The organism is Terrabacter sp. Root85 (assembly GCF_001429185.1).
In the GTDB taxonomy this organism is placed as follows: domain Bacteria; phylum Actinomycetota; class Actinomycetes; order Actinomycetales; family Dermatophilaceae; genus Terrabacter.
Window position 1 is genome coordinate 57,672 of the sequence record NZ_LMIW01000001.1, and the last position, 453,711, is coordinate 511,382.

At 71.3% G+C, this 453,711-nt stretch carries 436 protein-coding genes, 9 tRNA genes, 3 pseudogenes and 1 riboswitch (2 of these 449 running past the window's edge); of the genes and pseudogenes, 197 read left to right on the forward strand and 251 right to left on the reverse strand.

Annotation, left to right across the window (positions count from 1 at the left end):
- The 4 genes in view from ASE25_RS23105 to ASE25_RS00260 are tightly spaced (at most 57 nt apart) and all read left to right on the forward strand, a layout consistent with a single transcriptional unit that may run on beyond the window.
- Positions 1–469 carry the 3' portion of a hypothetical protein gene (locus ASE25_RS23105; RefSeq protein WP_200958929.1) on the forward strand. Its footprint begins 296 nt before the window's first position, so only the last 469 of its 765 coding nucleotides appear in the window; its start codon lies beyond the left edge, outside the window; its stop codon occupies positions 467–469.
- 17 nt (positions 470–486) lie between these two features.
- The gene (locus ASE25_RS00250) at positions 487–1,794 is read left to right on the forward strand and encodes a magnesium transporter MgtE N-terminal domain-containing protein (RefSeq protein ID WP_020143111.1); all 1,308 of its coding nucleotides are present in this window, start codon (positions 487–489) and stop codon (positions 1,792–1,794) included.
- Entirely contained in the window at positions 1,791–2,351 is a 561-nt protein-coding gene (locus tag ASE25_RS00255; RefSeq protein ID WP_056770855.1) for a DUF1003 domain-containing protein, read from the forward strand. The genes ASE25_RS00250 and ASE25_RS00255 overlap by 4 nt, the downstream gene beginning before the upstream one ends.
- Before the next feature lie 57 nt (positions 2,352–2,408).
- Positions 2,409–3,551: an Mrp/NBP35 family ATP-binding protein gene (locus tag ASE25_RS00260; protein ID WP_056770857.1), complete on the forward strand. Its 1,143-nt coding sequence runs from the start codon at positions 2,409–2,411 to the stop codon at positions 3,549–3,551.
- Positions 3,552–3,707: 156 nt separating this feature from the next.
- Here the strand turns inward: ASE25_RS00260 and ASE25_RS00265 are convergent, their stop codons facing one another.
- From ASE25_RS00265 to ASE25_RS00295, 7 genes are all read right to left on the reverse strand, one after another.
- Positions 3,708–5,537, reverse strand: coding sequence for an ABC transporter ATP-binding protein (locus tag ASE25_RS00265; RefSeq protein ID WP_056821972.1), 1,830 nt, complete (start codon positions 5,535–5,537; stop codon positions 3,708–3,710).
- Positions 5,534–7,348: an ABC transporter ATP-binding protein gene (locus ASE25_RS00270; protein WP_056821974.1), complete on the reverse strand. Its 1,815-nt coding sequence runs from the start codon at positions 7,346–7,348 to the stop codon at positions 5,534–5,536. Before ASE25_RS00270 ends, ASE25_RS00265 begins: the two co-directional genes overlap by 4 nt.
- 53 nt (positions 7,349–7,401) lie before the next feature.
- Positions 7,402–7,758, reverse strand: coding sequence for a twin-arginine translocase TatA/TatE family subunit (locus ASE25_RS00275; RefSeq protein WP_020143116.1), 357 nt, complete (start codon positions 7,756–7,758; stop codon positions 7,402–7,404).
- Positions 7,759–7,813: 55 nt separating this feature from the next.
- Positions 7,814–9,472, reverse strand: coding sequence for a S1C family serine protease (locus tag ASE25_RS00280; protein ID WP_056821977.1), 1,659 nt, complete (start codon positions 9,470–9,472; stop codon positions 7,814–7,816).
- Positions 9,469–10,191 carry a hypothetical protein gene (locus ASE25_RS00285; protein WP_056821979.1) on the reverse strand — a complete coding sequence of 241 codons (723 nt, stop codon included), beginning with the start codon at positions 10,189–10,191 and terminating at the stop codon, positions 9,469–9,471. Before ASE25_RS00285 ends, ASE25_RS00280 begins: the two co-directional genes overlap by 4 nt.
- A gap of 19 nt (positions 10,192–10,210) precedes the next feature.
- The gene (sigE, locus tag ASE25_RS00290) at positions 10,211–10,858 is read right to left on the reverse strand and encodes an RNA polymerase sigma factor SigE (protein ID WP_156415385.1); all 648 of its coding nucleotides are present in this window, start codon (positions 10,856–10,858) and stop codon (positions 10,211–10,213) included.
- A 166-nt stretch (positions 10,859–11,024) separates the two neighbouring features.
- Complete coding sequence (locus tag ASE25_RS00295; protein ID WP_056821982.1) at positions 11,025–11,483, reverse strand: hypothetical protein; 459 nt, start codon at positions 11,481–11,483, stop codon at positions 11,025–11,027.
- Positions 11,484–11,555: 72 nt separating this feature from the next.
- Between ASE25_RS00295 and ASE25_RS00300 the strand changes: the two genes are divergently transcribed.
- Positions 11,556–12,179, forward strand: a complete 624-nt coding sequence (locus ASE25_RS00300) for an O-methyltransferase (protein ID WP_056772578.1) — start codon at positions 11,556–11,558, stop codon at positions 12,177–12,179.
- A 119-nt stretch (positions 12,180–12,298) separates the two neighbouring features.
- On the opposite strand, the gene ASE25_RS22140 is transcribed toward ASE25_RS00300, so the two are convergent.
- On the reverse strand, positions 12,299–12,472 hold the full coding sequence (locus tag ASE25_RS22140) for a DUF3117 domain-containing protein (protein WP_013493416.1): 174 nt from the start codon (positions 12,470–12,472) through the stop codon (positions 12,299–12,301).
- Between the two features lie 152 nt (positions 12,473–12,624).
- Here ASE25_RS22140 and ASE25_RS00305 point away from each other — a divergent pair, with 152 nt between their 5' ends.
- Positions 12,625–13,446: an enoyl-CoA hydratase/isomerase family protein gene (locus tag ASE25_RS00305; RefSeq protein WP_056821984.1), complete on the forward strand. Its 822-nt coding sequence runs from the start codon at positions 12,625–12,627 to the stop codon at positions 13,444–13,446.
- Positions 13,447–13,561: 115 nt separating this feature from the next.
- Here ASE25_RS00305 and ASE25_RS00310 read toward each other — a convergent pair whose 3' ends face one another.
- The 5 genes from ASE25_RS00310 to dapE all read right to left on the reverse strand — a co-directional run bounded on the left by ASE25_RS00310 (position 13,562) and on the right by dapE (position 18,345).
- The gene (locus ASE25_RS00310) at positions 13,562–14,536 is read right to left on the reverse strand and encodes a hypothetical protein (protein WP_056821987.1); all 975 of its coding nucleotides are present in this window, start codon (positions 14,534–14,536) and stop codon (positions 13,562–13,564) included.
- A gap of 201 nt (positions 14,537–14,737) precedes the next feature.
- Positions 14,738–15,952, reverse strand: coding sequence for a hypothetical protein (locus ASE25_RS00315; protein ID WP_056770882.1), 1,215 nt, complete (start codon positions 15,950–15,952; stop codon positions 14,738–14,740).
- Positions 15,949–16,428, reverse strand: coding sequence for a hypothetical protein (locus ASE25_RS00320; protein ID WP_056821989.1), 480 nt, complete (start codon positions 16,426–16,428; stop codon positions 15,949–15,951). The genes ASE25_RS00315 and ASE25_RS00320 overlap by 4 nt, the downstream gene beginning before the upstream one ends.
- Entirely contained in the window at positions 16,425–17,198 is a 774-nt protein-coding gene (locus tag ASE25_RS00325; RefSeq protein ID WP_056821991.1) for a TIGR00730 family Rossman fold protein, read from the reverse strand. Before ASE25_RS00325 ends, ASE25_RS00320 begins: the two co-directional genes overlap by 4 nt.
- 22 nt (positions 17,199–17,220) lie before the next feature.
- On the reverse strand, positions 17,221–18,345 hold the full coding sequence (dapE, locus tag ASE25_RS00330; RefSeq protein ID WP_082622618.1) for a succinyl-diaminopimelate desuccinylase: 1,125 nt from the start codon (positions 18,343–18,345) through the stop codon (positions 17,221–17,223).
- A 125-nt stretch (positions 18,346–18,470) separates the two neighbouring features.
- On the opposite strand from dapE, the gene dapD reads away from it, so the two are divergent.
- Together dapD and ASE25_RS00340 are read left to right on the forward strand one after the other, a co-directional pair.
- Complete coding sequence (dapD, locus tag ASE25_RS00335; protein WP_056770895.1) at positions 18,471–19,403, forward strand: 2,3,4,5-tetrahydropyridine-2,6-dicarboxylate N-succinyltransferase; 933 nt, start codon at positions 18,471–18,473, stop codon at positions 19,401–19,403.
- Between the two features lie 52 nt (positions 19,404–19,455).
- Entirely contained in the window at positions 19,456–20,328 is an 873-nt protein-coding gene (locus ASE25_RS00340) for a hypothetical protein (RefSeq protein ID WP_235508480.1), read from the forward strand.
- Between the two features lie 58 nt (positions 20,329–20,386).
- On the opposite strand, the gene ASE25_RS00345 is transcribed toward ASE25_RS00340, so the two are convergent.
- The 4 genes from ASE25_RS00345 to fdxA all read right to left on the reverse strand — a co-directional run bounded on the left by ASE25_RS00345 (position 20,387) and on the right by fdxA (position 23,704).
- Positions 20,387–20,737 carry a hypothetical protein gene (locus ASE25_RS00345; RefSeq protein ID WP_056821992.1) on the reverse strand — a complete coding sequence of 117 codons (351 nt, stop codon included), beginning with the start codon at positions 20,735–20,737 and terminating at the stop codon, positions 20,387–20,389.
- A gap of 72 nt (positions 20,738–20,809) precedes the next feature.
- A complete protein-coding gene (locus tag ASE25_RS00350; protein ID WP_082622619.1) occupies positions 20,810–22,090 on the reverse strand; it encodes a citrate synthase in 1,281 nt (426 codons plus the stop codon).
- A gap of 148 nt (positions 22,091–22,238) precedes the next feature.
- Positions 22,239–23,375 carry a succinyldiaminopimelate transaminase gene (dapC, locus tag ASE25_RS00355; protein ID WP_304437909.1) on the reverse strand — a complete coding sequence of 379 codons (1,137 nt, stop codon included), beginning with the start codon at positions 23,373–23,375 and terminating at the stop codon, positions 22,239–22,241.
- A gap of 2 nt (positions 23,376–23,377) precedes the next feature.
- Entirely contained in the window at positions 23,378–23,704 is a 327-nt protein-coding gene (gene fdxA, locus ASE25_RS00360; protein ID WP_056770903.1) for a ferredoxin, read from the reverse strand.
- A gap of 64 nt (positions 23,705–23,768) precedes the next feature.
- Here fdxA and ASE25_RS00365 point away from each other — a divergent pair, with 64 nt between their 5' ends.
- Positions 23,769–24,899 (forward strand): GNAT family N-acetyltransferase, encoded by a 1,131-nt coding sequence (locus tag ASE25_RS00365; RefSeq protein WP_235508481.1) that lies wholly within the window; start codon positions 23,769–23,771, stop codon positions 24,897–24,899.
- 45 nt (positions 24,900–24,944) lie between these two features.
- Here ASE25_RS00365 and ASE25_RS00370 read toward each other — a convergent pair whose 3' ends face one another.
- The 5 genes from ASE25_RS00370 to ASE25_RS00390 all read right to left on the reverse strand — a co-directional run bounded on the left by ASE25_RS00370 (position 24,945) and on the right by ASE25_RS00390 (position 31,981).
- Positions 24,945–26,672, reverse strand: coding sequence for a VanW family protein (locus tag ASE25_RS00370; RefSeq protein ID WP_056822001.1), 1,728 nt, complete (start codon positions 26,670–26,672; stop codon positions 24,945–24,947).
- Between the two features lie 109 nt (positions 26,673–26,781).
- Positions 26,782–27,714, reverse strand: a complete 933-nt coding sequence (gene mshB, locus ASE25_RS00375; RefSeq protein ID WP_056822002.1) for an N-acetyl-1-D-myo-inositol-2-amino-2-deoxy-alpha-D-glucopyranoside deacetylase — start codon at positions 27,712–27,714, stop codon at positions 26,782–26,784.
- A 44-nt stretch (positions 27,715–27,758) separates the two neighbouring features.
- A complete protein-coding gene (locus ASE25_RS00380) occupies positions 27,759–29,531 on the reverse strand; it encodes an ABC transporter substrate-binding protein (protein ID WP_056822004.1) in 1,773 nt (590 codons plus the stop codon).
- A gap of 7 nt (positions 29,532–29,538) precedes the next feature.
- Positions 29,539–31,437: a translational GTPase TypA gene (gene typA / locus ASE25_RS00385; RefSeq protein ID WP_056770920.1), complete on the reverse strand. Its 1,899-nt coding sequence runs from the start codon at positions 31,435–31,437 to the stop codon at positions 29,539–29,541.
- Between the two features lie 67 nt (positions 31,438–31,504).
- Entirely contained in the window at positions 31,505–31,981 is a 477-nt protein-coding gene (locus ASE25_RS00390; RefSeq protein WP_056772584.1) for a (deoxy)nucleoside triphosphate pyrophosphohydrolase, read from the reverse strand.
- A gap of 72 nt (positions 31,982–32,053) precedes the next feature.
- Here ASE25_RS00390 and ASE25_RS00395 point away from each other — a divergent pair, with 72 nt between their 5' ends.
- The 9 genes from ASE25_RS00395 (at position 32,054) to ASE25_RS00435 (ending at position 42,563) form a co-directional block, all read left to right on the forward strand.
- Positions 32,054–32,362, forward strand: coding sequence for a 4a-hydroxytetrahydrobiopterin dehydratase (locus ASE25_RS00395; RefSeq protein ID WP_056770921.1), 309 nt, complete (start codon positions 32,054–32,056; stop codon positions 32,360–32,362).
- Positions 32,363–32,585: 223 nt separating this feature from the next.
- On the forward strand, positions 32,586–34,181 hold the full coding sequence (locus tag ASE25_RS00400; protein WP_056822006.1) for a hemolysin family protein: 1,596 nt from the start codon (positions 32,586–32,588) through the stop codon (positions 34,179–34,181).
- On the forward strand, positions 34,178–35,191 hold the full coding sequence (locus tag ASE25_RS00405; protein WP_056822007.1) for a hemolysin family protein: 1,014 nt from the start codon (positions 34,178–34,180) through the stop codon (positions 35,189–35,191). The genes ASE25_RS00400 and ASE25_RS00405 overlap by 4 nt, the downstream gene beginning before the upstream one ends.
- Positions 35,192–35,493: 302 nt before the next feature.
- The gene (locus ASE25_RS00410) at positions 35,494–36,486 is read left to right on the forward strand and encodes an ABC transporter permease (protein WP_056772586.1); all 993 of its coding nucleotides are present in this window, start codon (positions 35,494–35,496) and stop codon (positions 36,484–36,486) included.
- A 45-nt stretch (positions 36,487–36,531) separates the two neighbouring features.
- Positions 36,532–38,313, forward strand: coding sequence for an ABC transporter substrate-binding protein (locus ASE25_RS00415; protein WP_056770929.1), 1,782 nt, complete (start codon positions 36,532–36,534; stop codon positions 38,311–38,313).
- 116 nt (positions 38,314–38,429) lie between these two features.
- Positions 38,430–39,443, forward strand: coding sequence for an ABC transporter permease (locus ASE25_RS00420; RefSeq protein ID WP_056770930.1), 1,014 nt, complete (start codon positions 38,430–38,432; stop codon positions 39,441–39,443).
- Positions 39,440–40,579 (forward strand): ABC transporter ATP-binding protein, encoded by a 1,140-nt coding sequence (locus ASE25_RS00425; protein ID WP_156415386.1) that lies wholly within the window; start codon positions 39,440–39,442, stop codon positions 40,577–40,579. The genes ASE25_RS00420 and ASE25_RS00425 overlap by 4 nt, the downstream gene beginning before the upstream one ends.
- Before the next feature lie 67 nt (positions 40,580–40,646).
- On the forward strand, positions 40,647–41,801 hold the full coding sequence (locus tag ASE25_RS00430; protein ID WP_056822009.1) for an ABC transporter ATP-binding protein: 1,155 nt from the start codon (positions 40,647–40,649) through the stop codon (positions 41,799–41,801).
- A gap of 42 nt (positions 41,802–41,843) precedes the next feature.
- Complete coding sequence (locus ASE25_RS00435) at positions 41,844–42,563, forward strand: DsbA family protein (RefSeq protein WP_056822011.1); 720 nt, start codon at positions 41,844–41,846, stop codon at positions 42,561–42,563.
- Positions 42,564–42,578: 15 nt separating this feature from the next.
- On the opposite strand, the gene ASE25_RS00440 is transcribed toward ASE25_RS00435, so the two are convergent.
- A complete protein-coding gene (locus tag ASE25_RS00440) occupies positions 42,579–43,262 on the reverse strand; it encodes a winged helix-turn-helix transcriptional regulator (RefSeq protein ID WP_056770938.1) in 684 nt (227 codons plus the stop codon).
- A 201-nt stretch (positions 43,263–43,463) separates the two neighbouring features.
- Here ASE25_RS00440 and ASE25_RS00445 point away from each other — a divergent pair, with 201 nt between their 5' ends.
- Both ASE25_RS00445 and ASE25_RS00450 read left to right on the forward strand, forming a co-directional pair.
- On the forward strand, positions 43,464–44,300 hold the full coding sequence (locus ASE25_RS00445) for a class I SAM-dependent methyltransferase (RefSeq protein WP_056822014.1): 837 nt from the start codon (positions 43,464–43,466) through the stop codon (positions 44,298–44,300).
- 103 nt (positions 44,301–44,403) lie between these two features.
- Positions 44,404–45,783: a ferric reductase-like transmembrane domain-containing protein gene (locus tag ASE25_RS00450; RefSeq protein ID WP_056770944.1), complete on the forward strand. Its 1,380-nt coding sequence runs from the start codon at positions 44,404–44,406 to the stop codon at positions 45,781–45,783.
- Between the two features lie 182 nt (positions 45,784–45,965).
- Here the strand turns inward: ASE25_RS00450 and ASE25_RS00455 are convergent, their stop codons facing one another.
- Complete coding sequence (locus tag ASE25_RS00455; RefSeq protein ID WP_056822016.1) at positions 45,966–46,856, reverse strand: hypothetical protein; 891 nt, start codon at positions 46,854–46,856, stop codon at positions 45,966–45,968.
- Between the two features lie 6 nt (positions 46,857–46,862).
- Complete coding sequence (locus tag ASE25_RS00460; protein WP_056822018.1) at positions 46,863–47,228, reverse strand: hypothetical protein; 366 nt, start codon at positions 47,226–47,228, stop codon at positions 46,863–46,865.
- 180 nt (positions 47,229–47,408) lie between these two features.
- Between ASE25_RS00460 and ASE25_RS00465 the strand changes: the two genes are divergently transcribed.
- Entirely contained in the window at positions 47,409–48,173 is a 765-nt protein-coding gene (locus tag ASE25_RS00465; protein ID WP_056823694.1) for a DUF5995 family protein, read from the forward strand.
- 245 nt (positions 48,174–48,418) lie between these two features.
- On the opposite strand, the gene ASE25_RS00470 is transcribed toward ASE25_RS00465, so the two are convergent.
- Positions 48,419–51,085 (reverse strand): glucosidase, encoded by a 2,667-nt coding sequence (locus ASE25_RS00470; RefSeq protein ID WP_082622620.1) that lies wholly within the window; start codon positions 51,083–51,085, stop codon positions 48,419–48,421.
- Between the two features lie 117 nt (positions 51,086–51,202).
- On the reverse strand, positions 51,203–52,354 hold the full coding sequence (locus tag ASE25_RS00475) for an ROK family transcriptional regulator (protein WP_056770950.1): 1,152 nt from the start codon (positions 52,352–52,354) through the stop codon (positions 51,203–51,205).
- A gap of 88 nt (positions 52,355–52,442) precedes the next feature.
- On the opposite strand from ASE25_RS00475, the gene ASE25_RS00480 reads away from it, so the two are divergent.
- Positions 52,443–53,735 carry a DUF1479 domain-containing protein gene (locus tag ASE25_RS00480; RefSeq protein WP_056822021.1) on the forward strand — a complete coding sequence of 431 codons (1,293 nt, stop codon included), beginning with the start codon at positions 52,443–52,445 and terminating at the stop codon, positions 53,733–53,735.
- 2 nt (positions 53,736–53,737) lie between these two features.
- Here ASE25_RS00480 and ASE25_RS00485 read toward each other — a convergent pair whose 3' ends face one another.
- Entirely contained in the window at positions 53,738–54,094 is a 357-nt protein-coding gene (locus ASE25_RS00485; protein WP_056822023.1) for an arsenate reductase family protein, read from the reverse strand.
- Positions 54,095–54,232: 138 nt separating this feature from the next.
- On the opposite strand from ASE25_RS00485, the gene ASE25_RS00490 reads away from it, so the two are divergent.
- Positions 54,233–54,799 carry a hypothetical protein gene (locus ASE25_RS00490; protein WP_157623277.1) on the forward strand — a complete coding sequence of 189 codons (567 nt, stop codon included), beginning with the start codon at positions 54,233–54,235 and terminating at the stop codon, positions 54,797–54,799.
- Between the two features lie 17 nt (positions 54,800–54,816).
- Here ASE25_RS00490 and ASE25_RS00495 read toward each other — a convergent pair whose 3' ends face one another.
- Positions 54,817–55,152, reverse strand: coding sequence for a hypothetical protein (locus ASE25_RS00495; RefSeq protein WP_056822026.1), 336 nt, complete (start codon positions 55,150–55,152; stop codon positions 54,817–54,819).
- Positions 55,153–55,510: 358 nt separating this feature from the next.
- Here ASE25_RS00495 and ASE25_RS00500 point away from each other — a divergent pair, with 358 nt between their 5' ends.
- Together ASE25_RS00500 and ASE25_RS23110 are read left to right on the forward strand one after the other, a co-directional pair.
- Positions 55,511–55,714: a cold-shock protein gene (locus tag ASE25_RS00500; RefSeq protein WP_009777120.1), complete on the forward strand. Its 204-nt coding sequence runs from the start codon at positions 55,511–55,513 to the stop codon at positions 55,712–55,714.
- A gap of 199 nt (positions 55,715–55,913) precedes the next feature.
- Complete coding sequence (locus ASE25_RS23110) at positions 55,914–56,213, forward strand: hypothetical protein (RefSeq protein WP_056822028.1); 300 nt, start codon at positions 55,914–55,916, stop codon at positions 56,211–56,213.
- Between the two features lie 180 nt (positions 56,214–56,393).
- Here the strand turns inward: ASE25_RS23110 and ychF are convergent, their stop codons facing one another.
- From ychF to ASE25_RS00520, 3 genes are all read right to left on the reverse strand, one after another.
- Positions 56,394–57,479, reverse strand: a complete 1,086-nt coding sequence (ychF, locus tag ASE25_RS00510) for a redox-regulated ATPase YchF (RefSeq protein WP_056822030.1) — start codon at positions 57,477–57,479, stop codon at positions 56,394–56,396.
- A gap of 67 nt (positions 57,480–57,546) precedes the next feature.
- Complete coding sequence (locus ASE25_RS00515) at positions 57,547–58,086, reverse strand: histidine phosphatase family protein (protein ID WP_056822033.1); 540 nt, start codon at positions 58,084–58,086, stop codon at positions 57,547–57,549.
- A complete protein-coding gene (locus ASE25_RS00520; protein ID WP_056822035.1) occupies positions 58,083–58,931 on the reverse strand; it encodes a thioesterase family protein in 849 nt (282 codons plus the stop codon). The genes ASE25_RS00515 and ASE25_RS00520 overlap by 4 nt, the downstream gene beginning before the upstream one ends.
- A 141-nt stretch (positions 58,932–59,072) precedes the next feature.
- On the opposite strand from ASE25_RS00520, the gene ASE25_RS00525 reads away from it, so the two are divergent.
- Positions 59,073–60,332: a DNA recombination protein RmuC gene (locus ASE25_RS00525; RefSeq protein ID WP_056772601.1), complete on the forward strand. Its 1,260-nt coding sequence runs from the start codon at positions 59,073–59,075 to the stop codon at positions 60,330–60,332.
- Positions 60,333–60,513: 181 nt separating this feature from the next.
- The gene (locus tag ASE25_RS00530; RefSeq protein WP_056822038.1) at positions 60,514–62,220 is read left to right on the forward strand and encodes a substrate-binding domain-containing protein; all 1,707 of its coding nucleotides are present in this window, start codon (positions 60,514–60,516) and stop codon (positions 62,218–62,220) included.
- Positions 62,221–62,252: 32 nt separating this feature from the next.
- On the opposite strand, the gene ASE25_RS00535 is transcribed toward ASE25_RS00530, so the two are convergent.
- Positions 62,253–63,287, reverse strand: a complete 1,035-nt coding sequence (locus tag ASE25_RS00535) for a 4-hydroxy-3-methylbut-2-enyl diphosphate reductase (protein ID WP_056770981.1) — start codon at positions 63,285–63,287, stop codon at positions 62,253–62,255.
- Between the two features lie 366 nt (positions 63,288–63,653).
- Here ASE25_RS00535 and xseA point away from each other — a divergent pair, with 366 nt between their 5' ends.
- Both xseA and ASE25_RS00545 read left to right on the forward strand, forming a co-directional pair.
- On the forward strand, positions 63,654–65,042 hold the full coding sequence (gene xseA / locus ASE25_RS00540; RefSeq protein WP_056823699.1) for an exodeoxyribonuclease VII large subunit: 1,389 nt from the start codon (positions 63,654–63,656) through the stop codon (positions 65,040–65,042).
- A 10-nt stretch (positions 65,043–65,052) separates the two neighbouring features.
- Entirely contained in the window at positions 65,053–65,343 is a 291-nt protein-coding gene (locus ASE25_RS00545) for an exodeoxyribonuclease VII small subunit (RefSeq protein ID WP_056770982.1), read from the forward strand.
- 52 nt (positions 65,344–65,395) lie between these two features.
- Here the strand turns inward: ASE25_RS00545 and ASE25_RS00550 are convergent, their stop codons facing one another.
- Positions 65,396–66,073 (reverse strand): DUF4245 domain-containing protein, encoded by a 678-nt coding sequence (locus ASE25_RS00550; RefSeq protein WP_056823704.1) that lies wholly within the window; start codon positions 66,071–66,073, stop codon positions 65,396–65,398.
- Between the two features lie 97 nt (positions 66,074–66,170).
- On the opposite strand from ASE25_RS00550, the gene glpX reads away from it, so the two are divergent.
- From glpX to ASE25_RS00590, 8 genes are all read left to right on the forward strand, one after another.
- Positions 66,171–67,163, forward strand: coding sequence for a class II fructose-bisphosphatase (gene glpX, locus ASE25_RS00555; RefSeq protein WP_056770987.1), 993 nt, complete (start codon positions 66,171–66,173; stop codon positions 67,161–67,163).
- The gene (locus ASE25_RS00560; protein ID WP_082622621.1) at positions 67,160–68,122 is read left to right on the forward strand and encodes a carbohydrate kinase; all 963 of its coding nucleotides are present in this window, start codon (positions 67,160–67,162) and stop codon (positions 68,120–68,122) included. The genes glpX and ASE25_RS00560 overlap by 4 nt, the downstream gene beginning before the upstream one ends.
- 127 nt (positions 68,123–68,249) lie before the next feature.
- A complete protein-coding gene (locus ASE25_RS00565) occupies positions 68,250–69,977 on the forward strand; it encodes a substrate-binding and VWA domain-containing protein (protein ID WP_056822039.1) in 1,728 nt (575 codons plus the stop codon).
- Between the two features lie 241 nt (positions 69,978–70,218).
- Entirely contained in the window at positions 70,219–71,580 is a 1,362-nt protein-coding gene (locus ASE25_RS00570) for an ABC transporter substrate-binding protein (protein ID WP_056770993.1), read from the forward strand.
- A complete protein-coding gene (locus ASE25_RS00575) occupies positions 71,577–72,737 on the forward strand; it encodes a sugar ABC transporter permease (protein WP_327191899.1) in 1,161 nt (386 codons plus the stop codon). The genes ASE25_RS00570 and ASE25_RS00575 overlap by 4 nt, the downstream gene beginning before the upstream one ends.
- Positions 72,734–73,597, forward strand: coding sequence for a carbohydrate ABC transporter permease (locus tag ASE25_RS00580; RefSeq protein WP_200958933.1), 864 nt, complete (start codon positions 72,734–72,736; stop codon positions 73,595–73,597). The genes ASE25_RS00575 and ASE25_RS00580 overlap by 4 nt, the downstream gene beginning before the upstream one ends.
- Before the next feature lie 146 nt (positions 73,598–73,743).
- Entirely contained in the window at positions 73,744–75,456 is a 1,713-nt protein-coding gene (locus tag ASE25_RS00585; protein WP_056771001.1) for a fumarate hydratase, read from the forward strand.
- 14 nt (positions 75,457–75,470) lie between these two features.
- On the forward strand, positions 75,471–75,986 hold the full coding sequence (locus ASE25_RS00590) for a carbonic anhydrase (RefSeq protein ID WP_056771004.1): 516 nt from the start codon (positions 75,471–75,473) through the stop codon (positions 75,984–75,986).
- A gap of 18 nt (positions 75,987–76,004) precedes the next feature.
- On the opposite strand, the gene ASE25_RS00595 is transcribed toward ASE25_RS00590, so the two are convergent.
- The 3 genes from ASE25_RS00595 to glmM form a co-directional block, all read right to left on the reverse strand.
- Positions 76,005–77,174 (reverse strand): low temperature requirement protein A, encoded by a 1,170-nt coding sequence (locus tag ASE25_RS00595; protein WP_157623278.1) that lies wholly within the window; start codon positions 77,172–77,174, stop codon positions 76,005–76,007.
- A gap of 39 nt (positions 77,175–77,213) precedes the next feature.
- A complete protein-coding gene (locus ASE25_RS00600) occupies positions 77,214–79,265 on the reverse strand; it encodes a M3 family metallopeptidase (RefSeq protein ID WP_056822042.1) in 2,052 nt (683 codons plus the stop codon).
- An 81-nt stretch (positions 79,266–79,346) separates the two neighbouring features.
- Positions 79,347–80,693: a phosphoglucosamine mutase gene (gene glmM / locus ASE25_RS00605; protein ID WP_056771011.1), complete on the reverse strand. Its 1,347-nt coding sequence runs from the start codon at positions 80,691–80,693 to the stop codon at positions 79,347–79,349.
- A 258-nt stretch (positions 80,694–80,951) separates the two neighbouring features.
- Here glmM and ASE25_RS00610 point away from each other — a divergent pair, with 258 nt between their 5' ends.
- Positions 80,952–82,118 carry a hypothetical protein gene (locus tag ASE25_RS00610; RefSeq protein WP_056822045.1) on the forward strand — a complete coding sequence of 389 codons (1,167 nt, stop codon included), beginning with the start codon at positions 80,952–80,954 and terminating at the stop codon, positions 82,116–82,118.
- A 193-nt stretch (positions 82,119–82,311) separates the two neighbouring features.
- Here ASE25_RS00610 and rpsI read toward each other — a convergent pair whose 3' ends face one another.
- Both rpsI and rplM read right to left on the reverse strand, forming a co-directional pair.
- Positions 82,312–82,815 (reverse strand): 30S ribosomal protein S9, encoded by a 504-nt coding sequence (gene rpsI, locus ASE25_RS00615; RefSeq protein ID WP_020143190.1) that lies wholly within the window; start codon positions 82,813–82,815, stop codon positions 82,312–82,314.
- A gap of 34 nt (positions 82,816–82,849) precedes the next feature.
- Positions 82,850–83,293 (reverse strand): 50S ribosomal protein L13, encoded by a 444-nt coding sequence (gene rplM / locus ASE25_RS00620; protein WP_020143191.1) that lies wholly within the window; start codon positions 83,291–83,293, stop codon positions 82,850–82,852.
- A gap of 265 nt (positions 83,294–83,558) precedes the next feature.
- Between rplM and ASE25_RS00625 the strand changes: the two genes are divergently transcribed.
- On the forward strand, positions 83,559–84,200 hold the full coding sequence (locus ASE25_RS00625; protein ID WP_056771019.1) for a helix-turn-helix domain-containing protein: 642 nt from the start codon (positions 83,559–83,561) through the stop codon (positions 84,198–84,200).
- Between the two features lie 5 nt (positions 84,201–84,205).
- The gene (locus ASE25_RS00630) at positions 84,206–85,519 is read left to right on the forward strand and encodes an MFS transporter (RefSeq protein WP_056822048.1); all 1,314 of its coding nucleotides are present in this window, start codon (positions 84,206–84,208) and stop codon (positions 85,517–85,519) included.
- A gap of 179 nt (positions 85,520–85,698) precedes the next feature.
- On the opposite strand, the gene ASE25_RS00635 is transcribed toward ASE25_RS00630, so the two are convergent.
- The 3 genes from ASE25_RS00635 to ASE25_RS00645 all read right to left on the reverse strand — a co-directional run bounded on the left by ASE25_RS00635 (position 85,699) and on the right by ASE25_RS00645 (position 93,805).
- Entirely contained in the window at positions 85,699–86,640 is a 942-nt protein-coding gene (locus ASE25_RS00635; protein ID WP_056822050.1) for an aldo/keto reductase, read from the reverse strand.
- A gap of 120 nt (positions 86,641–86,760) precedes the next feature.
- Positions 86,761–92,556, reverse strand: a complete 5,796-nt coding sequence (gene pulA / locus ASE25_RS00640) for a pullulanase-type alpha-1,6-glucosidase (RefSeq protein WP_056822052.1) — start codon at positions 92,554–92,556, stop codon at positions 86,761–86,763.
- Between the two features lie 160 nt (positions 92,557–92,716).
- On the reverse strand, positions 92,717–93,805 hold the full coding sequence (locus ASE25_RS00645) for a MerR family transcriptional regulator (protein WP_056822055.1): 1,089 nt from the start codon (positions 93,803–93,805) through the stop codon (positions 92,717–92,719).
- 175 nt (positions 93,806–93,980) lie between these two features.
- Here ASE25_RS00645 and ASE25_RS23000 point away from each other — a divergent pair, with 175 nt between their 5' ends.
- Complete coding sequence (locus ASE25_RS23000; RefSeq protein ID WP_056822057.1) at positions 93,981–94,262, forward strand: WhiB family transcriptional regulator; 282 nt, start codon at positions 93,981–93,983, stop codon at positions 94,260–94,262.
- Between the two features lie 8 nt (positions 94,263–94,270).
- Here the strand turns inward: ASE25_RS23000 and ASE25_RS00655 are convergent, their stop codons facing one another.
- The 6 genes from ASE25_RS00655 to truA all read right to left on the reverse strand — a co-directional run bounded on the left by ASE25_RS00655 (position 94,271) and on the right by truA (position 100,012).
- Positions 94,271–94,801, reverse strand: coding sequence for a YbaK/EbsC family protein (locus tag ASE25_RS00655; RefSeq protein ID WP_056772612.1), 531 nt, complete (start codon positions 94,799–94,801; stop codon positions 94,271–94,273).
- 168 nt (positions 94,802–94,969) lie between these two features.
- Positions 94,970–96,019 carry a nitronate monooxygenase gene (locus ASE25_RS00660; protein WP_056822059.1) on the reverse strand — a complete coding sequence of 350 codons (1,050 nt, stop codon included), beginning with the start codon at positions 96,017–96,019 and terminating at the stop codon, positions 94,970–94,972.
- 73 nt (positions 96,020–96,092) lie between these two features.
- Positions 96,093–97,775 carry an ABC-F family ATP-binding cassette domain-containing protein gene (locus ASE25_RS00665; RefSeq protein ID WP_020143200.1) on the reverse strand — a complete coding sequence of 561 codons (1,683 nt, stop codon included), beginning with the start codon at positions 97,773–97,775 and terminating at the stop codon, positions 96,093–96,095.
- A 65-nt stretch (positions 97,776–97,840) separates the two neighbouring features.
- Complete coding sequence (locus tag ASE25_RS00670) at positions 97,841–98,467, reverse strand: hypothetical protein (protein WP_157623279.1); 627 nt, start codon at positions 98,465–98,467, stop codon at positions 97,841–97,843.
- A 16-nt stretch (positions 98,468–98,483) separates the two neighbouring features.
- Complete coding sequence (locus ASE25_RS00675) at positions 98,484–99,092, reverse strand: hypothetical protein (protein ID WP_056822062.1); 609 nt, start codon at positions 99,090–99,092, stop codon at positions 98,484–98,486.
- A 62-nt stretch (positions 99,093–99,154) separates the two neighbouring features.
- Entirely contained in the window at positions 99,155–100,012 is an 858-nt protein-coding gene (truA, locus tag ASE25_RS00680; protein WP_056822064.1) for a tRNA pseudouridine(38-40) synthase TruA, read from the reverse strand.
- A 127-nt stretch (positions 100,013–100,139) separates the two neighbouring features.
- On the opposite strand from truA, the gene ASE25_RS00685 reads away from it, so the two are divergent.
- Complete coding sequence (locus ASE25_RS00685) at positions 100,140–100,685, forward strand: hypothetical protein (RefSeq protein ID WP_056822067.1); 546 nt, start codon at positions 100,140–100,142, stop codon at positions 100,683–100,685.
- Between the two features lie 81 nt (positions 100,686–100,766).
- Here ASE25_RS00685 and rplQ read toward each other — a convergent pair whose 3' ends face one another.
- The 7 genes from rplQ to infA all read right to left on the reverse strand — a co-directional run bounded on the left by rplQ (position 100,767) and on the right by infA (position 104,909).
- Positions 100,767–101,465, reverse strand: a complete 699-nt coding sequence (gene rplQ / locus ASE25_RS00690) for a 50S ribosomal protein L17 (RefSeq protein ID WP_056771050.1) — start codon at positions 101,463–101,465, stop codon at positions 100,767–100,769.
- Between the two features lie 72 nt (positions 101,466–101,537).
- On the reverse strand, positions 101,538–102,569 hold the full coding sequence (locus ASE25_RS00695) for a DNA-directed RNA polymerase subunit alpha (protein ID WP_020143206.1): 1,032 nt from the start codon (positions 102,567–102,569) through the stop codon (positions 101,538–101,540).
- Positions 102,570–102,727: 158 nt separating this feature from the next.
- On the reverse strand, positions 102,728–103,336 hold the full coding sequence (gene rpsD, locus ASE25_RS00700) for a 30S ribosomal protein S4 (protein ID WP_045191881.1): 609 nt from the start codon (positions 103,334–103,336) through the stop codon (positions 102,728–102,730).
- A 31-nt stretch (positions 103,337–103,367) separates the two neighbouring features.
- Positions 103,368–103,763, reverse strand: a complete 396-nt coding sequence (gene rpsK / locus ASE25_RS00705) for a 30S ribosomal protein S11 (protein ID WP_020143208.1) — start codon at positions 103,761–103,763, stop codon at positions 103,368–103,370.
- 56 nt (positions 103,764–103,819) lie between these two features.
- Positions 103,820–104,194, reverse strand: a complete 375-nt coding sequence (gene rpsM / locus ASE25_RS00710; protein ID WP_020143209.1) for a 30S ribosomal protein S13 — start codon at positions 104,192–104,194, stop codon at positions 103,820–103,822.
- A gap of 224 nt (positions 104,195–104,418) precedes the next feature.
- Positions 104,419–104,532, reverse strand: coding sequence for a 50S ribosomal protein L36 (gene rpmJ, locus ASE25_RS00715; RefSeq protein ID WP_006592630.1), 114 nt, complete (start codon positions 104,530–104,532; stop codon positions 104,419–104,421).
- A gap of 155 nt (positions 104,533–104,687) precedes the next feature.
- On the reverse strand, positions 104,688–104,909 hold the full coding sequence (infA, locus tag ASE25_RS00720) for a translation initiation factor IF-1 (RefSeq protein ID WP_013493543.1): 222 nt from the start codon (positions 104,907–104,909) through the stop codon (positions 104,688–104,690).
- Between the two features lie 258 nt (positions 104,910–105,167).
- Between infA and ASE25_RS00725 the strand changes: the two genes are divergently transcribed.
- The 5 genes from ASE25_RS00725 (at position 105,168) to ASE25_RS00745 (ending at position 110,361) form a co-directional block, all read left to right on the forward strand.
- A complete protein-coding gene (locus tag ASE25_RS00725; protein ID WP_056822070.1) occupies positions 105,168–106,490 on the forward strand; it encodes a sensor histidine kinase in 1,323 nt (440 codons plus the stop codon).
- The gene (locus ASE25_RS00730) at positions 106,487–107,140 is read left to right on the forward strand and encodes a response regulator (protein ID WP_369793445.1); all 654 of its coding nucleotides are present in this window, start codon (positions 106,487–106,489) and stop codon (positions 107,138–107,140) included. The genes ASE25_RS00725 and ASE25_RS00730 overlap by 4 nt, the downstream gene beginning before the upstream one ends.
- Positions 107,141–107,267: 127 nt before the next feature.
- The gene (alr, locus tag ASE25_RS00735) at positions 107,268–108,452 is read left to right on the forward strand and encodes an alanine racemase (protein ID WP_082622623.1); all 1,185 of its coding nucleotides are present in this window, start codon (positions 107,268–107,270) and stop codon (positions 108,450–108,452) included.
- Positions 108,449–109,567, forward strand: coding sequence for a hypothetical protein (locus ASE25_RS00740; protein WP_056822072.1), 1,119 nt, complete (start codon positions 108,449–108,451; stop codon positions 109,565–109,567). Before alr ends, ASE25_RS00740 begins: the two co-directional genes overlap by 4 nt.
- Positions 109,564–110,361 carry a M15 family metallopeptidase gene (locus ASE25_RS00745; protein ID WP_200958935.1) on the forward strand — a complete coding sequence of 266 codons (798 nt, stop codon included), beginning with the start codon at positions 109,564–109,566 and terminating at the stop codon, positions 110,359–110,361. The genes ASE25_RS00740 and ASE25_RS00745 overlap by 4 nt, the downstream gene beginning before the upstream one ends.
- Here ASE25_RS00745 and ASE25_RS00750 read toward each other — a convergent pair.
- A complete protein-coding gene (locus ASE25_RS00750; protein ID WP_056822074.1) occupies positions 110,330–110,674 on the reverse strand; it encodes an iron chaperone in 345 nt (114 codons plus the stop codon). The two genes, ASE25_RS00745 and ASE25_RS00750, sit on opposite strands and share 32 nt — an antisense overlap.
- 119 nt (positions 110,675–110,793) lie before the next feature.
- Here ASE25_RS00750 and ASE25_RS00755 point away from each other — a divergent pair, with 119 nt between their 5' ends.
- Together ASE25_RS00755 and ASE25_RS00760 are read left to right on the forward strand one after the other, a co-directional pair.
- The gene (locus ASE25_RS00755) at positions 110,794–111,015 is read left to right on the forward strand and encodes a hypothetical protein (protein WP_056822077.1); all 222 of its coding nucleotides are present in this window, start codon (positions 110,794–110,796) and stop codon (positions 111,013–111,015) included.
- 36 nt (positions 111,016–111,051) lie between these two features.
- Complete coding sequence (locus ASE25_RS00760; RefSeq protein ID WP_056771065.1) at positions 111,052–111,792, forward strand: hypothetical protein; 741 nt, start codon at positions 111,052–111,054, stop codon at positions 111,790–111,792.
- 75 nt (positions 111,793–111,867) lie between these two features.
- On the opposite strand, the gene ASE25_RS00765 is transcribed toward ASE25_RS00760, so the two are convergent.
- The 29 genes from ASE25_RS00765 to ASE25_RS00905 all read right to left on the reverse strand — a co-directional run bounded on the left by ASE25_RS00765 (position 111,868) and on the right by ASE25_RS00905 (position 130,800).
- A complete protein-coding gene (locus tag ASE25_RS00765) occupies positions 111,868–113,283 on the reverse strand; it encodes a DHA2 family efflux MFS transporter permease subunit (protein WP_235508557.1) in 1,416 nt (471 codons plus the stop codon).
- Between the two features lie 295 nt (positions 113,284–113,578).
- Complete coding sequence (locus ASE25_RS00770; RefSeq protein WP_056822079.1) at positions 113,579–115,012, reverse strand: serine hydrolase domain-containing protein; 1,434 nt, start codon at positions 115,010–115,012, stop codon at positions 113,579–113,581.
- A 63-nt stretch (positions 115,013–115,075) separates the two neighbouring features.
- The gene (gene map, locus ASE25_RS00775) at positions 115,076–115,930 is read right to left on the reverse strand and encodes a type I methionyl aminopeptidase (protein ID WP_056822081.1); all 855 of its coding nucleotides are present in this window, start codon (positions 115,928–115,930) and stop codon (positions 115,076–115,078) included.
- Between the two features lie 61 nt (positions 115,931–115,991).
- A complete protein-coding gene (locus ASE25_RS00780) occupies positions 115,992–116,561 on the reverse strand; it encodes an adenylate kinase (protein ID WP_056771072.1) in 570 nt (189 codons plus the stop codon).
- The gene (secY, locus tag ASE25_RS00785) at positions 116,561–117,883 is read right to left on the reverse strand and encodes a preprotein translocase subunit SecY (RefSeq protein WP_056771074.1); all 1,323 of its coding nucleotides are present in this window, start codon (positions 117,881–117,883) and stop codon (positions 116,561–116,563) included. Before secY ends, ASE25_RS00780 begins: the two co-directional genes overlap by 1 nt.
- Positions 117,884–118,061: 178 nt before the next feature.
- On the reverse strand, positions 118,062–118,538 hold the full coding sequence (gene rplO / locus ASE25_RS00790; RefSeq protein ID WP_020143225.1) for a 50S ribosomal protein L15: 477 nt from the start codon (positions 118,536–118,538) through the stop codon (positions 118,062–118,064).
- Between the two features lie 2 nt (positions 118,539–118,540).
- Entirely contained in the window at positions 118,541–118,723 is a 183-nt protein-coding gene (rpmD, locus tag ASE25_RS00795; protein WP_020143226.1) for a 50S ribosomal protein L30, read from the reverse strand.
- Positions 118,723–119,379 carry a 30S ribosomal protein S5 gene (gene rpsE / locus ASE25_RS00800; RefSeq protein ID WP_020143227.1) on the reverse strand — a complete coding sequence of 219 codons (657 nt, stop codon included), beginning with the start codon at positions 119,377–119,379 and terminating at the stop codon, positions 118,723–118,725. Before rpsE ends, rpmD begins: the two co-directional genes overlap by 1 nt.
- 40 nt (positions 119,380–119,419) lie before the next feature.
- A complete protein-coding gene (gene rplR, locus ASE25_RS00805; protein WP_056752819.1) occupies positions 119,420–119,794 on the reverse strand; it encodes a 50S ribosomal protein L18 in 375 nt (124 codons plus the stop codon).
- 3 nt (positions 119,795–119,797) lie between these two features.
- Entirely contained in the window at positions 119,798–120,334 is a 537-nt protein-coding gene (rplF, locus tag ASE25_RS00810) for a 50S ribosomal protein L6 (RefSeq protein ID WP_028785452.1), read from the reverse strand.
- Positions 120,335–120,346: 12 nt separating this feature from the next.
- Positions 120,347–120,745, reverse strand: coding sequence for a 30S ribosomal protein S8 (gene rpsH / locus ASE25_RS00815; RefSeq protein ID WP_020143230.1), 399 nt, complete (start codon positions 120,743–120,745; stop codon positions 120,347–120,349).
- A gap of 133 nt (positions 120,746–120,878) precedes the next feature.
- Positions 120,879–121,064 (reverse strand): type Z 30S ribosomal protein S14, encoded by a 186-nt coding sequence (locus tag ASE25_RS00820; protein WP_020143231.1) that lies wholly within the window; start codon positions 121,062–121,064, stop codon positions 120,879–120,881.
- Position 121,065: 1 nt separating this feature from the next.
- Positions 121,066–121,626 (reverse strand): 50S ribosomal protein L5, encoded by a 561-nt coding sequence (gene rplE, locus ASE25_RS00825; protein WP_056752812.1) that lies wholly within the window; start codon positions 121,624–121,626, stop codon positions 121,066–121,068.
- A gap of 2 nt (positions 121,627–121,628) precedes the next feature.
- Positions 121,629–122,009, reverse strand: a complete 381-nt coding sequence (gene rplX / locus ASE25_RS00830; protein WP_056822083.1) for a 50S ribosomal protein L24 — start codon at positions 122,007–122,009, stop codon at positions 121,629–121,631.
- A 2-nt stretch (positions 122,010–122,011) separates the two neighbouring features.
- Positions 122,012–122,380, reverse strand: a complete 369-nt coding sequence (gene rplN, locus ASE25_RS00835) for a 50S ribosomal protein L14 (RefSeq protein ID WP_020143234.1) — start codon at positions 122,378–122,380, stop codon at positions 122,012–122,014.
- A gap of 75 nt (positions 122,381–122,455) precedes the next feature.
- Positions 122,456–122,746 (reverse strand): 30S ribosomal protein S17, encoded by a 291-nt coding sequence (gene rpsQ / locus ASE25_RS00840; RefSeq protein WP_020143235.1) that lies wholly within the window; start codon positions 122,744–122,746, stop codon positions 122,456–122,458.
- Entirely contained in the window at positions 122,743–123,129 is a 387-nt protein-coding gene (gene rpmC, locus ASE25_RS00845) for a 50S ribosomal protein L29 (protein ID WP_056822085.1), read from the reverse strand. The genes rpsQ and rpmC overlap by 4 nt, the downstream gene beginning before the upstream one ends.
- Positions 123,129–123,548 carry a 50S ribosomal protein L16 gene (gene rplP, locus ASE25_RS00850; protein ID WP_020143237.1) on the reverse strand — a complete coding sequence of 140 codons (420 nt, stop codon included), beginning with the start codon at positions 123,546–123,548 and terminating at the stop codon, positions 123,129–123,131. Before rplP ends, rpmC begins: the two co-directional genes overlap by 1 nt.
- Before the next feature lie 2 nt (positions 123,549–123,550).
- Entirely contained in the window at positions 123,551–124,375 is an 825-nt protein-coding gene (rpsC, locus tag ASE25_RS00855; RefSeq protein WP_020143238.1) for a 30S ribosomal protein S3, read from the reverse strand.
- Positions 124,375–124,743, reverse strand: coding sequence for a 50S ribosomal protein L22 (rplV, locus tag ASE25_RS00860; protein ID WP_020143239.1), 369 nt, complete (start codon positions 124,741–124,743; stop codon positions 124,375–124,377). Before rplV ends, rpsC begins: the two co-directional genes overlap by 1 nt.
- A 26-nt stretch (positions 124,744–124,769) precedes the next feature.
- Positions 124,770–125,051, reverse strand: coding sequence for a 30S ribosomal protein S19 (gene rpsS, locus ASE25_RS00865; RefSeq protein WP_020143240.1), 282 nt, complete (start codon positions 125,049–125,051; stop codon positions 124,770–124,772).
- A gap of 15 nt (positions 125,052–125,066) precedes the next feature.
- Positions 125,067–125,903 carry a 50S ribosomal protein L2 gene (gene rplB / locus ASE25_RS00870; protein WP_020143241.1) on the reverse strand — a complete coding sequence of 279 codons (837 nt, stop codon included), beginning with the start codon at positions 125,901–125,903 and terminating at the stop codon, positions 125,067–125,069.
- 28 nt (positions 125,904–125,931) lie between these two features.
- A complete protein-coding gene (gene rplW, locus ASE25_RS00875) occupies positions 125,932–126,231 on the reverse strand; it encodes a 50S ribosomal protein L23 (RefSeq protein WP_056771080.1) in 300 nt (99 codons plus the stop codon).
- Entirely contained in the window at positions 126,228–126,863 is a 636-nt protein-coding gene (rplD, locus tag ASE25_RS00880) for a 50S ribosomal protein L4 (protein ID WP_056752799.1), read from the reverse strand. The genes rplW and rplD overlap by 4 nt, the downstream gene beginning before the upstream one ends.
- A complete protein-coding gene (gene rplC, locus ASE25_RS00885; protein ID WP_056822086.1) occupies positions 126,860–127,513 on the reverse strand; it encodes a 50S ribosomal protein L3 in 654 nt (217 codons plus the stop codon). Before rplC ends, rplD begins: the two co-directional genes overlap by 4 nt.
- Before the next feature lie 13 nt (positions 127,514–127,526).
- The gene (gene rpsJ / locus ASE25_RS00890; RefSeq protein WP_009775966.1) at positions 127,527–127,835 is read right to left on the reverse strand and encodes a 30S ribosomal protein S10; all 309 of its coding nucleotides are present in this window, start codon (positions 127,833–127,835) and stop codon (positions 127,527–127,529) included.
- 329 nt (positions 127,836–128,164) lie between these two features.
- Positions 128,165–128,563, reverse strand: a complete 399-nt coding sequence (locus tag ASE25_RS00895; protein ID WP_200958936.1) for a thiol-disulfide oxidoreductase DCC family protein — start codon at positions 128,561–128,563, stop codon at positions 128,165–128,167.
- Between the two features lie 127 nt (positions 128,564–128,690).
- Entirely contained in the window at positions 128,691–129,995 is a 1,305-nt protein-coding gene (locus ASE25_RS00900; RefSeq protein WP_056822089.1) for a M18 family aminopeptidase, read from the reverse strand.
- Positions 129,996–130,068: 73 nt separating this feature from the next.
- On the reverse strand, positions 130,069–130,800 hold the full coding sequence (locus ASE25_RS00905) for a hypothetical protein (protein WP_056822092.1): 732 nt from the start codon (positions 130,798–130,800) through the stop codon (positions 130,069–130,071).
- A gap of 181 nt (positions 130,801–130,981) precedes the next feature.
- On the opposite strand from ASE25_RS00905, the gene ASE25_RS00910 reads away from it, so the two are divergent.
- From ASE25_RS00910 to ASE25_RS00925, 4 genes are all read left to right on the forward strand, one after another.
- Positions 130,982–131,731, forward strand: coding sequence for a DUF2785 domain-containing protein (locus ASE25_RS00910; RefSeq protein ID WP_056822094.1), 750 nt, complete (start codon positions 130,982–130,984; stop codon positions 131,729–131,731).
- A 108-nt stretch (positions 131,732–131,839) separates the two neighbouring features.
- Entirely contained in the window at positions 131,840–132,988 is a 1,149-nt protein-coding gene (locus ASE25_RS00915; protein ID WP_056822097.1) for a WXG100 family type VII secretion target, read from the forward strand.
- Positions 132,985–133,476: a hypothetical protein gene (locus ASE25_RS00920; RefSeq protein ID WP_056771099.1), complete on the forward strand. Its 492-nt coding sequence runs from the start codon at positions 132,985–132,987 to the stop codon at positions 133,474–133,476. Before ASE25_RS00915 ends, ASE25_RS00920 begins: the two co-directional genes overlap by 4 nt.
- A 62-nt stretch (positions 133,477–133,538) precedes the next feature.
- Positions 133,539–134,369 carry a class I SAM-dependent methyltransferase gene (locus ASE25_RS00925; protein ID WP_056822100.1) on the forward strand — a complete coding sequence of 277 codons (831 nt, stop codon included), beginning with the start codon at positions 133,539–133,541 and terminating at the stop codon, positions 134,367–134,369.
- A gap of 267 nt (positions 134,370–134,636) precedes the next feature.
- Here ASE25_RS00925 and tuf read toward each other — a convergent pair whose 3' ends face one another.
- The 8 genes from tuf to rpoB all read right to left on the reverse strand — a co-directional run bounded on the left by tuf (position 134,637) and on the right by rpoB (position 149,345).
- Positions 134,637–135,833: an elongation factor Tu gene (gene tuf / locus ASE25_RS00930; protein WP_020143252.1), complete on the reverse strand. Its 1,197-nt coding sequence runs from the start codon at positions 135,831–135,833 to the stop codon at positions 134,637–134,639.
- Between the two features lie 104 nt (positions 135,834–135,937).
- Positions 135,938–138,055 (reverse strand): elongation factor G, encoded by a 2,118-nt coding sequence (gene fusA, locus ASE25_RS00935; protein ID WP_056771105.1) that lies wholly within the window; start codon positions 138,053–138,055, stop codon positions 135,938–135,940.
- Between the two features lie 132 nt (positions 138,056–138,187).
- Complete coding sequence (rpsG, locus tag ASE25_RS00940) at positions 138,188–138,658, reverse strand: 30S ribosomal protein S7 (protein ID WP_020143254.1); 471 nt, start codon at positions 138,656–138,658, stop codon at positions 138,188–138,190.
- Complete coding sequence (gene rpsL / locus ASE25_RS00945; protein ID WP_020143255.1) at positions 138,658–139,032, reverse strand: 30S ribosomal protein S12; 375 nt, start codon at positions 139,030–139,032, stop codon at positions 138,658–138,660. The genes rpsG and rpsL overlap by 1 nt, the downstream gene beginning before the upstream one ends.
- Positions 139,033–139,416: 384 nt before the next feature.
- On the reverse strand, positions 139,417–140,046 hold the full coding sequence (locus ASE25_RS00950; RefSeq protein ID WP_082619361.1) for a hypothetical protein: 630 nt from the start codon (positions 140,044–140,046) through the stop codon (positions 139,417–139,419).
- A 34-nt stretch (positions 140,047–140,080) separates the two neighbouring features.
- Positions 140,081–141,637, reverse strand: a complete 1,557-nt coding sequence (dacB, locus tag ASE25_RS00955) for a D-alanyl-D-alanine carboxypeptidase/D-alanyl-D-alanine-endopeptidase (RefSeq protein WP_082622625.1) — start codon at positions 141,635–141,637, stop codon at positions 140,081–140,083.
- 207 nt (positions 141,638–141,844) lie between these two features.
- Positions 141,845–145,741 carry a DNA-directed RNA polymerase subunit beta' gene (locus ASE25_RS00960; protein WP_020143258.1) on the reverse strand — a complete coding sequence of 1,299 codons (3,897 nt, stop codon included), beginning with the start codon at positions 145,739–145,741 and terminating at the stop codon, positions 141,845–141,847.
- Positions 145,742–145,862: 121 nt separating this feature from the next.
- Positions 145,863–149,345: a DNA-directed RNA polymerase subunit beta gene (rpoB, locus tag ASE25_RS00965; protein WP_056822101.1), complete on the reverse strand. Its 3,483-nt coding sequence runs from the start codon at positions 149,343–149,345 to the stop codon at positions 145,863–145,865.
- A gap of 499 nt (positions 149,346–149,844) precedes the next feature.
- On the opposite strand from rpoB, the gene ASE25_RS22610 reads away from it, so the two are divergent.
- Positions 149,845–150,357, forward strand: a complete 513-nt coding sequence (locus tag ASE25_RS22610) for a DUF4282 domain-containing protein (protein WP_156415389.1) — start codon at positions 149,845–149,847, stop codon at positions 150,355–150,357.
- A 105-nt stretch (positions 150,358–150,462) separates the two neighbouring features.
- Here ASE25_RS22610 and ASE25_RS00975 read toward each other — a convergent pair whose 3' ends face one another.
- The 13 genes from ASE25_RS00975 to ASE25_RS01035 form a co-directional block, all read right to left on the reverse strand.
- Positions 150,463–151,473, reverse strand: a complete 1,011-nt coding sequence (locus tag ASE25_RS00975; protein ID WP_056823724.1) for an agmatine/peptidylarginine deiminase — start codon at positions 151,471–151,473, stop codon at positions 150,463–150,465.
- A 62-nt stretch (positions 151,474–151,535) separates the two neighbouring features.
- Positions 151,536–152,498, reverse strand: coding sequence for a nitrilase-related carbon-nitrogen hydrolase (locus ASE25_RS00980; RefSeq protein ID WP_056771115.1), 963 nt, complete (start codon positions 152,496–152,498; stop codon positions 151,536–151,538).
- 160 nt (positions 152,499–152,658) lie between these two features.
- Complete coding sequence (locus ASE25_RS00985) at positions 152,659–153,480, reverse strand: hypothetical protein (RefSeq protein WP_157623282.1); 822 nt, start codon at positions 153,478–153,480, stop codon at positions 152,659–152,661.
- Entirely contained in the window at positions 153,464–153,910 is a 447-nt protein-coding gene (locus ASE25_RS00990; RefSeq protein WP_235508484.1) for a hypothetical protein, read from the reverse strand. Before ASE25_RS00990 ends, ASE25_RS00985 begins: the two co-directional genes overlap by 17 nt.
- Positions 153,911–154,156: 246 nt before the next feature.
- Positions 154,157–155,455 carry an MCE family protein gene (locus ASE25_RS00995; protein WP_056771124.1) on the reverse strand — a complete coding sequence of 433 codons (1,299 nt, stop codon included), beginning with the start codon at positions 155,453–155,455 and terminating at the stop codon, positions 154,157–154,159.
- Positions 155,452–156,690, reverse strand: a complete 1,239-nt coding sequence (locus ASE25_RS01000) for an MCE family protein (protein WP_056822110.1) — start codon at positions 156,688–156,690, stop codon at positions 155,452–155,454. The genes ASE25_RS00995 and ASE25_RS01000 overlap by 4 nt, the downstream gene beginning before the upstream one ends.
- Positions 156,687–157,877, reverse strand: a complete 1,191-nt coding sequence (locus tag ASE25_RS01005) for an MCE family protein (protein ID WP_056771128.1) — start codon at positions 157,875–157,877, stop codon at positions 156,687–156,689. Before ASE25_RS01005 ends, ASE25_RS01000 begins: the two co-directional genes overlap by 4 nt.
- Before the next feature lie 23 nt (positions 157,878–157,900).
- Positions 157,901–158,932, reverse strand: coding sequence for an MCE family protein (locus ASE25_RS01010; RefSeq protein WP_056771131.1), 1,032 nt, complete (start codon positions 158,930–158,932; stop codon positions 157,901–157,903).
- A complete protein-coding gene (locus ASE25_RS01015) occupies positions 158,929–159,960 on the reverse strand; it encodes an MCE family protein (protein ID WP_056822113.1) in 1,032 nt (343 codons plus the stop codon). Before ASE25_RS01015 ends, ASE25_RS01010 begins: the two co-directional genes overlap by 4 nt.
- Positions 159,957–161,288 carry an MCE family protein gene (locus ASE25_RS01020; protein ID WP_082622626.1) on the reverse strand — a complete coding sequence of 444 codons (1,332 nt, stop codon included), beginning with the start codon at positions 161,286–161,288 and terminating at the stop codon, positions 159,957–159,959. The genes ASE25_RS01015 and ASE25_RS01020 overlap by 4 nt, the downstream gene beginning before the upstream one ends.
- Complete coding sequence (locus ASE25_RS01025) at positions 161,285–162,049, reverse strand: ABC transporter permease (RefSeq protein ID WP_231372260.1); 765 nt, start codon at positions 162,047–162,049, stop codon at positions 161,285–161,287. The genes ASE25_RS01020 and ASE25_RS01025 overlap by 4 nt, the downstream gene beginning before the upstream one ends.
- A 109-nt stretch (positions 162,050–162,158) precedes the next feature.
- Positions 162,159–162,929 carry an ABC transporter permease gene (locus tag ASE25_RS01030; protein WP_056752740.1) on the reverse strand — a complete coding sequence of 257 codons (771 nt, stop codon included), beginning with the start codon at positions 162,927–162,929 and terminating at the stop codon, positions 162,159–162,161.
- Position 162,930: 1 nt separating this feature from the next.
- Positions 162,931–163,899 carry an ABC transporter ATP-binding protein gene (locus ASE25_RS01035; RefSeq protein WP_056771142.1) on the reverse strand — a complete coding sequence of 323 codons (969 nt, stop codon included), beginning with the start codon at positions 163,897–163,899 and terminating at the stop codon, positions 162,931–162,933.
- 150 nt (positions 163,900–164,049) lie between these two features.
- Between ASE25_RS01035 and ASE25_RS01040 the strand changes: the two genes are divergently transcribed.
- Positions 164,050–164,526: a DUF4178 domain-containing protein gene (locus ASE25_RS01040; RefSeq protein WP_056822115.1), complete on the forward strand. Its 477-nt coding sequence runs from the start codon at positions 164,050–164,052 to the stop codon at positions 164,524–164,526.
- On the opposite strand, the gene ASE25_RS01045 is transcribed toward ASE25_RS01040, so the two are convergent.
- A complete protein-coding gene (locus ASE25_RS01045; RefSeq protein ID WP_157623283.1) occupies positions 164,502–165,716 on the reverse strand; it encodes a hypothetical protein in 1,215 nt (404 codons plus the stop codon). The two genes, ASE25_RS01040 and ASE25_RS01045, sit on opposite strands and share 25 nt — an antisense overlap.
- 133 nt (positions 165,717–165,849) lie before the next feature.
- Between ASE25_RS01045 and ASE25_RS01050 the strand changes: the two genes are divergently transcribed.
- From ASE25_RS01050 to ASE25_RS01060, 3 genes are all read left to right on the forward strand, one after another.
- On the forward strand, positions 165,850–166,218 hold the full coding sequence (locus tag ASE25_RS01050) for an RNA polymerase sigma factor (protein WP_056822121.1): 369 nt from the start codon (positions 165,850–165,852) through the stop codon (positions 166,216–166,218).
- A gap of 114 nt (positions 166,219–166,332) precedes the next feature.
- Positions 166,333–167,715, forward strand: a complete 1,383-nt coding sequence (locus tag ASE25_RS01055) for an FAD-binding oxidoreductase (RefSeq protein ID WP_056822124.1) — start codon at positions 166,333–166,335, stop codon at positions 167,713–167,715.
- Positions 167,715–168,842, forward strand: a complete 1,128-nt coding sequence (locus ASE25_RS01060) for an alanine--glyoxylate aminotransferase family protein (RefSeq protein ID WP_056822128.1) — start codon at positions 167,715–167,717, stop codon at positions 168,840–168,842. Before ASE25_RS01055 ends, ASE25_RS01060 begins: the two co-directional genes overlap by 1 nt.
- Before the next feature lie 312 nt (positions 168,843–169,154).
- Here ASE25_RS01060 and rplL read toward each other — a convergent pair whose 3' ends face one another.
- Positions 169,155–169,541: a 50S ribosomal protein L7/L12 gene (gene rplL / locus ASE25_RS01065; RefSeq protein WP_056771157.1), complete on the reverse strand. Its 387-nt coding sequence runs from the start codon at positions 169,539–169,541 to the stop codon at positions 169,155–169,157.
- Positions 169,542–169,610: 69 nt separating this feature from the next.
- Positions 169,611–170,198 carry a 50S ribosomal protein L10 gene (rplJ, locus tag ASE25_RS01070; RefSeq protein WP_056771162.1) on the reverse strand — a complete coding sequence of 196 codons (588 nt, stop codon included), beginning with the start codon at positions 170,196–170,198 and terminating at the stop codon, positions 169,611–169,613.
- 319 nt (positions 170,199–170,517) lie between these two features.
- Between rplJ and ASE25_RS01075 the strand changes: the two genes are divergently transcribed.
- Positions 170,518–171,468 (forward strand): DUF3152 domain-containing protein, encoded by a 951-nt coding sequence (locus tag ASE25_RS01075; protein ID WP_235508485.1) that lies wholly within the window; start codon positions 170,518–170,520, stop codon positions 171,466–171,468.
- A 93-nt stretch (positions 171,469–171,561) separates the two neighbouring features.
- On the opposite strand, the gene ASE25_RS01080 is transcribed toward ASE25_RS01075, so the two are convergent.
- From ASE25_RS01080 to ASE25_RS01110, 7 genes are all read right to left on the reverse strand, one after another.
- Positions 171,562–172,818: a choice-of-anchor P family protein gene (locus ASE25_RS01080; RefSeq protein ID WP_056771165.1), complete on the reverse strand. Its 1,257-nt coding sequence runs from the start codon at positions 172,816–172,818 to the stop codon at positions 171,562–171,564.
- Between the two features lie 214 nt (positions 172,819–173,032).
- A complete protein-coding gene (gene ggt, locus ASE25_RS01085) occupies positions 173,033–174,916 on the reverse strand; it encodes a gamma-glutamyltransferase (RefSeq protein ID WP_082622628.1) in 1,884 nt (627 codons plus the stop codon).
- A gap of 227 nt (positions 174,917–175,143) precedes the next feature.
- On the reverse strand, positions 175,144–175,860 hold the full coding sequence (gene rplA, locus ASE25_RS01090) for a 50S ribosomal protein L1 (RefSeq protein WP_056771168.1): 717 nt from the start codon (positions 175,858–175,860) through the stop codon (positions 175,144–175,146).
- 149 nt (positions 175,861–176,009) lie between these two features.
- Positions 176,010–176,444, reverse strand: coding sequence for a 50S ribosomal protein L11 (rplK, locus tag ASE25_RS01095; RefSeq protein WP_056771171.1), 435 nt, complete (start codon positions 176,442–176,444; stop codon positions 176,010–176,012).
- A 97-nt stretch (positions 176,445–176,541) separates the two neighbouring features.
- Complete coding sequence (nusG, locus tag ASE25_RS01100) at positions 176,542–177,411, reverse strand: transcription termination/antitermination protein NusG (protein WP_056822131.1); 870 nt, start codon at positions 177,409–177,411, stop codon at positions 176,542–176,544.
- Positions 177,412–177,491: 80 nt separating this feature from the next.
- Complete coding sequence (secE, locus tag ASE25_RS01105; RefSeq protein ID WP_056771177.1) at positions 177,492–177,761, reverse strand: preprotein translocase subunit SecE; 270 nt, start codon at positions 177,759–177,761, stop codon at positions 177,492–177,494.
- A gap of 116 nt (positions 177,762–177,877) precedes the next feature.
- Positions 177,878–177,950, reverse strand: a tRNA-Trp gene (locus ASE25_RS01110).
- Positions 177,951–178,208: 258 nt separating this feature from the next.
- Between ASE25_RS01110 and ASE25_RS01115 the strand changes: the two genes are divergently transcribed.
- The 4 genes from ASE25_RS01115 to ASE25_RS01130 all read left to right on the forward strand — a co-directional run bounded on the left by ASE25_RS01115 (position 178,209) and on the right by ASE25_RS01130 (position 182,040).
- Positions 178,209–179,591 (forward strand): aminotransferase class I/II-fold pyridoxal phosphate-dependent enzyme, encoded by a 1,383-nt coding sequence (locus ASE25_RS01115; protein ID WP_056822134.1) that lies wholly within the window; start codon positions 178,209–178,211, stop codon positions 179,589–179,591.
- Positions 179,588–180,109, forward strand: a complete 522-nt coding sequence (locus tag ASE25_RS01120) for a DUF5709 domain-containing protein (RefSeq protein WP_056771184.1) — start codon at positions 179,588–179,590, stop codon at positions 180,107–180,109. Before ASE25_RS01115 ends, ASE25_RS01120 begins: the two co-directional genes overlap by 4 nt.
- Positions 180,110–180,202: 93 nt before the next feature.
- Positions 180,203–181,231, forward strand: coding sequence for an adenosine deaminase (locus ASE25_RS01125; protein ID WP_056771186.1), 1,029 nt, complete (start codon positions 180,203–180,205; stop codon positions 181,229–181,231).
- A gap of 125 nt (positions 181,232–181,356) precedes the next feature.
- Positions 181,357–182,040 (forward strand): hypothetical protein, encoded by a 684-nt coding sequence (locus ASE25_RS01130; RefSeq protein ID WP_157623285.1) that lies wholly within the window; start codon positions 181,357–181,359, stop codon positions 182,038–182,040.
- Between the two features lie 88 nt (positions 182,041–182,128).
- Here the strand turns inward: ASE25_RS01130 and ASE25_RS01135 are convergent, their stop codons facing one another.
- The 6 genes from ASE25_RS01135 to ASE25_RS01160 all read right to left on the reverse strand — a co-directional run bounded on the left by ASE25_RS01135 (position 182,129) and on the right by ASE25_RS01160 (position 184,798).
- Entirely contained in the window at positions 182,129–183,202 is a 1,074-nt protein-coding gene (locus tag ASE25_RS01135; protein ID WP_056822140.1) for a UDP-N-acetylmuramate dehydrogenase, read from the reverse strand.
- 17 nt (positions 183,203–183,219) lie between these two features.
- Positions 183,220–183,690, reverse strand: coding sequence for a MaoC/PaaZ C-terminal domain-containing protein (locus tag ASE25_RS01140; RefSeq protein WP_056822143.1), 471 nt, complete (start codon positions 183,688–183,690; stop codon positions 183,220–183,222).
- Entirely contained in the window at positions 183,690–184,136 is a 447-nt protein-coding gene (locus ASE25_RS01145; protein ID WP_056771198.1) for a MaoC family dehydratase N-terminal domain-containing protein, read from the reverse strand. Before ASE25_RS01145 ends, ASE25_RS01140 begins: the two co-directional genes overlap by 1 nt.
- Positions 184,137–184,248: 112 nt before the next feature.
- Positions 184,249–184,419, reverse strand: a complete 171-nt coding sequence (rpmG, locus tag ASE25_RS01150; protein WP_020143294.1) for a 50S ribosomal protein L33 — start codon at positions 184,417–184,419, stop codon at positions 184,249–184,251.
- Between the two features lie 170 nt (positions 184,420–184,589).
- Positions 184,590–184,666: transfer RNA gene (locus ASE25_RS01155), tRNA-Met, on the reverse strand.
- A 59-nt stretch (positions 184,667–184,725) separates the two neighbouring features.
- A tRNA-Thr gene (locus ASE25_RS01160) sits at positions 184,726–184,798 on the reverse strand.
- Between the two features lie 138 nt (positions 184,799–184,936).
- Here ASE25_RS01160 and ASE25_RS01165 point away from each other — a divergent pair.
- Positions 184,937–186,313: an AI-2E family transporter gene (locus ASE25_RS01165; protein WP_235508486.1), complete on the forward strand. Its 1,377-nt coding sequence runs from the start codon at positions 184,937–184,939 to the stop codon at positions 186,311–186,313.
- A gap of 27 nt (positions 186,314–186,340) precedes the next feature.
- On the opposite strand, the gene ASE25_RS01170 is transcribed toward ASE25_RS01165, so the two are convergent.
- Positions 186,341–187,237 carry a hypothetical protein gene (locus ASE25_RS01170; protein ID WP_056822149.1) on the reverse strand — a complete coding sequence of 299 codons (897 nt, stop codon included), beginning with the start codon at positions 187,235–187,237 and terminating at the stop codon, positions 186,341–186,343.
- Positions 187,238–187,296: 59 nt separating this feature from the next.
- On the opposite strand from ASE25_RS01170, the gene ASE25_RS01175 reads away from it, so the two are divergent.
- The 3 genes from ASE25_RS01175 to ASE25_RS01185 all read left to right on the forward strand — a co-directional run bounded on the left by ASE25_RS01175 (position 187,297) and on the right by ASE25_RS01185 (position 189,735).
- Positions 187,297–188,118, forward strand: a complete 822-nt coding sequence (locus tag ASE25_RS01175; protein ID WP_056822151.1) for a hypothetical protein — start codon at positions 187,297–187,299, stop codon at positions 188,116–188,118.
- Positions 188,119–188,215: 97 nt separating this feature from the next.
- Complete coding sequence (locus ASE25_RS01180; RefSeq protein WP_020143298.1) at positions 188,216–188,488, forward strand: hypothetical protein; 273 nt, start codon at positions 188,216–188,218, stop codon at positions 188,486–188,488.
- Positions 188,488–189,735 (forward strand): cupin domain-containing protein, encoded by a 1,248-nt coding sequence (locus tag ASE25_RS01185; RefSeq protein ID WP_056822152.1) that lies wholly within the window; start codon positions 188,488–188,490, stop codon positions 189,733–189,735. The genes ASE25_RS01180 and ASE25_RS01185 overlap by 1 nt, the downstream gene beginning before the upstream one ends.
- A gap of 121 nt (positions 189,736–189,856) precedes the next feature.
- On the opposite strand, the gene ASE25_RS01190 is transcribed toward ASE25_RS01185, so the two are convergent.
- Both ASE25_RS01190 and icmF read right to left on the reverse strand, forming a co-directional pair.
- Entirely contained in the window at positions 189,857–190,618 is a 762-nt protein-coding gene (locus ASE25_RS01190; RefSeq protein WP_056822155.1) for a helical backbone metal receptor, read from the reverse strand.
- Between the two features lie 30 nt (positions 190,619–190,648).
- Positions 190,649–193,918, reverse strand: coding sequence for a fused isobutyryl-CoA mutase/GTPase IcmF (gene icmF / locus ASE25_RS01195; RefSeq protein ID WP_056822157.1), 3,270 nt, complete (start codon positions 193,916–193,918; stop codon positions 190,649–190,651).
- 91 nt (positions 193,919–194,009) lie between these two features.
- On the opposite strand from icmF, the gene ASE25_RS01200 reads away from it, so the two are divergent.
- Entirely contained in the window at positions 194,010–194,552 is a 543-nt protein-coding gene (locus ASE25_RS01200) for a MarR family winged helix-turn-helix transcriptional regulator (RefSeq protein ID WP_056772636.1), read from the forward strand.
- A 58-nt stretch (positions 194,553–194,610) separates the two neighbouring features.
- A complete protein-coding gene (locus ASE25_RS01205; RefSeq protein ID WP_056822160.1) occupies positions 194,611–195,861 on the forward strand; it encodes an AGE family epimerase/isomerase in 1,251 nt (416 codons plus the stop codon).
- Here ASE25_RS01205 and ASE25_RS01210 read toward each other — a convergent pair.
- A complete protein-coding gene (locus tag ASE25_RS01210) occupies positions 195,858–196,049 on the reverse strand; it encodes a BldC family transcriptional regulator (RefSeq protein WP_056771227.1) in 192 nt (63 codons plus the stop codon). The genes ASE25_RS01205 and ASE25_RS01210 overlap by 4 nt on opposite strands.
- 206 nt (positions 196,050–196,255) lie before the next feature.
- Between ASE25_RS01210 and ASE25_RS01215 the strand changes: the two genes are divergently transcribed.
- Positions 196,256–196,735, forward strand: coding sequence for a MarR family winged helix-turn-helix transcriptional regulator (locus ASE25_RS01215; RefSeq protein WP_056771230.1), 480 nt, complete (start codon positions 196,256–196,258; stop codon positions 196,733–196,735).
- A gap of 28 nt (positions 196,736–196,763) precedes the next feature.
- Here the strand turns inward: ASE25_RS01215 and ASE25_RS01220 are convergent, their stop codons facing one another.
- From ASE25_RS01220 to ASE25_RS01230, 3 genes are all read right to left on the reverse strand, one after another.
- Complete coding sequence (locus ASE25_RS01220) at positions 196,764–198,008, reverse strand: D-arabinono-1,4-lactone oxidase (RefSeq protein ID WP_056822165.1); 1,245 nt, start codon at positions 198,006–198,008, stop codon at positions 196,764–196,766.
- 43 nt (positions 198,009–198,051) lie between these two features.
- On the reverse strand, positions 198,052–198,378 hold the full coding sequence (locus tag ASE25_RS01225) for a hypothetical protein (RefSeq protein ID WP_056771237.1): 327 nt from the start codon (positions 198,376–198,378) through the stop codon (positions 198,052–198,054).
- A gap of 133 nt (positions 198,379–198,511) precedes the next feature.
- Positions 198,512–198,697, reverse strand: a complete 186-nt coding sequence (locus ASE25_RS01230) for a hypothetical protein (protein ID WP_056771240.1) — start codon at positions 198,695–198,697, stop codon at positions 198,512–198,514.
- Positions 198,698–198,771: 74 nt separating this feature from the next.
- On the opposite strand from ASE25_RS01230, the gene ASE25_RS01235 reads away from it, so the two are divergent.
- Positions 198,772–199,302, forward strand: coding sequence for a MarR family winged helix-turn-helix transcriptional regulator (locus ASE25_RS01235; protein WP_082622630.1), 531 nt, complete (start codon positions 198,772–198,774; stop codon positions 199,300–199,302).
- A gap of 115 nt (positions 199,303–199,417) precedes the next feature.
- Here ASE25_RS01235 and ASE25_RS01240 read toward each other — a convergent pair whose 3' ends face one another.
- Positions 199,418–199,972 carry an NADPH-dependent FMN reductase gene (locus ASE25_RS01240; RefSeq protein WP_056771243.1) on the reverse strand — a complete coding sequence of 185 codons (555 nt, stop codon included), beginning with the start codon at positions 199,970–199,972 and terminating at the stop codon, positions 199,418–199,420.
- 97 nt (positions 199,973–200,069) lie between these two features.
- On the opposite strand from ASE25_RS01240, the gene ASE25_RS01245 reads away from it, so the two are divergent.
- Complete coding sequence (locus ASE25_RS01245) at positions 200,070–200,663, forward strand: TetR/AcrR family transcriptional regulator (RefSeq protein WP_056822168.1); 594 nt, start codon at positions 200,070–200,072, stop codon at positions 200,661–200,663.
- A 3-nt stretch (positions 200,664–200,666) separates the two neighbouring features.
- On the opposite strand, the gene ASE25_RS01250 is transcribed toward ASE25_RS01245, so the two are convergent.
- From ASE25_RS01250 to ASE25_RS01260, 3 genes are read right to left on the reverse strand one after another with little or no spacing between them, the layout of a single operon-like run.
- A complete protein-coding gene (locus ASE25_RS01250; RefSeq protein WP_056822171.1) occupies positions 200,667–201,524 on the reverse strand; it encodes a class II glutamine amidotransferase in 858 nt (285 codons plus the stop codon).
- A gap of 2 nt (positions 201,525–201,526) precedes the next feature.
- Positions 201,527–203,248 (reverse strand): thiamine pyrophosphate-dependent enzyme, encoded by a 1,722-nt coding sequence (locus tag ASE25_RS01255; protein WP_056822174.1) that lies wholly within the window; start codon positions 203,246–203,248, stop codon positions 201,527–201,529.
- Positions 203,245–204,768: an FMN-binding glutamate synthase family protein gene (locus tag ASE25_RS01260; protein WP_235508489.1), complete on the reverse strand. Its 1,524-nt coding sequence runs from the start codon at positions 204,766–204,768 to the stop codon at positions 203,245–203,247. The genes ASE25_RS01255 and ASE25_RS01260 overlap by 4 nt, the downstream gene beginning before the upstream one ends.
- Positions 204,769–205,014: 246 nt before the next feature.
- On the opposite strand from ASE25_RS01260, the gene lysX reads away from it, so the two are divergent.
- The 7 genes from lysX (at position 205,015) to ASE25_RS01295 (ending at position 214,981) form a co-directional block, all read left to right on the forward strand.
- Positions 205,015–208,380, forward strand: a complete 3,366-nt coding sequence (lysX, locus tag ASE25_RS01265; protein ID WP_056822179.1) for a bifunctional lysylphosphatidylglycerol synthetase/lysine--tRNA ligase LysX — start codon at positions 205,015–205,017, stop codon at positions 208,378–208,380.
- Entirely contained in the window at positions 208,371–209,486 is a 1,116-nt protein-coding gene (locus ASE25_RS01270; protein ID WP_056771259.1) for an esterase family protein, read from the forward strand. Before lysX ends, ASE25_RS01270 begins: the two co-directional genes overlap by 10 nt.
- Before the next feature lie 100 nt (positions 209,487–209,586).
- Complete coding sequence (locus ASE25_RS01275; protein ID WP_056822183.1) at positions 209,587–210,486, forward strand: SGNH/GDSL hydrolase family protein; 900 nt, start codon at positions 209,587–209,589, stop codon at positions 210,484–210,486.
- 144 nt (positions 210,487–210,630) lie between these two features.
- Positions 210,631–211,644, forward strand: a complete 1,014-nt coding sequence (locus ASE25_RS01280; RefSeq protein WP_056822186.1) for a TIGR03885 family FMN-dependent LLM class oxidoreductase — start codon at positions 210,631–210,633, stop codon at positions 211,642–211,644.
- On the forward strand, positions 211,641–213,323 hold the full coding sequence (locus ASE25_RS01285; RefSeq protein WP_056822187.1) for an alpha-amylase family protein: 1,683 nt from the start codon (positions 211,641–211,643) through the stop codon (positions 213,321–213,323). Before ASE25_RS01280 ends, ASE25_RS01285 begins: the two co-directional genes overlap by 4 nt.
- A 44-nt stretch (positions 213,324–213,367) precedes the next feature.
- On the forward strand, positions 213,368–214,549 hold the full coding sequence (locus tag ASE25_RS01290; RefSeq protein WP_056822189.1) for a zinc-dependent alcohol dehydrogenase: 1,182 nt from the start codon (positions 213,368–213,370) through the stop codon (positions 214,547–214,549).
- Between the two features lie 60 nt (positions 214,550–214,609).
- Positions 214,610–214,981, forward strand: a complete 372-nt coding sequence (locus ASE25_RS01295) for a hypothetical protein (RefSeq protein ID WP_056822192.1) — start codon at positions 214,610–214,612, stop codon at positions 214,979–214,981.
- 12 nt (positions 214,982–214,993) lie between these two features.
- Here ASE25_RS01295 and ASE25_RS01300 read toward each other — a convergent pair.
- Positions 214,994–215,431 (reverse strand): annotated as a pseudogene (locus ASE25_RS01300) (SDR family oxidoreductase); the annotation flags it as partial.
- A 154-nt stretch (positions 215,432–215,585) separates the two neighbouring features.
- Between ASE25_RS01300 and ASE25_RS01305 the strand changes: the two are divergent.
- Entirely contained in the window at positions 215,586–216,422 is an 837-nt protein-coding gene (locus tag ASE25_RS01305; RefSeq protein WP_056822199.1) for a sigma-70 family RNA polymerase sigma factor, read from the forward strand.
- A gap of 36 nt (positions 216,423–216,458) precedes the next feature.
- Here the strand turns inward: ASE25_RS01305 and ASE25_RS01310 are convergent, their stop codons facing one another.
- Entirely contained in the window at positions 216,459–217,214 is a 756-nt protein-coding gene (locus ASE25_RS01310) for a GAF and ANTAR domain-containing protein (protein WP_235508490.1), read from the reverse strand.
- Between the two features lie 245 nt (positions 217,215–217,459).
- Between ASE25_RS01310 and ASE25_RS01315 the strand changes: the two genes are divergently transcribed.
- The 5 genes from ASE25_RS01315 to ASE25_RS01335 all read left to right on the forward strand — a co-directional run bounded on the left by ASE25_RS01315 (position 217,460) and on the right by ASE25_RS01335 (position 223,213).
- Positions 217,460–218,821, forward strand: a complete 1,362-nt coding sequence (locus ASE25_RS01315; protein ID WP_056822204.1) for a cation:proton antiporter — start codon at positions 217,460–217,462, stop codon at positions 218,819–218,821.
- 186 nt (positions 218,822–219,007) lie between these two features.
- Positions 219,008–220,102 carry a glycosyltransferase gene (locus ASE25_RS01320; RefSeq protein WP_082622632.1) on the forward strand — a complete coding sequence of 365 codons (1,095 nt, stop codon included), beginning with the start codon at positions 219,008–219,010 and terminating at the stop codon, positions 220,100–220,102.
- Complete coding sequence (locus ASE25_RS01325) at positions 220,090–221,172, forward strand: glycosyltransferase (RefSeq protein WP_056822209.1); 1,083 nt, start codon at positions 220,090–220,092, stop codon at positions 221,170–221,172. Before ASE25_RS01320 ends, ASE25_RS01325 begins: the two co-directional genes overlap by 13 nt.
- Positions 221,169–222,299, forward strand: coding sequence for a glycosyltransferase (locus tag ASE25_RS01330; RefSeq protein ID WP_082622633.1), 1,131 nt, complete (start codon positions 221,169–221,171; stop codon positions 222,297–222,299). The genes ASE25_RS01325 and ASE25_RS01330 overlap by 4 nt, the downstream gene beginning before the upstream one ends.
- A 50-nt stretch (positions 222,300–222,349) precedes the next feature.
- Positions 222,350–223,213, forward strand: a complete 864-nt coding sequence (locus tag ASE25_RS01335; RefSeq protein ID WP_235508491.1) for a glycosyltransferase family 2 protein — start codon at positions 222,350–222,352, stop codon at positions 223,211–223,213.
- Between the two features lie 3 nt (positions 223,214–223,216).
- On the opposite strand, the gene ASE25_RS23005 is transcribed toward ASE25_RS01335, so the two are convergent.
- Positions 223,217–223,627 (reverse strand): universal stress protein, encoded by a 411-nt coding sequence (locus ASE25_RS23005; protein WP_162260580.1) that lies wholly within the window; start codon positions 223,625–223,627, stop codon positions 223,217–223,219.
- A 297-nt stretch (positions 223,628–223,924) separates the two neighbouring features.
- On the opposite strand from ASE25_RS23005, the gene ASE25_RS23010 reads away from it, so the two are divergent.
- From ASE25_RS23010 to ASE25_RS01385, 9 genes are all read left to right on the forward strand, one after another.
- Positions 223,925–224,572, forward strand: a complete 648-nt coding sequence (locus ASE25_RS23010) for a hypothetical protein (protein WP_056822218.1) — start codon at positions 223,925–223,927, stop codon at positions 224,570–224,572.
- Position 224,573: 1 nt separating this feature from the next.
- Positions 224,574–225,077: a pyridoxamine 5'-phosphate oxidase family protein gene (locus ASE25_RS01350; RefSeq protein ID WP_056771296.1), complete on the forward strand. Its 504-nt coding sequence runs from the start codon at positions 224,574–224,576 to the stop codon at positions 225,075–225,077.
- Positions 225,078–225,279: 202 nt separating this feature from the next.
- Positions 225,280–227,064, forward strand: a complete 1,785-nt coding sequence (locus ASE25_RS01355) for a GAF domain-containing protein (protein ID WP_162260581.1) — start codon at positions 225,280–225,282, stop codon at positions 227,062–227,064.
- Positions 227,040–227,783 carry a response regulator transcription factor gene (locus tag ASE25_RS01360; RefSeq protein WP_056771303.1) on the forward strand — a complete coding sequence of 248 codons (744 nt, stop codon included), beginning with the start codon at positions 227,040–227,042 and terminating at the stop codon, positions 227,781–227,783. Before ASE25_RS01355 ends, ASE25_RS01360 begins: the two co-directional genes overlap by 25 nt.
- Before the next feature lie 343 nt (positions 227,784–228,126).
- Positions 228,127–228,465, forward strand: a complete 339-nt coding sequence (locus ASE25_RS23015) for an ANTAR domain-containing protein (RefSeq protein WP_056771306.1) — start codon at positions 228,127–228,129, stop codon at positions 228,463–228,465.
- 150 nt (positions 228,466–228,615) lie between these two features.
- Complete coding sequence (locus ASE25_RS01370) at positions 228,616–230,235, forward strand: LCP family protein (protein ID WP_056822225.1); 1,620 nt, start codon at positions 228,616–228,618, stop codon at positions 230,233–230,235.
- Between the two features lie 116 nt (positions 230,236–230,351).
- Positions 230,352–230,900, forward strand: coding sequence for a copper chaperone PCu(A)C (locus ASE25_RS01375; protein WP_056771314.1), 549 nt, complete (start codon positions 230,352–230,354; stop codon positions 230,898–230,900).
- A 55-nt stretch (positions 230,901–230,955) separates the two neighbouring features.
- Complete coding sequence (locus ASE25_RS01380; protein ID WP_056771317.1) at positions 230,956–231,354, forward strand: nitroreductase family deazaflavin-dependent oxidoreductase; 399 nt, start codon at positions 230,956–230,958, stop codon at positions 231,352–231,354.
- Between the two features lie 59 nt (positions 231,355–231,413).
- On the forward strand, positions 231,414–231,863 hold the full coding sequence (locus tag ASE25_RS01385) for a hypothetical protein (RefSeq protein ID WP_056822228.1): 450 nt from the start codon (positions 231,414–231,416) through the stop codon (positions 231,861–231,863).
- A gap of 54 nt (positions 231,864–231,917) precedes the next feature.
- On the opposite strand, the gene ASE25_RS01390 is transcribed toward ASE25_RS01385, so the two are convergent.
- A complete protein-coding gene (locus ASE25_RS01390) occupies positions 231,918–233,357 on the reverse strand; it encodes a carboxylesterase/lipase family protein (protein ID WP_056822230.1) in 1,440 nt (479 codons plus the stop codon).
- A gap of 83 nt (positions 233,358–233,440) precedes the next feature.
- Positions 233,441–234,958, reverse strand: a complete 1,518-nt coding sequence (locus ASE25_RS01395) for a M17 family metallopeptidase (RefSeq protein ID WP_235508492.1) — start codon at positions 234,956–234,958, stop codon at positions 233,441–233,443.
- Between the two features lie 118 nt (positions 234,959–235,076).
- On the opposite strand from ASE25_RS01395, the gene ASE25_RS01400 reads away from it, so the two are divergent.
- Positions 235,077–236,882 carry an SLC13 family permease gene (locus ASE25_RS01400; RefSeq protein ID WP_056822235.1) on the forward strand — a complete coding sequence of 602 codons (1,806 nt, stop codon included), beginning with the start codon at positions 235,077–235,079 and terminating at the stop codon, positions 236,880–236,882.
- Here ASE25_RS01400 and ASE25_RS01405 read toward each other — a convergent pair.
- From ASE25_RS01405 to ASE25_RS01425, 5 genes are all read right to left on the reverse strand, one after another.
- Positions 236,857–237,882, reverse strand: a complete 1,026-nt coding sequence (locus ASE25_RS01405) for a lysylphosphatidylglycerol synthase transmembrane domain-containing protein (RefSeq protein ID WP_056771335.1) — start codon at positions 237,880–237,882, stop codon at positions 236,857–236,859. The two genes, ASE25_RS01400 and ASE25_RS01405, sit on opposite strands and share 26 nt — an antisense overlap.
- Before the next feature lie 110 nt (positions 237,883–237,992).
- Positions 237,993–238,199, reverse strand: coding sequence for a hypothetical protein (locus ASE25_RS01410; protein ID WP_056771338.1), 207 nt, complete (start codon positions 238,197–238,199; stop codon positions 237,993–237,995).
- 110 nt (positions 238,200–238,309) lie between these two features.
- Entirely contained in the window at positions 238,310–241,339 is a 3,030-nt protein-coding gene (locus ASE25_RS01415; RefSeq protein ID WP_056822237.1) for a LuxR C-terminal-related transcriptional regulator, read from the reverse strand.
- A 512-nt stretch (positions 241,340–241,851) separates the two neighbouring features.
- Positions 241,852–243,105, reverse strand: a complete 1,254-nt coding sequence (locus tag ASE25_RS01420; protein ID WP_235508493.1) for an MFS transporter — start codon at positions 243,103–243,105, stop codon at positions 241,852–241,854.
- A 35-nt stretch (positions 243,106–243,140) separates the two neighbouring features.
- Positions 243,141–244,580: an FAD-dependent oxidoreductase gene (locus ASE25_RS01425; RefSeq protein WP_200958940.1), complete on the reverse strand. Its 1,440-nt coding sequence runs from the start codon at positions 244,578–244,580 to the stop codon at positions 243,141–243,143.
- Positions 244,581–244,703: 123 nt separating this feature from the next.
- Here ASE25_RS01425 and ASE25_RS01430 point away from each other — a divergent pair, with 123 nt between their 5' ends.
- On the forward strand, positions 244,704–245,057 hold the full coding sequence (locus tag ASE25_RS01430; protein ID WP_056771345.1) for a helix-turn-helix transcriptional regulator: 354 nt from the start codon (positions 244,704–244,706) through the stop codon (positions 245,055–245,057).
- Between the two features lie 46 nt (positions 245,058–245,103).
- On the opposite strand, the gene ASE25_RS01435 is transcribed toward ASE25_RS01430, so the two are convergent.
- The 4 genes from ASE25_RS01435 to arsB all read right to left on the reverse strand — a co-directional run bounded on the left by ASE25_RS01435 (position 245,104) and on the right by arsB (position 249,188).
- On the reverse strand, positions 245,104–245,637 hold the full coding sequence (locus tag ASE25_RS01435; RefSeq protein ID WP_056822242.1) for a DinB family protein: 534 nt from the start codon (positions 245,635–245,637) through the stop codon (positions 245,104–245,106).
- A gap of 83 nt (positions 245,638–245,720) precedes the next feature.
- Positions 245,721–246,137 carry an arsenate reductase ArsC gene (locus ASE25_RS01440; RefSeq protein WP_056771353.1) on the reverse strand — a complete coding sequence of 139 codons (417 nt, stop codon included), beginning with the start codon at positions 246,135–246,137 and terminating at the stop codon, positions 245,721–245,723.
- A gap of 75 nt (positions 246,138–246,212) precedes the next feature.
- The gene (arsA, locus tag ASE25_RS01445) at positions 246,213–248,015 is read right to left on the reverse strand and encodes an arsenical pump-driving ATPase (RefSeq protein WP_056823746.1); all 1,803 of its coding nucleotides are present in this window, start codon (positions 248,013–248,015) and stop codon (positions 246,213–246,215) included.
- A 30-nt stretch (positions 248,016–248,045) separates the two neighbouring features.
- Positions 248,046–249,188, reverse strand: a complete 1,143-nt coding sequence (arsB, locus tag ASE25_RS01450) for an ACR3 family arsenite efflux transporter (protein WP_056771356.1) — start codon at positions 249,186–249,188, stop codon at positions 248,046–248,048.
- A gap of 130 nt (positions 249,189–249,318) precedes the next feature.
- Between arsB and ASE25_RS01455 the strand changes: the two genes are divergently transcribed.
- The gene (locus ASE25_RS01455; protein WP_056822244.1) at positions 249,319–249,663 is read left to right on the forward strand and encodes a helix-turn-helix transcriptional regulator; all 345 of its coding nucleotides are present in this window, start codon (positions 249,319–249,321) and stop codon (positions 249,661–249,663) included.
- 16 nt (positions 249,664–249,679) lie between these two features.
- On the opposite strand, the gene ASE25_RS01460 is transcribed toward ASE25_RS01455, so the two are convergent.
- The 3 genes and pseudogenes from ASE25_RS01460 to ASE25_RS01470 all read right to left on the reverse strand — a co-directional run bounded on the left by ASE25_RS01460 (position 249,680) and on the right by ASE25_RS01470 (position 252,127).
- Positions 249,680–250,519, reverse strand: a complete 840-nt coding sequence (locus ASE25_RS01460) for an aldo/keto reductase (RefSeq protein WP_056822247.1) — start codon at positions 250,517–250,519, stop codon at positions 249,680–249,682.
- Between the two features lie 70 nt (positions 250,520–250,589).
- A pseudogene (locus tag ASE25_RS23735) lies at positions 250,590–251,398 on the reverse strand (SDR family NAD(P)-dependent oxidoreductase).
- Positions 251,399–251,638: 240 nt separating this feature from the next.
- Complete coding sequence (locus tag ASE25_RS01470; protein WP_056771366.1) at positions 251,639–252,127, reverse strand: helix-turn-helix domain-containing protein; 489 nt, start codon at positions 252,125–252,127, stop codon at positions 251,639–251,641.
- Positions 252,128–252,241: 114 nt separating this feature from the next.
- Between ASE25_RS01470 and ASE25_RS01475 the strand changes: the two genes are divergently transcribed.
- The 3 genes from ASE25_RS01475 (at position 252,242) to ASE25_RS01485 (ending at position 253,587) form a co-directional block, all read left to right on the forward strand.
- The gene (locus ASE25_RS01475; protein WP_056822250.1) at positions 252,242–252,736 is read left to right on the forward strand and encodes an SRPBCC domain-containing protein; all 495 of its coding nucleotides are present in this window, start codon (positions 252,242–252,244) and stop codon (positions 252,734–252,736) included.
- Positions 252,737–252,883: 147 nt separating this feature from the next.
- A complete protein-coding gene (locus ASE25_RS01480; RefSeq protein ID WP_056771370.1) occupies positions 252,884–253,249 on the forward strand; it encodes a YidH family protein in 366 nt (121 codons plus the stop codon).
- On the forward strand, positions 253,246–253,587 hold the full coding sequence (locus tag ASE25_RS01485; RefSeq protein ID WP_056822252.1) for a DUF202 domain-containing protein: 342 nt from the start codon (positions 253,246–253,248) through the stop codon (positions 253,585–253,587). Before ASE25_RS01480 ends, ASE25_RS01485 begins: the two co-directional genes overlap by 4 nt.
- A 53-nt stretch (positions 253,588–253,640) precedes the next feature.
- On the opposite strand, the gene ASE25_RS01490 is transcribed toward ASE25_RS01485, so the two are convergent.
- Entirely contained in the window at positions 253,641–255,848 is a 2,208-nt protein-coding gene (locus ASE25_RS01490) for an MMPL family transporter (RefSeq protein ID WP_056822253.1), read from the reverse strand.
- 214 nt (positions 255,849–256,062) lie between these two features.
- On the opposite strand from ASE25_RS01490, the gene ASE25_RS01495 reads away from it, so the two are divergent.
- Positions 256,063–256,623: a TetR/AcrR family transcriptional regulator gene (locus tag ASE25_RS01495; protein WP_056822256.1), complete on the forward strand. Its 561-nt coding sequence runs from the start codon at positions 256,063–256,065 to the stop codon at positions 256,621–256,623.
- A gap of 10 nt (positions 256,624–256,633) precedes the next feature.
- Here ASE25_RS01495 and ASE25_RS01500 read toward each other — a convergent pair whose 3' ends face one another.
- The gene (locus ASE25_RS01500) at positions 256,634–257,053 is read right to left on the reverse strand and encodes a hypothetical protein (RefSeq protein WP_056822259.1); all 420 of its coding nucleotides are present in this window, start codon (positions 257,051–257,053) and stop codon (positions 256,634–256,636) included.
- 68 nt (positions 257,054–257,121) lie between these two features.
- The gene (locus ASE25_RS01505; protein WP_056822262.1) at positions 257,122–259,089 is read right to left on the reverse strand and encodes an alpha/beta-hydrolase family protein; all 1,968 of its coding nucleotides are present in this window, start codon (positions 259,087–259,089) and stop codon (positions 257,122–257,124) included.
- Positions 259,090–259,266: 177 nt separating this feature from the next.
- On the opposite strand from ASE25_RS01505, the gene ASE25_RS01510 reads away from it, so the two are divergent.
- Complete coding sequence (locus ASE25_RS01510; protein ID WP_082622637.1) at positions 259,267–260,700, forward strand: ATP-binding protein; 1,434 nt, start codon at positions 259,267–259,269, stop codon at positions 260,698–260,700.
- Between the two features lie 36 nt (positions 260,701–260,736).
- On the opposite strand, the gene ASE25_RS01515 is transcribed toward ASE25_RS01510, so the two are convergent.
- The 3 genes from ASE25_RS01515 to ASE25_RS01525 are packed head-to-tail and all read right to left on the reverse strand — an operon-like array spanning position 260,737 to position 264,561.
- A complete protein-coding gene (locus ASE25_RS01515; RefSeq protein ID WP_200958942.1) occupies positions 260,737–261,903 on the reverse strand; it encodes an ABC transporter ATP-binding protein in 1,167 nt (388 codons plus the stop codon).
- On the reverse strand, positions 261,900–263,516 hold the full coding sequence (locus ASE25_RS01520) for an iron ABC transporter permease (RefSeq protein ID WP_056822264.1): 1,617 nt from the start codon (positions 263,514–263,516) through the stop codon (positions 261,900–261,902). The genes ASE25_RS01515 and ASE25_RS01520 overlap by 4 nt, the downstream gene beginning before the upstream one ends.
- 7 nt (positions 263,517–263,523) lie before the next feature.
- Entirely contained in the window at positions 263,524–264,561 is a 1,038-nt protein-coding gene (locus ASE25_RS01525; RefSeq protein ID WP_056771391.1) for an iron ABC transporter substrate-binding protein, read from the reverse strand.
- A 132-nt stretch (positions 264,562–264,693) separates the two neighbouring features.
- Between ASE25_RS01525 and ASE25_RS01530 the strand changes: the two genes are divergently transcribed.
- Complete coding sequence (locus tag ASE25_RS01530) at positions 264,694–265,038, forward strand: Lsr2 family protein (protein WP_056771393.1); 345 nt, start codon at positions 264,694–264,696, stop codon at positions 265,036–265,038.
- Between the two features lie 56 nt (positions 265,039–265,094).
- On the opposite strand, the gene ASE25_RS22620 is transcribed toward ASE25_RS01530, so the two are convergent.
- Both ASE25_RS22620 and ASE25_RS01535 read right to left on the reverse strand, forming a co-directional pair.
- The gene (locus tag ASE25_RS22620) at positions 265,095–265,310 is read right to left on the reverse strand and encodes a hypothetical protein (protein ID WP_056771396.1); all 216 of its coding nucleotides are present in this window, start codon (positions 265,308–265,310) and stop codon (positions 265,095–265,097) included.
- A 69-nt stretch (positions 265,311–265,379) separates the two neighbouring features.
- Positions 265,380–266,561, reverse strand: a complete 1,182-nt coding sequence (locus ASE25_RS01535) for a phytanoyl-CoA dioxygenase family protein (protein WP_056823749.1) — start codon at positions 266,559–266,561, stop codon at positions 265,380–265,382.
- A gap of 162 nt (positions 266,562–266,723) precedes the next feature.
- Here ASE25_RS01535 and ASE25_RS01540 point away from each other — a divergent pair, with 162 nt between their 5' ends.
- From ASE25_RS01540 to ASE25_RS01555, 4 genes are all read left to right on the forward strand, one after another.
- Positions 266,724–267,776, forward strand: a complete 1,053-nt coding sequence (locus tag ASE25_RS01540) for a LacI family DNA-binding transcriptional regulator (RefSeq protein ID WP_056771399.1) — start codon at positions 266,724–266,726, stop codon at positions 267,774–267,776.
- A gap of 159 nt (positions 267,777–267,935) precedes the next feature.
- Positions 267,936–268,940 (forward strand): Gfo/Idh/MocA family oxidoreductase, encoded by a 1,005-nt coding sequence (locus ASE25_RS01545; RefSeq protein ID WP_056822266.1) that lies wholly within the window; start codon positions 267,936–267,938, stop codon positions 268,938–268,940.
- Complete coding sequence (locus tag ASE25_RS01550; protein WP_056822269.1) at positions 268,937–269,986, forward strand: Gfo/Idh/MocA family protein; 1,050 nt, start codon at positions 268,937–268,939, stop codon at positions 269,984–269,986. Before ASE25_RS01545 ends, ASE25_RS01550 begins: the two co-directional genes overlap by 4 nt.
- Complete coding sequence (locus ASE25_RS01555; protein WP_056822271.1) at positions 269,983–270,864, forward strand: sugar phosphate isomerase/epimerase; 882 nt, start codon at positions 269,983–269,985, stop codon at positions 270,862–270,864. Before ASE25_RS01550 ends, ASE25_RS01555 begins: the two co-directional genes overlap by 4 nt.
- A 65-nt stretch (positions 270,865–270,929) precedes the next feature.
- Here the strand turns inward: ASE25_RS01555 and ASE25_RS01560 are convergent, their stop codons facing one another.
- Positions 270,930–271,199, reverse strand: coding sequence for a hypothetical protein (locus ASE25_RS01560; protein WP_056822274.1), 270 nt, complete (start codon positions 271,197–271,199; stop codon positions 270,930–270,932).
- A 15-nt stretch (positions 271,200–271,214) separates the two neighbouring features.
- Complete coding sequence (locus ASE25_RS01565) at positions 271,215–271,658, reverse strand: Hsp20/alpha crystallin family protein (protein ID WP_056772665.1); 444 nt, start codon at positions 271,656–271,658, stop codon at positions 271,215–271,217.
- Positions 271,659–271,924: 266 nt separating this feature from the next.
- Here ASE25_RS01565 and ASE25_RS01570 point away from each other — a divergent pair, with 266 nt between their 5' ends.
- Entirely contained in the window at positions 271,925–272,209 is a 285-nt protein-coding gene (locus ASE25_RS01570; protein WP_056771413.1) for a hypothetical protein, read from the forward strand.
- An 82-nt stretch (positions 272,210–272,291) separates the two neighbouring features.
- Here ASE25_RS01570 and ASE25_RS01575 read toward each other — a convergent pair whose 3' ends face one another.
- Both ASE25_RS01575 and ASE25_RS01580 read right to left on the reverse strand, forming a co-directional pair.
- Positions 272,292–273,353: an ANTAR domain-containing protein gene (locus ASE25_RS01575; protein WP_056822276.1), complete on the reverse strand. Its 1,062-nt coding sequence runs from the start codon at positions 273,351–273,353 to the stop codon at positions 272,292–272,294.
- Between the two features lie 343 nt (positions 273,354–273,696).
- Positions 273,697–276,849 (reverse strand): S8 family serine peptidase, encoded by a 3,153-nt coding sequence (locus ASE25_RS01580; protein WP_235508560.1) that lies wholly within the window; start codon positions 276,847–276,849, stop codon positions 273,697–273,699.
- Positions 276,850–277,164: 315 nt separating this feature from the next.
- Here ASE25_RS01580 and ASE25_RS01585 point away from each other — a divergent pair, with 315 nt between their 5' ends.
- Together ASE25_RS01585 and ASE25_RS01590 are read left to right on the forward strand one after the other, a co-directional pair.
- Positions 277,165–277,674, forward strand: coding sequence for a DinB family protein (locus ASE25_RS01585; protein WP_056771421.1), 510 nt, complete (start codon positions 277,165–277,167; stop codon positions 277,672–277,674).
- A gap of 388 nt (positions 277,675–278,062) precedes the next feature.
- Positions 278,063–278,473 carry a phosphatase PAP2 family protein gene (locus tag ASE25_RS01590; protein WP_235508496.1) on the forward strand — a complete coding sequence of 137 codons (411 nt, stop codon included), beginning with the start codon at positions 278,063–278,065 and terminating at the stop codon, positions 278,471–278,473.
- Positions 278,474–278,733: 260 nt separating this feature from the next.
- On the opposite strand, the gene ASE25_RS01600 is transcribed toward ASE25_RS01590, so the two are convergent.
- A tRNA-Tyr gene (locus ASE25_RS01600) sits at positions 278,734–278,814 on the reverse strand.
- 136 nt (positions 278,815–278,950) lie between these two features.
- Here ASE25_RS01600 and ASE25_RS01605 point away from each other — a divergent pair.
- Positions 278,951–279,445 (forward strand): YajQ family cyclic di-GMP-binding protein, encoded by a 495-nt coding sequence (locus ASE25_RS01605; protein WP_056771430.1) that lies wholly within the window; start codon positions 278,951–278,953, stop codon positions 279,443–279,445.
- Positions 279,446–279,530: 85 nt separating this feature from the next.
- Here the strand turns inward: ASE25_RS01605 and ASE25_RS01610 are convergent, their stop codons facing one another.
- Positions 279,531–280,319 (reverse strand): DUF4031 domain-containing protein, encoded by a 789-nt coding sequence (locus ASE25_RS01610; RefSeq protein WP_056771433.1) that lies wholly within the window; start codon positions 280,317–280,319, stop codon positions 279,531–279,533.
- A 138-nt stretch (positions 280,320–280,457) separates the two neighbouring features.
- On the opposite strand from ASE25_RS01610, the gene ASE25_RS01615 reads away from it, so the two are divergent.
- Positions 280,458–280,748 carry a WXG100 family type VII secretion target gene (locus tag ASE25_RS01615; RefSeq protein ID WP_056771435.1) on the forward strand — a complete coding sequence of 97 codons (291 nt, stop codon included), beginning with the start codon at positions 280,458–280,460 and terminating at the stop codon, positions 280,746–280,748.
- A 130-nt stretch (positions 280,749–280,878) separates the two neighbouring features.
- On the opposite strand, the gene groL is transcribed toward ASE25_RS01615, so the two are convergent.
- The 3 genes from groL to ASE25_RS01630 form a co-directional block, all read right to left on the reverse strand.
- Positions 280,879–282,510, reverse strand: a complete 1,632-nt coding sequence (gene groL, locus ASE25_RS01620; protein ID WP_056771437.1) for a chaperonin GroEL — start codon at positions 282,508–282,510, stop codon at positions 280,879–280,881.
- A gap of 221 nt (positions 282,511–282,731) precedes the next feature.
- Positions 282,732–283,157, reverse strand: a complete 426-nt coding sequence (locus tag ASE25_RS01625; RefSeq protein WP_056822280.1) for an HIT family protein — start codon at positions 283,155–283,157, stop codon at positions 282,732–282,734.
- Positions 283,158–283,202: 45 nt separating this feature from the next.
- On the reverse strand, positions 283,203–283,751 hold the full coding sequence (locus ASE25_RS01630; RefSeq protein ID WP_056771443.1) for a hypothetical protein: 549 nt from the start codon (positions 283,749–283,751) through the stop codon (positions 283,203–283,205).
- Between the two features lie 104 nt (positions 283,752–283,855).
- On the opposite strand from ASE25_RS01630, the gene ASE25_RS01635 reads away from it, so the two are divergent.
- Complete coding sequence (locus tag ASE25_RS01635; RefSeq protein ID WP_235508497.1) at positions 283,856–284,749, forward strand: MBL fold metallo-hydrolase; 894 nt, start codon at positions 283,856–283,858, stop codon at positions 284,747–284,749.
- A gap of 114 nt (positions 284,750–284,863) precedes the next feature.
- Here the strand turns inward: ASE25_RS01635 and ASE25_RS01640 are convergent, their stop codons facing one another.
- From ASE25_RS01640 to ASE25_RS01670, 7 genes are all read right to left on the reverse strand, one after another.
- On the reverse strand, positions 284,864–285,883 hold the full coding sequence (locus tag ASE25_RS01640) for a type IV toxin-antitoxin system AbiEi family antitoxin domain-containing protein (protein ID WP_056822284.1): 1,020 nt from the start codon (positions 285,881–285,883) through the stop codon (positions 284,864–284,866).
- A 185-nt stretch (positions 285,884–286,068) separates the two neighbouring features.
- A complete protein-coding gene (locus tag ASE25_RS01645) occupies positions 286,069–287,139 on the reverse strand; it encodes a P1 family peptidase (protein WP_056822287.1) in 1,071 nt (356 codons plus the stop codon).
- Positions 287,136–287,600, reverse strand: coding sequence for a GNAT family N-acetyltransferase (locus tag ASE25_RS01650; RefSeq protein ID WP_020143393.1), 465 nt, complete (start codon positions 287,598–287,600; stop codon positions 287,136–287,138). The genes ASE25_RS01645 and ASE25_RS01650 overlap by 4 nt, the downstream gene beginning before the upstream one ends.
- Before the next feature lie 95 nt (positions 287,601–287,695).
- Positions 287,696–287,995 carry a DUF3263 domain-containing protein gene (locus ASE25_RS01655; RefSeq protein WP_056771452.1) on the reverse strand — a complete coding sequence of 100 codons (300 nt, stop codon included), beginning with the start codon at positions 287,993–287,995 and terminating at the stop codon, positions 287,696–287,698.
- A gap of 263 nt (positions 287,996–288,258) precedes the next feature.
- Positions 288,259–289,620 carry a pyridoxal-dependent decarboxylase gene (locus ASE25_RS01660; protein WP_056822289.1) on the reverse strand — a complete coding sequence of 454 codons (1,362 nt, stop codon included), beginning with the start codon at positions 289,618–289,620 and terminating at the stop codon, positions 288,259–288,261.
- A 71-nt stretch (positions 289,621–289,691) separates the two neighbouring features.
- The gene (locus tag ASE25_RS01665; protein WP_056771459.1) at positions 289,692–290,339 is read right to left on the reverse strand and encodes an HAD family hydrolase; all 648 of its coding nucleotides are present in this window, start codon (positions 290,337–290,339) and stop codon (positions 289,692–289,694) included.
- Positions 290,340–290,348: 9 nt separating this feature from the next.
- Positions 290,349–291,527: an N-acetylglucosamine-6-phosphate deacetylase gene (locus tag ASE25_RS01670; protein ID WP_056822290.1), complete on the reverse strand. Its 1,179-nt coding sequence runs from the start codon at positions 291,525–291,527 to the stop codon at positions 290,349–290,351.
- A gap of 44 nt (positions 291,528–291,571) precedes the next feature.
- Between ASE25_RS01670 and ASE25_RS01675 the strand changes: the two genes are divergently transcribed.
- From ASE25_RS01675 to ASE25_RS01685, 3 genes are all read left to right on the forward strand, one after another.
- Positions 291,572–292,249 carry a uracil-DNA glycosylase gene (locus ASE25_RS01675; protein WP_056771465.1) on the forward strand — a complete coding sequence of 226 codons (678 nt, stop codon included), beginning with the start codon at positions 291,572–291,574 and terminating at the stop codon, positions 292,247–292,249.
- The gene (locus ASE25_RS01680) at positions 292,246–293,064 is read left to right on the forward strand and encodes an SGNH/GDSL hydrolase family protein (RefSeq protein ID WP_056771467.1); all 819 of its coding nucleotides are present in this window, start codon (positions 292,246–292,248) and stop codon (positions 293,062–293,064) included. Before ASE25_RS01675 ends, ASE25_RS01680 begins: the two co-directional genes overlap by 4 nt.
- A gap of 299 nt (positions 293,065–293,363) precedes the next feature.
- Entirely contained in the window at positions 293,364–295,739 is a 2,376-nt protein-coding gene (locus ASE25_RS01685; RefSeq protein WP_056822291.1) for an immune inhibitor A domain-containing protein, read from the forward strand.
- A 133-nt stretch (positions 295,740–295,872) separates the two neighbouring features.
- Here the strand turns inward: ASE25_RS01685 and gabT are convergent, their stop codons facing one another.
- From gabT to ASE25_RS01710, 5 genes are all read right to left on the reverse strand, one after another.
- Positions 295,873–297,210, reverse strand: coding sequence for a 4-aminobutyrate--2-oxoglutarate transaminase (gene gabT, locus ASE25_RS01690; RefSeq protein WP_056822292.1), 1,338 nt, complete (start codon positions 297,208–297,210; stop codon positions 295,873–295,875).
- 143 nt (positions 297,211–297,353) lie between these two features.
- A complete protein-coding gene (locus tag ASE25_RS01695) occupies positions 297,354–297,935 on the reverse strand; it encodes a dihydrofolate reductase family protein (RefSeq protein WP_056822294.1) in 582 nt (193 codons plus the stop codon).
- Between the two features lie 90 nt (positions 297,936–298,025).
- Positions 298,026–298,466, reverse strand: a complete 441-nt coding sequence (locus ASE25_RS01700) for a VOC family protein (RefSeq protein ID WP_056771479.1) — start codon at positions 298,464–298,466, stop codon at positions 298,026–298,028.
- A 5-nt stretch (positions 298,467–298,471) separates the two neighbouring features.
- Entirely contained in the window at positions 298,472–298,984 is a 513-nt protein-coding gene (locus tag ASE25_RS01705) for an SRPBCC family protein (protein WP_056771482.1), read from the reverse strand.
- Positions 298,981–299,370, reverse strand: coding sequence for a helix-turn-helix transcriptional regulator (locus ASE25_RS01710; protein ID WP_056771483.1), 390 nt, complete (start codon positions 299,368–299,370; stop codon positions 298,981–298,983). Before ASE25_RS01710 ends, ASE25_RS01705 begins: the two co-directional genes overlap by 4 nt.
- 173 nt (positions 299,371–299,543) lie before the next feature.
- Between ASE25_RS01710 and ASE25_RS01715 the strand changes: the two genes are divergently transcribed.
- Genes ASE25_RS01715 through ASE25_RS01730 form a run of 4 tightly spaced genes read left to right on the forward strand, consistent with a single transcriptional unit; the run spans position 299,544 to position 302,668 of the window.
- Positions 299,544–299,939 (forward strand): molybdopterin-binding protein, encoded by a 396-nt coding sequence (locus ASE25_RS01715; RefSeq protein WP_020143406.1) that lies wholly within the window; start codon positions 299,544–299,546, stop codon positions 299,937–299,939.
- Positions 299,936–300,775, forward strand: a complete 840-nt coding sequence (modA, locus tag ASE25_RS01720; protein ID WP_056822296.1) for a molybdate ABC transporter substrate-binding protein — start codon at positions 299,936–299,938, stop codon at positions 300,773–300,775. Before ASE25_RS01715 ends, modA begins: the two co-directional genes overlap by 4 nt.
- Positions 300,776–300,812: 37 nt before the next feature.
- Positions 300,813–301,598 carry an ABC transporter permease gene (locus ASE25_RS01725; protein ID WP_056771491.1) on the forward strand — a complete coding sequence of 262 codons (786 nt, stop codon included), beginning with the start codon at positions 300,813–300,815 and terminating at the stop codon, positions 301,596–301,598.
- Entirely contained in the window at positions 301,595–302,668 is a 1,074-nt protein-coding gene (locus ASE25_RS01730; RefSeq protein WP_056822304.1) for an ABC transporter ATP-binding protein, read from the forward strand. Before ASE25_RS01725 ends, ASE25_RS01730 begins: the two co-directional genes overlap by 4 nt.
- 40 nt (positions 302,669–302,708) lie before the next feature.
- Here the strand turns inward: ASE25_RS01730 and ASE25_RS01735 are convergent, their stop codons facing one another.
- Positions 302,709–304,025: an MFS transporter gene (locus tag ASE25_RS01735; protein ID WP_056822308.1), complete on the reverse strand. Its 1,317-nt coding sequence runs from the start codon at positions 304,023–304,025 to the stop codon at positions 302,709–302,711.
- Positions 304,026–304,200: 175 nt separating this feature from the next.
- Positions 304,201–305,097, reverse strand: a complete 897-nt coding sequence (locus ASE25_RS01740; RefSeq protein ID WP_056822310.1) for a peptidoglycan DD-metalloendopeptidase family protein — start codon at positions 305,095–305,097, stop codon at positions 304,201–304,203.
- A gap of 137 nt (positions 305,098–305,234) precedes the next feature.
- Here ASE25_RS01740 and ASE25_RS01745 point away from each other — a divergent pair, with 137 nt between their 5' ends.
- The 3 genes from ASE25_RS01745 to arfB all read left to right on the forward strand — a co-directional run bounded on the left by ASE25_RS01745 (position 305,235) and on the right by arfB (position 307,765).
- On the forward strand, positions 305,235–306,380 hold the full coding sequence (locus tag ASE25_RS01745; RefSeq protein WP_056771507.1) for an acyl-CoA dehydrogenase family protein: 1,146 nt from the start codon (positions 305,235–305,237) through the stop codon (positions 306,378–306,380).
- 51 nt (positions 306,381–306,431) lie between these two features.
- Positions 306,432–307,208 (forward strand): SDR family NAD(P)-dependent oxidoreductase, encoded by a 777-nt coding sequence (locus ASE25_RS01750; RefSeq protein ID WP_056822312.1) that lies wholly within the window; start codon positions 306,432–306,434, stop codon positions 307,206–307,208.
- A 101-nt stretch (positions 307,209–307,309) separates the two neighbouring features.
- Positions 307,310–307,765, forward strand: a complete 456-nt coding sequence (gene arfB / locus ASE25_RS01755) for an alternative ribosome rescue aminoacyl-tRNA hydrolase ArfB (protein WP_200958944.1) — start codon at positions 307,310–307,312, stop codon at positions 307,763–307,765.
- Between the two features lie 61 nt (positions 307,766–307,826).
- Here the strand turns inward: arfB and ASE25_RS01760 are convergent, their stop codons facing one another.
- Positions 307,827–308,153, reverse strand: coding sequence for a DUF952 domain-containing protein (locus ASE25_RS01760; RefSeq protein WP_056771514.1), 327 nt, complete (start codon positions 308,151–308,153; stop codon positions 307,827–307,829).
- 147 nt (positions 308,154–308,300) lie between these two features.
- Between ASE25_RS01760 and ASE25_RS01765 the strand changes: the two genes are divergently transcribed.
- Positions 308,301–309,176, forward strand: a complete 876-nt coding sequence (locus ASE25_RS01765) for an alpha/beta fold hydrolase (protein ID WP_056771517.1) — start codon at positions 308,301–308,303, stop codon at positions 309,174–309,176.
- 47 nt (positions 309,177–309,223) lie between these two features.
- Here the strand turns inward: ASE25_RS01765 and ASE25_RS01770 are convergent, their stop codons facing one another.
- Positions 309,224–309,916: a Crp/Fnr family transcriptional regulator gene (locus ASE25_RS01770; RefSeq protein ID WP_056771520.1), complete on the reverse strand. Its 693-nt coding sequence runs from the start codon at positions 309,914–309,916 to the stop codon at positions 309,224–309,226.
- 174 nt (positions 309,917–310,090) lie between these two features.
- On the opposite strand from ASE25_RS01770, the gene ASE25_RS01775 reads away from it, so the two are divergent.
- Positions 310,091–310,288: a hypothetical protein gene (locus tag ASE25_RS01775; RefSeq protein ID WP_020143422.1), complete on the forward strand. Its 198-nt coding sequence runs from the start codon at positions 310,091–310,093 to the stop codon at positions 310,286–310,288.
- A gap of 4 nt (positions 310,289–310,292) precedes the next feature.
- Here the strand turns inward: ASE25_RS01775 and ASE25_RS01780 are convergent, their stop codons facing one another.
- From ASE25_RS01780 to ASE25_RS01795, 4 genes are read right to left on the reverse strand one after another with little or no spacing between them, the layout of a single operon-like run.
- Entirely contained in the window at positions 310,293–311,957 is a 1,665-nt protein-coding gene (locus ASE25_RS01780; RefSeq protein WP_056822315.1) for a peptide ligase PGM1-related protein, read from the reverse strand.
- The gene (locus ASE25_RS01785) at positions 311,954–313,114 is read right to left on the reverse strand and encodes an adenylate/guanylate cyclase domain-containing response regulator (protein ID WP_056771528.1); all 1,161 of its coding nucleotides are present in this window, start codon (positions 313,112–313,114) and stop codon (positions 311,954–311,956) included. Before ASE25_RS01785 ends, ASE25_RS01780 begins: the two co-directional genes overlap by 4 nt.
- Positions 313,111–313,503: a response regulator gene (locus tag ASE25_RS01790; RefSeq protein ID WP_056771530.1), complete on the reverse strand. Its 393-nt coding sequence runs from the start codon at positions 313,501–313,503 to the stop codon at positions 313,111–313,113. The genes ASE25_RS01785 and ASE25_RS01790 overlap by 4 nt, the downstream gene beginning before the upstream one ends.
- On the reverse strand, positions 313,500–316,169 hold the full coding sequence (locus ASE25_RS01795; protein WP_056822318.1) for a response regulator: 2,670 nt from the start codon (positions 316,167–316,169) through the stop codon (positions 313,500–313,502). Before ASE25_RS01795 ends, ASE25_RS01790 begins: the two co-directional genes overlap by 4 nt.
- A 220-nt stretch (positions 316,170–316,389) precedes the next feature.
- Here ASE25_RS01795 and ASE25_RS01800 point away from each other — a divergent pair, with 220 nt between their 5' ends.
- Both ASE25_RS01800 and ASE25_RS01805 read left to right on the forward strand, forming a co-directional pair.
- Positions 316,390–317,139: an MIP/aquaporin family protein gene (locus ASE25_RS01800; protein ID WP_056771536.1), complete on the forward strand. Its 750-nt coding sequence runs from the start codon at positions 316,390–316,392 to the stop codon at positions 317,137–317,139.
- A 55-nt stretch (positions 317,140–317,194) separates the two neighbouring features.
- The gene (locus tag ASE25_RS01805) at positions 317,195–319,459 is read left to right on the forward strand and encodes an MMPL family transporter (protein WP_056822322.1); all 2,265 of its coding nucleotides are present in this window, start codon (positions 317,195–317,197) and stop codon (positions 319,457–319,459) included.
- On the opposite strand, the gene ASE25_RS01810 is transcribed toward ASE25_RS01805, so the two are convergent.
- Positions 319,425–319,985: a hypothetical protein gene (locus tag ASE25_RS01810; RefSeq protein WP_235508498.1), complete on the reverse strand. Its 561-nt coding sequence runs from the start codon at positions 319,983–319,985 to the stop codon at positions 319,425–319,427. The two genes, ASE25_RS01805 and ASE25_RS01810, sit on opposite strands and share 35 nt — an antisense overlap.
- Positions 319,986–320,078: 93 nt before the next feature.
- Here ASE25_RS01810 and ASE25_RS01815 point away from each other — a divergent pair, with 93 nt between their 5' ends.
- Positions 320,079–322,862, forward strand: coding sequence for a cation-translocating P-type ATPase (locus ASE25_RS01815; protein WP_056822327.1), 2,784 nt, complete (start codon positions 320,079–320,081; stop codon positions 322,860–322,862).
- 18 nt (positions 322,863–322,880) lie between these two features.
- On the opposite strand, the gene ASE25_RS01820 is transcribed toward ASE25_RS01815, so the two are convergent.
- Positions 322,881–323,927 (reverse strand): type I asparaginase, encoded by a 1,047-nt coding sequence (locus ASE25_RS01820; RefSeq protein WP_157623288.1) that lies wholly within the window; start codon positions 323,925–323,927, stop codon positions 322,881–322,883.
- Between the two features lie 362 nt (positions 323,928–324,289).
- Here ASE25_RS01820 and ASE25_RS01825 point away from each other — a divergent pair, with 362 nt between their 5' ends.
- The 3 genes from ASE25_RS01825 to ASE25_RS01835 all read left to right on the forward strand — a co-directional run bounded on the left by ASE25_RS01825 (position 324,290) and on the right by ASE25_RS01835 (position 328,906).
- On the forward strand, positions 324,290–325,606 hold the full coding sequence (locus ASE25_RS01825; protein WP_056822333.1) for an anaerobic sulfatase maturase: 1,317 nt from the start codon (positions 324,290–324,292) through the stop codon (positions 325,604–325,606).
- Positions 325,607–325,768: 162 nt separating this feature from the next.
- A complete protein-coding gene (locus ASE25_RS01830; RefSeq protein ID WP_056771556.1) occupies positions 325,769–328,126 on the forward strand; it encodes an arylsulfatase in 2,358 nt (785 codons plus the stop codon).
- A gap of 72 nt (positions 328,127–328,198) precedes the next feature.
- Positions 328,199–328,906, forward strand: a complete 708-nt coding sequence (locus ASE25_RS01835) for a hypothetical protein (protein ID WP_056822336.1) — start codon at positions 328,199–328,201, stop codon at positions 328,904–328,906.
- Positions 328,907–329,093: 187 nt separating this feature from the next.
- On the opposite strand, the gene ASE25_RS01840 is transcribed toward ASE25_RS01835, so the two are convergent.
- The 5 genes from ASE25_RS01840 to ASE25_RS01860 form a co-directional block, all read right to left on the reverse strand.
- Positions 329,094–329,540, reverse strand: coding sequence for a DUF6325 family protein (locus ASE25_RS01840; protein WP_056771560.1), 447 nt, complete (start codon positions 329,538–329,540; stop codon positions 329,094–329,096).
- A gap of 161 nt (positions 329,541–329,701) precedes the next feature.
- Positions 329,702–329,777 (reverse strand) — tRNA-Thr (locus tag ASE25_RS01845).
- 161 nt (positions 329,778–329,938) lie between these two features.
- Positions 329,939–330,589 (reverse strand): transglycosylase family protein, encoded by a 651-nt coding sequence (locus ASE25_RS01850; protein WP_056822338.1) that lies wholly within the window; start codon positions 330,587–330,589, stop codon positions 329,939–329,941.
- Between the two features lie 3 nt (positions 330,590–330,592).
- A riboswitch (cyclic di-AMP (ydaO/yuaA leader) is annotated at positions 330,593–330,806 on the reverse strand.
- A gap of 293 nt (positions 330,807–331,099) precedes the next feature.
- Positions 331,100–332,992, reverse strand: coding sequence for a serine/threonine-protein kinase (locus ASE25_RS01855; protein WP_056822340.1), 1,893 nt, complete (start codon positions 332,990–332,992; stop codon positions 331,100–331,102).
- 99 nt (positions 332,993–333,091) lie between these two features.
- Positions 333,092–333,523 carry a CBS domain-containing protein gene (locus ASE25_RS01860; RefSeq protein WP_056822342.1) on the reverse strand — a complete coding sequence of 144 codons (432 nt, stop codon included), beginning with the start codon at positions 333,521–333,523 and terminating at the stop codon, positions 333,092–333,094.
- Positions 333,524–333,727: 204 nt separating this feature from the next.
- Here ASE25_RS01860 and ASE25_RS01865 point away from each other — a divergent pair, with 204 nt between their 5' ends.
- Both ASE25_RS01865 and otsB read left to right on the forward strand, forming a co-directional pair.
- Positions 333,728–335,290 (forward strand): trehalose-6-phosphate synthase, encoded by a 1,563-nt coding sequence (locus ASE25_RS01865; protein ID WP_056822344.1) that lies wholly within the window; start codon positions 333,728–333,730, stop codon positions 335,288–335,290.
- Complete coding sequence (gene otsB / locus ASE25_RS01870) at positions 335,287–336,090, forward strand: trehalose-phosphatase (protein WP_056822347.1); 804 nt, start codon at positions 335,287–335,289, stop codon at positions 336,088–336,090. The genes ASE25_RS01865 and otsB overlap by 4 nt, the downstream gene beginning before the upstream one ends.
- 169 nt (positions 336,091–336,259) lie before the next feature.
- Here the strand turns inward: otsB and ASE25_RS01875 are convergent, their stop codons facing one another.
- The 5 genes from ASE25_RS01875 to ASE25_RS01895 all read right to left on the reverse strand — a co-directional run bounded on the left by ASE25_RS01875 (position 336,260) and on the right by ASE25_RS01895 (position 343,119).
- Complete coding sequence (locus ASE25_RS01875) at positions 336,260–337,273, reverse strand: LacI family DNA-binding transcriptional regulator (RefSeq protein ID WP_020145689.1); 1,014 nt, start codon at positions 337,271–337,273, stop codon at positions 336,260–336,262.
- A gap of 1 nt (position 337,274) precedes the next feature.
- Positions 337,275–339,161: a glycoside hydrolase family 13 protein gene (locus tag ASE25_RS01880; RefSeq protein WP_082619376.1), complete on the reverse strand. Its 1,887-nt coding sequence runs from the start codon at positions 339,159–339,161 to the stop codon at positions 337,275–337,277.
- Positions 339,158–340,102 carry a sugar ABC transporter permease gene (locus ASE25_RS01885; protein ID WP_056771578.1) on the reverse strand — a complete coding sequence of 315 codons (945 nt, stop codon included), beginning with the start codon at positions 340,100–340,102 and terminating at the stop codon, positions 339,158–339,160. The genes ASE25_RS01880 and ASE25_RS01885 overlap by 4 nt, the downstream gene beginning before the upstream one ends.
- A complete protein-coding gene (locus ASE25_RS01890) occupies positions 340,102–341,646 on the reverse strand; it encodes an ABC transporter permease subunit (protein ID WP_056771581.1) in 1,545 nt (514 codons plus the stop codon). The genes ASE25_RS01885 and ASE25_RS01890 overlap by 1 nt, the downstream gene beginning before the upstream one ends.
- A 150-nt stretch (positions 341,647–341,796) precedes the next feature.
- Positions 341,797–343,119 carry a maltose ABC transporter substrate-binding protein gene (locus ASE25_RS01895; RefSeq protein ID WP_056822349.1) on the reverse strand — a complete coding sequence of 441 codons (1,323 nt, stop codon included), beginning with the start codon at positions 343,117–343,119 and terminating at the stop codon, positions 341,797–341,799.
- A gap of 269 nt (positions 343,120–343,388) precedes the next feature.
- On the opposite strand from ASE25_RS01895, the gene ASE25_RS01900 reads away from it, so the two are divergent.
- The 3 genes from ASE25_RS01900 to ASE25_RS01910 all read left to right on the forward strand — a co-directional run bounded on the left by ASE25_RS01900 (position 343,389) and on the right by ASE25_RS01910 (position 346,520).
- Positions 343,389–344,492: an ABC transporter ATP-binding protein gene (locus tag ASE25_RS01900; RefSeq protein ID WP_028785824.1), complete on the forward strand. Its 1,104-nt coding sequence runs from the start codon at positions 343,389–343,391 to the stop codon at positions 344,490–344,492.
- 127 nt (positions 344,493–344,619) lie between these two features.
- A complete protein-coding gene (locus ASE25_RS01905) occupies positions 344,620–345,279 on the forward strand; it encodes a Pr6Pr family membrane protein (protein WP_056771587.1) in 660 nt (219 codons plus the stop codon).
- A complete protein-coding gene (locus ASE25_RS01910; RefSeq protein WP_056771589.1) occupies positions 345,276–346,520 on the forward strand; it encodes a DUF4032 domain-containing protein in 1,245 nt (414 codons plus the stop codon). Before ASE25_RS01905 ends, ASE25_RS01910 begins: the two co-directional genes overlap by 4 nt.
- A gap of 60 nt (positions 346,521–346,580) precedes the next feature.
- Here the strand turns inward: ASE25_RS01910 and ASE25_RS01915 are convergent, their stop codons facing one another.
- The 4 genes from ASE25_RS01915 to cysS all read right to left on the reverse strand — a co-directional run bounded on the left by ASE25_RS01915 (position 346,581) and on the right by cysS (position 350,707).
- Positions 346,581–347,120, reverse strand: a complete 540-nt coding sequence (locus tag ASE25_RS01915; RefSeq protein ID WP_056771592.1) for a vitamin K epoxide reductase family protein — start codon at positions 347,118–347,120, stop codon at positions 346,581–346,583.
- A gap of 7 nt (positions 347,121–347,127) precedes the next feature.
- Complete coding sequence (locus tag ASE25_RS01920; protein WP_056771595.1) at positions 347,128–347,979, reverse strand: DUF929 family protein; 852 nt, start codon at positions 347,977–347,979, stop codon at positions 347,128–347,130.
- 249 nt (positions 347,980–348,228) lie between these two features.
- A complete protein-coding gene (rlmB, locus tag ASE25_RS01925; protein WP_056771598.1) occupies positions 348,229–349,200 on the reverse strand; it encodes a 23S rRNA (guanosine(2251)-2'-O)-methyltransferase RlmB in 972 nt (323 codons plus the stop codon).
- Between the two features lies 1 nt (position 349,201).
- A complete protein-coding gene (gene cysS / locus ASE25_RS01930; protein WP_056822352.1) occupies positions 349,202–350,707 on the reverse strand; it encodes a cysteine--tRNA ligase in 1,506 nt (501 codons plus the stop codon).
- 125 nt (positions 350,708–350,832) lie between these two features.
- Between cysS and ASE25_RS01935 the strand changes: the two genes are divergently transcribed.
- Positions 350,833–351,582 (forward strand): hypothetical protein, encoded by a 750-nt coding sequence (locus ASE25_RS01935; protein ID WP_156415407.1) that lies wholly within the window; start codon positions 350,833–350,835, stop codon positions 351,580–351,582.
- Between the two features lie 72 nt (positions 351,583–351,654).
- Here ASE25_RS01935 and ASE25_RS01940 read toward each other — a convergent pair whose 3' ends face one another.
- From ASE25_RS01940 to ASE25_RS01965, 6 genes are all read right to left on the reverse strand, one after another.
- Positions 351,655–352,329, reverse strand: a complete 675-nt coding sequence (locus ASE25_RS01940) for an MBL fold metallo-hydrolase (RefSeq protein ID WP_056822355.1) — start codon at positions 352,327–352,329, stop codon at positions 351,655–351,657.
- Positions 352,326–353,408, reverse strand: a complete 1,083-nt coding sequence (locus tag ASE25_RS01945; protein WP_056822357.1) for an S-(hydroxymethyl)mycothiol dehydrogenase — start codon at positions 353,406–353,408, stop codon at positions 352,326–352,328. Before ASE25_RS01945 ends, ASE25_RS01940 begins: the two co-directional genes overlap by 4 nt.
- Before the next feature lie 168 nt (positions 353,409–353,576).
- Positions 353,577–354,095, reverse strand: a complete 519-nt coding sequence (gene ispF, locus ASE25_RS01950) for a 2-C-methyl-D-erythritol 2,4-cyclodiphosphate synthase (protein WP_056822360.1) — start codon at positions 354,093–354,095, stop codon at positions 353,577–353,579.
- Positions 354,095–354,892: an SDR family oxidoreductase gene (locus ASE25_RS01955; protein ID WP_056822362.1), complete on the reverse strand. Its 798-nt coding sequence runs from the start codon at positions 354,890–354,892 to the stop codon at positions 354,095–354,097. The genes ispF and ASE25_RS01955 overlap by 1 nt, the downstream gene beginning before the upstream one ends.
- A gap of 112 nt (positions 354,893–355,004) precedes the next feature.
- A complete protein-coding gene (ispD, locus tag ASE25_RS01960; RefSeq protein WP_056823752.1) occupies positions 355,005–355,712 on the reverse strand; it encodes a 2-C-methyl-D-erythritol 4-phosphate cytidylyltransferase in 708 nt (235 codons plus the stop codon).
- A gap of 13 nt (positions 355,713–355,725) precedes the next feature.
- On the reverse strand, positions 355,726–356,208 hold the full coding sequence (locus tag ASE25_RS01965) for a CarD family transcriptional regulator (RefSeq protein ID WP_020145708.1): 483 nt from the start codon (positions 356,206–356,208) through the stop codon (positions 355,726–355,728).
- Positions 356,209–356,516: 308 nt separating this feature from the next.
- Here ASE25_RS01965 and ASE25_RS01970 point away from each other — a divergent pair, with 308 nt between their 5' ends.
- Positions 356,517–357,038: a hypothetical protein gene (locus ASE25_RS01970; protein ID WP_056772675.1), complete on the forward strand. Its 522-nt coding sequence runs from the start codon at positions 356,517–356,519 to the stop codon at positions 357,036–357,038.
- 78 nt (positions 357,039–357,116) lie between these two features.
- Here the strand turns inward: ASE25_RS01970 and ASE25_RS01975 are convergent, their stop codons facing one another.
- Both ASE25_RS01975 and ASE25_RS01980 read right to left on the reverse strand, forming a co-directional pair.
- Positions 357,117–357,800, reverse strand: coding sequence for a response regulator transcription factor (locus tag ASE25_RS01975; protein ID WP_020145710.1), 684 nt, complete (start codon positions 357,798–357,800; stop codon positions 357,117–357,119).
- A 62-nt stretch (positions 357,801–357,862) separates the two neighbouring features.
- A complete protein-coding gene (locus ASE25_RS01980) occupies positions 357,863–359,182 on the reverse strand; it encodes a cell wall metabolism sensor histidine kinase WalK (protein WP_056822364.1) in 1,320 nt (439 codons plus the stop codon).
- Between the two features lie 278 nt (positions 359,183–359,460).
- On the opposite strand from ASE25_RS01980, the gene phoU reads away from it, so the two are divergent.
- Both phoU and ASE25_RS01990 read left to right on the forward strand, forming a co-directional pair.
- A complete protein-coding gene (gene phoU, locus ASE25_RS01985) occupies positions 359,461–360,171 on the forward strand; it encodes a phosphate signaling complex protein PhoU (RefSeq protein ID WP_020145712.1) in 711 nt (236 codons plus the stop codon).
- 66 nt (positions 360,172–360,237) lie between these two features.
- Complete coding sequence (locus ASE25_RS01990) at positions 360,238–361,188, forward strand: type IV toxin-antitoxin system AbiEi family antitoxin domain-containing protein (RefSeq protein ID WP_056822368.1); 951 nt, start codon at positions 360,238–360,240, stop codon at positions 361,186–361,188.
- A 49-nt stretch (positions 361,189–361,237) separates the two neighbouring features.
- Here ASE25_RS01990 and ASE25_RS01995 read toward each other — a convergent pair whose 3' ends face one another.
- The 3 genes from ASE25_RS01995 to mshA are packed head-to-tail and all read right to left on the reverse strand — an operon-like array spanning position 361,238 to position 363,893.
- Positions 361,238–361,981, reverse strand: a complete 744-nt coding sequence (locus ASE25_RS01995) for a phosphoglyceromutase (protein WP_056822370.1) — start codon at positions 361,979–361,981, stop codon at positions 361,238–361,240.
- 23 nt (positions 361,982–362,004) lie between these two features.
- Entirely contained in the window at positions 362,005–362,547 is a 543-nt protein-coding gene (locus ASE25_RS02000; RefSeq protein WP_056822371.1) for a YbjN domain-containing protein, read from the reverse strand.
- Entirely contained in the window at positions 362,544–363,893 is a 1,350-nt protein-coding gene (gene mshA / locus ASE25_RS02005; protein WP_235508500.1) for a D-inositol-3-phosphate glycosyltransferase, read from the reverse strand. The genes ASE25_RS02000 and mshA overlap by 4 nt, the downstream gene beginning before the upstream one ends.
- 96 nt (positions 363,894–363,989) lie before the next feature.
- Between mshA and ASE25_RS02010 the strand changes: the two genes are divergently transcribed.
- Together ASE25_RS02010 and ASE25_RS02015 are read left to right on the forward strand one after the other, a co-directional pair.
- Complete coding sequence (locus ASE25_RS02010) at positions 363,990–364,790, forward strand: hypothetical protein (protein WP_056822373.1); 801 nt, start codon at positions 363,990–363,992, stop codon at positions 364,788–364,790.
- Between the two features lie 150 nt (positions 364,791–364,940).
- Positions 364,941–365,876, forward strand: coding sequence for an MEDS domain-containing protein (locus ASE25_RS02015; RefSeq protein WP_056771634.1), 936 nt, complete (start codon positions 364,941–364,943; stop codon positions 365,874–365,876).
- A gap of 109 nt (positions 365,877–365,985) precedes the next feature.
- Here the strand turns inward: ASE25_RS02015 and ASE25_RS02020 are convergent, their stop codons facing one another.
- The 9 genes from ASE25_RS02020 to ASE25_RS02060 form a co-directional block, all read right to left on the reverse strand.
- Positions 365,986–366,450 carry a phosphomannose isomerase type II C-terminal cupin domain gene (locus ASE25_RS02020; protein ID WP_082619379.1) on the reverse strand — a complete coding sequence of 155 codons (465 nt, stop codon included), beginning with the start codon at positions 366,448–366,450 and terminating at the stop codon, positions 365,986–365,988.
- 75 nt (positions 366,451–366,525) lie between these two features.
- Positions 366,526–366,840 (reverse strand): DUF2516 family protein, encoded by a 315-nt coding sequence (locus ASE25_RS02025; RefSeq protein WP_056771636.1) that lies wholly within the window; start codon positions 366,838–366,840, stop codon positions 366,526–366,528.
- A gap of 86 nt (positions 366,841–366,926) precedes the next feature.
- A complete protein-coding gene (dtd, locus tag ASE25_RS02030; RefSeq protein WP_056771639.1) occupies positions 366,927–367,352 on the reverse strand; it encodes a D-aminoacyl-tRNA deacylase in 426 nt (141 codons plus the stop codon).
- A gap of 30 nt (positions 367,353–367,382) precedes the next feature.
- Positions 367,383–368,375 (reverse strand): asparaginase, encoded by a 993-nt coding sequence (locus ASE25_RS02035; protein ID WP_056823757.1) that lies wholly within the window; start codon positions 368,373–368,375, stop codon positions 367,383–367,385.
- 107 nt (positions 368,376–368,482) lie between these two features.
- Entirely contained in the window at positions 368,483–369,520 is a 1,038-nt protein-coding gene (locus ASE25_RS02040) for a hypothetical protein (RefSeq protein ID WP_056822375.1), read from the reverse strand.
- 1 nt (position 369,521) lies between these two features.
- On the reverse strand, positions 369,522–370,010 hold the full coding sequence (locus ASE25_RS02045; RefSeq protein WP_056822376.1) for a helix-turn-helix domain-containing protein: 489 nt from the start codon (positions 370,008–370,010) through the stop codon (positions 369,522–369,524).
- Between the two features lie 192 nt (positions 370,011–370,202).
- The gene (locus tag ASE25_RS02050; RefSeq protein WP_056822378.1) at positions 370,203–371,057 is read right to left on the reverse strand and encodes a 3-keto-5-aminohexanoate cleavage protein; all 855 of its coding nucleotides are present in this window, start codon (positions 371,055–371,057) and stop codon (positions 370,203–370,205) included.
- A 35-nt stretch (positions 371,058–371,092) separates the two neighbouring features.
- Positions 371,093–372,136 (reverse strand): folate-binding protein YgfZ, encoded by a 1,044-nt coding sequence (locus ASE25_RS02055; protein ID WP_056822380.1) that lies wholly within the window; start codon positions 372,134–372,136, stop codon positions 371,093–371,095.
- A gap of 28 nt (positions 372,137–372,164) precedes the next feature.
- Complete coding sequence (locus tag ASE25_RS02060; RefSeq protein ID WP_030199640.1) at positions 372,165–372,662, reverse strand: FABP family protein; 498 nt, start codon at positions 372,660–372,662, stop codon at positions 372,165–372,167.
- A 23-nt stretch (positions 372,663–372,685) separates the two neighbouring features.
- Between ASE25_RS02060 and ASE25_RS02065 the strand changes: the two genes are divergently transcribed.
- Positions 372,686–373,057, forward strand: coding sequence for a DsrE family protein (locus tag ASE25_RS02065; protein WP_056771650.1), 372 nt, complete (start codon positions 372,686–372,688; stop codon positions 373,055–373,057).
- A gap of 39 nt (positions 373,058–373,096) precedes the next feature.
- On the opposite strand, the gene ASE25_RS02070 is transcribed toward ASE25_RS02065, so the two are convergent.
- Both ASE25_RS02070 and ASE25_RS02075 read right to left on the reverse strand, forming a co-directional pair.
- Positions 373,097–373,933 (reverse strand): hypothetical protein, encoded by an 837-nt coding sequence (locus tag ASE25_RS02070; protein ID WP_056771653.1) that lies wholly within the window; start codon positions 373,931–373,933, stop codon positions 373,097–373,099.
- Positions 373,934–373,939: 6 nt separating this feature from the next.
- On the reverse strand, positions 373,940–374,230 hold the full coding sequence (locus ASE25_RS02075) for a MoaD/ThiS family protein (RefSeq protein WP_056771655.1): 291 nt from the start codon (positions 374,228–374,230) through the stop codon (positions 373,940–373,942).
- 66 nt (positions 374,231–374,296) lie between these two features.
- On the opposite strand from ASE25_RS02075, the gene ASE25_RS02080 reads away from it, so the two are divergent.
- Complete coding sequence (locus tag ASE25_RS02080; protein ID WP_056771658.1) at positions 374,297–375,001, forward strand: response regulator transcription factor; 705 nt, start codon at positions 374,297–374,299, stop codon at positions 374,999–375,001.
- Positions 375,002–375,111: 110 nt separating this feature from the next.
- Here ASE25_RS02080 and ASE25_RS02085 read toward each other — a convergent pair whose 3' ends face one another.
- On the reverse strand, positions 375,112–376,953 hold the full coding sequence (locus ASE25_RS02085; protein ID WP_056822382.1) for a bifunctional UDP-sugar hydrolase/5'-nucleotidase: 1,842 nt from the start codon (positions 376,951–376,953) through the stop codon (positions 375,112–375,114).
- A gap of 267 nt (positions 376,954–377,220) precedes the next feature.
- On the opposite strand from ASE25_RS02085, the gene mshD reads away from it, so the two are divergent.
- Positions 377,221–378,201 carry a mycothiol synthase gene (gene mshD / locus ASE25_RS02090; protein ID WP_056822384.1) on the forward strand — a complete coding sequence of 327 codons (981 nt, stop codon included), beginning with the start codon at positions 377,221–377,223 and terminating at the stop codon, positions 378,199–378,201.
- A gap of 44 nt (positions 378,202–378,245) precedes the next feature.
- Complete coding sequence (locus tag ASE25_RS02095) at positions 378,246–380,606, forward strand: RNA degradosome polyphosphate kinase (RefSeq protein WP_056822386.1); 2,361 nt, start codon at positions 378,246–378,248, stop codon at positions 380,604–380,606.
- A 77-nt stretch (positions 380,607–380,683) separates the two neighbouring features.
- Here ASE25_RS02095 and ASE25_RS02100 read toward each other — a convergent pair whose 3' ends face one another.
- Positions 380,684–381,082 carry a nuclear transport factor 2 family protein gene (locus ASE25_RS02100; protein WP_056822387.1) on the reverse strand — a complete coding sequence of 133 codons (399 nt, stop codon included), beginning with the start codon at positions 381,080–381,082 and terminating at the stop codon, positions 380,684–380,686.
- 135 nt (positions 381,083–381,217) lie between these two features.
- Between ASE25_RS02100 and ASE25_RS02105 the strand changes: the two genes are divergently transcribed.
- The 5 genes from ASE25_RS02105 to pstB all read left to right on the forward strand — a co-directional run bounded on the left by ASE25_RS02105 (position 381,218) and on the right by pstB (position 386,425).
- Positions 381,218–382,165: an NUDIX hydrolase gene (locus ASE25_RS02105; protein ID WP_056823761.1), complete on the forward strand. Its 948-nt coding sequence runs from the start codon at positions 381,218–381,220 to the stop codon at positions 382,163–382,165.
- Between the two features lie 259 nt (positions 382,166–382,424).
- Complete coding sequence (gene pstS / locus ASE25_RS02110; protein WP_056771675.1) at positions 382,425–383,546, forward strand: phosphate ABC transporter substrate-binding protein PstS; 1,122 nt, start codon at positions 382,425–382,427, stop codon at positions 383,544–383,546.
- Positions 383,547–383,658: 112 nt separating this feature from the next.
- A complete protein-coding gene (pstC, locus tag ASE25_RS02115; protein WP_056822391.1) occupies positions 383,659–384,666 on the forward strand; it encodes a phosphate ABC transporter permease subunit PstC in 1,008 nt (335 codons plus the stop codon).
- Positions 384,663–385,628, forward strand: a complete 966-nt coding sequence (gene pstA, locus ASE25_RS02120; RefSeq protein ID WP_056771680.1) for a phosphate ABC transporter permease PstA — start codon at positions 384,663–384,665, stop codon at positions 385,626–385,628. Before pstC ends, pstA begins: the two co-directional genes overlap by 4 nt.
- A 20-nt stretch (positions 385,629–385,648) precedes the next feature.
- Positions 385,649–386,425: a phosphate ABC transporter ATP-binding protein PstB gene (gene pstB, locus ASE25_RS02125; RefSeq protein WP_020145738.1), complete on the forward strand. Its 777-nt coding sequence runs from the start codon at positions 385,649–385,651 to the stop codon at positions 386,423–386,425.
- Between the two features lie 132 nt (positions 386,426–386,557).
- Here pstB and ASE25_RS02130 read toward each other — a convergent pair whose 3' ends face one another.
- The 4 genes from ASE25_RS02130 to ASE25_RS02145 all read right to left on the reverse strand — a co-directional run bounded on the left by ASE25_RS02130 (position 386,558) and on the right by ASE25_RS02145 (position 389,435).
- Positions 386,558–387,562, reverse strand: coding sequence for an inorganic phosphate transporter (locus tag ASE25_RS02130; protein ID WP_056771687.1), 1,005 nt, complete (start codon positions 387,560–387,562; stop codon positions 386,558–386,560).
- A gap of 7 nt (positions 387,563–387,569) precedes the next feature.
- Positions 387,570–388,190, reverse strand: a complete 621-nt coding sequence (locus tag ASE25_RS02135; RefSeq protein ID WP_056771690.1) for a DUF47 domain-containing protein — start codon at positions 388,188–388,190, stop codon at positions 387,570–387,572.
- 172 nt (positions 388,191–388,362) lie between these two features.
- Entirely contained in the window at positions 388,363–388,563 is a 201-nt protein-coding gene (locus ASE25_RS02140; RefSeq protein ID WP_056822393.1) for a hypothetical protein, read from the reverse strand.
- A gap of 260 nt (positions 388,564–388,823) precedes the next feature.
- Positions 388,824–389,435: a hypothetical protein gene (locus ASE25_RS02145; RefSeq protein ID WP_056771694.1), complete on the reverse strand. Its 612-nt coding sequence runs from the start codon at positions 389,433–389,435 to the stop codon at positions 388,824–388,826.
- Between the two features lie 222 nt (positions 389,436–389,657).
- On the opposite strand from ASE25_RS02145, the gene ASE25_RS02150 reads away from it, so the two are divergent.
- The gene (locus ASE25_RS02150) at positions 389,658–390,338 is read left to right on the forward strand and encodes a hypothetical protein (RefSeq protein ID WP_235508501.1); all 681 of its coding nucleotides are present in this window, start codon (positions 389,658–389,660) and stop codon (positions 390,336–390,338) included.
- Here the strand turns inward: ASE25_RS02150 and ASE25_RS02155 are convergent.
- From ASE25_RS02155 to ASE25_RS02165, 3 genes are read right to left on the reverse strand one after another with little or no spacing between them, the layout of a single operon-like run.
- Positions 390,331–390,951 carry an LUD domain-containing protein gene (locus ASE25_RS02155; protein WP_056822396.1) on the reverse strand — a complete coding sequence of 207 codons (621 nt, stop codon included), beginning with the start codon at positions 390,949–390,951 and terminating at the stop codon, positions 390,331–390,333. The genes ASE25_RS02150 and ASE25_RS02155 overlap by 8 nt on opposite strands.
- Positions 390,948–392,438, reverse strand: a complete 1,491-nt coding sequence (locus tag ASE25_RS02160; RefSeq protein ID WP_056822397.1) for a lactate utilization protein B — start codon at positions 392,436–392,438, stop codon at positions 390,948–390,950. The genes ASE25_RS02155 and ASE25_RS02160 overlap by 4 nt, the downstream gene beginning before the upstream one ends.
- Positions 392,435–393,187, reverse strand: coding sequence for a (Fe-S)-binding protein (locus ASE25_RS02165; RefSeq protein WP_056822399.1), 753 nt, complete (start codon positions 393,185–393,187; stop codon positions 392,435–392,437). Before ASE25_RS02165 ends, ASE25_RS02160 begins: the two co-directional genes overlap by 4 nt.
- A gap of 84 nt (positions 393,188–393,271) precedes the next feature.
- Between ASE25_RS02165 and ASE25_RS02170 the strand changes: the two genes are divergently transcribed.
- Together ASE25_RS02170 and ASE25_RS02175 are read left to right on the forward strand one after the other, a co-directional pair.
- The gene (locus ASE25_RS02170) at positions 393,272–393,586 is read left to right on the forward strand and encodes a pyridoxamine 5'-phosphate oxidase family protein (protein ID WP_157623290.1); all 315 of its coding nucleotides are present in this window, start codon (positions 393,272–393,274) and stop codon (positions 393,584–393,586) included.
- 125 nt (positions 393,587–393,711) lie between these two features.
- Positions 393,712–394,500: a sigma-70 family RNA polymerase sigma factor gene (locus ASE25_RS02175; protein WP_056771706.1), complete on the forward strand. Its 789-nt coding sequence runs from the start codon at positions 393,712–393,714 to the stop codon at positions 394,498–394,500.
- 94 nt (positions 394,501–394,594) lie between these two features.
- Here the strand turns inward: ASE25_RS02175 and ASE25_RS02180 are convergent, their stop codons facing one another.
- Complete coding sequence (locus ASE25_RS02180) at positions 394,595–395,116, reverse strand: YbhB/YbcL family Raf kinase inhibitor-like protein (protein ID WP_056822401.1); 522 nt, start codon at positions 395,114–395,116, stop codon at positions 394,595–394,597.
- A gap of 155 nt (positions 395,117–395,271) precedes the next feature.
- Here ASE25_RS02180 and ASE25_RS02185 point away from each other — a divergent pair, with 155 nt between their 5' ends.
- The 4 genes from ASE25_RS02185 to ASE25_RS02200 all read left to right on the forward strand — a co-directional run bounded on the left by ASE25_RS02185 (position 395,272) and on the right by ASE25_RS02200 (position 398,430).
- Complete coding sequence (locus tag ASE25_RS02185; protein WP_157623291.1) at positions 395,272–396,216, forward strand: LPXTG cell wall anchor domain-containing protein; 945 nt, start codon at positions 395,272–395,274, stop codon at positions 396,214–396,216.
- Positions 396,217–396,338: 122 nt separating this feature from the next.
- Positions 396,339–396,965 carry a hypothetical protein gene (locus ASE25_RS02190; RefSeq protein ID WP_157623292.1) on the forward strand — a complete coding sequence of 209 codons (627 nt, stop codon included), beginning with the start codon at positions 396,339–396,341 and terminating at the stop codon, positions 396,963–396,965.
- A gap of 125 nt (positions 396,966–397,090) precedes the next feature.
- Positions 397,091–397,163, forward strand: a tRNA-Lys gene (locus tag ASE25_RS02195).
- Between the two features lie 73 nt (positions 397,164–397,236).
- Positions 397,237–398,430: a thiolase family protein gene (locus ASE25_RS02200; RefSeq protein WP_056772687.1), complete on the forward strand. Its 1,194-nt coding sequence runs from the start codon at positions 397,237–397,239 to the stop codon at positions 398,428–398,430.
- Positions 398,431–398,635: 205 nt separating this feature from the next.
- On the opposite strand, the gene ASE25_RS02205 is transcribed toward ASE25_RS02200, so the two are convergent.
- From ASE25_RS02205 to ASE25_RS02245, 9 genes are read right to left on the reverse strand one after another with little or no spacing between them, the layout of a single operon-like run.
- Positions 398,636–399,379, reverse strand: a complete 744-nt coding sequence (locus tag ASE25_RS02205) for an SDR family NAD(P)-dependent oxidoreductase (RefSeq protein WP_082619385.1) — start codon at positions 399,377–399,379, stop codon at positions 398,636–398,638.
- Positions 399,376–400,617, reverse strand: coding sequence for an exo-alpha-sialidase (locus ASE25_RS02210; protein WP_056822408.1), 1,242 nt, complete (start codon positions 400,615–400,617; stop codon positions 399,376–399,378). The genes ASE25_RS02205 and ASE25_RS02210 overlap by 4 nt, the downstream gene beginning before the upstream one ends.
- Positions 400,614–401,417, reverse strand: coding sequence for an HpcH/HpaI aldolase/citrate lyase family protein (locus tag ASE25_RS02215; RefSeq protein WP_235508502.1), 804 nt, complete (start codon positions 401,415–401,417; stop codon positions 400,614–400,616). The genes ASE25_RS02210 and ASE25_RS02215 overlap by 4 nt, the downstream gene beginning before the upstream one ends.
- Complete coding sequence (locus tag ASE25_RS02220) at positions 401,414–402,406, reverse strand: aldo/keto reductase (RefSeq protein ID WP_056822410.1); 993 nt, start codon at positions 402,404–402,406, stop codon at positions 401,414–401,416. Before ASE25_RS02220 ends, ASE25_RS02215 begins: the two co-directional genes overlap by 4 nt.
- Positions 402,403–403,251, reverse strand: a complete 849-nt coding sequence (locus ASE25_RS02225; RefSeq protein WP_082619386.1) for a dipeptide/oligopeptide/nickel ABC transporter ATP-binding protein — start codon at positions 403,249–403,251, stop codon at positions 402,403–402,405. Before ASE25_RS02225 ends, ASE25_RS02220 begins: the two co-directional genes overlap by 4 nt.
- Entirely contained in the window at positions 403,244–404,083 is an 840-nt protein-coding gene (locus tag ASE25_RS02230) for an ABC transporter ATP-binding protein (RefSeq protein ID WP_056771729.1), read from the reverse strand. The genes ASE25_RS02225 and ASE25_RS02230 overlap by 8 nt, the downstream gene beginning before the upstream one ends.
- Complete coding sequence (locus ASE25_RS02235) at positions 404,080–405,033, reverse strand: ABC transporter permease (RefSeq protein ID WP_056822413.1); 954 nt, start codon at positions 405,031–405,033, stop codon at positions 404,080–404,082. Before ASE25_RS02235 ends, ASE25_RS02230 begins: the two co-directional genes overlap by 4 nt.
- Positions 405,030–405,962: an ABC transporter permease gene (locus ASE25_RS02240; RefSeq protein ID WP_056771735.1), complete on the reverse strand. Its 933-nt coding sequence runs from the start codon at positions 405,960–405,962 to the stop codon at positions 405,030–405,032. Before ASE25_RS02240 ends, ASE25_RS02235 begins: the two co-directional genes overlap by 4 nt.
- 28 nt (positions 405,963–405,990) lie before the next feature.
- Entirely contained in the window at positions 405,991–407,619 is a 1,629-nt protein-coding gene (locus tag ASE25_RS02245; protein WP_056771736.1) for an ABC transporter substrate-binding protein, read from the reverse strand.
- Positions 407,620–407,750: 131 nt separating this feature from the next.
- On the opposite strand from ASE25_RS02245, the pseudogene ASE25_RS23330 reads away from it, so the two are divergent.
- The 4 genes and pseudogenes from ASE25_RS23330 to ASE25_RS02265 all read left to right on the forward strand — a co-directional run.
- Positions 407,751–408,578: pseudogene (locus ASE25_RS23330) on the forward strand (four-carbon acid sugar kinase family protein); the annotation flags it as partial.
- Positions 408,579–408,621: 43 nt separating this feature from the next.
- Positions 408,622–409,269, forward strand: coding sequence for a nucleotide-binding domain containing protein (locus tag ASE25_RS23335; RefSeq protein ID WP_235508503.1), 648 nt, complete (start codon positions 408,622–408,624; stop codon positions 409,267–409,269).
- Positions 409,266–410,273 carry a 4-hydroxythreonine-4-phosphate dehydrogenase PdxA gene (gene pdxA / locus ASE25_RS23340; RefSeq protein ID WP_056771742.1) on the forward strand — a complete coding sequence of 336 codons (1,008 nt, stop codon included), beginning with the start codon at positions 409,266–409,268 and terminating at the stop codon, positions 410,271–410,273. The genes ASE25_RS23335 and pdxA overlap by 4 nt, the downstream gene beginning before the upstream one ends.
- 10 nt (positions 410,274–410,283) lie before the next feature.
- On the forward strand, positions 410,284–411,072 hold the full coding sequence (locus ASE25_RS02265; protein WP_056823764.1) for a DeoR/GlpR family DNA-binding transcription regulator: 789 nt from the start codon (positions 410,284–410,286) through the stop codon (positions 411,070–411,072).
- A 63-nt stretch (positions 411,073–411,135) separates the two neighbouring features.
- On the opposite strand, the gene ASE25_RS02270 is transcribed toward ASE25_RS02265, so the two are convergent.
- Positions 411,136–413,541, reverse strand: a complete 2,406-nt coding sequence (locus tag ASE25_RS02270) for a phosphoketolase (RefSeq protein WP_056822420.1) — start codon at positions 413,539–413,541, stop codon at positions 411,136–411,138.
- Positions 413,542–413,732: 191 nt separating this feature from the next.
- Positions 413,733–413,927, reverse strand: a complete 195-nt coding sequence (locus tag ASE25_RS02275; protein WP_056771749.1) for a CsbD family protein — start codon at positions 413,925–413,927, stop codon at positions 413,733–413,735.
- A gap of 135 nt (positions 413,928–414,062) precedes the next feature.
- On the opposite strand from ASE25_RS02275, the gene ASE25_RS02280 reads away from it, so the two are divergent.
- From ASE25_RS02280 to ASE25_RS02335, 12 genes are all read left to right on the forward strand, one after another.
- Positions 414,063–415,094, forward strand: a complete 1,032-nt coding sequence (locus ASE25_RS02280; RefSeq protein WP_200958946.1) for a cation diffusion facilitator family transporter — start codon at positions 414,063–414,065, stop codon at positions 415,092–415,094.
- A complete protein-coding gene (locus ASE25_RS02285; protein ID WP_056822422.1) occupies positions 415,091–415,603 on the forward strand; it encodes a methylated-DNA--[protein]-cysteine S-methyltransferase in 513 nt (170 codons plus the stop codon). The genes ASE25_RS02280 and ASE25_RS02285 overlap by 4 nt, the downstream gene beginning before the upstream one ends.
- 105 nt (positions 415,604–415,708) lie before the next feature.
- Positions 415,709–416,209 carry an RNA polymerase sigma factor gene (locus tag ASE25_RS02290; RefSeq protein ID WP_056822424.1) on the forward strand — a complete coding sequence of 167 codons (501 nt, stop codon included), beginning with the start codon at positions 415,709–415,711 and terminating at the stop codon, positions 416,207–416,209.
- The gene (locus tag ASE25_RS02295; RefSeq protein ID WP_056771756.1) at positions 416,202–416,810 is read left to right on the forward strand and encodes a methylated-DNA--[protein]-cysteine S-methyltransferase; all 609 of its coding nucleotides are present in this window, start codon (positions 416,202–416,204) and stop codon (positions 416,808–416,810) included. The genes ASE25_RS02290 and ASE25_RS02295 overlap by 8 nt, the downstream gene beginning before the upstream one ends.
- A gap of 118 nt (positions 416,811–416,928) precedes the next feature.
- Positions 416,929–417,408 (forward strand): nitroreductase/quinone reductase family protein, encoded by a 480-nt coding sequence (locus ASE25_RS02300; RefSeq protein WP_056822427.1) that lies wholly within the window; start codon positions 416,929–416,931, stop codon positions 417,406–417,408.
- 105 nt (positions 417,409–417,513) lie between these two features.
- Positions 417,514–418,062, forward strand: a complete 549-nt coding sequence (locus tag ASE25_RS02305; protein WP_056822429.1) for an NUDIX domain-containing protein — start codon at positions 417,514–417,516, stop codon at positions 418,060–418,062.
- A gap of 171 nt (positions 418,063–418,233) precedes the next feature.
- Positions 418,234–418,737, forward strand: coding sequence for a SigE family RNA polymerase sigma factor (locus tag ASE25_RS02310; protein WP_235508504.1), 504 nt, complete (start codon positions 418,234–418,236; stop codon positions 418,735–418,737).
- The gene (locus ASE25_RS02315; RefSeq protein WP_056822435.1) at positions 418,734–419,615 is read left to right on the forward strand and encodes a hypothetical protein; all 882 of its coding nucleotides are present in this window, start codon (positions 418,734–418,736) and stop codon (positions 419,613–419,615) included. The genes ASE25_RS02310 and ASE25_RS02315 overlap by 4 nt, the downstream gene beginning before the upstream one ends.
- A 39-nt stretch (positions 419,616–419,654) precedes the next feature.
- The gene (locus tag ASE25_RS02320; protein ID WP_056822437.1) at positions 419,655–420,701 is read left to right on the forward strand and encodes a PHP domain-containing protein; all 1,047 of its coding nucleotides are present in this window, start codon (positions 419,655–419,657) and stop codon (positions 420,699–420,701) included.
- A 116-nt stretch (positions 420,702–420,817) separates the two neighbouring features.
- A tRNA-Glu gene (locus ASE25_RS02325) sits at positions 420,818–420,890 on the forward strand.
- Positions 420,891–420,922: 32 nt separating this feature from the next.
- A tRNA-Asp gene (locus tag ASE25_RS02330) sits at positions 420,923–420,996 on the forward strand.
- A gap of 74 nt (positions 420,997–421,070) precedes the next feature.
- A complete protein-coding gene (locus ASE25_RS02335; RefSeq protein WP_200958948.1) occupies positions 421,071–422,027 on the forward strand; it encodes a D-2-hydroxyacid dehydrogenase family protein in 957 nt (318 codons plus the stop codon).
- Positions 422,028–422,146: 119 nt separating this feature from the next.
- Here ASE25_RS02335 and ASE25_RS02340 read toward each other — a convergent pair whose 3' ends face one another.
- Positions 422,147–423,337, reverse strand: a complete 1,191-nt coding sequence (locus tag ASE25_RS02340; protein WP_056771772.1) for a CdaR family transcriptional regulator — start codon at positions 423,335–423,337, stop codon at positions 422,147–422,149.
- 99 nt (positions 423,338–423,436) lie between these two features.
- On the opposite strand from ASE25_RS02340, the gene ASE25_RS02345 reads away from it, so the two are divergent.
- Genes ASE25_RS02345 through ASE25_RS02355 form a run of 3 tightly spaced genes read left to right on the forward strand, consistent with a single transcriptional unit; the run spans position 423,437 to position 426,507 of the window.
- Positions 423,437–424,507 (forward strand): ferredoxin reductase, encoded by a 1,071-nt coding sequence (locus ASE25_RS02345; protein ID WP_056822441.1) that lies wholly within the window; start codon positions 423,437–423,439, stop codon positions 424,505–424,507.
- Between the two features lie 13 nt (positions 424,508–424,520).
- Positions 424,521–425,807, forward strand: a complete 1,287-nt coding sequence (locus tag ASE25_RS02350; protein ID WP_056771777.1) for an acyl-CoA desaturase — start codon at positions 424,521–424,523, stop codon at positions 425,805–425,807.
- Positions 425,797–426,507: an HAD family phosphatase gene (locus tag ASE25_RS02355; protein ID WP_235508505.1), complete on the forward strand. Its 711-nt coding sequence runs from the start codon at positions 425,797–425,799 to the stop codon at positions 426,505–426,507. The genes ASE25_RS02350 and ASE25_RS02355 overlap by 11 nt, the downstream gene beginning before the upstream one ends.
- 170 nt (positions 426,508–426,677) lie before the next feature.
- Here the strand turns inward: ASE25_RS02355 and ASE25_RS02360 are convergent, their stop codons facing one another.
- Positions 426,678–428,114: a GuaB1 family IMP dehydrogenase-related protein gene (locus ASE25_RS02360; RefSeq protein ID WP_056822444.1), complete on the reverse strand. Its 1,437-nt coding sequence runs from the start codon at positions 428,112–428,114 to the stop codon at positions 426,678–426,680.
- A gap of 199 nt (positions 428,115–428,313) precedes the next feature.
- On the opposite strand from ASE25_RS02360, the gene ASE25_RS02365 reads away from it, so the two are divergent.
- Complete coding sequence (locus tag ASE25_RS02365; RefSeq protein ID WP_056822447.1) at positions 428,314–430,452, forward strand: MMPL family transporter; 2,139 nt, start codon at positions 428,314–428,316, stop codon at positions 430,450–430,452.
- A 100-nt stretch (positions 430,453–430,552) separates the two neighbouring features.
- Here ASE25_RS02365 and ASE25_RS02370 read toward each other — a convergent pair whose 3' ends face one another.
- Positions 430,553–431,134, reverse strand: a complete 582-nt coding sequence (locus tag ASE25_RS02370) for a dihydrofolate reductase family protein (protein ID WP_056771788.1) — start codon at positions 431,132–431,134, stop codon at positions 430,553–430,555.
- 190 nt (positions 431,135–431,324) lie between these two features.
- On the opposite strand from ASE25_RS02370, the gene ASE25_RS02375 reads away from it, so the two are divergent.
- On the forward strand, positions 431,325–432,347 hold the full coding sequence (locus tag ASE25_RS02375) for a M12 family metallopeptidase (protein ID WP_056822449.1): 1,023 nt from the start codon (positions 431,325–431,327) through the stop codon (positions 432,345–432,347).
- 159 nt (positions 432,348–432,506) lie between these two features.
- On the forward strand, positions 432,507–433,028 hold the full coding sequence (locus ASE25_RS02380; RefSeq protein ID WP_043647959.1) for a hypothetical protein: 522 nt from the start codon (positions 432,507–432,509) through the stop codon (positions 433,026–433,028).
- 53 nt (positions 433,029–433,081) lie between these two features.
- Here ASE25_RS02380 and ASE25_RS02385 read toward each other — a convergent pair whose 3' ends face one another.
- A complete protein-coding gene (locus tag ASE25_RS02385) occupies positions 433,082–433,648 on the reverse strand; it encodes a YceI family protein (protein ID WP_056771795.1) in 567 nt (188 codons plus the stop codon).
- A gap of 238 nt (positions 433,649–433,886) precedes the next feature.
- Between ASE25_RS02385 and ASE25_RS02390 the strand changes: the two genes are divergently transcribed.
- Positions 433,887–433,963: transfer RNA gene (locus ASE25_RS02390), tRNA-Phe, on the forward strand.
- A 111-nt stretch (positions 433,964–434,074) separates the two neighbouring features.
- Complete coding sequence (locus ASE25_RS02395; RefSeq protein WP_056822451.1) at positions 434,075–434,503, forward strand: pyridoxamine 5'-phosphate oxidase family protein; 429 nt, start codon at positions 434,075–434,077, stop codon at positions 434,501–434,503.
- Positions 434,504–434,558: 55 nt separating this feature from the next.
- Here the strand turns inward: ASE25_RS02395 and ASE25_RS02400 are convergent, their stop codons facing one another.
- Complete coding sequence (locus ASE25_RS02400; protein ID WP_056771802.1) at positions 434,559–435,626, reverse strand: SDR family oxidoreductase; 1,068 nt, start codon at positions 435,624–435,626, stop codon at positions 434,559–434,561.
- Between the two features lie 389 nt (positions 435,627–436,015).
- Between ASE25_RS02400 and ASE25_RS02405 the strand changes: the two genes are divergently transcribed.
- The 15 genes from ASE25_RS02405 to ASE25_RS02475 all read left to right on the forward strand — a co-directional run.
- On the forward strand, positions 436,016–436,723 hold the full coding sequence (locus tag ASE25_RS02405) for a helix-turn-helix domain-containing protein (protein WP_056822453.1): 708 nt from the start codon (positions 436,016–436,018) through the stop codon (positions 436,721–436,723).
- A gap of 110 nt (positions 436,724–436,833) precedes the next feature.
- Positions 436,834–437,814: a zinc-binding dehydrogenase gene (locus ASE25_RS02410; RefSeq protein WP_056822455.1), complete on the forward strand. Its 981-nt coding sequence runs from the start codon at positions 436,834–436,836 to the stop codon at positions 437,812–437,814.
- A gap of 17 nt (positions 437,815–437,831) precedes the next feature.
- Complete coding sequence (locus ASE25_RS02415) at positions 437,832–438,899, forward strand: zinc-binding dehydrogenase (RefSeq protein WP_056772698.1); 1,068 nt, start codon at positions 437,832–437,834, stop codon at positions 438,897–438,899.
- Positions 438,892–439,779: an NAD(P)-dependent oxidoreductase gene (locus ASE25_RS02420; protein WP_056822457.1), complete on the forward strand. Its 888-nt coding sequence runs from the start codon at positions 438,892–438,894 to the stop codon at positions 439,777–439,779. Before ASE25_RS02415 ends, ASE25_RS02420 begins: the two co-directional genes overlap by 8 nt.
- A 184-nt stretch (positions 439,780–439,963) precedes the next feature.
- Positions 439,964–440,974, forward strand: a complete 1,011-nt coding sequence (locus ASE25_RS02425; RefSeq protein ID WP_056772700.1) for an ABC transporter permease — start codon at positions 439,964–439,966, stop codon at positions 440,972–440,974.
- A 55-nt stretch (positions 440,975–441,029) separates the two neighbouring features.
- A complete protein-coding gene (locus tag ASE25_RS02430) occupies positions 441,030–442,136 on the forward strand; it encodes a substrate-binding domain-containing protein (protein WP_056771813.1) in 1,107 nt (368 codons plus the stop codon).
- Positions 442,133–444,754: an ATP-binding cassette domain-containing protein gene (locus tag ASE25_RS02435; protein WP_082622644.1), complete on the forward strand. Its 2,622-nt coding sequence runs from the start codon at positions 442,133–442,135 to the stop codon at positions 444,752–444,754. The genes ASE25_RS02430 and ASE25_RS02435 overlap by 4 nt, the downstream gene beginning before the upstream one ends.
- Before the next feature lie 87 nt (positions 444,755–444,841).
- Entirely contained in the window at positions 444,842–445,918 is a 1,077-nt protein-coding gene (locus ASE25_RS02440) for a 2,3-butanediol dehydrogenase (RefSeq protein ID WP_056771816.1), read from the forward strand.
- A 73-nt stretch (positions 445,919–445,991) separates the two neighbouring features.
- A complete protein-coding gene (locus ASE25_RS02445; RefSeq protein WP_056822459.1) occupies positions 445,992–447,398 on the forward strand; it encodes a Xaa-Pro peptidase family protein in 1,407 nt (468 codons plus the stop codon).
- Complete coding sequence (locus ASE25_RS02450; protein ID WP_056822463.1) at positions 447,395–448,459, forward strand: thiamine pyrophosphate-dependent dehydrogenase E1 component subunit alpha; 1,065 nt, start codon at positions 447,395–447,397, stop codon at positions 448,457–448,459. Before ASE25_RS02445 ends, ASE25_RS02450 begins: the two co-directional genes overlap by 4 nt.
- Positions 448,447–449,424, forward strand: coding sequence for an alpha-ketoacid dehydrogenase subunit beta (locus tag ASE25_RS02455; protein ID WP_056771820.1), 978 nt, complete (start codon positions 448,447–448,449; stop codon positions 449,422–449,424). Before ASE25_RS02450 ends, ASE25_RS02455 begins: the two co-directional genes overlap by 13 nt.
- A gap of 95 nt (positions 449,425–449,519) precedes the next feature.
- A complete protein-coding gene (locus tag ASE25_RS02460) occupies positions 449,520–450,218 on the forward strand; it encodes an E3 binding domain-containing protein (RefSeq protein ID WP_056822464.1) in 699 nt (232 codons plus the stop codon).
- Positions 450,215–451,429 (forward strand): metabolite traffic protein EboE, encoded by a 1,215-nt coding sequence (eboE, locus tag ASE25_RS02465; RefSeq protein ID WP_082622646.1) that lies wholly within the window; start codon positions 450,215–450,217, stop codon positions 451,427–451,429. The genes ASE25_RS02460 and eboE overlap by 4 nt, the downstream gene beginning before the upstream one ends.
- Positions 451,426–452,445: an alpha-hydroxy acid oxidase gene (locus tag ASE25_RS02470; RefSeq protein WP_056822466.1), complete on the forward strand. Its 1,020-nt coding sequence runs from the start codon at positions 451,426–451,428 to the stop codon at positions 452,443–452,445. The genes eboE and ASE25_RS02470 overlap by 4 nt, the downstream gene beginning before the upstream one ends.
- A gap of 83 nt (positions 452,446–452,528) precedes the next feature.
- On the forward strand, positions 452,529–453,711 hold the 5' portion of the coding sequence (locus tag ASE25_RS02475) for an NAD-dependent succinate-semialdehyde dehydrogenase (RefSeq protein ID WP_056822468.1). It continues 314 nt past the right edge of the window; 1,183 of the gene's 1,497 nt are visible here — the first part of the coding sequence; its start codon is at positions 452,529–452,531; its stop codon lies beyond the right edge, outside the window.

A 453,711-nucleotide genomic window follows, 5' to 3' on the forward strand; every position in this document is an offset into this window, starting at 1 on the left:
ACCGGGCGAGCAGCCGCTCCCGTGGCTGCCCAAGGAGGTCAGGGTCATCCTGCGCAGCAAGGACACCGGGGGCCGCCTGCTCACGGTCCGCGCACACGTCCACGTCCTCGAGCCCGGCACCCCCGAGTGGCAGCGCGCCGCCGAGCTCCTCCGCGCGTCGCGGCTCAACTCGGTGGACGACTCGCTGACACGCTGGGCGGCCGAGTGCACCGTCACCGCCCTCGTGCCCTTCGACAGCCCGCTCGAGTCCCCCGGCGCATATGCCGCCCACGACCACCGCGAGCCCCCGGCCCGCACCGCCGCGACGACCACGTCCTGGCGCCCGTGGCACTGGGGTGGGCGCGGCGAGGAGAAGGCCGAGCGCAAGCGGGTCAAGGACGAGGCGAAGGCCGCGCGCAACGCCGCGAAGGAACGCGCGAAGCTGCGCAAGAAGCGCCAGCGACGTGGCACCCGTCGCCGCGGACGCTGACCCCATAGCCTTGGGCCATGAGTGCGAGCACCCGCGTCTTCGTCGCGCGCCTGACCGGACTGAGCGTCTTCGACCCGCTCGGTGACCAGGTCGGGCGCGTGCGCGACGTCGTCGTGATGTTCTCGGTCAACCGACCCGAGCCCCGCGTCATCGGCCTCGTCGTCGAGGTGCCCGGTCGCCGCCGGGTCTTCGTGCCGATGACCCGGGTCACGTCGATCGACGCCGGCGCCGTCATCACGACCGGCTTGGTCAACATGCGCCGCTTCGAGCAGCGCACCAACGAGGTCCTCGTCGCCGCCGAGCTGTTCGACCGGACCGTCCGCGTCACGACGGCCGAGGCCGTCGAGGCCGGCTTCGCCGACTCGCTCGTCGAGGACCTCGCCATCGAGCAGGGCCCGCGTCGCGACTGGATCGGCACGCGGGTCTTCGTCCGGCAGGCGCCGGCGGGGGTCTCGTCGGCCTCGAAGGCGATGTCCCGGCTCACGCGTCGCCGCTCGGGCAAGACGATGCTCGTCGACATCCGCGACGTCGTCGGCCTCCACGAGCAGGCGGGCGCCCAGAGCGCCGAGCGTCTCCTCGAGACCTACGACGACCTCAAGGTCGCCGACCTCGCCGAGGTCATCCACGACCTCAACCCCAAGCGCCGGGCCGAGGTGGCCGCCGCGCTCGACGACGAGCGCCTCGCCGACGTGCTCGAGGAGCTGCCGGAGGACGACCAGGTCGAGATCCTCGCCGGCCTGGCCAACGAGCGCGCGGCCGACGTCCTCGAGGCGATGGAGCCCGACGACGCGGCCGACCTGCTCGCCGACCTGCCGCCCGAGCAGGCCGAGGAGCTGCTCCAGCTCATGGAGCCCGACGAGGCCGCTCCCCTGCGTCGTCTGCTCGCGTACGACGAGAAGACCGCCGGCGGCATGATGACGACTGAGCCCGTCATCCTCGGACCCGAGGCGACCATCGCCGAGGCTCTCGCGACGGTGCGCCGCGAGGAGCTCGCCCCGGCGCTGGCGTCGATGGTCTACGTCTGCCGCCCGCCGCTCGAGGCCCCGACCGGCCGCTACCTCGGCCTCGTCCACATCCAGCGACTGCTGCGCGAGCCGCCGCACGGCGCCGTCGGGTCGATCATCGACAAGGAGATCGAGCCCGTCGTGGCCACGGCGTCGCTCGAGACCGTGACGCGCACCCTCGCGACCTACAACCTCGTCTCGCTGCCCGTCGTCGACGACGACGGACGCCTCATCGGAGCGGTCACCGTCGACGACGTGCTCGACCACATCCTCCCTGAGGACTGGCGTGAGGAGCGGCACGAGCTGGGGGTGAAGCCGTGAGCGAGCGCGCCGAGCGTCGTCCTGGCGCCCGGGCCGTCCGCGGGGACAAGCTCGACCAGCCCCAGGAGAAGCGAGCCCGGGTCCTGCCCCGGATCACCCTGACCCAGGAGGCCTTCGGCGTCCTGTCCGAGCAGTTCGCCCGCTTCATGGGCACGGCCCAGTTCCTCATCGGCATGACGGTCTTCGTCGCCGCCTGGATCGCCTGGAACGTCCTCGCGCCCCCGGCGCTCGTCTTCGACGAGTTCCCGTTCATCTTCCTGACGCTCATGCTGAGCCTCCAGGCGTCGTATGCCGCACCGCTCATCCTCCTCGCGCAGAACCGTCAGGCCGACCGCGACCGCGTGGCCCTCGAGCAGGACCGGGCCCGCGACGAGCGCAACCTCGCCGACACCGAGTTCCTGACCCGCGAGGTGGCCTCCCTGCGTCTCGCCCTGCGTGAGCAGGCCACGCGTGACTTCGTGCGCTCCGAGCTGCGTTCGCTGCTCGAGGAGATGGAGGACCGCGGGATCGTCCGCGGCGCCGACGACGAGCCCAAGGACAACCGGCACCGACCGTGAGCGAGCGCACCCCGGCCGTGGTCGGGGTGCCCGGCACGGCGGCATACGATGGAACACATGTCTGTCGCCGCACTGCCCAGCCGTGACGCCATGCTCACGGCGCTGTCGAAGGTCAACGACCCCGAGATCCGAAAGCCGATCACCGAGCTCGGCATGGTCAAGTCGGTCGAGATCGACGACGCCGGCAAGGTCGACCTCGCGATCTTCCTGACCGTCTCCGGCTGCCCCATGAAGGAGACGCTCACCAAGGACTCGAGCAACGCGCTCCTCGCCCTCGACGGCGTGACCTCGGTCGAGGTCGAGCTCGACGTCATGAGCGACGAGCAGCGCGCCGAGCTGCGCTCGCAGCTGCGTGGTGGCGCCCCGGAGAAGGAGATCCCCTTCGCCAGGCCCAACAGCCTGACGCGGGTGTATGCCGTGGCCTCCGGCAAGGGCGGCGTCGGCAAGTCGTCGGTGACCGTCAACCTCGCGGCCGCGATGGCCGCTCAGGGCCTGCGGGTGGGCGTCGTCGACGCCGACGTCTACGGCTTCTCGGTGCCGCGCATGCTCGGCGTCGAGCAGCGGCCCACGCAGGTCGACGACATGATCCTGCCGCCCATCAGCCACGACGTGAAGGTCATCTCGATCGGCATGTTCGTGCCCGGCAACCAGCCCGTCGTGTGGCGTGGCCCGATGCTGCACCGCGCGCTCCAGCAGTTCCTCGGCGACGTCTTCTGGGGCGACCTCGACGTCCTCCTGCTCGACCTGCCGCCCGGCACCGGCGACATCGCGATCTCCGTCGCACAGCTCATCCCGACGGCCGAGATCCTCGTCGTGACGACCCCGCAGCAGGCCGCCGCCGAGGTGGCCGAGCGGGCCGGCTCGATCGCCCTGCAGACCCACCAGCGGGTCGTCGGCGTCATCGAGAACATGAGCTGGCTCGAGCTGCCGGACGGCACCCGCCAGGAGATCTTCGGCTCCGGTGGCGGGCAGGCGGTCGCCGACTCGCTGACGAAGAGCATCGGTGCCCCGGTCGAGCTGCTCGGCCAGATCCCCCTCGACACGCGCCTGCGCGAGGGCGGCGACAACGGCACGCCGGTCGTGCTCGGCGATCCCGACACCGCTGCTGCCGTGGCGCTGCGCGGCATCGCCCGCAACCTCGGCTCTCGCGCCCGCGGCCTCGCCGGCCGTTCGCTCGGCCTCACCCCCGCCGGCCGCTGACCCACCGGGAGGGCCCTCTGACGGGCTCTCCCGCCCACCGCCTCTCCACCGAACGCCGCGTTCGGTGGTGAAAGCGTTGGTAGAACACTGAGTTCGCGACCGAACGCTGCGTTCGGCGAGGGGACGACGGGAGGGCCCGGGCTCGGCGCGGGCGGGTCAGGCGAGCGAGTCGACCCAGTCTCGGTGGAGGTCCGAGTAGCGGCCGTCGCCGGCTGCGACGAGGTCGCTCGGCGCGCCGTCCTCGACGATGCGGCCGTGCTCGAGCACGAGCACCCGGTCGGCGATCTCGACCGTCGAGAGGCGGTGCGCGATGACGATGGCGGTGCGCCCGGCGAGGATCGTCCCGAGGGCCTGCTGCACGAGCCGCTCGGAGGGCACGTCGAGCGACGACGTCGCCTCGTCGAGGATGAGCACCGTCGGATCGGCGAGGAAGGCCCGCGCGAAGGCGACGAGCTGACGCTGACCGGCGCTCAGCAGCCCACCCCGGTTGGACACCGGCGTGGCATACCCCTGCGGCAGCTCCACGATGAAGTCGTGCGCGCCGAGCGAGCGGGCCGCCGTCTCGACCTCGTCGTCGGTGGCGTCGGGCCGACCGAAACGGATGTTGTCGGCGACGGTGCCGCTGAAGAGGTAGTTCTCCTGCGTCACCATGACGACGGCGCGGTGCAGGTCGTCGGACGCCAGCCGGGTCAGGTCGACCCCGTCGAGGCTCACCGTCCCGGCGGTCGGGTCGTAGAAGCGGGTGGCGAGCTTGGCGATGGTGGTCTTGCCCGCACCGGTCGTGCCGACGAGCGCGACCGTCTGCCCGGCCGGCACCGTCAGGTCGAGGCCGGGCAGCACCGCGGTGCCGGCGACGTACTCGAAGCGGACGTCGTCGAACCGGACCTCACCGCGGGGAGCCCCGAGAGGCATCGGGTCGGTCGGCAGGGGGACGTCGGGCACCTCCTCGAGCACGCCGGACAGCTTCTCGAGCGCGGCCGAGGCCGACTGGAAGGTGTTGTAGAACTGCGAGATCTCCATCATCGGCTCGAAGAACTGCCGCAGGTAGAGCAGGAAGGCAGCGAGCACCCCGACGGTGACCTCACCGTGGTAGGCGAGGTAGCCGCCGTAGAGCAGGACGAGGGCGATCGTGACGTTGCCGATGAGCCGGATGGCCGGCATGAACCACGCGACGAGCCGGAAGGCCACGAGGTTGGCGCGGCGGTACTGGTCGTTGACGTCCTCGAAGATGGCCTGGTTGCGCGGCTCACGACGGAAGGCCTGCACGGCACGGATGCCGTTCATCGACTCGACGAAGTGGACGATGACGAGGGCGACCTTCTCGCGGGTGGCGCGGTAGCTCTTGGCCGACTCCTTGCGGAACCAGTTGGTCAGCAGCGCGAGGGCCGGGCCGCAGAGCAGCGCCACGAGGCCGAGCTTGACGTCGAGGACGAGCAGCAGCACCGACGTGCCCACGAGGGTCAGGGCCGCGGTGACGAGTCCGTCGAAACCGGTCTCGAGCATCTCGTAGATGGCGTCGACGTCGGAGGTCTGCCGGGAGATGACGCGCCCGGACGTGTAGCGGTCGTGGAAGGCCGGGCTCAGGTGCTGGAAGTGGCGGAAGATCCGCCGCCGGATCGACAGGAGGATGTCCTGGCCGATGAGGCCGGACCGCAGAAGGAAGAGGTTGCGCGAGACGGCTTGGGTGATCGTGGCGACGAGGACGAGCCCGACGACGAGCAGGAGCGGGCCGAGGTCGCCCGACTCGCGGATCGGCGGGATGCCGGTGTCGATGCCCTCCTTGACGAGGTACGGGATCGACAGGCGCGCGGCGTTCTCGATGACGACGACGACCATGAGCCACCAGAGCGCCCGGCGCCACGGCCGCAGCACGTCGCGCAGCAGCCGCCGGGAGCGGCCGGCGAGCCGGGCCGAGGTCTCGGCCGACAGCTCACCGTCGATGTTGTCGGCGGCGACACCGCGCCACTGCTGGGTCGGGGCCGTCATGCGCGTACCTCCTCGTTCGCGTCGCTGGCGTGGTCGCCGGAGCCGGGCGCGTCAGCCTCGTCGAAGGCGTCGGCCGCGAGCAGCTCGCGGTAGGCCGGGACGCCGTCGAGCAGCTCCCGGTGGGTGCCGACGTGGGTGATGGTCCCGTGCTCGAGCAGGGCGACCCGGTCGGCGAGCATGACGGTCGATGCCCGGTGGGCCACGACGAGGCCGGTGGTCTCGGACAGCACCCTCGAGAGCGCCTCCTCGACGAGCTTCTCGGTGTGCACGTCGAGGGCGGAGAGGGTGTCGTCGAGGACGAGGACGGCCGGGCGCGAGAGCACGGCCCGGGCCAGGGCGAGCCGCTGGCGCTGACCGCCGGAGAGCGACAGCCCCTGCTCGCCGATGCGGGTGTCGAGGCCCCAGGGGAGGTCGTGGACGAATCCGGCCTGGGCGATCTCGAGGGCCGCGAGCACGTCGTCGTCGGGGGCGTCGGCACGGCCGAGGGTGACGTTCTCGCGGGCGCTCATCGAGAAGAGGGTCGGCTCCTCGAAGGCGGTCGCGACGAGGCTGCGCAGCGCGGCGAGCTCGAGGTCGCGCACGTCGACGCCGTCGATCGTGATGCGCCCAGCGGTGACGTCGAAGAGGCGCGGGACGAGCGCGGTGAGGGCGGTCTTGCCCGAGCCTGTCGCGCCGACGAGCGCGAGGGTCTCGCCGGGGGCGACGTCGAGGTTGACGTCACGCAGCACCGGCTGGTCGGGCGCGTCGGGAAAGGCGAAGTCGACGTGCTCGAAGCGCAGGTGGCCGCGGCGCGCACCGACCTCGTGCGCGCCGGAGACGATGTCGGGCTCGGTGTCGAAGATCTCGAGCACACGCGCGGCCGCGGTCATCGCCTCCTGTGCCATCGCGAGGATGACGCCGAGGGAGGACACGGGCCACACGAGCGAGAGCATCAGGGTGATGAAGGCGACGAGCTCGCCGGGCGTCAGGTCACCCTGGCCGACGCCGATGGCGCCGAGCAGGAGCACGACGACGACGGCGAGGTTGGGGATGACCTCGAGGAAGGTCCAGAACTTCGCCGAGAGGCGGACCTTGTCGAGGCTCGTCGCCCGCAGCTCGAGCGCCGCCTCGTCGTAGCGACGGGCCATGTGGTCGCTGCGTCCGAACGACTTGATGACGCGGATGCCGACCGCGCCCTCCTCCGCCTGGGTCGCGAGGTCGCCCTGCTGGTCCTGGACGCGCCGGGAGACGACGACGTAGGCCTTCTCGAAGCGCATCGAGAGCCAGATGATCGGCGCCGCCGTCGCGGCGACGACGAGCCCGAGCGGCCAGTACATCGTCAGGAGCACGATCGTGACGGCCGTGACCTGCAGGACGTTGACGACGAGGAAGAGCAGGCCGAACCCGCTGAACCGGCGGATGGCCGAGAGGTCGGTCGTCGCGCGGGAGAGCAGCTGCCCCGACTGCCACCGGGTGTGGAAGCTCATCGGCAGTGCCTGGAGGCGCTCGTAGAGGTCGCGGCGCAGCTCCGTCTCGAGCCCGAGCACGGCGTTGGACTGGACCCACCGGCGCACGAAGATGAGGACGGCCTCGAGCACCCCGAGCGCGAGGGCGAGCAGGCCGAGGGGCAGCACCGGCGCGAGCTCGTGCCGGGTGATCGGCCCGTCGATGATGGCTCGCGTCACGAGCGGGATGGCGATGGAGAGGCCGACGCCGGCGAGCGATGCGGCGAACATGACGGCGAGGGCCCAGCGGTGCGGGCGCAGGTAGCCGCGCAGGCGCCACAGGGACCGGACGGAGGCGGGCGGTTGAGAGGCAGGATCAGCAGGCATCAAGGAGTGACGATAACCCCGACCACCGACAGAGATGCCTCTGGGTCAGAGATTCACGTCGCTTCGCTGTCCCAGGGGGTCGGGACCGACGGGTCGTGGCCGCGCGGCGTGCTCACGGGCTTGTCGACGACGGGCGACGGCTGGTCGTCCTCGTCGGGTGGCGCGGAGAGCGCGTCGCGCACGATCTTGCGCGGGTCGTACTGGCGCGGGTCGTAGGCCCGCCAGTCCACGTCGGAGAACTCCGGCCCCATCTCGTCCTTGAGCTGCTGCTTGGCCCGGTCGGCCATGCCGCGGGCCTGGCGGACGAACTTGCCGAACTTGGCGGCGTACTCGGGCAGGCGCTCCGGACCCAGGATGAGGATCGCGAGCAGACCGAGCAGGAGCAGCTCCCACCCGTTGATGTCGAACACAGTCCCTCGCTTCCACGCGTACCGGCTGCGCCATCCTACGGTGGCGCGTCGTGCTCTACTTGGCCGGATCCGCTTCCAGCGTCATCTGGAGCTCGAGCTCCTTGCCGTCACGCTCGACCTTGAGGCTCACGGTGTCGCCGACGGCCCGCGCGCGGATCGAGACGATGAGCTGGTCCGGGGTGCGGATGCGCTTGCCCTCGAAGCCGACGATGACGTCGCCGGCCTGGACGCCGGCCTTGGCAGCCGGCCCCCCGGAGGTCACCGCGTCGGGCGCGTCGAGGACCTGGGCGCCGTCACCGACGAACGTCCGGCTGAGGTTGACGCCGATGACCGGGTGGGTGGCCTTGCCCGTCGCGATGAGCTGGTCGGCCGTGCGGCGGGCCTGGTCGCTCGGGATGGCGAAGCCGAGCCCGATGCTGCCGCCGGTGGCGCCGCTCGTCCCCGGGACCCGGGCGATGGCGCTGTTGACGCCGATGACCTTGCCCGTCATGTCGAGCAGCGGGCCACCCGAGTTGCCGGGGTTGATCGCCGCGTCCGTCTGGATGGCGTTGATGAAGGAGGACTCGCTGCCCTCTCCCGGCGTCACGGGGCGGTTGAGCGCGCTGACTATGCCCGTGGTGACGGTCTGGTCGAGGCCGAGCGGTGCACCGACGGCGATGACCTGGTCGCCGACGACGACCTTGTCGGACGCGCCGAGCGTCAGGGGCTTGAGGTCGGTGCGGTTGATCTTGAGCACGGCGAGGTCGTAGCTCGCGTCGCGCCCGACGATGGTCGCCTTCTCGGTGTCGCCGTTGCTCAGCACGATCTCGATGTCACCGTTGACGCCGGGCTCGACGACGTGGTTGTTGGTCAGGACGTGGCCCTTGCCGTCGATGACGAAGCCGGAACCGGTGGCCGATCCCTCGCTACCGGCGTCGACCTTGATGGTCACGACGCTCGGCAGGGCGACGGCGGCGATGTTGGCGACCGAGCCGGCCGGTCGCTGCGTGGCGCCCGGACCGGGCTCGGGCAGGGTCGAGCCGGCGAGGTTGATGCGGTCCTCGGCGACCTGGCTGGCGATGCCACCGATGACACCGGAGAGCAGACAGAGCCCGACGACGGCGGCGACCACCTTGCCGCGACCGCGGCGGGCGGACGGCGCCGGCGGGTCGGTGAGTGCGACGCCGCCCCCGGACGGCACCGGACCGCTGCCGAGGTCGGGGTCGCCCCCCGCGGGTGCGTGGGGCACGGAGCCGAGGTATGCCGTCCCGCCGGCTGCCGCGGCGGCGCCGGCCAGCACGTCGCCCGGGGGGGTGGACGCACCGGGCCCGGTCGCAGAGGGCGGGGCGGCCGCGGGGGTGGGCGGGGCGTAGGCCGAGCGGTGGGCCTCCTCGGCGAGGGAGTCGGCGCGGTCGCTGCCCCAGGCGGCATCGGCCCGGGCAGGGACGCCGGCACCCTCGGTCGGGTGCTCGCCTCCGAAGACGTCGAACCAGGCGTCGTCACCCGCGTCGGAGAGGCCCGGGCCGGAGGCGCTCACCGGCGGCTGCGGCTCCGAGGCGGACGGGACGGGGGCCGGTGTCGTCGGCGACGTCGACGGGATGGCCCGGGTGTCGTGCAGGTCGATGATGCCGGTCTGCTCCACCTCCGGGTCACCGCCGGGGGCCTGAGTGAGCTCGCGGGGCTCAGGAGCTGCTGCCGTCGGATCGGGGTCCGGCGTCGTCGACTCGTCGCTCATGGCCCTGATTGTGCCGAACGGACGTTGGTGACCCTAACCGGGGCCACCAGGGCGGAGGTCGGGCCGACGGCCAGCGACGCGGTACGGGCCGACGTGCGGGTCGTGACGACCCAGTACGGGACGTTGCCGGCGCCGACGTCGTTGAGGCCCTGCGCCTGACGCGTGACGGGCGCGATCCTGTTGCCGGGCAGCACGGAGCCGCCGAAGTTCACGGCGCTGACGGGGCCGGCCCCGAAGTTGGCCACCGGGCCCCGCACCGAAGGGGCCCGCGAGCCGGGCACGGGCGCGATCGCGAGCCCCCACGCGGCAGCGACCGACGCGCCCGCCGCGATCGAGGCCACCACCGCAGCACGCATCGGCGAGCGGTGCAGGGCAGGGGCGGTGGGCCGAACGGTGGGCACGGGCTCGTAGGACGGCGTCGACGGCATACGGAAGCCGACGGGCGGCAGCGGGATGCGCGGGGCCCTGGGCTCCCGCGAGGGAGCGGGCGCGGGCTGGGGCTCACCCGAGGGAGCCGCACCGAGACCCATGAGGGAGGTGCGCAGGCTCATCGGGACGCCGGTGTCGGAGCGCAGCGACGCGACGATGCGGCGCTCCTGGTCGGCGGCGGCGCGGCAGACGGTGCAGCACACGAGGTGCTTGTCGTAGAGGTGCAGCATCGCCGGCGGCAGGGCGCGGTCGACATAGGCGCGGACGTATCCCTTGAGGTGCGGCGTCACGACATCACCTCCGGACCCATCAGCGCGAGCTCGCCGCGACTCGGCGGCCGGGAAGGCGCAGGCCGGCGCGAGCAGCGCGCGACTCGGGCTTGGCCGGACGGGCGGCGGCGGCCACCTCGGGGGCGCGGTGCGCGAGGGCCTCGCGCAGCTGGGCGCGGCCACGGTGGATGCGCGAGCGGACGGTGCCGAGCTTGACGCCGAGAGTCGCGCTGATCTCCTCGTAGCTGAGGCCCTCGATGTCGCAGAGGACGACGGCCGCGCGGAACTCCGGCGCGAGGGCATCGAGCGCCCGCTGCACGTCGTCGTCGAAACGGGCGTCGTGGTAGGTCTGCTCCGGCCCCTTCTCGTTGCTGGGGAGCCGACCGGCGGCGTCGTCGGGCAGGGCGTCGAAGCGGATGCGCTGCTTGCGACGCATCTTGTCGAGGAAGACGTTGGTCGTGATGCGGTGCAGCCAGCCCTCGAAGGTGCCCGGCTGGTAGGAGTGCAGCGACCGGAAGACGCGGACGAAGACGTCATGCGTCAGGTCCTCGGCGTCGTGCGGGTTGCCCGTGAGGCGGTAGGCCAGGCGGTAGACGCGCGCCGAGTGCTGCTCGACGATCTCCTCCCACGTGGGGGGAGTCCACGTCGAGTCGGCCTGCTCCACCGAGGTGGGAGAGGTGGACGTCACGCTGGTGCTCACTGGGGGCTGGGCCTTTCACGGAGAGGGGTCAACGACAAGAACGCCGTCAGATCTCGTTTCGTTCCCGTCGATCGTCTCGGATTGCCCTGTCCGATCGCCAGCCAGAACCTGTGGTTCTGCTGTGGACGGGGTGGCGGGACGGCGGGCGGGGTGGTCAGCGGGACTGCTCGCTGCCGTCGTGCGGGACCGCCTCGTGGTGGGCCCGGCCGTGTGTGCGTCGGTCCTCCTTCATCTCCGCCTCGAAGAGGTGGCGTCGGCCACCGACGAGGTCGTCGCGCGCCGTCTTCTCGAGCTCCTTGAAGGTCGCGTAGTAGCCGTCGTCGTACTCCTCGACGATCTGGAAGGTCCACCGTCCCTGCACGACGTTGCGCCCGACGAGCTCGGTCTGCAGCCGGTCGGCGAGCTCGGTGTGGCCGGCCTCGCGGAAGAGGTCGACGGCCTCGCCCAGGGTGAGGTCCGCCATCCCCGTGAGCCGGTGGAAGCCGTAGAGGTGGCCGCGGGCGTCCTCGACGACCTCGAGGGCCTCGGACAGCTTGCCCAGGGCCTCGACCGTGGCGTCGCCGACGCCGCCCGGACGCAGGTGCTCCGCGGTCGGCTTGTCGTGTTCGTCCATGACCTGATCCTTACCCGCTTCAGGGCGACGGGGTGCCGAATCGGCCCGGCACGTCACAGTAGGGTGACGAACATGAGCACCCAGAAGGTCGCCGCGTGGTCGCACGCCGAGGAGTTCGTCACCCCGAGCGAGCACGTCGAGGAGGCGACCCACCGCGGTGAGGAGCTCGGTGCGCCGGCCGTCGGCAACGGCGTCGGCGCCGTGCTCCAGATGCTCGCGGCCGCGACCGAGGCCAAGGCCGTCATGGAGATCGGGACCGGCGCGGGCGCCTCGGGTCTCTGGCTGCTCGGCGGCATGCCCGCCGACGGCATCCTCACGACCATCGACCTCGAGACCGAGCACCAGCGGGCCGCGCGCGACGCCTTCGCGGCTGCCGGCATCGCCCACCAGCGCACCCGCTGCATCGCCGGTCGTGCTCTCGAGGTGCTCCCCCGGATGACCGACGGCGCCTACGACCTCGTCGTCGTCGACGCCGACAAGGAGGAGTACCCCGAGTACCTCGCGCAGGCCACCCGCCTGCTGCGGTCCGGCGGCACCCTCGTCATGACGTGGACCGACAAGGAGTCCGACCCCGCCAACCGGGACGCCGAGACGCGCACCCTCCGCGAGGTCGGCCGCGCGATCCGCGAGCACGACCAGTTCACCGTGTCGCTGCTGCCGGTCGGCGACGGTCTGCTCGTGGCCGTCAAGCGCTGAGCGCACGTATGCCGTCCCGCCGGCCGGACGGCATACGCCATCCTCCGCCCGGGGCGGGCATGCGAAACGGCCCCCGACCGTGAGGTCAGGGGCCGTCGAACCTGGATCAGGCGGAAGGGTCAGTTGACGCCGTCACAACCCTGGATCGCGTCACGCAGAGCTGCAGCCTCGTCGGGGGTCATCTCGACGACGAGACGCCCGCCGCCCTCAAGGGGCATCCGCAGCACGATGCCGCGGCCCTCCTTGACGACCTCGAGCGGGCCATCGCCGGTCCTCGGCTTCATTGCTGCCATGGTTCCCCTTCCCTAGGAATCCTCGGTCTTTGGCCCCATTATTCCGTGTCTCGTTTGCGAGACCTAATTGGGGATGTGACAGAGGGCACGTCCGGGCCCTCCGAGGCTCGTCACGCTTCCGCCCGGGGACGGATTGGGACAGAGTGGCGCCCATGACGCAGACGCCCGACTCCCCCTCCTCGCCCGCCACCGAGCCCCTGCTCGTCGAGGTCGCCGACGGCATCGCCTGGCTCCGGCTCAACCGCCCGGACGCCATGAACAGCCTCGACGACGCCCTCAAGGACGCCCTCGTCGCGGCCCTCCGCGAGGTCGGTGGGGACCCCGCCGTGCGGTGCGTCGTGCTCACGGGGACCGGGCGGGCCTTCTGCGTCGGGCAGGACCTCAAGGAGCACGTCCGCAGCCTCGGCGACCCGACGTCGACGCTCGAGACGACCGTGACCGACCACTACAACCCGATCGTCATCGCGCTCTCGACGATGAACAAGCCCGTCGTCGCGGCCCTCAACGGTGTGGCGGCCGGGGCGGGGATGAGCTTCGCGCTGGCGTGCGACTTCCGGGTCGCGTCGGAGCAGGCCGGGCTCAACACCTCGTTCGCGGGCATCGCGCTCTCGTGCGACTCCGGGGCCTCGTGGACGCTGCCCCGTCTCGTCGGGCCCGCCCGCGCCAAGGAGCTGCTGCTCCTGCCGCGCACGGTCTCGGCGGCAGAGGCGTTGGCGATGGGGCTCGTCACGAAGGTCGTGCCCGCCGACGAGCTCGAGGCGACGGTGACCGAGCTGGCCCGGACCCTCGCCGACGGCCCGACGCTGGCCTACGGCTCGATCCGGCGGGCCGTCGCCTACTCGGCGGGCGCCGACCTGCCCGCTGCCCTGGCCCACGAGGCCGAGCTCATGGCGTTGACGGGTGGCAGCAGCGACCACCGGGCCGCCGTCGACGCCTTCCTCGCCAAGGAGAAGCCCACCTACACCGGCACCTGACCGCCGGACCCGCTCGCGCGCGTCTCCCGATGAACCTGCCCATGGTGCTGCATCTGGTGTGGTGATCACCCCACCAGATGCACGATGATCAGCCGGACCACCACGCATGTCTGGCTCAGCCCGTCACCCCGAGGGGCACGGTGGCGCGGACGCTGGCGGTGACCGGGGCTCGCACACCGGTGCGCGCAGCCGCCTCGTGAGCCCGCTCGATGCGGCGCAACTGCGCCTCGGGGTCGCGCGCGAGTGCAGTCGGGGTGACGCCGACGACCACGACGCGCATCGTCGACAGATCGGATCCCTGCTCCACGGTGGCCTCCCAGTCGAGGCGGTCGGCATGGAATCGACGAGACTGCACCATCACGGCCAGGCCCACGTCGTCGAACCAGAGATCGGGCGAGGTCAAGGTCTCGCCGCCCGGACCGGTGAGGATCGGGTTAGCCATCGGCGGGGGCAGTCGGCGCGAGGTCCGGACCAGCGCGAGCAGGTCGCTCTCGGGCACCGACCACGCGCCCTCCGCGACCTCGGCGAGAATCCGCCGCAGCCGCGCGGAGCCACGACGGCCCCTGGCATCGACCCAGTGCTCCAGGTCGTCGAGCCGGACGAGACGGCGTTGGACCGCCTCGATGACGACACCACGCGCCGCTCGCTCATCAGGAGTCTCATGTGCTGCGTCGACGACGGCGCGGGCGAGGCATCCGAGGCGTAGCGGGCCGCGCTCGACAACGCGTTCGCCCAGCAGGGTCGTGCTCCGGACGTCGACCCACGAGATCCGCCTGGACCTGCGTGGTGCAGGCACGAGCACCCGGATCGGCATCGATATCGGGGCGCTCGTGATCCCGTGCAGCGAGGCGGCGGTGGATCCTGCGAGCCACGCTCCCTCGCCGCCCACGAGCTGCGCAGCGACGAGCCGCTGCCACACCGAAGGCAGGCCGGTCTGAAGCGCGTAGACGCCGGGCAGCAGGAGCCTCCAGTCCCGACCGACCCGCCAGCGCAGGGTCTCGCGCGTGACACCGGCTTCGAGGAGCTGACGCCGGGACACCACTCCGTGCTGCACCTCGGCCAGAGCAGTTGTCGCGTCGGTCAGGGTCATTCCGTCACCCTGCCCCGCTGAGGCGAGTGGCGCGCTTGCGGCGGGCGACGCTGTGGACGACGGGTCACGCTGGTCATGGGTGTGGAGGACCAGGCGTGACCCGCAGCATGGTCTGCGTGATGGTGGGGTGATCAGCACACTGATCGGCAGATCATCTGCCGGTCGAACCACCGAGAACGGCGGGGTCAGACCGGTGTCCGGTCACGGCGGGTAGTCGCTCGGGGGGACGAAGCGCCACAGGATGTCGGTCCAGTAGTACTGGCCCACGACGCTGAGGACGAGGAGCGGGACGAAGCGCCACAGCAGCCGCTTCCACGTGTTGCCGCGACGGTCGGCCCAGCCCGCCCCGAGCACGACGACGAGGAGCGGGAAGAGCGGGATGAGGTAGCGGAAGATGCTCGTGAAGGGGTCGAGCACCGCCGCGAGGTACGCCGGGTAGGCGAGCGTCCACGTGCGCAGGTCGGCGCCGAGGTTGCGGGCCCACGGTCCGGCCACCATGGCGATGGCGACGAGCGGCGCGACGACGAGCATCACCGGGCCCCACGTGTCGCCGAACGCATACTCCGACATCCCGACCCACGGCGTGAACGGCTCGACGGTGCCCGAGCCACGCCACGACGCCATCGTGTCGGTGTAGGCCGACGGCACGCCGGTGCGCCACCACGCGATGGCGGGCCACAGCAGCCCGGCGACACCGCAGCCGACGAGCGAGGCGAGCATCGCGGCATACGTCCCGCGACTGATCGGGCGCTCACGGCGCGCCCGCCAGCGCAGGAAGACCACGACGAGCGTCACGAGTCCCAGCGGCACGGCGATCGGTCTCGAGAGCCCGACGAGCAGGGCCACGGCCGTCGCGACGAGCCACCGCTCCTTGGCCAGCGCGTAGAGGTAGCCGACGAGCAGCAGCATGGCGAGCGACTCGGTGTAGGCCAGCTGCAGCGTCACCGACGCGGGAAAGCTCGCCCACAGGGCGACGACGAGGTATGCCGCCGGGTCGCCGATGCGCTCGCGCAGCAGCAGTCCCATGAGCACGGCCGCGCCGGCCCCGCAGAGGAGCGCGATCGTCGAGCCCACCGCCGGGAAGTCGAGCCCGGTCAGGGCCATGCCGGCGCGGGCCATGAACGGGAAGAGCGGGTAGAAGGCCCACGGGTTCTGCTGGACGGCCCCGCTCTCGCCGACCGGTAGCTCCGAGGGATACCCGTGCTGGGCGATCGTCTGGTACCACTGGCCGTCCCAGAGCGCCGTGAACGGGAAGTAGGACACGGGCACGTCGTCGCCGCCGGTCATGCCGGACGGGACCTGGTGCTGCATGACGAGCAGCAGGATCGTCGTCGTGACGACCCGGGCCAGCGCGTAGACCGCGAGCACCCAGGCGACGAAGACGCCGCGCGAACGCAGCGAGAGCACCTCGGTCATGTGGTGCGTTCGCGGCCGACCGTCGGATCGGACTGCTCGGCCGGCTCGGCCGGCTCGGCCTCCTCGGCAGCCTCAGCCGTGTCGGCCGGCTCGGGGGTCGGCTCGAGCCCCTCCGTCTCCGCCTCGGCGGGCTCGGCGGGCTCGGCGGGCTCGGCGAGGCCGGGCACGTGCTGGGCCGGCTCGGGAGCGAGCTCCGCCGGGGCGTCCCCGCGCAGCACGGCGATCTCCTCGTCCTTCTCGCGGAGCTCGCGCCTCAGCCGGTCGACGACCCCGTCGACCTGGCTCATCCGGTAGCCCCGGGCGCCCACGTCGAAGACGAGGTCGTCGAAGTCGGTGTCGCGGATCGGCTCGTCGGGCAGGGGCTCGTGGCTCAGGCTCGTCGTGTTGCGGCCGAGGCCACCACCGGCGAGCCCGAGAATGAGCGCGACGACGGAGCACAGGACGACGATCCCGACGAGGAGGATGAACCACTTCACGCGCGCGGCTCCTCGTACGTGCGGATCGCCTTGACGGCCTCGTCCGGGTCGTCGGTGACGATGAGCCGCTTGAGGTCGGCCGGACTGATCATGCCGTGGTCGAGCACCGTGTCGCCCAGCCAGTCGATGAGCCCCTGCCAGTACGCGACGCCCATGAGCACGATGGGGAACTCGGTGACCTTCTGCGTCTGCGCGAGCGTCAGCGCCTCGAAGAGCTCGTCGAGCGTGCCGAAGCCCCCCGGCAGCACGATGAAGCCGCGGGAGTACTTGAGGAACATGACCTTGCGGGCGAAGAAGTAGCGGAAGTTGATGCCGAGGTCGACGTACTCGTTGAGGCCCGTCTCGAAGGGCAGCTCGATGCCGAGCCCGACCGAGGTCCCCTTCGCCTCGAAGGCACCCTTGTTGGCCGCCTCCATGGCGCCCGGCCCACCGCCGGTGATGACGGCGTAGCCCGCTTCCGCCAGCAGGCGGCCCACCTCGACCCCGATGGCGTATGCCGGGTCCTCGGGTCGCGTGCGCGCCGAGCCGAACACCGCTGCCGCCGGCCCGAGCTCGGAGAGTGTGCCGAAACCCTCGACGAACTCGGACTGGATGCGCATGACGCGCCACGGGTCGGCGTGCAGCCACTCGTTGGGCTGGTGCGCCTCGAGCAGTCGCTGGTCGGTCGTCGTCACGGGCACCTTGTGACGGCGCAGCGTCACCGGACCGGTCTGGCGCCGGTCCTCGTGCGGGCTCCCCGAGGTGACGGGTGCAGGCTGGTGGTCGGTCACAGCGCCACCCTATGCGGAGAGGTCAGCCGAGCCAGCGCAGCAGGGCGGCCTCGGCCTCGACGTACTGCTCGACCGGGCAGCGCTCGTCGTCCATGTGCGCGAGGTTGGGGTCTCCGGGCCCGAAGTTGACGGCGGGGATGCCGAGCGCCGAGAAGCGCGCGACGTCGGTCCACCCCTCCTTCGGGTTGACGGGCACACCGAGCGCGTCGATGAACGCCTTGGCGGCCGGCAGCAGCAGACCCGGCCGCGCGCCGTCGGCCGCGTCGCCGAGCGTCACGTCGAAACCGTCGAACACCTGGCGCACGTGCGCGAAGGCCTCCTCGGTGTTCTTGTCGGGCGCGTAGCGGTAGTTGACGGTGACGGTGCACCGGTCGGGGATGACGTTGCCGGCGATCCCGCCGCTGATCCCGACGGCCTGGAGGGCCTCGTGGTAGTCGAGCCCGTCGACGGTGATGGTCTCGGCCTCGTAGGCGGTCAGCCGCGAGAGCACCGCGGCGGCGTCGTGGATGGCGTTGTGACCCTTCCACGGGCGGGCCGAGTGGGCGGCGACGCCCTTGGTGACGACCTCGGCGCGCAGGGTGCCCTTGCAGCCGCCCTCGATGGCGCCGTCGGTCGGCTCGAGCAGGACGGCGAAGTCGCCGGCGAGCAGCTCGGGCGAGGTGTCGGCGAGGCGGGCCAGACCGTTGTACTGCCCGTCGATCTCCTCGCACTCGTAGAAGAGGAAGGTCAGGTCGCGACTCGGGTCGGGCACCTGCGCCGCGATGCGGAGCATGACGCCGACACCGCCCTTCATGTCGACCGTGCCCCGGCCCCACAGCTCACCGTCGACGCGGCGCGTGGGCAGGTTGGGCACCGCGGTCAGCGGCACCGTGTCGATGTGTCCGGCCAGCACGACCCGCTCCGAGCGGCCGAGGGAGGTGCGGGCGACGACGGTGTTGCCGTCGCGGACGACCTCGAGGTGCGAGAGGGGCCGCAGGGCGGCCTCGATCGCGTCGGCGAGCGCCGCCTCGTCCTGGCTGACCGACTCGATGTCGCAGATCGCGGCCGTGAGGGTCGTGACGTCGGCGGACAGGTCGAGGGTGGCGGCGCGGGCCCCCGTGTCGGCGGGCACGGTGGTCGGGTCGACGGACGGCGAGGTGGACGGCATACGCGAAGGTTATCCGGAGGCCACCACGTCGCGGCGCCCGCGGGACCGTCCGACCGTCACCGTCCGGTGACCACGGTGCGGGTCCCCGTTTCACCGGTGCGGGCCGTCCCCATATCCTTGCGGCCATGTCGGAGCGCAACGCATGGGGACACGGACTGACGACGACCACGGACGACGGGCAGGTGCTCGACACGTGGTTCCCGCAGCCGGCGCTCGGGGAGCGCCCGGCCGGCGCGACCGTCCCCGAGGGCCTCGACGCCCTCGTCGGCACCGACGAGGCGCGCCGCGTGCGCACCGAGGTCCGGCTCGTCGAGATCGACCTCGACGCCCCCCCGGCCGACGCGCCGGACGCCTACCTGCGTCTGCACCTGCTGTCGCACTGCCTCGTCGAGCCCAACACCATCAACCTCGACGGCGTCTTCGGCGCCCTGCCCAACGTCGTCTGGACGAGCGCAGGCGCGTGCGCCGTCGACGGCTTCGAGCAGACGCGGATGCGGCTGCGGGCCCGGGGCCAGCACGTCGCCGTCTACGGCGTCGACAAGTTCCCGAGGATGACCGACTTCGTCGTGCCGCAGGGCGTGCGCATCGCCGACGCGGACCGGGTGCGCCTCGGCGCGCACCTCTCGGCGGGCACGACGGTCATGCACGAGGGCTTCTGCAACTTCAACGCCGGCACGCTCGGCACCTCGATGGTCGAGGGTCGCATCGTGCAGGGCGTCGTCGTCGGGGACGGGTCCGACATCGGCGCCGGCGCCTCGATCATGGGCACCCTGTCCGGTGGCGGGACGGAACGCGTCAGCATCGGCGAGCGTTGTCTCGTCGGAGCCAACGGCGGCATCGGCATCGCGCTCGGGGACGACTGCGTCGTCGAGGCCGGGCTCTACGTGACGGCGGGCACCAAGGTGACGCTGCCCGACGGCACCGTGGTCAAGGCCAAGGAGCTGTCGGGGTCGAGCAACATCCTGTTCATCCGCAACAGCGTGAGCGGTGCCGTCGAGGCCCGCGACCGCGCGGGGACGGGCATCACTCTCAACGCCGCCCTGCACGCCAACGACTGACCCAGACCGGACGCCACCGGTTCAGACCAGAGCCGGACCACCTGAGGACCCCATGCCGAAGAACCGACCGGGCCCGACCCTTGCCGACTCCCGGGGCCGCCCGCGCGCTCGTCGCCGCCCCCGCTGGGTGCCGATCCTGCTCGTGCTGGCGGTCGTCGGCACGGCCGGGTGGTTCGGCGCCCGCTTCCTCATCCAGAGCGTCGTCAACCCGCAGTGCACGATCAAGGCCGGCGGGATCACCGAGACCTTCGACCCCGACCAGACGGCCAACGCCGCGCTCATCGCGGCGCTGTCGATCAAGCGTGAGATGCCCCCGCGTGCGGCCACGATCGCGTTGACGACGGCGTTCCAGGAGTCGAAGATCCGCAACCTGCGCTACGGCGACCGCGACTCGCTCGGCCTCTTCCAGCAGCGGCCGAGCCAGGGCTGGGGCACGAAGGAGCAGATCCTCGACCCCGTCCACGCGACCAACGCGTTCTACGACGCCCTCGAGAAGTACCAGGGCTACGAGACCGCCGACATCACGAAGATCGCCCAGCGCGTCCAGAAGAGCGGCTTCCCCGAGGCCTACCGCGACCACGAGGGCCAGGGCCGGGTGCTCGCCTCGACCTTGACCGGGCACTCCCCCGCCGGCCTGACGTGCCGCCTCGACGCGGTGAAGACCAGCCTCACGCCGCAGCGCGTGGCTGCCGACCTGTCCGAGCAGATGGGCGTCACCTCGGTCCGACCCGGTGAGGGCGTGCTCACCGTGACGGCCCGCGACCGCACGACTGCCTGGGCCGTCGCGCAGTGGGCCGTGGCGCGCGCCGAGATCTACGGGGCGAGCAAGATCAGTGTCGGCGACCGCGTGTGGGACCGCTCGAAGGGCGACGAGGACTGGTCGTCCGGCTCCGACGGCACGACGGTCACGATCACCCTCGGCTGAGCCCGGCGGCATACGCCCCCGGGCGGGCACCCTGCTGGCTCCCGGGGACAGGTCGTGGTCAGCGGGACACCCGGTCGAGGTGCTGGAGCAGGTCGTGCGCGGCGAGCTCGACGTCCTTGTGCCGCCACTCGCTCGCGCGGTAGACGCAGGCGATGAGCGCCGTGCGGTGGACCCGCCGGAAGTCGCCGACGACGAAGGCGTAGCGCGCCTTGGTCCCGTCGTTCGCGCCCTCGGTCAGGCCGAGGTGCCACGCGGCGTAGTCGTCCCACGGGTGCCGCTCGAGGTAGGCGTTCTGCGCCTCTGCATCCGGCTGGACCTGGCCCCAGTCGCTGTCCAGAACGTACTGCCGCTTGTCGATGAGGTCGCGGCACCGGGCGACGGCCGCGTCGTTGACGAGGTACTTGGCCATCGCCCCATCATGCCGATGCCCCCGTCCCAGGAGGGGCGGGGGCATCGGGTGGATCTCGGGTGAGCCGACGGCTCAGGCGGGGTAGCTGCGCTGGGCCTCACCCGTGTAGATCTGGCGCGGACGGCCGATCTTCGTCTCGGGGTCGGTCATCATCTCGCGCCACTGGGCGATCCAGCCCGGGAGACGGCCGATGGCGAAGAGCACCGTGAACATCTTCGACTCGAAGCCCATGGCCTTGTAGATGAGGCCGGTGTAGAAGTCGACGTTCGGGTAGAGCTTGCGCTCGACGAAGTAGTCGTCGGCCAGCGCGATCTCCTCGAGCCCCTTGGCGATCTCGAGCAGCGGGTCGTTCTGGCCGAGCTTCTCGAGGATGTCGTCGGCGGCCTTCTTGATGATCGCGGCGCGCGGGTCGTAGTTCTTGTAGACCCGGTGCCCGAAGCCCATGAGGCGGACACCGTCCTCCTTGTTCTTGACCTTCTCCATGAACTTCTTCGGGTCGTCGCCCGACTCGTGGAGCTTGCCGAGCATCTCGAGGACCGCCTGGTTGGCGCCGCCGTGGAGCGGGCCGGACAGGGCGTGGATGCCGGCCGAGACCGAGTTGAAGAGGTTCGCGTGCGCCGAGCCGACGAGGCGCACCGTCGAGGTCGAGCAGTTCTGCTCGTGGTCGGCGTGCAGGATGAAGAGCAGGTCGAGGGCCTTGGCGACGGTCGGGTCGACCTCGTAGGGCTCGACGGGATAGCCGAACGTCATCCGCAGGAAGTTCTCGACGAACGACAGCGAGTTGTCGGGGTACATGTACGGCTGGCCGACGCTCTTCTTGTGCGCCATGGCCGCGATGGTCGGCAGCTTGGCGAGGAGGCGGACGGTCGAGATCTCGACCTGCTCCTGGTCGAAGGGGTCGAGGCTGTCCTGGTAGAACGTGCCGAGCGCCGAGACGGCCGAGCTGAGCACGGGCATCGGGTGCGCGTCGCGCGGGAAGCCGTTGAAGAACGCGCGGAGGTCCTCGTGCAGCATCGTGTGCCGGCGGATCGAGTCCTCGAAGCGGGTCAGCTCCTCAGGCGTGGGCAGCTCGCCGTAGATGAGCAGGTAGGAGACCTCGACGAACGTGGACTTCTCGGCCAGCTCGGCGATGGGGTACCCGCGGTAGCGCAGGATGCCCTCGTCGCCGTCGATGTAGGTGATCGCGCTCTTGCACGACGCGGTGTTGACGAAGCCGACGTCATAGGTGACGAGGCCGGCCTCCTTCAGCAGGGACCCCACCCCGAGCCCGTCGTTGCCCTCGACGGCGTCGACTCCCGGGAACGTGAGTTCCTTGTCTGCGACCTTGAGTGTCGCGTCCACTGCCTTCGTCACTGTTCCTCGCCTCCTGTAACTCCGGCCCAACGGCGCCGGACGTATCCGCGAGCGACGTTACCCCAGCGTCGGGTCCGCTGAGAAAACAGGTCCACCCCATACCACCGCACGAGGTCGGGCCGGAACGGGGGGCGAGACGGCCTCGGCGTCAGAGCCGGGAGCAGGCGGCGGCGATGCGTTCGTCGGTGGCCGTGAGCGCGATGCGCACGTGCTGGCTACCGGCCGCGCCGTAGAACGCGCCCGGGGCAACGAGGATGCCGCGGTCGGCGAGATCGGAAACCGTTGTCCAGCAGTCCTCTTCGCGGGTGGCCCAGAGGTAGAGCCCGGCCTCGGAGTGGTCGACGCGCAGCCCCGCTCGGGTGACGGCGGCGAGCAGCTGCTCGCGACGCCGGGCGTATGCCGTCCGCTGCGTCTGCACGTGGGTGTCGTCGCGCAGGGCGACCGCCATGGCGTGCTGGACGGGTGTGGGCATGATCATGCCGGCGTGCTTGCGCACCTCGAGGATCGCGCCGACGAGCGCGGGGTCCCCGGCGACGAACGCGGCGCGGTAGCCGGCGAGGTTGGACTGCTTGGACAGCGAGTAGACGGCGAGCAGGCCCTCGTGGGACCCGCCGCAGACGTCAGGGTGGAGGATGCTCGGCGTCGCGGTGCCGACGTGGCCCTCGCGCCAGTCGAGCTCGGCGTAGCACTCGTCACTGGCGACGACGACCCCGTGCCCACGCGCCCACTCGACGACCTTGCGCAGGTGCGGGACGCCCAGCACCTGGCCGTTGGGGTTGCCGGGGCTGTTGAGCCACAACAGCTTCGGCGTCGTGGCCGCCGTGAGCGGGCCGAGGCTCGTCAGCGACTGGGCGACGACGCCCGTCGCGCCGGCGATGCGCGCGCCGATGTCGTAGGTCGGGTAGGCGACCGCGGGGATCCCGACGACGTCACCGGCGCGCAGGCCGAGCAGGGTGGGCAGCCAGGCCACGAGCTCCTTGCTGCCGATGGTCGGCAGGACCGCGTCGACGGTGAGGCCCGGGACGCCGCGGCGACGCTCGAACCACTCGCAGATCGCGGCCCGCAGGTCGGCGGTGCCGACGGTCAGCGGGTAGCCCGGGGCGTCGGAGGCGTCCGCGAGCGCCCGGCGCACGACCTCGGGGGTGGGGTCGACCGGCGTGCCGACCGACAGGTCGACGATGCCCTCCGGATGCGCGACCGCTCGCGCCTTGTAGGGCGCGAGCGAGTCCCACGGGAAGTCCGGGAGGTCGAGCCCCCGCACGGACGCGCTGGGCGCGCCGGGCACGGTCACTCGTCGTGTTCCTGCGGCGGGAGCGCCTCGATGAGCGGGTGGTCCTTGTCGATGATGCCGAGCTTGGCGGCGCCACCGGGGCTGCCGAGGTCGTTGAAGAACTCGACGTTGGCGTTGTAGTAGTCGGCCCACTGCTCGGGGACGTCGTCCTCGTAGTAGATCGCCTCGACGGGGCACACGGGCTCGCAGGCGCCGCAGTCGACGCACTCGTCGGGGTGGATGTAGAGCGACCGCTTGCCCTCGTAGATGCAGTCGACCGGACACTCCTCGATGCAGGCACGGTCCTTGAGATCGACGCAAGGCTGGGCGATGACATAGGTCATGGGGAGCGGACCTCCTGCTGTGGAGCGTTCGGGAGCGGATGCTGCACGGCCTAGTATGCCGGACATGAACGGCGAGCCCACGCACGGCCCCACGGATGAGACCGACCCGGAGACGACGTCCTCGGAGGACACCACGAAGGGCTCGGAGGCGACCCCGCTCTCCCCCACCGCTGCCGCGGACACCACCGGCCACCGCCTCACCGCGGGCCTGACGATCGGCAGCAGGGTCGTCGTGCGCTACCGGCTCGCCGAGGGCGCCGAGGCGGCCGCCACCGACTTCGTCGGCGAGCTCGTCGCCCGCAACGACGACTTCCTCGTCGTCGACACGAAGACGGAGCGGGTGAAGCTGATCCGTGCGGACGTCGTCGCCGCCAAGGACGTGCCGCCGCCCGCCAGCCGCCCCGGCCGCGCGCACGAGCGCGTGTCGGCCGACGACCTCGAGAAGCTGATGGCCAAGGGCTGGCAGGCGCTCGACCGCGGCGGCATCGGCGACTGGGTGCTCCGCGCGTCCGACGGCTTCACGGGTCGGGCCAACTCGGCGCTCGTCGTAGGCGACCCGAGCCTGCCGGTCGACAAGGCGATCGACTTCGTCGAGAAGTGGTACGCCGAGCGCGACCGTCCGCCGATCTTCCAGGTCCACGGCGAGCGTGGGTTCGCCGTCGACGGGATCCCCGCTGCCGCAGCGCTGCTCGAGCGCGGCTATGCCATCGGCGGCGGCCGTGACGACTGGCAGCGGGTGCTCGTCATGACGGGCCTGTCCGCCGCGGTGCCGCCCCTCACCGAGGCGTCGGTCCCGGTCACCGCCGACGCGGAGCTCAAGCTCGACTGGCTCATGAGCTATGCCGAGCAGCGCACCGTCGTGCCGGGAGCGACCGAGGCGGTCCTCACGGGCAGCGACGGGCAGCTCTTCCTCTCGGTCACCGATCCCGAGTCGAAGCGGATCATCGCCTTGGCGCGCATGGCGATCCACCCCGGGTGGGCCGGCATCTTCGGGCTCTGGGTGCACCCCGACCACCGCCGCAAGGGCTTGGCCACGACCATCGTCTCGGCGATCGCCATGGTCGCCCGCGAGAACAACATGCCGGCGATCTACCTGCAGGTCTCGGCCGACAACGCCGACGGTGTCGCGTTCTGGGAGGGCTTGGGGTTCGGTGTGCACCACGAGTACACCTACCTCGCCCGTCCGACCGCCTGAGCACCGGGGCGCACCCGACGTAGCACGGTCGCAGTCCCGCCTCGGTCACGGCGGCGTGGCGGCGGAGTTCGTGCAGATGATGTGGTCCTCGGGCACGTAGTGGGTGCTGACCGGCTCGCTCCTGACGAGGGCGCTCGACCCGGGGCGGCGCCACTCGCGCGTCACGGTGACGTCGAAGCCAGGGTTGGGCTGCTGCGGGTAGCACTTCAGGCTGTCTGTGCGAATCGTCTTGGGGGGCACGACGTTTCGCCGCGGGCCCTTGACCGACGTGATGTCCCAGGTCTTCGTGCTCCACACCCGTCCGTGGACGAAGCCACCCTCGACCCAGGTCTGCAGGAGCATCCCGTAGGGGGTGTCGTTCTTCCACTTGTTGTCGATCGTCGGCCAGTAGACGGTGGCCTCACGGCCTTCCGGGTAGCGCGGGATGAAGAACGCGTGCGGGCTGAACGCGAGGAAGTCGACACCGGCGAAGTAGGCCAGGTTGTAGACGACGGTGGACACCTGGCTGATGCCGCCCCCGGTCCCGCGCGTCAGCCGGCCGTCGATGATGACGGTGCCGTCGGCATACCCCTTGTCCTCGGTGCGCTCGCCGAGGATCCCGTTGAGGCTGAAGGTGCCCCCGGGCGGCACGTAGATGCCGTTGATGCGCTTCGTCGCGACGACGAGGTTGTTGGTGCGCGTCGCGTCGTTTGTCGGGAAGTGCGAGCGGAAGTCGGCCACGAGGGTGCTGACGCCGGCCTGCTGGGCGTCCTCGGTGGTGAAGGGTGGCTGGGCGACCGCGGGCCGCACGTCCACCGTGCGCTCGGTGCCGGAGATGGCGGCGACGACCTGCCTGGCGACCGCGTCCTCGTCGAAGGTGAGCCCGTCGACGGAGGGCACGAGGCGGGGCTTGCCGTTGTTCGGCTCGAAGACCCAGCGGGCGCTGCTCGCCGTCCGGCTCGGCACCGTCACCTTGCCGGCGACGAGCCGGGCGAGGCCGGGCTCGTCGAAGCGCGGCGTGAGCCCGCCCGACCCGTCGGGCACGACCGAGACCATCGGGGCGTACTCGGCCGGGGAGAGCAGCACGCGCGTCGAGCCGGACACGAGCGTGAGCGGCCGGGACATCGCCGTGCTGCCGAACTGCGAGCCGACCTGCTGGACGACGTCCGCACTCACGGCGGGCGGCACCTGGCGCACCACTGCCGTGGCCTGGGTGGAGTCGGGGAAGGCGCGGCGCAGCGCGAGCTTCGTCGCGGCCACGTCGAGCGTGCTGCCCGGCGCCGGCATGTCGACGGAGACGGAGCCGTCGGGGAAGGTCACCTGGCCCTCCACGGGGGCGACGGCCAGTCCGGGTGCGAGCCGGTCGAGGTAGGCCGTGAGGGCCTCGTCGTCCGCGGCCGTGAGCAGCGGTGTCCGGACCGACCCGGTGAGCTTGTCCCACACGACCCGCGGGTCGAGCGTGAAGCCGGTGAGCCCCTCGAGGGAGCGCTCGGCGTCGACCGTGAGTCCGGCATCACGCGGCACGACCTCGATCGGCGCGGCACGGCCCGGCACGCTGAGCACGATGGGCGTGTCGAGCAGCGACCGCGAGCCCTTGTCGATGGCCGCCCGGGCGGACTCGGGCGTCATCCCACCGACCCGGATGTCACCCACCGACACGGATGCCGGGACGTGCTGCGAGGACCACACGCAGAGGCCGGCGTAGCCGCCGCCGAGGACGATCGTGGCCACGAGCAGGCGCAGCACCGTCGAGCGCCGCTCGCGGCGCGTGTCGTCGGACCAGTCGTGGGCCATCGGCTCTCCGGGCAGGGGACATCGTGTGGCACGAAGGTAACGCCGCGGCTGTCCGATTGCAGCGAAGCACCGCGAGGTGTCGGCTCCGTGACGAGATCGTTGCCGTCAGTCAGGCGAGCAGGCCGGCCTCGCCCGCCTGCACGGGGCCACCCACGGTCTGCCACGTGAGCGGGTCGACACGCCGGAAGCCCTCGCGGGCCGTCGTCCGCGCGGCGACGAGGTTGGACAGGGCGTACACGTCCGCGCTCGCGACGATGACCTGGGTCGCGTGCTCGCGCAACGCGTCGCTCTGGACCGTGCGGGCGGCCTCGTCGACCACGGCGTGCGTGACGCGGTCGTCGTCGACGACCGACGGCGGGAACGCGTCCTCGGCCGCGGGCACGACGAGCCGCGGCGGCGCAGGCGGCTCCGGGCCGAGGTCCTGACGGCTCCACCACGCGCTGGTGTCGAGCAGGTCGGGGTCGGCGGCGGCCAGCCACGCGCGGTCCTCGCGCGCCCAGCCGAGCGGCGTGAGGATCTCGTACACGCGCGTCGGCCGGTGCGCGGCGTCGAGGAGCTCGAGGGCGCGCCGCGTGACCCGGTGGGTCTGGACGTGGTCGGGGTGGCCGTAGCCGCCGTGCTCGTCGTAGGTGACGACGACGTCGGGGCGCAGGTCGCGCACGAGCTCGGCGACGAGACCGCCGGCCACGTCGAGGTCCGCCGCCGCGAAGGCCTCGGGGCGAGCCGCAGCCGGGGAGCCGACCATGCCGGAGTCCCGGTAGCGCGAGAGCCGCCCGGCCGCCTCGTCGGCCCCGAGCACGTGCACGACGGCCCCGATCCGGTCGAGGGCGCGGGTCAGCTCACCGTGGCGGTACGGTCCGAGCCGGTCGTCGGGGTCACCCTCGAGCTCGGCGAGCCCCGGGGGGATGACCTCGCCCTCCTCACCCAGGGTGCACGTCAGCACGTGCACCTCGTCGCCACGGGCGACGTGGTGGGCCATCGCGATGCCGCACGTCAGGGTCTCGTCGTCGGGGTGGGCGTGGACGAAGAGCAGGCGGGGCACGGTGGTCCTCTCGAAGCGTCGGGGAGCGTCGGGCGCTCGGTGCGTCAGCGCACGGACACGGTGGCGAGGTCGACGATGCCGCCGACGCTGTGGTCCTCGTAGGTCTTGACGCCCGCTCCGTGCAGGTAGAGGGCCTTCGTCGCCGACAGCGCGATGTAGCCGCCCTCGTCGCGGATCGACCGGTCGGCCTGCTCCCACACCCTGGACCGGGCGGCGGGGTCGGCCGTGGCGTCGGCCTTGTCGATGAGCGCGTTGACGGCGTCGTTGCTGAAGTAGCCGACGTCCTGGCCGGGACCCGACGAGTCGATGTTGATGCGGGGGTCGAAGAGCGCCGGCAGCACCCCTCCGGCGGACGGCCAGTCGGGGGTCCACACCCCACGGAAGACGTCGTAGGAGTCGACCGACGTCGGCTTCTCGATCGTCTCGTAGTACTCCTCGGGCGGCACGCCCGTGAGCTCGACCTTGAAGCCCGCGCGCTCCCACCCGGCGGCGAGGGCGGCATACGCCTTGTCGCCGAGCACCGAGCGGGCGTAGACGACGCGCAGCGGGACGGGGAGGGTGACGCCGGACTTCTGGAGCAGCTTCCGGGCGCCTTCGGGGTCGCCCTCGACGCCGAGGCCGGGCGCCGGCGACACGGACTCGGGGTCGACCGTCGGCGACAGGACCGACCACGTCGGCGTGCCCGCCCCCTCACCCCCGGTCGCGGTGACGTAGGTCGCGCGGTTCGTCGACAGGGACAGCGCCTTGCGCACCGCCGGGTCGGACATGACCTTGCTGCGCATGTTGACGGCGAGGTAGTCGACGTTGCCCGTGTAGGGGAAGGTGAGCCGCGTCTGGAGGTCGGTGCCGGCCTGGTTGCGCAGGGTCGGGCTCGCCTGGACCCACGACACGGCGTACGCGTCGTCGTCCTGCTGGTTGAGCAGCCGCTGGATGACCGTCGACTCCCCCAGCCCGGACGTCACGTGGATCTCGTCGGGGTAGGCGTGCCGGATCGGGTCGGTGCGGGCGTCCCAGTGCTCGTTGCGCACGAAGGTGCCGCCCTTGCCGACGACCCACGGCTCCTTGAGTCGGTAGGGTCCGCTCGACATGACGGCATACGTCGCCTTGTCGCTCGTGGTGTCGGCCGCGACCTTGCGCGGCGCGAACTCGGGCAGCGCCACGATGTGCGCGAAGTCGGGCTCGGCGTCGCGCAGCCGGAAGGTGATGGTGCGGCCCTTGCACGACACGGCGCGGTCGAAGTCGGACTGGTGGGCCGTGTCGGACGGCCCGGCGTAGACGGGCTTCTCGAGACCCTCGGGCGTCACCTTCGTCGGCATCGCGAGCAGGTAGCTCGCGTAGTTGGTGCCGCCGACGTGCGTGCGCCGGTCGAAGGTGCGGGCGACGCCGTGGCGCACGTCGTCGCACGTGATCGGCGAGCCGTCCTGCCAGGCCAGCCCCTCGCGCAGGGTGAAGGACCACGTGCGTGCGCCGTCGCCCGGGGTGCCGGTGTCGGTGGCGAGGTCGGCCTCGACGTCTCGCTGGTGCTCACCCGTGCCGTATGCCGTGAGGCCGCGGGCGAAGGTGCGCTGGGCGAAGAACGCCTCGGGCCCGACGTACATCAGCTGCGGGTCCCAGGTCGCGATGGTGCCCGAGACGAGGACCTGCAGCGTGCCGCCCGGCTGGGGCTGCCCCGTCGCGGCCGACGGGGCGGCGCCCAACGCCTCCTGGGTGCTCGTCGGGTCGCTCGACCCGGTGCACGCCGCGGCGCCCGCTGCCAGGACGGCAGCGACGACCGCGACGGCCGACGACCTCCTCAGCCCGCGCACCACGTTGCGCACGGCTCGGTCAGCCCTCGGCCTTCGCCGCCGAACGCGCCCGTGACGCGGTTCGGGCGCGCTCGCCGGCGTCGAGGACGACCTTGCGGATGCGGACCGACTCGGGCGTGACCTCGACGCACTCGTCCTCGCGGCAGAACTCGAGGCTCTGCTCGAGGCTCAGCTTGCGCGGCGGGACGATCTTCTCGAAGTTGTCCGAGGAGGAGGCGCGCACGTTGGTGAGCTTCTTCTCCTTGGTGATGTTGACGTCCATGTCGTCGGCGCGGGAGTTCTCGCCGACGATCATGCCCTCGTAGACCTCCGTCGTCGGGTCGACGAAGAGCGTGCCGCGCTCCTGGAGGTTGACCATGGCGTAGGAGGTGACGACGCCCTTGCGGTCGGAGACCAGCGAGCCGCTCGTGCGGGTCGTGATGGCGCCGAACCACGGCTCGTAGTCCTCGAAGACGTGGTGGGCGATGCCCGTGCCGCGCGTCTCGGTGAGGAACTCGGTGCGGAAGCCGATGAGGCCACGGCTGGGCACGAGGAACTCCATGCGGATCCAGCCGGTGCCGTGGTTGGTCATCTGCTCCATGCGGCCCTTGCGGGCGGCCATGATCTGCGTGATGGCGCCGAGGAACTCCTCGGGGGTGTCGATGGTGAGGCGCTCGACGGGCTCGTGGACCTTCCCGTCGACCTCGCGGGTGACAACCTGCGGCTTGCCGACGGTCAGCTCGTAGCCCTCGCGACGCATCTGCTCGACGAGGATGGCGAGCGCGAGCTCACCACGGCCCTGGACCTCCCAGGCGTCCGGACGCTCGGTGTTGAGGATGCGCAGCGACACGTTGCCGATGAGCTCCTTGTCGAGGCGGTCCTTGACCATGCGGGCCGTGACCTTCGAGCCGCGGACCTGGCCGACCATCGGGCTCGTGTTGGTGCCGATGGTCATCGAGATCGCCGGCTCGTCGACCGTGATGAGGGGCAGCGGGATGGGGTTCTCGGGGTCGGCGAGCGTCTCGCCGATGGTGATCTCGGGGATGCCGGCGACGGCGATGATGTCGCCGGGGCCCGCCTCCTCGGCGGGCTTGCGCTCGAGCGCCTCGGTCATGAGCAGCTCGGTGATCTTGACGCGCTGCTGCGAGCCGTCGTGGCGGCACCACATGACCTGCTGGCCCTTCTTGATCGTGCCGTTGAAGACACGGAGCAGGGCGAGGCGGCCGAGGAAGTTGGAGGCGTCGAGGTTGGTGACGTGCGCCTGCAGGGGCGCCTCGTCGTCGTACGTCGGCGCGGGGATCGTCTGGAGGATCGTCTCGAAGAGGGCCTCGAGGTCCTCGCCCTCCGGCAGGCCACCGTTGTCGGGGCGCTCGAGCGAGGCGCGGCCGGCCTTGGCCGACGCGTAGACGATCGGGAAGTCGATCTGCTCCTCCGTCGCGTCGAGGTCGAGGAAGAGCTCGTAGGCCTCGTCGACGACCTCCGCGATGCGCGAGTCCGGACGGTCGACCTTGTTGATGCACAGGATGACCGGCATCTTCGCGGCGAGCGCCTTGCGCAGCACGAAGCGGGTCTGGGGCAGCGGGCCCTCGGACGCGTCGACGAGCAGGACGACACCGTCGACCATCGACAGGCCGCGCTCGACCTCACCACCGAAGTCGGCGTGGCCGGGGGTGTCGATGATGTTGATCGTGACGCCGTCGGTCAGGCCGCGGTCCTGGGCGGCCTTGCCCGTGTAGTGCACCGCGGTGTTCTTCGCGAGGATCGTGATGCCCTTCTCGCGCTCGAGGTCGCCGGAGTCCATCGCGCGCTCGTCGACGTGCTGGTGCTCGCCGAACGCGCCGGACTGCCAGAGCATCTTGTCGACGAGGGTGGTCTTGCCGTGGTCGACGTGGGCGACGATGGCGACGTTGCGGATGTCCGCGCGGGTCTTCATGGGCATGAGGGACAGTCTCTCAGGGTTTCGAGGGTGGTTCGGACCACGGCGTCGTGGGTGGTTCTCGTGTGGTTCAGGAGGCGCTTCGGGCGTCCGGGTCGGATGCGGGCGGGCGCAGCAGCTGCTCGAGCTGCTCGACGATGGGCAGGTCGGCGGGGAGCCACCCGACGGCACGGAGGTCGTCCCGGTCGAGCCAGCGCAGCTCATCGTGGTCCTCCAGGGGCTCGGGCGTGCCCTCGACGACCTCGGCGAACCACACCAGCATCTCGTACCGATCGCCCAGCGGCCACGTGGAGCCCGGCTTCGGACCGGGCACGTGCGCGCCGAGGCGAACGCGGACGCCGAGCTCCTCGAGCAGCTCGCGGTGCAGGGCCGACAGCGGGGACTCGCCCTCGTCGACCTTGCCGCCGGGCAGCTCCCAGCCGCCGGCGAGCGCCGACGGCTCCGTGCGGCGGGCCGACAGCAGTCGGGTCGGTCGCTCCAGGTCGTCGACGACGGCGGCCCCGACGACGAGGCGTACCGGGTGCTGGACGGGGTCTGGACTGCTCATGGCGCCACCGATGGTGCCACAGCACGAGGTCCAGGACGACCGGGCGAGCATGGTGGGGCGTTTACTGGTGACATGACACGACGGCTCACCGACGAGGAGATCGAGCGCCAGCTGGGCGACCTGCCCGACTGGACGCGTGACGACGACACGATCCGGGCTTCTTTCGAGGCGCCGGACTTCCTGACCGGCATCGCCCTCGTGCAGGAGGTCGCGTCCGCCGCGGAGACGATGGACCACCATCCCGACATCGACATCCGTTGGCGCACCGTCGCCTTCGCGCTGTCGACCCACTCCGAGGGCGGCCTGACCCAGCTCGACGTCGAGCTCGCGCACCAGATCAGCCAGGAGGCCACCCGCCGGGGCGCCGCCGCGACGGGCTGAGCCGTGCCGGCTCAGCCGAGGACCTCTGGGAGTCGCCTGAGGATGGCCCGGGTCCGGTCCGGACGTCGCCGGGTGGGCGGGTCGCGCCCGTAACTTAGGATTGCCTCATGCGATCCCACTCACGCTCCGACTCGCGTGCCGAGTCCCGGGAGGGCCATAGTCCCTGGCCGGACCCGATCCGGCCGCCCCAGACGCACCGCTCGCTCACCCGGGTGGTGAACGCATGAGCACCGCCCTCGGCATCTGCCTGGGCATCGCACTGATCCTCGCCCTGACGGCGGCGACCGGCTACTTCGTGGCCCAGGAGTTCGCCTACGTCGCCGTCGACCGCAACGCCCTCAAGCAGCTCGCGGCGGAGGGTGACGCCCCCGCCGAACGCGCCCTGCGCGTCACGTCGCAGCTGTCGTTCACCTTGTCGGCCGCCCAGTTCGGCATCACCGTGACCGCCCTGCTCGTCGGCTACGTCTCCGAGCCACTCGTCGGCGCCGGCATCGCCGAGCTGCTCGACCCCTCGATGTCGTATGCCGCCCGGCTCAGCCTCTCGGTCACCGCCGTCCTCGTCTTCTCGACGGTCGTGCAGATGGTCTTCGGCGAGCTCGCGCCCAAGAACCTCGCCATCGCGCGGACCGTGCCCCTGGCCCGCTCCCTGAGCCGGTCGACGCTCGCCTACCTCACGGTGGCCGGGCCGATCGTGCGGCTCTTCGACCGTTCGTCGACGGCCCTGCTGCGCAAGGTCGGCATCGAGCCGGTCGAGCAGCTCGAGCAGGGCGCGACGGCCGAGGACCTCACCCGCATCATCGACGAGTCGCACGCGGGCGGCCTCCTCGACGACGACCTCTCCGACGTGCTCGAGGGCGGCCTGCGCTTCCGCGAGCTCGACGCTGGAGACGTCATGACGCCACGCGTTCGCGTCACGACGATCCACGCCGACGCCCCGGTCACGGCCCTCGTCGACCTGCTCGACACCGGCTGGTCACGCTTCCCGGTGACCGGCCGCGACGGTGACGACATCGTCGGGGTCGCCGGCATCGCCGAGGTGCTGGCCGTCGAGCCCGACCGGCGCGGCACCACGACGGTCGGCTCCGTCGTCTCCGACCCGACCGTCGTCCCGACGAGCGCTCCGCTGCCCCGCGTCCTCGAGCAGATCCGGGCCGACCACCGGCAGCTGGCCGTCGTCGTCGACGAGCACGGTGGCTTCGCCGGCATCGTCACCTTCGAGGACATCGCCGAGGAGGTCGTCGGCGAGATCCTCGACGAGGACGACACCCCGGAGCCCGGCATCGTCGAGACGGGCGCCGACACGTGGCTCGTCCCGGGCCACCTGCGCCTCGACGAGCTCGACACCGCGACCGAGCTGCGCCTCGCGAGCAGCGACGAGTACTCGACCATCAGCGGACTCATCCTCGAGGACCTGGGCCGCACGGCCGTCGTCGGCGACGAGGTCCACGTCGAGGCGCGCCGCGAGGTCGTGTCCGACGGTCACCACGGGTCCGAGGGCGACGGTGCCGACGCCCCCGCCGGTGACGTCCACGAGAACGCCGAGCCGTCCGGCGACCACGAGGCCCAGGGGCGCTCTGGCGACCCGCGTGAGCCCGACAGCGAGCACGACCGCGAGCACCGGCACCTGCCGGTCTCGGTCCGCCTCACCGTCGAGGCCGTCGAGCGACACGTCCCGTCGGCGGTGCGCGTCGAGGTGCTCGACCTCATGTCCGACCTCGAGGCCCCCGACATCGACACCGGCTCCGACCACGGGTCGGACGCTGCCGGCGGCGATGCGACCGACCGCACGGCCGGCTCACGGACGGAGGCCGGCCGATGACGACCGCCCTGCTCGTGTCCCTCCTGCTCCTCGTGCTCAACGCCTTCTTCGTCGCGGCGGAGTTCGCGCTCGTGGCCAGCAAGCGCCACCGGCTCGAGGACCTCGCCGAGCGCGGCAGCGTCGCGGCGCGGGCCGCCGTGCGCGGCAGCCGCGAGCTCTCGCTCATGCTCGCCGGCGCCCAGCTCGGCATCACGCTGTGCACCCTGGGGCTCGGCTCGCTGGCCAAGCCGGCCGTGGCGGAGCTGCTCACCCCGGTGTTCACCTTCGCGCGCGTCCCGGAGGCGGCGGCATACGTCGTCTCCGTCGTGCTGGCCGTCGGCATCGTCGTGTTCCTGCACATGGTCGTCGGTGAGATGGCCCCCAAGTCGTGGGCGATCGCCCACCCCGAGCGGTCAGCGGTGCTGCTGGCGTTGCCGTTCCGCGGTTTCGCCCGCGTGATGCGCCCGGCGCTCAGCCTGCTCAACGCCATGGCCAACGGCTGCCTGCGCCTCGTCGGCGTGACGCCGCAGGACGAGCTCGGCCAGGTCCACGGCCCCAAGGAGCTGCAGCTGCTCATCGCGAGCTCGAAGGACCACGGCATGCTCGCCGAGCCCGAGCACCGCGTCCTCGCCGGTGCCATCGACCTCGACACGACACCGGTCCGCGAGGTCCTCGTCCCCATCGAGCGGGCCGTCGGGGTCGACACGACCGCGACGTGCGCCGAGGCCGAGGCCGTGTCACGCGACACCGGCCGCTCGAGATTGGTCGTCCGAGAGGGCGACACGCCGGTGGGCATCGCCCACGTGCGCGACATCGTCCGCGCCGTTCCCGGCGCGCCCGTCACCACCGTCACGTCGCCGGCGGTCCACGTCGACGCCGGCCTCTCGCTGCTGGACACCGTGTCGGCGATGCGGGCGCAGCACGTCCAGCTCGTCCTCGTCGACGGCCCGTCGGGCCCGGCCGGCCTCGTGACGATGGAGGACCTCCTCGAGCGCGTCCTCGGTCAGTTCGACGACGAGACGGACGCGTAGGCGCGCGTCCGTCCCGACCGGGCCCGTACGCGTACGGCCGCGTGTGTCACGGGCGGCGCTGGGCCCCTGCTGGGAGTCCCCTCCGAGCCTCGGCGGTTGCGGGCGATCTTCCGGTCGTGCGGGCCAGGTCGCCGGAAGATCTCCTCCGAGTCACGATTCGGCCAAGTCGGTTGCTGACCGTGTAAAGCCGCTGAATGATGAAGCGCGCGGTCGTGGGGGCGGTAGGTTGCGGCTGCTACCCAGCATGTTGGAGGGCCGACCCGGTCTCCGGCACCGATCACGACCCGGAGGTGACGGCATCCATGAGCACTCCCCTTGACCTCGAGCCCGGCGCGACCTCGGCTGAGCCCGAGTCGGTCCTGCAGGGCGAGAAGCGCATCGAGGGCAGGTCGCTCGGCCAGATCGCCTGGACCCGTCTCAAGCGCGACAAGGTCGCGCTTGCCGGCGGCATCTTCGTCCTCTACCTCATCGTCGTCGCGATCGCGGCCCCGCTCGTCGTCGGCCTGCTCGGCCACCCGCCGAACGAGTTCCACCAGGACCTCATCGACCCCAACACCCAGATCCCGATCGGCCCCTACGGCGGCATGTCGTGGGACTTCCTCTACGGGCTCGAGCCGGTCAACGGACGCGACATCTTCAGCCGCGTCATCTACGGCTCCCAGGTGTCCCTGCTCATCGCCTTCCTCGCGACGCTGCTCTCGGTGGTCATCGGCACGGTCCTCGGCGTCGTCGCCGGCTTCTTCGGCGGCACCATCGACACCCTGATCAGCCGCACGATGGACGTCTTCCTCGCCTTCCCGCTGCTCGTCTTCGCGCTGGCCCTCGCCGGCGTCGTGCCCGACGAGGCGTTCGGCCTCAAGGGAGACGCGCTGCGCATCTCGGTCATCGTCTTCATCATCGGCTTCTTCAACTGGCCCTACATCGGCCGCATCGTGCGCGGCCAGACGCTGTCGCTGCGCGAGCGTGAGTTCGTCGACGCAGCGCGCAGCCTCGGGGCGCGCACGCCCTACATCCTCTTCAAGGAGCTGCTGCCCAACCTCCTGGCGCCGATCCTCGTCTACGCGACGCTGCTCATCCCGAGCAACATCCTCTTCGAGGCGGGCCTGTCGTTCCTCGGTGTCGGCGTCCAGCCGCCCACCGCCACGTGGGGCGGCATGCTCTCCGACGCCGCCCAGTGGTACCAGATCGACCCCTGGTTCATGCTCTGGCCCGGCCTCGCCATCTTCGTGACGGTGCTGGCCTTCAACCTCTTCGGGGACGGCCTGCGTGACGCCCTCGATCCGCGGTCTCGGTAACCCACCGCAGGCCGCATCCCGCAACACGAAGGAGCGCATCCACTCATGAGAAACACACGCGTGATGGTGGCCGCGACCGCGGCCGCCCTCGCCTTGGGTCTGTCCGCGTGCGCGGGCAGCACGACGCCGGGCACGACGCCCAGCGGCACGGCCGGCGGCGGCGGAGGTGGCACGACCCCTACCGCCAACGCCGCCCTGAGCGCGGTCTTCAACCCGTCCGACAAGAAGGGCGGAACGCTGCGTTTCGGCATCTCGAGCGACTGGGACTCCGTCGACCCGGGTGACACGTACTACGGCCTGTCGTGGGACTTCCTGCGCAACTACGCCCGCCAGCTCGTGTCGTTCAAGTCGGCGCCGGGCAAGGAGGGTGCGCAGCTCGTGCCCGATCTCGCCACCTCGCTCGGCAAGGCCAGCGACGGCAACAAGACGTGGACGTACACCCTTCGTGACGGCCTGAAGTACGAGGACGGCACGCCGATCACGAGCAAGGACATCAAGTACGGGGTCGCCCGCTCGCTCGACAAGGGAACGTTCCCCAACGGCCCGACGTACTTCAACGACTTCCTCGCCGACGTCCCCGAGGGCTACTCGGTCTACAAGGACAAGAACCTCGACAGCCTCAAGGCCATCGAGACGCCCGACGACAAGACGATCGTCTTCCACCTCAGCAAGCCCTTCGCCGGCTTCGACTACTTCGCCCAGCTGTCCAACACCTCCCCCGTGCCGCAGGCCAAGGACACTGGCTCGAAGTACAAGGAGCACGTCATCTCGAGCGGGCCGTACAAGTTCTCGGTCTACCAGACGGGCAAGCGCATCGAGCTCGTCCGCAACGACCAGTACGACCCCGCCACGGACCCTGACACGGGCCGCAAGGCGCTGCCGGACAAGATCACCGTCGAGATCGGCGTCAACGCCGCCGACCTCGACAACCGCCTCATGGCCGGTGACCTCGACATCGACCTGGCCGGCACCGGCGTGCAGGCTGCGGCGCAGGGCAAGATCCTCGCCGACCCGGCCCTCAAGGCCCACACCGACAACCCGACGACCGCGCGCGCGAACTACGCGCAGATCAACGGCGACGTCGCGCCGTTCGACAACATCGACTGCCGCAAGGCCGTCATCTTCGCGGCCGACAAGACGGGCTACCAGCGCGCCTACGGCGGCGACATCGGCGGCACCATCGCCACGGGTCTGCTGCCCCCGATCATCCCCGGCTTCCAGGAGATGGACCTCTACAACTCCAAGGCCAAGCCGACCGGAGACGTCGACTCCGCGAAGGCCGCACTCGCCAAGTGCGGTCAGCCGAACGGTTTCGAGACCAACATCTCCTACCGCCCGGAGCGCCCGAAGGAGAAGGCCGCCGCCGAGTCCATGCAGCAGTCGCTCGCCAAGATCGGCGTCAAGCTGACGCTCAAGCCGTACCCGGCCGGTGACTACTTCAAGCTCTACGCCGGCAAGCCGGACTTCGCCAAGGCCAACAAGCTCGGCCTCATGGTGATGAGCTGGGGTGCTGACTGGCCTGACGGCTTCGGGTTCCTGCAGCAGATCGTCGACAGCCGCGTCATCCGCCCCGCGGGCAACACCAACCTCGGCATCAAGCTCCCCGAGGTCGACAAGCTCATGGACCAGGCGCTCAACGAGGCCGACACGACCAAGCGTGAGGCGATCTGGGGCCAGATCGACAAGGTCGTCATGGAGAACGCCGAGGTCATCCCCGGCGTCTGGCCCAAGTCGCTGCTCTTCCGCCCGGACACCATCTCCAACGTGTTCGTCAACGACGGCTACTCCTACTACGACTACGCCTCGACGGGCGTCGCCAACCCGTGACCCACGGGCCCTTCCGAGGGCCTCCCGGTTCGAACCTTTTCATCGAAAGTAGGTGAAGGCGTGACGCGGCGACGAGTAGCCACGAGCTGCTCGTCGCCGCGTCCGGCCACCACATCGTGCTGACGTACCTGATCCGCCGGCTCTTCGCCGCCGTCCTGCTGCTCTTCATCGTGAGCGCGGTCGTCTTCGTCATCTTCTTCCTCGTGCCTCGCATCGGCGGCGCGACGGCGGACGACCTCGCCTCCCGCTACGTCGGCAAGAGCGCCGGCGAGGCCCAGATCCACGCACAGGCGGTCAAGCTCGGCTTCACCGACCCGATCTGGGTGCAGTACGGCCGGTTCGTCAAGGGCGTCCTCACGGGATCCGACTACGACACCGGCGCCGGCATCGACCACTGCCCGGCCCCGTGCCTCGGATACTCCTACATCACGCAGAACCCCGTGCTGCCCGACATCCTCGACCGCCTCCCCGTCACCGGGATCCTCGCGGCGGGCGCCGCGTTCCTGTGGCTCGTCGGCGGCGTCGGCACCGGTGTCATCTCCGCGCTCAAGCGCGGGAGCGTCCTCGACCGCGGCTTCATGGGCGTCGCCCTCGCCGGCGTGTCCCTCCCGATCTTCTTCACCGGCCTGCTCTCGCTGACGATCTTCAGCTACGGCCTCAAATGGACGTATGCCGGTGGCGCGAGTCCGATGGACGCCACCAGTCCGCTCGACCTCGTCCATCGCATGCTGTTGCCCTGGATCACGCTCGCGTTCCTCTACGCGGCGTCGTACGCCCGCCTGACCCGCGCCGGCATGCTCGAGACGATGAACGAGGACTACATCCGCACGGCCCGTGCCAAGGGCCTGAAGGAGCACGACGTCGTCGTCAGGCACGGGCTGCGCTCGGCTCTGACGCCCATCCTCACGATCTTCGGTCTCGACCTCGGCCTCCTGCTCGGTGGCGCCGTGCTGACCGAGACGACGTTCTCGCTCCAGGGCATCGGCTACTACGCTGTTCAGGCGATCACGAACAACGACCTGCCGAAGGTGCTCGGCGTGACGCTCTTCGGCGCCGTGTTCGTCATCTTCGCGAGCCTCATCGTCGACCTCCTCTACGCCGTCCTCGACCCCAGGGTGCGCACCTCATGAGCCAGTCCACCAACGAGACCACGAGCCGCGCGGACGACCGCACGCGCCGCAGCGACAAGGGCGGCGCCACGTCGGCGAACACCCTCGACGGCATCGGGGGCCTGGGGGCCCCGGCCGCCGACGCGTTCCTGTCGGTGCGTGACCTCCGCGTCCACTTCCCCACCGACGACGGCGTCGTGAAGTCCGTCGACGGCCTCTCCTTCGACGTGGCCCGCGGCAAGACCCTGGGCATCGTCGGTGAGTCCGGCTCGGGCAAGAGCGTCACGAGCATGTCGATCATGGGCCTGCACAAGCCCGGCACGGTGCGCATGACGGGCTCGATCAAGCTCGACGACACCGAGCTCATCGGCGCCAAGCCCGAGCGAGTGCGCGAGCTGCGTGGCAAGCGCATGGCGATGATCTTCCAGGACCCGCTCTCGGCGATGCACCCCTTCTACACGGTGGGCCACCAGATCATCGAGGCCTACCGGATCCACAACAAGGTCAGCACATCCGTCGCGAAGAAGCACGCGATCGACATGCTCGGACGCGTGGGCATCCCCCAGCCGACGAGCCGGGTCGACGACTACCCCCACCAGTTCTCGGGCGGGATGCGCCAGCGCGCCATGATCGCGATGGCCCTGTCGTGCGACCCGGACCTGCTCATCGCCGACGAGCCGACGACGGCGCTCGACGTCACGGTGCAGGCGCAGATCCTCGACCTCATCCGCGACCTCCAGTCGGAGTTCAACTCGGCCGTCATCCTCATCACCCACGACCTCGGGGTCGTCGCCGAGCTCTCCGACGACATCATGGTGATGTACGCCGGCCGCTCGGTCGAGTACGCCACGGCCGACGAGGTCTTCACCCGGCCCCAGCACCCCTACACGTGGGGCCTGCTCAGCTCGATGCCCCGCCTCGACCGCGTGCGCACCGAGCGCCTGCGCCCCATCAAGGGCGCCCCGCCCAGCCTCATCAACGTGCCGTCGGGCTGCCCGTTCCACCCGCGGTGCGCCTACGCCGATCGCACGAACGGGCTGAGCCAGACCGAGCGTCCGCCGTTCGCCGAGACGCACCCGGGGCACTACTCCGCGTGCCACCTCACCCGCGAGGAGCGGACCGCGATCTGGGAGAACGACATCAGGCCGACGCTGTGATGCCCGCGTCGTCCGTCCACACCGCGTCCGGTCGCGCACCCCGCGACCTCAGCACAGGAGCCCCATCGTGACCACCACCCACGTCAAGCCGACCGCGTCCAAGCAGGCGGGCGAGTCGCTGCTGCAGGTCACCGGCCTGACGAAGCACTTCCCGATCACGCGTGGCCTGCTCCAGCGCCAGGTGGGTGCGGTCCAGGCGGTCGACGGCCTGACGTTCAACGTGTCGCGCGGCGAGACGCTCTCGCTGGTGGGCGAGTCCGGCTGCGGCAAGACGACGACCGGCCGCATGCTGACGCGCCTGCTCGAGCCGACCGGCGGCACGATCCTGCTCGAGGGCGAGGACATCACCCACTGGTCCGCCGGCAAGCTGCGGCCACTGCGCCGCGACGTGCAGATGATCTTCCAGGACCCCTACGGCTCGCTGAACCCGCGGCACACCGTCGGCACCATCGTCGGGGCGCCGTACCACCTGCAGGGGATCAAGACCGAGCACGGCATCAAGCGCGAGGTCCAGGACCTCCTCGAGCTCGTCGGCCTCAACCCGGAGCACTACAACCGCTACCCGCACGAGTTCTCGGGCGGTCAGCGCCAGCGCATCGGCATCGCGCGCTCGCTCGCCCTCAAGCCGAAGCTCATCATCGCCGACGAGCCCGTGTCGGCCCTCGACGTGTCGATCCAGGCGCAGGTCATCAACCTCCTCGAGGACCTCCAGGACGAGCTGGGCCTGACCTACGTCGTCATCGCCCACGACCTGTCGGTCGTGCGCCACATGTCCGACCGGGTGGCCGTGATGTACCTCGGCAAGCTCGTCGAGATCGCCGAGCGCGACGAGCTCTACACGCGACCGATGCACCCGTACACGACCGCGCTGCTCTCGGCCGTGCCGATCCCCGACACGCAGCGGCGCACGAAGCGCGAGCGCATTCGCCTCGAGGGCGACGTCCCGAGCCCGGTCAACCCGCCGCCGGCCTGCCGGTTCCACACGCGCTGCTGGAAGGCCCAGGAGATCTGCAAGACGCAGGAGCCGCCGCTCGTCGAGCTCGCGCCGCTGCACCAGGTCGCCTGCCACTTCCCGGAGAACACCGACGTTCCGGCACCGGCCCCGGCGGGCGCCCCGCTCGGCGACGTCGTACCCGACGACGCCCCCCGCGCCGACGCCACCGACGCCCCCCTCACCCCCGAGCGGGACACCACCGACGACGGCGACGGCTCGCGCGCCTGACCCTCGGGGAAGCAATCCCCCGTCGCCGTCGTTGAGCGGTGCATGAAGGTCGAGATCTGGTCCGACATCGCCTGCCCGTGGTGCTACATCGGCAAGCGCCGCTTCGAGAAGGCACTGGCCGCGTTCCCGCACCGCGACGAGGTCGAGGTGCAGTGGCGCAGCTACCAGCTCGACCCGACGCTGCCCGACCACCACGACGGCACGGAGCTCGACTACCTCGTGGACCGCAAGGGCATGTCGCGCGCCCAGGTGAGCCAGATGTTCGACCAGGTGACGTCGATCGCCGCCGACGAGGGCCTGCGCTACGACTTCGGGTCCGTCGTCGTGGCCAACAGCTTCGCCGGCCACGAGCTGCTCCACCTCGCGAAGGCCCGCGGCGTGGGCGACGAGGTCAAGGAGGCGCTGTTGTCGGCGCACTTCGAGCACGGGGAGGACATCGGCGACCGTGAGGTCCTCGTTCGCATCGGCACCCAGGCAGGGCTCGACGCCGACGAGATCGCGCGCGACCTCGCGACACACACGTGGCGGGACGCGGTCGTCGCCGACATCACCGCCGCGAACTCCCTTGGCATCAGAGGCGTTCCGTTCTTCGTGCTCGACGAGAAGTACGGCGTCTCCGGTGCTCAGCCCACCGAGCTCTTCACCCAGGCGCTCGAGCAGGCCTGGCGCGAGTCGCACGCCCTCGTCATGCTCCAGCCCGTCGCGACGGGGATCGCCACCGACGCCGCCGATACGGTCGCCTGCGGGCCCGACGGCTGCTGAGCGCTCTCCCCGGGGTCACGCCGGCCGCGCCCGCATGGCCGCGACGAAGGGTGCCACCGGGCTGAGCCGGAGCACCTCGTCGAGCCGGCGCGTCACCGCCGTCGACCCGTCGAGGTGCACCCGGCCCGACCGCAGCGCCGTGGTCAGGGGCAGACGGCCGAGCCACACGGCATACAACGACGCCACGTCGCTGCTGATCGTCACGTCGACGGGGAACCCCGGGTCGGTCATGCACACCGAGGGCGTGCCGTGCTCGACGAGGATCCAGAAGCGGCGCACATCGTCGTCGAAACGCAGGTGGAGCACGTGCCGGTCACCCGCCAGGACGGAGGTGTCGACGCGCGTGTGCATCCACCAGACGAGCAGCTGGGCGTCGAGCTCCTCCGGCTGCGGATCGCCGAACATCCAGTCGGCTCCCCACTGCGCCAGACCGAAGACGACCGGCTCGAGCGCGCGCCCCGATGGGGTCAGCACGTAGCGGGTGCCCGACCGCTCGACGACGCCGTACCGCTCGAGATGGCGCAGCCGCTTCGTCAGCAGCGTGCGCGACAGCCCGGGCAGGCCCCGCGAGAGGTCGTTGAAGCGCGTCGTCCCCGTCAACAGATCGCGCAGGATGAGCAGAGACCACCGCTCCCCCACGACGTCCAGCGTCCGTGAGATCGGGCAGTACTGGCCCGCCCCGGGATCATGTCGTCCCATGGCCCACCTCCGGTCGGAGGCCGCGGACCCTGACCTGCACCGCGGCCCACCGCCCAGTATCGGTCCTCGACGTGCACCGCGTCAGTCCACTTCGTGTACTGGAGCCCGCGTCGGCGGCAGCGGACTCTGGAGACGGACGGCCCGGGTGGGCCGCCGGGCCGCCGGATCGCAGCGGGCCCGTCACCGATGGAGGGAACGCGAATGACGACACACACCCGGACGACGGAGGCCACCGCCCCCGACGCCGCACTCAAGGCCCGGCATGCCGCCATGTGGGCGCTCGGCGACTACCCGGCCGTGGCCCGGGAGGTCATCCCGGAGCTCGGCCGCGAGCTCGTCGACGCGTGCCGCGTCACGGTCGGACAGGACGTCCTCGACGTCGCCGCAGGGACCGGCAACGCCGCGATCCCCGCAGCGCGGACCGGCGCACGCGTCGTGGCGAGCGACCTCGCCCCCGAGCTGCTCGACGTCGGCCGCCGGCTCGCCGCCGAAGCCGGAGTCGCGATCGACTGGGAGCAGGGCGATGCGGAGGCCCTTCCCTATGCCGACGCCACCTTCGACGTCGTCCTCTCGTGCGTCGGCGTGATGTTCGCGCCGCACCACCGGGCGGCTGCGGACGAGCTCGTCCGCGTCGCACGACCGGGCGGCACGCTGGGGCTCGCCAGCTGGACGCCGCAGGGCTTCATCGGGCAGATGTTCGCGACGATGAAGCCGTATGCCGCGCCGCCGCCTCCGGGCGCGCAGCCGCCCCCGCTGTGGGGCGACGAGGCGCACGTGCGCGAGCTCCTCGGGAGCCAGGTCGCAGAGCTCACCGCCGAGAAGCGTTCGCTCCCAGTGCATTTCGAGCACCCCGAGGACTTCCGGGACTTCTTCAAGCGCGCCTACGGTCCGACGATCGTCACCTACCGCGGCATCGCCGACTCCTCGGACGCGGTCGCAGCCCTCGACGCGGCCCTGCTGGACCTGGCCCGCGACCACATGGACGCGCACGGGCGGATGGGGTGGGAGTGCCTGCTCGTCACGGCCCGACGGGCGTGAGGCCGGACCGTCCGGCTTAAGGGTTTCTTGACCCGGGCTTGAGGCGGGTGGTCGAGCGACTCCGTAGGCTCGGGAGGATCTTCCGCCTCCGGATGGAGTCATCGTGGGCTCGACCCCCGTCGGCGGTCGGCGCATGTGGTGGGGCGGCAGGGGCGGCGCATCTCGGCGGCGACTCGCCCCTGCACTGTGGGCGCTGCTCGTCGCCGCTGCCCTCGTCGTGCCGCTGTGGGCTCTGTGGTCGGCGCCCGACGGCGCGCACCAGGGGCCGCTGAGGGTCGTCTCGCTCGTCACGGCCCTCGCCGCCGCGTCGCTGCTCGTGCTGACGTTCGTGCTGCCGAGCCGTTTCCGACCCGTCACGGGCTACCTCGGCGTCGAGCGACTCCTGCGCAACCATCGCGCCCTGGCCCTCGCTGCCGTGACGCTCGTCGCCGTGCACGTCGGCGTGGTCATCGTCCGCCCCGGGCCCGGGGTGGCAGTCCTCGACCTGCGATCGGCACCCCCGCGGGTCTGGGCGGCACTCATCGCGACCGCTGGCCTGGCCGGCATCGTGGCCCTCGGCATGAGTCGTCGCCGCCGTCGACCGCGCTACGAGGGGTGGCGCCTCGTCCATGTGCTGCTCGCCCACATCGTGCTCCTCGCGACGGCCCTGCACGTCCTGTGGCTCGGGGACCTGACCCGCTTCCCGTCGGCACGGCTGTGGTTCCAGACCTTGGCCGTGTTCCTCGTCCTCGCCTTCCTGCACCGCTGGGTCTGGCGTCCCCTGCGGTCCTACCGCAACCGCTATGTCGTCGACGAGGTACGGCACGTCTCGCCGACCGCGACGACCCTCGTGCTGCACGCCGCCGGTCACTCCGGCGTGGCCTTCCGGCCCGGACAGTTCGCCTGGCTCAAGATCGGCACCTCGCCGTACGTCTTCGAGGAGCACCCCTTCACCATCGCCTCGGCCGCGACCGAGCCCTGGCGCAAGGAGTTCACGATCAAGGGCATGGGCGACTTCAGCGAGCTCATCGCGGGCCTGCGTCCCGGACGCAGCGTCTTCATCGACGGACCGCACGGGTCGTTCACCCTCGACGGACTGCGCTCCGACCGCTTCGTCCTCATTGCCGGCGGCGTCGGCATCACCCCGATGCTCAGCATGATCCGCACCCTGGCCGACCGGGGCGACGAGCGGCCCGTGCTGCTCGTCGTCGCCGGCCGCACGGCCGACGACCTGTTGCACCGCGCCGACGGGGAGCACCTCGGCGATCGACTCGACCTCCACGTGGTCGAGATCCTCGAGGAGCCGCCGGACGAGTGGGACGGCGAGGTCGGGCGGTTCACGGCGGCGGTGCTCGAGCGGGCCCTGCCCCAGCGTCGATCCAAGGAGGACGTCGACTACTTCGTCTGCGGACCCGGGCCCATGGTGGCCGCCGCGACCGAGATCATCGGCGACCGCGGCGTGCCCTCGCGGCGCATCCACACCGAGCTGTTCGACGTCGTCTAGGTACGCCCGCCGAGTCGCTGGGCCAGCGGGACCGGGATGATCGAGAGGACGATGAGCACGATGCGACGACGTTGATGACGGGCTCCTGCCGGTCGTCACGTCGTCGGACCCGACGTGGATGACGGATGACCTGCTCCGGGGACTGCCCGTTCCTCGTGCTCTCACCGCGCTGAGGCCCCACCTCAGCGGGCGGACGTCCGCGGGGGCGCCGGTCGCGCAGACGTCCCTCGCGCCCGCTCACGCCCGGCCATGGCCCTCCAGAGGAGCAGCGAGGCCCCGAGCGTGGCGGCGAAGCCCGTGAGGAGCAGCCAGGTCAGGGGACGGTCGGTGTAGAGGTCGGACCGCGCCCGCACGGCCCCGACGAGGATGAGCGTCAGCATGACGACCTCGACCTCGACCATGAGCCGCAGGCGTACCCACCTGCTGTCACGGAGCACGACGAGACCGGCGCTGCCGAGGCAGAAGATCGCACCGACGACGCGACACGTGAGCGGTGTCAGCAGCCACGGCCAGACCGGGATCACGAGGCTCGGGACGGCGAACATCACGAGACCCTGCGCGAGCGCGAGGCCAGCACCGCCGGCGACGACCGCTCGCGCACCCGGCCGGAGGCGCAGCTCGTCGGGGCGGGGCAGCGCGGCGACCCTGGTGTTTGCCACCCAGGCCGCGAGCACGAGGAACGGGGCGACGAAGTAGAGCGTGGCCCAGAGCCAGAAGGCGACGTGGCCGTGGTTGAACCGGTCCCAGTGGATGACCGTGGCGACCCCGAGCAGGGCCGCGAAGAGGGTGACGGACAGCAGGCCCGCACCGACCCGCGGCCACCGCCGCTCACGCGCGACGCGGACGAAGAACCACGCCCCGCCGAGATAGGCCGACCCGAGCACCATGGGGGTCAGGCTCGGCCTGATCGTCCAGGCGAAGAAGCGCCCGGTGTCGGACGGGGAGCCGTAGAGGATGACGAACGCGGTGAGCAGGATCGGCACGAGCACGACGGAGAGGACCCGGGTGGCCGGCAGGACGCGGTCGTCCCTCCGAGTCGTCGAGGGCGGGGACGCAGGGTCGACGCGCGCCATGGTCCCTCAACCCCTCGACCGTCCGACCGCGTCGAGGTCGACGAGGGCGCCGACGAGCTGGTCCTTCGTCACGTCGCCGTCGTGCTGGTGCTCACGGTGCACGCGCCACCACTCGACGTCGAGGGTGCCGGCCTGAGTGGGGTCGAGGTCGAGGCCCGCCGCCCCCGCGACGAGCGCGTAGAAGCGGCGCATCAGGTCACGCGCACGCTGGGGGTCGTTGTCGGGGAAGGGCGCCCACGCCTGGTTGGCACGCAGCACGAGCCACGCACCCCGCAGCGTGTCGGGCCCGTTCATCCCGAAGCCCGCCGCCACCATCGCCACCGACGCCCGCAGGAACGTCGCCCACTCGTGCCGGTAGTAGGCCCCACCCACGCGTCCGTCTCGCGCTGCCCGACGGTGACCGCGTCGAACGATCCGGGCCCGTGCGTCCCTGCTCTCATCCGGCCTCCTCGACCAGGAGCGCCTTCGCGCGACGGCGTCCGGATTCGACTGACACCGTGAGACTCCCGCTCCAGAATAGGAGCGAGGGGCGGCGTGCGTGAGGAGAACGCGATGACCGGAACCGAGGGTGGGCGCACCATCGACGACGTCCTCGAGCGGATGACCGCGACCCTCGAGCAGATGCCGCCGGAGCTCTCCGCCCGGCGCGCGTTCCTCGCGACCTACCAGCGCACGACGCGGGCCGTCGGCAAGGCCATCGGTGCCGCCGCCTTCGAGGACCCGGAGTGGGTCGAGGTGTGGGACGTCGTCTTCGCCGACCTCTACCTCGACGCCCTCGACGCCGACCTGTCGGGCGACCCGGGACGGCAGGCACCGCGGCCGTGGCGGCTCGCGTTCGGGGCTCCCGCCGACCTGCCGCCGCTGCGGCAGGTGCTCCTCGGGATCAACGCGCACATCAACTACGACCTGCCGCAGGCCCTCCTCGGCGTCATCAGCGACGCCGACTTCGCCGACCCCGTCCTGCTCGACCGGCGGCGACGCGACCACGAGCGCATCGACGGGGTGCTGTCCGCCCGGGTCGCCGCGGAGGACGACGAGCTGGCCACCCTGCGTGCCAAGAGCGCGCTCGACCGGGTGCTGACGCCGCTCAACCGCGCCGCCTCGACCCGCTTCCTGCGCGAGGCCCGCACCAAGGTGTGGCACAACACGACCGAGCTCCAGCGGGCTCGCGTCGACGGCCCGGAGGCGTATGCCGTCCGGCTCGCCGAGCTGGAGGTGCTCAGCGCCGCTCGCATCGCCGACCTGCTCGCCCCCGGACAGGTGCTGCTCCGGCTGGCCGTGGCCGGCTTCGGCGTCGTGCTGCCACCGGCGCGCTGACGCCGCCACACGCATACGCGAGCAGGCCTCCCGGACACAGGAGAGGCGCCACTCGCTCGGGGGTCCGAGTGGCGCCTCTTCTGACCCCTCCATCGGCTGGGCCGGCCGGGGCGTTACAGCGATCCGAGAAGTTTTTTCCGCGCCATCCACAACAAGAGGCCCGACCGACCTGCTCGTCTTCTTCTGGGACCCGCTCGAGCCCCAACCGCACGATCCCGACGTCAAGGCGCTCCGGCTCCGGGGCCTCACAGGCCCCACGGCTGCTGGTCGCCCGCGAACGGGTCGGGCCGGCAGATCAGGTCGGCCACGAGACCGGTCCACCCGGTCTGGTGGCTGGCCCCCAGCCCGGCACCGTTGTCACCGTGGAAGTACTCGAAGAAGGTCACGTTGTCCCGCCAGCGAGGGTCGTCCTGCAGCTTCCCGACGTGCCCGTGGCACGGCCGTCGGCCGTCGGGACCTCGGAGGAACAACGAGATCAGGCGCCGACGCAGGTCCTCGGCACAGTCCGCCAGTCCCTGCGTGTGCCCGCTGCGGGTGGGGTACTCGACCTCGCTCGTGGCTCCGAGTGACCGGGCGTATCGCTGGAGGTTGCGCAGCACGAGGTAGTTGACGGGCATCCACACGGGCCCGCGCCAGTTGGAGTTGCCGCCGAACATGCCGGTCGTGGACTCCGCGGGCTCGTAGTCGACCGTGACCATCGACCCTGAGAGCTCGACCCACAGCGGGTGCTCGAGATGGTGGCGCGAGAGCCCGCGCAGCCCGTGCGGCGACAGGAACTCGTCCTCGTCGAAGACCCGCGCCAGGACGCGGCGCGCCTCTGTCGGCGGCACGACACCGATCGCCACGGCTTCCGTGCCGGGGACCTCGACGACCCGTCCGCGACTGCGCTCACCGGAGGTCGACCCCTGCTGCCCGAGGAACCCCGAGAAGCGCTTCTGGAGCGTGCCGAGCGTCCTCAGCAGCTCCGGCCTCACGACCACCATCCCCAGGAGCGGGAGCACCCCGACCATCGAGCGCGCCCTGATCGGGACCGTGCTGCCGTCGCCGGCGTGGAAGACGTCGTAGAAGAAGCCGTCCTCCTCGTCCCAGAGGCCCTGGGAGTGCATGGCGTCGACGATGAGCACGAAGTGCTCGATGAACTTCACCTCGATGTCGGTCCACGCGTCGTCCTTCTCGGCGAGGATCCTCGCGATCTCGAGGAGGGTGAGCGAGTAGAACGCCATCCAGCTCGTCCCGTCGGCCTGCTCCAGGCGGCCGCCCGGTGGCAGGTGGGACCGGTCGATGGCGCTGATGTTGTCCAGGCCCAGGAAGCCACCGCCGAAGAGGTGGTCGCCCTCGGGGTCCATCCGGTTGACCCACCACGTGAAGTTCATGAGCAGCTTGGGCATGAGTCGACCCAGGAAGTCGGTGTCGCGCCTTCCGTCGATGTCCCACACGTGCAGGGCGGCCCACGCGTGCACGGGTGGGTTGGCGTCGCTGAAGGACCACTCGTAGGCCGGGAGCGCGCCGTTCGGGTTCTGGAACCACTCCCGGCAGAGCGCGAGCAGCTGGTACTTGGCGAAGGCCGGGTCGAGGTGGGCCAGGGCGACGGTGTGGAACGCCATGTCCCACGCTGCGAACCACGGGTACTCCCACGGGTCCGGCATGGACAGGATGTCGCGGGCGTCCACGTTGAGCCAGCCGGCATTGCGCCCGGTCCGTCGCTCCGGCGGAGGTGGAGGCTGCGTGGGATCGCCCTCGAGCCAGCGCTTCACGTCGTAGCGGTAGAACTGCTTGCCCCAGATCATCCCGGCGAACGCCTGCCGCGCCACGAGGCGGGCGTCCGCGTCGACGTCGGCGGGGATCACCTCGGCATAGAACTCGTCGGCCTCGGCACGACGCTGCTCCAGCACCGTGTCGAACGCTGCGCCGAAGGCGGGCGCCGAGGACGGCGCACGGAGCCGGACGCGTACGACCTGCGTGTCGCCCGGGGCCACGGTCAGGCGGTACCAGGCCGCACTCTTCGACCCGGCCCGGTCCGGGTTGACCGTCGGCGCACCGGTCACGACGTGGTCGTTGACCCCGTCCTTGGGGTAGTCCGCTGACGAGTCCGAGCCGTAGAGCCGCCGGCCGTTGGTCTCGTTCTCGCAGAACAGCAGCTCGGGTGACTCACCGGTGGGTCCGGGCGCGAGCTCCCACTCGAGCTCGCCGAACCGCGGGTGCTCCACCGCCACCCGATCGGGACCCGTGGCCCTCAGCGAGGGCCGGGCGGCACCCACGTCCCAGGACCACGTGTTGCGGAACCACAGCTGGGGCAGCACGTGCAGCGTCGCGACGTCCGGGCCCGCATTGGTGACGCGGACCTCCATCAGCAGGTCGTGCGGCTCGGCCTTGGCGTGCACGACGTCGACCACCCAGTAGCGGTCGTCGTCGAAGACCCCGGTGTCCATGAGCTCGTACTCCGGCTGCGTGTGGTCACGCCGGGCACTCTCGGCCACGAGGGCGGCATACGGGTACTCGGCCTGCGGGTAGTGGTAGCGCCAGTGCAGCCACGCGTGGCTCGGGAGGGCGTCGAGGAACCACCAGTACTCCTTGACGTCCTCGCCGTGGTTGCCCTCGGGACCGGTCAGGCCGAACATCCGCTCCTTGAGGATCGGGTCCCTGCCGTTCCACAGGGCCAGCGCCATGCACAGGTTCTGGCCGACGTCGCTGACGCCTGCCATGCCGTCCTCGCCCCAGCGGTAGGCGCGGGAGCGCGCATGGTCGTGGGGGAAGTAGCCCCAGGCCGAACCGTCCGCGCTGTAGTCCTCGCGCACCGTCCCCCAGGCCCGCTCCGAGAGATAGGGGCCCCAGTCGTACCAGGGGGTGGCCTCGTGCAGACCGTCCTCGGGGTGACCGAACGAGTCAACCCTGGCGCGTTCCGTACCGGGCATGTGCGCTCTCCTTCGTCGACCTGCCTGCGCATCCGACCGGCATGTCGGCCGGATGAACGCCGAGGGCTCCCCGTGTGTCGATGCGGCCGCGCGTCGCCCCCTGACCCGCTCACCAACCTAGACCGGGTCCGGTCCCCGGACCGTGGTGATGATGACTTCTCGCAGCTGCGCCAGCGCGGCGGCGCGCGCGCCGACGAGCTGTGGCTGGTCGGTGACGGCCGCCACGACCACGGGCACCGGGCGTGGGAGGTCTGCGGACCGGCGACGCAACTCTCCGACCACCGCCTCGTCGCTCCCCCACGCGCCGCCGACGACGACCATCTCGGGGTCCGCGAGTGCGACCGCTGCCTCGAGGACGCCCGAGACGGCGGTCCCGAGGGCCGAGAGCGTCGATGCGCCGCGGTCGGCGTCGACGATCGTCGTCGTCAGACGCGCGACGTCGATGGCCGTCGAGCCGGCCCGGCGCAGGCCCAGCTGGGCGAAGACCTCGGTCAGTCGCGTCGCCCGGCCGTCAGGGCCCTGCGTCGTGAGGTGGGCGATCTCGCCGGCCAGGCCGGAGTGGCCACGCCGCACCTCGCCGTCGGAGACCACAGCGAGGCCGAGCCCCTCGTCGAGGTAGAGGTAGACGAAGTCGTGGGAGCCGCTGACGGCTCCGGCCTCACCCGCCGCGTGCTCGGCGCGCGCCGCCCAGTTGACGTCGTTGTCGACGAGGACAGGCCCGTCGACGGCGGGCGCGAGCAAGGACGGCGCGTCGAGGTCGCCGACGAGGAACGGGGCGTCGGGCAGGTGCACGAGCCGCCCGGTCTCGCGGTCGACGGGGTCGGCCGCGCTGACGACGGCCAGCCGCAGCCTCCCGGTCACTGTGGCTCCGGCGGCTTCCGCCGCTCGCGTCAGTGCGAGGCCCACGGCACCGACGCCGGCGTCTCGCGCGAGCGCCACCTCGGCCGAGGCGACGACCGCACCGAAGGCGTCGACAGCCTCCGCCACGACGCCCTGCGGCGTGATGCCGACGACGAGGGCGGCGCCGGAGTCGGGCGCGAGCGTGTAGTAGGACCCGGCGCGACCACGGCCAGAGCTGCGCTCCCCCGTGTCGACGACGAGGCCGGCGTCGACAAGACGTCGCACTCCCTCGGAGATCGTCGGCTTCGAGATGCCGGTCAGGGCCGCGACCTCGGCGCGAGTGAGGCGCCCATGCTCCATCAGGGCGTGCAGCACGTGCTCCTCGGTGAGCGAGCGGAGCAGGTCGAGGCTCGGTTTCGCGGACGACATGCACCCATTCTAGTTAGGACTCTTGCCCAAATGCGTCGCGACGCGCTACCGTCGTTCTTCGTAAGGAGTCCTGACCAAAGGAACCACCATGACCACCACGCACATCACCCCCGCCGACACCGACCTCCCGCACTGGGAGACCCCGCCCGACGACCTGCCCGCGGCGATCCGTGAGGTCAAGAGCGCGATCCGGGCGCGCATCGAGGCGTCCGGCCGCACCGTCGCCGAGGTGTTCGCGGTCGTCGAAGCGCGTGTCGCCGAGCGCGTCGCCGAGATCCGCGCGGCCCGCGAGCGCGGCGAGGACGTCTGGCCCGTCATCGACTACGCCGACATCGAGCAGGGCGCGGTCACGCCGGAGCAGCTCGAGGCGCTCCGCCGGCGCGGCTGCCTCGTCGTCCGGGGCCACTTCCCGCGCGAGCAGGCGCTCGCCTGGGATGCCGGCATCGTCGACTACGTCGAGGGCAACGCCTTCTTCGAGAGCTACCGAGGGCCGGGCGACGACTTCTTCGGCAGCGTCGGCTCGAAGCCCGAGATCTACCCCGTCTACTGGTCCCCCGCGCAGATGGAGGCACGACAGAGCGAGCGCATGGCCACGGTCCAGTCGCTGCTCAACGCGCAGTGGACACACGAGTCCGACGGCGTGCAGTGGTTCGACCCCGACCGCGACTCCCTCTACCCCGACCGGATCCGCCGACGCCCGCCGGGTGCCGACTCCAAGGGCCTCGGCACCCACTGCGACCCGGGCACGCTCGACCTCTGGATGACCCAGGGCTACCAGCAGGCCTTCCGTCACCTCTTCGACGGCAGCGTCGAGCAGTACGACCCGTGGGACGCGGCCCACCGGACCTCCGGCCCGCAGTACCCGGGCACGACGATGTGCTCGGCCTTCCGCACCTTCCAGGGCTGGACCGCGCTGTCCGACATGGACCACGACCAGGGCGTCCTGCACACGGTCCCGATCCCCGAGGCGATGGCATACCTCATGCTCCGCCCGCTGCTCGACGACGTCCCGGACGACGACATGTGCGGGGTCACGACGAACCAGGTGTTCCCGGCCAGCGAGCGGTGGCACCCGCTCCTGCTCGAGGCCTTGAGCGGCATCCCGGACGTGCGCGCCGGCGACTCCGTCTGGTGGCACTGCGACATGATCCACAGCGTCGCGCCCGTCACCGACCAGCAGGGCTGGGGCAACGTCATGTACATCCCCGCCGCGCCATGGTGCGAGCGCAACGAGCGGTATGCCGCCAGCGTGCGTGAGGCGTTCCTCAGCGGTTCCAGCCCGAGCGACTTCCCGGAGGAGGACTACGAGCGCAGCTGGCCCGACCGGTTCGCCCCCGAGCAGCTCAACGAGACGGGACGCCGCGGGCTCGGCCTCGACTGAGCTCAGTCGGCGAGGAAGGCCGCGACCCGCTCCTTCGGCCGGCCGATGATGGCGCGGTCACCCTTGACGAGGACGGGTCGCTGGAGCAGCCGCGGGTGCTCGGCCAGGACGGCGACGACCTGCTCGCGGGTCTCGACGTCGGCGTCGGTCAGCCCGAGCTCGGCGAAGTGCGCGTCGCGGCGGACGAGGTCGGTCGGTGGGTCCTCGAGCTTGTCGATCAGGTCGCCCAGCGCGGCCGCGTCGAGCGGGTGGCGCAGGTAGTCGACGACCTCGGCCGCGACGTGCGCGTCGTCGAGGCGCTCGACGGCAGCCCGGGACGTCGAGCAGCGGTTGTTGTGCAGGATCGTCACGTCGCTCATGGCGCCGAACCCTAGCGTCGACCGGCGACGCACCGGGACGAGGGTGGCCCAGCCCCTTGTCCCCTCGCACGACACCGGAGGACGATCGACGGGTCAGGATGGTCCGCGTCGACGACGCGTGGTGCTCGAGGAGTGCTCATGGGGATTGGCGACAGGCTCGGCAAGGTCCGGCCACGGAAGCACGGTGACGACGCATCCGACGGGCAGGCGCTGGACGTCGCCCGATACGCCTTCCTGCTGCGCGTCGCATCCTCGGACGCGCTCCGCCAGGCACACCGCGAAGCCTTCGCCACGCTCTCGTCGGAGCAGTCGCAGGCTCTCTTCCTGCGTCTCGACCACGACCTGCCGGAGGGACTGCGGCCGCCGACGGCAGAGCCGGCCGACCTCGCCCAGGCCGCCTTCTCGGCGGAGCTGCTCGACCATGGACATCTGGTCAGGATCCTGCGCCGCCCGGGCCAGGGTGTCACCGAAGGGCACGCGGTCGGTTCCGGCGCCGCTGAGGGTGGCGCGCTGCTCTACGCGCACTCGCTCCTCGCGTCCGTCGCCGCCGCGGTGGCCGGGTCACCTGCGGTCACGGAATGGCTCGCAGGCTTCCCCAACTCTCCGGAGGCCGCGCAGGTCGACCCTTCGCTCTTCGTCCGCAGTCCCGGCGCAGGCACCTACGGCTCGACGCTCGCCCGCCACACCGGCGTCGCCGGCCACTGAGTGTCGGAGGTGGCGCGTCAAACCTGCCGCGTGGCCAGGGCCTCGAAGTTCTCGTACAGCTCAGGCACGCCGTGCTCTTCGCGCAGCTTCTTGGCTGCGGGCCCGACGCGCGACCACAGTCCCGACATCCAGAGCCAGTCGAGGACGAGGTCGGTGTCGAGGAGCCCGTTCTTCGTGAGCGTCCCGATGGTTTCGCCCCAGTTGAGGACTCGGGAGACGAGCACGTCGTCGGTGGTGGCGGTCTCGGGGTCGAAGTCGTCGGACCAGATCGCCTGCTGGGCCTCCTCGATGCCCATCGTGGAGCCCCACTGGGCCACCTGCACGAGCAGTGCTCCGTCTGCCTGGTTCGGCATCTCGATCTCCCTCGTCCGGGCCCGATGTGACTCCCACGAACGCTACTCGTCGCTGTCGCGTCCGACAGGCCTTCGTCGGAACTGCGACGCAGGAGCGGCACCGAGTACACGTGAACCGTGCGCCACGCGGTCCCCGGCGCATCTCGAAGCCCGGACACACTGGGCTCGCACCCACCGGGACGGGGTCAGGGGAGCCTGGGACTGCTACCTTCGTTCCCAGTTGCCGTCCCAGTCCGTCATGTGCGGGCTCGGCACGACGAAGCTGCTGCGCGAAGGTTCGCGTGACGCGCCCGTCGTGACCAGCGGCAGCCTGAGGTCTCCGCACGGGAGGCCTCGCAGACAAGAAGAGGCAACACCAGTGGCAACAGGCACCGTGAAGTGGTTCAACAGCGAAAAGGGCTTCGGCTTCATTGAGCAGGACGGCGGCGGCGCCGATGTCTTCGTTCACTACTCGGCCATCGAGAGCGGCGGCTACCGCGAGCTCCAGGAGGGCCAGAAGGTCGAGTTCGACGTCACGCAGGGCCCGAAGGGCCCCCAGGCGGAGAAGGTCAAGGGCATCTGACCCCCCACAGCCTTCGGTGACTTCGGTCCCGCGCAGATCCCCGACCTTCTGGTCGGGGATCTGCTTTTTTCACGGGCGAGCCCTCGCAGGCCTCACCGGCGGTCACGGCTCGCTGTCCACGGGTCGTCACGAGCAGGGAACCTCGCCATGTGTAGCGACGCGCACAGACGGCAGGGCCGGTGGCGGCCGATCCTGAGGCATGGACACGACCAAGAGCTTCACGTGCATGATCGGCCGGCACCGCTGGGAGCCTGCGGCGGACGACCCGACACACGGCCGCACCTGCACGGAGTGCGGTAGGCACCGTCCCGGTGCGCGAGGCACCGGGCTCGGCGCAGGTCGATGGGACTCCGCCGGCTTCGGGGCCGAGAGCGGTTGGGGCTACGCCAACGGCGACGGGTTCGGCGGGGGATTCTCCGGCGGCTTCGACGGCGGCGGCTTCGACGGCGGCGGCTTCGACGGCGGCGGCTGCGGTGGCGACGGCAGCGGCGGCTGTTGAGCGCGGGCGAGAGGACCGATCATGCGACTGAGGAACGCCCCGTGCTGGGTCATGGGGCACATGTATCGACGCCAGCCGGGTGACAAGGAGGTGATCGTCTGCCAGCGGTGCGGCAGCCGGGAGCTCCTCGCGGTCAAACGCATGCGTGACAGCGCGGACCGACCCTGGGTGTGAGCCCGCTCAGACGTTGAAGCGGAACTCCACGACGTCGCCGTCGGCCATGACGTAGTCCTTGCCCTCGATGCGGACCTTGCCGGCGGCCTTGGCGGCGTTCATGTTCCCCGCCGAGACGAGGTCGTCGAACGAGACGACCTCGGCCTTGATGAAGCCACGCTGGAAGTCGGTGTGGATGACGCCGGCGGCCATCGGGGCGGTCCACCCCTTGCCGATCGTCCACGCACGCGACTCCTTGGGGCCGGCCGTGAGATAGGTCTGCAGCCCGAGCGTGTGGAAGCCGGTGCGGGCGAGCTGGTCCATGCCGGACTCCTCGGCGCCGAAGCTCTGGAGCAGCTCGAGCGCCTCGTCGGGCTCCATCTCCATGAGGTCCATCTCGAGCTTGGCGTTGAGGAAGACGGCATCGGCCGGTGCCGCGAGCTCACGCAGCGACGCCTGGAGGTCCGCGTCGGCGAGCTGGTCCTCGTCGAGGTTGAAGACGTAGATGAAGGGCTTGGTCGTCAGCAGTCCGAGCTGCTTGGCCTCGGCCAGGTCCACCCCGGCAGCCGGCCCGGCGGCATACAGCGTGTGGCCCTCCTCGAGGACCTTCTGCGCGGCGACCGCGAGGTCGACGGCAGCCTTCCTGTCCTTGTTGACCCGGGCCTCCTTCTCGAGGCGGGGCACGGCCTTCTCGAGCGTCTGGAGGTCGGCGAGGATGAGCTCGGTGTGGATCGTCTCGATGTCGCTCGCGGGGCTCACCTTGCCGTCGACGTGGACGACGTCTCCGTCCTCGAAGGCGCGGACGACCTGGCAGATGGCGTCGGCCTCGCGGATGTTGGCGAGGAACTTGTTGCCGAGCCCCTCACCCTCGGAGGCGCCGCGGACGATGCCGGCGATGTCGACGAAGCTCACGGTCGCCGGGAGGATCTTCTCCGAGCCGAAGATCTCGGCGAGCGCGCCGAGGCGCGAGTCCGGCAGTGGGACGACGCCGACGTTGGGCTCGATCGTCGCGAACGGGTAGTTCGCGGCGAGCACGTTGTTCTTGGTCAGCGCGTTGAAGAGCGTCGACTTGCCGACGTTGGGGAGACCGACGATTCCGATGGTGAGTGCCACGAGGACAAGAGTTTAGTGGTGATCGGGCCCGGCTCCGACCACGAGGGCGTATGCCGCCCTCCCCCGCTCACGCCAGCGTCCAGTCCCAGCCGGGCTGCCATGCGAAGGGCGCGGTGACGAGCTGCTCGAGCGGCACCCCGTCGAGCAGGTGCTGGAGCGCCCAGCGGTTGGCGGAGTGGGCGATGAGGAGCACACGCTCGCCCTCGTGGTCGCGCCGCAGGTCGCGCAGCACGTCCGCCGTCGCGTCGACGACGTCACGGTAGCTCTGTCCGCCGCCCGGGAAGGGCACGTCGACGTGGTCGAGCCGCACGCGTTCGAGGTCGGCGACGGGCCCCCCGTTCAGCCGGCCGTAGTCGCACTCGCGGAGCCGGGCGTCGGCGTGCCGGGGCACGTCGGTGCCGCCGTAGGCGAGCTCGGCCGTCTCGACGGCACGGGCCAGGTCGGAGGTGTAGACCGCGGCGAACCCGCCCGCAGGTCGCCGTCGCCCGAGCTCGACGGCGAGACGACGACCCTCCTCCGAGAGACGACCGCGGAGCCAGCCGGTCGCGACCCCGGCCTCGTTGTCCTCGGTGATCGAGTGGGTCTCGTAGACGAGCTCGACGCTCACCCGCCCGCCTTGGGCAGCCGCACGCCGCACAGCTGGCGGGACTGCGCGACGAGGTTGCCGGCGGAGTCCCAGATCATCGCGTCCTCCTCCATCATCCCGCCGCCGAGGGTGTCGCTGCCGAGCGTCACCTGCAACCAGCCCGGTTCGGGTCGCCGCCGCACGTGACCGGTGAACTCAAGCGTCGGCGTCCAGCCGAAGAGCCCGAGGTCGAAGGCCACGGGGGGAAGGGCGTCGAGCGCCATCATGAGCATCGTCGTGTCGGGCTCGCGGCCGTCGCGCAGCCGCAGCCAGCCGCGCATGACCCCGCGCATCGAGGGCTTGCCGAGCGCCCACCCGGCGGTGCTCGGGTCGAGCCGCAGGTCGAGCCGCTCGAGGAACTTCGCGTTGGCGAGGAAGTCGGGCGGCGCCTGCTCGGCCGAGACGCACTGCTCGGGCGGCGGCATCTCGGGCGGGCTCGCCTGGCGCTGCACGTCGAGGTCGGTGAGGTTGCCGAACGAGCCGATGGCGCGCATCCGCTCGACGGGCCGGCCGTCGTCGCCGGTCTGGTGGATCGTCATCTGCCCCGTCGAGAGCTTCCGGCCGCACCGCATCACCTCGGTGGTGACGGTGAACGGCCCGGGCTGCGAGGCGGTCATGAAGTACGCCGACAGCACGACGGGGTCGACGTGCTCGGTCGTCTCGGTCGGGTCGGAGGCGAGGTGCTCGCCGAGCGCCCGGAGGGCGGTCGTCATGACGAGGCCGCCGTTGACGGCGTTGCCGATCATCCACTCCTCGTGGAAGGTGCCGTGCCGCTGCGTGGGGTCGTCGCCGGTCTCGAGCCGGGTCGCGTCGTCGTACTCGCTCACGGACAAGGTGTAACAGACGTCCCCGACGCGCCGCCCACCCCGGGCGTATGCCGTCCGCCACGTCCCGCCCGCCGCAGCCGTCTGGGACGTGGCCGGGTGTCGCGTCCCCACGGTGTCGGCGCCGTCTGGGACGGTGCTCGCATGGACCTCACCGCTCTGCTCGTCGGCCTCGTCATCGGGGCACTCGTCGGGGGCCTGCTCGCCTGGCTCTCGGCCCGCTCCGCCCTGCTGGCCCGGTCGGCCGGCGCCGAGGCCGAGCGTGACGTGCTCCGGGAGCGCGTGGCCGACCTCGAGGCCGCCCGCGACGTCGACGACACGACCGCGAGCCTGCTCGCCCCGCTGCGCGACACCATCGGCCGGGTCGAGCGCCAGGTCGGGGCGCTCGAGCGCGACCGGTCCCTCCAGTTCGGCCAGCTGGGCGAGCGCCTCACCGAGGTGAGCCGCTCGACCGAGTCACTCCGCTCCGAGACGGCGACGCTCGCGAGCGCCCTCAACGCCTCCACCGTCCGCGGCGCCTGGGGCGAGGTCCAGCTGAGGCGCGTGCTCGAGCTGGCGGGCCTCATCGCCCGCTGCGACTTCGACGAGCAGGTGACGCGCGTCAGCCGGCACGGCGCGACGGTGCGACCCGACGCGGTCATCAACCTGCCCGGCTCCCGTCACGTCGTCGTCGACTCGAAGGCGCCGATGGCGCACTTCCTCCAGGCCCACGGCGACACCGTGTCCGAGGTCGAGCGTGCCGAGCTGCTCGCCGCCCACGCCACCTCGCTGCGGCGGCACGTCGAGGGCCTGGCCGCCAAGGCGTACTGGACGGCCTTCACCCGCTCCCCCGAGGTCGTCATCTGCTTCGTCCCTGGCGAGGCGATCCTCGCGACCGCCCTCTCCGACGACCCCGGCCTCTACGAGCACGCCCTCTCGCGCAAGGTCGTCCTCGCCTCCCCGGGCACGCTCTTCGCCGTCCTGCGCACCATCGGGGCGATCTGGCAGCAGGACGCCCTCGAGCAGAACGCCCGCGAGCTACTCGTCATCGGCCAGGACCTCTATGCGCGTCTGACGACCCTCGGCGGGCACGTGACGACGATGGGCCAGTCCCTCTCGCGCTCCGTCGAGCAGTACAACCGGTTCGTCGGCACCCTCGAGTCGCGGGTGCTCGTCACGGCGCGACGCATGCACGAGCTGCACCTGACCACCGACGCGCCCCCGACCCTCGAGCCGCTCGAGGTCGCGCCGCGCTCGCTCAGCGCGGCGGAGCTGACCGACGACCTCGGGCGCACGGCCCGGGACGACGCGTTCCTCGGCCATGCCGTCGGGCGCAGCGGGGCAGTTGGCCAGGGGGGCACAGGCGCCGCCGGCGTCGACTCCCGTCAGGGGTCCGACGACGACCCCCGCGAGCAGTCCGCCTGAGCCGGACCGTCCGGCGCGGCCGGTCGACGCGGGAGCGTGGTCGTCGGCTCGTCGGGGTGGCAGCCGTGGGCGCCCCTGTGCGGCAGGCAGTTCGGGTCGCGGCCGGCGATGTCCGATTTGTCCGGGAAGTGGACACCTGCTACGGCGCCGCGGACAATACGCGCGTGGGATTGGGTAGATCGTGACCGGGGCGGGGGGCCCGGGTCCGGAGGACTCCAGCGCGCCGACCCGGCGCATCGGTCCGTACGAGCAGAGCCTGCGCGAGTCGCGGGAGCGTCTCGAGGCGGCCGAGCGCGAGCATGCCCGCCGGCGCCGTCGCACGCGCGTCATCGCGGCCGTCGCGACCCTCGCGGTGGTCGCCGGCGTTGGCTACGGCGCCTTCCGCTACGTCGGACTCCGTGAGGTCCCGACCGCCCTGCCCACCACCGCTGCCCAGCCGACGTCGTGCGCCGACGCGGTCAAGGTCCGGGTGTCCGTGGCCCCGGCCATCGCGCCCGCCGTGGCCGCTGCCGCCGAGTCCCTCGCCGGACGTCCGGACGGCCCGTGCGCGGCCTACACGATCGACTCCGAGGAGCCCTTCTCCGTCGCAGGTTCGCTCGGCGGAGCGGGACGTCCGGACGCCTGGATCACCGACTCCTCCGTCTGGGTCGGGCGCGCGAACGCCGTCTCCGGTTCCACGGTCACCCCCGGCGAGCCCTTCGCCTCGAGCGCCGTCCTCGTGGCGATGAAGGACGAGACCGCGTCCGGCCTCGGCAGCCGACTGCGCTGGGCCGACCTGCTCGGTGGTCCCGTGCCGATGCGCATCCCCGACCCGAACCGGTCGGCGATCGCCCGGATCGCCCTCGGCGTCGCGTCGACGTCGCTGCCGGACGCGAGGCTGCGCGCGCTCGCGGCGGCGTCGGCGCCCACGGGCACCGGCGGCGTGTCTCTCGCCGGCATCGCGACGGCCGGGCGCAGCGTCGGGGCCGTCGTCTCGCAGGCGCAGCTCGTCGCGTGGAACACCGCCCACCCCGACCAGGCGCTGGCGGCCGTGGCGCCGTCCGAGGGAGCCCCGGCCCTGGAGTACTCCCTCGTGTCGCTGACGAAGGATCCGGACAAGACCGGTCCCGTCACCGCGCTGGAGCACTACCTCACATCGGCGGACACGCGGAAGGTCCTGCAGGACAGCGGATTCCGCACGGCCGATGGCGACCCCAAGGATCCGTCGCCGCTGTACGGCGAGATCCACGTGGCCGGTGAGGCCGAGGGCGCCTCGCTCACAAAGGCCGCCGGCCTCTGGAATGCCGCAGCGAAGAAGACCCAGGCCCTGCTCGCCGTCGACGTCTCCGGCTCGATGCTCGAGCGCGCCGACAATGGCACCCGTCTCGCGATCGTGCAGAAGTCGACGGCCCGCGCCGTGGCCGCCGTCTCCCCGACGACGATGGCGTCCCTGTGGATCTACTCGCTCCACGTCGGCAGCCGCGCCGACGACTATCGGCAGCTGACCGACTACGGCAGGCTCGGCGTCAGCAAGAGCCTCGGCGCGCTGGACGACGCCGTCGCACGGCTCGACACCTACGTCGGCGGCGGGAGCGGGCTCTACGACACCATCGCCGCCGCCTACGACCGCGCCCGGTCCGCGTGGCGGCCCGGCTACGCCAACACCCTCGTCATCGTCGCCGACGGCCCCAACGAGGACGACTACGGCCTGACCCTCGAGCTGCTCAAGAAGCGTCTCGCCGCCGCGAAGGACCCGAAGCGGCCGGTCCGGGTCGTCGTGCTCGGCATCGGCGGTCGCGCGGACGCGGCCGCGATGCGCCAGGTCGTGGCGATCACGGGTGGCCAGTACGTCTCGACCGAGACGGTCCAGGACCTCCAGCCGGCCCTGACGACGGCGCTCGGCGGCTGACGGGGCGGCGGGGACGCGAGGGCGTCATCGCGTCAGTGGAGCGAGCCGGAGTCCTCGAAGGCGGCGTCGTGGCGCACCGTGCCGGCGTCCTCGCCCTTGGCGGCCTTGAGGTCACGGCGCAGCTCGTTGGGCAGCGAGAAGAGCAACGACTCCTCGGCGGCGATGACCGCCTCGACCTCGCCGTAGCCACGCTCCGCGAGCCACGTCAGCACGTCACGCACGAGCACCTCCGGCACGCTGGCACCCGAGGTGACACCCACGGTCGAGACACCGTCGAGCCACGCCTCGTCGATCTCGTCGGCGAAGTCGACGAGATGCCCGTCCCGGGCGCCGTGCTCGATCGCGACCTCCACGAGGCGCACCGAGTTGGACGAGTTGCGCGACCCGACGACGATCATGAGGTCGGTGTCCTTGGCCATCTGCTTGACGGCGAGCTGGCGGTTCTGGGTGGCGTAGCAGATGTCGTCGGAGGGCGGGCTCTGCAGCGCCGGGAACTTCTCCTTGAGGCGAGCGACCGTCTCCATCGTCTCGTCGACCGACAGGGTGGTCTGCGAGAGCCAGACGACCTTCTCCGGGTCGCGCACGGTGACGTTGTCGACGTCGGCGGGACCGTCGACGAGCGTGATGTGCTCAGGGGCCTCGCCCGCGGTGCCCACGACCTCCTCGTGCCCCTCGTGCCCGATGAGGAGGATGTCGAAGTCGTCGTCGGCGAAGCGGACGGCCTCGCGGTGCACCTTCGTCACGAGGGGACAGGTCGCGTCGATCGTCTTGAGGCTGCGGACCCGCGCCTCCTCGTGCACGACGGGGGCCACCCCGTGGGCCGAGAAGATGACGGTGGCACCCTCGGGCACCTCGTCGGTCTCGTCGACGAAGATCGCGCCGCGCTTCTCGAGCGTGGTGACGACGTGCTTGTTGTGCACGATCTGCTTGCGCACGTAGACCGGCGGCCCGTAGAGCTCGAGGGCCTTCTCGACGGTCACGACCGCCCGGTCGACGCCGGCGCAGTAGCCGCGTGGCGCCGCGAGGAGGACCTTCTTGGCGGACGTCTGGTCGGCTGGCTCGCTCATGGGCCCATCGTACGGTGGCGCACCGCTCGCCCCCGATTCGCCGCCCGGGCCGCGAGGACGCCGCAGCGGGCGAGGACCGGCCAGGCACCGCTCGACGAACGACCTCGACGCGGGCCCTGGACTCGACCACGTCGTCAGGGTCCTCGCGCCAGAAGGCCCGCTTGACGGCATACGCACCCGGGTCCGTGACGGGCCGGTGGACCTCGCCCATGGCGCCTCGTGCGACCCACTCCATCGAGCGGACCGAACCGAGCGCGTAGCGGTCGGCCACCCAGCGCGCAGTCTCGTCAGGCTCGGGGATCACCCGCGCCGACGCCAGGTGCGTCACATCGACCCGGCAACACCTTTAGGGTGACGCGGGTGAGCATGACGAGCCCGCTGCCCGACAAGGCCGCCGACACCACGGCCGAGCAGCCGTGGCCGGTGCGGGTGCTCAGCCTCAAGATCTCCGACTACGTCGACCGGATGAGCCAGCTGTGGGTCGAGGGCCAGGTCGTCCAGTTCAACCCACGCGGCGGCACGGCCTTCCTCACCTTGCGCGACCCCGACGTCGACATGTCCCTGTCGGTCTCCGTGCCGATGAACGCCGTCAACGCCATGCCGATCCCGCTCGCCCAGGGCGCCCGGGTCGTGCTCCAGGCCAAGCCGACGTTCTGGACCAAACGCGGCACCCTCCAGCTCGAGGCACGCCAGATCCGTCCCGTCGGCATCGGCGACCTTCTCGCCCGCGTCGAGATCCTCAAGCGCACGCTGGCTGCCGAGGGCGTCTTCGACGCGGGACGCAAGCGACCGATCCCCTTCCTCCCGCACCGCGTCGGCCTCATCACCGGACGCAACTCCGCGGCCGAGAAGGACGTCGTCGAGAACGCCCGGCGCCGTTGGCCCGCCGTCCTCTTCGAGATCCGCGAGGTCGCCGTGCAGGGCACATCGGCCGTCACCGAGGTCGTCGAGGCGCTGCGCGAGCTCGACGCGATGTCGTCCGTCGACGTCATCGTCATCGCCCGCGGTGGTGGTGCGCTCGAGGAGCTGCTCCCCTTCTCCAACGAGGCGATGGTCCGTGCGGTCGCCCAGGCCCGCACCCCCGTCATCAGCGCCATCGGGCACGACGTCGACACCCCGCTGCTCGACCTCGTCGCCGACTGGCGGGCCTCGACACCGACAGACGCCGGCAAGAAGGTCGTCCCCGATGCCGCCCACGAGCGCGCCCTCGTCGACGCGGCACGCGACCGTGTGCGCCGCGCGCTCGTGCGCCGGGTGGAGGCCGAGCGGTCCGGGCTGCGCTCCCTCGTCTCCCGTCCCGTCATGGCCGACCCGGTCGCCCTGGTCCGCGCGCGTCGTCAGGAGGTCGCCGCCCTCCGGGCGCGGGCCACGACGCGCGTCGAGGCCCGACTGCACCGCGCCGCCGACCAGGCCGAGCACCTCCGTCGCCAGGTCGTGGCCCTCTCACCCCAGTCGACCCTCGAGCGCGGGTATGCCGTCGTGCAGCACCGCGACGGCCGGATCGTCATGGACCAGGACGACGTCGGGGTCGGCGAGCTGCTCCGGGTCCGCGTCGCTCGCGGCGACTTCGGCGTACGCCCCGTGACCGCCGGCGCCGAGGACGCCCCACCGAAGGCCTCGACGCGCAGGACCGCGGCTCGGAAGACGACGAGCGCCCCTGCCCGGAAGGCGGCCTCACCACGCACGCCCCGGGCGGGCAAGCGGCCCGACACCCCGCCGGAGCCGACCGGTGGCGGCGACGTCACGACGCCGTAGGGTGGCGCCCATGGCTGACGCGACGACCACCGACGGCTTCCCCGACATCGCCGGGATGCGCTACGAGGACGCCCGTGAGGAGCTCATCGCGATCGTCGCCCAGCTCGAGGCCGGGCAGGCCCCGCTCGAGGACTCGATGCACCTCTGGCGTCGCGGTGAGGCGCTCGCCGCGCACTGCGCGACGTGGCTCGACGGTGCCCAGGCCGAGATCGAGCGGGCGACGCGTCCGACGTCTCCCGCAGCACCGACCGGCGAGCTGCACGCCGACGACGAGATCTTCGACGAGGACGACGAGTCCTGACCGACCGCCCCTGACCGACGGGCCTCGACCGACGGGCCTCGACGGGGTCGGGTCAGCCGGTCGTGGTCGACGGCGCGGGGGTCACGCCGGGCGCGGGCGTCACGGGCGCGAGGGCCGCGACGAACGCCTTGAGCTCGTCCTCGGGCGCGGTGCCGCTCGCCACGAGCGTCAACCCGCGAGCGCCGTCACCGCGGGCGACGTAGGCGACCTGGCCCGCGTCGTTCGCGACGAACTTCTCGAACGTGCGCCCCGAGACCGTCACGGTGCCGGCGGCGTCCCCGTCGTCGACCGAGCGGGAGACCCAGCCCTGGGTCGCGCCCGCCGCCTGCTTCAGGGCGATGTCCTTGCCGCTCGGGGTCGTCCAGACCGTCGTGAAGGTCTGGACCTTCTCGGTGCCCGGCGCATACGTCGCCACGGTCGGCACCCAGCCGTCGCCGAGGCCCTTCGGCAGCTGGACCGGCCACGACGTCTGCGCCGCGACCTGGCTCGCCTTGCCGGCCGCGTCGACGGCCGGGCGCTGCACCTGGGTGATGCGGGGGACGATCGCGACGAGCGCGAGCACGAACAGCCCGATGACGAACATCGAGCGGAACATGTTGGGGAAGGTCCCGAGCGAGTAGCGGCTCGGCGGAGCGGCCGGCGTGGTGGGGCCCGCGGCCTCCGGTGACTCGGTCGCCGGAGCGGGGGTGGTCTCTGCCGGGGGTGTCGACGGCGTCGACGGGGTGCTCATGCCCCCCATGGTCCCCGACTCCCGGACGCGGTCCAAACGCGGGTGTGGCCACCGATAGGCTGGCGCCGACTCGTTCTGCGCCGACGGAGGACCTTTGATGAAGCACAGCCAGCCGGATCGCAACCTCGCTCTCGAGCTGGTCCGGGTGACCGAGGCAGCAGCCATGGCCGGGGGCCGCTGGGTCGGCCGCGGCGAGAAGAACAAGGCCGATGGTGCCGCCGTCGAGGCGATGCGCGCCATGATCTCGACCGTCAGCATGCGCGGCGTCGTCGTCATCGGCGAGGGCGAGAAGGACAACGCCCCGATGCTCTTCAACGGTGAGCAGGTCGGTGACGGCACCGGCCCCGAGGTCGACGTCGCCGTCGACCCGATCGACGGCACGACGCTGACGGCCAAGGGCATGAACAACGCCGTCGCCGTCATGGCCGTCGCCAACCGGGGCGCGATGTACGACCCCTCGGCCGTGTTCTACATGGACAAGCTCGCGACCGGTCCCGAGGCGGCCGAGGTCGTCGACATCCGGCTCCCCGTCGCCGAGAACATCCGGCGCATCGCCAAGGCCAAGAAGGAGACGCCGGCCGACGTCACGGTCGTCATGCTCGACCGGCCGCGCCATGAGCACCTCGCCGAGCAGATCCGCGACACGGGCGCCCGCATCCGCTACATCGTCGACGGCGACGTCGCCGGCGCCGTCATGGCCGCCCGCCCGGGCACCGGTGTCGACCTGCTCCTCGGCATCGGCGGCACCCCCGAGGGGATCATCGCCGCCTGTGCCATCAAGTGCACCGGCGGCGTCATCCAGGGCCGGCTCTGGCCCAAGGACGACGAGGAGCGCCAGAAGGCCCTCGACGCCGGTCACGACCTCGAGCGGGTCCTGTCCACCGACGACCTCGTCGTCGGTGAGTGCTTCTTCGTCGCGACCGGCATCACCGACGGCGAGCTGCTCCGAGGCGTGCGCTACGGCGCGAAGTCGGCGCGCACCAACTCCCTCGTCATGCGCTCGCGCAGCGGCACCATCCGCACCATCGACAGCGAGCACCGCTTCGACCGCCCGGGCTGGTTCGGCAGCACCGACATGATCGAGGAGTGAGGACCGCCACGATGTCCGACCCGACGCCCCCCTCGTCGCCCGTCCGCACCCTCGTCGTCGGCGAGGCCCTCGTCGACGCGGTCACGACCGCCGGCGGCGACACGGCCGAGCACGTCGGCGGCAGCCCCGCCAACGTCGCCTTCGGCCTGGCGGCCCTCGAGCACCCCGTCGACCTCGCGACGTGGATCGCGACCGACGAGCGCGGTCGCCGCATCGAGGACGCATGCCGTGAGCGCGGCGTCGCCCTGACGGCGGGCTCGCAGGGTGCACCCTTCACCTCCGTCGCGCACGCGACGCTCGACGCCACGGGTGCCGCGACGTACGTCTTCGACCTCGAGTGGCAGGTGGCCGCGGTCCCCGGCCTCACGACATACGGCCACGTCCACACGGGCAGCATCGCCGCCGTCCTCGAGCCCGGCGGCGGTCAGGTGCGCGAGATCCTCGCCGCGGCCCGCGAGCTGGGCGCCACCGTGTCCTACGACCCGAACGCGCGGCCGTCGCTCATGGGGCGTCCCGAGCAGGCCCGTCACACCATCGAGAGCTCGATCGCACTGTCCGACGTCGTCAAGGTCAGCGACGAGGACATCGAGTGGCTGTGCCCCGGCGAGGCCATCGACGACGTCGTCCGCGCATGGGGTGAGCTCGGACCCTCCCTCGTCGTCGTGACACGCGGGGGCGAGGGCACGGTCGTCCGCGTCACCCGCACCGGCGAGCAGCAGGCGCTCCCGGCGCCCACCGTCACCGTCGTCGACACGGTCGGGGCCGGTGACTCGTTCATGGCGGGGCTCGTGTCGGGCCTCATCGATGCCGGGCTGCTCGGCGGACCGGACGCGCGGACCCGTCTGCAGGCGGCGTCCCTCGCCGACGTCGTGCCCGCGGTGGAGCGCGCGCTGCGCACCGGAGCACTCACCGTCGAGCGCGCCGGGGCCCATGCGCCGACCCGAAACGACATGGCCTGAGGACAATTCGGGCATTCGACAAGAAGGCCAGCAGTCGGGCACCATTCTGCGCGACTCGCCGGGTAGTTTTGGCCGGTGGTTCACCCTGACGCCCCGGTGCCGGGGCGTCCTCATGTGAGGAAACCTCGTGTCCAACCCCACCCCTCCACAACGCCCCGTCGGCCCGTACGAGCAGAGTCTCATCGAGAGCCGCGCCAACCGTAAGGCCCTCGAGGCCAGGATCGCCGCGGCTCGCCGCAACCGCATCATCGCCGCCGTGCTCGGCGTCGTGCTGCTCGCCGGGGCCGGCGTCGGCGGCTTCGTCTGGTGGAAGGGCCGGGAGGTGGCTCCCGTCGCCGCCCTCACGGCGACCCCTGGCAAGTCGTGCCCCGACCGCACCCCGGTCTCCGTCTGGGTGTCGGAGGCGGCCCAGCCCGCGGTGCTCGCGCTCGCCAAGGAGTACCAGGCCGACCCGGACTCCCCGTGCGTCGACTACGTCGTCAAGGGCAAGGCACCGATCGAGGCCATGATCGGTCTGGGCCAGGGGCAGCCGGACCGGCCCGACGCCTGGATCCCCGACTCCCCGCGCTGGGTCGAGCGCGTCAACGAGGCCGCCAAGCTCAACGCCAAACCGGCGGGCGCCTTCGCCAAGAGCCCCCTCGTCATCGCGATGGACCCCGCCCAGGCCGACAAGCTCGGTGACCAGCCGAAGTGGCTCGAGCTCGTCGCGTCGGACAGCCCGATCCGGATGAGCGACCCCCGTTCGACCACGGCCGGCATGCTGACGCTCGCCTCGGCCCTGCCGGAGCTGTCCAACGAGCAGGGACGCGTCGTCATCCCCAAGCTCGCCAAGGGTGCGGCCGCCTCGGTCGACGACCTCTTCAGCGCCTACAACGCCGACCCCGCGACCGCGGCGGCCTTCCCGGTGTCCGAGGCCGACCTCATCGACCACAACCGCCTCTACCCCGACCACAGGATGGTGTCGGTCACCCCGAGCGAAGGCACTCCGGCCTTCGAGTTCTCCCTCGTCAACGTCGCGACCGACCCGGTCCGCGACCAGGCCGTGGAGCTGCTCCGTGCCTACCTCATGACGCCGACCGCCGCCAAGATCTTCGCGCAGTACGGCATCCGCTCGACGGCCGTCCCCGTCACCATGCCGACGCCGGCGGGCAGCGTGGGCGACGTCAAGATCGGGCCGAGCCCCGACGCACAGACCGTCACCGCCGCCACCAACGTCTGGCAGTCGGCGACGACCGACTTCTCGATCCTGTCCGTCTTCGACGTCTCCGGCTCGATGAACGACAAGGTCGGCGACACGACCCGCGTCGCCATCACGCAGGAGGCGGCCGGCATCGCCCTGGCGGCCCTGCCCAAGACGACGAAGCTCGGGCTCTGGATCTTCTCCATCGACAAGGGGGGCAAGGGCCAGGACTGGCGCGAGCTCGCGCCCATCGCTCGCCTCGACGACGACTCCCACCGGGCCGTCGTCGCGACGGCCGCGAGCACCCTCGCCAAGAACGTCGGCGGCGGTACCGGGCTCTACGACACGATCTGGGCCGCCTACCAGAAGGTCAAGCAGCAGTACGACCCCAACCGGGTCAACGCCGTCGTCATCCTCACGGACGGCCGCAACGAGGACCCGAAGGGCATCTCGCTCGAGCAGCTCAAGGCCAACCTGCGCGCTGCGAGCGACCCGACCAAGCCGATCGCCATCACGACCATCGGCATCGGGCCCGACGTCGACCCCAAGGCGCTGTCGCAGATCTCGAAGATGACCTACTCCGACTTCTACGCGGCGCCGTCCCCGGCCGACATGACCACCGTCCTCGCCCGGGCGCTCTTCGACCACGAGTGCAAGAACGGCCGCTGCGTCTGACCCGACGGGCCAGACGACGCCGTCGCCACACCTTTCACAGCAGAAACACGCACGACCCCCGGTCCGCCGGGGGTCGTGCGTGTTTTCCGGCCGTCCAGAGACGGCGTGTCGCGGGTAGGTCACGGGCAGGTCACCCCACTAGACCCGCCTGCGGTGACGCGGTAGGAATGAGGTGTTCCACGTGACCATGGTCACGTTGATCGGTGGGGATCGACGCACAACTCAACGACGAGGAGCGACCATGAGCGGTATCCCAAGACGTGCACTGAGGGCTGGCGGGGTGGTCGCAGCCGCTGCACTCGTGCTGACCGGCTGCCTCCAGAACCCCAACGCCTCCGGCGGCTCCGGCGGGGCAGGAGGAGCCGGTGGCGGGTTCGCTGACGGCGGATCGGCCGACGGCGACAAGGTAGTGACGATCCTCGGCGCCTTCGGCGGTGACGAGGAGAAGAACTTCAACGCCTCGCTCGCGGAGTTCGAGAAGGCCAGCGGCATCGACATCAAGTACACCTCCGACCAGGACTTCACGACGACGATCAAGCAGAAGGTCAGCTCGGGCGACTCCCCCGACATCGGTCTCTTCCCGCAGCCCGGCGGCATGATCGAGATGGCAGCCCAGGGCAAGGTGCAGCCGATCGACACCTACCTCGACTATGACAAGCTCCAGGGCACGCTGCTCCCCGGCTTCCTCGACGCGGGTCGCTACAAGGGCCGCGTCTACGGCGCCCCGATGCGCAACGCCGTCAAGAGCATCGTGTGGTACCCGAAGGCTGCCTACGAGAAGGGCGGCTACAACCAGTCGCCCGACACCATCCAGCAGCTCCGGACGGACGTCGCCGACAAGATTGCCGCCACCGGCATCACGCCCTGGTGCATCGGCTGGGAGTCCGACCAGGCCACCGGCTGGGTCGGGACCGACTGGGTCGAGGAGCTCATGCTCCGCATGTACGGACCCACCGTCTACGACGACTGGACCTCGCACCGGATGCCGTTCAACGACCCGAAGGTCGTCAAGGCCCTCGACGAGGCGGCCAAGTTCAACAAGGACCCGAACATGGTCCTCGGCGGCACGAAGGGCGTGCTCAACACCGCGTTCGGCGACGCCATGACCCCGGCCTTCGCAAACCCGCCGAAGTGCATGCTCCACCGCCAGGGCAACTTCGCCACGACGTTCTACCCGAAGAACGTCCAGGCGGACCTCGACAACCAGGTCGGCATCTACGTCTTCCCGAAGTTCGCCGGCGGCTACGACGGCCAGGCGATTCTCGGCGGCGGTGACCTCGCAGCCCTCTTCAACGGCAACGACCCTGACGCCCAGAAGGTCATGGCGTTCCTCACCTCCGACAAGTTCGGCGGCCCGTGGGCCAAGGCCGGCGGGTGGCTCTCGCCCCACAAGACCTTCGACCTCAGCAACTACCCCAACGAGACGACGAAAAAGATCGCGCTCATCGCCAACAAGGCGAGCGTGCTCCGCTTCGACGGCTCCGACCTCATGCCCAAGTCCATCGGCTCGGACGTCTTCTGGAAGGAAATGGTCAAGTGGGAGAACGGTCAGTCCTCTCAGCAGACGGCTGACAACATCGAAGCGGCTTGGCCCAAGTCATGACCGCCGACACCAGCGCGGCAGCGCCGCGACAGCGAATGCGCACCGGGGACGACCCTGACGCCCACCTGCGGACCAACCCGGCCAAGCTCGTGCTCGGCCTCGTGGGGATGATCGCGATGGTCTGGGGCCTGGCCAACCTCTTCCTCGCCTTCGCCTACTACCCGCAGTGGTTCGGGAACAACAAGTTCATCATCGGCGTGCTCGCCATCATCGGCGGCGTCGGCGGTGCCGCCCTACTGTTCTTCTTCCTCAACATGTTCGTCGAGTCGCTGCCGCGGCGGCTGTCGGAGGGCGCGATCCCCTACGCCTTCCTGCTGCCGGGGCTGCTCCTCGTCGCGCTCATGCTCATCTACCCGACGTTCCAGACGATCAACTACTCGTTCGCCAACTCCGACAGCACGGCCTACGTCGGGTTGCAGAACTACAAGACGATCTTCGCCGACCCCGAGTTCTGGAGCTCGATCGGCAACAACGTCCTGTGGCTGCTCATCGTGCCCGCGATCGTCGTCGCCTTCGGCGTCATCGTCGCGGTCCTCGCCGACAAGCTCTCCGCGACCGGTGAGAAGACGGCCAAGAGCCTCGTCTTCCTGCCGATGGCGATCTCCTTCGTCGGCGCGTCCGCGATCTGGGGCCTCGTCTACGCCTACAACAACCCGGGGCAGACCCAGACCGGACTGCTCAACGCGATCTGGGTCGGTCTCGGCGGCGACCCGCAGACGTGGCTCGCGATCTCGACCGCCAAGCTCAACTCGATCCTGCTCATGGTGATCCTCATCTGGCTGCAGGTCGGGTTTGCCATGGTGCTGCTCTCCTCGGCCATCAAGGGTGTCCCCGAGGACACCATCGAGGCGGCGCGCATCGACGGGGCCGGTGAGGTGCAGATCTTCTGGCGCGTCGTCATCCCGCAGATCCGCGGCACGATCATCACGGTCTTCGTCACGGTCTTCATCACCGTCCTCAAGGTCTTCGACATCGTCTACGTCACGACGAACGGCGCCTATGGCACCAACGTCATCGCGAACCTCTTCTTCAACAAGCTGTTCGCAGCGAGCGAGGCCGGACAGGCGACGGCCATCGTCGTCGTTCTGCTCATCGCGGTGACACCGCTCATCTGGTACCAGATCAAGCACTTCCGCGACGAGGAGGCCAACCGATGAGCCGCTCACTGATGAAGGACGGGCGGCCTCGTAGCCCGTTCTCGATGGTCACGATGGGCGTCCTCGCGCTGCTCTGGACGATCCCGACCATCGGCCTGCTCGTCACCTCGTTCCGCACCCGCGACGACGCCGCGGGCTCGGGCTGGTGGACGGCGCTCTTCAACCCGTTCAGCGCCGACTGGACGACGAGCAACTACTCGGGCGCCTGGACCGGGGCCGACCTCAGCTCGGGCTTCATCAACAGCATCGTCGTCGCCATCCCGGCGACGGTCATCCCGATCATGTTCGCGGCGTTCGCCGCCTACGCGTTCACCTTCATGGACTTCCGGTTCAAGGAGTTCTTCTTCCTGCTCATCATCGCCGTCATGGTGGTCCCCATCCAGGTGGCCTTCCAGCCGATGCTCAACCTCCTCGGGCCGCGCGGCCTCGGCATCAGCGGGGAGTACATCTCGGTGTGGCTGCTGCACACGGGCTTCGGCATGCCGCTGTGCATCTACACCCTGCGCAACTACATGAGCACGCTCCCGCGCAGCGTCGTCGAGTCGGCCAAGATCGACGGGTGCAGCCACTTCCAGACCTTCTGGAGGCTCGTCGCGCCGATGTCGATCCCGGCCATCGCGGCGTTCGCGACGCTGCAGTTCCTCTGGGTGTGGAACGACCTGCTCATCGCCAAGCTGTTCCTAAAGAGCGAGAACACGACCGTCATCGTCAAGCTCCAGCAGCTCCTCGGCACCCAGGGCCAGGGCCAGGAGCTCCTGACGGCTGGCGCGTTCATCTCGATCGTCGTCCCGATGATCGTGTTCTTCACCCTGCAGCGGTTCATGGTCCGCGGCATGACCTCCGGCGCCGTCAAGGGCTGAGGCACCCGCCTCGGCGCTCGCGCACCGACCTGCTCGCCAGTCCCCTCCCGGCCGTCACTAGGCTGGGAGGGGACTGTCGTATGCCGTGGGGCTCGGCGGCATACGCCCGACCAGCTCGAGCCCACCTGTATCGCAAGGAGCGTTTCGTGGCCGACTTCGCCTACGAGGACCTGCTGCCCATCGGCGCCGACGAGACGCCCTACCGGCTGCTGACGACCGAGGGCGTGCGCGCCGTCGACGGGCCGGGGGGGCGCACGTTCCTCGAGGTCGACCCGGAGGCGCTGCGGCTGCTGACCGAGACGGCGATGCACGACATCGCCCACTACCTGCGCCCGGCGCACCTGCAGCAGCTGCGCAACATCCTCGAGGACGACGAGGCCAGCAACAACGACAAGTTCGTCGCGCTCGACCTGCTCAAGAACGCCAACATCGCGGCCGGTGGCGTGCTGCCGATGTGCCAGGACACCGGCACCGCGATCGTCATGGGCAAGCGGGGCCAGCACGTGCTGACGCCGGGCACCGACGAGCAGGCGATCAGCGAGGGCGTCTACGACGCGTACACCCGCCTCAACCTGCGCTACTCGCAGATGGCCCCCCTCACGACGTGGGAGGAGAAGAACACCGGCTCCAACCTGCCGGCGCAGGTCGAGCTCTACGCCGACACGCTGCCCGGCCACGAGGCGCAGTACAAGTTCCTCTTCATGGCCAAGGGCGGCGGCTCGGCCAACAAGAGCTACCTCTACCAGGAGACGAAGGCGATCCTCAACGAGGACGCCATGATGCGCTTCCTCGACGAGAAGCTCCGCTCCCTCGGCACGGCGGCCTGCCCGCCCTATCACCTCGCCATCGTCATCGGCGGCACGAGCGCCGAGTTCGCCCTGAAGACAGCCAAGTACGCGTCGGCGAAGTACCTCGACACGCTGCCCACCTCAGGGTCGCTGACGGCCCACGGCTTCCGCGACACCGAGCTCGAGGAGAAGGTGCTCGAGCTGACCCGCCAGTTCGGCATCGGAGCCCAGTTCGGCGGCAAGTACTTCTGCCACGACGTGCGCGTGGTCCGCCTCCCCCGACACGGCGCGAGCCTCCCGGTGGCCATCGCCGTCTCGTGCTCGGCCGACCGGCAGGTGCTCGGCAAGATCACCGCCGAGGGCGTCTTCATCGAGCAGCTCGAGACCGACCCGGCACGCTTCCTTCCCGACGCCGGCGCCGTCGACCTCGGCGAGCACGAGGACGACGCGATGGGTGTCAGCTCGATCAGCAAGAACGTCGTCGTCAAGGTCGACCTGACGCAGCCGATGGACGACATCCTCGCCGAGCTCGCCCGGCACCCGGTCAAGACCCGGCTCTCGCTCACCGGGCCGCTCGTCGTCGCGCGCGACATCGCGCACGCGAAGATCAAGGAGCGGCTCGACGCGGGCGAGGAGATGCCGCAGTACCTCAAGGACCACCCCGTCTACTACGCCGGCCCCGCCAAGACGCCAGAAGGTATGCCGTCCGGCTCGTTCGGGCCCACCACCGCCGGGCGGATGGACTCCTACGTCGACCAGTTCCAGGCCGCCGGGGGGTCCAAGGTGATGCTCGCCAAGGGCAACCGGAGCAAGCAGGTCACCGAGGCGTGCGATGCACACGGCGGCTTCTACCTCGGCTCGATCGGCGGCCCGGCGGCCCGGCTGGCCCAGGACTGCATCAAGCACGTCGAGGTGCTCGAGTACGAAGAGCTCGGCATGGAGGCGGTGTGGAAGATCGACGTCGAGGACTTCCCCGCCTTCATCGTCGTCGACGACAAGGGCAACGACTTCTTCGCCGAGGTGAGCAAGCCGATGGCCTTCACCATCTCGAAGCGACCCGGACTCCAATGACCGAAAGGACAGATATGAGCGAGAACGCCTCTGCGGGAGCGGGATTCGACGACCTCCTCGCCGCCAACCGCGCTTATGCCGACCGTTTCGAGATGGCCGGCTTCGACGGCATCGCCCAGGCCGGCGTCGCGATCGTCACGTGCATGGACTCCCGCATCGATCCCCTCGGCCTCGTCGGCCTCAAGCCGGGCGACGCCAAGATCTTCCGCAACCCGGGCGGGCGCGTGGCCTCCGAAGCCCTCGAGGCGCTCGTCCTCGCCACCCACCTGCTCAATGTGGACCGCATCCTCGTCGTGCCCCACACCCGGTGCGCCATGGCGTCGAACAGCGAGGCCGAACTGCGCGAACGTGTCGGTGCGAGCGCCGGCAAGGACGCGTCGTGGATGACGTTCCACGCCATCGCCGACCAGGAGCGCGCCCTGCGCGAGGACCTCGCCAGGGTGCGCACTCACCCGCTCATCGCCGAGGGCGTCGAGGTCGCCGGCTTCATCTACGACGTCGACTCCGGACTGCTCCGGCCCGTCGCCTGACCCGCCCCCGGTCGTGGGTCAGGTGACCGCGCGCGTGGTCCAGACGTGGTGCGCGACGGCGGCGGCCAGCACGAGCCCCGTCGTCAGCACCGTCACGCCCACCGGCGGGCCGATGGCGGCGACGCCCAGCAGGACGAGCCCGACGACGACGCCCACCCGGGTCTCGACGACGGGCGCTCCCGCCATCGCGTGCATGGCCGTCAGGCACCACACGTAGACGGCCACCGCACCGGCGAGCGCCACCCCCACGACACGGTCCGTCGTGTGCGCCTCGCCCTGGACGAGGTCGACGGCGGCCGCGAGCGCCGCCCCGGTCGCCGCCACCGAGACAAAGACGAGGTAGTGGCCGTAGCCGGTGACGAACGTGCTCCGGATGCCGCCCTCGAAGAGACCCGCGTGCTCGCGCTTGAAGTAGAGCCACCACATGGAGAAGACGATGAGCAGCCCGCCGACGACGATGGCGAGCAGCCCGGCCTCCGCGCCCTGCTCCAGCGCCCCCTGGACCGCCTGCACCGAGGCGAGGATGACCTCGCCGAGCACGATGATCGTCAGCAGGGCGTAGCGCTCGGCGATGTGGTGCGGGTGGAACGGCGTGATGCCGTGCCGCTCGGCCACGATGGGCACGAGCAGCTCGAGGACGACGAGGGCGAAGAACGACGCGAGCAGCGCCGTCTGCCCGTGCAGGAGCAGCCGGGCGATCCACAGCACCTGCACGATCGCGATGCCCGACGCATACGTCAGCGCGGTGCGCCGCCCCTCGGGGTGGCCGGCCGCCGCGCGGAGCCACATGGCCACCATCGCGAAGCGCATCACGGCGTAGCCGCCGACGACGAGTCCCGACTGCTCCGTGCTGAAGAGCTCGGGGATGCCCGCGGCGAGCATGAGCGAGCCGGCCATGATGGCGAAGGTCAGCAGGCGGTACGTCACGTCGTCGCAGTCGTACGACGAGGCGAACCACGTGTAGTTCATCCACGCCCACCAGATGGCGAAGAAGACCATGACGAAGTTGACGAGGTCGCCGAGATGTCCTTCTGCGAGGCCGTGGTGCCACTGCGCGGCGGCACTCGCGATCGCGACGACGAAGACGAGGTCGAAGAGCAGCTCGAGCGGGGTCGCGACGCGATGCGGCTCGTGGGGGTCACGGGGCTGCATGCGCCGCGACAGGGGCACGACGTTGACGTGGCTCACGGGCCGAGTCTGCCAGCAGCGCGCCGGCCGGTGCCCCCGTCAGCCGAGACCGCGCCGCTCGATGAGGTGCCGGATGTCGGCGTCGGCGCCCCGGAACTCGCGGTAGGACTCGAGCGGGTCGGCCGCGCCCCCGATCCCGACGACGTGCCGGCGGTAGTGGTCGCCGTTGGCGCGGGTCAGGCCGCCGTTCTCGCGGAACCACGCGACGGTGTCGGCGTCGAGCACCTCGCTCCAGATGTAGGCGTAGTACTGCGCGTCGTAGGCGTACGAGAAGGTGTGCGCGAAGTACGTCGACCGGTAGCGCGGCGGCACGAGCGGGTTCGCGAGCCCGACCGCGGCCAGGGCGGACGCCTCGAAGGCCTCGACGTCCGTGACGCGCGAGGCCTCCTCGACGTCGATGGCATGCCACGCCTGGTCGAGCAGCGCTGCAGCGAGGTACTCGCCCGTCGCGAAGCCCTCTCCGAACGTCTGCGCGGCGACGAGCCGGTCGACGAGCTCCTGCGGCAGCGGCTCCCCCGTCTCGTGGTGGACGGCATAGCTCCCGAGCACCTCGGGCCAGAGCATCCACATCTCGTTGACCTGGCTCGGGTACTCGACGAAGTCGCGGAAGACGCGGGTCCCGGCGAAGTGCGGGTAGGTGACCCGGGCGAGCAGGCCGTGGATCGCGTGCCCGAACTCGTGGAAGAACGTGCGGGTCTCGTCGTAGGTGAGCAGCGTCGGCTCACCCGGACCGGGATTGGGGACGTTGAGGTTGTTGCACACGACGGCGCTCGTCCGGCCCAGCAGGGTGTTCTGGTGGACGAGGCTGTTCATCCACGCCCCACCCTTCTTCGTGTCGCGGGTGTGGAGGTCGAGCAGGTAGAGCCCGATGGGCGTCCCGTCGGCGTCGTGCACCTCGAAGACGCGGACGTCGGGGTGGTAGCCCTCGAGGTCGTCCCGTTCGTGGAAGGTCAGGCCGTAGAGCAGCCCGGCCGCGTGGAAGATCCCGTCGTGGAGCACCCGCTCGGCCTCGAAGTAGGGCCGCATCGCCGCGAGGTCGACGGCATGCCTCGACGCACGGACCTTCTCGGCCCAGAAGGCCCAGTCGTGCGCCTCGACCGGATGGCCCGCCTCGTCCTCGAGCAGCGCCCGCTCGGCCTCGATGTTGCGGGCAGCGGCCGGGGCGAGGCGCCCCAGCAGGTCCATGACGCGCTCGGGGGTGCGCGCCGTGGAGTCGGCGAGCGCCGCGGCGGCATGCGTGTCGTAGCCCAGGAGCCGGGCCCGCTCGGCCCGGAGCCGGACGGTCTCGAGGACGAGCGCCTTGGTGTCGTTGGCGTTGTCGCGGTTGCCGCGGGAGCCCTGCGCCTCGTGGAGCCGGCCGCGCAGGTCCCGGTCGGTGAGCGAGGCGAGGTGCGGGTGCCCGGTCGGCAGGACGAGCGTGAGCAGCCAGGCCCCCTCGTGCCCCTGCTCGGCCGCAGCCGCCGCGGCGGCCGAGATCTCGCCGGCGGTCAGCCCGTCGAGCGCCGCCACGTCGTCGACGAGGACGGCGAGGTCGTTGGAGTCGGCCAGCAGGCGCTTCTCGAACTGGGTGCCGAGGCTCGCGAGCCGCCCGTTGAGCTCACGCAGGCGGTCCTTCGCGCTCTCGTCGAGCCCGGCCCCGGCGACGGTCATCTCGGTGAGGTGCCGCTCGACGAGCCGTCGCGACTCCGGGTCGAGGGCGGCCATCGCCACCTCGTCGTCGTGGACGGCCCGGATCCGGGCGTAGAGGCGCGGGTCGAGCCGGACCGCGTCGGCGTGCGCGGTGAGACGCGGCGCATACTCCTCCTCGATCGCCTGCACGGCGTCGGTGGCGAGGGAGCTCGACGTCCCGAAGAAGGCCAGGCTCGTCCGGCTCAGCGTCTGCCCCGAGCGCTCCAGCGCGACGAGGGTGTTCTCGAAGGTCGCGGGCGCCGGGTCGGCCGCGATCGCCTCGACCTCGGCGAGGTGCTCGGCCATGCCGCGGTCGAAGGCCTCGCGGTAGTGCTCGTCGCGGATCAGGGCGAAGGGCGGCAGCCCGTGGGGCAGCGGGCTCGGGGCGAGCAGCGGGTTGGCGGCCGGGGTCTCGTCGGGCATGGCCTGAACCCTACGCAGCAGCGGCCCCGCTCTCGACCCGGTTTCGACCGGAAACCCGAGGGCGTATGCCGTCCGGCGGGCTCAGAGCGACAGCTCGGCCCGGACGACCCCGACGAGGCGGTCGGCGAGCGTGCGGGCCTGGTCGCCGTCGGCGGCCTCGACCATGACGCGGACGACCGGCTCGGTGCCGGACTTGCGCAGCAGGACCCGACCGCTCTCCCCCAGCTCTCCCTCGGCCGCACGCACGGCGTCGGCGACGGCCGTGTTGGCCTCGAGGGCCGACTTGTCGACGTCCTTGACGTTGACGAGCACCTGCGGGAAGTGGGTCATGATGCCGGCGAGGTCGGCGAGCGTCCGGCCGGTCGCAGCGACCCGTGAGGCGAGCATGAGCCCGGTGAGGGTGCCGTCGCCTGTCGTGCCGTGGTCGAGCATGACGACGTGGCCGGACTGCTCGCCGCCGAGCGCGTAGCCGCCGGACTTCATCCCCTCGAGGACGTAGCGGTCGCCGACAGCGGTCTGCAGCACCTTGATGCCGGCGCCGCCGAGAGCCTGGATCATGCCGAGGTTGGACATGACGGTCGCGACGAGCGTGTCGCCGCGCAGCACGCCCTGCTCCTTCATGGCGAGCGCGAGGATCGCCATGATCTGGTCGCCGTCCACCTCGTGGCCGGCGGCGTCGACGGCGAGGCAGCGGTCGGCGTCGCCGTCGAGGGCGATGCCGAAGTCGGCGCCGACCGAGACGACGGTCTCCTTGAGGTGCTCGAGGTGCGTGGAGCCGTAGCCGTCGTTGATGTTGAGCCCGTCGGGTTCGCCGCCGATGACGGTCACCTGCGCGCCGGCCTCGCGGAAGGCGCGCGGGGCGACCTCCGACGCAGCCCCGTGCGCGGCGTCGACGACGACGTGCAGGCCCTCGAGCCGGTGCGGCAGCACCGAGAGCAGGTGCGCGACGTAGCGGTCCGCGCCGTCGAGCAGGGGCGTGATGCGGCCGACGTCACCGCCCGTGGGACGCTGCCACTCGTCGCGCAGCCGGGCCTCGATGCGGTCCTCGAGGTCGTCGGCGAGCTTGTGCCCGCCCCGGGCGAAGAACTTGATGCCGTTGTCGGGCATCGGGTTGTGCGACGCCGAGAGCATGGCACCGAGGTCGGCGTCCTGCTCGCCCACGAGGTAGGCGATCGCCGGCGTGGGCAGCACGCCCGCGTCGCGCACGTCGATGCCCGCCGAGGCGAGGCCTGCCACCGTGGCGGCCGCGAGGAACTCGCCGGACGCCCGGGGGTCGCGGCCGACGACGGCGACGGGGCGGTGACCGTTGAAGGCGCCCACCTCGCCGAGGACGTGCGCCGCGGCGACGGAGAGGTCGAGCGCGAGCTCGGCGGTGATGTCCTTGTTCGCCACACCACGGACGCCGTCCGTGCCGAAGAGTCGAGCCACGCTTGTGTGCCTTCCCGATGGGTCCGACCCACTGGGCCGGCTGATGTGCTCGCACGACGATACCGCCCCCACGGCATACGGCCATCCGGCGGAGCCCGAAACGGTCACAACGGACATACCCGCTCTGATCGTGCCGGAAAGTGGCAGGGAACTGGCAGGTGGCTCCCATCCACTTCACAGACGCACCCCGCGACGATGTGGCCATCCCGGGGCCCGACACCCGCGGGCCTTCCCGGGTCCTTCCCAGAGAGGCACTCGATGAGCACTCGACGTTCACGGCGACTGGTCGCCGCCACCGCCACCGCCGCCACCGTCCTCAGCGTGGCGACGGCGCTCGGCGCGTCCGCCGCGGCACCGAGCACGTCCGCGCCCGCTGCCGGCGCGTCCGGCGCAGGGGTGACCAACCCGTACTCTCCGGCCTACGGCCACCCCTACCGCCACGGCGCGGTGCCGACCCGCGAGCTCAACACCCAGATGCACCGGTGGGAGGCCCAGACCAAAGGGGCGCGGCCCACACAGGCCAAGACGCTCTCCTACGGCGGCGGCGTCGACGGGATCGGCGTCACGAGCGGCGGCGCCGAGAAGGTCTACCTCGTGTTCTACGGCAGCCAGTGGGGCAGCCAGGGCACCGACGCCGGCGGCAACCTGACCTTCACCGGCGACCCGAAGTCAGGGGCCCCGGTCGTCCAGAAGCTCTTCAAGGGCCTGGGGACGGGCGGCGAGGCCTGGTCGGGCGTCATGACGCAGTACTGCGACGGTCCGCTCGTGGCCAAGGGCGCGACCTCCTGCCCGTCGAGCGCTGCGCACGTGCGCTACCCGGCCGGTGGGGCCCTCGCCGGCGTGTGGTTCGACCCGTCGGTCGCGGCGCCCGCGAACGCCACGGCCAAGCAGCTCGGCGACGAAGCCGTCCGCGCCGCAGGGCATTTCGGCAACACCACCGCCGCCAGCAACCGCGACGCGCAGTACGTCGTCCTCTCCCCGACCGGCACGCACCCGGACGGCTTCAACACCTCGTCCGGGCAGTTCTGCGCCTGGCACGACTACAACGGTGACCCCTACGTCGGGTCGACCAGCCCGTACGGCGACATCGCCTTCACGAACATGCCCTACGTCATGGACATGGGCACGAGCTGCGGGCAGAACTTCGTCAACACCGGCGTCGCGGGCACCGACGACGGCTACTCCATGGTCGAGGGCCACGAGTACGCCGAGACGATCACCGACCAGAACCCGGCCGGCGGATGGACGAACACGACGTCGCGCACCTACTCCGGTCAGGAGAACGCCGACGAGTGCGCGTGGATCGCACCGGGCAGCGCGGGCGGCGCGGGCAACGTCTCGACGACGTCCGGCAGCTTCGCGATGCAGGCCACGTGGTCCAACGACACCAACCGGTGCGACCTCAGCCACGCCACGGTGGGCTGACGCGTCACCGACCCGGCCCGGCGGCATACGCCCTCGGGAACGACGAAGGCCCCCGAGCAGTGCTCGGGGGCCTTCGTGCAACCAGCTGAGGCAGCCGACTCAGCGCGACTGGAGCCAAGCGGTGATGCTCGGCGCCAGCCGAAGCATCAGCGCGACTGGAGCCAAGCGGTGATGCTCGGCGCCAGCCGAAGCATCAGCGCTTGGAGTACTGGGGAGCCTTGCGGGCCTTCTTGAGACCGGCCTTCTTGCGCTCCGGGACGCGGGGGTCACGGGTGAGGAAGCCGGCCTTCTTGAGGGCGGGACGGTTGAGCTCCTCGTCGATGCCGTTCAGCGAGCGGGCGACGCCGAGGCGGACCGCGCCGGCCTGGCCGGAGGGGCCACCGCCGTGCACGCGGACGAGCACGTCGTAGGAGCCGTCGAGCTCGAGGAGCGTCAGGGGCTCCTTGACGATCTGCTGGTGCACCTTGTTGGGGAAGTAGGCGTCGAGGGTGCGGCCGTTGATCTTCCACTCGCCGGTGCCGGGGACGATGCGCACGCGGGCGATGGCCTGCTTGCGGCGACCGGTCGCAGCGCCGGGGGTCGAGACCTCACGGGCGCGCTTCGGCTCGCCGGCGACGGAGCCGTCGGACTCCGAGGTGTACTCGGTCAGCTCGGGCTCGTCGGTGTCGAGGACTTCCTCGTTCACGATGTCAGTCACGTGTCTTGTCGCTTTCTACGCAGCAGCCGGGGGCTTACTGCGCAACCTGGGTGATCTCGAAGGGGACGGGCTGCTGGGCCGCGTGCGGGTGCTCGGCACCGCGGTAGACCTTGAGCTTGGAGAGCTGCTGGCGGGCCAGCGAGTTCTTCGGGAGCATGCCGCGGATGGCCTTCTCGACGGCCTTCTCGGGGCTCTTGGCGAGCAGCTCGGTGTAGGAGGTCGACCGCAGGCCGCCCGGGAAGCCCGAGTGGCGGTAGGCCTTCTTCTGCTCGAGCTTGGCGCCGGTCAGGGCAACCTTGTCGGCGTTGATGATGATGACGAAGTCACCGGTGTCGACGTGCGGTGCGAACTGCGGCTTGTGCTTGCCCCGGAGCAGGACAGCGGCCTGGCTCGCGAGACGGCCGAGCACGACGTCGGTCGCGTCGATGACGTGCCACGTGCGAGTGACCTCGCCGGGCTTCGGGGTGTACGTGCGCAATGGAGTCTGCCTTCGCTTCTGAAAATGGTGGAGCAGTGAATGCCGCTGGGCTCGGTCCGCGTCGCCCGTCTCGTCCACGAGGTGGGGATGACGGGTTCGCCTGACGGCCCGGTGCACAACTTCATCCATGTTACGGGGTCGCGTGCCTGCGCCCAAATCACGGGCACGGACACCGAAAACAGGGCCTGACCTGCACGGATGGCAGATCGAGACCTCCGTGCATAGATCTTGTGCACATGAAGTGTGCAGAGGTATTGTGCACACTATGGCTGCACAGGATCCCTCGAACCCCTCCCCGACCGCGTCGTCCGGGCCCTCGGAGGACGAGAACGTCTGGCTCACGCCGGAGAGCGTGCGCGTCCTCGCCCATCCGCTGCGGTCACGCCTGCTCGGGGCGCTGCGCCGAGGCGGCCCGTCGACCGCGACCGATCTCGCCACGCTCCTCGGCACCAACTCCGGCGCCACGAGCTACCACCTGCGCAAGCTCGAGTCGGTCGGGCTCGTCCACGACACCGAGGAGGGCGAGGGCAAGCGCCGGCTGTGGCGCGCGAGCTCCGAGTACCACTCCTGGCACCCGAGCGACTTCGAGGGTGACGAGGACTCCGAGACCGCCCTCAACTGGCTCACGCGCGACTACGCCCGCCACTTCAGCGAGCAGTACGACAAGTGGCTCGACGTCTCGACGACGTGGCCCACCGCGTGGCAGGACGCTTGCGGCTCGAGCGACGCGGCCGTGCTCGTCACCGCCGAGTCCCTCGAGGCGATGCGGGAGGAGATGTGGGACCTCATCGAGCGCTACCGCCGCGTCGGACAGGGCAACCCGCAGGCGCGGCGGATCGCCGTCTACGCCTTCGCCTACCCGCTCGACCTCGACCGACCCCCGACGACGACGACGACGAAGGACTGAGCCCGATGAGCCCACGGGACACCCTGCTCTCCCCCACTGCGGCCCGCCGCGTCTTCCTCGCCCTGAGCTTCACCCGGTGGTTCCCCGTCGGCCTCGTCGTCGGCCTACTCACCCTGTGGCAGCTGGAGCGAGGCCTCACCGTGGCGCAGGCGATGACCATCTCGTCCGCCGCCGGGCTGACGATCTTCGCGCTCGAGCTGCCGACGAGCGGCTTCGCGGACGCCTTCGGCCGCCGGCCGGTCTTCATCGTCTCGGCCGTCGTCAACGTCCTCGCGAGCAGCATCCTGCTCGTGGCGCACTCCTTCTGGGCCTTCTTCGCGGCCGCCGTGCTCAGCGGCATCTTCCGCGCCCTCGACTCCGGCCCCCTCGAGGCGTGGTTCGTCGACACGGTGCACGCCACGACTCCCGGCGCCGACGTCGACGGTGCCCTCGCGGCCCAGGGCACCGTGCTCGGCGGGGCGATCGCCTCTGGGGCCCTCCTCTCCGGCGGCCTCGTCTGGTGGCACCCGTTCGCGGGTGCGTCGGCGCTCGTCCTACCCGTCGCCATTTTCGTCGCCCTCAACGTCGTGCACCTCGTCGCCGTCCTCGTCCTCCTGCGCGAGCCGCGCGGCGCCGAGCACCTCGACGCCTCGGGTGCCCGCCGCGCCCTCGCCTCCGCGAAGGAGGCTCCCGCCGTCGTGCGCGACGGCCTGGGCCTGCTGCGGAGCAACCGCGCGCTGCGCGGCATCGTCTGCGTCGAGGTGTTCTGGTCGGTGGCGATGATCGTCTTCGAGACCTTCCAGCCGATCCGTCTCGCCGAGCTCGTCGGTGGCGAGGAGCGCGCCGGCGCGATCATGGGCCCGGTGGCCGCCGCAGGATGGGCCGTCTTCGCCCTCGGCGCGGCCCTCTCGGGATGGTCGAGCCGCCGCATCGGCGTCACCCGCACCGCGATCGCCGCCCGCGTGCTCAACGGCCTCGGCGCGGTCGTCATGGGACTCGTCGCGGGGCCTGCGGCGCTCATCGCCGCCTACGGCGTCACGTACCTGCTGCACGGCGCGGCCGGTCCGGCCCACTCCGCGCTGCTCCACCGCGAGGCCCAGGCCCGCAACCGCGCCACGGTCCTGTCGATGAACTCCATGGTCGCCTCCGTGGCCTTCGGCATCGCGGCCCCGCTCCTGGGCCTGCTCGCCGAGCGCACCTCGACACAGGTGGCCATGGTGACCGCAGGAGCCGTCAGCATCCTCGGCGCCTGGTTCTACCGGCACGCCCTGCACGCCGAGAAGGCCCGCGCGGCCGAGGGCGTCACGACCGGGCCTGCGCTCCACCCCGCCGTCGACTGAGCCGCCCTCAACCCCCACACGAGTGGCCCCGCCGCCACACCCGCCTCCAGGGCCTGTGACGGCGGGGTCACTCGTCGATCGCGGGCGTGCGCCCGGTGGGACGGGGCCACTCGACGGAAGGGGTGGGACGGGGCGCTCACTCGAGTGGGACGGGGCGCTCACTCGACGTGAAGCGGGGGTCAGGCGGGCGGGGTGGTGACGGCGTCGAGCTCGGCGAGGTCCTCGGCGGTGGGCTCCCACAGGCCGGCCCGGACGTTGTCGACGACCTGCTCGGGGCGCGTCGCCCCCGCGATCACCGAGGCGACGGCCGGCTGGGCCGCGAGCCCGCCGATCGCGACGTCGATGGGGCGCAGACCGCGCTGGGCGGCATACGCCTCGAGGGCCTCGATCGTGTCCCAGTCGGCGCCGTCGAGCCGGTCGGCCATCCCGGCCAGGCGCGTGCCCTCGGGGGCCGGCTCGCCCCGACGGTACTTCCCGGTGAGCAGGCCGGAGGCGAGCGGGAAGAACGGGAGCAGCCCGACGCCGACGTGCTCGCACGCGGGGACGACCTCGTCCTCGACGTCACGCTCGAGCAGGGAGTATTCGTTCTGCGCCGAGACGAACCGCGAGGACCCGGCGGCGCGCGCGGTCCAGTCCGCGTCGACGACCTGCCATCCCGTGAAGTTGCTGCTGCCGAGGTAGCGCACCTTGCCCTCGCGGACCAGCTCGTCGAGTGCCGCGAGCGTCTCGTCGATCGGGGTCTGCGGGTCGGGTCGGTGCAGCTGGTAGAGGTCGATCCAGTCGGTGCCGAGGCGCCGCAGGCTCGATTCGACGGCCTTGCGCACGTAGCGGCGCGACCCACGCACACCCCAGTCGGGGCCGTTGGCGCCCTGCATGTCCATGCCGAACTTCGTTGCCACCACGACGTTCTCGCGCTCAGATCCCAGAGCGAGGCCGAGCATCTCCTCGCTGGCGCCCTGGCCGTAGATGTCGGCGGTGTCGAAGAGCGTGATGCCGCTGTCGAGGGCCTGGCGCACCACGGCGTTCGTGCCGTCCTGGTCGAGGCGCCGACCGAAGTTGTTGCAGCCGATGCCGACGGTCGAGACGGTGAGCCCGCTGTCGCCGAGCTGCCGGTAGGTCATGTCAGGAGTCGCAGTCACCCGTCCAACCTATGCCCGGGCCCGGCCGGTCGGCAGGTCCCGCACCCATGACGAAGGCCGGCCCCCGCGTGGCGGGGACCGGCCTTCGAGGAGGCTGCGTGGTCAGTTCGGCTGGACGAAGACCGCGACCGTGCGGGCGGGCACCGAGAACGAGCTGCTGCCTGCGTCGTATGCCGCCTGCTTGACGACGCTGTCGGCGCCGTTCGCCTGGACCGGGCTCAGCGAGACCGCGCCGCTGAGGCCGGGGACCTTCTGGGTCACGGCGTCGGGGGTCGCGTTGAAGACGACGACCGCTCCGCGCAGCGCCGGGTCGACGTCGACTCCCTTCGTGTCGTCGATCCGCATGACGATGACACCCTGCTTCGCGTCGGCCGTGCCGGAGACCGGGAAGGTCACCTTGGCGTTGATGGCAGCCGCGTTGCCGAGACGGAACAGCTTGGTGCTGAAGCGAAGTCGCAGCAGGTCCTGCGCCATCGCGTCGGCGCTGCGCACATCGGCGGCGGACGGCTTGAGCGCCGGGTTGGCGAGCAGCGGCTTCATGAACGGCCACTTGGCGGAGTTCTGTTCCTGCGGCGGCAGGCCGTGGCCGAAGCCGTTGTCGGCGCCGGTCCAGTCGAGCCGGTTGAACCAGTCACCGCTGTCGTACGAGTCGCGGTTGAGCGACTTGCTGCGGAGCAGGTCGGCGCCGGCGTGCCAGAACGACGGCGTCTGCGCCAGAGCGGTCGTCGCGAGGGACAGGGTGTTCATCCGCACCCGGTCCTGCATCGACGTCGCGACCGGCAGCTTGTACGTCAGCGAGTCGAAGAGCGTCTCGTTGTCGTGGGCGTCGACGTAGCTGACGACCTCGTCGGGCTGGTCGGCGTAGCCGGCCGGGGACCCGTTGTAGTCGACCTGTGTGCCGTTGACGACCGTCCCGGTCTTCTGGCTGCGGAAGGTGAACGTCTTGAGGTTGCCGGCCAGCCCGAGCTGGACCAGGTCGGTGTCGCTGCCGAGGCGGGTGGCCGCGTCGGCGTTGATCGCGGCACCGTTCGGGTCGGTCGCCTCGCCGGAGCCGAAGCCCTGACGACGCGGGTCCTCGTCGAACGGTCCGCCTCCACGCACGGCGTCACGCAGGCGGTCGGAGAAGGTGCCGATGCCCGTGCCACCGAGCTGGCCCTGCGTCGCCTGCACGAAGAGCTTGTTGTCGGCGACCTCGCCGAAGTTCCAGCCCTCGCCGTAGAGGTAGATCGACCTGCCGTCGACGCCGTCCTTCGAGAGCGTCAGGGCGTCGAGGGCCGAGCGCACGGCGAGCATGTTGGCCTTGCTGTGGTGGCCCATGAGGTCGAAGCGGAAGCCGTCGACCCGGTAGTTGCGGGCCCACGACACCACGGAGTCGACCATGAGCTTCTGGCCCATGGCGTGCTCGGTGGCGACGTTCTGGCAGCACGTCGAGGTCTCGACGGCGCCACTCGCGTTCAGGCGGTGGTAGTAGCCGGGCACGACCTTGTCGAGCACGGACTTGTCGCCCTGGCCCGACTGGGCCGTGTGGTTGAAGACCTGGTCGAGCACGACGCGGAGGCCGTCCTGGTGCAGGGCTCCGACCATCGTGCGGAACTCGGCCACGCGGGTCCCGCCGTCGGCCGCACCGGTGCTCGACGCGTACGAGCCGTCGGGAACGCTGTAGTGGTAGGGGTCGTAGCCCCAGTTGAAGGCGTCCTTGGCCGCGACGGCCCCGACGCACTTCTGCTGCTCCTCGCTGTCGGGCGCGTAGGAGGCGAGGTCGCACTGCGGCGTCTGCTGCTTGGCCTTGTCCTCCTCGATCGAGGCGATGTCGAAGCTCGGCAGCAGGTGCACGGTGTTGAGACCGGCCTTGGCGAGCGCCTTGAGGTGCGCCCTGCCGTCACCGTCCGCGGCGAAGGCGAGGTAGCTGCCACGCAGGGCCGCCGGGACCTTGGCGTCCGACATGGAGTAGTCGCGGATGTGCAGCTCGTAGATCGTCGAGTCGACGTCCTGGGCGAGCTTCGGCGACGGGGTGCGGCTCCACACCGAGGGCGTGAACGCCGGGCTCGTCAGGTCGACGGCGACGGACCGCGTGGAGTTCAGCGTCAGCGCCACCGAGCTCGGGTCGGTGACGACGTTGGTCTCGACCGTGCCCGTCGTCGGCGCCCACACCTTCACCTCGTAGAGGTAGCGGGCGTTGAGCGCCGTCGAGGTGCTGAGGCTCGTCGTCCACGCCCCGTCGGACGAGCGCGTCATCGTCGTGCGTCGGGCCGTGTCGACCGGACGGTCCGCCGAGCGGGCCGGCCAGGTGAGCAGGGTGACCTGCTGCGCCGTGGGGGCCCAGAGGCTGAACGTCGCGCGGCTGCGCGTGAAGCCGACACCGTAGGTGCGAGCGGCCGCCCTGGCGGCGTAGATCGCATCGAGGGCGATGGCCGTCTGCGCGCCCGTCGCGTCGAGCAGCTGGCCCGTGGAGGCGTACATCGCGACGGCGACCTGGCCCTTGAGGATCTCGGGCACCAGTGCGGCGGTCGTCTTGTCGAGACGCAGGGCCACGGCCCCCTTGAGCTCCGGGTGGGCGGCCACGAGCGAGGCGGGTAGCCCTGCCGGGTCGCGCGTCAGGCTCGCCACGGAGCCGCCGGTGACGGCCTCCGCGTCGACGGCGAGACCGCCGTCGGCCGACCAGTGCAGGCGCCAGTCGAGCGTCGCGGGGTCGGTGCCGGCCGGCAGCGCCGACGCGGGCCAGGCGACGAGGTCGGGACCCACGACGTAGGCCTTGGACTTCGTCAGGTCGGGCGCGGCGCCCGCCTTGGACGTCTTGACCGTGACCTCGTGCGTCGAGGTCTTGTAGGTGATGGTGGTCAGCACGCCGTCGGCCGGGACCGAGAAGGCGACGTTGTTGGCCGGGTAGGCCTCGGTCCAGGACAGACCCACGGCGACCTTGAACTCGTAGGAGCCCGCGGGGATCTGGTCGGTGGTGAAGACGTACGTGCCGTCACCGTCGGGGTCCTGCAGCCACGACCGCATGCAGTCGGGCGCCCAGTCTCCCGGGCAGCCGAGCTCGCTCTGGAAGCTGCCGGGAGCCGTGATGATCGGGCCCGTCGCGTCGTTGGTCACCCAGTGGGTGCGGTGGTCGTAGTAGAAGGTGACGGGCTTGCCGGCGGCCGTGTAGGCGATGTTGCCGCCGCCCTTGACCGCTCCGGCACCGTAGTTCTCGTCCCACGACTTGTCGATCGCGGCCTTGTACTCGTAGTCGCCGGCCGGGATGGCGTCGAAGGTGCCCTTCCAGATGTCGTCCTTGGCGTCGAGGGCGAGCTGCGCCTCCGCACAGTCCGGCTGCCAGTCGCCCGGGCAGCCCATCTCGGAGTTGTGGTTGCCGGGGACGCTGACGTTGTCGGGCTGGGTGACGGGGCCGACACCACCGCCGCCACCGCCGCCGGACGTCTCGGGCTCACCCACGATGCCGTAGGTGGAGGTCGCCGAGACGTGGCCGGCGATGTCCTTGGCCACGATGCGGTACTCGACGAGCGTTCCCTTGGCGAGGCCGGACACGTCGTGGAAGACGCGGTAGGGCGCGTTGTCGTCCGTTCCCAGCGGCGCCCAGGCGGAGGTGCCCACCGGGCGCTGGAGGAAGGAGACCTCCGCGAACGTGTTACCGGGCAGGGCGGCGCCGATCTCCGCACGACCACCCACGACACCACCCGCGCTGGGCGACGTCGGGTAGATCGCGGGAGCCGACTTCGGCTGCGCCATGGTCGAGTTCGCCCGATAGACCGCCACCGACAGTGGCGGGACGGTCACCGTGACGCGCCCGTCGGCCGCGGCGCGCAGGTCCGAGGTGGCGCCGAGGAGCGGCACGAGCTTCGAGCCGGCGGAGTAGGTCGAGAAGGTCGCGGTCTTCGCCGTCGTGGCGTTGTTGGCGACGACGACGTACTCGCGCTTGGCCGCCTTGTCGATGCGGCTGATCGCGTAGATACCGGCCGCGTCCGAGGCGTAGCGGTGCACCTGCGCCCCGTCCGCGAGGGCCGGGTTGGCCGCGCGGAGGGCGGAGAGCGCCTTGATCTCCCGGTAGAGCGGTGCGGACGTGTCGTAGTGCGAGCCGGAGCCAGCGGGCTCGCTGCTCCCGACGACGACGTCGTCCTGGTAGATCGGCGTCCGGCTGGCGAACATGTCCTGTCGCGCACGCTTGTCGCCGAAGTCGCTCTTCGGACCGGTGAAGCCCTGCTCGTCGCCGTAGTAGACGACCGGGTTGCCGCGCGTCAGGAACATCAGGGACGTCGCGAGCCGGTCGCGGGCCAGCAGGTCGTCACCGGTGGCGCCGCCGGCGAGCAGCATCGCGCCGACGCGACCCATGTCGTGGTTGCCCAGGAACGTCGGCAGCTCGTAGGCGTTCGAGTCCGTGTCGGTGTAGTAGTCGTCACCCGCGAAGAGGTCGCGGATGCCGGTGGTCGCCTTGCCCTGGGCGAAGCCGAGCGCCGCACCCTGGAAGCCGAAGTCGAGGGTCGCCGGCAGCGCACCCTTTGTCGTGAACTGGCTCGTGTAGGCGGGGTTGCCGTCGTAGACCTCGCCGAACATGAAGAAGTCGTCGTTGCCGATCGCCTTGGCATGGCTGAGGATCGCCGGCGAGAAGGCCTGCCAGAACTGCATGTTGACGTGCTTGACGGTGTCGATGCGGAAGCCGTCGACGCCGAAGTCGACCCAGGAGTTGTAGATGTCCTCCATGCCGGTGACGACCTTGGGGTTCTCGGTGAAGAGGTCGTCGAGACCGGAGAAGTCACCGTAGGTCGACGACTCGCCGGCATACGTGGAGTCACCGCGGTTGTGGTAGAGCGTCGTGTCGTTGAGCCACGCCGGGACCTTGACGTCCTTGTCGGCGTCGGCGACCTTCGGCACGTACGGGAAGGACGTGCCCGCCGTCATCTTCGGGAAGCAGTCCGGCACGGTGTCGCCGGCGCAGGCCGGCTTGCCGGCGACAGCGGCGTCGTCGAAGGCCTTGCCGCGGGCGTCCTCGTAGGGGCTCGTCTCCTTGTTGACGTAGGTGTAGGAGCCGCCCTCGTAGGAGATGACGTCGGCCGTGTGGTTGGTGATGATGTCGAAGTAGACCTTCATCCCCTTCGCGTGGGCGGCCGAGATGAGCGCCTTCATGTCGGCGTTCGTGCCCAGGTGCGGGTCGATCCGGGTGAAGTCGGTGATCCAGTAGCCGTGGTAGCCGGCGCTCGCGTCGGAGCCGCTGCCCTGCACGGGGCGGTTCTTGAACGACGGCGTGAGCCAGATCGCGGTCGTGCCGAGTCCCTTGATGTAGTCGAGCTTGCCGGTCAGGCCCTTGAGGTCACCACCGTGGTAGAACCCCTCGTTCGCCGGGTCGAAGCCGGTGGAGAGCGGTCCGCCTGTCAGGCCGCCCTGGTCGTTGGCCGTGTCGCCGTTGGCGAAGCGGTCGGCCATGACGAAGTAGAAGCGCTCCTTCGTCGCGAGCGAGCGCAGCGACGAGGCGGCCAGCTTCGTGTCGGCCTTCGTGGCGGCACCGGGCAGGTCGGTGGGGGCGATGCCGATGGCGTGGGTCGTGTCGTCGTAGGTGAAGCGCAGCGTGGCCGGGCCGGCGAGGACGAGCGGCACGTTGCCGCCGCCCTGGCCGTAGCTCTCGTCCCACGAGTGGTTGATGGCCACCTTGAGCTCGTAGCTGCCCTTGGGCAGACGGAACTCGGCGGCATATGTCGTCGTGCCCGGCTCGAGCGCGAGGTCGGTGGCGCTGCAGTCCGGCGTCCAGTCGCCGCTGCAGCCGAGCTCGTCCTGCAGGGACCCGACGACCGTTGCGGTGCGCGGAGCGTCCGCCCGGGCGGTCGGTGCCCCGGCCAGCGGGACGGCGAGTCCCGCCATGACCAGGGCCGAGATGCTGGCGACGGACAGGGCCGGGCGACGGCGCATGCGCACTCCTTTGTGGGCTGGGTCGCTCACGCCCGCGTCTGGACGCTCGACCACCGGGGGAGAACTTAGCGCCCGAATCGGACACCACGCCAGACCTGGACTGCAAAATCTTGCACTCAGGCTCAGGATGTTGCGGTTTCTTGCGCCGAACGACAGCCGTTCAGCCCACCGAGGCACCCGGGCGCGGTACGAGGGCAGTCACGGCCGCGCCGAAGTCGGCGGCTCGCGTCACGGTCACCGGCCCCTCGGGCGCGGCGATCCCGTCGGGCCAGCCGGGCCCGCCGATGACGACCTCGAGCGGCCAGTCGATGATCTCGAGGTCGCGCCAGAACGGCTCGGCCTGCGGGCGCGCGAGCGAGGCCCAGAGGAAGACGGCCCGCGGCTGCGACTCACGCAGCGCCGACACGAGGGCGTCGGACGGCACGCGCGGGCCGAGGAAGAGGCTCGCCACCCCGTGGCACGCGAGCTCGGCCTCGAGCGCGAGCAGCGGGAGGTGGTGCTGCTCGTCGTCGGCGCTGGCCAGCACGACGGGCAGACCTGCGACCCGGAGCCGGTTGGCCCGCACGACCGCGCGCAGCTCGGACTGGAGCAGCTCGCTCGTCAGGTGCTCGGACTGCACCCCGAGCCGCCCCTCCTCCCAGAGGTCACCGACGCGGCGCAGCGCCGGCGCAAAGACCTCGACCCAGGCCCGACCGACGTCGCGGCGGCGCATGACCTGGCGGTAGAGCAGCGCCATGGTGCGGGGGTCGAGAGCCCGGGCCGCGCCCACGATGGCCTCGACGAGGTCGGTCGCATCCTGCTCGGAGCCCTCGACCTCACCCGCGCGCGCACCACCGACACCGGGCTCGCCGGGCTCGCCGGGCACGCGACCCAGCCCGTCCCCCTCGGCCGGGGCTGCGGACCCGCGGTCCCCGTCGAGACGTTCGGCGATCGCCCCAGAGTCCATCGCCAGCACCGAGTCCGCGGCGCTCTGCGCGGGCACCCCCTGGGCGGTCAGGCGGGACATCAGCAGCACGCGCCGGATGTCGAGCTCGGTGTACCGGCGGTGGTTGCCCCGGGTCCTCAGGCTCGGTCCGATGCCGTGGCGGCGATCCCAGGACCGGAGCGTCGGCGCGGCGATGGCGAGTCGCTCGGACACGACGCCCACGGGCCAGCCCAGATCGGGCGCCCGCTCCCCCGGCTCGGGGTGGTCAGGCTCCGTCTGGCCAGGCTCCCTCGAGGCTGCCGGCTGCGGGTTCATGTCGATCATCACCGTTTCACGTTGGTCACCCGCGTCGGGCGGAGCGGTCCGAGATTCCCGTCATGGACCGCTCCAGCGCCGATCGGGCTCCCCAGATCATAAACTTATGCAGACCTCTTGTGCAACGCATAAGTTCTGCGTAGGTTCTGCATCAGATCGCTCGACCGGACCGACGGAGGAAGCCATGACGATCACTCGCCTTCCGCGCCCCACCTACTCCTCGTACGAGTGGCAGGAGCAGGGTCGTTGCCGCACCAAGGCCGTCGAGCAGTTCTTCGCCGACGACCAGGAGCTCGACCAGCGCGAGCGCCGCGAGCAGACCGAGGCCGCCCGCATGGTGTGCGCCTCGTGCCCCGTCCGTGAGCGGTGCCTCGGCCACGCGCTCCGGGTTCCCGAGACCTTCGGCATCTGGGGCGGCACGACGCCGACCGAGCGCGCCCAGATGCTCTGGGACGTCGCCGGCTGACCGAGCCGTCAGCGCACGGCGAGGGCGATGACCTGCGCCGTCGGCAGTCCGGCGAGGGACGCCCCGTCGAGCAGCAGCTTCGCGCCGCGGACGCCGGCGCCGATGACGACCGGACCTGCCGCGACGACGGCTTCGTCGACGAGCACCGGCCAGCCCGCCGGCAGCCCGACCGGCGTGATGCCACCCTGCTGCATCCCGGTCAGCTCCTGGGCCTTCGCCTGGTCGGCGAAGGAGATCTTGCGGGCGCCGAGGTGCTTGCGCACGACGCGGTTGATGTCGGCCCGGTCGGTCGCGAGCACCATGACGGCCGCGAGGGTCGTGTCGTCACCGCGGCGTGCCTCGACGACGACGCAGTTGGCCGACGCCTCGGGTGCGACGTCGTAGGCCTCGCAGAAGGCCGCCGTGTCGGCGAGCGTGGCGTCGATCGGGGCGACCCGGACCCCCGGCACGTGCTCGAGTGCCGCCGCGACGGGCGGGGCGAGCAGGTCGGGGCGCTCGGAGGCGGCCACCCACGTCAGGTTTCCTTCGGCGCTCGGCATGGCCCGAGCGTATGCCGCCCGCTCCCGCAGCGCCCAGAGGGCTCGTATGCCGTCGGCCCGCCCGACGGCATACGGTCTGCGCTCAACTGCACGAACGTGCGGCAGTCAACCGCCGCGGCCGGTCCCTCGCAACGCGAAACCGGCGCTCTCACGCGGCCGACGCCCGGGTCAGTGCGAGAGCAGGGCGACGACCGTGGCCGCGGGCACCGGCCGCGCCGACTTCCAGCCCGAGCCGGCCCACAGGGCGAGCAGGTCCGAGCGCTCCGCCCGTGCCGACGCGCGCCGCAACGGCACCGTGAGGTGGTGGACCTCCGGGTAGGCGGCCGGGGCGTGGCCGTCGTGCCGACGCAGGAACTCGGTCTCGAGACCGCGGGCGAGGCGGCCCGAGTAGGCCCGGGTCACGGCGGTTCGCTCGTAGGAAGGGTCGGCGAGCGCGCGGCGGTAGGCGAGGCCGGTCCCGGCCTCAGGAGTGAGGAGCAGGGCGGTCCCGACCTGGACGGCGTCAGCCCCGGCGGCCCGCACCTGCGCGGCTCGCTCCGGGGTCGAGATCCCGCCGCCGGCGACGATCGGCACGTCCGTCTGCGACCGCACGGCGGCGACGAGGTCCAGCAGGTCGGACGCCGACGGCTCCTTGGCCGGATCGAGGGTGCCACGGTGTCCGCCGCCCTCCGGTCCCTGGAGACAGAGCCCGTCGACGCCGGCACCGAGGGCCGCTGCCGCCTCGTCGACGTCGGTGACCGTGGCGACGGTCTCGATGCCGGCACGGCGCAGCTCACCGAGCACCGCCGTGCTTGGCAGCCCGAACGTGAAGGACACCAAGGGAACTCGCTCCCGCACGACGAGGTCGAGCTTGCGTTCCCAGTCGTCGTCGTCGCCGGGCCTCGGCTCACCGGGCTCCACGCCGACGGACCGCGCGTCGTCGCCCAGCGTCTCGCGGTAGGCGGCCACCGCGTCCGCGCGCTCGGCGCCGGTCAGCTCGCCCGGCCCGACGGCATACGCGTTCGCCTGGGCGGGCACGAAGAGGTTGACGCCGAAGGGGCGCGAGCTCGCGTCCCACACCTCGGCGATCGCCGAGGCGAGCTGAGGTGCGGTGAGGTATCCGGCAGCGAGGAAGCCCAGACCACCGGCCTCGCCGACCGCGGCGACGAGCTCGGGAGAGGTCGGGCCTCCCGCCATCGGGGCGCCGACGACACCGGTCTCGAGCGTTCGCAGCAGCATGCCCCGACGCTACTCCGCTCCCCCGCCCCGGGCACCGGGCCGTGCGGCCGACGTGTGCGGAGTGTGGGCGGGGTCACCGCGGCCGGACGACCCGCCCCTCGTCCCACACCGGCTCGGTCGACTCGTAGACGCGGCCGTCGGCGCCGAAGACGAGGAAGCGGTCGAAGCCGCGCGCGAACCACCGGTCGTGGGTCACGGCCACGACGGTCCCCTCGAAGCGGTCGAGCCCCTCCTCGAGCGCCTCGGCCGACTGGAGGTCGAGGTTGTCGGTGGGCTCGTCGAGCAGCAGCATCGTCGCGCCCGAGAGCTCGAGCAGCAGGATCTGGAAGCGGGCCTGCTGCCCGCCCGACAGCGACTCGAACTTCTGCTCGCCCGAGCGCGCCAGCTCGTAGCGGTCGAGTGCGCGGGCGGCCTGCTCGCGTGGGCGCCCCTCGCGGTGCTCGTCACCCCGGTGCAGGATCTCGAGCAGCGTGCGTCCCATGAGCGAGGGGTGCTCGTGCGTCTGCGCGAACCATCCCGGACGCACGCGCGACCCCAGCCGCACGACGCCGGAGTGATCCACGGGCACCGGCCGCACGTCGCCGACGGGCTGGTGCTCGCGCTCGGGGTCGGTGCCACCGCACGCGAGCAGCCGCAGGAAGTGCGACTTGCCCGAGCCGTTGCTGCCGAGGATCGCGACGCGCTCGCCGTACCAGACCTCGAGGTCGAAGGGCTTCATCAGGCCGGTCAGCTCGAGCCCCGTCGCGACGATGGCCCGCTTGGCCGTGCGACCCCCGGTGAGGCGCATCTTGACCGACTGCGTCATCGGCGTCTCCTCGGGCGGCCCGGCCTGCTCGAACTTCGCGAGGCGGGTCTGCGCGGCCTGGTAGCGCGAGGCCATGCCGTCGTTGAACTTGGCCTTGACCTTGAGCGTCTGCACGAGGGTCTTGAGCTTGACGTGCTCCTCGTCCCAGCGGCGGCGCAGCTCCTCGAGGCGGTCGTTGCGGTCGGTGCGGGCCTGGGCGTAGGTCGCGAAACGGCCGGGGTGCACCCAGAGGGTGGCGCCGGCGGCTCCGGGCTCGAGCGTCGCGACGCGGGTGGCGACCCGGTCGAGCAGCTCGCGGTCGTGGCTGATGAAGAGCACCGTCTTGGGCGAGGCGACGAGCGCCTCCTCGAGCCAGCGCTTCGTCGGCACGTCGAGGTAGTTGTCGGGCTCGTCGAGGAGCAGCACCTCCTCGGGTCCGCGCAGGAGCGCCTCGAGCACGAGCCGCTTCTGCTCGCCGCCGGAGAGCGTCGTGACCGTGCGCCACTGCGCCTGCTCGTAGGGGATGCCGAGGGCCGCGACGGTGCACTGGTCCCAGAGCGTCTCCTGCTCGTAGCCACCCGCCTCGCCCCACTCGACGAGCGCGTGGGCGTAGGCCATCTGGTCGTCCTCGGAGTCGCGCTCCATCATGAGCAGCTCGCTGCGATCGATCTCCTCGGCGGCGGCGCGGATGCGGTCGGGCGCCACCGAGACGAGCAGGTCGCGCACGGTCGTGTCGTCGCGCACCTTGCCGATGAACTGGCGCATGACGCCCAGACCGCCCGAGCGCGTCACCGCGCCCTCGTGGGCCGCGATGTCGCCGGCGATGATTCGCGTCAGCGTCGTCTTCCCGGTCCCGTTGGGGCCGATGAGCGCGACCTTGGCACCCTCCCCGACCCGCACGGAGACGTCGTTGAGCAGCGGCCTGCCGTCAGGCAGGCTGAACGAGACGGAGTTGACGTCGACATGGCCCACGAGGGTCAAGCCTGACGTATGCCGTGTGGCCGCGTCACCCGGTTAAGCATCCGGTCGCGCACGCGTCACCCCCACGCCCAGGAGTCGAGCACGGCGCGGTAGACGTCGAGCGCCTCCGGGTGGGCAGGGTCGTAGGTGAGCCGGATCGCGAAGGCCTGCTCCGTGTAGGCGACGACGTAGTAGACGTGGCGCACCTGCTCCGACTGGTCGACGACGATGCCCATCGCCCGGTAGCCGGCGATCTCACGCTCGGGGGCCGCCATGGGCGTCAGGCCCTTGGCCTCGAAGCCCTGACGGATCCCGTCGACGACCTCGGCCAGCGAGTGCGAGCCCACCTTGATCGGCCGCTCGACCGCGATGAACGCCGGCACGCCGTCGTCGTCGGGCTGCACGAGGGTGTCCGGCGGCGGGTCGAGGTCGCGCTCGGCCCGGCTCCACCCGGCGGGCTGGAGGTAGCTGTAGTCCACGCCGCGGACACGGTCCTCGGTCATCGCCACGGGGCCGACCGCGGCGGGGAGCGGCTCGATGCGGTGGCCGCCGCTGTCGGTCGTCGGCGCCGCGGACGTCGGCAGGTGGACGACGCCGACGTCGGTCGGCGTCGGCGCCGCCGGGGCGGGGTCGGCGGAGCAGCCGGCGAGGCACGGGGCCACGACCAGGGCGATCGCCGGAAGCAGTGCAGCCGACGTCCTCACGCGAGACGCCATGGGGCTACGTCCACGCCCAGGTCGAGAGGAGCTCGTCGAACTCGGCCATCGCGTGCGTCGCGTCGGCCTGGGAGGAGCTGAGGGTGAGCAGGTAGATGCGGCCGCCGCGCGACACGCCGTAGGAGCGGGCGAGCACCTTGATGCCCTGCTGTTCGAAGGTCGTCGTGAAGCCGGCGGCCGCGGAGCCGGACACGCTCTTGCCGGGGGCCGAGGACACGGTGCGTCCGGCGGCCCCGAGCTGCTGGCGCCCCTTGGCCAGCTCGTCGTCGAGGACCGACTGGTCGCCGGCGGCCGAGGTGACCACGAGGTTGTTGGCGAAGGCACCGACCTTCTTGGACGAGAGGAGCACGAGGTCGATGTCGGCCACGCCGGTGGCCTTGTCGGTCGCCTCGGTCCACCCCTCCGGAGGCACCACGGTGAAGGCACCCGAGCGGCCCCGGACCTCGTCGCCAGCTGCCGCCGTGGCCGAGCCGGTCGCCGTGGACGTCGCACCCGACGCGGAGGCGGGGCTGCTCGCCGGCGGCGAGGCGGTGGTGTCCTTCGAGCAACCCGTGAGCACCAGGGCGCAGGTGAGGACGCCCACCGAGACGACACGGGTCGGGCGGGCCTTCATGCGGACGATCCAACCACAGGTGGCTGGTGGCCGCCGGTCCGGTCTCGGGCCTGAGACACCGCTCAGACGGCAGAACGGCGTGCCCGCGTGGCCACGGCCCGCGCGGCGAGGTCGTCGTCGTCCGGGTAGACGACCTCCTCGAGGCTGAGGCCGTGCGGCGGCATGACGTGGATTCCCGCGGTGCGCTCGGCCCGGTCCCGGAGCGCCCGCGGCCAGTCCACAGCGCGACGGCCCTCGCCGACGGGCACGACGGCACCGACGAGCGACCGCACCATCGAGTGGCAGAACGCGTCGGCCCGCACCGTGGCGGCGAGCACGCCGTCGGGAAGGCGGACCCATGAGAAGTCGAGCAGCGTTCGCACGGTCGTCGCACCCTCCCGCTGCTTGCAGAACGCCGCGAAGTCGCGCAGCCCGACGAGCGAGCGCGACGCCTCGTCCATGGCCGCGACGTCGAGGGGCCGGCGCCACCAGACCGTGTCGTGGCGTCGCAGCGGGTCACGGTCCGCGTCGGGGTCGGCGAGGCGGTAGAGGTAGCGCCGCTCGACGGCTGAGAAACGTGCGTCGAAGCCAAGGGGGGCCACCACCGCACGGCGCACGACGACGTCCGTGCCCAGCAGGCCCCCGAGACGACTGACGAGGGCGACCCCCGGCTCCCGGTCGGAGCGACCCGGCAGGGCAGCCCAGGCGTGGGCGTCGAGGTCGACGTGGGCGACCTGACCGCGCGCGTGGACGCCGGCATCGGTGCGGCCGGCCACGGTGACCCGGACGGGCTCGGGGCTGCGCAGCACCGTCGACAGGGCAGCGGTCAGCTCGCCCTGCACCGTGCGCAGCGCCGGCTGGGCGGCCCACCCCGAGAAGGCTGTCCCGTCATAGGCCAGGTCGAGGCGCACGCGCAGCGTGGACCCACTCGACTCGCTCATGGCGCCCGAGCCTAACGGGATCCGATGGGCCCGTGACCAGCGCCCGTCAACCGCGCCGGGGCCCTGCACGTCCTATGAGTGGGACACCGGACGACCCGGTCCGGGCCCGCCAGAAGGGGGAACCTCCATGCACACCGTCACCCGCCGCATCCTCGTCGCCGCGTGCGCGGCCGCACTCACCGCCCCGGTCGCGTCCGCCGGCACCATCACCCCCGCGACCGCCTCGACCGCGCCGTCCTGCGGCATCACGTGGGGATCCGGCGCGAAGGCGACGAGCCCCACCCAGCTCTGGACCGGCGCCGTCACAGCGGTCCTGGCTGGCCGGCACGCCTGCTACGACCGGCTCGTCATCGACCTCGCCCGTGGCCGTGGCACCCTCGGCTACGACGTCCGCTACGTCGGCGCCGTCACCGCGCCGGGCAGCGGCCTCCCCGTCCCCGTGAGCGGTGGCGCGAGGATCCAGGTCACCGTCGACGCGCCGTCGGTCCTCGGCCGGACCACGACGACCTTCTCCGGATGGACCACCTTCCGGCAGCTGCGGGGCGTCGGCAGCTTCGAGGGCTACACCGACTACGGGCTCGGCGTGCGGGCGCGGCTGCCGATGCGCGCCTTCGTCCTGACCGACGCCGACGGTGGCCGCCGTCTCGTCGTCGACGTCGCCCACCGGTGGTGAACGAGAAGGGCCCCGCACCACTGGTGCGGGGCCCTTCTCGTCGCGCCGGAGCGCGAGGTCACTCTGGGTGGCTCAGGTGGCTCAGGAGCCGGAGCCGGCCTTCGTGAAGCCGGCGGCCTCGGCGTCCTCGGCGGACTTGAACCAGAACTCGGCGATCGTCTGGTCGTACCACTGACCGTCGGCCTCGTGGTACTTGCCGGAGTCGGCGTTGCCCTTGACGGTGTAGCCGTCCTCGGGCGACGAGCCGTCCTCGTTCGCGGCGACGGCGCCCTTCGGCAGCTCGACAGCAGCCTCGGTGGCCTCGGCCTTCTCGGCGTCCTCGGCGGCCTTCGTCTCGGCAGCCGCCTGCTTCGACTCGCTCTGCTTCGCAGCGCGCTTCGTGGCAGCCTCGGCCTCCTTGACCGTCGCCTTCTTGGCCGACAGCGGCTCGCGGACGAGCTCGATGACGACCATGGGGGCGTTGTCGCCCTTGCGGGCGGCGATCTTCGTGATGCGGGTGTAGCCACCGTCGCGGGCCGCCATGTCAGGGGCGATCTCGGCGAACAGGCGGTGCACGACACCCTTGTCGCGCACGACCGTGAGGACGCGGCGACGGGCGTGCAGGTCGCCGCGCTTGGCGAACGTGATGAGACGCTCGGCGAGCGGGCGCAGACGCTTGGCCTTGGCCGCGGTCGTCGTGATCTTGTCGTGCTCGAAGAGCGACGTCGCGAGGTTGGCCAGGATCAGCCGCTCGTGGGCGGGGCCGCCACCGACGCGGGGACCCTTGGTGGGGGTGGGCATTTCGTTTCTCCTAGAAGTCCGACCAGGCCGTTCTCGAGCAGTTCGCCGAGGGCTCGGTCAAGAAGCGGTTGGTCAGAGACGCTCGTCCTCGACGAACGACTGGTCGTCGTCGTCGCTGTAGTCGTCCTCGCCGTAGCCGTCGACGAGGGCAGACGGGTCGAACCCGGGCGGGCTGTCCTTGAGGGCCAGACCCATGCCGACGAGCTTGGCCTTGACCTCGTCGATCGACTTCGCACCGAAGTTGCGGATGTCGAGCAGGTCGGCCTCGCTGCGGCCCACGAGCTCACCCACGGTGTGGATGCCCTCGCGCTTGAGGCAGTTGTAGGAACGAACGGTGAGGTCGAGGTCCTCGATCGGCAGGGCGAGGTCGGCGGCGAGCGCGGCGTCCGTCGGCGACGGGCCCATGTCGATGCCCTCGGCCTCGACGTTGAGCTCGCGAGCCAGACCGAAGAGCTCGACCAGCGTCTTGCCGGCCGAGGCCATGGCGTCACGCGGGGTCATCGAGTTCTTCGTCTCGACGTCGACGATGAGCTTGTCGAAGTCGGTGCGCTGCTCGACACGGGTCGCCTCGACCTTGTAGGTCACGGTGAGCACCGGGCTGTAGATCGAGTCGACCGGGATGCGGCCGATCTCCTGGTCACCGGACTTGTTCTGCTGCGCCGAGACGTAGCCACGGCCACGCTCCACGGTCAGCTCCATCTCGAGCTTGCCCTTGTCGTTGAGCGTCGCGATGTGCAGGTCGGGGTTGTGCACCTCGACACCAGCCGGAGGCGTGATGTCGGCGGCGGTGACCGCACCCGGACCCTGCTTGCGCAGGTACATGACGACCGGCTCGTCGTGCTCCGAGGAGACGACGAGGCCCTTGATGTTGAGGATCATCTCGGTGACGTCCTCCTTCACGCCCGGAACGGTCGTGAACTCGTGGAGCACGCCGTCGATGCGGATGGAGGTGACCGCCGCGCCCGGGATGCTCGAGAGCAGGGTGCGACGGAGGGAGTTGCCGAGCGTGTAGCCGAAGCCGGGCTCGAGCGGCTCGATGGTGAAGCGGCTGCGGTTCTCGACCACGACCTCTTCGGAGAGCACGGGACGCTGTGCGATGAGCACTGTTCATTTCCTTCCCACGGGCGACCGCCATATGACGCCTCGTGAAACTGCCCGGTCGTGATCCGGGCGGGCCGGCTCGGCTCTGTCTGCGAGCGCGACCCCAGGCACAAGGGTCCCCGTATGCCGTGAAGCGGGCTTCACGGCATACGGGGCCTTGATCAGTTCTTCGAGTAGAGCTCGACGATCAGCTGCTCGGTGAGCTGCGAGTCGATCTGCGCACGCACCGGGAGCTGGTGGATGAGGATCTGCAGCGAGCCGTCGACGACCTGCATCCACGCCGGGACGGGACGCTCGCCGAACGTCTGGCGGGCCAGCTCGAACGGGAAGCTCTCGACGGACTGCTTGCGGACCGTGATGATGTCGTACTGCTCGACGCGGTAGCTCGGGACGTCGACGCGCACGCCGTTGACCTCGAAGTGACCGTGCGTCACGAGCTGGCGGGCGTGGCGACGCGTGCGGGCCAGGCCAGCGCGGTAGACCACGTTGTCCAGACGCGACTCGAGGATCTGGAGGAGGTTCTCACCGGTCTTGCCGGGGCGCTTCGCCGCTTCCTTGTAGTAGCGGACGAACTGCTTCTCCATGACGCCGTACTGGAAGCGGGCGCGCTGCTTCTCCTGGAGCTGGGTGAGGTACTCCTTCTCCTGGATCCGGCGACGGCCGTGCTGGCCGGGCGGGAAGGGACGGAGCTCGAAGTTCTTGTCGCCGCCGACGAGGTCCATCTTGAGGCGGCGGGACTTCTTGGTGATCGGGCCGGTGTAACGAGCCATGTTTCTAGTTCTCTCTCTCGCTCAGGCCGGATCAGACGCGACGGCGCTTGGGCGGGCGGACACCGTTGTGCGGCGTGGGCGTGACGTCGCTTATTGCGCCGACCTCCAGGCCGGTGGCGGTGAGCGAACGGATCGCCGTCTCGCGGCCCGAGCCCGGGCCCTTGACGAAGACGTCGACCTTGCGCATGCCGTGCTCCATGGCGCGGCGGGCAGCAGCCTCGGCGGCCATCTGGGCGGCGAACGGGGTGGACTTGCGCGAGCCCTTGAAGCCGACCTGGCCGGCAGAGGCCCACGCGATCACGGCGCCGGTGGGGTCCGTGATCGAGATGATCGTGTTGTTGAACGTGCTCTTGATGTGAGCGTGCCCGTGGGCGACGTTCTTCTTCTCCTTGCGACGAACCTTCGTCACACGAGCCTTGGGAGGCATTTTTCTCCTACGTCAGAACTGAATGTCGGTGAGACGTGATCGCGAGGCGATCAGCGTCACTTGGCCTTCTTCTTGCCGGCCACGGTGCGCTTCGGGCCCTTGCGGGTGCGCGCGTTGGTCTTGGTGCGCTGACCGCGCACGGGCAGACCACGACGGTGACGGAGACCTTCGTAGGAGCCGATCTCGACCTTGCGGCGGATGTCGGCCTGCACCTCACGGCGAAGGTCACCCTCGAGGCGGTAGTTGCCCTCGAGGAAGTCACGAAGCGCAACGAGCTCGGTCTCACCGAGGTCCTTGACGCGGGTGTTGGGGTCGACGCCGGTGGCAACCAGCGCCTCCTTGGAACGGGTGCGACCCACACCGAAGATGTAGGTCAGTGCGACCTCGACGCGCTTCTCGCGCGGAAGGTCGACTCCAACAAGACGAGCCATGTTGGGTTGTCTCCTGATTTCTGTGACGCGGAGGTCTGGAGCAAGGCACCGATCCGGGGTCACGGTCCGCCACTCAGAAGGACGGACCACCGGTCCCCGGCCTCCGTGCCGGGGGTGACGTCCTGCGCCGACACGACGGTCGGTCATCAGGGGCCGGGTGCTGCTTTCATTCACTTGTCTTGCGTGCTGTCGAAGTTCTGTCGACGGCGAGGGTGGTGTTCTGCTCAGCCCTGGCGCTGCTTGTGGCGCAGGTTCTCGCAGATCACCATGACCCGACCGTTGCGGCGGATCACCTTGCACTTGTCGCAGATCTTCTTGACGCTCGGCTGAACCTTCATCTGCCTGCTGTCTTCAGATCGCGCGCCTGCCACCGCGGGCCCCGGAGGGCACGTGACGATCAGGTGCTTGGTTGTGTAATCGGGAGTTGGTGCCTCGCACTCGTCCCGGCCTGACATGCCCGCTCTCGCGGACCGGTCGCGGCCGACCCTGGTGCTCAGCGGTAGCGGAAGACGATCCGACCGCGGGTCAGGTCATAGGGCGAGAGCTCGACCACCACACGGTCCTCCGGGAGGATCCTGATGTAGTGCTGTCGCATCTTGCCCGAGATGTGTGCGAGCACCTTGTGACCGTTGGAGAGCTCCACCCGGAACATCGCGTTCGGGAGAGCCTCGACGATCGTGCCCTCGATCTCGATGACACCGTCCTTCTTGGCCATATCCTCCGTCTATCTGTTGGTGGCCGACCCGGACTGAACCGGCCTTTGGGACGTGCCTGGGTGCCGTGCTCGTCGCACAGCGAGAACTCAGGCGCCGAGGCACACGACACCCAACGCACAAGACTACGCCACGGGGGCCCGTTCCCCGAAATCGTGGCCGGAGCGACGACCCCGCCCGAACCATCCCCCGTGGGGGCCCCGCGGAAGGTCCTCCCACGGGAGGATCCCGTATGCCGTCGCCTTGGGTAGCGTGCTCGCGTGACCGTCCGGCCCGCACCCCAGGCTCCCGCTGCGCCGGCCGCACCCGGCGGGGCGGCCCGGCCGCTCGTCGACCGCGTCGGGGCGATCATCGCCTTGCTCTACTTCGTCACGTCGATCACGGTCGCCGCCGGGCTGGGCCGCAGCGCCTGGTGGGTCAACGTGCGGGACCAGCCTGCGGTCCTCGGCTACGTCGGCATCGGGCTCGGCGCCCTCGCCCTGCTCCTGCTCCCCCGCTTCCCGCGCGCGACGTTCGCGGCGTGCGGGGTGCTCGCCTACCTGCTGTACGCCGTCGGGGCCATGCTCGGGCTGCCGACGGTGCTCATGGCCCTGGTCGCGCTCTTCGGCGTCACCCTCTGGACCGACCGGCGCGGCGGGCTGTGGGCCCTCGCGGCGGCGCTCGGCTCGATCGGCCTCGCCACCGTGCTGCTCCTCCTCCGCTTCGGCTACCTCCTCCCGCCGCTCGAGACCTTCCTGTCCGACCGGGTCGCCGTCTTCCTCTTCAACAGTGCCGCCGTCGTCGTGCTCACCTGGGCCGTGGCCGACCAGTTGCGCGCCGCCCGGGAGCGGGCCGCGCTCCAGGACGAGTCCGCGTCGCACGCGGCCGACGCGGCCGCCCACGAACAGGCCGAGCGCGCTGCCGTGAGCCGCGCTGACGGCCTGGCCGACCGGCAGCGGATCGCCCGCGAGATGCACGACGTCGTGGCGCACGGACTCTCGGTCATGATCGTGCAGGCCGACGGTGCGCGTTTCGCGGCCGCCTCCGACCCGGACGCCGCGACGACCGCGCTCGCGACGATCGCCGCGACCGGGCGGGCCTCGCTGGCCGAGATGCGGCGGCTGCTGGGCGTGCTCCGCGACGACACGACCGGCGTCCCGGAGGCGCCGCAGCCGGGACTGGCCGACATCGAGACGCTCGTGGCGGGCCTCACCGCGGGCGGGAGGGTCGTGCACCTGCGCCAGGAGGGCGAGCTGCTGCCCCACGACGCGACCGAGGGTGACGCCGCGACCGGGCTGACGGCCTACCGGATCGTCCAGGAGGCCCTGACGAACGTCATGAAGCACGCCGGCGAGGACGCGACGGCCTGGGTCAGCGTGACGGTCGGACCGAGCCGCGTCGTCGTCGAGGTCGTCGACGACGGCGACGGCGGGAGCCACGTCGACGGCGGTGTGGGCCACGGCCTGCGTGGCATGGCCGAGCGGGTCGAGGTGCTCGGCGGCTCGCTCGTCACCGGACCTGATCCTCGCGGGGGCTACCGCGTCGTGGCGACACTGCCCCGTCTCGCGGCCGGGGCGACCCGACCCATCGAGGTCGCGCCGTGATCCGCGTCATGATCGTCGACGACCAGGCGCTGGTGCGGGCGGGCTTCGCCATGCTCGTGCGCTCGCAGCCCGACCTCGTCGTGGTCGCCGAGTGCGCCGACGGGCAACAGTGCCTCGACACCCTCTCGACGGTGCCGGTGGACGTCGTCCTCATGGACGTCCGGATGCCACGGATGGACGGCATCGAGGCCACCCGCCTGATCGTCGAACGCGACTGCGCCACAAGAGTTCTCGTGCTGACCACCTTCGACCTCGACGAGTATGCCTTCACGGCCCTGCGTGCCGGCGCCTCCGGCTTCCTCCTCAAGGACGCGCCACCCGAGGACCTCCTCGCCGCGATCCGGACGGTGCACGCCGGCGACGCCGTCATCGCGCCGTCGACGACGCGCCGGCTCGTCGAGACGTATGTCCGGAGCGCTCCCGTGGCGCCGGCCCTCATCGACCGCACGACGGCCCTGACCGACCGGGAGCGCGAGGTCTGGGTGGCCATCGCCAACGGCCTGACGAACTCCGAGATCGCCGAGGCGCTCTTCGTGTCCGAGACGACGGTCAAGACGCACGTCGGCCACATCCTGGCCAAGACCGGTGTCCGCGACCGCGTCGCGCTCGTCGTGCTGGCCTACCAGACGGGCGCCGTGGCGCTGTCCTGAGCCGGGCGAGGGCGCGTCCACAGCCGCGTTCTCCACCCGGGCTGCGCCGCGCTCCTCCCTGAGGAGGATGCCGAGCTCGGTCCACGGCCCGATGCGGGCCTCGGGCTCGCGCTCCTAGCGTCGAGTCATGATCGAGACAGACCCGTCGGCCACCGCCGCGCTCGCACCCCCGGGGCCCACCTCGCTGGCCGGCGAGCTCGCCGAGGCCGTCGTCGACCACGGGGCGATCGCGGCGAACGTCCGCGCCCTCCGCGCGACCGCCGGCACCCGGCTCATGGCCGTCGTCAAGGCCGACGCGTTCGGGCACGGTGCCGTGCCGGTCGCCCGCACCTGCCTCGCCGCCGGCGCGTCCTGGCTCGGGGTGACCCGCGTCGGCGAGGCGCTCGAGCTGCGTCGGGTCGGCATCACGGCTCCGGTCCTCGCGTGGCTCTTCGAGCCGTCCCGCGCCGAGGAGGCGGTCGCCGCAGACGTGGACCTCTCGGTGAGCAGCCCCGGTGACCTCGCAGCGGTCGCCCGCGGGACGGGACGCCCCCGCCTCCACCTCAAGCTCGACACCGGCCTGCACCGCAGCGGCTGCCCCGGCGAGGACTGGTCCGGGCTCGTGTCGGCCGCCGCGGCACTGGAGTCGGCCGGTCGGGTCCGGGTGGTCGGCCTGTGGTCCCACCTGTCGCACGGCGGCGAGCCGGACGCGGTGGCGACCCACCGCCAGCTGCTCATGTTCCGCGTCGGCGTCGACCTCGCCCGTGTCGCCGGACTGCGCCCCGAGGTCGTCCACCTCGCGAACACCGCTGCAGTGCAGGCAAACTCACGCCACACGGCATACGACCTCGTCCGGGTCGGAGCCGGGATCTACGGGATCGGCGACGGACTGAGCCCAGCGCTGACCCTGCGCACCCGGGTCGTGCAGGTGCGTCGTGTCGCGACGGGTCGCGGGGTCGGCTACGACCACGTCGGCCGCACGACGCGCGACACCCATCTGGCGCTCGTCCCGCTCGGCTACGCCGACGGGCTGCCACGCGCCGCGACGGGCCGGGCGAGCGTGTGGGTCGGCGGGCGACGGGCCCCGCTCATCGGCCGGGTCTGCATGGACCAGGTCGTCGTCGACGTGGGCCCGGAGCCGGTCCCGGTCGGCGCCGAGGTGCTCGTCCTCGGAGCGGGCGAGTGCGGCGAGCCGACCGCCCGCGACTGGGCGCGCTGGGCCGGCACCAACGAGCACGAGATCTACACGGGCATCGGCGCACGCGTCGCGCGCCGACACGTCGGGGGCGCCCACGGCATCGCGGTGCCCGGCGTCGGAACGGAGGAACGATGAGGGTCGCGGTCATCCACGGAGGCACGAGCACCGAGCACGACGTGTCCGTCGCGAGCGGTCAAGGGATCATCGCCGGCCTGCGCAGCGCCGGCCACGACGTCGTTCCCGTCCTCCTCGAGCGGTCGGGCGAGTGGCGGACCGGCGCGGGCTCGGGCGTGCTGCACGCCGCCGAGACGCTGCGAGGCTGCGACGTGGTGGTGCCCGCGCTGCACGGGGTGCTCGGCGAGGACGGAACGGTGCAGGGGTTCCTCGAGATCCTCGGGGTGCCCTACGTCGGCTCGCCCGTCGCGGCGAGCGCCGTGTGCCTGGACAAGCAGCTGACGAAGCTCGTCGTGGCCGCCGCCGGGGTGGCGGTCGCGCCGGGACTGTTCGTCCCCTCGGAGCGGGCGGTCGCCGCAACGCGCTCGGCCGCCGAGCTCCAGCGCCTCGTCGACGACGTGCTCGGGGCCGGGCTGCGCGGCCCGCTGTTCGTCAAGCCGGTGCACGGGGGGTCGAGCGTGGGGGTCACCAGGGTCGACGCGAGCGCCGACGGCGGTCGCCGCCGGACGCCCGGGGCCCCGTCGGGTGCTCTGCCGGGCGCTCTGTCGGGCGCCCTGCCGGGCGGCGGTCTGTCGGACGCCCTGTCGCGGGCGCTCTCGACCGCTCTCGAGCACGGGACGGACGGAGTCCTCGTCGAGGCAGAGGTGGCCGGCCTCGAGGTCGACGTGCCGTTGCTCGAGCTGCCCGACGGGCAGGTGCGGTGCGGGCCCGCCCTGCTCGTCGAGAGCGACCCCGCCGAGCCGTTCTTCACCGAGGCCGCCAAGTACGCCGGGGCCGGGACGAGGTTCACCGTGCCCGCTCCGCTCCCCCCGGAGCAGACGGCGCGCCTCGGTGAGTTGGCGACGACGGCGTACCGGGCGCTCGGGTGTCGCGGTCTCGCCCGTGTCGACTTCCTCGTGGGACCGGACGGGCCGGTGCTCAACGAGGTCAACACCTTCCCCGGTTTCACCCCGGCGTCGCAGTTCCCGCGGATGTGGGCCGCCGCCGGTCTGACCTACCCGGCGCTCGTCGACGTCCTCGTGCGCACCGCCGCCGGCCGGCCGGTCGACGCGCCCCGTGGTGTGGTCGTCGGATGAGCGCGTCGCCGAGCCGGACGTCGATGGGCAGCTCCACGAGCCCGCTGCTGCTCGCCGACCCACGGGTCAGCTCCATCCCCGTCGTCGAGGACGGATCCCCGCTGGTCGACCTCGCGAGCGTCGGGGTGCGGGTCGAGCACCAGCCCCCGCCACCACCACCAGGTCTCGGTCTGCCGGGCTCTGCACCGGACCGGGCGACCGCGCCCCCGCCCGGACCGCACCGGCTGGTCCGACGCACGCTCGCCGACCGTCTCGGCGAGGCCGGGGCCCTGCTCCCCGACGACCTGCACCTGCTCGTCGTCGAGGGACTTCGTCCGCTGGACACCCAGCGGATGATCCACGCCGCGTACCGGGCGCGCCTCGCGACCGAGCAGCCCGGGCTCGACGCTCACGCCCTCGACCGGCTGGCGAGCCGGTTCGTGGCCCCACCGGCCACGGCCCCGCACGTCAGCGGGGCCGCCGTCGACCTGACGCTCTGCGACGACGACGGGCGCCGGCTCGACCTCGGTTGCCCCGTCGACGCGACCCCCGAGGAGAGCGGCGGGGCGTGCTACTTCGACGCCCCGGGTCTCGACGACGAGGCACGCCACCTGCGGCGCGTGCTCGCCTGCGCCCTGGGCCCGGCGGGCCTCGTCAACTACCCGACCGAGTGGTGGCACTGGTCGTTCGGGGACCGCTACTGGGCCCACGTCACGGGCAGTCCGTTCGCGGTCCACGGACCGGTGGCTGCCCCCGACCACGCCTCGGACGCTGCCGCGACGCTCAGCCCTCGAGCTCGGCCCGGCGCAGGGTGACGATGCGCTCGATGACCTCGTCGGGGATCGGCTGCTCGACGCTGAAACGGATCGTGCCCTTGCTCAGGGAGTGCCCCGTCAGGTCGGGCGCGACGGCCTCGACGACAGCGGGGCTGAACGGGAAGACCGACAGGTGCTTGGCCGCCGCCGTGATCCCGAGGAGCGGGCGGCCGGCGAGGCGCAGCGCCGGCATCCCGTAGCTCGTGCCCTCGTCCGCCTCGGGTGCCACGCGACGCGCGACGTCGACGACGTGCTGGAGGGCTGCGCGCTGGGCCGGCTCGAGTCCGCCGAGGTAGTCGCCGATCGTTCCCACCCGGCCATGGTCGCACCACCGTCGCCGCCACGGGCGGGTTCGCCACCCCCGGTCGCCCGGGTATGGGTGGGCGACCCCTCCACGGTCGTCGTCGTGACGACCCTCCACGAAAGGCCACCATGAGCGCTCGCACCCGCACGCGCACGCAGACCTCCACCGTCGTCGTGCTGCTCTGGCTCCTCATCGGCGTCTTCGCCGCCTTCCAGCGCGGCTACTTCGGCTCGTCCGACCCCAGCTGCAGCCGGCTGGCCACGACGGCCGTGACGATCGTCGCCGGACCGCTCAACTACGTCGGGCTCGACCCGCGCATCGGCTGCTCGACGCCTCAGCCCTCGAAGTAGCCGGGAGCCGGCGGGTGGGAGCGGCATACTGGCCGGGTGACCGAGCCCGGCGCTGACGCCACCGTCCCACCCGCCACCTCCACGCCGTCACCGGCTCAGGAGACGCCGCCTGACCGCACGGACGCGGTCACGGCGCCCCCGTCGGCCGCGGAGAGCGTGGAGGACTACTACGCACGCATCGCGGCCGCGGCCGGCGCGGACGGTCGTCTTCCCGTCGCCGTCGAGGAGATGCCCGGCTGGGACATCTACCCCTACGAGATCGAGGGCCTGCGCCTCAAGCCGGTGCAGCCTCCGGCCGACGAGGAGCCGGCCCGGCGGGGCGAGCAGGCCCGCGACTGCTGGTGCGCCGACGGCTTCGGGGACGCCGACGACCGGCTCGTCTGGTCGAACGCCCGCTGGCGCCTCACCCTCTCCGTCGACACCGGCCTGCCGGTGATGCTCATGCTCATGCCGCTCGCGCACCACGACCTGCCCTCCCTGCCGGGCGACCTCGCCGCCGAGATGGGCCAGCTCGTCGTGGCGGTCTCCGACGCCGTCGAGCACGTGCCGAGCGTCGGCCGGGTCCAGCTGGCGAAGTACGGCGACGGCGGCGCGCACCTGCACCTGTTCTTCCTCGGCCGTCCCGCGCGCATGCTCCAGTTCCGCGGGTCACCCCTCATCGACTGGGAGGAGAACCTCCCCCGGGTCCCCCTCGACGTGCTCCGGGCGAACGCGCGCGTCGTCGCCGAGCGGATGGTCGTCCACGTCGGCGGCACGCCCGGGGGCCTCGGCCGCTAGAGCGCTCGCCGCTGGGCGGTACGCCGGCGACCGCCGCGCCGTGCCGGCCCGGGTCGACGGCGCCTCGTGCCTTCCTCAGGCCCGGTTGATCGCGGGTCGCTCGAAGAAGAGGACGGCGACGACGCCGATGAGCAGGACCGCAGCGGGCAGCATCATCGACTCGGCCATCGCATCGGCGAAGCCGCTCGCGACCTGCGCCGGCATCGTCGCCCCGGACCCCTGCAGTCCGCCGAGCTGGCCGGAGATGCCCGGCAGGTCGGCGGCGAGCCGGGCCTCGATGAGGGCCGCGATGGCTGCGCTGCCGAGGACCGCACCGACCTGGCGGGTCGTGTTGTAGACGCCCGACCCGGCACCGGCCGACGACAGCGGCAGGTTGCGGGTGGCGGTCGCGCCGAGCGGGCCCCACATGAAGGCGTTGCCGACTCCCATGAGGGCCATGGGCAGGAGCAGCACCCACGTCTCGGTCTCGGGGTGCATGACGAGGGCGAGCCAGAGCAGCGACAGTGCCGTGAGGCCGATCCCGGCCGCGGTGATGCCGCGCGGGTGGACCCGGTCGGCGAGCCGGCCGGACACGGGGGCCAAGCCACCCGAGATGACGGCCATCGGCGCGAGCAGGAGCGCCGAGGCGGTCGGCGACATCCCGCGCACCGCCTGGGCGTAGAGCATGAGGGGGAAGGCCATCGCCGTGATGGAGAAGCCGATGGTCGTGATCGCGACGTTGGCGAGCGAGAAGTTGCGGTCGTCGAAGAGGCGCAGCGGCAACAGCGGCTCGCGGGTGTTGTGCGCCTGCCACCAGATGAAGACGCCGAGCACGAGCAGGCCGACGCCGATGAGGAGCGGCACGGAGACGAACCCGGAGATGGTCCCCCAGTCGTAGGTCTCGCCCTCCTGGACGCCGAACACGACGAGGAACATCCCGACCGCCGAGAGCGCGACGCCGATCCAGTCGAAGCTGTGGCTGTGCGTCTCGAGCCGCGGCACGAGCCGGGCGGCGAGCGCGAAGGCGACGACACCGACGGGCACGTTGATGAAGAAGATCCACTCCCACCCCGGACCGTCGACGAGCAGGCCGCCGACGACGGGACCCACGAGGATCGCCACGCCGGCCGTGGCACCCCACAGCGCCATGGCCTGACCGCGGGAGGCCGCGGGGAACGTGCGGGTGATGACGGCCATCGTCTGCGGCGTCAGCATCGAGGCGCCGAGTCCCTGCACGACGCGGGCGAGGATGAGCCCGGTGATCGTGCCGGTGAGCCCGCACCACAGGGAAGCGAGCGTGAAGACCGTCAGCCCGACGAGGTAGAGGTTCTTCGGTCCGTAGCGGTCGCCCAGCCGGCCGGTGATGAGCAGCGGCGTGGCGTAGGCGAGCAGGTAGGCGCTCGTGACCCAGATGACGCTGTTGACGTCGGTGTCGAGTCCCCTGAGGATCGCGGGTGTCGCCACCGACACGATGGTGGAGTCGACGAGGATCATGAAGAAGCCGATGACCATCGCCCAGAGGGCCGGCCACGGGTTGTGCCCGTCGGGCACCCCGCCCAGCGGCGCCACGGGGGCGGCCCTGGGCGCCACGACCTCTCCCGTCGCGTCGCGTCCGGTCACGTCGGTGGTGCTGTCCTCACCGGCCACGATGGCCCCCTTCCGCTGCCTGACGCAGCACCTCTGATTGTCCACCCGGGCACCGACAGCCGTCAGGCTCCCGTCGAGGGTCCGTCCGTGGGTCCGTCCGTGGGTCCTTCGAGCGGCCCGGGACGGGCGCCCGACCGGCCCATGACGGCGCGGGCCCGCCTCAGGCGTACGACCAGCGCGTCGCCAGCCACAGCGGGTCGTTGCCGGTGAGCGGCACCATCCGCCAGGTCAGATCGGCGTCGGCGCCGCGCAGCCGCGCCTCGATGCGGAAGCGGTGGGGCGTCTCGACGGCGATGACCTCCGCGCGGAAGGTGTCCTCGTCGACCCAGCCGCCGCTCGAGACGACGGGCAGGGTCGCGCCCGCGGCCACGAGCTCCCCCTCACGCCACAGCCCTCGCCCCACAGGGACGCGCAGCCACTCACCGCGCCGGCTGAGCCCGAGCACGACGTCGGGGCCGTCGCGGGTCACGGAGACGGCGGTGTAGTCGGCCGACAGGTCGGAGCCCTCCGAGCGGGTGAACTCGGCGTACTCCGGACCGAGCGCGTCCCCGGACATCGCGGGGATCTCGAGACCGGCGAGGCGCTCGGTGAGGGCACGGTCGGAGTCGGCGGAACCGCTCCCGCCGATGGCCGGCACGACGTGGGCCCACAGCCCGTCGAGGGTGGACTGCATGCGCGACTGCTCGGCGGTGATCGCCACGACCGTGTCGTGCTCGGGCAGCACGACGAGGAACTGGCCGTAGGCACCGTCGCCGCGGTAGCCGTGGCGCTGCATCCAGAACGAGTAGCCGTAGCCGCGGCGCCAGTCGTCGTCCGCGTCGGGGTCCTCGCTGACCGGTCCGAACCCCCGGGTGGCCTCGGCGACCCACGCCGCGGCCAGCAGCTGGCGCCCCTCCCACCGGCCGCGGTCGAGGTAGAGCTGGGCGATGGAGGCGATGGCCTCGGTGGTCAGGTGCGACCCGGTGAACCCGAGCTCGCGCCCGAGCGGGTCGCGGTGCCAGGGGATGTCGGGCAGCCCGAGGGGCGCGAGCAGCCGCGGTCGCAGCATCTCGGCCAGGCTGACCCCGACGACACGCCGCACGATGACGGCGAGCAGGTAGGTCGCCACCTGGTTGTAGGCGAAGACCGTCCCCGGCTGCCGGGTCGGCCGGGTCGCGAAGACGCGCGGGACCCAGTCGTCGCCGTCGCCGCCCTCGCTGCCGCTCAGCCGGTCGAAGACGTGTGCCCACGCATCCTCCTCGTGCCCGACGGTCATCGAGAGGCAGTGCGTGATCCGCACGTCCTCCCAGCCGTCGGCCACCAGGGCGCGGTCGAGCTCGGGGAAGTGGTCGAGGACCCGGTCGTCGAGCGACAGGCGCCCCTCCTGCACGAGGAAGCCGACGGCCGTGGCCGTCACCGTCTTCGAGAGGGAGTACGCGAGGTGGACGCGGCCGGCGGCATACGGCCTCCACCAGCCCTCCGCGACGACGTGTCCGTGACGCACGACCATGAGGCTGTGCAGCCCGAGGTGGTCACGCTCGGCGGCGTCGACGAACGCGTGGATGCCGGCGGCGTCGACGCCCTGCGCCGACGGGGTGCTGCGGGGAAGGCTCACGAGCGTGAGGCTACGCGTCCGGAGCCCGTAGGTGGGTCGGTGACGGCCCCGAGTCGCGCGCGGTCAGGCGGTGACGTCGAGGGGGGCGTATGCCGCCCCGGCGGCCGCGAGGGCAGCCTGGCCACCGTCGACGGCCGTGAGGATCCACAGGCCGTCCTCGCGGACGGCGACCGAGTGCTCCCAGTGCGCGGCCCGCGTGCCGTCGAGCGTCACCACGGTCCAGTCGTCGGCGAGCACCTTGGTGTCGATGCCGCCGAGGGTGACCATCGGCTCGATGGCACCGGTGAAGCCGTCGACGAGCTTGGGGCCCGTCTCGCGCACCGCGTAGTTCGGGATCTGGGGATCCATGTGCATCTGGATGCCGATGCCGTGGCCGACGTACTCGTCGATGACGCCGTAGGTGCGACCGTCGCGCTCGGCGGCAGCCTCGATGCTCGCCTCGACGGCGTCACCGACGGCGTAGAGACGACCGCCGACCTGCATCGCGGCGATCCCGGCGTAGAGGCTGGCCTCGGTGGCGTCGATGAGGGCGAGGTCCTCGGGACGACCCGCCTCGCGCCCGCCGACGACGGCGGTGAAGGCCGCGTCGCCGTTCCAGCCCTTGACCTCGGCGCCGCAGTCGACCGAGACGATGTCGCCGGCCTCGAGGACGCGCGGACCCGGGATGCCGTGGACGACCTCGTCGTTGACGCTCGTGCACAGCGTGTGGCTGTAGCCGGGGACGAGCTGGAAGTTGGGGATGCCGCCGTTGCTGCGGATGAAGTCCTCCGCGAGGCGGTCCAGCTCGAGCGTCGTCAGGCCCGGACGCAGCTCGCTCGCGAGCAGCTCGAGCGTGCGCCCGACGAGCAGGCCGGCCTCACGCATGAGGCCGAGCTGCTCGTCGGTGCGGCCCTGGAGCCGGTTCCGGCGTCCGAACATCGGTGGTCCTTGTCGGTGACGACACCCGACGACGCCTGACGGCGGCGTCGCTGCGGTGTGCTCAGGCGTGCTGCGGCAGGGCCGCGATGACACGGTCGGTGACGTCGTCGACGGCACCCATGCCGTCGACCTTGACGAGGAGGCCGGCGACCTCGTAGTGCTCCGCGAGGGGCGCAGTCTCCTTGCGGTAGATCGCCTGGCGCTCGCGGATGACGTCCTCGGTGTCGTCGGCGCGACCCTCGGTCTCGGCGCGCTTGAGCAGTCGCTCGACGATGGCGTCCTCGTCGACCTCGAGCTCGAGGACCGCGTCGAGCGCGTGCCCGTGCCGCGACAGCATCTCGTCGAGCGCGTCGACCTGGCCCGCGGTGCGCGGGTAGCCGTCGAGGAGGAAGCCGTGGGCGGCGTCGTCCCAGGTGAGCCGGTCCTCGACGATCTCGTTGGTGATGTCGTCGGAGACGTAGCCGCCGGACGTGATGATCTCGTGGACCTTGACGCCGAGCGGGGTCTGGTCCTTGATGTTGGCGCGGAAGATGTCGCCGGTCGAGATGGCCGGGATGCCGAGGCGCTCGGCGATCCGGGCGGCCTGCGTGCCCTTACCGGCGCCGGGCGGGCCGAGGATGATCAGTCGCATTAACGGAGGAACCCTTCGTAGTGACGCTGCTGCAGCTGCGCCTCGATCTGCTTCACCGTCTCCAGGCCCACACCGACGACGATGAGGATCGAGGTGCCACCGAACGGGAAGTTCTGGTTGGCGCCGACGAGGACGAGGGCCACGAGCGGGATGAGCGAGACGATCGCGAGGTAGATGGCACCCGGCACGGTGATTCGGGTCAGGACGTAGTTGAGGTACTCGGCCGTGGGTCGCCCGGCCCGGATACCCGGGATGAAGCCGCCGTACTTCTTCATGTTGTCCGCGACCTCGGTCGGGTTGAACGTGATGGACACGTAGAAGAACGTGAAGAAGAGGATGAGCGCGACATAGGTCGCCATGTAGAAGGGGTGGTCACCCTTGACGAGGTTCTCCTGCACCCACGAGACCCAGCCCGGGTTGTTGCCGTCGGCGCGGGTGTTGAACTGCGCGACGAGACCCGGCAGGGCGAGCAGGGAGCTGGCGAAGATGACCGGGATGACGCCGGCCATGTTGACCTTGAGCGGGATGTACGTGGACGTGCCGCCGTACATCCGGCGTCCGACCATCCGCTTGGCGTACTGCACCGGGATGCGGCGCTGGGACTGCTCGACGAAGACGACCGCGGCGATGACGAAGACACCGAGGATGAGGATGCCGAGGAAGGTGCCCCAGCCCTTGTTCTCCTTGATGGCCCAGAGCGAGGCGGGGAAGCCGGCGGCGATCGAGGTGAAGATCATGAGGGACATGCCGTTGCCGACGCCCTTGTCGGTGATGAGCTCGCCGAACCACATGATGAGGCCGGTGCCGGCCGTCATCGTCAGGACCATGATGAGGATCGTGACCATCGACTGGTCGGTCATGATCGAGTCGCAGGAGCCGCCGAAGAGGCTGGACGGGTTGCGCGCGAAGGTGACGAGGGTCGCCGACTGGAGGATCGCGAGACCGATCGTCAGGTAGCGGGTGTACTGCGTCAGCTTGCTCTGCCCCGACTGGCCCTCCTCCTTGAGCGCCTCGAAGCGCGGGATGACGACCGTGAGCAGCTGGATGATGATGCTGGCCGTGATGTACGGCATGATCCCGAGCGCGAACACCGACAGCTGCAGCAGCGCACCGCCGCTGAAGAGGTTGGCCAGGTTCAGGAAGCCGCTCTGGTCGCCGCTCTGACCCTTGGTGGCCTGCAGGCAGTCCTGCACGAGGCCGTAGCTGATGCCCGGCGTCGGCACGTGTGATCCGAGCCGGAACAGCACGATGATGCCGAGCGTGAAGAGCAGCTTCTTGCGCAGGTCCGGGGTACGGAACGCGCGTGCGAAGGCGGCGAGCACTGGGTCCTCCTGGGGGGCCGCGCGGTGGCGCGGCGTAAGTCATGCAATCCGTGGAAGGTTAACGCAAAGGCGCAACGCCCCGGGCTCCCACCGCGGTGGCCGACGTCACGTCGGCTCGCGGGTCGGGCGCCCGGGGCGCTGCTCACACGAGATGTGTGGTGTTCACTGAAGCCTGGTCTCAGCCGGCGAGGGCCGTGACCGTGCCGCCGGCGGCCTCGATCTTCTCCTTGGCGGAGGCCGAGAACTTGTGTGCCTCGACCTCGACCTTGACGGAGATCTCGCCCGTGCCGAGGACCTTCACCGGGAAGCCGTCACGGACGGCACCCTTGGCGACGAGGTCGGCGACGGACACCTGACCACCCTCCGGGAAGAGCAGCTGCAGGCGGTCCAGGTTCACGACCTGGTACTCCGTGCGGAACGGGTTCTTGAATCCGCGGAGCTTCGGGAGGCGCATGTGCATCGGCATCGAGCCGCCCTCGAAACGCTCCGGGACCTGGTAACGGGCCTTCGTGCCCTTGGTACCACGACCAGCGGTCTTGCCCTTGGAGCCCTCACCACGACCGACGCGGGTCTTGGCGGTCTTGGCTCCGGGGGCCGGACGCAGGTGGTGGACCTTGAGGGCGGACTCGCCCGACTTCTTGGCGTTGTCGGCCATGGTCAGTCAACCTCCTCGACGGACACGAGGTGCGTGACCGTCTTGACCATCCCGCGGATCTCGGGACGGTCCTCCTTGACGACGACGTCGCCAATGCGCTTCAGACCGAGGCTGCGCAGCGTGTCACGCTGGTTCTGCTTGCCACCGATCTCGGAACGGGTCTGGGTCACCTTGAGACGAGCCATCACGCACCAGCCTTCGCAGCCTGGGCCTCAGCCATACCGGCGGCACGGGCCTTGAGCATGGCCGCCGGAGCGACCTCCTCGAGGGTCTTGCCACGACGGGCAGCGACCGACTCGGGGCGCTCGAGCTCGCGCAGGGCCTGGGCCGTGGCGTGCACGATGTTGATGGCGTTGTCGGAGCCCAGCGACTTGCTGAGGACGTCGTGGACGCCGGCGCACTCGAGCACCGCACGCACCGGGCCACCGGCGATGACACCGGTACCGGGGGCGGCGGGGCGGAGCATGACGACACCAGCGGCGGCCTCACCCTGGACGGGGTGCGGGATGGTGCCCTGGATGCGGGGGACCTTGAAGAAGTTCTTCTTGGCCTCCTCGACACCCTTGGCGATGGCCGCGGGAACTTCCTTGGCCTTGCCGTAGCCGACGCCCACCGTGCCGTCACCGTCACCGACGACGACGAGGGCGGTGAAGCTGAAGCGACGACCACCCTTGACGACCTTGGCGACACGGTTGATGGTCACGACGCGCTCGACGTACTGGTTCTTGTCGTCACGGCTGTCGCGGTTGTCGCGGCCGCCGCGGTTGTCACGGCGGTCTCCGCGCTCGGTGCGCTCGCCGCCACCGGCGGGGCCGGTGCCTCGACGCTGCTGTCCGGGCATCAGATGTTCCTCATCTCAACAATTGCGTTCACGAAGTTGCTCACAGGGACAGACCGCCTTCGCGGGCGCCCTCGGCGATCGCCGCGACACGGCCGTGGTACTTGTTGCCACCACGGTCGAACACGACGGCCTCGATACCGGCGTCCTTGGCACGGGCGGCCACGAGCTCGCCGACCTTCTTGGCCTTGGCCGTCTTGTCACCGTCGAAGGAGCGCAGGTCGGCCTCCATCGTCGAGGCCGAGGCCACGGTCTTGCCGACGGTGTCGTCGACGACCTGGACGAAGAGGTGACGGCTCGAGCGCGACACGACGAGGCGGGGACGCGCCGCGGTGCCGGCGATCTTCTTGCGACCGCGAACCTGGCGACGGATGCGGGCGGCAGCCTTGGACTTACCGCGCTTGATGATCATTGCCATGGCTTACTTACCGGCCTTTCCGACCTTGCGACGGATCTGCTCGCCCGCGTAGCGAACGCCCTTGCCCTTGTACGGGTCGGGCTTGCGCAGCTTGCGGATGTTCGCCGCGACCTCACCGACGAGCTGCTTGTCGATGCCCTGCACCGAGAAGCGAGTCGGGTTCTCGACGGCGAAGCTGATGCCGGCGGGAGCCTGGATGAGGATCGGGTGCGAGTATCCGAGCGAGAACTCGAGGTCCGAGCCCTTCGCGGCGACACGGTAACCCGTGCCGTGGATCTCCATCTTCTTCTCGTAGCCCTCGGTGACACCGAGGACCATGTTGTTGATGAGCGACCGGGTCAGGCCGTGGCGCGAGCGCGAGTCGCGCTCGTCGTTGGGGCGCTTGACCTCGAGGTTGCCCTCGCCCAGCTCGACCGTGATCGGCTGCACGACGGTCAGGGAGAGCTCACCCTTGGGGCCCTTGACGATGACGTCCTGGCCCTCGACCTTGACGTCCACACCCGAGGGGATGGAGACCGGAAGTCGTCCGATTCGCGACATGTCAGTGTCTCCTTACCAGACGTAGGCGAGGACTTCCCCACCCACGCCCTTCTCGTGTGCCTGGCGGTCGGTCAGCAGACCGTTCGACGTCGACAGGATCGCGACGCCGAGGCCACCGAGAACCTTGGGCAGGTTCGTCGACTTGGCGTAGACGCGCAGACCGGGCTTGCTCACGCGACGCACGCCGGCGATGGAGCGCTCGCGGTTCGGGCCGTACTTGAGGTCGATGGTCAGGGTCTGGCCGACCTCGGCCTCCTCGATCTTCCACGAGGCGATGTAGCCCTCGCTCTGGAGGATCTCGGCGATGTTCTTCTTCAGCTTCGAGTACGGCATGGAGACGACGTCGTGGTGCGCCGAGTTGGCGTTCCGGACGCGGGTCAGCATGTCCGCAATCGGGTCAGTCATGGTCATGTGGGCTCTCCGCCCTTCCTCACCGGGGTTTCGACCGGGGCTATCTGCCCGGCGACGGCTGGGCCGTCGTGTGGCCGACCTACGGTGTCAGAGGTGTGTTGGTCTTGGGGTTGCTCTGGGCTCGGGGAGCCGATTACCAGGAGCTCTTGGTCACGCCCGGCAGCTCGCCCGCGTGAGCCATCTCGCGAAGGCAGATGCGGCAGAGGCCGAACTTGCGGTACACCGAGTGCGGGCGACCGCACTTCTGGCAACGGGTGTACGCGCGGACCTTGAACTTCGGCTTCCGGTTCGCCTTGTTAACGAGCGCGGTCTTGGCCATGTCAGTTCTCCTTGAAGGGGAAGCCGAGCTGCTTGAGCAGCGCGCGACCCTCGTCATCGTTGGTCGCCGTGGTGACCACGGTGATGTCCATGCCTCGCACGCGGTCGATCCGGTCCTGGTCGATCTCGTGGAACATCGACTGCTCGGTCAGGCCGAACGTGTAGTTGCCGTTGCCGTCGAACTGCTTCGGCGAGAGGCCACGGAAGTCACGGATGCGCGGGAGGGCGATCGTCACGAGACGGTCGAGGAACTCCCACATGCGGTCACCGCGAAGCGTCGTGTGGGCGCCGATGGGCATGCCCTCACGCAGCTTGAACTGGGCGATCGACTTGCGAGCCTTCGTCACGACCGGCTTCTGACCGGTGATGGCGGTGAGGTCACGGACGGCACCCTCGATGAGCTTGCTGTCCTTGGCCGCGTCGCCGACACCCATGTTGACGACGACCTTGACGACGCCGGGAACCTGCATGACGTTGGCGTAGCCGAACTGCTCGAGCATCGAGCTCTTGATCTCGTCCTGGTAGCGCTGCTGAAGGCGCGGCTTGGTGCTGGTGTCAGTCATTCTCAGAGGTCCTTGTCCGACTTGACCGCGACACGGACGCGGGACGCCTTCTGACGGCCATTGCGCTCGACGGTCTCGACACGCGTCTTGACGCGGGTCGGCTTCTTCGACTCGGGGTCGACGATCGCCACGTTGCTCACGTGGATCGCGGCCTCGGTGTGCGTCAGGCCACCGGTGCGGGTGCCACGGGCGGTCGCGCCGGCCTTGACGTGCTTGGTGACGCGGTTGATGCCCTCGACCAGCACACGCTGGGTCTCGGGGTAGACCGCGATGACCTTGCCCTGCTTGCCCCGGTCGCCGCCGTTCCTCTGGCTGCGGCCGGAGATGACCTGGACGAGGTCACCCTTCTTGATCTTCATCTTGCTGATGGTGGTCTTCGCCATGTTCACAGCACCTCCGGCGCGAGCGAGATGATCTTCATGAACTTCTTCTCGCGCAGCTCACGGCCCACCGGGCCGAAGATGCGGGTACCACGAGGGTCACCGTCGGCCTTGAGGATCACCGCAGCGTTCTCGTCGAACTTGATGTAGGAACCGTCGGCGCGGCGACGCTCCTTGACGGTGCGGACGATGACGGCCTTGACGACGTCACCCTTCTTCACGTTGCCGCCAGGGATCGCGTCCTTGACGGTGGCGACGATGGTGTCGCCGATGCCGGCGTAGCGACGGCCCGAGCCGCCGAGAACACGGATGCAAAGGATTTCCTTGGCACCGGTGTTGTCGGCGACGCGCAGCCGCGACTCCTGCTGAATCACTGTCTAACTCCTGTCGTCGTGCTGGTTCTCACCGGTTGCCCGGATGAGCCTTGCCGAACGGAAATGGGGGGTGGCTTACTTGGCCTTCTCGAGGATCTCGACAATGCGCCAGTGCTTCGTCGCGGAGAGCGGACGCGTCTCCATGATGAGCACGCGGTCGCCCACGCCGGCCTCGTTCTGCTCGTCGTGCGCCTTGACCTTGCTGGTGCGGCGGATGACCTTGCTGTAGAGCGCGTGCTTGACGCGGTCCTCGACCTCGACGACGACGGTCTTGTCCATCTTGTCGCTCACCACGTAGCCCTGACGGGTCTTGCGGTAGTTGCGCTCACTCGCCTGGTCGCTCACGACCTTCTCCTGCTCGCTCATGCGTCAGCCTCCTGCGCCTTGTCAGCCTTCTTGGCCTTCTTCTCGGCCTTGTCAGCCTTCTCGGGCTTGTCAGCCTTCTCGGCCTTCTTGTCGGCCTTGGCAGCCTTCTTCTCGACCTTCTCGGCCTTCTCGGCCTTCTCCGGCGCCTTGGGGGCGGCGGGGGCCGAGCCGATGCCGAGCTCGCGCTCACGCATCTCGGTGTAGATGCGCGCGATGTCCTTCTTGACGGCGCGCAGACGGCCGTGGTTGTCCAGCTGGCCGGTGGCCGACTGGAAACGCAGGTTGAACAGTTCTTCCTTGGCCTTCTTCAGCTCGTCCGCCAGCTTCGTGTCGTCCAGACCACGCAGCTGCTCGGGAGCCAGGTCCTTGGTTCCGACTGCCATCAGATGTCACCACCCTCACGCTGAACGAAGCGGCACTTCATGGGGAGCTTGTGCATCGCGAGGCGCATGGCCTCACGCGCCACCGGCTCCGCCACGCCCGAGATCTCGAACATGACGCGGCCCGGCTTGACGTTGGCGATCCACCACTCCGGCGAACCCTTACCGGAACCCATGCGGGTCTCGGCGGGCTTCTTGGTGAGCGGACGGTCGGGGTAGATGTTGATCCACACCTTGCCGCCACGCTTCATGTAGCGGGTCATCGCGATACGAGCGGACTCGATCTGACGGTTGGTCACGTAGGCCGGCTCGAGAGCCTGGATGCCGTAGTCACCGAAGGCGATCGTCGTGCCACCCTTGGCCGCACCGTGGCGGTTCGGGTGGTGCTGCTTGCGGTGCTTGACTCGACGGGGAATCAACATGGTCAGGCCTGCTCATTCTCGGTGCTGGCCGCGGCGGGGGCCTCGGCAGCAGCGGTCTCGTTCACTGCCGGAGCAGCGGCGGTCTCGTTGCGGTCACCACGACGGGCGCGGTTCGGACGGTCACCGCCGTCACGACGCGGACCACGCGACGGGCGCGGAGCGGCGGCCTGCTGGGCAGCGAGCTCCTTGGCCGTCATGTCGCCCTTGTAGATCCACACCTTGACGCCGATGCGGCCGAACGTGGTGCGGGCCTCGTAGAAGCCGTAGTCGATCTGCGCACGCAGGGTGTGCAGCGGGACGCGGCCCTCGCGGTAGAACTCGGTGCGGCTCATCTCGGCGCCGTTGAGACGGCCGGAGACCTGCACGCGGATGCCCTTGGCGCCGGCGCGCTGGGCGGACTGCATGCCCTTGCGCATGGCGCGACGGAACGCGACACGGGCCGAGAGCTGCTCGGCGATGCCCTGGGCGACCAGCTGCGACACGATCTCGGGGTTCTTGACCTCGAGGATGTTGAGCTGGACCTGCTTGCCCGTGAGCTTCTCGAGCTCACCGCGGATGCGGTCGGCCTCGGCGCCGCGGCGACCGATGACGATGCCGGGGCGGGCGGTGTGGATGTCCACGCGGACGCGGTCACGGGTGCGCTCGATCTCGACCGATGCGATGCCGGCGCGCTCCATGCCCTTCTCCATCAGGCGACGGATCGAGACATCTTCCTTGACGTAGTCGCGGTAGCGCTGACCCGACTTCGTCGAGTCTGCGAACCAGCGGCTCTTGTGGTCGGTGGTGATGCCCAGACGGAAGCCGTGCGGGTTGACCTTCTGACCCATCAGCGGGCTCCCTTCGTGTTCTCCGGCTGCGTGACGACCACGGTGATGTGGCTCGTGCGCTTGTTGATGCGACCGGCGCGGCCCTGGGCGCGCGGCCGGAATCGCTTCATCGTCGGGCCCTCGTCCACGAACGCGGCCGTGATGACGAGGTTGCGCTCGTCGAAGGCGACCGACTCGCGGTCAGCCTTGACCCGCGCGTTGGCGATGGCGCTCTCGAGCACCTTCTTGACCGGCTCGGAGGCCGACTGCGGGGCGAAGGTGAGCACCGTGACGGCGTCGGTGGCGGCCTTGCCGCGGATCAGGTCCACGACACGGCGAGCCTTCTGCGGGCTGACACGGACGTGCCGCGCCGAAGCCTTGGCTTCCATGACTTCTTCCTTGGATTCGGTGGCCATCAGCGACGACGACCCTTCTTGTCGTCCTTCACGTGACCCTTGAACGTGCGGGTCGGTGCGAACTCGCCGAGCTTGTGGCCGACCATCGACTCGGTGACGAACACCGGGACGTGCTTGCGGCCGTCGTGGACGGCGAAAGTGTGGCTCAGCATGTCCGGGCTGATGACCGAACGACGCGACCAGGTCTTGATGACGTTCTTGGTGCCCGCTTCGTTCTGGGCGTCCACCTTCTTCTGAAGGTGGTCGTCGATGAAGGGGCCCTTCTTCAGGCTACGAGGCATTCCAAAGGCTCCTTATCAGCGCTTCTTGCCAGTACGGCGGCGACGAACGATGAGCTTGTCGCTTTCCTTGTGTCCCTTGCGGGTCCGGCCCTCGGCCTGACCCCACGGGCTGACGGGGTGACGTCCACCGGACGTCTTGCCCTCACCACCACCGTGCGGGTGGTCGACCGGGTTCATGGCGACACCACGGACGGTCGGGCGCTTGCCCTTCCAGCGCATGCGGCCGGCCTTGCCCCAGTTGATGTTGCTCTGCTCGGCGTTGCCCACCTCGCCGACGGTCGCGCGGCAGCGCGCGTCGACGTTGCGGATCTCACCGGACGGCATACGCAGCTGGGCGTAGGGGCCGTCCTTGGCGACGAGCTGCACGCGAGCACCCGCGGAGCGGGCGATCTTCGCGCCACCACCGGGCTTGAGCTCGATCGCGTGGACGACCGTACCCACCGGGATGTTGCGCAGCGGAAGCGAGTTGCCCGGCTTGATGTCGGCCGCGGGGCCGTTCTCGATCGGGTCGCCCTGCTTCAGCTTGTTCGGAGCCAGGATGTAGCGCTTCTCGCCGTCGGAGTACTGGACGAGCGCGATGCGCGCCGTGCGGTTGGGGTCGTACTCGATGTGAGCGACCTTGGCCGGCACGCCGTCCTTGTCATGGCGACGGAAGTCGATGACGCGGTAGGCACGCTTGTGGCCACCACCGATGTGACGCGTGGTGATGCGGCCAGCGTTGTTGCGGCCACCCGTCTTCGACAGGGGGCGGACGAGCGACTTCTCCGGGGTGGAACGCGTGATCTCGACGAAGTCGGCGACCGACGAGCCACGACGGCCCGGCGTGGTCGGCTTGTACTTACGGATACCCATGTTCGTGTGTCCTTATTCTTCGTCGATCTCAGGCGCCCGCACCGAAGATGTCGATCGTTCCCTCGCGGAGGGAGACGATCGCACGCTTGGTGTCCTTGCGCTTGCCGAGGCCGAAACGGGTGCGACGGGTCTTGCCCTGACGGTTCAGGGTGTGGACCTTGTCGACCTTGACGTTGAAGATCTGCTCGATGGCGATCTTGATCTCCGTCTTGTTCGCACGGGGGTCGACGATGAAGGTGTACTTGCCCTCGTCGAGCAGACCGTACGACTTCTCGGAGACGACCGGCGCGATCAGGATGTCGCGGGGGTCCTTGGTGTGGATGCTCACTTGGTGGCCTCCTTGTCGGCCTTGTCAGCCTTCACGGGACCGGCGACGAACGCGTCGAGGGCGGCCTGGGTGAAGACGATGTCGTCGGCGCACAGGACGTCGTACGTGTTGAGCTGGTCGGCGACCAGGACGTGGACGTTCTGCAGGTTGCGGACCGACTTGAACGCCACCTCGTCACCGCGCTCGAGCACGACGAGCAGGTTGGGGCGCTCGGTCAGACCGGCGAGCAGCGCGGCGGCGTCCTTCGCCGAGGGCAGGTCGCCCGAGACGATGGAGTCGACGACGTGGATGCGGTCGAAGCGGGCCCGGTCGGAGAGGGCACCGCGCAGGGCGGCGGCCTTCATCTTCTTGGGGGTGCGCTGCGAGTAGTCACGCGGCTGCGGGCCGTGGACGACGCCACCGCCGGCGAACTGCGGGGCGCGGGTCGAGCCCTGACGGGCGCGACCGGTGCCCTTCTGGCGGTAGGGCTTGCGCCCACCGCCGCGGACCTCGCCGCGGGTCTTCGTCGAGTGCGTGCCCTGACGAGCGGCCGCGAGCTGCGCCACCACGACCTGGTGGATCAGCGGGACGTTGGTCTGGACGTCGAAGATGTCAGCGGGAAGCGTGGGGGTCTTCGTGGCCATGTGGATCATGCACCCTTCGCAGCCGTGCGGATCAGGACGATGCCACCGCGGGGGCCGGGAACGGCACCCTTGATGAGCAGGAGGCCCTTCTCGGCGTCAACGGCGTGGATCTGGAGGTTCTGGGTCGTCTGGCGAACGCCACCCATGCGACCAGCCATGCGCATGCCCTTGAAGACACGGCCCGGGGTCGAGCAGCCGCCGATGGAGCCCGGCTTGCGGTGGTTGCGGTGCGAACCGTGGGAGGAGCTGACGCCGTGGAAGCCGTGACGCTTCATGACACCGGCGAAGCCCTTGCCCTTGGTCGTGCCCGTCGCGTCGACGCGCTGGCCGGCCTCGAAGGACTCGGCCGTGATCTCCTGGCCGAGCTCGTAGGCGGCGGCGTCGGCCGTGCGGAGCTCGACGAGGTGACGGCGCGGCGTGACGCCGGCCTTCTCGAAGTGGCCGCTCATGGGCTTGTTCACCTTGCGCGGGTCGATCGCACCGAAGGCGATCTGGACCGCGGAGTAGCCGTCGGTCTCGTCGGCACGCACCTGCGTCACGACGCAGGGGCCGGCCTTGACCACGGTCACGGGGACGAGCTTGTTGTCTGCGTCCCACACCTGGGTCATGCCGAGCTTCTCGCCGAGCACGCCCTTGACGTTCTTCTGAGCAACAGTCATCTCTACAACCGCCTCAGAGCTTGATCTCGATGTTGACGTCCGCCGGCAGGTCGAGACGCATCAGCGAGTCGACGGCCTTGGGCGTCGGGTCGATGATGTCGATGAGGCGCTTGTGCGTGCGCATCTCGAAGTGCTCGCGGCTGTCCTTGTACTTGTGCGGCGACCGGATGACGACGAAGACGTTCTTCTCCGTCGGCAGCGGGACGGGTCCCACCACGGTCGCGCCGGCGCGCGTCACTGTGTCAACGATCTTCCGCGCCGAGTTGTCGATGACCTCGTGGTCGTACGACTTCAGCCGGATGCGGATCTTCTGTCCCGCCATCTGATGAACGTCTCTCTCTCGCTTCTGACTACCGGTTCCCTTGGCCATCCGACCCCCGAGGTCGGGCGTGTCGCGCCCGCTTCGCGGTGAAAGGTGCGCACCTGAGTGCCACTTTCGTGTGGATTGCCCGGCCGAACCGGGTAACTTGCGCTTCCCTCGGGCCTCCGAGAGGAGTCCGGGCGAGTCCCCGTCAGGAGGCTCTCAAGGGGCGGCGGCACCGACATGGGTCAGCGACGCGCGTCAAGCAACCTGAACAGTGTGCCAGAGCGCGCACCGCACTATCAAATCGAGCCGGGCCGTCACTGCAGGGCCGTGCACGTGGCGCGTCGTCAGGCGGCAGGGCGGGCGCACGCGGCGGTGCCACCCGGCAGCTGGTGCCGGTGCGCGGCCACCCAGCGGTAGGCCTTGGCGGCCACCCACGAGATCCCCGGCGCCATGAGGAGGTGGCCGGCAGGTCGCCAGGCCGGGGCGCCGTGGGTCGCGGCGCTCGCGATCGCGCGGTGACCCGACAGGACGCGGCCGTCGGCGGTGATGAACTGGGCCGCCTCGTCACAGTCCTGCGCGGTGAGTCCCACTGCGGCGAGGTCGAGCGACTGCCAGGGACGCACGTCGTAGCGCTGGCGCCGGTCGACCCATCGCTCGATGAACCGCACGCTGCGCGTGCAGAACCCGCAGTCGGCGTCGTAGACGAGGGTCGGCCGGTCCGGCACGACGAGCGTGCTCTCCACGCCGTGATCATCGCACCCCGCAGCAGCAGGTCCGCACGGAGCCACCCCGGCCGAGGACGTATGCCGTCGCGCCCGGGTGGCCACGGACCGTCCCGCGGGAGCGTGCTGCGACTCCCCCGCCGCGTGCTCAGGCGGGGGCGAGGAACGCGCTCAGCGCTCCGGCATACATCGCCGGGTCCTCGGCCCCCATGAGCTCGCGCGTGCTGTGCATCGACAGGGCCGCCGCCCCGAAGTCGACGGTCGTCGCGCCCGTCAGGGACGACGTCACCGGCCCGACCGTCGACCCGCACGGCAGGTCGCTGCGGGTCACGAAGGTCTGCATGGGGACGCCGGCCTGCTCGCAGGCGAGGCGGAACGCCGCCGCACCGACCGAGTCGGTCGCGTAGCGCAGGTTGGTGTTGACCTTGAGCACGGGTCCGCCGTTGACGCGGATCTGGTGCATCGGCTCGTGGCGGTCGGCGTAGTTGGGGTGGGTGGCGTGGCCCATGTCGCCGGACGCGATGACCGTCGCTGCCAGGGCGCGCCAGTAGTCGTCGCGGGTGCCGCCGCCGGCCGTGACGATGCGTTCGAGCACCGAGGGCAGCAGCGTCGAGGTGGCGCCGCGCTCGGACGTGCTGCCGATCTCCTCGTGGTCGAAGAGCACGAGGACCGGCACGTGGGCGGGCTCGGTGGCCACGGCGTCGAGCAGCGCCCGCACACCGGCATACGACGTCGCGAGGTTGTCGAGGCGCGGGGCCGCGATGAGCTCCCGCGCCCGACCGAGGCGGGTGGACGGCTGGACCGGGTGGGTCATGACGTCCCACGACAGCACGTCCTCGCGGTCGACCCCGACCTGCTCGGCGAGGTAGCCGACGAAGTCGCCGGGCTCGTCGCCGACGCCCCAGAGCGGCTCCATGTGGGCCTGCTTGTTGAGGGTGAGCGCCTCGTTCTGGGTGCGGTCGAGGTGGATGGCGAGCTGCGCGACGCGCAGCAGCGCGTCCCGCCCGTGGAACGTCCGCGACTCGACGCCGTCGGCGCCGCGCACGGCCACCCGGCCGGCGAGTCCGAGGTCGCGGTCCAGCCACGAGCTGAGGATGAGGCCGCCGTAGGGCTCGATGCCGAGCATCTGCCAGCCGGCGCGCGCGTGGTCGGGGTTGGGCTTGACGCGCAGGTTGGGGCTGTCGGTGTGGGCCCCGACGACGCGGAAGCCCGCCGCGGGACCGGCCCCGTCCCCGTGCGCGCCCGTGGTGTCCCAGGCGATGAGCGACCCGCCCCGCACGAGGTAGCGCCGGCCCGGCTCGGTGGGCCACGGCTCGGTCTCGACGACCTCGGTGAAGCCCTCCGCGACGAGCCGCGCCGCCGCCTGCTCGCACGCGTGGAACGGCGTCGGTGCGGCGTCGACGTAGTCGATGAGGCCCTGGGCTTCGGTGTCGGTGTCGAACGAGTGCGCCATGGCTCCCGACCCTATCCGCCGGTCGGCCGGCGGCTCGGGTCGGGCCGGGCCGGGCCGGAGGGGGCGCGCGGGGTCAGGCGCGGCGCAGGGTCCGCAGGATGCCGTCGGCGATGGCGTCGGCGGCATCCCAGTCGGAGGCCGAGACGGTGATGTAGGTGACGTGCCCGTCCAGCTGGACGGCGAGGGACCGGCTCGCGACGATCATCGTCGCGAGGGGCACCCGCGACTTCGCGACGAGGGCCTCGCCGACCGCCGTCGTCGTGCGGTCGACGCGGTCGACGGAGGCGCCGGCCAGCTCCAGCTGGGAGCGCAGGTCGGCGGCACTCGGCAGACGGGTGCCGGGTGTCGGGATGACGGACACGTTGTCGGCGAACCCGTGGCGCGGGCGGCCCATGACCATGACGTCGATGGCGGTGCCGACCCGCCTCATGAACTCGTCCGCGGTCATCCCGGACTGCTCGGCGAGCGTCCGGAACGAGTCCGGCAGCACGGAGGCTCCGGCGCGAGTGGCGGACGACGGGTCGATGGCCTGCCACCCGTCCGGCACCTCGAAGGACAGGCCCGCCCTCCGAGCCATAACGCGACCCGCGACGACCACCGGCGCGGCAGGGTCCGACGTCGCCGTGGCCACGGTCGCGGCCGGCGTGGCGGGCGAAGGGGTGGTCGGGCCCGGGTCGGTCGGTGCCCGGGACGTCAGGTCACCGGTCGACGGACCTGCTGGCGATCCCGCCTGAGGCAGGGTGAAGGCGGAGCCGCCGTCCTTGGCGCACCCGGACACGGAGAGCGCCAGCACGACGCCGAGCACCGAGGCCCACCGGCTCCCTCTCCCACGGCCGGATCCCCTGCCACCTGCCGGACGGCGGGTGCGGCGCGCCGACACCCTCTCCCCTGTCGAGACCATGCGGCCAGTCATACGGCATCGGCGCACCGGCGGCAACGAACGTCGCCGCGGCCACGCCGTGGGGGCGAGTGGCAGGATCGCCCGCATGCCCCAGACCACGCTGCGTTCCCTCGTCGACGACCTGGCCTCCCCCGACCCCGCGGTGCGGGACGACAGGGCGTATGCCGCCCTGGCGCGCCTCGTGCAGGAGGGCGCCCTCGGCTCGGACGACCGCTCGTGGCTCGCCGTGGAGATGCTCGAGCGGCTCGACCACTCACGGGTGGAGGCGCGCGCCTTCGCGCCGCTCGTCCTCGCCGCGCTCGTCTCCGCCGGCGACTTCGAGCAGGGCTGGGTCGAGGACGTCACCCGGTGGTACGTCTCCGAGCAGGACCTCCGGGGGCACGACCCCGTCCTCGGGTGGGTGCACGCCGTCGCGCACGGCGCCGACTTCTTCGGGGCGTGTGGCGCCGCCGGTGTCGGCGACCCCGCGGCCCTGCTCGACGCCCTGGGTCTTCGGCTCGTCGCACCGACGACGTCCGTGTGGCGCGACCAGGAGGACGATCGGCTCGCCTGCGCGATCGCCCTCGTGCTGACCCGCGACGACGTCGACGAGGCCACGGCCATCGGGTGGCTCGGTCACTCCCGCGCGATGTTCGCGGCGGGATCTCCGGGCCCGGTGCCCGCCGAGGCGAGCAACACGATGCGGACGCTGCGCTCGCTGCACGTGGCCCTCGATGAGCAGGTGCTCCGGGACGGTGAGCCGGTCGCCGTGCCGCACGGGGAGCCGGTCCGACGCGAGATCGCCTCGCTCCTGGCCGATGTGACGCCGTGGTTCTGGCGGCCGCGGACCGCCTGAGACGGGGAGAGCTCCCCATTGGCCGAGCCGGCCCACCGTGCCTAGGGTTTGGGGAGCGGCCACGCCTCGGTCGCCACGGACGCCGACAGCTCGGGGAGGGCATCAGCCGTGGTCGTGTACAAGAAGGGCGCCGATCCTGACGTCCTCGATCGCAGCGCCGGCGAGCTCGACCGCTTCGCGGGCGAGTGCCGGGCGGTACGCAACGCCGTCGACCACGCGTTCGGCGCGCTCGGAACCGCTTGGGGCGGAAGGGACTTCGACTCCTTCCGTGGAGACTGGCGGTCGTCCGCCCCCAGCATCGACGCACTGGAGCGCGCCCTGCACGGCCTCGGCGCGAAGCTGCGCGAGAACGCCGCGAAGCAGCGCGGTACCAGCGGGAACGCCGGTGGGACAAGCGGATCCGGCGGCACCGCAGGTGCAGTTCCCTTCGGCGCCGGCGTCCCGATGTCGTTCGGTCCCACGCCCTCACCGTCGCCGGGACCCGCGCCCACCCCGTCCTCTCCTCCGCCACCTGCCACGACGGGCACGGGTGGCCCCGTCGACGGCTACGACTTCGGTGAGCCGACGAAGCCCGACATCGAGTGGGACGAGGGGTTCGAGTACGACTCCAAGGACTCGAACTGGCACGACCACATCGCCAAGCTCGAGTGGATGGCGAAGCTCGAGGGTGGCCGCATCGTCAAGTCGGACCTCGACGACGCGACGGCGATGTATGCCCACTACTGGGACAACAACGGCGAGCCGATGCGGTTCGACTACGAGGAGGGCTACCAGGAGGACCCGTCGATCGCGGCCAACGTCAACTCGGAGGTCGCCCGCACCGCCGCGGCCGTCGACGAGATGGTCCGCAACGGCAACTCGCACTTCAGCATCACCGGGGGCGCCCACCCGGCGACCGCCTACCCGACGACCGAGAACTGGCAGAAGACGATCGGCGGCTACCAGCAGTGGAGCAGCGCCGACGTCACCGCCCTGAACGGCCAGGTCTCGATGCAGGTCACCGTGCACGCCGAGGACCACTACAACTTCAACCCCGACCAGTCCGACATCGCGAGCGGCGCCGGCGACAACGAGAACGGGCGTTTCACCGAGATCGGCTGGGCCAAGCCCTTCCCGTCGAGCGGCGACGTCACGCGTACGATCACGTGGCCGGTCGGCTCGCCGCCGCCGAGCATCGACGTGGGACCGGGGGATGTCGAGCGCACCCCGGGCCTGGGTCGGGAGGACCGAGCCGACGAACGAGGGAGCAGCCGATGAGGACCCGCCCCGCCCTGGCCGCGCTCGCGGCCGCCCTGACCGTCACCGTCACCGCGGGGTGCAGCACCGACCCCACCCCCGCCACCGACCGCACGAGGAGCACCGTGAGCAGCGCGACCAAGACCGGCACCGGAGACGTGCGCACCGACCTCGAGCCGCTGACCAGGCGCTTCAGCGCGCTCGGCACGCCGGTTTCCGCGACGTGGATGTCGGGGACCCTCGGCGGCGACGCACCGGGACCGTCGACGTACTGGATCGACGCCGTCGTCGAGGTCACTCCCGAGACGGCGACCACCCTCCGCGCAGCCTCACCGGAGCCCACCACGGAGACCCCCGACGTCGAGGACGGCGTCCGCTCCGCCCTGCCGTCGGGTCAGCTGCTCCGCTCTACCTCGCTCGACGCGCTCTTCGCCCAGGGATCCTTCCGCGCCAAGGCCTACCTCGCCGCCGACTCCGACACCGTCGTCCTCGTCGCCCTCGGCCAGTAGCTCCTCCGGATCGGCGGCCGCGCAACCTGCCGGCCGGCCCCCGCTAGGAGGACCATCGGGCCATGGACCCCTCCGAACGCCGCGCCGGCGTCGCCGCGCTCTTCGACCAGCTCGCTCCCGGCTACGACCGCAGCGGCGTGCCGTGGTTCGGGCCCATCGGTGCCCGCCTCGTCGAGCTGACCTCGCCCCGCCCCGGTGACCGCGCCCTCGACGTCGGCGCGGGTCGCGGAGCCGCGACCTTCCCGCTCGTCGACGCCGTCGGGCCAACCGGCCACGTCACCGCGGTCGACCTCTCCGCCGCGATGCTCGACCAGCTGCGCACCGAGGCCGAGACCCGAGCGGTCAGCACCCTCGACACCCGGACGGGTGAGGCCACCCCGGACACGATGCCGCCCGACACCTTCGACGTCGTCACCGCGTCTCTCGTGCTCTTCTTCGACCCCCAGCCCGCCGAGACCCTCGGCGGCTGGATCGCCCTCCTGCGCCCCGGCGGTCGTCTCGGCCTGTCGACCTTCGGTCCCACCGACCCTGCCTGGACGGCCGCCGAGGCCGTGCTCATGGCGTATGCGCCGCCCCAGGTGCTCGACGCCCGCACCACCGGTCGGACCGGCCCCTTCGCCACCACGGACTCGGTGACCGCGCTCCTCGAGTCCGCAGGAGCCACCGACGTCGACTGCCACGACGAGCCGCTCGACGTCGCCCTCCCGGACGCCGCCGCCTGGCGCGCCTGGACGATGACGCTCGGCATGCGCCAGTTCTGGGCCTCCGTCCCCGACAGCGAGCTCCCGGACGCCATGGCCCTGATCGCAACCGCCCTGGAAGCGGACCGGGGCGACGACGACCAGCTGCACCTCACCCAACAGGTCCGCTACACCACCGCCACCAGACCCTGACCCCCGAGCGAGAGGCAGCCGTGCGCGCCCGAGGGTGCCCGCGGCATACGGAACCGAGGAGCGGGACGCTCGACGGCGCGAGCGGCATCGGCGGCGGCCGACGGCATCCGAAAGCGCAGTGACGCTGGTAGCGGCCGCCGACGCTCCACGCCGCTCGGGCCGTCGGGCGTTCCACGACCGCGTGCCCTCGGGACAGCGGTAGGGCCCGCTCCGCCGAAGCGGAACGGGCCCTACCGGAACTGCAGGTGAAGCTGGTGCTGCGTCAGATCACTTGATGATCTTGGTGACGCGACCGGCGCCGACCGTGCGGCCACCCTCACGGATGGCGAACTTGAGGCCGTCCTCCATGGCGATCGGCTGGATGAGCTCGACCGTCATGTCGGTGTTGTCGCCGGGCATGACCATCTCGGTGCCCTCGGGCAGGTGCACGACACCCGTCACGTCCGTCGTACGGAAGTAGAACTGCGGACGGTAGTTGTCGTAGAACGGCGTGTGACGGCCGCCCTCGTCCTTCGAGAGGATGTAGACCTGAGCCTCGAAGTCCGTGTGCGGGGTGATCGAGCCGGGCTTGCAGATGACCTGCCCGCGCTCGACGTCCTCGCGCTTCGTGCCACGAAGGAGCAGACCGACGTTCTCACCGGCGCGACCCTCGTCGAGGAGCTTGCGGAACATCTCGACGCCCGTGACGGTCGTCTTGGCCGGCGGACCGGTGTGGATGCCGACGATCTCGATCTCCTCGTTGACCTTGAGGATGCCGCGCTCGATACGACCGGTGACGACGGTGCCACGACCAGTGATCGTGAAGACGTCCTCGACGGGCATGAGGAACGGCTTGTCGACGTCGCGCTCGGGCTCCGGGATGGAGTTGTCGACGGCGTCCATGAGGTCGAGGACCGACTGGCCCCACTTCTCGTCGCCCTCGAGCGCCTTGAGCGCCGAGACCTGCACGACCGGGAGGTCGTCGCCCGGGAACTCGTACTGCGACAGGAGCTCACGGACCTCCATCTCGACGAGCTCGAGGATCTCCTCGTCGTCGACCATGTCGGCCTTGTTGAGCGCCACGACGATGTAGGGGACGCCGACCTGGCGGGCCAGGAGGACGTGCTCCTTCGTCTGCGGCATGGGGCCGTCGGTGGCGGCGACCACGAGGATCGCGCCGTCCATCTGAGCCGCACCCGTGATCATGTTCTTCACGTAGTCAGCGTGGCCCGGGCAGTCGACGTGGGCGTAGTGACGACCCTCCGTCTGGTACTCGATGTGCGCGATCGAGATCGTGATACCGCGCTGGCGCTCCTCGGGAGCCTTGTCGATGTCCTCGAACGCGAACTGGGGGTTCAGGTCGGGGTACTTGTCGTGCAGAACCTTGGAAATCGCAGCCGTCAGCGTCGTCTTGCCGTGGTCAATGTGACCGATGGTGCCGATGTTGACGTGCGGCTTGGTCCGCTCGAACTTTGCCTTCGCCACTGTGGTCCTCCTCAGGACTATCTCGTGTTACGCCGTACGACCAGGGCAGGACGTGGCGCTGTTGGGGTGGTTTCCGATGGAAGAGACTACGGGATGTCCCGCAGTCACTCCCCGCGGGTCTTCTTGATGATCTCCTCGGCAACGGCCTTGGGGACCTCTGCGTAGGAGTCGAACTCCATGGAGAAGCTCGCGCGGCCCTGCGTCTTGGAGCGCAGGTCGCCGACGTAGCCGAACATCTCGGACAGCGGGACGAGGCCCTTGACGACCTTGGCGCCACTGATGTCCTCCATGCCCTGGATCTGGCCACGGCGGGAGTTGATGTCACCGATGACGTCGCCCATGTAGTCCTCGGGCGTACGGACCTCGACGGCCATCATCGGCTCGAGCAGGACGGGGTCCGCCTGCCTGATGGCCTCCTTGAGGACCATCGAGCCGGCGATCTTGAACGCCATCTCCGAGGAGTCGACGTCGTGGTAGGCGCCGTCGTTCAGGGTCGCCTTGATGCCCACGAGGGGGTACCCGGCGAGCACGCCGTACTGCATGGCGTCCTGGATACCGGCGTCGACCGACGGGATGTACTCACGCGGGACGCGACCACCGGTGACACCGTTGACGAACTCGTACATCGAGCCGTCCTCGGTCTCGCCCAGGGGCTCGAAGCTGACCTGGACCTTGGCGAACTGACCCGAGCCACCGGTCTGCTTCTTGTGCGTGTAGTCGTACTTGAGCACGGCGCGGCGGATCGTCTCGCGGTAGGCCACCTGCGGCTTGCCGACGTTGGCCTCGACCTTGAACTCGCGCTTCATGCGGTCCACGAGGATGTCGAGGTGCAGCTCGCCCATGCCGGCGATGATCGTCTGGCCGGTGTCCTCGTCGTGGTGGACCTGGAAGGTCGGGTCCTCGGCCGAGAGCTTCTGGATGGCCGTGCCGAGCTTCTCCTGGTCGCCCTTGGTCTTGGGCTCGATGGCGACCTGGATGACGGGGTCCGGGAAGGTCATCGACTCGAGCACGATCTGCTCGTTGATGTCCGACAGCGTGTCGCCGGTCGTCGTGTCCTTGAGGCCGATGGCCGCGTAGATGTGGCCGGCGAGGGCCTCCTCCACGGGGTTCTCCTTGTTGGCGTGCATCTGGAAGAGCTTCCCGATGCGCTCCTTGCGGCCCTTGGTCGAGTTGATGACGCTCGTGCCCGAGCTGATGTGGCCCGAGTAGACGCGGATGAAGGTCAGCGTGCCGAAGAACGGGTGCGTCGCGACCTTGAACGCCAGCGCGGAGAAGGGCTCCTCGGTGGACGGCGCACGGGTCAGCTCGACGGCCTCGTCGCCCGGCTTGTGACCGATCATCGGCGGCACGTCGAGCGGCGACGGGAGGTAGTCGACGACGGCGTCGAGCATCGGCTGGACGCCGCGGTTCTTGAACGCGGAGCCACAGAAGACCGGGTAGAGCTCGGAGTTGACCGTGAGCTTGCGGATGCCGGCCTTGAGCTCCTCGGGGGTCAGCTCCTCGCCACCGAGGTACTTCTCCATGAGCTCGTCGTCGGACTCGGCGACGCGTTCGACGAGGGCCATGCGGTACTCCTCGGCCTTCGCCTGGAGGTCGGCAGGGATCTCGGCGATCTCGTACTTGGCACCCATGGTCACGTCGCCCTTGGCGTCGCCGGGCCACACGAGGGCACGCATGTAGACGAGGTCGATGACACCGAGGAAGTCGTTCTCGGCACCGATCGGCAGCTGCATGACGAGCGGCTCCGCACCGAGGCGGTCCTTGATGGTCGCCACGGTGAAGTAGAAGTCGGCGCCGAGCTTGTCCATCTTGTTGACGAAGCAGATGCGCGGCACATCGTACTTGTCGGCCTGACGCCACACCGTCTCGGACTGCGGCTCGACACCCTCCTTGCCGTCGAACACGGCGACGGCACCGTCGAGGACGCGCAGCGAGCGCTCGACCTCGACCGTGAAGTCCACGTGTCCGGGGGTGTCGATGATGTTGATCTGGGTGCCCTCCCAGAAGGAGGTCACGGCGGCAGACGTGATCGTGATGCCGCGCTCCTTCTCCTGCTCCATCCAGTCGGTCGTCGACGCACCGTCGTGGGTCTCACCGATCTTGTGGTTGACACCGGTGTAGAAGAGGATGCGCTCCGTCACCGTGGTCTTGCCAGCGTCGATGTGCGCCATGATGCCGATGTTGCGGACCTTGTTGAGGTCCGTCAGGACGTCGAGTGCCACGTCAGGTTTCTCGTCTCATTCGTCGTGGAGTGAAAATCGTGGGCGCCGTGGGCCCCGTCATGTGACGGGGCGGCGCGTGCCCGGCGGTATGCCGTGGAGCGAGCTCCCCGGCATACCGACCGGACCGCTGGGTCACCAGCGGTAGTGCGCGAAGGCCTTGTTGGACTCGGCCATCTTGTGCGTGTCCTCGCGGCGCTTGACAGCGGCACCGAGGCCGTTGCTCGCGTCGAGGATCTCGTTCATGAGGCGCTCGGTCATCGTCTTCTCGCGACGCTGCCGCGAGTAGCCGACGAGCCAGCGCAGGGCGAGCGTGGTCGAGCGGTTCGGCTTGACCTCGATCGGCACCTGGTAGGTCGCGCCACCGACGCGACGGCTCTTGACCTCCATGGCCGGCTTGACGTTGTCGAGCGCACGCTTGAGCGTGGCGACGGGGTCGGTGCCGGTCTTCTGGCGAGCACCCTCGAGGGCGCCGTAGACGATCATCTCGGCGATCGACTTCTTGCCGTCGAGGAGGATCTTGTTGACGAGCTGCGTGACGAGCGGGCTCTGGTAGACCGGGTCGACGACGAGCGGGCGCTTCGGAGCGGGTCCCTTACGAGGCATCAGCTCTTCTCCTTCTTCGCGCCGTAACGGCTACGAGCCTGCTTGCGGTTCTTGACACCCTGGGTGTCGAGCGTGCCGCGGACGATCTTGTAACGCACACCCGGGAGGTCCTTCACACGACCACCACGCACGAGCACGATCGAGTGCTCCTGCAGGTTGTGGCCGACGCCGGGGATGTAGGCCGTGACCTCGATGCCCGAGCTGAGGCGCACGCGGGCGACCTTGCGGAGGGCAGAGTTCGGCTTCTTGGGGGTGGTGGTGTACACGCGGGTGCACACACCGCGGCGCTGGGGCGAACCCTTGAGCGCCGGGGTCTTGGCCTTGCTGGCCTTGTCCTGGCGGCCCTTGCGGACCAGCTGGTTGATGGTAGGCAACCTGGTTACTCCATAACGTTGCTCGTGGTCAGTCGCCCTGGCGGGCGGCTCCTTGACTGTTCGGCCCCTCGACCCCCGAGGTCGGGCGTGTCGGAACCGGTACTTCCCCCTGCACTCCCCTGCTTCACGACGGCCGGGAGGCCGTCGGTGGGAAGGGTTGCCCGGCGAAAGGTGTGCTCTGGACCGCAGTGATGTCACGTCCCGCGGTGAGCGGGCGGACAGGGCACCGAGGCCGTCATCGCGCGTGCCTGAGTACGTGCCTCAGACACAGTGTTCAAGCGTACCGGGGCGCGGCACGCCGACCAAATCGGTTAGACCGGCCCCCACGGGGCCGATGCGGTATGCCGTCCGGCGCGCACCTCGGCACGGCACCGACGCGCCCGGTCAGCCCAGACGCCAGTCACCGGCGTACATGTGCAGCACGGGCACGCCGAGGGCCTCCCGGGCCCGGGAGGCCCAGTCGGTGTGGAAGGTGTCCTCGACGGCGTGCGGCTCGGTGACGACGACGACCTCGAGGGCGCCGAGGCGGGCCACCTCCTCGACGAGCGTCGGCATGGGGTCGTCGGCGGTGATCTCGCCGGTCGCGACGACGTCGTGGCCCCCGAACTCGGCCAGCGTCGTCGACAGCGCGGTGTCGGCATCGGTGTGGGCCTCGCTCCGGTCCACGGGCCGCAGCGAGTCGAGCGCCTCACGCATCTCGAAGAGGCTGAGGTGGTTGAGGAAGGAGCTGAGCAGGTTGCGCTCCGTGTCGGCGGGCACGAGGACCCGGTAGGTCGGCGCGTCGTCCTCGTGCAGCCCGATGATCTTGTCGACGTCGACGGGCTTGAGCGCCTCCTCGGTGAGCACGATGATCGTCGGTGCGGGACCGCTGTCGCTCTCGTCCGTGCGACGGTCGGCCGGCCCGGCAGCGGGCTCCGCGGCAGACTCGACACCAGGCGCGTCGGTGGTGGGCTCGGTCGCCGCGGGCTCGGCGGTCTCGGGCGCGTTCGGCACGTCGGCCGTGGGCTCGGTCATGCGACCACCCTACCGAGGCAGCAGGTCTCGCGGCTCAGCGGTTGGTCATGCGCCAGCGCGCGAGCAGCACGCCGAGACGGTCCTCGACCGGTCGCGGCGAGGTGGCGGAGTAGTTGCTCATCATGACGAAGACGTAGCGGCGGCCGTCAGCGCCCGTGACGTAGCCCGCGAGAGACGTGACGCCGGTCAGGCTCCCGTTCTTGGCGCGCAGGTTGCCCGCAGCCGCGGTTCCCCGCATGCGGCTCGCCAGGGTCCCGCCGGTCCATCGGACCGGGTCGGCCCCCGCGACCGGCAGCGCGGCACGGAAGGCGGGCCACCACGACGTGCGCTGGACCTTGTCGAGGAGGCTCGCGAGCTGGTTGGGGGTCAGGCGGTCGGCCCGGGCGAGTCCCGAGCCGTCGACGAACCGCAGGCCCGCGATGGGGATCCCGATGCGAGCGGCGTAGTCGCGCAGCGCCTTCGTGCCGTCGGCCCAGCTGCCCGGGCGCCCCGACCGGGCCCCGAGGGTCTTCGTGATGGCCTCGGCATGACCGTTGTTGCTCAGCTTGAGGAACGGCACGAGCAGCTGCCCCAGGGTCATCGACGCGTGCCGTGCCAGCAGCGCCTGACCGACCGGCGTCCTCCCACGCACGGCGGTCCCGTCGACCCGGATGCCAGCGGCCACCAGCCGCGCGCGCAGGGCACGCGCGGTCATGAGGGCGGGGTCGTCGACGGTGACCCACTTCTTGGCCGCCGAGTGCTCGAGCGGCACCTGGCCGGTGACGGTCAGCGTGTTGGTGCCTGCCGTTCGGGCGACCGAGATCGTGGTCGCGGACCCGGTGGCGGAGGTGCGCGACCTGTTGACCAGGCGCACGTGGGAGGCCGCGGACGCCGGCGTCACGGTGAGCCGCGGCGCGCTCGCGGTGCTCGTGCCGGGCGTCGCGGTGACGATGACGGTGCCGGCGTCGTAGTCGGTGTCGGGTGCCAGCGTCAGGGCCGACACCTGCGCGGCGTAGTAGCTCGACGCGTACGACGTCGACCAGTAGGGGTTGTAACGCACCTCGTCGAAGGCGGACGCGTCGCCGACGACGTTACCCGTGACCCGCGTGACCCCCTTGGCCCGCAGTGAGCTCGCCAGCGACGTCAGGTCGCGCTCGAGCAGCGTCGGGTCGCCGCTGCCCTTGAGGTAGAGCCGTGAGACCACTCCCCCGTTCGGCGCCGACGGGGCGTAGACGTCGGTGCGCCAGCGGTAGCCGCTGCCGAGGGTGTACATCGCCGCCGCGGCGGTGAACGTCTTCTGCGTCGACGCCGGCGCGAGCGGGGTGTTGGCGTAGCGGACGTAGACCGGCGTACGCGTGGAGGCGTCGGCCACCACGACTCCGACGTGCGCCGTCGAGGCCGTCACGCTCGGGTCGGTCATGAGCCGGCCCACCTCGCGGCGCAGGGCGGCGTCGCGCGCTGAGTAGACAGTGGCGCCGGAACCCGGTGGGGCCGTCGCCACGAGCGCGGCCACGGCGAGCATGACCACCGCGAGGAGGAACGGCCAGCGCACCGCCCGACGCGGACCGGTTGAGCCGCGGACGACCTTGAGCGAACGAGGAGCTCCGAACATGACGACCTCCCGAGGGTGTCGCCGGCCGGCCCTGGCGCCGCCGGACTCTCACCTCGCCCGAGAGACTAGTCCGATTTGTCCGTTTCCGGCGCGCTGAAACCAACCGCCCGTCCCGGATACGCCGAGGGCCGGCTCCCCGGTCGGGGAGCCGGCCCAGCGGCATACGTGGTGGTCGTCGTCCGCCGCTCGCGCGGCGGACGGGACCGGTCAGAACTGGTCGAGACCGAGAGCCTCGTCGTCGAGACGGATGGCCTCGCCGGTGCCCGAACCGAAGCCTGCGTAGTCGTAGGCGTCGTAGTTCGGCAGCGAGTACATCGCGGCCTTGGCTTCCTCGGTGGGCTCGACCTTGACGTTCCGGTAGCGGGGCAGACCCGTGCCGGCAGGGATGAGCTTTCCGAGGATGACGTTCTCCTTGAGGCCGAGCAGCGGGTCGGACTTGGCCTCCATGGCGGCCTGCGTGAGCACGCGGGTCGTCTCCTGGAAGGACGCGGCCGACAGCCACGACTCGGTCGCGAGCGAGGCCTTGGTGATGCCCATGAGCTCGGGACGACCGGCAGCCGGACGCCCACCCTCGGCCATGACCTTGCGGTTCTCCTCCTCGAAGCGACCACGCTCGGCGAGCTCGCCGGGCAGCAGGTCGGCGTCGCCGGCCTCGATGATCGTCACGCGACGCAGCATCTGTCGGACGATGACCTCGATGTGCTTGTCGTGGATCGACACACCCTGCTGACGGTAGACCCGCTGCACCTCGTCGACGAGGTGCTTCTGGGCGGCACGCGGGCCGAGGATGCGAAGGACCTGCTTGGGGTCGATCGCGCCCTGGACGAGCTTGTCACCCACGGTCACGTGGTCACCGTCGCCGACGAGCAGGCGCGAACGCTTGCTCACCGGGTAGGCGTGCTGCTCGGAGCCGTCGTCCGGCGTGAGCAGGACGCGACGCGCCTTGTCGGTGTCCTCGATCTCGACGCGGCCGGTGGCCTCGGCGATCGGGGCGACACCCTTGGGCGTCCGCGCCTCGAAGAGCTCGACGACACGCGGCAGACCCTGGGTGATGTCGTCGGCCGCGGCCGCACCACCGGTGTGGAAGGTACGCATCGTCAGCTGCGTGCCGGGCTCACCGATCGACTGGGCCGCGATGATGCCGACGGCCTCGCCGATGTCGACGAGCTTGCCCGTCGCGAGCGACCGGCCGTAGCAGGCCGCACACGTGCCGACCTTGCTGTCGCAGGTGAGGACCGAACGGATCCGGACCTCGTCGACACCCGCCGCGTAGAGCGCGTCGATGACGACGTCACCGAGGTCGATGCCGGCCACGGCGAGCGTCTCGCCGTCGACGACGACGTCCTCGGCCAGCGTGCGGGCGTAGACCGAGGCCTCGACGACCTCGCTCGGCGACCGAGTGCCCGTGGTCTCGTTGACCTGGGCGATCGGCAGCTTGAGGCCGCGCTCGGTGCCACAGTCGTCCTCACGGATGATGACGTCCTGCGACACGTCGACGAGACGACGCGTGAGGTAACCCGAGTCGGCGGTACGAAGAGCCGTGTCGGCCAGACCCTTACGGGCACCGTGCGTCGAGATGAAGAACTCGAGCACCGTGAGGCCCTCACGGAAGTTCGCCTTGATCGGGCGCGGGATGATCTCGCCCTTCGGGTTGGCCATGAGGCCACGCATACCGGCGATCTGACGGATCTGGAACCAGTTACCACCAGCACCCGAGGACACCATCCGGTAGATGGGGTTCGTGCGCGGGAAGTTGGTCTCCATCTCCTTGGCGACCTGGTTGGACGCCTGCGTCCAGATCTCGACGAGCTCCTGACGACGCTCGTCGTCGGTGATGAGACCGCGCTCGTACTGCGTCTGGACCTTGGCGGCCTTCGTCTCGTAGCCCTCGAGGATCGCCGTCTTGTTGTCCGGCGTCGTGACGTCGGAGATGGCGACGGTGCAGCCCGAGCGGGTGGACCAGTGGAAGCCGGCCTCCTTCAGGGCGTCGAGGGACGCGGCGACCTGGACCTTGGAGTAGCGCTCCGCGAGGTCGTTGACGATCGCCGAGAGGCGCTTGCGGTCCACCGGGCGGTTCTCGAACGGGTAGTCGAGCGGCAGCGTGTCGTTGAAGATCGCGCGGCCGAGCGTCGTCTCGAGCGTGATGCTCTTGACGATGCCGTCCTCGCCGGCCTCGACACCCTCGGGCAGCTCGAAGCCGGCCGGGGGCACCGCGTCCGTCAGGCGCAGCTTGATCGCCGAGCCGAGCAGGATCTCGCCACGGTCGAAGGCCATGCGGGCCTCCGAGGGGGACGAGAACGCGCGACCCGCACCGATGCCGCCACCGTCGACCGCGTCGGTCAGGTGGTAGATGCCGGTGATCATGTCCTGGGTCGGCATGGTGACGGGGCGACCGTCAGCCGGCTTGAGGATGTTGTTGCTCGACAGCATGAGGATGCGGGCCTCGGCCTGCGCCTCTGCCGACAGCGGCACGTGGACGGCCATCTGGTCACCGTCGAAGTCGGCGTTGAAGGCCGAGCAGACGAGCGGGTGGATCTGGATGGCCTTGCCCTCGACGAGCTGCGGCTCGAACGCCTGGATACCGAGACGGTGCAGCGTGGGTGCGCGGTTGAGCAGCACCGGGTGCTCCGTGATGACCTCTTCGAGGACGTCCCACACGACCGGGCGAGCACGCTCGACCATGCGCTTGGCCGACTTGATGTTCTGCGCGTGGTCGAGGTCGACCAGACGCTTCATCACGAACGGCTTGAAGAGCTCGAGCGCCATCTGCTTGGGCAGACCGCACTGGTGCAGCTTCAGCTGCGGGCCGACGACGATGACGGAACGGCCGGAGTAGTCGACGCGCTTGCCGAGAAGGTTCTGGCGGAATCGACCCTGCTTGCCCTTGAGCATGTCGGACAGCGACTTGAGCGGACGGTTGCCGGGGCCCGTGACCGGGCGACCACGACGGCCGTTGTCGAAGAGGCTGTCGACGGCCTCCTGGAGCATGCGCTTCTCGTTGTTGACGATGATCTCGGGGGCACCGAGGTCGAGCAGGCGCTTCAGGCGGTTGTTGCGGTTGATGACGCGACGGTAGAGGTCGTTGAGGTCCGAGGTCGCGAAGCGGCCACCGTCGAGCTGCACCATCGGGCGCAGGTCCGGGGGGATGACCGGGATCGCGTCGAGGACCATGCCCGACGGGTGGTTCGTCGTCATCTGGAAGGCGTTGACGACCTTGAGCCGCTTGATCGCGCGGGTCTTCTTCTGGCCCTTGCCGGTGGCGATGATCTCCTGGAGGAGGTCCGCCTCGGCGTCGAGGTCGAAGGACTCGAGGCGCTTCTGGATCGCCGCGGCGCCCATGCCGCCCTCGAAGTACAGACCGAAGCGGTCACGCATCTCGCGGTAGAGGATCTCGTCGCCCTCGAGGTCCTGGACCTTGAGGTTCTTGAAGCGGTCCCAGACCTGCTCGAGGCGCTCGACCTGCTGGTCGGCACGCTTGCGGATGTTGTTCATCTCGCGCTCGGCCTGGTCGCGGACCTTGCGCTTCGCGTCGGCCTTGGCACCCTCGGCCTCGAGCTCGGCGACGTTGCGCTCGAGCAGCTGCGCGCGCGACTCGACGTCGGCGTCGCGGCGGTTCTCGATCTCCTTCTTCTCGACCTGGATCTGCGCCTCGAGCGAGGGCAGGTCAGCGTGACGCTGGTCCTCGTCGACGGACGTGATCATGTAGGCCGCGAAGTAGATGACCTTCTCGAGGTCCTTCGGGGCCAGGTCGAGCAGGTAGCCGAGGCGGCTCGGGACACCCTTGAAGTACCAGATGTGGGTGACGGGGGCGGCGAGCTCGATGTGGCCCATCCGCTCACGGCGCACCTTGGCGCGCGTGACCTCGACGCCACAGCGCTCACAGATGATGCCCTTGAAGCGGACACGCTTGTACTTGCCGCAGTTGCACTCCCAGTCCCGGGTGGGGCCGAAGATGCGCTCGCAGAACAGGCCCTCCTTCTCGGGCTTGAGCGTGCGGTAGTTGATGGTCTCGGGCTTCTTGACCTCGCCGTGGCTCCACTGGCGGATGGATTCCGCGGTGGCGAGGCCGATGCGCAGCTCGTCGAAGAAGTTGACGTCGAGCACGTGGTTCCTTCTCTCGTAACTCTCGTTAAGTCTTTGGTCTGAGTGGTGTTCGTTGACGAGGGGGCGTATGCCGCTGAGCGGGCCCAGCGGCATACGCACCGCTTGTCGTTAGGTGGCCTTCTCAGACCTCTTCGACGCTGGACGGCTCACGCCGGCTCAGGTCGATGCCGAGCTCCTCCGCCGCGCGGAAGACCTCCTCGTCGGACTCCTTCATCTCGATCGTGGTGCCGTCGCTGCTCAGGACCTCGACGTTGAGACACAGGGACTGCATCTCCTTGAGGAGGACCTTGAACGACTCCGGGATGCCCGAGTCGGGGATGTTCTCGCCCTTGACGATGGCCTCGTAGACCTTCACGCGGCCGGGAACGTCGTCCGACTTGATCGTCAGCAGCTCCTGGAGCGTGTAGGCGGCGCCGTACGCCTCGAGGGCCCAGACCTCCATCTCACCGAAGCGCTGGCCACCGAACTGGGCCTTACCGCCGAGCGGCTGCTGGGTGATCATCGAGTACGGACCGGTCGAACGAGCGTGGATCTTGTCGTCGACGAGGTGGTGGAGCTTGAGGATGTACATGTAGCCGACCGCGACGGGCTCCGGGAACGGCTCGCCGGAGCGGCCGTCGAAGAGGCGCGTCTTGCCCGAGGCGTCGATGAGGCGAACCCCGTCGCGCGTCTTGAGCGTCGAGTCGAGCAGACCCGTGACGACGTCCTCGGAGGCACCGTCGAAGACCGGCGTCGCCACGCGCGTGCCCGCAGGGGCCTCGTGCGCGTCGGGCGCGATCTCCTTGGCCCACTCCGGGCTGCCCTCGATCTTCCAGCCGCGCGAGGCGGCCCAGCCGAGGTGCAGCTCGAGGATCTGGCCGAGGTTCATACGACGGGGAACACCGTGCGGGTTGAGCACGACGTCGACCGGCGTGCCGTCCTCGAGGAAGGGCATGTCCTCGACCGGGAGGATCTTGGAGATGACACCCTTGTTGCCGTGGCGGCCGGCGAGCTTGTCACCGTCGGTGATCTTGCGCTTGTTGGCCACGTAGACGCGGACGAGCTGGTTGACGCCGGGCGGCAGGTCGTCGCCCAGGTCGGCACGGAACTCCTTGACGCCGATGACCGTGCCGGTCTCGCCGTGGGGCACCTTGAGCGACGTGTCGCGGACCTCGCGGGCCTTCTCACCGAAGATGGCGCGCAGCAGGCGCTCCTCCGGCGTCAGCTCGGTCTCGCCCTTGGGCGTGACCTTGCCGACGAGCAGGTCGCCGTCACGGACCTCGGCGCCGACGCGGATGATGCCGCGCTCGTCGAGGTCGGCGAGGACCTCCTCGGAGACGTTCGGGATGTCCCGGGTGATCTCCTCGGGGCCGAGCTTCGTGTCGCGGGCGTCGACCTCGTGCTCCTCGATGTGGATCGAGGAGAGGACGTCGTCCTGGACGAGACGCTGGCTGAGGATGATCGCGTCCTCGTAGTTGTGGCCCTCCCACGACATGAACGCCACGAGCAGGTTGCGCCCGAGCGCCATCTCGCCACCCTCGGTCGCGGGACCGTCGGCGATGACGCCACCGGCCTCGAGACGGTCGCCCTCGTTGACGACGACGACCTGGTTGTAGCTCGTGCCCTGGTTGGAGCGCGCGAACTTGGCGATGCGGTACGTCTGGTACGTGCCGTCGTCGTTGGCGACGGTGACGAGGTCAGCCGACACCTCCTGGACGACACCGGCCTTCTCGGCACGGACGACGTCGCCCGAGTCGAGGGCGGCGCGGAACTCCATGCCGGTACCGACGATGGGCGCCTCGCTCTTGACGAGCGGGACGGCCTGACGCTGCATGTTGGCGCCCATGAGGGCACGGTTGGCGTCGTCGTGCTCGAGGAACGGGATCATCGCGGTCGCGGCCGAGACCATCTGGCGCGGCGACACGTCCATGTAGTCGACCTCGTCGCCGGGGACGAGCTCGACCTCTCCACCCTTGGTGCGCACGAGCACGCGGTCCTCGGTGAAGTTGTTCTGCTTGTCGAGCGGCGCGTTGGCCTGGGCGACGACGTAGCGGTCCTCCTCGTCGGCGGACAGGTAGTCGACGTCGTCGGTCACGTGACCGCCGGTGACCTTGCGGTACGGCGTCTCGATGAAGCCGAACGCGTTGATGCGACCGTAGGACGCGAGCGAGCCGATGAGGCCGATGTTCGGGCCTTCCGGCGTCTCGATCGGGCACATGCGGCCGTAGTGCGACGGGTGGACGTCACGGACCTCCATCTGGGCGCGGTCACGGGAGATACCACCCGGGCCGAGCGCGGACAGGCGACGCTTGTGCGTCAGACCCGCGAGCGGGTTGTTCTGGTCCATGAACTGCGAGAGCTGCGACGTGCCGAAGAACTCCTTGATCGAGGCCACCACGGGGCGGATGTTGATCAGGGTCTGCGGGGTGATCGCCTCGACGTCCTGCGTCGTCATGCGCTCGCGGACGACACGCTCCATGCGCGACAGGCCCGTGCGGACCTGGTTCTGGATGAGCTCGCCGACGGAGCGGAGGCGACGGTTGCCGAAGTGGTCGATGTCGTCGACCTCGACGCGGACGTCGATCTCCTCGGCGTTCTTGACGCCCTTCATCGAGTCCTGGCCGTCGTGCAGCGTGACGATGAACTTGATCGTCTTGACGATGTCGTCGATCGACAGGGTCGAGTCGTTGATCGAGGCGTCGAGACCGAGCTTCTTGTTCACCTTGTAGCGGCCGACCTTGGCGAGGTCGTAGCGCTTGCCGTTGAAGTAGAGGTTGTCGAGCAGGGTCTGCGCGGCCTCCTTGGTCGGCGGCTCGCCCGGGCGCAGCTTGCGGTAGATGTCGAGCAGCGCGTCGTCCTGGCCCTGGGTGTGGTCCTTCTCCAGGGTGAGGCGCATCGACTCGAACTCGCCGAACTCCTCGAGGATCTGGGCCTCGGTCCAGCCGAGGGCCTTGAGGAGGACGGTGACCGACTGCTTGCGCTTGCGGTCGACGCGGACGCCGACCATGTCGCGCTTGTCGATCTCGAACTCGAGCCAGGCGCCGCGGCTCGGGATGATCTTGGCCGTGTAGATGTCCTTGTCGGACGTCTTGTCGGGCGTGCGCTCGAAGTAGACGCCCGGGCTGCGGACGAGCTGCGAGACGACGACACGCTCGGTGCCGTTGATGATGAAGGTGCCGCGCTCGGTCATGAGCGGGAAGTCGCCCATGAAGACCGTCTGGCTCTTGATCTCACCCGTCTGGGCGTTCATGAACTCGGCGGTGACGAAGAGCGGTGCGTCGTACGTCTGGTCGCGCTCCTTGCACGACTCGATCGTCTTGCGGGTCTCCTCGAAGCGGTGGTCGCGGAACGACAGCGACATCGAGCCGCTGAAGTCCTCGATCGGGGAGATCTCCTCGAAGATCTCCTCGAGCCCGGACCGGTCCGGGACGTCGGTGCGTCCCTCGGCCTTGGCCGCGGCGACGCGAGCCTGCCAGCGCTCGTTGCCGAGCAGCCAGTCGAAGCTCTCCGTCTGAAGCGCCAGGAGGTCGGGGACCTCGAGTGGTTCGCGAATCTTCGCGAAGGACAGACGTCCCGAAGGGGTCTGTGCGGTGGACATGTTCGTCGCAGTACGCGAGGCAGCCAAGGAGGGTCCTTCCACGGGCCTTTTTCGAATCTTCAGATCCGCGTTGCCGCATGGCTCCGCTCGCGGGTCCCGAGGTCATACCGGATGCCGGATGGCATGGTGTTGGGCCTGACCGAGGTCGCGAAGGGTGGGCATGGGCAGCGCAAAGGCCTAGCCTACCGGTAAAGGGCAGGAGTGTCCAGCCGGGTCAAGGGACGGAGATCGTCTCCCGAGGTGCCCACCCGGTCTCGAACGACCGAGCGCCCTCGACGTGACCTGCCACGCCCCCCGGACCGGGAGCTCGCGATGCGAACGCGACGAATATGGCCCTCCGCGGGCCGGACGTCAAGACCCTCGCCCTCGCAGGCGCGTCGCGACACGCCGCCGAGGACCGCCCGGAACCCCGCTGACCTGCACGAACACGGCGGCGGCCGGCCTCGATGAGGACCGTCGGGAGGGCCTCCGCCCTAGCATGGAGCACGCCAGAGATCCGTTGACGTCTCCTTCCGAGAGGGAAGCCATGTCCGATCCGAACCCGCCCGAGCAACCGTCCTTCAACCAGCCCGCCGGGAGCGACCCCACCACGCCGATCCCGAGCAGCCAGCCCGCCTCGCCCGGACCGGGGGCACCTGGCGCACCCGGCGCCGCCGGCGCACCTGTGGGCGGCAGCACGCCTCCCCCGCCGCCGCCCGTCGCACCGGCGGGTGGACCGAGCGGCATGTCGAGCATCCCCGACCCCGCGCGGGAAGGGGCCGGCTTCTTCACGGCCCTCTTCGACTTCAGCTTCACGAACTTCGTCACGCCGATCCTCGTGCGCTTCGTCTACCTGCTGGCGACCGTCGCGCTCGTCGCGAGCTGGCTCATCTTCGTCTTCGCCGGCTTCGCCAACAGCGTCGGGACCGGTCTCGCCGCGCTCATCCTCGGTCCGATCTTCGTGATCATCTACCTCGCCGTCATCCGCATGACCCTCGAGTTCTACCTGTCGGTCGTCCGGATGAGCGAGGACATCCACAAGCGCCTCCCCCAGGCCTGACCGCCCGGGCGACGGCCGCACCACCACGTCGAGTGGGCACGTCCCCGTGGGGACGTGCCCACTCGGCGTTCCGGGGCTCCCGTCGGACGGGAGTGTGCACCCGCCTCAGAGGGAGGGCTGCTGCTGGGTGATGCAGTGGATGCCGCCGCCACGGTCGAAGAGCGGCCGCGCGTCGACGCCGACCACCCGTCGGCCCGGGTACGCGTCGGCGAGGACACCGAGGGACACCTCGTCCTGCTCGTCCCCGAAGGTGCAGGCGATGACGCCGTCGTTGACGACGAGGTGGTTGATGTAGGACCAGTCGACGGGCCCCTCGGCGTCGGCCAGGGTGCGCGGAGCCGGCACGCCGACGACCTCGAACCGCTCGCCACGAGCGTCCCGCGCCTCCTCGAGCAGCTCGCGCAGGGTGCGCGACACCGCATGGTCGGGGTGTGAGGGGTCCTGCTGCTCGTGGAGCAGCACGATGCCCGGACTCGCGATGGTGGCCACGATGTCGACGTGGCCCCGGGTGCCGAACTCGTCGTAGTCGCGGCTCAGGCCCTGCGGCAGCCAGATGCACGTCGTGGCGCCGATGGTGCGGGCGAGCTCCGCCTCGACGTCGCTGCGCGCCAGCCCCGGGTTGCGGCCAGGGTCGAGCTGGACGGTCTCGGTCAGCAGCACCGTGCCCAGCCCGTCGACGTGGATGCCCCCGCCCTCGTTGACGAGGGACGAGCCGACGACCTCGGCCCCGGACAGGCCGCCGACGAAGGCACCGATCCGGGCGTCGTGCTCCCACGTGGCCCAGGACTGCGCGCCCCAGCCGTTGAAGACCCAGTCGACCGCCCCGAGCCGCGAGCCGTCGGCCGAGCGGACGAAGGTCGGGCCGATGTCGCGCATCCACGCGTCGTCGAGGGCGGCCGGGACGAGCTCGACGTCGGGGTGCAGGTGGCCGGCGGCCACCTCGAGGTCGGCGGGGACGACGACCATGCGCACGGGCTCGAACTCGACGACCGCGTTGGCGACCGCGGCCCACGTGCGCCGCGCAGCGGCCACCTCCTCGGTGGTCTCGCCGAGCGTGTAGCCCTGGCTCGGCCACGCCATCCACGTGCGGTCGTGCCGGGCGGTCTCGGACGGCATCACCCAGCCGGGCCCTCCCCCACCGGCTTCCGCCGCAGAAGCGTCGGTCACGGCGGTGTCGGTCACGGCGTCACCTCGCGACGGTGCTCCTCGCGCACGGGGGCGGTCAGGGCGGCATACGAGTCGGGACGACGGGTGGCGAGGAAGGGGAAGAGCTCGAGCCAGTCGCGACGCTGCGCGAGGTCGAGGTCGGCGACGAGGACGGCGGCCTCGTCGCGGGGGGCCTGGACGAGGACGCGGCCGTACGGGTCGGAGATGAACGAGCTGCCGTAGAAGGTGATGAGCCCCTCCGTGCCGAAGCGGTTGGGCACGACCATGAAGAGGCCGTTGGCGATGCCGTTGCCGACGATGACCTGCTGCCACAGGGGCTGGGTGTCGAAGTCCGGGTGGTCGGGCTCGGAGCCGATCGCCGTGGGGTAGCAGAGCACCTCGGCGCCGCCGAGCGAGTAGAGACGGGCGACCTCGGGGAACCACTCGTCCCAGCAGGTCGGCAGACCGAGCTTGAGCGACGGGTCGCCCAGTGCCACAACCGGATACGCATCCTCGGAAGGGCCGGGACGGAAGTACTTGTCCTCGTAGTAGCCGGCCGTGACGGGGATGTGGGTCTTGCGGGTGCGGGCCACGACCTCCCCGCTCGGGGCCACGACGACCGCGGTGTTGAAGCCGAGGCCGTCGCCCTCGTCGGCACGCTCGTAGAGAGAGGCGTGGACGTGGACGTCGAAGTCACGGGCCGCGTCGCGGGCGAAGGTCACCGTGGGACCCGTCTCGAGGTCCTCGGCCGTCGCGGACGGTGTGCCCTCGGGCAGGGTGTCGGCCGGGTAGCGCGACAGGGTCAGCTCGGGCAGGAACACGATGGTGGCGCCGGCCTCGGCGGCCGTACGGATGCCGTCGCGGAGGGTCTCGACGAGGGCTGCGGGGTCGTCGACCCACTCGTGCTGCACGACGCCGACGCGCACGGGCGTGGCCTCCGGCTGGTCGACGCGGGCGAGGGACTCTGGGACGCCATTGGCCTGGATGAGCTTCACAGCGTGCAGTATGCCGCAGCGCCCAGCGGGCGGTCCGGGCCACGACGCCCAGTGCCCGTCCCCGGTACCTCCCGGGGTGCAGCGTCGCGCACGCCGCCGTGGGCCGCTCGGTCCCGGACGACCTCTCGGGCGCCCGGGACCTTCCCCCCTCGTTCCCCCGTCAGAAGGCGGACAGCTCGCTGACGAGCCAGCGGTCGCCCACCTTCCGCATCGTGGCGATGACCCGGTTCTGGTCGATCGCAGGTGCCTGCTGGGCCTTGGTGGTCGTGGCCTGGTTGATGAACGCCATGACCCGCACGGTCGTCCCCTCGCCGCCGTCGCCGTCGGCATCCATGACGCCTGCGTCGTAGACCTTGGCCTGGACGGTGGCGTCGTTCTTGACGGCCATCGGCTTGATGTCGGTGGCGGCGACCTTGGCGAACTGGTCCTTGAAGGGGGAGGCCAGCAGCGGGGTGACCTCCCCGATGTGCTTGTCGAACGCGGAGCCGCTGTAGCTGAGCAGGCTCTCCAGAGTGGTCCGCGCCGAACCCACCGCGGCCGTCCGGTCGGTGTCGGACACCCCGGGGCGCAGGCCGTAGACGAGCGAGGCCGCGAGCAGGGCGAGCGCCAGGGTGGCGCCGATGGCGGACGCCCAGAGCCCGGCGGAGCCGCGCGAGCGCGAGGCGGCCTCTGTCTGCGCGTCGTCCGCGTCGACCTCCTGTGCGCCGGTCGGGCCCACCCGGCGCTCGACGGCCACTGCCTCCCGGTCGCCGGTGCTGGTGGTGGTGGTCGTGGTGGTGGTGGTGCCGGCGGTGTCACCTGCGAAGGGATCGGCAAGGCTCTCGTCGGTGGTGGACGGGCCCCGGTCGAGGACGATCGTCGAGGTCGCGGGGGCTCCGGCGCCGGAGGACCGGCGGCGGGCACCTGCCACGCGCTTGCGCGGGCTCCCGGCAGATGCGGCCGACGCTGCGAGCGGACGGCGGGGGTCAGCTGACGAAGTCAAGGGTGCTCACCTTCCAGGCGTCGCCGACCTTCACGAGGTCGAGGCGGAGCCGGTACGTCTTCTTCTCGGCCTTGGGGGTCGAGGCGTTCGAGGTCGGCGCGACGACCCCGACGATGACCTTGGCCGAGTCGTCGTCGCCTGACACGAGCGAGGCCTCGGCCCGCTCGACGGTCGAGACGGTCTTGTTGGCGGTGACGACGGGCTTGAGCTGGGCCAGCGTGGAGGCGTACTCCTTGCGGAAGGCCCCGGTCGAGTCGTCGAGGACGCGCTGGGTGTCGGCGTCGAACGTCGTGGCGTTCATCGTCACGAAGTTGACGGCGATCTGGCGCCCGGCGGCCAGCGCAGCGGCGCGGTTGTCGGCGTCGCGCTGCTGCTGCCACGCGGTGCGCCCCAACGTCGCCGCGACGGCGACCGCCGCGAGCAGCAGCACGGCCGTGACGATCCACAGCAGGCGCGGGGTGGGGCGCCACGTGCGGACACCCCTAAGGCCCGCACGTGGCGCGTCGGGGGGACCGGAGCCCACCGCGGCGTCAGTGGGGTCATGAGGCTCATGGCGCTCGTGCTCATCGGGCTCGCGGTCGGTGGAGCTCTCGGGCGACCGCTGGGATCGCGGCGGTCGCTCGGTCTCCGATCGGGTGGTGACCATCGTCATCGAGGGGTTTCCTTCCGTCACCGGCTAACGGAGCGCCTCCTGCATCATCCAGAGCCAGCTCGTGCCGTTGTCGGTCCGTTCGTCGCCACCGGCCGGAGCGACCGGCGACTGGACTGACAACGACTCAGGGCTGCCGGAGGTCACGGCCCGGTTGCCGAGGGCGACCGGTGTCGCCCCGAAGGACATCGGGTAGCTCTGCCCGCTCTGCCCCCCTCGGGTGGGTTTGGGGGCGTTCTGGGCCCCGCGCACGTTGACGCCCGAGCCACGAGAGGCCGCGCAGTGCGCGTCGAGGTTGACGGGCGGCAGGCCCGTCGTGCGGTGCGGGTCGACCTTCGTCGTGCCCTCGTAGCCGGCCTCGCACGCCTTGGGGTCGTCGACGTTGAGCACGAGCCCGAAGTGCGCGGTGCCGTCGCCGGGCACGACGCTGAAGCCACCCGTCACGACGTCGGGGTAGGTGACGAGCAGCTGCTCGATGCCGTCGAGCCGGGCCGTCGTCACGTTGCCGATGGTGATGAAGTTGGCGAGGAGCGCAGCCAGGCTCTGCTTGTTCTCCGAGATGAGGGCGTCGAGCTGCTCGACCGCGACGGACCCTCGGTCGAGGACGACGCGCAGGTCGGGGTCGGCCTGGCGGAGCGCGTCGGCGACGTTCGCGAAGCCGGACACGCTGGTGCGGATGTCGTCGCCGCTCTTGACCTGCGTGTCGAGGACGATCCGTCCGTCGTCGATGAGACGGGTCGTCTCGGGGAGCGCCTCGGAGGCGGCCGTGGTCAGGGCGTCACCCGAGTCGATGAGCCGCTGCAGGTCGGAGCCGCCACCCTTGAACGCCTCGGCCAGCTCGTCGACCGTGGTCACGAGGGCGTCGCGCGGCACCGACGACACGGTGTCGTCGACGTGCTGGAGCAGCTGGTCGATACGGAGCGGGAACGCGGTCCGGTCGCGCGGGATGACGTCACCGGCGGCGAGGTAGGGCGCCCGAGGCGTGCGGGGCTGGAGGTCGAGGTACTGCTCTCCCACCGCCGAGCGGTTCTCGACGACGGCCTTGGTGTCCTTGGGGACCTCGGTGCCGCGGTCGAGGCGCGCGTCGACGACGACGCCGTCGCCCGACAGGCGCATCCCGTCGACCTTGCCGACCGTGACGCCCCGGTAGGTGACCTCGGCGCCGACGAAGATGCCACCCGACTGGGCGAGGTCGGCGGACACGACGTAGCTGCCGCCGGCGATCTTGTCGGTGAGACCGACGTAGTTGGCCGACAGGATCGCGACGAGGGTGATGGACAGCAGGGCGAAGGCGGCCAGCTGGAGTCGGACGGTGCGGGTGATCATCGGGAGCCTCCCGTGGGGAAGAGCGTGGACCACGACGCCGCGTCGGCGGTGCCGGCTCCGGAGCCGGGCCGCCTCGAGCCGAGCAGGCCACCCGGCAGCGTCGTCGGCAGGGGCACCCCGGGCACCGAGGGGACGGTGACGCTCGGGAGCGGGACCGAGGGCACCGGCACCGACGGCAGTGGCACGGAGGGCAGCGGCACCCCAGGGATGCCCGGGAGGTTCGGGAGCTTCCCGACGCCGAGGTTGCCGGCGATGGTGTCGAGGTTGGTGTCGAGGGTGGCCCAGAGGTTCGTGAAGTCACCCTTGATCGTGTTCTGGGCGTTGTTGGGGAAGGGGTAGGTCAGGAGCAGCTGGTAGCTCTTCGGCAGGTCGTCACCGGCCTTGTTGAGCTGGCGCAGGATCGGGCTCACGGCCCGGAGGTTGGCCTCGAGGTCGGCGCGCGACCCTCGGATCACCCGGGTGCCGACCTCGCCGAGGTCGCGCAGCGCCGTCAGCATCGCGGTCAGCTGCCGACGCTGGTCGGCGAGGATCTTCAGGCCCTTGGGCAGCTCGTCCAGTGCCGCGGCGATCTTGGCCTGGTTCCGGGCCAGGGTCGACGAGAGCCGGTCGATGCTGTCGATGGCCCGGACGATCTCGCCCTTCTGGGCGTCGAGTCCCCCGACGAACGTGTTGAGCTGCGTGACGAGGTCCTTGACGTCGCCGGTGCGACCGCGGAGGGCGTTGTTGAGCTCGGCCTCGATGGTCTTCAGCTGTGCGACACCACCACCGTTGAGCAGCAACGACATCGCGCCGAGGACCTCCTCGACCTCGGGGTTACGGCTCGTGCGCGACAGCGGGATGCGGTCGCCCTGCCCGAGGCGGCCCTGGGCCGGCACGTCGGTGGGGGCTGCCAGCGCGACGTACTTCTCGCCGAGCAGCGAGGTCTGCTTGAGCTCGGCCGTGGCGTTGTCGGGCAGCACGACGTTGCCGGGGAGCCGCAGCCGGACCGTCGCGGTCCACCCGGTCACCTGGATGTCCTCGACGGACCCCACGGTCACCTGGTTGACCTTGACCGACGACTGCGGCACGAGGTCGAGCACGTCGGCGAACTCGGCGGTGACCGTGTAGGAGTCGTCGCCGGTGCCGGCGCCACCCGGCAGCGGGAGGTCGTAGGCGCTGCAGCCCCCGAGAGCGAGGGAGGCCAGCACGACGACGGCGGACCGGCGTCGGGAACGGGAGCGGACGGCATACGTCATCGGGAGCCTCCGAGCAGTCCGCCGAGGGTGGGGTCGGCGCCGCGCAGGTTGACGAGGCCGCTCGACTGCGGAGTGCCCTGCAGCGCAGTGCCGCTCGGCAGCGACGGCAGGGTGGGCAGCTTCGGCAGCAACGCCTTCTTGAGGGAGTCGCACAGCTTGGTGTTGCCGGTGTGCGTCGGGCCGGTGAGGATCGAGCACACGAGCAGCAGCGGGTCGTCGAAGCCCTTGGCGTTGTTGCGGGTGTCGAGGGTGCCGGTCTCGGGGTGGTAGGCGTTCTGGAGGTTCGACAGCGCGACCGGGGCGTTCTCGAGGAGCTGGGCCAGGGCCTGACGGTTCTTCGCGAAGGCGTTGGTGACGGTGACCGCCCGGTCGAGGTTGCTCTTGAGCAGCGCCCGGTTGTCGGAGACGAAGCCCGACACCTCGTCGACCGCGACCCCGAGGCTCTCGAGCGTCGCCTTGAGGTTCTCCCGCTCCTCGCTCAGCTGGGTCGCCACGGTCGCGAGGTCGGTGTTGAGCCGCCGCACCTGCGCGTTGTTCGTCGCGAGCATCGAGGTGAAGGACTGGAGGTTCTTCACGGTGCCGAAGAGGTCGTCGCGGCTGCCGGACAGGGTCGAGAGCGCGGTCGAGAGGTCGTGCACCGTGCCGTTGATCTTGTCGCCGTTGCCGTCGAGGTTGGCGGCAGAGGTGCGCAGCAGCTCGTTGAGCGCACCGTCCTTGTTGGCCCCGTCGGGACCGAGCGCCACCATGAGGTCGTCGAGGCTCTGCGACACCCGATCGAGCTCGACCGGAACTGCCGTGCGCTCCAAGGGGATTCGCGTCCCGGCAGCCAGCGCCGGGCCCGCCTCGTAGACGGGGAGCAGCTGGACGTAGCGGTCCGAGACGAGCGACGGCGCGACGATCGCGGCCTTGGCCGAGGCGGGAACGCGGTACTTGTCGTCGTAGCTGAAGGTGACGTGCACGTGGTCGCCCTCGGGCGTCACGGTGTCGACCTGGCCGACCTTGACCCCGAGGATGCGCACGTCGGACCCGGGGTAGAGACCGACGGCGCGCGTGAAGTCGGCGCTGACCGACGTCTGGCCCTGGCGGGGCCAGAAGACGATGCCGGCCGCGACGAGCGCGACGACGACGAGGCCGCTGACGACCTTGCCGAGCACGGTGGCGGGGCCGTGCAGCCGGCCGAACGGCATACGGGATCCTTGGCGCGCAGGCATCAGCGACCACCTCCGGAGGTGCCGGGAAGGAGCAGGTCGGGCAGCTTCGTGCCGGGCAGGGCGAGCCCGGGCGTGCCGACCGGCACGACGAGGTTGGAGACCCACGTGTCGAACCAGCGTCCGGTGCCCAGGGTGTTGGCGTAGACCCGCGTGAAGGGCGCCATCGCCTGGATCGTCTTCTGGAGGTCGGCGTCGTGCTTCTGGAGCATGGCGAGCGTGGTGTCGAGCTGGGCGAGGGCCGGCTTCAGCTGTGCCCGGTTGTCGCGCGCGAGGCCGGTCAGCTGCTTGGCGAGCGCCGAGGTGTTGCGGAAGAGCGTGCGGATGTCGTCGCGACGCTTGACGAGCTCGACCATGAGCAGGTCGGCGTCCCGGATGAGCGTGCTGACCTGCTCGTTGCGGCTGCGGACGAGGCCGGTGACGCTGTTGGCCCGCTGGAGCAGCGAGCCGAGCTCGGCGTCGCGGCTCGCCACCGTGCGGGAGAGGCGTGAGAGGCCGTCGAGCGTGGCCTTGACGTACTGCGGGCTGTCCTTGAACTCCGTGGCGATGACCGTCAGGGACTTCGCGAGCTGGTCGGTGTCGATGCGCTCGGTCGTCGTCGTGAGGTCCTGGAAGGCGTTGATGACGTCGTAGGAGCTGACGGTGCGCGAGACCGGGATCTGCGCGTCGGCGTCGAGCTGGCCCTGCCCCTTGGGGTCGAGCGCGACGTACTTCTCCCCGAGGATCGTCTTCATCCGGATCGAGGCACCGGTCTGCTGGCCGAAGCTCGCGTCCTCGGTGATGGTGAAGTCGACGCGGACGTGGCCGTCCTCGAGGTCGACGCCGGTCACCTTGCCGACCTTGACCCCGGCGATGCGCACGTCGTCGTCGGGCTTGATGCCGCCGGCCTCCGAGAAGGCCGCGCTGTATGCCGTCCCGCCGCCGATGAGCGGAAGGCTGGAGGCGTTGAACGCCAGGTACAGCACCACCGCGATGACGAGCAGGCCGATCGCACCGATCGGGACCGGGTTGCGCTCTCGGAAGGGGATGCTCATGACTCGCACCTCGCTGACGAGACGTCGTAGGTGGGGCTCACGCCCGGGAGGATCGGGCTCTTGGTGTCGAACTTGCAGAGGTAGAAGTTGAACCACGACCCGTAGGTCGCCGTGCGCGTCAGCGTGGCGATGCGCCCCGGCGCGCCGGTGATGAAGTCCTCGAACTCCTTGCCGTTGGCCGGCTTGTTGAGCGTCGTGGCCAGCGTGCGCAGCTGGGAGACGTCGTCCTTGATGAGCGGGCGCGTCGAGACGAGCAGGTCGGCGGTCTCGGCCGAGAGGGTGTTGATCCCGGACAGCGAACGGCCGATCGTCTCGCGGTCGGCCGCGAGCCCGCTCGTGAAGCGCTGGAGCTGGTCGATGAGCGAGAGCAGCTGCTGGTCGTGGGCGTCGACGGTGCCGAGCACGGTGTTGAGGTTGTCGATGGTGCGGCCGATGACGGCGTCGCGGTCGGCGATGGCGGACGTGAGGCTGGCCGTCTTGGCGAGCAGGGTGTTGACGTCGCCGCCCTCCCCCTGCAACGTCTGGATGAGCAGGCCCGAGAGCTCGTTGACGTCGCTGGGCGACAGCGCGGCGAAGAGCGGCTTGAAGCCGTTGAAGAGGACGGTGAGGTCGAGCGCGGGGTGGGTGCGCGAGAGCGGGATCGTCGAGCCGTCGGCGAGCGGGGCGGGGGCGCCGGTGCCCTGGCTCAGCGCGAGGTAGCGCTGGCCGACGAGGTTGCGGTACTTGACCGTCACCTCGGTGCCCTGCGTCAGCACCGAGCTCTTGAGCACCGAGAAGTCGATCTCGGCCGTGGCGCCCTCGGACGTCGCGTCGTGGGCGACGCGGACGTCGGTCACCTCGCCGACCCTGACACCGGCGATGCGGACGTCCTGCCCGGCGATGACACCCGTCACGTCGGTGACGACGGCCGTGTAGGTCGCCTTGGAGCCGAGCTGGATGTTGGCGATCGTCAGCGCGAGAATGCTCGTCGCGAAGAGCGTGACCGCCGCGAAGACGATGAGCTTGATGAGTGAGCCCTTGACCTTCATCGGGTGCTCACCACCGTGCCGCGCATCATCGGCCCGGCGAGCAGGGTCTGGATGCCGCTCTCGCCGCCGTCGGACGGCTGTCCGCCGTGGGCCAGCAGCGCCCCGACGACGCGCTGCTCGTCGACCGTGCCGGCGCTGCCGGAGTCGGCCGCGGAGGCGTCGCCGAGCAGTGCCTGGGGCACGGCCGAGAAGGGCGTCGCGTCGCTCGCGGGCTGGGTGCCGTCGTCGAAGTGGTTGCCCGCGAAGGGGTTCGCCTGAGAACCGTCGGGCGTGGGCAGGCCGTAGCAGTGGGGTCCGCGCTTGTCATCCCAACGGGGCTCCTCACCCGGCCTGTACGGCTGTCGGGGAGGCACGACCTCGAGGGTGATGTGGAAGGTTCCGCCGGCGAAGGCCGCGTTGGCGCGCGGCAGCCAGTTGACCAGGCCCGAGGCCACGCACGGGTAGATCGGGGAGTACTCGGCGAGCAGCTGGAGCGTCGGCTTGCTGACCTGGCCGACCTGGATGATGCGCTGCTCGTTGTCGCGCAGGAAGCCGGCCGCCTCGTTGGCGAAACCTGCGGTGCCGACGAGGAAGGCCGCCAGCTGCTGGTCCTTCTCGACGATGGTCTTGTTCGTGACGCGCAGCGACTCGGTCAGACGGAAGAAGTCGGGCGCGACGCCGGCGTAGAGGTCGGCGGTGTCGGCGAGCAGCGAGATGTCTTGTCGGATCGTCGGCATGCTGGGGTTGAGCGCCTTGAGGTAGCGGTCGACGAGCACGAGGTTGCGGCCGATCTGGTCGCCGCGACCGTCGAGCGTCGTCGACAGGGCGTTGAGAGTGGTCGCGAGCTTGGCCGGCTGCACGGTGCGCAGCAGCGGGTAGAGGTTGTCGAGGACCGTCTCGAGCTCGATGGACACCCGGCTGCGGTCCTGCGGGATGGTGTCCCCCGCCTCGATGGGCCGGGCGTTCGACGTGGCCGTCACGAGGTCGACGTAGCGCTCGCCGAAGAGCGTCTTGGGCAGCAGCCGTGCACTGACGTTGGACGGGATCTTGGCAACCTCGTCGGGCTGGAGCGCCAGCTCCAGACGCGCTCCCGTGGGGGTGGCCTCGACGTGGCGCACCTCGCCGACGAGCAGGCCGCGCAGCTTGACGTCGGAGCTCTCCTGCAGCTGGCTGCCGAGGCGGTCGGTCTCGAGCGTGACCATGACGACGGGCGTGAAGCGCTTCTGGAAGGACGCGATGGCCAGGCCAACGAGCAGCGCCAGCACGAGGAGGAAGACGATGCCGTAGGCCTTGACGCCGATGCGCCACCGCGTCAGCTGGGTGAGCGGGCCGGGACTGGTGTCGCTCATCCGGCGATCCTCACGCTCGTCGTCGCGCCCCAGATGGCCAGGGAGAGGAAGAAGTCGACGATGTTGATGGCGACGATCGACGTGCGCACCGCGGTGCCGACGGCGACGCCGACCCCGGCCGGGCCGCCCGACGCGGTGTAGCCGTAGTAGCAGTGGATGAGGATGATGACGACCGCGAAGACCATGACCTTTGCGAACGACCAGAAGACGTCACCCGGTGGCAGGAACAGGTGGAAGTAGTGGTCGTAGGTGCCCTCCGACTGCCCGAAGTACGCCGTCGAGATGAAGCGCGTGGCGGCATACGAGCTGAGCAGCCCGAGGACGTAGAGCGGGATCACCGCGATGAAGCCGGCGATCATCCGGGTCGTGACGAGGAACGGCAGCGACGGGATGCCCATGACCTCGAGGGCGTCGACCTCCTCCGAGATCCGCATCGCGCCGAGCTGGGCCGTGAAGCCGCAGCCGACCGTGGCCGCGAGCGCCAGCCCCGCGACGAGCGGGGCGATCTCGCGGGTGTTGAGGTAGGCCGAGAAGAAGCCTGTGAAGGCCCCGGTGCCCAGCTGCTCGAGCGAGGAGTAGCCCTGCAGGCCGACCTCGGTGCCGGTGAAGAAGGCGAGGAAGGCGATGACGCCCACCGTGCCGCCGATGACCGAGAGCGCACCGGTGCCGAGGGAGACCTCGGCGAGCAGCCGGATGACCTCCTTCTTGTACCGGCGGATCGTGCGTCCGCTCCACGCGAGGGAGCGCACGTAGAAGCGCATCTGCTCGCCGAGCGAGTCGAGCGCGCGGGAGGGCCGGCTCGCGAGGTGGAGCAGCCGCTCCGAGCCCGGTCGAGTCCGGTTCTGGGTCTTGGTCGCCATCGCCCTCTCCTCAGATCTTCTGCGGGACGACTTGGAAGTACACAGCCGTGATGACGAAGTTGACGACGAAGAGCAGCATGAACGTGATGACGACGCTCTGGTTCACCGCGTCGCCGACGCCCTTGGGACCACCGCCCGCGTTGAGCCCCTTGTAGGCCGCGACGACGGCCGCGATGGCACCGAAGATCAGGGCCTTGATCTCGGCGGTCCAGAGGTCGGGCAGCTGGGCCAGCGCGGTGAAGCTCGCGATGTACGCGCCCGGCGTGCCGCCCTGGACGATGACGTTGAAGACGTAGCCGCCGACGACGCCGACGACCGACACGAGCCCGTTGAGCAGGACCGCGACGAGCATCGAGGCGAGCACCCGGGGCACGACGAGGCGCTGGATCGGGCTGATGCCGAGCACCTCCATGGCGTCGATCTCCTCGCGGATCTTGCGCGAGCCGAGGTCGGCACAGATGGCCGAGCCGCCCGCGCCGGCGATGAGCAGGGCCGTGACGATCGGGCTGGCCTCGCGCAGCACCGCGAGGACGCTCGCAGCGCCGGTGTAGGACTGGGCGCCGAGCTGACGGGTCAGCGTGCCGAGCTGGAGGGCGATGACCGCGCCGAACGGGATGGAGACGAGGGCGGTCGGCAGGATCGTCACGCTCGCGATGAACCACGCCTGCTGGATGAACTCCTTGACCTGGAACGGGCGCTTCGGCAGGGCCCGGAACACGTCGAGGGCGAGCGCGAAGAGCGAGCCGGACTGGCGCAGGGCGCCCGTGAGGGGTGCGGCCACGTCAGCTCACCCCCGCCCGGACACCGGGGATGCCGGCGTTGCGCGACTCGAAGGAGCCGGGCGGCGGCGTGATGCCGTTGTCGCGGCACCAGCCGCCGGCAGGCCGCTCCGCGCGACGCGGCTTGCCGTCGCTCGTCGGGAGCTGGAGGGCGATCGGCGGCAGGGGCGGCAGCTCCTGACCGGACTCGGCGGCGAGCTCGTCGGCGTCCTTCTCCTCCGACATCCCGATCGGGCCGATCGTCTGTGCGTTGAGGAACTGCCGCACGACGGGCTCCTCCGAGCTGAGCAGCATCTCGCGCGGCCCGAACATCGCGAGGTGCTTGTGGTAGAGCAGGCCGATGTTGTCGGGCACCGTCCGGGCCGTGTTGATGTCGTGCGTGACGATGAGGAACGTCGCGTCGATCTGCGCGTTGAGGTCGACGAAGAGCTGGTTGATGTAGCTCGTGCGCACCGGGTCGAGACCGGAGTCCGGCTCGTCGATGAGGAGGATCTCGGGGTCCAGCACGAGCGCCCGGGCCAGCCCGGCGCGCTTGCGCATGCCGCCGGAGATCTCTCCCGGGAGCTTGCCCTCGGCACCGGACAGACCGACGAGGTCCATCTTCTCGGTCACGATGCGCTTGATCTCGGCCTCGGTCTTCTTCGTGTGCTCGCGCAGCGGGAAGGCGACGTTGTCGTACAGGGTCATCGAGCCGAACAGGGCGCCGTCCTGGAAGAGGACGCCGAAGAGCTTGCGCACCTCGTAGAGGTCGGCCTCGCGCAGCCGGGTCAGGTCACGTCCGTTGATGACGATCGACCCGGCATCCGGCTTGAGCAGGCCGACGAGCGTCTTGAGGAAGACGGACTTGCCGGTGCCCGAGGGCCCGAGCATGACCGAGATCTCTCCCGCGGGAAGCGTGAGGGTCACGTCCCGCCAGATCGTCTGCGAACCGAAGGTCTTCGTCAGACCTTGCACCGCGATCTCCACACCCATGTGGCATCCACCTATGTCTTCCTGGCCGTCTCGACTCGGCTACGGGGGAAACGAGGGCGCCGGGCGGAAGTTACGCGCCAGTCGGGTTCTCCCGGTCAGGCGGCTCCCCCGCGGTTAACCTGTGCGAGTCATGTGGAGCCAGGAGGATGCATGCGCGCAGAACTGCGGCCGTCACAGGTCGCACCGGGGGCTCTGCTCGAGGTCGAGGGCAGCACGTACCGGGTCGTCGGGACCGTCCGGTTCGACCTCGGCGGCACTCGGTGGGGCGAGCACTGCATCACCTCGTCGGGCCCGCGGGAGTGGCTCTCTCTGCAGCCGCGCGGCGCCGGGTGCGTCATCCACTGGCGGACCCGGGACGACCTCTTCGGCGACCCGGACCACGGGGGCATGAGTCTCGACGGCCGCGACTGGACGCTGCTCGAGGCCGGGTCGCTCACCTACACGGCCGAGGGTGACACGGGTCTCGGCGTCCGGGGCACGTGCGATTTCGTCGAGTTCGTCGCGACGGACGCACCCGATGCCGTCCTCGTCTACGAGAGCTTCGACGGCGGCATGTGGGAGATCAGTGTCGGTCGACTCGCCGACCCGGCACGCGTGCGCGGCTACCGCGAGGTCGCCGGCGACTGACCTCCGTCGTGCGTGGCCGTGACCTCGTGGGCCACGAGGTCCCCGTCGACGCGCAGGGTGACCGCGGCGACGCGGTCGGCCCCCTCGAGGTCCGCGAGGCGGGCGAGCACGTCGGCGATCCGGCCGAAGGTCTCGGGGCTGGGCACGGGTGCCTGGCCGTCGGCGTTGCCCGACAGCCCGGTCAGTCGGTGGTCGGCGTCCATCGTCAGGGCTGCGGTCATCCGCTGGACCGGCGCGCCCCGCTGCGCCTCGACGCCGCGGCGCAGGGTCGCCGTCAGCTCGTCGAGCAGCCCGTCGAGCCGCGTGGGTGGCGTATGCCGTCCGCCCGCCGCTGCGCCCGACGTGACCGGCGGGGTCGGCGGGTTCGGCTCCGTGGCGAGCTCGGTGACCGACTCGGTGACCGGCTCGTCCACGGGATCGGTGACGGGATCGGTGACGGGATCGGTGACGGGCGTCGACGGGGCCTCGCTGGCCGGCTCTGCCGTGGCTCGCGGGGCGTGGCCCTCGCTGAGAAAGCCGATCGCGGCGAACTGGATCTTCGCGAAGTCGACCTCGGCGTCGCGGGCCAGCGAGTTGTCGATGACGTAGGCGAGGTTGACGGCGAGGTCGGCCATGTCCGGGTGCAGCTGCTGGCCGACGAAGCGCGCACACAGCAGCAGCGCGTGCACGCGCACCATCGTCCGACCCTTGCGGTCCTGCACCTGCTGGTCCGGCTCGACGCGACGCAGGTCGAACCCGTCCCGGGGGTAGAAGTGCAGCGGGCGTTCGAGGACGAGCAGCGAGTAGTCCGGCCGGTCGGAGCCCGGCATGAGCCGGTACAGCTCGCCGTTGAGCGGCAGCTGCCACTCCAGCTCGGGCGGCGCGCTGTCGAAGCGCGTCACGCACACGAGGGGCCCGTAGCGTCCTGTCGGGCTCGAGGCGTCGGCCGTCGGGCTCGAGGCGTCGGCCATCGGGGCCGCCGTCGGGGTCGGAGGCGCCGTGGGGGTCGAGGCGGTCGGTGCCCCGAGAGGGCTGGTTGCCGCAGCAGTGCCGGGCGCGGCGGCCGGGCTGTGCGCTTGGGCGGCCATCGTCGGCGCCGCGGGCACCGCTGCAACCTCGGGCGCGTTGGGGTCAACGGGGGGCGCCTGCTCGGCAGCGGTGTCCGCGTCGTCGTCAGCAGCGGGCCTGAAGGTGCGCGACAGCCATCCCATGCGGGCAAACCTACCGGGACCGGTCGACCGATCGACGGATCGGCGGGGTGTGGCCGCAGCAGATCCGGCCCCTCGGTGCGTCACAGTGTCGGAGGAGCGTGGGCCGAGCACGCGCCGGACAGGGAGGCAGGGCGTGGAGGCGTCGTTCGAGGACTTCGTGCGCAGCCGAGGGCCGGCGCTGCTGCGCTACGCCCACCTGCTCTGCGGTGACGGCGCCCGGGCCGAGGACCTCGTCCAGGATGCCCTCGTCAAGGTGCACCGCCGCTGGGCCGGTGGCGCCGAGGTGTCCGCGCCGTTCGCGTACTGCGCCGACAGCCGCGACGTCGTCGCCTCGCTGACCCTCACGATCACCGGCGCCGACGTGTCGACCACGACCTCCACCCCGTCGCTCATGTCGACCGTCACCTACACCGTGGGCGCGACCGTGACGAGCACGACCGTCGTCGCCCTGTCACCCGGTTCCGACGGCGCCGCGACCGAGACCGTCACGGTGAGCCGGTGAACGAGCCCGCGCGACAGGGTCGCTGACGCGCGAGCCGGCGGGACGGCATACGCCATCTCCTCGCCCGGGACGCCCGCGCCGGCCGGTCGTGGTTACGGTGGACCGGTGACGACAGTGAGCAAGGACGCTCCGGACCTGCGCGCCCTCGAGGGGCTCGCCGAGTCCCTGACGCCCGGCGCGTTGCTGACCGACCCCGACAGCGTGGCGGCCTACCGCTTCGACTACACGGCTGACGCCGGAGCCGGTGTGCCGCTCGCCGTGGTCCGCGCGACGAGCGCGGCCGACGTGCAGGCCACCGTGCGCTGGGCCGGGGAGCACGACGTCCCCGTCGTGCCCCGCGGTGCCGGCAGCGGGCTCTCAGGGGGCTCGAACGCCGTCGACGGCTGCATCGTGCTGAGTCTCGAGCGGATGCGGGCCGTCGAGATCGACCCGACCACGCGCACGGCGGTCGTCGAGGCCGGAGCCCTCAACGTCGAGGTCAAGCAGGCGGCCGCCGAGCACGGGCTCTGGTACCCGCCCGACCCGTCGTCCTTCGAGATCTGCTCGATCGGCGGCAACGTCGCGACGAACGCGGGCGGCCTGTGCTGCGTCAAGTACGGCGTGACGACCGACTACGTGCTCGGCCTCGACGTCGTCCTCGCGGACGGGACGCTCGTGCACCTCGGCGGCCAGCGCGTCAAGGACACCGCAGGCCTCTCGCTCGTCAAGCTCTTCGTCGGCAGCGAAGGGACTCTGGGCGTCGTGACCCGGGCGACGCTGCGGCTCGTCCCCGCGCAGGCGCCGCCCGCCACCCTCGTGGCCACCTTCGACACCGTCGAGGACGCCGCGCGGGTGGTCGTCGCCATCGGCAACACCCTCCGCGCGTCGATGATGGAGCTCATGGACCGGGCGTCGGTCAACGCCGTCGAGGACCACCGCAGCATGGGGCTCGACCGCGAGGCCGGTGCCATGCTGCTCGCGCAGTCCGACGCCCCCGGTGCGGCCCGCGGCGAGGAGATCGCCGTGATGGAGCGGCTGTGCCGGGACGGCGGCGCGCGCGAGTGCTTCACGACGACGGATGCCGCAGAGGGCGAGATGTTCGTCGCGGCCCGTAGAGCCGCCATCGTCGCCATCGAGCGGCGAGGCGCGATCATGCTCGAGGACGTCGGCGTGCCGGTGCCGCGCCTCCCCGACCTGCTGACCGGCATCGCCGACATCTCGCGCCGACACGACCTCGAGATCCCCGTCGTGGCCCACGCCGGAGACGGCAACACGCACCCCGTCATCGTCTATCCGCGGGGCGACATGGACGCCGGTTCCCGTGCGGCACAGGCCTTCTCGGAGGTCATGAGCCTCGCGATCGGGCTCGGCGGCACCATCACCGGCGAGCACGGCGTCGGCCGCCTCAAGCGCGCGGCCCTGCCCGAGCAGCTCGGGCCCGACGTCATGGCCCTCACCCACCGCATCAAGAACGCCCTCGACCCGCAGGGCATCCTCAACCCCGGAGCAGGATTCTGATGACCGCGACCCCGCCCGTCACGACCCGCCGCCCGATCGCCGACCGGCACCTCTTCGGTCCCGGTCCGTGCAACCCCTACCCCGAGGCGACCCTCGCCCTCGCAGCACCTCTGCTCGGACACCTCGACCCGGACTTCCTCGCGATCATGGACGAGACGTGCGACCTGCTCCGGTACGCCTGGGGCACCGACAACCGCCGCACCCTCCCACTCTCGGCCACCGGGTCAGCGGGCATGGAGGCCGCCTTCGTCAACACCGTATCCCCCGGCGACGTCGTCGTCGTGGCCGTCAACGGGCTCTTCGGGGAGCGCATGGTCGACGTCGCGGGCCGCCACGGCGCCGAGGTGGTCCGCGTCGACCACGAGTGGGGCACACCCGTCGATGCCGAGAGGGTCGCCGCCGCCCACCCCGCACCGAAGATCATCGCCGCAGTCCATGCCGAGACGTCCACCGGCGTCCGCTCCGACATCGCCGCCCTCGGCGCGGTCAAGGGCGACGCCCTGCTGCTCGTCGACGCGGTCACCAGCATCGGCGGGATCGAGCTGCGCGCCGACGACTGGGGCATCGACATCGGCTACGCCGGCACCCAGAAGTGCCTGGGCGTCGCGCCCGGCCTCGCTCCCTTCACCATCAGCGACCGCGCCTTCGAGCGCCGCGTCGAGAAGCCGTCGTCCTGGTACCTCGACCTCGGCCTGCTCGGCGGCTACGTCGGTGAGGCCTCCGGCTCGGGCAAGCGCACCTACCACCACACGGCGCCGACCGCGATGGTCGCGAGCCTCCATGCAGGCCTCCAGCGCATCGCCGACGAGGGCCTCGAGAAGGTCTGGGACCGCCACGCCGAGGCCGGCCGCCTCCTCCAGGACGGCCTCGAGGAGATGGGCCTCGCCCTCTTCGCCGCCGAGGGCTCTCGCCTGCCCCAGCTGACGACGGTCCGCGTACCCGACGGGGTCGACTCCGCCGCCGTCCGCGCCTACCTCCTCGAGCGCCACGACCTCGAGATCGGCGCGGGCGTGGGCGAGTTCGCTTCCACCGTCTGGCGCATCGGCCTGATGGGCCACAACGCGCGCCCCGACCGCGTCGCCCTCGTCCTCGCCGCCCTGAAGGACGCCCTGGCCCACGCCACCTGACGCAGCCTCCCCCGGTTCGAGGGGCGCGGGGCGTGGCGGTGGTCGCGGCATCGGCGGCGGGCGCTGACGCTGGGAGCGAGCGTGCACAAGGGCGCGGGGCGTGGCGGTGGTCGCGGCATCGGCGGCGGGCGCTGACGCCGGGAGCGAGCGTGCCGGCATACGCCCGCCGACGCTCCACGCCGCGAGCGCCGTCGCGCCCCACGACCGCCCAACCAGCAACCCCCGCAAACCGGGACAGCGAAAGGCGGGCCCGACCGTGTGGTCGGACCCGCCTTCGCGGTAGAGCAGTGATCCCGGCAGAGCCGGGTCAGATCACTTGAGCTCGACGGACGCGCCGGCGCCCTCGAGCTGCTCCTTGGCCTTCTCGGCCGCAGCCTTGTCGACACCCTCGAGGACGGGCTTGGGGGCGCCGTCAACGAGGTCCTTGGCCTCCTTGAGGCCGAGGCTCGTGAGCGCGCGGACCTCCTTGATGACCTGGATCTTCTTCTCGCCCGCGGCGGTGAGAACGACGTCGAACGAGTCCTTCTCCTCCTCCTCGACGGCGGCAGCGCCGCCACCGGCAGCGGCGGCAACCGCGGCAACGGGGGCAGCAGCGGTGACCTCGAAGGTCTCCTCGAACTGCTTCACGAACTCGGAGAGCTCGATGAGGGTCATCTCCTTGAAAGCGTCAAGGAGCTCGTCGGTGCTGAGCTTCGCCATGGTGGCTTCCTTCCTAGATATTGCCGTGAGTGGCGTGTTGTTGAATCGAGCTGGTGCGCAGGAGCGCAATCAGCTCTCGTCGCCACCCTCGGCGACGTCGGTGGTTGCCTCGGCGGCCGGAGCGGCCTCCGTGGCGGGACCCTGCGCCTCGACCTTCTGGCGCAGGGCGTCGACCACGCGGGCCGTCTGCGACAGAGGAGCGACGAAGAGGTAGGCGGCCTTGTTGAGGGAGCCCTTCATGGCGCCCGCAAGCTTGGCCAGGAGAACCTCGCGGGACTCGAGGTCCGCGAGCTTCGTGATCTCCTCGGGGGACAAGGTCTTGCCGTCGAGGACGCCAGCCTTGATCACGAGGAGGGGGTGTGCCTTGGCGAAGTCACGCAGACCCTTGGCCGCCTCGACCGGGTCACCGGTGATGAAGGCGATGGCCGACGGGCCCTGGAGGTGACCGTCGAAGGCCGTGATACCGGCCTCCTTGGCGGCGCGCTCCGTGAGCGTGTTCTTGACCACGGCGTAGGTGGCGTGTTCCCGGATCGAGGTGCGCAGCTGCGAGAGCTGGGCCACGGTCAGACCGCGGTACTCGGTGAGAACGGCCGCACCGGACTCACGGAACTTGTCCGCGATCTCGGCAATGGCAGCCGTCTTCTCGGAGTTCGCCATCTGGGCCTCCTTCCCTTGCGTGGTGCCGCCTGTCGAAGGGGCCCGGAGGGCCTGCACGAAAAGAGCCCCGGCGCAGGGCGCTCGGGGCTCGCAGCGACATACTCGAGGTATGCCGTGAGGCTGAGTGTCCTGCGCTGGCTGCCCGCATCGTGCGGAACCTTCGGGAGATCGTGGTTGCCCACGCCCTCCAACCGGCGGTCATTGGTCGTGGACCACAGTACGGGCTGGACCGCTGCGGACCAAATCGAGCCCGGGGCCTGTCGGCGGGTCCGACGCACGATCCCCCACCACACCGGGTACGTGACCTAGCGTGACCCCCATGGCGAGTGGCAGCGCAGTCCGCCGCCCGACCCCGTCAGAGCGGCAGGCGATCCGCCGCCGCCGGACGTGGGCGGGTCTGGCCGTCGTGCTGTGCGTGGCCGCCGACCTCTGGGTCATGACGTCAGCCGGCGCCGGCGAGCCGGTCCCCGAGGGTGCGGTCTCACGCGCCGCGCGGGTCTCAATCACGGCCGGGACGGCACCCGCGGTCTCGATCGACCAGGTCGAGCGAGTGCCCGAGGCCGCGACCGACTCGCAGGTCGACGGTTCCGCCTCGACCGGTGCGACCGGTGCGGCAGGCACCACGGGCTCGACGACGTCGGACGACGCGACGGCCGCCGGGAAGAACGACGGCAAGGACGACGGCAAGGACGACAAGGGCGCGGTCATCCAGGCGGGGTCCGGCAGGTTCACGGTCGTGGCCATGCCCGCGGCCGCCCTGCGCCCGGTCCCCACGAGCGGCCGCACGGTGCGCTACACCGTGGAGCTCGAAGGTGGTCTCGACATCAAGGCCGCGGACCTGGCCACGACGGTGGGGAGCGTGCTGACCGATCCGCGAGGCTGGCAGGCGAAGGACGGCGTCCGCTTCGTCAACGTCTCCCCCGCCGCGGCCGCCAAGGGCGGGGCGACCATCGACCTGCGCATCACGCTCGCGAGCCCCGACACGACCGACCGGCTCTGCGCGCCGCTGCAGACCCGGGGCCAGGTCAGCTGCCACAACTCCGGGCGGGTGGTGCTCAACCTGCGCCGGTGGGTCCTCGGCGCGGAGGCCTACGGCAGCGACATCGCCGGCTACCGCACCTACCTCGTCAACCACGAGGTCGGCCACGGCATCGGTCACGCGCACGCCTATTGCGGCGGGCCGGGCAGGGTGGCCCCGGTCATGATGCAGCAGACCTACGGCCTCAAGGGCTGCACGGCGTGGCCCTGGCCGACCCCGAAGCCGGCCTGACCTCCCACGTCGCGGCCGGCATACGCCCACTCTCCCTGGTGACGGGCCGCGGCCGGTGATGCCGACCGCGGCCTCGTCACGATGGGTGCCGTCTCAGAGCAGCGAGCTCGCGGAGTGGCCGACCCGGACGACGGAGCCCGTCGGCAGCGAGCCCAGCACGCGGTCGGTGACGACCTCGATCATGACGACCTCGACCGACTTCGCGGTGCGGGTCACCTTGTGCAGGGTGACCCGGCCGAGCCCCGGCACGGTGACGACCGTGTTGGGCTTGACCGTCGAGGTGATGGACGGCAGACCGGTGATGCGCAGCCCGACGAACCGCGAGGCGTCGGTGGTCACCGGGGTGGCGCCCGCGCTCGATTGGACCGCCGAGGTCTCGGCGACGATCGTGTCGGCGCTGATGAGGCCGTTCAGCACGCGAGGCGCACCAACGGTGTTTTTGACCTGGCTGCGACGCGACGTGGCGGTGATGGTGGAGAGCACGTCTGTCGTCGTCGTGCCGGTGGACACCACCCCCGGCACCCCTGCCGTGGCCACCGTCGCGCGTCCCGAGCCTCCGGTGCACGGGGGGTACGCGAGAGCGGTCCGGCTCGAGGACACGGCGCCGTCGGCGAGGTTGGCCGACGTGGCGTAGCCCATACCGGAGACGAGCCCGACCACTGGTCGCGACAAGGAAGTGTTGGCGACCCCGACGTCGATGCGTGACCCGACCGGCAGGCCGAGGGAGTTCTGTGCGGTGATGACGACCCGCAGGGCCGTCGTGCTGACTCGCCAGTCGTTGCCGGAGAACGCCTTGGTCTGCGTGTTGAGGTAGACCGTGGCGAGCGCGGTCCCGGCCGAGGTCCGCAGCGTGATCGCCGAGTTCGGAGCCGGGTTCGCATTGAGGGCACGCCCGCCGATCTTGAGGCCGAGCAGCTCGGCGCGGTTGTCGCCGCTGTAGACGCCTGTCGTGCTCAACGTCGCCGTGCTGGCCCCGGTGACGGCATCGGCTCGGACGAGCCCGCCGAGGAGGTCGACCGCCCCGGTGGTCGCCGTGGCACGGCTGATCTTGTAGGTCGTCGTCGTCGAGGTCGCGGCCGAGGTGCGCGTCGACCCCACCGACCCGGCCGCCGGGACGGTGACTGCCGCCGTGGATCCCGTGGTCGTGTGGCCGAAGGTAGTCGTGCAGCCGATCGAGGCGATGGCCGTGGGCCCGGAACGCACGAGGCCCCCGACCACGACGTAGGTGCCGTAGGCGAGGGCCGAGACTCCGGTCGCCGGTGCTGCTGCGGATGCCGGTGCGGCACCGAGGGGCGCGGCCATCGTGGAGATGGCCGCTGCTGCGAGGATCGCCGTGAGTTTCCTGTTCATGGTCGTGCTCCTGTCATCGATGCCCTGCTCATCGATCCCCTGACCGATGTACTCATGTCAACGACCCGACCTGTCGGCGTGTTATGGGCTGGATGCGTCAATCGCAAGGTTGGTGTGGTATTGGGGCTATTGCGATTTCAAGCACCTCCGGAGCGGACGCCGGAGAGGCCGGCCCCTCGTCGGGACCGGCCTCTCCGGGTGGGTGCGCTCCAGGTCAGCGCGGGTGCACCACCATGGCCGAGCCACCACCGCGGCGCGTCGTCTCCGCGGCGGCCTCGAACAGGCCCCCGCGCAGGCTGCGGATCGCCGTGACGGCACCGATCTCGTTGGGCGTGCCTGCCGATGCCAGCTTGTGGCCCATCGCCGTCAGCGCCGCACCGGTCGGACCGCTGAGGATCGCCGGCTCGGCGCCCTCGCTCGAGCCGTTGCGCGAGCTGAGGCGCGGCGCCGCGATCGCGTCGACGAGCGACAGGTCGCGGTCGAGGTAGCCGAGGATCGTCTGCGACACCGACGTGATGATCGTGGCACCGCCCGGCGAACCCACCGCGAGGAAGGGCTTGCCGTCGTCGAGCAGGATCGTCGGGCTCATCGACGACCGCGGACGCTTGCCGGGGCCGGGCAGGTTCGGGTCCGGGACGCCCGGGGTCAGCGGCGTGAAGTTGAAGTCGGTGAGCTCGTTGTTGAGCAGGAACCCGTACCCGGGGACCGTGATGCCGGAGCCACCGGTCTGCTCGATGGTCAGGGTGTAGGACGCGACGTTGCCCCAACGGTCGGTGGCCGTCAGGTGCGTCGTCGACTGCCCCTCGTAGGGCTCGCTCTGCGCGACCGTGCCGGGCGCGCAGGAGGTGTAGGCGCCGTCGGGCGAGCCGAACGGGATCGGACGGGCCTGGGCCTTCATCGGGTCGAAGAGGCAGGCGCGCTCTGCGGCGAAGGCAGGATCGGTCAGCTCCTTGACCGGAACGTCCGGGACGTCACCCACCCAGCGGTTGCGGTCGGCGAAGGCCGTCGCCGACGCCTCCGAGAACCGGTGCAGGTAGTCGACGTCCGACAGGTCGGACGTCGAGACGCCCGTGCGGTCCTCGTAGGCCTGGACGAGGTTGAGGATCTCGGCCACCGCGATGCCACCCGAGCTCGGGACCGGCATGCCGTAGACGTCGTAGCCCTTGTACTGCGAGTGGATCGGGGCCTTGGTCAGGGCGCGGTAGGCGCGCAGGTCGGCCCTCGTCATCTGGCCGCCCATGACCGAGGAACCCGCCTTGGTGTGCGGCGCCCGGGACTCGGCGACGATCGCCCGTCCGAGCGCCCCGGCATACAGCGCCTCGGTGCCGTGGGTGCGCAGCGTCCGGTACGCCCTGGCCATGTCGGGGTTGGTGAAGACGGAGCCCACGGCCGGAGCCTGGCCGCCCCGCAGGAAGACCTTCGCCGTCTCGGGGAACACGGAGAAGCGCGCGGCGTTGGCTGCCGTCTGGTCGGCGAACGTCTGGTCGACGACGAAGCCCGTGGCGGCGAGGCGCTCGGCCGGCTTGAGCGCCGCGTTGAGCGACAGCGTGCCGTGGTCGCGCAACGCCTTGGCCCACAGGGCGGGCGTGCCGGGCACGCCGATCGACAGCCCCGAGTTCACCACGGTGTTGAAGTCCATCGCCTTGCCCGTGGCCGCGTCGGTGAAGGTCTTGTCGGTGAACGTCGCCGGAGCCGTCTCGCGGCCGTCGATGGTCGAGACCTTCCTGCTGCGCGCGTCGTAGTAGACGAGGAAGCCACCGCCGCCGATACCGGCGCTGTAGGGCTCCGTGACGCCGAGCGCCGCTGCGGTCGCGACCGCAGCGTCAGCTGCGTTGCCCCCGCGGGCCAGGACGTCGATGCCGACCTGCGAGGCGTCGCGGTCGACCGAGCTGACGGCACCCCCGGAGCCCGTCATGACGGGGACCTTCGGCAGCGGGGTGGGCTGGCCGTGCCAGCCGCGGTCAGCCGCTGCGGCGGCGGGCGCGACCGCCGGCTGCGCGCCGGCCGTGGCCGGCAACAGGGAGAGAGGGAGCCCGACGACGAGAGCGCCGAGGACCCATCGGGAACGTGTCGTGGTGCATACGCTGTGACGACTCATCTTTCGACCGTACCCGCGCAAACGCCGCAGATCGCCCCGAGAACCCCGCCGATCCGAGGTCTGGGACAGGTGTGACCAGGAGGCCACTCGACGGGGACGGGGCGCTCACTCGAGGGTGAGCGAGTGGCGTCGGCGCCGGGAGCGCCCCCAGCCAGGACGGTCGGAGACGCACGAGAGCCCGCCACCCCCAGAGGGGTGACGGGCTCTGCGTTGCGTGGGTCAGGCCGTCAGGCCTGGTCCTCCTCGGCGAGGAGGTTGCGCGTCTTGGAGAAGTCGAGCGGGATGCCCGGGCCCATCGTCGTGGAGACGGTGGCCTTCTCGATGTAGCGGCCCTTGGAGCTGGCCGGCTTCAGACGCAGGATCTCCTCGAGGGCAGCGGCGTAGTTCTCGACGAGCTTCGTCTCGTCGAAGGAGGCCTTGCCGATGATGAAGTGGAGGTTCGCGTGCTTGTCGACGCGGAACTCGATCTTGCCGCCCTTGATGTCGGCGACGGCCTTGGCGACGTCCATCGTCACGGTGCCGGTCTTCGGGTTCGGCATGAGACCACGCGGGCCGAGGACCTTGCCGAGACGACCGACCTTGCCCATGAGGTCAGGCGTGGCGACGACGGCGTCGAAGTCGAGCCAGCCGCCCTGGACCTTCTCGAGCAGGTCGTCGGAGCCGACGTGGTCGGCGCCGGCCTCACGGGCGGCCTCGGCCTTGTCGCCGTTGGCGAAGACGAGGACGCGGGCGGTCTTGCCCGTGCCGTGCGGCAGGTTGACCGTGCCGCGCACGGCCTGGTCGGCCTTGCGGGGGTCGACGCCGAGGCGCATGGCGACCTCGACGGTCTCGTCGTACTTGGCCTTGGCGGTCTGCTTGGCGACGCGGACGGCCTCGAGCGGGGCGTAGACCTTGCCGGGCGTGACGAGCTCGGCGGCTGCGCGGTAGTTCTTGCTGCGCTTCATGACTGCTCCTGCTTTCTTCGTGGAGTCGTGGTGCGACCGTGCGCTGGTCTCCCACGGGGCCTCACGGCCGTATGCCGTGTGGCCCGGTTCGGGGCGTGCCCGCCCTCGCGCGGAGGGCGGGCGTCCCGAGGTCTGGTGACCCGGGCTCGTCAGAGCTCGGTGTCGATGCCCATCGAGCGGGCGGTGCCGGCGATGATGCGCGCCGCCATCTCCTCGTCGTGGGCGTTGAGGTCTTCCATCTTCTGACGGGCGATCTCGAGGACCTGGTCGCGCGAGAGCTTGGCGACCTTGGTCTTGTGCGGCTCGCCCGAGCCCTTGGCGACGCCGGCGGCCTTCTTGATGAGCTCGGCGGCCGGCGGGGTCTTCGTCACGAAGGTGAACGAGCGGTCCTCGTAGACCGTGATCTCGACCGGGATGACGTTGCCGCGCTGGGACTCCGTCGCGGCGTTGTACGCCTTGACGAACTCCATGATGTTGACGCCGTGCTGACCGAGGGCGGGGCCGACGGGCGGGGCGGGGGTGGCCTGACCGGCCTGGATCTGCAGCTTGATGAAGCCGGAGACCTTCTTGCTCTTGGGGGGCATGGTTGCCTACCTTCTGCGTTGCTGGGCCGACGCCTTGGGCGATGACCCGGTTGCATGTCCTCGTGCGGTCAGCCGCACGAGGTCGTACGACCCTCGATCAGATCTTGGCGACCTGGGCGAAGGAGAGCTCGACCGGGGTCTCCCGGCCGAAGATGGAGACGAGCACCTTGAGCTTCTGGGTGTCGGGGTTGATCTCGGAGATCGTCGCGGGGAGGGTCTCGAACGGGCCCTCCATGACGGTGACGGACTCGCCGACCTCGAAGTCGACGACCCGCACGTCCTTGCCGGCGCTCGAGCCCGACGACGCGCCGGAGCCGTCGGCGGCCGCAGCGGCCTCGAAGTTCGGGGCGAGCATCGTGAAGACCTCGTCGATCGACAGCGGCACCGGCTGGTGGGCGTTGCCGACGAACCCGGTGACGCCGGGGGTGTGGCGCACGGCGCCCCAGCTCTCGTCGGTGAGGTCCATGCGGACGAGGACGTAGCCGGGCATCCGGACGCGACGGACCTGCTTCTTCTGGCCGTTCTTGATCTCGGTGACCTCCTCCATGGGGACCTCGATCTCGAAGATGAAGTCCTCCATGTTGAGGGTCTGGATGCGCGTCTCGAGGTTGGCCTTCACGCGGTTCTCGTAGCCGGCGTAGGAGTGGATGACGTACCAGTCACCGAAGCGCGTGCGCAGGTCGGCCTTGAAGTCGGCGACGGGGTCGCCGCTGCCCTGGGCCACCGGCTCGTCGTCATCGGAGGTTTCGGAGTCAACGGCGGCGTCGACGTAGTCGTCGGACCCGTCGTCGGTCTCGACATCGGTCTCCGCGGCGACGGTGTCGAGGTCGGAGTCGGTGGCGTCGTCCTCAGCACCCGACTCGACGTCGGAGGCCGAGAGGTCGTCGGTCTCGACCGCGGGGTCGACGACGTCGCTCTCGGTGCTCTCGCCGTTCGGGGCGCCCTCGTGGGCGAACTGCTCGGACACGCTCTGACCTGCTTCCTTGCTCGTGGACCGGCCGTGACGGCCGGCAGTGACATCCCGTGAGGGGGCCGGGGGCTCGTGCCTCAGGTGGCCGAGCCAGTGAAGACCCAGGAGACCAGCCGGCTCAGACCGAAGTCGAGCGCTGACACGAGCGCCATCATGATCACGACGAACACGACCACGACGGTCGTGTAGCGCACGAGCTCAGGACCCGTCGGCCGCACGACCTTGCGCAGCTCGTCGAGGATCTGGCGCACGAAGAGGCTGATCGCGCCAAAGAGGCGCGACACGGGGTTGCCGCCGCGAGCCTTGTCGGCACGGCCGGACCCGCGCTTGGCGCTCGTCTCCGTCACGATTCCTTCTTTCTGCCTGGGTGTCGGCCCGCGGGCGCCACACCCCGACCGTGGAGTCCCACGTCAGGGCAGAAGCCGCGTGCCGCCTTGCACGACGACCACATCACTGGGATGCGCAGGGCAAGAGGGACTCGAACCCCCAACCGCTGGTTTTGGAGACCAGTGCTCTACCAATTGAGCTATTGCCCTTCGCCGGGGACGTTGGGTGTCCACGGCGGGACGGCATGCGTCAGCATGGCCAGCGAAGCCGTCCGAGGGACGATCATACGGGACGGATGCGCCCCAACGCGAACCGACCCGAAACCCCCTCCGCGGGCCCTCCCCCGTCACCCGCAGGTGACCCTTCGGACGGCCTCCGGGGACCTGCCGCGCCCGCGGCGGGAACCGCGCGACCCGTCATACGGACTCGGCCGCCCGACCCGGGCGCCGCAGTGGCAGGATCGAGAGGTGACGAACCCGCGCACCTCCCTCGCGTCCCTGTCCGACGACGACCTGGCCGGCTTCCTCGCCGAGCAGCGTGAAGCCTACGCGGCCCTGCAGTCCCGCGGCCTCAGGCTCGACCTGACGCGGGGCAAGCCGTCCGCCGCGCAGCTCGACCTCTCCGACGACCTCCTGCGCCTGCCGACCGCGACGAAGGACCGGGCCGGGGTCGACGTGCGCAACTACGGCGGACTCGAGGGCCTCGCCGAGCTGCGCGAGCTCTTCGCCGACCTGCTCTGGGTCGAGCCGAGCCAGATCGTCGCCGGGGGCAACTCGAGCCTGACGATGATGTACAGCACGATCGTCGACTTCCTCCTCTTCGGCGGCGTCGACTCGCCGCGGCCCTGGTCGCAGGAGGAGAAGGTCCGCTTCGTCTGCCCCGTCCCCGGCTACGACCGGCACTTCTCGATGCTCGCGTCGTTCGGCATCGAGATGGTCACCGTCGACATGCACGCGGACGGCCCGGACATCGCCGCCGTCGAGGCGCTCGTCAAGGACGACCCGAGCGTCAAGGGCATCTGGATCGTCCCGACCTACGCCAACCCGTCCGGGGCCGTCGTCTCGCAGGAGATCGCCGCCCGCCTCGCGGCCATGCCGACCGCGGCGCCCGACTTCACGATCTTCTGGGACAACGCGTACGCGTTCCACCACCTCACCGAGGACGAGGCCAAGAGCGCCGACATCCTCAGCCTCGCCGCCGCCTCCGGGCACCCGAACCGGCCGATCATGTTCGCGTCGACCTCGAAGATCACCTTCGCGGGCGCCGGAGTCGCCGTCCTCGCCGCGAGCGCGGCCACCGTGAGGTGGTACCTCGGACACCTCGCGATGGGCTCCATCGGTCCCGACAAGGTCAACCACCTGCGTCACGTCGAGTTCTTCCACGACGCCGACGGCGTGCGTGCGCACATGCGCAAGCACCGCGAGATCATCGCGCCGAAGTTCGCGGCGGTCGACGAGGCTCTGACGAGCGGCCTCGCGGGGCTCGAGATCGCCGAGTGGAGCCACCCGACCGGGGGCTACTTCGTCAACCTCGACGTGCTCGACGGGACCGCGTCGCGGGTCGTCGCGCTCGCCAAGGAGGCCGGCATCGCGCTGACGCCGGCGGGCGCGTCCTTCCCGCTGGGCCACGACCCGCGCGACCGCAACATCCGCCTCGCCCCGACCTTCCCCGTGCTCGACGAGGTGCGCACGGCCATGGCCGGCGTCGCGACGTGCGTCGCCCTCGCCGCCGCCGAGAAGCTGACGCAGGACCGCGCCGCGGGGGTAGGGGCAGAGGGCGACGGCGAGACGCCGTCGGCCGGGGACGCCACGAGCCCCTCGCACACCGCCACCGAAGGAGCCTCGCGATGAGCGACCAGGATCCCAACGAGACCATCGACGACGAGCTGACGACCTACAGCGTCGACGACGAGGACCAGCTCCAGCCCGAGGACACCCTCGACGACGGTGACCTCGAGGACGTGCTCGACCGCGGCTACTCGCCCAACGACCGGCCGCAGGGCGTCACCGCCCACGGCACGACCGCCTACGAGGAGTCCGTCGACGAGACCATCGACGAGCGCATCCGCCAGGAGGTGCCGGACCCCGACTCCGCCTACGGCGCGCCCGACAACGAGAGCGGCCTCGACGGCGACCGCGTCGGTGGCGACGACCCCGACGCCATCGACGCCGAGGACGACTGGCTCGGAGACCACGAGGTGGGCGACGCCCGCGCCGGTCGCCTCGTGGCCGACGACGAGGGCGCGCACGACGACGACGAGAAGCAGGCCTGGGCCAGCGACGTCGGCGTCGACGGGGCCGGCGCGTCGGCCGAGGAGGCCGCGATGCACATCGTCGACGAGATCGCTGACGAGCCCGACGAGGACTGAGTCCCGCGCGACCCGCAGAGAGGCCACGGCCCGGCACCAGCCGCGCCGTGGCCTCTCCGCGCCGCCCGGGGACCGGATGACACACTGACCCGCATGACGCGTGCGGTGCAGGACCTGCCCAAGGCGCACCTGCACCTGCACTTCACGGGCTCGATGCGCATCGACACGGTGCGAGACCTCGCCGCCCGGCACGGCATCCGCCTGCCCGACGCCCTCGTGACGGGCTGGCCGCCCCGACTCGCCCGAGCCACCGACGAGCGCGGCTGGTTCCGCTTCCAGCGCCTCTACGACGCCGCCCGGTCCTGTGTGCGCGGGGAGGACGACATGCGCCGGATCGTGCGCGAGGCCGCGGCCGACGACGCGGCCGAGGGGTCACGCTGGCTCGAGATCCAGGTCGACCCGACGTCGTACGCCCCCTTCGTCGGCGGGATCACGCCGGCGCTCGAGATCGTGCTCGACGAGGCACGGGCCGTGTCGGCCGCGGGGGACATCGGGGTCGGCGTCGTCGTCGCGGCGAGCCGCATGCGCCACCCCCTCGAGGCCCGCACGCTCGCTCGCCTCGCCGCCCACCACGCGGGCGAGGAGGCCGGCGACGTCGTCGGCTTCGGCCTGTCCAACGACGAGCGACGCGGGGCCGTCGCCGACTTCGCGCCGGCCTTCGCCATCGCACGGCGGGCCGGTCTGGCTCTCGTGCCGCACGGCGGCGAGCTCCTCGGCGCCCAGTCCGTCATGGAGACGCTCGAGCACCTCGACCCGGACCGCATCGGGCACGGCGTGCGCAGCGTCGAGGACCCACAGGTGCTCGACGCCGTCGCCGAGGCCGGCGTGACCCTCGAGGTGTGCCCGGGCAGCAACGTCGCCCTCGGGGTCTACGCCGACGCGAGCGACGTCCCGTTGCGCCGGATCGTCGAGGCCGGCATCCCCGTGGCGCTCGGCGCGGACGACCCGCTCCTCTTCGGGTCCCGCCTGGCCGCGCAGTACGCCGCGGCCCGAGAGCTCGGCTTCGACGACGACGGCCTCGCCGCGCTCGCCCGCGGCTCCCTCGAGGGCAGCCGGATGCCCGACCGCCTGCGCAAGGCCGCGCTCGCCGACGTGGACGCCTGGCTCGCCGGGCCTGCGTGACACCGACCACACGCAGGACCGGGTCGTAACCGGTCATAACGGGCCGCTCCCCACGGAGCCGGCCTCCTCGCCCATCCCCACCGGGTTTGCTCAGGATCGGTGCGCCCGGTCATGCTGGTCGGGAGATGAAGACTTCTGCCCCCGCCACCACCCGCCCATCGACCGCCTCCGGCGCCCGTCTGCGACGACTCGCCGTGGTCGGTCTCGTCGCCCCCGTCGTCGCGCTCGCGGCGTGCAGCGGGGAGTCGCCCGTGACCGCCGACCCGACGGCCCGGGCCGGCACGACCCCGGCCGCGACGAGCACCTCGACGACGTCCACGACGACCGCAGCGCCCACCACGGCCGCGCCGACGACCGCCGCCCCGGTGAAGTACTCGACGCGCACCGTCAAGGCCGTCATCAAGGACCCCCAGCTCGGCCACACGATCACGGCCATGCGCGTCTCGCGCGGCCTGCCGTTCCCGAAGAACCAGCCCGTCGGGGCCGAGGCCTTCGAGATCGTCGGGGTCAAGGTCGAGTTCGCCGCCGGCTCGCGCTACTCGGCGTCGCTCGACCCGAAAATGCTGACGCTCATCGCGACGAACCCCAAGCAGAACGTCGCGCCCACGGCCGAGTTCGGCAAGGCGTACAAGGCCGACCCGCTGCTCACGACGAAACGCGACGAGCGCGACCGCGGGTGGGTCTTCTTCAAGGTCGACAAGGGAACGACGACCGCCCTGCGCCTGGCCTTCAACCGGCCGGCCTACGCCGTCAGCACGACGGACAAGAACATCCCGGCCAAGACCTTCTCCGTCGTCCTGACGAAGTAGTCACTGCACACGGTCTGACGCGAAAGGCTCCGGTTCCCAAGGGAACCGGAGCCTTTGCCGTGTGATCGAGCGCTCGCCGGAACTGATCTCAGAGCTGGTCGCCGACGATGACCGGCTCGTTGACGAGCGTCACGCCGAAGGTGTCGCGCACCCCGTCGCGCACCTGCCGGGCGAGGGCGAGGACGTCGGCGGTCGTGGCACCGCCCCGGTTGGTCACGGCCAGGGTGTGCTTCGTGGACAGCGCCGCCGGCGCCGGCAGGCCGAAGCCCTTGCCGAAGCCGGCGTGGTCGATGAGCCACGCGGCGCTCGTCTTGACCCGGCCGTCGGGCTCGGGGAAGCGCGGCGGCGTCGGCCCCTCCCAACCGAGCCGCTCCCCCACGCGCTCGACGAGGTCGTCGAACTCGTGGCGGCTGAGGATCGGGTTGGTGAAGAACGACCCGCACGACCACGTGTCCGGGTCGGCGTCGTCGAGCACCATGCCGCGGGACCGGCGCTGCGCGAGGACGGCCTCACGGGCGTCCTGGAGGGGCACGCGCGTGCCGAGCTCGACCCCGAGACCCTTCGCCAGGGCGGCATACGCCACCGGGCGGCTGAGGTCGGCGACCTCGAACTGGAACACCACGTCGAGCACGACGTAGCGCGAGTGCCCCTTGAAGCGCGAGTGGCGGTAGGTGAAGGCGCAGTCGGCGTTCATGAAGGTGCGCACGGCCTGCTCCTGCCGGTCCCACGTGCGCACCTGCGCGACCGTCTGCGACACGTCCTGACCGTAGGCGCCGACGTTCTGGATGGGCGTGGCCCCCGTGAGACCGGGTATGCCGCTCAGTCCCTCGACGCCCGCCCATCCCTGCGCGACGGCATGGGCCACGACGTCGTCCCACACCTCGCCGGCGGCCACCCGGACCACGGCGCCGCCGCAGTAGTCGGCGGACTCGGGCGTGATGCCCGACGTGGCGACGCGCACGACCGTGCCCTCGAAGCCGTCGTCGGAGACGAGGAGGTTGGAGCCGCCCGAGACGACGAGCAGCGGCTCGTCGGCGTCGTCGACCTCACGGACCGCGTCGACGAGCTCGTCGGTGGTCGTGGCCGTGACGACGCGCGCAGCCGGGCCACCGACCCGCATCGTCGTGAGGGTCGAGAGGGGGACGTCGTGTTGCTCCTGCACGCGGTGGACCGGCCGGCTCAGTCGAGGACCGCGACGGCGAGCGCCCGGCCGAGGACCTTCTCGCCGGCCGCGGTGGCGGTCAGCTCGACGGTGACCCGCTTCGTCTCGGGGTCGACGGACTTGACGACGCCCGAGACCTCGATGTCGGCGCCGGCGTCGTAGGGCACGACGACGGGGCGGGTGAAGCGCACGCCGTACTCGACCACGCGGCCGGCGTCGCCCACCCAGGCGGTGACGAGCGTGACCGCCGAGCCCATCGTGAACATGCCGTGGGCGATGACGTCGGGCAGCCCGACCGCCTTGGCGAAGGGCTCGTCCCAGTGGATGCGGTTGCGGTCGAGGGAGGCGCCGGCGTACTGGACCAGGCGCGCCCGGTCGACGTGGACGGTCGTCGCGGGCAGCGCGTCACCGACGGAGACCTCGGAGAAGGACCGCACGGCCGCCGGCGTCGTGCTCGGAGTGCTCGGAGTGCTCGGAGTGGTGCTCATCACTCGCCCCCTCGGATGACGATGGTCGACGTGGCCGTGCAGACGGCCTCACCCGCCTCGGTGGCGAGCTCGGTGCGGGTCGTCACCATGGCGTGGCCGCCGGCCTCGCGCACGGTGTCGACGTGGAGCGTGCCGACGACGGCGTCGCCGGCCGTCAGGGGGCGGTGGTGGACGAAGCGCTGCTCGCCGTGCACGACGCGGGAGAAGTCGATGCCGGCCTCGGGGTCGCGGATCAGCTGGCCGTCGCACTGCTGGGCGATGAGGACCGCAAACGTCGGAGGCGCGATGACGTCGGCGTAGCCGCGAGCCCGGGCGACCTCGGCGTCGACGTGCACCCGATCGGCCGAGCCGACGGCCTCGGCGAACTCACGGATCTTGGCGGCACTGACCCGATAGGTCTCGGTGGGCGGGTAGACCCGGCCCTGGAAGTCTGAGTTCACCGGCATACGGGCAGCCTATCGACCGCTGCCGACCGGCGCCCGCGCCACCCGGTGGGCGTCCGGGAACGACGACGCTCCCCCGGCCGATGGCCGAGGGAGCGTCGAGGAACGCGATGGTTCAGCGGGTCTCGCGGTGCTCCGTGTGCTTGCCGCACTTCGGGCAGAACTTGTTCATGGCGAGACGGTCGGGGTTGTTCCGACGGTTCTTCTTGGTGATGTAGTTGCGGTCCTTGCAGTCCACACACGCCATCGTGATCTTCGGACGGACGTCGCTGCTCTTGCTGGCCACGGCAACCTGCTCTTTCGGGAACGTACTTTGGGTGTTCGGTCGTCTTGCGACGGGTGTCGCGCGGCGCGTCACGCGTTCCGGGCGGCATCCCGGGGTGACACGCAGGCGCGACGTCCAAGGCTACGCGACACCCCGATGATTCGAGAAATCGAACCGGGTGCGCGCGGAAGTGGTAGCGGGAGCGGGGCTCGATCCCGCGACCTCACGATTATGAGTCGTGCGCTCTAACCAGCTGAGCTACCCCGCCATGGGCTGTCGTCCCCCGGCCCGCCGCAGAAGCGACGAGGCCGGGAACCGACCGACCAGAGCCCCAATAGGGAATCGAACCCTAGACCTTTTCCTTACCATGGAAACGCTCTGCCGACTGAGCTATTGGGGCGCGGCCGACACCGAGAAACGTTGCGAGAACGTCTTCAGGACGACCTGTTGTGCGACGGTGAGACTACACGGTCGGCGGCGCGGATACGAAATCGAGCAGATGACCGACGGCCGGCGTCCCAACTGGGAGGATCAGGGCATGAGCGGTCTCATCGACGGCCAGCACGACCCGGGTCCGGCCACCGAACCGCCGGACCCACCGGTCGGGTCCGGGGGCCCACCGCCCGGCACCGACGTCGGTGACGTGGACACCCGCCTGGTCGACGTGCAGGTGCGCTTCGACCGGCGCAGCGTATGGCGCGCGGGCTGGCTCGCGGTCGCCATCGTCGCGATCGCCGCGCTCGGCAAGTTCGTCATCGACGACGGCGGCTCGGTCATCTTCACCCTCATCATGGCCATGCTCGCCTCGATCGCGATGGAGCCGGCCGTCGCACGGCTCTCGCGCCGGATGCGGCGCGGCATGGCGACCATGATCGTCATGCTCGGCGTGCTCGTCTTCTGCATCGTCTTCATGCTCGCCTTCGGCAACCTGCTGGCCGACCAGCTGGCCACCTTCGTCGCCTCGATCCCGTCGCTCGTGGAGAGTGCGACGACGTGGGCCAACGAGACCTTCGGCGTCGAGCTCAGCCCGGACAAGCTGCTGGCCCAGTTCACGAGCGAGGTCGGCGGCCTGAGCACCCTGGCCGGCAGCGTGGCCGGCGGCCTCATCGGTGCCGTCGCCGCCGTGCTCGGCGCCTTCTTCTCGTCGATCACCTTCTTCTTCTTCACCTTCTACTTCTCCGCCGACAGCCTGCGCCTGCGTCGCTGGGTCGCCCAGCTCGCCCCGCCGCGCCAGCAGGCGGTCATCGGGGTGGCCTGGGACCTCGCGGTGATCAAGACCGGCGGCTACGTGTCGGCCCGGCTCGTGCTCGCCGGGATCTGCGGCGGACTGTCGAGCCTGTTCATGCTCATCATCGGCATGGACTACTGGTTGGCCCTCGGCATCTGGACCGGCCTCGTGGCCCAGTTCGTGCCGACCATCGGGACCTACATCGCGATCGCGCTGCCGGTCTTCGTCGGCCTCGTCGGACCGGAGCCGTGGCAGGGGCTGGCGCTGCTCGGCTTCGCCCTCGTCTACCAGCAGATCGAGAACGTGACGATCGAGCCGCGCATCTCGGCCGACGCCGTCGACGTGCATCCCGCGGTGTCCTTCGCAGCCGTGATGTTCGGCGCGGCGCTCTTCGGCGTCTCGGGGGCCTTCGTGGCGGTGCCCGTGGCCGCGCTGATGCTCGCCCTCTTCGACATCTACTCGCGCAAGTACGAGCTGCTCCCCCAGCTCGCCGCGCCGCAGCCCGGTGAGCGCCAGAAGGCCGACCACCAGCACGCGTCCTTCACGGCCCGCCTCCCGGTGCTGCCCGGAGCCCGGGCGAAGGCACCCGAGCCGCCGACGCCCGCGGCGGCGCCGGAGCCGACGGGTCTGCGCGCGACGCTGCGCCACTGGTTCTCCCGGCACGACACGTCCGGCCCGAAGACGTAGCCCGCACCCGATGCCCTGACGGCCGCGTCACTCCCCGTCGTGCGCGTCGTGGGCGTCCAGCGCCTGCTGGGCCGTCGCCTCCTCCTCCTCACGGCGACTGCGTATGCCGCCCGCCTCGTCGAGCTCACCCGTGACCTTCTCGAGCCGGGACCTCGCCGTCGCGAGCCGCCGCTCGAGGTCGGCGATGCCCTCCGTGACCTCCTCCTGGCGGGCCGTGAGGACCGCCACCTGTCGGTCGGCGGACCGCAGGTCGGCCCGTGCGGTCTCGAGTGCCGACTGGAGTCGGGCCCGCTCGGCGGCGCGCCGGCTGCGTCGTCGCTCCTCGAGGTCGACGGCGTCCCCTCCTCCCCCGCCGGGCAGGACCGAGAGCGACGGTCGGGCGCGGTCGGGCGCGGACGACCCGAGCTCCTCGGGGTCCGTGATGGCGACGACGTCGGCCACGTCGACCGAGCCGAATCCTGAGTAGCTGAGCGCCTTGACGAGCGCGCCCGTGAGGACCGAGGCCTCGGCGTCCTCGTCGGCGATGAGCGCGGTCAGCGTCTCGCGCACCTCCTGGGCCGCACCGGCGCCGAGCTTCTGGCCGTCCTCGGCCGCGACCTCGGCGATGCGGTCGGCCATGGCGTCGACGCGGGTGGCGCGCTCCCGGCCGAGCAGCCGCAGCTGGTCGGCGTCGAGGGTGCGCTGGGCCTCACGGAGCAGCTCGGCGAACGACCGGAGCTCCTCGAGCTCGTCCGCGTGCTCGCGCACGAAGTGGTTCACCGCCCACGCGGCGAGGGTCGGCTTGCGCAAGGCACCCACCGAGGCGGCGAGGTCCTTCTCGCCCGCTGACCTCGCCTGGGCCACCAGCTCGGAACGGAGCGGGGTGAAGCGAGCGGGCGGGGCGGCATACAGCTGCTCGACGGCGGCGCGCAGGTGCAGGATCACCTCTGCATCCTCCCGCAAACCCGCTGGTGCGGCCCGCGCGGGACGGGCAGGCTGGGGCCGTGATCTGGATCTGTGCGACGTGCGCCGTCGAGACCGATGACCTGCCCGAGCCTCCGGACGCGTGCGCCGTCTGCGAGGACGAGCGGCAGTGGGTGCCCGAGCAGGGGCAGCGCTGGACGACGGTGGACCGGCTGCGGGAGGCCGGGACGCGCATCCGCGTCGAGGCGGTCGAGGACGACCTCTGGGGGCTGCGCGCCGAGCCCGAGGTCGGCATCGGGCAGCAGACGATGGTCGTGCGCGTGCCCGAGGGGGTGCTCCTCTTCGACTGCGTCGGCTACATCGACGACGCCGCGGTCGAGCTCGTGCGATCGCTCGGGCCCGCGCTCGCGGTGGCCTCGAGCCATCCGCACATGTACGGCGTGCAGACGGAGTGGGCCCGGGCGCTGGGCGACGTCCCGGTGCTCGTGGCCGCGCCCGACGCCGAGTGGGTGCGCCGGCGAGACCCGCTCGTCGAGCTCTACGACGAGCAGCGGCAGGTCGCACCGGGTCTGACGCTGCACCGCGTGGGCGGGCACTTCCGCGGTCAGGCCGTCGTCGAGTGGACGGCGGGCGCCGAAGGACGCGGGGTGCTGCTGGCAGGCGATGCCGTCTTCCCCAACCCAGACCGTCGGTCGATGAGCTTCATGCGCAGCTATCCGAACCGGATCCCCTTGTCGGGCAACGTCGTCCAGCGCGTTGCCGGTCAGCTGGAGGCCCTGCACTTCGACCGCCTCTACAACAACTTCGGCACCGCCGTGCCGTCAGGGGCCAAGGCCATGCTGCGACGGTCCGCCGACCGCCACGCGGCGTGGACGCGGGGGGACTTCGACCACCTGACGTGAGGACGCGGCGCCAGGTCGTGCCCGCGACGCGTCCAGTGGGTAGGTGCACCTCGACGGCGTCGTCCGGCGCCGCGCCACACCCCGTGGAGGAGAAGCCATGAGCGACAACCCGCTGGACCCCGTGAGCGACGACCCGACGACCGAAGGCCCCGCTGACGGCGGAGCCGACACGAGCAGCCACGACGGTGGTGCCGACGGTGGCGCCGACACCGAGGGCCCCGCTGACGGCGGAGCCGACACGAGCAGCCACGACGGTGGCGCCGACGGTGGCGCCGACACCGAGGGCCCCGCTGACGGCGGAGCCGACACGAGCAGCCACGACGGTGGCGCCGACGGTGGGGCCGGAGCGGACCCGACCAGCTCGATCTGATGACCGCTGGCACGACGAGCCGGGTGCCCACGCACGAACGTGGGCGCTCGGCGCTCGCGCGCCTCGTCCCCTTCGCCGCCGACGAGTTCGCCACGGACCACTGGTCGCACACGCCGGTCGTCACCAGGGCAGCCGACCTGCCGGGCGGACTGCTCGACCTCTTCGGCGAGGGCTCCGTCGACGAGCTCGTCTCCCGACGCGGGCTGCGCGCCCCTTTCCTGCGGGTCGCCCAGAACGGCCGCACCCTCGGTGACCGGGAGTTCACCCAGAGCGGAGGCGTCGGTGCATCCGTCGCCGACCAGGTGAGCGACGACAAGCTGCTCGGGCTCTTCGCCGACGGTGCCACCATCGTCCTGCAGGGGCTGCACCGTACGTGGGGGCCCCTCATCGACTTCACCCAGCAGCTCGCGGAGGAGCTGGGGCACCCGGTCCAGGCCAACGCGTACGTCACGCCCAGCCAGAACACCGGCTTCAGCGACCACTACGACGTGCACGACGTCTTCGTGCTCCAGATGGCCGGGGAGAAACGCTGGCGCGTCCGGCCCCCGGTGCACGACTCACCGCTGCGCGACGAGCCGTGGACCGACCACCGTGCCGAGGTCGAGGAGGCGGGACGTCGAGCACCTGACCACGAGTTCACGCTCCGTGCCGGTGACGTCCTCTACCTGCCGCGCGGCTGGGTGCACTCTGCCACCGCGCTCGGCGGGGTCAGCACGCACCTCACTCTGGGCGTCCACGTCTGGACGCGACGTCACGTGGCCGACGAGCTCGTGTCGATAGCGCTGGCCGAGGCCAGCCGCGACGAGAGCGTGCGCGCCTCCCTCGACGTCGCGCCGACGGGCTTCGACCACGAGGCCATCGCCCCCGACGTCGAGCTCGTGCGGGCAGCGCTCGTACGCGCCCTGGGCGAGATCGACGTGGCCACGGTCGTCGACGCGCTCGAGGCGCGCGCTCGCGGGTCGCAGCGTCCAGCACCGATCAGCCCACTCGCCCAGGTGGCAGCCGCTGAGGCCCTTCGTCCCGAGACGACGCTCCGGCTCCGGCCGCACGTGGCCGCGCGGCTCGTGCCCTCGGGCGACGGCCCGGCCCGGCTGCGCAGCCGCCTCGCCGACTTCCCGGTCGAGTCGCACGACGTCGGCACCTTCGTGGCGCTCGTGGCAGGCGGCGTGCTGCGTGCCGACATGGTCGGGCTCGAGCTGGCTCGTCGGCTGATGCTCTCCGGCCTGCTCGTCGTCGCCGACGACTGAGGCACGACGTGGCCCCCTCGACGGTCGAGGAGCGGCAGATGGTGGCCTCTCGACGGTTGAACCCTCGAGAGGCCACGTCGTGTCGGATGCCGATGGTCGAGGGGTCAGTCGGTGCCGGGACTCAGGCGGTGCCGGCCGCAGTCAGGATCGCCCGGGCACCGACGAGGCTCGGGCCGTACCAGGTGAGCAGGCGTCCGCTGACGAGAGCCGTGCGGGCCTGCGTGAAGGCCTCCGGACCGTCGGCCGCCGTGAAGACGTAGGGCTCGTCGGGCAGCAGGACGGTCATGCCCTCACGGTCGAGGTCGGCCACCTCGACGTGCGGATAGCGGTCTGCGTCGTCGGCGAGGACGTTGCGCCAGCCGAGCCGCGACACGAGGTCACCGGTGAAGGTGTCACGCCCGACCGCCATCCACGGGTCGCGCCAGATCGCCACGGCCACGTCGACGACGGGCTCGGGCACGGGCCCACCCCACTCGCCCCGCGCGGCGACGAGCCAGCCGGGTGTGCCGACCTCGAGCACCTCGACGAAGAGTCGATCGAGGGAGTCCAGCGCCCCCGGCACCGTCTCGATGTCGGTGACCCAGACCGGTAGGCCGTCAGCCCGCAGCCGGCGGACGTCGAGCTCGCGGTTCTCCTCCTTGTTGGCCACGACGAGATCCGGCTCGAGAGCCGAGATGGCCCTGAGGTCGGGGTTCTTGGTGCCCCGAACCCGTTGCACCGCAAGACCTTCCGGATGCGTGCACCAGTCGGTCGCGCCGACGAGCCGCTCCGGGCACGTCGTCGCCAGCGCCTCGGTGATCGACGGGACCAACGACACGACCCGGCGTGGCGGTGTCGGGAACGACACGGCATACGCCAGGTCGTCGGCGAGTGTCACCGGCACGGTTCGTGGCCTTTCGACGGTTGCAGCGGTTCAGACGTTGCGGCGGTACTGGCCACCGACCTCGAAGAAGGCCTCGGTCACCTGCTGGAGCGAGCACACCCGCGCCGCCCGCATGAGGACGTCGAAGACGTTGCCGCCCTCGATGGCGACGGCCTTGAGCTCCTCGAGCGCCGCCGCCGCCTCGACCTCGTGCTCTGCGCGGAACGCCCGGACGCGCGAGAGCTGGCTCTGCTTCTCCTCCTCGGTGCCACGGGCGAGCACGACCGTGCGGGGCACGTCACCCTCGTGCGGGTTGCGGAAGGTGTTGACGCCGACGATCGGCAGGCTGCCGTCGTGCTTGCGGTGCTCGTAGAGCATCGACTCGTCCTGGATGCGGCCACGCTGGTAGCCGGTCTCCATGGCCCCGAGCACGCCGCCGCGCTCGGTGATGCGGTCGAACTCCTTGAGGACGGCCGCCTCGACGAGGTCGGTCAGCTCGTCGATGACGAACGAGCCCTGGAGCGGGTTCTCGTTCATCGCGAGCCCCCACTCGCGGTTGATGATGAGCTGGATGGCGAGGGCGCGACGCACCGACTCCTCCGACGGGGTCGTCACGGCCTCGTCGAACGCGTTGGTGTGCAAGGAGTTCGCGTTGTCGTAGATCGCGATGAGCGCCTGCAGCGTCGTGCGGATGTCGTTGAAGTCCATCTCCTGCGCGTGGAGCGAGCGACCCGACGTCTGGACGTGATACTTCAGCTTCTGCGACCGCTCCCCCGCGTTGTACTTCTCCTTCATCGCCACGGCCCAGATGCGGCGGGCCACGCGGCCGAGCACGGAGTACTCCGGGTCCATGCCGTTGCTGAAGAAGAAGCTGAGGTTGGGCGCGAAGTCGTCGACCGCCATGCCGCGCGCGAGGTAGCTCTCGACGTAGGTGAAGCCGTTGGCGAGGGTGAAGGCGAGCTGGCTGATGGGGTTCGCCCCGGCCTCGGCGATGTGGTAGCCGGAGATCGACACGGAGTAGAAGTTGCGGACCTTCCGCTCGATGAACCACTCCTGGATGTCGGCCATCATCTTGAGGCTGAACTCGGTGCTGAAGATGCAGGTGTTCTGGCCCTGGTCCTCCTTGAGGATGTCGGCCTGCACCGTGCCGCGGACGTTGGCGAGGGCGTATGCCGTGAGCTCCTCGCGCTCGACGTCGCCGGGCTCCCTGCCCTCCCGCGCCCGGAAGGCATCGACCTGCTGGTCGATGGCGGTGTTGAGGAAGAAGGCGAGGATCGTCGGCGCCGGACCGTTGATCGTCATGGAGACGCTCGTCGTCGGGGACACGAGGTCGAAGCCGTCGTAGAGGGCCTTCATGTCGTCGAGCGTGGCGACGGAGACGCCCGAGGTGCCGACCTTGCCGTAGACGTCGGGGCGGGGGTCGGGGTCGCGGCCGTAGAGCGTCACGGAGTCGAAGGCCGTGGACAGGCGGGTGGCCGGCTGCCCCTCGGAGACGAGCTTGAAGCGGCGGTTGGTGCGGAACGGGTCGCCCTCCCCCGCGAACATGCGCGCCGGGTCCTCCCCCTCGCGCTTGAACGGGAAGACCCCGGCGGTGAAGGGGTAGTAGCCGGGGAGGTTCTCGCGGCGCAGGAAGCTGACGAGCTCGCCGTGGTCGCGATAGCGAGGCAGTGAGACGCGGGGGATCTTGTTGCCCGACAACGACTCCCGGGTCAGGGTGTTGCGGATCTCCTTGCCCCGGATCGTCACGACCTGCTCGTCGCCGGAGTAGGACTCGACGACGGAGGGCCAGTCGGCGAGCGCGCTCGCCACGTCGGTCGGCACGTCGGTGCGGGCGTGGTCGAGCAGGGCCTCGACGGCGTCGACCGCGCTCTCGGCGCTGTCGACGTCGTCGGCCGCGGCTGCGGCCGCGAGCTCCCCGCGCACCGACTCGAGCCGCTGCACCCGACTGGCCGCGGCGGCATACCGCTCGGTGGCCTCGTGGTAGCCGCGGACGGTGTCACTGATCTCGGCGAGGTAGCGCACCCGGGACGCGGGCACGATGGTCGCGATGCGGGTGGACTGCCTCGTGGCGACGCGCGGCAGCACGCCCTCGTCGACGGGCATCCCCTTCTCCGAGAGCAGCTCGCGCAGCTGCTGGTAGAGCGCGGTGACGCCGTCGTCGTTGAAGGTGGCCGCCGAGGTGCCGTAGACGGGCATGTCGGCCGGGCTCTTGCCGAAGGCCTCGCGGTTGCGCACCATCTGGCGGCCGACGTCGCGCAGGGCGTCCTCGGCGCCGCGGCGCTCGAACTTGTTGATGGCCACGACGTCGGCGCGGTCGAGCATGTCGATCTTCTCGAGCTGGCTGCTGGCGCCGAACTCCGGCGTCATGACGTAGAGGGAGACGTCGGCGTAGTCGATGACGGCGGCGTCGCCCTGGCCGATGCCCGGCGTCTCGAGGATGACGAGGTCGAAGCCGGCGGCGCGCACGACGTCGAGGACGTCATCGAGGTGGGTCGGCACCTGCGAGCCGCCGCGCGTGGCGAGGCTCCGGAAGAAGACGCGGTCGCCGTCGAGCGAGCTCATCCGGATGCGGTCGCCGAGGAGCGCTCCGCCGCCACGGCTGCGGGTCGGGTCGACGGCGAGCACGGCGACCCGCAGCTTGTCCTGCTGGTCGAGGCGCAGCCGGCGGATCAGCTCGTCGGTGAGGCTCGACTTGCCGGAGCCGCCGGTGCCGGTGATGCCGAGGACCGGCACGCGACGCCGGCCCGCGGCCTCGCGGACGCCCGACAGCATGGCGTCGTCGATGTCACCCTCCTGCGCGCCGGTGATGGCGCGTGCCACGGCGGCCCGCTCGCCGGCGAGCACGGCCTCGAGCGCCGGCGCACCGAGCTCCCACGGGTCGAAGTCGCAGTCGGCGACGACGGTGTTGATCATGCCGGCGAGGCCCAGGCGCTGGCCGTCCTCGGGGCTGAAGATCGTGACGCCGGACTCGCGCAGCCGCGCGATCTCCTCGGGGACGATGACGCCGCCGCCGCCGCCGACGACGCGGATGTGGCCGGCGCCGTTCTCCTCGAGCAGCTTCACGAGGTACTCGAAGTACTCGACGTGCCCACCCTGGTAGGAGCTGACGGCGACGCCCTGGACGTCCTCCTCGATCGCCGCGTCGACGACCTCCTGGACCGAGCGGTTGTGCCCGAGGTGGATGACCTCGGCCCCCTGCGTCTGCATGATGCGCCGCATGATGTTGATCGACGCGTCGTGCCCGTCGAAGAGGCTGCTCGCCGTGACGAGGCGGACGTGGTGGGACGGCTGGTGGTGATCGCGCTTCGCTGCGTCGGACATGGAAAAATAGTAGGACTTCCTACTAATGGACGTCAACGCGTCGGCGTCCTACGATGGCGCCATGAGTGCGCAGACCAACGCCGCGGGCGGCATGAGCGCCGGAGCGGGTGGCGGCACGAGCGCCGGCGTCGCCGCCGGGTCCGGCCTCGGCTTCGACCCGATCGCCCGGGCGCGGGAGCAGTGGGTCGAGCAGGGCTGGGGCCCGGCCGCCGACGGGATGGCCGCCATCACCTCGCTCATGCGGGCGCACCAGATCGTGCTCGCCCGCGTCGAGGCGACGCTCCGGCCGCTCGGGGTGACCTTCGCGCGCTACGAGGTGCTCATGCTCCTGTGGTTCAGCCGGCGCGGCTCGCTCCCGATGAAGGTCATCGGCAGCCGCCTGCAGGTGCACCCCACGAGCGTGACCAACGCGGTCGACCGCCTCGAGGACGCCGGGCTCGTGACGCGCTCGACGCATCCCGAGGACCGGCGCGCGATGCTCGTCGCCCTCACCCCGACCGGCCGTGAGCTCGCGGAGCGGGCCACCAAGGCCCTCAACGCCGAGGTCTTCGAGCAGCCCGACCTCGGGGCCACCGACGTCCGCTCGCTCGTCGACGTCCTGACGCGGCTGCGACGCGACGCGGGCGACTTCTGACCCCAGTTCGTTACGCGGACCGGCAGCGGCCGGGGCGCGACCTCGGCAGACTGGGGGCATGCCCGACACGCCGCTGCCCCCGGACCACCTCGACCGGCTCGCGCAGCAGCGGCGGTCGTTGCGCGAGCTCGCGCGCGCCGCGCAGCGGCCCGGCGGCGGGTTCGGATGGCTCGGCGACGACGGGAGGCTCGACCCGGCATACGGTGTCGAGCTGTGGATCACGGCACGGATGACCCACGTCGCCGCCCTGGCGGTGCTCGAGGGCGACACGTCGTTCGAGGCGGTCGTCGACCACGGCGTCGCGACCTTCGCCCCCGGCGGCCTGCTCCACGATCCCGAGCACGGTGGCTGGTTCGCGTCGGTCCACGTCGACGGCACGCCCGACGTGTCCGACAAGCGGGCCTACGAGCACGCGTTCGTCGTGCTCGCCGCGACCTCCGCGTCAGCCGCCCGGCGTCCCGGGGCGGACGACCTGCTCGACCGCGCGCTGCAGACCTACGAGCAGCGCTTCTGGCGGGAGTCCGACGGTCTCGCCCTCGACGTGTGGGACCGCACGTGGACCGACCTCGAGGACTACCGCGGCGTCAACGCCAACATGCACTCGCTCGAGGCCCTGCTCGCGGCGTGGGACGTCACGCGCGACCCGCGTTGGCTCGGTCACGCGCTCCGGATCACCGAGCGCGTCGTGCACGGCTTCGCCCGCTCATGGAACTACCGCCTCCCCGAGCACTTCGACTCGTCCTGGGAGCCGCGCCCCGACTACAACCGCGAGCGCCCGACCGACAAGTTCCGCCCGTTCGGCGTGACGCCCGGCCACCTGCTCGAGTGGTCGAGGCTGTCGCTGCACCTGCGCCACGCCCTCGGGGCCGAGGCGCCGGCATGGCTGCTCGACGAGGCGCGCTCGCTCTTCGACGTCGCGGTGCACGAGGGCTGGGACGTCGACGGGCACGAGGGCTTCGTCTACACGACCGACTTCGAGGGTCGGCCCGTCGTGCGGGACCGGCTGCACTGGGTCGTCACGGAGGCCATCGGCGCCGCCCGCACGCTCCACCTCGCGACCGGCGACCCGACGTATGCCGCCTGGTACGACCGGTGGTGGGAGCACGCCCACGCGTGGTTCGTCGACCCCGAGCAGGGGTCGTGGCGCCACGAGCTCTCACCCGAGCTCGCGCCGTCGAGCGTCGTCTGGCAGGGACGCCCGGACGTCTACCACGCCTACCAGGCGTGCCTCGTCGGCGCGCTCGGCGAGATCACGTCGTTCGCCGGGGCCCTCCGGGACGGGCACCTCCGGTCGGCTCGGACCGCCTAGTCCTGCTGGCGGTCGACGAGGGCCCAGATCTCGCTCTCCGGGTAGCGGCGATGTCCGCCCAGCGTCCGCAGCGCGTGGAGCCGGCCGCTCCGTGCCCACCGGCTGACGGTCTTGGGATCGACGCGGAAGATCGTCGCGACCTCCGCCGGGGTCAACAGCCTCTCGACCGCTGTGTCATTTCCGTCCATGTCAGTCCGCCTCGCGCGATCGCAGCGTCAGTGGAGGTCACGGACTCGGGGCTGGCTGCTCAACCCCGAGTCCGAAGGATCCCGGATCCCGGCTCGCCCTGGGGGCGGTCGTCGCCGGGCTCCCGACACCTGTCACGGTACGGACAGTTCATTCGACAATCAAGCGACCAGACCAACGAGCGAGATGGCCTCAGTAGATTGGGCGCATGAGCCACCGCGCCCAGGCCCGCGACGACGCGACGGTCGCCCTGAGAGAGCTGATCCTCGCCGGCGAGCGCTACCGCATCGCGGTGGCCGCGCGTCTCGACCTCACGGTCAACGAGAGCCGGACCATCAGCTACCTCCTGGCCCGTGGCCCCATGGGCCAGACCGAGCTCTCGACCGCCCTCGGCCTGACGACGAGCTCGACGACGACGCTCCTCGACCGCCTCGAGCAGCGCGAGATGGTGCGACGCGTCCCCGACCCGAACGATCGGCGGCGCAGCTCGGTGGAGATCCCCGAGTCGGGCGTGCTCCGGCTCCGCGAGGTCAGGGACTGGCTGCCCCAGGCCTTCGACGCGTTCGCCGGGGACGACCTGCACGACGTGGCCGCCACGCTGGGGACCCTCGCCGCCTCGCTGCGCGAGGTCACCACCCGGATCGACGCCTCGCACACGTCGAGCCCCGGGCGCCGCAAGCGCCACTGAGCGCGGCGTCGTCCGGACCGGTCGTGACTCAGCCGATGACGCGGTCGAGGAAGGCGTTGCCGAAGACGCGCTCCGGGTCGACCCTCGCCCGCAGCGACCGGAAGTCGGCCATCCGCGGGTAGAGCGGCTCGAGCTCGTCGACGCCCGCGACGAAGCACTTGCCCCAGTGCGGCCGTGCCCCGAGCGGCAGGAGGGCTGCCTCGACCGCCGGCAGGACGGCATACACGCGCTCGACGTCGCGGACCCACGTGAAGTGCACGGCCACGACGTCGTGCCCGTGCGAGCCGCTGAGCCAGAGGCCGTCGGCGGCGACGGTGCGCAGCTCCGAGACCTGGAGCACCGGCGCCATGAGGTCACGGAGGCCGCGGAGGCGCTCGATCGCGGTGAGGGCGTGCTCTCGGGGCACGAGGTACTCGCTCTGGAGCTCCTCGCCGCGGCTCGGGGTGAAGCCCATCCGGAAGTGCGGCAGCCGGTCGAGCCACGGCCCCGGCACGCCGCCCTGGGCCGTCACCGACTCCGGGTCGGCACCGTCGAGCATGTGCATCGTCGTGGTCGCCGGCACCGCGCCCAACGGCTCGCTCGGCGCCTGCTCGCCGCGGCTCTTGAGCCAGACCTGGTCGATGCCCGCCTCGCCCCACCGGGTGAAGAGGCTGACGCTGTAGGCGCTGCTCGTGACCGCGTCGAACGCGGAGGGGAGCGCGTCCCACGACAGGCCGGTGAAGACGTCCTGTCGCACGTCGTAGGTGGGCTCGACGTCGAGGGTGACGGAGGTGACGATCCCGAGCGCACCGAGAGCGACGACGCTGCCCTCGAAGTCGGCGTCGCCACGGCTGACGGTGCGCCGCTCACCGTCGGAACGGATGAGGTCAAGGGAGGCGACGGCCGTTGCGAGAGAGCCGTTCCCGGTGCCCGAGCCGTGCGTGCCGGTGGCGACGGCACCCGCGACGGAGATGTGCGGGAGCGACGCGAGGTTGCCGAGGGCCCATCCCGCCGCGTGCAGCCGGGTCGCCACCTGGCCGTATGCCGCGTGCCCCGTCACGCGGGCCGTGCGGGTCGTCGGGTCGACGACCACGGCGGTCGGCAGGTCGACGAGCGAGACGAGCACGCCGTGGTCAGCGTCCGCGATGTCGGTCAGGTCGGTGAAGCTGTGCCGCGACCCGAGGGCGCGCACGCGCGGGGCCGCCGCGACGAGCTCCTGCAGGTGCTCGACCGAGCGCACCCGCTCGATCGGGGACCGGTAGGTGTGACTGCCGGCCCAGTTCGTCTCCGCCATGGCCCCCAGTCTGCCCGCGGCGGCCGAGGCGAGGTCAGCGGTGTCAGGCCTGGTGACGCCGGCGGTGGCTGCGGTCCTCGTGGAGCTCGGGGTGGACGTCCTCGGGCAGCTCCTCGGGCTCGGCACCCTCGCCCGGACGGGCCACGCCCCAGCCGTCGGCGGTGATGGTGTCGACGGGCGGGTTGCCGACGAGGTGGGAGCGCTCGGCTCCCTCCGGGTGGTCGCGACGCGCCTGCTCGGTGTCGTCGCGATGCTTGTTGAGCGACTCGCTGGAGTCGCGCCCGGCTCGACGGGGCCCGACGATGACGAGGCCGATCACGAGGATCACGACGACGGCCAGCATGACGATGAGTCCTACACGATCACCCATGGGCACCTCCAGGGTCCGATGCGTCACTCCCGACGGTACTCCCGTCGGCTCCGCGTGAGGCCCGTTGTGCGCGAACGGATGCCGCGCGGGTCGCGCAGCCCGCAGCGGCCCGGAGCTGCTCGGATCGCCCGGGTCAGTGTGCGTCGCGGGCGGCCCGGGCCGCGGCGACCTTCGCCGCGCGCTCGCGCGCGAGCCGGGCCGTGGGGTCGTTGCCCTCGCCCAGCTGCGCCGGGCCGAAGACGGTCAGGGCGACCAGGCGCAGGCGGTAGCCGATGCGGTACCCGACCGAGAGTCCGTCACGGGGCGTTGATCTCGACACGATGCTGCCTCCAGTTAGTTAGTGCACTAACTGTTAGTGTACACAGATCCCGCCACCCCGACGACGAGGCCTCGATGACCCGCAGCACCACCGCCCGCACCACGCCGCGACCGACCACTCGCTCCGGGGAGACCGCCGGCTCCACCGTCTCCCCCGTCTCCCCCGTCTCCCCCGACGACCTGCTCAAGCTCGACCAGCAGGTCTGCTTCGCCCTCGCCGTGGCGGCCCGCAACGTCATCGGGCTCTACCGCCCGGTGCTCGAGCCCCTCGGGCTCACCCACCCGCAGTACCTCGTCATGCTCGCCCTCTGGGAGCGGTCACCCCTCACCGTCCGCGAGATCGGCCGGCTCCTCAGCCTCGAACCGGCCACGCTCTCGCCCCTGCTGAAGCGGCTCGAGGCCGCAGGTCTCGTGACGCGCGACCGGCACCCCGACGACGAGCGTGCCCTCGCCATCACCCTGACGCCGCGCGGCCGGCGGCTGCGCGAGCAGGCGCTCGACGTGCCGCCGCAGATCGTCGAGCGGCTCGGGGTGCGGGTCGAGGACCTCCAGGCGCTGCACGCCTCGCTGACCCGGGTCATCGCCGCCACGACGGCGAACGACTGAGCGCGACCCGACGGGGCGCAACGGCCCGGGTATGCCGCGGGGCCCGGACATCGGTCCGGGCCCAGCGGGTCGTCGGCTCGTCGCGAGCCGGGAGGTCGGACGTGGGGCAGGCGGGTCAGGCCGCGGGTCGGTGGTCGACGAGGGCGCTGAGCGCGTCCTGCAGTCGCCCGAAGACCTGGGGGTCGCCGAGCACGTCGGTGTCGATGGTCGTCTGCGACACGATGACGTCGTCGAGCACGACGGCACCGGCGATGCCTGCCGACCGACGGGCGTCGTCGTGGGCCCACTTGCCGCCGTAGGGGGTCGGGGTCGCGCCGACGACGGCGAAGGGCTTGCCGGTGATGGCGCCCTGACCGTAGGGGCGGGACAGCCAGTCGATGGCGTTGTTGAGCACGGCGGGCATGGTGCCGTTGTACTCCGGCGTCACGGCGAGCACGCGGTCGGCGCCCGCGACGCTCTCGCGCAGCTGGGCAGCCGTGGCAGGCACGTCGTCGCCGTCGATGTCCTCGTTGTAGAACGGCAGGGCGCCGAGGCCGTCGATGATGTCGATCTCGACACCCTCGGGCGCCTGGTCGCGCAGCGACTCGGCGATGCGACGGTTGACGGACTCGGTGCGCAGGCTTCCGACGAGGACGGCGACGCGCGTGCGGGGGGTGGCAGCAGTGGTCATGCGAGACCAAACGGACCGCGGTCCGCTTCTATTCCCGAGGGCGGCAGGTCATCGCGGTCACCCTGCACGGTCCATCGTCCGACCTAGGATCACGACCGTGTCCACCGAGCCACCGCTCTTCGACCTGCACCGCCGCCCCGAGCGGCGTGACGCGGCGCGCAACCGCGAGCTCCTCCTCGACGCCGCGCACCGGCTCGTCGACCGCGACGGGGTCGACGCCGTGACGATGGATGCCGTCGCCGCCGAGGCCGGCGTCGGCAAGGGCACGGTGTTCCGTCGCTTCGGCAGCCGCGCCGGCCTCATGTCGGCCCTCCTCGACCACGGCGAGGCACGGTGGCAGGGCCGGGTCATCTCCGGTCCACCACCCCTCGGGCCCGGCGCGCCCGCGCTCGACCGGCTCCTCGCCTTCGGCGAGTCCCGGCTCGAGCGCACCCTCGTCAGCGGTGACCTCATGGTCGCCGCGGCGGGTCGCCACGGCCGGTCGCTGCCCGCGGTCGCCTTCCTCGTGGCCCACGTGCGCCACCTGCTCGCCGAGCTCGACGTGACCGGGGACCTGCCGGTCATGGCCCTGTCCCTCCTCGCCCCGCTCGACGTGACCTTCGTCCTGCCCCAGCTCGAGGCCGGCGTCACCCGCGAGCGCATCCTCGCCACCTGGACCGACCTCGTGCGTCGCGTCGTCGAGGCCGGCTGAGCCTCACCTCCCGGTCGGTCGCTGCGAGGCTGCGGCCGCGCCGAGGTCGGCCGGCTGCAGGCGGTGCCGCGGCTCCGGGTCGACGACGACCCGCTCGGTCACCGACAGGTCGGGGCCGACCCGGACGAGGACGCCGGGGTCGAGCATCCGCCACGCGGGGTCGTCGTCGAGGCGTTCGCTCGCGACGACGACGCACGGTGCGTCGGCCAGCTCGTCGCTGACGACGCGCGTGCCGGCGTCACTGCGGTGGTCCAGGACCTCGACGGGCTTCCGACGGTCGAGCAGCCACAGGGCGTGCGTGTCGGGGTAGCGGCACGCCCACAGCTCGGTGGGCGTCGTCAGGACGACGTTGACGGCATACACGGGCAGGTGCCGGGCCACCCAGCCGAGGGCACGCTCCATCCCCAGGGCCACGTCCCCACCGGCAGCGGCGGTCTCGGCGGTCACGAGTGCGAAGAGGCGCTCGGAGTCGGTGTCGCCGCGCACCGTCGCCATCGTCGCGCCGAGGTGCTCCTCGAGACGGGGCAGCCCCTGGACCACACCGTTGTGTGCGAAGAGCCGGCCGTCGAGCTCGAAGGGGTGGGTGTTCTCGGGGCGCGGCCCGGTGCCGGACGAGTGGCGGACGTGCGCCACGAAGGTCGCACTGCGCCGTTCCTTCGCCTCGCTCGCGAAGTCCGCGTCGTCCCAGGCCGCCAGCGCCTGCTTCTCCACGACCGGGCGGCCGGCCTCGTCGAAGGTGCCGAGGCCCGTGCCGTCGGGGTTGCGGTGCGACTGGCGACTCAGGCTGTCCGGGGCGTCGAGGAGCCAGAACGTCGCGGACACCCGCGCGCGACCGGCACTCATCCCGAAGAGGCGACACACGGCTACCTGCTCTCCACGGCCTCCTTGGCCTTGGCGATGGCGAAGCCCCAGCCCTGGGCGAGCTTGGGCTTGGGCGGCATCGCGACCTCGTCGGGGTTGGTCACGACGTCGAGCAGCACCGGGCCGTCGGTGGCGAGGGCCCACGTCACGGCGTCGTCGAGCTCGTCGGCCTCGGTGACCCGGCGGCTCGTCAGACCCATGGCCGCCGCGACCGCAGCGAGGTCGGGGTTGTCGAGCTCGGTCCCGAACTCCGGCAGCCCACCCTGCTCCTGCTCGAGCTTGACCATGCCGAGCCGCCCGTTGTCGAAGACCACGACGACGACGGGCAGCCGATAGGTCACCGCGGTGCGCAGGTCGCCGAGCAGCATCATCAGTCCACCGTCGCCGGCGAAGGCCACGACCGGACGAGTGCGGTCGAGCGCCTGCGCTCCGAGCGCCATCGGCATCGCGTTGGCCATCGAGCCGAGGTTGTAGGAGCCGACGAGCCGACGCGTGCCACGCATCGTCACGAACCGGGCGAGCCACGCGGTGGACATGCCGGTGTCGCTCGTGAAGATCGTCGTGTCGGGCGCCAGCCGGTCGACGGCGGCCGCCACCGCCTCCGGCCGGATGCGCTCGTCGGGGTTGTCGAGGACGGCTCTGGCCCGCCCGAGGAGCGTGCGGTCGTGGTCCGGGTCGAGCAACGAGCGCTGACGTTCATGCCACGTCTCGTATGCCGTGCGCGCGCTCTCGAGGTGCCCGCGGTCCTCGCGTCGGCGGAGGCGCGGCAGGAGCTGGTCCAGCGTCGACGCGGCGTCGCCGACGAGGGCGTGCTGCACGGGGGTGCGCCGGCCGACGTGCTCCCCGCGCGCGTCGAGCTGGATCACCGTCTTGCCGGTCGGGTACCAGTCGCGGTAGGGGAAGTCGGTGCCGACGAGGACGAGCACGTCGCAGTCGTCCATGGCCTTGGCGGCGGCGGGGTTGCCGATGAGGCCGGACTGGCCGACCTCGAAGGGGTTGTCGTGCTCGAGTCCCTCCTTCGCCTTGAGCGTGAGCACCATCGGGGCGGCGAGCACGTCGGCCAGCTCGAGCACCTGCGAGCGGGCCCCGCGCGCACCGCACCCGACGAGGAGCGTCACGGGGACGTCACCGGCGAGGGCGGCGGCGGCGGCCTCGACCTGCGCGACCGGTGCTGGCGCCGGCACCGCGGTCGGTGCGAACGTCGCGGGACGCACGCCCTTGTCGAGTGCGAGGTCGCCGACGTCGCCCGGCAGCGTCAGCACGGCGACGCCGCGCATCGACTGTGCCGCGTTGACGGCCTGCTCGAGCAGGTAGGGCAGCTGTCCCGCCGAGGTCAGGGTCTGGGACCACACCGAGACGTCGGCGAAGAGGGCGTTGTTGTCGACCTCCTGGAAGAAGTCGGTCCCGATCTCGGGGCTCGGCACCTGGCCGCAGATGGCGAGGACCGGCGCGTGCGACTTCTTCGCGTCGTAGAGCCCGTTGAGCAGGTGGATCGACCCCGGTCCCACCGTGCCCATGCACACCCCGAGCGTGCCGGTCAGCTGCGCCTGGGCGCTGACGGCGAAGGCCGCCACCTCCTCGTGGCGCACCCCGACCCACTCGATGCGGTCCTCCGTGCGGATGGCGTCGGTCAGCGGGTTGAGGGCGTCGCCGACGACGCCCCAGACCTGCGTCACCCCGGCGTCCGCCAACGAGGTGATGATGTGCTCGGCGACGGTGGTCATGACGGGCTCCCGCCGAAGTGGTCGGCGCTGGCTGCGGCCCAGTCGTGGGCCCAGTCCCGCGGGGGCTCGGCCAGCAGCTGCCCCGGCGCGAGCCAGTCGTAGAGCTCGGCGTAGGACTGGTTGCGGGTCGCCGACACGTTGAGCCGCAGGTGGTGCGGCGTCAGGCGCGAGGGGTCCGTGACACCCATGGCCGCCATGATCCGCATCGCCTCGTCGACCGTGGCCTGCTGGTAGCGCTGGACGCGCTCGCTCTTGTCGCCGACGTCGAGCGCTCGCGCGCGGCGCGGGTTCTGGGTGGCGACGCCGCTCGGGCACTTGTCGGTGTGGCAGCGCTGGGCCTGGATGCAGCCGGCGGCCATCATCATGGCGCGGGCCGAGTTGGTGTAGTCCGCCCCCTGGATGACGCGCTTGACGATGTCGTTGCCGGCCGCGACCTTGCCGCTCGCGCCGATGCGCACACGGTCACGCAGGCCGACGCCGACGAGCGCGTTGTGCACGGTCATGAGGCCGTGGGTGAGCGGCATCCCGACGTGGTCCTCGAACTCGAGCGGCGCAGCACCCGTGCCACCCTCGGAGCCGTCGACGACGATGAAGTCTGGCGTCGTGCCGACCTCGAGCATCGCCTTGCAGATGGCGAGGACGTCGACCCGGGAGCCGACGCAGAGCTTGAAACCGGCGGGCTTGCCGCCGGCCAGCTCACGCATGCGCCCGATGAACTCGATGAGCTCCGCCGGCGTGCGGAAGACGCGGTGGCTCGACGGGCTGACGCACTTCTCCCCCTGCGGCACCTGGCGGATGTCGGCGATCTCCTTCGTCACCTTGGCCCCCGGCAGCACCCCGCCGATGCCGGGCTTGGCGCCCTGGCTCAGCTTGAGGGAGACACACTTGACCGAGTCGCCGGATGCCTTGTCGGAGAAGGTTGCCGGGTCGAAGTCACCGTCCTTGGTGCGCGCACCGAAGTAGCCGGTGCCGATCTCCCAGACGATGTCGCCCCCGTGCTCGAGGTGGTAGGGCGACAGGCCGCCCTCGCCCGTGTCGTGGGCGAAGCCGCCGAGGGCAGCACCCTGGTTGAGCGCGCGGATCGCATTGGCGGACAGGGCCCCGAAGCTCATCGCAGAGACGTTGAGCAGCGCCATGGAGTAGGGCCTCGAGCAGTCGGGGCCGCCGACCACGACGCGGGCCGGCTCGTCGGGTGGGTCGACCGGCGCAGCGGAGTGCACGAGGTACTCGTAGCCGACCTCGTTGACGTCGAGCTCGGTGCCGAACGGGCGCTCGCCATGGATGCCCTTGGCCCGCTCGTAGACGACCGACCTGGTGTCGCGGTCGAACGGGCGGCCGTCCCAGTCCCGCTCGATGAAGTACTGCTGTAGCTCGGGGCGGATGTCCTCCAGGAGGTAGCGCAGGTGCCCGACGACGGGATAGCGCCGCAGGATCGTGTGCTTGCGCTGGAGGAGGTCCCAGGCCGCGAGCCCGACCGCACCCGCCCCGGCTCCGCCGACCACCCACCTGCTTCGACCCACGACTGCCTCCTCGCCCGACGTGCCGCCTGCGCGACCCGTGCTCGTTCGCCCCGGGTGCCCGTTCGGGACGAGCACTCCGACGTTCGCGTCCACCCGAGACCTACCCGCGACGGTGGACCGCATACCTGAGAGGTTCCTGAGCCGGTCGGGCCCGTACGACACTGGATGTGGGCTGGGCGCGGCCTGTGGGGCCGTTCGCAGGCAACGCCCAGCGACCGTCCAGCGCGCAGGTGGATCGTCTGCGACATGGGCACCCGAACCTTGCGGGCGCCGGCCTCGCACCGTCCCGCGCGACTGCTCACCGGCCTCTACGCGCTCGCCACCCTCGTGGCACTGCTGCTGACCCTGCTGGCCCGACGCCGACCGCACCCGTTCCTCGCCGAGGGCATCTTCGGCCTCCTCAACGTGCCGGTGGCCCCGACCTTCGTGTCGGTGGTCGTCCTCGCCCTGGCCACTCGGGCGCTGCTGGGCCGCAAGCGGATCGGGCTGTGGTTCGTCGCCGTCTTCCAGGTCCTGGGCATCTACGTCGGGTTCGTGGCGCTCGTGCCGGCCGCACGGCTCCCCCGGACCGAGATGTGGGTGAGTCGCGGCGAGCTCGGGCGCGGACTCGACATCGTCTCGACCCTCGTCGCAGCCCTGGCCCTGTGGTGGCTCTGGCGGATCCGGCACGAGTTCACCGGCCGGCTCCAGCGTGGCTCGTGGGGCCTCGCATTCGCTGCGCTCGCCGTCGGTTCCGTCGTGACGCTCGGGGTGGCCTGGCTGCTCCTCGGCGCCGTCGGTGCTCCCCGCTCCCAGGTCGACCCCCTCCTCGACACCGTGCTCGCCGTCTTCGGGGGTGTGAGCCGCCGCACCCTCGCGCTCGTCCCACCCTGGGTCGTCGATGTCGTGGCGGTCTGCGCCGGCCTGACGATCCTCGCGGCCGTCACTCTCTTCCTCGCCTCGGCCCGCCCGCGCAGCCGCTGGTCGCCGGACCGCGAGGTGGCGCTGCGCGGCCTCCTCGCCCGCGACGGGGCCGAGGACTCCCTCGGCTACTTCGCGACCCGTCGTGACAAGGCCTCGGTCTTCTCCCCCGACGGTCGGGCCGCCGTCACCTACCGGGTCGTCGCCGGGGTCTCCCTGGCGAGCGCCGACCCGGTCGGGCATCCGGACAGCTGGCAACCGGCGATCGAGGCCTGGCGGGCCGAGGCACGCGAGTTCGGCTGGGTGCCGGCCGTCGTCGGCGCGAGCGAGCGCGGCGCCCGGGCGTACGCCGCCACCGGGGGCATGCGCGTGCTGCTCCTCGGGGACGAGGCGATCCTCGACCCCGCGCGCTTCGACCTCCGGAGGGCCTCGCTCTCGCCGGTCCGGCACGCCGTGGCGCGGGCGGCCCGAGCCGGACTCGAGGTCCGCGTGCGTCGCCAGCGCGAGCTGCGGGCCGACGAGGTCGCCGAGATCACCGACCGCGCCGAGGCGTGGCGCGGGGGCGAGACCGACCGCGGCTTCTCGATGGCCCTCGGCCGCGGCGGCGACGCCGCCGACGGGGACGTCCTCCACGTGACCGCCCACGCCGCCGACGGGTCGCTCGTCGGGGTGCTCTCCCTCGTGCCGTGGGGACGCTCAGGCGTCTCGCTCGACGTCATGCGGCGCTCCCCAGACGCCCCCAACGGCGTCACGGAGCTCATGGTGAGCGAGCTACTCGCCCACGCCCGCCGGCTCGGCCTGGCACGGGTCTCGCTCAACTTCTGCATGTTCCGCTCCGTGTTCGAGGACGCCGAGCGGCTGGGGTCCCGGTCGCTGACGCGGGTGGGCGCGTCGGTCCTCGGCTTCTTCGACCGCGTCTGGCAGCTCGAGCGCCTCTACCGGGCCAACGAGAAGTACGAGCCGGCGTGGCAGCCGCGCTTCCTCTGCTACGACGACGCCGTGTCCCTCCCACAGGTCGCGCTCGCCGCCGGGGCGGCCGAGGGCTTCGTGCGACACCCGTCGATCCGCAACGTCCGCACCGGCCGTACCGAGCTCGACGCCGAGCACCTCGCCCAGGTGGCCGAGATCAGCGCGCCGCCCGTCGACGTCGAGGGCCTCGGCCCGCGCCGGTCCGACCAGTTCCGCCACCGCGCCGCCGCCCTGAACCGGATGCGCGCGGCCGGGGTCGACGCCTACCCGGTCGGCGCGGCCTCGGTGACGACGACCCCGATCGCCACCCTCGGCCCGGACGCCTGGCAGGCCCCACGAACGCTGTCCGTCGTGGGACGGGTGAGGGAGGTGCGCGACCACGGCGGCGTCGCCTTCGCGACCCTCGTCGACGGCGAGTCACGCCTGCAGGTGATCTTCGACGCGGCCCGCCTCGGCCGGGAATGCCTCGACCGGCTCACCTCGTTCGTCGACGTCGGCGACCTCGTCCGCGTCGACGGCACGACCGGCCGGTCCCGCACCGGCACCCCGAGCCTGCTCGCCGACGACTGGCGGATGGAGGCCAAGTGCCTGCACCCCGTCCCGTTCCGAGCCTTCGACGACCCGGCAACCCGGGCGCGCCGGCGCTCGACCGACCTGCTCGTCCACCCGCGCGACGTCGAGCTGCTCCGGAGCCGCTCGGCCGTCGTCGGGTCGATCCGGAGGACGCTCGGCGACGCCGGCTTCCTCGAGGTGGAGACCCCGATGCTGCACACGACCCACGGTGGTGCGAGCGCGCGCCCCTTCCGGACGTTCATCAACGCGTACGGCGTCGACCTGTCGCTGCGCATCGCGCCCGAGCTGCACCTCAAACGGCTCCTCGTCGCCGGACTCGGTCCCGTCTTCGAGCTCGGTCGCAACTTCCGCAACGAGGGGGCGGACGCCACGCACAACCCGGAGTTCACCTCGCTCGAGGTCTACCAGCCGCACGCCGACTACACGACGATGCGCCACCTCACCGAGCGGCTCGTCCGCGCCGCGGCACGCACCGTCCACGGCCGGGAGGTCATCCCGCTGCCCGTCCCGGGTCCGCATCGCGACGGGCTCGACGCGCTCGACGACGACGGCACGCAGGGGGTCGACCTCGTCGACATCAGCGGGGAGTGGCCGGTGGTGAAGGTCCTCGACGCGGTCTCCGACGCGGTCGGACAGCGGGTCACCGTCGACACCGACATCGACGTGCTGCTCGGCCTGGCCGAGCTCCACGGGATCACGGTGCGCCCCGAGATGGGCGCCGGGGCCGTCATCGAGGAGCTCTACGCCGAGCTCGTCGAGCCGGTCACGATGCTGCCCACCTTCTACACCGACTTCCCCGTCGAGACCTCGCCCCTGACCCGGCCGCACCGGACGGAGGCCGGGCTCGTCGAGCGCTGGGACCTCGTCGTGGCGGGGATGGAGGTCGGCACGGCATACAGCGAGCTGACCGACCCCGTCGACCAGCGGGCGCGGCTCACCGAGCAGTCGCTCAAGGCCGCTGCAGGCGACCCCGAGGCGATGGAGGTCGATGAGGACTTCCTCCACGCCCTCGAGCTGGGGATGCCACCCAGCGGAGGTCTCGGGATCGGTGTCGACCGGCTCGTCATGCTCCTGACCCACACCTCGATCCGCTCGGTGCTGACGTTCCCGTTCGTGCGTCCGATGAGCACGCGTCGGGCCGACCGAGAGACGAGCCCCGCATGGAGCTGACCGATCCCGGCCCCGTCGTCCTGCTCTCCGTGCTCGCGCTCGTCGTCTTCGGACTGGTCGTCGCCGGCCTGCCCCGGTGGGGCTCCGGCATCTCGCGCGCCGTCGTCCGAGGCGTGCAGGTCGTGCTGCTCAACGTCCTCGTCCTCGCCCTAGCAGGCGCCGCGCTCAACGACCAGTACCTCTTCTACTCCAGCTGGGGTGACCTCTTCGGCTCCCGCTCGACGTCCGTCCAGGTGCACCACGGTGGGACGAGCCCCGAGGTCGTCACGGCCGCCGTGGCCGGTCCCGGTCTCCGCGGCGTCACGACACCGGCCGTGCTGCCACCCCTCCCCCAGCCGGGCTCGCGGCTGCAGACGTACACGGTCGTCGACACGCGGTCGAACGCCGAGGGCCAGGTCTACGTCCACCTGCCCGTCGGCTACGACCCGAGGTCCTCGCGCACGTATCCGGTCATCCTCGGCCTGCACGGCTTCCCGAGCGGGCCGAAGGGCTTCCTCAAGCTCGACTTCCTCAGCTCCGTCGACGCCCTGACCGCCGAGCACCGGCTGGCCCCCTCGATCGTCGTCGTCCCGCGCATCGACACCCCGGCGAGCCTCGACACCGAGTGCGTCAACGGCGGAGTCGGAGAGCCGCAGACGGACACGTGGCTCGCCCACGACATCCCCGCGTGGACCGCGCACCACTTCCGGGTCACGCTGGCGCGGACGTCGTGGGCCACGCTCGGCTACTCCTACGGCGCCTGGTGCGCAGCGTCGCTGTCGATGCGCCACCCCGACGTCTTCGGCGCCGCCGTCGTGCTCCTCGGCTACTTCCGTCCGGACTTCAGTGCGGCCTACGACCCCCTGACGACCGCGACCCAGCGCGGCTACGACCTCGTGACGATGGCGCACACCGCGCCGCCGCCGGTGGCGATGTGGGTGCTCACCTCCCGCGAGGACACGTTGTCCTACCCCACGACGTCGAAGTTCCTCAGCGTCGCCCGGAGCCCGCTCGACGTGACGGGCACCGTCCTCGCACACGGTGGCCACCGGGACTCGGTGTTCACCCCCTACGTCCCGGCCGCCCTCGCGTGGCTGGCCCAGACCCTGCCGGGCTTCCGTGCCTGAGAGCGGACGACGTATGCCGTCGGGCCGGGCCCCTGACGGGCCCCCGGGCCGGGGCCGGCGCCGGGGGCGCGGGGTGCGCGGGGTGCGCGGGGTGCGCGGGGTGCGCCCGCGACCTCGCCACCTCGTCGCGGCGCTGCTCGGCCTGGCCGTCCTCGCCGCCCTGGGCCTGAGCGGTGTGGTGCCCGGCCTCGGACCGCCGACCCTCCTGGGAGATCCCGGCGCGGCACCGAACGCGTCTGCCACCACGGTGGGCCCGGCTCCCGCGACGCCGTCCGCTTCCGAGACGACGCCGTCCGGACCGCTGACGCTCGTGGGTCTCGGGGACTCCGTGCCGTCGGCCGAGACGTGCGGCTGCACCGGCTACGTCGAGCAGGTCGGTCAGCGGCTCGGCGCGCTGACCCACCGGGGCTGGGTGGTGCACAACGACGCGAACGGCGGCTGGACCACGTCGGACGTCGAGGACGACCTCGGCTCCTCGTCCACCCGTGGCCACCTCGCGAACGCCGACCTCGTGCTCGTCGAGGTGGGGGCCAACGACTTCGATCTCGACCGGGTCGACGACCAGGGCTGCTTCCCGGCCGCCGGGTCGGACTGCTGGTCCGCCACGGTCGCCGGCCTGCGCGACGGCCTGACCCGGATCATCGCGGCGATCCGCCGCGTCGACCACCGTCCCGACCTGCGGATCGCCCTGCTCGGCTACTGGAACGTCACGGTCGACGGCTCGGTCGGCCGGGCTCTCGGCGAGGACTTCGTCCTCGGCAGCGACGAGCTCACCCGCCTGGTCAACGACACGGTCCACCAGGTGGCCGCGTCGACGGGCGCGGTCTACGTGGACGCGTACAGCCCGCTCAAGGGCACCTCGGGCACCCGGGATCCGACGGGTGACCTCCTCGACGACGGTGACCACCCGAACGCGAGCGGCCACACCCTGCTCTCGACCGCCGTCGTGGACGAGCTCGCCACGGCGGGGGCGGTCGCGGCGTGGCGTGGGGCGTCCTGAGGGTCGACCGGAGTGGGGCTGGAGTGTGGGCTGGATCGACAAAATCTTGCCTCATACCCGTTCAGTCGAGATCCCAACAGCCGCAGGCACGCCGGACCGCTGGGCGTTGACGGGGCACCCTCAGGTGCGGTTGCGTGGGGAGGCATGACCGTCATCGGCTTCCACTGCTCGCACGAGCAGATCGACCCCGCCCAGCTGCTCCGGGACGTCCGCGCGGCGCAGGACGCCGGCTTCACGGCGGCCATGTCGTCCGACCACATCTCGCCGTGGAGCAGCCGGCAGGGCGAGTCCGGGTACGCGTGGAGCTGGCTGGGCGCGGCCCTGGCGACCACGTCCCTCCCGTTCGGTGTCGTCACCGCGCCGGGGCAGCGCTACCACCCCGCCGTCACCGCGCAGGCCATCGCGACGCTCGGACAGATGTTCCCCGGACGCTTCTGGGCCGCGCTCGGGTCGGGCGAGGCCTCGAACGAGCGGGTGACCGGTGACGTGTGGCCGCGCAAGGAGGTCCGTGACGCCCGCCTCGTCGAGTGCGTCGACGTCATCCGTCGCCTCCTCGCCGGAGAGGAGGTGAGCCACGACGGGCTCGTGTCGGTGAACCGGGCGCGGCTCTGGACCCTCGCGGATCCCGTGCCCGACCTCGTCGGGCCGGCGGTGACCGCAGAGACGGCCGCACGTCACGCCGGGTGGGCCGACGGCCTCATCACGGTGAACCAACCACCCGAGACGCTGCGCGCGGTCCTGGCGGCCTACCGCGACGCCGGTGGACGCGGTCCCGCCCGCCTGCAGGTGCACGTGAGCTGGGCTCCCACGGAGGACGAGGCCCTGCACGTCGCCCACGACCAGTGGCGCAGCAACGTGATCGGGCCTCCCGTCGCGTGGGACACCGAGACGGTCGAGGCCTTCGACCTCATCGGCGAGACGGTCTCGCCGGACCAGGTCCGCGAGGCGGTGCTCGTCTCGGGGGACCTCGACCGCCACGCGCAGTGGCTCCAGGACTACGCCGACATGGGCTGGGACGAGCTCTACGTGCACTTCGTCGGCCAGCACCAGGCACCCTTCATCGAGGCGTTCGGCACCTCCGTGCTGCCCCAGCTGTCGGTGACCAGCCCTGCGGCGCAGGGCGCCTCACCTCAGGGCGCACGGGGGGAGGACCGATGAGGATGAGCGACACGGGTGACGTGTGGTGGAAGAACGCCGTCCTCTACTGCGCCGACATCGAGACCTTCCAGGACTCCGACGGCGACGGGGTGGGCGACCTGCGCGGGATGACCGACCGCATCGAGTACCTCGCCGACCTCGGCGTGACGTGCCTCTGGCTGATGCCCTTCTACCCGACGGCCCGCAAGGACGACGGCTACGACATCACCGACTTCTTCGGCGTCGACCCACGCCTCGGCACACTGGGTGACTTCGTCGAGCTCATGCGCACCGCCCGTGCCCACGGGATCCGGGTCATCATCGACTTCGTCATGAACCACACCTCCGACCAGCATCCGTGGTTCAAGTCCGCCCGGCGCAGCCGTGAGGACCCGTACCGAGACTACTACGTGTGGAGCCGCACGAAGCCGCGGTCGAGCGCCAAGGACGTCGTCTTCCCCGACCAGGAGGACAGCATCTGGGAGCGCGACGAGAAGACGGGCGACTACTACCTCCACCACTTCTACAAGCACCAGCCGGACCTCAACGTCGCGAATCCTGCTGTCCAGGAGGAGATCTCCCGGACGCTGGGCTTCTGGCTCGAGCTCGGCGTGTCGGGCTTCCGGGTGGACGCCGTGCCGTTCCTCTTCGCCCGCGACGGGGTGCCGGGCGTCGACGACGCGGACGCGTTCAACCCCGACCGCTACCTCGGCGACGTCCGGTCGTTCGTCACCCGTCGCGTCGGGGACGCGGTGCTCCTCGGTGAGGTCAACCTGCCCTACCCCGAGCAGCGGCGCTTCTTCGGCGGTGACGACGGCGACGGTCTCAACATGCAGTTCGACTTCATCGGGATGCAGCGCTTCTACCTCTCCCTCGCCCGCGGAGACGCCGGACCGCTGGCCGAGGCCCTGCGCGAGCGGCCGCCGCTCGACGTGACGAGCCAGTGGGCCAGCTTCGTGCGCAACCACGACGAGCTCACCCTCGACAAGCTGACCACGCGGGAGCGACGCGAGGTCTTCGACGCCTTCGGACCCGATCCGGAGATGCAGCTCTACGACCGGGGACTGCGACGACGCCTGCCGCCCATGGTGAGCGGTGACCAGAGAAGGGTGCGGCTCGCATACGCCCTCATGTTCTCCCTGCCCGGCACGCCCGTGCTCTTCTACGGCGAGGAGATCGGCATGGGTGAGAACCTCGACGTCCCGGGCCGGCTCGCGGTGCGGACCCCGATGCAGTGGACGCCCACACCCAGCGGCGGCTTCTCCTCCGCCGCCCCGAAGCGCCTGACCCGCCCGATGCCCTCCGGGGTCTGGGGCCCGGAGCACGTCAACGTCTCCGACCAGCGCCGCGACCCGGAGTCGCTGTGGTGGTTCGTCCGCCGTCTGGCGCGACGCTACCGCCAGCTCCCCGAGAGCGGGTGGGCGACCGTCGAGGTGCTCGACCACCCGGTGCCGGCCGTCCTCGCGCACGTCAGCCGCTCCGGTGACTGGGCGATGGTCGCGCTGCACAACCTCGGCGAGGACGGCGCCATCGTGCCCCTCACCGTGCCCGACCTGCCCGTCGGCTCCCGGCTCGTCGACGTCCTCGGGGACCGTCCCGACGTCACCGTGCCGCCGTCGGGGCCTGTCGAGGTCGACATCGAGCCGTACGGCTACCGCTGGCTGCTCCTCGTCCGCGAGGGCGAGGACCCACTCCTCTGACGCCCCGGACGTTTCCCTCGGGCCACCGCGGGTACTTCCGCTACATGAAGGCGCTGACGTGGCACGGGATCGAGGACGTCCGGGTGACCGACGTGCCCGATCCCGACATCGCCCACACCACCGATGCCGTCGTGCGCGTCACCTCGACGGCGATCTGCGGCTCGGACCTGCACCTCTACCGGGTGCTAGCGCCGTACCTGAAGCCGGGGGACGTGCTCGGGCACGAGTTCATGGGGATCGTCGAGGAGGTCGGTCCAGGTGTCGCGACGCTCGCCGTCGGCGATCGTGTCGTCGTGCCGTTCAACATCTCCTGCGGTCGCTGCTGGATGTGCCAGCGCGGCCTGTTCGCGCAGTGCGAGACGACGCAGAACACCGACTCCGGCAGGGGCGCCAGCCTCTTCGGCTACACGAGCCTCTACGGTTCGGTGCCCGGCGGTCAGGCGGAGAGGGTCCTGGTGCCGCACGCCGACTTCGGGCCCATCGTCGTCCCCGACGACATGCCCGACGAGCGCTTCCTCTACCTCTCCGACATCCTGCCCACGGCGTGGCAAGCCGTGGAGTATGCCGACGTCAACGGCAGCGACACCCTGGCCGTCCTGGGACTGGGGCCGGTGGGTCAGCTCGCCGTCCGGTCGGCGCTGCACCGGGGTGTCGGCCGGGTCATCGGCGTCGACCTCGTGCCCGACCGGATCGAGAAGGCACGGGCCCGCGGCGCCGAGGTCATCGATGCGTCCGACACCGACGTAGCGCGGGCCCTCAAGGACCTGACAGAAGGTCGAGGACCGGATGCGGTCATCGATGCGGTCGGCATGGAAGCCCACGGAAACCCGTTCTCGGAGAAGGTCATCGCGGGCGCCGGCCGCCTGCCCAAGCCCATCGCCCGCGGAGCGATCGAGACCTTCGGGATCGACCGGCTCGCGGCCCTGCACACCGCGGTCGCAGCCGTGCGCCGAGGCGGCACCCTGTCCATCAGCGGCGTCTACGGGGGCATGGCCGACCCGATGCCGAGGATGGAGCTCTTCGACAAGGGCCTGACGGTTCGGATGGGCCAGTGCCACGTGCGCCGCTGGAGCGACGAGCTCCTCGACATCGTCCGCACGGACGACGACGTCCTGGGACTCGAGAGTCTCGCCACCCACCACGGCAGCCTGGAGGACGCGCCGGACCTCTACCGCGTCTTCCAGGAGAAGCAGGACGAATGCCTCAAGGTCGTCCTCCGCCCCTGAGCGACACGGCTCACCGGTCCAACCACAGCCCAGACAACCACACGACAAGGAGACGCCTTCATGAGCGTGACGAGCTTCCAGGACCTTCCTCTCGCCGACCGCGACCGCGAGTGGGACGGCGACGCCGCCGAGAAGCGGGTGCGGGCGTGGGCAGGCGCGGAGGAGGGGCCCAACGAGAAGTACCGCGACGCGCACGTCTGGTACGACGCGGACAGCAAGACGAACTTCACGGCCTACAAGCTCCTCTTCGCCGACGTGGTCGACGGGCGTCTCAGGGCCGTCCCGCGCGCGGTCATGGCCGCTGCCGCGGTCATGCAGGGCTCACGAGGCGGGGTCGACCTGCCGGACAAGGACCGCGACCGGGTCCGGAGCCACCTCGCGAAGTACTACGCGAAGATGGGTGAGGAGGCTCCGTGGGAGCGTGACGGCTGACCGTCGCCGGGCTCAGAAGACCGCGCCGCCACCGGTCACTCCGAGGACGGTGCCCGACACGTAGCTGGCCTCCGTCGGGGACGCGAGAAAGACGTATGCCGGAGCGACCTCACCAGGCCGACCGGCGCGTCCCAGCGGCGTGTCCGCGCCGAACCTCTCGATCTTCCTGCTGTCACGCGGCGCCGGCTGCAACGGCGTCCAGATCGGACCCGGCGCGACCGCGTTGCCACGGATTCCCCTGGGGCCCAATGAGGCTGCCAGGTTGACGGTGAGGTTGTTGAGCGCGGCCTTGGTGGCTGCGTAATCGAGCAGCCCGGGTGACGGGTCGTAGGCCTGGCGCTCGACGAGGTCTCCGGGCACGAGGACGCCCGTGCGGCCCGCCTTCTCGATCCAGGCGAGGGTGTCCTCGGCGTCGGGCTGCTCGGCCGGCAGGTGGCTGATGGCGACGTCCGGCGTCACGAGCGGCTGTGGCAGCCGACCGGACGCGGACCTGACGTTTGTCCGCAGGGACCGTTGCGCGAAGGGGCTCCTGCATGGCACTGTCGAGTCGTCTGAGCGGTCCAATCACAGCGCCGACTCCGTCACCGGAATCCGGAGATGAGTCATGTCGCAGCACCCTCTGCATCCCCGACTGTCGTTCGCCGAGCGTGACGCCGAGACGTCCGAGCTCTTCCGCCGCCTCGCCGCCGCTCGCACACCGGAGGACTCCGAGCCGATCGTCGAGGAGATCGTCCACCTCTACCTCGATCTCTGCGCCTCCATGGCCGGACGTTACGACGGGCGTGGCGTCGAGCACGACGACCTCGTGCAGGTCGCGCGCCTGGCCCTCGTCAAGGCTGTCCGCCGCTACGAACCCGGCCATGCTCCGTCATTCGCCGCCTACGCCGTGCCCACCATCTCGGGCGAGCTCAAGCGATGGTTCCGTGACCGCGGCTGGGTCGTGCGGCCGCCGCGACGCCTCCAGGAGCTCCGCGCCAACCTGCAGTCCGTCCGGGGCCGTCTCGAGCAGGAGCTCGGCGCCACCCCCACGGACGAAGAGCTCGCCCAGGCCGTCGGTGCGTCCGTCGAGGAGGTCCGCGAGGTGGCCACCGCAGCCACCGGCTTCCGCCCGTTGTCGCTCGACTGCAGCCCCTCCGACGAGGAGCGGCCAGGCCTCGCAGCCTTCCTCGCCGCGGACGACGACGACCTCGCTGGGGCGGACGACCGCGTCTGTCTCGCAGAGGCCCTGACCGAGCTCGACGACGACGAGCGCGAGCTGCTCCTCATGCGCTACGTCGAAGGCATGACCCAGCGCGAGATCGGCGAGGTGCGCGGCGTGAGCCAGATGCAGGTTTCCCGGACCCTGCGGCGCATCACCGTCCGGCTCCACGACCACCTCGCCGAGCAGGTCACACCCACCCCGCCCACCGAGGCCGCCGCGGAGATGGGCACCGCCTCCTGAGCGACCCGGCGGAGGCAGCGGAGGCTGCCGACGCCGTCACTCTGCGGTGGGCGCCCGCCGCGGACGGTCGCCCGTGATCCTGGGCAGCGCACCGGTGTCGGTCACCTCGAGCGCCACGTCGTGCAGCTTGCGGTTGGAGTTCTGGCTCGCCATCCGCAGCAGGCCGAACGCCTGGTCGCGCGTCACGTGGTGTCGGGTCATGAGCACCCCCATCGCGACGCCGATCTCGCGGTTGGACAGCAGCGCCCGCTGGAGGTTCTCGACCTGCTCCTGGTGGGCGGAGAGCGCCGCAGCAAGCGCGCCGTGCGTGGCCAGCATCAGGCCGACCAGCTCGGACTGCTCGGTGAAGCCGCCGACCTCGTCGGAGTAGATGTTGAGGCCGTCGATGCCGTCACCGACCTCCCGCCCCAGGCGGTAGGAGAGCATGCTGCGCATCCCGAGCTCCCGCGAGACCCTCGTGCCGAACTCCGGCCACCTGCCGTCGTGGCGCAGGTCCCGCGGGCGGTAGAGGGCGTCGTCGATGATGGCGTCGATGCAGGGACCCGACCCGACGGCATACTGGATCGCGTCGGCCCGGCGGGCCACGTCGTCGGTGGCGGCGACGGTGCGGAACCGGCCGTGCACGTAGCTCGTGATGCTCGCCCACTTGGCGCCGGGTACGCGTTCGACCGCGATGCGGGCGACGGCGTCCAGCGTGTCGGTCGGCCCCATCGAGCCGAGCTCGGAGCCGAGCTTGGCGAAGGTCTCGGCGATCTCGCGCACGACGTCGTCGGCCTGCTGGTCCACGCTCACGGGTCCACCCCACCTTCGGTCCGTGCCGACGGTGGACCGGTGCGCGGCGGGCGAGGGGTCCACGGGTCGGTGATGCTGCTGGTCGTCGGGCACCCTGCGGGCGCCAGGAGGACAGCGTCCCATGGCTGAGGGACCACTGGTTGCCGGTCCGCGCGAGAGGCATCCCGGTCTCGGTGACCGGAGGGCTACCGTCGCGGGTAGGTCATCATGAGGCCCACCCCGAGGAGCAGCTCCCGCATGTCATCATGTCGATCAACCTGATCTACCTCATCGCCGGTCTGGCGATGTTCCTCGCGGCCGTCCTCCCGGCCGTCCTCGACCGGTATGCCGTGTCGGCCGCGATGGTGCTTCTGCTCCTCGGCATGGCCATCGGCCTGCTGCCGCTGCCCGAGGGGATGCGCCTCGACCCGGTCGTCATCCGGCCGCAGGTCGAGCGGGTCACCGAGTTCACGATCCTCGTCGCGCTCATGGGCGTCGGCCTCGCGATCGACCGCTCGTTCGACTGGCGCAGCCGTTCCGCTTGGGCCGCATGGTCGCCGACGTGGCGGCTGCTCGCCATCGCGATGCCCCTGACGATCGCGTCGGTGGCCCTGCTCGGGTGGGGTCTCGGCGTCGCCCCCGCGGCGGCCCTGCTGCTCGGCGCCGCGCTCGCCCCGACCGACCCGGTGCTCGCCAGCGATGTCCAGGTGGAGGGTCCGCGGGTCGACGGCTCGGGCCACGCGGGCGAGGCCGGTGGCGACGGCGCTGACGACGGAGAGGCCCTCGGTGAGCCCGTCGACGAGCAGGACGACGTCCGCTTCGCACTGACGTCCGAGGCCGGCCTCAACGACGGGCTCGCGTTCCCCTTCGTCACGGCTGCGGTGCTCCTCGCGTCGGCCGGAAGCTTCTCGTCGTGGGGTCTGCACTGGCTGGCCTGGGACCTCGTCGGCAAGGTCGTCGTCGGCGTGCTCGTGGGCGTGGCCGTCGGGTGGGGCCTGGCAAAGGTCGCCTTCCGGTCGCCGCGCCGGTCGTTGCGACTCGCCGAGCAGGGCGAGCCACTGCTCGCGCTCGCCGCGCTGGTCATGACCTACGGGCTGAGCCAGCTCGTCGGGGGCTACGGCTTCCTCTCCGTCTTCGCGTGCGGCATGACGCTGCGTGCCGCCGAGCGCAACCACCGTTACCACCGCTCGATGCACGAGGTCGTCCAGCGCCTCGAGCGCCTGCTGACCCTCATCATCCTGCTCATGCTCGGGATGGCGATGACCAAGGGCGTGCTCGGCGAGCTCGACTGGCGCGGCGTCGTCATCGCCGTCTCCCTCGTCTTCGTCGTCCGTCCGCTGTCCGGCTGGGCGAGCCTGCGGCTGCGCGCCCGCCCGGCCGACCTCCCGGGCGGGCTCGGCCGCCGCGAGACGCTCGCGACGGCGTTCTTCGGAGTCCGCGGCATCGGCTCGCTCTACTACCTCGCCTTCGCGGCCGGCGAGCACGCCTTCGCCGACGAGCGGTGGCTGTGGTCGACGGTCGCCTTCACCATCCTTTTGTCGGTCATGGTCCACGGCACCCTCGCCACCCCCGTCATGCGCTACCTCGAGCGCCGGCGGGAGCGCGCCGGCGCGGCGGGGCCGGCCTGACGGCATACCCTCGCCGGTCCGGCGAAACCACCGCATACCGCGCACGATCCACCGGATCGGTGTGGCCGGGCCGCTACCCGGGTATGGGCCTGCTGGAGGCTCCAGCCCAGCGGCCCCCCGAACCCGCGCCGGCGCCCCCTCTTCCTCCCTCGGTGCGTCGGGCGGCGTGCACCGAGAGGCAACCGGTTGAGTCCCGTCATCGCGTCCGTCCCCGCAGGCCACGTCTACGTCCGTCACCTCGCTCCTCCTGACGGCGACACGACGGTGACGCGGCTGGCGGACCCCCGCCCCCGCGCCGACGTGCCCGACGCGCAGTGGTGGCCGCCGCGGATGCTCGAGCCCGGCTGGGTCGACGCCCATGCCACCGACTTCGACGTCATGCACGTGCACTTCGGCTTCGATGCCGTGTCACCCGACGACCTCGCCCGGGTCGCCTCGAGCCTGCGCCGCCACGGGAAGCCCCTCGTGCTGACCGTTCACGACCTGCGCAACCCGCACCACCACGAGCGCGAGCTGCACGACGCGCAGCTCGGGGTCCTCGTCGAGGCGGCGGACGCCCTCATCACGCTCACTCCCGGCGCCGCGGCGGAGATCGCCGAGCGGTGGGGGCGCGAGGCGCTCGTCGTGCCCCACCCGCACGTCGTCGAGGAGCCGCGCCTGTCCCGGCCCCGAGTGCCGCACCGCGGCTACGTCATCGGGGTCCACGCCAAGAGCCTGCGCGCGGGCATGGACCCGCTACCGGTCATCGAGCAGATCGTCGCCACCCTGCCGGAGATGCCCGGCGCCCGGCTGCGCGTCGACGCCCACACCGACGTCATGACCCCGGGCGGCCCCCGACACGCGAGCGACCTCGAGCCCCGGCTCCGGGAGCTCGCAGCGACCGACGGCGTCGACCTGCGCGTCCACGACTACTTCAGCGACGACGAGCTGTGGGACTACCTCCAGTCCCTCGACGTCTCGGTGCTGCCCTACCGCTTCGGCACGCACTCGGGCTGGCTCGAGGCGTGCCACGACCTCGGGACGACGGTCGTCGCCCCCGACTGCGGCCACTACGCCGACCAGCGTCCGTGCCTCCTCTACGGCGCGCCGGGATCCGATGCGGGCGGCGCTGCCCCGACGCTCCGGGACACCCTCCTGAGGGCGTACCACGAGCGGCCCTCGTGGCGGGCCGAGCCGGAGGAACGCCGGCGCGAGCGCCACGACGTCTCACGCGCCCACGAGCAGGTGTATGCCGCCGTGCTGGCTGCCGCTGCGGAGCGGGGTGTCGCGTGCGCGTCGTGATCCTCGCTGCCGCGAGGCACCCCATCGCGGAGCCGTTCGCCGGTGGCCTGGAGTCGCTGACGTGGCACCTCGTGCGAGGGCTGAGGCGACAGGGTGTCGACGTGTCCTTCTTCGCCGGCCCGGGCAGCGACCCGGCGCTGGGGGCCACCCCGCTCCACGTCGAGCCCCTGCGCCTGAGCCACACCGCCCGGAGCGACGCGTCGATGGTGCCGGAGGCGTGGCTGCGCGAGCACCACGCATACCTGCAGGTCATGCTGGCACTCCAGCAACGTCCCGATGTCGCGGTCGTGCACAACAACAGCCTTCACCACCTGCCCGTCGCCATGGCCGACTCGCTGCCGTCGCCCGTGCTCACGACCCTGCACACTCCGCCGACCCCGTGGCTCGAGCCCGCGATCGAGATCGGCGCTCGGTCACGAAACCCCTTGCGGCACAGCCACTTTGTGGCCGTGAGCGAGCACACCGCGCGGTCGTGGGCGCACGTCACCCCGGCGCACGTCGTGCACAACGGCGTCGACGTCGACCGATGGGTCGAAGGACCCGGCGGCGAGGACCTCGTCTGGGTGGGCCGGCTCGTGCCGGAGAAGGCACCACACCGGGCCATCGCCATGGCACGGGCGGCAGGCCGCCGGCTCCGCCTCGCGGGCCCGGTCGGCGACGCCGACTACTTCACCCGGCACGTCGCGGGCGAGCTCGGCGACGACGTCGAGTACGTCGGCCACCTCGGTACCGACGGCCTCGTCGCCCTCGTCGGGGCGAGCGCGGCCATGCTCGTGACGCCGGAGTGGGACGAGCCGTACGGCCTCGTCGCCGCGGAGTCCCTCGCGTGCGGCACGCCGGTCGTGGCCCTCGACCGCGGTGGCCTGCGCGAGTTCGTCGTGCCCGGCGTCGGGCTGCTGCTCCCCCGCGACTGCGACGACGCAGCTGCCGCCGAGGCCGTGGCCGCAGCCGTCGACCTCGACCGCGCTGCGTGCCGGGCCCATGCCGTCGTCGCCTGCTCGGTGGACCGCATGGTCGAGAGCTACCTCGGGATCTACGAGTCCCTCAGCGCGATGTCCGGTGCCGCATGATCGGCTGGTACGTCCACCACCAGGGGCTCGGCCACCTGACCCGCCTGCAGGCCGTCGCCGAGCACCTCAGCTCGCCCGTCACGGGGATCAGCTCCCTTCCGGCCCCCGACGGATGGCCGTCGGAGTGGCTGCAGCTCGACCGCGACGACCGGATGCCCGCCGGCGAGGTCGTCCGCGCCGACCCCACGGCGGGCGACGTGCTGCACTGGGTCCCGCGGCACGACGCCGGACTGGCCCACCGTGCCGCTGCACTGACCGAGTGGGTCGCCCGGACGCGGCCCTCGCTCGTCGTCGTCGACGTGTCGGTGGAGGTGGCGACGCTCGTCCGGCTGTGCGGCGTACCGGTCGTCGTGCTGGCGATGCCCGGAGAGCGCACCGACCGCGCCCACGTCCTCGCCTACGACCTCGCCGATGCCCTGCTCGCCCCGTGGCCCGAGGCGGCCCATGCGACCGACTGGCCCGGGTCGTGGCGAGACAAGCTCTGGGCGGTCGGGGGCATCTCGCGTTTCGACGACCGGGTCCCGTCGCGTCGACGCACGTCCCTCGGCTCGGCCGCGGGCTGCATCGAGGCGTTGGCGGACGGCCCTCGCCCGTCTGGCCCGGAGCCCGACGAGCCGTCGCCGCGACGCGTCCTCGTCCTCTGGGGCGGCGGCGGACGGTCGACGTCCGCCGCGGAGGTGGCCGCCGCCCGGGCCGCGACACCGGGCTGGGAGTGGGTCGAGCGCGGCCCTGGCTCGCCGTCGCCCGACCTGTGGGCCGACCTCGAGTCAGCCGACGTCGTCGTCACGCACGGCGGCCAGAACGCCGTCGCCGAGGTCGCCGCGGCGCGCCGTCCCGCCGTCGTCGTGGCCCAGCCGCGCCCCTTCGACGAGCAGATGGCGACGGCCGCCGCCGTCGACCGGCTCGGGGCCGCGGTCGGCGTCCGCGCCTGGCCGCTCGCCACGGCCTGGCCCGGCCTGCTCGAGCGGGCCCTCGACCGCGGCGGGGAGGGCTGGCGCCGGTGGTCCACCGGTCAGGGGGCGGCCTCCGCAGCGGCCAGGCTCGACGAGCTCGCCGCCCGCCACGACCGCCACGACCGCCACGACCGCCACGACCGCACCGGCGACGACATCCGCACGGCGTCGTGACACCCGCCCTCCCACCGACAGCCGTGACGCCCGCGGGCAGGGCGCCCCGCGTGGCCGTGGTGACGATCGTGCACGGGCGGCACACGCACCTCGCGCGCCAGCTGTGGGGCCTGCGTCGCCAGACCCGGCTGCCGGACCTGCAGGTGGTCGTCGCGATGGACGACCCGGAGGTCGAGCAGCTCGCCCGGTCGCAGGCGGGGCCGTGGGACGTGCGGGTCGCGAGCCTGCCGCGTCGACGCGGCAGGCTACCCCTCGCCGCCGCGCGCAACCTCGGGGTCGCCGTCGCCTCCCGCGCCGGCGCCGAGCAGGTCGTGCTCCTCGACGTCGACTGCATCCCGTCACCAGGGCTCGTCGAGCGGTATGCCGCCGTGCTGGGCGACGAGCGCCGGCGCAGTCCCGGGCCGGACGTGGCACCGCTGGTCCTCGCCGGAGAGGTGGCCTACCTGCCACCGGCCCCGGCGGGACGCGACTACCGCGACCTCGACCTCGCGGCCCTGGCCTCGCCGCACCCGGCCCGGCCGACCCTGGCCTCGGACGAGGTGCGTCCTGCCGAAGACCTGCGGCTCTTCTGGTCCCTGTCCTTCGCGCTGACGGTGCGCTCGTGGAACGCCGTCGGGGGCTTCGACGAGGCGTATGTCGGCTACGGCGGCGAGGACACCGACTTCGGCCAGCGCCTCGGCGCCTCCGGTGGGCGCCTGCTCTGGGTCGGCGGTGCCGCAGCACACCACCAGCACCATCCGACGAGCTCGCCGCCCGTCCAGCACGTGCACGACGTCGTCGCCAACGCCAACCGCTTCGCCCGCCGGTGGGGCTGGTGGCCGATGGAGGGGTGGCTCGACGCGTTCGCCACGCTGGGGCTCGCCCGGCGCGACCCCGACGGCACGTGGCAGGTCACCGGCGACGCGCCCGGCTGAACGTCAGCGGGCGAGGACCACGGTGCTGAGGGCGTGCTCGACGACGGCCCGGCTCGTCGAGCCGAGCGACATGCCGGCGAAGCCACCGCTCCCGGTCGCCCCGAGGACGACGAGGTCCGCGACCGCGGACAGGCTGATCAGCTGCTCGGCAGCATGCCCCGAGAGCACCTTCTGCTCGACGACGACGTCCGGGAAGTCGTCGGCCACCTCGTCCACGACCTCCCCGAGGAAGGCGCGAGTGGCCTCCTCCGGGTCGGCCGTGAACCACCACGGCGACGCACCGATCCGCTCGGGCGGCGCCAGCGGGTAGAGGTGCCACACCGCGACCGCGACGACCACGGCCCCCTTGGCGTCGGCGTCAGCACAGGCCCAGCGCAGCGCGGCCCTGCTCTGCTTCGAGCCGTCAACCCCCACGACGATCCTGCCCCTCGGCCGAGGCGCGTCAGCCCCCCGCGCCCCAGCGGGCCGTGTCGCCACACGTGCCGCCCCGGGGCGCGCCGGACCTGGGTCGCGCTGTCTCGTCTCGTCCATGGTGCTCACCTCTGGGTCCAGCGTCTGCCGCGGACCGGACTGCCGACAGATGCATCGGTCCTGTCCGATCCGGGACCTTGGTCCCGGCCCCTGGCGACCTTCGGCCGTGTCATGACCCCCCCACCGGCGCGCACCATCGATGCAGCGCCGTGCCCGGCGCCGCCGACCAGGGAGAGCACCATGTGCACCGTCCTCATCACCTACTCGACCCCACCACCCCCGCCGGAGGCGGCGCCCGAGTCGTACGCCACGGGCGTCCTCCCGACCGGAGTGGCCACGGACGCGCCGGCCACGCCCCCCTCGTCGTCCTCGTTCGCGGCGACGACCGCGGGGATCGACGAGGCCATCGCCGCGTCGATCGCCGATGAGCTCTCGCGCGCCGGGCACCGCGTCACGTGCCGCCCGTGCGTCGCGATCACGTCGACGGAGGGCTTCGACCTCGTCGTCGCCGTCGACCACCTGCACGTCAGCCACTGGAGCGGCCGGCCGTCGGTCCCCGTCCGGCCCACGGAGCCGCCGGGCGCCGGCGCCGAGGCGGGACCGGAGGACGGCCGGTGCACCATCCCGATGACGTGGTGCGCCGACTGGCGTGCCGTCGACGCGTGGGCGCGCAGTGTCGGCGACCACCTCGTGCACTTCCTCGAGGTGCGCACCGAGCTGGCCCGGGTGCGTGCCGAGCTCGACCGGTGCCGAGCGATGCTCCGCGCCGTGACTCCCGAGCCGCGCCCGGTCAGCGCCGTCGAGCTCGGACGGCCCGTGGGACGTGACTCCGGCCGCATCCACCACCCCCAGCGCCTGGCCTCGGCCGGGCCGACGCCGAGGTCCTGACATGACGACGACCGGCCGGCCGGCCGGCGAGAGTGCGGACCACGCGGACCACGGGCAGCGGTCGAGCCGACGCATCAACTACGCCGACCTGACCCCGACCGAGTGCCAGGCCCTGCTCGAGTCCCGCAACGTCGGGCGCATCGGGTGGAATGCCGGCCACGGCCCCCAGATCTTCCCCGTCAGCTATGCCTGCGCGGCCGACCTCATCGTCTTCCGGACCTCGCCCTTCGGCGTGCTCTCGGAGCTCGTGCGGCCGACCCAGGTGGTCTTCGAGGTCGACGACCTCGACGACACGGCACACACGGGGTGGAGCGTCATCGCACGCGGTCGCGCCCAGGCCGTCGCGTCACCCGCGCTGCTCACGCACCTGTGGACCGTCGAGGGTGCCGAGCCGTGGGCCGGTGGCGTGCGCAACGTCTTCATCGGGATCAGCGTCGAGCGGATCACCGGTCGTTCCTTCGGATCGCAGCGCGTGCCGTCCGCCGCGCGACGCAGTGCCCGCTGACGGCCCGCCCCGTCCTGCGACAACGAGCCACCGGCGCAGCCGCGCGGGCCTAGCCTTGGGTGATGACGGCGACGCGCGCGACCGGCCGACGGGTGCGGACGGCCGCCGTGTCTGGGCGGACGACACGCTGATGGTCGAGCGTGTCCCGTCGCCCCGCCCGGCCGGCGCATCTGGCCCGGGCGCTTCGGCACCCACGGCAGGCGTGGAAGCCTCGACGGGCTCGACCGGCTCGGCGGAGGACCGGTTGCGCGGGCTGCTCGCGGCCAACCGCTCCGTCGTCTCGGAGCTCGCGCTCCCTGCCGTGCTTCGCCGCATCGTCGAGGCAGCACGCGCCGTCGCCGGCGCCCGCTACGCCGCGCTCGGGGTCATCGGGATCGACGGCCGGCTCGAGCAGTTCATCCACTCGGGCATGGACGCCGAGGTGGTCGAGCTGATCGGCCACCTGCCCACCGGGCGCGGCGTGCTCGGAGCCCTCATCGAGGAGCCGGAGCCGATCCGGCTGCACGCCATCTCCGACGACCCGCGGTCCGTCGGATTCCCAGCCGGGCACCCTCCGATGCACGGCTTCCTCGGGGTGCCAGTGCGCTCCCGGGGCGAGGTCTTCGGCAACCTCTACCTGGCCGAGCGCGTCGACGGCTCGGACTTCTCGTCCGACGACGAGGACCTCGTCGTGGCCCTCGCCGCGAGCGCCGGTGTGGCCATCGAGAACGCTCGCCTCTACGAGGAGTCGCGACGACGCCAGGAGTGGCTGCGGGCGTCGGCCGAGATCAGCCGCGACCTGCTCCGGCCCGGCCTCGGCGAGCAGGTCCTCGTCCGCATCGCCGACGCGGTGCTGCGCCTCGCCGACGCCGACGTCGTCACCCTCGACTTCCCCGACCGCGAGACCGACGCCGCCCTCGCCGACGCCGGCGAACCCCTGGCGTATGCCGTCCGCCTCGTCGTCGGGGTCGCGCGCGGGGTGGGTGCCGATGGCCTCGTCGGAACGGCATACCGCTCCGGTCCCTCGCTGGCCGGCACGGCGATGCGCGAGCGTCGGGCGGTCCTCGCCGAGGCGTCCGGGCCGGCCGACCCGACCCTCGTCTCGGTCGCCGAGGCCGGGTCGGGCGGGCCGGCCATGGCCTGTCCGCTCGTCGGCGAGGCCGGGGTGCGCGGCGCCGTCGTCGTCGCCCGACGGGCCGGGAGCCGCCCGTTCACCCGTGCCGACGTCGAGATGGCCGAGCAGCTCGCGACCCACGCCGCGCTCGCACTCGAGCTCGCCGACGGCCGCGCCGACGAGGAGCGCATCGCGGTGCTCGAGGACCGCCACCGCATCGCCCGCGACCTGCACGACCACGTCATCCAGCGCATCTTCGCGACAGCCCTGTCACTCGAGGCGGTCACCGAGCGGACCGCCGACACGACGGTCCGCGGCGCCCTGGGCCGAGCGGTCGAGGACCTCGACGAGACGATCCGACGGATCCGGGCTTCGATCTTCGAGCTGCAGGAACCCCCGTCGTCGCTCGACGCCCGCGCCGTGCTGCTCGAGGTGGTCGCCGCCGCGACCCCAGGTCTCGGCGTCGAGCCGACCCTGAGCCTCGACGGGCCGGTCGCGACGGTCATCGACCCCGTGCTGCTCCACGACGTCACGGCCGTCCTCCGCGAGGCGCTGACCAACGTCGTCAAGCACGCGCGGTGCTCCGCCGTCTCCGTCCGCGTCGCCGTCACGGCGGAGGCCGTCACGGTCGAGGTGACCGACGACGGTCCGGCCACGCGGGGCGCGGGGGCCGACGGCGCGCGGCGCGGCAGCTCGGGGACACCGGCTGACCGCGACGCCACCGACGCCGCTGACGCCACCGACAGCGCCGGACGGACCACGCGCCCGCCCGAGCGACGGCACCGCGGCCTCGCCAACCTCACGAAGCGCGCCCACGACCGCGGCGGGGACTGCACGCTGACGACCGACGAGAGGGAGACGGTGCTGAGATGGACCGCCCTGCTGACCCCGTGACGACGCCGATCACGGTCTTCCTGCTCGACGACCACGAGATCGTCCGCCGAGGGCTCATCGACCTGCTCGAGTCGCACGACGGCTTCCGGGTCGTCGGGGAGGCCGGCACCGCCGCCGAGGCCCTGCGACGCATCCCGACGCTCGCCCCCCAGGTGGCGCTGCTCGACGCTCGGCTCCCCGACGGGAGCGGCATCGACGTGTGCCGCGAGGTCCAGGTGAGCAGCCCCGGCACGCGCTGTCTCATCCTCACCTCCTACGACGACGACGACGCCCTCTTCGCCGCGGTCATGGCCGGGGCCTCGGGCTACCTGCTCAAGCAGATCCGCGGCACGTCCCTCACCGAGGCGGTCGCGCACGTCGCCGCCGGCCACTCCCTCATCGACCCGGCCCTCGTCGAGCGTCTGCTCGAGCGGATCCGCCGACCCCAGGGCGCCGACTCCGCGGACGGCGGCGGTGAGCACCCGTCGGGGCGGGTCGGGTCGGCGCGACCGGGCTCGCGCACCGGGACCCTGACCGACCGGGAGCAGGAGATCCTCACCCTCATCGCCGAGGGACTGACCAATCGCCAGATCGGCGACCGCCTGCACCTCGCCGAGAAGACCGTCAAGAACTACGTGTCCGGCCTGCTCGCCAAGCTCGGCTTCGAGCGCCGCACCCAGGCCGCGGTCTACGGCGCCCAGCACGGCACGGAACGCGCGGAGCACCACGAACGCAGGTGACGGCATACGCCGAGCCGAAGGCTGTAACGGATGCACGCGGGCCGCGATGGTGTGGGTGAGGCGGCACCCGATCCCCCGAGCGGGTGCCGTCTCGCTGCACCTCCGGCGCCGGTCCCGCCGGCGACGTCACCGCCGCCCCTGGCTGGTTGAAGAGCGACGATGGCGCCGGGTGACGAGTACCCAGCGAGAGCCGCGTCAGTCGCCCGCCTCGTGTCCCGCCGTACCGGACGAACCGGACGCCCCACCCGCTCGACCCCATCTGTCGGACCGGTCCCCTAGGCTTGACGCGCGCCAATCGCGGTCGAGCAAAGGCCGCCGGCGGGGTACCAGTAGGAGTTTTCGCATGGAGCCACACGTCGTGGCGGGCACCTCGCCCAGACACGGGGTCGACACGGTCTTCGGGGCGTCCGACGACGCCGACGAGCAGCTGACCGCGGTCGAGACCTACCTCCTCGAGGCGCTCGAGCGCCTCGACGCCGCCGAGTCACGCGCCCTCCAGCTCGAGGCCGCCCTCGCCCACAGCCGTGACATCGGCGCCGCCATCGGCATCCTCATGGCGCTGCGTCGCGTGACGCGGGAGCAGGCGTTCGACGAGCTCCGGAGGGCCAGCATGGCGCGCAACGTCAAGCTGCACGTGCTCGCGCTCGAGGTCGTCGAGACGGGGCGCATCGATCAGTCGTGACCCGCGGGGCCGCCGCCCCGCCGGCACCCCGGCACGTCCCCGTCCCATCCCTCGGGATGAGCCTTTCGCCGAGGTGCTTCTGCTGGGCGCCTCCGAGAGGCATGATGTCGATCGGTGACCTGCGCACGTGGCCAGGCCGGGAGGAGCAGGATGCAGCCGGACGGCGCTGCGCACGAGCCGCGGCCGCAGGACGCGCCGGAACCGGCCGCGGCCGGGCCGGGTGAGCCGGGTGAGCGGGGTCGCAGCCAGGTGCGCCGTGAGCTCGGGTCCGGCTTCCGCCGCGCACTCGGTCTCACCGCCCTCGGCACCGTCCTGCCGGGCGCCGGGCTGACGCAGACCCGCAGCCGCTGGGTCGGCTGGACCATCCTCGGCATCACCCTGGCCGCGGTCGCCGGGGCGGCGTACGCCGTGCTGACCCAGGGCGTCACGAGTGCTGCGCTCACGGTCGTCGCCAGGCCCGACCTGCTCCGCGGAGCCGTCGTCGTCATCGCGCTCTGGGGCCTCGTCTGGTGCGCGTCGATCGTCCTCACGGCCGTCCAGGCGCGACCGGGTACGCTCGACCGCGGCCGCACCGGCCTGCTCGCCGCCTTCACGACGCTCATGGTGCTCGTCGTCGGCGGCGGGGCCTTCACCGCCGCGGACTATGCCCTCATCACCCAGGACACCGTCGAGGTCGTCTTCTCGGCGCCGCCGTCGCGACCGGGCGTGGGCGCGAGGGTCGTCGAGGGCGACGACCCGTGGGCCGAGCAGGCCCGGGTCAACCTCCTGCTGCTCGGCTCCGACGCGGGCTCCGACCGCATCGGCACCCGCACGGACTCGATGATCGTCGCGAGCATCGACACGCACTCCGGGCGCACGACGCTCATCTCGATGCCCCGCAACCTGCTCAAGGCTCCGCTCGCCCCCGGCAGCCCCCTCCGCGCCCGCTACCCGTCCGGCCACTTCGGCTCGCCCGAGCGGTCCTGCGCCCAGAACGAGCCCGGCGCGACCGGCCAGTGCATGCTCACCAACCTCTACAGCGAGGCGGAGGGGTATGCCGTCGACCACCCGGGCGCCTACCCCAAGGGTGTCGTGCCGGGCCGGGAGGAGATCCGCGGCACCGTCCAGCAGATCGTCGGGCTGACGATCGACCACGTCGTCGTCATCGACCTCAAGGGCTTCTCGCTGCTCATCGACGCCATGGGCGGGCTCGACATCAACGTCAAGGACGCCGGCACGGGCGGCCCGCTGCCGATCGGTGGGCGCGTGACCGCCGACCAGCGCATCGTCGGCGTCAAGGCGTGGTTCACGCCCGGGCGCCAGCACCTCGACGGGTGGCACTCGCTCTGGTACGCCCGCTCGCGTGCCGCCGACAGCGACACGTTCCGGCAGGCCCGGCAGCGGTGCGTCGTCCAGGCGATCGTCGGGCAGGTGAACCCGGCCGAGATGGTGGCGCAGTACCCCCAGCTGGCCCGCATCGCGCGCGACAACATCTACACCGACATCCCGGCCCGGAGCCTGCCTGCCTTCGTCGACCTCGTCGAGCGGGTGCAGAAGGCCAAGGTCAACAGTGTGACGCTGACCCTCGACGACGGCATCAAGCCGTGGGACCCCGACTACGCCAAGGTCCGCGCCCTCGTCAGGAAGGGGATCGCCGCGCCGAAGCCGGCGAAGACGCCGACGCCGACGTCCACGACGCCCGGTTCCGCGGGCGGCACGGGCGCGGCGACCCGGACGCCGCGCACCCCCGCGACGCCGAGCCCGACGACGACGCCGTACGCGCAGTGCTGAGGCGGACCCGGAGCCCGCGGCTCCGGGTCCGCCCGCACCGGCGACCACCTCCACCGCCTGAGGATCACCCCCGACGGGGGAATCGCCCGACGCGCGTCCCGCCTAGCGTGACGGCCATGAGGACCAGCCCGATCGTCGTCGCCGCGCTCCTGTCGGTCAGCGTCGTCCCGCTCGCTGCGTGCACCTCGCAGCCGGACCCCGTGCAGGCGCGCATCACCAACCCGGCGCGTGGCACGAGCGTCAACGCCGAAGTCGGTTCCCTCCGGCTCCTCGCGACGCGCATCGACGCCCCGGAGGACCGGAAGCTGCTCACCGGCTCGAACACGGGGCTCTTCACCACGCTCGCCAACGACGGAGCCACCGCGGACCGGCTCGTGGCCGTGAGCACCGCCTACGCCAGCCAGGTCATCACGCGCCAGGGCACCGACGGGCCCGAGGGCCCCGTCCAGGTCGACGTCCCCGCCAACGGGGTGGTCTCGCTGCAGTACCCCGGCGGCCTCCACCTCGAGATGGTCGACCTCAAGCTCGACGTGCGGGCCGGTCGGCTCCTGCCCGTGACCTTCCGCTTCGAGAAGGCCGGGAGCGTCACGGTCAACGTCTTCGTCGACGGCTTCGGTCTGCCGACCGTCTCGCCCGTCTCCCCCGTGGCACCGGCGACGAGCTGACCGGGGCCGACCCGCCAGACCCGCGAGCGCCGAGCTCAGTCGAGAGGATCGCGCCATGGACCCCGACCACTCACCGGGTGAGGCCACCCGGGCTGCGTTGACCCGCAGCCAGCTCATCGACCTCACGACGACAGGCCGGCGCACCGGCCGACGACGGCGTATCGAGATCTTTCTGCACCATGACAACGGGCAGCTCTTCATCACCGGGATGCCCCGGGCCGACCGGACGCGCGACTGGATCCACAACATCGAGGCCGACCCCCACGTCGTGGTCCACCTGAAGCAGTCGGTCGTCGTCGACGTGCCCGCCACGGCGCGCGTCGTCACGGACCCTGACGAGCGCCGGCCCTTCATCGAGGCTGCCGCCAGACGTTGGCGGCGCACGGACGTGCCGGAGATGCTCCGGTACAGCCCGCTCATCGTGCTCACGGTCGATGACTCTTCCGACCACTGACCCCACGACCGGTCGACGGCCGCTCGTGATCCGGACCGACGAAGGGGCCGGCGACCGCCGTGGCCACGTGGGCTGAGTTCGCCGACGCCGAACCAGATCTCGCGGCCTTCGCTCGGGAGCGGATGGCGGGTCGGATCGTCTACCTGGCCACGCTGCGGCTCGACGGTGGCCCACGTGTGCACCCGGTGTCCCCGTGGCTCGCGGCCGGGCTGCTGTGTGTGTCGTTCCGCGACACCAGCCCGAGGCTCCGCGAGGTGGGACGTGACCCGCGGTACGCGTTCCACACGGCGCAGCCGTGGGACGACCACACCGGCGACCACGGGGAGTTCATGGCACGCGGCTCGCTGGAAGAGCTCGCTCCCTCGCACCCCGCAGTGGTGGCGCGCCCGAGCCAGACGGCATACGGCCTGGTCCACTATGCGTGCTCGGTCGCGGAGGCCGTGGCCACGGAGTACACCTACGAGGAGATGCCCGTCCGCCGACGGTGGACGGCGCCTCCGTCGGCGTGACCGGGTGGCGGCGACGTCACCCACGGGGCCCCAGGCGTGCCTCGCCGGACCCGACTACACCTGGGCCAGGTCGAGCACCTGAGGCGGCTCGCTCCAGATCCGGCGGGAGACCTGCTCGGGATAGTTCGTGACCTCCGGCTCGGCATCGAACAGTCGCGTCGCTCCGGTGTCGTAGGAGGGCCACCCGGGGTCGCCGTTCGTCGCGAACGCCGTCCACGCGCTCCGCATCTGCTCGGACACCGCCTCGGCCTCCGCCGTGGGGCGGCCGATGAGCAGGGCCGGCTGACCGACCGTGAGGGTGCCGAACACGAGCGGCACGTCCAGCCCGTGGCAGGCCCCGAGGACCCCGCCCATGCCGGGTGCCGGCCAGGTCAGCTCGTAGAGGTGGACCCGGCCACCCGCGGCCAGCTGGGCCTCGGCGAGGTGCAGGGACGGCATCCGGAAGAGCCAGTCCGACCGCACCACGTCGTAGAGCTCCTCGGGGTCGGGGAAGCTCTCGCGGTAGCGCCCCGGGTCGGGGCCGAAGATCTCGGCCGCCTCGAAGGCCTGCGCCTCGGTGATCGCGCCCAGCTGCCCGCTCAGCGCCGTGAGCAGCCGCTGCTCGTGGCGCGTGTGGCCGACCATCAGCTCGACCCGCCCGGTCAGCCCGAGCCACGGGGTCGTCGGGAGCACGTCACCGTCGACGACCGGCGCCAGGGGGACGTGTGCGTGGGCCGCGCGCCCCCAGCGGTCCGCGTGCAGCCCCATCGTCGCCGCCACGGCATCGGCGGCTGCGGGCAGGGTCCGGGGGTCGGCCGCCGGCAGCTCGGAGGGGTCCAGTCCGAGCTCGGCCGCGCAGGCCCGGGTGATGTCGGCGGCCAACCGAGGGGTGAAGAACGTGCCGGGCAGGCTCTGCGCGACGGCCCGGTGGAAGAGCCCGGAGGCGCGGGGCATGGCGAGCAGCGCCGCCACCGAACCGCCACCCGCGGACTGGCCGAAGACCGTGACCCGCTCGGGGTCGCCGCCGAAGGCGCCGATGTTGTCGCGGACCCACTCGAGCGCGGCGACCTGGTCCAGCAGCCCACGGTTCGCCGGCGTGCCGTCGACCCAGCCGAAACCGTCCAGGCCGACCCGGTAGTTGAAGGTCACGACGACGACCCCGCCGCGCGCTAGGAGGCCCCCGTCGTACTCAGGCAGGCCGGACGTGCCGAAGAGGTAGGCGCCTCCCTGGATCCAGACCATGACGGGTGACCGGCGCCCCAGCCCCGGCGACCAGACGTTGACGGTCAGCCAGTCGTCGCCCTCGTCGGTCGGGGCGTCCATGCCGAAGGCGGCCGACTGCGGCGGCGGTGGACCGAACGCGCGGGCCGGGCGGGTGCCGGCCCAGGGCCGCACCGGTCCGGGGGCTGCGAAGGGAGCGGGCGGGGCGGCGTACGGGATGCCGCGGAAGACGGCGAGGCCGCCCTCGGTGGCGCCGCGCACGACGCCACCCGTGACCTCGACGTCGATGTCCACCCGACGATTGTCGCCGCGACCCCGGCCGCGGGGCCAGCCCATTTCGCCGGGGTCGGTCCGCGCCGGAGCGGCACGGACGGCGTTCACCTGCCGGGCGTGGCCGGCCTCTCGAACGCGCAGGCGAGCTCGATGAGCAGCCGGCTCCCGAAGCCGGTGGCCCCCTTGTTGCGCCAGCCTCTGGCCTCCGGCAGCTGTGCCGTGCCCGCGATGTCGATGTGGGCCCACGGCTTGTCGCCGACGAACTCCTCGAGGAAGAGGGCCGACGTGATCTGGCCGGCGTTCGGACCGCCGAGGTTGGTCATGTCGGCGATCGGCGAGTCGAGCTGCGACCGGTAGCGGCGATGCAGCGGCAGCGGCCAGACCGGCTCGTCGACCACCGCCCCCGCTGCCCGGACCTGGTCGACGAGCGCGTCCGAGTTGCCCATGACACCGGCGATGTCGACACCGAGGGCCCGCAGGCACGCACCGGTCAGGGTGGCGATGTCGACGATGGCGTCGACGTCGAGCTCGACGGCGAGAGCGAGCGCGTCCGCCATGACGAGACGTCCCTCGGCATCGGTGTTGAGCACCTCGACGGTCTTGCCGTTGCGCATCCGGAGCACGTCGCCGAGCTTGAGCGCCGAGCCGGAGGGCATGTTGTCGGTGCACATGAGGTAGCCGGTCACCTCGGTCTGGCAGCCGACGGCACGCAGCGCGGTCATGGCGGCGAGCACCGTGGCAGCACCGGTCATGTCGTTCTTCATCTGCGCGTGCGACTCGTCGCTCGGCTTGAGGCTGATGCCGCCGGAGTCGTACATGATGCCCTTGCCCACGAGGGCGAGGTGCCCGCGCGACTCGCCCTCCGGCACGTAGTGCAGACGCACCATGCGCGGCTCCTCGACGCTGCCGAGGTTGACCCCGAGCAGCCCGCCGCACCCCATCTCGACGAGCTCGTCGAGGCCGACGACGTCCACGTCCAGTCCGGCGTCGGGGCCGAGCTCCTGTGCGACCTCACCCATGCGGGTCGCGGTGAGCGCCGCGGCAGGACAGTTGGCGAGGTCGCGGCCGACCGCTGCCGCTCGCGCGAGCACCTCACCACGACGGACGCCCTCGACGACGGCCTCGGAGTGCTCGGCGGGGGCGATGAGGACGAGCCGCTCGAGGACTGGTTCGTCGTCGGTCTCGCTGATCCGGAAGCGCCATCGGGCGAGGAGGACACCCTCGGTGGCGGCGCGGGCGAAGTCGGCCGGCGACACGCCGATCTCCCGGTCGGGCAGCTCGACCGCGAGGCGGGTGTGCAGGGGCACGGCCCGGGCGAAGGTCGCGGCGAGGTCACGCACCGCAGCCTCGTCGATGTCGTCGACCGCCCCGATGCCGACGGCGACGAGGGCTCGGCCACCGCTGGGGATCACGATCGTCTGCCCGCGCTTGCCGGTGAAGCCGGCGGCGCCGAGGGCGGCCGCGTCCTGCCCGAGGTCGGCCGGCGGCTCGGCGCCCTCCGCCACCGGCACCGCGACCGCCCCGACCTCGTCGGCTCCGGGCAGGTCGGTGACGACGTCGACCGTGACGGACGACCGGGTCGACGGGATGGGATCCAGAGTGCGCATGGCAGGAGTGCTCACGCCGACTCCTTCCGGAGACGTTGGTCTTGGTCCTAACGAGCATGGCCGCGCCGCCCCCGCGACCGATTCACCCGTCGTGGGTGACCGCACCACGCCTCCCGGCACGGACGATGGGGCGATGAGCCCCGCGACGACGAGCCTGGTGGTCCTCGCGGCAACCGTCGTCCTCTTCATCTGGAACCGCCTGCCCGTGGGCGGGGTGGCGGTCCTCACCTGCCTCGCGCTCTACGCGACGGGACTCGTCGACGCGGACACGGCCCTGTCCGGGTTCGGCGACCCGGTCGTCGTCTTCATCGCCTCCCTCTTCGTCGTCAGCGAGGCCATCGACTCGGCCGGTGTGACGACGTGGGCGGGCCAGCGGCTCATCGACGTCGTCGGTGACGGAGCGGTGCGCCTCATGGTCGCGGTGCTCGGTCTGTGCGCGGTCCTGACCGCCGTCATCACCCTCAACGGCTCGGTCGCCGCCCTCCTGCCCATGGTTCTCGTGCTCGCCACCCGGATCCGGCGGTCGCCCTCGCTCATGCTCATGCCGATGGCCTTCGCCGGGAGCGCCGGATCCCTCCTCGCCCTGACAGGCAGCCCGGTCAACGTCATCGTCTCCAACGCTGCCGTCGACGCCGGTGTCGAGCCGTTCGGCTTCTTCGACTTCGCCGTCGTCGGCCTCCCCCTCGTCATCGGCACGGTGACGCTGGGGGTCCTGCTCGGGCCACGGGTGCTGCCCCGCCGGTCCTCCTCCCAGCCGGTCCGTGACCTCGGTCGGCACGCGAGCCGGCTCGCCGCCTACTACGAGCTCCACGACGGCTTCTACCGCCTCCGGGTGCGCCCGGGGTCGCCCGTCGTCGGGGTGCCCGCGTCGAGACTCGACCTCGCGGCATACCCGGGGGTGACCCTCATCGGCGTGCAGAGTGCCGGCGGTCACGCCGTGACGGGAGCGACCCCGGTCGGGGACGACGACGTCGTCGTCGTCAGCGGGGCGAGCGATGCCGTGAGCCGCCTCGTGCCCGAGCTGCGCCTCGCCGTCGCGATGCGACCGGTCACGGTCGAGTCGGCCGGCATCATGAACCGCGAGGTGGGCGTGGCCGAGGTCGTCGTCCCTCCACGCTCGCCACTCGTCGGTGAGACGTCCTTCCCCGGCCAGATGCGTGGCAGCGACCTCGTCGTGCTCGGGATCCGCCGGCTCGGGAAGGACCTGGGTGCGACGCCGCACGAGCTGACGGCCGGGGACAGCCTCCTGCTGCACGGCACGTGGACGTCGATCGAGGAGCTCGTGCACGACCGTGACGTGCTCCTGGTCGACTCCCCGGATCTCGTTCGGCGACAAGCAGTTCCGCTCGGTCCACGGTCGGGCCGGGCGATCGCCGTCCTCCTCGTCATGGTCGTCCTGCTCGCACTGGGACTCGTGCCGCCGGCGATCGCGGGCCTCGCCGCGGCCACCGCGATGGTGCTGACGAGGGTCGTCAGCGTCAACCAGGCCTACCGCGCCGTCTCGTGGCAGACCGTCGTGCTCATCGGCGGCCTCATCCCGCTGTCGACCGCGATCGAGACGAGCGGCGCGGCCGACCTCGTGGCCAGGGGGCTCATCGACGTCGTGGGCGAGGGCCGGCCCTACCTCCTCCTCGTCGCGCTCTTCGGCCTCACCGCGGTCGTCGGGCAGGTCGTCAGCAACACCGCGACGGTGCTCATCGTCGTGCCGATCGCGGTCGCAGCGGCCCAGGAGACCGGCGTCTCGGTGCTCCCGGTCCTCATGCTCGTCGCGGCCGCCGGGGCCGCGTCGCTGCTCACCCCGATCGCGACGCCCGCCAACATGATGATCATGGGCCCGGGCGGCTACCGCTTCGGCGACTACTGGCGCCTCGGTCTGCCGGTCCTGCTCCTGTGGCTGGTCGTGGCCGTCATCGTCATTCCCCTCGTGTGGCGCTTCTGACGGCTGCCGCCTCGGCGACGTGGGCGCGCCGCCACCGCGTGACCGTCACGGTTCCGAGTGCGAGCGGAACGAGCATCCAGCACACGCGGAAGACGACGAGCCCGGCGACGGCCTTCGTCTCGAACGGTCCCTGCTCCAGGCCGAGGATGGCGATGACGGCGGCGTCGAGCACCCCGACGCCGCCGAAGGGCAGCGCCGTGAGGGGGTAGCTGACGAGCAGGGCCACGACGATGGTGACGGTGGGGGCCACGAGCGCCGGCACGCCCGCGAAGCGCAGCGACAGCACGAGCAGCAGCGCCTCGCTGAGGACCAGCCCGACCTGGCAGGCCATGGCCCGGCCCCAGCCGCGGCGCAGCACGTCGCCGGCCTGCCGGACGAACTCGGTGGCGCGGGTCGACCACGCCGCGGGATCGACCCGCGGGGTGACGCGCCGCAGCTGGTGGCCGACCCATCCAGCGGCACGCGCGGCGGGCCGCTCACCGCGCGACGCGATGACGAGCCCCGCGACGACGACGAGGCTGACAGCGCCGCTCGAGACAGCAGTCCAGACGTATGCCGGCTCGGCCTGTCCCGCGACCGCGGCCAGTCCCAGCCCGAGGACGGGCGCGCCGAAGCGCGCGACGTAGTAGGTCAGGGTGTTGAGCGAGATGCCGGCGATGGCCTCGGCGGACGGGATCCCCCACGACCGGAGCATCGCGATGCGCAGCACGACGTCGCCCGGTGGGGGTGCGACCGTCGCGACGAGGTTGGCCGACAGGTCGTTCGACACCGCCCGGCGCAGTCCGAGGGACGGCACGAAGACCGCGAGCGGGCCGGCGTTGAGGCACTGACGCAGCGCGACGACGCACAGCAACGCCAGGACCTGGACCGGAGCCAGGCCGGTGACGGCGTCCCACACGGCCGACCAGTTGACGCGTCGCACGACGCGGGAGAACCACCACAGCGCGACGAGCGTCAGGCCGATCCGCAGGGCACCGACGAGCAGCGCCCGCCGACGCAATGACCGCAGCGACTGCTCGGCTCGCGACGGCGGCTCCTGCGGCTGCTCGGACCGCCATGGCTCAGGGGGGCCAACCGCAGAGTCCCCCACGGGCTCCTGGGTCACCGGCGCTAGTCCGGGAGTCGCCGCAGCTCGAGGAGCGTGAAGCCGAGGTCCTGGAAGCGGTCGAGGATGCCGTGCAGGTGCGGCGCGTCGACGACGTCGCCGTACATGACCGAGCCCAGCGCGCCGACCTGGACGGTCGACTCGTCGAGCTCCGGGAAGGCCGCGCGGGCGACCTCGGGGATCTGCTCGGCCAGGATGAACTCGTAGCGCACGCCGCCCCCTTCGCGGGTCGGGCCGGATGCCGAAGGCTCTTGATCCGATCGTGCCGGTCCGGGTGCGTCGTGGCGTCACCCCGGGCGGGTGACCTCGACCTGCCGGCGACCTAGAGGAGCCCGAGGCGGCGCGCTGCGGCCACCGCGTCGCGGCGCGACCCGACACCGAGCTTCTGGAAGAGCGAGCGCATCTGCGTCTTGACGGTGTTGCGGCTCACGGCCCGCGCGTCGGCGATCTCGGCGACGGTGAGCAGCGATGGCAGCTCGCGCAGCAGGCTCAGCTCGCGGGCGCTGAGGGCGACGTCGAGCAGCGGCTCCGGCCGCAGGTCCGGAGCCTGACGGGAGTGCTCGCGCAGCTCGAGGGCGAACGGCTCGAGCTCGCCGAACCGTCCCGCACCGACGGCGAGGACCTCGGCGACCTCGGGCGCGACCTCGAGCACGGTCCGGAGCGCGTGCTGGGGAGCGGCTCGGGTGAGGGCGACGACGAGTCCCTCGTGCGCGACGGTGGCCTGGGCGTTGCGGTGGGCCACCACCGCCTTGACGAGGTGCGCCGTGACCGCCGCGCGCAGGGGAAGCACCGCCGGGTCGACCGCGAGCAGGGGCGCGACCGCCGATCGGGCAGCGGCGTCGTCGCCGTCCCACAGGTGACGCACCCCCGACATGACGGCGACCTCGACCTCGCACCCGGGCAGCCCGGCGCTCAGCTGCTCGACCTCGAGGGCGAGTCGCGGGAAGCCTGCGAGCAGCACGATCCGATGCGCCCGGGACAGCTCGCCCACGGCGAGGTCCGCGGTCATCGACAGTCGCGACACGTCCCTGGCTCCGGCCATGACCCGGGTGACCACGTCCTGCCGGGCACCGGGCTCGTCCGCGGCCTCCTCGAGATCGAGGTCGGCCTCGAGCATCCGCGCGAGCCGACCCAGCTGCTCGAGGCCGCGTGCCGCGGTCGTGTAGGCGTCGTCACCGGACTCCCCCTCCCCGGGCGCGGGCGCGGGCGCGGGCATCATCGACGAGACCTCGGCGATCAGCGCGAGGGCGGTCACGTTGCGGTCCCGCGCGGTCGCGATGTCGAGGACCTGATGGGCGCCCCACGCCGCGAAGACATGGGCGGGCAGCAGCCGGGGCGACAGGGCCCACGGCGTGCCTTGCGCCTCGGCGAGCACGCGTTCGGACCATGCCGTCATCTCGACGAGGTCCTCCTTGCCGGCCGCGACCGACGCGAGCCCGACCATGGCCTGAAGGGCGGACAGCAGGTGCCCGGCACGGCGGGCGGTCCCGAGGGCCGCACCGTAGGCCGTCCGGGCGTCGTCGAGACGTCCGGCGCCGAAGAGGACGCCACCGCTCGTCAGCTCGTCGAGCAGGTCGAGGTCTGCCCGCGCATGCTCATGGGGCACGCGACCCATCTGCCGACTTCGCTCCGAAAGCCTCTCTCCCACAAGAGGGCTCGCGACGGGATCGTCGAGGGGAGGCACGACGTGGCCGCGCGTGGACCGGCTGCCCGACCACGTCCGGAAGGTGGAGGACAGCTCGGCGGCCAGCCCGTCGGCGACCCTCTCGTCGCCGCTGGGCTGGGCGCCGAGTCGCGCGGCCGTGTCAGCGACCGAGCGTCGGCCCACGTCGTCACCGACGAAGGAGAGCCAGCGGAGGCCGACCGCCAGCAGACGCTCGAGGGGCAGCGCACCGGGATCGTCGTGCCCGGTGCCGTCGGGCGCCGGCTCGACGTCGGCCTGGGCACCATCTGCCTCGCCCGCGAGCCACGTGTCGGGCTGCGTCGCGAGGGACACGAGCTGGATCCGGGCGGCCTCCGGGTCCGACAGGTCGAGGCTCGCGAGGGCTGCGACCGCGGTCATGACGGGGTCACCGATCGGGACCGTGCGCACGGCGGCATCGATGTCGGCGGCCCGGCCGTCGAGCAGCAGGTGGAGCGCGTGGTGGTGGATCACGTCGCTCATGAGGTCGAGATCCCCCGCCGCCTCGGCGTGACGCAGCGCCCGTCCCGGGACGTCGTGGGCGGCATACCACCGCGCGGCGCGGGCGTGGACCTCCCGGGCACCTCGGAGGCTGCGGGACTCGAGCATCGCGCCGAGGTAGCTGCGCAGCAGCACGTGGTAGCGATAGGTCGGCGGCCCGACCCGGTCGGCGGTGACCATGGCGTTGTCCGACGAGAGCGCCTCGAGCAGCGCACCCGCGTCGTCGCGCCCGGTCACGGCGGCGGCGAGATCGGGCGTGAGGTCCTCGAGGACCGAGGTCGAGACGAGGAAGTCACGCACCTCCTCGTCGAGGCTCGCCAGCACCTCCTCGACGAGGTAGCCCGACATCGCGCGGTGGCTCCGTGCGAACTCGCGGAGGAAGGCGTCGGCGTCGCGGCCGCGCGCCAGCGAGACGGCCGCCAGGGCGACTCCGGCCGCCCACCCCTCCGTGAGCTCCTGCAGGTGGCGCACCTGGCCGTCGTCGAGGGCGACGTCGTGCCGGGACAGCAGCTCACGGGTGTCGTCGACGGAGAAGCGCAGCCGGTGCTCGCGCACTTCGAGGAGTCGCTCCTCGAGGCGCAGGCGGGCCAGGTGCAGTCCCGGGTCGGCACGCGTGCCGACGACGACGTGCAGGTGCGCCGGGGCCCAGCGGACGATCAGCTCGACGAGCTCGACGCACCGCGGGTCGCGGACGAGGTGCAGGTCGTCGAGGACGAGCCACGTGTCCGCCGGAGCCTCACCCGCGAGCTGGACGAGACGGGCCACGAACGCCTGCCCGACCCGGCTCGGGACCGTCTCCGCGTCGGCTGCAGGGACGTGGGCGCCGACGGCCGCCCGGAGGGCGCCGAGCAGCGTCTCGCCCATGACCTGGGGGTCGTTGTCCTCACGGTCGAGCGAGGCCCAGCCGACGAGGTCGCCGCGCTGCTCCAACGCGCCCGACCAGTCGGCGAGCAACGTCGTCTTGCCCGTGCCGACGGAGCCGGCGACGAGCACGACCGTGCCGCTGGCACGCTCGGTCGCCGAGTCCAGCGGGAGCGGCGCCGGGATCGTGGCACGTCGCACCGTGCGAACCGTGAGGCCGGGCGGTCGGTGCTTGGGCGAGCGCCGGAGGGCGGCGGAGCCGCGCCCGTCGATGTGGCCGTCGGTCGTGCGCGCAGTCCCCGAGTGCACGGCGTCAGCCCTGGCCGGAGGACGCTGGAGGTCGCCCGGAGGTCTCCGGGGGGTCGGCGGCCTGTCGGTGGGAGGGAGGACGTGCTGGGAGGGTCATCACGGTGCACTTTCGTGAGGGGTCACGCCTGCGACACGTTCGGGCCGACCGCTCGACCGCCGGCTACCGCGGTGACCGGCCGCTCGGCCCGGTTTCACCGTACCCCTGCCCACAGCCGTCGTTCAGGATTCAGGCGTTTGGTCGGGGGGTGCGTCCACCGGTTGACCACCGGCTGCCGGGCCGTGCGGCCGGGACGCACCCACCGGGCGTAAACTGCCCCCGGGGGCCGGCCGGTGCAGAGTGGAGACCTCGCAGAGGGGTGAGCCGATGTCCATGAGTGCGGAGTGCGAGAACGGCTGGCACAAGAGGTGCCCGGCGAACGGAACGGTGGACCACACGTGCTCGTGCACGTGTCACTGGGACGACGACGACGAGCCGCGCGACTGACGTGCCGTCGTCACGGTCGAGGCGTCGGTCACGCCGTCACGGCGACACCCGCCGCGACGGCTGAGACCGCAGCCATCAGCCAGAAGAGGGCGGCATACCCTCCGAGCGGTCCGGCGAGGGCGGCTCCGACCCACGGAGCCAGCGCCCCGGCGATGGTGACGGGGGCGGCCAGGGTCGCGGTCAGACGTCCGTAGGCGTGGGTGCCCCAGCGGTCCGTGACGGCGGTCGCCTGCAGGAGGGTGAGGTTGCCGCGGACCATTCCGGCGCCCATCGCCACGATGGTGACGAGCCAGATCGGCCCGGCGAGGGATGCGAGGAGCGCGGTCGTCACGCCCCCGGCGAGGACGAGGACTGCGGTGCGCGTCCGGGCGCTGGTCCGTGCTGCAAGAGTCGTGTAGAGCAGGCGGCCCATGGTCTGGCCGAGGCCTCCGAGACCGAGCGCCCACGCGGCCTGGGACGTGGAGGCGCCGCGTTCGGTGAGCAGCGGGATGAGCCCGAACACGACGGCATACATCGCGAAGCCGGACAGGGTCAGCGCGACGGCCAGCTGGAGGAAGCGCCTGCTCGTCGTGATGGCGCGAGCACCGGGTGCCGCGTCGGCGATCTGCTCCGACGTCTGGTCGGGAGGGTGCGGCGGCCACGGGCCCCGGAGACCCACGGCGTGCAGCGGTGCAGCGATGACCAGGACGACACCGGCAAGCACGAGGGTGGCATGGCGCCACCCGAGGTGGTCCGTGAGCGTTGCCGTGATCGGCGCGAACACGGTGCTGGCGAGGCCGCCCGCGAGGGTGAGGATGGTCAGGGCCCGGACCCGGTCACGGCCGTACCAGCGTGTGAGGGCGGCGAAGGCAGGCTGGTAGAAGGTCGCTGCCATCGCGACACCGGTCAGCATCCATCCGACCGTGAACACGAGCAGGTTCGGGGCGACGGCGATGGCGGCGAACCCGGCCGCGCCGAGCACGGAGCCTGCCGTCATGAGCCGGCGGGGTCCGGCTGCGTCGATGAGGCGTCCGACGGGGAGGCCGACGAGGGCCGAGACCACGAGCGCGGCGGAGAAGGCTGCCGTCGTGGTCGTGGGGGGCCATCCGGTCTCGCGGGTGAGGGCGGGCAGCATGACGGGGAAGGCGTAGTAGAGCACGCCCCAGCCGATGATCTGGGTGACGCACAGAGCCGGGAGCGCCCAGCGGGGGCGGTGCGGAAGGCCAGATGGCGTGGCGACGTGGACGGTGACGTCGGGGTGGGCCCCCAACGACACCGCGCTCACCGCGTTCACCGCGTTCACCGCGCTCACCTCGACGCCGTGGCCGGCGAGAGGCTTCAGCATCCGGTGGGTCCGCACGCTCCCCCGCTGCCCGACGGGGCGCCGATCTGGACGAGCTGCGGTACAGCCGGGGCGCAGCAGCCGCCGACTGCTTCCTCGCCGTCGGCGCCTGCCGTGGTGGCGGCCGGCTCGTCGAACAGCCCCGCCCCGCCACACACCCCGGTCTCCGGGAGCGCCAGCTCGACCCGGGAGGCCGCCTCGTGATCACCGGCCAGCGCAGCCACCACGGATCGGACCTGCTCGTAACCGGTGAGCGCCAGGAACGTCGGCGCACGGCCGTACGCCTTCATCCCGACGACGTAGACCCCCTGCTCGTCATGGGCCAGCTCACCGGCACCGTGCGGGTAGACGGTGCCGCACGAGTGGACGTTGGGGTCGATGAGCGGCGCGAGTCCGAGTGGCGCCTCGAGCCGGTCGTCCAGGCGCAGGCGCAGCTCGGACATGATCGAGTGGTCCGGACGGAACCCGGTGAGTCCGACGACCTCGTCGAGGCCGTCGACGCGGCGCCCGTCCTCGCTGACCAGCGCCAAGGCACCGCCGGCGCCGTGCTCGACCGCCAGCGTCCGGAAGCCGGTGACGACCTCGACGTGCCCGGCCGCGACAGCGTCGCGCGCGCGCAGGCCGAGGGCGCCTCGAGCCGGCAGCTGGTCCGCGTCCCCGCCGCCGTAGGCGCTGCCGACGGCCCCTCGGCGCAGGACCCAGACGGCCGTCGTCCCCGGCGCCTTCTCGGCGAGCGTGGCCAGGGCGACCAGCGCCGTCAGGGCGGAGTGGCCCGACCCGACGACAGCCGTGCGCCGTCCCCCGAAACGCGCCACGTCGTCTGCGGTGCTGACGTCGGGGACACGGTAGGAGACGCGAGCTGCGACGGCGGGCTCGTGCTCCCCGTCTGCCGGGTAGCCATCGCTGCCGAGCGGGTTGGGGCTCGTCCACGTACCGGAGGCATCGACGACGGCGCCGGCCGTGACCCGACCCGTGCGCCCGTCTTCGTGACGCACGTGGACCGTGAACGGCTGGTCCTCGCGACCGGAGTCGACGACCCGGTCCCGACCCTGCCGGGCGACTCCGGTCACCGTGGTCTCGTAGTGGACGCAGTCGCCGACGGCCTCGGCCAGCGGTCGGAGGTACTCCTCGGCCCACTCGGCGCCGGTCGGATAGTGGTTCGCGTCGGGCTCGGCCCAGCCCCGGCCGGACAGCAGTCGCCGGGCGGCGGGGTCGATGAGCTCGGACCAGCGGGAGAAGAGCCGCACGTGACCCCATGACGCCACCGAGGCGCCCGCGCGGTCTCCGCGCTCGAACACGACCGGCTCGAGCGCTCGCTCGAGAAGGTGCGCCGCGGCGGCCAGACCGATCGGGCCGGCGCCGATGACGGCGACCGTCGCGCCGACCGGGGACGACGCGCCGGCGGTGTCGGTGGGTGCCTGGGGGGTGCTGGTCACGGGACGGCCTCCGGTTCGGTCGGTGACGTCCCGGGCTGAGCGGGACCCCACGCTGTTTCGATGGTTGTCGATGTCGACATCGCCCATCTTGCAACCGGCATAGACAGATGTCAACATAGACGCATGTCAAATCCGCTGCCCGTCCTCGACGTCACCGCGACACCCTGCTGCGCGCCGCTGACCCGTTCCCCGATCGGAGAGTCGGATGCGGAGCGCGTGGCTGCGATGTTCAAGGCCCTGGGCGACCCGGTGCGTCTGAGGCTCTTCTCCAACGTCGCCTCGGCCGAGGGCGGCGAGGCCTGCGTCTGCGACATCCAGGATGTCGGCGTCTCCCAGCCGACGGTGTCGCACCACCTCAAGAAGCTGCGCGAGGCGGGCCTGCTCGAGTCAGAACGACGGGGCAGCTGGGTCTACTACCGCCTGGCCCCGTCGGCGCTCAGGGTCATGTCGGACCTGCTCTCACCGGTCAGCACCTGATCCGACCCGGGGCGCACGATGACCCTGCTGTCGCGCTGGGGCACCGCTACCCGTCGATCGTGAGCTGCTTCCGGTGGAAGTCGAAGTGCTGCATGCCGTACGCGTACACGTCGGCCAGCGTCATCGTGTCCCGGAAGAAGGGATCCCATCCGAGCGGGAAGTGCATCCGCCTGCCGAGCGCTTCGGCTGACTCGGCGTCGAGCCGGCGGTGCAGCCGCGCGATGGTGTGGTCGAGCCGGCGGGTCAGCCGTGGGCCGCGGAAGACGAGCGCGCCACCGACGGACCCGAGGTAGTTGACGGAGTGGAACGGTCGGGTCCCCGCGTCGAGCACCGCTGCGAAGGCCCGGCTCAAGCCGTCCGGCAGCCGCCCGAAAAGCCTGACCAGCGGGAGCAGCCTGGACACGATGAGGAACCCGAAGACCATGTGCCACAACAGCTGCCCGTTGGTCCAACGGGTTCCGTTGCTGCGCCGTCGGAGCTCCCGGGCGCCCGCGGCGGCGACGATCTGGTGTAGGTCGGCGCGGACTCTCTCCAGATCATCGTGGAGGCGTTGCCGATCGACGGACGCCACGGTGGCCATGCCCCAGTGTCCCGCGACGATCGCCGCCGGGCGGCGGAATCCCCCCGATGCACGGCACCCCGATCAGTGGGATGCGAGAGGCGTCAGGCGTTGGCGGCGGGGACGTCGAGCGACTCGAGCAGGCCGAGGATGCGCTGCCTGATCTCGTCGCGGATCGGGCGCACCGCCTCGACGCCCTGGCCCGCCGGGTCGGCGAGCTCCCAGTCCTCGTAGCGCTTGCCGGGGAAGATCGGGCACGTGTCGCCGCACCCCATGGTGATGACGACGTCGGACTCCTTGACCGCCTCGGTCGTGAGGATCTTGGGGGTCTCGGCGGTGATGTCGATGCCCTCCTCCGCCATGGCGGCGACGGCGGAGGGGTTGACCTCGTCGGCGGGCGCAGATCCGGCGGAGCGCACCTCGACGGCGCCGCCGGAGAGGTGGGCGAGGTAGGCGGCGGCCATCTGGGAGCGGCCGGCGTTGTGGATGCAGACGAAGAGGACGGAGGGCTTGTCGGTCACGGGTGCTCCTGGGTCGATGGTTGGGGAGGGTCGGCTTCCGAGGTCGCGCAGCAGCCGGGCGACGCGGCCCGAGTGTCAGAACGCATCGACCGAAATGCCTTCCGTGAGGGGACGGGTGAGCTCGGACAGCGCTGCGGCGCCGACGGGTTCGCGGGCGAGCAGCGGCAGGACGGCCACGCGACGGCAGAGCCCCCTCACGCGGGTCAGCGGCTCCGCTTCGGCGTGGGCGCGGGCCCGCAGGAACGGCGAGCTCGGCGCTGCTGCGGTCAGGCTGCCGTTGACGACCCACGCCCACGGCGTGATGCCGGCCCGGGCGAGGTCGCCCTGCAGCTCCTCGGCCTCGAGGACGGGGGTCGTCTCCGGAAGGGTGACGATGACGACCTTGGTCTGCGCCGGGTCCTGCAGCCGCATGAGCGGGGTCACGAAGTGTGCACCCTCGCTCATCTGCCGGGTGATCTCGCGGTGGTAGGAGCCGGTCGCGTCGAGCAGGAGCAGGGTGTGCCCGGTCGGCGCCGTGTCGAGAACGACGAACTGCTTCCGGGCCCGGAAGACGACGTGGGAGAACTGCTGGAAGACGGCGACCTCGTCGGTGCACGGCGACTTGAGGTCCTCGGCGAGGACGGCCCGGCCGGCGTCGTCCAGAGCCTTGCCCTTGCCGGCCATGACCCGCTCGCGGTACCCCTCGATCGCCACCTGGGGGTCGATGCGCTCGACGGTGAGGCGCGGGGCCTCGGCCTGCAGGGTCTCGTTCAGGTGTGCCGCCGGGTCGGTGGTCGTGAGCAGCGTCTCGTGGCCTCGGGAGGCGAGCTCGAGGGCGATGGCCGCAGCGACCGTGGTCTTGCCGACCCCGCCCTTGCCCATGCACATGACGAGCCCGTGCCCGCCGGCCTCCAGCTCGTCGACGAGATCACGCAGATCCGTGAATCCGTCTGGGAGCATGGCGATCTCGGTGGCAGGTTCCGGGAGCGACGGCACCTCCGGCCCGAGCAGCGCCCGGAGGGCGGGCACGCCGACGGTGTTGACGGCCAGCAGGGGCAGGGTGGTCCGGGGCAGGGCGGCCAGGACCCCGGGGACGGCGTCGAGGGCGGCGTCCTCACGCGCGCCGACCGCGTGGGCCAGCTCGTCCCCGGGCGTGCTCGTGACGGCATACGCCGGCAGGACGCCGTTGACGACGAGGTGGGCGTTCGTCATGCCCAGCTCGCGCAGCTCGCCGTACGTCCTCGCGGCCTCACGGAGCGAGGACCCTTGCGGTCGGGTGACGAGGACGAGGCGGGTACGCGTCGGGTCCGTCAGCGCGGCCAGGGCGCCCGCGTAGTCGTGACGCAGCCGGTCAAGGCCCGCCACCGGCCCGAGGCACGACACGTCGCCCTTGCCGTCGGAGAGGTAGGTGGTCCACTCCCCCGGCAGCTGGAGCAGGCGGACGGTGTGGCCCGTCGGCGCGGTGTCGAACAGGACGTGGTCGTAGGCCGCCGTCGTGGTCTCGTCGGCCAGCAGCGACGTGAACTCGTTGAAGGAGGCGATCTCCGTCGTGCACGCCCCGGACAGCTGCTCCGTCATCGCAGAGACCTCCGCCGCCGGCAGGAGGTCGCGGACCGGGTCGATGATCGTGGCACGGTAGGCGTCAGCTGCCTGCTGCGGGTCGATCTCGAGGGCATCGAGGCCGGGGACGGTCGGCACCGGCGTGATGGTGTTGCCGACGCTGACCCCGAAGACCTGCCCGACGTTCGAGGCAGGGTCGGTGCTCGTCAACAGGACCCGGCGGCCCTGCTCCGCGAGGCGTACCGCGGTCGCGCAGGCCAGCGAGGTCTTGCCGACGCCGCCCTTGCCGGTGAAGAAGAGGAACCGCGGCAGGTCCTCGAGGAACGGCACGCGAGGCATCAGCACGGTGCCGGCTCCTGGCCCCGGAGGTCAGGCACGGCGGGACCCGGCAGCCTGCGCCTCGAGCGGCACGGAGGGACCACCGGGTCGAGCGGTGAAGCGCTTGCGCAGCGCCAGGCTCACGTAGACGAGCGCGACGAGGGCCGGCACCTCGATGAGGGGACCGACGACGCCGGCGAGAGCCTGTCCGGAGGCCGCGCCGAAGGTGGCGATGGCCACCGCGATCGCGAGCTCGAAGTTGTTGCCCGCCGCCGTGAAAGCGAGGGTCGCCGTGCGCTCGTAGCCGAGTCCGAGACCCGCTCCGAGCCCGAACCCGCCGCCCCACATGACGGCGAAGTAGACGAGCAGCGGGAGCGCGATGCGCACGACGTCGAGCGGCTGTGAGGTGATGGCCTCACCCTGCAGCGCGAAGAGGATGACGATCGTGAAGAGCAGGCCGTACAGCGCCCAGGGAGCGACCCTCGGGATGAACTTCGTCTCGTACCAGTCCCGCCCGCGACGCTTCTCCCCGATGCGGCGGGACAGGAAACCGGCCAGCAGCGGGATGCCGAGGAAGATGAGCACGGACCGGGCGATGTCCCACGTCGACGCGTCGATGCCGGTCTGCTCGAGGCCGAGCCACCCGGGCAGGACGGAGAGGTAGAACCACCCGAGCCCGGCGAAGGCGACGACCTGGAAGACGGAGTTGATCGCCACGAGCACCGCGGCCGCCTCCCGGTCCCCGCACGCGAGGTCGTTCCAGATGATGACCATGGCGATGCAACGAGCGAGGCCGACGATGATCAGGCCGGTGCGGTAGGCAGGCAGGTCGGGCAGGAAGATCCACGCCAGGGCGAACATCAGGGCCGGCCCGAGGACCCAGTTGAGCAACAGCGAGCTGAGCAGGAGGCGCGTGTCGCCGGTCACCGAGTCGAGCCGGTCGTAGCGGACCTTGGCGAGCACGGGATACATCATCACGAGCAGACCGAGGGCGATGGGCAGCGAGACGCCGTCGACCTCCACGCGCGCCAGGCCGTCGCCGAGCCCGGGCACGAGACGCCCGAGCAGCAGGCCGGCCACCATGGCCAGCCCGATCCACACCGGCAGGAACCGGTCGAGGGTCGAGAGCCGTGCGGCGACCGGATCGTGCGCGGAGGATGCCAGGCGTGCAGAGGGGCTGGTCGGGTCGGTCACCGGTGTCCTTCGAACGCTGGGTTGTGGTCGCTGGCCTGCATCGACCACGGTCGATCCCTCAACGTTGGCAGCCGCATCGGCATGTGTCAATATGGACCATCGTCGATGTCGGTGAACGGAAGGTGAACCCGTGAGCGTGACCACGTTGAGCACGACCCCCCAGGAGGTCTCCGCCTGTGGCACCTCCCCCGTCGACGTCCTCGACCGCGCGGAGGCCGACCACCGGGCCGCGCTGCTCAAGGCCCTCGCCGACCCCGTGCGCCTCCAGCTGCTCAGCATCATCAGCGCCGCCCCCGGGCGCGAGGCCTGCGTGTGCGACATGACCGAGGCCGTGCAGGTCTCCCAGCCGACGGTCAGCCACCACCTCAAGACCCTCGTCGACGCAGGCATCCTCACCCGCGAGCGCCGGGGCAGCTGGGCATGGTTCCGGCTCGACGTCGAGCAGCTCGCTGCCGTGCGCGGCTTCCTGGCCTAGCGCGACGGGTCGAGCGTCACATCTCCTCGTGCGTGTCCGGGTCGCCCCCGAAGAGGCGCCCGTCCGCGCGCGCGAGTGCCGAGATCGCGGTGACCTCGGCCTGGGACAGCTCGAAGCCGAAGACGTCGAGGTTGGCGCGCTGCCGCTCGGCGTCCGACGACTTCGGCAGCGGCACGACGCCGAGCTGCACGTGCCAGCGCAGGATCGCCTGGGCCGGGGTGACGCCGTGCGCCTCCGCGGCGGCAGCCACCGGGTCGGCGCCGAAGGGGGCGTTTCGCTTGCCGAGCGGGCTCCACGCCTCGGTGACGATCCCGAGCCGCTCGTGGACCGCCCGCAGACGCTCCTGCGGGAAGAGCGGGTGCAGCTCGACCTGGTTGAGCACCGGCGTGACACCCGTCGCCTCGATGACGTCGGCGAGGTGCTGCTCGGTGAAGTTGCTGACACCGACGGACCGCACGAGGCCGCGCTCGCGGCACTCGACGAGAGCGCGGTACGCGTCGCCGTAGAGCCCGACGCTCGGGTTGGGCCAGTGGATGACGGCGACGTCCACCTGCTCGAGGCCGAGGCGCTCGAGCGACCCCTCGACGGAGGCGATGGCACGGTCGTACGCGTGGTCGCGCCCCGGCACCTTCGTCTGGACGACGATCTCGTAGCGGGGCACCCCCGACCGGCGGATGGCCTCGCCGACCTCCGCCTCGTTGCCGTAGTTGACCGCCGTGTCGAGCAGTCGGTAGCCGGCCTCGAGCGCCGACACGATGGCGCGTATGCCGTCCTCGCCCGTGAGCGGGTACGTGCCGAAGCCGGTGGCGGGGAGGGTCGTGCCGTCGCCGAGGGTGCGTGTCGGAACCTGGGTCATGGGTCCAACCTAGGCACTCGGCGGCCCCGGGGCGAGGGTCGGCCGACCGGTGGGAGAGGTCCGTCGGGAGTCAGCGGTCGAGCAGGGACGCCATCCTCCTGGCGACGAGCTCCGTGGCGCGCCGGGGGGCGAGTCGGGTCAGCCGGTCGAGCGTCCGCGCGTCCCTGCCGATGACGACGCGGAAGCGCCCCTCCTCGACCCCGCCGACGATGATCCGGCGGGCCGCCTCGACCGGTGACGTCATCGACGTCGGGGCGTCCTCGTCCGCGGAGGCGACGTCCGGCATCGGCACGCCGCTGTGCCCGCTGATGTCAGTGGCGACCCCACCCGGGAAGACGCACGTCACGGCCACCGACGTGCCGCGCTGCTCGGCCCAGAGCCCTTCGGTGAGGAGCATGACGGCGGCCTTGCTCGCGCCGTAGACCGCCTGGCCCGGCACCGGTGCGAAGGCGCCCATGCTCGAGACGTTGACGACGCACGCCTGCGGACGGGTCACGAGGTGCGGAGGAACGCCTTGACGGTGTGGACGACGCCCCAGAAGTTGACCGCCATGACCTTCTCCATCGCGGCGAGGTCGAGCTCGGAGAAGGGCACGAAAGGCTGGATGATGCCGGCGACGTTGAGCAGCCCGTCGACTCGGTCGTACTCGTCGACGACAGCGTCCGCGAGCGCCTCGACGGCGGCACGGTCGGTCACGTCGACGACGTGGGTGCTCAGCCGGTCACCGGCCCGGGCCGCTTCCACGGTCTCGGCGAGCCCGTCGGCGCGCAGGTCGACGGCCGCGACGCGCGCATCGCGCGCGAGCAGACCCAGCACGACCTCGCGACCGATGCCGCCGCCACCCCCGGTCACGACGAAGACCCTTCCCTCGATCTGCATGACCCTCACCCCTCCGGCCACGCGCCGGTGGCCCACTCACCCGGCCGACCGCCGGCGGCGCCTCGGTCCGGTCCCCTTCGATCCTCCTCCGCGCCCCGCCTCTCGGCGGGCAACTGTGACGCACCTGCCCCCTCCTGGCCTCGGGCGGGACGGGGCGGGAGGCCCCCTGAGCCGGGCGCCGACACCCGAACTCGAGTGCCGCGAGCACGGCGCCGACGAGGAGCATGCCGACCGCCGCGCTCAGCTGGTCGGGCGCGGGCGGCGCTGGGCGAGGTACTCGGGCGGCATACCGGGGCCCGGCGCCACCGTGATCTCGGCGGCGTCGACGGGACCGCACGTCGCGCACACGACGACCTCGGCCACCGCGTCGCCGCACGTGCGGTGGCGGTAGAGGATCGGCGGGCCGCCGGGCGCGGCCCAGCGGTCGCCCCAGCGCGTCAGCGCGACGAGGGCTGGCGCCAGGTCCCGCCCCTTGTCGGTGAGGACGTACTCGAACTGTTCGGGGCGTTCGGAGTAGCGACGGCGCTCCATGATGCCCGCCTCGACGAACGCCTCGAGGCGCGCCCCCAGGACGTTGGTGGCGATGCCGAGGTTGTGCTGGAAGTCCCCGAAGCGGGTCACGCCGGCGAAGAGCGCGTCGCGGACGATGAGCAGGCTCCAGCGCTCACCCACCACCTCGAGGGCGCGGGCGATGGAGCACACCTGCTGGTCATACGTCCGTCCGAGCACGCACCCATCCTACAGAAGTGCTTGCATCATGAAAGCGTCTGGTTCTATCGTCACTTGCATGATGCAAGTGATCGTCATCGCCCGATGACGACGCCGATGGATGGGAGCAGGACCATGAGCACCGACCTCACCTTGTCGTTCACCGTCGACCAGAGTCCCGAGGAGGCCTTCGCTGCGATCACCGACGTCCGCGCCTGGTGGTCGGGCACGATCGAGGGGCCCACTGACCGGCTCGGGGCGGAGTTCTCCTACTCCGTGCCCGACATCCACCGGTCGACCTTCCGGATCACCGAGCTCGAGCCGGCCCGCAGGGTCAGCTGGCTCGTGCTCGACGCGTGGCTCTCGTTCACCGAGGACCCCGAGGAGTGGGCCGGCACGACGGTCACCTTCGACCTCTCCGAGGTCCAGGGCCGGACCCTCGTCCGCTTCACGCACGTCGGCCTCTCGCCCGAGCAGGAGTGCTACGAGGTGTGCCACACGGCCTGGGGCCAGTACGTCCTCGGCAGCCTGCGCTCGCTCATCGAGTCAGGGGCCGGACGGCCGAACTCGTTCGAGGGGCAGGCCGAGCTCGAGGCCGCGCTCGCCGGCACGGTCCCCCTGCCTCGCTGAGCCCTACCCACGACACGCCGGCCCGCTCCCCACCGAGAGCGGGCTCGCGCGTGCCGGCGGAGGCGAGCCGGTCGCCCCTGGAGGATGATCGGGAGCGACCCCCGGCTAACGAGCGGGGTTGTCGACGACGAGGAGGGCGACCCACCCATGCCGCAGGACCGCGGACGCTTCCCACGATCCGTCTTCGAGCACGGCGAGGACCCCGACCCCCGCTTCAGCCTCGCCAACGAGCGCACCTTCCTCGCCTGGATCCGGACCGGACTGGCCTTCGTCGCGGCCGGGCTCGCCGTCGAGGCCCTGCAGGTGCCGCTCACCGAGTGGCTCCGGGTGACCATCTCGCTCCTGCTCGTCCTCGCCGGGATCGCCGCCACGGCGCAGGCGTGGCTCTCGTGGGTGCGCACCGAACGCGCCATGCGCCGCCTCGCCCCGCTGCCGTCGTCGGGCCTCAAGCTGCCCATCGCACTGCTGCTCGGGCTCGTCGCGCTCGCCGTCGTCGTCGGCCTGCTGCTGTGACCTCCCCGGCCGACCCCGGGCTCCAGGCCGAGCGCACCTCGCTCGCGTGGCGTCGCACGGCGCTCTCGGTGGCCGTCGGCTCGCTCGTCGCGCTGCGCGTGCTCCCACCGCAGCTCGGCCCGCTCGGGTATGCCGTCGCGCTCCTCGGCCTGGCGTGGAGCGTCGACCTGGCGCTGACGGCACGACGCCGCTACCGCGACGGCAGCCGACTCGTGCGCACCCGGGACGACCCGGACGGACGCGCGGTCGCCGCGGCGACCCTGGCGAGGACCGCCGTGGTCGCCGGGGTCCTCGCGGTCGCGGCCCTCGTCCTCGTCGTCGTCATCGCGAGCCGCTGACGACCCCGCATGCCGTGTCCCCTCCGACACGCGGCATACGGGGTCGGGCGACGTCAGGGAGCGGTCTGGACCGCCGGTCGCTCGGCACCCTCATGGCCACCGGATCCGCCTGCGGGACGCAGCTTCTCGCCCTCGATGTCGACGTCTGGCATCGCCCGGTCGAGCCACCGCGGCAGCCACCACGCCTTGTCACCGAGGAACGACATGACCGCCGGCACGAGCGACAGGCGCACGACGAAGGCGTCGACCGCGACACCGAAGGCCAGGGCGAAGCCCATCGACTTGATGATCGGGTCCTCGACGAGGACGAAGCCGGCGAAGACCGACATCATGATGAGCGCCGCAGCGACGACGACCCGTGCACCGTGGCCCACGCCAGCGACGACCGCCTCGCGCGCGGTCTCGCCGTGCACGAAGTCCTCGCGCATGCGCGAGACGAGGAAGACCTCGTAGTCCATGGCGAGGCCGAAGAGGATGCCGATGAGCAGGATCGGCAGGAAGCTGACGAGCGGGCCCGCGGTGTCGAGCCCCACGAGTGAGGACAGCCAGCCCCACTGGAAGATCGCGACGGTCGCCCCGAACGCGGCGCCGATCGTCAGGAGGAAGCCGAGGGTCGCCTTCAGCGGCACGAGCAGCGACCGGAACATCAGCATGAGCAGGACGAAGCCGAGCCCGACGACGACGAGCAGGTAGACGGGTAGGGCCGCGGAGAGCTTGTCGGACACGTCGACGCCGACCGCCGTGACACCGGTGACCGAGATCTCGGCTCCGGTCGCGCCGGCCGTCACGGCGAGGGCCGAGCGCAGGTCGCGGACGAGGTCGAAGGTCGCCTCAGCCGTGGGGCCGGACTTCGGGATGACGGCGAGGATCGTCGTGCGCCCGTCGGCGCTCGTCTGCCCGGGCGCCACGGCGAGCACGTCGGACAGGCCGGTCGCCGCCTTGGCCGCACCGGCCGTGGCCTGCTGGGCCTGCTGCGGGGTGTCGCCGTGGACGACCATGACGAGCCGGCCGTTGAAGCCCTCGCCGAAGCCCTCGGAGATGAGGTCGTACGCCACGCGCTTGCTGCTCGTGACGGGCGCGGTGCCGTCGTCGGGCAGGGCGAGGCGCATGCTGGCGGCCGGGAGGGCGATCGCGCCGAGGAGCACGACGCCCGCGACGAGCACCGGCACACGGTGGCGGACCGTGAAGCGTCCCCAGGCTAAGCCGCGGTTGCCGGCCCTCTCGTCGAGGTCCGTGCCGGCGGCGTCGGCCCGGCGCTGCCGGCGCGAGAGCACCCGGTCGCCCGCGAAGCCGAGCAGCGCGGGCAGCAGCGTCACGGCCACGAGGACGGCGACGAGCACGGTCCCGGCCGCGGCGAGGCCCATCGCGGTGAGGAACGGGATGCCGACGACCGACAGGCCCGCGAGGGCGATGATGACGGTCAGACCGGCGAAGACGACGGCGGTGCCGGCGGTGCCGACGGCACGCGCGGCCGCCTCCTGCCGCTCGAGGCCGAGGGCGAGGTTGTGCCGGTAGCGCGAGGTGATGAAGAGCGAGTAGTCGATGCCGACCGCGAGACCGAGCATGAGGGCGAGCACCGGGGTCACGCTCGAGAGCTCGACGGCATGTCCGACGATGAGCAGCCCGATCATGCCGACGCCCACCCCGATGAGCGCGTTGACCATCGTCATGCCCGCCGCGACGAGCGAGCCGAAGGTGACGACGAGCACGACGAGCGCGACGAGGACGCCGATGCCCTCGGTCGAGCCGATCTCGGGCGTCGCGAGCAAGGGCTCCCCGCCGGCGGCCACGGCCCAGCCGCTCGGGGCGCCGTCGCCGAGCGCCTCATAGGCAGAGCGCTGCTCGGCGGTCAGCTCGTCGGCCGTCCGGTCGAACTGGACTGTGACGAGGCCGTAGCGGCCGTCCGGGCTGAGCGCCTTGGTGTCGAAGGGGCTCAGGGCACCGACGACTCCCGGGACCTTTCCGGCCCGCCCGACGACGTCGTCGACGACCGCCTTGCCGGCCGGGGCGACGACGGTCTGGCCATCGGGTGCCCGGACGACGACGGTGCCCGAGGCCCCGCTCGCCTGTGGGAACTCCTTGGCCAGCGCCTCGAGCGCCCGCTGGGACTCCGTGCCGGGGATCGTGACGCTCGAGGTCGGGGCGCTGCCGAGGGTCAGCAGCACACCGGCGAGCACGGCGAGCAGGACGAACCAGGCGGACGTGACGACGCCGCGACGACCGAACGCGAAACGTCCGATCCGGTAGAGCAGGGTGGCCATCGGGGTGACTCCAAAGGGTCTCGAGGTGCTTCGGTGCCGGGCGTCACTGACCAGCGTTGCTCAAGTTAACCGTTCGGCTAACTCGATGACAAGCCGATCGGCTAGCTCCGCTAGGGTGACGCCCACCACGCCACACCCGTCGACGCGACGCCGACCGCGACCCCGCAGCCGACGGCCTACGACACCCGCGTGGACGACCGACGAGGAGGCGACCATGGCGCGACCCCAGGCCCCGCGCGGCCACGGCCGCCGGCGCGTCATCGAGGCTGCCGTCGAGCTCTTCGCCGAGCACGGCGTCACCGGGACGTCGTTGCAGATGATCGCCGACCACCTCGGGGTCACCAAGGCGGCCGTCTACTACCAGTTCCACGCCAAGGAGGACATCGTCCTGGCCGTCCTCGAGGAGGCGCTCGTCGACATGACGGCCTTCGTCTCGGCCGCGGAGGCGGAGGCCACCCCCGACGCGGCCGCGACCGCAGCGCTGCGGGGGCTCGTCGACCTCATGATCGGCCACCGCCAGGTCGTCGCCGCACTGATGCGCGACCCCGAGGTCGAGCGCATCATGGCCGGCCACGACGACCTCAACTCGCTCATCGGACGGCTGACCTCCCTGCTGCTCGGGCCCTCGCCCGACCTGCGCCGGCGGATCGCCGTCTCCGTCGTCGGGGCCGGCGTCGCCCAGGCCGGGATCGACCCGATGCTCGCCGACGTCGACGACGAGACGCTGCGCACCGAGCTGCTCCGACTCGGCCCGGCGATGCTTCCCCACGACTGAGGCCGGCGGCTCAGAGGTCGCTGAGGTCGACCGCGGTCAGGCCCCAGATGACGAGCACGTCGAGGGCGATGATGATGATCCCCCAGAGCGGGTAGTGCGGCAACCACAGGAAGTTCGCGAGTGCCGACAGCACCGCGAGCGCGACGCCGACCGACCGGGCCAGCAGGTTGCCGGTGAAGATGAAGCCGCCCGCGACGGCCGCCGCCAGGCCGATGACCATGTGGAACCAGCCCCACGCGGTCGCGTTGAAGGTGAAGACGTAGCTCGGCGTGCTGACGTAGAACTCGGGGCCGTTGACGACGGCGACGAGCCCCTCGACGAACTGGAACAGGCCCACGACGAGCATGATCGTCGCGGCGAAGGTGCTCGCGCCGGCGGCCCAGAGCGTGCGGGCACGGCGGGTGGGGGCGGTGGGACTGGCGCCTGCCATGGCGTCCTCCGTTCAGATTGCTTTCTCGCGGTCAGGATCGGGCGGATGCTGCTGGTGCTGAGGGCCGCTCAGGCGAAGACCCCCTCGCGCAGCTCCTCGCGCACACGCACCGCGTCCTGGATGGCCTGCATCTGCTCGTCCGTGCACTCGAGGTCGTAGACGTCGCGGATGAACTCAGGCAGGTCGGCCCGGTAGTCGTGGGCCCAGGCCCTGAAGGAGCCCGGCACCTGCGCGTTCTTCATGTCGATGAGCGTCTGGAAGAAGGTCGTCACGGGACGCCACCGCATCCCCGCGGGTATGCCGCGTGGCGACCGCAGCGGCACGTCCTCGCGGCGCGGTCGGTCGGGTCCCAGCCAGGCGGGTCTGCGGTTGAGCAGGTCGGGGCCGAACTTCGTCACGCCGTCGTTGTCGTGGCTGAGCAGCACGTAGCGCAGCCGGTCCCGGGTCTCCTGTCCGAGGGCGACGAGCTGCTCGTGGTCGTTGACGACGGTGACGAGGCTCGCGTCGACGTCAGGGCGCGGCGCCCCGGTGACCTCGTGCATCCACTTGCTGCCCCCCGGGGTGCCGATCCACAGGGCCCGGTCGATGCCGAGCGCCTGGGGCCCCAGGGTCCCCCAGCCGAGCAGCACGTCCTGGCTCGTGTGCGCACCGAGCGACTCGCCGAAGAGCACGACCTCGGGCCGCTCGTCCGGGGCCATGGCCCGCACTCGCTGGAGGATGTGCAACCACAGCAACCGGTTCTGCTCGCGCGCGTCGCGGACCTTGCCGAGCGACAGCGGCGACGGGCGCTTGGAGTACTGCATCGTGACGCTCGCGACGTCGCCGCGGGTGAGGTACTGGGCGGCGGCGATCGCGACGTAGTTGACGTAGCCCGTCCCGGTGGGTGACACGAGCATGAGCAGCGAGCGCGACCAGGCGTCGGTGCGGTCCATCTCGGCGATCGCGAGCTCGACGCGCTCGGTCGGGGTCGCCGCACTGTCGAGGCCGACGAAGACCTGCACGGGGTGCGCGCGGGCGGGCTCGCCCATCACCGTCGCGATCGACAGGTCCGGCGGGGTCCTGCCGTCCGGGAGCGCCAGCGGGTGCGCGACGGGTGCGGGGCGCACATAGGTGACGGCGTGCCGGCGGCCCTCCCGCCCCAAGGACTCCCACGACACGAGGCTCGCCGGGTCACCGCTCGTCATCGGGTCGGTCCAGACGCCCGGTGCCGCCTGCATCCACGGGTCCACCGTCGTCGTCACGGCCTCGATCCGCTGCATGACGCGCGTCCAGAGGGCGCTGACGGCGATGCCGGCGCCGGCCATGAAGGCGGCGTGCGAGACGAGCTGCCAGGCGAGCCCGGCGCCCGGTGTCTGCCCCGGGGCGAGCCGGCGCACCTGCTCGGCGGTCCACCGCTCGACCCAGCCTGCGCCGTAGAGCACCGCGAGGACCCCGCCGCCGGCTGCGAGCCCCCGGAGGGTGGGCACGTCGTCCGCGGTGTCGAGTCCGGCCTCCGAGCCGGACTCGCGCTGGACGCGCTCGATGAGGGCCGACGTGGCCAGACCCACGGGGATCGACAGCGGGAGGGCCGCGAGGCGCCCGTCGGCACCGACGGCACGGTCGAGCCGACGCACCCCGGCCGTCGCCCCGATGAGCACCGATCCGCACAGGCCCGTGGCGCCCATCCGCCAGGCGCCCTGCCGCAGGAGGCCGTCCCTCGCCGTCGCGACGCCGCGCCGGTCGAGATACGCCGCGAGACCGAGTCCCAGCGGCGCCATGACCAGCTCGCACCCGAGGGCTGCCGCCGACCGGCGGCGTTCGACGGACCAGCTGTCCGGGAAGACGGCCCACGTGGCTGCGGCGCTCGCCACGACGTCGATGACGTCCTGGGAGGAGAGCGCGACGAGGTAGTGGGCGCCCGTCGACAAGCCGGTGATGATCCCCTGGTCCTGCCAGGAGCGCTTCGACAGCGACGGCGCGAGCGTCGACGGGGTGACGAAGGAGGCCATGACGAGGCCGACCTTCTGCCCGGTGTGGACGAAGTCCGACTGCTCCATGAGCCCTCCCCGGCACTGACCGGCTGCAGGTGGACCTGACGTCGCACCCGCCCACCTTCGAGCATGGTCACGTGGGGACTGGTTGCGCTCACCCCTCCAGGGTGATCTTCGGGCGCGTCGGGCGGCCTTCTGCGCCAAGGGGTGCCCAAGGGCGTCAGGCGTGAGCATCATGGATCCATGACTGCGAACGTCGAGGTCGACCCGCCCACCGCTCCGACCTCCGTGCCTGCGGCGCTGACCCATCTGGAGTCCACGGACGGCCGGTCCTTCGTCGCCCGCGGGCCCGGGAGCGAGCGCCCGCTGCCGGGTGACTACCTCGAGCTCGACGGCGAGGACGGCATCCTCGCGTTCGTCGAGGAGGTCGCGGACGAGGCGTCGGGCGCCGGCTTCGCCGCCACCGGCACGCTGGTGCAGGTCGGGAGTGGCTCCGGTTCGGGGCGAACCGCGGACTCCCCGCGGCACGAGGTGCCGGTCCGGCCGACCCGGCCCGACACCGTGCAGCGGCTGCTGTCGGGCGGCGACCCCCGGCTGCACCTCGGCCACCTCGCGGGCCAGGAGTCGGTGGGCGTCGCGCTCGTGCCCAACCGCCTCAACCGACACACGTTCTGGTGCGGGCAGAGCGGCTCCGGCAAGACGTACGCCCTCGGCGTGCTGCTCGAGCGGATCCTCCTGACGACCCGCCTCCCCATGGTCGTCTTCGACCCGAACAGCGACTTCGTGCGCCTCCACGAGCAGGCCGTCCAGGCCGGCGCGGAGGACGAGCACGCCGACGCACTTCATGACCGTGAGGTCGTCATCCTGCGGCCCGACGACGAGCAGAACCCGCTGCGGGTGCGCTTCACCGAGCTCACGTCCCGGGCCAAGGCCGCGGTCCTGCGTCTCGACCCGGTCGTCGACCGGGCCGAGTACAACGCCCTGCTGCGCCTCTTCGGAGGAGACTTCCAGACCGTGGACGCGGGCCAGATCGTCCCGTACCTGCGCTCGCTCGGCGACCCGGACGCCGAAGCCCTGGCGCAGCGCCTCGAGAACCTCGGTCTCACCGAGTGGACGAGGACCTGGGCGTTCGGCGCCACGGCGGTCACGGACGTCATCGAGCGCCGACCGGCCGCGACGGTCGTCGACCTCGGTGGCTACGACCGTCCCGAGGAGCAGCTCACCGTGGCGCTCGCCGTCCTCGACGACCTGTGGGCCCGGCGCACCGAACGCCGCCCCCTCCTCATCGTCGTCGACGAGGCACACAACCTCTGCCCACCGGAGCCCGAGACCCCCCTCGGAGTCGCGGTGCGCGACCGGCTCATCCAGATCGCCGCGGAGGGCCGCAAGTACGGCCTCTGGCTGCTCCTGTCGACCCAGCGTCCCTCGAAGGTGCACCCGGGCGTCGTGTCCCAGTGCGACAACCTCACACTGATGCGGATGAACTCGCGGGACGACCTCGACCAGCTGGCGTCGGTCTTCGGGTTCGTGCCTCGCGGGCTGCTTGCCCAGGCCGCCCGCTTCCGTCAGGGTGAGGCCCTGCTCGCAGGTGGCTTCGTCCCGATGCCGAGCGTGGTGCAGGTCCGTGGACGCATCACCCCGCAGGGCGGCACCGACGTCCCGGTGCCGATGCCCTGAGGGCTGGACTTCGGGCGCCGGTCCGGCACCGACGCGTCAGGCCGGCGGCGGAGGTGCCAGTGCCGGGAAGGCGATGGCCTCGCCCTCGATGCGCAGCCGGAGCTCGGTGCCCTTGGCGGCGATGAAGGCGTTGGAGTGGCGGATGCTGATGATCTCGCCCTCTCGCGCGAGCGCCGATGTCTCACAACCGGGTTCGCGGCTCGAGGTCAGCTCCAGACGGACCGTGCTCTCGGGACCGAAGTAGTCGGTGTCGACGACGACGCCGCGGATCGGACCGTGCTCGTCGACGCGGATCTGCTCCGGTCGGAGCATGAGCTGCACCCGGCCGCGGAGGGTCGTCGCCGCGAGCGGGACGGCCCCGAGCGAGCACGTCGCCGTGTCGCCGTCGACCCACGCCTCGAGCATCACGGCGTCGCCGAGGAACTCGGCCGTGGCCCGGTCGACGGGTCGCGTGTAGACCTCGAGGGGGCTGTCGACCTGCGCGAGCAGACCGTCGCGCATCACGGCGACCTGGTCGGCGAAGCTCAGTGCCTCGGCCTGGTCGTGGGTCACGAGGACGGTCGTGATGCCGGCGTCGTGCAGCACCTTGGCCACGGTGCGCCGGGTCGCGACCCGCAGACCCGCATCGAGGGCCGAGAAGGACTCGTCGAGGAGCATGAGCTCGGGTTCGCGGGCGAGGGCCCGCGCGAGCGCCACCCGCTGCTGCTGCCCGCCCGAGATCTCGTGGGGTCGCCGCGCCGCCAGTGCGCTGTCGAGCGAGACCATCTCGAGCAGCTCCGCGACCCGCGCCTGCACGGCCTTGCGCCCCCCGGTGAGGTCGGAGGCGTCGATGCCGAAGGCGATGTTCTGCCCGACGGTGAGGTGCGGGAAGAGGGCGCCGTCCTGGGCGACGTAGCCGACGTCGCGGTGGTGCGCGGGCACCCAGGCATCCTCACCGGCGAGCGCGCGCCCGCTCAGGGTGACCGAGCCCGCGTCGGCGCGCTCGAAGCCGGCGATGAGCCGCAACAGGGTCGTCTTGCCCGAGCCCGACGGACCGACGATGGCCGTCGTGCTGCCCGGGTCGACCGACAGCGTGACGCCGCGCAGCACCTGCTGCGGGCCGAAGCTCTTCGTCAGTCCCGTGACCTCGAGACGGCCCCGGGCCGACGGGTCGTGGTAGTCGACCGCCGCGTGCGGGGAGGTCGACGGGGGTGTCGTGGTCATTGTCCGGCCGCTTTCTTCGACTGCTGGAAGAGCAGGTAGGTCATCGGCGCCGAGAGCACGACCATGAGCAGGGCGTACGGTGCGGCGCCGGCATAGTCGATCTCGCTGCTCTTGGCCCAGAACTCCGTCGCGAGGGTACGCGTGCCGTTCGGGGCGAGCAGGAGGGTCGCCGTCAGCTCGTTGACGATGGCGAGGAAGACGAGGGCCGCTCCCCCGGCCGCGGCCGGCGCCGTGAGCCGCAGCGTGACCCGGACGAAGGCACCGAGGGGACGCACCCCGAGCGCCTGCGCGGCCTCCTCGAGCTCCCGCGGCGCCTGCGCGAGCCCCGAGCGGAGGCTGACGAGGGCACGCGGCAGGAAGAGCAGCACGTAGGCAGCGACAAGGACGACGGCCGTCTGGTAGAACGCCGGCAGGAAGCGGATGCTCACGGTGACGAAGGCGAGGCCGACGACGATGCCGGGCATCGAGCTCGTGATGTAGTTGGACAGCTCGAGGGAGCGGGTGAACCAGCTCGGTCGCCGCACGGCGAGGAAGGCCATCGGGAAGGCGACGAGCGTCGTCGCCGCCGCACCGGCCACGCCGTAGAGCAGCGTCTGGAGCAGGGCCGGGACGAGCTCGTCGGGAGCCCAGATCTCTGATCCGCCGAGCACGACCCACCGGAGGACGAACCACATCGGGACCCCGACGGCGAGCACGACGAGGAGCAGGAGCGCGAGCTGCGCCGGCACGTGGAGCCGGCCGAGCGGCATACGCCCCGGGGCCGCCTGCCCGCCGGAGCCGACGCGGGCGTAGCGCGCGGCGCCGCGGCTGCGGACCTCGGCGACGAGCAGCAGGAGACACAGGACGACGAGGACGCTGGCGAGCATGTTGCCGGCGGCGCCGTTGAAGGTCGACTGGTACTGCACCATGATCGCCGTCGTGAAGGTGTCGAAGCGGATCATCGCGAAGGCGCCGTACTCGGCGAGCAGGTGCAGTCCGACGAGCAGCGCGCCGCCCGTCATCGCGAGCCGCAGCTGGGGCAGCACGACCCGGCGGAAGACCTGCCACGGGCCGAGCCCGAGGGAGGCCGCGGACTCCTCGAGCGACGGGTCGAGGCGGCTCAGGGTCGCCGCGGCCGGGATGTAGACGAGCGGGAAGTACGACAGCACCGAGATGAGCACGCCCGACCACAGGCCGGCGAGCGACGGCACGGCGGACACCCAGCCGTAGCTGTTGACGAACGCGGGGATGGCGAGCGGCGCGGCCAGCGCGAGTGCCCAGAACCTGTTGCCGCGCAAGGCGGTCCGCTCGACGAGCCAGGCGCCACCGACGCCGAGGACGAGGCACAGCGGCACCGAGACGGCCATGAGCAGGATGGTGTTGAGCAGCAGCTCACCGACGCGCGCCCGGAAGATGAGACTGACCGCGGTGTCCCACCCGGTGGCGACCGTCATCGCGATGACGTAGCCGAGGGGCACGAGCGAGAAGAGCGCGATGAGCACGGCGATGACCGCGAGGGCGGGTGGTCGCCGACGCCCGGACGCCGGGCCCGGGCGGGTGCCCGGGCCCGGCGTGGGAGCCGTGCCGGTGCCGGTCGCGCGGTGCGCGCCGGGTGCGGTGAGGTCGGTGGTCACCCGAGAACTACAGCAGACCCGCCTTGGTCATCAGATCGGTGACCGTGGCGGAGTTGAGCTTGGCGGGGTCGACCGTCGGGGCCTGGAGGTCCTTCAGGGGCACGAGCGCCGGGTTGGAGGGCACGTCGGAGCCGATGGCGTACTCGAAGGAGGTGCCCTTCTGCAGCACCTCCTGCCCGGCCTTGCCGGTGACGAACTTCAGGAAGGACTGGGCGGCCGCGGCGTTCTTCGACGCCTTGAGCACGCCACCACCGGAGACGGAGACGAAGGCGCCCGGGTCCTCGTTCTTGAAGTAGTGGGTGCCGACGTTGGCCGAGTTCTCGCCGGTCTTCGCCTGGTCCCCGTAGTAGTAGTAGTGGTAGATCAGCGCGGTCTCGACCTCGCCGGAGTTGACCGCCTTCATCGCGGTGCTGTTGCCCTTGTAGGCCTTGGCGTTGGTCTTCATCGCGGTGAGCCAGTCGTTCGTCACGGTCTCGCCCTTGAGCTCGAGCAGCGCCGAGACGATGGCCTGGAAGTCGGCGCCCGACGGCGAGGCCGCCCAGCGGCCCTTCCACTCGGGCTTGGCGAGGTCGAGCATCGAGGCGGGGAGCTGGTTCTCCTGCAGCGTGCGCTTGTCGTAGACGAGGACCGTCGAGCGGGCCGCGATCCCGGTCCACTTGCCGGTGGACGGGCGGAACCCGGCCGGGACCTGGTCGAGGGTGGCCTTGTCGACATCGGCGAAGAGGCCGGCGTTCTCGACCTGGGTCATGGCGGGGCTGTTCTCGGTGAGGAAGACGTCGGCCGGCGACGCCGCGCCCTCCTGGACGATCTGGTTGGACATCTCCGAGTCGTCCCCGTTGCGGACGGTGACCTTGATGCCGGTCTGCTTCGTGAACGCGTCGACCCATTCCTTCGTCAGGCTCTCGTGCTGCGCGTTGTAGACGGTGATGCTGCCCGTTCCGTCGGTCGAGCCGCTGCCGGACGAGCCGGAGCCGCAGGCCGTCAGGGCGAGGGCGCCGACGGCCGCGAGCGCGACGCCGATGGTGGTGCGGGGGCGGGAGGTCATGTGAGCTGCCTTCGTGGATCCGGAGGGGCGCGCCGGTCCCGTCGGACGGCGCGCCTGAGTAGGTAAGCCTTACCTTACACACGGTTGGGAGTGTCTCCGTCCACCCCCTGGGGCGCCCACTAGGCTCATCCCATGCGCCGGACCATCGTCTCCCTCGTCGACGACCTCGACGGCACCGAGGCCGCCGAGACCGTCACCTTCGGCATCGACGGGGACTCCTTCGAGATCGACCTCTCGGAGGCGAACGCCGACGCCCTCCGCTCGACGCTCGACGACTGGGTGGCCCGGGCTCGGCGGGCCGGGGACGAGCGCCGGACGCACACGGCGCCCGCGCGGTCGACGACGGTGCTGCCCGCGGTGGGCGAGTCCCGCAACGCGCTGATCCGGGCCTGGGCGGCCGAGACGGGACACCAGGCCCCCGCGCGTGGCCGGATCCCCCAGGCCGTGGTCACCGCGTACGACGACGCCCACCGCTAGCCGCTCGTCCGGGCGGCCGGACCCCTGCGCTTCGCCAGCGGGCGGACCGTCGGCCGCTAGGCCTGTGGACGGTCGTGGAACTCCTGCTCGGTCACCCGCTTGCCGTAGAGCCAGTACTGCACGGAGCCGTCCTCGGCCTCGACGGCCGGGCCGTCGAGCCGGTGCAGCCGCGCCGCGATGAAGTAGAGCGTGTCCCCGCGCGCGACGATCACCTTGTCGTAGCCGCCGGTGGGGTGTCGGGTTCCGCTTCTCCAGTCGGGCTGCGACGTCACGGTGCTGGGGTCTCCGGATCTGTGGGGTCGAACGGTCAGGGCGTGGGGTTCAGGTTACTGCGCCCCTCGTCAGTGACTGTCGCGGCCGGACAGCTGGCGCGTCAGAGCGCCCCGCAGCTCGTCGAGCGGCTGGTCGGCGGCGAGCGCCTCGGTGACGAGCTCGGCCTGCGTCCGCGGCGACAGACCGTCGACCGGCTGGTCCCGGTCGAGGTTCGTCGGGAACGCGTACCCCTCCGCGCTCGCGGCGACGACGTTGCCGATCTCCCGCGGCTGCATCCCGGCAGAGCGCGCAGCAACCAACGCCGGGTGGATCGCCTCGACGACCCGCGCCCGGTCGACGGTCTCCATCGCCCGGCCGAAGGCCGAGCTGACCTGCAGCAGGTTGGCCATCCGGCGCACGTCCGTCGTGTGGTTCGTGCCGGCGGCGTGGAGCAGTGCGGGGTTGAAGAAGACGGCGTCGCCGGCCGACAGCGGCAGCTGCACGTGGTGGGCCACGAAGTACGCCTGGAACTCCGGCTGCTGGTAGGCGACGTAGCCGTGCGTGTACTTCTGGCTGTGCGGCAGGTAGAGCGTCGGACCGGACTCGGCGGGCATGTCGACGTGCGCGACCGCGCCCTGCAGGGTCAGCGCCTGCGAGAGGACGTGCACGTGCGACGGGTAGCGGGCGCACGTCTCGGCGGACTGGAAGCCGAGGTGGTAGTCGCGATGCACCGTCTGCCCGGCGCCCCCGGGGTTGACGACGTTGAGCTGTGAGGTGACCTGGTAGCCCGGCCCGAGCCAGGCCTGCGCGGCGAGCGCGATGGCGTCGTTGGCGTAGTAGTCGACGAACGCCCCGGGGTCGGCCACGGCGAGCTTCTCGAGGGCGTTCCAGATGCGGTCGTTGGCGCCCGGCTTGGCGAAGTGGTCACCCGCCGCCGTGCCGCTCGCGCGCTGCTCGGCGATCATCCGCTCGAAGGCGGCGGTCGCCCGGTCGAGGGTCTCGGCCTCGAAAGCGCCTGCCAGGACGACGATTCCGGGGCCGTCGGAGAAGGCCCGCGCCAGCTCGGCCTGGACGTCACGCCGTGTCACGTCGTCCGCGGCCGTATGCCGCAGCGTGGCCCAGTCGTAGACGAGGACCTCCTGCTCGACGCGGGCTGCGTGCGGGTAGTCGGCGAGGTCGGTCCGCTCGGCGAGCACCTCGAGCAGGTCGGACAGCTGGGCGTCCTCGGGACGGATCCAGCCGGTGCGCGAGCTGGTCGGCGTGATGGTCATGGTGCCCTCCTCGGGCGGATCGACGGTGATCGGGGTCCGACCGTGCGCCGCCCGGAGCGGCGCTGGCCGTGCCTCAAGGATGCGGCCCACGGAGGGGGCGGCGACCCACCGGATGACCTCAGAAACACCTCAGACGCGTCCCCTGGGGACTACGCTCCGGGGATGGCCCAGCACCGCGCACGGTCGCACCGCGTCCGCGACATCGCCGAGCAGTCGGGACTGTCGGAGGCGACGATCGACCGGGTGCTCCACGGCCGGGCTGGGGCGAGCGCGCGCGCCGTGCGCGCCGTCGAGCAGGCCGTGCTCGACCTCGATCGCCAGCAGACCCAGCTGCGCCTCGCGGCCCGCACGCTCCTGCTCGACGTCGTCGTCCAGGCGCCGACCCGATTCAGCACGGCGGTCCGGTCGGCGCTCGAGGACGAGCTGCCCGCGCTGCGCCCGGCCGCGGTCCGAGCGCGCTTCCACCTGCGTGAGAACGCCGACGTCGCGGCCGCCGTCGAGGTGCTCGACAGCCTCGGCCGGCGCGGGCGCGTCTGCCACGGCGTCGTGCTCAAGGCGCCGGACGACCCGGCCGTGGCCGCGGCCGTGGGCCGCCTCGCCGACCGCGGCATCCCCGTCGTCACGCTCGTCACCGACGTCCGCGACAGCGCTCGGGTGGCGTACGTGGGGCTCGACAACGCCGCGGCCGGCGCCACCGCCGCCTATCTCGTGTCCCAGGTGCTCGGCGACCGGCCCGGTGACGTGCTGCTGAGCCTCAGCCGGTCGTTCTTCTTCGGCGAGCGAGAGCGGGCCGAGGCGTTCACGGTCGCCCTCGGTCGTCTGGCACCCGACCGGCGCGTCCACACGATCACGGACAGCGACGGGCTCGACGCGACGATGTCCGCGCTCGTCTCCGACGTGCTCCGGTCGGAGCCGGAGGTGCGCGCCGCCTACTCGGTCGGCGGCGGCAACCGGGCCATCTCGGCGGCCTTCGTCGCGGCGGGCCGGCCGCCCGGTGTCTTCATCGGCCACGACCTCGACGAGGACAACCTCGACCTGCTGCGCTCCGGGGTGCTCACCGCCGTGCTCCACCACGACCTCCACGCCGACATGCGGGCCGGCGTCCGTCAGGTCATGCGTGCCCACCGCCTCGTGCCCGGGGCACCCACGTCGGTCGCGGCCAACGTCGAGGTCGTGACGGCATACAACATCCCCCCGCGCATCCACGCGCACTGACGCCCGACCCGTTCGGCTGAGGTCTTTTTGACGGGTCCGAACGGTGCCGTGCGGCCGCCCTGTCACGCACGCTGAGGTCATCAACCGGGACCACGACGTCCTCGGTCGCCTCGGCGGACCGGGTGCCGTCGCACCCACACCCCGCCCCCAGGAGATCCCATGCGTCTCGGCCTCATCGGTCTCGGCAGGATCGGCTCGTTCCACGCCGACACCCTGTCCCAGCTTCCCGATGTCGACTCCCTCGTCGTCACCGACGTCGTGGCGGAGGTGACGAGGGCCATGGCGGATCGAGTCGGCGCCGACGTCGCGGAGTCACCCGCGAGCCTGCTTCGCGATGGCGTCGACGCCATCGTCATCGCCGCCGCCACCGACGCGCACACGGAGCTGATCCGGGCCGGAGTCGATGCCGGCGTGCCCGTCTTCTGCGAGAAGCCGCTGTCGGCCGACCTCGCCGAGGCGGCGGCGATCGCCCGCTACGTCACGGAGCACGGTGCCGGGGTCCAGGTCGGCTACCCGCGCCGCTTCGACCCGGCCTTCAGCGCTGCCCGCCAGGCCGTGGAGGCCGGGGAGCTCGGGTGGGTCCACACGGTGCGGTCGACGACCTTGGACCCGGCCCCCGCTCCCCGCGCCTACATCGAGACCTCCGGCGGCATCTTCCGCGACTGCAGCGTGCACGACTTCGACACCGTCCGATGGGTCACCGGCCGGGAGGTCGTCGAGGTCTACGCCACCGGGAGCGCCCGGGGCGCGGACGTCTTCGCCGAGCTCGGCGACGTCGCCACCGCGGCGACCCTGCTGACCTTCGACGACGGAGCGACTGCGGTCGTGTCGAACACCCGCTACAACCCCCGCGGCTACGACGTGCGCCTCGAGCTGCACGGGACCGCGGACAGCGTCGCCGCCGGATGGAGCGACACGACTCCCCTGCGCAACCTCGAGCCGGGAGCCACCTGGCCCTCCGGACCGCCGGCCACCTTCTTCATGGACCGGCTCGCCGCCGCCTTCCGCGCCGAGCTGCAGGCGTTCACCGACGTCGTCGCCGGGCGACGCACCTCGCCGTGCACCGTCGACGACGCCCTCGCCGTGGCCTACATCGCCGAGGCCGCCACCCTGTCGCTGCATGAGCACCGCCCGGTGCGGATCGACGAGGTCCGGCTCCCATGACCGGCTCGGACGACGAGGGACTCGCGACGGAGCCGCTCCGCGTCGGCATCCTCGGGGCGGCACGCATCACCGAGCTCGCCCTCGTCAAACCCTCGAGGATCACCGGTGCCCGACTCGTCGCCGTCGCCGCTCGCGATCGCTCCAGGGCCGAAGCGTTCGCCGGCGCCCACGGCGTCGAACGCGTCCACGACTCCTACCTCGACGTCATCGAGGACCCCGAGGTCGAGGTGGTCTACAACCCGCTCGCCAACAGCCTGCACGGCCCGTGGAACATCGCCGCGCTGGCCGCGGGGAAGCACGTCTTCACCGAGAAGCCCTCCGCGAGCAACGCATCCGAAGCCGAGACGGTCGCCGCGGCCGCCCGGCTGAGCGGGCAGCAGTTCTTCGAGGGGTTCCACTACCTCTGGCACCCACTCGTCTCGCGGCTCCACGAGATCCTCGCGAGCGGCGAGCTCGGCGAGCTGCGTCACGTCGAGACCGTCATGGACATGCCGGCGCCCACCGCCTCCGACCCCCGATGGTCCCTCGAGCTGAGCGGCGGAGCGCTCATGGACCTCGGCTGCTACAGCCTGCACACGATGCGCCTGCTCGCCCCGTATGCGGGCGGCGAGCCCACCCTGGTCGGCGCCACGGGCGGCGAGCGCGCCGGCCACCCCGGCGTCGACGAGTGGCTGACCGCGGAGCTGGCATTTCCCAGCGGCGTCACCGGGACGGCCGGCTGCACCATGGCCAGCGACCACCACGAGATGAGCCACCGGCTCGTGGGGACCGCGGGCGAGGCCGTCATCACCGACTTCGTCAACCCGCACGACGACGACCGCCTCGTCGTCACCACCGCCGCCGGCACCCGCACCGAGCGCCTGGGTCGACGGTCGTCGTACACCTACCAGCTCGAGGCGCTGACGACTGCGATCCGCACGGGCACCCCGGCCCGCACCGACGCCGACGACGCCGTGCTGACGATGCGACTCATCGACCAGTGCTACGACGCCGTCGGTCTCGGCCCCCGGCCCGCGCACGCCGACGTCGCGAAGGACCTCCGATGACGACTGCTCCGGCACCCGACGAGCTGCTCGCCACCTGCTGGAGCAGCGCCGGCGACGCCGCCTCCGACCGCGCCGACCTGCGGAGTCCGCTCTCCCTGCGCGAGCGGGTCGAGGCCGCGTCAGCGGCCGGCTTCCGAGGCTTCGGCCTGCTGTCCGACGACCTCCCGGCGGCCGTGACGGCATACGGCCTCACCGGGATCCGCGACCTGCTCGCCGACAACGGGATCACTCACCTCGAGATCGAGGGCATCCCCTGGTGGTGGGACGTCGGAGCCCACGAGCAGGAGTCCTCTCGCGTCCGGCACGCCCTGCTCGAGGCGGCGGAGGTGCTGGGCGCCCGGCACCTCAAGGTCACCCCCGACGGGGACGACGGGCCGTGGGACCGCGGACTCTGGGCCGCCCGGTTCGCCGAGCTCGCAGCCCAGGCCCACGACGTGGGCGCGCGGCTCGGGATCGAGTTCTTCCCGTGGTCGAACGTCGCGTCGCTGGCCGAGGGCCTGCAGCTCGTCACGGCGGCCGGCCATCCGGCGGGCGGCGTCATCATCGACACCTGGCACGTCGCACGGGCCGGCACCCCTCCCGCGGACCTCGCAGCGGTGCCGCTCGAGCGCATCATCGGCGTCGAGCTGAACGACGCGGACGAGTGCGTGGTGGGCACGCTCTTCGAGGACACCGTGCACCGCCGGCGCTACTGCGGGGAGGGCGACTTCGACCTCACGGCGATGATCACCGACCTGCGGAGCGCCGGCTGGACCGGACCGTGGGGTGTCGAGATCCTCTCCGACGAGCACCGGACCCAACCGGTGGGTGAGGCGCTTCGACGGGCGGCCACGAGCGCCCGCCACGCGCTCGAGATGGCACCGGCGCTGGCGTCGTGAACCGGCTCACCGGGTGGCACGGGCCACCCGGTGAGCCGGCAGCGGAACGAGCCCTCGGCGCCCACTCACGGTGGCGGAGCGCGCTCCCGGCCACGGTCGACGGGACCGCCGTCCCGCCGCACGGCGCGTTGCGTCGCCACGCGGCGGCCCTCCTCGAGGCGCGTGCGCTCGCGAGGAGCAGCTGAGGGGTGGTCGGGTCGGGAGGACGTGCCGACGGGCGGCCACCCGGCGCTGACGATCGCGTCGAACTCGGCGCGCAGCAACTCGTCGTCGTCGCAGACGAGGGCCATGAAGACCTCGTCGACGTCGGCGACCGCCTCGGTGCGTGTGTCCATGACCGCCACGTCCCCTCAGGCGGTGATGGTCTTCCGGTCGTCGGCGTCGTGCGAGATCGCGATCCTGCGCGGCTTGGCGCGCTCAGCCACCGGGATCGCGAGCCGCAGCACGCCGGCGTCGTAGCTCGCGCGGATGTGCTCGGTGTCGAGGCTGTCGCCCAGCACGAGCTGGCGGCTGAACACGCCACGCGGCCGCTCGGCGGCGACGAGGTCGGCATCGCTCGCGCGGGTGGGACGCTCGGCCTTGACCGTCACGACGTTGCGCTCGACGTCGAGGTCGATGGACTGCGGGTCGACGCCCGGCAGGTCCAGCTCGACGTGGAAGGTGTCTCCGTCTCGCCAGGCGTCCATCGGCATGGCCGAGGGCCTGGCCAGCGTGCCGCTGGTCCCGAGGGCGAGCTGGGCCACCCGGTCGAGGTCCCGGAAGGTCTCACGGAAGGGGTCAGTGCGCATCAGCATCGTCGTCACCTCCATCATGTCCAGATGCTCCATGGTGGCCACGACCGCATCTCACACGTCGTGGCATGCGCTGTAGGAATGTTGTAGCACCGACGAGTTCGTCTGTGCAAGAGCGTGATTCGCAGAATTCTCTGATTCGTTCCCTGATCGCCGCGACACGGTCCTCGCAGGTCGTCCTGCCCCGGCGGCAGCCTGGTCCGCCCGGGCGGCATCCGCGCGCTGGGCAGCGACTTGGCCTCGGCGCCGAAGCAGGCGACGATGTCGCCATGGCGAAGTCTGGGGGTGGTCCGCGGTTCTTCAAGCGCCGCGGTGACGAGCTCACGGTCAAGGACGGTGAGGGCAACAAGCACCAGGCGACGCTCGAACGCGTCGACGCCGACTCGACGCAGGAGGACGGCTCGTTCGTGCTGGGCTACTGCAAGAGCTGCGACTGGACGGGCCCGGCCCGTCGGGCCCGGGACAAGGCCCGCAAGGACGCGCTCGCGCACTCCGACGAGTGCCCGAGCAAGGGCAAGGTCCGGCTCGGCGTCAGCGAGAACGACCCCCGTTAGGGACCACGCCGGCATCACCCGCGGTGCGCCGACCGTCGCGACCACCTCGTCGGAGCCTCGGCGGCGTGCAGACTGGTGGGCGTCACTCGGGGCTGGCCGGGCGGTGGAGCTCGCCGGTCTCCGCAAGTGTGAGCGCGACCCTGTGAAGCTTTTCGTTCAGCTGGTTCGACGCCTGACGCAATGCGTCGAAGGCGTCCTCGGGAGTGAGCTTGAGCCGCTCCATGAGGATCCCCTTGGCCTGGCCGATGACATCCCGGTTCAGCAGTGCCTTGTGCAGGTTCTCGGCCACATCCGCAAGGCCGTCTCGCTCGCGGACCACCCTTGACGCCATCGAGGCGTGCGCCGCCAGGATCAGCCCGATCTGCTGCGCTTCCTCGCTGAACGCATCCGGCTCGGCGCCATAGGTGTTCAGCGAGGCTCCGCTGCTCCGTGCTGCCTGACTCACCGTTGCCAAGCGATACGACGCGGCCGAGTGCGCGCCCAGATCAGCCGGACGCGACGAGAGCGTGGGCCAGCGGTTGTCAGGGAATGACTTCGCGTAGACGATCGGCGCGGCCATGGCATCCAGGCACGGGCCCTCTCGCGCGTCGTACTGCGCCTGGTCGACGGCCGACGCACTCGCGTCCGTCGTCGAGGCCGTGCGATAGGTCCCGCCCTCACCGACCGTGACGCTGGCCATCTGGCACCCTGCGACCGTGCTGACTGCCGTCTCTGCGATGCGCAGGAGGATCGCGTCGTATGAGTCGGCTGCATAGAGGTTCTCGGCGATGTCGGCGAAAGCTGAGGCCAGGCGCGTCGTGGGGGTGGCCTCCAACCGTCGATCCGTGGCATCCTCCCGCGCTCCAGCCGCGGCATGTCTCTCGGCCCTTGACCCGTCTCGGTCCTGGCGGGCCCGTTCGCGGGCGTCCGCATCGTCCCGATTCGTCACTGCCCCAGCGGAGTCGCGTGGCACACCCAGCTCGGCCTCTTTGGCGGCCAGCTCCCGTTCCCGCTGGTCCAGCGCTCGTTCTCGCGCGTCGGCCTTCAGGTCTCGCACGTCGCCGGCCACGTCTCGCTCATCAGCGACCTCGTCACGGCGGTCACCGACGAAGTCGCGCTTCTCAGCGGCCCAGCGACGCTCAACATCGACTGACTGGGCATCCATCGGGTCGCTCCTCTTCGTCGCCGAGCCGTGCTCGACACCAGGCCCGACCCGGCAATCCCGGGAGGAGCAAACGGGCCGACTTCTTCGTGCGAAGCGGCCCACGCGACCACACAGCGGGGGTGGCGGCAGTCCCCTGCTGCCAGCAGTCCCGCGATGCCTCAACCCTACGACCACCCGGTCGCATTGGGACCCTCCGCAGTGACCCGACAACCCCACCCATCGCTCTTGAGGGTTGCCCCGCGGATGCGCTCGACCGCCGTCGGGGGGCACGGACCACGGAGGGCCCCTCCAGGGATCGTCCCGGGGAGGCCCTCCGTGGTTATGTCGCGTCCGAGCGCGGAGGCTACGGGTTCACGGCATTCACGATGACGTTGCCGCTACCGACCAGGATGCCGGTGTCGGTGCGGACCTGCACCGTGCCGAGCAGGACCCGACCGGCGGCGGGCGCCGTGTTGGCGGTCACGGTGCCGGGGACGGTCCACGACGACCCCGCGGGTCGGAGGGCGTTCGCGTCCGTGACGGCGACCGAACCGAAGGCCGGGTTGCCGAACACGTCGACGTAGTCGAACGTCGTCGACCCCTGGGGGACGGCGAAGCCGTCGACAAGGGTCACCCAGAGACCAGCCGCCGGGTTGGCGATGGTCACCGACTCCTCACTGTCACCGTCGGCGGACTGACCGGCGAGCACGCAGGTGCCGGTCGTGCAGTTGTAGACGTACAGGTCGAGGTCGGCGCCCGTGTCGCCGGCCGACCCGATGGTGGCCCGCAGGGACGTCGACCCGGGCGTGACGGAGACCCGAACCTGCTGCTGGGCACCTGCCGCGATCGTCGGCCTCAGCATCTTCGCGCTGCCCAGCGTGGTGCCGATGGCCCGGCCGGTGAAGGCGCCGAAGCCGTTGGTCAGGGTGTAGCTGCGAGCCAGCGGGACTCCGAGGGCCGCTGAGGCGATGGTGTCGGGGTTGGGCGACACCGTCGCTCCGAGGATGGACGCCGTGAGGGTGTAGGGGGCGTTCTCGGCGTCGGAGGTGCGCCGCGCCTCGACGGTGACCTCCCAGACCCCGGCCTGCGGGTTGCTCGTCGTGCGGCTGGTGGCCGCACCCGTGGCGCAGGTCCCGGATGTCGGGGTGTAGCAGCTGAGCGACGAGTTGTCGTCGATCGCCACTCCGTAGGGGTGGAACCGGAGGAACCGGATCTGTCCCGCGCCGGGGGTGCTGCCTCCGCCGACAAGATCGACCTTGAGCGCCAGAGTGTTGGCCGGCACCGCGTAGAAGTAGCTGGTCACCTGGTTCCGGCCGATGCTGCCCGAGCGAGCCACCGAGAAGTTGTTCGCTGCGGTGAACGACTCAGCGGCCACGACGGTGTTGAGGGTCGCCTTCTCGATGCCCGCCGTCGACGGATCGTCGAGCTTGAGGATCGCCGAGTGCGTACCCGCATGGAGGGGGTTGACGGAGACGGCGACCTGGGTCGGGGTGTTCAGGGGCAGCGCCACCGAGGCAGGCGACGCGAAGGTGCCGTCGTTGCCCACCCAGCTCAGGTTGTAGGTGCGGCTGCCGCCGCCGCCCGAGGTCCGGGTGAAGGTGTAGGTGCGCGTGTAGGAGGCGCCAGGGGCGACTCCCTCACGGTCGAAGATCCCCTCGCCGCGGCCGGGCGTCGCGAGGAAGCCCGACAGGAGCGAGTGAACCGCGACCGACGAGCTGATGTCGACCGGCTTGAGGTTGGTCTTGAGCAGGTCCCAGGCCGCACCGACGGAGATCAGGCCGTTGCCCTGCTCGTAGGCGCCGAATCGCGTGGGGTCCAGATAGCGGGCAGAGGAGGTCAGGGCCTCGCGCAGCTGTGCCGGCTTGACCTGCACTCCTGACTGCTTCGCGGCACTCACGAGGAGCGCGCCTGCTCCCGCGGCCTGCGGGGACGCCATGGAGGTGCCCTGCAGCATCGAGTAGCCGGCCGGGAGGTCGTAGGTGCCCGCCACCGGGGACGAGGTCTCCCACATCGGGGTCGTCGAGATGGCAGCGCCCGGCGCGACGATCTCAGGCTTGAAGCCGCCGTCCTCGCGGGGTCCGCGTGAGGAGAAGCCGTGCAGGTTGTCGACGTAGGCGGAGTCGGAGCCGTAGTTCTTCCGCCACGTCTCCTTGCTGATGTAGGACCCGACCGCGAGCACCTTGGACGCAGCGGCAGGGTCGCCGATCGTGTTCAGGCCCGAGCCGTTGTTGCCGGCCGAGATGAACATCTGGACGTTGTACTGCTCGATGAGCCGGTTGTAGAGGATCGCACGGGTGTTGTTGCCGTCGTTGAGCGCCGGCAGCCCACCGATCGACATGTTGATGACGTCGACGTTGCCCTGCTTGGCGATGAACGTCATTCCCTCGATGAGGGCGTGCGAGGTGCACCCGGTGATGAACATGCAGACCCGGACGGACTTCAGCGTGGCGCCCGGGGCCGCGCCGGACATCGCGCCGCCGAACATCTGGTTGGCCGCGGTGATGCCGGCGACGTGGGTGCCGTGCTCACCGGACACGATGCCGATGTTGACCACCTTGTTCTTGCCGTCGGTCTGGACGACGAACGGCATGGACTCGTGCTCCGGCGTCGCCGGGTTGTCCGTGCCGAAGTGGCCGACGTCGAACTTCTTGGCGTAGTCGGTCAGGACCTGGTCGTTGCCCAGGTTGTGGTCCTGGTTGGTGTCGACACGGACGGTGCCGGCTGCCGCGTCCCACAGGACCGCGAACGTGTCAGTGCTGTCACCGTCGCGGTTGACGTCGCTGCCGACCTCTCCGCCGAGCCGCGGGTCACCCTCGTTGAAGACCGAGACCCGGTAGCTTCCCGGTGGGGCGACGTAGGCCACGCCGCCGTAGGTGAAGCTGGGGCCGGTCATCTGGGTGGACATGTCCAGCCAGGTCGGGTCGTCATCGGTGAAGGGGTCCGTCGCAGTGACCCAGTCGGTGATCTTGCGCTCACCGGTCGTCGTCGTCGCCAGCGCGGGGTGGTCGAGGTCGATGCCGGAGTCGACGATGCCGATCGTGGTGCCGCGGCCGTCCCACGTGGGGTGGGCTGCGGTGAACTGTGCGGCGCCCGTGTCACCGATCGGCATGTACGCGTTGTTCCGAGGGGTGCCCGCGCCAGGAGGGGTCTGCGGGGAAGGCGACTGCGCTCCCTGCGGGCTCGGGTCGTCCAGTGGAATGACCTCGTCCAGGTCCGCGGCCACGATGCCGGTCACATTGGCTGCTGCCTCAGCCTTGTCGATCGGCACGATGGCGCGGATGTAGCTGACGTCGCTGTCGGCCTTGCTGATCACCGCACCGAGCGATCGCAGGCCGGTCGTGACCGTGTTGTTCTGCCCCGGCACGGCCGCGATGAGCAGCGTCACCGTCCGCGAGCCATTGGCTCGCGCGGTGGCGAGCAGCTCGCGATCATGCTTGCCCAGCTGTGACTGCTTCGCTGATGCGCCGGCGTTCGGCGCGCCGACCGCCTGCGGGGCGTTCAGACCCACTGCCCCCATTGCCCCGACGGCCGACATGATCACCGCAGCGCGACGCGCTCTCGATCCCAGGAACCTGCCCATGAACTCCACCTCTGTTGGTTGTTGAGGTACGGCCCCCGTCCCGGACGCTTGAGGCTATCGACGCGAGCGGCCGGCTGGTGGGGCTTCGGCGACATCTGGATCTCGGGGCTGGTCGAGCCCAGGCCGTTCGCGATCGAGAATGGTTTCTGCGGGCGAGATGTGGGCAGACACAGAGTGCACCGGGAGTGCAGTGCACCGCACTCCCGGCCGCCACGACCATCAGCACGACGAGACGCAGGAGATGGATCCCGAATGAGTACGCCTTTTCCCGAACCGACACAGCCCGCGTCGTCATCGGCCGAGGTCCTGCTTCGCTACCTCGACTACTTTCGCGACCAGGTCGCTGAACGGGTCGAGGGCCTGTCCGAGCACGAGCAGCGAACGAGCCGGCTCCCGTCAGGTTGGACGCCGGTCCAGCTCGTGAAGCATCTGACGTACGTGGAGCATCGATGGCTCGACTGGGGATTTGAAGGCGCACACGTTGCTGACCCATGGGCTGACAGCCGTGATGGGCGATGGTTCGTGGACGACGACGAGTCGCTCGCGGATCTGCTGGCCGCCTTCCGCAGCCAGGCCGCACGTAGCAACGCCGTCACCAGGTCCCACGACCTGACCGATGTGGGTCGCCCCGGCCCCAGATGGGACGGTCAGCCACCCGCACGTCTGGACAGGGTGCTGCTCCACCTGCTTCAGGAATACGCGAGGCACGCGGGCCATCTCGACATCGTGGCCGAACTCGCGGGGGGCCCCACCGGGGAATGAGTCGTTCGCCGGTAGGGCCACAGGCACCGCCGCGCCGGAACCGAGCGCGATGACGACTCCTGCTCCCCTGCTGGCGCGGACTGGGGCGGACACCTGGTCCAGTCGTCGAGGCTGCCGCGCGTCTCTGAGATGCCTCCGAGATCTCGTCGTCAGGCTGTGGGTTCGTGCGGCCGCCGCCGCTCCATCCACTCCGAAGGACGTCCGTGACCCACCTGCTCCACCTCAGTGACGCCCTGTTCCTGCGGATCAACGACCTGGCCCGCGCGTCCACGGGTCTGCACGCACCCGCCGTCGCCTACGCGCGGTACGGCCTGGTCATGTTCGCCGCACTGATCCTGCTCGGGGTCTGGCGACGTCGGGGCGCGAGCGACCGGGACCTCGGGCTGCCGTGTGGGCGGGAGCAGGAACCCTGCTCGCCGTCGCGGTCAACCAGCCGGTGGCCGCTCTCGTGGCCGAGGCCCGGCCGTACGCCGTGCACCCCGCCGCACTGACCCTCGTGGACCGGACGACGGACTGGTCCTTCCCGTCTGACCACTCCGTCATGGCCGGTGCCGCCGCGGTGGGGCTGCTGCTCGTGTCGAGGCGCCTGGGCGCTCTTGCGCTGGCAGCGGCAGTGCTCATGGCGGCCACCCGGGTGTACGTCGGCGCGCACTACCCCCACGACGTCGTCGCAGGCCTGCTCCTCGGCGCAGCGGTGGCCGGCCTGGGCTGGCTCCTCGTGCGACTGCCCCTCACGAGGCTGGTCGGCGCTCTGCGTACCCTCCCTGTCATCGAGCGCGTGCTCTCGCCCGTCACGTGAGGACTGCCCCACGGGGATGCACCGGGCCGTGCGAGGAGACGCGCCGCATAGGCTGCTTCGTCGTCTCGGACATCCTGCTGGCGCTCACCACCGAACCGGACGATCTTTCGGAACGGCTGCTGTCGCGCCGACTGGCCAGCCTCGAGGACCTCGTCATCAACCGACGCTGGAGTCCGGTCACCTCCTGAGGGTCACCTCGAGACGGCAGAAGGGCCCCTGACCGGCGTTTCCGCTGGTCAGGGGCCCTTCCGAGCACTGGGTGGCAGGTGAAGGATTCGAACCTTCGTAGCTCTCGCGACGGATTTACAGTCCGTTTCCATTGGCCGCTCGGACAACCTGCCTTGGTGCGTCTGGAAGGATAGCAAGAGATCGGGCGCGGTCCGAAATCGGGCCTCTGGCGACGCTTTCGTCGTGTCCGGACCGCCTCAGCGCACCCGCCCGACAGACCAGACAACAGCATCCGGAAGGACCCCACCGATGGCCGACTCCTCGTTCGACATCGTCAGCAAGTTCGACAAGCAGGAGATCGCGAACGCGGTCAACAGCGCCAGCAAGGAGATCGCGACGCGCTACGACTTCAAGAACGTCGGCGCCTCCGTCGACCTCGCCGGCGAGGTCATCAAGATGAAGGCGAACACCGAGGAGCGCTGCCTCGCAGTGCTCGACGTCGTGCAGACGCACCTCGTCAAACGCAAGGTCAGCCTCAAGCACCTCGACGTCCCCGAGGCAGGCCCGCGCCTCTCGGGCAAGGAGTACCACCTCGACGCGCCGCTCAAGGAGGGCATCTCCCAGGAGAACGCGAAGAAGATCAACAAGCTGATCCGCGACGAGGGGCCCAAGGGCGTCAAGAGCCAGATCCAGGGCGACGAGCTGCGCGTCTCGAGCAAGTCCCGCGACGACCTCCAGGCCGTCCAGCGGATGCTCCGCGACGCCGACCTCGACGTCGCACTGAACTTCACCAACCAGCGCTGAGCGCGCGGGTCCGCCTGCGTGACAGGCGAACCCACCACGACAGACCACGTATGCCGTCCACCTCGGTGGGCGGCATACGTGCGTCTCAGAGCGGGCGGGCGAGTCCGCGCAGGTCGGGGAAGACCTCGACCGCGAGGGCCCACCAGAAGAGGTGGCCGCACAGCTCGGCGTACTCCTGCGGCGTGACCCAGCGCGTCTCGTGGATGCCGTCGTCGCCGTCGGTCAGCTCGGGTCGCACGTCGTCGAGCCGGGTGCGGAAGACCTGCAGGAACGGCTTCTCGCGACTGAAGAGGTTGTCCTCGGTCTTCGGCGTGAACCGCTCGTAGCCGCAAGGGAGCACGTCCGGATGGCGCAGCCGCAAGCCGGTCTCCTCGAACGTCTCGCGCACGGCGTTCTCGACCGGTGTCTCGTCGTCCTCGCGCCACCCCCCGGGGGAGCCCCACTCGCCGCGACGGACGCTGTGCACCACGACGAAGTCGCCCCGGCGGTCGCGGACGAAGACCATCGCCGCGAGCACCCGGGCCGGGTCGAGCGGGTCGTCGGAGGCGACGAGGTCGACATCGCTCGCGCCGTTCGGGAAGGACACGTCGAGGATGCGACGCACCCCCCGGTCACGTTTGCGCTTGCGCAGCCGCAGCCCGGACGCGTTGAGCCGGCGCGCGAGGTCGACCCCGGTCGTCGGCGTCGCGCCGGCGTCGACGGCGTCCTGCCAGCGCCCCTGTGGCACGTCGTAGTGGTCGCCGTCGAACGACCGCGGGTGCAGCTGGGCGGCATGTGCGACGGCGTGCAGCTCGTCGTAGGAGGTGTCGCTGACGAGGTGGGCGAAGAGCCGACCGTGGGCGGGCCAGATCGGCTGGTCGATCCACACGGTCATGCCTCGAAGCCTAGGCCAGGCCGCCGACGCGTGCCGTCCGGTGCCCTGTGGACGACGCCGGCCGCCTCTCCCCCGTCCGACCTAGCCTCGGACGAACGCGGCCACCGTCCGGTCGGCCCACGATCGAGGAGAGCACCCATGTCCCGTTCCGTCGTTGACACCGAACGCATCGCCGCCGCGGCCGGCGACATCAACCGGCTCGCCGACACCATCACGTCGAGCACCGCCGAGCTGCGCGGGCGCCTCGCCGGCATGGGCGCGGACTGGCAGGGCCCGGCCAAGGTCGAGTTCGAGCGCGTCATGCACGACTACCAGCGCATCCAGGCCCAGATGACCGAGGCCCTGGCCGACGTCGGCCGCCTCACCCTCAAGGCGTCGACGGCCTACGCCGAGCACGAGAACGCGACCCGCGCCCTCTTCGCCCGCTGACCCCTCCCCGGCACCCGGCATACGCTCTCCCGGCGCCGCCGGGCGTCGGGCCGCGGACGACGAAGGGCGGCTCCCCCGTGAGGAGGAGCCGCCCTTGCGACGTGCTGCGGTGCTGCTCAGACGGATGGGCTCAGAAGCCCATGCCGCCCATGCCGCCCATGTCGTCGCCACCGGGCATGGCCGGCGCGTGCTTCTCGGGCTTGTCGGCGATGACGGCCTCGGTCGTGAGGAAGAGCGCCGCGATCGAGGCTGCGTTCTGCAGCGCCGAGCGCGTCACCTTGACCGGGTCGATGATGCCGGCGGCGAGCAGGTCGACGTACTCACCCGACGCGGCGTTGAGACCGTGACCGGCCTCGAGACCGCGCACCTTCTCCGCGACGACGCCACCCTCGAGGCCGGCGTTGATCGCGATCTGCTTGAGCGGGGCCTCGGTCGCGACGCGCACGATGTTGGCGCCGGTCGCCTCGTCACCCTCGAGCACGAGCTCGTCGAGCGCCTTGGCGGCCTGGATGAGAGCGACGCCACCACCGGCGACGATGCCCTCCTCGACGGCAGCCTTCGCGTTGCGGACGGCGTCCTCGATGCGGTGCTTGCGCTCCTTGAGCTCGACCTCGGTGGCCGCGCCCGCCTTGATGACGGCGACGCCGCCGGCGAGCTTGGCGAGGCGCTCCTGGAGCTTCTCGCGGTCGTAGTCGGAGTCCGACTTCTCGATCTCGGCCTTGATCTGGGCGATGCGGCCCTCGATCTGCGAGCGGTCCTCGGCGTCCTCGACGATGGTCGTCTCGTCCTTGGTGACGACGACCTTGCGAGCGCGGCCGAGCAGGTCGAGGGTGGCGTTCTCGAGCTTGAGACCGACCTCCTCGGAGATGACCTGGCCACCGGTGAGGATGGCGATGTCGGTGAGCATGGCCTTGCGGCGGTCGCCGAAGCCGGGAGCCTTGACGGCGACCGACTTGAACGTGCCCTTGATCTTGTTCACGACGAGCGTCGCGAGGGCCTCACCCTCGATGTCCTCGGCGATGATCAGCAGCGGCTTGCCCGACTGCATGACCTTCTCGAGGAGCGGGATGAGGTCCTTGATGTTGCCGATCTTGGAGTTCGCGACGAGCACGTAGGCGTCGTCGAGGACGGCCTCCATGCGCTCGGTGTCGGTGACGAAGTAGGCGGAGATGTAGCCCTTGTCGAAGCGCATACCCTCCGTCATCTCCAGCTCGAGGCCCATGGTGTTGGAGTCCTCGACGGTGATGACACCTTCCTTGCCGACCTTGTCCATCGCCTCGGCGATGAGAGCACCGATCTCCTCGTCGGCCGCCGAGATGCTGGCGGTCGAGGCGATCTGCTCCTTGGTCTCGATCTCCTTGGCCTGCTCGAGCAGGCGGGCGGTGACGGCCTCGACGGCCTTCTCGATGCCGCGCTTGAGCGCCATCGGGTTGGCGCCGGCGGCCACGTTGCGCAGGCCTTCCTTCACCATCGCCTGGGCGAGCACGGTCGCCGTCGTCGTGCCGTCACCGGCGACGTCGTCGGTCTTCTTGGCAACTTCCTTGACGAGCTCCGCGCCGATCTTCTCGTACGGGTCGTCGAGCTCGATCTCCTTGGCGATCGAGACGCCGTCGTTGGTGATCGTGGGGGCGCCCCACTTCTTCTCCAGGACGACGTTGCGGCCCTTGGGGCCGAGGGTCACGCGGACGGCGTCGGCGAGGATGTTCATTCCCCGCTCGAGCCCGCGACGCGCCTCTTCGTCAAACGCAATGGTCTTGGCCATTCGGGTGGTCCTCCACGCGAATCGTTGGTGGTGGCCCGCATGACGCCCGCGACGGACGGGACCGGTCTCCCCAGCTTCATGTAGCTGCGAACCCAGCCCCTCGGCATACGGCCCATTTCTGTCACTCCCCTAGGGAGAGTGCTAACGCCATTATTGGCACTCTCGGGGTGAGAGTGCAAACGTCTGGCCCCACGGGCTGGGGCGTATGCCGTCCGCTCGGGTCAGGCGTCCACGGCCGGTGCCAGCGCGGCGGCGATCCGGGCGGCGTGCTCGGCGGACTCCTGCTCCGAGGCATAGGTCGTCCGCGGCCAGAAGAAGCCGCGCAGCCCGTCGCCCTTGGTGCGCGGGACGACGTGCACGTGCAGGTGCGGCACGGACTGGCTCACGACGTTGTTCATCGCCACGAACGTGCCCTGTGCGCCGAGCGCCCCGACGACGGCCGCGGCGAGGCGCTGGGTGGCCCCGAGCATCGTGGCGTGCAGCTCGGCCGGGAGGTCGAGGAGGGTGTCGACGTGTCGTCGCGGCACGAGCAGGACGTGACCCTTGAAGACCGGGCGGCGGTCGAGGAAGGCGACGAGGTCCGGCTCGTCGAGCACGACGTCGGCCGGCACCTCCCCCGCCACGATCGAACAGAAGACGCAGTCCATGGCGACAGGCTCCCACGCCTGGTCGCGTCGGCCCGGTCGGGCAGGTCAGCAGATGATGAGCAGGAAGCAGCCGCCGTCGCTCGACGTCGGCGAGGGGGTCGGCGTCGGGGTGGGCTTCTTCGTCGAGGTCGGCTTCGGCTTCGGGTTCGGGTTGCCCCTCGTGGGCGTCGACGACGGGCTCGGGGCCACGGTCGAGGACGGCGCGGGCGGCGTCGTGGCCCGGCTCGACGACGGGGCGGGAGCCGAGGTGGTCGGCACCGACGAGGTCGGGTCGGAGGCCGGCTCGACGACGGCGGTCGCCGGGGCGCGCGTGGTCCCGGGGCGGGTGGTCCCGGTCGCGGCGGTGGGCGTGCCGGTCGCCGCAGAGGAGGTGTCGGCCGAGCCCCAGCCGTCGTCGGAGGTCGTGCTCGTCCAGTCACCGCCGGGCAGGCCGGGGAAGCCGCTGGACGACATCGCCTCGTCGCTCCAGCTGTCGCCCGACCAGTAGGCGACGGCGCCGGTCGAGAGCAGCGCGACGGCCGCGAGGACGGCGGCGATGAGGACCTTGCGTCGGGACTTCGAGCCGGGAGTGGTGGTGTGGTTCTCGGTCGACATGGTCCACAAACGTAGAGGAATCGGGCGGGAGACGCCTCCTCAGAGGGTGGCCGCTACGGTGGTCCCATGCTCGGGGAGACGTGGATCACACCGAGGTACGCGGGGTGAGCGCGCCGCCGTCCGGGGACCGTCCCGCGGCGACGACCGGCTTCGTCGAGGTCGCCGACCGGGTCTTCGTCGCGCGCTACCGGCAGTGGGACGTCAACGTCGGCCTGGTGCTCGGTCGTCACGGTGCCGTCGTCATCGACACGCGGGCGAGCGGCATCCAGGGCAGCCAGGTCCTCGACGACATCCGACGCCTCGGCCGTGACATCGAGGTCCGCCACGTCGTCAACACGCACGTCCACTTCGACCACACCTTCGGCAACACCGCCTTCGAGACCGCCATCGTCCACGCCCACGACAACGTCGGGCGCACCATCGACGCCGATGCCGAGCGGATCAAGGCCGCCTTCCGGGCGGACCCTGGAGACGGCCCGGAGTACGGCTACACCGCGCGCGACGCCGCCGAGGTCATGGCGACCGTGGTCCGCGGGCCCGACCGCACCTTCGGCTCGAACGCGACGATCGACCTCGGTGACCGCGTCGTCACGATGACGTATGCCGGCCGCGGCCACACCGACGGAGACGTGGCCGTGCTCGTGCCCGACACCGACGCGATGTTCCTCGGCGACCTCGTCGAGGAGAGCGCCCACCCGTCGTTCGGCGACGACTGCTGGCCGCTCGAGTGGGCCGACACCCTCACCTCGCACCTCGTCCAGGCCGAGGACCGCACGGTCGTCGTGCCGGGACACGGACACCCCGTGGACGGCGCCTTCGTGGCCCGCCAGCGCGACGAGATCGCTGTCGTCGCCGCCGTGATCCGCGAGCGCCGGCTCGGCGCGGCGTCGCTCACGGAGGCGTTGAACGCGCCGGACCCGCGCCTGCCCTACCCCCTCGACCACCTGGACTCCGCCATCCGCCGCGGCTGGGACCACCTCTCCCCACCCACCCCCTGACGCGACACCCACCCCGACGCCCGCCGCGCCGGAAGCCTTCCGTGGCCGGTTCGTGGAGTTCTTCCGGCATGTGGTGCCGGAAGAACTCCACGAACCGCTCCCACGACACGCAGTTCACGCCGGGCGCCGCTGACCTGGGCCCGCCAGGCAGTCGCGGCCGCATGAGCTGGGCTCTCCGTCCCAGCCGCGGGACCGGAGCAGCCGTCCGACGAGCACGCTCGCCCGGCAGGGCTCGAGGACGTGGGGCCACCTGAGTCGCAGCGTGGACTCGCCGCGGGCGACGGCATCGACATCACGCTCGAGGTCGGCCCACTCGCGCCGCGGTCCCGTGTGGACGAACCGCCCGTCGAGCTCGACGACGACGGCGAAGTCGGAGTACTCCACGTCGCGGTACGTCACGCCCCGCCTCGTGACGACCTTGACCTGCCGCCTCGCGGTCGGCAGGCCGTGCGACCGCTCGACGTCATGCAGGTAACGCCGTTCGAACACCGACATCGTGCCCGCGGCCACGTCGTCGAGGATCGGAAGGAGCAGGCGCCGACGAGGCAATCGACCTCGCGCCGACAGCTCGTCGTGCAGTCGGGCCGCTGTCGTCACCCGCTGCTGGCAGGCGTCGGCCAGGACGGCGACGGCCGTGGCCTCGTCAGCACAGGCGGAGGCGACGTCGAGCAGAGCCTCGTCCAGCCGCAGGCGCGGCGGCGAGAGATGGAGCTGCACCCGGCGCTCGAAGTCATGTCGACGGGTCACGACCACCCCGGCAGGTGGAGCGACCCGCCGGCTTGCGTCGACCACCACCTGGACGGGTTCCAGGGCGACCCGCCCGCGAGTCATCTCGCGGTCGAGCCAGGACGCAGCCGCGACCTCGACCGCAGCCGACCTGAGGCCGTGCGCTCGAAGCGCGGAGTCCCCGGCGAGCGCAGCCGGCCAGTGGAAGAGCACGCCGGCCCAGGCTCGCTGCGTCCAGGTCGGCTGCCCGGTGTGGTCGACGTAGACACCGGGATGGATCCGCGCCAGCTCCCGTCGGCGCAACAGCCGTTCCAGGTCGCTGTCGTCGAGGCCGCACTCGAGGGCCTGCGTCCTCGAGATCACGCCGTCCTGCGCGTGAAGCACGTCGCGTGCACTCGCCAGGTCCATTCCTCGAGGGTCGCTGCGGCTGCGGCCACCCACGAGGTAGAGGGCCGCAGCTGTGGGCAACCCCCGGCGTTTCGCGGGGGATGTGGACACCGACGGACACGTCGTGGAGTTCTTCCGGCACCAGGTGCCGGAAGAACTCCACGACGTGCGCAGTCGCAGGCAGCAGGAGCGCCCGGTCGCGGACCTCAGCGCGAGAGCGCGGAGGGAAAGGCGTCGGACCAGGAGCGCAGCGCGATGCCGCCGTCGGCCGTCCGGTCGACCGACGTCGCCGCGAGCAGCGCGTGCACGATCGCCCGGGCGACGCAGTCCGCACCAGCCTCCATGAGCACGGTCTGCTCGACCGGGTCCGGCGCCGGACGCTCTCCCGTCGCGAGCGTGAAGATGGTGTCGCCGTCGAAGAGCGTGTGCACCGGCTTGAGCGCCCGTGCATAGCCGTCATGCCCGATGCCGGACATCTTCTGGCACTGGGCCTTGGACAGGGTGGCGTCCGTCGCGATGACCCCGATGGTCGTGGCCAGTCCCGGCCGGCCGGCGTTCGCGGGCAGGGCCTCGGCCCGGGCCTGCGCAGCCTCGAGCTCGGCGGCACTCGGCCGACCCACGTGGGCCAGCTCGTCGCCGAGACCGAGCCCCACGGCATACGGCACCCCGGTGGCCGGGTCGACCGCCGAGCCGACGGCGTTGACGGCGACGAGCGCGGCAACGATCGTGCCCGACTCGAGCACGACGCTCGCGGAGCCGATCCCGCCCTTGAAGCCCCCGACCTTGGCGCCGGTGCCCGCACCGACGCTGCCCTGGGCGACGGCCGAGGACGTCGCACTGGCGTATGCCGCCCTCCCGTCCTCCGCGCGCGGACGGTGGCCCCACGTGCCGGCGCGTCCCAGGTCGAAGAGGATCGCGGACGGCACGATCGGCACGACGTGTCCCGGCTCGCCCATGGGCCAGCCGATCCCGTCGTCCAGCAGGGCGTCCACGACTCCGTCGGCGGCGGCGAGGCCGAGCGCGGACCCGCCGCCGAGGACGATCGCATCGACGCGGTCGACGAGGTTGCGCGGGGCCAGCAGGTCGGTCTCTCGCGTGCCCGGCCCGCCGCCGCGCACGTCGACGCCGGCGACGGCGCCGCCGCCGGGGGCGAGCACCACGGTCACGCCGGTGAGCCAGCCCGGCTCGTCACGGGTGCAGTGGCCGACCCGGAGGCCCGCGACGTCGACGAGGGAGTTCGTCGGGCCCGGGGCCACGACGAAGGGGGCATCGCTCACTGCGGGTCCCTGAGGTCGAACTCCATGAGGCGCCCCGGCGAGCTGAAGCCGAGCCGCTCGTAGAACTCCTGGGCCCGGTCGTCGGGAGCGTTGAGCCGGATCCACTTGACGTCGGTCGTGCGCGACCACTCGATCATCGCCTCGGTCAGCGCCCGCCCGACGCCGCGGTCACGACAGCCCGGCGCGACGAAGAGGCCGCCGACGTGCAGCCACGAGACGTCCTTGCGCCCGGGCCACGGCAGCGCGCGGATGCGCCGGGTCTCGAGGATGCCGGCATGGTCGCCCCGGCTCTCGGCGATCCAGGTCGGCCGGTCGGGCCGCTCGGCCAGCCACGCGTCGACGAAACGGTCGAGGTAGCCGGTCTCGGACGGCATACCCAGCTCGCGGGCGAACTGGAGGTGCAGCGCGGCGACGATGAGGGCGTCGTCGGCCGACGCGCGGCGGATCGTCACCTCGGCCATGAGGGAAGTGAACCACGCGCGTGCCGCGAGGGCTCGCAACCACGGCTCGGCCGGGGTGCGATGCCCAGCCGGTGGGACGCGTCAGGCGAGAGCGGTCAGACGTTGATGCCGAGGCGGCGGCTCGTGCGCGCCCGCTGGCGGCTCGCGCGCATCCGGCGCAGGCGCTTGATGAGCATCGGGTCGGCCTCGAGGGCCTCCGGGCTGTCGAGGAGCGCGTTGAGCACCTGGTAGTAGCGCGTGGAGCTCATGTCGAAGAGCTCCTTGATGGCCTGCTCCTTGGAGCCGGCGTACTTCCACCACTGGCGCTCGAACGCCAGGATCTCGAGGTCGCGCGCGCTGAGGCCGTCCTCGGACTCGTGGCGCTGCGGCTGCGCCGTGGCGTGTTCTGTGCTCATGTCCCCGTCTCGCTGCAGTCGTGCTGCGTGTCGCGTCGTGCGTTGGCTCCGGTCACACCCTAGACCGAAATGACAAGGGTGTCATTCAGCTCAGGCGTGGCGCGGCATGTCGTCTGCGGGGCCGTCGCACCGCCCGGAACATGCGTCCCACGAGCCTCGTGCGCCCCACCCGTGACGCCCCATCGCGTCTTCCGGTGTCGTCCGGTGTCGTCCTGGCGTCGGTGCCGGGTGGCCGTCCTCGACGATCCGACGGCCCATCTGGGTCAGGCCATCGTATCGAGGATGGCGTTGACGTCCTCCTTGGTGGTGTGCGGGTTGACGATGGCGAAGCGCGTCAGCGTCTCCCCGCGGAAGGTCGTCGGCACGACGAAGGCGAACTCCTGGGCGAGGAGCCGGTCGGTCCACGCCTGGTAGTCCTCGGGCCCCCAACCGAGGCGGCGGAAGACGACGACCGACAGGTCGGGCTCGCGCACCGCCTCGAGGTAGTCGCGGCGCCCGATCTCGTCGGCGGCGAAGCGGGTCACCTCGAGGGTGCTCTCGATGGCGTCGACGTAGGCGTCGGTGCCGTGCACGGCGAGGGAGTACCAGAGCGGCAGGCCGCGCGCGCGTCGCGTCAGGCCGATGGAGTAGTCGGTCGGGTTCCACTCGGCCGACTTCGTGATGACGTCGAGGTAGCCCGCCTCCTGCGTGTGCGCGACCCGCGCCAGCTCCGGCTCGCGGTAGATGAGGGCGCAGCAGTCGAACGGCGCGAAGAGCCACTTGTGCGGGTCGACGATGAAGGAGTCCGCGTGCTCGATGCCGTTGAAGAGGTGTCGCACCGACGGTGCAGCGAGGCCGGCGCCACCGTAGGCCCCGTCGACGTGCAGCCACAGGCCGTACTCGCGGCACACCTCGGCGACCGACTCGAGGTCGTCGACGACGCCGAAGTTCGTGGTGCCGCTCGTCGCGACGACGGCGAAGAACGTCTCGGGACCGTTCTCCTCCAAGGTCTTTCGCAGCTCGGATCCGGTCAGGCGCAGCTTGTCGTCGACGTGCACGCCGCAGACCTCGGCGTCCATGACGGCCGCCATCGAGACGACGGACGAGTGGGCGTTGTCCGTGGCGGCGATCCGGTAGGGACGCGCGCCCGTGCCCGCTTCCTTGGCCTTCGCCCGGGCGGTGTGCCGAGCCACGACGAGCGCCGACAGGTTGCCCACCGTGCCGCCCGGGACGAAGACGCCGCCCGCCTCGGCCGGCAGGCCCGCGAGGTCGCTGATCCAGCGCAGCGCCTGGTTCTCGGCGTAGACCGCGCCCGCGCCCTCCATCCACGACCCGCCGTAGATCGACGAGGCGCCGACGACGACGTCGAAGGCCGCGGCCTCCCGCGTCGGGGCGCACGGGATGAAGGAGAGGTAGCGCGGGTGGTCGGTCGAGAGGCAGGCCGGCGCGAGGGTGTGCTCGAAGAGCTCCATCGCCCGCGTCGAGCCGAGGCCGCCGGCGGTGATGGTCTGGCCGGCGGCCGCCCGGAGGTAGGCCTCCGGCTGCGCCCCGTCGAGCGGGATCGGGTCCATGAGCAGGCGCTCGCGGGCGTAGCTGAGGACCTTGTCGACGGCGACGTGGTCGGCATCCTTGTCGAAGCTGTGCACGCACAGATGCTAGGCCCTGCGGCCGGGTGCGACTGACCGCCCGGGGGCCGCGTGACGGGTGGGGCGGGAGGTCAGCCGAGGAGGGCGGTGCGCAGCTCGTCGGCGGACGCGACGACGGCGGTGGGCCGCACGCCGTGGAGTGCGTCGGGCAGGCCCGCACCCCACGTCACCGCCACGGTGTCCATGCCCGCGGCCTTGCCGGCGAGGACGTCGACGACGGCGTCTCCGACGTAGACGGCGTCATTGGACCCCCGGCCCATCCGGTCGAGCGCGAGCAGCAGCGGAGTCGGGTCGGGCTTGTGCCGCTCGGTGTCCTCCATCGCGACGAGGACGTCGACGTGCTCGCTGATGCCGAGGATGTCCATGGCCTGCTGCGCCGACTCGCGTCGCTTCGACGTGGCGACCCCGACGTGGATGCCGGCGGCGCGCAGGTCACCGAGGACGTCGACGACGCCGTCGTAGCCCCGGATGAGCCGCTCGGTGTTGTCGGCGTTCCACTGGAGGTACGTCGCGTAGAGCTCGTCGGCGTGCTCGGGCGAGTGGTCGCGGAAGGCTCCGATGAGCGGGCGCCCGATCCACGAGCGGATCACGTCCGGGTCCTCCTCGTGCCCGAGGACCGTGCGGAACGCGTGCTGGTAGGACTCGACGATGAGGTTGATCGTGTCGGCCAGCGTGCCGTCCAGGTCGAAGACGGCGGTGGACCAGCGGGGAGAAGTCACCGGCCGAGCCTAGGGCAGCGACGGCTCCAGCCACCGCCCTCGTCTCATGACCCGGGTCGGGCGGGCGGCGTCGTCGACGACGACCACGTCGGCCCGGGACCCGACCGCGATCGAGCCCCGGTCGGCCAGCCCGAGCGCGCGGGCGGGTGTGCGCGTGGCGGGCCGGACGGCATACGCCATCGGGACGCCGGAGGCGACGGCGCGGGCGACGATGTCGGCGACGTGGCTCGTGCCACCCGCGATGGAGCCGGGGCTCGTGCCGTCGGGGTCGCGCGCCAGGCGGGCGATGCCGCGGTCGACGACGACCGAGAGGCCACCGAGGACGTACGCGCCGTCCCCCACCCCCGCCGCGGCCATGGCGTCGGAGACGAAGGCGACGTGGTCGGCGCCGACCAGGTCGAGGACGGTGCGCACGGTGTCGTCCGAGAGGTGCGCGCCATCGCCGATGAGCTCGACGGTGACGTGGCCCCGCGCGGCCGAACGCATCAGTGCCGCAACGGCGCCCGGCTTGCGGTGGTGCCACGGGTCCATGCCGTTGAAGAGGTGTGTGGCGAGGTCGGCGCCGGCCGCGACGGCCTGCTCGACCTGCGCGTACGTGGCCGTCGTGTGGCCGATCGCAGCGTGGATGCCGGCCGTCGTGAGCCAGCGGACGAGGTCGAGGCCGTGGGCGCGTTCCGGGGCGAGCGTCACCTGGCGGAGGTGACCGCGGCCGAGCTCGATGAGCCGCTCCACCTCGGCGAGCGACGGGTCGCGGAGCAGCGCCGGGTCGTGCGCGCCGCAGCGGGCTTCGGCCAGCCACGGACCCTCGAGGTGGATGCCGTCGACGACCCCGTCGTCGGCGAGCTCGGCGAGCATCGCGACGCCCCGCTCGAGGTCGCGCGGGCTCATCGTGACGAGGCTCGCGAGCAGGCTCGTCGAGCCGTGCGCGTGGTGGTGCTCGGCCGCCGCGGCCGCGGCGTCGTCGCGCAGGTCGGTGAACGCCGTCCCGCCGCCGCCGTGGCAGTGGATGTCGACGTATGCCGGCACCATCGTCCCGCTCACCCGCTCGGTCGCGCCGTCGCCCGGTGGGGGTCCGTCGCCTGCGGTGACGGGGGTGACCGCCGTGATGCGCTCGCCCTCGACGTGGACGAGGACGTCGGGCAGCACGGTGTCGTCGACGAGGGCGGGTCCGCGCAGTGTGAGGTTCATCGGGGTCGATTCTGTCGCACACCTGGCGGGGGTAGCGTGAGGCCGTGCCAGCCCAGCCCCTCAGCGACCTCGTCCACCCGACGTGGGTCCCGGCGCTCGAGCCGGTGGCCGACACCATCACCGCGATGGGCGCGTTCCTGCGCGCCGAGGTCGCGGCCGGCCGCGGCTACCTGCCTGCCGGCGACCGCGTGCTGCGGGCCTTCTCGCTGCCGCTGCCCGACGTACGCGTGCTCGTCGTCGGCCAGGACCCCTACCCGACCCCCGGCCACCCGGTGGGTCTCAGCTTCAGCGTCGCGCCGGACGTGCGACCGGTCCCCCGGTCGCTGCAGAACATCTACCAGGAGCTCGGCACCGACCTCGGCCTGCCGACGCCGGGCGACGGCGACCTGACGCCGTGGTTCGAGCGCGGCGTCATGCTGCTCAACCGGGTCCTGACGGTCCGCCCCGGGGCGAGCGCCAGCCACCAGGGCAAGGGCTGGGAAACCGTGACGGCACAGGCGATCTCGGCTCTCGCGTCGCGCGGCGGGCCGCTCGTCGCCATCCTCTGGGGACGGCAGGCGCAGTCCCTCGCGCCGATGCTCGGCGACGTGCCGCGCATCGAGTCGGCCCACCCGTCGCCGCTCTCCGCCCGCTCCGGCTTCTTCGGCTCGCGGCCCTTCAGCCGCACCAACGACCTCCTCGCCCAGCAGGGCGCGGCTCCCATCGACTGGAGGCTGACATGACCCAGCCCACCCCCGAGGTCTCCGGGCCGACGGTCTGGACCCGTTTCGTCGCCATCGGCGACTCCTTCACCGAAGGCATGTGCGACGACGACCCGACGTTCGGCCACGACGGCGAGTTCGCCGGCTGGGCCGACCGGCTCGCGTCGCACCTCTCGGAGATCGCCCGTGCCGACGGGCTCGACTTCGGCTACGCCAACCTCGCCGTGCGCGGCCGCAAGCTCGCCGACGTCGTCGGGCCCCAGCTCGAGGACGCCCTGTCTCTGCAGCCCGACCTCGTCAGCATCGTCGGTGGCGGCAACGACATCCTCCGGCCCAAGGCCGACCTCGACGGCCTCGCCGCCCGGCTCGAGGCCGCCGTGGCCCGGATCCGGGCGACCGGCGCCGACGTGCTCATGGCGACCCCCGTCGACCCCGCGGACGCCCCACTCGTCAAGGCCACCCGCGGCCGGGCCGCGATCCACACCGCCAACATCTGGAGCATCGCGCGGCGCAACGGCGCCCACGTCATCGACCAGTGGGGCCTGCACGCGCTGCGCGACTGGCGGATGTGGAGCGAGGACCGCATCCACATGACGACCGAGGGCCACCGCCGCGTCGCCCTCGCGGCTCTCGAGGCCCTCGGCCACACCCCGGCCGAGACCGACTGGGCCACACCGCTCGAGCCCGCTCCCCCGATCGGCCGCCGCGAGGCGCTGCAGGCCAACGCGCAGTGGGCCAAGGAGTACGTCGGCCCGTGGGTGCACCGCCGCCTCACCGGCCGCAGCTCGGGCGACCACCGCCAGGCCAAGCGCCCCGACGTGACCCCGTTCGACTGACGTCCAACCCCTGCCACGTCCAGCAGGCTCCCAGCCATCTCCCAGACGGCTGCAGCCACGTCCTGCACCGGAGGCGACGCGTTACCGCGGGTTCTTCGGAACATGTCCAGAACGCCCTGAGAATCTCCTGAACTTTTCCGCTTTGACCTCTAGTGCGAGGTAGGTCGGAAGTGATTAGGTCTCCCTCGGGTCGCGTGCGGGGGTGCCGGCTCTCCATCCATCACACAACGTGCGGCTCCCGACCGGGGCCGCACGTCATGCGCACCGACGGCCAACGAGCCGTCGAACGAGGAGGATCCGTGCGTAGGACGTCAGTGGGGCTGCTCAGCCTCGCCCTGGCAGCGGGTATGGGGGTGACCGTCGGAGTGCCGATGGTCGGCGCCGTTCCCACCACCAGCCCGAACACCGTGCAGGCGGGCGACACCGCCGCACCCGCGCAGTCCGACGAGCTCTCGAGCCCCCAGCAGGAGAAGGCGCGAGCCCTCAAGAAGCGGGCCGTCACCGAGGTGCTCGACGGCAAGGCCACGACCGTCAAGAAGGGCGCGAGCACGGTCGCCAAGATCTCCGGCGCGAAGAAGCCCGGGGGCGGCACGACCGACGAGTACGTCGAGGTCGGCCGTGAGGGCACCGACAAGATCTTCGTCGTCCTCGCCGAGTTCGGAAACCAGCGCAGTCCCGCCTACCCGGACGTCGACTCCGACCCGGCGACGCCTGGTCCGACGACGTGGGACGGCCCGCTGCACAACGCGATCCCGCAGCCCGACCGCACGCTCGACAACTCGACGAACTGGAACGCGAACTCCAGCCGCGACTACTTCCAGAACCTCTACTTCGGAAACGGCGGCACCATCGGCGCCGGCGGTGCCCAGGAGACCGTCAAGCAGTGGTACGAGCGCCAGAGCTCGGGCCGTTACAGCATCGACGGACAGGTCTCCGACTGGGTCAAGGTGCCCTACAACGAGGCTCGCTACGGTCGCGACTTCTGCGGTTCGCACGTGTGCACCAACACGTGGGCCCTCGTTCGTGACGCCGTCAACCAGTGGGTCGCCGACCAGAAGGCCCAGGGCCAGACGGACGCCCAGATCAAGTCGACCCTGGCGACCTACGACCAGTGGGACCGCTACGACGCAGACGGTGACGGCAACTTCAACGAGCCCGACGGCTACATCGACCACTTCCAGATCGTGCATGCGGGCGGCGACCAGGCCGACGGTGACCCGATCCAGGGCGAGGACGCCATCTGGTCGCACCGCTGGTTCGCCTACTACACCGGGGCGGGCACGACCGGTCCGGCCGGCAACCTCAACGGTGGCACGCAGATCGGCAACACCGGCCTCTGGGTCGGCGACTACACGATCCAGCCCGAGAACGGCGGCATGTCCGTCTTCACGCACGAGTACGGCCACGACCTCGGCCTGCCCGACCTCTACGACACCGCCACCGGCGCCGACAACGGCGTCAACTGGTGGTCGATGATGAGCCAGAGTCGCCAGGCCGGTCCGAACGACCAGTCGATCGGCTCGCGCGGCTCAGACTTCGGCGCGTGGGAGAAGCTGCAGCTCGGCTGGCTCGACTACAAGTACATTCCGTCGGTGACGGCCACCGGCACCTCGGTCGACCTCGGCCCGCACGAGTACAACTCGGCCAAGAAGCAGGCCGTCATCGTGGGTCTGCCGAAGAAGACGGTCGTCACGAAGCTCGCCGCCCCCGTCGAGGGCAGCAAGACGTGGTACGGCGGACGCGTGGACGCGACGAACGCCACGATGACACGTGACGTGACGCTCGCTGCGGGCACCTCGACGCTGACGTTCCAGACGAACTACTTCATCGAGGACTGCACGTGCGACTTCGCCTACGTCGAGGTCAATGACGGCTCCGGCTGGACGACGGTCAAGGGCAACATCACCGGTGACGAGAACAACGGCATCACCGGCACGACCGATGACAAGTGGGTCCCGGCAACGTTCGACCTGAGCGCCTGGGCGGGCAAGACGGTGAGCCTGCGCTTCCGTTACGCCACTGACGCGGCCTACACCGAGCGCGGCTTCTTCGTCGACGCAGTCAGGGTCGTCTCGGGCGGCGCCACGATCGTCGACTCAGGCGCCGAGAACGGCACCGAGGGGTGGACCCTCGCCGGCTTCTCGGCCGCGGGTGGGGAGACCTCGAGCCAGTTCAGCAACTACTACATCGCCTCGAACCGGAACTACCTGTCGTTCGACAAGTACCTCCAGAGCGGTCCGTACAACTTCGGCTGGCTCAACACGAACGGCGACAAGGTCGAGCACTTCCCGTACCAGGACGGACTGCTCGTCAGCTACTGGGACCTCTCTCAGGCCGACAACAACACCGGCGCACACCCCGGTGAGGGCGAGATCCTGCCGGTCGACGCCAACGCGGCGCCGCGCCAGCTCTCCGACGGCACGTTGTTGCGGGCTCGTATCGCCGGGTACGACGCGCCGTTCTCGCTGTCCAAGTCGGACACGTTCACGTTCCACAAGAACGGCGTGCCCTTCACGGTCGCCGGCGCTTCCCCTGCCCCGGTGTTCAACGACGGCAAGCAGTTCTGGTACTCGCAGACGCCCTACACCGGCGTCAAGGTCCCGAACAACGGCGTCAACATTGGCGTGCAGAAGGTTGACGGCACCTCGATGACGGTCAAGGTGTGGCTCCGCTGACGCGGATCCCCCTGTGAGACAGTGAGGCCCGCCCCCTTTGTGGGGGGCGGGCCTCATTGCTTCCAGGAGGCGTATGCCGCTCGGCTCGGTTGCGCTGGACGGCAACCGGACGGCATACGCCCTCGGCGCAGGATCAGACGGAGGCGGCGAAGGCCTTCTCGAAGATGTCGAGACCCTCGGAGAGCAGCTCGTCGCCCGCGGCGAGCGGCGGGAGGAAGCGGAAGACGTTGCCGTAGGTGCCGCACGTCAGGGTCACGAGGCCCTCGGCGTGGCAGGCCTGGTTGACGGCTCCGGTCAGAGCGGCGTTGGGCGTGAGGTCGCCGGCGCCGTTGACGAGCTCGACGGCGAGCATGGCCCCGCGGCCGCGGATGTCGCCGATCTGGGGGTACTTCTCGGCGAGGGCCTGCAGGCGCGGGACGAAGAGGGCCTCGACCTGCTTGGCGCGGCCGCAGAGGTCCTCCTCCTTCATCGTCTCGATGGCGCCGAGGGCAGAGGCGCAGGCGACGGGGTTGCCGCCGTAGGTGCCGCCGAGGCCACCGCCGTGTATGGAGTCCATGACGTCGGCACGGCCGGTGACGCCGGCGAGCGGGAGCCCGCCGGCCATGCCCTTGGCCGTCGTGATGAGGTCGGGCACGACGCCCTCGTACTCGCTCGCGAACCAGTCACCGGTGCGGCAGAAGCCGGTCTGCACCTCGTCGGCGATGAAGAGGATGCCGTTGTCGGCACACCAGTCGGCGACCTGCTTGACGAATCCCGGTGCGGGGACGATGAATCCGCCCTCGCCCTGGATCGGCTCGAGGATGACGGCGGCGAGGTTGTCCTCCCCCACCTGCGCGTGCACCTGCGTGACGAACGCCTCGAAGCTCTCCTTGGCGCAGTCGGCCGCGCCACCGGGCCAGCGGTAGGGGTAGCTCATCGGCGCGCGGTAGACCTCGCCGGCAAAGGGTCCGAACCTGTGCTTGTAGGGCATGTTCTTGGCCGTCAGTGCCATCGTGAGGTTGGTGCGCCCGTGGTACGCGTGGTCGAACGCGACGACGGCGTTGCGGCCGGTGAAGTGGCGGGCGACCTTGACGGCGTTCTCGACGGCCTCGGCGCCCGAGTTGAAGAGCGCGGTGCGCTTGTCGTGATCGCCGGGCGTCAGGTCGTTGAGGGCCTCGGCGACCTCGAGGTATTCCTCGTAGGGGGTCACCATGAAGCACGTGTGGGTGAAGTCCTGCACCTGCGCGGTGACGCGGTCGACGACGCGCGGCGCGGCGTTGCCGACGGTCGTCACGGCGATGCCGGAGCCGAAGTCGATGAGCTGGTTGCCGTCGACGTCGACGAGGATGCCGCCGCCGGCGCGCTCGACGTAGACCGGCAGACCGGTGGAGACTCCGGCGGACACGGCCGCCGTCTTGCGGGCCTGGAGCGCGGCCGACCTGGGGCCGGGGATCGCGGTCTGCAGGAGCCGCTGCTGGGGGACGTTGCTCATGCCCGTCAGTATGCCGCCCGGACGCCTCAGAGCGGAACCCGGGTCGGCGCGCGCGCACCTGCTCATTCCGTACTCGAACGCCGCGTTCGGTCACGAACTCAGCGGCAGAACGCTGAGTTCACGACCGAACGCGTCGTTCGGCGTCAGTGGACGGGACGGACGACCCGGTACCGCAGGTGGACGGTCTCCGGGGTGCCCACCGCCTCGAGCAGCTCGAGGTCGACGTGGCCGACGTCGAGACCGGCGAACATCGGCGTGCCACGGCCGAAGAGCACCGGGGCGACGTGCAACGAGACCTCGTCGACGAGTCCGGCCGCGAGACACTGGCGGCCGAGGTCCGCCCCGCCCATGACGGTCACGGTGCGACCACCGGCCGCTGCGCGGGCCTGGTCCAGGGCGGACTCGATCCCTCCCGTGACGAACGTGTAGACGCCGCCCTCGGGCACCGAGCCGGGCGCCGGCGCCTCGTGGGTGACGACGAACACCGGGCGCCGGGCATCGCCCGACGGGCCGTCGGCGCCCCAGCCCGCAATCGAATGGTCATAGGTGGTGCGGCCCGCGACCACGGCGCCGAGGTCGGCGACGGCACGCTCGAGGTAGTCCCGGTCGACGAGCCAGCCGTGCAGCTGCTCGCCGCCCGGTCCGAGCGGCTCCTCGGCGGTCTGCGGTGCGGCGGTGACGAACCCGTCGAGGGACAGGCTGATGTCGAAGACGGTCCTGCTCATGGCTCCTCCTCGGTGACGGGTCTGTGTCGTGTCGTGACGTGTCCTGCGCTGACCGGCGGCACACCCTGTCGTCGTGCCGCCGGCCGGCGGTCAGAGCTCGACGCCCTCGCCGAAACGGCCGCGGGCCTCGTGCGGGATGAGCGGCTTCTCGGCCCGGACCTTGAGCTCCTGGACGGCCCACGAGTTGCCGTCCGGGTCGGAGAAGCCGAAGAACGTACCCCCGTCGCGCGGGTCGATGACCTGGACCTCGGAGCACTCGACGCCCCGGCCGACGAGCTCCGCGTGCGCCGCGGCGGCGTCGGACACGACGAGCTGGATGCCGTGCAGCGACCCCGGCGCCATGGCCTTCTGCGAGGGCAGGTCGCCGATGACGATCGAACACCCCGACCCGCGCGGCGTGAGCTGCGCGACGTGCATGTGCTCGTTCCTCGTGTCGTGGTCGAGGGCGAACCCGACCTGGTCGCGGTAGAAGGCGATCGCGGCCCCGAGGTCGCTGACCGGCACGATGACGACCTCGAGCGTCCAGTCCACGGCGCTCAGCCCTGGGCCGAGGCGGACGCGGATGCGGATGCAGAGGCCGACGCGGCGACGAGCTCCTCGAGCCGCTCGTAGCCCTGGGCCATGCCCTGCTCCATGCCGCTCTCGACCATCATGTCGCGACCCTCGACCGTGCGGCCGATGCTGCGGCCCTCGAGCCGGCAGCGACCGTCGCCCAGGTCGACGAAGTGCATGAACTCGATGGCGACCTCGTCGGGCGCGCCCTCGAACTCGAAGGTCTGGACGGCGAAGTCGTTGTCGCGGACCGTGTGGAACGTGCCGTGGAAGCCGTAGACGTTGTCGCCGTCGCGGTGGGTGTAGCGGTAGCCGCCGCCGGACGTGAAGTCCCAGCGCTCGATCTGCATCTCGTAGCCCCGCGGGCCGAGCCACTGGCGGACGAGCTCGGGGTCGCGGTGGGCGTTGAACACGGCCTCGACGGGGGCGTCGAACTCGCGGGTGAAGTCGATCCACGGCACGCCGGCGGGGATGTCGAGGGTGAGTGAGTTGGTCATGACTGCTGCTCCTTGTCGGTGTTCTGCGTGGTTGCCGCAGGTGCTGCGGGTGGGGTGCTGCGCTCGAGCACGGCATCGAGCGACCGGAACCGCTGCTCGGCGGCGAGCCGGTAGCGGTCGATCCAGGCCGTCATCGCCTCGAGGCGAGCGGCCTCGAGGTGGACCGGGCGGCGCTGGGCGTCGCGGGTCCGGCTCACCAGGCCGGCCAGCTCGAGCACCTGGATGTGCTTGCTGACGGCCTGCTTGCTGATCTCGAACGGTTCGGCGAGCTCGTTGACGGTCGCCGCGCCCCGGCTGAGGCGGGCGATGATGGCGCGCCGGACGGGATCGGCCAGGGCCGCGAAGGCGCGGTCGAGGTCCGCATCCGAGACGGGCGAGAGAATCATGGTCAACTAACTCCTTGATCAACTAATACATTGATTAAAACTCACGAACGTCACCCCGTCAACCCCCCTTCCGACGAGCCTCGCGACCCACCCACCGAGCGGGCGCCGTCGAGTCGCGCACGCGGCATACGCAAGCACTCGATGTCCGCAGGTGCGGGTGTAGGGTCACGGTCATGCCGCATCTGCGTATCACCGAGGCCGCCTCCCTCCTCGGCGTCTCCGACGACACCGTGCGTCGCATGGTCGACTCCGGCCGTCTCGACGGGTCCACCGACGACGCCGGCCGCCGGACCGTGGACGGCGCCCAGCTCGCAGCCGTGGCCCAGGAGCTCGCGCATCCGGCTGCGGTCGGCACCATCGGGGGTGCGTCCGCCCGCAACCGGATGCGCGGAATCGTCACCGCCATCACGAAGGACACCGTCATGGCCAAGGTCGAGCTCCAGTGCGGGCCGTTCCGCATCGTCTCGCTGCTCTCGAGCGAGTCCGTCGACGACCTCGCGCTCGAGGTCGGTTCCGTCGCCGTCGCCAGCGTCAAGTCGACCCACGTCGTCGTGGAGGTCCCCGCATGAGCACGCCGCTCCCCCGAACCCCSCGARCCMCCCGAAGCCCCCGCCACACCCTCGCGCCCACCGTCGCCGCCCTCGCCGCTGCCACCGCCCTGCTCCTCGCCGGCTGCGGCAGCTCCACCCCGTCCGCCGACGGCACCGGGCAACCGGGGAAGTCCGGTGCCTCGGCGGCCTCCCTCCAGGGCACCGTGACGGTCCTTGCCGCTGCGTCGCTGACCGAGTCGTTCGACCAGCTGAAGAAGGACTTCGAGGCGGCCCACCCGGGGGTCACCGTCGAGACCTCCTACGGCTCCAGCGCGACCCTCGTGCAGCAGGTCGACAACGGCGCGCCCGCGTCGGTCATCGCCCTCGCCGGCACGGCCGCGGCCAAGCCGCTCGACCAGGGCATGGTCAAGGACACGAAGACCTTTGCGACCAACGTCCTCGAGATCGCCGTCCCCCCGAGCAACCCCGGCGCCGTCGCCTCGATCAACGACCTCGCGAAGCCGAGCGTCAAGGTCGTCCTCTGCGCCGACACCGTGCCGTGCGGCAAGGCCGCGCAGGCCACCTTCGCCAAGGCCCGGATCGTGCCCAACGTCGTGAGCAAGGAGGTCGACGTCAAGGCGACCCTCTCCAAGGTCAAGCTCGCCGAGGCCGACGCCGCCGTGGTCTACCACTCCGACGTCGTCGCTGCGAAGGACGCCGTCACGGGCGTCGAGATCCCCGCGCAGTTCAACACGAGCCTCTCCTACCCCGTCATCACCCTCTCCGACGACACGGCGACCCAGGCCTTCGTCGCCTACCTGCTGAGCGCCGAGGGCCTGGCCACCGTGCAGTCGTTCGGCTTCGGCGCGCCCTGAGCGGCGCCCCGTCCGGCCACCGGCAGGATGACCTGACATGAGGTATGCCGCCCGGTGGCGTTCGCGCGTCGCGCTCGGCGTGCCGGCGGCGCTCGCACTGCTCCTGCTCGTCGTGCCGCTCGTTGCGCTGCTGCTCCGCGCGGACTGGGCCCGCATCCCGTCCGACCTCGCGACCCCGACCGTCCTGCCGGCGCTGCGGCTCTCGCTGACGACGACGTCGGTCACGGCCGTCCTGTGCCTGCTGCTCGGCACTCCCCTGGCCTGGTTCCTCGCCCGCTCCGAGCACCGGGCCACGAGCTGGGTCCGCGCGCTGCTCACCGTGCCCCTGGTCCTGCCCCCCGTCGTCGGTGGCGTCGCCCTGCTCATGACGTGGGGGCGCAACGGCCTCATCGGCCAGTACCTGACGCCCTTCGGCATCCAGATCCCGTTCACGACGGTGGCCGTCGTGCTCGCCGAGACCTTCGTGGCGATGCCCTACTACGTCCTTGCCGTCGAGGGTGCGATGCGCGGACTCGACCCCCGGCTCGAGTCCGTGGCCCGCACGCTCGGGGCGAGCGACGTGCGCTACCTGCGCACCGTGGGGATCCCGCTCGTGCTGCCCGGCATCGCGAGCGGACTCGCCCTCGCGTGGGCGCGGGCGCTCGGCGAGTTCGGCGCCACGATCACCTTCGCCGGCAACTTCCAGGGTCGCACCCAGACCCTGCCGCTGCTCGTCTACGTCGAGCTCGAGCGCGACCCGCAGGTGGCCGTCTCGATCAGCATCATGCTGCTCGCGGTCAGCGTGCTCGTGCTCGGCGTGCTGCGCGGACGTTGGCTCCGATGAGCGCCGCGAGCCGCGTCAGCGCCGGACTCGATGCGCGGATCCGCCTGTCCCGCGGCGAGATCGAGGTGGACGTGGCCCTGACCGCCGAGCCCGGCCAGGTCATCGGCGTCCTCGGCCCCAACGGCGGCGGCAAGACCACCACGATCCTCGCACTCGCCGGCGTGCTGCACCTCGCCGAGGGCCACGTCCGGGTCGGCGGCCAGGTGTGGGACGACGGACGGCACCGCCTCGCCCCGGAGCAGCGCGCCGTCGGGCTCATGCTCGCCGACAGCCTGCTCTTCCCCCACCTGCGCGCCCTCGACAACGTCGCCTACGGCCCGCGCAGCCGTGGCGTCGGGCGGCACGAGGCGCGAGACCGCGCCCGCACCGAGCTCGAGCGCGTCGGCCTCTCCGACCGAGCCGCCTCGCGCCCCCGCGAGCTCTCGTCGGGACAGCAGGCGCGCGTGGCCCTCGCCCGCGCCCTGGCCACCGACCCGGCGCTCCTCCTCCTCGACGAGCCGCTCGCGGCCCTCGACCCCGACACGCGCGCACGGACACGGAGCGACCTCGCAGCCCGCCTCACGGCATACGACGGCGTCACGGTGCTCGTCACCCACGACCCGCTCGACGCGCTGACGCTCGCCGACCACCTCGTCTTCGTCGAGGACGGGCGGGTGACGCAGTTCGGCACGCCCGCCGAGGTGCTGAGCGAGCCACGGAGCGCCTACGTCGGCACCGTCGTCGGGCTCAACCTGTATGCCGCACAGGGCGATTCGCACGGTCACGTGCACACCGCGGACGGTGGGCTGATCGTCACCACGAGCCCGACCGAAGGGGCCGTGTGGGCGACGGTCCCACCGAGCGCCGTGTCGCTGCACCGTCACCACCCGGAAGGGTCGCCGCGCAACGCCTGGCGGCTGCGCATCGCGTCCGTGACCATGCAGGGCCAGTCGGCCCGCATCGGTCTCGTGGGCGAGGTGCCGCTCACCGCCGAGGTGACGCTCGAGTCGGTCACGGCGCTGGGGCTGCAGGTCGGCCACGACGTCTGGGCGGCCGTCAAGGCCACCGAGGTGCGCACCTACCCGCGCTGAGCCTGACCCTCCACCCTCTTTCACTCGAGTGGCCGCTGCGTCACTCTGGCCCCATGCCGGGGGTGGTACGCGTGGGGCCGGGAGGCCACTCGAGTGTGACGGACCGCACACTCGACGGTGTTGTGGTGCGGCGGACGCGGAGGAAGGCCAGCACGGACGGCAGCTGCACGACCGCCGCCACGAGGAGCGCGACGGGGATCGACGTCCGCGTCGCGAGCGCCCCGAGCGGCGGCCCGCCCGCGACCTGGCCGATCGCGTTGGCCTGGCTGTTCATCGACAGCACCGTCGCCCGCGACGACGACTCGAGGTTGCGGTTGAGCCATGTCGCCTGGATCGGCGCGCTGAAGGCGCTGCTCGCGTTGTGCAGCCACAGCGCCGCGAGGACGAGCCACAGGTTGCCGAGCAGCGCGACCCCGACGACGGCGACGACCTGCGCCGCGGCAGCGAGGGCGACCGGCAGTCCCGGGTTCTCCTCGACCACCCGGGCGGGGAGCCAGCGGCTGCTCGCACCGGACGCGAGCAGCGAGATGACCGACCCGATGAGCGCGAACACGGTGAACGCCACGGCGGGATCGCTGCCGAGGAACGACGGCATCGCGAAGGTGTCGAGCACACGCACCTGCCAGAGCCGGTCGAAGACCTCGCTCGACAGGCCGACGAGCACGCTGACGAGGAGGAAGACGCGCACGACCCGCCGCCCGCGAGCGACGGCGAGACCCGCGACGAACTGGTCCTTGAGGTGTCCGAAGGTCTCACGGTCACCGCGGGGCGTCGGGTGGAAGTGGCGCTCGGGCATCGCCACCGCGAGGCCCACGGCGAGGAGCACGAGCGTCACGCCGGCCACGACGATCGGCACCCGGAGGGCGATGAGACCGAGACCGCCCGCGGCCAGCGTGCCGAGGAAGCCGAAGGCGAGGTCGAGCTGGGTCTCGCGCGTGAAGACAGGAGCGACGTGCTCCTCACCCACCTCGTCGGTGATCCACGCCTGCAGCGCACCGGACGTGAAGGTGTAGCCGATGCCCCAGATGACGTTGCCGACGACCGCGGCGGCGAAGGTGGCGAGGACGCCCTCGACGGCGAAGCCGACCCCGACGAGGAAGAAGCCGATGATCACCGAGACGCGGCGGCTGTGCAGGTCGGCGACGATCCCCGTCGGCACCTCGAAGACGAAGCACGTCGCCTCGAGGACCGTGCCGACGAGGACCATCTGGAACGGGTCGAGGTCGACGACGCGGTACTGGAACACGAGGTTGAGGGTGAAGCACGCCGCGAAGGCGAAGGCCGCCACGGCCGTCAGCACGTAGAAGGTGGACGTCGCGTCCGCCTCGCGCAGCGGACGCCGCAGGAGCGTGAGCACCCTTCGACGGTAGGGCCCACGCGGTGCCCGCGTCGCCGGGGTTTCCACGGCGTATGCCGCGGGGCCGGCCGGGCGGCATACGTGGGCTCCGTCGGTGGTGGCTCCGCAGACGACCCGGGCCAACCGGGCACGGCGATGGCCGGGACCTCAGCGGTCCCGGCCACCGGTCGGGCGCTCAGGGGAGCGCGAGGAAGGCGTTGCGCAGCAGGGGCTGGTTGTTGACGAAGCCGTAGCTCGCGCACGCGGCCGCGCTGCACGAGACGCGCGAGTCGACGCCGACCCGCATGTCGATGTGCAGGTGGGAGTCGGTGCAGAGGGCGTGGTACTTCGTGCCGACGTAGCCGATGCGCTGGCCCTTGGTCACCGACTGCCCGACCGAGACCACCGGCGCGGGGCTGTCGTCCATGTGGGCGAAGTACCAGAGTCGGCCGAAGCCGTCCTTGACCGTGACGGTGCTGCCGACGCTGTCGCAGCCGGTGCTGCCCGCGCGGATGTTCTTCGTCATGACCGTCCCGTTGACCGGCGAGAGGACCGAGGTGCCGGTCGCGGCGAAGATGTCGGCAGCGTTGTAGTCGTGGTGGCAGTTGACCTTGCTGTCCCAGCACCAGTGCGGCGTGCGGTTCTTGATGTCGGCCTGGTTGACCGAGAGCGGGAAGCGCAGCGACGCGTCGCCGATGATCTGCGAGGCGTTGTTGTTCTTGACGTTGGCGTTGAGGTCGACCTGGGCGCCGTTGGGCACCTCGTCGTAGACGCCGCCGAAGTCGCTGTTGTAGAAGACGAAGACCGACGTCCCGGTGCGGTTCCAGACCGACGCCGTGTTGTTCTTGACGCACTGGCCCTGGCCCGAGCCGCTGCTGACGAACTCGATGCACCCCGAGCCGGTGCCGTAGTCGCGCTGCGAGTTGACGAGGTCGACGCGCGACCCGGCGTTGCCGCTGTTGTAGTAGAGACAGAACTCGCCGGACTCGCACACCCCGTTGCGGGCCGTGGCGTTGGCGTTCGGCGCGGTGCCGACGAGGGCGGCTGCGACGCCGAGTACGGCGACCAGTCCGACTGCGAATCTCCTGAACATCTCGTGTCCTTCCGAGCGGTGAGGTGGTGCCCTGTACGAGCCACTGAACCGACGCGGCCTAACAAGCGGCTAACCCCTCGACCACCGGGTCCGTCTCACACTTTGGACGAAATGCTCGGACGTCCTAGTATCGATCCATGCCAGCGACGAGGCTGATGCCGACCGACGAAGCCACCGACCTGATCGAGCTGACGCGAGAGATCTGCCGCAAGGACCTCGCGCCGAAGGTCGACGACGCCGAACGCGCCCGCACCTTTCCCGAGGAGACCTTCCGCACCCTGGGCCGGGCGGGCCTGCTGTCGCTGCCCTACCCCGAGGAGTTCGGTGGGGCCGACCAGCCCTACGAGGTCTATCTCCAGGTCGTCGAGGAGATCGCGTCCGTCTGGATGAGCGTGGCCGTCGGCGTCAGCGTGCACAGCCTCACGGCCTACCCCGTCGCGACCTTCGGCACCCGCGAGCAGCAGGAGGCCCTGCTGCCCGGGATGCTCTCGGGCGAGCAGCTCGGTGCCTACTGCCTCTCCGAGCCCCTGGCCGGCTCCGACATCGCCTCGATGACGACGCGGGCGACCCGCACCGACGACGGCTGGTCGCTCAAGGGCACCAAGGCGTGGATCTCGCACGCCGGGCACGCCGACTACTACACGACCTTCGCCCGCACGTCCGACGACGGCGGCAAGGGCCTGTCGACCTTCATCGTCCCCGGTGACGCCGCAGGCCTGACCTTCGCCGAGCCCGAGCGCAAGATGGGCCTGCACTGCGACCCCGTCGCCCAGGTCATGTTCGACGGCGTCCCCGTCGACGGCGCGCGGCTGGTCGGCCGCGAGGGCGACGGCATGAAGATGGCCCTGTCGGCCCTCGACGCGGGACGCCTCGGCATCGCCGCTGCCGCCACGGGCCTGGCCCAGGCCGCCCTCGACGCCGCCGCCGACTACGCGACCGAGCGCCAGCAGTTCGGCCGACGCATCGCCGACTTCCAGGGACTCGCCTTCCTCATCGCCGACATGGAGGCCGCGGTCACCTCGGCCCGTGCCACCTACCTCCACGCGGCCCGCCTCAAGGACGCCGGCCGCGGCTTCGGCAAGGAGGCCGCCGTCGCCAAGCTCATCGCCACCGACGCGGCCATGAAGGTGACCACCGACGCCGTCCAGGTGCTCGGCGGCGCCGGCTACACCGAGGACTTCCCGCTCGAGCGCTACATGCGCGAGGCGAAGGTGACCCAGATCTTCGAGGGCACCAACCAGATCCAGCGCCTCGTCATCTCGCGCCAGCTCCTCGCCCGTTGACGCCGACCGGCATCTGCTCCCGCTGACCTCCCGACGCCCGAAAGGCCTGTCATGCAGCTGAACTCGTCCACCGTCGCCGTCGTCACCGGTGGTGGCTCCGGCCTCGGCGGTGCCACCGCTCGCCGCCTCGTCGCCGACGGCGCCACCGTCGTCATCATCGACCTCGAGGGCTCCACGGCCCCGGCGCTCGTCGACGAGCTCAACGCGCAGCGCGAAGGCAGCGCCGTCTTCGTCGCGGCCGACGTGCGCGACGAGGCCCAGGTGCAGGCCGCGATCGACCGGGCCACCGCGCTCGGCGAGCTGCGCATCGCCGTCAACTGTGCGGGGGTGGCGACACCGGGCCGCGTCGTCGGGCGGGGTGGGCCGCTCTCGCTCGACACGTTCAAGACGGTCATCGACATCAACCTTGTCGGCTCGTTCAACGTGCTCCGTCTCGCGGCAGCGGCGATGCTCGGCAACGAGGCCGTCGACGGCGACCGAGGCGTCATCGTCAACACGGCGAGCATCGCCGCCTTCGACGGCCAGATCGGCCAGGCTGCGTACGCCGCGAGCAAGGGCGGCATCGTCGGCCTCACCCTGTCGGCGGCTCGAGACCTCGCGGACAAGGCGATCCGCGTCATGACCGTCGCTCCCGGCACCTTCGAGACGCCGATGCTCGCCGGCCTGCCGGGCGAGGTCAAGGAGGTCCTCGAGAAGCAGGTGCCGCACCCGTCGCGCCTCGGCCGCCCCGAGGAGTACGCCAACCTCGTGCGCCACATCGTCGACAACCCGATGCTCAACGGTGAGGTCATCCGCCTCGACGGCGCCCTGCGTATGCCGCCGCGCTGAGTCGCCCACGCCGCTCCACCCTCCCAGTCGAGTGAGCGCTCGAACGGGCACGACCTCACACGTGTGGACGCCGAGCCGGCCAGCGCTGGGACACTGGGGGTGTGAACGAGCCCGGCGGTGACCTCGTGATCGCAGCCGGTCCCGGCCTGCGGCGCGGTCTCGTCATCCCCGCCGGCGAGCTCGTCGAGCGCTTCAGCCGGTCCTCCGGCCCCGGCGGTCAGGGCGTCAACACGACGGACAGCCGGGTCGAGCTCGTCTTCGACCCGGAGACCTCGACCGCCCTGACGCCGGCCCAGCGCGAGCGCCTCGTCACCGCCCTCGACGGTCGGCTCGTCGCCGGACGGCTCACGATCGTGGCCTCCGAGCAGCGCTCACAGCTGCGCAACCGGGCCGCGGCCCGCGAGCGTCTCGTCGACCTGCTGCGCGACGGCCTGGCTCCCCCGCCGCCGGCCCGACGGGCCACGAAACCGACGCGCGGCTCGCAGCGGCGGCGGATCGAGGGCAAGAAGCGCCGCTCCGAGGTCAAGTCGGGTCGTGGCCGCATCCGACCCGACTGACGGAGCGCATGACGGGAGCACTCGACGTACGGAACCGACCGGGCGTGGCCTTCTCGACACGTCAGGCGTGCGGAGGCTCGAGCAGCGTCGTGTCGACGACCGCGTCGACGTCGACGGGGCCGTAGACGTGCGGGAACGTCTCACCCGTCGCCGGGTCCCCGACCTCGCGGACCACGCGCGACAACAGCCGCGACTCGTCGATGTGCAGCAGCACGAGGGGTTCCGTGACGTCGGCGTAGAAGCGCGACCGCACGACGGGCCACTGCTCCGCCGACGAGGCATGGACGAAGCCTTCCTCGGCGAGCGAGCGGCCGCGCGTCGAACGCGCATAGGTGCCGTCCCGGAGAGCCTGCTGCCAGTGGGCCTGCTCGGCCAGGTGGTAGATCATGCGCCGCGACGCTACCAAGCAGGCCCGCGAGCGGTGACGTGTATCTCAGGCAGCGCCCACGCCCCCTGAGGAGAGAGAGGCTGGGGGTGTGGATCGCGGTCGACCGCAGTCCCCGGCCGCACGCACCTGCTGGGAGGACGGCGCACCATGACCAGGACGCAGGACCCTCGGGACGAGGCCGAGCTGAGATACCCGCCGAGCGTGGCGAACCTCGGCGGCCACGACCTCTCCTACGTCGACACCGGCCACGGCTCCGCGATCCTCTTCATCCACGGCCTGCTCGGCTCGCACGAGAACTGGACCCACCTCGTCGACCGCCTCGACACCGAGCACCGGGTCGTCATCCCCGACCTCTTCGGGCACGGCGCCTCGGCCAAGCCCGTCGGCGACTACTCGCTCGGGTCGCACGCCGCGATCCTGCGCGACCTCATCGACCGGCTCGGCATCGCGAAGGTCACGCTCGTGGGCCACTCCCTCGGTGGGGGCATCGCCATGCAGTTCTGCTACCTCTTCCCCGAGCGCGTCGAAGCCCTCGTCCTCGTCTCCAGCGGAGGCCTCGGGAGATCTGTCAGCCCACTGCTGCGCTCGGCGACCCTCCCCGGTGCCGAGCTCGTGCTGCCGGTCATCGCCTCGGCCTGGGTGCGCGGCCGCGTCGAGACCGTCGGGCGCGCCGTTCGCGGCCTCGGCTGGCGACCGAGCGCCGACGTCTCGGCCGCGTGGAAGGGCTTCACGTCCCTCTCGGACGCCGAGAGCCGTCGGGCCTTCCTGGCCACGACCCGCGGCGTCATCGACCCCGGCGGCCAGACGGTCAACGCGCACGGGCAGCTGACGACCGCAGACCACATCCGCACCCTCGTCATCTGGGGCACCCGGGACCGGATGATCCCCGTCGGCCACGCGGAGCGCGCCCACGAGGTGTTCCCCGGCGCCGAGGTCGTGCTGTTCGAGGGCGCCGGCCACTTCCCGCACCTCGAGCAGCCGGACCGCTTCGCGAGCGTCCTCGAGCGGTTCATCCACGGCTGACGTCGGTTTGGCCGCGACCCGAGACACCATCGTGTCTCGTGCGGAGGTCAGGCCGGCCCGGGCCCGAGGGCGTGGGTCCCCGACCGGCGCAGGGCCTGCGGGTCGACGACGGTGACGCGGCCACGGTCGAGGACCACGGCCCCGGCCGACTCGAGGCGACGCAGGACGCGGTTGGCCGTCGGCCGGGTGACCCCCGCCAGCTCGGCCAGCTCGGACTGGTTGAGGTGCACCGTCACCGGGGAGCGTGACGGTGCGGCAACGGCATACACCCCACACAAGGACACGAGGCTGCGCACCACACGGAGCTCGGCGGGCGTGTGCAAGGCCTCCATGAGCGCGTCGGTCAGTCGGCTGACCCGGGCTGCGAGGAGGCGCACGAGGAGACGGTTGACCTCAGGGTGGCGGTCGCACAGCCGCTCGAAGTCCGCGAAGGACAGCGACAGGGTCACGGTCCGCTCGACCGCCTCGATCGTCGCCGTCCGCCGGCCGGCGCGCACGATCATCGCGAGCTCGCCGAAGGCCTGGCCCGGGCCCATGACGGCGTAGGCCAGCCGGTCCCCCTGCTCCGACGACCGGCGGGCGACGACCCGGCCCTCGACGACGAAGTGCACGGTGTCGGCGGCGTCCCCCTCGTGGAAGACCACGTCGCCCGCGTCGTACGTGTGGCGGTGCATCGACGCCACGACCTCCCGACGCTCGGCCGGCGCGAGGTCGGACAGCAGCCCGAGGTCGAGGGTCACGGCCGCCCTGCCGTCCGGTCCCGGTGCCGGCGAGCACTGCCGGGGTGTCGCCGCGCGCACAGACAGCGGCCGGCGGCGGCGGGACCGTCGTGGGAGACGACACCAGAACGTGACCGCACCGGGACATCTGCAGCACGAGGGGCAGCGAACCCCTCACCGAGGGAAGGCACTTCCATGACGACGACAACGGCACGACGACGGGTCCACCCGGACCTCGCGCACCACCACCCCCGGGTGACGCGCCTGCCCCGAGGCGGGTGGACGTGGGAGTGCGACTGCGGCGGCGCCTCGGCCCGCTCCGTCGTGGCCCGCCTGACGTGGCACCAGGCGTTCGTGGGTGCCCTCATCCACTCGGCCTCGATCGCTCCCTGAACGGTCACCGCAGACCCTCGCCGAGGCGCCCCCGCAGGGGCACGGGGAGCGGCGCCAGCGACGCACGCGCCTCGGCGAGCAACGCCGACTCCGCCCGGTCGAACACATCCTGGGCGGAGTCTGGCGTGTCCCCGATGGCGGTCATGCCGACGCGGCCGCACTCGGTGATCGAGCTGATCATGTGGAAGACGACGCCCGTCTGGCGCGACTGGTCGAAGTGGAGGCCGGCGCGCGCCACGAGGTCGAAGAGGTCGTCGACACCCATGCCCCGGAGCGTCTCGTCCTCGAGGTGGTCGGTCGCCACGAGGTGGCGTTCGGCGCCGGACGGGGTGACGAAGCGCCCCTCCTCGTGGACATAGGTGCCGTCGGTCAGGAACTGCAGCGTGAGGAACGGGTGCGTCGTACCGCCCCTGCGCAGGTTGATCTCGATGGCGTGGGTCTGCCATTGCTTGCCCTGGCGGACGACGACGAAGTCGAGGGCGAACCGCCCGAGCACCCCTTTGTCCGCGAGGATGCGACCCACCTTCTCCGCCTCCCTCGTGATCGTCGTCGCGTAGGCCGGGTCAGCCGGGAACCGCGCACCGAGGTACATCTGGCCCGTCGGGCCACCGAGGACCTGGTCGTGGGTCGAGAGGATCTCCAGCTCCCCCAGGGGCGTCACGCGCAGCTGCACGCTCGGACTGCGCACCTCGTCACCGACGATGCGCTCCTCGACGATGCCACCGCGCTCGTCCAGCCGCCCGAGGTAGGCACCGGTCTCGATGCGTGCGTCCTCGAGCTGCATGCCCAGCACCCGTTCGGTGACGACCGCACGCAGCGCGTCTGTCTCGCCGCCCGGATCCGCGGCCGCCGCGGCCGCCTCGGCCGCCTCGGCCGCCGCGTCCACGGCGGTCAGGTCGACGAGGGCGTTGCCGGAGCCCGAGACACCCTCGTCGAGCTTGACCATCGCCCACTGCGCGCCGGGCCGCGACGCGTGCAGCTCGAGCACGGCGTCGACGACGTCGTCGACGGAGTGGACGTCCTCGGCGCCGAAGGGATGGTCGACGCCGGCCTCGGCGAAGATCCGTCGGCAGCCGGTCTTGGTGCCCAGCGGATAGAGGCGCGGGTCCGCGGCATACATGGGAATGCCGAGCATCAGCGCCAGGTCACGCTCGCGCGTCGTGCTCGTGTACGGGACGATGTGCGACCTTGCCGGGTCCGTCACGAGGGAGGCGATGCGGGACAGGACCCGGGGGCGGGCCAGCAGCTTGTCGGTCAGAGGTCGAGGGGAGGAGTCACCCACCGAAACCAGGTCGAGTCGGGCCCGGGCATGGCTCGGGATGACCCCGGGGAGCAGCGACAGGTAGTACTCGATGATGTGCTCGTTGATCGGCATCGACGTCACGTAGACCATCCGGAGGCGCGGCTGACGCAGCAGCAGCAGCATGAAGAGGAAACGCTCCTCCATGGCCTGGTTCATGGCGCCCGCCGACTGCGTGAGGTTGTCGACGCTCATCGACGGCACGACGACCACCGACTCCCGTGGGTCGGCTTGACCGAAGCGGCGCCAGACCTCGGGCAGGGCCTGCTGCAGATCGTCGAACAGTCGGCCGCGCGCCGCCTCGTCGAGCGCGTCGAGGCCACCGCCGTCCACCGTCGGGACGATCGGGGCCTGGGTCGTCGCATTCATGGGTCGTCCTCCCGGTCGGTGGTGCCGATGACCTCGTGGACCTCGAGGGGCCGCGAGATGCCGCGCAGCTCCACCGGCCCGAGCGAGCGCGTCTCGAAGCGCTCGTCGATCCCGGCACGCACGCGGGGGCTGATGAGGATCTGACGGGCGGCGGCGGCCGCGCAGAGGCGGGCCGCGACGTTGGTGACGGTCCCGATCGCCGCGTAGTCCCAGCGTCCTTCGAAGCCGACCCGACCGAGCGTCGCGTAGCCCTGCGCGATGCCGACCCCGAAGCCGAGCTGGTGCCCCTGCCGGGACCACCCGGACGCGAGGTCGTCGACGCGGTCGCGCATGTCGAGCGCCATCCGCACGGCCCGCTCGGGTGCGTCCGGACACGGTGGGGGGTCGTTGAAGAACACCATGAGCCCGTCGCCGGCGAAGTGCTCCAACGTGCCCTCGTAGGCGAAGACGAGCTCCCCGAGGGCGCCGTGGTACTCGCGCAGCACTGACATCGTCTCCTCCGGCTCGGCGGTCTCCGCGAACGCGGTGAAACCCCGGAGGTCGGTGAAGACGGTGGTGATGTCGCGTCGGTGGCTCTCGAGGAACGACTCGTCGCCGGACTCGACGATGAGGCCCGCGATCTGCGGAGACAGGAACCGGCGCAGGCGGCCCAGCCGGTCGAGGTCGTCCACCTGCTCGGCCACCCGGGTCTCGAGCTCGGCGTTCCAGCGCTCGAGCGCGACGGTCTGCTCGAGCACCGTGTCGTGCAGTCGTTTGACGCGCGCCAGCGACCGGACCCGCGCCACGAGCTCGGCCTGGTCGAACGGCTTGGTGACGAAGTCGTCGGCGCCCACCTCGAGGGCGCGCAGTCGCTGCTGGGTCCCGCTCGCCGTCACCATGACGACCGGCAGCATCGCCGTGCGGGGGTCGGCCTTGATGCGCTCGCACGTCTCGTAGCCGTCCATGACCGGCATGAGCACGTCGAGCAGGACGACGTCGACCTCGCACTCGGCGAGCGCCTCGAGGGCAGCCTGCCCCGACGCCTCCGAGCGCACGACGAAGCCCCGCGGCTCGAGGACGGCGTGCATGAGCTTGCGGTTCTGCTCGAGGTCGTCGACGACGAGGACCCGCACGCCCGTGAGCGGCCGGACCCTCGCATCGCCGTCGAGGGGCGTCACGGCTCCGGGGCCTCCCGTCGGGGCAGGTGACGGCGCACCTGCGCCGGGAACTCACGGACGCTGATCGGCTTCTCGAGGTAGCCCGCGAAGCCCGAGACGAGGGCCCGCTCGCGGTCGCGGTGCATCGCGAACGCCGTGAGCGCGACGATCGGGATGTGCGCGGTCGGCTCGTGGTCCCGGATCAGCTCGAGGGCGGCGAAACCGTCGATGCCGGGCAGCTGGAGATCCATGAGGATGACGTCCGGCAGGCTGGTCCTCGCCTGCTCGACCGCCTCCTCACCGGTGGTGGCCACGAGGACGCAGAAGCCGGCATACTCCAGCACGTCCCGCGCGAGCTTGAGGTTGCGCGGGTTGTCCTCGACGATGAGCACGACAGGCAGCTCGCTCACGGCCCCTCCCCCTCCCGCACGTGCTCGGCGGCGACCGTCGCGAGCCGGCGCGCGAGCCCCGGCAGGTCGATGCCGGCCTTCTCGGCGACGAACGCGATGCGCCCCTCGAGACGCGAGCGGTCTTGTGGTGTCAGGGACTTCGCGGTGAGCACGACGATCGGCGGCCCATCGGAGTCGCGGTGCGGCCGCAGCTCGTCGATGACGGCGAAGCCGTCGACGTGGGGCATGAGCAGGTCGATGACGACGACGGACGGGGCGACCGCACGCACGAGGTCCGCCGCCTGCTGGCCGCCCGCGCACGTGTGCACCTCCCAACCCAGCGGCTCGAGCGTGCTGCGCACGAGCTTGAGGGCGAGGGGGTCGTCGTCGACGACGACGACGCGCAGCCGAGGACTCTGCTCGTCCGCGCGCGGCGGTGGCAGCAGCCGCGTCACGGCGGCGAGGAGGTGCTCACCGCTCACGGGCTTCACGAGGTACTCCGTGGCCCCCAAGGCGAAGCCACGGCCGCGCTCGGGCTCGACGCTGACCACGACCACGGGCACGTCGGCCGTGGCCGGGTCGTTCTTGAGCTCGGTGAGGACCTCCCACCCGTCCATCCCGGGCAGGTGGATGTCGAGGACGACCGCCACCGGGTCCTGGGCCCGGACGAGGTCGAGTCCCTGCTCGCCCGTCGACGCGGCGACGGGGCGGAGACCGGCTGCACGCAGGTGCAGCTCGACGAGCTCGGCCGAGCGCGGGTCGTCCTCGATGACGACCACGGTCGGACCGTCGACGTCCTCGACGTCGATCGTCCACACGTCACCGCCGGCCTCCCGGTCGGCGTCGGGCTGCGGGACCGAGATCCCGAAGGTGCTCCCCTCGCCCGGTGTGCTCGTGAGCCAGAGTCGCCCGCCGTGCAGCTCGACGATGCGGCGGCTCAGGGTGAGACCGAGGCCGGTGCCCTCGCTCGACGACGCCGTCCGCTCGCCCTGCTGGAACGAGTCGAAGATGCGCTCCTGGTCCGCCGGCGCGATGCCGATGCCCGTGTCGGTGACCGTGACGCCGACCTCCTCACCGTCGCGCCAGGCCCGGACGACGATGCTGCCGCCGTCCGGCGTGAACTTCACGGCGTTGCTCAGCAGGTTGAGCAGGACCTGCTTGAGACGCAGCTCGTCCGCCGTGACGAGGCCGAGCCCGTCCGATGCCTCCAGCGTCAGGCGTATGCCGTGCAGCGCCGCACGCTCGCGCACGAGCGAGAGCGCCTGGACGAGGATGTCGTCGATGGGGAAGGTCGTGAGGTCGAGCTCCATGCGTCCGGCTTCGATCTTGGACAGGTCGAGGATGTCGCCGAGGAGGGCGAGCAGGTGGCGCCCGGCCGAGTGGATGTCCTGGAGGTAGTCCTCCTGCCGCTCGTTGAGGTCGCCGAACATCCGCTCGAGGAGCACCTCGGAGAAGCCGATGACGGCGTTGAGCGGTGTCCGCAGCTCGTGCGACATGCTCGCGAGGAACTCCGACTTGTGCTGGCTGGCCTCAGCGAGCGCGACGCTCTGCTGCTCGAGCTGCTGGTAGAGGCGGGCGTTGGTCAGCGCGACGGCCGACTGGCTCGCGAAAGCCGCGAGCAGCTCGCACGTCTCGTCGCTGAACGAGCCCGTCGACTTGCGCCGCACGACGAGCGCCCCCACGACCCGGTCGGGACGCACGAGCGGGATGGCAACGAGCGAGCGCCAGCCCGACCCGTGGAGCACGGCGAGGTGCGGGTCGAGCGGCCCGGGCGCGGCGTCGAGGTCGGGGATCTGGAGCACCCGCCGACCGCGCGCGGCCCGGCCCACCCAGGTGCGGTCGATGTGGATCTCCGCGGCCCGCAGCGCATCGATGACGTACTCGCTCGTGCCGTAGGCCGTGCGCACCCGGAAGAGTCCCGTCGCCTCGTCGAACTCCATGAGCGAGCCGCCGTCGGTGTCCGACAGCTCGACCGCGTGGCTGACGATCGTCGTCAGCACCTCGTCCGCGACGAGCGTCGAGCTGATCGCCTCCCCCACCTCGGCGAGCGCCTCGAGCTGGTCGACCTTGCGGGCGAGCTCGGCCGACCTGCTCTCGAGCGCCGAGAAGAGCTCGACGTGCCGAAGGGCGAGCGCCGCCTGCTCGGCGAACGTCGACAGGAGCTCCTCGGCGGCCTCGTCGAAGGGCGCAACCTGCGTGCGCCACACGTTGAGGGCGCCGACGACCTGGTCGCCGACCACCATCGGTGCGCCCATCATCGTCCGGTAGCCACCGACCCGCTGGAAGTCGGTGCGACGGTAGTCCGGATCGGCGAGGACGTCCTCGATCTGGTGCACCCTCCGGTCGATGGTGACCCGTCCGACCAACGTCGCGCGGTCGCGGACGATCGGGTGCTGCGAGACGAAGGCGACGAACTCCGGCGTCAGTCCGCTCGACCGCGCGAGCACGAACGAGTCATCCTGCACGAGGTAGATCTGCGCGACCTGCGCGCCGAGGAGCCGCCGGGCGCTGTCGACGACCGCGTCGAAGACCTCGTCACGGCTGGCGGCGCCGCCCGTCGTCGAGGCCGTGAGGACCTTGAGGATGTCGCTCGTGGCCCGCAGCTGCTCCTGCGTCGTCGCCAGCCGGTCGGCGAGCTGGTGGGCACCCCCGACCGCCTCGTCGCCCGTCTCTTCGAACCCGCTCATGCGAGTCCCCCATCGACCTGTGAGTCCCTGTGGTCCCCCACCGAGTGTCCTCCCCGAACGGTCGGCGCACCATGGGAATCCGAAGAGCTCGACGCCGGGGTCCAGCCGGCGCCCCGCGAGGCGGCGCGCAGATGACTGCACCCGGCACCGCCTCACCCCTACTCTGAAGACGAGCGCCCCGGGGGAACGGGCCCGCTCGCCCTGCTACGGAAGGACTTTCATGCCTGACTCCAGCACCGTTGCCGGCCCGACTCCTGACCTCACGCGCAAGGCCGTGGCCGAAGCCGTCGGAACGTTCATCCTCGTCTTCTTCGCCGTGGGCGCCGCCGTCGTCGGCCTCGAGACGATGAGCAGGCTCGCCGTCGCCGTGGCCTTCGGCTTCGTGCTGCTCGCACTGGCGTACGCCATCGGCCCCGTCTCGGGCTGCCACGTCAACCCCGCCGTCACCCTCGGCGTGCTCATGCGCAAGGGCATCACGACGACCGAGGCGATCTACTACTGGATCGCCCAGCTCGTCGGTGCGATCCTCGGCGCGGCCCTGCTCAAGCTCATGGTCTCGAGCTTCGGTGGCGTCAAGGACGAGACCGGCGCCCTCGGGACCAACAACTGGGGCGCGACGATCACCGCGGGTGGCACCTTCGTGCTCGAGGTCGTCCTCACCTTCCTCCTCGTCCTCGTCGTCCTGCTCGTGACGAGCCGGGCCGCGGCACCGGGCTTCGCCGGACTCGCGATCGGACTCGTGCTCACCGTGATCCACATCGTCGGCATCCCGCTCGACGGCACCTCCGTCAACCCGGCCCGGTCCATCGGGCCTGCCCTGCTCAACGGCGGCGAGCCGCTGGCTCACGTGTGGATGTTCATCGTCGCGCCGCTCATCGGCGGTGCCATCGCGGCCCTCGCCTCCCCGTACTTCGAGACGGCAGTCTCGAAGACCGACACCGACCCGACGGGCGCCGACGTGCCCGCCTGACCGTGCTTCGCCGACTGTCCAACCTTGTGGCGCGCGCCTGCCCCATGATGAGTCCATGAGCGACGCATCCGGGGGCAGGCACGGGTCGAGCAGGCCGAAGGGCCGTGCCGCGGTCCGGTGGGTGGCCGCCCTGGCGGTGCTGGCCTGGCTCGCCATCGGGGGCGTCGGTGGTCCCCTCGTGGGGCGGCTGTCCGAGGTCGCCACCAACGACAACGCGAACTTCCTTCCCCCGTCGGCGGAGTCGACGTCGGTGAGCAAGCTCGTGGGCCGCACGACCGACACCCAGACACTCCCCTACCTCGTCGTGGTCGAGCGGCAGAGCGGGCTGACCCCGGCGGACCTCGCGGCCGTCCAGCGATACGTCGACGGCATCCCCGGCCTGAAGCTCGCCGACCCCGGACGCACGGTCGGCGAGTTCCTGCAGTCGCCCCCGACCCTCGCGATCCCCAGCCAGGACAAGCAGGCTGCGCTCGTCCCCGTCGCCTTCCTCGCCGACAAGGCCGAGGACACCATCGCCGGGAACACCGCGTTGTATGCCGTCGCGCAGGCCCTGCGCGAGTCCGCTGCGTCGACGTTGGGTGCGTCCGGCCTGACCGTCCACGTCACGGGTGCCGGCGGCTTCTTCGCCGACTTCATCATCGCCTTCGGCGGCATCGACGGCATCCTTCTGCTCGTCGCCCTCGGCGTCGTCTTCCTCATCCTGCTCATCGTCTACCGCAGCCCGATCCTGCCCTTCGCCGTGCTCATCTCGGCCGTGTTCGGCCTGTCCCTCGCGGCGCTCGTCGTCTTCCCCCTCGCCAAGAACGGCACGATCAGCCTGAGCGGCCAGAGCCAGGGCATCCTGTCGATCCTCGTCGTCGGCGCCGCGACCGACTACGCCCTGCTCCTCGTCGCGCGCTTCAAGGAGGAGCTGCACGACGAGGAGTCGACGTGGGCGGCGATGAAGATCGCGTGGCGGGCCTCGCTCGAGCCGATCGCCGCGAGCGCTGCCACCGTCGTCCTCGGCCTGCTCTGCCTGCGCCTGTCGGATCTCGGCAGCACCAAGGGTCTCGGCCCCGTCGGCGCGCTGGGCATCGTCGGCGCCTTCGTCGCGTCCCTGACCTTCCTGCCCGCGCTCCTGCTCCTCATCGGCCGACGCGTCTTCTGGCCGCAGGTGCCCCACGTCGACCACGTGCACAGCGCGGACGCGGTGGGCACCCGCGGCATCTGGGGCCGGGTCGCCGGCATGGTCGGGCGCCACCCCCGGCGCACCTGGGTGGTCACCCTCCTCGCCCTCGCGACCTGCGCGGCGTTCCTGCCGACGCTCAACGCGCGGGGCATCGCCCAGTCCGACCTCTTCCTCACCCAGGTGGACTCCGTCACCGGGCAGGAGGTGCTCGCGCGCCACTTCCCCGCCGGGTCCGGCTCCCCCGTCCAGATCGCCGCCCCCGAGGCCCAGGCCGATGCCGTGGTCGCGGTGCTCGAGTCGACCGACGGGGTCAGCAGCCCACAGGTGGGGCTCGTCCCCGGCCAGCCGCCGAAGGTCGTCGACGGCCAGGTCATCGTGCAGGCCACGCTCGACGCCGCCGCCGACAGCGTCGCGGCCGAGGACACCATCGAGACGCTGCGCGCCTCCCTCGACCGGGTCGGCTCCGACGTGCTCGTGGGAGGGACCACCGCGACGAACCTCGACGTGCGCCTCGCCAGCGAGCGCGACCTCAAGGTCATCATCCCGACGATCCTCGCCGTCATCTTCGTCGTGCTCATGCTGCTGCTGCGCTCGATCGTGGCGCCGCTCGTCCTCGTCGCCGCGAACGTCCTGTCGTTCGCCGCGACGATGGGCGTCTCCGCGATCGCCTTCAACCACGTCTTCGGGTTCCCGGGCTCCGACCCGTCGACGCCGCTCTACGGCTTCGTCTTCCTCGTCGCACTCGGCATCGACTACTCGATCTTCCTCATGACGCGCGTCCGTGAGGAGTCGCGCACCCGTGGCACGCGGCCCGGCATCCTCGTGGGCCTCGCGGTGACGGGCGGTGTCATCACGAGTGCGGGCATCGTGCTCGCGGCGACCTTCTCGGCCCTCGCGGTGCTGCCGATACTCTTCCTCGTCCAGATCGCCTTCATCGTCGCCTTCGGCGTCCTGCTCGACACGCTCATCGTGCGCAGCCTGCTCGTCCCGGCGGTGTCCTACGACCTCGGCGACCGCATCTGGTGGCCCATCGGCCTCCGGCGGGCGTCGAGCGGGGCGTCCGGTCCGGAAGGGGGCGACGACGACGTGGACGGCGAGGGATCTCGTGCGCCGCGGACTAGTGCGGCTTCAGGACGATCTGCAGAGCGATGACCGTGAGCCCGACCAAGCCCCCGGCGAGCGATCCGACGACCAGCCACGGTCCCCGGAGGCCGGCCCGCCTGCTCGCGATCGCCGACAGGAAGGCCAGGGTCAGCATCCCGGTGATCTCCACGACGGGAAGGGTGTCGGCGGTCCTGAGAGATGTCGCCCGACCGATGGCCAGGACGGCGAGCGGGGGGATGGCTGCCAGCAGCAGATGCACCTGCCGGCGCGCCACGCCGAGCCATTCCGAGGTCGCCAGTCCCCGCTGCACCGCAGCGTGCTCCTGGAGCAGCTCCGAGAACGCGTGCGCCAGGCACACGGCCACCACGGGAGAGACGACGACGACGGCAGCGGCCGGGAACGACAGGTCGGACCAGCCGGAGTAGGCGGAGAGAACGGCCATCACGACGATGGTTGCGTACGTCAGGCGCTCGAGGTCCAGGGCGACCCCGGCGACGCGCACCGAATGCGGATCTTGACTCGTCACGCGGTCAAGGCTCGCACGGAAGGCATGGCCTCTGGCGGATCGTCGCACGGATGGAGCATCGCAGACCTCCACGCAGGCGGCTGGTTGGTACTAGCGTGACAGACGCTGACGTTGAGGCACCCGAGGCTGAGGGGACGACCCATGAGCGAGACCGGCACGCCGGCGTCGACTGCGGACGCCGAGATCCCACCCTTCGCGCTGGACGCCGACGAGGTCGTGGCCGCGGCCGGCTCAGACACGGACTCCGGTTTGACCGGGGCGCAGGTCGCGAGTCGCCGAGCAGCCTTCGGCCCCAACGCGATCGCCGCCGAGAGACCGCCGTCCGTCTGGGCCGTCGCCGCGAGCCAGCTGCGCGATCCGATGAACATCATGCTGGTGGCCGTCGTGGTCGTGAGCCTTGCCATCGGCCAGGTGTCGACCGGAGTGATCGTCGGTCTGCTCATCGTCCTCAACCTCGCCCTCGGCACCCGGCAGGAGCTGACGGCCCGCGCCAGCGTCGACGCCCTCGCCAAGATGCAGACACCGCAGGCGCGGGTCGTCCGTGACGGCGCCCTATCCCTCGTCCCCGCCACCGAGATCGTGCCCGGGGACGTGGTGCAGGTCGAGGCAGGCGACATCGTCCCGGCGGACGGACGCATCGTCCGTTCCGCCACCCTCGAGGCCCAGGAAGCCGCGCTGACCGGGGAGAGCGTGCCGATAGCCAAGGACCACTCCGCGCTGGGATCCGTGGACGTCGCTCTCGGCGACCGGACCAACATGCTCTTCCAGAACACGTCCGTCACACGCGGCACCGGCACCATCGTGGTCACGGCGACCGGGCAGCGGACGCAGATGGGCCAGATCGCGACCATGCTCAGCTCGGTCACGCGAAAGCGTTCACCGCTGCAGAAGGAGCTCGACACCCTCACCAAGGTGCTGGGCGTCATCGCCTGGGGAGCGGTCGCCGTCATCGTCGTCGTCGGTCTCGTCCGCGGGACGCCGGCCAAGGACCTGCTGCTGCTGGGCACGGCGATGGCCGTCTCCGCGATCCCCACGGGAATGCCGGCCTTCGTCTCCGGACTCCTGTCGATGGGCGCCAAGCAGCTGGCTGCGTCCAAGGCCGTGGTCAAGAACCTCACCGACGTCGAGACACTCGGGTCGACGAGCGCGATCAACACCGACAAGACGGGCACGCTGACCCTCAACGAGATGATGGTGTCCACGCTGTACGCGAGCGGGTCGTGGTTCACCGTCGACGGCGAGGGCTACCGCAAGAGCGGGGCGATCCGGGCCGTGGCCGGCACGCCGGTCCCGGACTTCACGCGTCTGGGCCTCGGGTTGTGCCTCGACAGCGACGCAGTGGTCGGCGACGACGGCTCGGTGATCGGAGACCCCACCGAGGCGGCGCTGGTGGTGCTCGCCGCGAAGCTCGGGATCGACGCCGAGGAGACCCGCCGAACCTACCCGCGCCTGGCCGAGGTGCCCTTCGACTCCGAGTACAAGTTCATGGCCACGTTCCACCGGGTGACCCTCGAGGGGGCCGAGCACCTCATCGAGCTCGTCAAGGGCGCCCCCGACGTCGTCATCGCCCGCTGCACCCTGGCGGGTGGTCCGCTGAGTGGCTCGCAGGTCCCCATCGGGCAGGCGCTCGACGGCCTCCTGGAGGCCAACGAGCGGATGGGCGGCAAGGGACTGCGCGTGCTCGCGTTCGCGGCTCGCCTCGTCGCCGACGACGAGGTGGCGACCATGGACGCCGACCCCATGGCTCTGACGCAGGACCTGTCCTTCGTTGGGCTCGCCGGGATCATCGACCCCCTGCGCACCGAGGCGAGGAGCGCTGTCGCGACGGCCCTGACGGCCGGGATCGACGTGCGGATGATCACCGGTGACCACGCCGTCACGGCTCAGGCGATCGGCCAGGAGCTGGGGCTGGGTCCGGGGGCCATCAGCGGCGCCGATCTGCAGGCGCTGAGCGACGAGGAGCTGAAGCAGCAGCTGCCGATGCTGCACGTGTTCGGCCGCGTCACGCCCGAGGACAAGCTCCGGCTGGCTCGGGCGATGCAGGAGGAGGGGATGATCGTCGCGATGACCGGTGACGCCGTCAACGACGCCGCCGCCCTCAAGCAGGCAGACATCGGCGTCGCGATGGGGAGCGGCAGCGAGGTGACCAAGCAGGCCGCACGCATGGTGCTCACGGACGACAACTTCGGGACGCTCGTCCATGCCGTCGAGATCGGGAGGCGCGCGTACGACAAGGTCGTCTCGTACGTGCGCTACCAGATGACCCAGCTGCTCTCGCTGGTGTTCCTCTTCCTCGCGGCAACCGTGTTCGACGTCAACCGGGGTGTCGCGATGACCCCGACCATGGTGCTCTTCCTGCTGTTCTTCGCGACGGCCGTCGGTGTCATCGTCATCGCCGTCGACCCGGGTGACCCCGACGTCATGAGCCGGCCGCCCCGCGACCCCGGCCTCACCATCACGAACCGGTCGGCCGTCGTCATGTGGCTGGCCTACGCGGCGGTCCTGTTCGTCGCCGCCTTCTTGCCGTTGGTGCTCGGGCCGGACGAGCCGAGCCCCACGCGAGCATCCGTGTCGATGACGATGACGTTCGTGGTGATGGGCCTGGGCACCGCGTTCAACGCGGTGGTCAACCGGCGCGACCCCACCAGCGGACTCACGCCCCCGATCCTCAGGGCGCTGGCGATCGCCCTGATTCCGGTCGGGATGCTCCTCCTGGCGACCCAGCTGCCGACGTTGCAGCAGGCACTGCTGACCTCCGAGCTCACGCCGGGCCAGTGGCTCGTCTGCGCAGCCCTGGCAGCCGCGCTCCCCGCCGTCGTCGAGCTCGGCAAGCTGGTCAGGCGGCGCCGGCACGCGCCGGCGGACGCCCTCGACCCGCAGTCGGCGGTCGCGCCTGCCCGCGCCCTGACGACGCCGCGCGCCTGAGCGCCGACCCGAGAGCTTTCAGGTCGCCCCGCCCACCGGCGAAACCTCGACGTCGTCCTTCCTCGTCAGCTCACCGGCGATGTCGCGTTGCATCATGTCGGCGACGACGCCGGTGTCGAGGCCCTGGCCGAGCAGGACCGCGAGCTTGGTGAGCGCGGCCTCGCACGTCATGTCGTAGCCCGGCACGGCGCCGGCCCGCATCAGTGCCGACCCGGTCGCGTACGCCCCCGGCTGCACCGATCCGCGGACGCACTGGGTGACGACGACCACGACGATGTCCTCGGCCGTGGCGGCCTCGACGACGGCCATGAACTCCCGGTCGTTCGAGGGTCCGTTGCCCGCCCCGTAGGCCTCGATGACGAGTCCCTGCAGCGGGGGTCGGCACAGGTTCGCGAGGATCGAGGCCGAGAACCCGGGAAAGAGCCGCACCGCTGCCACCTCCCCCAGCCGTCCGGCCCGGAGCTCGGGTTCGCCGTCGGCGGGGCGCACCAGGGTGTGCCGGACGTCGATGTCGATGCCGATCGCGGCGAGCGGTGGGAAGCGTGGCGAGTCGAAGGCGTCGAGGCCCGAGGCGTCGACCTTCGTCGCCCGGTTGCCTCGCAGCAGCACCTCGCCGAAGAGCAGCGTGCTCTCCGGGACGTCGGACCGCGCCGCGACCTGGAGCGCCCCGATGAGGTTCTGCCGCCCGTCGCTTCGGGTGCGGGCGACGGGGATCTGCGAGCCGGTGACGATGACCGGCTTGCCGAACGACGGAAGCAGGAACGAGAGCGCGGACGCCGTGTAGGCCATCGTGTCCGTCCCGTGCAGGACGACGAACCCCCGGTGACGGCTGCGGCGCTCGTGGAGGACTCGCGCGATGGCGCACCAGTCGTCGGGCGTCGCGTTGGCGGAGTCGATGGGTGGGTCGAGCTCCTCGAAGACGATCGGGGGCAGCTCCCCTCTCGAGTTCTCCACGATCCAGTCGACATAGGGAGCGAGCGCACCCGCCACGGGCGCGTAGCCGTCCGGGGTGTCGACCATCCCGATGGTCCCACCGGTGTGAAGCACGAACACGCTGTCGCTCACGTGTCTCCCTTGGTCGGATCCCGGACTCTCGCGAGTCGACGCCCCAGGCCGCCGGTCCCGGCGGCCTGTGCCGCTCACCGTGGCACCGGACGCTCCGCCGTGTCCAGAGCCTCGCCAGGACGCGCTCGGCGGACGGCCACCACTCCCGTGAGCGGGCCACCGTACGCGGTGCACTCACCCCGTCCGGATGATCCGCAGCAGCCTGCTCGGTGTCACGCTCGGGGGGTGTCGATCATGAGGCGGAGGTCCGGGGATGGCTGCCCCTCGGCCGTCGACGGTGGGTGACGGTGGCCCCGGCCCCGGCTCCTGACGGGCGGACAGCTGCCGCGGCGCCCCTGACGGCCTCGCGGTCCTTCCACGTCATGTCCAAGCCCACCGGCGCTGTCTGCAACCTCGACTGCGAGTACTGCTTCTTCCTGTCCAAGGACGAGCTCTACCCGGGCAGCACCTTCCGGATGGACCCGCAGGTCCACGAGGCGTACATCGGCCAGCTCCTCGCGGCCCAGCGCGGCGCCGACGAGGTGGTGGTGGCGTTCCAGGGCGGCGAGCCGACCCTCATGGGTCTCGACTTCTTCCGACGAACGCTCGAGCTGGAGGAACGTCTCGCCGCGCCGGGTCAGCGCATCCTCAACACCCTGCAGACCAACGCCACGCTCCTCGACGACGAGTGGTGCGCCTTCCTGCGCGACCACCACTTCCTCGTCGGCGTCTCGATCGACGGACCACGCGAGATGCATGACGCCTACCGCGTCGACAAGGGCGGCAAACCCACCTTCGACCGGGTCATCCGCGGTCTCGAGGCGCTCAAGCGCAACGGGGTCGAGTGGAACGCCCTCACCACGGTGAACGCCGCCAACGGCGACCACGGCCGGGAGGTCTACGGCTTCCTGCGCGACGAGCTCGGGGCCACGTTCGTGCAGCTCATCCCCATCGTGGAGCGGGTGACGGCCGAGCTGCTCCCGCTTGCCGAGTCGGGGTGGGGCGCCCGGTCCGGTGACCGGCCGCTCTACGTGCAGGACGGCAGCCTCGTCACCCACCGCACGGTCAGTGCACACCAGTACGGCCGCTTCCTCGTCGACGTCTTCGAGGAGTGGGCCCGCCACGACGTCGGCGACGTCTTCGTCTCGATGTTCGACACCGCCCTCGCCCACTGGATGGGCATGGACCAGGCCGGCCTGTGCGTCCATGCCCGCACGTGTGGGGACGCCGTCGCGCTCGAGCACAACGGCGACCTCTACTCCTGCGACCACTACGTGGAGCCGGGCTACCTCCTCGGTAACATCAGGCAGGGACGAACGCTGCTCCAGCTCGTCGACTCGCCCCAGCAGCGCGCCTTCGGACAGGCCAAGCTCGACACGCTGCCGGCCTACTGCCGATCGTGCGACGTCCGGTTCGCCTGCAACGGCGGCTGCCCCAAGGACCGCTTCCTCACCGCCCCCGACGGCGAGGCCGGCCTGCACTACCTCTGTGAGGGCTACCAGCTCTTCTTCCGACACGTCGACGCACCCATGCGCGTCATGGCGTCCTTGTTGCGTCGAGGCCGGGACGCCACGGGGCTGAGGGAGTGGTATGCCGTCCGCGACGCCGAGCGCCGCCCGGGTGACCCCTGCTCATGCCTCGGTGGCGCCGTGTGGGCGGACTGCCATGGGGCCGGCACGAGCCATGACGCGCGCCCCTGACCACGGCTCGCGTGAGCGCCGACCTTCTCATCCGCCGAGGGTGAGGCACAGGGCACCGTCCCCGTCACATGCTGGGCAGAGCCCCGCCTGAGGAGCACCCGTCCCTTCGTCGGATCCGCGAGCGCCGACGATCGTGAGCAGTCGCGAGCAAGGAGTCATGACATGGCGCAACCGTTTCGTGGTGTGGTCAACGTCGACATCAGGGACTCGGTGGAGGACTGGGCCCCGTTCGCCCCGCCGAAGGCACCCGAAGGGTCGCCCAACGTCGTGTACATCGTGCTCGACGATGTCGGGTTCTCCGCCATGAGCTGCTACGGCGGCCCCATCGAGACCCCGAACATCGACAAGATCGCCGGCGACGGGGTGCGCTACACCCAGTGGCACACGACGGCCCTGTGCTCGCCCACCCGGTCGTGCCTGCTCACCGGACGCAACCACACCCGGAACTCCATGGCGTGCATCACGGAAGGGGCCAGTGGCTTCGCCAACGCCAGCGGCACCATCCCGCCCGAGAACGGGATGCTTCCGGAGATCCTCGGCGAGCGGGGCTGGAACACCTACATGGTCGGCAAGTGGCACCTGTGCCCCACGGTCGAGATGAACCTCGCCTCGACGCGTCGCAACTGGCCGACCGGGCGCGGCTTCGAGCGCTGGTACGGGTTCCTCGGGGCCGAGACCAGCCAGTGGTACCCGGAGATCACCTACGACAACCACCCGGTCGACCAGCCGAGATCGCCCGAGGAGGGCTACCACTTCGGTGAGGACATCACCGACAAGGCCATCGAGTTCATCATGGACGCCAAGGCCGTCGCGCCGGACAAGCCCTTCTTCCTCTACTACGCACCGGGTGCCGCGCACGCGCCGCACCACGCGCCCAAGGCGTGGATCGAGAAGTACGCCGGGCGCTTCGACGCGGGCTACGAGGCGATGCGTGAGGCCACCCTGGCCCGTCAGGTCGAGATGGGCATCGTCCCGGCGAACACCGAGCTCCCACCGATGAACCCGATCGGCACGCCGGAGACGCGCACCGGCCCGGACGGCCAGCCGTTCTCGGCCGTCGACACCACGCGGCCGTGGGACTCGCTGTCCGAGCAGGAGCGGCGCCTCTTCGCCCGGATGGCGGAGGTGTACGCCGGTTTCCTGTCCCATGCCGACGCCCAGATCGGTCGGTTGCTCGACTACCTCGAGGAGACGGGCCAGCGGGAGAACACCATGGTCATCCTCGTCTCGGACAACGGTGCGAGTGGTGAGGGCGGCCCGGACGGGTCGGTCAACGAGATGTTGTTCATGAACGGCATCCCCGACGACATCGACGTCAACCTCGCCATGCTCGACGAGCTGGGCGGGCCCAAGACGTACAACCACTACCCGAACGGGTGGGCGATGGCGTTCAACACGCCCTTCAAGATGTGGAAGCGCTACGAGTTCAACGGAGGCACCTCCGACCCGTGCGTCATCTCGTGGCCGGCCGGCATGACCTCCAAGGGTGAGATCCGGGAGCAGTACCACCACGCCATCGACCTGGTGCCCACCGTCCTCGACGCCCTCGGCATCGAGGCCCCGGAGACCATCAAGGGCCACACACAGAGCCACTTCGACGGCGTCAGCATGCGCTACAGCTTCGACGACCCCGAGGCCCCCGGGCGGCGGCAGACGCAGTTCTACTCGATGCTGGGCTCGCGGGGCATCTGGCACGACGGCTGGAAGGCCATCACCACGCACCCGACGATCAGCGGTTGGTCGCACTTCAACGACGACGAGTGGGAGCTCTACCACGTCGAGGTCGACCGCTCCGAGCTGCACAACCTGGCGGCGGAGCAGCCCGACAAGCTCCGTGAGATGGTCAACCTCTGGTACGCCCAGGCCGGCGCCAACGAGGGGTTCCCCCTCGATGACCGTTCGGCGCTGGAGATCCTCGTGTCCCCCCGGCCCCAGCTGTCGGCCCCGCGCGACCGGTACGTCTACTACCCCAACCACGCCGAGGTGCCCGAGGCCCAGGCCGTCGTGGTGCGCGGCCGGTCCTTCGTCATCGGCGCACTGGTCGACATCCCCGAGCCGGGCGCCCAGGGCGTGCTCTTCGCCCAGGGGTCGCGGTTCGGCGGACACAGCCTCTACGTCAAGGACAACCGGCTGCACTACGTCAACAGCTTCGTGGGCCTGTTCGAGCAGAAGGTCGTCGCGACCGAGGACCTGCCCACCGGCGAGAACCTCATCCTGTCGGCGTCGTTCGTCAAGGACGGCACGGAGCAGACCCCCGTCGCCACCGGCACCCTGTCGCTCTACCACGGCGACACCCTGGTCGGAGAAGGCCAGATCAAGCTCCAGCCCGGCAGCTACATGATCGCCGGGGAGGGACTGGCGGTGGGCCGCGACATGGGCGACCCGGTCACACAGGACTACCCCGGCGAGCGCCCGTACCGGTTCACGGGAGGCACCATCAGGCGCGTCGCCGTCGACGTGAGCGGCGAGCCCTACGTCGACCTGGAACGTGAAGCGCAGGGCATGTTGATGCGTGAGTGAACCGCCACCGACCCCCGCAGGGTCGTCACACGATCGGTCCCGACGAAGGCCGCACGGGCCCACGGCTGGAGCATGAGCATGCATGAGGACGAGCGTGGTCGGGCCGAGTCACCGGCCGACCTCGCACCACGGGGGCGGGTGCTCGACGAGATCCGCACACCGCGGGCGGCGGCCATCGCCGGGATCGCCTTCGCCGTGCTCCTGGGGGCGGTCGTCATCCTCATGTACCTGGCGCTCCCGGGCACCGGCGGCCGCTCGACGTGGATCACCGATGCGGAGCGCCGCGGCAGGGTCACGCTGGCGACGCAGCTCACCCCGTACGCGGGCATCGCCTTCCTGTGGTTCATCGGGGTGATCCGTTCCCGTCTCGGGCACCGCGAGGACAAGCTCTTCGCGACAGCCTTCCTCGGGTCGGGCCTGCTCTTCGTCGCCATGCTCTTCGCCGCATCTGCAGACGTCGGAGCGCTGCTCGCCCTCTACGACGGGCCCGACAGCGTCTCGCCGGAGTACGTCCGGCAGGTGGGGGCGGTCAGCACGGCCCTCCTGACGACGTTCGGCATCCGCATGGCAGCGGTCTTCACGATGGTCGTCACGAACCTCGGCCGTCGCACCGGGATCGTGCCACGCTGGCTCGTGGCCGTGGGGTTCGTCGTCGCGCTGGTCCTGCTCCTCGCACCACCGCGGACGGTCTGGGCCGTCCTGCTCTTCCCGTTGTGGGTCGTGCTCCTCAGCCTGCACCTGCTGGTCACGTCGTTCCGACCGGAGCCGGCGACGGCGTAGGGCAGCGCAAGGAGCCGTGGAGCCCTGAGCGGGCCCCACGGCCCGAGTCACGCGTCAGCGGCGATCGCGGCGATCGTCGCGCCGGTCCTCACGGCGTTCACCGCGCCGGTGAATCCCGTGCGCGACGACGACGGCGCCGCCGACGGCGGCCACTGTCCTTCTCCTGCGCCTGGCTGCGAGTGGCATGTCAGGCTCCTTCCTCTTCGTCGGACTCGATGGCGGCGATGACGGCCTGGATCGGGATGCGCCCGCTGGCCACGAGCTGGCCGCCGGCGTGACGCACCGCCGCGCCGAAGGGAGCCGCCCACAGGTTCTCCCAGACCAGGACGGCCGCTGAGCTGCCGGGCTCGATGGTGTCGGCCAGGTCGGCGACGTCCTGCTCGCTGAGCAGCATGGCCAGCTCGGTCTCGTACGCACGGAGCTCGCCGATCTCCGAGTCCTCCAGGTCGGTCGCCTCGAAGGCCTCGAAGCTGCCGTCCTCCGCCTTCTTGAAGAACAGCAGGTCCAGGACCCGGATGAGCTCGCGATCCACGTAGTCCTTGAGGATCGGGGCGATCTTGCCGTTGAGGGTGCTGCCCTCGAACTCCACGACGATCCAGTCCACCGGACCGAGCTCGTCGACGTTGAGAGTCATGTCATCTTCTCCTTGAGGTGCGTCCGATGGATCGGTGCGTCCGATGGGGGACCGATCCCAACGCTAGGAGCCGCTCGTCCGTCCCGCGTCATCCGCCGGGGATGAGCCTCTCGCCGTGAGCACGCAGATGCGGGCCCGTCAGCCGGACTCGCACGTCACGGTGGAGCTGGCGAGGGGACTCGAACCCCTAACCGCCTGTTTACAAGACAGGTGCGCTACCAATTGCGCCACGCCAGCACGTCTCGGCGCGAGCGCCGCGGACGGGCGAAAGCGTAACCGAGCGGGACGGCATACGCCCAAACACCGGGCGCGAGCCGACGCCGGACATGAGAAGGACGGCCCCGCGCAAACCCAGGGGTTGGTCGCGCGAGGCCGTCCGGCTCAGTTGTATCAGGAACTCACGGGAGTCGCAGAGTCTGACCCACGAAGATGAGGTTCGGGTTGGTGACCCGGGCGCCGTTGGCCTTCCAGAGGGCCTTCCAGCCGCCGGCCACGTGGTAGCGCGCGGCGATCTTGCCGAGGGTGTCGCCGCTGTGCACGGTGACCTTCGCGCCCTTGGCGGTGTTCTTGACCGTGGGCTTCGTCGCGTACGTCTTCTTCTTGACGACCTTCTTCGTCGTCACGGGCTTGCGGACGGTCGACCGCGAGACCGGGGTCGTCGTCGCGCCACCGTTGGCCCGCGTCAGGCCGGCCCGCTGCGAGCACACCGGCCAGGCGCCGGGGCCCTGGGAGGCGAGCACGCGCTGCGCGATGGCGATCTGCTCGGCCCGCGTGGCGAGGTCGGCGCGCGACGCGAAGGCCGTGCCGCCGTAGCCGCGCCACGTGCTCTGCACGAACTGGAGGCCGCCGTAGTAGCCGTTGCCGGTGTTGATGTGCCAGTTGCCGCTCGACTCGCACTGGGCGACGCGATCCCAGACCGAGGCGGCCTTGGCCGACCCGCCCGTGGCGATGCCACCGACGATGGTGGCGGCTCCAGCGATTCCGACTCCCGCGATGCGCTGCTTGGCCGAGATCTTCTTGGCCGCAGCATGCTTGGACATGTACTGCATGGGTGATCCTTCCTGACGCGCGCCTGCGGGGTTAGCTGTCGGGTTGGGGCGTCAGGTGCCCCGTCGCGGATGCGACTTCACCCCGAGACCAGATCTCGTCCTCTTGACATGCGCTTCGACACACATGCACTCACTGGCCACACTGGGTCCCCCGTCCTCGCCCGGCCCACGGGTGTGGGCTACATCCCTGGCTGGCGAGGCTCGGCGCGCTCAGGGAACGGATAAATGGGTGTCCATGTGAAGTTGTGGGAGCGTTCGTGTGGAGCCGGACGCGACGAAGCGACCCGGGAGCCGAGTGGTGCTGCTCCCGTTCGACCCGAAAGTCGAGGCCGCCGAGCACTGACGGTACGGGAGGTTTCCGCAGCGCACAAGGCACGTCGAGACACTTCCGTGATCTTTTTTCAGCCCCAGATGCAGGTCGATGCGCTATGCACACAGGCCCCGCACAGAGGCCGCCCGGACGCCCCACAGGCCCCGCCCCGCACGCTCACCGTCTCGTGCGCCGAGCCGTCACTTCCCGAAAGGGTTCGTCGTGAACGGGTCCCACGTGAGGCTCGACCCGTGCTGCAGGGCCACGAGCGCAGCCGCGACGCCGAAGACGGCGAGCAGCCCGGACACGATCTGCGCGGCCAGGCCGGCCGGCACGAGGAGCCGCGCCATCGAGCGCGAACCGCGTCGCAGTGAGGCGCCGCCGGGGCCCCACCACAGCATGAGCAGGCCGAGGACACCGCCGATCGCGAGCGTGATCGGTGTGCCCGGGCCGAGGTCGGTCCCCTGCGTGCCGGCGAGGAGCAGGGCGGCCGCGAAGACGCCGGCGAGCGCCACCGCCACGGGCAGGAGCAGCCCGACCCCCGTTGCGATGATGCCGACGACGAGGTGCCACGGGCTCGACACGACGGCGAAGGGCACGTCGCTGCGCCGGCGGCCGAAGTCGTAGCGGCGCAGCACGAGCGCCGTCACCGAGCGGTCGGTGGCCCGGGCGAGCGCCGACAGGACGACGAGCACGACGAGGGCGATGCCCGGCCACGCCATGAGGGCACCGACCCAGGCGATCGCGACGGCGGCGAGCAGGCCGGTGCGCATCGGCAGTCCGATGCGCGGGTCGCCCTCGCGCTGGGCGGGCTCGTCGTCCTCGTCCCACTCGTCGTCGGGCCAGTAGCCGTCCTGCGGAGCCGGTTCGACGTCCTGGCCGCCGCGCCCGTGTCGGGCATCGTAGGCCTGGGCGCCACCCCAGTCGTCCGGCGACGTGGGCTCGTCGTCCCAGCCGTGGTCGTATGCCGCCGGGCCGGGATCGGGCGACCGTGGACCGGTCGGGGGCGGGGCCCACCGCACCGGGTTCCCCGCGGCCGCACCAGCGCCCACGGCGCCTGCCGTGCCTGCCGTGCCTGCTGTGCTTGCCGTGCCGACGGGCGGCATGACGGCGGTGCTGCCGTGCTGCACGACCTGGGTGTCTCCGGGGGGCGCGCCGACGCGGCCGTCGTCCCACGGGTTGCCGCTCGGCGTCGGCACGGTCGCCGCGCGGCCGGCGGCGTAGAGCTCGAGCGCCGCGATGACCTCGTCGGCGTGGGGGCGAAGCCGCGGGTCGGGAGAGAGGGACGCGCGCAGCAGCGGCACGAGGCGCGGGTCGACGCCCTCGAGGTCGACGTCACCGGCACGGACGCGGGTGAGCACGGCGTCCATGCGGGCGCGGCCGAACGGCGGACGGCCCGACGCGGCATACGTGATCGTGGCGGCCCAGCCCCACCAGTCGGTGGCGTCCGTGATGGCGGCACCCTCGACGAGCTCGGGCGAGAGGTAGCCGGGCGTGCCCATGACCAGCCCGCCGACGGTGTGGCGCACGTCGTCCTGCAGGTGCGCGATGCCGAAGTCGATGAGGACCGGGTCGCCGTCCTCGATGAGGACGTTGCCCGGCTTGATGTCGCGGTGGACGACCCCGCACGCGTGGATGGCGCGGATCGCCTCGGCGATCCCGCGGGCCAGGCGGAGCAGGTCCGCCGGGGCCAGCGGGCCGTGGTCCTCGACGACCTCGTCGAGGGCCGGGCCGGGCACGTAGCGGGTCACGATGTACGGGCGGGGCGCCATGACGTCGGCGTCGATGACGCTCGCGACCCGCGCGTCGCGGATGCGCGAGAGGGTGTCGACCTCACGGGACAGGCGCTGCCGGGCGTCGGCGTCGTGCGCGACGTGGGCGCGCAGGACCTTGATCGCGACGGCACGGCCGCGCGGGTCGAGGGCGAGGTGGACCACGCCCATGCCGCCCTCGCCGATCTCCTCGATGAGGCGGTACGGGCCGATCCGCTGCGGGGACCCCGGCCCGCCGGGGCGCGCTGCCACGGGCACGCCACCGGTGCGCGCGCCGGGCCGCGGGTTGGGCACCCGCTCGGTCCGGTCGTACGCAGTCATACCCCTACGGTATGCGACGGGGGCGCCACGGCAGGAACCCCGCGGCAGCGAGCCTCGGAGTGTCCTCGTTCGTCGGTTCTGTCCGGTTTCTCCGGAGCGTCAGCTGCTGATGTAGTCGCGCAGCTGGTCGCGCTCGGACTGGAGCTCGGAGAGCCGGTGCTTGACGATGTCGCCGATGCTGACGATGGCGGCGAGCTTGCCGTCGGCGTCGACGATCGGCACGTGGCGCACCCGCATCTCCGTCATCGTCCCCGCGAGGTCGGCGATGTTGTCGTCGGCCGAACCGGTGGTGACCTCGCTCGTCATGATCTGCGACACCGGCGCCTCGAGCACGCTCGTGCCGGTGCTGTGGAGGTGCCGGACGATGTCGCGCTCGCTGACGATCCCGTCGACGCTCGAGCCGTCCGTGCTCACCACGACCGCGCCGATGCGGTGCTCGGCCAGCAGGCCGAGCAGGCCTGCGACCGTCTCGTCGGGCTTGATGGTGATGACCTCGCTGCCCTTCTTGCGCAGCACGTCAGAAATCTTCACGGCGACTCCTTCACCTCGGCGCGATGCCCTCAGGCGGCCACCCGCTCCACCAGAGATGCCCTGTCTCGACCCTAGAGCGGGACCGCACCGGGCGCCACCGTTCGCTCGTTAGAGTGAGACCGATCGCGCCCCGCGGCGCCCCTCCCCCCGGGTCTGGGTACGTCGAGGGCCGTGCCCTCCCCTCGAGCAGCAGGAGCTGATTGCGTGTCGACCCCTCGGCCGACCTACGACCTCGTCATCGCCGCGAACCGCCTGCCCGTCGACAAGGTCATCACCGACGACGGCGAGGTCGAGTGGCGACGCAGCCCCGGCGGCCTCGTCACCGCGATGGAGTCGGTGATGCGCACGCAGCCCGGCGCCTGGGTCGGCTGGGCCGGAGACGCCGGTGAGGCACCCGAGCCGTTCGACGAGGACGGCATCCACCTGCACCCCGTGCCGCTGTCGACCGACGAGGTCCGGGACTACTACGAGGGCTTCTCCAACGACACCCTGTGGCCGATCTACCACGATGTCATCGTGCCCGCGACCTTCCACCGCGAGTGGTGGTCGAGCTACCAGACGGTCAACCGACGCTTCGCCGAGGCCGTTGCCGAGGTCGCGGCCGAGGGCGCCACCGTGTGGGTGCAGGACTACCAACTCCAGCTCGTCCCGGCCCTCGTGCGCCAGCTGCGACCCGACGTGCGCATCGGGTGGTTCAACCACATCCCCTTCCCGCCCGTCGAGCTCTTCGCCCAGCTGCCGTGGCGGGCCCAGCTGCTCGAGGGCCTGCTCGGGGCCGACTTCCTCGGCTTCCAGCGCCAGGCCGACGCCCGCAACTTCGTGCGCGCCTGCCGCCAGCTGATCGGCGCCCAGACCAAGCGCGACCGCGTCACCGTCGAGGGCGCCCACCGCCAGGTCCGGGCGGCGGCCATCCCGATCTCCGTCGACTTCCGGGGACTCGAGGAGCTGGCGAAGCGCCCCGACGTCATGGAGCGCGCCCGCGAGATCCGCGAGAGCCTCGGCAACCCCAAGGTCCTCATGCTCGGCGTCGACCGGCTCGACTACACCAAGGGCATCCGGCACCGGCTCAAGGCCTACGAGGAGCTGCTGAGCGAGCGTCGCATCGGGCCGCCCGACGTCACGCTCGTGCAGGTCGCGACCCCGAGCCGTGAGCGCGTCGACGCCTACCGCAACCTCAAGAACGAGATCGAGCAGACCGTCGGCCGCATCAACGGCGAGCTCGGCAAGATCGGCGCCCCGGCCGTCCACTACCTGCACCACTCCTACCCGCGCGAGGAGATGGCGGCCCTCTTCCAGGCCGCCGACGTCATGCTCGTCACCCCGCTCCGAGACGGCATGAACCTCGTCGCCAAGGAGTACGTCACGTGCCGCCATGACCTCGGGGGCGCCCTCGTGCTGTCGGAGTTCACCGGCGCGTGGCACGAGCTGCACCAGGCCTTCGCGTGCAACCCGCACGACATCGAGGGGCTCAAGCAGACGATCCTGCGCGCCATCAACACCCCGGCCAAGGACAAGCAGCGGATCATGAAGGCGCTGCGCCGCCGCGTGTCCGACCACGACGTCCAGCGCTGGGCGGCTCGCTACCTCGCCGCGCTCGCCGCGGCGCCCGAGATGCCGGGGGCCGAGTCGCGCCCGCGGCCCACACCGCACGCTGAGGAGACACCGCTCATGCCGGCGCCCAGCGAGTCGTCCGGCACGTCGTCCGACAGTTCGGGCAGCGACTCCCGCGACGAATCCCACAGCGCGACGGACGGGACGCGGTCGTGAGCACCGGCGCACCGCCCACCGAGGCCCTCGAGGCCGCGGCCTCCGCGGACGTCCTGCTCGTCGCGACCGACTTCGACGGGGTGCTCGCGCCGTTCGACGCCGACCCGATGCAGGCCACTCCCGTCGAGGGCACCGTCGAGACGCTCCGGTCGCTCGCGAGCCTGCCCGGCGTGCACGTCGCCGTCGTCTCGGGCCGCGACCTCGGCACGCTGCGTGAGCTCACCGGCATCACCGAGGACGAGCCGATCGTCCTCATCGGCAGCCACGGCGCCGAGTCGTCGAGCCCGGCCGTGCGCGAGGCCATGGAGGCGGCCGCGGTCACCCCCGACGACGAGGTGACGCTCGCCGAGCTGCGCACCGACATCGAGGCCCTCGTCAAGGAGCACCACCCCGAGGCCGGCATCGAGTACAAGTCGGCCGCCGTCGTCGTCCACGTCCGGGGCATCCCGCGCGAGACCGGCGACGCCGCGATCGCCGACGCCCGGCGGGTCGCCCTCGACCACCCCGGTGTCAAGGTGCTCAAGGGCAAGTCGGTGCTCGAGCTGTCGGTCTCCCACGCGGACAAGGGATCCGCGGTCACTGCCCTCGGCCGCCACGTCGGCGCCGTCGCACGCGTCTACCTCGGCGACGACGTCACTGATGAGGACGCGTTCATGCGGATGCGTCGACCCGAGGACATCACGGTCAAGGTCGGCACCGGCTCCACGGCCGCCCGCTACCGCGTCGACGACGAGCAGGCGGTGGCCGCACTGCTGACGCGTCTCGAGCAGCTCAGCTCCGCCGCCCACACTCCGACCTGACCGACGCGACCGGGCCACCCGGCATACGCCCGCCACCGCAACCCCACCCGGGCGGACGTGTGGCGGCCCCTCGCCGCTGATCTACCGTCACAACTCCGCCGGGGCGGGGTTCGTCGGGTGGCCGGCGGTCAGGGCAGGTATGCCGTCCGCTGGCGTCCGGTGACGCCCCTCAGTGGCGTCGGACGGCGCCGGTCGAGCCGCGGACGACCAGCTCGGGTCGGAAGACGTACTCCGCTCGGGGAGAAGGCTGCCCGGCGATCTCGTCGAGCAGGGCGCGCACGGTCGCAGCACTCATCGCGTTGACGCTCTGGCGAACCGTCGTCAGGGGTGGGTCGGTGAAGGCGATGAGCGTCGAGTCGTCGTAGCCGACGACCGAGAAGTCGCGCGGCACGTTGAGACCGCGCTTGCGGGCCTCGCGGATCGCACCGAGCGCCATCAGGTCCGAGCCGCACACGACGGCCGTGGCGCCGCGGTCGAGGAGGCGGCCGGCCGCGGTCGCGCCGCCCTCGACGCTGAACAGCGAGCGCTCGATGAGGTCGTCGACGTCGGAGCGACCCGTCAGCTCCTGCATCGAGTGGCGGAACCCGGCGATCTTGCGGATGACCGGCACGTAGCGGTCGGGTCCGACCGCGAGGCCGATCTCGCGGTGCCCGAGGCTCACGAGGTGCTCGAGCGCGAGCCCCATCGAGGCGACGTCGTCGTTGCTGATGAAGGGCGCGTCGACCCCCTCGATGTAGCCGTTGACGAGCACGAGCGGCAGGTTGCGGTCACGCAGCGCGACGTAGCGGGCCGAGTCGGTCGTCGTGTCGGCGTGCAGGCCGGAGATGAAGATGATGCCGGCGACGCCGCGCTCGAGGAGCATCTGGACGTAGTCGTCCTCGTGGACTCCCCCGGCGACCTGGGTGCACAGCACCGGGGTGTAGCCGTTCTGCGCGAGGGAGTTCTCGATGATCTGCGCGAACGCGGGGAAGATCGGGTTGGTCAGCTCGGGGACGATGAGCCCCACCAGCCCGGCGCTCTTGCGCCGCAGGCGACTCGGCCGGTCGTAGCCGAGGACGTCGAGCGCCGTCAGCACGGCCTGGCGGGTCGACTCGGCCACCCCGGGCTTGCCGTTGAGCACCCGTGACACGGTGGCCTCCGACACGCTCGCCTGATCGGCGATGTCACGCAGTCTTGCCTTCATCTCACCTCCCCCTTCGTCGCACGTGTCGTGGACCGTCGTCGGTCGGGCGCCACGTCCAGATGCTGACCCCGGGCCCGCTGGCGCTCAGTGTGACAGCACGCTTGCCGACCTTCGGAGCGAGTCCGTATGCCGGTGTGCCGGACTCGATGCCCGCGAGGTGTCGCGGGTCGAGGACGACGGGCTCGTGCGCCGCTCGCGCCACGTGCACGAGGGCCACCTCGTCGAGCGTCTCGCGGAGGTAGACCATGGCATCCCCCTCGGCGTGCACCCAGCGCAGGCCTCCGCGTCGCAACGCGACCGAGCGCTGGCGTGCTTGGATCAGGCCCCGATAGACCGCGAGCACGTCTGCGTCCCAAGCGTTCTCGTCCCACGGCATCGGACGGCGACCGTCCTCGCCGAAGGTTCCCTCCATGCCGATCTCGTCGCCGTAGGTCATCATCGGCATCGACGGGAAGGTCATGAGCAGGCCGACCGCCGTCTCGACGGAGTCGGGGCCGACGAGGGTGCGGATCCGCGGCACGTCGTGGGACCCGACGAGGTTGAAAGAATGGACGAGCGACTGCCAGGCGATCCGTGACGTGAAGTCACGCATCGTCTCGACGACCGCACCGGCTTCGAGGAGCGGCAGCGGCACGGGGGCACCGAGGAAGCGCGGGTCCTTCGGCTCCTCTCGCAGCCACGTCCACGTCGGCTTGCAGAAGCCGGCGTAGTTCATGACGCCGTGCCAGCCGTCGCCGGGCATGTCGGGCGTGTAGTCGTGAAAGTGCTCCCCGACGAGCAGGGCGTCCGGCGCGACCCGGCCCATGACGTCACGCATCTGTCGGGCGACGTCGTGGTTGACGTCGGTGGCACGCCAGCGACCGGTCATGTTCGCGACGTCGACGCGCCATCCGTCGAGCCCGCCCGAGCGGCCCAGCCACTTGCGTACGACCCCCTGGGGGTCCTCGAAGATGCGGTGGCGCAGGGCGGCGTTCAGGTGGTTCAGCTTCGGCAGGGACGGGACGCCGAGCCAGGCGACGTAGGTCCCGTCCTCCCAGATGTAGTAGTCCCGCTCAGGCGTGTTCTTCCCGCCCGGACCGGCCGCCTTGAGGAACCACTCGTGGGCGTTGCCCGTGTGGTTCGTCGTGAAGTCGCCCATCACCTTCATGCCGCGATCGTGGGCTGCCTTGGTGAGCCGGCGCAGGGCAGGGGCCCCACCGAGGAGCGAGTCGATCTGCTCGAACGACGACGCGTCGTAGCGGTGGTTGGAGCGCGCCGGGAAGAAGGGCGTCATGTAGACGACGTCGACGCCGAGCGACTCGAGGTGGTCGAGGTGCTCGGTGATGCCGTCGAGGTCGCCGCCGTAGAGCTGGTGGCCGACGCCCTTCGGGCTGAGGTCGACCGGGTCGGACCAGGCCGCGGCGACGGCCCAGTCGGGCGTCTCGTGCTTGTCGGCACCCTTCGAGCGCGCGAAGCGGTCGGGGAAGATCTGGTAGACGACCGACCCCAGTGCCCACTCGGGCGGCGGGGTGGCGTGCGCCACGAGCCGGAAGTCGCTCGCGTCGGGGACGTCCCGCTCGTGGACGCCGGTCCCGTTGAGCCACGCGTACTTCGTCGGGCCGGCCGTGAGCAGGAAGCGGTAGTTCGTGACCGGGTTGTGGCAGGTCAGGGTGGCACGCCACCAGTCGTCGGCGCCCGTGGTGCGCACCTTGCGCGCCACCGTGAACGTCGCCTCGCCGTCGGGCGAGGTGCGCACGTGGACGGCCTCGACCCCGGCCTCGAGCGGGACGCGCACGAGCACGTCGACGCGGTCGCCGAGGCGGGGCGCCTGGTTGGAGACGTACCGCCCCGACCCGTCGTGGTGCGGCTGGCTCAGCCACGTCAGCTGGCGGGTCGGGGCAGGCGTCACTTCACGGATCCCGTGGTCAGGCCACCGACCAGCTGGCGCTGGAAGGCGAGGTAGAGCAGCATGACGGGGATCGAGCCGAGCAAGGCACCGGCCGTGAACCGCCCGAAGAGGGTGTTCGCGTCGTTGCCGAGCGTCATGCCGTAGAGGCCGACACCGAGCGTCTGGTTGTCGACGTCGGTGAGGAACACGCTCGCCAGCATGAACTCGCCGTAGAGGCCGACGAAGACGAGCATGAAGACCGTCACGAGGATCGGCATGACCAGGCGCAGCGTCATCGTGAAGAAGATGCGAACGTGGCTCGCGCCGTCGACGATCGCTGCCTCGTCGAGCTCGCGCGGCACGGTGTCGAAGTAGCCCTTGAGGAGCCACACGTTGGCCCCGAGCGCCCCACCGAGGTAGGCGAGGGTGAGGCCGGCCACCGTGTTGAGCCCGAGGGCCGGCAGCACGTCACCGATGCCCGCGAAGATGATGTACAGCGCGACGATGGCGAGCAGCGCCGGGAAGAACGTCGTCAGCAGCAGGAACATCATGCCGCCCCGGCGGCCCTTGAACCGCAGGCGCGAGAAGGCGAAGGCCGCGCACGCGCCGATGAAGACCGCGCCCAGCGCCCCCGAGAGCGAGATGATCATCGAGTTCTTGTACCAGGTCCAGAACGGGCGCGAGCTGTCGGTGAAGAGGTCGGCGAAGTTCTTCGTCGAGAAGCCCGAGGGCCACAGGCTCGCCGTGTTGAGCGTGCCGCTGGGGTTCGTCGCGGCCGAGTAGATGAAGAGGATCGGGAAGAGCGCCCACATCAGGGCGAGGATGCCCAGGGCGTGGCGCCACCACACCGAGCCGCCGAGACCGCCACGCTTGGGCGAGGCCGGCGTGCTGGCACCGGTCTCCTCCGCGATGCGGGTGTCCATGCGCGGGTCGGCAGGGACGGGAGCGTTGACGGTCGCCATCAGTTGACCTCCTCGAGGGCCTTGGTGCGACGGAAGCCCGGGATGCTCATCAGCGCCACGAGCAGGAAGATGATCACGGACACCGCGGCCGCGAAGCCGTAGTTGGGCGCGCTGCCCGAGAAGGCCAGACGGTACGCGTACGTGATGAGCAGGTCGCTCGAGCCGATGCTCGTGTCGGCGCCGTTGAACGGGCCACCCTTGGTGAGCAGGTAGATGAGCCCGAAGTTGTTGAAGTTGAACGCGAACGACGCGAGCAGCAGCGGGCCGACGGCCACGAGCAGCAACGGCATGATGATCGAGCGGAGCGTCCGGAAGGCGTTGGCGCCGTCGATGGTCGCCGCCTCACGCACGTCCTGCGGGATCGACTGGAGCGCGCCCGTGCACACGATGAACATGTACGGGAAGCCCAGCCAGAGGTTCGTGATGAGGATCGCGGCACGGGCTCCGCCCGTCGTTCCGAGCCAGTCGACGTCCAGTCCCAGCGTCTGGTTGATGATGCCGTAGTCCTGGTTGAACATGCCCTTCCAGACCAGCGCCGTCACGAAGAACGGCAGGGCGTAGGGAAGGATCAGCAGCGACCGGTAGATGGACTTGCCGCGCAGGCGCGGGTCGTTGAAGAGCAGTGCGATGAGCATGCCCAGCAGGAAGGTCGTGAGCACCGACAGGACTGCGAAGGCGATGTTCCAGATGAAGATGCCGAGGAAGCCGCTGCGGATCGTGCTGTCGGTGAAGATGCGCGAGTAGTTCGCGAGGCCGACGCCCTCCTTCCAACCCTGCGGGAAGGACTGGCTGGGGTCGGCGACGTTGACCCAGCGGGCATCCTTGGGCTCGTACACCGTGGCCGGGGTCGTGGACGTGTCGGTCAGCTTGTCGGCGGCCGGGTCGTAGGTGACCGTGGCCTTGCCCTCGAAGGCCTCGGAGAGACCCACCGGTTTGATGCCACCCCCGTCGCTCGTCGGCACCGCGATGGCCGACAGGTCCTTGCTCCTGGCGTTCGCCTGCTTGGCGGTGAGGACGGTGTAGCCGGGCGCCTTGGTGATCTTGCCGATGGGGGTCTTCTCGACACCGGTCGCGGGTAGCGGCTTGAGACCGGTCTTGTCACCGACGTACGTGCTGCCGTCGGGCTTGGTGAGGAGCAGGACGAGGTCTGCGGTGGTGGGGTCTCCGCCCTCGGCGGTCGCGACCGACATCTTGTAGCGGGGCGTGTCAGGGACCTCACGCACCGACTGGGCGATGATGTCGGTGACCGACTCCTGCTTGCTGTAGAGGTGTCCGTCGCCGTAGTTCGTCGTCGACAGGCTCGCGGTGTAGATGACCGGCCAGAGCTGGAAGAGGGTCATGAAGATCAGACCCGGGACGAGGTACTTGAGCGGGACCGAACGTCTCGTCGCATAGACCACGAGGATGCCCATCCCCACGAGTCCCGCGATGACGACGGCCGTCGTGTTGCCTGCCTGCGCGAGCTTGGTGGCGATCCACAGGATGCCGGCCAACGTCGCGACGATGAGAACCCACTTGATCGCGAGAGCGATGGGCTTGGTCATGTGACACGTCCTTTTGCGCCGACCCGGCGCCGTTGCCGTAGGTGCACGAAGGGGAGCCCTCGCGGAGCTCCCCGATGGCCCGTGCCCGGGCCGGGATCCCGGGGTCCGCCCTCAGGACGGACCCCGGAAACCCTTGTCAGACTAAGGAGCTCAGCCCTTGGCGATGTTCGCCGTGATCTCCTTGGCAGCAGCGTCGAGACGCTCCTTGGCGCCGGCCTTGCCGGCGATGATGTCGGCGGTCGCCTGGCCGAAGGGGCCCCAGACCGAGTTCATCGCGGGGATGTTCGGCATCGGCGAGCCGTCGATGCCGGCCTCGTACCACGCCTTGACGTCGGGGTCGCTCGCGGCGACCTCGGCGTAGGCCTCCTTGAGGGCCGGCGGACGCTTGCCGACCTCGAAGAGGGCCAGCTGGACGTCCTTGCGCGGGATGTAGTTCGTGACGAACTCCTGCGCGAGAGCGGCGTTCTTGGCCTTGCTCGAGACGTAGAACATCTGGACACCGAGGAACGGACGCATGGCGCCGCCACCGGTGAGGCTCGGCAGCGGGGCGATGCCGTAGTTGATGCCGGCTTCCTTCGCCTTGGCGACGCTCCACGGACCGGAGATCATGAACGGCGCGGCCTTCGTGTCGAAGAGCGCGTCCTGGTTCGTGTCGTCGACGTTGGTCGAGAGGACCTTCTTCTTGCCGAGCGCGGCGAGGGCGTCGCCACCCTTGATCGAGTCAGGGGTGTTGACGATGACCTTGTTCGGGTCGTAGTCGCCGTTGGGCTTGATCGCGAAGATGCCGCCCTCGGGGAAGGCCGAGAGGTACGGGTAGGCGAAGTACGCGTTGCCGACCTTGGAGACGAACTGGCTGAGGACCTGCTTGGCCTTGCCCTCCTTGACGAGCTTCTCGCCGGTGGCGACGAGCTCGTCCATGGTCTTGGGCGGGTTCGGGACGAGGTCCTTGTTGTACATGAGGCCGATGTTCTCGACGGCGTAGGGCACGCCGTAGGACTGACCGTTGAACTTCGTCGCCTCGATCGCCTTCGGCAGGAACTTCGCCGCGACGTCGGAGCTGAGGTTGACCGGCGCGACCGTCGAGTTCTGGACGAGCTCGCCGAGCCAGTCGTGGGCGCCGACGATGACGTCGGGGCCCTTGCCGACCTTGGTCGCGTCCTTGAACTGGGCGCGGGTGTCGGTCGAGATCTGGACCTTGACGGTCACACCGTTCTCGGCGGCGAACTGGTCGGCATACTTCTGCACGGCCTTCGAGCGGTCGGCGTCGGTCCAGATGACGAGGTCGACGTTGGCGTCACGGACGGGAGCAGCGGTGCCGCTCGGCGTCTCCGGGACACCGGTGGTCGTCGCCGCCTTGCTCGAGCCGGCGGCGCCGGTGTCGGACGGGGTGGTGGGGCTGGACCCACCGCAGGCGCTGAGGGCCAGGGCGGCAACACCCGTGACGGCAGCAGCGCCGAGCGCACGCTTGTGCATGGATTCTCCTTTGAAGCCAGGTGGCACACGCCGCCACCGGTGCCCCGGAATCTAGCAAGAAGTTGCAGACAGCGGGAACCCGCTTGCTGCAATTTTTTGCAACGTTCTGGACACAACACGAATCCGCAGGTCAGAGGGGTGCAGATGGACCAGGGGTGGCCTTCGGGGCGGGCATGGGTCATGATGACGAGGCCTGCTCACCCGGGCAGGCACACCTTTACAACGGATCGTCCGGCACGTTCCTGCCGGTGAAGGAAGGCAAAGAAGCCATGGCAACAGTGACGTTCGACAACGCGACGAGGCAGTACCCCGGGAACCCGATTCCCTCCGTCGACAAGCTCAACATCGAGATCGCGGACGGGGAGTTCCTCGTCCTGGTCGGCCCCTCCGGGTGTGGCAAGTCCACCTCCCTGCGCATGCTCGCCGGCCTCGAGGAGGTCAACGGCGGACGCATCCTCATCGGTGACCGCGACGTGACGAACCTGTCCCCCAAGGACCGCGACGTCGCGATGGTCTTCCAGAACTACGCGCTCTACCCGCACATGACGGTCGCCGACAACATGGGCTTCGCGCTCAAGATCGCCGGCGTCGACAAGGCGGAGATCCGCAAGCGCGTCGAGGAGGCCGCCAAGATCCTCGACCTGACGCCGTACCTCGACCGCAAGCCGAAGGCCCTCTCCGGTGGCCAGCGCCAGCGCGTCGCGATGGGTCGTGCGATCGTGCGCTCCCCCCAGGTGTTCCTCATGGACGAGCCGCTGTCCAACCTCGACGCCAAGCTCCGCGTCCAGACCCGCACGCAGATCGCCTCGCTCCAGCGCCGCCTCGGCGTCACGACGGTCTACGTCACGCACGACCAGGTCGAGGCCATGACGATGGGTGACCGCGTCGCGGTGCTCAAGGACGGCATCCTCCAGCAGTGCGACAGCCCGCGCCGCATGTACGACCACCCGGCCAACGTCTTCGTCGCCGGCTTCATCGGCTCGCCCGCCATGAACCTCATGGAGGTGCCGGTCACCGACGGCGGCGTCGACCTGCACGGCCACACGGTCCCGGTGGCGCGTGAGGACCTCGCCAACGTCGGCAAGAACGTCACGCTCGGTGTCCGTCCCGAGGACCTCGAGCTGTCGTCCGACCAGTCGGGCATCCCCGTCACGGTCGACGTCGTCGAGGAGCTCGGCGCCGACGCCTACATCTACGGCTCCACCGAGCAGAAGCTGCTCGAGGCCACCGGCGAGAACGCCGGCGCCGTGCCGTTCATCGCCCGCGTCGACGGTCGCCGCCCCCCGGAGAAGGGCGACAAGATCTACCTCAAGCCCAAGTCCGGCCACGTGCACGTCTTCAACGCCGAGTCAGGGCTGCGCGTCGGCGACTGAGCCACTCGCGTACCACCACATCACGCCGCTGGGCCGGCACCCTTCCTGGGTGCCGGCCCGGCGCCGTTGTGGCGCAACGCTGGACAACATCCGGCACCGGCACCTCGGCAAGCCCTAGGCTCCGCGTGTGACCAAGTCGACGATCGGGCGGTACTGGCACGTCGCGACGCTCGTCGTCGCGGTCTTCGCGCTCGCCTTCCAGCTCTACCTCGTGGCGACCGGCGACAACATCCTCGACTCGAGCGCGGTGACGACCACCCGGCCCGAGCAGGTGCGGCGCTTCTTCTCCTACTTCACGATCCAGGCGAACTTCCTCGTCGCGGTCTCGACGTTCCTCATCGTGCGCGGACGCATCGAGTCGCAGGTCTTCCGGGTCGTCCGCCTCGCGTCGCTGGTCGGGATCACGGTGACCGGGATCGTCGCGGCCATCGCACTCCCCCCGTCGCCGAACTACACGACGGGCTCTCTCGTCTGCGACCGGCTCCTCCACATCGTCGTGCCGGTCCTCACCTTCGTCGGGTGGGCCGTCTTCGGCCCGCGCGGCAAGGTCACGCGCGAGGACCTGCTGCCCTCGCTCATCTGGCCGGTCCTCTGGCTCGTGGCCACCCTCGCCCTCGGACCGCTGGTCGACTGGTACCCCTACCCCTTCCTCAACGTCGGCTCCATCGGCCTGGGCCGAACCCTGCTCAACTGCGCCCTCATCGCCGCCCTCTTCCTGGCGCTGGCCGCCCTTGCGCTCTGGGCTGATCGACGCCTGTCGCGCGACCGTGCCACGATGAACGCGTGACGCTCGAGATCACCACCGCCAGGCCCGAGTCCGCCCTGCTCGACCTGCCGTGGTCGACACCGCTGGAGGAGTGGCCCGAGAGCCACCTCGCCGCGCTGCCCCGTGGCATCTCGCGACACGTCGTGCGCTTCGTCAAGCTCGGGCCGCGCGTCCTCGCCGTCAAGGAGATCAAGGACGACATCGCCGACCGCGAGTACGCCATGCTGCGCAACCTGCGTCGCCTCGACGTGCCGTCGGTCGAGCCGTTCGGTGTCGTCCACGGTCGCACGACGGCCGACGGGGAGCCTCTCGACGCCTGCCTCATCACGCGCCACCTGCAGTTCTCCCTGCCCTACCGCGCGCTCTACAGCCAGAACCTCCGGCCCGACACGGCAGTGCGTCTCATGGACGCGCTGGCGGTCCTGCTCGTGCGCCTGCACCTCGAAGGCTTCTGGTGGGGCGACGTCTCGCTCTCCAACACGCTCTTCCGTCGTGACGCGGGCGCCTTCGCCGCCTACCTCGTCGACGCCGAGACCGGTGAGCTGCACGCACGGCTGTCCAACGGCCAGCGCGAGCACGACCTCGACATCGCCCGGGTCAACATCGCCGGCGAGCTCATGGACCTCGCGGCCGGGGGCTTCCTCGAGGAGCACGCCGACCCCTTCGAGGTGTCTGCATCGGTCATCGAGCGCTACCACACGCTCTGGGACGCCCTCACCGGCACGGAGCGCTTCGAGGTCGGTGACCGCTGGCGGGTCGACGAGCGCATCCGGCGCCTCAACGAGCTCGGCTTCGACGTCGACGAGCTGTCGATGACGACCGACATCGGCGGCACCGAGATCGTCATCACCCCGAAGGTCGTCGACGCGGGCCACCACTCCCGCCGCCTGTTGCGCCTGACCGGCCTCGACGTCGGCGAGAACCAGGCCCGCCGCCTGCTCAACGACCTCGACGCGTACGCCGCCGCGACCGACCGCCAGGGTGACGACGAGGAGATCGTCGCGCACGACTGGCTCGCCAAGATCTACGAGCCGGTGACGCGTGCCGTGCCTCGAGAGCTGACCGGCCGCCTCGAGCCGGCCGAGATCTTCCACGAGGTGCTCGAGCACCGCTGGTACATGAGCGAGCGCGCCGGGCACGACACCCCCATCGAGGACGCGCTGCGCGACTACGTCGCGACGGTCCTGCCGGCCAAGCCGGAGGAGAAGGCGGTGCTCGGCGTCGACACCGAGGAGATGCCCGTCATCAGCCGCTTCGACTGAGGACGTATGCCGTCCGGCTGGATCGAGGTGGTTCGTCGCCGCCCGGCCCGGCGGGACACCTCAACCCGCCACAGCGTCCTCGTCGGTGCCCATCGCGAGGTCGTCAGCCGGTCCCGAGAGGATCTGGCCGAAGAGGACGACGATCCAGAGCAGGAACGTCACGACGTGGACGGCCGTGCACCACAGGCAGATCGCGTGGATCCGGTAGAGCTCGGCCCACACGAGGTAGAGCGCCATGCCGAGGCCGATCGTGAGCCAGGCGAGGCGGACGGCGTCGAGCCAGGGCTCCGGCCGCCGCCAGACCGACGGGAGGCAGAGGCCCAGGGCGACGACGAAGAAGACGAGGCCGAGCAGCGCGACGGGCACGCCCATGAAGGTGCTCCACGCGCTCGTCGTCACCTTCGCGCAGTCGACGACGCCGCCGATGCTGCAGGCGAGGGTCGCGTTGGCGGTGAAGTGCTCGAACGTCAGGTAGACCGAGACGATCAGCCCGACGACGACGAGGCCGACGGACACCGGGGCGAGCCACCCGGGTCGGACTCGCCCGGCACCGACCGGGATGTCGTCGGCCGTCGTCACGTCGTCACGCTGCGGGCTCACGCCGACGTCACCGCTTGAGCAGCACGGACGCGGCCGCCACGCCCTGGCTCGTGCAGACGTCGGCGGGCTTGCCCTTGGTCTGGTCGCAGATCTGGGCGGTGATCATGTTGATGGCCGGCGTCACGGTCTTGCCGATGTCGGACGTCGGGTCCTGGATGCCGGCGATGATCTGGTCGTAGGTCTTGCCCTCGAAGGCGTTGGCGTCGACCGTCGCGCCGTCGGTGGCGTGGGTGCCGCCGTAGGTGATCCACGGGATGCCGCCACCGGGGTTGAACTTCTGGAAGAGCGCGAGGTTCTCGCCGTCCAGGGTCTGCAGCGGCTGCTTGTTGCGATCCTGGGTCTCGACGGCCTCGAACGCGACGACGTCGCTGGTGTACTTCGCGTCCTTGAAGGAGAACGTCGGGGTGTTCGGGTGGACGTCGTCGCTCGAGCTCGTCGTCTCGGTGACACCGGTGAACGTGCCGAAACGGGACAGCGCCCCGATGAGCGCCCAGCGCTCCATCGCGCAGAACGGGCAGTACTCGGCGCCGATGTAGAGCACCTTCGGCTTGCCGTCCTGGGTCAGCGCCGTGCCGCCCTGGAGCTTGGCGGGGGCCTGCTCCGGCGTCGGCGCCGGAGCCTGGTCGAAGAGGGAGGCGGGCAGCTTCTCGAGGGTGGCGAGCGCGGCCGCCCCGCCGCTGGCCGCGGGGGCATCCTTGGGCCGGTTGGAGATGACGATCCCCAGGACGACGGCGATCACGATGACGACCACCGCGACCGACGCGGCAATGACCTGCGTGCGCTGACGGTCCTTGCGGGCGGCCTCGGCGCGCAGCTGCGCTGCCCTGGCGGCCGTCTCGGCACGGTTGCTCTTCGCCACGAATCTTGTCCTTCGGTCGGTCCCGCTGCGGTGCCGCAGCGCTCGGTTGCGCGCCCTCAGCGGCACGTCACGGCGTACTACAGGGCGTAGTGGAGGTCGACAGCACTCTATCGAGCACCACCTGACCAGCGTCGGGCGGGCCGTCGGAGTTCCCTGAGCGTATGCCGGACGGTCGCCAGTGGCCGGATCGTGACCTGGGCCGCTGACCCCGCCGGCCACCGGCCGGCCGGCCGGGGTCAGCGGCGAGAGTCAGCGGCGGCGCTGGCGGGCGATCTCGTAGAGCGTGACGCCCGTGGCGAGGCCGGCGTTGAGCGACTCGACGGCAGAGCTCATCGGGATCGACACGATCTGGTCGCACGTCTCGCGGACGAGGCGCGAGAGGCCCTTGCCCTCCGACCCGGTCACGATGACGAGCGGCTCCGTCGCGAGGGAGAGGTCGGGCAGCTCGACATCGCCGTCCATGTCGAGGCCGAGGATGAAGAAGCCGGCCTTCTTGAACTCCTCGAGGGCGCGGGTCAGGTTGCTCGCGCGCGCCACGGGGATGCGGGCCGCAGCACCGGCCGAGGTCTTCCACGCCGACGCGGTCATCCCGACCGAGCGACGCTCGGGCACGACGACGCCGTGGCCGCCGAAGGCCGCCACGGAGCGCACGATGGCGCCGAGGTTGCGCGGGTCGGTGATGCCGTCGAGCGCCACGACGAGCGGGATGCCGGGCATCTCGGGGTCGATGAGGTCGTTCGGGTGGGCGTACTCGTAGGGCGGCACCTGCAGCGCCATGCCCTGGTGCACGCCGCCGTCGGTGAGGCGGTCGAGCTCGCCGCGCGGCGTCTCGAGGATCGCGAGGCCACGCTCGGTCGCGATCTTGAGCGCCTCGCGCACGCGGTCGTCGGTGTCGATGCGGGTGGCGATGTACATCGTCGCCACCGGCACGTCGGCTCGCAGCGCCTCGACGACGGAGTTGCGGCCGTAGACCATCTCGCTCGAGGCCTTGCTGCGGCTCTTCGAGCGGGCCTGGCCGCGTCCGCCCGGTCCGGGGGCACCGGAGCCGGACCGCTTCGCCGCCGCCTTGGCGCGCTTGTGGGCGGGGTGGTACTCGCGCTCGGAGGCCTTGGGCGTGGGGCCCTTGCCCTCGAGTCCGCGGCGGCGCTGGCCGCCGGAGCCCACGGTCGCGCCCTTGCTGTTCTTGCGGATGGCGCCGCGCCGCTGGGAGTTGCCTGGCATGTCAGCCCTGTGCCTTCTCGGCCCGGGGGGCCGCGGTGGGGTGGTCGGTGGTGGTGTCGGTGGCGGTCTCGGCGTCGCCGCGCGCCGGGCGGGCGAGCGACCACTGGGCGCCGGACGGGGTGTCGGTGATCTCGATGCCGACCGCCGTGAGCGTGTCGCGGATCTCGTCGGCCCGCTCGAAGTCGCGCTCCTGGCGGGCGACCTGGCGGGCGTCGAGCTGGGCCCGCACGAGGGCGTCGAGGGCCAGCTCCGAGGCGGCGTCCTCGCGGCTGCCGCCGGAGCCCCAGTGCGCAGCGAGCGGGTTGATGCCGAGCACCTCGGTCATGGCGACGACGGCGGCCGCCGCCTCGAGGGCCGCCTCGTCGTCGTCCTCGTCGAGGGCGCTGTTGCCGGCGCGCACCGTGTCGTGCACGACGGCGAGCGCCCCGCTGACGCCGAGGTCGTCGTCCATCGAGGCGACGAAGGCGGCCGGGAGCGCGGCGGCCACCAGGGGCACGATCGTGCCGCGTCGTGCCGCGCGTTCGAGGAAGCCCTCGATGCGCTCGACGGCGGCCGCGGCCTCCTCGAGGGAGCCGGGGTGGTACTCGATCATCGAGCGGTAGTGCGCGGCCGTGAGGTAGTAGCGCAGCACGATCGGCCGCGTCTGCTCGAGCAGGTGACGCACCTCGAGGGCGTTGCCGAGGGACTTGCCCATCTTCTGGCCCTTGACCGTGACCCACGCGTTGTGGAGCCAGTAGCGGGCGAAGCCGAGCCCGGCCGCGCGCGACTGCGCCTGCTCGTTCTCGTGGTGCGGGAAGCGCAGGTCGATGCCACCGCCGTGGATGTCGAACTCGTCGCCGAGCCAGCGTCGGGCCATGGCCGAGCACTCGAGGTGCCAGCCCGGACGACCGGCGCCGAAGGGCGTCGGCCACGACGCGCTCTCGGGCTCGTCGGACTTGTGGCCCTTCCAGAGCGCGAAGTCCCGCGGGTCGCGCTTGCCGCGGGGGTCGGCGTCGTCGGCGCCCACCATGTCGTCGAGCGACTGGCCCGTCAGCGAGCCGTACTCGGGCCACGAGCGCACGTCGAAGTACACGTCGCCGCTGCCGTCGGGGGCGGCATACGCGTGGCCCTTCTCGATGAGCGTCTCCATGAGGGTCACCATGTCGGGGACGTGACCGGTCGCCCGCGGCTCGTAGGTGGCCGGCTCGACGCCGAGCGCGTCGAGCGCCTGCGAGGTGAGGCGCTCGTTGCGGTAGGTCAGGGCGAACCAGTCCTCACCGGCGTCGGCGGCCCTGCGCAGGACCTTGTCGTCGATGTCGGTGACGTTGCGCACGAGCGTGACGTCGTAGCCGTGACCGACCTCGAGCCAGCGGCGCAGCACGTCGAACGCGACGGCGAACCGGATGTGCCCGATGTGCGGCGCACCCTGCGTCGTGAGGCCACAGATGTACATGCCGACCTTGCCCGCCTCGCGCGGCGTGAAGTCGCGCAGCTCCCGGGTCGCGGTGTCGAACAGTCGTAGGCTCACCCGCCGAAGTCTATCGGCGCGTCGCCGCGCACCCGACCACGCACGTACGAGCACGTATGCCGTCCGGCCGGCCCGGCCGGCCCACGATCGCGACCTCGCCGGCGCCCCGCGGCTACGCTCGGGCCATGGCGCAACCGCGGCTCACGAGCTACGAGCGGCTCGACGGTTCCGAGGTGCGCGCCGTCATCAGCTACCTCGGCGAACGCATCGACACCTACCTGCCCCGCCACCCCGGGCTGCGTGCCGCCACCGAGGAGCTCGGCAAGGTCGTCGACGCCCTCCTCGACCGCCGCCGCCGCGCCCCCGCCCAGCGGGCCGGCCTCCTGTGGACCTCGCGGGCCCTCATCGTCGTCGTACTCGCCGTGTCGCTCGTCGCGGTCGGCATCGCGGTGCGTGACGCCGTCGCCCGGGCCGGGTCCGTCGCCGCGTTCGAGTGGCTGCCCGTCGTCGAGAGCCTCATCAACGACCTCGTCTTCGCCGGCATCGCGATCTGGTTCCTCCTGTCGCTCGCCGACCGGGTCGTGCGCAACGACCTCATCCGCCGGCTGCACCGCCTCCGCTCGCTCGCCCACATCATCGACATGCACCAGATGAGCAAGGACCCGGCGGCGCTGCTGCCCGACACCCGGCTCGGCACGGTGGCGGGCGACGAGGTCGTCAGCCCGCGCACGATGTCGGTGCGCGACTACGCCCTCTACCTCGAGTACTGCTCCGAGCTGCTGTCGCTGACGTCCAAGGCCGCCGCCCTGTGCGCCGAGGAGTCGACCGACGCCCTCGTCCTCGACACCGTGAGCGAGATCGAGAACCTCACGACCGGTATGGGCCGCAAGATCTGGCAGAAGATCAGCCTGCTGCGCGACGCGCCCCGCGCCTGAGCGAGCGGGGACCGCCGACCCGGGCACCCGGCATACGCCCGCTTGCGTATGCCGGGTGGCTCGGCAGGTGGGTCAGTGACCCCGGCGGATCCACTCCTCGACATCCGGCTTCTCGTCGCCGATGGTCGTCGCTCGGCCGTGCCCGGTGAGGACGACCGTCTCGGGTGGGAGGGAGAGCAGCTGGTCCTTGATCGACTCGACGATGGTCGGGAAGTCGGAGTAGGACCGACCGGTCGCGCCGGGGCCGCCCTGGAAGAGCGTGTCACCGGTGAAGACGACCCCGAGGTCGCGGGCATGGAAGCAGCAGGCTCCCGGCGCGTGGCCGGGGGTGTGCAGCACGAAGAGCTCGACGTCGCCGACCTGCACCACGTCGCCGTCGGCGAGGTCCAGCGACGGGGCGAGGTCGGGGTGGCTCTGGTCCCACAGGACGCGGTCGTCGGGGTGGAGCGCGACCTTCGCCCCGGGATGGGCGGCGAGTAGCTCGGGCACGACCGTGACGTGGTCGTCGTGCGCGTGCGTCAGCAGGACGTGGGTCAGGCGGCGGTCACCGACGAACTCGAGGATCGGGCCGGCGTCGTGCGGGGCGTCGATGACGACGCACTCCGTGTCGTCGCCGATCACCCAGACGTTGTTCTCGACCTCCCACGTGCCGCCGTCGAGGCTGAAGGTGCCCGCGGTCGTCGTGTGGTCGATGCGGACGCCGCCCTGCGAGGGCGTGACCCGGTCGCCCGCCGCGTCGGCGCTCACAGCTCGACCACCGATCGCAGGACCTCACCGGCGTGCATCTTGTCGAACGCCGCCTCGATGTCTGCGAGGCCGATCCGCTCGGAGACGAAGGCGTCGAGGTCGAAACGGCCCTGCTTGTAGAGGTCGACGAGCATCGGGAAGTCCCGGCTCGGGAGGCAGTCGCCGTACCAGCTGGACTTGAGGCTGCCCCCACGGCCGAAGATCTCGATCATCGGCAGGGTGACCTGCTGGTCCGGCGTGGGCACGCCGACGAGGACGACGGTGCCGGCGAGGTCTCGCGCGTAGAAGGCCTGCTCGTAGGTCTCGGGGCGTCCGACCGCCTCGACGACGACGTCGGCGCCGTTGCCGTCGGTGAGGCTGCGGATCGCCTCGACGGCGTCGGTGTCCGTGCTGTTGACGGTGTGCGTCGCGCCGAAGTGCTTGGCCTGCTCGAGCTTCGCGTCGCTGACGTCGACGGCGATGATCGTCGTCGCGCCGGCCACCTTGGCACCGGCGATCGCCGCGTTGCCGACGCCTCCGCAGCCGATGACGGCGATCGAGTCGCCGCGTCCCACGCCGCCCGTGTTGACGGCCGCACCGAAGCCGGCCATGACGCCGCAGCCGAGCAGACCGACGGCAGCGGCGTCGGCCTCGGGCACCTTGGTGCACTGGCCGGCGGCGACGAGCGTCTTCTCGATGAAGGCTCCGATGCCCAGGGCGGGGGTCAGCTCGGTCCCGTCGGTCAGCGTCATCTTCTGCGTGGCGTTGTGCGTGTTGAAGCAGTACCAGGGCTTGCCCTTGGCGCAGGCCCGGCACTGGCCGCACACGGCGCGCCAGTTGAGGATGACGAAGTCGCCCGGGGCGACGTCGGTGACGCCCTCGCCCACGGCCTCGACGTAGCCGGCGGCCTCGTGGCCGAGCAGGAAGGGGTAGTCGTCGTTGATGCCGCCCTCGCGGTAGTGGAGGTCGGTGTGGCACACCCCGCAGGTCTCGATCTTGACGACCGCCTCACCCGGGCCCGGGTCCGGCACGACGACGTCGACGACCTCGACGTCGGCCCCCTTGCTGCGGCTGATGACACCCTTGACGGTCTGCGGCATGTTGGCTCCTCGGCGTGCGTCCCTGCGGTCCCCTCGATCCTGACAGACCCTCCCCCCGCTCGATGCGGGCGGCCTCCCCGTCACCCTCGAGTGAGCGCCCAGCCACACACGAGTGAGCGCCCGGTCACGTCCGGTGCGTCCGCGCGTGCCCCGCCTGGGACGGAGCGCTCACTCGACTGGTGCGGAGCGCTCACTCGACGGGGGGGTGGGGACGACGAGAGCCGTCGCGACGGCGGCGACGCCCTCGCCGCGGCCGGTCAGGCCCAGCCCGTCGGTCGTCGTGCCGCTCACCGACACGGGCGCTCCTGCGGCGGAGGTGAGCACCGCCTCGGCCTCTGCGCGGCGGGTGCCGACCTTGGGCCGGTTGCCGACGACCTGGACCGCGATGTTGCCGATCTCGTAGCCGGCCTCGCGCACGAGCCGTGCCGCCTCGGAGAGCAGCGTGACGCCGGAGGCTCCGGCGAGCTCGGGGCGCGACGTGCCGAAGTGCGCGCCCAGGTCACCGATCCCGGCCGCCGAGAAGATCGCGTCGCACGCCGCGTGGGCCGCGACGTCCGCGTCGGAGTGGCCGTCGAGACCCCGCTCCCCCGGCCAGTGCAGCCCGGCGACCCACAGCTCGCGGTCGGTCCCCTCGGGGGCGTACGCGTGGACGTCGACGCCCACCCCGACGCGCGGGAGCGACGTCATCAGGCGTCCTTCCAGTCGATCGGGCCGCGGTGGATCTTGTGGGGAGCGGCCTGCGCCACCGGCTTGATGACCATCGTGTCGATGTTGACGTGCTGCGGCAGCCCGACGACGAAACCGACGCACTCCGCGACGTCGTCGGCGACGAGCGGACGGTCGACCCCGTCGTAGACCTTGTCGGCCGCGGCGCGGTCCCCGTGGAGCCGGGTCAGGGAGAACTCCTCGGTGTGGACCATGCCGGGCCGGATGTCGACGACGCGGATGTTCTCGCCGTTGAGCTCGAGGCGCAGGGTCTCGGAGACGACGGACGTGCCGTGCTTGGCCGCGACGTAGCCGGCGCCACCCTCGTAGACGCGCTCACCGGCGATCGAGCTGATGTCGACGATCGTGGCCCGGGAGGAGCGTCGCAGCAGCGGCAGCACGGCCTGGGTGACGCGCAGGGTCCCCACGACGTTCGAGGCGAACATCCGCTCCCACTCCTCGGGGTCACCGTCCTCGACGCGGGTCACCCCGAGCGCGCCGCCGGCGTTGTTGACGACGACGTCGCACCGACCGAGCGACGCGACGCCCTCGGTCACCGTTGCCGGGTCGGTGACGTCCATGACGAGCGCACGGGCCGAGCGGCCGGCGCCCTGGATGTCGGCCACGACCTCGTCGAGCTTCTCGCGGCGACGGCCGGCGACGACGACGTCGAAGCCGTCGCGCGACAGCCGCCGCGCGATGGCCGCACCGATGCCGGTGCCACCACCGGTGATGAGAGCCGTCGGTCGGGACAGGGCGGTGCTGGGGTCGGTCGTCACGCTGCCGAGGATAGGCAACTCCCGGGTTCGATGTGTGCTGCGGTCACCCGTGACCGCGGAACACCTCGAACGACGGTGGGGCCCGAGCTCGGGTCCGCGGTCGGGTCCGAGGTCAGGAGGCGCCGAGCAGGCGGGCCGCGGCCTCGAGGTCGCTCGGCGTCGTGACCTTGAGGGCCCGGGGGTCACCCTCGACGACGAGGACCCGCCCCCCCAGCCGCTCGACGAGCCCGGCGTCGTCGGTGGCGTCGCTCGACCCGGCGTGGGCGCGCTCGAGGACGTCACGGCGGAAGCCCTGGGGCGTCTGCACCGCGCGCAGGCCCGAGCGGTCGGGGGTGGCGACGACGAACCCGTCGCCGTCGACCTGCTTGATCGTGTCGACGACCGCGGTGCCGGGCACGACCGCCACGGCGCCTGCCGCGACGGCGGCGACCACCCGGTCGAAGACGTCGACCGGCGTCAGGCACCGGGCGGCGTCGTGGACGAGGACGATGTCGACGTCCCCGCCGAGCACCCGCAGACCGGCCGCGACGGAGTCGCCCCGCTCGGCCCCGCCCGGCACGACGGTCACCGGCGTCGCGGACCGGAGCTCACGGCATACGCCCTCGGCGAGCTCGTCGGCCTGCGCCCGGTGGGTGTCGGGGACGACGAGGACGACCTGGGCCACCGCGGCGCACGACAGGACCCCCCGCAGGGCGTGCCCGAGCAGGGGCAGCCCGGCGAGGGGCACGAACGCCTTGGGCACACGTGCCCCCAGACGCGAGCCGGAGCCGGCCGCGACGACGATGACGCCGACGCGACCGGCTCCGGTCTCGTTGTTCAGTGTGCTGCCCTGATCAGGAAGCGAGGACCTCGTCGAGGATGGTCTCTGCCTTCTCCTCGTTCGTCTTCTCCGCGAGCGCGAGCTCGGAGACGAGGATCTGGCGGGCCTTGGCGAGCATGCGCTTCTCGCCGGCCGACAGACCACGGTCCTGGTCACGACGCCACAGGTCGCGCACGACCTCGGCGACCTTGATGACGTCACCCGACGCAAGCTTCTCGAGGTTCGCCTTGTAGCGACGCGACCAGTTGGTCGGCTCCTCGGTGTGCGGCGTGCGGAGCACCTCGAAAACGCGGTCGAGGCCTTCCTTGCCGACGACGTCGCGGACACCCACGAGGTCACAGTTCTCGGCGGGGACCTCGATCGTCAGGTCACCTTGGGCGACCTTGAGCTTGAGGTAGAGCTTGTCCTCTCCCTTGATCGTGCGTGTGTTGATCTCTTCGATGAGTGCAGCCCCGTGGTGGGGGTACACGACCGTCTCGCCGACCTTGAAAACCATCTGCTGTTTTCCCCTTTCGCGACCTCCAGATTATCACGAAGCTGTGCACATCGCGATCTCAGGATCCGGCATCTGTGCAGGTCAGAGCCACAGTCGAGGCCCGGGACGCGATATGTGACGTCTTGACAGAACGCCGTTCGGCATGCTTTGCGCCAGCCTCTCGGGGACGGATCAGGGCGGCCGAGGCGCCCGTCGGCGGCCGGTGGACATCGCGTCGGAGCCGCGGCCGACGTCGGCTCGGCGCGCCCGCCGAGCCGTGACGGCGGGTGCACGGGTCCGACGAGTCGTACGCCGGTAGGCTGTCGCCCGTGAAGCGTCGATACCCCGCCCTGACCCCCGCGCGTCGCTCGTCCACCCGCCGGGTGTCGACGGTGCTCGCCGGTGTCGCCCTCGCCGTCGTGACGACCGGGTGCCAGGTCAACTCGCCCGTCCAGACCAACACGCCCTACGTCCCGGCCGACGGCGTCCCCGCCGACGTGGGAGAGCTCGCCGTGCGCGACCTCGCGCTCGTCGGTGACGGCAGCGGGACGGTCGTGATCTCCGGCTCGGCCATCAACCTCGGCGAGCAGGACATGACCGTCCAGATCGCGCCCCAGGCCGACCCCAACGCCACGAGCGCGCCCAGCGGCTCGGAGGTGCAGCTCGGCCCGCGCGAGCAGGTGAACCTCGCCGGCAAGGGTCTGCAGCTGACCGACGTCAAGACCAAGCCGGGCGGCCTCGTCCCCGTCACCATCACGTCGAGCGCCGGTGGCACGACCGTCGTCAAGGTGCCCGTGCTCACGGCGAGCGGCTACTACGCCACGGTGACGCCCGCGCCCACCGGCAGCTGAGCCCCACCGTCGGGGGCTGCTCCCGATCGTCAGACCGCAGCAGGTGTGCGGGGCACAGCCGCCGGCACACCGCTCGGCTCAGCCGGCCTCGAACTTGTAGCCGAGCCCGCGCACGGTGACGATGTGCACCGGGTTGGCCGGGTCGGGCTCGATCTTCGCGCGGAGGCGCTTCACGTGGACGTCGAGCGTCTTCGTGTCGCCGACGTAGTCGCTGCCCCAGACGCGGTCGATGAGCTGCATGCGGGTCAGGACGCGACCGGAGTTGCGCAGCAGCATCTCGAGCAGCTCGAACTCCTTGAGCGGCAGCGACGCCGACCGCCCCTGGACGCTCACGGTGTGGCGCTCGACGTCCATCCGGACCGGTCCCGACTCGAGCGTCGAGGGCAGCAGGTCCTCCGGCTCGGCGAGGCGACGCAGCACGGCCTTGACGCGCGCGAGCAGCTCACGGCTCGAGTAGGGCTTCGTGACGTAGTCGTCGGCACCGATCTCTAGGCCGACGACCTTGTCGATCTCGCTGTCCTTGGCGGTCAGCATGATGACCGGCACCGAGGAGCGCTGGCGCAGCGCGCGGCACACGTCGACCCCCGAGAGGCCGGGCAGCATGAGGTCGAGCAGGACGAGGTCGGCCCCGTTCTTGTCGAACTCGGCCAGGCCGTCGGGCCCGGTCTCGGCCACGGCGACGTCGTAGCCCTCCTTCTTCAACAGGTAGGACAACGGGTCGGAGAACGACACCTCGTCCTCGACGATGAGAATGCGACTCACTACGGGCCTCTCGGGGTCGGGCAGCGTGGGGCTGGTGGGCTGCTCAGGCAGTGGGGACGTGACTAGGCGTTGACGGACGGGGTCGGGCCGGCGCCGCGGGACGGCTCGGCCTCAGGCGCGGCGCCGCGCCCGGCGTCGACCTCGGCCTCGGTCTGGGTCTCGGTCTGGGTCTCGGTCTGGGTCTCGGAGGGGACGTCGGGCTCGGACGGCGGGAGGGCGGCATACGTCGTCGGATCGGCGGGCGCGATCGCGGCGGAGGCGTTGGCGGCGGGCAGCTCGATGGTGAACGTCGACCCCCGACCCGGCTCGGACCACACCGACACGTTGCCGCCGTGGTTGTCGGCGACGTGCTTGACGATGGCCAGGCCCAGCCCGGTGCCGCCGGTGGCCCGCGACCGGGCCGTGTCGACGCGGTAGAAGCGCTCGAAGATGCGCTGCTGCTCGTCGGGCGCGATGCCGAGTCCCTGGTCGGTGACGGAGACGTCGATGACACCCGGGCGACCTCGACGCACCATGACGCCGACACGGGTGCCGCCGTCGGAGTAGGCGATGGCGTTGCCGACGAGGTTGCTGATGGCCGTGGTCACGAGCTCGGCGTCACCCCACACCTCACAGCCCTCGTCGATGGCCGTCACGATCTCGATGCGGTGCTCGTCGGCGATGAGTCGGCTGCGGTCGGCGGCGTCTCGCGCGCACGCACCGACGTCGATGACCGTCGGGTCCTTGATGACGTCGGCGCCCTGGAGGCGCGAGAGCTCGACGATCTCCTTGACGAGTCGCGTCAACCGCTCGGACTCGACGCTGATCCGCTTCGCGAAGCGCGCGACCGCCTCGGGGTCGTCGTGCGCGTCGAGCACGGCCTCGGCGAGCAGCGAGATGCCGCCGACCGGGGTCTTGAGCTCGTGGCTGACGTTGGCGAGGAAGTCGCGGCGGATCTCCTCGACGCGGGCCGCCTTGGAGCGGTCCTCGACGAGGAGGAGCACGTGGTCGGCGCCGAGGGGCGCGACCCGGGCGGCGACGACGAGACGGCCGTCGCCGATGCCCTTCTGCAGGGTCAGCTCGGCCTCGCGGATGACACCGTCGCGGCGCACGGCGCGGGCGAGGTGGAGCAGCTCCGGGTGGACGAGCTCCTGGCCGCGCACCAGGCCCTGGGCGACGGCGGCGGGTGAGTTGTTGACGACCCGGTCGGACGAGTCGACGAGGATGCCGCTCGAGCGGAGCACGGCGATGACCTCACCGACGCCGGGGGGCAGCGGCGGAGCGGGCGGCGAGGGCGTCTCGGCCGCCGTCGAGCGGTCCGACAGGCGCACGGCGACCATCGCCACGCCGCCCAGGGCGAGGCCGGCGATGCCACCGAGCGTTGCCGCTGTCGTCGGGTCCACGACACTCAGCGTACGCATCACGCCGACAGACTCGGACCACGCGGGACACGCGCGTGCGGAGCGCGAACCCACTGTTCACCTTGGCGTCCCCACCCATTCACGAAGCCCTGCCAACCTCTGCACCAGCGGGGGACGTGACACCGCGAACGTATGCCGTCCCGCGCGCGTCGCGAGTGGCAGGCTGGCTCCCGACACGGCGCCGCCGCACGTCACACCGGTGCAGACGGCAACGCACGACCACGCACGACCACGCACGACCGGCAACTGACAGGAAGACCATGCGCGACCAGTTCCACGAGGACCTCGACACGATCTCGGACCAGCTCGTCGAGCTGACCCGGCTCGCGGGGTCGGCCATCTCCCGCGCCACGACCGCGCTCCTCGACGCCGACGTCCACCTCGCGGAGTCGGTCATCGAGGCCGACCGAAAGCTCGACGACATCCGCATCGAGCTCGACGAGCTGTCGATCGACCTGCTGGCCCGCCAGCAGCCCGTGGCCACCGACCTGCGCATCGTCGTGACGGCGATGCACATGAGCTCGGACCTCGAGCGGATGGGCGACCTCGCCCGTCACGTCGCCAAGGTCGCCCGCCTGCGCACGCCCGACTCGGCGGTGCCTCCGGAGCTGCGCTCTCACATCCTGCAGATGGGCCAGGTCGCCGAGTCGATCGTCGCCAAGTGCGGGTCGATCATCGCGAGCAAGGACGTCGCTGCGGCCATCGCGCTCGAGAAGGACGACGACGCGATGGACGACCTCCACCGCGAGCTCTTCGCCGCCCTGCTCGACGAGAACACGTCGTGGTCGCGCAGCTCGATCCTCGACCTGACGCTCGTCGGCCGGTACTACGAGCGCTTCGCCGACCACGCCGTGTCGGTCGCTCGCCGCGTCATCTACCTCGTCACGGGTGAGTACGACTCCGAGGTCAGCTACGACCACGAGGACGCCGAGGACGCCGACGTGCTCGAGGCCATCGAGCACGACGCCTGACCCTGCTACAAGGCAAGCGGGGACAACCACGGCCAGCGGGCCCCGCCTACGGCGAGCATGTGCGTCATGCAGCGCACCATTGCCGCCCACGCTGCGGCGCAGCTGGGCCTCGTCACACGCACCCAGGCCCTCGGGGCGGGCCTGACCGAGGCAGCGGTCAGATGGCGTGTCGAGTCCGGACGCTGGGTCGCCGTGCAGCGCGGCGTCTACTCCACGACGCCGGGCCGTGACGACTGGGAGTCGCGGGCCCTGGCCGCCCTGCTGAGGATCGGCATCCCCGCAGCCCTGTGCGGACCGAGCGCCGGTTTCCTCTGGGGACTCATCCCGCACCCGGGACCGGACATCCACGTCGCCGTCCCGGTCGACCGAAGGCCGGAGGCAACCGGAGGGATCGTCGTGACCCGGAGCCAGTACGCCTACCAACGTACCGACGAGCGTGCGTGGCCCCACCGCATCAGCCTCGACCACACGGTGTTTGACCTGGCCGCCGGCCGGCCTGTGGACCGCGCCGTCGGCCTCATCGCCAAGGCCGTCCAAACGCGCCGCACGACCCTGCGCAACCTCCGAAACGCGCTGGAGCAGCGGCCCGGCCAGGCGCACAGGACCCTCTTGCTCGAGGTCTTGGGCGATGTCGAGGACGGGGCCGAGAGCCCCGCCGAACGTCGCTACACCCGCGACGTGGAGCAGGCGCACGGGCTCCCGTCAGCGCACCGACAGTCCGCCGGTCGCGGAGACACACGGTGCGACAACGACTACGAGCCGTTTCGCGTCAAGGTCGAGGTCGACGGCAGACTCGGTCACGCCGGCTGGGCGAACCAGCAGCGTGACGGCCGCCGGGACCGACGCAACGCCGCCGACGACTGGCTGACGGCTCGGGTCTACTGGACCGACGTCGCGGTGACGCCGTGCGAGACGGCACTCGAGCTCGAGGCGATCTTCCGCAGCCGCGGATGGTCCGGACGAGCGCGTCCATGCCGCCGTCGGGACTGCGCGGTCCGCCGGCGCATGGAGGGTTGACGTTGCCGGAGCAGCGCCAACCCTCCAGGCAGGCAGAGGCTTGGGCCGGTCAGCGGCCCTGGTTGGCGACGGCCTCCGCGGCGGCGCGAGCGGCCTCGGGGTCGAGATAGCGCCCACCCTGGGTGACGGGGCGGAACGACTCGTCGAGCTCGTAGACGAGCGGCATCCCGGTCGGGATGTTGAGGCCGGCGATGTCGTCGTCGGAGATGCCGTCGAGCGTCTTCACGAGGGCGCGCAGCGAGTTGCCGTGGGCGGCGACCATGACGGTCAGGCCGTCGGCGAGGTCGGTCTGGATCTCGTTCTCCCAGTAGGGCATCAGACGGGTCACGACGTCCTTGAGGCACTCGGTCGCGGGCATCGCGGCACCGAGGCCGGCGTAGCGCGCGTCACCATGCTGCGAGAACTCGTCGTCCTGCTCGATGGGCGGCGGCGGCACGTCGTAGGAGCGGCGCCACAGCATGAACTGCTCCTCGCCGTACTGCTCGAGGGTCTGCTTCTTGTCCTTGCCCTGGAGCGCGCCGTAGTGGCGCTCGTTGAGGCGCCAGTCACGCTTGACGGGGATCCAGTGGCGGTCCGCGGCGTCGAGCGAGAGGTTCGCGGTCGTGATGGCCCGGCGCAGGAGCGAGGTGTGCACGATGTCGGGCAGGATGCCGGCGGCCTTGAGCTGCTCGCCGGCGCGCACGCCCTCGGCACGGCCCTTGTCGGTGAGGTCGACGTCGACCCACCCGGTGAAGAGGTTCTTGGCGTTCCAGTGGCTTTCGCCGTGGCGGACGAGGACGAGCGTGTAGGTCATGGCGCCAGCCTAGCGACGGCCGATCACGCGTCCGAGCCGTCGTCCAGCAGGTGACGGAAGGCGTCGAGGTTGCGCGTCGACTCGCCGCGTGAGACCCGCCAGGCCCACTCCTTGCGCATCGAGCCGAGGAAGCCGAGCGCGAGCAGCTCGTTGAAGACGTCGTCGCTCGCCGACAGGACGATCCCGAAGAGCTGGTCGAGGTGCTCGGGCTCCACCGCGACCGTCGGCACCTCGCCACGCAGGTAGACGTCGCCGTCGGTGTCGACGGCGTAGGCGACGCCCTGCAACCGGAGGTTCTTGCGCAGGAGGGTGCGGTAGAACGCCTCGTGGTTCTCGTCCGGGTTGCGGATGACGAAGGCGCTGACGCTCGTCGTCCGGTCGCGCAGGAGCACCGACACGACAGTCTTGAGCTTCTTCTCGCCGGGCAGGGTGACGACGTACTCCCGCGGGCGCCCACCGAGCTCCCACTCGAGCCCGACGGAGTCGAGGTATGCCGTGAGGCGGGACTCGGCGGCCGCGCCCGGTGAGTCGTCGGCCGGGGTGGTCTCCTGCGGCTCGGCGCTCACGGGATCACCGCCGTCGGGACGCCGACGAGGCTCTGGCCCTCGTCGATGGGCGACTCGTTGCCGCCGGCGGCCCGTTCACGGATCGCCTGCCGGTAGACCTCGAGGAGCCGGTCGGTGGTCGCTCCCCAGCCGAACTGCGCCGCGTGCGCGACCGCCGCGGAGCCCAGCGCGAGACGGCGGTCGTCGTCGCGCAGCAGGGACTCGACGGCGTCGGTCCAGTCGGGGGTCGCGTGACCGTCGACGAGGACGCCGGCGTCTCCGACGGCGGTCGGGAGGCCGCCGACGTGCGCCGCGACAACGGGGGTGCCACAGGCCTGCGCCTCGATGGCGACGAGACCGAAGGACTCCGAGTGGCTCGGCACGAGGACGAGGTCGGCGGCGCGATACCACTGCGCCAGCACCTGGCGGTCGACCGGTGACACGAAGCGGACGACGTCGTCGATGCCGAGCGAGCGGGCCAGCTCCTCGAGCTCGTGTGGCCGGGTGAGGCCGCTGCCGCTGGGGCCGCCGAGGACGGCGACCGTGAGGCGCTCGCGGCGGGAGGGGTCGCGGCGGAGCAGCTCGCCGGCGACCCGGAGCAGCACGTCGGGTGCCTTGAGCGGCTGGATGCGCCCCACGAACAGGAGCAGCTGACCCTCGACGGGCAGGCCCAGGGCGCGCCGGGCCTCGCTGCGGTCCCCGGGGGTGAAGGTCGTCAGGTCGACGCCCGGGGGGACGACGGACACCTTGGCCGGCGGGGCGGCATACAACTCGATGAGCTCGCGGGCCTCGTCCTCGGTGTTGGCGATGAGGCGGTCGGCCGCCTCGACGACCTGGACCTCACCGATCTCGCGGCCGCGGGGCTCCGGCGGGTCGCCCTCGGCGAGGTGGAGGTTCTTGACGCGCGCCATCGTGTGCATCGTGTGGACGAGCGCGACGCGCCAGCGGTCGGCCGCGAGCCAGCCGACCTGACCGGAGAGCCAGTAGTGCGAGTGGACGAGGTCGTAGTGGTCCTCGGGGACCGAGAGCCCGGCCTGCATGATGCCGGCCGAGAAGGCGCAGAGCTGGCCCGGCAGGTCCTCCTTGGCGAGGCCCTCGTAGGGGCCCGCGGTCACGTGACGCACGCGCACGCCCGGCACGAGGTCGGACTCGATCGGCGTCGCGCCGGTGGTGCGGCGGGTGAAGATGTCGACCTCGATCCCGCGCGCGGCGAGCTCCTTCGCGGTCTCGGCGACGTAGACGTTGAGGCCCCCGGCGTCACCCGTACCGGGCTGCTCGAGGGGCGAGGTGTGCACGCTGATCATCGCCACCCGTCTCGGATCGGCCGCCATCGGCATCCCTTCGTCCTGCGCGTCGTTCGTCGTCATGGTCTTCCTCGACTCAACCACACGCGCGATTCGATGTATTCCGCGGTCGCCGGTGACCCCGGAACACCTCCGACCGGCGCTGGCTAGGCTGCGGAGGTGCCCCCACGCCAGCGCCCCGTCGGCACCGTGACCCGTGGGACGACGAACCCGAACCGGCTGAGGCGGTGCGACCGGTGGATCGCCGGACCGCAGGCGTGGCGCCTCCGGCGCAGCCCGACACCCCCGGTCGTCGTCGACCTCGGCTACGGCGCCTCGCCCATCACGGCGGTCGAGCTGCACGAACGGCTGCGGCAGGTGCGCGCCGACGTCAGGGTCGTCGGCATCGAGATCGAGCCGGCTCGGGTGGCCGCCGGCAAGCCGCTCGAGCGGGACGGCCTGACCTTCCGGCTCGGCGGCTTCGAGGTGCCGCTCGACGACGGCGAGCGTCCCACGGTGGTGCGCGCCTTCAACGTGCTGCGGCAGTACGCCGAGGACGAGGTGCCGGCCGCCTGGGCCCTCGTCCAGGAGCGCCTGGCGCCGGACGGGCTCCTCGTCGACGGCACGTGCGACGAGATCGGCCGCCGCGCATCGTGGGTCGCGGTCGACAAAGCCGGTCCCGTCAGCCTGACGATCTCGCTGCGCATGGGCGGCCTCGAGCGCCCGTCCGACGTCGCCGAGCGGCTGCCCAAGTCGCTCATCCACCGCAACGTGCCGGGCGAGCCCGTCCACGCCTTCCTCGCCGACCTCGACCGGGCGTGGGCCCGTAGCGCGCCGCAGTCGTCGTGGGGCGCACGTCAGCGCTTCCTCGCCGCTGCGACGGAGGTCCGCGAGCGCTGGCCGCTGCTCGACGGCCCCTCGCGCTGGCGGCTCGGCGAGCTCACCGTCGACTGGACAGCGGTGGCCCCGCTCGGCCCCTGAGGCGGTTCGGGAGGTTTGCGCCCGTTTGGCCGTGGCGCCGCCCCCCGCGGGGGACTCACAGGAAACGCAAGCCACCGACGGCCGTGCCGTCGGCGTACGCTCGGCACCATGTCGCACGGCGGCATGACCGCGTGGGGGCGAGGTCATGCAGTGAGTTTCTACACGCTCGACAGTGAGGGTTTCGGCGCCGTCGCGCGATTCGTCGCGGACGGGTGGGACCGGGACGAGTGCGTCGTCGTCGTCGCCACCGCTCCGCACCGCGTCGCCGTCGAGGCGCTCCTCGTGGGAATGGGCCACGACCCCGCCGCGCGGGAGACCGCCGGCCGCTACCTCACGCTCGACGCCGAGGAGACCCTGGCCGAGCTGGTCGTCGACGGCCACCTGGACGCGGACCACTTCATGCGACGTGTCGGCGAGGTCGTCACCGAGGCCTCCGTCGCGGGGCGGCCGATCCGCGCCTTCGGCGAGATGGTCGCACTGCTCTGGCAGCGCGGACAGGTCGAGGTGGCCATCGACCTCGAGCTGCTGTGGAACCAGCTGCTCCGCGAGTACGACTTCTCGCTGCTGTGCGCCTACCCCACCGGGGTCTTCGAGCACGCGGAGCTCGTCGACGTGCGCCGGGTCTGCGACCTGCACACCGACCTCATGCCCGTCGGCGGTGCGTCCTCGACCGATGGCGCCCAGCTCGCGGCCGGCCACGCGTGCTCGCGCGTCTACCTGCCGACGGCCGAGTCGGTGCCGGCGGCCCGTCACTTCGTCGTCGACGTGCTGCGGGCCTGGGGCCACGACAGCCTCACGGCCGACGCCGCGCTCATCGTCTCGGAGCTCGCGACCAACGCCCTGACGCACGCAGCCTCCCCGTTCCGAGCGGTCGTCGACCGGCGTCGGGGCGGCCTGCGGATCGGTGTCGAGGACGCGGCCCTCACCCCGCTCCAGCGACGCGCCGCCGAGGCCGACGACGTCAGCGGACGCGGCGTCGACATCGTGGCGGCGCTGTCCGAGCGGTGGGGCTACAGCCCCGTGCCCGGCGGCAAGGTCGTGTGGGCCGAGCTGCTGCTCGACCCGAGCCGGTCACGCGCCGGCTGAGCCCGCCGGAAAGCGGCGTCCGTCACTGCCGACCGTCCGCGGACAGCGGTATGCCGCCGGGCCGGGCCCGGCGGCATACGTTCGTCCGTGTGTCGTGCTGCGTGCGTCCTCAGCGGACGTAGTCGTCCTCGAGCCGCTCGATGTCCGACTCGTCGAAGTGGCCGAAGCCGACCTCGAGGAGGCGGCCCGGGTGCTCGCCGGAGTTGCCCATGCGGTGGATCGAGTTGCGCGGGACCCAGACCGTCTCGCCCGGCTTGGCGCTCCACGTCCGGTCACCCACGGTGACGTCGATCGGCACGTCGAGGACCTGCCACATCTCACCGCGGTGGTCGTGCCGCTGGAGGGAGAGCCGGTGACCGGGCTGCACCGTGATGATCTTGACGGTGACCTGCTCGTTGGAGACGAACTGCTGGAACTCGCCCCACGGCCGCTCGGCGACGAAGATGTCCTCGGTCGGGTTGCGGTTGCCCAGGTCGTACTCGTCCGCGGTGTGACGCGGCGACGAGACGTTCTGGTGCTGGTGGGCGTCGAGCTCGTGGTCGACGACGGCAGCAGCAGGCTGCTGGTCGGACATGGTTCTCCTATCGGTTGTGAGTGCACCAGTGTGCCGTACGCGCAAGGCCCGGTGTCCCGAGCGGGCGCGTGAGGGTCACCACCCGGTGTTGGAGCGCCCCCCGATGCCCCTGACCTGCCGCAGCGCGGGGCGCACGTCGGCGAGGTAGACGGCGGCACCCACGAAGGCGAGCAGACCGAAGAGGCTGAGCGGGTTGAAGAGCGTGACGAAGCCGATGGCGAGGGCGACCCCGAGCAGCACGAGCCAGAAGGTCCGTGTGCGCTTGCCGGCGGCGACGTAGGCCTTCTCGGGGTGGCGCAGCGCGTCGACGAACGCGAAGACCTCGCACCCGAGCGCAACGACTCCGAGCACGAGGAGGACGACGTTCTGGAACCCCGAGTACAGCTGCATGGTGGAAGCGTAACCCGGCGACGGTCGCGCGACCCCTCCCAGCCGATTCCCAGACTCCCGCGAGGTCGGCTGCTGCGGTGCGCCGGTCAGGCGTCGACGACGAGGGTGAAAGGGCCGTCGTTGACGAGCGACACCTGCATCATCGCGCCGAAACGACCCGTCTCGACCTCGAGGCCCCTCCCCCGGAGCGCCGCCACGAGGTCGGCCACGAGCGGCTCGGCCACGGTCCCCGATGCGGCCGCGCTCCACGAGGGACGGCGGCCCTTGCGGGTGTCTGCGTGCAGCGTGAACTGGCTGACGACGAGGACGGGCGCCCCGGCGTCGGTGAGGCTCGCCTCGTCGCGCAGGATGCGCAGCTCGGCGATCTTGCGGGCCATCCGCTCGACCTGCTCGGGCCCGTCGTCGTGGGTGACACCGACGAGGGCCAGCAGGCCGGGGCGGTCGATGGCGCCGACGACCTCGCCGTCGACCTCGACCCGCGCGCTCGTGACGCGCTGGAGCACCGCCCTCATCTCGACCTCACGGGCCCGTCTCCATCCGCCTCAGACGCCGACGGCGACGACGGACCCGACGGGCTGGCCGTGGCCGAGCACCGGCTGGTGCTCGAGCACGGCGAGGACGTCGTCGCTGCCGACGCCGATGCGCCGCATCACCGCGGCGAGCAGCACGCTGCGGGCGCGCGACGAGCCGTCGGCGACCTTGACGGCGATGCCGCGGCCGTCGGGCAGGCCCACGGCGTAGACGGCCTCGGCGCCGTCCTTGGCGATGAGGCCGTCGACGCCGCGGATCAGGGCGGTGACGTCGCGGTGGGTGCCGCCGAGGTACTCCGGGAAGTCCCGGATGGCCGTCGCGATCCGGGCCTCCGGCCCCTCGGTGGCAGCGGCGAGCCGGCCGAACGACAGCGCGAGGGCGCGGAGCGGGACGGCATGGATCGGTGCGCCGCACCCGTCGACGGCGACGGCGCTCGGCTCGGCGCCGGTCAGCTCACGCACCGTCTCGGTGACGGCCACCTGCAGCGGGTGCTCGGGATCGCGGTAGGTCGCGAGGTCCCACCCGTTGACGACGCACGTCGCGAGCATCGAGGCGTGCTTGCCCGAGCAGTTCTGCGCGATCGACTGTCGCGGGCGGCCGCTCGAGATCCAGCCGATGCGGGCGGACTCGTCGTAGGGGTAGTCGGGGGTGTTCTGCAGGTCGGCCTCGGTCAGGCCGGCGCCGGCGAGGATCTCGCGGGCCGCCTCGACGTGGAAGTCCTCGCCGGAGTGGCTGGCGCACGCGAGCGACAGGAGGCGGCCGTCGTTCGCGAGCCCGTTGCGGACCATCGCGAGCGCCTGCAGGGGCTTGCTCGAGCTGCGCGGGAAGACCGCACCGCTCGCGTCGCCGACCTCGAGCTCGACCGCGCCGTCGGGAGCCGTGACGACGGCCGTGCCGTGGTGCACCGACTCGACGAAACCGGCCCGCACGACGTGCGCGACGACCGGGGCGTCGGCGAGCGCCGCGCTGACATGGGTGGAGGACGGGGCCAGGAGATGGGACACGCCCCGCAGTATGCCGGAGCGACGCAGCAGGGCCGCCACCCCGGGTGCGGGGTGGCGGCCCTGTCGTGCCTGTGGCGCCGGGGGGACCCGGCTGGAGGCGCGGCCGGTCAGGCGCTCGGAGCCGTGGTCGACGTCGTGCTCGGGGCGGTCGACGCCTTCCGGGCCGTCTTCTTGGCCGGCGTGGTCTTCTTGGCGGCGGTCTTCGTCGCGCTCTTGGTCGCCGCAGCCGTCTTGGTGGCCGTCTTGGTGGCCGTCTTGGTGGCCGTCTTCCTGGCCGCCTTCTTGGCCGGGGCGACCTTGCGGGCCACCGTGGCCTGCGGGTCGTCGGTCGTGGCCGAGCTGCGGGCAGCGACCTTGCGGGTCGTCGTGGCCTCGACCTCGTTGGCCTTGCGCGTCGCGGCGGACTTCTGGGCCGCCGACTTGCGGATCGCCGTCTGGTGGGCGGCGGTGCGCTTGGCCGGGACCGGCGCGGCGGCCGACTCGACGGCGTCGACCGAGGCCGAGACCTGCGAGCCGAGCTTCGAGGCGTCCTTGACGACGGCGCCCTTGAGGGTCTTCGCGACCTTCTCGCCCTCGCTCACGGCGGTCTCGGCGACGCGGCGACCACGGGTCACCGTGGCGGTGCCACGCTCGGCGAGGCCGAAGGCCGTGCGCTCACCCTGGGCGCGCAGGTCGGTGACGACCTTCTCGCCACGAGCCGCGGCGGCGTCGTACTGGTCCTTGGCGTTGCTCGCGATGACGAGGCCCTCGTTGAGGACGCGCGCCGGGAGGTCCTGGGCCCGCGTGACGAAGCGCTCGGCATACGTCGTCGCGAGCTTCTGGAGCTCGGTCGTGCGGCCCTGGAGGTCGATGATGCGCTTCTGGAGGTCCTTCTGCATCTGGTCGGCCTCCTTCTTGGCACCCTTGCGCAGGTCGACGGACTTGGCCTGCTTGCGTGCGACCTCGAGCTGCTCGCCCGCCGTGCGGACGGTGTCGATCGCGATGTTCGCGGCGCCGACGACGGCGTAGAACGGCGTCGGGTCGACCTGGACATCGGGCATGCGGTCCTCGACCTGGACGAGCTGGCCGCGCACGTCGGCGACGGCGGCCTCGGCCTGCTTCTGGGCGTCCTTGACGGCCTTGGTGATCTTCTTGCTGAGTGCCATCTCAGTTCTCCTTCTCGTTGAGCTCGGGGGTCGCGGCAGCGGTCGTGCTGCGCGACGGGCGCCGGCGAGGTGCTGCAGCCGGCGTAGGCGGTGGGCTGGGTGGGCGTCGCGCAGGACGCGTGGTCTCGGGCGTCGTCTCGTCATCGCCGACGAACGACAGGTAGATGTCGACGAGCACCGCGCGCTGCCGGTCGGTCAGGACCGGGTCGACCGCGATGGCGGAGAGGACGTCGGGCACGGCGGCAGGGTCGTCGGCGACCCGCTCGTCGAGGATGCCGGCCCGGACGTAGAGCGACTCGGCCGAGACCTGCAGCCCCTTGGCGATCTGCTGCAGGATCTCGGCGCTCGGGCGTTTGAGCCCGCGCTCGATCTGCGACAGGTAGGGGTTGGAGACGCCGGCCATCTCGGCAAGCTGCCGCAGCGACAGCTGGGCGCTCTCGCGCTGCTCGCGCAAGTAGGCCCCGAGGTCGGGTAGCGGAAGCTTGCTCATGCCTCCATTGTGCTAACTACAGCAAGCAGAATGCAAACTCTGGGCAGCGTGAGACGTCCCACACCGGTTCGCGCGCTCCGACCAGAAGCGCGAGACCAGAGGACCGGGCGCGGGAAGGAGTGCGCGCTGGAGGGACATGTCGCGCGCTCGGATCAGGAGCGCGCGAAACGAGGCCGCCCGCGCGTCGCGGCGTCAGCGGGTGCGACGATCCTTGATCGACAGGGCCTCACGCGCCTCGGTGGTCGACATCGGGGGGCGCTGCATGACCGTGGCGATCTCGGCGGCTCGGGACACGAGCTCGCTGTTGTGCGCGACCGGGCGACCCTTGGCATACATGAGGTTGTCCTCCATGCCGACGCGGAGGTGACCGCCGGCCGACAACGCGGCCGCGACGATCGGCAGGTGCGCGCGCCCGATGCCGGTGGCCGACCAGCTCGTCACCTCGGGCGGGAGCATCGCGACGCCCGCGAGCAGCGCCTGCGGGGTGCCGGGCATCGAGCCCGGCACCCCCGTGACGAAGTCGACGTGGACCTTGCCGCCGAAGGGCAGGCCGCACTCGTCGATGAGCCTGCGCAGCGCGTGCACGTGGCCGAGCTCGAAGAGCTCGAACTCCGGCACGACCTCTCGCTCCTGGGCCTGGCGGTAGAGGTCGACCATGAAGCCCCACGGGTTGAGGAAGACGCCGTCGCCGAAGTTCGTCGTGCCGCACGTGAGCGAGCACGAGTCGGGGTCGGCGTCGAGGACGGTGAGGCGCTTCTCGAGCGGGTCGGTGATGGAGCCGCCGGTCGAGAGCTGGACGATGAGGTCGGTGGCCTCACGGACACCGTCGACGGCCTCCTTGAGGAAGGCCGGCTCGAGCGTCGGCTGGTGCTGGCGGTCGCGCACGTGGATGTGGATGAGGGCCGCGCCCGCACGCTCGCACGCGACGGCGGTCTCGACGAGCTCCTCCGGTGTCGTCGGCAGCGCGGCGACGTCCGACTTGGCGGTCTCGGCGCCCGTGGGCGCGACGGTGATCAGGGTGCTCGCGGCGGTGCGTGCGGTGCTCATGCCGCACATCCTGCCAGCGCCCGGAGCGCCGTCGGTCAGGGGGCGACGATCGTCGTCTGCGCGGCCGAGAGGTCGTCGACGAGCAGCTCGAGGGTCGGGTCGGTGTTGCGCTTGATGACGGCGAGGGCGATGGGCCCGTCGACGTGGTGGCGCCCGACGGAGGTGACACGTCCGACGACGCGGTCGCCCGCCCGGACCTCGCTCCCCTGCGCCGGCAGGACGTGGCCAGAGCCGTCGAGGTGGAGGAAGACGATGCGGCGCGGCGGTCGCCCGAGGTTGTGAACGCGCGCCACGGTCTCCTGGCCGCGGTAGCACCCCTTCTGCAGGTGCACCGCGGTGCGCAGCCAGTCGAGCTCGTGGACGATCGTGCGGTGGTCGGTCTCGAGACCGAGCCGGGGACGCCAGGCGGCGATGCGGAGCGCCTCGGCGGCCCACAGTCCGGCCAGCGGCCGATCCCCCACGGCCGCAACGAGATCGGCGCGCGGGACGAGGACCTCGCGCCAGGCGCGGTCGGTGCCGGGGTGCCCGTCGACCGGGCCGTATGCCGTCGTGTCGCCGACGAGCTCGGGCCACGGGTCGCGCCAGGCGAGGGGCTCGCCGTCGACGGACTCGCTGGAGTGCGGCTCACCGAGCACGGCCCAGTCGTCGGTGACGAGGGCGACCTCGACGCGCAGCATGAAGCGCATCTTGTCGAGCCACTCGACGAGGGCCGGACCGGCGCCGGGCTCGGTCGTGATCCACGTCGTCGTGCCGTCGTCGACGAGGTGCAGCGAGTGCTCGACGTGGCCCTTGGGGCTGAGGATGAGGGCCTCGCGCGACTGGCGCGGCTCGAGGCCGAGGAGGTGCTGGGTCGTCAGGGAGTGGAGCCAGCTGAGCCGGTCGGGTCCGGTGACGGTGACGACGTCGCGGTGCGAGAGATCGACGACCGCGAGGCCCTCCTCGAGGAGGCGCTGCTCGCGCATGGGGTCACCGTGGTGCAGGGCCACCCCCGCCTCGAGACCCTCGCCGGCCACGGCACCCGGGCGCGACAGGAGCGGGCTCCTCGTCGTCGGGCGGGTCGGCAGCTCCAGGTCGCTCATGCCCGGTGGAACGCTCACGGCGTCCACCTCATTCCACGCGCTTGAGGGTGGCCGACACGTGGCTCTGGAGCTCCTGGCCCACGGCGGCCATGTCCATGACCCAGAGGAGGTTGGACTCGACGAGGCCGTACATGCGGGTCGCGGCGTTGTACTCCTTGGCTCCCGGGGCGCGCAGGACGCCGTCGGTCTTGAGCTGGATCTTGGCCGGCTCGATCTTGCCGTAGTAGAGCTCGAGGATGCCGGTGGGGTGCGCGAGGAGCAGCTCGACCTCGCCGTTCTCGAGCGGGCGCCAGAAGCCGGACTCGACCGCCGCCGGGCGCACCTTGGCGCCGTTCTCGGAGTCGAGGATCCACGCCCGGCTCTCCCACTTGAGGAAGCCACGCCCGTCGTGCGTCACCTCGACCTCCTGGCCGAAGTGCGCGGACTCGATCGTCGGGTAGCCGACGACGCCCGCGCCCTCCCAGCGTCCGATGAGCCAGGCGAGGGGTCGCAGCGGCTCCGGGATGTCCTGGTCGAGGTTGAACATGCGCCCGATCGTAGCCTGATCCCATGGACACCCCCGCGCGCTCGCTCGTCGTCAAGGTCACCGCCGGCACCGAGGCTCCCGAGCGCCTCTCGCAGGCCTTCACCGTCGCCGCGACGGCCGTCGCGAGCGGCGTCGACGTCTCGCTGTGGCTCACGGGCGAGTCCACGTGGATGGCCGTCCCCGGACGCGCCGAGGAGTTCGAGCTGGCGTATGCCGCCCCGCTCGTCGACCTGCGCGACGCCGTGCTCGCGGGTGGCCGGCTCACCGTCTGCACGCAGTGCGCGGCCCGGCGCGACCTGACGCAGGACCAGCTGGTCGACGGTGCGGTGATCAAGGGCGCGGCCGTCTTCGTCGAGGAGGTCATGGCCCCGGGGGTGCAGGCCCTCGTCTACTGACCCGCAGAACGTGGCCCCTCGACGGTTGGGGGTGGGGAGTCAGGTGAGGACGGAGAAGAGGTGGACGACGGCGCCGACGGCGAGCACCGACCCGGCTCCGGCGCCGACCTGGCCCCGGACCGTCAGCATCGCCGGTTGCAGCGCGAGCACCCGGCGGAACGACCACGACACGGTGCCGACGGCGGCACCGATCCCCAGCGCCTCGAGGGTGCCGACCTCGGAGCCGCGTGAGGCGACGACGGCCGCCAGCACCGCGGCCGCGAGCGCCACGAACCCGAGGAACGGCGTCGCGCCACGCACCCCGACGAGCAGGTCGGTGACGACGGCCGCCCCGACAGCCGCCATGGCCACGACCGCGACCGCCTGGCCCCGGTCGCTGTTGGCGGCGACGACCGCCGTGGTGCCGGACGCGACGACGACGAGGCCGCCGAACGACGAGAGCAGCGTCAGGACGAGCCCTTCACGGCCCGTCCGACGGACGAGCTGACCGGAGAAGGCGAGCAGGATGCCGAACGCGACGGCGGCCGGGACCCAGAGCAGGTCCTGGCGCAGCGCGCTGAGCACGATCGCGACGGAGGCCACCGCGAGCACGACGGTCGTCGCCGTCGGGGTCCACGACCCGGTGAGGAGCGGCCAGCCCCAGGCCACCGCGAGAGCGAGCGCGAGCGTCACACCGAGCGTGGCGGCATACCCCGTGCCCTGGGCGACGAGGAGGGCCACGGCGGCCACGAGCGTCGCGACGACGCTGACCCAGCGGATGCGGTCGGCGCCGGCGGGCGACAGCGGGAGGCGGAGCGACCCGGCGGCCACCGAGGAGTCGGAGGCGTCGGGACCGGGCTCGCGGAGGGCCGCGTTGTCCTCAGGCACGGGGGCCATTGTGCATCACCCGCCGGCGAAGGGCGGCAGCACCTCGACGGTGCCGCCGTCGGTCATCCGCGCATCGCGACCCACCTTCCGCCCGTCGAGCAGGAAGCTCGCGACGCGCGCCACCCGGGCGAGGTCGGGGTGGTCGGCGACGGCCGCGTCGACGACCTCGCCCACCGTCGCGCCGGTGCGCGCCTCGCTGTCGACGCCGGCCGCCGCACGGGCCGCGGCCCAGTAGCGCACGGTGACGGTCGCGAGAGCCGGCCCGGTCGTCCCGACCGTGCGCGACTCGGGTCCACTCGGGGCCATCTCACTCCGTCTCATCGTTGGTGCGGTCTCATCCGCTGGTGACCAGTCTCGCCTATCCTGCATGAGATGGCCCGACTGCTGCTGCTCACCAACGCGCTGGCCCCCAGCGCCGAGGTGCTGCCTGCCCTCGGGCTGCTGAGCCACACGGTGCGCATCCTGCCCGCCGAGGCCACCGCCCTCGTCGACTCGCCCGACTGCGACGTCGTCATCATCGATGCGCGACGGGAGCTGGCGAGCGCACGCTCCCTGTGCCGGGTGCTGCGTACGACGGGGATCGGCACCCCCCTGCTGGCCGTCCTCACCGAGGGCGGCCTCGCTGGTCTGACGGCCGAGTGGGGCCTTGACGACGTGCTGCTCGACACGGCCGGGCCTGCGGAGGTCGACGCCCGCCTGCGCCTCGCCATGACGAAGGGTCAGGACGACGACGCCGACCTCGACCTGCCCATCACCTCGGGCGAGCTCGTCATCGACGAGGCCTCCTACTCCGCGAAGTTCCGCGGCAGCCCGCTCGACCTGACCTACAAGGAGTTCGAGCTCATCAAGTACCTCGCGCAGCACCCGGGACGCGTCTTCACCCGCGCCCAGCTGCTCCAGGAGGTCTGGGGCTACGACTACTACGGCGGCACCCGCACCGTGGACGTGCACGTGCGGCGCCTCCGCGCCAAGCTCGGGCCCGACCACGAGGCGCTCATCGGGACGGTCCGCAACGTCGGCTACCGCCTCGTGCCCGACCGCGCCGAGGCCCCGGCCACGCAGCCCGCCGACGCCTGAGTCGACCCGCCCCACGGGACGCACCACCCGGCATACGCCCAGGGGAACGAGAGACGGCCCGGCTCCACCAGGAGCCGGGCCGTCTCTCCGTTCACGGACGCGTCAGACGGTCACGGGGTGTAGGTGACCCGGTCCAGCGGCGGCGGGGTGTAGGGCGACTTGGCCGTCAGGTAGTTCGCGAAGGCGTCGATGTCGAGCCCACCGAAGTACTTGCCGGTCCCGTCCCGGAACGCCGGGAACCCGTCTCCGCCGTCGGCGAGGAAGTTGTTGGTCACGACCCGGTAGGTGGCGGCCGGGTCGACCGGGACGCCGTTGATCTTGACGTTGCTGACCGACACGCGATTGTGCGTGTAGGTCAGACCGGCGCTCGTCGCGAGGACGTACGGACGGGTCGGTGCACCCGCGGAGTTGACGAACTGCTGGTTCAGCACGGCGACGAGCTGCTGGCCGGTCAGGCTCAGCGACACGAGGTAGTTGTTGAACGGCTGCACCGTGAAGGCGGCCTCGTAGGTCACGTCGCCCGCGGAGTTCTCCTGCAGGTCGCCGCGGATGCCGCCCGCGTTCATGAACGACACGACCGGCGCGACGCCACCCGGGGGGATCGTCGAAGGGTCCGCCAGCTGGGCGTCCGCGATGAGGTCACCGAGAGGGGACTCGCCTGCGTCGTTGGCCGTGCGGCTGACCGAGGAACCCGCCACCTGACCGATGACCTTGTTGGCGATGGTGGCCACCAGCGTCTTGTACTTGGCGATGAGCGCGGTCTCTCCGGCGTCCTTCGCCACGTCCCGCGAGACGATCCGGTTGACCGAGTCAACCATCGTCGGGCGGATGATGTCGGACGTGCGGCGGTCGTACTTGACGTTGGTCTCGGTGTAGAGGCGACCGAACGACGAGGCCGAGGTGACGAGGCGCGGCTTGTTGGCCTTGTCGGGGAGTGCACAGACGTAGGGCTGGTGTGTGTGGCCGGAGACGATCATGTCGATGGCCGGGTCGAGTCGACTGTTGATGTCGAGGAGCGGGCCCGAGAGCGTGCCCCCGCGACCGCACACGTAGTCGTAGTCTGCGCTGACCTGCGACGTGACACCGGTCGCCGGGTCGGTCCACGGCATCCGGCTGAGGTTGCCACCCTCGTGCAGCAGCACGACGATTGCGTTGACGCCCTGCGCCTTGAGGACCGGCACGAGCGCGTTGGCCGTGTCGGCCTCGTCCTTGAAGGAGAGCCCGGCGACGCCGGCGGCCGTGACGATGCTCGGGGTGCCCTCGAGCGTCATGCCGATGAAGGCGACCTTGGCACCGTTGAACTTCTTGATCGTGTAGGCCGGCAGGATCGGCTTGCCCGTGGCGGTCTCGATGACGTTGGCAGCGAGGTAGGGGAAGGACGCGCCGGCAAAGGAGCCGTCGGGGCACGAGTTCTGGTTGTTGAGGCCGTCACCGTCGTCGATGCAGCCGCCCGCGTCGAGGCGCTGGAGCTCGCGGTAGCCCTCGTCGAACTCGTGGTTGCCCACGGCCGCGACGTCGAGGCCGAGCTCGTTCATCGCCTCGATCGACGGTTCATCGTGGAAGGCCGCCGACAGCAGCGGCGTGGCACCCACGAGGTCACCCGCGGCGACGGTCACGGTGTTCTCGTGCCCGACACGAGCCGCCTTGAGGTGGGTCGCGAGGTACTCCACACCTCCGGCATTCGGCCCGGACTCGAGGATCTCGGTCACGTTGCCGTCTTTGTCGGTGTCGGCCGAGTCGACGAAGTGACCGGTGACGACACGAGCACTGGAGCCGCTCGGCGTCTCGAGGTTCCCGTGGAAATCGTTGAACGACAGGATCTGGATGTCGATCTGCGTCTTGCCCGGTGCGTTGCTCGCGTCCGGTGCGGCGGCGAGGGCCGGTGCCGCGAGGGCCGCGGCGCAGATCCCTGCGACGGCGACGCCCATGGTGCGGCGGGTGGTACGGGACATGTCTTCCCCTTGATCAGCGGTGTGGATCGCGTGCCCATCGGCACCCACGGGAGGCTAGTGCCAGGAGAGTGCCGGGAGGGGCTTGCTGCGTGACGGTGTTGTGAACTGCTGGCACGGCCAGGTGCCCCGGTGCCGACTCGAGTGCCGACTCGAGTGCAGAACCGGTGCCGTGAGCTGCGTGCAGGGCCCCCGAGCCCTGACCGGACCCTAGCCGGAGCGGGCGACGGGCGGGAGTCCCCCGCCGGGTCGTTGTGGTGGAATCGCCGTATGCCGCGCCCCACCGTCGCCCTGCGCGACACGACGAACCCGCTCACTCCGGACGAGTCCGCCACCGTACTCGCGCTGGCCGCGGAGGCCGCCGACGCGGACGGGTCGGAGGCGCTCTCGGAGCAGTTCCGGCTGTCCGTGCGGTCCCGGGAGCACGACGGGGTCGGTCACCTCCTCGCGCTCGGGCCCGACGGGACGCTCGTCGGCTACGCCCAGTCACGCTCGGGCGAGGGACCACCGTCGGGCGAGCTCGTCGTGGCGCCGGGGTCGCGCCGGTCCGGGGTGGGCACGGCGCTGCTCGCGCGCCTGCCGGACGGCATACGCCTGTGGAGCCACGCGACGGGAGCGGCGGCCGACGCCGCCACGGCGTTCGCCCGCGCCACCGGGCTCGTGCCGGTGCGATCGCTCCACGTCATGGGCCGGTCGCTCCGCGACGGGCCCGCGTGGCCGGCCGCGTCGCTCGACCCGAGGTATGCCGTCCGCTCCTTCGAGCCCGGACGTGACGAGGACGCGTGGCTGGCCCTCAACGCGGCGGCGTTCGCGCACCACCCGGAGCAGGGCTCGCTGCGTCGGGCCGACCTCGACCAGCGGATGGCCGAGCCGTGGTGGGACCCGGCCGGGCTCGTCCTCGTCGTCGAGGCCGCCGCCCCCGACGTGCTCGCCGCCTCCCACTGGACCAAGGTCGACCCGCCGGACGGTGACGTAGGCGAGGTCTACGTCGTGGCCGTCTCACCCGACCGGCAGGGCCAGGGGCTGGGGCGCGCGGTCACGGTGCTGGGCCTGGACCACCTGCGCTCGCTCAGCCTGGCGCGCGTCGTGCTCTACGTCGACGAGGACAACGTCGCGGCCGTGCGCACCTACGCCGCCCTCGGCTTCGAGGACGTCGAGGTGCACCGGCAGTTCGCTCGGGCGAGCGAGGCGAGCGAGGCGGGCGACGCGGCGGACCAGGTGGGTGGGGTCTCCTCGCCCGCCGTCGGCTGAGACGAGTTCACCCCCACGTCGCCTTTCGGTGCCACGATGGTCGCATGAGCACCGGCAGCCTCACCTCCACCGACCTGGACGAGCAGGACGTCGCCACGGCGGACGCCCGCGACGCGAGACCGGACGAGGCCTCCACCGAGGGCGTCACCGAGGGTGCGACCGAGTCGGCCGGCGAGTCGGCCAGCGAGTCGGCCGAGGTCAGCTCGTTCACGAGCACCGTCCCCAACCGGCGCATCCCGGCCCGCGCCCCGAACGGACGGTTCGTCGGCGCCGGAACGCAGGGCGACGACGAGGACGACCTGCCGGCAGACCGCTACCTCGAGCGCGAGCTGTCCTGGCTGCAGTTCAACGAGCGGGTGCTCCAGCTCGCCATGGACCCCGCCGTGCCGCTCCTCGAGCGCACCCGCTTCCTCGCGATCTTCGCCAACAACCTCGACGAGTACTTCATGGTCCGCGTCGCGGGCCTCAAGCGCCGCATCGCCACGGGGCTGGCCGTGCGCACCGCCGCCGGCCTCGAGCCGCGCGAGCTCATCGAGCGCATCGCCCGGCTCGCGCACGAGCTGATGCAGCAGCACGCCGGCGTCTTCCAGCACGACGTGCGGCCGTCGCTCGAGGAGCAGGGCATCACCGTCGTGCGCTGGGACGACCTCGACGAGGACGACCGCGAGCCCCTTCACTACTTCTTCGCCGAGCGCGTCTTCCCCGTGCTCACGCCGCTCGCCGTCGACCCGGCGCACCCGTTCCCCTACATCTCCGGACTGTCGCTCAACCTCGCGGTGCTGCTCCAGAACCCCAAGACGGGCACCGAGCACTTCGCCCGCGTCAAGGTGCCGCCGAGCCTGCCGCGCTTCATCCTCGTCGAGGAGGACCTCGACGCCGACGTGGTGCGCAAGCGCTTCGTGCCGCTCGAGGACGTCATCGCGAGCCACCTCGACCAGCTCTTCCCCGGGATGCTCGTGCAGGAGCACTTCAGCTTCCGCGTCACGCGCAACGAGGACCTCGAGGTGGAGGAGGACGACGCCGAGAACCTCCTCACCGCCCTCGAGAAGGAGCTGACCCGGCGCCGCTTCGGTCCGCCCATCCGGCTCGAGGTCGAGGACGACATCGACCCCAAGGTCCTCGACATGCTCGCCCGCGAGCTCCAGATCAGCGACCGCGAGATCTACCGCCTGCCGACGCCGCTCGACCTGCGCGGCCTCTTCACCATCGCCGACGTCGACCGCAGCGACCTCGAGTTCCCGAAGTTCTTCCCGCGCACCCACCCGGACTTCGCACCGACCGAGAGTGCGAAGGCGATCGACCTGCTCACCGCCGTGCGCCAGAAGGACGTGCTCGTCCAGCACCCCTACAACTCGTTCTCGACATCGGTGCAGGCCTTCATCGAGCAGGCCGCGAACGACCCGAAGGTCCTCGCGATCAAGCAGACGCTCTACCGCACCTCGGGTGACTCCCCGATCATCGACGCCCTCATCGACGCCGCCGAGGCCGGCAAGCAGGTCCTCGCCGTCGTCGAGATCAAGGCCCGCTTCGACGAGGTCAACAACATCTCGTGGGCCCGTCAGCTCGAGCAGGCTGGTGTCCACGTCGTCTACGGCGTCGTCGGCCTCAAGACCCACGCGAAGCTGTGCCTCGTCGTGCGCCAGGAGTCCGAGGGGCTCGTGCGCTACTGCCACATCGGCACCGGCAACTACAACCCGAAGACGGCCCGCGTCTACGAGGACTTCGGCCTCTTCACCACCGACCCCCAGGTCGGCGAGGACCTCTCGCGCCTCTTCAACCTCCTCTCGGGCTTCGCGCCCCGGAGCAAGTTCAAGCGACTCCTCGTCGCGCCGCGGTCGGTGCGCTCGGGCCTCATCGACCTCGTCGACGAGGAGATCGAGCTGCACCAGTCGCGCCGCGACGGCGCGCCGGACGGCCGGATCGTCATCAAGGCCAACTCGATCGTCGACGAGGCACTCATCGACGCGCTCTACCGGGCGAGCATCGCCGGGGTCAGGGTCGACATCTGGGTGCGCGGCATCTGCGCGCTGCGTCCCGGCGTCGAGGGCCTGTCCGAGAACATCCGGGTGCGCTCCATCCTCGGCCGCTTCCTCGAGCACTCGCGCGTCTTCTGGTTCGAACACGGGGGCGACCCGCAGGTCTACATCGGCAGCGCCGACATGATGCACCGCAACCTCGACCGCCGCGTCGAGGCACTCGTGCGCATCGTCGAGCCGAGCCACGTCGTCGAGCTCGCCGACCTCATCGACCTCGCCTTCGCCGAGACCACCTCGCGCTGGGACCTCGGCTCCGACGGCCGCTGGGTGCGCCACCACCTGTCCGAGTCCGGCGAGCCGCTCGACGACCTCCAGGAGAGGCTCATCGAGCGCCACGACAAGCGCCGCCGCAAGGCCCGCCGCCGCTGAGCACCTCTGGCTCGACGGCTCGACGGCGCGACGGCTCGGGAGTCAGCCCGCGTGGCTGTGCAGATCCGGCGCGCCGCTCAGCCGGTCACGGTGTCACCGTGGCGATGGGCGACGCGCCACTGGCCGTCCTCGAGTCGGTACACCTGTGTCGCTCGCAGGGTGTATGTCCGCGGCTGCCCGTCGACGGAGGCCGACGTGTGCTCGAAGCCTGCGGTGTAGGCCATGTCGCCCGTCACGTCGTGTGCGACGAGCTCGAACGCGTACGACGTGCAGTCGGAGAACGACCTGCCGAGCGAGGCAAACAGCTCGTCGAGCTCTTGCTGCCCCCGTGCATTCCCCCAGGCACCGAGCACGCTCACCGGCTCTCGGCGCGACCACAGCGCCCGTCTGGGCGTGGGGTCGCCGTGGTGCAGGGCCACCTCGGCGTCGTACAGCTCGGTCTTCACCCACGTCAGAAAGTCGTCGTCGTCGCTCATCCATCCATGATGCGCCGGCCGCGCGCCAGGGCGCCGCGCCTTGTCCGCCTCAAGGACCTGCTGGGCCGACGCGCGTACGGGCGGGTTGTGGCGCTCGGGGCGCCCAGCGCCCCGGCATCAGGCAGACTGGCGCGCGTGGCCTCAGTGATCCCCGCCGCCGGCACGCTGCCCTGGCGGCGTCGCGACGGACGTCTCGAGGTCGCCCTCGTGCATCGCCCGAAGTACGACGACTGGTCCTGGGCCAAGGGCAAGCTCGACCCCGGCGAGCATCCCTGCGTCGCGGCGGCCCGCGAGACCCTCGAGGAGACCGGACTCGTCGTGCGCCTCGGCGTCCCGCTGCCCTCGGCCGAGTATCCCGTCCTCGACCCGACCGGCGGCCCGGCCACGAAGCAGGTGCACTACTGGTCGGCCCGCGTCACCGGCGGCACCGGCGCGCTCGAGCACGAGATCGACGAGGTCGCCTGGGTCGATGTGCGCACGGCACACGACCGGCTCGACTACGCCCGCGACCGTGAGCAGCTGCTCGCCCTCGTGCGCGCCGAGCGTGCCGACGAGCTGCGCACGTGGCCGCTCGTGTTCGTCCGGCACGCCAAGGCGACACCGCGGGGCAAGTGGCAGGGCGACGACCGGCGACGGCCGCTCGACGCCGTGGGGCGCGCCCAGGCGGGCACCGTCGCCGCCGTGCTCGGGGCCTACGGCGTCACCCGTGTCGTCTCGTCGTCGTCCGCGCGCTGCGTCTCGACCGTCGAGCCGTATGCCGCCGGGCGGGGACTGCGCCTGCGCACCCGTGACGTACTGTCCGAGGAGGGCTTCGCGGAGAGCCAGGTCGGGGCCGTCGGCCAGGTGCAGCGTCTGCTCGAGCGCGGTGACCCGGCCGCGCTCTGCAGCCACGGGCCCGTGCTGCCGACCCTCCTGGGCCTGCTCCACACCCGAGTCGCGCACTCCCTGGAGCACGTCGGCGTCGCGGAGCTGCTGCACGCCGCGGCGGAGGAGGCCATGCACAAGGGCGAGGTGCTCGTCTGCCACCTCGTCGGGCGAGGAGAGGACGCGCGCGTCGTCGACGTCGAGCGCATCGACACCTGACGCGCCGGCCGGAGCTCGGGACCCCTCTCGGCCCGTTTCGGGCCTGCCGAATCCTTCATCGTCGGTCGGCCCGGGCCGCCCCGCATCTCGAGCCGGCACCGCACCCCAAGACGTCGCCCCGCGTTCACCCTGCGTTAACCGCACGTGGACGACTCGTCATCCGGCCCACCTATGTTCGCGGTGGATCAACGTCCAGCAACGTCGCTCGGATCTGACCGAACGACCACCCAGGTACACCCCATCGAGAGGGATCACACTCGTGTCTGTTTCGCGTATCAGCGCTCTCGGCGCCATCGCCCTGTCCGGCGCTCTTGCGCTCTCGGCCTGCGCGTCCGAGAACAACGGCGCCACCCCCGGTGCCGGCTCGACCGCTGCTGGCTCGACCGCCGCCGGCGACTGCTTCAGCGGCGACCTCAAGGCCGAGGGCTCCTCGGCCCAGAAGAACGCCATCGACGAGGCCATCAAGGCGTACCAGACGGCCTGCGCCGACGCCAACATCGACTACCAGCCCACCGGCTCCGGTGCCGGCATCAAGCAGTTCATCGCCAAGCAGGTCGACTTCGCCGGGTCCGACTCGGCGCTCAAGACCGAACCCAAGGACGGCAAGATCGAGGCCGACGACGCCAAGGCGTCCTGCGGCACCGAGGCCTGGAACCTGCCCATGGTCACCGGCCCCATCGCGATCGCCTACAACGTCAAGGGCGTCGACAAGCTCGTGCTCAACGCCGAGGTGGCCGCGAAGATCTTCGACGGCAAGATCACGACCTGGAACGACCCGGCCATCGCCGCGCTCAACAAGGGCGTCACGCTTCCCGCGACGCCGATCAAGGTCTTCTTCCGCTCCGACGAGTCGGGCACGACCGAGAACTTCACGAAGTACCTCAAGGCCGCCGCTCCCGACGCCTGGTCCTACGAGACCGGCAAGAAGTGGACCGGCAAGGGCGAGGGCAAGGAGAAGTCGGCCGGTGTCGCCACCGCGACGAAGGGCCAGGACGGCGGCATCACGTACGTCGAGCTCTCCTACGCCCAGCAGAACCAGCTCCCCATGGCCCAGATCGACACGGGTTCCGGTCCCGTCGAACTGACCGCCGAGTCGGCCGGCAAGACGATCGCCACGGCCAAGCAGACGGGCATGGGCAACAACCTCGCACTCAAGATCGACTACGCCACGAAGGAGGCCGGGGCCTACCCGATCGTCCTCGTGACCTACGAGATCGTCTGCTCGAAGTACGCCGACGCCGAGACGGGCAAGAAGGTCAAGAGCTTCCTCAAGACCTTCGCCTCGGACGAGGTCCAGAAGGGCCTCGAGGCCAAGGGCTACGCTCCGCTGCCGACCGAGGTCGCGACCAAGGTCCAGGCCGCGGTCGACGCGATCTCCTGAACCGCCTGACCCGGCCGGAGCGATCCGGCAGGGTCGTCCACGCAGGGGTGGGCGCCACACTCGGCGCCCGCCCCTGTGCCAGTGCCCCGCAACCGAAGGAAGAGGCCTCCACGTGTCGACAGTGACGGGTGCGTCCGCCGCGGACCAGACTCCCGGGCCCGACGGGCGCCGACCCCTGCAGGCAGACCAGGCCTCCACCGGTCGCGTCGGCGACCGGCTCTTCGGCGGAGCCGCCACCGTCTCCGGCGTCCTCGTCATCGTCCTCGTGTCCCTCATCGCGATCTTCCTCATCGTCCAGGCCGTGCCTGCGCTGATGGACAACTCGGCGAACTTCTTCACGAGCCGCGTCTGGGCGCCGGGTGGTGATCAGCCCGCCTTCGGCATCCTCGAGTTCCTCTGGACGACGGTGACCGCCTCGACGATCGCCATGGCACTGTCGGTCCCCGTCGGCGTCGCGGTCGCGCTCTTCCTGACGCAGTACGCCCCGTCGTGGATGCGGCGGCCCGCAGCGGGCCTCGTCGACCTGCTCGCCGCCGTGCCCTCGATCGTCTACGGCCTCTGGGGCCTCATCGCCTTCGCGCCCGTGTTCAAGCCGGTGCAGTCCTTCATCCAGGACAAGCTCGGCTGGTTCCCGCTCTTCGCGCCGACCGGCATCAGCGGCGGGACCATCTGCTTCATCGGCGTCGTCCTCGCCATCATGGTCCTGCCCATCGTCACGGCGCTCTCGCGCGAGGTCTTCGACCAGACGCCGACGGCCCACAAGGAGGGCGCTCTCGCGCTGGGCGCGACCCAGTGGGAGATGATCCGCACAGCCGTGCTGCCCTTCGGCCGACCCGGCGTCATCTCCGCGTCGATGCTGGCCCTGGGCCGAGCCCTCGGCGAGACGATCGCCGTCACGTTCCTCGTGTCGGCCCTCGCCGACGGCAACCCGTGGTCGTGGTCGCTCTTCAACGGCGGCGAGACCTTCGCGTCGAAGATCGCGAACAACGCCTCGGAGTTCAGCAACCCGAACAAGACCGGTGCCTACATCGCCGCCGGGCTCGTCCTCTTCGTGCTGACCTTCGTCGTCAACAGCATCGCCCGCGTGGTCATCGAGCGCAGGAAGGCCTTCACCGAATGAGCACCGCCACCGACCGCCGCGTCCCCGACGACCAGGTCGTCCCCGGGGAGACGTCGACGCCACCCGGCGGCCGTTCGGGCCGGGAGGCCCTGTCCGAGATGAGCAACCCCCACCGGGCTCGCGCCGTCAAGGACGTCGTCGCCAAGGTCGTCATGTGGGCCGCCTTCTTCCTCGCCATGGTCCCGCTCGTGTGGATCCTCGGCACGGTCGTCGCCAAGGGCTTCCACATGCTCACGACGGCGACGTGGTGGACCGGCAACCAGCGCAACATCAACTCCGACGACTTCGGTGGCGGAGCGCGGCACGCGATCGAGGGCACCCTCCAGATGGTCGGCTTCACCGCCCTCATCGCCGTGCCCATCGGCATCCTCACCGCCGTCTACCTCGTCGAGTACGGCCGCGGGCGCCTCGCCAAGGCGATCAGCTTCACGGTCGACATCCTCTCGGGCGTCCCGTCCATCGTCGCGGCGCTGTTCATCTACGCCGTGTGGGTGACCGCCTTCGGCTTCAGCCGCTCGGGGTTCGCCGCTGCGCTCGCGCTCGTGCTGCTCATGATCCCGGTCATCGTGCGGTCCACCGAGGAGATGCTCAAGCTCGTGCCCAACGAGCTGCGGGAGGCGGCGTACGCCCTCGGCGTGCCCAAGTGGGCCACGGTCGTCAAGATCGTGCTGCGCACGGCGTTCTCCGGCATCGTCACCGGAGTGCTCCTCGGCATCGCCCGCGTCATGGGTGAGACGGCGCCACTGCTGATCCTCGCCCCGTACACGAAGAACTTCCAGCGCGACCTGTTCAACGGCAACTTCCCGACGCTGCCGATGATGATCAACCAGGACCGCGGCGACTTCGCGCTCGCGACCGCGGCCGAGCGGATGTGGGGCGCGGCCCTCACGCTCATCCTGCTCGTCCTGCTCCTCAACGTCATCGGCCGTGTCATTGCGCACTTCGGCGCCGTCAAGAAGTAAGAGAAAGCGATACCTGAACGATGGCTAAGCGAATCGACGTCACCGACCTCAACGTCTACTACGGCTCCTTCAAGGCCGTCGAGGGCGTCTCGATGACGGTCGAGCCCCGTTCCGTCACGGCCTTCATCGGGCCGTCCGGCTGCGGCAAGTCGACCTTCCTGCGCACCCTCAACCGGATGCACGAGGTGATCCCCGGCGGTCGCGTCGAGGGCAAGGTCATGCTCGACGACCAGGACCTCTACGCCAGCTCGATGGACCCCGTGACCGTGCGGCGCACGGTCGGCATGGTCTTCCAGCGGCCGAACCCCTTCCCGACGATGTCGATCTACGACAACGTCGCGGCGGGCCTGCGGCTCAACGGTGTCAAGAACAAGAAGACCCTCGACGGCATCGTCGAGCAGTCGCTCAAGGGAGCGAACCTCTGGACCGAGGTCAAGGACCGCCTGAGCAAGCCGGGTGCCGGCCTCTCCGGAGGCCAGCAGCAGCGCCTGTGCATCGCCCGGGCGATCGCCGTGCAGCCGCAGGTGCTCCTCATGGACGAGCCGTGCTCGGCCCTCGACCCGATCTCGACGCTCGCCATCGAGGACCTCGTCAACGAGCTGAAGAACGACTTCACGATCGTCATCGTCACGCACAACATGCAGCAGGCGGCGCGCGTGTCCGACCGCACGGCCTTCTTCAACCTCAAGGCCACCGGGGAGCCGGGTCGGCTCGTCGAGATCGACGACACGACGCGGATCTTCAACAACCCGACCGAGCAGGCCACCGAGGACTACATCTCCGGCCGCTTCGGCTGAGCCGCGGGACCACCGGCCCGCTCAGTGGACCGGTCCACGCACGAGAGTGCCCACCTGACCGTCGAGGTCAGGTGGGCACTGTCGTATGCCGTGGGCGCGGTCGTGTGCCGTGGGCGCGGTCGCGCGCGGCGGTCAGCGGAAGATCGAGCTGGCGTACCAGGCGAGGACGGCGACGAGACCGGCGCCGGGGAAGGTGAGCACCCACGCGCCGACGATGTTGCCGGCCACGCTCCACCGCACGGCCGAGAGACGCTTGGTCGCACCGACACCCATGATCGCCGAGGTGATGGTGTGCGTCGTCGAGATCGGGGCACCGAGTGCGAGACCCGCGACGTAGAGGATCGAGGCCGCCGTCGTCTCGGCCGCGAACCCCTGGGGCGGCGTGAGGTCGATGATGCGCCGCCCCAGCGTGCGCATGATGCGCCAGCCACCGGCATACGTGCCCGCGGAGATCACGAGGGCCGACAGCACGAGGACCCAGATCGGGACGGTGGTGCTGTTGTGGTAGCCAGAGATGTTGAGGGCGAGCAGCACGACACCGGCGGTCTTGGCGGCATCCTGGAGGCCGTGCCCGAAGGCCATCGCGGCAGCGGACGCGGTCTGCGCCAGACGGAAGCCGCGCGTGACCCGGCCCGGGTTGGCGTTGCGGAAGATCCAGAAGATGGCCGTCATGAAGAGGTAGCCGACGACGAGCCCGATGAGTGGTGAGGCGATCATCGGGATGATGACCTTCTCCCAGATGACGGCCCACTTCACGGCGACGCCGGCCACGAGCGCGGCGCCAGCGAGACCGCCGATGAGGGCGTGCGACGAGGACGAGGGTAGGCCGAACCACCAGGTGAGCAGGTTCCAGCCGATGGCGCCGATGAGGGCTGCGGCGACGAGCCAGAGCCCGTCGACGCCCTCGGGCTGCTCGATGATGCCCGAGCCGATGGTCGCTGCCACCTTGGAGCCGAAGAAGGCCCCGAAGAGGTTGGCGATGGCGGCCATGGCAAGCGCCACGCGAGGCGTCAGGGCCCGGGTCGAGACCGAGGTCGCGATCGCGTTGGCAGCGTCGTGGAAGCCGTTGGTGTAGTTGAAGCCCATGGCCAGTGCGATGACCGCAGCGACCCCGAGGACGGGGATGGTGGTGTCCATCAGCGGGTCAGGACTCCTTGACCGCGATGCCCTCGACCACGTGGGCGACCTTCTCGAACGCGTCGGCGGCGTTCTCGAAGCCGTCGACGATGGCCTTGACCTTGATCACGTTGACCGGGTCGGGCGAGTTGTTGAAGAGGGCGGCCACCATCTTGCGGTGGAGGGAGTCGGCCTGGTTCTCGAGACGGTTGATCTCGATCCAGTAGCTCTTGAGGTCCTTCATCGAGCGCAGGCGCGGCATCGCCTCGGCGGTCACCTCGGCCATGCGCGCCAGGATCTCGAACTGCTCGGCAAGACCCTCGGGGATCTCACCCATGCGGTAGAGCACGATGAGGTCGGCGGTCTCCTCGATGTAGTCCATGCAGTCGTCGAGCGACGCGGCGAGGTTGTGGATGTCCTCGCGGTCGAAGGGCGTGATGAACGAGCTGTTGACCTTGTTGATGAGCTCGTGCGTCGCGTCGTCGGCTGCGTGCTCGAGGTCCTTGAGTCGGTCAGCCACCGCCTGCCGCTTGGCGGGCTCCACCTCGAGGAAGCGGGTCAGCTCCCGGGTCGCCTCGACGAGGAGTTGGGCGGAAGAGGTGAAGAGGGAGAAAAAGCTCGTGTCCTGGGGTGTGAGGCGAAAACCCACGGGGGCGCTCCGGTCGATCGAGGTCTGGTCCGGGGAAGATGCTACGGCGTAGAAGTCACTCCGGCGCAACCCGGCGTCGATCCGGTGTTCATCCGGACCTGCCTGGCTGCGGCCGGGGCGACGAGCCGGGAGCATGCCGCAGCATCCGGTCGTGCGTGCGGACGGGAACGAGTCACTCCGCCGGCGGCGTCTGCGGGACGTCCGACGGGGTGCCGGAGACGTCACCCGGGATGCCGAGGAGCTCGTCGACCTCGTCGGGAGTGAAGTGACGCGGGCTGGAGGATGCAGCCACCACGAGGTCGCTCACGAGCTCGATCTCGTCGGCGAGTGCGACATCGAGCAGGTCACCGGACCGCTCCTCCTCGGGCGTCATGGGTCCAATCTAGGCGTCTGCCTGGTGGTCGGTGGGGCGAAGGCCCAAACGAGATGGGGGCGTGACCCCTTGCGGTGGACCGACGCCGAGCGTGCTCGGGCGAGGAGGTTGCGTCGGGTCGGGAGCGCCTCTCGGCACAGGGCCGCTCGTAGCGGCTGAATTTGGGACCCGGGGCTACCGCGACCCGACGCGCGTCAAGGATAAAGCCGCCCGAACGGATCACCAAAGAGGTGCGGGCGCAAGACCCGTCGGTCGCCGGCTCAGTCGAGCGCGTCGGCGCGCCACAGGCGAGCGCAGACGGTGAGGTCCTCGGCCATGACGAGGACGTTGGCCGCCTGCTCGGCGGACTCGTCGCCCGACGAGATGTCGGCGCGACCGGCGGAGACGACGCGGCAGAACGCCGAGGCCCGCTCGAGTGCGACGGCGAGGTCGCCCTCGAAGACGCCGCGCAGCACCTCGTCGATGACGCGACCCATCTCCTGGGGTCCGGGAGGCTCGGCGGCACCGGCCACGGCGTGGTTGGGGCCGGTGAAACGGATGCCGGCGGCATACTCCCGGCTCGCCTCGTCGGGCGCCCGCTGCACCCATTCACGGAGCACGTAGAGGCGCCACAGCGCGCCCGGGAGGGAGCGGGCCGGGCGCTGGGACCACAGCTCGGCGAGGGTCGACAGGCCGATGTCGTCGACGAGTGCGACGAGCTTCTGCGTCACGGCGGGGTCGGACGCCGCGCGTCCGGCGTGGACGAGCGCGAGGGCCGTCTCGTGGGCGACGTGGATCTGCTCGGTGGGGTCGTAGGCAGGACCGTGCGCCTCGAGGGCCGCCTCGCTGAAGAAGGCGGGCCGCCTGGGGGCGCGGTGGTCGCTCTCACTCATCCCAGCAGGCTAACCCCCGGCACCCACGGCGCCGGTCTGGCACGCTGCGCTCGTGAGCTCCCTCATGCCGCGCCTCGACCGCGTCACCCGCACGTTCTGGCGCACGACGGGGCGGCCGTCGAGCTGGCGGGCGCGCAGGCCTGGCTGGACGCGCCGGTCCACGACGGTGCCGTCGTCGGCGACGCGTGGCTGGCGAGCGCCGCGGCACGGTGGGGCGGCGAGGTGCGCGAGGACGTCGACGGCGCCGGCCTGCTCCCCGACCTGGGCGTGCTCGACGGGCCGGGCTTCCGCGCCGCAGCCCTGCATCCCGACGTCCGCGACTTCTACGAGCACACGTCGCGCTGGCGGATGGAGGTGTGGACGCAGTGGACCGCGGCCTTCCAGCCCGGCGGCGAGCTCGTGTCGCGCTTCTTCGGTCGACGCGTCCAGCAGCTGGCGCTGCCCATGCGCCCCCTCGACGTCGCCCACGGGATGGACAGCCGGGTCGCCGTCATCTCCGACGACAGCGGTCGGCAGCGGGCCGCCGGCTGGATCCGCTCGTTGCGCTCGACCGGCGAGTACGTCTACAGCGGGTGCTACGCGAGCCGGGTGCTGCCGGGCGCCGACCGCCCGAGCGTCCACGTGACCTTCCCGCTCGAGGCCGGCAACGTGCAGGTGTTCCTGCGCCCCACGGCCCTCCCGGACGGGTCGCTGCAGCTGGACTCGCCCCCGGGGCCGTTCGGCAGCGACGGCGCGTACGTCCTGGTCACCGACGACCGCCGCGCCCACGCCTCGCGGGCGCCCGTCCACGAGCGCTTCCGCGTCTACGTCGACGGCGAGGGCGTTCTCCGCACCGACCACGAGCTGAGGATGTGGTCGGCCACCGCGGTTCGCCTGCACTACAAGCTGACCCGCGTCAGCTGACACCGTCAGCCGGGAGCATGCCGTCTGCCCCGCTGACGAGGACGACGTGGAGGGTGCGCGGGCCATGGACGCCCTCGACGCGGCTCAGCTCGATGTCGCTCGTCGCCGAGGGCCCGCTGATCCACGTCGTCGGGCGTGACGGGTCGAGTCGCCTGAAGGCGGCCGGGACGTCGTCGACGACCTGGTCGGCGCGGACGACACAGACGTGGAGGTCGGGCACCAGCGTCAGCACCCGCCGCCCCTCCCCCGGCCCGTGCGAGAGGACGATCGTCCCCGTCGTCGCGATCGCGACGGTCGCCGTGGTGACCACGGCCGTCGTCGCGTCGAGGTCCGCCGCGCTGAGGGCCGCGTCCGGGACCGCGCCGGGGACGGCATACGGCATCCCGTCGGGGACGACGACGGTGGCGCCCTCGGGAAGGGCTGCCTCGATGGCGGCGTCGACACCGTCCGGGCCGCACCGCACGACGGTGGCGCGATAGTCGGCCACCCGATCGGCGAAGAGGTCGACGTCACCGTCGCGCTCGGGCCGGTCGAGCGCCGGGACGTCGACGGGACGCCGCGCCGACGCGATGGCGTCGCGGACCGCACCGAGGATCTCGTCGCGGGCGCTCACCGCCTGCCGCCGTCGGTGCGCTTCCACCAGGCGCGGAACGACTCCGCGGGCGGCGCGGGCAGGTCGCGCGCGTCGGTCCATGCGGCGCCGGGGCCGGGCAGGCGACCGAGGAGCCGTCGGCCACCGGCGCGCCTGTCACGACGAGCGATCCGCGAGATCGCGTCGTGGGCTCGACCGGCCAGGCCCGAGGCACGCTCGGCTGCGGCGAGACGCTCCCCGGACCCGAAGGTTGCGGCGGCCGCGCGCATGGCAAGGGCTTCGGGCTTGGGGACCCCCGACCGGTGGGTGTCGACGACCTGGGCTCGCAGGTCGACGAGGACGCTGGGGATGTCGATCCGCACGGGGCACGCCTCGAAGCACGCACCGCAGAGCGACGAGGCATACGGCAGGGAGTCGGTCTGGTCGTCGTGGCCGACGCCCTTGAGGAGCGGGTTGAGGATGGCGCCGATGGGGCCGGGGTAGACGGAGCCGTAGGCGTGGCCGCCGGTGCGCTCGTAGACAGGGCACACGTTGAGGCAGGCGGAGCACCGGATGCAGCGCAGCGCCTGGCGGCCGACCTCGTCGGCGAGCGCGCGCGTGCGGCCGTTGTCGAGGAGGACGACGTGGACCTCCTGCGGCCCGTCGCCGGGCGTCACCCCGGACCACGTCGAGGTGTAGGGGTTCATCCGCTCCCCCGTCGACGAGCGCGGCAGCAGGGTGAGGAAGACGTCGAGGTCGGTCCACGTGGGGACGACCTTCTCGATGCCGACGACCGACACGAGCACCTCGGGGAGGGTCAGGCACATGCGGCCGTTGCCCTCGGACTCGACGACGACGAGGGTGCCCGAGTCGGCGACGGCGAAGTTGGCGCCGCTGACGCCGACCTTCGCGCGGAGGAACTTCTCGCGCAGGTGCAGGCGGGCCGCCTCGGCCAGGCGGGCCGGGTCGTCGGTGAGGTCGGCCGGGGCGGCCCGGCCGACGCGGCCCATCTCGCGCTCGAAGACGGCGCGGATCTCTGCTCGGTTGCGGTGGATGGCGGGCACGAGGATGTGGCTCGGGAGGTCGTCGCCCAGCTGGACGATGAGCTCGGCGAGGTCGGTCTCCCACGCCGAGATCCCTTGTGCCGCAAGGTACTCGTTGAGCTCGACCTCCTGCGTCGCCATCGACTTGACCTTGACCACCTCGTCGACCCCGTGGGCCCGGGCGACCTGCGCCACGACCTCGGACGCCTCCTCGGCGGTGCGTGCCCAGTGCACGCTGGCGCCTCGTGCGGTGAGTGACTCCTCGAGCCGGACGAGGTGCTCGTCGAGGTGGAGCAGGACGTCGTCCTTGATCGCGGCGGCCCGGAGGCGCAGCGCCTCCCAGTCGTCGACCTCGGCGACGACGGCCGCGCGCTTGGCCCGGATCGTCGTCGTCGCGTGGGCGAGGTTGGCCCGCAGCTGCGTGTCGGCGAGGGCGGCGCGAGCGGCGGTGGGGAACGGCGGCATACCGACGAAGGTGCGGCTCATCGGGCGCCCCCGTGCGTCACGCCCTCCGTCGAGGCGAGCACCTCGGCGAGGTGCATGACGCGGACCCCGGCTCGTTGCCGCGTCAGCAGGCCACCGATGTGCATGAGGCACGAGCTGTCGCCGGCGACGAGGACCTCTGCTCCCGACTCACGCACGTGCCGAGCCTTGTCGGCGCCCATGGCGACGGAGGTGTCGGCGTTCTTGAGCGCGAAGGTGCCTCCGAAGCCGCAGCACTCCTCGGCCAGCGGGAGGTCGAGGAGCCGGAGGCCGCGCACCGCGCGCAGCAACCGCTCGGGGCGGTCACCGACGTTGAGCATCCGCAGCGAGTGGCACGTCGGGTGGTACGTGACGGAGTGCGGGAAGGAGGCGCCGACGTCGTCCACCCCGAGGTCGTCGACGAGGAACTCGGACAGCTCACGCACCCGCGGCGAGATCTCGGCGACGGCGGCCACGAGGCCCTCGTCGCCCGAACGGCGCGCGACGATCGAGTGCTGGTGGCGGGCAGAACCGGCGCAGGACCCGGACGGCGTGACGATCGCGTCGTAGCCCTCGAACGCCCGCACGAAGGTGCGCACGACCGGGACGGCCTCGTCGAGGTAGCCCGTGTTGACCATCGGCTGGCCGCAACAGGTCTGGGCCGCGGGGAACTCGACGTCGACGCCCAGACGGCGCAGCAGCGTCACGACGGCCTTGCCGGCGTCCGGGAACATCGCGTCGTTGAGGCAGGTCACCATCAACGCCACGCGCATACCCACACCCTCGCACAGCGCAGGTGGACGATGAGGTGAGTCGTCCGCGCCACCTGGGCGCGGACCCGGACGGTGGAGGTCGTCATGAGCGTCAAGGTGGAGCTGTCGGAGCTGGGCGAGGCAATGGGGCACCACGACTACGCGTTCCTCGTGTGTCTCGGCGAGGAGCGGCCGCACGTGCTCGGGGTGCGGCCACGCCTCGACGGCGACCGTCTGCTCGTCGACCGCATCGGCTCGACGGCCACGCGCCTCGTCGGCGAGCACCGCGGCGTCACGTTCGTCTTCCCGCCGCGGGAGGCCGGCGACCGGTCGCTCCTCGTCGACGGCACGGTCACCGATATCGGGGACGGAGAGCTCGTCGTGACGCCCGAGGGAGCCGTGCTCCACCGCCCCGCCTGAGGGTCTGCCCCGCCCGGTCCGGCCGGGCTGATCTGTTCAGCCCTTGTGCAATGTTGAGACTTTGTCTAAGGTTCCTCACGTCGGTCAAGCAAGCGCCGCCACCCACATCCCTGGATGGAGCAGACATGACCGACCCTTCGCGCGGTCCCCGCAAGGACGCCCGCACCCGTGACCTCATCACCACCGTCCGCACCTCGCACTCCGAGACCGAGAAGGCGCAGGCCCTCGAGACGGTGACCCGGCTGCACATGCCACTGGCCCGGTCCCTCGCCCACCGCTACGCCGGGAAGGGCCTCGACCGGGATGACCTCGAACAGGTCGCATTCCTCGCTCTGCTCAAGGCGATCCAGCGTTTCGACCTCTCCCAGGCGACCGAGTTCGGCGCCTACGCGACGCCCACCATCACCGGTGAGCTGCGCCGCCACTTCCGCGACCACGGCTGGCTCGTCCGGCCCCCGCGCGGCCTGCAGGAGCGGCGCCAGCTCGTCACCGACGCCCGCACGCGCCTCGAGCAGACGCTCGGGCACGAGCCCACCCAGGACGACCTCGCCACGGCTCTCGAGCTGACCCTCGAGCAGGTCAAGGAGGCGCAGGTCGCCTCGACAAACCTTCGGCCGGCCTCGCTCGACGCCACCACGACCGAGGGCGGCCGTCCGGTTCTCGACCTCGTCGACGCCCGCGCGGAGCACCACTCGGACCCGAGCCTTGACGACGGGATCGTCGTGCGGACAGCGCTCAAGCGGCTGCCCCCGCGCGACCAGGAGATCGTCGAGCTGCGCTTCGCACACGACATGACGCAGGCCGAGATCGCCCAGACCATGGGCCTCAGCGCCATGCAGGTGAGCCGGCTGCTGCGTCGGGTCCTCGCCGAGCTGCGCGGCCACCTCGAGTCCGCGGAGCTCATGAGCGCCTGACGGGCGGACCTCCCGGTCCCGGAGTACGCAGCACGCAGCCCGCACCGCAGACGACGGCGGTGCGGGCTGCGCCGTCGTCCGGCGCCGCTGGGCGTCAGTGCTGGTAGGTGCCGTGGATGACGGCTCGGGCGAGCGTCTTGAAGGCGAGGTTGAACGAGACGACGGCCGGTGACGCCGAGTCGTCGACGCCGAGCGCGGGCTCCGAGACGGCGTGGACGACGAAGAAGTAGCGGTGCGGCATGTCTCCCTCGGGCGGGGCTGCGCCCATGAAGGCCGCCTCACCACCGTCGTTGCGCACGTGGAATGCCTTGCCCGGCAAGGCTGCCGACGCCGCACCCGTGTCGAGCGAGGTGACGTCGGCGGGCACGTCGACCAGCACCCAGTGCCAGAAGCCCGACGGGGTGGGGGCATCAGGGTCGAAGCAGGTCACGACGTAGCTCTGCGTCCCTTCCGGCGCACCGCTCCACGACAGCTGCGGTGACGTGTTGCCCTCGGCGGCCACCTGCTCGTCCTCGAGGGGCTGCCCGTCGGCGACGTCGGTGCTCGTCACCGTGAAGGAGGGCACCTGCGGCAGCAGGTCGTACGGGTTCGGGGCGACCGGTCGGTCCAGGCTCATGCGGTCCTCCTGCTCAGTCGTTGACGTCTGCACCATACCCACCGAGTCCGTATGCCGTCCCGTTCGGAGCGCGCACCCGTGACCACCGCGGGCTGGCGCCATCTCACCCCGCGCGGGTGACGCCTGCGCCATAGGTCGTGCGCGGACAATCGGCCATGAGACGCATTCCTGCCCTGGTCAGCGCGTTGGCCACCCTCGTCGTGATCGCGGTTCTCGCCGCGTGCTCCGGCAGCGGGTCGGTGACCCTGCCGACGACGCTGCCGAGCATCAGCCGCTCGGCGCTGCCCTCCGCGAGCGAGCCGGCGGCCAGCGCGCCGGCAGAAGCGCCGACCTCCAGCGCGCCGACCTCCAGCGCGCCGGCCGTCACGCTCCCGGAGCTGCCGACCCGGACCGTCCCGGCCGAGACCCAGACCGTGACCCAGACGCAGACTCAGACCCAGACCCAGACCCAGACCCAGACCCAGACGCAGACGGAGACGAGGACCCAGACGGCCACGGTGACCCGGACCGAGACGGCCACGGTGACCGAGACACCATCGGAGAGCGAGTCCCCCACGCCGACCCCGACCGAGGCCGCGCCGGCGGCGCCCACCTCGGAGCAGGGGACGACCTGGTGGCCGTGGCTGCTGCTGCTCCTCCTGCTCGGCGCCCTCGCCTGGTTCCTGATCCGGCGGCGCCAGGCACAGGCGGAGCTCCAAGCCTGGGACGACCGACTGGCTGCCGCGGAGAAGGAGGCGTCCTGGGTCGAGGACTCGCTCACCACCCAGGTCCTCGAGCGGCGGAGTGCCGCCGAGGCGCTGCCGATCTGGACGGCCGCCCAGCCCCGACTGCTGGAGATCGACGAAGCCTTCCACACCCTCGCCACGGAGGCGCCGGACGGAGCCCGCGCCGAACGAGCCACCGACATCCGGGGGCTCCTGCGGGGCCTCGTGGAGGCCGTCGGCGCCGACCTCGCGACCGCCCCCACCGCCGACCCCGACCAGTTCCGGGCCCGTCGCGCCAACATCGACTCCGCCAGACGCGAGCTGCGGGCAACCCTCGGCCCCGTCGAGAGTCCGGCCGCCGCAGCGGGACCGGACCGGCCCGACACCGGCGCCTGACGCGCTCCGACGGCGCTGGCGCCACGGAGTCGCGGAGCCGGCCCGGCGTGGAGGTCCCACGTCCGACGCGATCCCTCGTTACGCTGAAGGTCACGAATCGTGACAAAGCAGACAGGGGTCCGATGCGCGAGCAACGAGAAGCGCACAGCACCGACGCGGTGCGACGTGGGCCCACGCACCGGATGACGGGGCCGACGACTCCGCCGTCCGCGGGCGAGGCGGCGCCGCAGGCCGCGTCCGGCTTCCCGGTCTTCGCCGTGCGCGAGTGGGCCTCGCGGTACTACGAGCAGGAGCGGCTCGAGCGGGACGCGGCCTGGGGGCGCCTCGCCTGGCCCTTCGCGGTCGCGCTCGGGCTCGCGGCCGGGGCCGCCGTCGTGGCGTGGCGCTGGCCGGTCGGCGAGTCCGACCTCGGGCTGGGTCTGGCGGTCGTTCTGGCCGCCGCCGCCGTCGGCGTGACGATCGGCGGCCTGCTCCGGGTGAGGGCGATCCGCGCGCGACGCGCCGTGGCCGCGGCCCGACCGGCCACCCTCGAGAGCCTCCCCGAGAGCGCCCGCGCGGTGGTGCTCGACTCCCCGCGCCTGCGCTTCCGTCGGCCTGCCGACGGTCCCGGCTTCGCGGCCCTGCGTGACGACGTCGCCGCCGCCGCGCCCGTCGGGGAGTTCGCGGCCTCCGTGCTCGTGTGGTCCCTCGTGATGCGCGACCACGTCGACGGGACCCTCGAGGACTGGGTGCGCGGCCGCCACACCTGACTCCCGCGCCCGACCACCCGGGCCGGACGATCGCGCCTCGGCGGGTCGCGGGTTCGGCTGGGGTCGGGCGGTCGGGCATACTGACGGCGGGTTCGGAACGGTGCGGACGCGCCGAGTCGGACCACGGGCCTCTAGCTCAGTCGGTAGAGCATCGGACTTTTAATCCGCCGGTCGTCGGTTCGAGCCCGACGGGGCCCACGAGCGTGACGCCACGGCATACGACAGGCGTGCGCCCCCTGTGTGCCGTCCGCTCCGACAGGAAGTCACGACCGTGAACGACGCGTTCGTCTACGACGCCGTACGCACCCCGTTCGGCCGCTTCGGTGGCGCCCTCGCGGCGACCCGCCCCGACGACCTCGGGGCGCTCGTCGTGCGCGCGGTCGTCGACCGGTCCCCCGGCCTCACCGCCGACGCCGGTCTCGTCGACGAGGTCGTCTTCGGCAACGCGAACGGCGCCGGCGAGGAGAACCGCAACGTCGCGCGCATGGCGACCCTGCTCGCCGGCCTGCCGACGAGCGTCCCGGGCACGACGGTCAACCGCCTCTGCGGCTCGAGCCTCGACGCGGCGATCATCGCATCGCGGCAGATCGAGACGGGTGACGCCGACGTCGTGCTCGTCGGCGGCGTCGAGTCCATGACGCGAGCACCGTGGGTCATGCCGAAGACCGAGAAGCCCTATCCCGTGGGCAATCTCGAGCTCTCGTCGACGACGCTCGGCTGGCGCCTCGTCAACCCGAGGATGCCGTCGGAGTGGACGGTGTCGCTCGGTGAGGCCACCGAGCAGCTGCGCGAGCGGCACGGCGTGACCCGTGAGCGCCAGGACGCGTTCGCCGCGCGGTCGCACCGACTCGCGGACGGAGCGTGGACCGAGGGCTTCTACGACGACCTCGTCGTGCCGGTCCCCGGTGTCGAGCTCGCCCGCGACGAGTCGATCCGCGCCGACACGACGGCCGAGCGCCTCGCCGGGCTGCGCACCTCGTTCCGCACCGAGGGTGGCACCGTCACCGCCGGCAACGCCTCGCCGCTCAACGACGGCGCCTCCGCGGTGCTGCTCGGTAGTGCCGGCGCCCAGGAGCGCCTCGGGCTCGCCCCGATCGCACGCATCGCCGGTCGCGGCGCGAGCGCCCTCGACCCGCAGTACTTCGGCTTCGCGCCCGTCGAGGCCGCCGAGCGAGCCCTCTCCCGTGCCGGCATCACGTGGGCCGACGTGTCGGCCGTCGAGCTCAACGAGGCCTTCGCCGCGCAGTCGCTCGCCTGCGTCGACGCCTGGGACATCGACCCCGACATCGTCAACCGGCACGGCGGGGCCATCGCCATCGGCCACCCACTGGGAGCCTCGGGCGGCCGCATCCTCGGCACACTGGCGCGCGACCTGCAGCGCTCCGGGGGTCGCTGGGGCGTCGCGTGCATCTGCATCGGCGTCGGTCAGGGACTCGCCGTCGTCCTCGAGAACGTCACCGCCTGAGCTCTCGCAGCCCCGGCCGGACCCACCAGCCGGACCCAGCCACGCGGCATATGCCCGGGGCGCGCGATCTGCGGACGCGCGGCGAGTGCGGCCTCTCCCCAGGAGTGCGCCCTCACCTCGGTGGTGCGGGTTGCAGCGCGCACCCCTGCGGGGAACGTGCACGCGTGCGCGACCCGCGGACGTCCGCCCCACGCGCCGGCGCGGCTCACGGCAGGGACGCGCCCCCGCACATGACGATGGTCTGACCCGTCACCATCGCGCCGGTCGGCTCGAGCAGGAAGCGGGTCAGGGCCGCGACCTCCGACGGCTCGACGAGCCGGCCGAGGGGCGGCACGACGGGTGGCACCGACGCCCGGTTGGGGTCGCCGAGCATCGCCGTCCGCGTCGGCCCCGGCGCGACGACGTTGACGGTGATCCGTCGCGGGGCGAGCTCCGACGCCCAGGCCCGCGCCATGGCCGCGAGGGCGGCCTTCGTCGCGGCGTACTGGCTCTTGCCGGGGACCCCTGTCATGGTGCGGCTGCCGACGAGGACGACCCGGCCCCCGTCGCCGAGGACGCCGATGAGCCCGCCCACGACGAGCTCGGCGCCGCGCACGTGCACGGCCCACATGCGCTCTCCCTGCTCGGGCCGCAGGTCGCCGACGCCGGCGGAGTACTGCAGACCGGCGGCGTGGACGATGGCGTCCACGCCGCCGATCGCGGTCCCACGCACCGCGCGCACGGCCTCGTCGGCCGAGATCACGTCGGCCAGGTCGCACGGCACCCACGTGGCGGCGTCCGACAGCGCACCGCGCGAGCGGCTGAGCCCGAGGACGTGCCACCCGGCACCGACGAGGTCGTGGGCGATGGCGAGACCGATGCCCGAGCTGGCCCCCGTGACGACCGCGGTGCGTGTCGCGCACCCGTCGGGTGGGGTGGCGGCCGGCTCGGGCCGCGTCGGCGCTGTCACCGGGATGGGCCCCGGCGGAGGCGGTCGACGACGTCGGCGGGCAGGTGCACGTGCTTGATGGCACGCCGGTGGTAGGTGTAGGCCACGTGCAGGTCACCGTCCGGGCCCGGCAGCACCGAGGGATAGGACAGCTCGCGGTTGAGCCCGTCACGTGAGTTGTTGGACATGCAGTAGCCGTCGCCGGTCTCGAGATCCACCTGCACGGGCCAGCTGCGCCCGTCGTCGGGGCTGAGGCCCAGCGTCATGGGCGCCCTCGGTGCGCCCCAGAACGCCGTCCGTCGACCTGCGGCCTCGGCCGCCTCGGGCGCCGGCTCCGCGACGACCGGACCGTCGAGTCCGTCGACGACACCCTCGTCGTCGATCTCGTCATAGAGGGACACCCGGCGTTCGGTGGCGTCGAGCGCCGAGCTCCGGTTGAAGACGAGCGCGACCTCGCCGCCACCGACGGCGACGGCCTGGAGCGAAGAGTTGTTGTTGGGCAGCGCGGTCGGAGTCGGCTCGGCCCACGTCAGACCGGCGTCGGTCGACGTCGTCTCCCACACGTGGTCGGCCCAGCGGCTCCGGAAGCAGGCCCAGAGCGAACCATCTTGTCGCTGAACGATGTTCATGTGCACGCAGCCGAGCGAGCCGGGCACCGGAGCTTCGGACCAGCTCGCGCCACCGTCGTCGCTCCACCACACGCTCGACGTGTCCTCGTTGCCGACCCACTTCTCGCCGGGCACGGTGACACAGTTGAAGACGGGCAGCAGGACGCGGCCGCCGGCGATCACGACGGGCGGTTGGCGCACGAAGACCCCACCGTCCTCGGTCGCCGGGAGCAGCACCGTCGGCTCCTCCCACGTGTCCCCGCCGTCGCGCGACACGCGGCGGCGCACCTCCGACGTGTCCTGGTTGCCGGCGAGCTGCGCGGTGTAGAGCAGCCAGACGTCGCCGTCGGGTGCCGTGAACAGGACCGGGTTCTGCTCCGACCGCGTCGGGTCGTCGCTCAGCGGCACCGGGGGGAGCCAGGTGTCCGCGCCGGACGGCATACGACTGAGGTAGGCGGTGATGTCGCTGACGCCCTCCTGGGTGCCGCCGAACCACACGCACGCGAGGTCGCCGTTCGGCAGCCACGCGAGGTTGGCGGCGTGGCACTGCACCGTCGGGGTGGGGAGGTATGCCGTGTGGCCGCCTCCGTCGCGCGGGCGCAGCACGCCGTCGGTCGGGAGCACCTCGGCGGACGCACTGGAGACGCTCACGACTCTCCCCGCGCCGCCTTGAGGTGGGCCGTCGCGGCCTGCTCGAGGTGGATGAGGTCGGACGAGACGGTGGCGAGGGTGAAGCCCTGGCCGAGGCGCTTGGCGGCGACCTCACCACTCGGCGTGTGGAAGCCGGCGGCGATGCCGGCAGCCTTGGCAGCGCTCAGGATCCGGTCGACAGCGGCCTCGAAGGCCTCGTCGACGGCGGGGTCGGTCGACGTCGCCCCACCCACGGCGATGCGCAGGTCGGAGGGCCCGATATAGAGCCCGTCGATCCCCGGTGTCGCCGCGATGGCCTCGACGTTCTCGAGGCCCTGGGGCGTCTCGATCATGGCGAGCACGACGGTCGCCGCGTTGGAGTCTGCCGGGTTCGGGCCGATCCGCAGCTGCGACCGCATCGGGCCGTAGGAGCGGATGCCCAGCGGCGGGTACTTCGCGAACGACACCGCGCGGGCCGCGTCCTCGGCCGTGTTGACGAGGGGCACGATGATGCCGGCTGCGCCTGAGTCGAGGGCCTGCCCGATGAGGAAGGGGTCGTTGGCGCCGACCCGGACCATGCCGACGGACTCGCCGCCCGCGTCGATGGCCGTCATGCCGGCGAGGATGCCCTTGTAGTCGAGCAGACCGTGCTGGGCGTCAAAGCAGACGTAGTCGTAGCCGAGACGGGCGAGCCGCTCCGTCGACGCCGGGGAGTCGATGATGACCCAGTAGCCGAGGATCGTCTCGCGGGCCCGGACCCGCCGGGCGTAGTCGAGCACCCGCTCGCGGCTGCGTTCCATCGCGGTGCCCCCGCCGCTCATCGGTTGTACCCCGGCATGGATCCGGCGATCGCCAGGCCCGCCTCGTCGCACGCGGTGATGACGTCGTCGGGGAGCGGACCGGCTTGTGCAGCAGTGATGTTGGCCTCCAACTGGTGTGGTTTGGATCCCCCGAGCAGCACCGACGTCACGACCGGCTTGCTCAGCAGCCAGCGCAGCGACAGCTCGGGGAGGGTGATGCCGGCCTCCGACGCGATGGCGCCGAGGGCCTCGATGACCGCGAACGTCTCGGCGTTCCAGTAGCGGTCCTTGTACATCGCCGCGAGTGCCGACGAGCCGAAGCGCCCCTCGCCCGGCGACTCGGTGAAGGAGTGGCGACCGGTGAGCAGGCCGCCGCCGAGCGGGTTGTAGACGATGGTCGCCAGGCCCTTGCTCGTCGCGAACTCGGAGTACTCCGCCTCGATGCGACGGGCGACGAGGTTGTAGAGCTGCTCGGCCAGGATCGGTCGTGGCGTGCCGAGGGCGTCGCACGCCGCGAAGACGTCGCCGATCTGCCAGGCCGAGAAGTTCGAGACACCGATCGCGCGGACCGTGCCCTCCTTGACGAACTCGCCCAGGGCAGCGACGGTCTCGTCGATCGGCACCGAGCGGTCGGGCTGGTGGAGGTAGTAGACGTCGACGTGGTCGGTGCGCAGCCGGCGCAGGCTGGCCTCGAGCGAGGCCCGCAGTCCCGCGGCCGAGAGGAGCGGTGCGTCACCCGCGTCACCGGGGTAGATGCCGGCCTTGGTCGCGATCGTCGCGGCGTCACGCCGGCCGACGAGGATCTCGGCGAGCATCTCCTCACTGCGCCCGGCGGCATACCCGTTGGCGGTGTCGATCGAGGTGATGCCGGCGTCGAGCGCGGTGTCGACCATGGTGCGGGCCGTGTCGACGTCGACGGTGTCGCCGAACGTCATGGTCCCGAGGACGAGTCGCGAGAGCGGTCGGTCGAGACCCGGCAGGTCGGTGGTCGGGAGGGCTGCGGTCGTCATGAGGCCTTCTCGGTCTCGGCCGTGCGGGAGGCGGCGATGTGGCGGATGAGGTGACGCGGCTTGATGCCGGTCATGAGCCCCGGCTCGAGCGCGGAGCGGCGCAGGCGCTGGGTGTACTCCTCCTGCGGCCGCGAGAGGAGGTCGTCGGTGCGCCCGCTCTCGACGATCCGGCCGGCGCGCATGACGACCGTGTCCTGCGAGATGGCACGGACGACGCCGAGGTTGTGCGAGATGAAGAGGTAGGTCAGGCCCGTCTCGGCCTGGATGTCGGCGAGCAGCTCGAGGACCTGTGCCTGGACGGAGACGTCGAGCGCACTCGTCGCCTCGTCGCAGACGAGCAGCTCCGGACCGGACGCGAGCGCCCGGGCGATGCCGATGCGCTGGCGCTGCCCGCCGGAGAACTCGGGGGGCTTGCGTTCGAGGGCCGTGCGCGGCAGTCCGACCCGCTCGATGAGCGCGGCCGCCTTGTCGCGCTGGGCCTTGCGCGACTTCTCCCCGCGCACCCGGATCGGCTCGGCGACGATCTCCTGCGCCGTCAGGTGGGGGTCGAGCGAGCCGTACGGGTCCTGGAAGACCATCTGCACCCGGTGGCGGATCGGGCGCAGCTGCTTCTCGGAGAGCCGGGCGAGGTCGGTGCCGTCGAGGTCGATGACACCGGAGGTCGGCGTCAGCAGCCGGACGAGCGCCTTGGCGATCGTCGACTTGCCGCAGCCGGACTCCCCCACGATGGCGAGGGTGCCGCCGCGCGGGACGCTGAAGGACACGTCGTCGACGGCGCGGAAGACGTCCTTGCCGGTGCCGTACTCGACGACGAGGTTGCTGACGGTGAGCAGGTCCTCAGCCATGGCTGGCCTCCTTGACGAGCGGCTCGCTGGCGCCCGGGTCCTCCCAGGGACCGAGCTCGGGGATCGCTCCGAGCAGCTTCTGGGTGTAGGGGTGCTGGGGGTGGTCGACGACGTCGGTCACCGGGCCGCCCTCGACGAAGGCGCCTGCCTTCATGACGTGGACGCGGTCGCTCATGAGCCTCGCCACGCCGAGGTCGTGGGTGATGAGCAGCAGCGCGATGCCCGTCTGCTCCTGCAGCTCGAGGAGCAGGTCGAGGATGCCCGCCTGCACCGTGACGTCGAGCGCGCTCGTCGGCTCGTCGGCGACGATGAGGTCGGCGTCGGTCGAGACCGCCATCGCGATGAGGACGCGCTGGAGCATGCCGCCCGAGAGCTGGTGCGGGTAGGCGTCGAACTGCTTGGCGGGGTTGCGGATGTGCACCTGCTCCATGAGCGACAGCGCCCGTGCCTTCGCCTCGGCCCGGCCGAGGTCGGGATACTTGATCCGGACGGCTTCGGTCATCTGCCGGCCGATGGTGCGGATCGGGTTGAGGGCCGTCATGGGGTCCTGCGGGATGAGCGCCACGGCCCGGCCACGGAGCTTGTCGATGACCTTCCGGCTGCCCGTGACGTCCTGGCCGCCGATGCGGGCCTCGCCCGAGATGACCGCGAGGTCGTCGGGCAGCAGGCGCAGGATCGCCATCGCCGTCGTCGACTTGCCCGAGCCGGACTCGCCGATGATCGTCACCGTCTCGCCCTGGTCGATGTAGAAAGTGACGCCGTCGACGGCGCGCACGACGCTCGTCCCGGTCAGCAGCTCGACCTGCAGGTCCGTGACCTCGAGGACTCTCATGTCTGGTCTCCCTTCGCGCGGCGCACCCGGTCGCGCAGGCCGTCTCCGACGAGGTTGACGCCGACGACGAGCAGCGCGATGGCCACGCCGGGCACGGTGACGAGCCAGGGCTTGCCGGTGACGAAGAGCTCGCGTCCGTCGGAGATGATGCCGCCCCACGTGGGGTACGGCCGCTGGACGCCCGCTCCGAGGAACGACAGGGCGCTCTCGAGCAGCACGGCCTGGGCGAGCAGCAGGAGCACGACGACGAGCACCTGCTGGAGGATGTTGGGGACGACGTGCCGGCTGAGGATCGAGAGCTTCGGCAGCCCGAGCACCCGCGCGGCCGCGACGTACGGCTTCTCCCGCTCGACGAGCACGAGGGCGCGGGTGATGCGCGCCGGCTCGGGCCACTGGGCGAAGGCGATGACCAGCGTGATGACGGGGATCGACGGGCCGAAGAGCGCGACGACGAGGAGCAGCATGAGCAGCAGCGGCAGTGCCATCTGCGCCTCGAGCAGTCGCGAGATGATCGTGTCGACCCAGCCGCCGAAGTAGCCGGCCGCGGCGCCGGCGACGATGCCGAAGAGCCCCGAGACGAAGATCGCGAGGAAGCCGATGACGAGGGAGGTCTGGCCGCCGTGGAGGATGCGCGTGAGGAGGTCGCGTCCGTTGGGGTCGGTGCCGAGCAGGTGGCCCGCGCTGAACGGTGGCAGCGACGACTCGCTCAGCCGACCGACGATCGGGTCGGGCAGCGGGAGGACGTTGGCCAGGACCACGGGGATGACGACGACACCGGCGCAGATCGCCCCGACCCAGATCTTCACGGTGCTGTAGCGGGCCCGGCGGGCCGCCGCCGACCGGCGCAGCAGCACCTTCGTCACGGCCGACTCGCGGCCGAGGATGGAGCCGGGGACCTCGGCGAGGTTCGGCACCTGCGGGTGGCCGGGCAGGTTCGTCGAGGTGGTCATGAGCTGGCCTCTCCGAGTCGGACCCGCGGGTCCATGAGCGGGTAGAGCAGGTCCACGAGCAGCTGCACGGCGAGCGCCAGCAGCACGGTGACGAGGACGGTCGCCTGGATCAGCGGGAAGTCGCGCTGCTTGAGCGCGTTGACGACGAGCTCGCCGACGCCCGGCCAGTTGAAGACGACCTCCACGATGACGACGCCGTTGAGCATCGCCGCGAAGCGGGTGCCCAGCGCGGTCACGACCGGCAGGGCGGCGTTGGCGAAGGCGTAGCGCCAGGTCAGCGCACGCTCGGACACGCCGCGGGACCGGGCGACGGTCAGGTAGGGCGACGCGAGGTTGACGACCATCTCCCGGCGCACGAGCCGGGAGATGAGCGCGATCTGGAGGATCGCGATCGTGAGGGTCGGCAGGATGATCGAGGCGGCCGAGTCGAACCCCGACGGTGCGAACCAGTGGAGGTTCACGGCGAAGAGGATGAGCAGCACGAAACCGATCCAGAAGTCCGGCATCGACTGACCGGCGATGGTGCCGATGTTGGCCCCCAGCTCGGGAGCCGTGTTGTTGCGGCGCGCCATCCACACCCCCAACGGGATCGCGACGACCGACGTGACGACGATCGCCGCGACCGCGAGGGTGATCGTGTAGGGCAGGCGTTCCAGGACGACGTCGAGCGCGGGGCGCTTGAAGAAGAACGACGTGCCGACGTCGCCCTGGAACAGGTGTTGCAGGAACGTCCAGAACTGCACGGGGATCGGCTGGTCGAGCCCGAACTGCTGGCGGATCGCCTCGAGCTGTTCCGAGCTGGGGTTCGGCGGCGCATAGTTGGCCGCGGGGTCGCCCGGGGCCATGCGGAGCAGGACGAACACGGTCGCCACGGCCAGGAAGGCCGTCAGGACCGTCTGGCCGACTCGTTTGAGGACGTACGTGAGCATGGGATCACCTTGGTCTGGTCGGCTGGGATCAGCCGGAGACGGTCACGGCGGCGAGGTCGTAGGAGTTCGTCGCCCGGAGGTTGAGGTTCTGGACGCGCTTGCGCTTGGCGAGGACGTTGTTCGGCGTCCAGGCCCACACTGCGGGCCACTGCGCCCAGATCTTCTCCTGGGCCTGCTTGAGCAGGTCGTTGCGCTTGGCCTCGTCGCTCTCGGCGGCGGCCTGGTCGAGCAGGGCGGTGATCTCGGGGACGACGAAGCCGTGGTAGGTGTCGCGCGTCTTCTCCTTCTCCGCCGTGCCGCCGTACTGGCCCTGCAGGTTGGTCAGCGCGAGCCCGGTCTGGTTGCCGTAGCCGTTGGCGAGGATGTCCCAGTCACCGGCCTCGCCGCGACGCCAGGCGTTGATCTCGCCGCCCTTGGGGATCATCTTCAGCTCGGCGGTGACACCGACGGCCGCGAACATCTGCGAGATGGCCTCGAGCACGCGCGAGGCACCGGCGAACTCGGAGTCCTCCCAGATGATCCGCACCTTGAGCCCGGACGCGCCGTTGTCGGCGAGCATCTGCTTGGCCTTGGCAGGGTCGTACGTGTATTCACCGGTCTTCGCGAAGCCCGCGAGGGTCGTCGGGACGACACCCTCGGCCGAGTTGACCTGGCCGTTCATGAGCGCCTTGATCAGCGACTCGTGGTCGACGGCGTAGGTGAGCGCCTCGCGCACCTTGGGGTTGGCGAGCGGGCTGCCGGCCGGCTTGCGGAAGTTGTAGAAGAGGTGGATCAGGCGCGTGCCCGGGGTCTCGATGACGTCGATGTCGGCGTTCGTCTTGAGCGACGTCGCGGACTCGGGCGTGATGGTGTCGATGACGTCGGTCTGGCCGGAGGTGATGGCGATGACGCGCGCGCCCTCCTCCTCCTGGTAGCCGACGTTGACCGTCTCGAGCTTGGCCGGCGTGCCCCAGTAGTTGTCGTTGCGCACGAGGCGGTAGGTGCCGGTGCCGGAGTCGGCACTCGCGATGGTGAACGGTCCGGTGCCGAGGCCGGTGCCGAGCTCCTCGGCCTTGTTGTCCTTGGCCGGCGTGATGAGGATGTTGGACATCAGCGAGTTGAGCGAGACGACGGGGCTCTTGGTCGTCAGGGTGAAGGTCGTGTCGTCGACCTTGGTGAAGGTCGGCTGCTCGGGGAACTGCGAGGCGACGTAGCCGGCCTTGACCTCGAAGTAGAGCCTGAGCGCGGTCTCGACGTCCTCGACCGTGACCTTCGACTTGTCGGAGTAGTGGATGTCGTTGCGCAGCTTGACCGTCCACTCGGTGGGCTTGGTCTGCTCGAACGACTCGGCGAGGACGAGCTCGGGGGTCAGCTTGTCGCCGATCTTCGTCAGGGCCTCACGCACAGCGCGCTGCACGGTGACGGCCGCGTCGTACTGGTTCAGCTTGTTGTCGAGGCTGACCAGGTTGCGGTTGAGCACGATGCTCAGTGTGCCCCCCGCGGCCCCTGCCCCGGCAGTGCTCGCGGTGGTGGCGGACTTGGGCCCGGCGCAGGCGGCGAGCGCGGGAGCGAAGAGCGCTCCGGCGCCGGCCAGCGAGGCGAGCTTGAGGATCGAGCGACGCGAGACCTCCCGCGTCGGCTGGTCAGACGTGGGAAGCAGAGCGGGCTGCTGGGGCATCGGGACTCCTCGTTGAGCGGTGGCCTCCCCGTCGGCGGCGCACGCTGCGCCCCTCGGGTTGGACCACCTTTGCACCATTGCGCGATTCGCGCAATACCTGTAGCGTTTTTTGTGAAGGGACGGTTGTTCGCATGCCGTCCGGTGCGCTCCCGGAGCACGCCGCGGCACCCTTCATCCCCATCGGCAGGGTCGCCAATCTCCTTGTCGCACAGCACGAAACGCACAGGAAACACCGTGAGGAGGAGAACGTGAAGGCACTCGCCCTGGGCATCGTCGCCGATGATCTGAGCGGCGCCGCAGAGTGCGCATCCCACGCTCTCATGCGCGTTTCGCGCAGTACAGTCGTTCTCTCGGCCTCGTCGTCGCCCATCGCACCCGCGTCCGGTCTCCGACCCGACGTGCGCACCCCGGGCGGAGCAGACGACCCACTCGCCGTCCTCACCGTCGACACCGACTCGCGCCGTCTCCCCCACGCGGAGGCCGTGCGCGCGGTTCGCGCAGCCGCAGCCCTCGTCACGACGGCACCGGTCGTCGTCAAGAAGGTCGACTCGCTGCTCCGGGGACACGTCGCCGCGGAGGTCGCCGCCCTCGCCGAGGAGCTGCAGCGCACACCGGTCGTGGCCGTCGCCAACCCCGCGCTCGAGCGCGTCGTCGTCGACGGCGTGCTCCACGTCGGCGGCACGCCGCTGCACCACACCGACCTCTGGGCCGTCGAGCCGACCCCGGCGCCGGACCGGGTGGCCGCGGCCCTGCACCCGCTGGCCACCGTGCTCGTCCCGCACACCACCGTGCTGCGCGGCGTCGAGGCGGTCACGGCGGCCCTCGACGAGGCCACCCGCACCGGCTTCGTCGCGGTCTGCGACGCCGTGACGGACGCCGACCTCGATGTCGTCCACGCCGCCGCCGTCAGGGCGAGCGCGGCCCTCGGCTCCGACACGCTGCTCGTCGGGTCCGGAGCCCTGGCCGACGCGGCCGTGCGGGCCCTGCCCCGGGAACCGCGCCATGGCGCACTTCCAGCGACCGACAGCCCCGACTCCGCCCTGGAACTGCGCCAGGGCGAACGTCCAGCGACGGTGCGACGGTGCGACGGTGCTCTTCGTGCTCGGCACGCGCGCGCCGGGACTCCCGGCCCAGCTCGAGCGGCTCTCGGCTGCGCGCTCCGCGCACACGGTGCTGCTGCAGCCCGACCGCCTCCTGGCCGACCCGGGGGCCGTATGCGTCCAGCTCGCCGAGCGCGCCCGTGAGGGCGTCGTCGTGGTGGCGCTCGACCCCGCGGCCCGCGCCGACCCGAGCCGGTCGCGTGCCCTGACCGAGTCCCTCGCCGCCGCGGTCTCGCCCGTGCTCGACCACTTCGACGCGGCGTTCCTCTCCGGCGGTGAGACCGCCCGCGCCGTCCTCGACCGCCTCGACGTGCCCGCTCTCGACGTCGTCGCCGAGGTCGAGACCGGCACCGTCGTGAGCCGGCGCCCCGGTGGGCGGCTCGTCGTCACGCGCCCGGGCAGCTTCGGCGACCCGACCTCGCTCGTCCGCGTCGTCGAGCACCTGCTGGGGCCCACCACCGTGCCGCCGCAGGCCCCGCACCACCGCACCTCATCGACCACCACCGCACCCCGCGCCACCCCCGGCGCGACCACCGAGGAGAACTCATGAGCGTCGCCCTTCCCCGCATCGCCGTGACCATGGGAGACGGCGCCGGCATCGGCCCCGAGATCATCGTCAAGGCCTTGGCCGACCCGCACGTGGCGACGATGGCGCGCGTCGTCGTCGTCGGTGACGCGCTGCGTCTCAAGCAGGCCGCCGACATCGCCGGCGTCCCCGTCGACATCGTCACCATCGACGACGTCGAGGAGGCGAGCGAGATCCCCGGGCGCATCAACGTCATCGACCTCGCGCTGCTGCCGGCGGACCTCCCCTTCGGGCAGCTGTCGGCCGTCGCCGGCGACGCCGCCTACCACTACATCCGCGTCGCGTCCGAGCTCGCGATGGCCGGCAAGGTCCAGGCCATCTGCACCGCGCCGCTCAACAAGGAGGCGCTGCACGCCGGCGGCCACGTCTTCCCCGGCCACACCGAGCTGCTCGCCCACCTCACCGGCACGCCCGAGGTCTCGATGATGCTCTCGACCGAGAGGGTCAAGGTCATCCACGTGACGACCCACATCGGCCTCATCGATGCCGTCAACCGCATCGAGCCCGGTCTCGTCGAGCGCGTCATCCGTCGGGGCCACCAGGCCCTCGTCGACGCCGGCAACCCGACCCCGAAGATCGGCGTCTGCGGCATCAATCCGCACGCCGGCGAGAACGGCCTCTTCGGCTACGGCGAGGAGGCCGAGAAGATCGACCCCGCCGTGGAGGTCTGCCGCGCCGACGGCATTGACGTGCACGGCGCCCTGCCGGCCGACACGCTCTTCTTCCTCGCCGGTCGCGGCGACTACGACCTCGTCGTCGCGATGTACCACGACCAGGGCCACGGGCCGGTCAAGGTGCTCGGCCTCGAGGCGGGTGTCAACGTGACGATCGGTCTGCCCGTCATCCGCACGTCGGTCGACCACGGCACGGCCTTCGACATCGCCGGCACCGGCATCGCCGACCACCGTTCGATGATCGAGGCGCTGCGCCTCGGCGCGGAGATGGCGCCACGGCCCGTGGACGCCTAAGGTGCCCAGCGTGGCGAAGCACACCGCACAGACGCGTCGGGGCGAGATCGTCCGCCTCGCCACCACCAGTGGGCTCGCGAGCGTGGAGGAGCTCTCCGACCAGCTCGGCGTCACCGCGTCGACGATCCGGCGCGACCTCGCCAAGCTGACCGCCCAGGGCAAGCTGGCCCGCACCTACGGCGGGGTGATGAGCCTGGCCCACCATCCCGAGGCGTCGCTGCGCCAGCGTCTCGGGGAGGCGCACGCGGCGAAGCGCGACATCGCCCGCTGGGCCGCCGACCAGATCGAGCCCGGCGAGACGGTGCTCCTCGACGCCGGGTCGACGATGGGCGCGCTCGCCGACGCCATCACCAAGACGCCCGAGCTGACCGAGCTGACCGTCGTCACGGCCGGCATCAGCGCCATGGGCACCCTCGCCGACAGCGTCGGCATCGACGTCATCGCCCTGGGCGGCCGGCTGCGGCCGCTGAGCCAGGCCTTCGTCGGGCCGCTCGCCGAGGCCGCCGTCCAGCGCCTCAGCTTCGACCGGGCCTTCATGGGCGCCGACAGCGTGCACGCCGAGCGCGGTATCTGCGAGGCCGACCTCGAGCAGACCCGGCTCAAGGAGCTGATGATGAGCCGGGCCGAGCACACCTACGTCCTCGCGCACGCCGACAAGCTCGGCCAGTCGCCCTTCCACGCCTGGGCCGTCATGCCACGCACGTGGACGCTCGTGACCGACGAGTCCGCCGACCCCGTGGCGTTGCAAGCCTTCCGCGACAACGGCATCGACGTCGTCATCGCACCTCGGCGCGACTGACGAGTCCACGCATGCCGCCCACCCGAGTGGGCGGCATACACCCTCTGCCGTCGTGGCGGGCGGTCAGTCCTCGACGACCGTCGTCATGACCCAGTCACGCACCTCGGGCATGTCCTCGAGGTGCTCGACGATGTACTCGTGGTGCCTGTCGAGCTCGGCCTGGCACCAGGCCTTGACCTCGCTCGACCCACGCACCTGGCGACCGGCGTTGTTGATGGCGTCCATGACGAGGGAGTAGCGGTCGACGCCGTTGCGTACCACCATGTCGAACGGCGTCGTCGTCGTGCCCTCCTCGCTGAAGCCGCGCACGTGGAAGCGGTCGGCGTCGGGCCGCCCGTGGACGAGCTGGTGGATGGCGCCGTGGTAGCCGTGGAAGGCGAACACGACGTCGACGTGGTCGGTGAAGAGCTCACCGAAGCGCACGTCGTCCATGCCGTGCGGGTGGCTGCGCACGCGCGGCAGGGTCATGAGGTCGACGACGTTGACGACGCGCACGCGCAGCTGCGGCAGCTTCTCCTTGAGGATCTGGGCCGCGGCGACGACCTCCATCGTCACGACGTCGCCCGCGCAGGCGAGCACGACGTCGGGGTCGCGGTCGCCGTCGTCGGTGCCGGCCCAGTCCCAGATGCCCGCCCCGGCCGCGCAGTGGGCGACGGCCTCGTCCATCGTCAGCCACTGCGGCTGCGGCTGCTTGTCGATGACGACGAGGTTGACGTAGTTCTTCGACCGGAAGCAGTGATCGGCCACCGAGAGAAGGCAGTTCGCGTCCGGCGGGAGGTAGATCCGGGACACCTCGCCGCGCGCGTTGAGCACCGTCTGGATGAGGCCGGGTCCCTGGTGCGAGAAGCCGTTGTGGTCGTTGCGCCACGCCGTCGACGTCAGGAGGATGTTGAGGCTCGGCACCTTGGCCCGCCAGTCGAGCTTGTTGGCCTCCTGCAACCACTTGCTGTGCTGCACCGTCATCGAGGCGCTCACCATCGCGAAGGCCTCGTACGTCGCGAAGAGCCCGTGCCGGCCGGTCAGCGTGTAGCCCTCGAGCCAGCCGTGGCACGAGTGCTCCGAGAGCACCTCCATGACCCGCCCGTCGTGCGAGAGCTTCTCGTCCTGCTCGAGCACCCGCTCGGCCGTCATCCGGTCGGACACGTCGAAGACGGCGCCCACCCGGTTGCTGTTCGTCTCGTCGGGGCTGAAGAGCCGGAACGTCGTCGGGTTGCGCACGTAGAGCTCGCGCATCAGCTCGCCGAGGGCCCGCGTCGACTCCTCCCGGGCCGCCGCCGGCGAGGGCACGTCCCGTGCGAAGTCGCGGAAGTCGGGGATGTCGAGCTCGGTGCTGAGGACCCCGCCGTTCGCGTGCGGGGAGGCGCTCATCCGCAGGTCGCCCTCCGGGTTCGCCTGCAGCACAACGTCGGTCGGCCTGCCCGACTCGTCGAAGAGCTCCTCGGGCCGATAGGAGCGCAGCCACGTCTCGAGGACCGCGAGGTGCTCGGGGTTGTCCTTGACACCCGAGAGCGGCACCTGGTGCGAGCGCCACGAGCCCGTGACCGGGATGCCGTCGACCTCCTCCGGCCCGGTCCACCCCTTCGGCGTGCGCAGCACGATGAGTGGCCACCGAGGCCGCTCCCCCATCGTCCAGCCGTCCGCCCGTGCGTCCTGCTGGATGGCGCGGATCCGGCCGTACGCCGTCGCCAGCGTCTCCGCGAAGCGCTCGTGCATGCCCGGCACGTCGTCACCCTCGACCTCGAGCACGTCGTAGCCGTGCCCCTCGAGGAGGCTGCGCACCTCGGCCGGGTCCTTGCGGCCGAGCACCGTCGGCCCGGCGATCTTGTAGCCGTTGAGGTGCAGGACCGGCAGCACCGCACCGTCGCGCCGCGGGTTGAGGAACGAGATGCCCTTCCAGGAGCCCTCGAGCGGGCCCGTCTCGGCCTCCCCGTCACCGACGACGGCGAGCGCCAGCAGGTCGGGGTTGTCCATGACGGCACCGAAGGCGTGGACGAGGACGTAGCCGAGCTCACCACCCTCGTGGATCGAGCCCGGCGTCGTGACGGAGACGTGGCTCGGGATGCCGCCGGGCGCCGAGAACTGGCGGAAGAGGCGGCGCACGCCGTCCTCGTCGCACGTCACCTTGGGGTAGATCTCGGAGTACGTGCCCTCGAGGTAGCCGGCCGCGACGAGCGCGGGACCACCGTGGCCGGGGCCGGTGAGGTAGATCGCCTGCTGACCCGTGTGCCGGATGATGCGCGAGAGGTGCGCGTAGACGAAGGACAGCCCGGGGCTCGTGCCCCAGTGTCCGAGCAGGCGTGGCTTGATGTCGTCCGGCACGAGCGGCCGACGCAGGAGCGCGTTGTCCTGGAGGTAGATCTGCCCGATCGTCAGGTAGTTGTTGGCCCGCCACCACGCGTCCATCGACGCGATCTCGTCGACGGTCGGGGCCGGCACGGTGGCGGTCGTCGGGGTCTGGCTCGTCGTCACGGCAGGGCCTCTCGAGGGGTCGGCGATCGTGCGTCCCCACGAGCCTCACCGACGGGCGCCCGGCTGACAAGGGGTCGAAGGTCCCGCGACCGCGCGACCGGGCGGGACGGCATACGCCCTCGTCGACCGGCGCGGCCGGACAGAGCAGTGGGCCGGCCCCCGTCGGGACCGGCCCACCCCGCTCCGGAAGGTCAGCGGTTGAAGGCGTCCTTGACGTCTTCGCCCGCGTCCTTGAGCTGCTCGCCCCGCTGCTTGAGGTCCGCCGAGGCCTGATCAGTCTTGCCTTCGGCCTCGAGTCGCTCGTTGTCGGTGACCTTTCCGGTGGCTTCCTTGGCCTTGCCCTTCAGGTCTTCACCCATGTTCTTGGCCTTGTCTTCGGTACCCATGTCAGGGCTCCTTTCGCCGTAGATCAGATACCTCTCCCCCTACCCGGTCGCCGTCGATCGCCACCAGATCCGGACCACCGACGTCCAGCGGGGCGTCGCACGTCACAGGGCGTCGGCACCTTTTGCGACACTGGGGTGGTGTCAGCGAACCCGAGTGCCGCGGCGGACCAGCCCGAAGCGTCCACGCCGTCCGGTCGCGCGCCCCAGACCCGCGACCTGAGCCGGTTCGCCTACCTCTCCATCGCGGCCGCGATCGTCACCATCACGCTCAAGGTGATCGCGTGGCGGATCACCGGCTCGGTGGGCCTGCTGTCCGACGCGGCCGAGTCGGTCGTCAACCTCGTCGCCGCCATCGCCGTGCTCATCGCGCTCAAGGTCGCCGCGATGCCGGCCGACAAGAACCACCACTTCGGCCACACCAAGGCCGAGTACTTCTCGGCGGCGGTCGAGGGGATGATGATCTTCGTCGCCGCGCTCGTCATCATGTACACCGCGGTCGAGCGCTTCCTGCACCCGCAGCCGATCGAGAACGTCGGCATCGGCCTCGCCATCTCGGTCGTCGCCTCGGCGGTCAACGGCGCGGTGGCCGTCGTGCTGCTGCGCGCCGGGCGCCGCTACCGCTCGCTGACGCTGACGGCCGACGGCAAGCACCTCATGACCGACGTGTGGACGTCCGCCGGGGTCGTCATCGGTGTCGTGCTCGTCGCCCTCACGGGGATCGCACGTCTCGACCCGGTCATCGCGTTCCTCGTCGGCATCAACATCATCTGGACCGGCTGGAAGCTCATCCGTGAGTCCACCGAGGGCCTCATGGACATCTCGATGCCCAAGGAGGACAACAGCGCGATCGCCGAGATCCTCGCCCGGTTCGTCACGCGCGAGGTCCACTTCCACGCGCTGCGCACCCGCGTCTCGGGCCACCACCGCTTCGCCGAGGTGCACGTGCTCGTGCCCGGCGCGTGGACGGTGCAGCAGGGGCACGACCTCATGGAGGAGGTCGAGGAGGCCGTCCACCGCGAGTTCGGCGAGATCGCCCTGACCTGCCACCTCGAGCCCTCTGAGGACCCGCGTGCCTACGGCGACTACGCGGCCGAGTTCCCCATCCCGACCCACGACGACATCGTCGCGTCCCACGGGGCGGCGACGCGAGGCGACGAGCAGGCATGAGCCGTGCGCACGTCGTCCTCCCCTCGCCCATCGGCGAGCTGACCGTCGTCGCCGAGGACGGCGCCATCACGCACCTGCTCATGGACGCCGCGAAGTACCGCCCTGACGACCCCGATGTCCTCGGCGAGGCCGGTGACCCGGCCGACGAGCCCTTCGCGGCGGCCGCGGTGCAGCTCGCCGCGTACTTCACCGGTGCCCTGACCGAGTTCGACCTGCCGCTCGCCCCGCGCGGCGACGTCTTCCACCAGAAGGTGTGGGCGCTGCTGCGCGAGATCCCCTATGGCGAGACGCGCAGCTACGGCGACCTCGCGCGGGCGCTCGGCGACCGCAACCTCGCCCAGGCCGTCGGCACGGCCAACGGGCGCAACCCGATCGCCGTCGTCGTGCCGTGCCACCGCGTCATCGGCGCCGACGGCTCCCTCGTGGGGTATGCCGGCGGGCTGGGTCGCAAGCGCTTCCTCCTCGCGCTCGAGGAGCCCCCCGCCGCCGACTCCGGCCGCCTCTTCTGACCCCTCCCCCACTCGAGTGAGCGCCCCGCCCCACTCGAGTGAGCGGGCCGCCCCGTCCGTCACACTGGGACCTCACACTTCCGCGGGCCGGAGCGTCTACAGGGCATGAAGCGACCGTTCGAGCAGGCCGTCACCGAGCACGGGGCCGTCGTGCTGCGCGTCTGCCGCGCCGTGCTCGGCCCGATCGAGGCCGACGACGCGTGGTCCGAGACCTTCCTCTCGGCCCTGCGCGCCTGGCCCGACCTGCCCGACGACGCGAACGTCCGGGCGTGGCTCGTCACCATCGCGCACCGCAAGGCCGTCGACGTCGCCCGAGCGGGCGCGCGTCACGCGGTCCCGGTCGCGGCGGTGCCCGACACCACGGCCCCACGCGTCGACCAGCCGGAGGAGGCCCTGCCCGACGGGGACCTCTGGACGGCGGTCGCCGCACTCCCCGAGAAGCAGCGCCTCTGCGTGGCCTACCACCACGTCGCGGGCCTGCCCCACCCCGAGGTCGCCCGCATCGTCGGTGGCACGCCCGCGGCAGCGCGCCGCGCGGCAGCCGACGGCATCGCGCGGCTCCGGTCCACCTACGCCACCGACGGAAGGGTGAGCACCCATGTCTGACAACCCGATCCAGCTCCTCACGGAGGCCGCCTCCGGAGAGGCCGAGCGCCTCACCGTCCTCCACGCAGCCCTCGTCGACCGCGCCTCTGCGGAGTCCGCCGTCGACGTGACCTACCGCCTCGTCGACTCGCCCGTCGGATCGCTCCTGCTCGCCGCGACAGAGCTCGGGGTCGTACGCGTGGCCTTCGAGATCGAGGACCACGACCGGGTCCTCGAGTCGCTCGGGTCGTCGGTCGGCTCGCGGATCCTCCGCGGCGGCGACCGACTCGATCCGCTGGCGCGCGAGCTCGACGACTACTTCACGGGACGACGGCAGGGCTTCGACGTCCCGCTCGACCTGCGGCTGGCACGCGGCTTCCGGCTCACCGTGCTCCGGCACCTGAGCGAGATCCCGTACGGCTCGACCGAGAGCTACGGCGAGGTCGCCGTGGCGTCCGGCAGCCCACGGGCCGTGCGGGCCGTGGGGTCGGCGTGCGCGACGAACCCGTTGCCCATCGTGGTTCCGTGTCACCGCGTCCTCCGGTCGGACGGGTCCCTCGGCGGCTACCTGGGCGGTCTCCAGACGAAGGAGCGCCTCCTCGCCCTCGAGCACGCCGCCTGACCTGCGTCTGCCGTGACCGGGCGCTCACTCGAGTGGGACGGGGCGCTCACTCGAGTGGGTTGGGGGCGGGTTCGGCGATCGGCCTCGGAGTCGGCGTCCGCGGTGTCATGCTGAGGCCGTGACCGACACGACGAAGCCCGCGGTCGAGGAGGCCCTGGCCCCCGCCGCGATGGTCAAGATCTTCAACCCGGTGCTGCGCGGGCTCCTGTCGTCTCCGCTGCACGGCATCGCGAGCAAGGGCCTGCTCGTGCTGCACGTGACCGGACGGCGTTCTGGCCGCGTCTACGACGTCCCCGTCGGCCGCCACGAGCTCGACGGGCAGCTGATGACCTACGGGGGCGGCGCCTGGCGCGCCAACCTGCGCGGCGGGGCCGACCTCGAGGTGACGATCGACGGGCGTCGACGCCGTGCGCACGCGGTCCTCGAGGAGGACCCCGACCGTGTGGCGGAGATCTTCGACCGGCTCCTCAAGGAGCTCGGACCCAAGCGTGCCAACCGCGTCGCCCTCAAGGTCAACGTCGACCGGCCCCCGACGCTCGACGAGGTGCGCGCGGGCACGGCGGGCCGCGCCATCGTGCTCATCACGCTCCTCGACTGAGGCTCGACCCCACCCGCCGGGACGGGGCGCTCACTCGAGTGGGACGGGGCGCTCGCTCGAGGGGAACCGGTGGCACGATCGGGGCATGCGCCTCGGAGACCCGTCGTGAGCTGGCCCGTGAGAGCGACGACGGTCGTCTACGAGAACCCGTGGATCCGGGTCCGGGAGGACGCCGTGACCCGGCCCGACGGCACCGACGGCATCTACGGGGTCGTCGAGCTGCAACGCCCCGCCGTCTTCGTCGTCGCCCTCACCGAGGCCGACGAGGTCGTCCTCGTCACGGTCGACCGGCACACCGTCGGCACCTCCGTCGAGGTGCCCGCCGGCGGCACCGACGGTGAGGACCCGCTCGTGGCCGCCCGGCGGGAGCTCGCCGAGGAGACCGGGCTCGTGGCCCGGGACTGGAGGGAGATCGGCACGATGAACGCCCTCAACGGCGTGTGCCGCGCGCCCGAGGTCGTCTACCTCGCCACCGGTCTCGCGCGGGTCCCCGGCGCCCCCGCCAGCGCGGCCCGCGCCGAGGAGGGCATCCGTGACGTCCGGCGCGTCCCGGTCCGCGAGGTCATCGGTCTCGTCCGGGACGGCTCGATCACCGATGGCGAGACGATCGCCGCGCTCATGCTCGCGCTCGTCGCCCTCGGGCGGGTCTCCTGAACCCTCCCGCGAGCCCGCGACGCCCCGACGACCGGGCCACCCGGCATACGCCATCGCGGTGGATCGAGACCCGAGTGCAACGGTTCGCCGTGCCGTTGTGTCTAGGGGGTGTACGACACTGACAGCCAGACGATCGGCACCACCGATGACGACCGGGACCGGCGGGAGCACATGAGACGGAGGGACGAGGCGGCGTTCCGCAGCTTCGTGGAGGAGCGGCAGACGATGCTGCGCCGACGCGCCTACCTGCTCTGCGGCAACTGGGCCGACGGCGACGAGCTCGTCCAGGAGGCCCTGGCGCGGGTCTACGTCGCCTGGCCTCGCATCGCCACGGGGGCCGAGACCGCCTACACGAGACGCACGATGATGAACCTCTACCTCAACGACCAGCGCAAACGGCGGCGCGAGGTCCTCACCGACGAGGCGCCCGAGCCGGAGACGACCGACCACGACCGCGAGCTCGCGATGACCCTCACCGACCTGCTGCGCGACCTCCCCGAGAAGCAGCGTGCCGTCCTCGTCCTCCGCTTCTGGGAGGACCTCACGGTGCCCCAGATCGCCGAGTGCACGGGCGTGGCCGAGGGCACCATCAAGAGCCAGATCTCGCGCGGGCTCGCCGCCCTGCGCGACCGGCTCGCCGAACCACCACTGACCGGGGCGGGAGCGTTTCCATGAGCGACGACACCACGAGCGGACCCGGCGCTGCGCCGGAGGAAGGCGAGCTGCAGCTGCGAAAGGCGCTGTCCACGATGAACGACCTCGAACCACCCCGCGACGACCTCTTCGCCCAGCGCGCCCTGATGCGCGGACGGGCGCGCACCTCACGCCGGCGCTCGACGCTCCTCGGCGCCGCTGCCGCACTCGTCGTCGTCGGTGCCGTCGGCGCCTCCTGGGCGGCCGGCAACCACGGCGCGTCGTCGAGCAGCGCCAGCGCGGGCTCGGCGCCCGAGGTCATGAAGGACGCGACGGGGAGCGCCGGCGCGGACAACGGCGCCCGATCGCCCCAGACCCTCACCGGCAGCGAGGTGCCCACGGGCGTCGACCTCGTCCCGTCCGCCCCACCCGCTCGCGACTCGACCCGGTGGTTCGGCACGCTCTCGACGCCGCAGACCAACGCGTTCGACGCCGTCGCGCCCACCGTGGCCGCGCGCTGGCCCGACGTGTTCTCGGGGGCGTATGCCGCCGACGCCGCAGGTGGCCGCGTGGCCGTCGTCGTCACCCGGCACGACCCCGACCTCGAGGCGTTCGTGGCCGCCGCGATGCCGTCACCGACCGATGTGGAGTTCGTCGTCATGAAGCACACCCTGGCCGAGAAGGAGAAGGTCGCCAAGGAGATCGTCGACCAGCGAATGCTCTGGCGTTCCAAGGGGATCGAGATCATCGCCGTCACGCAGGACGCCCGCACCGACCGGGTGCTGGTGATGGCCGACGAGGGCTCCTCGGCCGGCCTCATCGCGCAGCAGTACGGCGACATCGTCCGGGTCGTCCCGGCGACCCGGACGCCCCCGGGCAAGTTCCCCGACGGGAGCACGCTGCCGCCCCTGCAGCAGTAGCAGGGCGCGGCGTCGGCCGCCGCGGTTAGGCTGCTCGACATGGAGCAGCCGACCCCTCCGCACGCACCGATCAGCCCGCTCGACGCGCTGCGACGCATCTGCTTCCTCCTCGAGCGCGGCCGCGAGAGCAGCTACCGCGTCGACGCGTTCCGCAAGACCATCGAGGCGATCACGCTCATCAGCGACGAAGAGCTGAAGGAGCGCGTCGAGTCCGGAACCCTCAAGCAGATCAAGGGAATCGGCGACTCGAGCGCCGCGATCATCGGCCAGGCGGTGCGCGGCGACCTGCCGGCCTACCTCGTCTCCGCCGAGGAGAAGCACGGCGCGCCGCTGACGACGGGTGGTGCTGAGCTCTACGCCGCGCTCCGCGGAGACCTCCACGCGCACTCCAACTGGAGCGACGGCGGCAGCCCGATCGAGGAGATGGTGCTCGCCGCCGTCGAGCTCGGGCAGGAGTGGATGGCGCTGACCGACCACTCGCCGCGCCTCACCGTCGCCAACGGCCTGAGCCGCGCCCGCCTCACCGACCAGCTGAAGCGTGTCGACGCCATCAACGCGAGCCTCGGCGAGGCGTTCACGCTCCTTCGGGGCATCGAGGTCGACATCCACCTCGACGGCACGCTCGACCAGGACGACGACATGCTCGACCAGCTCGACGTCGTCACCGCCTCGATCCACTCCAAGCTGCGGCAGCCCTCGTTCGAGATGACGCCCCGCATGGTGGCCGCCGTGCGCAACCCGCACACCAACGTCCTCGCCCACTGCACCGGCCAGCTCGTGACGGGCAACCGCGGCAAGCGTCCGCCGTCGCAGTTCGACGCCGAGAAGGTCTTCCGCGCGTGCCTCGAGCACGACGTGGCCGTCGAGATCAACTCGCGTCCCGAGCGGTGCGACCCCCCCGACGAGCTCATCGAGCTGGCGCGCGACCTCGGCTGCCTCTTCACCATCGACTCCGACGCGCACGCCCCGGGGCAGCTCGACATGAAGTCGCTCGGCTGCGAGCGCGCCGAGCGCCTCGGCATCCCGGCCGAGCGCATCGTCACGACGTGGCCCGTCGACGAGGTCCGGGCGTGGGCCAAGGGCTGATCCGAGAGACTGTCCCGGAAGCGATCCGGCCGCCCCCGGACGGGGGTTCGGAGCCGATTTGGACGGTGCCAGAATCTCCCATATAGTTTCGACGTCCCAACGGATAGGTCGGGCAGGTCCCCATCGTCTAGCGGCCTAGGACTCCGCCCTTTCACGGCGGCAGCACGGGTTCGAATCCCGTTGGGGATACGCAGTACAGTTCGACACGCACCACCCAGTAAGGCCCCGTAGCGCAGTTGGTTAGCGCGCCGCCCTGTCACGGCGGAGGTCGCCGGTTCGAGCCCGGTCGGGGTCGCAAGACACCAGAAGCGCCGCTCTCATCAGAGAGCGGCGCTTCTCGCATGTCCGGCGCCTCGTACGCTGGTGACCGTGCGGATCGCGGTGCTCGACGACTACCAGGGCGTCGCCCTGTCCAGCGCCGACTGGTCGCCGGTCACGGACCACCCGAGCTCTCCGTGCACCGTCGACGTCTTCCGCGACCACGTCAGCGAGGTCGGCGCCCTCGTCGAGCGACTGACCGGCTACGACGCCGTCGTCGTCATGCGCGAGCGCACCGCGCTCCCGGCCGCCGTGCTCGCCTCGCTGCCACGCCTGCGGCTCGTCGTGACGACCGGCCGTCGCAACCCGAGCATCGACGTCGCCGCGGCCACCGCCGCCGGCATCACCGTCTGCGGCACCGAGAGCCTCGCCACCGCCCCTGCCGAGCTGACGTGGGCCCTCGTCCTCGGGCTGGCACGACAGCTCGTCCCCGAGGCCACCGCCGTGCGCGAGGGCGGCTGGCAGACGACGGTCGGCCGCGACCTCGCGGGGCACACGCTCGGTCTGCTCGGGCTCGGCCGCATCGGCACGCAGGTCGCCTCCGTGGGCCGCGCCTTCGGGATGGACGTCGTCGCCTGGAGCCGGAGCCTCACGGCTGAGCGCGCCGAGCAGGCGGGAGTCCGGGCGGCCTCCCTCGACGCCGTGCTCTCCGGGTCCGACGTGGTCTCGATCCACCTCGTCCTCGCCGAGGGCACCCGCGGCCTCGTCGGCGAGCGCGAGCTGGCGCTCCTGCGCCCGGACGCACTGCTCGTCAACACCTCCCGTGGCCCGATCGTCGACGAGCGAGCCCTGCTCGCGGCCCTCCGGCGCGGTCACCTCGGGGGCGTCGGCCTCGACGTCTTCGACGAGGAGCCTCTCCCCGTCGGCCACCCGCTGCGCACCGCACCGCGCACGCTCCTGACGCCCCACCTCGGCTACGTGACGCGTGACGTCTACGCGACGTTCTGGGCCGGCGTCGTCGAGGACGTGACGGCATACCTCGACGGCTCCCCGATCCGCACGCTCTGACCGCTCGTCGGGTGCGAGGTCGCGCGGCGGCTGCGCCCCGACGACCCGAGCCGCGCGATCGCGCGCACGACCGGCCCGAGGGCGTATGCCGTCCGGCCGGCCCGAGCGTGCCCGTGACCTCAGCGGTGGCCGGCGCGCAGCACGAGCTCGAGCTCGAAGCGGACCTCGGGGTCGTCGAGCGCCTCGCCGAAGAGCTCCTTGAGCTGCGCCACGCGGTAGCCGACGGTCTGCTGGTGGACGAAGAGCTCGGCCGCGATCGGGGCACGCTGACCCTGGTGGCGCAGCCAGGACAGGAGCGTCTCGGTGAGGCGCTCGCGCACGGCCGGTCGCAGGCCGTCCAAGGGCGCGAGGCGGGTGCGGGCGAGATCGTCCGTGGCGAGCGGCTCGGCGAGGACGACGAGCTCGGCGAGGTGGTCCTCGACCCACACGGGGGCTCCGTCGGCGTCCGGCCGGTCCGGTCCGGGCGCGACGCCGTGGGCACCCGCCGCCGTCGCGAGGTGCAGCGACTCACCCGCCTGCTGCCAGGGGCGCGCCGGCCCGACGATGGCGCGCCGGCCCCGAAGCGCGCGCTCGAGGTCGCGACGACGCGCCTTGCGGCTGAGGAACGGGAAGACGATGAGGACGTCCGTGCCTCGCTCGGTGACGAGGCCGTCGGGACCGAGCGCACCGCGCAGCCCGTCGACGTGCGGGAAGGGCACGAGGGCGACGACGACGACCTCCGGGAGGGTCCAGCCGACGGCCGCCGCGAGACGTGCCACGCCCCCGTCGCTCGAGTCGCCGCGCAGGATCATCTCGAGCAGCTCGCCGCGCAGCCGCAGCTGCTCACCGGCGCGCTCGGACTGCTCCTGGGCGTAGCCCTGCGCGCTGGCCGCGGACAGCTCGTCGATGTAGGCGAAGAGGGACTCGCCGAGCGAGAGGAGAACGTCGGGCGGCAGCTGCGACACGTCGACGGTGCGCGAGATCGCGCGGAAGGTGACCCGCGCGCCGTAGCGGTAGGCCGCGAGGAGGGACTCGAGGCTCCGCCCGGAGCGCACCTCCCCGCGACCGAGGTTCTCGTAGACCCACTTGCCGTCCTCGGACAGCGCCTGCAGGCGGGTCCCCGGCAGGTCGAGGAAGCGGTTGAGGGCGACCGTGACACCGCGCCGGACGCCCTGCCCGAAACGGCCCTCCATCGGCATCGCGTAGACCGGGACGTCGCGCGGGATGCCCTCGATGATCGCCTCGACGATGTCGGTCACGACGGGACGCAGCACGGTCGTCACTTCGGCGGGGAGAGACAACCACGGCGGGTCGGACGTGGCGTACGCCACTTCGGCCTCCTGCCTTTTGTCGTCACGCAACAGTTTCCTACCCCAAAGAGTACGCGTCACCCCAAGATCCGGAAGCCGCTCGGCGAGGACCATAGGAGGATGACCCAGATCAGAGCTCTCCGGCGTGTGGCGTCGATCCTGACGACCCCGCTCGCGCCCGAGGACATCATCAATCTGGTCAACCCGCTGGCCTCGGCCCGACAGCTGCGCGGAGTCGTCACGAAGGTGGTCCGCGAGACCCCCGACTCGACGACGATCCACTTCCGTCCCGGCCGCGGCTGGAACCCCCACGCCGCCGGCCAGTGGGCCCGCATCGGCGTCGAGATCGACGGCGTGCGCCAGTGGCGCAGCTACTCCCTGTCGGCCGCCGTCGGCCACGACCCCGCCATCACCGTCACCGCGATCGGCTTCGTCTCGACGGCCCTGGCCCGCAGCACCAAGGTCGGCGACATCCTCTTCCTCGACACCCCGCAGGGCGACTTCGTGCTCCCCGAGCACCCCCGCCCGCTCCTCATGCTGACGGCCGGCAGCGGTCTGACGCCCGTCATGTCGATGATCCGCACGCTCGTGCCCCGCCGGCCCGACGCCGACGTCGTCCTCGTCCACTCGGCGCGCACCCGCGACGACGCGCTCTTCCACGACGAGCTGCTCGAGCTCGCCGACCAGTTCCCCGGCCTCACGGTCCGCCACTGGTTCACGCGCGAGGAGGGCGGGCGCCGCCTCGACCTGTCGGACGTCACCGACCTCGAGACGCTCTGTCCCGACTGGCGCGAGCGGGCGGCATACGCCTGCGGACCCACGGACTTCCTCGACGCGGCCACCGAGCTGTGGGAGCGCGACGGCGACGACGCGACGCACGCGGGCCTCACGATCGAGCGCTTCGCGCCCGTCCTGCTCGAGGGCTCCGGCGGCGAGGGCGGGCTGCTGACGTTCGAGAAGTCCGACAAGGAAGTGGAGGCGGCCGGCGACGTCCCCCTCCTCGAAGCCGGCGAGGACTGCGGCGTCGTCATGCCGAGCGGATGCCGCATGGGCATCTGCCGCAGCTGCCTCGTCCCGCTCGTCGCAGGCAAGGTCCGCGACCTGCGCACGGGCGAGGTCCACGGTGACGAGGGCGAGCTCATCCAGACCTGTGTCAACGCGGCCGCCGGACCCGTCCACCTGGACATCTGAGAAGGGAACCACCATGACAGCCACCACGAACCGACCGACGACGACGCCCCTCGAGGCCGCCGCCACCGGCGTCGCCGAGGGCACCGCCCCGACGACCCGGAACCGGAAGCCGGTCCTCGCGGCGTCCGGCGGACCCGCCAAGCGGCCGAGCGCCGCCGCGCATCTCAGCGACGCCGACGTCGAGCAGCTCGGCAAGGAGCTCGACGCCCTGCGCGACCGCGTCATCGCGACGCGTGGTGCTGCCGACGCCGCCTACATCCGCCGCGTCATCCGCGTCCAGCGCACCCTCGAGGTCGCCGGCCGCGCCACGCTGCTCTTCTCGAAGAAGCGCACGGCGTTCGTCGCCGGCACCGCGATGCTCAGCGTCGCGAAGATCCTCGAGAACATGGAGATCGGCCACAACGTCCTGCACGGCCAGTGGGACTGGATGCGCGACCCCGACATCCACTCCACGACGTGGGAGTGGGACTTCGTCACCCCGGCGGCCGCCTGGAAGCACACGCACAACGACCTGCACCACACGTGGACCAACGTGCTGGGCAAGGACAAGGACGTCGGCTACTCGATCCTGCGCATGGACGAGGACCAGCCGTGGCACCCCGGCAACCTGGGCAACCCGCTCTACAACATGATCCTCGCGCCGTTCTTCGAGTGGGGCATCGCCATCTACGACCTCGAGCTCGAAGCGGTCAAGGACGGCGAGAAGTCCAAGGACGACCTCAAGAAGGACCTCAAGGCCATGGGCCGCAAGGTCGTTCGCCAGTTCACGAAGGACTACGCCGCGACCCCGCTCGCCGCCGTCCCCTTCGGCTCGGGCAAGCAGGCGCTCATCGGCACCTTCACGGCCAACGCCATCCGCAACGTCTGGGCGCACTCGGTCATCTTCTGCGGCCACTTCCCCGACGGCGTCGACACGTTCACCGAGGAGGAGATCGAGGGCGAGACCCGCGGCGACTGGTACATCCGCCAGATGCTCGGCTCGGCCAACATCTCGGGCAGCAAGCTCATGCACCTCATGACCGGCAACCTCAGCCACCAGATCGAGCACCACTGCTTCCCCGACCTGCCGAGCAACCGCTACCACGAGGTCGCGGTCGAGGTGCGTGAGATCTGCGAGCGCTACGGCCTGCCGTACACGACCGGCCCGCTGCCCAAGCAGGTCTACCAGGCGTGGGCCAAGGTCTTCCGCCTCGCCCTGCCGAACCGGCCGCGACCGCTGCCGAAGAACGCCGCCCGCGCCGTCAACGCCCCGGTCCCGCCGCGGCGTCCCGCCCTGCCGATGGTGGCCCGTGTCGGCTGAGGCTGCCGTGTCGTCGGCACGACCGGTGCCGACGGCCGCCTTCTTCGACCTCGACCGCACCCTGATCAGAGGTTCTGCCAACTACCCGCTCGCGATCGCCGCCTTCCGCGGCGGTCACGTGCCGTGGAAGGACCTCGTCAAGGACACCCTCAACGCGATCTCCTTCCACCGCAAGGGATCCACCGATGAGGGCTCGGAGGCCCTGCGCGAGCGCATCCTCCGTGCGGTGGCCGGCATCCCGCAGTCCGACATCATCCACCTGACCGACGCGATCACGCCGGGCATCGTGCGCAAGGCGATCCCGGCCTCGATGGGCCTGCTCGCCGAGGCGCGCGCCACCGGCCACGACCGCATCGTCGTGTCGGCATCCCCCATCGAGCTCGTCAGCCGCATCGCGGCCGCGCTAGGGCTCGAGGGCGCCGTCGCCACGCGCAGCGAGCTCGACGAGGAGGGCCGCTACACCGGGCACCTCACCGGCGAGTTCTGCTACGGCGCAGGCAAGGTCATCGAGATCGAGAAGCTGGCCGCCGAGCGCGGCTACGACCTCGCGCGGTGCGTCGCCTACAGCGACTCGGTCAGCGACCTGCCGATGATGGAGCGCGTCGGCGAGGCCGTCGCGGTCAACCCCGATCGTGAGCTGCGCGAGCTCGCGCGCGAGCGTGGCTGGCGCATCGTCGAGGTCGGCCGCAAGCGCCACTGATCGTGTATGCCGTCGCCTCCCGAGCGGTGACCGCGTGAAGGTCCGCGCTTCGGTGGGGCGATCACCACACTGGACGGCGGATCATGCGGCAGGTCTCGCGCCGATCGTCCGCCGCCGTCGGCCGCCGTCGGGCGCCGTCGGCTGCCTTCGGCCGCCGTCGGGCGCCGGCGTCACCAGGAGGTGTGGAGCGGGCGCCCCTCGGCGAAGCCGGCCGTGCTCTGGAGCCCGACGACGGCCCGCTCGTGGAACTCCTCGAGCGTGCGCGCACCGGCATACGTGCAGCTGCTGCGCAGCCCGGCGACGATCTCGTCGATGACGTCCTCGACGGAGGGGCGCGCGGGGTCGATGTACATCCGCGCCGTGCTGATGCCCTCCTCGAAAAGGGACTTGCGGGCGCGGTCGTAGTCCGTGTCGGTCGCGGTGCGGTTGCGCACGGCCCGGCTGCTCGCCATGCCGAACGACTCCTTGTACTGGCGCCCGTCGTTGTCGGTGTAGAGGTCCCCGGGCGACTCGAGCGTGCCTGCGAACCACGAACCGATCATGACGTTGGACGCGCCTGCCGCGAGCGCGAGGGCGACGTCGCGCGGGTGCCGCACTCCACCGTCAGCCCAGACGTGCTTGCCGAGCTCCCTTGCGGCCGCGGCGCATTCGAGCACGGCCGAGAACTGTGGCCGACCGACCGCGGTCATCATCCGGGTCGTGCACATCGCCCCCGGGCCCACCCCGACCTTGACGACGTCGGCACCCGCCTCGATCAGCTCACGTGTGCCGGCACCAGACACGACGTTGCCGGCGACGACCGGCACCTGCGGGTCGAGCGCGCGCACCGCACGCAACGCGTCGATCATCTTGTCCTGGTGCCCGTGGGCGGTGTCGATGACGAGGACGTCGGCGCCGGTGTCGAGCACCTCGGCGGCCTTGGCCGCGACGTCACCGTTGATGCCGACCGCGGCGGCCACGCGCAGGCGCTGCCTGTCGTCGACGGCCGGCTGGTAGAGACCGGCTCGGATCGCACCACCCCGGGTCAGGATGCCGACGAGCTCGCCGTGCTCGGAGACGACGGGGGCGACCTTGCGCCGCGCAGCCGAGAGCCGCTCGAAGGCCTCCTGCGGGTCGATGGAGTCGGGCAGCACGACCATGTCCTCGTGCATGACGTCGTGCACCTGCGTGTAGCGGTCGACGCCGGTCAGGTCCTTCTCGGTGACGATGCCCACGGGCTTCGGACCGTCGACGACGACTGCGGCACCGTGGGCCCGCTTGCCGATGAGGACGAGTGCCTCGCCGGCGGTCATGTGCCGCTCGAGGGTGATCGCCGTGTCGTGGACGAGGTGGCGCTGCTTGACCCAGCCGACGACGTCGCGGACCACCTCGACGGGGATGTCCTGCGGGATGACGGCGATGCCGCCACGTCGGGCGACGGTCTCGGCCATGCGCCGCCCGGCGATGGCGGTCATGTTGGCGACGACGAGCGGGATCGTCGTGCCCGAGCCGTCTACCGACGACAGGTCGACGTCGAGGCGGCTCGTGACCGACGAGCGGCTGGGCACCATGAAGACGTCGTCGTAGGTGAGGTCGAGCTGGGGCTGGAGACCGTTGAGGAACTGCACGGGAACCCATGGTAGGCGGTTCCGGGGGCGAGCAGCGGTCGGCACCCGGCCCTGACGGGGCCCCGGGGTCAGGGTCCTCCCCCACCTGACCCTGAAGTGGACCCCCAACCAGGCCCAACCCCTGTTCGCGCGGCTGTCGGCGGCCCTAGCGTTGATGGCGCCGCGACTGCGCGGCAGACTCCGGTAGGGGGCAAATGCCATGAATGACAACAGGATCGGCGATGTCGGGCGGCTTGCGCGAATCCCGTCCTCCCGGGTGACGAAGTGGCTCGTCGTGGGCTTCTGGATCGTCGTGGTCGGCTTCCTCGCCGGCCCGTCGTCGAAGCTGCAGTCGGTCCTCAACAACGAGGCCGCGTCCTGGCTTCCCGCGGACGCCCAGTCGACCCAGGTCGTCGACCAGATCTCGGCATTCCAGAGCACCAACGAGTTCCCCGCCGTCATCGTCTACGAGCGGCCGAGCGGCGTCACGCCGGCCGACCTCGCTGCCGTGACCGCGCAGGTCGTGCGCTTCAACGCCCTCGAGCCGGTCAAGCGCGACTCGGTCGGCCCGATCCCGTCCGCCGACGGCCAGGCGCTCCAGGTCATCGTCCCGGTCGACGCCGGGGAAGCCGGCTGGGACTCCCTCAGCACCACGGCGACGCAGATGCGCGACATCGCCGCCAACGGGCCCGCCGGTCTCTCGATGCACGTCACCGGGCCGGTCGGCTACGGCGCGGACTCGTCGGAGGCGTTCTCCGGCATCGACGGCAAGCTGCTCTACAGCGCGATGGCCGTCGTGATCCTCATCCTGCTCATCACCTACCGAAGCCCGATCCTCTGGCTCCTTCCCGTCGTCTCGGCGGGCACCGCCCTGTTCGTCGCGCAGGGCGTCATCTACTTCCTCGCCGATGGCGACACCCTCACGGTCAACGCACAGAGCTCCGGCATCCTCACGGTCATCGTCTTCGGCGCCGGTACCGACTACGCGCTGCTCCTCGTGGCGCGCTACCGCGAGGAGCTGCGCCGTCACGCCGACCGGCACGAGGCCATGGCGGTTGCCCTGCACCGCGCCGGCCCGGCGATCCTCGCCTCGGGTGCCACGGTCGTCGCCGGCATGCTCTGCCTCCTCTTCGCGTCGATGAGCTCGACGAAGGGACTGGGCCCCGTCGCCGCGATCGGCATCGCCGTCGCCCTGCTCGTCATGCTGACGCTGCTGCCAGCCCTGCTCGTCGTCCTGGGCCGGTGGGTCTTCTGGCCCGTCCGCCCGACCCTGGGCTCCGTCGACGGCACCCGCGACGGGGTCTGGGCCCGCGTCGGCGCCCGGATCGCCCGGGCACCGCGACGCACCTGGGTGGTGACGTCGCTCCTGCTCGCGATCGCGTCGCTCGGGGTGCTCCAGCTCAACGCGGTCGGGCTGCAGAACAAGGACTCCTACTACACGACGCCGCCGTCGGTGATCGGCGAGCAGATCGTCGCGAAGCACTTCCCCGCCGGCGGGGGGTCCCCGGTCCTCGTCCTCGCGAACGAGGCCGCGGCCGCCCAGGTGCGGTCGTCGCTCGAGGCGGTCGACGGCGTCGACACGGTCACCGACCCGGTGACTCGGGACGGCCGCTCGCTCATCCAGGCCACCCTCACCTCGGCCCCGGACTCCGACGCGGCGACCGCGGCGCTCGACCGGATCAGGACGGCCATCGCGGCCGTGCCGGGTGCGAACGCCATCGCGGGAGGTGACACGGCGACCCGCGTCGACACGCTCCGGGCCAGCTCCGACGACAACGAGCGGATCATCCCCGTCATCCTCGGCGTCGTCCTGCTCATCCTCGTGCTCCTGCTACGCGCCCTCACCGCACCACTCGTCCTCATCGGGACGGTCCTGCTCTCCTTCGGAGCGGCAATCGGCCTGTCCGCGTTGGTCTTCCGGCACGTGCTGGGGTTCGCCGGCGCCGACTCCTCGTTCCCGCTCTTCGTCTTCGTCTTCCTCGTCGCCCTCGGCATCGACTACAACATCTTCCTCATGACCCGAGTCCACGAGGAGGCGAAGAAGGTCGGGACGTGGCGCGGGTCGCTCGTGGGGCTCGCTGCGACGGGCGGGGTCATCACGTCGGCGGGGCTCGTGCTGGCCGGCACCTTCGCGGTGCTCGCGACGATGCCGATCGTCGCGTTCGCCGAGATCGGCTTCGCCGTGGCACTCGGCGTCCTGCTCGACACGCTGATCGTCCGCTCGGTCCTCGTCACCGCCCTCAACCTCGACATCGGGGCACGGATGTGGTGGCCGAGCCGGCTCGCCCGCACCGATGCCGCGACCACCGCAGCAGCCGAGCGTCCCGAGCCCGCCGCCGAACCGGCTCTTCAGGGTTGAGAGGTCGTCGCCAGCTGGATGTCGGCTGGCGCGTCGGGCACGGGGCAGCGAGGCGCAGGCGCAGCCGGAGGCCCGATCCGGTGTCACCCGCTCGGATCGGTCAACGGCGCACCCGGTAGCGCAGGTGCAGCACCCGGTCGCCCTGGATCACCACGTCGGGATCCTCCAGCAGGTGCTGGGCGTGGACCGAGCCGAAGTAGCGCTTGCCGGACCCGAGCACGACGGGTACGACGTCCATGCGCACCTCGTCGACGAGGCCCGCGGCGAGCATCTGGCCCCCGACGTCACCAGCGGCGACCTCGACGATGCGGTCACCCGCAAGCTCCTGCGCCTGGGCCATGGCTGCCTCGACGCCGTCGACGAAGTGAAACGGCGCCTCGGGGTCCCAGCCGTCGGGCGGCGGCCGGTGCGTCACGACGACCACGTGGTCGATGCCGCTCGGAGGCTTCCCGTCCCAGCCGTCCGTCAGGTCGAATACGTGGCGGCCGACGAGTGTCACCCCGATCTGGTCCCAGTACGGCCGGATGTAGTCGTAGGACGTCTGCGACACCTGCAGCTCGCCACTCTCGTCCAACGGGACGTCACCGTCGGACAACCAGTCGAACAGCGGTCCGGGCTGGTCGTCCTCGTCCGCGACGAAGCCGTCCGCCGACACCGAGCCGTACATGACCACCGTGCCCACGGCGCTCTCCTCTGCTCTGGGGTGCCCCAAATCATCCATCGTGGGCTGTCGCTCGTGCAGGAGTCAACCGGCCCGCAGCGGCCCACGAGAGCAACCACACGGCATACGCCCGTTCTGCTGTGCGCGAGCGCGCGCGGGAGGACCATGGACGGTGGACGCGACTGCGCCCCGGACCGATTGGGGGAACGCCATGACGGATGCACCGCACGTGTGCTTCGACCGGATCCTTCCCAAGGACCTGATGCGCCCTCACCGGCGCGAGCGTGGCCCGGACGGCGCGGACCGCGCGATCTCACCCATCGGCAAGGCGTGGATGAACGGCACGACGCTCACCGTCCGCTTCCTCGAGGGCACGCCCGCGCAGCAGACCAAGGCCCGTGAGCAGGCCGCGTGGTGGCAGGCCGCCTGCAACATCTCCTTCGACTTCGGCAACCACCCGAACGCCGATCTTCGCGTCTCCTTCGACCCGACCGACGGCGCGTGGTCCTACGTCGGCACCGACAACAAGGGCATCCCGAGCAACGAGGCGACGATGAACCTCGGCTTCCTCGACGGTGGCACCGCGGGGCACGAGTTCGGCCACGCCATCGGGCTCGCCCACGAGCACTCGAACCCGGAGGGTGGCATCCAGTGGAACGAGCCGGTCGTCATCGCGGCCCTCGCGGGCCCCCCGAACCGCTGGGACGAGGCGAAGGTGCGCCACAACGTCTTCATGAAGTACGCCGTCGACCAGATCAAGGGGACGCAGTTCGACCCCGACTCGATCATGCTCTACGCGTTCCCGGCGACGTGGACCCTCAACGGCGTCGCGACGCACGCCAACGACGACCTGTCGTCGCTCGACAAGGCGTTCGTCGCGGGAGCAGCCATGTACCCCAAGGGTGCTCCCGTCGTCACCGACGCTGCGACCCTGACGGTCGACGGCCCGAAGGTCGAGGGCTCGATCGGCGCCGCGGGCGAGGAAGACCTCTACGCCTTCGACGTCGCGAGCGACGGGCTCTACGAGGTGACGACCCGCGGCTCGACCGACGTCTACGTCTCGCTCTTCGGACCGAACAGCGACACCGACCTCGTCGGCGAGGACGACGACAGCGGCTACGGCGTCAACGCGCGCGTGCGCGCCGGGCTGACCCCGGGCCGCTACGTCGCCCAGGTGCGCCACTACCGGCCGAGCGGGACCGGCGCCTACTCGATCCGGGTCCGCCGGCGCTGAGCCGGTTCGCGCCACGGAGCCCGACGGCCCCTTCGGGCCACGCCACGCCCTCCACCGAGGACGTATGCCGTCTGCACGCCACCCGGCGGCATACGTCCTCGCGCTCTGCCTCCGGCGTAAGGCGTTGACGATCGCTCGTAATGGAGTAATCCTGATTACATGATTACGAACGAAGCACTGGAGCGGGTGCGCGGCTGGTTCGTCGGCCGCCTGCCCGAGGAGTGGCGCAGCACGCCGCCCGAGATCACTGTCGACCGCGAGGAGATCACCGTCGTCCTCACCGTCACCGACGTCGACCTGCCCGACGGGTCGAGCGACGCCGAGCGTGACGAGGCCCGCGCCGGGCGCGCCAAGGCGTTCCGCGAGGACACCCGTGGTCGCCGCATCGAGATCGCCCGCGAGGCCGAGCACCGCTTCGAGCGCAAGGTGTCGTGGGCCGTCCGCGTCGGCGACCGCACGGAGCTGTTCACGCACGTCGCCGCGCCGGCGATGACCCGGCTGCGTCAGCCGGAGCGACTCGTCCTCGACACGCTCGTCGATGCCGGCGTCGCCAGGTCCCGCGCCGAGGCGCTGGCCTGGTGCGTCAAGCTCGTCGGGCAGCACGAGAGCGACTGGCTCGGCGAGCTGCGCGAGGCGATGTCGCACGTCGCCGACGTGCGCACGAAGGGTCCGGGGGCCTGATCAGCCCAGCTGGTCAGCCCAGCTGACCAGCAGGCCTGGTCAGCCCCTGCTGATCAGGCCTGCTGGTCGGTGCCGCGCTTGACGGCGGAGATCTCGAACTCGAGCGAGATCTTCTCGGAGACGAGGACGCCGCCGGCGTCGAGCGGCATGTTCCACTCGAGGCCGAAGTCGCGACGGTTGATCCGGCGCGAGCCCTCGAAGCCGGCCCGCAGGGCACCCATGGCGTCGGTCTGCACGCCGATGAGCTCGATCGGGATCGTGACGGGCTTGGTGACGTCGCGGATCGTCAGGTTGCCGGAGACCATGTAGGCGTTCTCCTCGACCTCCTCGATCTGCGTGCTCTCGAAGCGGATGTCGGGCCACTTCTCGACGTCGAAGAAGTCGGCGCTGCGCAGGTGGTCGTCACGCTGCTGGTTGCGGGTGTCGACGCTCGAGGCCTTGAGGACGACCTCGGCGTAGGACTTGGCCATGTCGTCGAGGTCGGCGTAGAGGCGGCCGGTCACGTCGTTGAAGGAGCCGCGCACCGTCGTCACCATGGCGTGCCGGGCCGAGAAGCCGATACGGGTGTGGGCCGGGTCGAAGTCCCAGTCCCCGCTCAACGCGGATCCGTGGTCGGTCATGGTCTCTCCCCTGCAGGTCGATGGATGAGTCGCGGCATCCTCTCACGACCCAGGGTGCTTGAATCTTTCACTATCGCCTCGTTCGTTGGCAAGTGCGGAGCACGGAGTCCCGGCCCTGAGCCCCCGCCGGCCGTCCTTCCCATACCCCCCGACGATCCCGCACACGCACGCGATGCGCCAGCCGCGGGCGGTTTGCCTGATGCCCCGAGGGGTCGGCTATAGTTCCACTCGTTGTCGCGGCCAGGTAGCTCAGTTGGTACGAGCGTCCGACTGAAAATCGGAAGGTCGGCGGTTCGACCCCGCCCCTGGCCACCACCCCCGAAACCGCAGGTCACCATCGTGTGACCTGCGGTTTCGTCGTTCCCGGGATGGGCGGAGGCTGGTACCAGACTTCTGGGCACCACCCGACGATGAGGAGCGCACGCGATGAGGCTCAACGAGGAGACGGCTCGGTCACGCCTGCGCGAGCAGGTCCACGGCGTGCTGTGCACGCTGCACCCCGACCGCGGCCCCGACCCGGTCCCGATCGTGTATGCCGTGAGCGACGACGGGCACGTCGGCATCCCGATCGACACGGTCAAGCCCAAGACGTCCTCCCGGCTTCAGCGCGAGGCCAACCTGGCGGCCGACCCGCGGGGTTCCCTGCTCATCGAGCGCTGGGAGGACGACGACTGGTCGAGGCTCTGGTGGGTGCGCGCCGAGCTCCAGCACGTCAGCGACCCGCCGTCCTCGCTGACCGACGACCTCGCCGACCGGCTGGCCAGCACCGTGCCGCAGTACGCCGACAAGCCCTTCCACCGGCTGCTCGTGTGTCGCATCGTCCGGGTCACCGGCTGGGCCGCCGGCGAGGCGTGACCACTGCGGCCGGCGGCCGGACCCGTGTCCGGACCGCGGTTTCGTCGCTCCCGGCTCACAGGGGAGGGATGATCCTTCGCTGTCGCAGCGACTCGAAGAGGTCGAGGAACGAGTCCGCCGAGTCCTGGTAGTCGAGGAAGCCCAGCTTGCGACTCTTGCCCATGTCGGCGAACGTCTCGACCGTGCGCCCCAGATCAGCATCTGTGTGCCACCACGACGCCAGCTCCGCCACCGGGTGCGGGGCAAGACCATGGCGCGCGACCAGGTCGGCCCACACCTCGTCGGCGTGGGTCATGCGCCCCTCGAGGGGCTGCGGCTGACCGGGGTACTCGGCGGGTTCGACACCGAGGCCCTCCGCGACCCGGCTCCACATCTGGCGCCACCGGAAGACCTCACCGTTGACGGTGTTGAAGGCCTGGTCACGCCCGGCGGGGTCGGTCGCCGACCATGCGACGTGCCTGCCCAGTAGGCGAGCGTCGGTGATGTCGGTGACGCCTGCCCACTGCTGTGGACTCCCGGGGAACACGAAGGGCTGCCCCGTCTGGCGACAGATGCTGCCGTAGACGGCAAGCGTGACCCCCATGTTCATCGCGTTGCCGAGCGCGTAGCCGATCATCGTGTGCGGTCGGTGCACCGACCACGTGAAGCCCTGCTGAGCCGCTGCCTCGAAGAGCGCGTCCTCCTGGACGTAGTAGAAGTTCTCGAACGGCAGTCGCCCTTGGCTCTCGCGGAAGGGCGTTTCGGCCGGAGCCTTGGCGTAGGCCTCGAAGGGACCGAGGTAGTGCTTGAGGCCGGTCACGAGGACGGCGTGCTCGAGCGTGGTGGTGCGACCGAGGACCTCGAGAGTGTTGCGCAGCATCGCACCGTTGACTCGGCAGTTCTCGGCCTCCGTCGCCTGCCGTTGCCAGGTGGTGAACACCAGGTGCGAGATCGACCTGCCCGCGACCGCACGCTCGACGGACTCGGGGTCGAGGACGTCAGCGAGGACGTGGTCGACGCCGGGAACGGGCTCGCGCACGGAGCGGGACAGGCCCACCACGTCGAAACCCTTGTCCAGCAGGGCGTGCGCGCAGTTCTGTCCACCGATGCCGGTGATTCCTACGACGAGGGCAGTGGGTGCCATGCGCGCTCCTTCGGGCGATGCTGACGGTGCGGCTGGTGACGTCCGAGCGTCCATGTCCGCGACAGGCCGATGGTGCCGCGATCTGGACAGGGCGTCAAGTGATGATTAACGTTACCTCGAAACAGCTCGCCTGCGTCTGCCCTCGACCGTTCCACCCCGACCACATCCCGGCTCCCGAGGAGGACCCCCATGGCTGGACGCATCCTCACCCGGACCTACGCCGCGCCCACCCTCTCGCGCCACGTCAGGCCCGGCACGTGCCGCCGCGGCGAGCCGGTCCCGAGTCGTGACGCGACGGTGCCCGAGTGAGCGCCCGGCGGATCGGGCAGGACGGGTCGCCTCGCGCTACTGTCGGGGAAAACCGACGCCAGCACAGAGGTGAGCCGAGAGTGGTCGAGCAGGTCGAGAACCTCGGTGGCCGCCTCCGCAAGGTGCGGCTCGCCACCGGGATGTCCCTTCGCGAGGTGTCCCGACAGCTGGGGGTCTCGCCCTCCTTCGTGTCCCAGCTCGAGAACGGCAAGTCGCAGCCGTCGGTGGCCACCCTCTACTCCTTGGCCCAGCTGCTGGGCGTGTCGATCGACGAGCTCTTCGCCGTGGACGGCGGCGCTCCGATCCCACCCTCGGGCACGGGTGACGACGCCGGCGGCACCGAGACCCTGGCCGCCGCCTCGCGTCCGGCGAACGCGGAGGGCCTCCCGAGCAGGTCGGAGATCAGCTCCCCTGTCGACGCCGTTCCCCGCACCGGTCGTGCCGAGCGCGTCTCCGTCACCAGGTCCGGCGGCCGATCCCGCCTCGAGATGGACACCGGCGTCGTGTGGGAACGCTTGGCCGACAACACCGGCGGGGACCTCGACTTCATCGAGATCGTGTATCCCCCGCACAGCAACTCGACCAACGACGGCCGGATGCTGCAGCACGCCGGCGCCGAGTTCGGATACCTCCTCGAGGGCGAGCTCGAGATCACGGTGGGCTTCGACGTCTTCACCCTGCATGCGGGGGAGGCCCTCGGCTTCGACTCCTCCCAGCCCCACCTCTTCCGCAACCTGCATTCACAGCCGGCCCGCGGGATCTGGTTCGTGGTCCACCCCACGTCCTGACCGCCGTACTGCTTGACAGGTCGTCGCCGAGCGTTCACTCTGACTGAACTCCCGTCGTTCCACCTGTTCAGCGGTTTGCACCGCTCCGAGCCATCTGCCGAGGACGTCATATGCGCGCGTTGCAGTTCACCGGGCCCGACCAGTTCCACCTCAACGAGGTCCCCGTCCCCGAGCCGGGCCCGGACGAGGTGCTCGTCGCCAGTCGGAGCGTCGGGATCTGCCACTCCGACATCGAGCTGCTCGCCGGCCGCTACATCATCCCCTTCGCCTACCCGGTGATCCCCGGCCACGAGTGGTCCGGCGAAGTCGTCCGCGTGGGCCGGGATGTCAAGGGTCTCGGCGTCGGCGACCGGGTCGTCGGCGAGTGCGTCATCGGTGACGACCACTTCGGCTTCAGCATCAGCGGTGCCGCCGCCGAGTTCTTCCTGGCCAAGGAGGCCTGGCTCCACCGCCTTCCCGACAACCTGTCGTGGACCCAGGGCGCCCTGGTCGAGCCGTTCAGCTGCGGCTACTACGCGACGGTCCGCGCCGACAACCTCGACGCGAGCGACACGGTTCTCGTGCTCGGGACCGGTCCGATCGGGCTCGGCGTCGTGGCTGCGTCGGTGGGCCGAGGTGCGAAGGTCGTCGTGGCCGAGCCCTCAGCGGACCGGGGGGAGCTCGCTATGCGGCTCGGTGCCGACGAGGTGCTCGACCCCACTGCCGAGGGCTTCGAAGACGCGGTGCAGGAGGCCACCGACGGAGACGGGGCCTCCGTCGTCTTCGAGGCGAGCGGCAAGCCGGCGGCGATGGCGACGGCGCTCGAGGTCGCTGCGTTCCGCGCCCGGATCGTCTACATCGGCATCGACGTGGGCGGCTCCGCCCCTGCGAAGCTCGGGCTGTTCCAGTCCAAGGAGCTTCAGGCCCGCGGCATCATCGGCTCCCCCGGCGTCTGGCCGCAGACCCTGCGCTTCCTGTCCCGCAGCGGGGTGGACCTCAGCCCACTCGTCACCTCCAGCCACGATCTGGCGGAATCCGAGAAGGCGATCACCGCCGTTCTGGAGGACCGGTCCCAGGTCAAGGTCCACATCACCTCGTCCGCCCGGCTCTGACGGGTAGGGGACCGATGATGCGCGCAGGAGTGCTCCACGGTCGCTTGGACCTTCGGGTCGAGGACCGACCAGAGCCACGACCCCGCGAGGGTGAGGTCCTCATCCAGGTCGCTCTCAACGGCCTGTGCGGTACCGACGCCACCGAGTACGCGAAGGGACCGATGATGGTCCCGCTCACGGACCGACACACCGGCAGCGGCCACGTGGGGCCCACCGTGCTCGGCCACGAGTTCATCGGGACCGTCGTCGCCGCCGGCCCGGACGCAGGGGACGGGGGCGGCAGACGCTGGACCGGCCGACGGGTGGCCTGCGGCGCGGGAGTCTCGTGCGGCTCCTGTCGGTGGTGCGCGGCCGGTCGCACCAACCTGTGCGAGCGCTACTACACGCTCGGACTGTCGACCCACGGTGGACTCGCCGAGCTCGTCGTCGCTCCCGTCAGCACCCTGGTCACCATCCCGGACGGGTGCGACGACACCGAAGCGGCGCTCGCACAACCCTTCGCGGTCGGCCTGCACGCCATCGACCGCGCCGGGATCGCTGACGGGGACGACGTCGTCGTGCTCGGCGCCGGCGCGATCGGCTCCTTCGTCCTGGCCGGGCTGCGTGGCCACCGGGGCACGGTCACCGTGGTGGACGTCGACCCCGACCGCCTCGACGTGGCGCGACGACTCGGTGCGACGAGCACCGTCGCGGTGAGCCGCGAGACGACGCTCGAGGAGCTACGGGACCTCGTTCCCCGACAGCCCCACGTCGTCATCGAGAGCTCGGGCGCGCCCGGCGCCGCGGCCCGCGCGCTGTCGCTCTGCGCGCGAGGAGGGCGGACGCTGCTGGTGGGCCTCGTCAAGGCCCCGCAGGAGCTCGGCCTCGCGGACATCGTGCTGCGTGAGGTCGACATCGCGACCACCGTCGCCCACATCTGCGCCACGGACATCCCCCGTGCCCTCGCGCTGCTCGAGAGCAGTCCGCTGGCGGGCGTCATCGGCACCACGACGGTGCCCCTCGACCATGTCGTCGCTCGTGGTCTCGACCCGATCGTGGCCGGGTCCGCGGGCGGCAAGATCCTGGTGGACCCTCGCCGTGGCTGACGTCGCGATCCTGGGCACCGGCCGCATGGGGTCGGCGATGGCGCGACGCGTGGGCGCCGCAGGGCACCGGGTGCGGGTGTGGAACCGCACGCTGTCATCCGCCCAGGCCCTGGTGGACTCGCAGACACACGGCGAGCTCGTCCTGGCCACGACCCCCTCGGCGGCCGTGACGGACGCGGACGTCGTGCTGACGATGCTCGCGGACGGCGACGTGACCACGTCGCTGCTGCTCTCGGAGGCCGTGCTGAGCGCCCTGCCCACCCACTGCCTCGTCATCGACCTGGGGACGAGCGGAGTGGCGGCGGCAACGCGTCTGGGTCGCCGGCTCACCGAGGCAGGACATCGCTTCGTCGACGCTCCCGTGTCGGGGAGCGTGCCCGCCGTCACCGCCGGCACCTTGCTCGTCATGGCGTCCGGGCGGCCCGACGACGTCATCGCCGCCCGGGGGGTCCTCGAGTCCTTCGCGGCCGAGGTGCTCCGGGTGGGTGACGTCGGCGCAGGCCAGGCGATGAAGCTCGCGGTCAACCTCGTGGTCCACGACCTCAACGCGGCCCTCGCAGAGGCCCTCGTCCTCGCGGAGCGGTCCGGAGTCACTCGGACCGAGGCCTACGACGTGCTCGAACGCAGTGTCGTCGGGGCTCCCTTCGTCCACTACAAGCGCCCGGCTTTCCTCGACCCGCAGACGCCGATCGCGATGAGCCTGGAGCTCGTCGCCAAGGACCTGCGCCTGATCACCGAGCAGGGCAGGACGACCGGCGCGGCGCTGCCGGTGACAGAGCAGACGCTGCAGCGCGTGCAGGGCGCCGTCGACGCCGGGTGGGGCTCGCGAGACATGGCCGACCTGAGTCGTATCCAGTCCGCAGGGGACCCACGCGAGTAGGCGTTTCGCCCGCTTCGCGGGTGTCCGTCCCCGAGGCGCGCATCACGGTCTTGTCTCGTTGACAAAGACCCGAGCGTGAACCTCTTGTTAACGCCAAATGCTCTATGTACAGTCTCACCCAACACCTTGGTCGCCCGTGATCCGGACGGTCAGCATCGAAACCCTCAGTGTCGAGGAGTGGGTCATGGATCCGAAGAACGAGACGGTCAGCCCGTCGCGCCGCACCCCCCGGGGCCTCTCGCGTGGACTGCTGACCGTGGTCGCGGCGTTGGCCCTTCTCGTCATCGCCGGCTTCATCTTCGCCCCGAGCAGTGTCAGCTCCGGTGCGGTCCAGAGCATGCTGCCGTTCGCAGCCGTGCTCGCCATCGTCGCCCTCGGGCAGACCCTCGTCGTCATGCAGGGCGGCATCGACCTGTCGGTCGCAGGCTCGGTGTCACTCGTCATCGTCATCGTGACCCACCAGGCCTATGGCGACGACTCCAAGGTGCTCCCGGCGGCCCTGCTCGCGCTGGGGGTCTCGCTCCTCACCGGGCTCGGCAACGGCCTGCTCATCGGACGCCTCGGCCTCAACCCCATCGTCGCCACCCTGGGCACCAACGCGCTGCTCTACGCCGCGGTGCTGGCCGTGTCCGGGGGGACCCCCCGCCAGACCACCGACCTGCTCGCCCGGCTCGCCGGTGACAGCACTCTCGGGATCCCACACGCGGTCCTCGTCGCCGTGCTCGCGACCGCCGTCGTCACGGTGGTCGTCAAGAAGACGGCGTCGGGACGTCGCTTCGAGGCGGTCGGGGCCAACGGCTCGGCGGCGTGGGCTGCTGGTCTGCGCGTGCAGGGCTTCAAGGCCGGCGGCTACGTCTTCGCGCAGGTCTTCTACTGGCTGGGCGCCCTGCTCCTGGCCGGCATCCTCAACAAGCCCACGGCATACCAGGGCGACAGCTACCTGCTGGCCTCGGTGGCAGCGGTCGTCCTCGGAGGCACCTCCCTGCTCGGCGGTCGGGGCAACCTCGTCGCCACAGCCGTCGCGGCGCTCTTCCTGATCCAGCTGGACCAGTTCGTGCTGGCCCTCGGCTTCGACTTCGCGGGCAAGACGCTCGTGCAGTCGGCCGCGTTCGCGATCGGTGTCGCGCTCTACACCATCAACTGGTCGCGGCTGCGACGGCGATCCCAACGTCCAGCCAGCACCGTCCCGGCCTGACCCCTCTTGCTTCATCCCTCACCCGGCTCATGACCATCAGAAAGGTCGATCCGCAATGTCCCGACCCAACACAGCCATCCGCGTCCTCGCAGTGTCGAGCGTCGCCGCCCTGGCACTCGCAGCCTGTGGCAGCTCGTCCGACGGCGCCTCTCCCGCCGCCAGCGGAGGCAGCACCGTCTCGGGCGCGCCATCCTGGTGCGGCTCCAAGCAGATCACCCTGGGCCTGACCGACGGGTTCGGCGGCAACAGCTGGCGTCTCGTCACGACGGCCTCCGCCAAGGACGAGATCGCCAAGTGCCCGAGCGTCACGAGCTTCACCTACGCCGACGGTCAGGGCGACACCCAGAAGGCCATCTCCGACATCCAGGGCCTGGTCGCCAAGGGAGTCAACGCGCTCGTCGTGTTCCCGGACGCCGGCAACGCCATGCTCCCTGCTCTGCAGAGCGCCAAGGAGGCCGGCGTCACCACGGTGCCCTACCGGGTCAACCCGGGCGGCGCCGACGGCAAGGACTACGACGTCTGGGTGGGAGCCGACTTCGTCACCGACGGCAAGAACTGGGCCGACTGGCTCACCAAGACCCTGCCGAGCGGGGGCAACATCCTCTTCCTGTCCGGCCCCGCAGGCAACAGCCAGGGCCTCGACGAGCTCAAGGGCATGAAGGAGGTCCTCGACCCGGGGAAGTACACCTTCATCGGGCAGGCGCCGTTCGAGGTCACCAACTGGGATCCCGCCAAGACCCAGCAGGTCCTGAGTGCCGCCATCGCGAAGTACCCGAAGATCGACGCGATCGTGTCCGACTTCGGACCGTCCCTCGTCGGTGCTCTGCCGGAGTTCGAGAAGAGCGGGCGCTCCATCCCTGCCCTGGCGACGTCGGACGGCAACGTCCTCTCGTGCTTCTACGAGGCGCACAAGGCACAGAACCCGGACTTCAAGCTCTTCACCGTGGCCACGGGCAACGACAACGCCCGACTGGCGGTCCAGTGGGCCGTCGCCCTCGCGACCGGTGGCACCCCGCCCGCGTCGAAGCAGTTCAAGGCTCCCGCCTTCGAGGACTCGGTCGGCGGCAAGCCCAGCCCGGTGACGTGCAAGAAGGACCTTCCCGGTGACATCTACCTGTCCGCCCAGATGGCCGGACAGGACCAGGCGAAGCTGCTCAAGTGACTCCGCACGGGGCGGCCGGTGCCGTCACGACCGACGGCCCGGCCGACCCCGTGCCCGTCGATGTCGCCACCGAGACCAAGACCAAGACGCTGAGCGAGACGCCGACCGAAACGCCGACCGAAGGACTGGACGTGACCAGAGACACCGCGGTGATCGCCGAGTCGGCGATGGTCCTCTCCGGCATCAGCAAGAACTACGACGGGGTCGCAGCGCTCACCGACGTCTCCCTGGAGATCCGTCGGGGCGAGGTCCACGCCCTGCTGGGAGAGAACGGCGCGGGCAAGTCGACCCTCATGGGGGTCGCCTCCGGTGAGGTGAGCCCGGACGCCGGCACCATCACCGGCGCGGGCCGGCTCATCGAGCGGCTGACACCCGCCCTGGCCACCGAGCTCGGCATCGCGATCGTCCACCAGCACCCAGCGGTGCTGCCCGACCTCACCGTTGCCGAGAACCTCGTGGTCGCCGTGCCCGGTGCCGTCCTCGGAACCGGGGCGGAGCAGATCCGCACGATGCAGCAGATGCTGGCCGATGTCGGCTCGAGCGCCCACCTCGAGGACCGGGTCGGCAACCTCAGCGTCGCCCAGCGCCACCTCCTCGAGCTGGCCAAGGCGCTCGCGGTGGAGCCCGAGCTGCTCATCCTCGACGAGCCCACGGCCCCGCTGGGCGCCGACTCCGTCGACATGCTCTTCGAACGCGTGCGGCGGGCCGCAGCCACCGGCACCGCCGTCGTCTACATCACGCACCGCCTCGCCGAGGTCCGCGAGCTGGCGGACCGCGTCACCGTGCTGCGCGACGGCAAGGTACGCGGCACTGCCGAGGTGGAGGCCATCAGCGACGATGAGCTTCTGTCGCTCATCGTCGGGCGCCAGCTCGAGTCGACCTTCCCGGTCAAGCCACCGCAGGACGAGCTGGGTGACGAGGTCCTCTCCGTGGACGGGATCACGGGTGGCGGCTTCTCCGACGTCTCCTTCACGGCGCGCGCCGGTGAGATCATCGGCGTCTCGGGGATCGTGGGCAACGGCCAGAGCGAGGTGCTGCGGGCGCTCGCCGGGCTCACGGCCTTCTCCGGCTCGGTCACGGTCGGCGGCACGTCGCGGACATCGCGCGACCTGCGCAAGCGCTCGGCCTACCTCCCGGCCGACCGACACGACGAGGGCCTCATGATGACGCTCTCGGTCCGCGAGAACGCAGCCCTGTCCGCCCTGGACCGTCTCCGGGGTCGTGTCCTGCTGAGCCGCGGCCGGGAGGACGCCCTCGTCGGGGCGGAGCTCACCGCTCTCGACGTCAAGACCGCCTCAGCCGAGACCGTCGTCTCGGCCCTGTCCGGAGGGAACCAGCAGAAGGTCGTGCTCGCCCGGGCCCTGCTCTCCCGCCCCGCCATCGTCCTGGCCGACGAGCCGACACAGGGCGTCGACGTCGGCGCGCGCGCGGAGATCTACCGGATCCTGCGCGAGGTCTCTGCCGCGGGCGTGCCGGTCGTCGTCGCGTCCTCCGACGCCAAGGAGCTCGAAGGACTCTGCGACCGCGTCCTGGTCATGTCACGCGGAGCAGTGCTCGACGTCGTCGAGGGCGCTCAGGTCACCGAGGAACGACTCATCCACTCGGCAGTCAGTGCGACGGTGCACCAGGGCGGCGCCAGCCGGACGGTCAGCTCCGTCTCGACCCGGCGGAGCCGCTTCCTCACCGGGGACTATGCCCCGGTCGTCATCCTCGCGCTCGTCATGCTCCTTCTCGGCGCCTTCGTGCTGTCGCAGAACCCGCGATACCTCGCACCCTTCAACCTCACGTCGGTCATGACCTCGTGCGCGGCCCTCGGCTTCATCGCCCTCGGGCAGACGATCGTTCTCATGACCGGGGGAATCGACCTCTCCGTGGGACCGCTCGCCGGTTTCCTGGTCGTCGTCGGCTCGTTCTTCCTGACCGCCGAGAAATCGGCCGCGGTCATGGCGCTGGGACTGGTCGTCATGCTGGCGGTCGCCGCCGCCACCGGCGCCGCCAACGGCAGCCTGATCCGCTTCGCCAAGTTCACCCCGGTGGCGGCCACACTGGCGAGCTACATCGGCATCCAGGGCCTCAGCTACCTTCTCCGGGACTCGCCCGGAGGGAACATCGCGATCTCGGTCACCCGTCTCGTCAAGACCAAGATCGGCCCCGTACCGGTCGTCTTCCTGCTGCTCGTCGTCACTGCCGTGGTGCTCGAGTACGCCCTGCGCAGGCGGGGCCCCGGCCTGCGGCTGCGCGCCATCGGATCCGACGAGGACGCCGCCCGCCGGGTCGGGATCAACGTCAGCCGCACTGCGGTCCTGGCCTACGTCGCCGCCTCCTGCTTCGTCTTCCTCGGCTCCATCGTGCTGCTCGGCCAGCTCGGCATCGGTGACCCGGCTCAGGGCGTGGGCTACACCCTGAGCAGCATCACCGCGGTGGTCCTCGGTGGCACCAGCCTCCTGGGCGGTCGTGGCACGTTCATCGGCACGCTGCTCGGCGCCGGGCTCATCGTCCAGGTCTTCAACGCCATGGTCTTCCTCGACCTGTCGCAGACGTGGCAGTACTTCTTCCAGGGCGCCCTCATCGTGGCTGCCGCCGTCATCTACAGCCAAGTGCGCCGGGTCAGGGCCTGACAGCGCTCGACACCATCACCAGACCTTCGAATCACCCTGCGGGCCAAGGCGGTCCGTCATCCAACGACAACCACCGAGGAGACTCAAGTGCGCGCAGCACGCTTCCACGGACAGTCCGACATCCGCATCGAGGACGTCGGATCCCCTGAGATCAAGGCGCCCGACGAGGTCCTCGTCGAGGTCCTCTGGTGCGGCATCTGCGGCACCGACCTGCACGAGTACCTCGTGGGCCCCATCGTCACCCCGACCACGCCGCACCCCCTGACCGGGGTGACCCTCCCCCAGACGCTCGGGCACGAGTTCTCCGCGCGGGTCGTGGAGGTGGGCGCGCAGGTCACCGACGTGGCCGTGGGCGACCGGGTGAGCATCATGCCTGCGATCGTCTGCGGCCGATGCACCTTCTGCCGGCAGGGACTCGGTCACCTGTGCGTCCGGTTCGCCTGCACCGGGCTCTCCGCCGAGACCGGGGGCCTCGCCCAGTACGCCGTGCTCAAGGAGTACCAGGTCTCGACCCTCCCCGACGAGGTGTCGGACGTGGAGGGTGCCGTCGTCGAGCCGGCCAGCGTGGCGGCATACGGCATCGACAGGGTCGGGATCCGTGGTGGCGACATCGTGCTCGTCACCGGCGCCGGCCCCATCGGCGTGCTGTCGGCCCTCTACGCCGATGCCCTCGGCGCTGCGACCGTCGTGATCGCCGAACCCAATCCCAACCGCGCAGCGCTCGCGGCCTCCCTCGACGTCGGTCCGGTCCTCGACCCGACCTCGGACGGGTTCGCCGAGTCGATCGCACAGCTCACCCGAGGCGCCGGCGTCGACGTGGTCGCCGAGTGCTCGGGCAGCACCCCGGGCCTGACCACGGCGATGAACAGTGTGCGCACGCGTGGCTCGATCGTGCAGACCGGCCTGCACACCAAGCCGGCCACCATCGACGCGATGCGGCTGTCGGAGAAGGACATCAGCTACGTCGGCAGCTGGTGCTACCTCATCACCGACTGGCCCCGCATCATCCGGCTCATCGCCTCGGGGAAGTACCCCGTCGCCAAGGCCGTCACGGCCCAGATCGAGCTGGAGCGGGTCGTCCCGGACGGCTTCGACGTCCTCGTGAACCCGTCGGGCGACCAGCTCAAGATCCTCGTCTCACCGACCGGCGCGACGCCGGCCTGACCGGGGCCACGACCCTGCGCCACCGGCCGCGACCGACCAGCTGCCGATCCATCCACGTTCTCGAGGAGTAGTCATGGTGTCACCGACGTACGGCACGAACGCGGTCGACTGGGAGAGTCGCCTGGACCTGGACCGGCTGCGCCGCGAGCGCCTGGCCCGGCTCAAGGCGGAGCTCGACCGGTCGGACCTCGGCGCCCTGCTGACCTTCGACTTCCACAACATCCGCTACATGACCGCGACCCACATCGGGACATGGGCGATGGACAAGATGATCCGTTTCGCCATTCTCCCCCGCGGGGGGGACCCCGTCCTGTGGGACTTCGGGTCGGCCGCCCGTCACCACCAGCTGCAGTCGACCTGGCTCGACGAGCCGCACGCGGCTGCGGGTCGGGGAGACCACTACGGCGCCCGCGCGGGCATCTCCACGCTGCGCGGCGCGATCTCCCCCGGGGCACGGCGCGCCGCGGACGTGGCCGCCAAGGTCGCCCAGGTGATGCGCGACTTCGGGCTCGACGGCCAGGCCATCGGCGTCGACATCGTCGAGCCGCCGGTCCTCTTCGCGCTCGAGGCGGCGGGTTTCCACGTCGTCGACGGACAGCAGGTCTTCCTCGAGGCGAGGCGGATCAAGACCGGGGACGAGATCGGCCTGCTCACGCAGGCAGCGTCGATGGTGGACGCTGCCTACGAGAACCTCTACGAGTTCCTCCGTCCGGGCGTCCGTGAGAACGAGTGCGTCGGCCTGGTGAGCAAGACGCTCTACGACCTCGGTTCGGAGCATGTCGAGGGGGTCAATGCCATCTCGGGAGAACGGTGCTCACCGCACCCACACGTCTTCACCGACCGGCTGATCCGGCCCGGCGACCCGGCCTTCTTCGACATCCTGCACAGCCACATGGGCTACCGGACCTGCTACTACCGGACCTTCGCCGTGGGCAGCGCATCACGGGCTCAGCGCGACGCGTACACCATCTGTCGCGAGCTGATGGACCGGGCGATCGACATCGTCAAGCCCGGCGTGACGACGGCTGACGTCGTCGCCCTGTGGCCCACTGCGCAGGAGTTCGGCTTCGCCGACGAGGAGGCGGCCTTCGCGCTCCAGTACGGCCACGGCGTGGGCCTGTCGATCTGGGAGCGGCCGATCTTCAGTCGCCTCACCTCCTTCGACAGCCCGGAGACGCTGGAGGAGGGCATGGTCTTCGCCCTCGAGACCTACTGGCCAGCGGCCGACGGCTGGGGGGCGGCCCGGATCGAGGAGGAGGTCGTCGTGACCGCCACGGGCTGCGAGGTCATCACGAAGTTCCCTGCCGAGGAGCTGCTCGTGGCCGGCAAGCGCTACTTCACGACCGGCGGACACCTGCCGACGATGCGCGACAGCCAGTCCCACCTCAACCGCGCGCCGCGCGCCACCGACGCCGACTCCGGCGCCGACGCCGACGCCAGCACGAGGAACAGCTCCACCCCGGCGGAGGTCGGCGCATGAGACTGCCCCTGGCGGAGCACCGTTACGGCGAGCACGGCGTCGTGCTCCCACCGGAGCGCAGCGACAGCAACGACGCCCTCGATGTCGACCTGGACATGCGGCGACAGCTCTACCGCTCGATGCGAGAGATGCGGACCTTCGAGAAGCGCGCCTACGACCTCTTCATGAAACAGTTGGTCAAGGGCACGAGCCACTTGTCGCTCGGCATGGAGGCGATCGCGGCGGGTTTCGGAGCCGCCATGCAGGAGGACGACTACACCTTCGCCACGTACCGCGGCCACGCACACACCCTCGCGAGGGGCGTGCCGATGACACCGGTGCTCGCCGAGCTGCTCGGACGGGCCAACGGCCTGATGGGAGGCAAGGGCGGTTCGATGCACCTCACGAGCGTCGAGCACGGGATGATGGGCTCCTACGCCATCATCGGGGCCCACCTGACGATCGCCAACGGAGCTGCGTGGTCCGCGCAGTACCGCGGGTCGGGCCAGGTGGCCGTCTGCTTCTTCGGCGACGGGACCACCAACATCGGCGCCTTCCACGAGGCCCTCAACTACGCCGCGGTGTACCGCCTGCCGGTCGTCTTCGTGTGCGAGAACAACCTCTACATGGAGTACACGTCCATCCGCGACATCACCGCCGTCGCGCACCCGGCGGCCGACCGGGCCGCGGCGTACGGACTCGAGTCGATCGTCGTCGACGGCAACGACGCCGACGCCGTCCACCTCGCCGCGCTCGAAGCTCTCGACCGGGCGCGCTCGGGCCGGGGCCCCTCGCTCGTCGAGGCCCTGACCTACCGCCACGGAGGGCACTCGCGCGCCGACCCCGGGAAGTACCGTCCCACCGGTGAGGTCGACGCCTGGAAGGCGTACGACCCACTCACGATCTACCGCGAGCGACTGGGGCGGCTCGGCGTGTCGGAAGCCGAGCTCGACGCCATGGACGCGACGGCTCTCGCGCTCGTCGATGCGGCCACCGAGGGAGCCATCGCCGGCGAGCTCCCCTCTCCCGAGAGCGCGTTCACCGATGTCTGGGCTGATGGAGGATGGTCATGGCGCAACTGAGCTACCGAGATGCCGTCGCGCGCGGCATCGCACAGGAGATGCGCCGCGACGAGCGGGTCGTCGTCGTGGGCGAGGACATCGCCGGGGCCGGCGGCGTCTTCAAGACGACGGTCGGCCTGCTCGACGAGTTCGGCCCGAAGCGGGTCATCGACACACCCATCAGTGAGCAGGCCATCCTCGGCGCGGCCATGGGCGCGGCGATGACCGGGCTACGACCGGTGGCGGAGATCATGTTCTCGGACTTCTTCGCCGTGTGCTGGGACATCGTGGTGAACCAGATCGCCAAGACGCGCTACATGACGGCGGGTCAGGTGACCATGCCACTCGTCATCAAGACGGGCAACGGCGGTGGCCTGCGCTTCGGAGCCCAGCACTCGCAGTCGATCGAGAACTGGGCCATGGCCATCCCGGGGCTCAAGGTCGTGACGCCGTCGACCGCCGAGGACGTCGTCGGCCTGATGGCCGCGGCCATCCGGGACGACGACCCGGTGATCTTCTGCGAGCACAAGGGTCTGTATGCCGCCAAGGGCGAGGTGCCCGACGGCGAGATCATCGACACGCTCGGCACCGCCAAGGTGCGCCGCCCCGGTCGCGACGCGACCATCCTGGCGCTCGGCATGATGGTGCCGAGGGCGCTGGCCGCTGCGGAGGACCTGGCCACCCGCGGCATCGATGCCGAGGTCATCGACGTGCGCTCCCTCGTACCACTCGACACCCGGACGATCCTCGACTCGGTCGCCAGGACCGGCAGGCTCTTCACCGTCGAGGAGAACCCCCAGCTGCTCGGCTGGGGTGCCGAGATCGCGTCGCTCGTCGCCGACGAGGCGTTCTGGGACCTCGACGGACCGGTGCAGAGGATCACGACCCCGCACATCCCGCTGCCGTCCGCCGACTCCCTGGAGGACCTCGTCATGCCGTCCGCCGAGAGCGTCGCCAGGACCGTCGAGAAGGCGCTGCAGTCGTGAGCGTGCCGCCGTCGCTGGCGCCCTTCCTCCCCGGGGGTCGGCCGGCCCCTCGCGCTTCAGGTGGCCACCGCCCCCGGCAGGTGCACTCTCCCCGGGTGCGCCGTCTGGCGCACGACCGGGGCGTCCACCTCGGGGGACTCACCGGCACCGGTCCGCGCGGCCGGGTCACGACGGACGACGTGAACCGGGCGGCCTCGATGGCGGAGCTCCCGCTCGCCTCTCCGGTCGCCGCTCCCGGCACGGTGCGCGCTTGCCACACCGCGGTCACCGAGGTGGAGGTCACCCGTCTGACGACCTCACCTGACCTGCTCGCCTGCCTCGTCGAGTCGTCGGTCCGGACGGTCCGGTCCGTCCGCGCGGCGACGGCCGAGGTCGTCCGTACGACGGTGTCGGTGCACGGGCCGCCCGGGGGCGCGCCACGGACGGTCGTCAACGCCCACGACCTCGGAGTGCAGGGGATCCAGCGGGTCCTCGGAGCCGCAGACACACCCCTGAACGGCTCTGAGGGGCAGGCCTCCCGGCCCGAGCTGTCGGTCCACGACCTCCGGGGAACCGGCGTCCTGTTCGACGTCCCCGTGCTCGAGGACAGCGTGGTCGTCGCGCTCTCGTTCGGAGACGTCGTCGACCGGCCCACCGTCGTCGAGCTCCCCGACGGTGGACGCGGGATCGGGATCGGCTCCTTCGTGCACCTCGCTCTCACCGTCGACGAGCATCTGGCCGGTGCCAGCGCAGCGCGGCTGCTCGCCCAGGTGCGTCAGCGCCTCGAGGCCCACGAGAGCGGGAGGTCGTCGTGAACGCCCGCACCGAGCACCTCGCGTACTCCACCCTCGTGCACCCGGGCGACACCTGGTCGGAGATGCGCGACAGCCTCATGACCTACGCGCCGGCCGTGAAGCGGAGGGTGTCGCCCGACACGTCGTATGCCGTCTCGCTCCGTCTGTCCGCCTCGTCGGCGCAGACGCTGACCGACAACCCGGGCGAGCGGGAACGTCTGCGGGTCTGGCTGGACGAGAACGACATGTACGTCTACACCGTCAATGCCTTCCCCTACGGCCCGTTCAAGGGTCGTGTCGTGATGGAGGAGGTGTACGAGCCCGACTGGTCGGATCCTGACCGGGTCCGCTACACCTGCCAGGTCGCCGACATCCTCGCCGAGGTCTGCCCGTCCCACGTGTCACCGTCCATCCAGACGTCGCCGCTCGCCTTCCGACCCAAGGTGCTGACGACCGCGGACCGGGCCACGCTGACCGAGAACGTCCTCACCGTGGTGGCACACCTCGTCGACCTCGAGCGCAGGACGGGGCGGCGAGTCAAGCTCGCGCTGGAGCCGGAGCCTGCCTGCTTCCTCGAGACGACCCCGGAGACGGTGGACTGGTTCCGCGAGGACGTCTGGTCCTCGACCGGGACGGAAACCCTGTGCCGGCTCACGGGACTCCCCGTCAGCGAGGTCGCGGGGCTGGTCCGTCGCCACCTCGGCGTCGTCTTCGACATCTGCCACCAGTCCGTGCAGTTCGAGGACATCGCCCGGTCGCTGGAGCTGCTCTCCGAGGCCGGGGTCCCGGTCTTCAAGCTGCAGGCCGCAGCCGCGCTCCGCGTCCCGGACGTCACCGACTCCGCCGTGGACGCCCTCGAGGCGTTCACGGACACGATCTACCTCAGCCAGACGACGGAGCGACGAGACGGGCGCCTCACGCGGTTTCTCCACCTCGCCGACGCCATCAGGGCCTGGCGCGCCGACCCCGCAGGAGGTCCTCGCGAGTGGCGGACGCACTTCCACGTACCGATCTTCCTCGACGACCTGGACGGACTCAGCACGACGCGGGCCGGCATCGTGGCCGCGCTCGAGGTGCACGCCCGGACCCCGCTCTCGGACCACCTCGAGATCGAGACCTACACGTGGGACGTGCTGCCCGCGCACCTCAAGAACGGTGACATCGTCGACTACGTCTCGCGCGAGCTGGAGTGGATCCGCGCCGAGCTGGATCGGTTGGACCCGGGGCGATGATCGACCATGCCTCCCTGCGGGACCGGGCCGAGGCCGCCCTCCCGCCAGACGTGTTCGCCTACTTCGCCGCGGGCGCAGGGGACGAGACCACCCTCGCGCGGCAGGAGCAGGCCTGGGACGAGGTGCTGCTGCGGCCGAGGGTGCTGCGGGACGTGTCGGCGACCTCGGCGGCGTCTCAGGTGCTCGGACAGCCGATCACCTCGCCCGTCCTCGTCGCCCCCACTGCCACCCACCGGCTGGCCCACCCCGAGGGTGAGGTCGGGGTCGCCCGGGCGGCCCGGGCGGCGGGCAGTCTCCTCGTGCTGTCGATGAGGTCGAGCACCCGGGTGGAGGCTGTCGCCGCCGCTGCCGGACCCTTCTGGCAGCAGCTCTACGTGCTACAGGACCGCGGCGTCACCGACGAGGTCGGCCGCCGTGCCGCCGCCGCCGGTGCGCTGGCTCTCGTGGTCACCGTCGACACCCCCCGCGTGGCTCGCAAGCGCGCAGGCCTGCCTGCCTCCCGTCCGAGCACCGGGATCATCGAGTCGCTCGACCACCGCCACGTCGCCGATCCACGGCTCATGCAGGCCGAGGACGTCGGCCCCCGCGATCTCGAACGACTCGCCGAGAACAGTGGGCTGCCCGTCGTGGCGAAGGGCGTGCTGACCGCGGAAGCCGCCCGGGACTGCGTGGCCGCCGGCGCTTCTGCCGTGGTCGTGTCGACGCACGGAGGGCGGCAGCTCGACGGGGTCGTCCCGGCGCCCCTGGCCCTTCCGGAGGTCGTCGATGCCGTCGGCGACCGGGTGGAGGTCTACGTCGACGGGGGTGTCCGAACGGGATCGCACGTCCTCAAGGCCCTTGCCCTCGGAGCGCGGGCCGTGCTCGTCGGACGACCGGTCATCTGGGCCCTCGCCACCGGCGGGTCCGACGGGGTGCGAGACCTCCTCGTCGACATGGCCTCGGAGGTGGAGGAGGCACTCGCCCTCGCCGGGTGCCGGTCCTGCGGCGACGTCGGGCCCGACCTCGTGCGCCGGTAGGACGAGCGGCGCTCCCGCACGGGCGTATGCCGTGCTGCGCTGCGCGAGCCGCCCTCCCTCTCCCCTACCTAGGAAGTGACGACATGACGACGACAGCGGTCACGGACCAGACCGAACGCGCTCTCTTGGCTCGGATCCCCACCGGGCTCTACATCGACGGCCGGTGGACCGAGGCTGCCGACGGTGGCCGGTTCGAGGTCGTCGACCCCTCCACCGAGACCGTCCTCGCCACCGTCGCCGACGCGCGACCCGACGACGGCGACCGCGCGCTCGCTGCGGCGCACGCCGCCCAGCCGTCATGGGGGCGCACTCCACCGCGCGACAGGGCCGAGATCCTCCGCCAGGCCTTCGAGCTCGTGACCATCCGCGCCGAGGACTTCGCGCTGACGATGACCCTCGAGATGGGCAAACCCCTCGCCGAGGCGCACGCCGAGGTCGGCTACGGGGCCGAGTTCCTCCGCTGGTTCGGCGAGGAGTCAACGCGGATCTCCGGCCGGTACTCCACGGCTCCCGACGGAGCCAACCGCCTCTTGGTCACGAGGCGACCGGTCGGGCCGTGCCTGTTCATCACACCGTGGAACTTCCCGCTCGCCATGGCGACCCGCAAGATCGCGCCGGCCGTCGCCGCAGGCTGCACCATGGTCCTCAAGCCTGCCGAGCTGACCCCACTGAGCGCCCTGCTCCTCGCCGAGGTCCTCGAGGACGCCGGCCTGCCGCCGGGTGTCCTCAACGTCATCCCCACGACCGACCCGGGGTCGGTGAGCAGCCCGCTGCTGTCGGACGCGCGGCTGCGCAAGCTGTCGTTCACCGGCTCGACACCGGTGGGCCGGCGGCTCATCGCCGCCTCGGCCGACCAGGTGCTCCGGGTCTCGATGGAGCTCGGAGGCAATGCCCCCTTCATCGTCTTCGAGGACGCCGACCTCGACGCCGCCGTCGAGGGAGCGTTCGCCGCCAAGCTGCGCAACGGCGGTGAGGCCTGCGTCGCCGCCAACCGCTTCCTCGTGCACCGGAGTCTCGCCGACGAGTTCGGACAGGCCCTCGCAGCACGGATGTCCTCCGTCACGGTCGGTCGTGGCACCGACCCGGCCACACGCCTGGGTCCCCTCATCAACGCCGCGGCCGTCGCCCGGGTGGGCCGTCTCGTGGACGGAGCCGTCGCCGCGGGCGCCCGTCTCGCCCTCGGTGGCCGGGCACTCGACGGACCCGGCCACTTCTTCCCGCCCACTGTCCTCACCGACGTGCCAGCCGGCGCGGACATCCTCGACG

Coding starts and splice junctions, on each gene's coding strand:
- ASE25_RS00250 (WP_020143111.1), top strand. CDS start 487: ATGAGTGCGAGCACCCGCGTCTTCGTCGCGCGCCTGACCGGACTGAGC.
- ASE25_RS00260 (WP_056770857.1), top strand. CDS start 2,409: ATGTCTGTCGCCGCACTGCCCAGCCGTGACGCCATGCTCACGGCGCTG.
- ASE25_RS00265 (WP_056821972.1), bottom strand. CDS start 5,537: ATGACGGCCCCGACCCAGCAGTGGCGCGGTGTCGCCGCCGACAACATC.
- ASE25_RS00270 (WP_056821974.1), bottom strand. CDS start 7,348: ATGCCTGCTGATCCTGCCTCTCAACCGCCCGCCTCCGTCCGGTCCCTG.
- ASE25_RS00280 (WP_056821977.1), bottom strand. CDS start 9,472: ATGAGCGACGAGTCGACGACGCCGGACCCCGATCCGACGGCAGCAGCT.
- ASE25_RS00295 (WP_056821982.1), bottom strand. CDS start 11,483: ATGGACGAACACGACAAGCCGACCGCGGAGCACCTGCGTCCGGGCGGC.
- ASE25_RS00300 (WP_056772578.1), top strand. CDS start 11,556: ATGAGCACCCAGAAGGTCGCCGCGTGGTCGCACGCCGAGGAGTTCGTC.
- ASE25_RS22140 (WP_013493416.1), bottom strand. CDS start 12,472: ATGGCAGCAATGAAGCCGAGGACCGGCGATGGCCCGCTCGAGGTCGTC.
- ASE25_RS00305 (WP_056821984.1), top strand. CDS start 12,625: ATGACGCAGACGCCCGACTCCCCCTCCTCGCCCGCCACCGAGCCCCTG.
- ASE25_RS00310 (WP_056821987.1), bottom strand. CDS start 14,536: ATGACCCTGACCGACGCGACAACTGCTCTGGCCGAGGTGCAGCACGGA.
- ASE25_RS00315 (WP_056770882.1), bottom strand. CDS start 15,952: ATGACCGAGGTGCTCTCGCTGCGTTCGCGCGGCGTCTTCGTCGCCTGG.
- dapE (WP_082622618.1), bottom strand. CDS start 18,345: ATGCCGTCCACCTCGCCGTCCGTCGACCCGACCACCGTGCCCGCCGAC.
- dapD (WP_056770895.1), top strand. CDS start 18,471: ATGTCGGAGCGCAACGCATGGGGACACGGACTGACGACGACCACGGAC.
- ASE25_RS00340 (WP_235508480.1), top strand. CDS start 19,456: ATGCCGAAGAACCGACCGGGCCCGACCCTTGCCGACTCCCGGGGCCGC.
- ASE25_RS00345 (WP_056821992.1), bottom strand. CDS start 20,737: ATGGCCAAGTACCTCGTCAACGACGCGGCCGTCGCCCGGTGCCGCGAC.
- fdxA (WP_056770903.1), bottom strand. CDS start 23,704: ATGACCTATGTCATCGCCCAGCCTTGCGTCGATCTCAAGGACCGTGCC.
- ASE25_RS00365 (WP_235508481.1), top strand. CDS start 23,769: ATGAACGGCGAGCCCACGCACGGCCCCACGGATGAGACCGACCCGGAG.
- ASE25_RS00370 (WP_056822001.1), bottom strand. CDS start 26,672: ATGGCCCACGACTGGTCCGACGACACGCGCCGCGAGCGGCGCTCGACG.
- typA (WP_056770920.1), bottom strand. CDS start 31,437: ATGCCCATGAAGACCCGCGCGGACATCCGCAACGTCGCCATCGTCGCC.
- ASE25_RS00390 (WP_056772584.1), bottom strand. CDS start 31,981: ATGAGCAGTCCAGACCCCGTCCAGCACCCGGTACGCCTCGTCGTCGGG.
- ASE25_RS00395 (WP_056770921.1), top strand. CDS start 32,054: ATGACACGACGGCTCACCGACGAGGAGATCGAGCGCCAGCTGGGCGAC.
- ASE25_RS00400 (WP_056822006.1), top strand. CDS start 32,586: ATGAGCACCGCCCTCGGCATCTGCCTGGGCATCGCACTGATCCTCGCC.
- ASE25_RS00405 (WP_056822007.1), top strand. CDS start 34,178: ATGACGACCGCCCTGCTCGTGTCCCTCCTGCTCCTCGTGCTCAACGCC.
- ASE25_RS00410 (WP_056772586.1), top strand. CDS start 35,494: ATGAGCACTCCCCTTGACCTCGAGCCCGGCGCGACCTCGGCTGAGCCC.
- ASE25_RS00415 (WP_056770929.1), top strand. CDS start 36,532: ATGAGAAACACACGCGTGATGGTGGCCGCGACCGCGGCCGCCCTCGCC.
- ASE25_RS00425 (WP_156415386.1), top strand. CDS start 39,440: ATGAGCCAGTCCACCAACGAGACCACGAGCCGCGCGGACGACCGCACG.
- ASE25_RS00435 (WP_056822011.1), top strand. CDS start 41,844: ATGAAGGTCGAGATCTGGTCCGACATCGCCTGCCCGTGGTGCTACATC.
- ASE25_RS00440 (WP_056770938.1), bottom strand. CDS start 43,262: ATGGGACGACATGATCCCGGGGCGGGCCAGTACTGCCCGATCTCACGG.
- ASE25_RS00445 (WP_056822014.1), top strand. CDS start 43,464: ATGACGACACACACCCGGACGACGGAGGCCACCGCCCCCGACGCCGCA.
- ASE25_RS00455 (WP_056822016.1), bottom strand. CDS start 46,856: ATGGCGCGCGTCGACCCTGCGTCCCCGCCCTCGACGACTCGGAGGGAC.
- ASE25_RS00465 (WP_056823694.1), top strand. CDS start 47,409: ATGACCGGAACCGAGGGTGGGCGCACCATCGACGACGTCCTCGAGCGG.
- ASE25_RS00470 (WP_082622620.1), bottom strand. CDS start 51,085: ATGCCCGGTACGGAACGCGCCAGGGTTGACTCGTTCGGTCACCCCGAG.
- ASE25_RS00475 (WP_056770950.1), bottom strand. CDS start 52,354: ATGTCGTCCGCGAAACCGAGCCTCGACCTGCTCCGCTCGCTCACCGAG.
- ASE25_RS00480 (WP_056822021.1), top strand. CDS start 52,443: ATGACCACCACGCACATCACCCCCGCCGACACCGACCTCCCGCACTGG.
- ASE25_RS00485 (WP_056822023.1), bottom strand. CDS start 54,094: ATGAGCGACGTGACGATCCTGCACAACAACCGCTGCTCGACGTCCCGG.
- ASE25_RS00490 (WP_157623277.1), top strand. CDS start 54,233: ATGGGGATTGGCGACAGGCTCGGCAAGGTCCGGCCACGGAAGCACGGT.
- ASE25_RS00495 (WP_056822026.1), bottom strand. CDS start 55,152: ATGCCGAACCAGGCAGACGGAGCACTGCTCGTGCAGGTGGCCCAGTGG.
- ASE25_RS23110 (WP_056822028.1), top strand. CDS start 55,914: ATGGACACGACCAAGAGCTTCACGTGCATGATCGGCCGGCACCGCTGG.
- ASE25_RS00525 (WP_056772601.1), top strand. CDS start 59,073: ATGGACCTCACCGCTCTGCTCGTCGGCCTCGTCATCGGGGCACTCGTC.
- ASE25_RS00535 (WP_056770981.1), bottom strand. CDS start 63,287: ATGAGCGAGCCAGCCGACCAGACGTCCGCCAAGAAGGTCCTCCTCGCG.
- xseA (WP_056823699.1), top strand. CDS start 63,654: ATGACGAGCCCGCTGCCCGACAAGGCCGCCGACACCACGGCCGAGCAG.
- ASE25_RS00545 (WP_056770982.1), top strand. CDS start 65,053: ATGGCTGACGCGACGACCACCGACGGCTTCCCCGACATCGCCGGGATG.
- ASE25_RS00550 (WP_056823704.1), bottom strand. CDS start 66,073: ATGAGCACCCCGTCGACGCCGTCGACACCCCCGGCAGAGACCACCCCC.
- glpX (WP_056770987.1), top strand. CDS start 66,171: ATGAAGCACAGCCAGCCGGATCGCAACCTCGCTCTCGAGCTGGTCCGG.
- ASE25_RS00570 (WP_056770993.1), top strand. CDS start 70,219: ATGAGCGGTATCCCAAGACGTGCACTGAGGGCTGGCGGGGTGGTCGCA.
- ASE25_RS00575 (WP_327191899.1), top strand. CDS start 71,577: ATGACCGCCGACACCAGCGCGGCAGCGCCGCGACAGCGAATGCGCACC.
- ASE25_RS00580 (WP_200958933.1), top strand. CDS start 72,734: ATGAGCCGCTCACTGATGAAGGACGGGCGGCCTCGTAGCCCGTTCTCG.
- ASE25_RS00590 (WP_056771004.1), top strand. CDS start 75,471: ATGAGCGAGAACGCCTCTGCGGGAGCGGGATTCGACGACCTCCTCGCC.
- ASE25_RS00600 (WP_056822042.1), bottom strand. CDS start 79,265: ATGCCCGACGAGACCCCGGCCGCCAACCCGCTGCTCGCCCCGAGCCCG.
- ASE25_RS00610 (WP_056822045.1), top strand. CDS start 80,952: ATGAGCACTCGACGTTCACGGCGACTGGTCGCCGCCACCGCCACCGCC.
- ASE25_RS00625 (WP_056771019.1), top strand. CDS start 83,559: ATGGCTGCACAGGATCCCTCGAACCCCTCCCCGACCGCGTCGTCCGGG.
- ASE25_RS00630 (WP_056822048.1), top strand. CDS start 84,206: ATGAGCCCACGGGACACCCTGCTCTCCCCCACTGCGGCCCGCCGCGTC.
- ASE25_RS00635 (WP_056822050.1), bottom strand. CDS start 86,640: ATGACCTACCGGCAGCTCGGCGACAGCGGGCTCACCGTCTCGACCGTC.
- pulA (WP_056822052.1), bottom strand. CDS start 92,556: ATGCGCCGTCGCCCGGCCCTGTCCGTCGCCAGCATCTCGGCCCTGGTC.
- ASE25_RS00645 (WP_056822055.1), bottom strand. CDS start 93,805: ATGATCGACATGAACCCGCAGCCGGCAGCCTCGAGGGAGCCTGGCCAG.
- ASE25_RS23000 (WP_056822057.1), top strand. CDS start 93,981: ATGACGATCACTCGCCTTCCGCGCCCCACCTACTCCTCGTACGAGTGG.
- ASE25_RS00655 (WP_056772612.1), bottom strand. CDS start 94,801: ATGCCGAGCGCCGAAGGAAACCTGACGTGGGTGGCCGCCTCCGAGCGC.
- ASE25_RS00660 (WP_056822059.1), bottom strand. CDS start 96,019: ATGCTGCTGCGAACGCTCGAGACCGGTGTCGTCGGCGCCCCGATGGCG.
- ASE25_RS00675 (WP_056822062.1), bottom strand. CDS start 99,092: ATGAAGGCCCGCCCGACCCGTGTCGTCTCGGTGGGCGTCCTCACCTGC.
- truA (WP_056822064.1), bottom strand. CDS start 100,012: ATGAGCGAGTCGAGTGGGTCCACGCTGCGCGTGCGCCTCGACCTGGCC.
- ASE25_RS00685 (WP_056822067.1), top strand. CDS start 100,140: ATGCACACCGTCACCCGCCGCATCCTCGTCGCCGCGTGCGCGGCCGCA.
- rplQ (WP_056771050.1), bottom strand. CDS start 101,465: ATGCCCACCCCCACCAAGGGTCCCCGCGTCGGTGGCGGCCCCGCCCAC.
- rpsD (WP_045191881.1), bottom strand. CDS start 103,336: ATGGCTCGTTACACCGGCCCGATCACCAAGAAGTCCCGCCGCCTCAAG.
- rpsK (WP_020143208.1), bottom strand. CDS start 103,763: ATGCCTCCCAAGGCTCGTGTGACGAAGGTTCGTCGCAAGGAGAAGAAG.
- rpsM (WP_020143209.1), bottom strand. CDS start 104,194: ATGGCTCGTCTTGTTGGAGTCGACCTTCCGCGCGAGAAGCGCGTCGAG.
- rpmJ (WP_006592630.1), bottom strand. CDS start 104,532: ATGAAGGTTCAGCCGAGCGTCAAGAAGATCTGCGACAAGTGCAAGGTG.
- infA (WP_013493543.1), bottom strand. CDS start 104,909: ATGGCCAAGAAGGACGGTGTCATCGAGATCGAGGGCACGATCGTCGAG.
- alr (WP_082622623.1), top strand. CDS start 107,268: ATGATCGAGACAGACCCGTCGGCCACCGCCGCGCTCGCACCCCCGGGG.
- ASE25_RS00740 (WP_056822072.1), top strand. CDS start 108,449: ATGAGGGTCGCGGTCATCCACGGAGGCACGAGCACCGAGCACGACGTG.
- ASE25_RS00745 (WP_200958935.1), top strand. CDS start 109,564: ATGAGCGCGTCGCCGAGCCGGACGTCGATGGGCAGCTCCACGAGCCCG.
- ASE25_RS00755 (WP_056822077.1), top strand. CDS start 110,794: ATGAGCGCTCGCACCCGCACGCGCACGCAGACCTCCACCGTCGTCGTG.
- ASE25_RS00765 (WP_235508557.1), bottom strand. CDS start 113,283: ATGGTCATCGGCTTCTTCATGATCCTCGTCGACTCCACCATCGTGTCG.
- map (WP_056822081.1), bottom strand. CDS start 115,930: ATGTTCGGACGCCGGAACCGGCTCCAGGGCCGCACCGACGAGCAGCTC.
- ASE25_RS00780 (WP_056771072.1), bottom strand. CDS start 116,561: ATGCGACTGATCATCCTCGGCCCGCCCGGCGCCGGTAAGGGCACGCAG.
- rplO (WP_020143225.1), bottom strand. CDS start 118,538: ATGGCCGACAACGCCAAGAAGTCGGGCGAGTCCGCCCTCAAGGTCCAC.
- rpmD (WP_020143226.1), bottom strand. CDS start 118,723: ATGGCTCGTCTCAAGGTGACCCAGACCCGTTCCGAGATCGGTGGCAAG.
- rpsE (WP_020143227.1), bottom strand. CDS start 119,379: ATGCCCGGACAGCAGCGTCGAGGCACCGGCCCCGCCGGTGGCGGCGAG.
- rplR (WP_056752819.1), bottom strand. CDS start 119,794: ATGGCAATGATCATCAAGCGCGGTAAGTCCAAGGCTGCCGCCCGCATC.
- rplF (WP_028785452.1), bottom strand. CDS start 120,334: ATGTCGCGAATCGGACGACTTCCGGTCTCCATCCCCTCGGGTGTGGAC.
- rpsH (WP_020143230.1), bottom strand. CDS start 120,745: ATGACCATGACTGACCCGATTGCGGACATGCTGACCCGCGTCCGGAAC.
- ASE25_RS00820 (WP_020143231.1), bottom strand. CDS start 121,064: ATGGCCAAGACCGCGCTCGTTAACAAGGCGAACCGGAAGCCGAAGTTC.
- rplE (WP_056752812.1), bottom strand. CDS start 121,626: ATGACTGACACCAGCACCAAGCCGCGCCTTCAGCAGCGCTACCAGGAC.
- rplX (WP_056822083.1), bottom strand. CDS start 122,009: ATGGCGAAGACCACCATCAGCAAGATGAAGATCAAGAAGGGTGACCTC.
- rpsQ (WP_020143235.1), bottom strand. CDS start 122,746: ATGAGCGAGCAGGAGAAGGTCGTGAGCGACCAGGCGAGTGAGCGCAAC.
- rpmC (WP_056822085.1), bottom strand. CDS start 123,129: ATGGCAGTCGGAACCAAGGACCTGGCTCCCGAGCAGCTGCGTGGTCTG.
- rplP (WP_020143237.1), bottom strand. CDS start 123,548: ATGTTGATTCCCCGTCGAGTCAAGCACCGCAAGCAGCACCACCCGAAC.
- rpsC (WP_020143238.1), bottom strand. CDS start 124,375: ATGGGTCAGAAGGTCAACCCGCACGGCTTCCGTCTGGGCATCACCACC.
- rplV (WP_020143239.1), bottom strand. CDS start 124,743: ATGGAAGCCAAGGCTTCGGCGCGGCACGTCCGTGTCAGCCCGCAGAAG.
- rpsS (WP_020143240.1), bottom strand. CDS start 125,051: ATGCCTCGTAGCCTGAAGAAGGGCCCCTTCATCGACGACCACCTTCAG.
- rplB (WP_020143241.1), bottom strand. CDS start 125,903: ATGGGTATCCGTAAGTACAAGCCGACCACGCCGGGCCGTCGTGGCTCG.
- rplD (WP_056752799.1), bottom strand. CDS start 126,863: ATGATCCACATGGCCACGAAGACCCCCACGCTTCCCGCTGACATCTTC.
- rplC (WP_056822086.1), bottom strand. CDS start 127,513: ATGACTGTTGCTCAGAAGAACGTCAAGGGCGTGCTCGGCGAGAAGCTC.
- rpsJ (WP_009775966.1), bottom strand. CDS start 127,835: ATGGCGGGACAGAAGATCCGCATCCGGCTGAAGTCGTACGACCACGAG.
- ASE25_RS00900 (WP_056822089.1), bottom strand. CDS start 129,995: ATGGCGCACTCGTTCGACACCGACACCGAAGCCCAGGGCCTCATCGAC.
- ASE25_RS00910 (WP_056822094.1), top strand. CDS start 130,982: ATGCCCCAGACCACGCTGCGTTCCCTCGTCGACGACCTGGCCTCCCCC.
- ASE25_RS00920 (WP_056771099.1), top strand. CDS start 132,985: ATGAGGACCCGCCCCGCCCTGGCCGCGCTCGCGGCCGCCCTGACCGTC.
- ASE25_RS00925 (WP_056822100.1), top strand. CDS start 133,539: ATGGACCCCTCCGAACGCCGCGCCGGCGTCGCCGCGCTCTTCGACCAG.
- rpsG (WP_020143254.1), bottom strand. CDS start 138,658: ATGCCTCGTAAGGGACCCGCTCCGAAGCGCCCGCTCGTCGTCGACCCG.
- ASE25_RS00950 (WP_082619361.1), bottom strand. CDS start 140,046: ATGACCGAGCCCACGGCCGACGTGCCGAACGCGCCCGAGACCGCCGAG.
- dacB (WP_082622625.1), bottom strand. CDS start 141,637: ATGTTCGGAGCTCCTCGTTCGCTCAAGGTCGTCCGCGGCTCAACCGGT.
- ASE25_RS22610 (WP_156415389.1), top strand. CDS start 149,845: ATGTCCGATCCGAACCCGCCCGAGCAACCGTCCTTCAACCAGCCCGCC.
- ASE25_RS00975 (WP_056823724.1), bottom strand. CDS start 151,473: ATGCCGTCCGAGACCGCCCGGCACGACCGCACGTGGATGGCGTGGCCG.
- ASE25_RS00995 (WP_056771124.1), bottom strand. CDS start 155,455: ATGATCACCCGCACCGTCCGACTCCAGCTGGCCGCCTTCGCCCTGCTG.
- ASE25_RS01000 (WP_056822110.1), bottom strand. CDS start 156,690: ATGACGTATGCCGTCCGCTCCCGTTCCCGACGCCGGTCCGCCGTCGTC.
- ASE25_RS01005 (WP_056771128.1), bottom strand. CDS start 157,877: ATGCCGTTCGGCCGGCTGCACGGCCCCGCCACCGTGCTCGGCAAGGTC.
- ASE25_RS01010 (WP_056771131.1), bottom strand. CDS start 158,932: ATGAGCATCCCCTTCCGAGAGCGCAACCCGGTCCCGATCGGTGCGATC.
- ASE25_RS01015 (WP_056822113.1), bottom strand. CDS start 159,960: ATGAAGGTCAAGGGCTCACTCATCAAGCTCATCGTCTTCGCGGCGGTC.
- ASE25_RS01020 (WP_082622626.1), bottom strand. CDS start 161,288: ATGAGCGACACCAGTCCCGGCCCGCTCACCCAGCTGACGCGGTGGCGC.
- ASE25_RS01025 (WP_231372260.1), bottom strand. CDS start 162,049: ATGCGCTTCTACGTGCGCTCCCTCGCGTGGAGCGGACGCACGATCCGC.
- ASE25_RS01035 (WP_056771142.1), bottom strand. CDS start 163,899: ATGGGTGTGGAGATCGCGGTGCAAGGTCTGACGAAGACCTTCGGTTCG.
- ASE25_RS01040 (WP_056822115.1), top strand. CDS start 164,050: ATGCGCGCAGAACTGCGGCCGTCACAGGTCGCACCGGGGGCTCTGCTC.
- ASE25_RS01045 (WP_157623283.1), bottom strand. CDS start 165,716: ATGGGATGGCTGTCGCGCACCTTCAGGCCCGCTGCTGACGACGACGCG.
- ASE25_RS01060 (WP_056822128.1), top strand. CDS start 167,715: ATGACCGCGACCCCGCCCGTCACGACCCGCCGCCCGATCGCCGACCGG.
- rplL (WP_056771157.1), bottom strand. CDS start 169,541: ATGGCGAAGCTCAGCACCGACGAGCTCCTTGACGCTTTCAAGGAGATG.
- rplJ (WP_056771162.1), bottom strand. CDS start 170,198: ATGGCGAACTCCGAGAAGACGGCTGCCATTGCCGAGATCGCGGACAAG.
- ASE25_RS01075 (WP_235508485.1), top strand. CDS start 170,518: ATGGCGAGTGGCAGCGCAGTCCGCCGCCCGACCCCGTCAGAGCGGCAG.
- ASE25_RS01080 (WP_056771165.1), bottom strand. CDS start 172,818: ATGAACAGGAAACTCACGGCGATCCTCGCAGCAGCGGCCATCTCCACG.
- ggt (WP_082622628.1), bottom strand. CDS start 174,916: ATGAGTCGTCACAGCGTATGCACCACGACACGTTCCCGATGGGTCCTC.
- rplA (WP_056771168.1), bottom strand. CDS start 175,860: ATGAAGCGCAGCAAGAACTACCGCGCAGCCGCCGAGCTCGTCACGCCC.
- rplK (WP_056771171.1), bottom strand. CDS start 176,444: ATGCCCCCCAAGAGCAAGAAGGTCTCCGGCTTCATCAAGCTGCAGATC.
- ASE25_RS01120 (WP_056771184.1), top strand. CDS start 179,588: ATGAGCGACCAGGATCCCAACGAGACCATCGACGACGAGCTGACGACC.
- ASE25_RS01125 (WP_056771186.1), top strand. CDS start 180,203: ATGACGCGTGCGGTGCAGGACCTGCCCAAGGCGCACCTGCACCTGCAC.
- ASE25_RS01130 (WP_157623285.1), top strand. CDS start 181,357: ATGAAGACTTCTGCCCCCGCCACCACCCGCCCATCGACCGCCTCCGGC.
- ASE25_RS01140 (WP_056822143.1), bottom strand. CDS start 183,690: ATGAGCACCACTCCGAGCACTCCGAGCACTCCGAGCACGACGCCGGCG.
- ASE25_RS01145 (WP_056771198.1), bottom strand. CDS start 184,136: ATGCCGGTGAACTCAGACTTCCAGGGCCGGGTCTACCCGCCCACCGAG.
- ASE25_RS01165 (WP_235508486.1), top strand. CDS start 184,937: ATGAGCGGTCTCATCGACGGCCAGCACGACCCGGGTCCGGCCACCGAA.
- ASE25_RS01180 (WP_020143298.1), top strand. CDS start 188,216: ATGAGCGACAACCCGCTGGACCCCGTGAGCGACGACCCGACGACCGAA.
- ASE25_RS01185 (WP_056822152.1), top strand. CDS start 188,488: ATGACCGCTGGCACGACGAGCCGGGTGCCCACGCACGAACGTGGGCGC.
- icmF (WP_056822157.1), bottom strand. CDS start 193,918: ATGTCCGACGCAGCGAAGCGCGATCACCACCAGCCGTCCCACCACGTC.
- ASE25_RS01200 (WP_056772636.1), top strand. CDS start 194,010: ATGAGCGCCGGAGCGGGTGGCGGCACGAGCGCCGGCGTCGCCGCCGGG.
- ASE25_RS01205 (WP_056822160.1), top strand. CDS start 194,611: ATGCCCGACACGCCGCTGCCCCCGGACCACCTCGACCGGCTCGCGCAG.
- ASE25_RS01210 (WP_056771227.1), bottom strand. CDS start 196,049: ATGGACGGAAATGACACAGCGGTCGAGAGGCTGTTGACCCCGGCGGAG.
- ASE25_RS01215 (WP_056771230.1), top strand. CDS start 196,256: ATGAGCCACCGCGCCCAGGCCCGCGACGACGCGACGGTCGCCCTGAGA.
- ASE25_RS01220 (WP_056822165.1), bottom strand. CDS start 198,008: ATGGCGGAGACGAACTGGGCCGGCAGTCACACCTACCGGTCCCCGATC.
- ASE25_RS01225 (WP_056771237.1), bottom strand. CDS start 198,378: ATGGGTGATCGTGTAGGACTCATCGTCATGCTGGCCGTCGTCGTGATC.
- ASE25_RS01235 (WP_082622630.1), top strand. CDS start 198,772: ATGACCCGCAGCACCACCGCCCGCACCACGCCGCGACCGACCACTCGC.
- ASE25_RS01240 (WP_056771243.1), bottom strand. CDS start 199,972: ATGACCACTGCTGCCACCCCCCGCACGCGCGTCGCCGTCCTCGTCGGA.
- ASE25_RS01255 (WP_056822174.1), bottom strand. CDS start 203,248: ATGACCACCGTCGCCGAGCACATCATCACCTCGTTGGCGGACGCCGGG.
- lysX (WP_056822179.1), top strand. CDS start 205,015: ATGGGCACCCGAACCTTGCGGGCGCCGGCCTCGCACCGTCCCGCGCGA.
- ASE25_RS01270 (WP_056771259.1), top strand. CDS start 208,371: ATGGAGCTGACCGATCCCGGCCCCGTCGTCCTGCTCTCCGTGCTCGCG.
- ASE25_RS01280 (WP_056822186.1), top strand. CDS start 210,631: ATGACCGTCATCGGCTTCCACTGCTCGCACGAGCAGATCGACCCCGCC.
- ASE25_RS01285 (WP_056822187.1), top strand. CDS start 211,641: ATGAGGATGAGCGACACGGGTGACGTGTGGTGGAAGAACGCCGTCCTC.
- ASE25_RS01290 (WP_056822189.1), top strand. CDS start 213,368: ATGAAGGCGCTGACGTGGCACGGGATCGAGGACGTCCGGGTGACCGAC.
- ASE25_RS01295 (WP_056822192.1), top strand. CDS start 214,610: ATGAGCGTGACGAGCTTCCAGGACCTTCCTCTCGCCGACCGCGACCGC.
- ASE25_RS01305 (WP_056822199.1), top strand. CDS start 215,586: ATGTCGCAGCACCCTCTGCATCCCCGACTGTCGTTCGCCGAGCGTGAC.
- ASE25_RS01315 (WP_056822204.1), top strand. CDS start 217,460: ATGTCGATCAACCTGATCTACCTCATCGCCGGTCTGGCGATGTTCCTC.
- ASE25_RS01330 (WP_082622633.1), top strand. CDS start 221,169: ATGATCGGCTGGTACGTCCACCACCAGGGGCTCGGCCACCTGACCCGC.
- ASE25_RS23010 (WP_056822218.1), top strand. CDS start 223,925: ATGTGCACCGTCCTCATCACCTACTCGACCCCACCACCCCCGCCGGAG.
- ASE25_RS01350 (WP_056771296.1), top strand. CDS start 224,574: ATGACGACGACCGGCCGGCCGGCCGGCGAGAGTGCGGACCACGCGGAC.
- ASE25_RS01360 (WP_056771303.1), top strand. CDS start 227,040: ATGGACCGCCCTGCTGACCCCGTGACGACGCCGATCACGGTCTTCCTG.
- ASE25_RS23015 (WP_056771306.1), top strand. CDS start 228,127: ATGGAGCCACACGTCGTGGCGGGCACCTCGCCCAGACACGGGGTCGAC.
- ASE25_RS01370 (WP_056822225.1), top strand. CDS start 228,616: ATGCAGCCGGACGGCGCTGCGCACGAGCCGCGGCCGCAGGACGCGCCG.
- ASE25_RS01375 (WP_056771314.1), top strand. CDS start 230,352: ATGAGGACCAGCCCGATCGTCGTCGCCGCGCTCCTGTCGGTCAGCGTC.
- ASE25_RS01380 (WP_056771317.1), top strand. CDS start 230,956: ATGGACCCCGACCACTCACCGGGTGAGGCCACCCGGGCTGCGTTGACC.
- ASE25_RS01400 (WP_056822235.1), top strand. CDS start 235,077: ATGAGCCCCGCGACGACGAGCCTGGTGGTCCTCGCGGCAACCGTCGTC.
- ASE25_RS01430 (WP_056771345.1), top strand. CDS start 244,704: ATGTCAAATCCGCTGCCCGTCCTCGACGTCACCGCGACACCCTGCTGC.
- ASE25_RS01435 (WP_056822242.1), bottom strand. CDS start 245,637: ATGGCCACCGTGGCGTCCGTCGATCGGCAACGCCTCCACGATGATCTG.
- arsA (WP_056823746.1), bottom strand. CDS start 248,015: ATGCCTCGCGTGCCGTTCCTCGAGGACCTGCCGCGGTTCCTCTTCTTC.
- ASE25_RS01460 (WP_056822247.1), bottom strand. CDS start 250,519: ATGACCCAGGTTCCGACACGCACCCTCGGCGACGGCACGACCCTCCCC.
- ASE25_RS01475 (WP_056822250.1), top strand. CDS start 252,242: ATGAGCACCGACCTCACCTTGTCGTTCACCGTCGACCAGAGTCCCGAG.
- ASE25_RS01480 (WP_056771370.1), top strand. CDS start 252,884: ATGCCGCAGGACCGCGGACGCTTCCCACGATCCGTCTTCGAGCACGGC.
- ASE25_RS01490 (WP_056822253.1), bottom strand. CDS start 255,848: ATGGCCACCCTGCTCTACCGGATCGGACGTTTCGCGTTCGGTCGTCGC.
- ASE25_RS01495 (WP_056822256.1), top strand. CDS start 256,063: ATGGCGCGACCCCAGGCCCCGCGCGGCCACGGCCGCCGGCGCGTCATC.
- ASE25_RS01500 (WP_056822259.1), bottom strand. CDS start 257,053: ATGGCAGGCGCCAGTCCCACCGCCCCCACCCGCCGTGCCCGCACGCTC.
- ASE25_RS01505 (WP_056822262.1), bottom strand. CDS start 259,089: ATGGAGCAGTCGGACTTCGTCCACACCGGGCAGAAGGTCGGCCTCGTC.
- ASE25_RS01510 (WP_082622637.1), top strand. CDS start 259,267: ATGACTGCGAACGTCGAGGTCGACCCGCCCACCGCTCCGACCTCCGTG.
- ASE25_RS01515 (WP_200958942.1), bottom strand. CDS start 261,903: ATGACCACGACACCCCCGTCGACCTCCCCGCACGCGGCGGTCGACTAC.
- ASE25_RS01525 (WP_056771391.1), bottom strand. CDS start 264,561: ATGACCTCCCGCCCCCGCACCACCATCGGCGTCGCGCTCGCGGCCGTC.
- ASE25_RS01530 (WP_056771393.1), top strand. CDS start 264,694: ATGCGCCGGACCATCGTCTCCCTCGTCGACGACCTCGACGGCACCGAG.
- ASE25_RS01535 (WP_056823749.1), bottom strand. CDS start 266,561: ATGACCATCACGCCGACCAGCTCGCGCACCGGCTGGATCCGTCCCGAG.
- ASE25_RS01540 (WP_056771399.1), top strand. CDS start 266,724: ATGGCCCAGCACCGCGCACGGTCGCACCGCGTCCGCGACATCGCCGAG.
- ASE25_RS01545 (WP_056822266.1), top strand. CDS start 267,936: ATGCGTCTCGGCCTCATCGGTCTCGGCAGGATCGGCTCGTTCCACGCC.
- ASE25_RS01550 (WP_056822269.1), top strand. CDS start 268,937: ATGACCGGCTCGGACGACGAGGGACTCGCGACGGAGCCGCTCCGCGTC.
- ASE25_RS01555 (WP_056822271.1), top strand. CDS start 269,983: ATGACGACTGCTCCGGCACCCGACGAGCTGCTCGCCACCTGCTGGAGC.
- ASE25_RS01560 (WP_056822274.1), bottom strand. CDS start 271,199: ATGGACACACGCACCGAGGCGGTCGCCGACGTCGACGAGGTCTTCATG.
- ASE25_RS01565 (WP_056772665.1), bottom strand. CDS start 271,658: ATGCTGATGCGCACTGACCCCTTCCGTGAGACCTTCCGGGACCTCGAC.
- ASE25_RS01570 (WP_056771413.1), top strand. CDS start 271,925: ATGGCGAAGTCTGGGGGTGGTCCGCGGTTCTTCAAGCGCCGCGGTGAC.
- ASE25_RS01575 (WP_056822276.1), bottom strand. CDS start 273,353: ATGGATGCCCAGTCAGTCGATGTTGAGCGTCGCTGGGCCGCTGAGAAG.
- ASE25_RS01580 (WP_235508560.1), bottom strand. CDS start 276,849: ATGGGGGCAGTGGGTCTGAACGCCCCGCAGGCGGTCGGCGCGCCGAAC.
- ASE25_RS01585 (WP_056771421.1), top strand. CDS start 277,165: ATGAGTACGCCTTTTCCCGAACCGACACAGCCCGCGTCGTCATCGGCC.
- ASE25_RS01605 (WP_056771430.1), top strand. CDS start 278,951: ATGGCCGACTCCTCGTTCGACATCGTCAGCAAGTTCGACAAGCAGGAG.
- ASE25_RS01610 (WP_056771433.1), bottom strand. CDS start 280,319: ATGACCGTGTGGATCGACCAGCCGATCTGGCCCGCCCACGGTCGGCTC.
- ASE25_RS01615 (WP_056771435.1), top strand. CDS start 280,458: ATGTCCCGTTCCGTCGTTGACACCGAACGCATCGCCGCCGCGGCCGGC.
- groL (WP_056771437.1), bottom strand. CDS start 282,510: ATGGCCAAGACCATTGCGTTTGACGAAGAGGCGCGTCGCGGGCTCGAG.
- ASE25_RS01625 (WP_056822280.1), bottom strand. CDS start 283,157: ATGGACTGCGTCTTCTGTTCGATCGTGGCGGGGGAGGTGCCGGCCGAC.
- ASE25_RS01630 (WP_056771443.1), bottom strand. CDS start 283,751: ATGTCGACCGAGAACCACACCACCACTCCCGGCTCGAAGTCCCGACGC.
- ASE25_RS01640 (WP_056822284.1), bottom strand. CDS start 285,883: ATGGACCTGGCGAGTGCACGCGACGTGCTTCACGCGCAGGACGGCGTG.
- ASE25_RS01650 (WP_020143393.1), bottom strand. CDS start 287,600: ATGGCCGAGGTGACGATCCGCCGCGCGTCGGCCGACGACGCCCTCATC.
- ASE25_RS01655 (WP_056771452.1), bottom strand. CDS start 287,995: ATGAGCACAGAACACGCCACGGCGCAGCCGCAGCGCCACGAGTCCGAG.
- ASE25_RS01670 (WP_056822290.1), bottom strand. CDS start 291,527: ATGAACCTCACACTGCGCGGACCCGCCCTCGTCGACGACACCGTGCTG.
- ASE25_RS01680 (WP_056771467.1), top strand. CDS start 292,246: ATGACCCAGCCCACCCCCGAGGTCTCCGGGCCGACGGTCTGGACCCGT.
- gabT (WP_056822292.1), bottom strand. CDS start 297,210: ATGAGCAACGTCCCCCAGCAGCGGCTCCTGCAGACCGCGATCCCCGGC.
- ASE25_RS01695 (WP_056822294.1), bottom strand. CDS start 297,935: ATGAGCAGGACCGTCTTCGACATCAGCCTGTCCCTCGACGGGTTCGTC.
- ASE25_RS01705 (WP_056771482.1), bottom strand. CDS start 298,984: ATGACCAACTCACTCACCCTCGACATCCCCGCCGGCGTGCCGTGGATC.
- ASE25_RS01710 (WP_056771483.1), bottom strand. CDS start 299,370: ATGATTCTCTCGCCCGTCTCGGATGCGGACCTCGACCGCGCCTTCGCG.
- ASE25_RS01715 (WP_020143406.1), top strand. CDS start 299,544: ATGCCGCATCTGCGTATCACCGAGGCCGCCTCCCTCCTCGGCGTCTCC.
- ASE25_RS01725 (WP_056771491.1), top strand. CDS start 300,813: ATGAGGTATGCCGCCCGGTGGCGTTCGCGCGTCGCGCTCGGCGTGCCG.
- ASE25_RS01730 (WP_056822304.1), top strand. CDS start 301,595: ATGAGCGCCGCGAGCCGCGTCAGCGCCGGACTCGATGCGCGGATCCGC.
- ASE25_RS01740 (WP_056822310.1), bottom strand. CDS start 305,097: ATGTTCAGGAGATTCGCAGTCGGACTGGTCGCCGTACTCGGCGTCGCA.
- ASE25_RS01745 (WP_056771507.1), top strand. CDS start 305,235: ATGCCAGCGACGAGGCTGATGCCGACCGACGAAGCCACCGACCTGATC.
- ASE25_RS01750 (WP_056822312.1), top strand. CDS start 306,432: ATGCAGCTGAACTCGTCCACCGTCGCCGTCGTCACCGGTGGTGGCTCC.
- ASE25_RS01760 (WP_056771514.1), bottom strand. CDS start 308,153: ATGATCTACCACCTGGCCGAGCAGGCCCACTGGCAGCAGGCTCTCCGG.
- ASE25_RS01765 (WP_056771517.1), top strand. CDS start 308,301: ATGACCAGGACGCAGGACCCTCGGGACGAGGCCGAGCTGAGATACCCG.
- ASE25_RS01775 (WP_020143422.1), top strand. CDS start 310,091: ATGACGACGACAACGGCACGACGACGGGTCCACCCGGACCTCGCGCAC.
- ASE25_RS01780 (WP_056822315.1), bottom strand. CDS start 311,957: ATGAATGCGACGACCCAGGCCCCGATCGTCCCGACGGTGGACGGCGGT.
- ASE25_RS01795 (WP_056822318.1), bottom strand. CDS start 316,169: ATGAGCGGGTTCGAAGAGACGGGCGACGAGGCGGTCGGGGGTGCCCAC.
- ASE25_RS01800 (WP_056771536.1), top strand. CDS start 316,390: ATGCCTGACTCCAGCACCGTTGCCGGCCCGACTCCTGACCTCACGCGC.
- ASE25_RS01805 (WP_056822322.1), top strand. CDS start 317,195: ATGAGCGACGCATCCGGGGGCAGGCACGGGTCGAGCAGGCCGAAGGGC.
- ASE25_RS01815 (WP_056822327.1), top strand. CDS start 320,079: ATGAGCGAGACCGGCACGCCGGCGTCGACTGCGGACGCCGAGATCCCA.
- ASE25_RS01825 (WP_056822333.1), top strand. CDS start 324,290: ATGTCCAAGCCCACCGGCGCTGTCTGCAACCTCGACTGCGAGTACTGC.
- ASE25_RS01830 (WP_056771556.1), top strand. CDS start 325,769: ATGGCGCAACCGTTTCGTGGTGTGGTCAACGTCGACATCAGGGACTCG.
- ASE25_RS01835 (WP_056822336.1), top strand. CDS start 328,199: ATGAGCATGCATGAGGACGAGCGTGGTCGGGCCGAGTCACCGGCCGAC.
- ASE25_RS01840 (WP_056771560.1), bottom strand. CDS start 329,540: ATGACTCTCAACGTCGACGAGCTCGGTCCGGTGGACTGGATCGTCGTG.
- ASE25_RS01850 (WP_056822338.1), bottom strand. CDS start 330,589: ATGCAGTACATGTCCAAGCATGCTGCGGCCAAGAAGATCTCGGCCAAG.
- ASE25_RS01855 (WP_056822340.1), bottom strand. CDS start 332,992: ATGACTGCGTACGACCGGACCGAGCGGGTGCCCAACCCGCGGCCCGGC.
- ASE25_RS01875 (WP_020145689.1), bottom strand. CDS start 337,273: ATGAAGGCAAGACTGCGTGACATCGCCGATCAGGCGAGCGTGTCGGAG.
- ASE25_RS01885 (WP_056771578.1), bottom strand. CDS start 340,102: ATGGCGACCGTCAACGCTCCCGTCCCTGCCGACCCGCGCATGGACACC.
- ASE25_RS01890 (WP_056771581.1), bottom strand. CDS start 341,646: ATGACCAAGCCCATCGCTCTCGCGATCAAGTGGGTTCTCATCGTCGCG.
- ASE25_RS01895 (WP_056822349.1), bottom strand. CDS start 343,119: ATGCACAAGCGTGCGCTCGGCGCTGCTGCCGTCACGGGTGTTGCCGCC.
- ASE25_RS01900 (WP_028785824.1), top strand. CDS start 343,389: ATGGCAACAGTGACGTTCGACAACGCGACGAGGCAGTACCCCGGGAAC.
- rlmB (WP_056771598.1), bottom strand. CDS start 349,200: ATGCCAGGCAACTCCCAGCGGCGCGGCGCCATCCGCAAGAACAGCAAG.
- ASE25_RS01935 (WP_156415407.1), top strand. CDS start 350,833: ATGGCGCAACCGCGGCTCACGAGCTACGAGCGGCTCGACGGTTCCGAG.
- ASE25_RS01945 (WP_056822357.1), bottom strand. CDS start 353,408: ATGCCGCAGACCGTCAAGGGTGTCATCAGCCGCAGCAAGGGGGCCGAC.
- ispF (WP_056822360.1), bottom strand. CDS start 354,095: ATGACGTCGCTCCCGCGCGTCGGGGTGGGCGTCGACGTCCACGCGTAC.
- ASE25_RS01965 (WP_020145708.1), bottom strand. CDS start 356,208: ATGGTTTTCAAGGTCGGCGAGACGGTCGTGTACCCCCACCACGGGGCT.
- phoU (WP_020145712.1), top strand. CDS start 359,461: ATGCGCGACCAGTTCCACGAGGACCTCGACACGATCTCGGACCAGCTC.
- ASE25_RS01990 (WP_056822368.1), top strand. CDS start 360,238: ATGCAGCGCACCATTGCCGCCCACGCTGCGGCGCAGCTGGGCCTCGTC.
- ASE25_RS01995 (WP_056822370.1), bottom strand. CDS start 361,981: ATGACCTACACGCTCGTCCTCGTCCGCCACGGCGAAAGCCACTGGAAC.
- mshA (WP_235508500.1), bottom strand. CDS start 363,893: ATGACGACGAACGACGCGCAGGACGAAGGGATGCCGATGGCGGCCGAT.
- ASE25_RS02020 (WP_082619379.1), bottom strand. CDS start 366,450: ATGTCCGACCAGCAGCCTGCTGCTGCCGTCGTCGACCACGAGCTCGAC.
- ASE25_RS02025 (WP_056771636.1), bottom strand. CDS start 366,840: ATGCAGCTGTACTCGGGGTTCCAGAACGTCGTCCTCCTCGTGCTCGGA.
- dtd (WP_056771639.1), bottom strand. CDS start 367,352: ATGAGGGCGGTGCTCCAGCGCGTCACGAGCGCGCGGGTCGAGGTCGAC.
- ASE25_RS02040 (WP_056822375.1), bottom strand. CDS start 369,520: ATGGCACTCAGCAAGAAGATCACCAAGGCCGTCAAGGACGCCCAGAAG.
- ASE25_RS02045 (WP_056822376.1), bottom strand. CDS start 370,010: ATGAGCAAGCTTCCGCTACCCGACCTCGGGGCCTACTTGCGCGAGCAG.
- ASE25_RS02050 (WP_056822378.1), bottom strand. CDS start 371,057: ATGAGCACCGCACGCACCGCCGCGAGCACCCTGATCACCGTCGCGCCC.
- ASE25_RS02055 (WP_056822380.1), bottom strand. CDS start 372,136: ATGAGCGACCTGGAGCTGCCGACCCGCCCGACGACGAGGAGCCCGCTC.
- ASE25_RS02060 (WP_030199640.1), bottom strand. CDS start 372,662: ATGTTCAACCTCGACCAGGACATCCCGGAGCCGCTGCGACCCCTCGCC.
- ASE25_RS02065 (WP_056771650.1), top strand. CDS start 372,686: ATGGACACCCCCGCGCGCTCGCTCGTCGTCAAGGTCACCGCCGGCACC.
- ASE25_RS02070 (WP_056771653.1), bottom strand. CDS start 373,933: ATGGCCCCCGTGCCTGAGGACAACGCGGCCCTCCGCGAGCCCGGTCCC.
- ASE25_RS02075 (WP_056771655.1), bottom strand. CDS start 374,230: ATGGCCCCGAGTGGACCCGAGTCGCGCACGGTCGGGACGACCGGGCCG.
- ASE25_RS02080 (WP_056771658.1), top strand. CDS start 374,297: ATGGCCCGACTGCTGCTGCTCACCAACGCGCTGGCCCCCAGCGCCGAG.
- ASE25_RS02085 (WP_056822382.1), bottom strand. CDS start 376,953: ATGTCCCGTACCACCCGCCGCACCATGGGCGTCGCCGTCGCAGGGATC.
- mshD (WP_056822384.1), top strand. CDS start 377,221: ATGCCGCGCCCCACCGTCGCCCTGCGCGACACGACGAACCCGCTCACT.
- ASE25_RS02095 (WP_056822386.1), top strand. CDS start 378,246: ATGAGCACCGGCAGCCTCACCTCCACCGACCTGGACGAGCAGGACGTC.
- ASE25_RS02100 (WP_056822387.1), bottom strand. CDS start 381,082: ATGAGCGACGACGACGACTTTCTGACGTGGGTGAAGACCGAGCTGTAC.
- pstA (WP_056771680.1), top strand. CDS start 384,663: ATGAGCACCGCCACCGACCGCCGCGTCCCCGACGACCAGGTCGTCCCC.
- pstB (WP_020145738.1), top strand. CDS start 385,649: ATGGCTAAGCGAATCGACGTCACCGACCTCAACGTCTACTACGGCTCC.
- ASE25_RS02130 (WP_056771687.1), bottom strand. CDS start 387,562: ATGGACACCACCATCCCCGTCCTCGGGGTCGCTGCGGTCATCGCACTG.
- ASE25_RS02140 (WP_056822393.1), bottom strand. CDS start 388,563: ATGACGCCCGAGGAGGAGCGGTCCGGTGACCTGCTCGATGTCGCACTC.
- ASE25_RS02145 (WP_056771694.1), bottom strand. CDS start 389,435: ATGAGTGAGAGCGACCACCGCGCCCCCAGGCGGCCCGCCTTCTTCAGC.
- ASE25_RS02160 (WP_056822397.1), bottom strand. CDS start 392,438: ATGAGCCGCACCTTCGTCGGTATGCCGCCGTTCCCCACCGCCGCTCGC.
- ASE25_RS02165 (WP_056822399.1), bottom strand. CDS start 393,187: ATGCGCGTGGCGTTGATGGTGACCTGCCTCAACGACGCGATGTTCCCG.
- ASE25_RS02170 (WP_157623290.1), top strand. CDS start 393,272: ATGAGCGTCAAGGTGGAGCTGTCGGAGCTGGGCGAGGCAATGGGGCAC.
- ASE25_RS02175 (WP_056771706.1), top strand. CDS start 393,712: ATGACCGACCCTTCGCGCGGTCCCCGCAAGGACGCCCGCACCCGTGAC.
- ASE25_RS02180 (WP_056822401.1), bottom strand. CDS start 395,116: ATGAGCCTGGACCGACCGGTCGCCCCGAACCCGTACGACCTGCTGCCG.
- ASE25_RS02185 (WP_157623291.1), top strand. CDS start 395,272: ATGAGACGCATTCCTGCCCTGGTCAGCGCGTTGGCCACCCTCGTCGTG.
- ASE25_RS02190 (WP_157623292.1), top strand. CDS start 396,339: ATGCGCGAGCAACGAGAAGCGCACAGCACCGACGCGGTGCGACGTGGG.
- ASE25_RS02215 (WP_235508502.1), bottom strand. CDS start 401,417: ATGAGCGGCGGGGGCACCGCGATGGAACGCAGCCGCGAGCGGGTGCTC.
- ASE25_RS02220 (WP_056822410.1), bottom strand. CDS start 402,406: ATGACGACCGCAGCCCTCCCGACCACCGACCTGCCGGGTCTCGACCGA.
- ASE25_RS02225 (WP_082619386.1), bottom strand. CDS start 403,251: ATGGCTGAGGACCTGCTCACCGTCAGCAACCTCGTCGTCGAGTACGGC.
- ASE25_RS02230 (WP_056771729.1), bottom strand. CDS start 404,083: ATGAGAGTCCTCGAGGTCACGGACCTGCAGGTCGAGCTGCTGACCGGG.
- ASE25_RS02235 (WP_056822413.1), bottom strand. CDS start 405,033: ATGACCACCTCGACGAACCTGCCCGGCCACCCGCAGGTGCCGAACCTC.
- ASE25_RS02240 (WP_056771735.1), bottom strand. CDS start 405,962: ATGCTCACGTACGTCCTCAAACGAGTCGGCCAGACGGTCCTGACGGCC.
- ASE25_RS02245 (WP_056771736.1), bottom strand. CDS start 407,619: ATGCCCCAGCAGCCCGCTCTGCTTCCCACGTCTGACCAGCCGACGCGG.
- ASE25_RS23335 (WP_235508503.1), top strand. CDS start 408,622: ATGGCGCACTTCCAGCGACCGACAGCCCCGACTCCGCCCTGGAACTGC.
- pdxA (WP_056771742.1), top strand. CDS start 409,266: ATGAGCGTCGCCCTTCCCCGCATCGCCGTGACCATGGGAGACGGCGCC.
- ASE25_RS02275 (WP_056771749.1), bottom strand. CDS start 413,927: ATGGGTACCGAAGACAAGGCCAAGAACATGGGTGAAGACCTGAAGGGC.
- ASE25_RS02285 (WP_056822422.1), top strand. CDS start 415,091: ATGAGCCGTGCGCACGTCGTCCTCCCCTCGCCCATCGGCGAGCTGACC.
- ASE25_RS02290 (WP_056822424.1), top strand. CDS start 415,709: ATGAAGCGACCGTTCGAGCAGGCCGTCACCGAGCACGGGGCCGTCGTG.
- ASE25_RS02295 (WP_056771756.1), top strand. CDS start 416,202: ATGTCTGACAACCCGATCCAGCTCCTCACGGAGGCCGCCTCCGGAGAG.
- ASE25_RS02310 (WP_235508504.1), top strand. CDS start 418,234: ATGAGACGGAGGGACGAGGCGGCGTTCCGCAGCTTCGTGGAGGAGCGG.
- ASE25_RS02315 (WP_056822435.1), top strand. CDS start 418,734: ATGAGCGACGACACCACGAGCGGACCCGGCGCTGCGCCGGAGGAAGGC.
- ASE25_RS02320 (WP_056822437.1), top strand. CDS start 419,655: ATGGAGCAGCCGACCCCTCCGCACGCACCGATCAGCCCGCTCGACGCG.
- ASE25_RS02345 (WP_056822441.1), top strand. CDS start 423,437: ATGACCCAGATCAGAGCTCTCCGGCGTGTGGCGTCGATCCTGACGACC.
- ASE25_RS02350 (WP_056771777.1), top strand. CDS start 424,521: ATGACAGCCACCACGAACCGACCGACGACGACGCCCCTCGAGGCCGCC.
- ASE25_RS02365 (WP_056822447.1), top strand. CDS start 428,314: ATGAATGACAACAGGATCGGCGATGTCGGGCGGCTTGCGCGAATCCCG.
- ASE25_RS02375 (WP_056822449.1), top strand. CDS start 431,325: ATGACGGATGCACCGCACGTGTGCTTCGACCGGATCCTTCCCAAGGAC.
- ASE25_RS02380 (WP_043647959.1), top strand. CDS start 432,507: ATGATTACGAACGAAGCACTGGAGCGGGTGCGCGGCTGGTTCGTCGGC.
- ASE25_RS02385 (WP_056771795.1), bottom strand. CDS start 433,648: ATGACCGACCACGGATCCGCGTTGAGCGGGGACTGGGACTTCGACCCG.
- ASE25_RS02395 (WP_056822451.1), top strand. CDS start 434,075: ATGAGGCTCAACGAGGAGACGGCTCGGTCACGCCTGCGCGAGCAGGTC.
- ASE25_RS02400 (WP_056771802.1), bottom strand. CDS start 435,626: ATGGCACCCACTGCCCTCGTCGTAGGAATCACCGGCATCGGTGGACAG.
- ASE25_RS02410 (WP_056822455.1), top strand. CDS start 436,834: ATGCGCGCGTTGCAGTTCACCGGGCCCGACCAGTTCCACCTCAACGAG.
- ASE25_RS02415 (WP_056772698.1), top strand. CDS start 437,832: ATGCGCGCAGGAGTGCTCCACGGTCGCTTGGACCTTCGGGTCGAGGAC.
- ASE25_RS02425 (WP_056772700.1), top strand. CDS start 439,964: ATGGATCCGAAGAACGAGACGGTCAGCCCGTCGCGCCGCACCCCCCGG.
- ASE25_RS02430 (WP_056771813.1), top strand. CDS start 441,030: ATGTCCCGACCCAACACAGCCATCCGCGTCCTCGCAGTGTCGAGCGTC.
- ASE25_RS02445 (WP_056822459.1), top strand. CDS start 445,992: ATGGTGTCACCGACGTACGGCACGAACGCGGTCGACTGGGAGAGTCGC.
- ASE25_RS02450 (WP_056822463.1), top strand. CDS start 447,395: ATGAGACTGCCCCTGGCGGAGCACCGTTACGGCGAGCACGGCGTCGTG.
- ASE25_RS02455 (WP_056771820.1), top strand. CDS start 448,447: ATGGCGCAACTGAGCTACCGAGATGCCGTCGCGCGCGGCATCGCACAG.
- ASE25_RS02470 (WP_056822466.1), top strand. CDS start 451,426: ATGATCGACCATGCCTCCCTGCGGGACCGGGCCGAGGCCGCCCTCCCG.